Genomic DNA, 449338 nt, shown 5'->3' with positions numbered 1-449338 from the left:
CATGTACCGCACGCCGCTGGTGGAGGTGCAGACGCGCTGTGCCGTCACCAATACCGTGCCGATCGCGGCCTATCGCGGCGCCGGACGCCCCGAGGGTAACTATTTCATGGAGCGGCTGATCGATACCGCGGCCCGGGAAATGGGCATCGACCGGGCTGTCCTCAGGCAGCGCAACCTGATTGCGCCGAAGCAATTGCCGTGGAAGACCCCGATCGGGACCGTCTATGACAGCGGCGACTTCCCGGCGCTCTTCGCGCGGGCGCTGGAGGCCGCCGACTGGAAGGGCTACCGGACGCGCGAGCGCGCCAGCCGCAAGGCCGGCAAGCTGCGCGGCCGCGGGATCGGCTGCTATCTCGAAGTCACCGCCCCTCCGACCAACGAGATGGGCGGCATCCATTTCGAGCCGGACGGAACGGTCACCATCGTGACCGGGACGCTCGACTATGGGCAGGGACACTGGACGCCCTTCGCCCAGGTCCTGACGAGCCAACTGGGCGTGCCCTTCGAGAAGATTCGCCTCGTTCAGGGGGACAGCGATCGACTGATCGCCGGCGGCGGCACCGGTGGCTCGAAATCGATCATGGCGAGCGGCTCGGCGATCATCGAGGCGAGCCTGCTCGTCATCGAGAAAGGCAAGCTGCTGGCCGCGCACTTCCTGGAGGCCGGTGTCGCCGATATCGAATTCGCCGATGGCCGCTTCGGCATCGCTGGCACCGACCGCTCGGTCGGCATCATGGAGCTCGCCCGCAAGCTGCAGGCGGGCGCAGCCTTGCCCGATGACCTGCCGCGGGCGCTGGATGTCGACCATGTCTTCAAGGCGGCGCCCTCGGCCTATCCCAATGGCTGCCACATCGCCGAGGTCGAGATCGATCCCGATACCGGGCATGTCGAGATCGCGAGCTATGTTATGGTCAACGACTTCGGGGTGCTGGTGAATCCGATGATCGTCGAGGGGCAGCTCCATGGCGGGGTCGTGCAGGGCATCGGCCAGGCGATCTGCGAAATGACCTCCTATGACGAAAGCGGCCAGCTGATGACCGGCTCCTACATGGATTATGCGATGCCGCGCGCGGCGGACGTGCCCTTCTTCACCTTCATCAGCGAGGGCGTGCCGACCCGAACCAATCCTGTCGGCGCCAAGGGCTGCGGGGAGGCCGGATGCGCCGGTTCCCTGCCTTCGGTGATGAATGCGATCGTCGATGCACTCTCGCCCCATGGAGTGCGCCATATCGACATGCCGGCGACGCCGCAGACCATCTGGAGAGCCATTCACTCGCGTTCTTAGTCCCGCGCCGGCACCGGCGCGCGACTAGCCAAGCTCCAACCATAACGAGGAGGAAGCAATGCGCGTCGGTGTACCCAAGGAGATCAAAGTCCACGAATACCGGGTCGGGCTGACCCCGGAAGCCGTGCGCGAATACACCGCAGCGGGCCATGAAGTCCTTGTCGAGACAACCGCCGGAGCCGGCATTTCTGCACCCGACACGGCCTATGAGGCCGCGGGCGCCAGGGTCGTTGCGAATGCAGCAGAAGTCTTCGCGAGGGCCGACCTGATCGTGAAGGTCAAGGAGCCGCAGCCGTCGGAGTGGGTGCAGCTCCGCGAGGGACAAATCCTGTTCACCTATCTGCACCTCGCCCCTGATCCAGAGCAGACGGCCGGGCTCCTGAAGTCGGGGGTCACGGCAGTCGCCTACGAAACCGTGACCGACAAGGCCGGCGGCCTGCCATTGCTGGCGCCCATGAGCGAAGTGGCAGGCCGGCTTTCGATCGAGGCTGCAGGGGCCTGCCTGCAGCGGCATGCTGGGGGGCGCGGCGTGCTGATCGGCGGTGTGCCGGGGGTGCCTCCGGCGCGCATTGCGATCATCGGAGGCGGTGTCGTCGGCACTCACGCGGCGCGCATGGCGGCGGGCCTGGGAGCGGATCTGGTGATTCTGGACCGGTCCCTGCCGCGGCTCAGGCAGCTCGACGAGCACTTCGGCGGCAGGGCGCGGACACGCTATTCCACGCTCCATGCGATCGAGGAAGAGGTCCTCGCCGCGGATGTCGTCATTGGTGCGGTGCTCATCCCCGGCGCGGCCGCGCCGCGCCTGGTGTCGCGCTCCCAGCTGTCCAGGATGAAACGCGGTGCGGTCCTCGTCGACGTCGCAATCGACCAGGGCGGTTGTTTCGAAACCTCCCATCCGACGACGCATGCGGACCCGACCTTCGAAATCGACGGCGTGATCCATTACTGCGTCGCCAACATGCCGGGTGCCGTGCCGCTGACGTCGAGCTACGCGCTGAACAATGCGACATTGCCCTTCGGCTTGGCGTTGGCCGCAAACGGTCTGGATGCGATCCGCAACGATCCGCATCTCGCCGCGGGCCTCAACGTGCATCGCGGCCAGATCACCAACGCTCAGGTCGCGGAGAGCCTGCGCCTGCCGTACACGCCCGCGCAAGCTGCGCTTGCCGCCTGACGGTGCGAGCCAGCGCATGGCTCGCTTTCGCAAGCCCAGGTTATCAGCGCGCTTCCATGAGACAGCCTATGAAATCGCGTACAAGCTGCGATTTAGGCCGGTCGGGCGGCAGGATGAGGAAGCTGCGGCTCAGCACCGGCGGCTCGAAGGGCCGCAGCACGAGGCGACTTTGATCATGGCCCGCGATCGCGTAAGGACTGATCAGCCCGACGCCTACCCCCTGTGCCACCAGCGCGCAAACGGTGGCGGCGTAGATCGTCTCGACGACGACACGCGGCGGCACTGCTCCTGCCTCTGACATGATCATGTCGAAGCGCTGCCGGGCGCGATCTTCCGGAACATAGGCGACGAAATCGATGCCGGACAGATCGTGGGGGCCGATCGTCTCCCGCGAGGCGAGGGGGTGGCCGAGCGGGATGGCGCAAAGGGCGCGCGGCTGGACGAAGACCTGGTGGACGACCCCGGTGACATCGATCTCGTCGGCGGCAAGACCGACATCGTAGATGCCGGCAGCCACTCCATCCCGGACGTCGCGCGAGGGCAGGACCATAAGCGTGACGGTCGCATCCGGGCGCAATTGGCGAAAGCGCAGAACGGCGTTCGGAACGATCGAAGAACTCAGCGCCGAGAGGGTGGCGACGCGAAGTTGACCGGCACCATAGTCGCGAATACGTGCCGCGCTGGCGCGCAGCCGGTCCATCCCGCGGAAGTTCGCCTCGACCTCCGCGAAGAATGTGCGTCCCTCCGGAGTCGGCACGATGCGGTTGCGCACCCGGTCGAAGAGGGCAAAGCCCAGCGACTTTTCGAGCTCGGCTATCAGCCGGCTGACACCGGGCTGGGTGACGCCCAAAATCTCCGCGGCTCGCGAGACCGTGCCCGCCTTCATCACGGCGGCAAATACCTCGATCTGTCGGCTGTTCACATTCGGTCCACCCAGCGCATCCTATTCACGTAGGTGCTCGTACATGCCGAGCACAAGCGGAGATCCTCCCAGGCTCCGCGGTGGCGGCATTTGGATGCTCTTTCCAGATCCAGGCGTCGCCGTTGCCCGACATGCTGCGGTGCCGCGCCAGTTTGCCGCTAATGACGATATTGCGGCTCCTCCAGATCAAGCTGCCGCCGAATGGATGCGAGATGAAGCCGGGCTGACTCGGGATCTCCCTCGCGCATCTGTCGATACGTGGCTTCGGCGATATCGGACGGGACGGATCTGACCGGGCGGCCGGTCGACATGGCCAGAACCTGGACCTGTGCTGCGCGTTCCAGATAGTAGAGGTCGTCCCAGGCTTCCGCGACATTGGGAGCCAGCACCATCACCCCATGATTGCGCATGAACACGATATCCGCGTGGCCCACCGCGTTGGCTATGCGTGCGCCCTCCCCATGATCGAGCGCCAGCCCGTTGTAATCGCTGTCGACGACCGTGCGACCGTAGAATTTCAGAGCGGTCTGGCCGGCCCAAATAAGCGGATCGCCCTCGGTCATGCTCAGCGCAGTCGCGTAGGGCATATGCGTATGGAAGGCCACCTTGGCCCGAGGAACGCGCCTGTGAATCTCCGCGTGGATGTAGAAGGCCGTCGCCTCAGGCTGGCCATCGCCCGCGATGACATTCCCTTCGAAATCGCAGATCAGAAGCTCGGAGGCGGTGATCTCGCGAAAAGCCCTTCCGTAGGGATTGACGATGAAGAGATCATCGTGCCCGGGCACCACGGCCGAGAAGTGATTGCAGATGCCTTCTTCGAAGCCGTGGCGCGCCGCGGCGCGAAAGCAGGCTGCCAGATCTTCCCGAACCGTCCGGATCGCCTCCGAGGAGAAGTCCGGACGATTGTCCTGGGTCCGCACGGCCGCCGGCGTGAACTTGGGGTTGAGGCTGTGGGCCATCGCAAATCCTCTAAGGCGTTTCGGGTACGAAGGTCGTTCAGCGGCGCTCATGCCAGCATTTTTCGTACCATATCCAGGCGTGCTGGCCAGTGCCGAGCCGAGCTGCATCATCCGCGGGAAACGCGGTCGCGGCATCGACATCGTCGATGGCGAACAGTTCGCGAGCGGGAATCTCGCGGCTGGTCTTCTCCAGCAGGAGTGTCGATCCGGGAGTGCCCGAAGCGGTGCGTGTCGAGGGCGGGCCGGCTGCAATCGCGTGCACGCGGATCCCACGGGTCTGGCGCGCAGCGCGCGGGCACGGCCGCGCCCTTGCATACCGACAGCGATCGATCCTTGACATAGCGCAAACGGCGGGCTTCATTCGTTATAAGCATTAACTCGATAAGTTGATGCATGAAGGGAATTGCTATGACCCAGACCGTCGGTCCCGAGGCGTCTCCCTGGCTCGAAGCGGAAGCTCTGACCGCGGCGCACGCGCGCGCCAACATCATCGAGATGAGCCGCCAAGCCGAAGCCGCGGTAATCCAGCCGCGGGATCCCGGTGGGTTTCCAGCTCAGTGGCGCACGGCGATGGCCGCGCGCATCGCAACCCTCAATGGCCAGACGAAACTGGCCTCGCACTACCTCGCGGCGATTGCCGAGCCGGCTGTCCGCAATCTCGCCGATCCGGCTCAGACCAGCAGCGACGCGCGGGAACGGGCTGCCATCGCCTTTATGGACAAGGTCGCAGCCGAGCCACGTGCGGTCGTCTCCGAGGATATCGAGAGGCTGAAGGCAGCCGGCGTCGCGGAGGCCGACATCGTGCGCCTTTGCGAGCTCAACGCCTTTATGAGCTACCAGTGCCGGGTCTTCGCCGGGCTCGCTGTCCTCAAAGGAGCTGTGGCATGAGCCGGATCGTCCATCGCTTCACCCGCACCGTTCCTGAATGGCAGCCGCGGGTCACCCCGGTCGATCTGGCCAGCGCCACTCCCGAGCAACGCGACGCGCTGAAGATCACGCCGTCGAACACCAAGGTCTCGGATTATGTGCTGGTCCTGGCGCATGATCCGGAGACGCTGTCGGTACGCTCGCCGCTGTTCAACGCGATCATGTACGATCCGGGCGGCATGAGCCGGGCCGAGCGGGAGCTCGGTGCCATCGGCGCCTCGATCGTCAATCGCTGCATCTACTGCGCAGCCGTGCACGCCTCCCGCCACGCACAGCTCAGCAAGGACACCGCCGTCACCGACGAGCTCTTCGCGCGTGGCGAGCAGGCACAGCTCTCGCCGCGCGACCAGGCGATCTTCGACTTTTCGGTCAAGCTCTCGCAATCGCCGCCGGCGGTCACTGAAGCGGATGCCGCCAAGCTGCGCGAGGCCGGCATCAGCGAGGCCGAGGCTGTCGACCTCATCCTGTCAACGGCGCTGTTCGGCTGGGCCAACCGGCTGATGCACGTGCTCGGCGACCCCGTCCGCAACGACTGACGCGATGAGCCGCCTCAAGACCCTCGAGGCGTATCTGCAGGTTGCCTCCCTGGGCAGCGTCACCGCTGCCGCGCGCCATCTCGGCGTGTCGCAGCCTTCGGTGAGCCGCATGATCCAGGAGCTCGAGCGCGACCTCGGCCAGCCGCTCTTCGAGCGCGCCGGCCAACGGCTGGTCCTAACGCCGAAAGGCGTGGTGCTGCGCGACGATGTCGAGCGGGCGCTGGCCGGTTTCGTCAATCTCTGGGAGCGTGCCCGCGAAGTCGTCGGCGAGTCCGAGCCGCCCATCAGTGTGGCGGCGGTGTCGGCGCTGGCCTTCGGGCTGCTGACCGGTGCCTGGAAGGCGCTCGGATGCCTCGACGAGCCGCCGCGGCTCGCGATCGAGGTCGAGAATCCCGACCGCGTCCAGAACGCCGTGATGTCCGGCACGGCCCAGATCGGCGCGACCAGCGCGCCCCTGCTGCATCGCGACCTGACCGTCGAATGGCTGGGCACCGCACCTTGCGTGCTGGCCGTGCCCGAAGGCGACGCTCTGGCGCGTCTCGAAGGCCCGGTGGAGCTGCGAGCGCTGGCCGGGCGCAGCCTCGTCGGGATGTCGATGCGCCGCGGAGTGCCGGCGCGCATTCGCGCAGCTCTCAACGCGGCCGGTGTCGATGTCCGCGTCCGCGTCCGCACGACCTCGACGATCAATGCGCTCTCCTTCATCGAGGCCGGAGCGGGCGTGGCGATCGTCGAGCCGCTGACATTGACCGGCCGCCCGACGCCGGGCGTCCGCATCCTGCCGCTGGCGACGCCGATCCCCTATTGCTTCGGGGTGGTGACGGCACGCGGCGTCGCCGTCCCCGACAAGGTCCGCGAGCTGATCGCGGCGCTGCAGATGGTGGCACAGCAGCGGCTGGACGATTTCACCCTGATCCCGCCCGAGGAGCACCACGCCCTCCTCGCTTCGCTGACCAAACAGGAGACGCGGCTGTGACAGCCGATCAAGGCAAGGTTCCCGAAGGGCTGGCAGCGCTGAACCGCCGCGTCGCCCGTGAGCTTGAGTTGCTGACCCTTCCGGCAGCGCCCTGGGTTCCGCAGCGCGACATTGCGGGCGAGCCGCTGCTCGACGTCGCGATCATCGGCGCCGGCATGGCCGGGCTGGCCGCCGCCGGGGCGCTCCGCAACATCGGCCTGCGTGCCGTCAACTTCGACCGCCGGCCGAAGGGCTTCGAAGGACCATGGGCAACGACGGCGCGCATGGAGACGTTGCGTTCGCCCAAGACCCTGACCGGGCCGGCACTCGGCATTCCGTCGTTGACCTTCCGCGCCTGGTTCGAAGCTCAGTTCGGCGCCGAGGATTGGGAACGGCTCGACAAGATCCCGCGGCTGATGTGGATGGACTATCTGCGCTGGTTCCGCGACGTGCTGCGTCTCGATGTCCGCAACGATCACGACATCGCTGCGATCCATCTGGGAGCGGACTACGCGACGCTGGAGATCGACGCGGCCGGGAAGCGGCAGCGCGTGCGGGCGCGCCATGTCGTGCTGGCCACGGGGCGCGACGGGCTCGGCGGTCCCTTCGTGCCGGCGATCGCCGACAGCCTGCCGCGCGAGCGCTGGGCGCATTCCTCAGACGCGAACGACTATGCCGCGCTGCGTGGCAAGCGCGTCGCCGTAGTGGGCGCCGGCGCCTCCGCGATGGACAGCGCAGGCACCGCGCTGGAGGCGGGGGCGGAGCGCGTCGACCTGCTGATCCGCCGCCGCGACATTCCGCGCATCAACCGCGGCAAGGGCATGGGCCATCCCGGTTCGATCGCGGGCTACCGCTATCTGCCCGACGATTGGAAATGGCGGATCAACAGCTACATCGCTCGCGAGCAGGTGCCGCCGCCGCGTGCGAGCGTGCTGCGCGTCTCGCGGTATCCCAACGCCTTTTTCCGTCAGGGCACGGCGTTGCATTCCGCACGGATGGACGGCGACGAGATCGTCGTCGAGACCAGCGCGGGTACGATGCGCTTCGATTTCATCATCTTCTCGACTGGTTTCCGGGTCGACTGGGACAATCGCCCCTTCCTCGCCGAGATCGCGGCGAGCGCCCGGCTGTGGAGCGATCGCGGCGTGCCCGCCGATGCCGATGCGGGTCTCGGTTCTCTGCCCGATCTCGGCACCGCCTTCGAGTTCCAGCCGAAGATTCCAGGTGCCTGCCCCGGCCTCGAACGCGTCCATTGCTTCTGCTATCCGGCGATGATGTCCCACGGAACCGTATCGGGCGACATTCCGGCGATCAGCGACGGCGCCGTGCGGCTGTCGCAGGCCGTCGCGGCGCGACTGTTCGTCGAGGATGTCGAGGCGCATTTCGCGCGTGGCCAGGAGTATTCCGAGCCGGAAATCTTCGGCGACGAGTGGGAGCCGATCCTGCCCGAACAGGCCGCGGTACCGGTCTGATGCTCGGCTGGCTGCTCCAGCGCATCGCGCAGGCGCTCCTCGTCGTGGTGGCGATGTCGCTCGTCGTGTTCCTGGGCATGCACGCCATCGGCAATCCCGCCGACATCCTGCTGGCTCCGGATGCGACGCAGGCCGACAGGGCCGCGCTCGTGGCGCAGCTCGGCCTCGACCGGCCGCTCTGGCAGCAATATCTCAGCTTCGCAGGCAGTGCCCTGCAGGGCGATCTCGGCCGCAGCTTCGTCTACAACGTCCCGGCCGTGACGCTCATCCTGCAGCGCCTGCCGGCGACGCTTGAACTCGCCATCGCCGCGACGGTCTTCTCGGTCATTCTCGGCGTGCCGCTCGGGCTCTATGCCGGGCTCTACCCGGAACGCCGGCTCTCCAAGCTGATCACGACGGGCAGCATCCTCGGCTTCTCGCTGCCGACCTTCTGGGTAGGCCTCCTGCTGATCATGACCTTCAGCGTCTATCTCGGCTGGCTGCCGGCGAGCGGGCGCGGCACCACGGTCCGTTTCCTGGGCGCGGACTGGTCCTTTCTGACCTTGAACGGCTGGCGGCACATGCTCCTGCCGGCGATCAACCTGTCGCTCTTCAAGGTCTCGCTGGTGATCCGGCTGACACGGGCCGGGGTGCGCGAGGTGCTGCCGCTCGACTATGTCCGCTTCGCGCGGGCCAAGGGGCTGCGCCGCGGCCGGATCATGACGATGCATATCCTGCGCAACATCATGATCCCGCTGGTGACGGTGCTCGGGCTCGAGCTCGGCTCGACCATCGCCTTCGCGGTGGTCACCGAGAGCATCTTCGCCTGGCCGGGCTCGGGCAAGTTGATCCTCGACAGCATCAACGCGCTCGATCGGCCGGTGGTGATGGCCTACCTGCTGGTGGTGGTGACGCTCTTCGTCATCATCAACCTCGTCGTCGACATCCTCTACCGCATCCTCGACCCGCGCGTTCGCGAGGAGGCCTCGACATGACGAGCGTTCCCGCCGCCACCGCCCGCCGACCGGCCGTCAATGCGCTCAGCCGTTTCCTGCGCGCGCCCACGGCTGTCATTGGCCTTGGCCTGCTGACGCTGCTGATTCTGGGCGCGGTCTTCGCCGCGCAGATCGCCCCGCAGAACCCGTTCGACCTCGCTGCCATCGATGTGCTCGACGCAAGGCTACCGCCCGGCTCGGCTTCCTCGGGCGCCGATCTCACCTACTGGCTCGGTACCGATGGACAAGGCCGCGACCTGTTCTCTGCTATCCTCTACGGGTTGCGGACCAGCCTGACCGTCGGCGTCGGCTCGGCCGTGCTGGCGGGTATCCTCGGCATCATGCTCGGGTTGATCGCGGCCTGGAGCGGTGGCTTCGTCGACGCGCTGATCATGCGGCTCGTCGACCTCTTGATGTCGCTGCCCTCGATCCTGATCGCCCTCTTGATGCTTGCGCTGCTGGGCCGGGGCATCGGCAATGTCGTGCTGACGCTGGTGCTGCTGGAATGGGCCTATTACGCCCGCACCGCCCGCGCCCAGGCGCTGGTCGAGCGCAAGCGCGATTATTTCGAGGCGGCGCGGGGGCTGGGCCTGCCGACCTCGCGCATCCTGCTGCGCCATGTCTTGCCCAACTGCCTGCCGCCGCTGCTCGTCATCGCCGCCTTGCAGGTGGCGCGCGCCATCACGCTGGAGGCGACGCTCTCCTTCCTCGGCCTCGGCGCACCGGTGACGCAGCCCTCGCTCGGCCTGCTGATCGCCAACGGCTTCCAGTTCATGCTCTCGGGCGAATATTGGATCAGCTTCTTCCCCGGGGTGACGCTGCTGCTGGCGATCGTCGCGATCAACCTCGTCGGCGACCGCCTGCGCGAGGTGCTCGATCCGAGGGCGCTGAAATGAGCGCGCCGCTGCTCGAAGTCCGCAATCTGCGCACCCGTTTCCACACTGATCGCGGCGATCTCGACGCCGTGCGCGACGTCTCCTTCACGCTGCGGGCGGGACAGACGCTCGGCCTCGTCGGCGAAAGCGGCTCGGGCAAGTCCGTGACGGGCTTCTCGATCATGGGGCTGATCGATCCGCCCGGCCGGGTTGTCGACGGCGAAATCCTGTTCAACGGCCGGGATCTGACGCGGCTCGACGAGGAGAGCCTGCGTCGCCTACGCGGCAATCGCATCGCCATGGTCTTCCAGGACCCGATGATGACGTTGAACCCGGTGCTGCGGATCAGCACGCAAATGATCGAGACGATCCGGGCGCATGAGGCCGTCGACGCGGCGACGGCCCGCGTCAGAGCGCGGGACATGCTGGGCACCATGGGCATCCCGAGCCCGGAAGCGCGGCTCGATGCCTATCCCCACCAGCTCTCGGGCGGCATGCGCCAGCGCGTCTCCATCGCCATCGCGCTGATCAACCGGCCCGATCTGATCATCGCCGACGAGCCGACGACCGCCCTCGACGTCTCGATTCAAGCGCAGATCCTGGCCGAGGTGCAGCAACTGACACGCGAGAGCGGCACGGCGCTGCTCTGGATCACGCATGATCTCTCGGTCATCGCCGGCATCGCCGATGAGATCGCGGTGATGTATGCCGGCCGCATCGTCGAGCAGGGCCGCGTCGATGCCGTGCTGGACAATCCCCGCCATCCCTATACGGCCGGGCTGATCGGCAGCCTGCCGGGAGCGAGCGCACCGGGCTCGATGCTGGTCCAGATACCCGGCACAACGCCGGACATGGTCGCCCCGCCTGATGGCTGCGCCTTCGGGCCGCGCTGCGCGCGCCGTGCCGATGATTGCGCGCGGCAGCCCGCCTTCACGCAGGGCGCGCACAAGCTGCGTTGCTTCCACCCTCTCACAGGCCCGGCTTCGCTTGCCGAGGTAGCGGCATGACGACGACCGCTTCTTATTCGGCCCCCGCGCTTGAGACGCGCGACCTGAGCCGCCGCTTCGGCCGTGCGGACGGGCTTGCTGTAAAGCTGCATCTCGCCAAGCGTCAGCCTGTCATCCATGCGCTGGACGGTATCGACCTCACCATCCCGACCGGCGAATTCGTCGGTCTCGTCGGCGAATCCGGCAGCGGCAAGTCGACGCTTGGGCGCATCGCCGCCGGGCTACTGCCGCCGAGCGGCGGCGATGTCCGCGTCTTCGGGCGCGATCCGCGGGGTGACCGCTCGGTTCATCGCGACGTGCAGCTCATCTTCCAGGACCCGCAGGCGAGCTTGAACCCGCGCATGCGCGTCGCCGCGGCGATCGGCGAGGCGCCTCTCGTCCACGGCATCGTCGGTCGCTCCGAGCTCGACGATTATGTCTGCGCGCAGATGCGGCGGGCCGGGCTCGACCCGGTCTATCGCCAGCGCTTTCCGCACCAGTTCTCCGGTGGACAGCGCCAGCGTATCTCGATCGCCCGCGCGCTCGCCATGCAGCCGCGCTTCCTGGTCTGTGACGAGTCCGTCGCCTCGCTCGACGTCTCCATCCAGGCGCAGATCCTCAACCTGTTCATGCAGCTCCGGCGCGATCTGGACCTGACCTACCTGTTCATCAGCCATGATCTGCGCGTGGTGCAGCACATCGCCGACCGCGTCGTCATCATGTATCTCGGCCGCATCGTCGAGGATGCGCCGGCGCGGCAGTTCTTCGCCCACCCCAACCACCCCTATACGCAGGGCCTGCTCGCCGAAATTCCCGATCTCAAGCAGCGGCGGCGGGTCTATGCTCCCGTTAAAGGCGAGATCCCGAGTCCGGCCGCGCCGCCGCCCGGCTGCCATTTCCATCCGCGCTGCCCGGCCGCTTTCGACCGCTGCCGCGTCGAGAAACCCGCCCTGCGCGAGATCGCGCCGGGCCATCGTTCCGCCTGCCACCTCAACGATACGCCCGCGGTCCAAGCCCGCGCGCTAACAGGAGTGATCGGATGACGACCAAACTGAGCACGCTTGCCCTGTCCGCGGCGCTGATCGTCGCCGCTGGGACCGCCTCGGCGGAAGACCTGCGCATCGGCTTCGCCGACCCGGTCTCCGCGATCGACCCGCAGCTCAACAACTATGCCGGCGACCACTCGGTTGCGCAGCATTTCTTCCCCGCCATCGTCGCGCAGAAGACGATCGGCGGCATGGCTCCCGGTCTCGCCTCGGCCTGGAAAAGCACCTCGCCCACGACCTGGGAATTCAAGATCCGCGACAAGGCGGTCTGGACCGACGGCAAGCCGGTGACGGCGGAGGACATCGCCTTTTCCTATGAGCGCGCCCAGAACGTGCCGGGCTCGGTCGCGAGCTTCAAGAGCTTCCTGCGCAGCGTCGCCAAGGTCGAGGTCAAGGACCCGCAGACGCTGGTGATCACCACCAAGGAACCCGACCCGCTGCTGCCGATCAACATCTCCAGCATCTACATCGTCAGCAAGCATATCGGCCAGACGGCGACGACCGACGACTACAACAGCGGCAAGGCGATGGTAGTCGACGGCCCCTATGCCTTCGTCAGCTATACGCCGGGCGACCGCATCGAGATGAAGCGCAACGACACCTACTGGGGCGACAAGGCCGAGTGGGACAAGGTGAGCTATCGCTATATCGCCAACCCCGCGGCGCGCACCGCCGCGCTGCTCTCGGGCGATGTCGATATGATCGACAAGGTCTCCTTCTCCGACATCGAGAAGCTGGAGAAGAATCCCAAGGTCAAGGTCTGGTCCTATCCCGGCCTGCGCGCGCTGATCCTGCAGCCGAGCTTCAACCCGGCGCCGTCCAAGTTCATTACCGACAAGGCCGGCAAGCCGCTCGACAAGAACCCCCTGCTCGACCAGCGTGTCCGCCAGGCTCTCAACATGGCGATCAACCGAGAGGCCATCGCCGACCGCGTTGCGCGCGGCGGCGTGACGGTCGCGACGCAGTGGATGCCGGCAGACACCTTCGGGTACAATCCCGACTACGCCAAGATCGCGGTTGATCCGACCAAGGCCAAGGCGCTGCTGGCCGAGGCCGGCTATCCCAACGGCTTCAAGCTGACCATGCATGTGCCGGGCGAGCGCTATCCGCTGGCGCCCGAGACCGCGCAGGCCGTCGCGCAATTCTGGACCCGCATCGGCGTCGAGACGCAGGTCGAGGTCGTTCCCTTCCCGGTCTATGTGACCGGCGCCAACAAGAACGAATATGCGATGAGCATCGTCGGCTGGGGCAACGGCACGGGCGAGGGCACTTATGCCATGACCTCGATCCTGGCGACGGTCGACCCGGCCAAGGGGCTGGGAGCCTCGAACTGGGGCCGCTACAGCAATCCGAAGCTGGATGAGGCGCTCGCCAAGGCCGGCGCCGAATTCGACGATCCCAAGCGCGAGGCGATCATCAAGGACGCCGTCAAGGTGGTGATGGACGATGTCGGGATCATCCCGCTCTACCATTACAAGAACATCTGGGCGAGCCGGCCGGACCTGAAGGTCGTGCCCTGGAACAGCGACCGCACCGTCGCCATGCAGGTTAGCAAGGCGAAGTGACTTCGGAGCCCGCCTTGCGAGGTCAGCCTTCATCCAAGGGAACTCGGACGTCATCCCGGACAAGCGGCGAAGCCGCACCGATCCGGGATCCATCGTAGAGCTCCGCAGCCCTTCGATGGATCCCGGCTCAAGGCCGGGATGACATCGTGGTTCCACTCTCAAACACGGTCCGGACTTAACGGAGACGAAAGTCGCCATGCCCGCCGCTTTCTCCGTCAGCCCTGCGATCGACCTGATCGACGTGCCGCGCCGGATCGCCCTCGCTGGGCTACCGGTTGGCGGGGAGGTAACCATTGCAGCGGAAACGCAGCGGGGCGGTCATCTCTGGCGGGCGCAGGCCGTGTTTGCGGCGGATGCTGCGGGCACCGTCGAGCTCGATCGCGACGCGCCGCTGCGGGGCGATTATGCCGGCATCGCCGCGATGGGGCTGATCTGGGCGCAGCAAGGTGAGGGCGAGCTGTTCCATGCCGACATGGCCCGGCCGCTGGAGACCAGGCTCACCGCCCATATCGGCGGCGAGCTTACGGCGTCGGACGGCTTCACGCAGATTCTCATGGCAGAGGGCGTCACCCGGCATCCGCTTGCCGAGGATGGGCTCGTCGGCACGCTGTTCCTGCCGGCAGGCGAGGGGCCGCATCCGGCGATCATGATCCTCAACGGCTCCGGCGGTGGCATCAACGAGCCACGCGCGGCGCTGTGGGCCTCGCGTGGCGTAGCGGCGCTGGCGCTCGGCTATTTCGGCGCTCCGGGGCTGCCGCAATACATCTCGAACACGCCGCTCGAGTATTTCGCCGGAGGGCTCGACTGGCTGCGTGCCAATGTGAGCCCCCTGAACGATTTCGTCGCCGTTGCCGGGCAATCGCGCGGCGGCGAGCTTGCGCTTCTGCTGGGCGCGACTTTTCCCGAAAAAGTCTCGGCGGTGCTGGGCTATGTGCCGAGCGCCTTCGTCCATGGCGGTCAGGCGGCAGCCGACCCCGCCCCGGGGCTCGGCCGGGACGGTCCGTGCTGGACGCTCGGCGGCAAGCCGCTCGTCCATCAATGGCAGGACAACGCCACGGCGAGCTGGAAGCCCTATGACGAGGCGACTGAAATCCGCCGCAACGCCGATGCGATGCGCACCGCGCTGGGCGATCCCGATGCGATGGCCCGCGCCCGCATCCCGGTCGAGCGGATCGCCGGGCCGGTGCTGCTGTTGTCGGGCGGCGACGACGGGGCGTGGCCTTCCGATCTCTATTCGCTGATCGTGCAGTCGAGCCTGCTGGCCGCCGGCCATCCGCATGAGGTCGTCTGGAAGAACTGGCCCGAAGCCGGGCATTCCATCCTGTTCCCCTACACCCCGGCGACGCGCATCTCCCATCGCCATCCGATGAACGGAACCTCCTCGACCATGGGCGGAACGCCGGCCGCGAATGCCGAAGCGAATGCGGGCGCCTGGGCCAGCGCCTGGGCATTCGTAAAGCGTCACACGGGGTTGGGCGGTTGAGGCCAACAAATATGGAGCGTGGGCTATGCGCGCTCCAGGCCGGGCCGCGACCTCCATGAGGTCACGATCCTCATGCCAGCGGCCAGCAAGCTACTCGGCCACCAGGGCCGGGGTGATCGCGCTGACCAAGAGCACGGCCAAGGAAACGGCCTGTGACGGCATCGTCGTCACCGCCATCACCCCCGCGGCGGCTGAGACCGCGATGGCGAAGGAGATTTCCGCCGAGCGGCGCGCCGACATCCTGTCCCGTATCCCGATGGGGCGCTTCGTCGAGGTCGAGGAAGTCGCGCGGATGGTGCTCTGTCTGACGAGTGTTCCTTCTCGACCGGCGGCGTCTTCGATCTGTCAGGCGGCCGGGCAACCTACTGACCGGCGGATGCCGGCGGCATCAGCTGCCCGGCGGCGAGAGCGCCGAGCGACGGCAGGAAATCGTCGTCCTCCGCGATGGCCTCGCCCTGCGTGAAAACAGTCAAGGTGAACTCTTGCCCGCCCGGGAGGATCGCGCGAAGGGCGTCATGGCGCCGGAAATCGGCACGCTCATCGCCGAGCCAGCGCGTGCGGCCGGCCTTCGACCAGATCTGCGTGCCCGCCGGCATGCCGCCTGCGAGATATCCCGAGACCTGATAGGCGCCGCGCTTCACAAACGGGCTCGCGAGATCGCGCGCGAGCAGCGGTTCGACCGCCCGTCGCGTTGTCGTGCTCAGCGCCGAGCCATGGAAGATCTCGTGCATCAGCCGGGCCATGGCGACCGGCGTCAGGGCATTGTGGCCGCCGGGCGAGCGGTCGAGGCCGATCTTCTCGCGGCCATAGCGGAGGTCGTCCATCAGCTTCTGGTTGAGGTTGATGCCGGCGAGCTCCGGCCAACCCAGCTGGTCGAAGAAGCGATTGACGGCCTCGCGCCGCTCGCCCCAGGCCGTCATCTCGGCGCTGGAGAGGAGGGTGTCGCCGCTCGTTCCCGAAAGCAGGTCGATGACGTAGTTCGTCGCGCTGTTGGAGGACCAGAGGATCATGTCGCGCATGGCGCGATCAAGCTCCTCATGCTCGACCAATTGTCCCGCTTCCAGAGCGGCTTGCGCGGCGACCAGGAAGAAGACCTTGACCAGCGAGCAGGGATAGCTGCGCCAGCCCGCACGCAGCGCCGTACCGCGCGGCCGTTCGCCCTGCTGGCCCGGTTGCAGCAGCACGAAGCCGAACTGCTCCTCCGGCACACCGCGCTCGCGGAATGCGGCGACCGCCTTTGCGGTCAACAGCGCGCTGATGCGCTGCAGGTTTTCATCCTCGTCGAAAAAGCTCATGGCACACCTGTCGAAGGCGGGTCGGAAAGAACGGATCAGCCCTTCGGCCGAAGCGCGGTGTCGAGGCCTTCGCCGATCAGCGCGAAGGTGACGCCGGTGTAGATGATCGCGAGGCCGGGAAAGGTCGCGATCCACCAGGCGTCGAACAGGAATTGCCGCCCGTCCGCGATCATCAGCCCCCATTCGGGAGTCGGCGGCTGGATGCCGAGCCCGAGGAAGCTGAGCGAGGTCACGGCGAGGATCGTCAGCACCACGTCGGCCATGGCGTAGACGATGGCCGGATTGATCGCATTCGGCAGGATATGGGCGGCGACGATCCGCGGCGTCGTGCAGCCGAGGCTGCGCGCCGCCTGCACGAATTCGAGGTTGCGCAGAACCAGAACCTCGCCGCGCACGATGCGGGCGAAGGAGATCCAGTTCACGAGAAGGAAGGCGAGGTAAAGATTGGTCTCGCCCGGTCCGAGCACGCCGACGATGGCGATGACGAGCACGTAGAAGGGAAAGGCCCAGAAGATGTCGGTGACCCGCATGATGAAGGTGTCGACGCGCCCGCCGACGAAGCCGGAGATCGCGCCGATCATCACGCCGAGGATCGCCGGCGCGGCGACGCAGATCAACGCGACCTTGAGGTCGACATAGCCGCCGGCCAGCACGCGCGATGCCACGTCGCGGCCGAGATCGTCGGTGCCGAACCAGCTAGCCAGGGAAGGCGGCTGCAGCGTGTTGCCGTAATCGACCGCGAAGGGATCCTGCGGCGTCCAGACCTGGCCGAGCGCGACGAAACCGGCGAGCAGCGCCAGCATGCCGAGCCCGGCCATGAGGCTCGGATTGGAGCGAAGACGGTCCATCGACTCACTCCAGCCTGATGCGCGGATCGGCGAGCGCATAGGCGAGATCGGTCGCCAGATTGATCAGCACGACGAGGACGGCGAAGACGATGGTGAGCCCCTGGATCAGCGGGTAGTCGCGAGCGAAGATCGACTCGACGAACAGCGAGCCCAGGCCCGGCAAGGCGAAGACGGTCTCGATCACCACCGTGCCGCCGATCACCCAGCTCGTATGCGCGCCGAGCACCGAGATCGAACTGATCAGCGCATTGGGCAGCACATGAACGCCCATCAGCCGGCCGGTGCCTGCGCCCTTGGCGCGGGCCGTGGTGACATAGTCGGAGCCGAGCACGGCCAGGATGGCGCTGCGCAGGCTGCGGATCGTCAGCGAGGCCGTCGCGAGCGCGATGACCAGTGCCGGCAGGGTGGTGTGGTGCAGCCGGGAGAGGACATCCTCGCCATAGCCCGAGGTCGGAAACAGCGGCAGCCAGATCGCGAAGAGGATGACGAAGATCAGGCCGAGCCAGAAGGAGGGCATCGCGATCACGATCGTGAAGGCGAGCTTGATCGCGAGATCGACCGGCCCGCCGCGGCGCAGCGCCGACCAGAGCGCCAGCGGCACGGTCATCGCGACGGCGAGCGCCGTCGAATAGGCGACGAGCCACAAGGTCGCCGGCAGCCGCTCCAGCACGAGTTGCATCACCGGCCGGGCATGCACGACGGAACGGCCGAGGCTGCCTGAGCCGATATCGGCGAGGAAAAGCAGATATTGCCGCCACAGCGGCAGGTCGAGGCCGAGCCGCTGCTTCATCAGCGCGATCTCCTCCGCGCCGCCGCGAGCGCCGAGGAGGAGCGTCGCAGGGTCGCCGGGGAGGGCACGCAGCAGCAGGAAGCAGGCCAGCGTGATGCCGAACAGGACCGGCACCAGCTGGACGAGGCGCTTGATGATGTAGATCAGCATGGCAGGAGGGTGGGCCGAGGGGGCGCCGGGGCGCCCCTGCCTCACTTCAGCTTCACGTCCTCGAGGCGGAAATTCGAGGTCGGAAGCACCTCGAAACCTTCGACATTGCTGCGATAGGCGTAGGAGGTGCCGGGATAGAAGAGGAAGACGGACGGCGCGCCGTCATGGGCGAGCTTGACGATCTCCTGGAACATCTTGCCCCGCTCGGGCCCGTCGGCCGTCACGCGCTCCTTCTCGTAGAGCTCGTTGAGGCGCTCGTTCTTCCACTCGGTATGATAGGCGTTGGCGCGCTCGGGGTTGACGAGCAGGAAGCCGACGAGCTGGTCCGGGTCGATCGTGTCGCTGGTCGCATAGGCCACGGCCATCTCGTAGTCGCCGGCCTTCGTCGTGGTCCAGTGGGTGCCGCCTTCGACGAGGCGGATATCGGCGGTGACGCCGATCTGCTTCAACGCGGCCTGCAGGGCCTGGCCGAGCTGACGATGCAGCGGCTTGCTGGAATCGACGAGCAGCGAGGTCTTGAAGCCATCCTTGTAGCCGGCTTCCGCCAGCAGCGCCTTCGCCTTGGCAACGTCGTGCCCATAGGGCTTCAGGCCCGGATCCGCATAGGCCATCGGCGGCATCGGCGAGTTAGAGACCTTGCCGGTGCCGTAGAGCAGCGCCTTGAGCAGCCCTTCCTTGTCGATGGCGTAGTTGAGGGCCTGCCGGACGCGAACATCGTCGAACGGCTTCTTCCGGGTGTTCATCAGCACGAAATCGGTGCGGAAGACGTTGGCTACCGCCGTCTTGATCTTGCCGTCGCGCCCTAAGCCCTGAAGCTGGTTCAGCGGGATGTCGATCGCTGCGTCGACTTCGCCAGCCTGCAGCTTCAGCACGCGGCTGTTGCCCTCCGGGATGACCATCAGCTCGGCCCCGTCGAGGTCGGGCTTGCCGGCCTGCCAGTAATTCGCATTCTTTTTCAGCGAGAGGCCCTGGCCCTTGTTCCAGGCCGCGACCGTGAACGGGCCGCTGCCGATCGGCTTTTCGAAGAACTTGTCGCCAGCCGCCTCGAACGCCTTCTGCGGCAGGATCGCCGAAGAAAACAGGGCGACGTTGTTGAGGAGCGGCGTGAACACCTTCTTGAGCTTGAGCACGACGGTGCGGTCGTCCGGCGTCTCGATCGTGTCGATGCCGGAGAAGAAGCGCTTCCAGCTCGAAGCATCGCTGCCGGCGCGCTTCAGGGAGAAGGCGACGTCGGCCGCCGTGACGGGCGTGCCATCCGAGAACTTCGCCTCGCGCAGCCTGAAGCTGTAGGTCATGCCGTCGTCGCTGACCTTCCAGCTCTCGGCGAGGCCGGGCTCGAGCTTCGTGGCGTCCTTGCTCGGCCGCAGCAGCGTGTCGAAGATCAGGAGCTGGGCGTAGATGGAGGCGTTGTCGCTGGTCGCGATCGGATCGAGCGAGACGAGGTCCTGCGTCTGCGCCAGCCGCAACGTCCCCTTGGCGAAGGCAGTGGAAGGCGCTGCCACCAGAGCGGGGGCACCGAGTGCGAGCGCCAGCGCGCCGGCCGAAAGCAACGAGCGAAACTTGGTCATGCCGATCCCCTGATTCATTGGCCGCATTGCGGCGGCGGCTTGCATCCTTCCATAACGACAACTAGTCCTTCCAATGAAACATTCGGCAAGATCATCAACCGTCTGGAATACTCCATGAAGCTGGGCTCCCTGCTGGCGGTCGACATCTTCGTGAGGCTCGGCGGAACGGGCGAGGCGGCGCAGGGTCTGGGCATCAGCCAGTCCGCCGTCATCAAGGCGCTGCGGCAGGCGGAAGACGAGTTCGGGCTCAGCATTGCCACGACCATCCAGGGCCGGCTGGTGCCGACGCCGGAAGCACAGTCGCTGGTCGGGCGCGCTCAACCGCTCTTCAGCGTGCTGCGCCGCGCCCGACATGAGGCGGACATGATCCGCGTCGGCATGGCCGACCGGCTGAGGGTGGCGACGGTCCCGGGGCTGGCCCATAGCATCCTGCCGCCGGCCATCACCCGGACGCGCCGGGACCTCGGCGAGGCCGCCGCGGTCGAAATCATGTTCGACCATGTGCGCGAGCATCTCGGCGCCGGCGAAGCCGATCTCGGCATCTCCTATGGGCCGATGGCGGCGGAGGAGATCGAGGACGTAGCTCTCGGGCACAGCCCGCTTGTCTGCGTGCTCTCGCGAAGGCACCGGCATGCCGGGCGCACGGTACTGTCGCGGGGCGATCTCGAGGGCGAGCGCCTGATCAGCTACGGGCCTGATGGCGTGAGCGCCTCCGACAGCTTCCAGGACGCGTTGATCGGCGCGGGGCTGGCCGGTCGCGTCGCAATCACGGTCCGCCACACCGACACCGCCTGCCATCTGGCCCGCGAGGGCGTCGGCATCGCGCTGGTCGATGGCTTCGTCATCAGCAGCAACCTCGTCGAGGGCCTTGCCGCCTTGCCGCTGGAGCAGAGCCCGCTGGTGACGGCCTTCGCCCATTACCGGCGGGGATCGCTGCTCGATAGGGCTGCCCGGCTGCTCCTCGCGCAGCTTCAGGAACGCCCGGCTCCATGAGACCGTTCACGCCAGCCCACGCCGCCGTGCTCCGTGCGGTGCACCGCTTCGGCACCACGGTCGAGGCCGCGCGCCAGCTGAACCTGACGCAGTCCGCGATCAGCAAGATCATCGCGCGCAGTGAGGCGAGCCTCGGGGTCGAGGTCTTCGAGCGGCGCGAAGGCCGCCTGAGCCTGCGCCTGGAGGCCAGTGCCCTGATGGTTGCCCTCGATGCGGTCGACCAGGAATGGCGCGCCTTGCGGAACGCCGCGGCCAGATTGCGCGCCGGCCAGGAAATGCCGCTGCGCATCGCCTCCACGCCGAGCATCGGCCATGGCATCATCGCCCGCGCCCTGCGCCGCCTGACCGACGAATACCCCCAGGCGCGCGTCGAGCTGATCATGGGCGATGCTCCGACGGAACTCTCGCGGGGGACGGCCGATATCGGCCTGATGTTCTCCCCTCGTGTCACCGACGATATCGCGCTGACACCGCTCGCCGGCGGCTCGATCATCGCTCTGGTGCGCGAGGATGATCCCCTCGCCGGACAGGGCACGGTCAACCTGCACCAGCTCAAGACGCGGCGCATGATCTGCTTCGATCGAGAGAAGTCGCCGCTCGGCTGGCTGATCGCTCAGGCCTATGAACGGGAAGGGCTCGACTATGCGCCCTTCATAACGGTTCCCTACAGCATCTCGGCGGCGCATCTGCTCGCAGAGCCCGGCGATGTCACGCTGATCGACAGTCTGCTGACACAGGCGCAGCGCTTCGATGGTCTGGCCCAGCTTTCGCTTCAGCCCGAGATTCCCACCACGATTTGCCTGATGACCGTGCGCAGCAGGCCGCTCTCGCAACTGGCCGCCCGCTTCGTGGAAATCGTTCGGCAAGGATGATCATCGCGGCGATTGCCGAGTTGACTGCGCTCGTGCAAGGAACTGCAGCCTCGCAGCAAGCGGGTGGCGGAACCTCGCATCGCCGAGCGGGTTGCTGTCATCATCAGTGCGTTGTGTGAGGTGCGAAATGGTCGCTTTGAGGAAGGCTGCGGGGCCGCCCGCGCGCCGGCCCATGCCCGCAAAGCGCGAGCTGTATCGGGAGCGCTGCGAGGACGAATACGGCGACCACTACACCGTCATCGTCTGGCGTGACTGGCCAGGTCTCTCCATGACGTCGTACACGCTCAAGGACGGAAGCCCGGTTCGCTATGAAGATGAAAGCATCTTCTCTCTCCCATCGGGAAAGCTTCTGATGCGATGTATGCGCTGATTGAATGGGTATTTCGGCGGAAATACAAACATTGGACGAGTCGATGTGATCGTCATGTCGATGTTAAATGTGTTGATATCGGCTGATATTCTGTCTCAGAATTTATTGTTGATGTAAGTTTTGCGAGCTTTCCATTTGGCGGAGCGACTCGGCAACGGCCTGTTTCAGATTTCGAGGTTAGCTCAGCGATGACCGATCTCAATCCTCCAGAGGCAGAACTCATCGCCCGGCTTCTGGAGATCATCGCGAGGGAGGGGCTCGTAAAATCCGAATTGCTGGAGCCGCATGCGGCAATCGATGAGATCGGTCTCACTCTCGACGACCTGACCCTGATCGGCAATGTCATCGAACGCGAATTCGATTGCGATATGGTGCCCGACGAAGAAATGCAGGCGTGCAAGACGGTTCGCGAACTCGTCATGTTGATCGGGCTAAGGCTTCAGGCCGCCTCTCGGGCAAGCAAGGACGACGAGGGTTAGGCCGCCTTTCCCTGAGCTTTTCGCCTTGATGGAGCCCGGTCAGGTGCCGCGCTGGCGCGGAGCGCTTCCATGAGGTCGACGACCTTGGGAGACTTCATCTTTTTCGCGATCCTGACTGGCTTGCCTGCCAACTTCGCCTTCACCAGCTGGGCGAGAGCCGCCTCATACCTGTCGTCGAACATGGCCGGGTCGAACTCGCCTCGCTTGGTCTCGATGATGTGCTTGGCGAGATCGAGCATCTCCTTGCGAATCTTGAGCTTTGGAATCTCGTCGAAGGCTTCCGAAGCCGAACGCACCTCGTAGTCGAAGTTCAGCGTATGGGCGACGAGTCCTGGCCCCTGTGCGCGAATCATCAGCGCGCGGTAGCGACGGAACAGAACAGCATGCGCGAGCGCGCCGACCTTGCTCGCTCGAAGAGCTTCCCGGATCACCGCGAAGGCCTCGTCGGCAATCTGCCCCGCGGGCGCCAGATAGTAGGGCTTGTCGAAGTAGATCGTGTCGATGTCGGTGCAGGGGATGAAAGCGGCCACCGCCAGCGTCTTGTCGCTTTCCGGCACAGCCTTCGCGATTTCGTCCGATTCGATCTCGACATAGCGGTCCTTGTCGATCTCGAAGCCCTTGATCTGGTGATCCCTATCGACAGGCTCGTCGGTAACGGGATCGATGAACTCGCGCCGGAGGCGATGGCCGGTGTCGCGGTTGATCATGTGGAACGACACGCGTTCGGCCGTGCTGGCGCCGGTATAGAGCGCGACCGGGCAACTGATCTCGCCGAACTTCAGGTAGCCCTTCCAGTTCGCCCGCACCGCAGCCATGGCACCCACTCCTGACGCAACACCGTCGATTCAATGCATCCGCCGAAGGCAAGTTCCGCCGCGCCGGACCCGTTTCGGATGCCCGGCCAAGTTCCGCTGCGCCGGAACCGTTTCGGATGCCCGGCATTGATCCGCAGTTTCGTTCGCGGAGTCGCGTCGCCATGCCCGCTCGGACCTATTGGAAGGGCTACCTCAAGCTGTCCCTCGTGACCTGCCCGGTCGCCATGACCCCTGCGATGTCGGAGGGCGAAAAGGTTCGTTTCCACACTTTGAACCGCGATACCGGGAATCGTGTCGTCAGCCGCTATGTCGATGCGGAGAGCGGCAAGCCGGTAGACACGGAAGACCAGGCCAGGGGTTACGAGGCGGAGCCCGGTCGCTTCGTCGTGATCGAGGACGAGGAGATCGAGGCGGTCAGGCTCGACACGGTCCGTACCATCGATATCGACAAATTCGTGCCGAAAGACTCGATTCCCTGGATCTACCTCGACAGTCCGCACTATCTGGTGCCTGACGACGAGGTGGCGATCGAGGCCTTCTCCGTCATCCGCGATGCCATGGCGGCGGCGAAGATGGTGGGCATCTCCAGGGTCGTGCTTTACCGGCGCGAGCGGGCCGTGATGCTCGAGCCGCGCGACCGCGGAATCGTCGTTTGGACGCTGCGCTACGGGGACGAAGTTCGCGACGAAAAAGCCTATTTTTCCGATATCGAGAAAGACAAGCCGGAAGCGGAACTTCTGAAACTCGCGCAGAAATTCATCAAGGCCAAAAGCGAAGACTGGTCGCCGGAGATGGTTAAGGATCCCGTCCGGGAGCACCTGCTGAAGCTGATCGCGTCGAAGAAGCGCCGGAAGGGCGCGAGGGTTTCGGCCAGCCGCGACGACGGGAGGCCTGCCAACGTGGTGAATCTGTTCGATGCCCTGAAGAAGAGCCTGCAAGGCGACAAATCTCTGCGAAGTTGAATTCAAGCGGAACAGAATCAGCGGTCCGATCGTTCTAAGTATATCCGCGGCTGAGCCGCGAATATCGAGGTGTCCGAATATGAAGAAGTTTTTGATCGCGTCGCTGATCGCGACGTCGACGACGTTTGGTGCGTTTGCTCAGACTGCTACCACTTCCCCAGTTCCGTCGCCGAAGGGCGACGCGGACAAGAATGCTCCGCTCCCCGGTGCGAATAGTTTCACCGAGGGCCAGGCCAAGAGCCGGCTCGAGGCCAACGGCTATTCGCAGATCGGTCCCCTGACCAAGGATGCGGACGGCGTTTGGAAGGGCAGCGCTTCCCATGGCGGAACGAAGGTGAATGTGACCGTCGATTACCGCGGCAACGTCACGCGCAAGTAAACCGGGAGGCAGCAAATGACTCAGACACTCACCCGTTCCTACGACAGCTACGAAACCGCTCGTTCGGTGGTCGAGGCGCTCGAAGCCGGCGGCGTAAGCGCCGCCGACATCAGCGTGGTCGGCCGGCACGCCAAGGCCGATGACAGCAATGCCGGTGAAGGCGCCGGAATCGGCGCGGCGCTTGGCGGAGCGGCCGGTCTGCTCGCAGGTATCGGACTGCTCGCCATTCCCGGGATCGGCCCGGTGGTCGCGGCGGGCTGGCTCGCCTCCACGGCTGCTGGCGCCGCGGCAGGGGGCGTAGCCGGCGGCATCGTCGGCGCTCTGACCAGCGCCGGTCACAGCGAAGAGGATGCCAACTACTACGCTGAAACGGTTCGTCGTGGCGGCACCGTCGTTTCGGTCCGCGTTGCCGATGAGCAGGTCCCGGCAGTCGAGGCCATCCTCGACGGAGCGACGCCGATCGACCGGAATGCGCGCCTCGCAGAATACCGTGCAGCCGGCTGGAGCCGCTTCGACGAAACGGCGGCTCCGCATCGTTCCACGGTCATATGAGCCGGACCCCCGCCAGCCCTCGAGAGAGGGCTGGCGGGGCGACTTAAAGAGAGGCAAGAGCTGGGGGACCCCTCCTACGAGATGGAGCGACAGCCATGGGTTGGTTTTCCAAGGACATCGCAACGATGGACGACCTCTTCGTTCATACCTTGCGCGACATTTATTACGCCGAGAACCAGATCAAGAAGGCGCTGCCGGATATGGTCGGGAAGGCGACGAGCCCTGAGCTCAAGCGCGGTTTCGAAAACCATCTCCGGGAGACCGAGGGCCAGATCACCCGCCTGAAGGAAGTCTTCCGGCTGCACGGGGTCGAGGAAAAGGGCGTCACCTGTCCCGCTATCGACGGCATCCTCGATGAGGCCAATGAGGTCGCGGGCGAGGTCGAGGACAAGCAGGTGCTCGACGCCGCCCTGATCGCTGCTGCACAGGCGGTCGAGCACTATGAGATCACGCGCTACGGCACGCTGGTGGCCTGGGCAAAGCAGCTGGGTCGAAACGACTGCGCATCGCTGCTGAAGCAGAATCTCGACGAGGAAGCTTCCACCGACGAAAAGCTTACCAAGCTCGCGCTGGATGCGATCAATCGTCGGGCCGCGTGAGGATTTGGGCCCTGCAGAATCCTGGTGGCGCCTTTCACTGGGCCGAGCGGTTTGGATCACTCCGCAAGGCTCGGTGCCGCGGCGTCACATCCCGGGCCCTGCCGAGGTCGGGTCGACGATCACGCGCCCGGAACGGCCGATGCGGTCTCGGGCGGCACCGCCGGGAGCATGGCCGTTTCCCGGAACATTCGAGAGCCGGCCGGGTTTTCATCGCGCGGGATGAGGCAGACCAAGAGATTGGACTGGGGCTGGGGATGCCGGGAGGCAACGAGCGGGCGGCGTGACTTGCGCCTCGCGGCGCATCCGGGACGATGTCAATGAGCAGTTCCATCGAGCATCTCATCCACAAGAACAACAAGGCTTCCCTCTTCACACGACTGGCTCAAGCGGTTGCAAGCTGGACCGGCAAGCCGTTGACGTTCTTTGCTGCCGTCGCTCTGATCGCCGTATGGGCGGCGTCGGGACCTGTCTTCGGGTTCAACGATACATGGCAGCTCGTCATCAACACCTCGACGACGATCGTCACCTTCCTGATGGTCTTCATTATCCAGAACAGTCAGAACCGCGATACAGCCGCGATGCAGATCAAGCTCGACGAGCTGATCATCAGGCTGGAAGGCGCACGCGAAGAATTGCTTGATCTCGAAGAGCTCGACGAGGCCGACCTTTCCGAGATCCGCAAGGACTTTTGCGGGCGGGCTTCAAAGGCCCGGGACCGAGCCGCTGGCCAGAAGCTGCGGCGCACCGCCAGCGAAGCCCCGAACCGCCGACCGGCGCGCGGCGCCGATCCGGCGGTTGGCTGATCGGCCGAAGACGCTCGCAAAAGGCAGGTGGCCAAGACGAGAGGTCCTCTCCGCGCTGGAAGGCAGGAGATTTCGGTGTTCTCCGGGCGATGAGCTTCTTTCGTGCCGTGCCTTCCGAAGACCTCGCCTGACCCTTCGTCCTCGGAACACAGGTGCGAGGATCAATTGTCATATCGGTCGAGCCTCGACTGGCTGAATTTCCTGCTCGCGGATCTGCGCGGAGGCCTCGGGCCTTATGTCAATGTCTTCCTGCTGACGGAGGCTGGCTGGGACCAGGCGACGATCGGTGCCGTGCTGTCCGCCAGCGGTTTGATGGGCATCGTCTTTCACACGCCAATCGGCGCCTTGATCGACGCCACGCCTGCCAAGCGCGGCCTCATCGTTGCTGGATCCTGGTGCCTGGCGGTGCTCGGTGTGAGCATCGTGACGTATCCGACGCTCGCGGTCGTGTTCGCGGCGGATATCAGCATGGCGCTCCTGGGCGCCGTTTTCGCGCCGACTGTCGCTGCGATCACGTTGGGGCTGTTCGGCTCCCACGACATCGCCGGGCAGCTCGGGCGCAATGCCGCGTTCGACCGTTCCGGCAACCTGTTCATCGCCGCGGTCGCCGCGGCGGTCGGCACGCAATTCGGACAACGCGGCGTGTTCTACATGCTTCCGCTGTTCGCCGGATTGTCGATGATCGCGGTCCTTTCGATCCCGGCAAAGGCCATCGATCATCAGCGCGCTCGCGGTCTCGATGACGTCCGTCCAGCTGCCGGTCAGCCTTACGCATGGCGGCGCCTGTTCGCCGAGCGGCCCTTTGCCGTGCTCGCGATCGGCACGGCGCTGTTCCATTTCGCGAATGCGCCAATGCTGGCCCTCGCGAGCCAAAAGCTCGCTTTGGAGGCCAGGGGATTCGAGTCCGCCGTCACCTCGGCGGCGATTATCGTTGCCCAGCTCGCAACGATTCCGATGGCGTTCCTCGTCATGCGCGCCAACCGGATCGGCGGAAAGCCATTGCTCATCCTGGCATTCGCAGCTCTCCCGCTGCGCGGTATCCTTTTTGCCGGAGTCGACAGCCCGTACTGGATGATCGCGTTCCAAATTCTCGATGGGATGGGGGCCGGGCTGTTCGACGTGCTGTTGCCGCTGGTTCTCTACGGCGCCGTCCTAGGCAGCGGTCGCTACAATATGGCGCGCGGCATCATCGGGACCATTCAAGGTATCGGGGGCGCATCGAGCTATGCGTTCGCCGGAGGCCTCGTCGTCTGGGGCGGATACTCAGTCGCCTTCGCCGTGCTCGCCGGGGTGGGGCTGGCGGCTCTCGTTCTGATGCTGATCGCCATGCCTGAGACGATCCCGCGGGGGACGACGGAAATTCACTCCCCGGGAAACTAGCCCGAACTTTCGGCGGGGACAGGCGTTGCTAGCTCGCCGCATTCGCGATGCCGGCGGCGGGAGACAGGCAGATGCGGATCGCCCAGGTTGCGCCGCTGTCGGAGGCAGTTCCTCCCCGAAAATACGGGGGGACGGAACGCGTTGCGTCATGGCTCACCGAGGAACTCGTCCGGCTCGGACATCACGTCACCTTGTTCGCCTCGGGCGATTCCCAAACCTCTGCCGAACTGGTCGCATGCTCGCCACAGGGTTTGCGGCTGGCAGGAATTCGCGATCATACGGCCAGTCATCTCGCCATGTTGGCAAAGGTCCGTGAGCGGCATGCGTCGTTCGATGTCATCCATTTCCACCTCGACCTGCTTCAGCACGCGCTGTTCTCGGACCTGGCCCATAAATGCGTGACGACGCTGCATGGCCGCCTCGATCTGCCCGATTTCCTGCCGGTCTATCAGGCCTTTCCGCAGATGCCGTTGATTTCGATCTCCCAGGGCCAGCGGAAGCCGATGCCTCCAACCGTCAACTGGCTGGCCACGGTACATCACGGCCTGGGGCCGGGGCTGTGTCCCTTCGATGCGAAGGGAGGAGATTACCTGACGTTTCTCGGCCGCATCACGCCGGAGAAACGTCCGGACCGCGCGATCGAGATTGCCAAGCGTGCGGGGATGCCTCTCAAGATCGCGGCGAAGATTGATCCTGTCGACGAGGACTACTTCCGCACCCGGATAGAGCCGCTGCTCGACGATCCGCTGATCGAATTCATCGGCGAGATCGACGAGGCCAGGAAGGCCACACTGCTGGGCGGAGCCAGGGCGTTGCTGTTTCCGATCGATTGGCCCGAGCCATTTGGCCTCGTCATGATCGAGGCCATGTCGGCAGGAACGCCTGTCATCGCATGGCGCAACGGCTCCGTGCCGGAAATCGTGGAGGATGGGGTATCCGGGTTCATCGTCGACACGATCGCGGATGCCGTCGCCGCCTGTCGGCGCTGCGCTGCCCTGGATCGTTGGCGGGTACATGTCCACTACGAGAGTCATTTCACTGCCGCGCGGATGGCGCGCGACTATCTTGCGGCATTCGATCGTTTGCTGGCGTCCCCCCGGAATTCTCGCGGGGCCGCAGAAACGACGCAGTGACGTGAACCAATCGTCTGAACGCACCGCGCGACCTCCGGAGAAGGGCGCTTCCGATGCATGAACAGAACGCCCGGCCAGGGCACCCCCAGATTGCGCCGCAGCATGAGAGGCCGATCGAGCATGCCCTCGATGCCCATCCGTCCCTGGTCGAACGCCCGCTCCGCACCTTGAAGTCCGGCGATACCTTCGCCGTCCTCGACAGCTACGGCGACATCGGGATCACCCCGAACACGTCCGAGGGGCTGTTCTGCAACGACACCAGGCATCTTTCGCGGCTGCAGCTGTATTTCGAGGGCAAGCGGCCCTTGATCCTTTGCTCCGTAATCCAGGACGACAATACCGCCCTGACGGTCGATCTGGCCAATCCGGAAATCGAGCGGGGGGACGGTTCAACCGTGATCCCGCGCGACGCGATCGCGATCGAGCGGACGAAATTCCTCTGGAACGCGGTCTGCTATGAACGCGTCGGATTGCGCAATTTCGATCGGATTCCGCACGAATTCTCGCTGTCGATATCTTTCGAAGCGGATTTTCGCGACCTCTTCGAGGTCCGCGGGATGAAGCGCTCCCGTCGTGGCGAGACGGAGACCGAGATCGGTTCAGGCGCCGCGCGCTTCGCCTATCGTGGTCTCGACGACAGGGTGCGAAGAACGGTCCTTCGCTTCAAGCCGGAACCGTATCATTTGACGAAAGGATTTGCCTCGTTCCGGTTCCGCCTGGAACCTGGCGAGCGAACCTCGCTCCTCGTCACCGTCGCCTGCGATCTCATCAATGATTCGGAACGGCAGATTCCGCCGTTCAGCGACGCCCCCGGCATACCGCCCCAGGACTTCGCCAAGGCCTATCAGGACGCCCGGCGGGATCTTCGTGCGCTGACGGCCAACATCTCCAAGGTGACATCGTCGAACGCCCCCTTCACCGATCTCATCAGGCGATCGACCTCGGACCTGTACATGCTCATGACCCGCGGGGCCGATGGGCTTTATCCCTATGCCGGCATTCCATGGTTCTCGACGATGTTCGGCCGCGACGGGATCATCACCGCCATGATGCTGCTGTGGGCCGATCCTTCGGTCGCGCGCGGCGTCCTGCTGCAGTTGGCGCGGGCACAGGCTGCGATCATCGACCCCGCTGCCGACGCCCAGCCGGGCAAGATTCTGCATGAACGACGAAGCGGAGAGATGGCCAATCTCGGCGAGGTTCCGTTCAAGTTCTACTATGGCTCGGTCGACGCCACTCCGCTGTTCGTCATGCTGGCCGGCCAGTATTTCGATCGCACTGGCGACCTCGCCACCGTCGAACGACTCTGGGCCAATATCGAGGCCGCGCTCCTCTGGTGCGACACATTCGGCGATCGCGACGGGGACGGATTTGTCGAGTATTTTCGCGAGACGGAAAGCGGGCTGGCCAATCAGGGCTGGAAGGACAGTCACGATTCGATTTTTCATGCCGACGGATCGCTGGCGCGAGGTCCGATCGCCCTCGTCGAAGTGCAGGCCTATGTCTATGCCGCCAGACGGGCCGGAGCGAACATCGCTCGTGCCCTGGGGCTGCGCGACCGTGCCGACGTGCTCGCACAGCAAGCATCGGTCCTGCAGGAGCGCTTCGATCGAGCCTTCTGGTGCGAGGAGCTCGGCTCCTATGCGCTCGCCCTCGATGGCGACAAGCGGCCCTGCCGGGTTCGTTCGTCCAACGCCGGACATGCCTTGTTCGGGGGCATCGCCCTTCCCGAGCGCGCGACCCGGGTTGCTCGCACCCTGATGAGCGAGGGAAGCTTCAGCGGCTGGGGCATCCGGACGCTGAACGTCGGGGAAATACGCTATAATCCGATGTCGTATCACAATGGCTCGGTCTGGCCGCACGATAACGCGCTGATCGCAATCGGCTTTGGTGCCTACGGCTTCAAGTTCGAGGCGGCACGATTATTCGAAGCCCTCGCCAACGTTGCGACCTATCAGGAGCAGCAGCGCCTGCCGGAGCTGTTCTGCGGCTTCCTCAGAAAGCCACGACGTGGTCCGACCGCCTATCCCGTGGCCTGTTCGCCTCAGGCCTGGGCCGCTGCGGCTCCCTTTGCCATGCTGGCCGCTTGCCTCGGGCTGCAGCTTCCGTCCGAGGCAAACGAGATAAAGCTGGTCGACCCGGTACTGCCATCATTTCTCGATGACGTGATCATTCGCGGCCTGACGCTGGGTTCCTCGCAATTCGATCTGCGCGTGCATCGTCACCAAAGCGACGTCACGATCAACATCTTGAAACGCTGGAACGACAGCAACGCACAGGTCACCATGATCAAAACCAAATAAGCTTTCCATCCACGAAACTGCCGTCGGAACCGGCATCTCTCTGCCGTCAGGATGAAGCGCGATCGTCCAGCCATCTCAGGATGTTGTCGACCGTGTCGCGATAAAAGCGCTCATACAGATTTTGCGAGACGTAGCCGATATGCGGCGTCGCGAGCAGGTTTGGCAGGCTCCGCAGCGGATGGTCTGCCGGAAGCGGTTCCTGATCGAAGACATCGATGGCGGCGCCGGCAATCGTCTTGTTTTTGAGCGCGGCGATCAGATCCGCTTCGACCACGATCGGGCCACGCGACGTGTTCACGAGCCGGGCGGTGGGCTTCATGAGCGCCAGCTCCGCGGCGCCGACCAGCCCGCGGGTGCGTCCGCTCAGGACCAGATGGATGCTGAGGATGTCCGCTTGCCGGAACAGGTCCTCCTTCGAAACCCATGTCGCGCCTGCCGTCTCCGCCCGTTCGGCGGTCAGATTCTGGCTCCAGGCGATGACGTTCATGCCGAAGGCCTGGCCAATGCGGGCCATGGCGCCGCCGATATTGCCGAGGCCGAACAGGCCCAATGTCCGCCCGTGGAGGTCGCTGCCGATCCGGCGCTGCCAGCCGCCGCTGCGAAAGGAGGCGTTCTCCTCAACGAGCCCGCGTGCGCTCGCCAGGATGAGCGCCCAGCTCATCTCGATGGTCGGCGTCGGGAAATAGCCGGTATGGACGACCTGAATGCCATGCTCCTCGGCCGCCTTGGCATCGATCGAGGCATTGCGTGCGCCGGTCGAGGCGATCAGGCGCAGCCGCGGCAGCCCTTCGATGATCGCGCGCGTCATCGGCGTGCGCTCGCGCATCACGCAGACGATCTCGAAGGGCTGGAGCCGGTCAATGACCGCGTCGGGATCGGCAAGATGATCGTTGAACACGGTGACGCGGGCGCGTCCGCCAAGCGCGGACCAGTCCGCCATCGACAGGGCTACATTCTGATAATCGTCCAGCACGGCGATGTTCACGGGCGCGGAGTGGGCGGACATGCGCTTTCTCCTCATGATCCTGACAGGCGACCGACCCGAGACGCTAACCGTCTCGCGAGCCCGCGACAATCGGCGGTATCTCAGGCCGCGCCGCCGGCGCCGTTCAGCACCTCGCCCGCCCGGACGGCGAGCCCGATCGTGCCGGGCTGTGCCGCCGGATGCTCAGCCGCGCCGGGCTCGGGCAGCGGTTCGCCGTTCAGGGCTGCCCGGAGCTTGCCCTGATCGAGCTCACCCTCCCAACGGGCCATGACCAGCGTCGCGACGCCGTTGCCGATCATGTTCACCAAAGCGCGGGCCTCGCTCATGAAGCGGTCGATGCCGAGGATCAGCGCCATGCCGGCGACTGGGATCGCCGGGACGACCGAGAGCGTGCCGACCAGTGCGATGAAGGAGGCCCCGGTGAAGCCGGACGCGCCCTTCGAAGTCAGCATGGCCACGGCGAAGATCGCGAGCTGCTGGTGCAGGGAAAGGTCGGTGTTCGTCGCCTGTGCCACGAACAGCGCGGCAAGCGTCATGTAGATCGAGGTGCCGTCGGTGTTGAAGACATAGCCTGTCGGCACGACGAGCCCCACCACCGGCTTCGAGCAGCCGGCGCGCTCCAGCTTCTCCATCAGGCTCGGCAGGGCCGGGTCGGAGGAGGAGGTGCCGAGCACGATCAGGATCTCTTCCTTGATGTAAGCCAGGAACTTCAGGATGCTGAAGCCGGCCCAGCGAGCGATGAGGCCGAGCACGCCGAGCACGAAGATCAGGCTCGTCAGGTAGAAGGTCGCGATCAGCAGGAAGAGCGGGCCGAGCGAGCCGACGCCGTAGCGGCCGATCGTGAAGGCCATGGCCCCGAAGGCGCCGATGGGGGCGAGCTTCATGATGACGTTGATCGCCCCGAAGACGAGCTTCGAGCCGGCATCGATGACGTCGCGGACGGGCCGCGCCCGCTCGCCGAGATGCGAGAGCACATAGCCGAACAGGATCGAGATCAGCACCACAGGCAGGATGTCGCCCTTGGCGAAGGCATCGACCACCGTGTTGGGGATGACGTTGAGCAGGAAGTCCGTGATGGACTGCTCGCCGGCCTTGCCGGCATAGGCGGCCACGGCCTTGGCATCGAGCGCCGAGGGGTGGGCGTTGAAGCCGGCGCCGGGCTTGACGACATTGGCGACGACGAGGCCGATGACCAGAGCCAGCGTCGAGACCACCTCGAAATAGATCAGCGCCTTGCCGCCGACGCGGCCGACCTTCTTCATGTCGCTCATGCCGGCGATGCCGGAGACGACGGTGCAGAAGATCACCAGTGCGATCACCATCTTGATCAGTTTGATGAAGCCGTCGCCGAGCGGCTTCATCTCGACACCGATCGATGGCCAGAAATGGCCGATCACGATGGCGGCGGCGATGGCGATGAGGACCTGAACGTAGAGGATATTGTACCAGCGCTTGGCCGGGCGTGGGGAAAGATGATCTGCAGCCATTTGGTCCTCCCTTGGCGCATGGTTGCGCCACCGCGGGGTGCGCCCGCGGCTGGTTTGTTTCTTGGCTAGGCGGTTCGCGGTCTCTTCATGGTCGCGCCGGCTCAGGCCGGCGGAGTCTGGAGCGGCATGACGAGCAGGATGGAGGCGGGCTCGCCGGTGTCGTTGCTGAGCTGACGTCCTTCGCCTGGGGCGATCCGGCAGGAATCCCAGCGTTGCAGGCGGACCTTGTCCTGCCCGTTCGAAACGGTGACCGTGCCGTCGAGCACGACATAGAGCTTCTCGACTCCGGAGGCGTCGAGGGTGGTGCCGCCGCCGGGCGCGATGGTGGAGACGCCGAGCCAGGCGGTGTCGGCCGGGCCGGCCTCGCGGCCCTGCAGCCGCACCATCGCCATCAGCGCATGGCCGGGAGCGTCATAGGACGGGGCCTCGGTGAAGCGCACAACATGCATGGCGTCAGGCTCCGGGCACGAGGATGACGCGGTCGCGCGAGGAGCCCATCACCGCCTGATAGGCGGCATGGGCCTGCTCGAGCGGGTAGACGGCGCTATCCTTGATCGGGAAGGGCTTCAGGAAGCCTTCGGCAAAGCCCGGCGCGAGATCGCGCAGGATCGCGCCCGCCGCGACCGAATTCAGGGCGATGGTGTCGATGCCGACATAGGTGTGCTGGCCCTTGTAGAAGGCCAGGATGTCGAAAGTGACGAAGCGGTCGATGACCGCGATGAAGATCGCCCGGCCGCCGACGGCCATCGATTTCTGGCCGATCTCGTAGAAGGGGTCGCCGACCGTGTTGAAGACGATATCCGCGCCCTTGCCGCCGGTGAGTTCGCGTACCCGCGCCGGCACATCCGTCCCGCTGGCGGAGACGACCTCGACCGGGGTGCTGGCATGGCCGGCATAGGGCTCCTCGCGGCGCACGACGCCGATCACCCTGGCGCCGCGCCAGCTCGCGATCTGCGCAGCGGCCTGGCCGACCTTGCCGTTGAGGCCGAGGATCAGCACGGTCTCGCCCGACTTCGGCAAGCCGGCGCGCCGCAGGCCCTCCCAGGCGGTGACGAAGGGGACGCCGATACCGGCGGCCTCGCGCATCGTGATGCCGGCTGGAATCTCGACGACCGCATCGGCCTCGACGATGAGATGGCTTGCATGGGAGCCGTCCTGGCGGATACCGAGATCGCCGGAGGAGCCGAACACCGACTTGCCGAGGAGCTCTTCCGTTCCGGCGATGACCTTGCCGGCGAAGTCGCGACCCGGCGTGCGCGGGAAGACCGCGTAGGGCATCAGCCCGGTCGCCGCCTTGGCATCGGACGGGTTAACCGCCGCGGCCTGGATTTCGACCAGGACCTCACGAGCGGCGAGCGGGCGCAGGGGCCGCTCCTCGATCGATAGCACGATCTCGTCATAGCTCGCGGCCTTGGCATGGAGCCGCAGGCCCCGCACGGTCTGGACGCGGGCGGCCTTAGCTTCGCGAATGAGGGTTTGGGTGGCAGGGGACATGCGGTTCGCTTCCGATGAGAGGGTCACGCCACCCGCTTCGCGCTGCGGGCGCGAGCGGGCAGGCCGATGAGGGCGCGGGCTTCCTGCGGCGTGGCGATCTCACCGCCGAGGTCCTCGACGATGCGGCGGGCCTTCTCGACCAGCGCGGCGTTCGAGGGCGCGAGCACGCCGTGCTCGATATAGACGCCGTCCTCCAGCCCGACGCGGACATGGCCGCCGGCGAGATAGGACAGCGCGACGCTCTGGAAGGCCGAGCGGCCGATGCCGATCGCGGTGAACAGCGCGCCTTCGGGCAGAAGGCCGCGGGCATAGAGCACGGTTTCCGGCGAGGGCTGGAAGCCGTAGCGCACGCCCATCACGAAGGAGGTGAGCGGGCGCGGCTGCAGCGTGCCGTCCTTGATCAGGTCGTTCAGCAGCGCGATGTCGCCGGAGTCGAACAATTCGATCTCAGGACGCACGCCGGCTTCCGCGATCACCCTGGCCATGCGGCGGACATTGCCGGGCGTGTTGATCACGACCTCGCCGCCGGAGTTCATGGTGTTGAGGTCGAGCGTGCAGATATCGGGTTTGAGGGCCGCGACATGGGCGACGCGCCCTTCCGGCACCATCAGCGTCGTGCCGGGGCCGGCAACCTTAGGGTCCTGCTCGGAGGGGACGAAGCGCCCACCCGGACCGGTGGTCAGGTTGATGATCAGGTCCAGGTTATGGGCGCGGATGCGCTCGACCACCTCGCGATAGAGCGCAAGCTCCATCGAGGGACGGCCGCTCCTGGGATCGCGGACATGGATATGGGCGACCGCCGCGCCGGCTTCGGCGGCTTCGAGCGCCGAATCGGCGATCTGCTCGGGCGTGATCGGCAGATGCGGGCTCTGTTCCGGCTTGGTCAGGTTGCCGGTGATCGCGCAGGTGATGAAGACCTTGGGCAGCGGGGCGCGCATGGTGCTTCTCCCTCAGAGCGCCCGGCCGCCATCGACCTGAATGATGTGTCCGGTCGAGTAGCCGAGCATGGTGGCGCAGGCGGTGATGGCGGCGGCGATGTCCTCGGCCGCGCCGATCCGCTTCAGCGGCGTCGAGGCGCTGACCTTGTCGTTGAAGTCGGCGCCACGGCCGGGGACGAACTCAGTGTCGACCACGCCCGGCGAGACCGCGAGGACGCGAACCTCCGGCGCCAATACCCGCGCCAGCGCCTTGGTCATCACGTCGATGCCGGCCTTGGCGGCGCAATAGGCGATCGAGGATCCCACGGCGGTGAAGGCGGCGATCGAAGAGATCGAAACCACCAACCCGTCGCCGGAGGCCTTCAGCATCGGCGCGAAGGTGCGGATGGTCGCGAACTGCCCGCGCCAGTTGACCTGGAGCATCCGGTCGATCAGCTCGTCGGTCAGCGCGTCGAGATCGGCATGCGGCACCGGCTTGGTGTAGCCGGCCGCGTTGATCAGGATGTCGAGCCGGCCGAAGCGGGCCTCAATGGCATCGCGCAGGGCGACCAGCGAGACGGTGTCGACGACATCGGCGACATAGGCAGCATGGCCGTCGCCGAGATCGGCGATGAGAGCCTCGGCGGCTTGCGTATCGCGATCGCCGGCGAGATGGGTGACGATGATCGTCGCGCCGGCGGCGGCGAGCATGCGGCTGGTCGCTCCACCGATGGCCCCTGCGCCGCCAATGACGAGCGCGACCTTGCCGTCGAGCGAACGCGGATAGAGCTTCCGGAGCGGCGCGGCGGCGTCCGGCTGGGCGAGATGAGACATGGCTGTCCCTGCTTTTGAGTGTGAGGGGAAAGGCGCGGATCAACGGATCGGCGGGATCGGCAGCTTCGCCTCGCCGGGTTCCATCACGAAAGCGTAGTCGAAGAGGTACCAGGGCCCCTCGACATCGGCGTCGGGAGCGGGGCCGTTGCCCAGCCGGAAGTCGCCGATGAGGTGGCGGGTCACGCCGAAGACGACATCGCTTTCCAGATGCTGGTCGTCATCGACGAAGACCTGGGTGATGAGCGTCCGGAAGCCGGGCTTGTAGGCGAGGAAGTGCAGATGGGCCGGGCGGAAGGGGTGACGCTCCTGAGCCCGGAGCAGCTCTCCCACCGGGCCGTTGGTCGGCACGGGATAGCCGGCCGGCTTCACAGAGCGGAAGGCGACGCAGCCGTCAGCGTCGGTGGTGAACTTGCCGCGCAGGTTCATCTCCGCCTGGCCGGGATCCTGGTTTTCGTAGAGCCCGACCGGGGAAGCCTGCCAGACATCGACCTCGACGCCGGCAAGGGGGAGGCCCTGCGGGTCGGTGATCCGGCAATTGGCGAAGAGCGCGGGGCCGGGCGTCGGCGAGCGGATGATCGAGCCGCCATTGGGCGTCGCCGGTGAATGCATCCGCCAGAACGGGCCGAGCAGGGCCGCGGCCGTCTCGGTCGCGCCGTTCTGGCCGTTGTTGAGCATACAGACCAGCGTCGAAAAGCCGATCGCGTCCGAGAAGAGCACGGCTTCGTTGTGGCTGTCGTTCGTTGCCTGGCCGATCCGGTTGAGGACATCGAGGCCGAACTCGAATTCCTCCTCGGTCAGCCGGACTTCCCGGGCGAAAGCATGCATGTGCCGGACAAAGGAGGCCATCACCTCCCTCAGCCGCGCATTCGGTGCTCGCGACATCGCGTCAAGCACCACCGGCGTCACCGCTTCCTGGGTCTCGATGATGTGGGAGCGGAGCGCCCGATCCGGCGCCACGGTCCTTACCCTCGCATTCATCGGCGTTTCCTCCGTCGCTTGTCGGAGCGTGTCAGGTGCAGCGACGTGCAATCGATTGCATTTCAACTATGCGATCGATTGCACGTTGTCAAGCGAGGCAAAAAATGCTCTGTTCCGAATGGTGATTCAGTCAGCAGAAAACCCATGAAATCCAAGCCCCTGGCAGCGGGCCCGCCGCGCGCGGCGACACTCCAGTCGATCGCCGAGGCATCCGGCGTGCATCGGTCGACGGCCGCGCGCGCGCTCGATCCTGCCCAGGCGCACCGAATCTCGCCGGAGGTCGTCGAGAAGGTGAGGGCGGAGGCGGTGCGGCAGGGCTATCGCCGTGACGCGATTGCAGCCTCGCTGCGGACGGGGCGTTCGCGCCTGGTCGGCGTGGTGCTGCCGGATCTCGCCAATCCCGTCTTTGCGCCGATCCTCGACGGTGTCGGCGCGGCGTTGGCGAGAGACGGCTATTCGATGCTCGTCGCGGAGGGTGGGGCCGACGAAGCCCGCCAAATCGCGATCGTCGAGGAGTTGATCGCGCGTCGCGTCGACGGGCTCGTATTGGCCACCGCCCGGCGCAGCGACCCGGTGCTCACCATTTGCCTGGCCGCGAATATCCCGACCGTGCTGGTCAACCGCGCCGAGGATCGGCCGCGCGCCGCCACCGTCGTCTCCGATGATATCTGCGGCATGCGGCTGGCGGTCGAGCATCTCGCCGGCCTCGGGCATCGCCGGATCGGACACCTGGCCGGCCCCGAGGAGCTCTCGACCGGCATTCTCCGCCGCCGTGGTTTCGAGGCGGCGATGACGGCAACAGGGCTCGATCCCTCGGCGGTCGCGGTGGCGCAAGGTTACAGCCGGGCCGAGGGACAGGTGGCGACGACGGCACTGCTCAGCAGGTGGCCTGGCCTGACCGCAATTGCCGCCAGTAACGACCTGCTCGCCCTGGGTGCTTACCAGGAGCTGAAACGAAGGGGGCTTTCCTGCCCGCGCGACATCTCGATCGTCGGTCACAACGATATGCCGCTGGTCGACATGGTCGATCCGCCGCTGACCACCATCCGGATCGCCCATGCGGAGATGGGTGAGGCGGCGGCGCGGCACCTGCTGGAGCGTCTTGCCGATCCGGACATGAGCGCCTGCGTGAAGCTGATGCCGGTCGCGCTGATCGTGCGCGCATCCACGCGCGCCTTGGCGTAAGCTGGGCTGCGGCGCGGCGATCGGCAGATCAGGCAAAGGATCGTTCAAACCGACAAGACTTGTACCCGCCTGCGCCCCAGCCTGTCCGCGCATGGCGGTTCTCCCGAGCGTTGGACGGGCGGCCTTCACTTTCGGGCATGGGTGCGCGCATGAAGATCTATCTGCTTTCGCTCGGCGCCGGGCTCCTGGTTGGCGTGATCTACAGCCTCATCAATGTGCGCTCCCCGGCGCCGCCGGTGGTGGCGCTGGTGGGGCTGCTCGGCATCCTGATCGGCGAGCAGTTGCCGCCGCTGCTGCGGGGCTTCTGGGCGAAGGCGCCGGCGGCGCAGTCCTGGGAGCATCAGGTCAAGCCGCATGTCTTCGGCCATCTGCCAGCTGGTGCGAAGCCTTCGCAGGTGACCGCGACAGAGAAGGAACGCGGTTGATGCCGACGCGCCGCACCGTTCTGGGCGGGCTCGCCCTTCCTGGGCTCGCTTCCTCGGCCCTCGCCCAGGGCCAGCCCCAGCCATCCGGAGACAAGCCGATGACCGCCGATCTCATTCTCCGCAACGGCCGCTTCACCACGCTCGACCGCAGCAACCCGACCGCGAACGCCGTCGCCGTCAAGGATGGCGTGTTCCTGGCCGTCGGCAGCGAGGCCGAGGCAATGGTCCACGCCGGGCCGAACACCAGGATCATCGACCTGAAGGGCCGCAGCGCGCTGCCGGGCCTGATCGACAATCACCTGCACATCATCCGCGGCGGGCTGAACTTCAACATGGAGCTGCGCTGGGACGGGGTGCGCTCGCTCGCCGATGCGATGACCATGCTCAAGCGCCAGGTCGCGGTGACGCCGCCGCCACAATGGGTCCGCGTCGTCGGCGGCTTCACCGAGCATCAGTTCGCCGAAAAGCGGCTGCCGACGATCGATGAGCTCAACGCCGTCGCGCCCGATACGCCGGTCTTCATCCTGCATCTCTATGACCGCGCCTTGCTGAACGGGGCGGCGCTGCGGGCGGTCGGCTACACCAAGGATACGCCGCAACCGCCCGGCGGCGAGATCACACGTGACGCCAATGGCAACCCGACCGGGCTGCTGCTTGCCCGGCCCAATGCCGCCATCCTCTACGCGACGCTGGCCAAGGGCCCGAAGCTGCCCTTCGACTATCAGGTCAACTCGACCCGCCACTTCATGCGCGAGCTCAACCGGCTCGGCGTCACCGGCGCGATCGATGCCGGCGGCGGCTTCCAGAACTATCCGGACGACTATGCCGTCATCCAGAAGCTCTCCGACGACAACCAACTCACCATCCGCCTCGCCTACAACCTGTTCACGCAGAAGCCGAAGCAGGAAAAGGAGGACTTCCTCAACTGGACGAAGACCTCGCAGTACAAACAGGGCGACGACTATTTCCGCCATAACGGCGCGGGTGAAATGCTCGTCTTCTCGGCCGCCGATTTCGAGGATTTCCGCGAGCCGCGCCCGGACATGCCGCCCGAGATGGAAGGCGACCTCGAAGGCGTGGTGCGCATCCTCGCCGAGAACCGCTGGCCCTGGCGCCTGCACGCGACCTATGACGAGACGATCTCGCGCGCGCTCGACGTCTTCGAGAAGGTCGACAAGGAGGTTCCGCTCAAGGGGCTGAACTGGTTCTTCGACCATGCCGAGACGATCTCGGAGCGCTCGATCGACCGCATCGCCGCGCTCGGCGGAGGCGTCGCCGTGCAGCATCGCATGGCCTATCAGGGCGAGTATTTCGTCGAACGATACGGCGCGGCCGCGGCCGAGGCGACACCGCCCGTGGCGCGCATGCTGGAGAAGGGCATCAAGACCTCGGCCGGCACCGATGCTACGCGCGTCGCCTCTTACAACCCCTGGGTCTCGCTCGCCTGGCTGATCACCGGCAAGACCGTCGGCGGCTTGCGCATCACGCCGCAGCGCAACTGCCTGGACCGCGAGACGGCGCTGAGGATGTGGACCGAGAACGTCACCTGGTTCTCGAACGAGGAAGGCAAGAAGGGCCGGATCGCCGTCGGCCAGTTCGCCGATCTAATCGTGCCCGATCGTGATTTCTTCGCCTGCCCGGAGGACGAGATCTCCTTCATCAGTGCTGATCTCACCGTCGTCGGCGGCAAGGTCGTCTATGGCGCCAGCGAGTTCGCCAGCGCCGACCAGAGCGCGCCGCCGCCGGCGATGCCGGACTGGTCTCCGGTGCGCACCTTCAAGGGCTATGCCGCCTGGGGCGAGCCCGAGGGTGCTGGCAAGAATTCGCTACGGCGGGCGGCCATGACCAACTGCGGCTGTGCCAGTTCCTGCAACGTCCATGGCCACGACCATGCCGGCGCCTGGTCGAGCAAGCTGCCAGTCGGAGACCTCAGGAGCTTCTGGGGCGCGCTCGGCTGTGCCTGCTGGGCGGTGTGACATGGCCGGGAGCGACCAATCGGCGGCGGTGCCGCGAACAGGCGTGCTGCGCTGGATAGCGCTGCTGCTGCTCTGCGCCGCCTATATCCAGGGGCCGGTCACGAAGATTCTCGATTTTCAGGGTGCGATCGCCGAGATGGATCATTTCGGCCTGTCGCCGGCGCCGCTCTTCGCGGTCGGTGTCGTCGTCTTCGAACTCGCGATGAGCGCGCTCATCCTCGTGGGTCGCTGGCGCTGGCTCGCCGCGCTGGCGCTCGCCGGCTTCACGCTCGCTGCCAGCTTCCTCGCCTTGCGCTTCTGGGAGATGCCGGCAGGGCAGGGGCGGATGATGGCGATGAACGGCTTCTTCGAGCATCTCGGCCTGATCGGCGGCTTCATCCTGGTCGCGCTCGACGATCTTTCGCGGCGCAGGGGAGTCACGCGATGAGCGCCGTCACATCGCCGGTCCCGTCCTCCGGCTTCGCGCCGCTGCGCCAGAAAGTCTTCGCCGTGCTCTGGGCGGCGACGATCATCGGCAATATCGGCTCGTTCATGCGCGACGTCGCCAGCGCCTGGCTGGTTACCGACCTCTCCGGCGCGCCGGCGGCGGTGGCGCTGGTGCAGGCGGCGGCGACGCTGCCGATCTTCCTGCTCGCCATTCCCGCCGGCGTGCTTTCCGACATTCTCGACCGGCGCAAGTTCCTCATCGCCATCCAGATCCTGCTTGGCTGCGTCAGCCTCTCGCTGATGCTCCTGGCCGGAAGCGGACAGCTCAGCGTGCCCGCTTTGGTGGGGCTGACCTTCCTCGGCGGTATCGGCGCGGCGCTGATGGCGCCAACCTGGCAGGCGATCGTGCCCGAGTTGGTCGGCAAGGCCGATCTCAAGAGCGCGGTGGCGCTGAACTCGCTCGGCATCAACATCTCCCGTGCCATCGGCCCGGCTCTGGGCGGGCTGATCCTCGCCGCTCTCGGCGCCAGCGTGACCTATGGCGCGGACGTGCTGAGCTACGTCATCGTCATCGGCGCGCTGATCTGGTGGCGCCGCGCGCCAGGAGCCGACGATGCGCTGAGCGAGCGCTTTTCCGGGGCGTTCCGGGCCGGGCTGCGTTATGCCCGGGCGAGCCGGGAACTGCATGTCGTTCTGCTGCGCGCGGCGATCTTCTTCGCCTGCGCCAGTGCCGTCTGGGCGCTCTTGCCGCTGGTCGCGCGCAACCTGCTCGGCGGCGGCGCCGGCTTCTACGGCATCCTGCTCGGCGCCGTCGGGGCTGGTGCGATCGGCGGCGCCGTCCTGCTGCCGCGCCTGCGCGCCCGGCTCGATGCCGACGGGCTCTTGCTGTTCTCGGCCGTGCTGACCGCAGTCGTCATGGCAGCGCTGACGTTGGGCCCGCCGCAATGGCTCGCCGTGGTCATTCTGCTGCTGCTCGGCGCGGCCTGGATCGTGGCGCTGACCACGCTCAACGGCGTCGCCCAGGCAATCTTGCCGAACTGGGTGCGCGGCCGGGCGCTCGCGGTGTACCTGACCGTGTTCAACGGCGCGATGACCGCCGGCAGCCTCGGCTGGGGCGCGGTCGCGCAAGCCGCCGGCATCCGTGGCACCCTACTGATCGGCGCGGCCGCGCTGCTGGTCGCCGGGTTGATCATGCATCGGATCAAACTGCCGGCCGGCGAAGCCGATCTCGCGCCCTCCAATCACTGGCCGGAGCCGCTCACCGCCGCTGCCATCGAGAACGATCGCGGCCCGGTTCTGATTCTCATCGAATACCGCGTGCCGTCTGCCGATCGCGAGGCCTTCCTGCGCGCGATCAACGCCCTCTCGGCCGAGCGGCGGCGCGACGGCGCCTATGGCTGGGGCATCACCGAGGATACCGCCGATCCGGACAAGCTGGTCGAATGGTTCATGGTCGCGTCCTGGGCCGAGCATCTGCGCCAGCACCGCCGCGTTTCGAAGGCCGATGCTGATCTGCAGAAGGAGGTCGCGCGCTTCCATGCCGGGGAGGGCGGGCCGGTCGTGCGGCACTTCCTGCATCTCGATCCGCCACCGAGCCCGGTGAAGCATCGCGGGGAAACAGAGCCATGAGAGATCGCGTCTAACGCGGACCGCACGGACGGCGCCTGCGCAAAATCGTCAACCGCTGCGCCTGGTCAAGCATTCACCCGGTCGCCCAAAGGAGGGCAACATGTCCAAGTACCTGGAAGTCCTGACTCCCAAGAACTGCCAGCTCATCTTCATCGACCAGCAGCCGCAGATGGCGTTCGGCGTCCAGTCGATCGACCGGCAGGTGTTGAAGAACAACGTCGTCGGCCTCGCCAAGGCGGCGAAGGCCTTCAACGTCCCCACGACGATCACGACAGTCGAGACGAACAGCTTCTCCGGTCATACCTATCCCGAGCTGCTGGCGGTCTTCCCGCAGAACAAGATCCTCGAGCGGAGCTCGATGAACTCCTGGGACGATCAGAACGTCCGCGACGCGCTCGCCGCCAATGGCCGCAAGAAGGTCGTCGTTTCCGGGCTCTGGACCGAGGTCTGCAACACGACCTTCGCGCTCTGCGCCATGCTCGAGGGCGGTTACGAGATCTACATGGTGGCGGACGCTTCCGGCGGCACTTCCAGCGACGCGCATAAATACGCGATGGACCGCATGGTGCAGGCCGGCGCCGTGCCGGTGACCTGGCAGCAGGTTTTGCTCGAATGGCAGCGCGACTGGGCGCATCGCGAGACCTACGATGCCGTCATGGCGATCGTGAGAGAGCATTCCGGCGCCTACGGCATGGGCGTCGACTACGCCTACACGATGGTCCACAAGGCGCCGGAGCGCGTCACCCATGGCGAGACCATCGGGCCGAACGCTGCCAAAGCGAGCTGAGGGAGCGAGCTGACCGGGCACTGATGCCGCTGCGGGGGCTCGCGGCGGCATCATCCCGATGGCGTCGATCCGCGCTCCCGCTCGCGACAGGTTCCAGCCGAGCTAGGCTTCCGTCAGGGTGAGCTGCTGCACCGCGTCATCGGAATACCGTTCTCAGGACACGTTCAGGTGGTGAGCGCCTCCCTTTCCAGGTCATCGCCTTTGTTGCTATTCGTGACCGTAAATCATCGATCGGGCACGATTCTCATCGATGAGCGATAAAGGCACAACCGCGCGGTTGGCCAAGACGAGGAACCGGATCCAAGGGCGAACGATATGAGATCGCCGCGGCTTTGACAGGCCACGGCATTGCCGGGGGTTGCGTTCATGCGATTGTCGAGAGCAGCAGACCCGAAGGGCTTTTTCGGCGCGTGTATCGCCGATCATTTCGGGATGCAGGGGCGAGTCGTTTCCGAGTTCCATCTCGACGGCCGGTTGGGGTTGGCGGCGACGAGACTCTCCTGTGGGCGGCGCTTCAGGGAGCGCACCGACCAGACCCGGAGCGAGAACGCATTTTCGATCCTCCAGCAAGTGGACGATCTCGAATGCCATTCCGGCTGGCTCGGAGGGCGGCGCTATCGATCGGGTCGCCTTCACGCGAAATCCGTCGACGTCGTGGATTTGCGCGACGATCCGCAATGGCAGTTCAAGGGCCGTTTCGACGCCCTCCAGTTCTACATTCCTTCCGAAGCGCTAGGCGCGATGGCTGCACAACATGGCGGCCGCGCTCCCTCGACGCTGCGTTCGGAGAACGACGCTCAGGACGATATTTTGTGGGGGCTGTCGCAGGCGCTGGTCCATGCCTCGGCCTTGCCCGGCGCCAACCAGCTTCTGACCGATCAGATCGCCATGGCCCTGCTGATCCATTTCGCCCGGGCCTTTGGCGGCCTCGAACCCTCAGCCAGCGCCGGACATGGCAGGCTGGCCGGCTGGCAACAGCGCAGGGCGCAGGAGATCATGATGGCTCGCCTGGCATCGAACCTGACGATCGCGCAAGTCGCCAGCGAGTGCCGGCTGACGGCCAGCCATTTCGCCCGTGCGTTTCGGCAGAGCGTCGGTGTGGCCCCGCAGCGCTATCTCATGCGGTTGCGGGTCTCGGAGGCGAAGAAGCATCTCGTCCAGCAGCATCTGCCGCTCTCCGACATTGCGCTGATGTGCGGCTTCGGGGACCAGAGCCACTTCACGCGCGTCTTTCGCCAGCTCACCGGCGCGACGCCGGGGGCATGGCGCCGGAATGCCGGGGGCAGCGAAGCCGAATAGCGGATTGGCGCGCAGCCGACGCGTGCTGTCGCGCCCGCGCTCAATCGCGGCGGGCGTTCAAGGATCCAGAGCCGCTGTCGTCCCCGGGAACAGGCCGATTCCGGCGAAATGGGATCCGATAGGGACGTGCTTCAGAACAAGATTGGGGATGATTCGCGCCACCGGCTAACCGTCGGGCACCCCGTCGTCTCCGGGGCGCCTTCGTGGGGGCCAATGGTCGGAGGCCTCGCCGTCGCTGGCTTCGTCCTGTCCACCCAATCCGGCGCCGAGGCGCCGGAGCTATCACCGGTCGCAGCGGTGATAGCTTGTCTCCACCTCCGGGAATTCGGGGTCGAAGCGGACGAAGGTGCCGTCTTCCTTGAAGCGGATCGAGACCGTCATGGTGTCGAACATGATCCTGTCGGCGCAGCTGAGGAGGAGCGTTGTCACATCGCCCTTCTGCTTGGAGGATTTCACGTTGCAAGTGGCGTTCGCGCCATTGATGCGGTTGCCGTTGACGATGAAGGCACTCCAGCCCTCGGCCGTTCGCTTGAGCGCGAGATTGCCCTTGCGCTTGACGAAGACTTCGTCGCAGCTCGCAGCAGTTGTGGTCCAGGCTCCGTCCATGCGGTCTACGGCATGTGCCGTACCACTCAGCAAGGGAAGGGCGAGGAGAAGAACTCCAAGGCCGGCCGGTCGTTTTCCACTGTGCATCTGCGCTCTCCCATACGTTGCGAAACAGGAAAATCGACGGCGGGCCGGGCAGCGGGGCAGGTCATGCACTTCGCCGATTGGGGGACTATGCCGCGTCGAGACCACTCTCAAGTCATCCTTGCCGATATCGTCCGCCACGGAAACATGCTCACACGTCTCGGGCGTTGCGTCCTACCTGAATATGCTATCCGTTCTGATGAGTGCCTGATGGGGAAGGGTATGACGACCATTGTCGCCGGCAGCGTGTCCTGACATCAAGATGTACCGGGGCATCGCCGTCAATCACGAGGGGCGGATCGTGGTCGGTTTTTGGTTGAGGACGGGGCGCGGCGACATGGCGGCATCTGGGGACGGATGCATGGCAAGCCGGGCCGTGGAAGCGATCAGACCTTGAAGCAGGAGGCCGTGAGCAAGCTGGCTCGGCGCGCACGCCTCGCGCGCAGGATCGCCGGGGCGGGTGGCCGCGAAGCGGTGGTCCTTGGGCTTTGGGCGGCGGCATCGATGTGCTGGCCGAATCTTGTCGGAGCGGCATGGGCCGCCGGCAGGCCGCCGGCCCTCCTGCGAAGCTGCAGCATCGAGCCTGCGGATCTTGAGCCGCTTCTGCCCAAACCCTCCTCTGCCTCCCCAGGCAGGGCCGGGCCCGAGGATACAGAAGACGACGACGCGGATGATGACGCGGATGACGAGGAGGATCCTCCGCCGTCCGGCTTTGTCTCGCCCGGCCTGGGCGCCTGCATGGCCGTCTCCGGTACAGTGAATGCGGGGCTGCAACGCGACGGCTTCCGGGGAAACGCAGTTGCGCGGGCAACGGGGCTCGTGCCGCGGAGTGCGACGAGCTTTCCGCTCAGCACGACATTTCGGATCGAAAGCGGTCAGTCGCTTGCCAATGGCCATTATCTCGCGACGGCCTTCGAGTTCTCGATGGACACGAACAGCGGCGGTGGCACCGACGTCACGATCGGCGAGGCGAGCATCACGCTGGGGGCGTTCAGCGCCGGGCTGGCCAGCTCGCGCTTCGATTTCTGGACTGGCGACGAGTTCGCCCTGATCGGGCGCATTCCCAGCCGCACCGTTGCCTTGATCGGCTATGAGCGGCCGCTCACCGAAGAGCTGAGCCTCTCGCTGTCGGCCGAAGACGTCTCCGTCGATCGGCGCATTCCGCTGCCGACGGTGGGGCAGCGGATACCGGATGGCGTGGCGCGCCTGGTCTATGAGGGGGAGGCGCTGACCCTGCATGGCGCCGTCGCCTTGCGCGAGGTTCCGCGCATCGGGGCTTCCAGCCTGACGGGCCGGGCAGCCATCATCGGCGCGACCTGGGAAGGCAGCGTGCTCGACCGGTCGTTCACCCTGTCCGGCCAGATCGCCGGCGCTGTCGATGCGCCGGCCTATGTCGGCTCGCTGCTCGACCGGCGCACGGCATTACCGTTCTTGACCGGCGACCAGACGACGCGCGGGTGGTCCGGCGTCGTCTCGATCGGTTGGGATTGGTCGGACGAATGGTCCAGCAACGCCTATATCAGCCGCTACAGCCTGACCTTGCCGCGTGTAGGCGATATTGGGGGGCAGGTTCGGATCGATCGAACGTCTGCGAATGTGATTTGGAAGCCGGTGGAAGGCCTGCGCCTCGGCCTGGAAGGATCACTGGCCTGGCAGCGCCTGGACATCGTCGGGTCTGCGCGTGCCGCGGCGCTTTCAGGCACGCAGAGCACCGCGCAAATCTTCATCGAGCGGGTATTCTAGCTCTCGTTACGGCGATCCTGCCGACGGGACGTTCTTCAGCGAAGGCCGCAGCCCGCTTCTCGGCACGTCAACGGGTCTGAGCCGCTGCGAAGGCGAGGTTCTCGGCGAGCAGCGCTTCGGCGAGAGCGGGCGTGGCAGCCTCCACATAGACGCGCAACTCGGGGGCATTGCCCGAGGCCCGGAAATGCACCGTGCTGCCATCGGCCAGCGTCAACCGCAGCCCGTCGCGACGGTCGCGTGCGACCACCCCGCCATGGGCCGAGAAGCTGTCGTCGCGGAACGCCGGATCGTCGGCATCAAGACGGGCGATCAGCGCAGCCGTGCGATCCTGGGGGATCTCCTGGAGCCGGTTCGACAAGGCGACCGCGAAACCGGCCTCCGTTGCGATTTCGCTCAGGCGCTTACCCTGCCGCACCTTCAGAGCCAGGGTCGACAGGATCGGGAGCATGGCATCGCGTGTCGGCAGGGCCGGCAGGATGCGTCCTTCACGGGTGACATCCGAGCCGAGCAGCACGCCGCCATTGGCCTCGAAGCCGACGACGACAGCGGCGCCCTCGCTTGCCGCCTGTCCCATTCCGGTGATGACATAGGGCGAGCCGACGCGCGTGCGGACCACGCGCGCGAACAGCCCCGGCCGGTCGAGGGCGGAATTCGATGTGACGGGAGTGACGATCGCATCGGCGCTGAGAAACTGGGCGGTCAAGGCGCCGACGAGGTCGCCGCGCAGGAAGGTTCCCCGTTCATCGGCGACGAGAGGACGATCCGCATCGCCATCCGTCGAGACGATGGTATCGAGCCGCTGCCCGGCGGCCCATTCCCGTGCCAGGGCCTCGTCCTCGGGGCGCAGGGCCTCGGTATCGACGGGGATGAAGCTGTCGCTGCGTCCCAGCGGCAGAGGTTTCGCGCCGAGCGCGGCCAGGACATCGCAGATCGCGTCCCGGCCGACGGAGGAATGCTGGTAGACCCCGACGGTCAGGCCCGCCAGCGCTGAGCTGCCGAAGAAATCCGCATAACGGGCCTGGTAAGCCGTCAGCGCATCATAGGAAGCCGCCTTGGCCTGCGCTGCCGGCATCGCGCTCAGGCCCAACTGCTCATGCCAGGCCAGGATCTTCGCCTCGTCCGTCTTGTCGATCTCGCCCTGCGCCCGGTAGAATTTCAGCCCGTTGCGGTCATCGGGAATGTGACTGCCCGTCACCATGATGGCCGCGCAGCCGCGTGTCATTGCGGCCAGTGCAAGTGCGGGCGTCGGCACGGCCCCGCAGTCAACCGGAGTAAGACCCGCATCGAGGATCGCCTGAGCAACCTGGGCCGCGATGAGCGGGCTCGACGAGCGCAAGTCCCGGCCGACCAGCACTTCTTCTCGCGCTTGCGCATCGCCATCGCGTAGCATCGAGCAGAAGGCGCGAACATGGCTGTAGCTCGGCAGGCCGACGAGTTCGCTGACGAGACCGCGCAGGCCGGAGGTTCCGAATTTCAGGCTGCTCATGAGAGGCCGATCGTCCCGAGGTCGAACGCTGTTCAAAGGATGGTAATGACGCAGAGGTACCGGGGCGCCATCCGGAGTTCGAATTGTGCGTAGCGCCAACGACGAGCGAAGGAAAGTCGTACGGGCGGTGGCCACGGGCTATCCGGGCAGCCAGGCGTACCTTCTGATGTCCTTGCCCCTGGTCGAGCGTGCACCAGGGTGCTGCCGGCCTCCTGGAAAGGTCACAAAATGGCGGTCGGCGGCTGCTCGATTGCGGCCGGGCTTGACCTCCATCAATGACGCGCCTCACAGCCCGTAGCGTTTAATTCTCATCCTCCATGGAGAATTTCGACGGCGATGCGGAACATCAAATACGCATTCTGGTGCCTGTTAGCCCTGTTGAGCCTTCTGTGGCTGGCGGCCGAGCCGGCGGCGTTCCAGTCGGCCAATTTCTTCGCCCTGCGCGGCGCCATGGTCCAGTACAGCGGCGTCCTGGCCATGACGGCGATGAGCGTCGCGATGATCCTGGCGCTGCGGCCGCGCGGGCCGGAACGCTGGCTCGGCGGGCTGGACAAGATGTACCGCCTGCACAAATGGTTGGGCATCGCCGCGCTCATCCTCTCGGTGATTCACTGGCTCTGGAGCCGGGGGCCGAAATGGGCGGTCGGATGGGGCTGGCTGGCGCGCCCGACGCGGGGAGCGCGACCGCCTCTGGAAAATCCGATCGAGCAGGCCTTCGCGAACCTGCGCGGCTCGGCAGAGTGGCTCGGCGAATGGGCGTTCTATGCGGCGGTTCTCCTGATCGCGCTAGCGCTCATCCGGCACGTCCCTTACCGCTTCTTCTACCAGACCCATCGCCTGCTTGCGGCCGCATACCTCGTCCTGGCGTTCCACGCCGTTGTCCTGACCGATTTCGACTACTGGGCGGCGCCGCTCGGTGTAGTGATGGCGCTGCTCCTCGCCTCCGGCACCTATGCGGCAACCATCGTTCTGCTGCGCCGTGTCGGCGCCGGTCGGCAGGTCGCGGGCAGGATCGCCTCGCTCCGGCACTATCCCGGCGTGCGCGTCGTCGAGGTCGAGATCGATGTGCCGGAAGGCTGGCCCGGCCATAAACCCGGGCAGTTCGCCTTCGCGACGTCGGATGTTCGCGAAGGCGCGCACCCCTACACCATCGCCTCGGCATGGCATGACGATCACCGCCGGATCACCTTCATCGCCAAGGAGCTCGGAGACCACACGAGCCGGCTGCGGGAGAAGCTGAGCGTCGGCCAGAATGTGAAGGTCGAGGGGCCCTATGGCTGCTTCGACTTCGTCGACAGCCAGCCGCGGCAGATCTGGATCGGTGCGGGCATCGGCATCACGCCGTTCATCGCCAGGATGAAATACCTGGCCCAGGGGCGGTCGGCGTGTCCGGACCAGCCGCCGCCGGAGGTGGACCTGTTCCATCCGACCACGGATGTCGACGAGACCGCGCTTTCCAAGCTCAAGGCGGATGCCGAGGCCGCGAACATCCGTCTGCATATCTTCGTCAGCGGCCGGGACGGCCGACTGACTGGGGATCGCATTCGCGCGGCCGTGCCGGAATGGCGCGCCGCCAGCATGTGGTTCTGCGGCCCCTCGGACTTCGGAGAGGCGCTGCGCGCGGATTTCGCCGCCGCTGGATTGCCGGTGACGGAGCGGTTTCACCAGGAACTCTTCGCGATGAGGCCCTAGCAGGCGGTCGATCCCATCCATCGGGATGCGGGACCGCGCGTGCGCCGTGGATGTGGGGGCAGCATAGGAGGGTGAGGCTTACCGAAAAATGGGCGCCTTGATCGCTGCCGAAAGCCGGGGCGGGCTGTCAGCCCAATGCATCCCTTGCCCTCGCTGTCACTCGATAACCTGCTACGCTCGCTTCGCCCTCAAATGCTGTAGAAGGAGCGATACCATTCGACGAAGCGCGCGATGCCTTGCTCGATCGGTGTTGCCGGGCTGAAGCCGGTGCGAGCCGCCAGATCGCCGACATCGGCGTAAGTCGCCGGCACGTCGCCGGGCTGCGATGGCAAGTGCCTCTTGATGGCCTTGCGTCCGCAGGCCTCCTCGATCACCGCAATGAAGCGGTCGAGCCGGACCGGCGTGTGATTGCCGATATTGTAGAGGCGGAACGGCGCGGACGCCGTTGCGGGATCGGGATCGGAGGCATCGAATTTCGGGTCGGCAGTGGGCGGCAGGCCGGCGAGCTTCACGATCGCCTCGCGGATATCGTCGACATAGGTGAAGTCGCGACTCATCTCGGCCTCGGCGTAGACGTCGATGGGCTGGCCCTCGAGGATAGCCTTGGTGAATTTGAAATACGCCATGTCCGGACGCCCCCAGGGGCCGTAGACCGTAAAAAAGCGCAGTCCGGTCGTCGGAATGGCGTAGAGGTGCGAATAGGCGTGGGCCATCAATTCGTTCGCCCGCTTGGTCGCGGCATAGAGCGATACCGGATGGTCGGCGCGGTCATGCTCGCTGAACGGAACCTTGGCATTGGCGCCGTAGACCGAACTCGATGAAGCGTAGACGAGATGGTCGACCGGATGCCGGCGGCAGGCTTCGAGGACGGAGAGGAAGCCGTCGAGATTGGCGCTGGCATAGGCGCGGGGATTGTCGAGCGAGTAGCGCACGCCGGCCTGAGCGCCGAGATGAATGACGACCTGCGGCCGGAATGCGGCGAACGCCGCTTCGAAGCCGTCATAGTCGGCAAGGTCGCTCTGCTCGAATGAGAAGCCGTTGCGCGCCTGAAGGCGATCGAGCCGCGCTTGCTTCAGTGCCGGATCGTAGTAGGGGGTGAGGCTATCGATGCCGAACACCTCTACACCCGCATCCAGGAGAGCCTGCGCGACGTGAAAACCGACGAAGCCGGCAGCGCCCGTCAAAAGTACACGTTCAAACGGCAGATTGGCTTTCATGCGATCATCTTCGTTCGTGCGGCTCTGGCGTGTTATTCGCGATGCGCCTCAACGTCGCAAGCGTTGCGCGACGATTTTGACGTGCAGACGGGGGCGATGCTTGTTCGGGGGCGCTTGCGGCGGCGCAGGGGGACGCCGATCGCCGAAAGCACGGCCGAGCGGCGATCGTCTTGGTTCGCGACGGGCACCTCCGCCGGGATGCGACCGGATCGATTGCATCTCGGGTGATTTCGTTTCAGGACAACTTTCACTCGCTGCGCCGAGGAGCCAAATCGACAAATGATCATCACACCTCTGATCATGGCCGGCGGGGCAGGAACGCGACTCTGGCCGGTCTCGCGCGACTCGATGCCGAAGCAGTTCATCAATCTGCTGGGCCACGGACTCTCGACGTATCAGGCCACGCTCCTCAGGGTTCAGGGCGCGCCGTTCGGGCGCCCGGTCGTGATCACGAACCAGGAGTTCCGCTTCGTCGCGGCCGAGCAGATGCAGGCGCTCGGCATCGCCGGCGACATCATTCTTGAACCGGAGCGGCGCGATTCCGCGGCGGCTGTCGCGGTCGGCGCCCTCTTCGCGCAGCGACGGTCGCCTGACGCCGTCGCCATCGCGCTCGCGGCCGACCATGTCGTGATGGACGCGGATGCTTTCCGGAGCGATTGTCTGGCGGCTGCCGAGCTCGCGGCGGACGGGCTGATCATGACGCTGGGCATCGTCCCGACGGCGCCTTCGACAGCGTACGGCTATATCGAACCGGGCGAAGTGCTCGGTGCCGAGAAAGCGAAGCGTCTTTCGCGTTTCGTCGAGAAGCCGAATGCGACAACGGCGCAGGATTATCTCGATCGGGGCTTCCTCTGGAACAGCGGCAATTTCGTTTTTTCGGTCGCCACCATGATCGAAGAGCTGGAGCGGTTTGCGCCGGAGGTTCTCGCCGGCGCGCGCGCCGCCTTGGGCAGCGCCAAGACCGATCTCGACTTCATCCGGCTTGATCCGCAGGCGTTCACGGAAATCACGAAAACCTCGATCGACTACGCCGTCATGGAGAAGACGACGAAGGCGGGTGTCCTGGCTGCGGGGTTCGACTGGTCCGATGTCGGCGCCTGGGATTCGATCCACGCGGTGGGGATCAAGAGCGATGACGGTAACGTCATGCATGGTCCGGTCGTTGCCATCGACACTTCAGGCTCCCTGCTGCGCAGCGACGACATGCTCGTGACCGGCATCGGCCTGCGCGACATGATCGTCATCGCGACACGGGATGCCGTCCTGGTCGCTCCGCGGTCCGAGGCGGCCAAGGTGAAGGTGCTTGTCGAGCAGCTCAAGGAACAGCGGAGGCCCGAGGCGAGCGAGCATCTGCGCATGTACCGCCCCTGGGGCTGGTATCAGCGGATCGACATCGGCTCGCGCTTCCAGGTCAAGCGCATCAACGTCAAACCCGGCGGCAAGCTGAGCCTGCAGAAACATTTCCATCGGTCGGAGCACTGGATCGTGGTCCGCGGAACGGCGGAAGTCACCCTTGATGAAAGCGTCACCTACATCCACGAGAATGAATCGATCTATCTGCCGATCGGCTGCACGCATCGGCTGGCCAATCCCGGAAAGATTGACCTCGAGCTCATCGAAGTCCAAGTCGGCAGCTATACCGGCGAGGATGATATCGTGCGGATCGAGGATATATACGCCAGGGCCTGCGGGCTGGGGCGGCCAGGCGAGATGTGAACAGCCGATGCGTGCGTGTTTCGGAAGGCGGCGCCTTTCTGGGCCGGAGCGTCGATGCTGCCGAGGAGTGAATGATGAAGATCGTTATGATCGGTTCCGGCTATGTCGGCCTGGTGTCGGGCGCGTGCTTTGCGGATTTCGGCCATGATGTCGTCTGCGTCGACAAGCAGGAAAGCAAGATCGTCGCGTTGAAGCGGGGCGAGATCCCGATCTTCGAGCCGGGTCTGACCGATCTCGTGCGCAGCAATGCCGCGGCTGGCCGGCTGTCCTTCACGACCGATCTCGCAGGTCCGGTCGGGCAGGCCGATGCGGTCTTCATCGCGGTGGGCACCCCGTCCCGGCGCGGCGACGGCTTCGCCGACCTCTCCTATGTCTATGCGGCGACACGCGAGATCGCGCAGGCTTTGAGCGGCTACACCGTCATCGTCACGAAATCGACGGTCCCGGTCGGAACGGGCGACGAGGTCGAGCGGATCATCCGCGAGTTGCGTCCGGACGCCGAGTTTGCTGTCGTGTCCAATCCCGAATTCCTGCGCGAGGGCGCGGCGATCGAGGATTTCAAGCGGCCGGACCGCATCGTGATCGGCGCCGAGGAGGAGCGGGCGCGCACGATCATGGCCGATGTCTACCGCCCGCTCTACCTCAACAGCGCGCCCATCCTGAATACGAGCCGTCGCACCGCCGAGCTGACCAAATATGCGGCGAACGCGTTCCTGGCGACCAAGATCACCTTCATCAACGAGATGGCGGATCTGTGCGAACAGGTCGGCGCCAACGTGCAGGACGTGGCCCGCGGCATGGGGCTCGACAATCGGATCGGCAACAAATTCCTTCACGCCGGCCCCGGCTACGGTGGATCCTGCTTCCCGAAGGATACACTGGCTCTGATCAAGACGGCCCAGGATCATGGCACGCCGGCGCGCATCGTGGAGACCGTCGCGGCGGTGAACGATCAGCGCAAGCGCGCCATGGGCCGAAAGGTGGTGGCGGCCTGCGGCGGATCGGTTCGCGGCAAGACGGTCGCGGTGCTCGGTCTGACCTTCAAGCCCAACACCGATGACATGCGCGATGCCCCCTCACTGGCGATCGTTCAGGCGCTGCAGGATGGCGGGGCCGCGATCCGCGCCTACGATCCTGAAGGCATGGAGCAGGCCAAGGCGGTGCTGCCTGCCGGCGTGACCTACTGCGCGGATGCGTATGATTGCGTGGCCCAGGCGGATGCCGCCGTCATTGTGACCGAGTGGAACATCTTCCGCGCGCTCGACCTCGACCGCGTGAAAAGCTTGATGGCTGCTCCGGTTCTCCTGGATTTGCGCAATATCTACCGGCCGGAGCAACTGCGCGCGAAGGGCTTCACCTATGTCGATGTGGGGAGGGGCCTTCCGCCGGACGCGCCCGCCAAGGCGATCAACGCGGCTTAGGGCGCCGGACCGAAAAGTGGAATCCACTTTTCGGAGAAATCCCGTTCCTAAACATCAGGTTAGATCGCGCTTCGCGTCCAAAGAGACGTGCGGCCGTGCAGCTGTCGGCTGGACGATCATGATTCCGAGACATTAGGTTGCGATGTACCCTGGGGAGTCTCTCCCGGCGCCGGTTGGCGTCTGGCGATTCTTCTGCCGGACGCAACGACCCTCGAACGGATTTCAGAGATTCAGCATGTCCAATGATGTCAGTCCATTTGCGGGAAAGCGGCTGGAGCAGGGCATGCTCGTCGATGTGGCGGCTCTCAATAATGCCTATTTCGAGCAGCCAGACCCGTCGCAGCGCTCTCAGCAGGTGGCTTTCGGCACGTCCGGCCATCGTGGCTCGGCCTTCTCGCTGTCGTTCAACGAGGCCCATATTCTCGCCATCGCCCAGGCGATCTGCCTCTATCGCCAGGCGCAGGGCATAGACGGGCCGCTCTTCCTCGGCATTGATAGCCATGCGCTTTCGCGCAACGCTTTCGAAACGGTGCTGGAGGTCTTCGCTGCCAATGGCGTGGCCACGGTGATCGACGACAAGCTCGGCTTTACGCCGACGCCGGTGATCTCGCACGCGATCCTGACCTACAATCGTGGCCGCACCTCCGGCAAAGCAGATGGCGTGGTCATTTCGCCCTCGCACAACCCTCCGGCGGATGGCGGCCTGAAGTACAACCCGCCGCATGGCGGCCCGGCCGACACTGATGCCACCGGCTGGATCGAGAAGAAGGCCAACGCCCTCATCGCCGATAAGCTCGCCGGGATCAGCCGCATCCCCTATGAGCGGGCGCTGAAGAGCGAGCATGTCCGCCGGCACGACTACATCAGCGGCTACGTCGCCGATCTTGCCGATGTCGTCGACATGGAGGCGATTGCCAGGGCCGGCGTCTCCATCGGCATCGATCCGCTCGGCGGGGCCGGGCTCGACTATTATCAGCCGATCATCGACCGCTATGGTTTGAACGCGACCATCGTCAGCACGGAGGTCGATCCGACCTTCGGCTTCATGACCGCGGATTGGGACGGCAAGATCCGCATGGATTGCTCCTCGCCCTATGCCATGGCGAGCCTGATCGGCATGCGCGACAAGTTCGACGTCGCTTTCGCCAATGATACGGATGCCGACCGGCATGGCATCGTCACCCGCAGCGGCGGGCTGATGAATCCCAACCATTATCTGGCGACGGCGAGTGCCTATCTCTTCGCCAACCGGCCGGGCTGGAGCCGCGATGCCGCTATCGGCAAGACCGTGGTGTCGAGCGCGATCATCGATCGCGTCGCGGCCAAGCTCGGGCGCGGCCTCGTCGAGGTGCCGGTCGGCTTCAAATGGTTCGTCGACGGCCTGATCTCGGGCGCGTTCGGCTTTGCCGGCGAGGAGAGCGCCGGCGCCTCCTTCCTGCGCCGGGACGGCACGGTCTGGACGACGGACAAGGACGGAATCATCCTGGGCCTGCTCGCGGCCGAGATCACCGCGAAGACCGGCGCTGACCCCAGCGTCTTCTACGGAAAGCTGACGGCCGAGCTGGGCAACCCCCGCTATGCGCGGGTTGATGCCCCCGCGACATCGGCACAGAAGGCGATCCTCAAGACCCTGTCCGCCGAGCAGATCACGACCAAGGAACTCGCGGGTCAGCCCATCACCGCCATTCTCAACGAGGCGCCGGGCAACGGCGCTGCGATTGGTGGCGTGAAGGTAACCGCCGCGGACGGGTGGTTTGCCGCTCGCCCCTCCGGCACCGAGGAGGTCTACAAGATCTACGCCGAAAGCTTCCGCGACGAGGCGCATCTGGCGGCCATCCAGGAGGATGCGCGGCGCATCGTCGGCGCGGCGATCGGTGGGGTGGCCTGAGGAGGCTTCGGCGAAATTCGCGACAGCCCGGTCTCCTGCCGGCCTTGCCTCCGGCAGGGGGCTCATGATGCGCCGCATCATCGATCAATGGGGATAGGCTTGAGAATTTTATTCGATTTTTGCCCCGATATGGCAGTCTGACCGGACGGATTCGGGTTCGATAGACAATAATAGCTCGGAGGGGCATCCGTGATCTATGTCGGGATTTTTTACCTCGCCTGCGCCGCCGTGTTCCTGCAGCTCGTGGAGGGTGCGCCCGTCATAGAGTGAGAAGGCTGGGTCATGACCCGCCTGAACCGAGCTATTTCGCCAGGAAACGCTCGGCCGCGAAAGGCGCCATGTCGCAGAAGGTCGGAGCGCCGGTCATGGCCTCCGCCAGCAGCCGCCCTGTCGCGGGGCCAAGCGTGAAGCCGTGATGGGCGTGGCCGAATGCGAACCAGAGGCCGGGATGCCGGGGTGCACGGCCGATTACGGGGAGCATGTCGGGCAGGCAGGGACGTGCACCGCGCCACGGCTCGGCATCCAGACGCCGCCCCAATGGCATGATGCCTCGCGCGATCTCTTCGGCGCGGTCGAGTTGCCAGGTGTCGGAGGGCTGGTCGCGCCCGGCCAGCTCGATCCCCGTCGTAAGCCTGACGCCGCGCTGCATCTGCGTCAGCACGAAGCCGGCCCGAGCATCGCAGAGCGGGTGGCGCGGAGCCAGTTGGGACGCAATCTCGTAGTGCATGTGATAGCCGCGCTTGAATCCCAGCGGGAAGCGATAGCCGAAGCGCCCGTAAAGCTCCTTCGACCAGGGCCCCAAAGCGGCGACGACCTCGGATGCCTGCCATTCGCCTGCTTCGGTTGGTAGACGCCAGCCCGGATGCTCTTGCCTCAAGCCCTGCGCGTCGGCCTTTGCCACGATGCCGCCACGGGCCGCGAAGAGCGCTGCGTAAGCGCGCGTGACCGCTCCGGGGTCGGTCACCGTCGCAGGGTCGCGCCAGTGAATGGCACCGGTTATCGCGTCCGGCAGCAGTCCGGGCTCGCGGTGGTGCAGGTTCTGGTCATCGAGCACGTCGTAGGCAAGGCCGTAGGATTGGAGATCCGAAGCCGCCCTCGTCGCTTGCTCGAACCCGCGCCGGTCGCGATAGAGCTCGATCCAGCCGCCGCTTCGCATCAGCGCTTCGGTTCCGGCCGCCTTCGTCCAATGGTTGTGTTCCTCGATGCAGCGCTCGATCAGCGGCAGGATTGCGCGGCCCAGCTTGTCCAGGCGCGCGGGCGCGGAATTCCGCCAATAGCGAGCGAGCCACGGCGCCATCCGCAGCAGCGTGGCCGGGCGGTAGCGCACCGCGATCGAGCGGTTCGACGCGAAAGCGGCAAGCGTCGCGAAGTCGCGGGGAAAGGCATAGGGGACCACCGAGGATCGTTCGATCAGCCCCGCATTGCCGTGGCTCGTCTCGGCGCCGGGCTCGCCGCGGTCGACCAGCAAGACCCTGCGGCCGCGTTCCTGCAGATGCAGCGCAACGCTGACACCGACGATTCCGGCGCCGAGCACGATCACATCGGCATGTCGCATGGCAGTGCTCATCGCGCGGGAATGCCCGTCTCCATCCGCCCGAAGCGGGCACCGGCAAGACGAGCCTCAAACGGAGAGGGTTTGCAAGAAAATAAAAATCATTTGACGACGTGAAAGAAAAATTTCTTGATGAGGCATCGCCGGGAGTTTCGATGTCTCAAACCCTTCGCCAGAGATTGCAGGCTTGCCTCGCCAACGGCTCCAAGGCCGACAAGGCGCTGGCGAGCTACATGCTGGCGCAGCTGCCGAGCCTGCCCTTCGAGACGGCGGCCAGCCTGGCGGAGAAGGTTTCTCTCAGCGAGCCGACGGTCGGGCGCTTCTGCCGGACGCTGGGGTACAAGAGCCTCAAGGACCTCAAGGGCAGCCTCGCCGAGGAGATCGGGGACCGGCCCTGGCTGATCAGCGACCGGCTGCGCGATTTCCAGCAGCGCAGCCTCGCCGGCGACGACCAGCTCGCGCGCAGCCTCCAGCTCGAGATCGCCGGTCTCGTCAGGCTCTACGAACTCGCCCAGAGCGAAGAGTGGAAGCGGGTTGCCCGCCGCCTGGCGACGGCATCCTCCGTCTACGTCACCGGCTTCCAGACCGAGCGCGGCCTCGCGCAATACCTCGCCAACCAGCTCCAGTATCTGCGTGACGGTGTGCATCTCGTCGACCTCGCGGCCGGCAATTTCTCTGACCTCCTGCTCTCGGGCGAGGCCGGGCGCCATCTCGTGATCTTCGAGGCGCGGCGCTATTCGCGCATGGCCAAGGTGCTGGCGCAGGAAGCGAAGGCAGCCGGCATTCCGACCACCCTCGTCACCGATTCCTTCTGCGACTGGGGCCGCGGCCTCGTCGACGAGATGCTGGTCGTCTCGACCGAGTTCAACCTGTTCTGGGACTCGACCGCTCATATGGCGAGCCTGAGCAATCTGCTGATCAACGCGGTCTTCGTCGAGCTCGGCCCGCAGGTCGAGCAGCGGCTGAACCGGATGGCCGAACTCTATGGCCGCTTCACCGGCCATGTCGGCGACAGCTCAGGTCCTCTCGGCTGAACCATCCAAGCCTTTCGCAACATCTCGAAACATAAGGGGAAACGGGATGAAGACGATGATCAAAGGGAGCCTTCTGGCGTTGGGCCTCGTCTCCCTCGCCGCGACCGCCGCGCCGGCGCAGGAGGCGACGTTCGTGATGACCGCGCGCCTCGTCGGCGCGCCGACCTACAATCCGGTTAAGGCGACCAAGCTCAACACCGCCACCACGCTGATCTTCGACCGGCTGGTCGTGCAGGATGCCGATCAGAGTTTCCATGGACAGCTTGCTGCGTCGTGGGAAGCGAGCCCCGACGGCATGCAGTGGACCTTCAAGCTGAAGCCCGGCGTGAAGTTCCACAATGGCGAGCCGTTCAACGCCAGGACGATCGAATGGTGGGTGCCGCAGTTCAAGGGCACAGAAAACGCCTTCACCGTCGAGGCGGTCGACCGTGTCGAGGTCGTCGACGATCTGACGGTGCGCTTCCACATGAAGCATCCCGACCCGAACCTGCTGTTCAACCTCGCCAGCTCCTTCATGTGCATTCCCGAGCCCAAGGCCTATCAGGCCCTCGGCGACAAGTTCGGCGTGACGGAGGCCGTCGGCACCGGCCCCTACAAGATGCAGCAGTTCACCGTGGGCCAGCAGACCGTGCTGGTTCGCAACGACGACTATGCCTGGGCGTCGGATTTGTCGGCTAATAAGGGGCCGGCCAAGTTCAAGAAGCTGACCTTCCGCGAGATCGCCGAGGAATCGACCGCCTATCTCGAACTGAAGACCGGCGGCGCCGACCTGCTCGTCAATGTCCCGACCGACTTCCTGCCGCGCATCCAGGCCGACAAGGCGGTGAAGCTCGTCACCATTCCCGGCAACGAGCTGGTCTATATGCCGATCAACACCAGCGTCGAGCCGTTCACCGACATCAAGGTGCGTGAAGCCACCGCCTTCGCCGTCAACCAGAAGGAGATCCTGACCAGCCTCTATGGCGGCAACGGTGCGGCTGCGGACACCTTCCTGATTTCTTCGCTGAAGGAGTCGCAGGTCGATCCGAAGTTCAAGATCTCCTTCGATCCCGAGCGTTCGAAGAAGCTGTTCGACGACGCCGGCTGGAAGGCCGGCCCCGACGGCATCCGCGTCAAGGACGGGAAGCGCCTCGAGGTGAAGCTCTGGACCCAGAACGGCACCGAGTTCAAGCGCCTCGTCGAGATCGTCCAGGCCCAGCTCAAGGCTGTCGGCGTGCAGGCCGATATCAGCATCATCGATGCCGGCTCGATCAACGCGCAGTATCGCAAGAAGACCGAGCACCAGCTGGCGATCCGCTCTTATCAGTGGACCAATGCCGATATCGTCGACTGGTTCTTCGCTGCGAAGCGCGCCGGCTACCCCAATGTCTCGATGTTCAACGATCCCGAGGCGGAGCGGCTGAACGACATCGCCATGAACAAGTCGAAGACCTGGGACGAGCGCGTCGCGAACTTCACCAAGTATCATGAGTACGTACTGTCGCAGTACGCGTTCGTGCCGATCTACCAGCCGGCGCAGAGCCTCGCCTATGGCAAGCGCATCGCGATGCCCGGGAAGATCCGCGGCACCGGGCTCTACGGGCCGACCATGCTCGACATCGCCCCGGCGAACTGAGCCTTGATCGCCGCGTCCGACAGGACGCGATAACGGCGACCAATTTCTTTGTTGCCGCATCGGATTCTTCCGAAAAGTGGATCCCACTTTTCGGTCCGATGCTCCAGGCCACGGCCGCACACGGGAGAGACCCTTGCTGCGTTTCGCGATCCGGCGGCTCGCCATGCTTGTGCCGGTGTTCCTCGCCGTCTCGCTGGTGATCTTCATGATCATCCATCTCGTGCCGGGCGACCCGCTGGAGCATCTGATCCAGGTCGGCTCGTCGCCCGAGCAGCGAGCGCAGATGATCGCCCGCTACGGCCTCGACCAGCCGCTGCTCGTCCAGTACGGGCGCTGGCTCGCCAAGGTCGTGACCGGCGATCTCGGCGACGCCATCGTGATGCGTCAGCCGGTCGCGCAGCTGATCGCCGAGAACATGCCGCACAGCCTCGCGCTCGGCGGCACGGCGCTCCTGTTCTCCACCACCGTCGGTATCACCGCGGGCGTGCTGGCCGCCTCCTTCCGCGACAGCCTGTTCGACCGGGCCGTGATGGGCTTCATCCTGCTTGGCTCGACGCTGCCGAGCTTCTGGCTGGCGCTGCTGATGATCCTGATGTTCGCGGTGCAATTCGAGTGGTTCCCGGTCTCGGGCGCCCGGAGCTGGGATGCGCTGGTGCTGCCGGCTCTGACCATCGGCATTGGCGGCACGGCGCTGATCGCCCGCGTCACCCGCGCTGCGATGGTCGAGATATCCGGCCGGGACTTCGTGCGCGTGCTCAAGGCGAAGGGGCTGCCGTTCTGGCGCATCCAGCTCCGGCACGTGCTCCAGCAGGCGATGCTGCCGGTGATGACCATTCTCGGCCTGCGCATCGGCTGGATCCTCGGCGGCGCCGTCACGGTGGAATATGTCTTCGCCCGTCCGGGCCTCGGCTCCCTGCTGATCACGGGGCTCGGGCAGCGCGATTATCCGCTGGTGCAGGGCTGCCTCCTGATGCTCGCCATTGCGGTGATGCTCGGCACGCTGCTCGGCGACCTCGCCCAGGCGGCGCTCGACCCGCGCCTGCGCGAAGCGATGGGTGCCCGATGAGCCGTTCGTCCCTCGTGTCCCGGCTCGCGCGCTCGCCGCGCGGCGCCCTCTGCGCCCTGTTCCTGATCGCGCTCGTGCTCTGCGCCATCTTCGCACCCTGGATCGCGCCCTATGATTATGCCGCGCAGAAGCTCAGCCTCGCCAACACGCCCCCCTCGGCTGCGCATTGGCTCGGCACCGACGAGTTCGGGCGCGACCTGCTCTCGCGCATCATCCAGGGCGCCCGCACCTCGCTCAGCGTCAGCGTGCTTTCCATCGCCCTTTCGGTGATCGCGGGGGCGACGCTTGGCGCCGCTGCCGGCTATTTCGGCGGCATGTTCGACCGGGCCGTCACGGTCGTGGTCGACCTGACCTGGTCCTTTCCGGAGATCCTGCTGGCGCTGATCCTGATCGCCATCCTCGGGCCGGGCCTGCATTCGACGGCGATCGCCATCGCCATCGCCTATCTCGCCCAGTTCACCCGGCTGACGCGAGCGCAGGTCATGGCGCTGAGAGGAGAGCTCTTCGTCGATGCCGCCGTGACGGCCGGTGCCAGCCCCGCCCGCGTGCTCTTCCTGCATCTGCTGCCGAACGCGATGACGCCGGTCATCGTCGCGGGCATGCTGGCGACGGGGGATGCCATCGTGCTCGAGGCGACGCTCGGCTTCTTCGGGCTGGGAGCCCAGCCGCCGGTGCCAAGCTGGGGTGCGATGATGAGTTCCGGCACCGCCCAGATCTTCATCGCGCCCTGGATCATCATCTTTCCCGGCCTCGTGATCGCCACGACCGTGATCGCCATCAACCTGTTCGGCGACGCGCTGATCGAGGCGCTCGATATCCGCCGGCCGCTGCGCGACGGCTGACGCCTGCCACCACCGAGAAGCAGAAAAAACCGCGAGGAACGCCATGACCTTCACCGTGCTGACCGCCGAGTTCTCGCATGAGAGCAACACTTTCAGCCGTTGCCCGGCCGACCTGTCCGCCTTCGAGGACCGCGGCATCAGCCTGGGCGAGGCTGCCATCGCCGAGCGCGGCGAGGCCAATACGCCGATCGCCGGCTTCCTCGATATCGGCCGCCCGGCCGGTTGGCAGGTGGTCCATGCGATCAGCGCCGCCGCGCAGCCCTCCGGCCCGGTGACGCGCGAGGCCTTCGATCACATCGCCGGCGTCATCGTCGATGCGGCGAAGGCGCATCGCGGGGCGATCGATGGTGTGCTGCTCGGCCTGCACGGCGCGATGGTCACGGGTTTCTGCGAGGATGGCGAAGGCGAACTGCTGGAGCGCCTGCGCGCCGTGCTCGGACGCGACGTGCCGATCGGCATCACGCTCGACCCTCATGCCAACGTCACCCGGAAAATGACGGAGCTGGCTGATATCGTCGTCTCCTACAAGACCTATCCGCATGTCGATGTCCGCGAGACCGGGCGGCTGGCGGCCGGCATCATGCAGCGGACGATGGCCGGGGAAATCAGGCCGGTGACGCTGCGCGCCGAGCGGCCGATGCTGGAGGAGGTCAATGGCGGGCGCACCGATATCGGCCCCATGGTCGAGCGCATCGCCAAGGCCAAGGCCTATGAGGAGGAGGCCGATGTCTTCGCGGTCAGCGTCAATGGCGGCTTCGGCAACGCCGATATCGCCGAGGTCGGCCCGACCGTCCTCGTCACCTGCCAGGGCGATCACGAGCGCCACAGTGCCTTTGCCGAAGCGCTCGTCGAGGATATGTGGCAGCGCCGCCACGACAAGGTCACGCCATTCCTTACGGTCGAGGAGGCGGTTGCCGAGGCGGCCGGCTATGTCGCGACTTCCGGCCCGCTCATCATCGCCGATTATGCCGACAATCCCGGTGGCGGCGGCTATGGCGACGCGACCGGACTGCTGAAAGGCATGATCGCGGCCGATCTGAAAGATGCCTGCTTCGGACCGATCGTCGATCCGGAGGCTGCGGCCGAATTGCACCGGGCCAAACCGGGCTCGACAGTATCCATCCGGCTCGGCGGCAAGGTCGACCCTGAGATTGGCGGGGGGCCGCTTGCGCTCACCGGCACGCTCCTCAGCCTGAGCGACGGCGATTATGTCGGCGACGGGCCGATGATGGGCGGGCTGCATGCGAGCTGGGGCCCCTGCGCGGTCCTGCACGTCGGCGACGTCGAGATCCTCGTCACGACGATCCGCGCGCAGATGAACGATCTCCAGCAATTCCGCGCTTTCGGGATCGATCCCGCTGCCAAGCGCGTGGTGGCGCTGAAGTCGATGCAGCATTTCCGTGCCGCCTTCGAGCCGATCGCTGGCAAGGTCATCGTCTGCGACAGTGGCGCGCTCTGCACGCCCGATCTCACCAAACTGCCCTATCGCCGCGCGCGCCGCCCGATCTTCCCGCTAGACGCATAGCGGGGATCGGTCACGCGGTCCCGCAAACGCCCTCCGCGCGGTCAGCGATATAGGGCTCCGCAATCGGGATCACCGCGTGGCGATGATCCGATCGTGCCGGAGACCGGCAGCGAGAAGGTCGCGCCCGAGGCCGGAGAGGAAATCGACCTCGTCGGCCTTGAGCGAAAGCTTGTAGCGGAGCCGGAGAATGCGGGCTCTCGCCTCGGGCGCGCGTATATCGGCCAGGGACAGCCTTACGAGCCTGACCTCGAGCTTGTCGCAATCCTGTGTTCGCACGGCATCGCAACGCCAGCGGATCAGGCGTTGCCGCCAGCGCCCGGTCTCTTCCTGCAGCCTGTCGAGACTGGCCCGGCTTGAAACGTCGATCATCGCGTCGATCGAGGCCGTGATGGCGTCCAGCGCTCCCGGGCCGTCCGTTGTCGTCGACATGTCGCCGCCGACGCGCAGCGAGGCGTCGGCTACGATCACGACGATGCGCCTCACCTCCCGCGCGGTCGCCTCCGGGAGCGGCGACGGCGCCGGTCCGCGCATCGACTTCATGAGGTTTTGGGTGGCCAGATTGTCGACGAGCCCGCCATCGAGCAGCTTGAGGTAGCGCAGGTCAGGAGCCGTCGCGTAACGCGCTTGCGTTTCCTGAAGATGGGACACGACCGCGGAACTTGCTGCCGGCGTCGCAGGGACGCCCGGAACAAGCGGACAGGCCGGGTTGAAGTTTTCCAGGACGATTGGCGCAAACAAGACCGGCACGGCTGACGATGCCGCGACGGCATGAGATAGCGGGAAGCTGTTGTAGTCGCTGCAGATCGTGCGGAAGCTCGCGCGATCGAAGGAGAAGGGTGCGCGGTTATAGAGGTCCGTCGCGTGCAGCAGGAGGCGCGGCCCTCCCGTGCGTTCGAGGTCGCCGAGCGTTGCGCCATGGTAGAGATGGGCATCGAGCCAAGCCGCCAAGCCGGTGAGGTCATTGATGCCGCCGCGATAGCCGCGCAGCAGATTGTCCGGCGTGATGGCGGTCCGCAGCGACGCTTCTGGATCCCGGTCGAGGAAATCGTGCTTGAAGGCCGGTATGCCCGACGGGCCGTGCAAGGCGAGATAGGCCGCCAGCATGCCGCCGCCCGAAACGCCGGCCACCACTGCAATATCGTCGGCGAGGGTCCGGCCGGTTTCCTCGGGGTCCTGTTGCTCGGCGAGCGCCGACAGAACGCCGTATCCGAAAGCGGCAGAACGGGCCCCTCCGCCTGACAGAGCCAGCACGACGGCAGTTTTTCGCGGACGCACGGTCGATGAGCGCGCGCCTATTGACGCCGTGATGTCCGTCAAGGGCACGTTCGAGGGAGGATTGGAGGGGCTTGCGCAAGCCGTCAGGTCGACCGACAGCGCCACTGCTCCCAAAACCTTGAATGCCTTCTTCCAGCAGCCGGCAGTCGGCTGGCTTGGCGGCTTGAGAACCATGCGGGCGCAATCTCCATCGCCCGCCGTCTTCTCTTGTCGAGACGCCCGGGCTGCGGGAGATCTCGCCTTGCTCGATTATCTCAGCATTATGCCCGCGCTGAGCCTGAGGTGTTCAGGTCGGCATCGGCAGGCTCAGGCGGAAACAGGTTCCGCGCGATCGATCCAGAATTGCGATTACGCCGCCGTGCAACTGGATAATTCCCTGCACGAGGTGCAGTCCGAGACCCGCGCCCCGGTCCTGATGGGCGAGGCGGGAGAAGGGCTCGAAGACCCGCTCGCGCTGTTCGGCTGCGATCCCCGGACCTTCATCGATCACATCGATGATGCGCTCGGCCCCTACCGCGATGGTGATCGTGCCGCGCCGGCCGCCATGCTGGATGGCATTCTGCACCAGATTGACCAGCGCCCGTTCGAGCCCCGCAGCGTCTCCGATGACCTCAACCCGCTCGGCGTCGGCATCGAAGGCGAGCGCGTAGCCGGCGTTGATGGCAAGCGGCGCGAGATCGATGGCGACGCGTCGGCCGATCGCGACGAGGTCGAGCCTGACGAAGGCGTCGGGAGCACGTTCCAAACGCTGCAGATCGAGCAACTGCTCGGCCATCACGGCGAGGCGGGCAATATCCTCAAGCAGCCGGATGCGTTCCGCGGAACCCGGCAAGGTCTCGAGCCGGGTCTGCAGGATCGCGATCGGCGTCCGCAACTCGTGAGCTGCGTGGGCGAGGAAGCGCTTTCGCCGGGAATGCCCCTCGTCCAGTCGTTGCAGGGCGCGATTGACCGCATCGACGAGCGGCGTGACTTCGGTTGGYGTCAGCACCGTCGGCAGGCGGGTGCCTTGGCGGTCAATGTCGATCCGCTCCGCCTCCGCAGCAACGGTTCCAAGCCCGCCTAGTGCCCGACTGACCACAATGGGCGTCGCGATCAGGGTCGCCAGGGCCATGACGACCAGCGCGGGCAACACGAAGCTCGCGAAGACGACGAGAGTGCCCTGGATCAGCCAGCGGAGCGGCGCCTCGCCTCCGGGACCGGTCACGACCTGGATGTCGCCAGCTGCGCTCCTGATCCAGCGCATCTGGGCGTTCGCGCGCGGCGGGTCCCCCAGGTTCCAACCCAGGCGGGCAACGCCGATCTCATCCAGCGCATCGCCGATGTGCGCGAAATGAGACGGCGGAGATCCCTCGACAAGCTGGCGCCCCTGCCGGTCTCGCACGATGTACCAGAGGTCGGGCACCTCGGCGCGCAGCTTGATCAGCTCCGGCGTCTCGCGGATCGCCAGGCTGCCATTGGTGTCGCGCAACACTGCGTCCTTCAGCGCGTCGATCGTAATGTCTTCGGATTCGAAGTTGAGGAGATGGCCGCCGAGATAGAGCGCGGCGATGATCGACACCATCAGCAGCGAAAGCAGACCAGCTTGCAGCGCGAGCAGCCGGCGCACCAGCCGCCACTTCAGCGAATGGGCGCGCGGTGCCTGGAAGGTCATGCCACCCGCTTCAGCAGATAGCCGATACCCCGGATCCCGTGAATTTCGAGCTCCGCCCCCGCATTGCTCAGCCTCCGGCGCAGACGAGAGACATGCATATCGAGGGCGTTCGACTGGATTTCGTCATCGAAGCCGTAGACTGCTTCTTCCAATGTCGTGCGCTGGACGGTGCGGCCGTGACGGCGCAGCAGGCTCTCCAGCACCAACAACTCGCGCCGCGGCAGATCGAGGACCTGCCCATCCACGCTTGCGCTGCGATTTCGCCAGTCGAATTCGAAAACGCCGATGCGCAGGAGGTCCGGCGCCACCTCTGCCGATCGGCGCAGTACGGCGCGTAAGCGGGCGAGAAGTTCGTCGATCACGAAAGGCTTGGCCAGATAGTCGTCGGCGCCCGTGTCGAGCCCCTCGACCCGCTCTTCGATGTTGCCACGCGCGCTCAGCACGATGACGGGAGCGGCGAGTTTCCGGGCGCGTATGCGGGGAAGAAGATCGAGCCCGTCGCCATCCGGCAGATTGCGATCGAGCAGCACCGCGCCGTGAACGCCGGCCGCGATCGCTTCCTCGCCTTCGGCCAGAGTGGTGACATGATCGACGACCATGTCGCGTTGCCCGAGAGCCGTGCGCAATGCACTGGCCATCTCGGGTTCGTCTTCGACCAGCAGAATGCGCATGCCGGGTCCTTAGCGGCCGCGCATGAGCGAGGCGCCTGCATCGGGCTTGGCAGTGGCTGGAGGCGCTGACGGCTGCGGCATGGGCTTCGCGTCGGGCTGAACTTTGCCCGATATCGACCCCGATGCTTGCCGCAACATTGCAGAGGAAGCTGATTCCGGACCGCTTGCGAGCCGGGCGTTCTAATAGACATCAGCTTGGTAGCGCCCGGCCTTCCGCAGGAACGCGACATAGGCGACTGCTTCCTCGCCGGAGCGGCCGCCATGCTCCGCGACGACATCGACCAGAGCGCGCTCGACATCCTTGGCCATGCGCTTGGCATCGCCGCAGACGTAGAAATGCGCGCCCTGTTCGAGCCAGGCCCAGAGCTCGGCGCCGCGCTCGCGCATGCGGTCCTGGACATAGACCTTTTCGCCGTCGCGCGACCACGCGAGCGTGAGATTGGTTAGGAACCCCGCATCCTTCATCGCCTGCAGCTCGTCCTCGTAGAAGAAATCGCAGCTGCGGCGCTGGTGGCCGAAGAACAGCCAGTTGCGGCCCGCCGCCTTCGTCGCCTGCCGGTCGTGCAGGAAGGCGCGGAAGGGCGCGACGCCCGTGCCGGGTCCGCACATGATGACCGGTGTCGCCGGATCGACCGGCAGGCCGAAGCCATGCGCACGCTGGACGTAGACCGGCACCTTGTCGCCGGGGGCGACGCGTTCAGCGAGGAAGGTCGAGGCCACCCCCCAGCGCGGGCGCGAGCCGACCTTGTAGCGGACAGCATCGACCGTCAGTGTGATGCGGCCGGGCGTCGCGACATGCGAGGAGGAAATCGAGTAGAGCCGAGGCTGCAGCGGGTCTAGCGCCTCGACGAAAGCCTCCGCCGACAGGTGTGCCTGCGAGAATTTGTGCAGCGTCCCGAGCACGTCGAGCCGGTCGAGGTCGCCATCGGGATCTTCTCCGGCGGCAAGGCGCCGGGCCTTGGCACGGGCTTCCCCGCCCGTCACGTACGAGATCAGCTGGAACAGCGCGTCCGGCGCCGGCCCGAGCGCGCAGTCTTCCAGGAGCCTCGTGCGCAAGGATTTGCCACCGATTCCGGCATCGGGCCGGGCGCCGAGCAGAGCGATCACCGCATCGACGAGGCGGGCATCGTTCTGTGCGACGATGCCGAAGGCGTCGCCGACGACATAGTCGAGACCGCATTCGGAGAGGTCGAACTCGACATGCCAGGTCTCCTTCTCCGAGCCCTCACCGTTCAGCTTGCGGCGCGAGAGAAAGGTCGCGAGCGCGGGGGCCTCGCGGCAGCGCCCCTTCGGCCCAAGCTCAGCAGAGGGTGCGGTCTCGGCCGGGATTGCCGGCGTATCGGCGCCGCGCTCCTCTATCAACGACTTGAGCTGGCGGAGCGTCTCTTTGCCGCCGGGGGCGCAGAGATTGAGCCGTCCCTCGGCTCCCGAGGCGATGGCCGCGGAGTAGGTTTCGCAGATATAGCCGCATTGCCCGCAATCCTGCTGGGCCATCGCCGCGAAAAGCCGGCGCGGCAGCGGCTTGCCCGCGGCCAGATTCATGCGCTCGGCCATCTCCAGCGAGGGATCGTGCCAGGGCGCCCCGTCCTCGGCCTCGGCCATGACGGCCGCGTTCTCGGCCGGCGACAAAGCGGTCACGCCGGCATTGTCGAGCGAGAGCAGCCCGGCGAAGAAGCCGTTCAGCCAGGAGCGCTGCTCCTCGCTGAAGGGCGCGGTCTCCGGCAGGACCTGGACGATCGGGTTCGGGCTCTGGGCGGTCATGCCGCGTCTCCGATCTGCTCGACCAGGGCTTGCAGGGCTGCGATGTCATGGCGGCGGGCGAAGGCGACGAAGCTCTCCTCCGGCGCGGCGCGATGCGTCTGCCAGCTGCGCAGGATCGCCTCGACGACAGCCGGTGCATCCTCCGCCTTCACATTGGTGCGGAATTCCCGGCCCATCCCGCCCTCGACGCCGAAGCCGCCGCCGACGAAGACATGGTAACCGGGCACGGTGTCGCCCTCGTCACTGACCGGAACCTTGGCGCCGATCAGCCCGAGATCGCCGATATAATGCTGGGCGCAGGAATTATGGCAGCCGGTCAGGTGGATGTTGACGGGCTGGTCGAGCGTGATCCGCGGCTCGCAATGGGCGGCGATGGCGAGCGCATCCTCTTTGGTGTGGGCGCCGGCGAATTTGCAGCCGGTCGCGCCGGTGCAGGCGATCAGCCCGGCGCGCAGCACCGAGGTTTCGGCGGAGAGGCCGATGGCCTGAAGATTGGCGAGCACATCCTCGACCTTCGCGTCGGGCACGCCGGAAATCAGCAGATTCTGCCAGACGGTGAGGCGGATATCGCCGTCGCCGCAGTCTTGCGCGATCGTCGCGATGACGCGCATCTGCTGCACCGTAAGCTTGCCGACCGGGAGTGCCACGCCGATCCAGTTGAGGCCGGGCTGGGTCTGGGCGTGGACGCCGATATGGGCGAGCCGGTCATAGACCGGGCGCGGCTTGACGTAGGCGCTGTCGAGCCGGATCAGCCGGCGGCCGAGCTTCTCCTCGACGGCGGCGAGGAAGGTGTCGAAGCCCCAGGCGTCGAGCACGTATTTGAGCCGCGACTTGTTGCGGTCGGTGCGGTTGCCGTTGGCGATGAAGACCCGCACGATCGCATCCGCGACAGCAATCGCGTCGGACGGAGCGACGATCACGCCGGTGTCGCGGGCGAGGTCCTTGTGCCCGGTGATGCCGCCGAGCGCGAGGCGATACCAGATGCCGGGCGCGATCGGCTGCCCCTCGAAGATGGCGCCCTCCCCGACCTCGATGGCCTGGAAGCCGATGTCGTTGGTGTCCTCCAGCGTCGCGATCGAGCCCGCGCCGTCGAAGGCGACGTTGAACTTGCGCGGTAGCCCGTAGAGTGAGCGGTCGTTCAGGATGTGATGGTGCCAGGCCCGGGCATGCGGCCGCGTGTCGAGGAGTTCGAGCGGATCGATGCCGGCGGTCGCCGAGCCCGTGACGTTGCGGATGTTGTCGGCGCCCGAGCCCTTGGCGGTGAGGCCGAGATCGGTAAGGCCTTCGAGAAACGATGCTCCATCCTCGGCAGAAATCTCCCGCACCTGGAGATTGGCGCGTGTCGTCACATGCGAATACCCGCCGCCCAGCATCTCTGCGAGATCAGCGACGCCCGCGAACTGCCAGGCCTTAAGGATGCCGTTGGGAATGCGCAGCCGGCACATATAGCTGTTCTGCGCGGGCGCGACGTAGAACAGACCGTGATAGCGCCAGCGGAAATTGTCCTCCGGCTTCGGATAGACGCCGGCACCGGCCTGTTCCTTGAAGCGGGCATAAGCGTCGAAGGGGTGCTCGGCGGCCTTCCACTTCTCCTGATCGACCAGCTTGCCGCCGGCGGCGACCGTCCGCGCCTGCGCCTCGGCATGTTCCTTGTCGGGGCCGCTTGGCTTGGCCGAAGCGCCGCCCGCCCCGCCCAGCGGAGCGAGACCGCGCGCCGTACGCGCCGACTGCATGCCGCTGGTGAAGCCTTCGAGATAGCGCTTCTGCTCGGGAGTGAAATCGTCGCTCATGGTGATCCTCGGTCATCCCGGACGACGCGAAGCGGCGATCCGGGACCGTCCTCAGGATGAAGCGCCGTTGTCGGCGCCTTCTCGTCTTGCGATCCCGCATCTGCGCAGCAGCACTTTCGTGCCGCAGCGCGCGCGGGATGACACCTCACGCCGCCTCGACGAAGCGGTGGCGCTCGTAGAGGAACTTCAGCACCGCCTCGCGGGCGGCGATGTAGGTGCGGTCCGAGACCAGTTCGAGCCGCTTGCGCGGGCGGGCGAGGCGCACATCCAGCACCTCGCCGATGCGGGCGGAGGGGCCGTTTGTCATCATCACGATCCGGTCCGAGAGCAGCACGGCTTCGTCGACGTCATGGGTGATCATGATCATGGTGTTGCCGAGCGCGGCGTGGATCTGCATCACCGAGTCCTGCAGGTGGGCGCGGGTCAGCGCATCGAGCGCGCCAAAGGGCTCATCGAGCAGCAGGATCTTCGGCTCCATCGAGAGCCCGCGCGCGATGCCGACGCGCTGCTTCATGCCGCCGGAGATCTCGGCCGGCCGCTTGTCCCTGGCATGGGCCATCTGGACCAAGTCGAGATTGTGCATGATCCAGCCATGCCGCTCGGCCCGGCTTTTCGAGCCGCCGAAGACCTTGTTCACGGCGAGCGCGACATTGTCGTAGACGGTGAGCCAGGGCAGCAGCGAATGGTTCTGGAAGACCACGGCCCGGTCCGGCCCCGGCGCGTTGACCTCCTTGCCTTCCAGAAGGATGCCGCCGGTCGTTGTCGGCGTGAGACCGGCGACGATGTTGAGCAGGGTCGACTTGCCGCAGCCGGAATGGCCGATGATCGAGACGAACTCGCCCTTGTCGATGACGAGGTTGATCTCCTTGAGCACTTCCGTGGTGGCGGCGCCGCGCTGGAAGCTTTTGTCGACGTGGTCGATCTTGAGATAGCTCATCGTTCCGCTCCTCAGTTCGTCGCGGTGCCGCGGGTGACGACATGGCCGATGAGAGCGACGAGGCGGTCGAGCAGGAAGCCGACCACGCCGATATAGACCAGCGCCACGATGATGTCGGAGAGCCGCGAGGAGTTCCACGCATCCCAGATGAAGAAGCCGATGCCGACGCCGCCCGTCAGCATCTCCGCCGCCACGATAGCGAGCCAGGACAGGCCGACGCCGATCCGAAGCCCGGTGAAGATGTAGGGCGCAGCCGAAGGCACCATGATCTTGAAGAAGAACTCGATCTGGTTCAGCCGGAGCACCTTCGCGACGTTGCGGTAGTCCTGCGGGATGTTGCGGATACCGACCGCCGTGTTGATGATCACCGGCCAGATCGCGGTGATGAAGATCACGAAGATCGCCGAGGGCTGGCTGTCGCGGAAGGCGGCGAGCGACAGCGGCAGCCAGGCCAGCGGCGGCACCGTGCGCAGCACCTGGAAGACCGGGTCGAGCCCGCGCATCGCCCAGACCGACTGGCCGACCAGCGCGCCGAGCAGCACGCCGACGATCGCCGCGAGGCTGAAGCCGATGGCGACGCGTTGCAGCGAGACGAGAATGCGCCAGCCCAGCCCGATATCCTGCGTCCCAGCCCAGTAGAACGGCTCGACGATCAGGTCCTTCGCCTCGGCCCAGATCTTGGTTGGCGTCGGCAGCGAGGATTGCGGCCCATGCGCGGCGAGCTGCCAGAACAGGAGGATGAGCGCGACCGTGATCAGCGGCGGGATCAAGTTGACAAGAACGCTCTTTGCCCAGGGAACGAGTTTGGCGGCGAACGGCTTCGACGGCCCGGCCGGCAGCGACACCACCTCCGGCGGTTTGCCCGGGAGCGTGACGACCGTCGCGCTCGCGATCGCGTCCTTCAAGACAGGCTGACCCATGTTCCAGTCTCTCCTCTGACCGAGATTGTCCGTCGCGTTGGTCATGCCGCTTCACTCGCGCGTGCCTGCGCGCCGATGCGGCGGATTTCGGGAAGGCAGGAGCCGCAATTGGTCCCCGCCTTGAGCTGAAGGCCGATCTCCTCGGCCGTCGCCGCGCCGGCCTCGAAGGCGGCGCGGATCGCATTCAGGCCGACGCCGAAGCAGGCGCAGACGGTCGGTCCGGGATCGGTCCCGCCGGGGCTGCGCCCGGACAGCAGGGAGAGCCGGCTCTCCACGGTCGCCGCCGGATCGGCGAAGATGGTCTTGACCGTGTCCCAGAGCGGGGGGCGGCCCGCAGGCGCGAGGAAGAGGGTGGCCGCGAGCCGGCCTTCGCGGAGCGCGGCGCAGCGATAGCTGCCACCGTCGCGGTCGATCAGCTCGGTCAGCTCGTCCGGGCCGAAGCGCTCGCGCATCAGCGCCGCCATCGCATCGACGGGCGCGTCGGTGGCAAACAGCCTTCCTTCGCCGCCCTGCACCGCCAACCGTGCCCACCAGCTCGGCTCCGGCACGGCGAAGGGCGTGCGTGACAGGACGAAACCCTCAAAACGATAAGCGACCGGCGCGATCGAAACCGGCGTCGCCTTCAATTCGGGCTGGCCGGAGAACGGGTCGCAGAGCGGCTGCGCCAGGGCGCCGATGCGGGCGTCGGAGGCCGTTTCCCCGGACCAGTGGATCGGCGCGAACAGCTCTCCTTCGGTGACGCCCCTGTCGGCCGCGACCTTGAGCACCGCACTGCCATTGGCACTGGCGAGACGGGCGAAACCGCCCTCGCTCAGCCCGAAGCGCACGATGTCGGCCGGGTTCGCGGAGACAGAAGGCTCGGCGACATGCGCGCTGAGCCGCGGGCTGAGGCCCGTGCGGGTCATCGTGTGCCAGTGGTCGCGGACGCGGCCGGTATTGAGCAGCAGGGGGAAAGCCTCGCTCTTTGCCGCGGCCAGCTTTGGGGCGGCGAGCGGGCGCATCTGCGCGCGACGCCCGGGGCCGAAGAAGTTTCCATCGCCGAAAAGCCGCGCGGTGCCCTGCGGCTGATGGGCCGGCACGGGCCATTGCGCCGGACGCAGCCCGTCATAGCCGGCCCGGTCGAGACCGGCATGGGCGCCGATATCGAAATCGCGCGTGCCGTCATTCTCGAAGGCGGAGAGCGCCGCGTGCTCGGCATAGATCTCGTGCGCGCCGACATAGGCGAAGGCTTCGCCGAATCCGAGGCGCTTCGCCACCTCGCCGACGATCCACCAATCCGGCTTCACCTCGCCCGGCAGCGGCAGGAAGGCGCGCTGGCGCGAGATGCGCCGCTCGGAGTTGGTGACGGTGCCGTCCTTCTCGCCCCAGGCCGCGGCCGGCAGGATGTAGTGGGGTTTGGCGGCGAGCGTGTCGTTGGAGAGCACGTTCTCGGAAACGATGAAGAGATCGAGGCCGGTGAGCGCGGCACGCACCTTGTCCGCGTTCGGGAGGGAGACTGCCGGGTTGGTCGCCATCACCCACATCGCACGGATGCCGCCATCAGCGACCGCTTCGAGCATCTGCACCGCCTTTAGGCCCTCGCGGCGGGCGATGCTCGGCGCGCGCCAGAAGCGGCGAACGCGATCGATCTCTTCCGCGCCGTAGCCCATATGGGCGGCGAGCATGTTGGCGAGCCCGCCGACCTCGCGCCCGCCCATCGCGTTGGGCTGGCCGGTCAGCGAGAACGGGCCGCAGCCGGGGCGCCCGATCCGGCCGGTGGCGAGGTGGCAGCTCAGGATCGCGGCGACCTTGTCGGTACCTTGCGCCGACTGGTTGACGCCCTGGCTCCAGGCCGTGACGACATGGGGCGTGCTGGCCCAGAGCTCATAGAAGGCTGCGATCTGCTCGACCGGAAGGCCCGTCATGGCTGAGACCGAGGCCACGTCGGGCGCGATCTCGCGGGCATTGGCGAGGGCCTCGTCGAAGCCGGCGACATGGCGCGTGACATAGGTGCGGTCGATGAGACCGCGATCGGCGAGATGAACGAGCAGCCCCGCGAAGAGGGCCGCGTCGGAGCCGGGCTTCAACACCAGCACCATGTCGGCCTCTTCCGCCGTGGCGGTAATGCGCGGGTCGAGCACGACAAGACGCGCGCCGCGTTCGCGTCGATTATCCTGCATGCGCCGGAACAGGATCGGGTGGCACCAGGCCGTGTTCGAGCCGACGAGGACGATCAGGTCGGCGCTGTCGAAATCCTCGTAGGATCCGGGTACCGTGTCCGAGCCTAAGACCCGGCGCTGCGCGGCGACCGTCGAGGACATGCACAGCCGCGAATTGGTGTCGACATGGGGCGAACCGATGAAGCCCTTCGCCAGCTTGTTGGCGACGTAATAGTCCTCGGTCAGGAGCTGGCCCGAGAGGTAGAAGGCGATCGCCGCGGCGCCGTGCTCGGCGGCGATGGCCCGCAAGCCGGCAGCGACAGCATCGAGCGCCTCGTCCCAACCAATCCTGTCGTAGCTGCCTTCCGTATTGCGCTTCAGCGGGTGCAGCACCCGGTGGCCCAGCCCCAGCGTCTCGCCGAGCGCCGAGCCCTTGGAGCAGAGCCGCCCCCGATTGGCCGGATGCTCGGTATCGCCTGCGATCGCGGCGCCACCCAGCCCGTCCGGCGTCGCCAGCACACCACAGCCGACCCCGCAATAAGGACAGGTCGTGCGCACGGGAACCGGAGCAAGGGGGGCGTCGTGGCGCATCAGGCGGCCTTCCCGACGCAATAGCTTTCGCCGAAGGGCAGATCGGCACGGATCGCGCTGATGTCCTGCCCCGAGCGGATCAGGCCGAGATAGAACAGCGCGCCTTGCGTATCGCCGACGAGCACGCAACCGGCGAGGCGGCCCTCGCGCAGCACGAACTTGCGGTAGATGCCCGCGGCCGGATCGCGCAGCACGACGGTCTCAGTGCCATCGCCGGCCTCGAACTCGCCGGCCGAGAAGACGCCGACGCCGGAGACCTTGAGATTGGTCGAGAGCAGCGAGCCCTGATAGGCGCCTTCGCGACCGGCGAGCCTCGCGGCCAGCACCCGCGCCTGTTCATAGGCTGGCTCGACAAGGCCATAGGCGAGGCCGCGATGCTCCGCGCATTCGCCGATGGCGAAGATCGCAGGGTCGTCGGTGGCGAGGCCGTCATCGACCAGGATGCCGCGCCCCACGCCGAGGCCCGCCGCTCGCGCGAGCCCGATATTCGGGCGCACGCCGATGGCGATGACCACGAGATCGGCGGGGATCTCAGTTCCGTCCGCCAGCTCGACCGCCTCGACCCGACCCTCGCCGCGGAAGCCCTTCGTTTCGGCGCAGAGGCGCACGTCGATGCCGCGCCCGGCCATCGCCGCGGCGAGCAGGGCTGCGCCCTCGTGGTCGAGCTGGCGCTCCATCAGGCGGTCGACGAGATGCAGCAGCGTCACCTCGGCGCCGGCCCGTGCGAGCCCATAGGCTGCCTCGAGCCCGAGAAGCCCACCGCCGATCACGACGATGCGGGCGCCGCGCTGGGCATAAGCCCGCATCGTGCCGACATCGGCGGTATCGCGGAAGGTGACGACGCCGGCGAGTTCGCCGCCCGAAAAGGGCGGCCGCAGCGGCGTCGAACCAGTCGCCAGCACGAGCTTGCCATATGGCAGGGTCGGACCGCTGCTGAGCGTGACCGTTTGCGCCGCGCGATCGATGGTCTGGACGGGCCGGCCATAGAAGGTCGAGATGCCGCGCTCGCGCCACCATGCGGCGGGCTTGAGCTCGATCTCCCGCTCGCCGATCTCGCCCGCCAACAGCGGGGAGAGCAGGACGCGGTTATAGGCGAGTCGGGGCTCGTCTCCGATCACCGCCAGGGAATAGCGCCCGAGCGCGCGCTGGCTGAGTTCGTCAGCCAATCGCGTCGCGGCCATGCCATTGCCGACGATGATCAGGGGCTCGGCCATGGCGTCAGGCGATCCGCTTGATCTTCAGCGCCTTGAGGTAGTCCATCGGCGCCGCGGGATCGAACTTCATGCCGTCGAAGAAGGTCTCGACGCCACGGGAATCGGTCGTCGGCGCGCCGGCGACGCCGAGCGTCTTCGCGGCCTCGCGCCAGAGATCGGCGCGGTTGGTCCTGTCGACCAGCGCCTTGATGTCGATCGTCGACTCGAACTTGCCCCAGCGGATGTTCTCGGTGACGAACCAGGTATCCAGGCTCTTCCAGGGATAGGAGGTCGTGCCGCCTTCGCCCCAGAACTTCATGTAGAGATTGGTGCCCTTCGCCTCGCGGCCATTGCCGTAGTTGATGTCGCCGAGCAGGCGCTTGTTGATGTCGCCGGTGGGAACGTTAAACCACTGGCGCTTGCCGACGATCTCGGCGAGTTCCTGGCGGTTCTCCATCTTGTCCGCCCAGATCTGGGCCTCCATCACGGCCATCAGGATGGCCTGCGTCGCCTTGGGGTTCGCATCGACGAAATCGGCGCGCATGCCCAGGATCTTCTCGGGATGGCGGAGCCAGAGCTCGCCGGTGGTCAGCGCGGTGTAGCCGATGTTCTGGTTGACGAGCTGCTCGTTCCAGGGCTCGCCGACGCAGAAGCAGTCCATCGTGCCGACCTTCATGTTCGCCACCATCTGCGGCGGCGGCACGACGATGACCTTGATGTCGCTGTCGGGGTCGATGCCGCCGGCGGCGAGCCAGTAGCGGATCCAGAGGTCATGGGTGCCGCCCGGGAAGGTCATGGCGGCGGTCAGCTCCTTGCCGGCGGCCTTCTTGCGCTCGAAGGCCTGCTTCAGCGGCGAGGAATCCTTCTGGACGTTGAGATCCTTGTATTCGTTGGAGACCGAGATCGCCTGCCCGTCCTCGTTGAGGTTGAGCAGCGTGTACATCGGCAGCGGCTGGCCGTTCTGCATGACCTTGCCGGTGGAATAGAGATGCGTCTTCGGCCGCAGGATATGGCCGCCATCGATGCCGTTCGCCTTGAAGCCGAGCGCCATGTTGTCGCGCGTCGCGCCCCAGCTCGCTTGCTTGGCGATGTCCATGTCGGGCAGGCCGTATTTGGCGAAGAGGCCCTTCTCCTTGGCGATAATCAGCGGCGAGGCGTCGGTGAGAGCGATGTAGCCTAGACGCGTGCCCTTGACCTCTGGACCGGTCCCTTGCGCGAAGGCGCCAGAGGGCAACGCCGCCCTTGCCGCCGCAAGCAATGCAGCCGTCCCGGACACTTGCAGGAACTGGCGACGGCTGGCGCCGCCTTGCATGGATGCGGCCGCTTTGATCCCGGTTCTGGAGCTATGCGTCATCGATCGCCTCTCGGTTGCTGAAAAGCCGCGCGTTTGAGCCAGCCCCGAACGCGAAAAACGCCGCGCGAAAGACGCCTGGACAGGCGCATTCGACAGCGGCGTTGCTGTGTCTTCCGGATCGGGGATGGCGCGGGCAGCGTTGGCCGCGTCGTATCAAGCTCTACAAGGATCGTGCCAACCGCTCGGGGGGCGCTGCGATCCTTGAATTGCAATAACTTGCGAACTTACGAGCTGGCGCGCCATCGGCGCAATCGCTTTGCTGCATCGCACAAGAGAAGCGCATTGGCCTAATGTTTGGGCATAATGGGATGGTTGGCCAAAATGCCTTCGAAATAGGCCGGCAGGTAAACGCCTCGGGCAATGTCGCGCATCTGCGGCGTCGCGACGATCTGGCCGGCCCGTTCCATGCCGGCCAGAACCCAGTCGGCATCGTCCGGATCGGGGCGCAGCGCCTCCGGCTCGAGCCGGATGAAGTGATCGATCTGGCGCGGCGGCCTCTCAGCACCCTGGATCAGCTCGCCGTGCAGGATGCGCTCGATGAGCGGGGCCGGCAGCGCGAGCCGATCCGGCGCGGAAAGATGCTGCGCCATGCGCGGAAAATTCTCCGGGCGGCAGGCCCAGGCACTGGCCTGCAGGATCGCGGTGCCGAGCTTCGCGACGGCGGCCGGACGCTTCTGGATGTCGTCGGCGCGCCAGGCGAGAACCTTGTCATGGCAATTGCGGCGCAGATCGACGCTGGCATGCACCATCGCGCCGACGCCGGCCGCCACGGCCGCCGAATTCCAGGGCTCGCCGGCGCAGAAGCCGTCGATCCGTCCGCTGGCGAGCGCCTCGACGGTCTGGGGCGGCGGCACGACCTCGAAACGAACGTCGTCGCCGAGCTTGAGCCCGGCCTTCTCCAGCCACTCTCCGAGCAGGTAGATATGCGTCGAGAATGCGAACACAGCGGCGAAGGTCAGCGGCGGCAGGCCAGCGGCCCGGCGGCGCGCGACCAGCGTGGCGAGCGCGCGGGCGGAGACGGCGGTGTCGGCGGGATCGCCCTCCGCCAGACGCGTCATTTCCTCGAAGCGCCGCAACGAAAGCGTAATCGCCGCACCATCGCGATTGAGCGCCAGCGGCGCCGCCATCGGAGCCTTGACGCCACCGATGCCCAGCGTCGCGGCGATAGCGGCGGGGCCGAGCATATGGGCGGCGTCGAACAGGCGCACATTCAACTTGTCGCGCAGGTTCGACCAGGACACTTCGCGAACCAGTTCGAGATCGAGCCCTTCGGCCTCGGCGAAGCCCTCGTCCTTCGCCAAAACGACCAAGGCGCAATCGACCAGCGGCATGAAGCCGACCCGCAGGTGCAGCGTCGTCATTTCAGCATCTCCGCGGCGGTGATGAGGGAGCGGGCGATGTCGACGAGCTTGCGCTTCTCGTTCATCGCGGTTCGGCGCATCAGCGCGTAGGCCTCGTCTTCCGAGAGACCCTTCAGCCGCATGACGATGCGCTTGGCCTGGTCGATCGTCTTGCGGTCCTCGAGCTGGGAACGGGCCTCGTCGAGTTCCTCGCGCAGCTTGCGGAAGGCGTTGAAGCGGCTGATGCAGGTCTGCAGGATCGGCTGCATCCGCTCCTTCTTCAGCCCATCGACGATATAGGCGGAGACGCCGGCCTCCACCGCGGCCTCGATCGAGGCGGAATCCGACTGGTCGACGAACATGGTGATCGGCCGGCGGACATGCCGGCTGACGAGGAACATGTCGGCCAGCGCGTCGCGGCTGGGATCCTCGAGGTCGATCACGACGACATCGGGATCATGGGCCTCGATGGCGGCGATCAGCCCGGTGGTCGCGGACAGGCGGATCAGCTGCCGGTAGCCCGCTTCCCGCAAGCCTTCCTCGATGATCGTGGCCCTGACCTGGTTCGCGTCGACGATGAGGATCCGCAGATTTGGCGCCATGCCTTTCGGCTGTTCCTTTGGGACGGTTCGCGATGGGCCAATCAGGAATCGTGCCATCGCGGCCAAGGCGTCCGTCCGAACGCTCGGCGACCCCGGTGTTTCAGCCGGCCGCTGCGAAGGCGGGGGTCGCCTTGCAAGCTTCGTCCGCAGGGGGCCGTGGACTGACGCGATGTGAGCCTGTAGCGAAAGCTCCTCCGACAACGATGTCGCCGCCTGGGTTGGCCCGGCAATGTCAGCGTTCGGCAGACGATGGAGATCGCACCATGCCCAAGCTCTGCAAGTTCACCTCGCCGAAGGACGGCCAGCCCGTCTACGTCAATCCCGACCAGGTCAGCGTGGTCTACACCTTCAAGGGCGAGCCGCCGGATACGATCATCGCCTTCCGCAAGGACTTCCTGCTCGGCGTGAAGGAGAGCCTCGACGAGGTGGTGAGCACGCTCGAGAACGCCCAGGCCGCGGAGAGCAACCGCATCTGACCGGGAAGGGCTCGGCCCAGGCCAGGCATCCGCGTTGGATTCCTGCACGCCGACCCCATATCCTCCGGGCACGGAGGTATCAGGATGGCGAGTGGTTGGGCGCCCGACGGGGCCGTTCAGGACCAGATCGACGATTCCATCAATGACGCGGTCCGGCTGGTGCGCTCGCGGCTGCCGGCCGGGCCGGGCGAGATCCATTGCCAGGAATGCGGCGATGAAATCCCCGAAGCGCGCCGCCGCGCCATGCCGGGCGCGCGCCTGTGCGTGCACTGCCAGTCAGGCCATGATCGCTCCGCGGCGTCCTCCGCCTACAACCGGCGCGGCAGCAAGGACAGCCAGCTGAGATAGGCGGGTCGGCGCTGCCCTGCGCGCCGATCAGGAAGACCGCAGGCGCCCGGGTGTTCAGCGCGCGGGCACTCTTGGCTCCCGTTCTGCTCCGGGCTCATAGGCCGCGCGGTCGATGCCATGCCTTGCGAGCTTGTCGTAGAAGGTCTTGCGCGGGATGCGCAGCTTCTCCAGCGCGGCCCGGACATCGCCCTGCGTTTCTTCCAACGCCTCCCGGATCAGGGTCGCCTCGACGGCGTTCAGCCGCTCGGGCAGGCTCAGCGGGCCGCCTTCCTCCGCCTTCGTGACCGGCAGCAGATTCTCCGGCAGGCCGAGTGCGACACGTTCGGCGAAATGGACGAGTTCGCGGACATTGCCCGGCCAGTCGTTCTCGACGAGGTGCCGTTCGACGGCGCGGTCGAGGGCGGGCACCTCCCGGCGGTATTTTTCCGCCGCCCGCGCCAGGAAGCGCGAAAACAGCAGCGGGATGTCGCCGCGGCGCTCGCGTAGCGGCGGGATGTGCAGCGTCACGACGTTGAGGCGGTAATAAAGATCCTCGCGGAAATCGCGCCGCCGCACGGAGTCGCCCAGGTCGGCCTTGGTCGCGGCTACGACCCGGAGGTCGACGCGGCGCAGGTCGTTCGAGCCGAGCGGCGCAATCTCGCGCATTTCCAGGACGCGCAGCAGCTTGACCTGCGCGGCCAGCGGCATGCTTTCCAGCTCGTCGAGGAAAAGGGTGCCGCCGCTCGAATGCTCGATGCGCCCGATCCGCCGCTTCTGCGCGCCGGTGAAGGCACCGGGCTCATAGCCGAAGAGCTCGCTCTCGATGACGCTATCCGGCAGAGCGCCGCAATTCAGCGCGACGAAGGGCTTGTCGCGCCGCCGCCCGAGGTGATGCAGCAGGTTGGCGACGACCTCCTTGCCGGTTCCCGTCTCACCCTGAATGAGCACGTCGACATCGACATCGGCGAGTTCACGGATGGTCTGGCGCAGACGCATGATGACAGGCGTCTCGCCGATGAGGGTGGTTTCTTCCTCGCCGCGTGTCGCCAACGCCCGCAGGCGGCGATTTTCGAGAACGAGCGCGCGCTTTTCGGCGGCGCGACGCAAGGTCTCGACGAGGCGCTCGCCGGAATAGGGCTTGGCGATGAAGTCGTAGGCGCCTTCGCTCATGGCACCCACCGCCGTCTCGATATCGGCATGGCCCGAGATCATGATCACCGGGATGTCGGGATCGAGCGTCCGCAGCCGCCGGAGCAATTCGATGCCGTCCATGCCGGGCATGCGGATGTCGGTGACGACGATGCCGGCATAGTCCGGCCCGATCCGTTTTAGCGCCGCGTGGCCGGAAGGCAATGCGACCGCCGGGAAGCCGGCCAGACGCAGCGCCTGGACATTAGCGTCGCGCAGATCGGGATCGTCGTCGACGAAGGCGACCTCGATCGCAGCGATGGAAGCGCTGGAATCGCTCATGCGGCTGCCCTTTCGAGATTGATGACGAAGCTGGCGCCTTCCCCCGGCCGGCTCGTCGCCGTCAGCGTGCCCCCGAAGGACGTGATCATGTCCTGCGAAATGACCAAGCCAAGGCCGAGCCCTTTGGGCTTGGTCGTGCTGAACGGGGTGAAAAGCTGCGCCAGCGCGTCGGCCGAGAGGCCCGGTCCGCGATCCGTGATCGCGATCTCGACCCGGTCTCCACGCGGGGTGACGGTGATAGCGAGCGCGGGCTCGCCTCCATCGCCCCCTTCGAGAATGGCCTCGATCGCGTTGCGCAGGAGATTGACGAGCACCTGTTCGAGTTCGATCGGACGGGCGCTGACGAGGACCGGCCCGGCTGGAGCTGTGACGACCGGCGTTACTCCGGCCAGGCGCAGCGGCCCTTCGAGCAAGGTCAGGGCGCCTTCGATGACGGTGGCGACCGGGACCGGCACCGGCGGCCCCTTGCCGCGGCGCGCGAAGCCCCGCAGCGCCTCGGTGATCGCGCCGATCCGGTCGGTCAACGAGACGATCCGCGCCAGTGCGCCGTCAGCCTCGATCGTGTCGGACCGCTTCAGGAAGGCGCGCGCGTTCTCGGCATAGGTGCGCAGCGCCGCGAGCGGCTGATTGACCTCATGAGCGACGCCGGCGGTGACCTGGCCGAGCGTGGCCAGGCGGTTGGCCTTGGCGAGTTCCTCCCGGAGGTTGGACAGCCGTTCCTGCGCCAGGGTCCGCGTCGCCATTTCGGCGACGAGGCGCTGGTTGGCGCCGGCCAGCTCGGCGGTGCGCTCGGCAACGCGTTCCTCAAGCTCGGCCTTTGCGCGCGCGTCGGCCTCGCGCCGGACGAGGTTGTGCTGGCGCCGGCGCAGGGCAAAGGCGGCGAGCGCGGCGCCCGGCATCAGCACGAGCGCGACGAGCGCCTGCGATTGCGAACGACCTGCGGTGATCGCTGCATCGACAGGCAGCAGTACCTCGAGCACCCAATCCGTCGTCGGCACGGGGTGGCGTATCCGGACATAGCGGCCGGTGAGCGGGGTCGTCCCCTGGACGAGCTCACCTTGCTGCAGCAGCGGCAAGGGCGTCAGCGGCGCGGCGCCGAACTGGAGCGAGTCCCGGATCGCCGCGGCCGTCGCCTGGTCGAGCGGCGCCTCGACCCGAAAGCGCCAGTCCTCGACCGTCGCGAGCAGCACGACGCCGCGTTGGTCGACGACATAGCTCTGGCCGCCCAGCGCTCGCCAGTCGGCCTCGACCCGGTCGAACTCGACCTTGACGACGATCACGCCGAGGCTCTGGCCGGCCTCCTCGATCCGCCGGGTGATATAAAGGCCGGGACGTTGGCTGACCGTGCCGAGCGCGAATTGCTCGGCGCCGCCGGATGCGACGGCACCGCGGAAGTAGTCGCGGAAGCTGTAGTCGTTGCCGACGAAGCTCGTCGGCTCGTTCCAGTTGCTGGCCGCGATTGCGATGCCGTCAGGGCCGAGCAGATAGATCACGGCGGTGCGGGCTTCGCGCGCGATGGCTTCCAGCTTGAGGTCGAGACCGTGGCGGCTACCGCCTGTCAGTGCCTGGCGAACGTCCGGGTCGCGGGCCAGGATCACCGGCAGAGCGCGCTGCTTCTCGAGCTCGCCGCGCAGGATGGCGAGAGCCAGCGTTCCGGCATCCTCGGCCCGCGATTGCGTGCCGGCGATGGCCCGGCTGCGACCGAATTCGCCGGCGGCGAAGAGCGAGGCGATGGCGATGGCTGCGACGACCAGCCCGAAGACCAACCAGCGCAGCTTCGCGGCCCCCCTTCGAGGATCGAGCAGGAAATGGCTCATAACCAGTCGTTGTGCGGATTTCCGCACAAATCAAGAGGGGCCCGTGCGGATTTTCGCCAAATAACCCGCCCCGGCCCGCGTCGCGGCCCCGCTAACGCGTTGTTCTATAGGAAGTCTGTCGATTTCGCGCGGTTGGCACGCCGATTGCGCAACGGGCCTAGCGGTTTCGAACAAGAGCAAGAACACCGCCGACCCAAGGAGCACATCATGGCGACCACGCTCGACCTCGCGTCCGCTCAGCCGGCGCGCCCCAGAAAGTTCTACCAACACCTCTATGTCCAGGTTCTGTTCGCCATCGCGGCGGGCATTCTGCTCGGCCATTTCTGGCCCGAGCAGGGCGCGGCGATGAAGCCGCTCGGCGACGCCTTCATCAAGCTGGTCAAGATGATCATCGCGCCGGTGATCTTCCTGACGGTCTCGACCGGGATCGCAGGCATGAGCGACATGCAGAAGGTCGGGCGCGTCGCCGGTAAGGCGATGATCTATTTCCTCGTCTTCTCGACGCTGGCGCTGATCGTCGGCCTCATCGTCGGCAACGTCATTCAGCCCGGCACCGGGCTGCACATCAACCCGGCCAGCCTCGATGCCAAGGCCGTGCAGGGCTATGCGGCCAAGGCGCATGATTCCAGCATCGTCGGCTTCCTGCAGAACATCATCCCGGACACGATCGTCGGCGCCTTCGCCTCCGGCGACATCCTGCAGGTGCTGTTCTTCTCGGTGCTTTTCGGCCTTTCGCTCTCGATGGTGGGCGAGCGCGGCAAGCCGGTCCTCGACTTCCTGCAGGCGCTTTCGGCTCCGATCTTCAAGCTGGTAGCGATCCTGATGAAGGCGGCCCCGATCGGCGCCTTCGGCGCGATGGCCTTCACCATTGGCCGCTACGGCATCGGCTCGGTCGCCAATCTCGCGATGTTGATCCTGACCTTCTACCTGACCGCGGCGATCTTCGTGCTCGGGGTGCTCGGTGCGGTCGCCCGCTACAACGGCTTCTCGATCTTCGCCCTCATCCGCTACATCAAGGAAGAGATCCTCCTTGTTATCGGCACCAGCTCTTCGGAGGCGGCGCTGCCGAGCCTGATGGAGAAGATGGAGGCGGCCGGCTGCAAGCGCTCCGTCGTCGGCCTGGTCATCCCGACCGGCTATTCCTTCAATCTCGACGGCACCAACATCTACATGACGTTGGCGGCGCTGTTCATCGGGCAGGCCATGGACATTCACCTGCCGCTCGGCGACCAGATTCTGTTGCTGCTCGTCGCCATGTTGAGCTCGAAGGGCGCGGCCGGCATCACCGGCGCGGGCTTCATCACGCTGGCGGCGACGCTCTCGGTCGTTCCCGCCGTCCCGGTCGCGGGCATGGCGCTGATCCTCGGCATCGACCGCTTCATGTCGGAATGCCGCGCGGTGACCAACTTCATCGGCAATGCGGTGGCGACGATCGTCGTGGCGCGCTGGGAAGGCGAGCTCGATCAGGACCAGCTGAAGGCCGCGCTGAGCGGGCACTCTCCGCTGGTGGTCGACGGTGAGGTCCTGGCGGTCCCGGCCGAGTAAGGCCTGTTGCTTAAGCCTGGAGCACCGATCTTCCGCGGTGCTCCGGGCGGAGCCATCGATCACGCTTCTGTTCGCAAATGTATCGGACCTTGCGGGCCGTCTCGATCGAGGCTGCCCGCAAGGTCCGAACTATTCAGTATCTATTGCGCTGGGTCACGTCGCGGATCGCGGTCAGCCCCGACAGGGCATCCGGCGAGTTGTTGGTCTTGTAGAGCGCCTGGAAGACCTGGCTCGCATCGTCGTAGCGGCCGAGGTTGAAGTAGGACCAGCCGCGCATCAGCAGCAAGTCGGTCGTCTCCGGCGCGTAGCGCGCCCGCGCCGCAAGAGTGACGAGCGCGCCGTTGTAATCCTTGGCATCGTATTGCGCGAAGAAGCGCTCGGACAGGAGCAGGGCCGAAAGCTCGTTGCGCCGTGCGGGAGGTAGAGCCGCACTGCCGGCAGCGACACTGGCTTCCGACGTCAGGCCCTGCTGGATCTTGGCATAGGCGAGGCCGGCTGATGCATCTGAGACGATCTGTGCGGTCCCGGTGCGCCGCGCGGCTTCGAAGGCTTCCGCCGCCGCGACCGGGCGCTTGAGATTGAGAAGGCACCAGCCACGCTGCAGGGCCGCAGCGCCGGATGAGCCAGCGCCGCAGCTGCCGCTGCTCGGGCGGGCCGTGCTCGACCGGGACGGCGTCGCAGCGATTGTCGTGTCTTCACGTTCGACGGGGTGAGCGCGCACCGCTGCTATCGCGGACCGAGGCGCGCGTTCCAGCGGTTCCAAGGTAGGTTCCACGCGCGCGCTCTGGCGCGGCTCGGCGGTGGGAGGCCGGTCGACACGGGCTTGGGTCGGGGGCTGGGGCGGTCTGCGCGCAGGGTTGAGGATATCGGCGATCCGTTGGGAACGCCCGCCCCATTCGGACATCAAGGCGCGCAGCCCGGCTTGGTCGCGCAGACGCTGGCGCACCAGCGCCAGCCCATAGGCTGCCGGCTCGTAGTCACTGTCCCAGGACAGCGCCGTTGCGAACCAGGTGCTGGCCGGCGCAGTCTGCCCGGAGTTGTAGGCATACCAGCCAAGCGCCCCCGCACCGGGAGCGTACCGGTCCTTGCCCACGGCCTTGGCGATGCGCTCGATCACGGCACGGTCGAGGCGCGGCGGCGGCTCCTGGGTGAGCAGCGCCGTGATGACGTCGAGATAGGCCTTGCGATTGGCTGCGCCAGCTTCCAGCCACTGCGCGCCGAGCGTTTCGGCCTCCTGATATTTCCGCGTCGCGCCGAGGGCGAGCACCGCGCCTTCCGCCGCCTTCGCCCCGCCCTTGCGCGCGAGCGCGGTCTGGAACCAGGTCACGGCCTTGGTCGGGTCGTTGTGGTGGAGAGCGTAGAAACCGAGAAGGATGGGGTCGTCGGCCGTCGTGGCTGCGTTGGCGAGGGTTTCGATGCGCCGGAGATCCTCGGGTGTGGCTGTCTGCGTCGGGGCGTCGGCAGCCTTGCCGATGCGACGCCGTGCGAGCTCGTCGCGAATGCTGGCAAATTCGGTCTGCCGTTCCTGCGCCAGCAGCGGCTCGACCAGATTTTCGGGCAGGGTCGCGAGCGCCTTCTGCATGGTGCCGACCCGCTCGGCCGGGTTGGTGCAGTTGGTCAGCACATAGGCGAAGGCGTCACGTGCGCGGTCGGGCTTGCCGGTCTGGACGAAGGCCTCGGCGACGCGCCAGAGCACATCGACATTGGCGCAGGTCAGCATCGCCGGCGTCTCGGTGCCGAGGCGGATGACCTGTTCCCATTGCCGGGCATTGGAGGCGTTGACGAGGCGTTGGCGCGCTTCGGCCGTGTCGAGCTGCGCCACGAGGTCGGCAGGCGCACGCCAGCTTGGATCGGCGCTGCCGCGCTGGGCTATCGCGGCCCGGGCCTCGCCGTACTTGCCCTCGGCGAAGAGCTTCCACACCCGCTCGAGCTCGGGATCGCCGACCTGCCCCTGCGAGGTCAGATCGGTCGGCGGCTTCCATTCGGGGTAGAGCGCCCGCAGCCTCGCGAGTTCGGCTTCGAAGCGGCGAACGTCGCCCTGCGCCGCGAAATAGCGGAGCGCGGTTTCATCGACCTTCTGCGGGGGCTGCTGCGTTTGGGGCTGAGTCGCTGACGGCGTCGCGGGGCGCGCGGGCGCGTTCGGGGCCTGCGCCAGTTCGAGGGCCGGCTCGTTGCCCGGCATGGCCTGCTGCGTCTCGCCCTGGGCGAGCGCCGGCCGGATCACGGGTTGCGAGCCCGGCCATTTTGTATCCTGACCACTGTAGCGGCCAAGGGCATAGAAGGCGGCGCCCGAGGCCGCGGCGACGATCAGGACCGATCTCACATGCATTGCGGATACCTCTCGCTCAGCATCGAGAGGGAGAGAAGATGCAGCGTCGACGGGTAGTACAGCGTAGGCTGGAAGGTCTTCAGCTCAGCCGGAATCGGGGTTTTGTCGAGCGCGCAGGCCATCGCTGCGGCGAGTATGCGATAGCCCGCATCGGGGAGAGGCTCGACGGGTTTGCCGCTGCGGACGTCGACGACCGCCGTGCCGCCGGCCCAGGCCTGGCGGAAGGGCTCGAGCCGCGCCTTCTCGCCGAGCCCGGCGCGCAGCAGATAGAGGGGGATGCGGAGCGCATTGTAGCCGAACTGGGCGGGGAAGCCTTCGGCCGGCTTCGGTTCGGCCTTGATCGACAGCCATTCCGGCGCAAGCAACTTCCGCTTGGCCAGCTCGTCGAGCAGCTTGAGCCCGCTGGCCTGGACATGGGTCCAGACCGGATCGCCGGTCAGCTGGGTCATGACGGGGAAGGCTTCGAACACCCAGTAGGAGGGGTTGATCACCGGGCCGTCGGCACGATCCTTCTCGGAGAAGCCGACCGCTGCCGGCATCAGCCAGACATCGTTGCCGCGCTTCAGGAGTGCGACCTTCGCAAGAGCGCGGGCGAGCTGGCTGGCGGCGGCGCTGTAGGCGGGCATGTTCCAGCGGCTGCCGGCGCAGGCGAGGGCGTGGGCGATCAGAAGATCGCCATCGCTGGCGTTGTTGATGTCGGTGACGCGGGGGCTCGCCTTCGGATCCCAGCGCCAGGCCGCGAGCCCGTCGTCGCGGATGAGCAGTTCCGTGCGTGTGAAGGCGAAGATGCTGGCGAAGGTGCTGCGATCTCCCGCCAGGCACGCCAGCAGGAGCCCGTAGCCCTGGCTCTCGCTATGGCTGATCCCGCCATTCGCATCGTCGACGACGCGGCCCTCGGCGGTGACGAATTTCTGCCGGTACAGCGCCCAGGCATCGGCGGGCACCGTCGCCTGCGCATTCGGAAGGAAGCCGAGGAGAGCTGCGGCGAGCATGGCGAGAAAGCGGATCACGATCGACGCCCCAACCGCCGGAGCATCAGGGATGTTCCGATGCCAAGGCCGATGCAGGCCGTGAGCAAAGCCAATGCATAGATGCCGATATTGCTCGACATCCAGTTGGCGAAGACCAGGCGCATATTCGTCAGGCTGAACGGCCGTGTCATGACGAAGGAGGTGCTGTCGGCCGAGATGATGTGCGCCTCCTGGGCGCCTCGGAACGCGGTGATCTTGCCGGCCATGGCCGCCCAGTTTCCGGGCGAGACGACCCTGTCCACCGTGCTTTCCAGAGCCTCTTCGCGGCGGGCGATAAAGGCGGTCCAGACCTGTCTCGTCTCCGGATCGGCGGCCTGCGCGACAATCAGGTCAGTGCCTTCGGCCGGCTCGTAGAGCGTCGGCGCACGCGAGGGCGCGCGCAGCTGCGCGAAGGAGAGATCGAAGGTTCGCTGGAGCCACTGATCGAAGGCGATGAAGTAGCGGGCAAGAGGGCCGCCCAGCGAGCCGCGCCAGCGGTCGCGCACGGCCTCGGTGGTCGGAGCTGCTCCGCCCGAGGCTTCGGGCGTCGCCTGCCGGCCCTGCAACCGGTTGATCACGGCGTCAAAGACGGCGGCGCCCTCCGCATCCGGCGTCACCACCACGGCGTCCGAGCGCAGCGGCCAGGTGGCACGGACATTGTCGGCAATCCCGACGCGCGGGAGCATCCCGGCCGGCAGCTGGCCGGCGGCGCCGACGATCAGGACCGGCCGGTCGCCGACAGCAGCCGGACCGGACAGCACCTCGACGGTGAGCGGCCTGCTGGCCCGCTGGGCGATGCGCGCCAGCAGCGTACTCGCGGCGCTGAGATTGGTGGCATCCTGCCGGCCCATGATGAGGGCGACCTGCGATGCGACCGAATAGGGAAAGCCGGTGCCGGCTGCCGCCGCGAGATTGGGGCTGACCCCGATCTTCGCGAAGTTCGGAACGGACAGCACAGTGGTGTCGAACAGCGCGAAGCGGCTCTTGCCGGGGAGCGTCGCGCCAGGCCCGCAGCTCAGGTCCGACTTGGCTACGGTGACCGCCTCGAACCAGATCTCGTTGACGCCCGGCCGGAAATGCCGCAGCGGCACGGTGATCGGGAATTGCTGGAACAGCCCGCCCGTCACTGCATTGAGCTGCAAGGTCGCGGCGACGTTGCCGTTGACGAAGATCTCGATATGGCTGTCGCCCGGAAGGACTTCGTCCGAATAGGCGCCGTCGAGATAGAGCGTCGCCTCGCCGTAGGCGTTGGCGTAGAAGTCGCCGGGCATCGCGACGACGGCCCGCACCCGCATGCGCCGGCCGGACGATTCCTGCGTGGGGATGCCGAGCTCGGAAAACCGCACCACCTGCCGGTCCGCGACGAAGGGCGCATCCGGCACATGCCAGCTCGCCGTATCCATGGTCTTGCGATTGATGTTGGCCGGCCTCGAGACGGGGGCGGTCAGCAGCTTGCCGACGATCGCGTCGATGTCCGGCCAGTTCGCGCCCGTCACGAGCAGCATGTCGGTGCTCTTCTTCGGGCTCGGCACGAAGCCGAGGAAGCTGCGTCCGCCGGCTTCGGTGGGCAACCCGCCGAGCAACGCACGGATCTCGTCGTTCGTGCCGAGTGCGACGGTCAATGTGCCCGGCCGGGCACGTTCGGGCAGGCGTTCCGAGACCTTCACTGCGACCTGGCCGTATCGCCCGCGCAGGGCAAGGGCCTGCGCCACGGCGAAAATGCTGTTCGCGGCAATCGCGCTCGCTGCGCCGGGGGCGACGATGACGATCGTGGTCTGGCCGCCCTCGTCGGCGCCGATCGCCGGCAGATCGTCGAGGCTGCGCAGCCGGAACTGCTGCGCCGCCGGTCCCTTGAAGGTCAGCCGGGTGCCCGCGCCGTCGATGCGGGTCCACAGCTCATAGGTCGAAGCCACCGTGCAATCCGTGCGATGGCGCTGCAGGGCTTCGAAGCTGATCGTATTCAGCCCCGGCCTGAGCAGGCCTTTGCGAACCGCGACCGAGGTCTGCTTCAGGCGGTCGGACGATGCGATCGGCATCTCGATCACCCGTTCGCCATTGAGGCGGACGGCCAGCCGGGAAACCTCCGGCATCACGACCAGTGCATTCTGAAAGGCGATATCGAGATTGGGATCGGCCGCCGCCTCGTCCTGCGTCAGGTAGAAGGCCCAGCTGCGTGTATCGCTCTCGCCTTCGAGCATGACGCGCGGTGCCGGCAGCAGCGGCTTGAAGGCGAAGGCCGGAGCCGGCGATGGCGCCACCGGCTCCCGGGCCGGAGGCGGGGCAGGGCTCGCCGCGGGCGGCGGTTCGGCCGGCTGCGCGCCGGGCGGCGCAATCATGAAGGGGGCCGGACCGGGCACCGTCGCTGGCGCCTCCTGTGCCGAGAGCCGCGGGAGGAGGCCCTGCGTCAGTGTGGCAACCGCGACTGTGAGGAGGGTGAGCGGGAGCCGTCTCATTCCGCCGCTCCGGTGCGCGTGGACGACCGTGAAAACCGGTAGAGGCCGAAGAAATAGGACAGGCCGCGGCTCGTCTGAAAGGCCGCCATCCGCAGGAAGCGGATCGTGCCGTAGATCACCCCCATGTTCTGCCGCCGCGACTTCTGGAACTGGCTCCAGTTCTCGGCGTCGGAGAAAGCGAGATCGGCGATGATGCGGCTGTGCAGCGGTTCGGTCGGCTGGTAGCTGCAGCCGAGCAGAAGACCCTTGTCGTCGGGAGCGACGCGCATGACCCGCAAGGGCAGGGATCCACGCGGCATGTCGATGGTCGTTTCGAACGACACCTGCCCCACGCTGCCGATCGACACCTTGTCGAGGTCCCTGGACAGTACCCGGATGGCGATGCCGTCGACGGATACATTCTCCGTCACGACCGGGGCGATGTGGCCGTCGATGCTGATCTCGCCGCGCCGCTTCACCGGGAAGCGCCGGGCGGCGCGCCCTTCCGGCCGCTCGGAGACGACGCCGAGCGCGCAGCCCGCCATCAGCAGGTTGAGGATGTTCCACAATCCGACGACGAGGGTCGTGTCGGCATTGTAGGGCTCCGCGATCATCCGCCAGTAGGTCGCGATGACGCCGAGGAACAGCACGGCGAAGATGATAAAGAACGGCTTGCCGAGCTCGGAGACGCGCCGCTGCTCCAGGGATTCGTTCTTGGCCGTGACCTTGAAGGTCGGCTTGGTCGGCCTGAGCAGCACCGAGATCACCGCCGGCAGCAGATAGACCGACTGGATGAATTCGTAGAGTTCGGAGATCCAAGGCCAGCGATAGCGGCCGTAGAGGTAGTTCTGCATCATCAGGTTCACCGCCATGTAGCTGAGCACATAGGCGATGAACTCGGCGCCGGAGGCGGTGAAGATCTCCAGGCCGAAGAACAGGTAGAACAGCGGCGCGATCAGGAAGGTCAGCCGCGCGAAGGGGAAGAGCCAGAACAGGGCGGAGGACGAATAGCAGAGCCGCTGCGGCAGGGAGAGGCCGCGCTTGAACATCGGGCGATGGAACAGCAGGATCTGCATCATGCCCTGCGCCCAGCGCGAGCGCTGGCCGATGAAGCTGGTGAAGGTCGCCGGTTGCAGTCCTGCGATCAGCGGCTTGTCGACATAGACGCTGTGCCAGCCGGTGGCATGCAGGGTGATCGCCGTCTCGGCGTCCTCCGTGATGCTCCTCCCCGAGAAGCCGTTCGTCGTCTGCAGGGCTACGCGCCGCAGGACCGCGGCCGAACCGCAGAAGAAGGACGCGTCCCATTTGTCGAGGCCGCGCTGGATGATGCCGTAGAACATCTCGTTCTCGGACGGCATCGTCTTGAAGGTCTTGAGGTTGCGTTCGAGCGGGTCGGGATTGATGAAGAAATGCGGGGTCTGGACCAGGAAGAGCTTCGGATCCTGGCCGAAATAGCCGACTGTCTCGGTCAGGAAGCTGCGTGCCGGGGCGTGGTCGGCGTCGAAGACGACGATCAGTTCGCCCTGCGAATGGGCGATGCCGTTGTTGAGGTTGCCGGCCTTGGCGCTGATGTTGCGCTCGCGCGTCAGGTAGGAGACGCCAAGCCCATCGCAGAGCTTCTGCAGTGTCGCCCGGCGCTCCTGGGCGGCGCTGGCAGCAACGAAATTGTCGGCGTTGCACTTTTCGTCGGTGCCGCCATCGTCGAGCAGGTACACTTTCAGGCGGCCGGCGGGATAGTCCATCGCCAGCGCCGCCGAGAGCGTGGTCGCCAGCAACTCGGCATCCTCGTTATAGGAGGGTACGAAGACGTCGACCGTGGGCGCGCTCTGCGGATCGATCGGCGGTGCCTTGCGGCTCGGCTGGGGCATGGCCACGACGAACAGGCTGAGGAACAGCATGCCAATGTTGTAGAGTTCGGCGAGGTAAACGATCAGGCCCGGAATGAAATCCTCGAGCTGGTTGACCGGAGGCAGGGTGCTCGTGGTGCGCCAGTAGATATAGCGCAACACGATTGCCGTCCCCAGGCCCAGCGCGATCAGCCTCCAGACGCCGTAAGGCCTCAGGAATTTGAGGATGATCATCGCGCTCACCACGATCGCACCGGCGATCAGATGCGCCTGCAAGCTGATCGGCAGCGTGATGAGCGCGACGACCACGATCGCTGTGATGGCCCAGAAGATGACGTAGCATGCTGTTCGCATGGGCGTTCGGCAATCCGGATCGTGTTCAGGGCGCGGGCGGGGGTGGGACGGTCGGATATCCTTCGAGAGGCTTGTCCGGGATCGGCTCGGGAGCTTCCTGCACGCGGCGCTCGCTTCGCGGCGCCCGGACCGGGCGCGGCCGGGCGGCGGGGGCCTGCTCGAAGGCATCGGGAGCAGAGGCCTGCGGCACCGGATAGATCGGCGCTCCGGCCTTGCCGAGTTCCGGCGCAGGCGACGGCGCATCGCCGATCGGGCTCCAGCCCGTACGCCGCAGCGAGGCGTTGATCGAATAGCTGTAGGCGAGGCGCAGCAGCGCCGCCTCGGTGGCGACGGGGTCGCAGACCCTGATGCGGACCGAAATCACGCCCGATCTCGGCATGAACAGGCTGTCGCCGCTCGCGATGCGCTGCCAGGCATAGAGGCAGGCTTCGCCGCCTACTCCGCGCCCGAACGCATAGCTGAAGGGGCCGTATTTGTTCTGGACGAAGACGGCTGCGGGCGCCATGGCGATTCCGGGCAGGCGCTCTTCCATTTCCTGGGCAATGGAGAAGTCGTCGATACCCGGTTCGCGCAGCAGATTGCCCTCGACGCCGAGCCTGTCGGGCAGATCGGTGACGGTGAAGAAGGCGGCATGGATGGCATTTTCACCCGGCGTGCGGCCGCGCGTCGTCAGCGAAATAACCTGCGAGACGGCATTGTCGTAGCTGCGTTGCGTGACGCCGGTCACAGGGAGGCTGCCGGGCGGCGGCAAGACCATCGCCCTGCCGACATCGACCGTGATGGACCGCGACGCGATCATCAGCTCGGAATCGGAAAGCTTCTGCTCGCCGCAGCCTGCGATCGTGAAAAACAACCCGGCCGCCGCGGCGGACATCGCCACATGACTGAGTGTTGGACGTCGCACCGTGGGGTGTACGGGCGGTAGCTGCCTCGAAACACTCATTGGCGTGCCGTTCGATGTCTGCTCGGCATCGTCATATCGCGACCATTGGTTAACACAGGTTAACGCATAGTTAACTGTGGCCGCGCGGCTGTGAGCCGACGGTCAGCCTGAACTCCCCCCCTTCCGCAATACAGATGATTCGCGGGTTCATTCCAACTGTGGATCGCTTTCGATTGCGACAGCTCAAAGAATGTTCGCGAGTCGACCGATGAACACAGATCGGCTACCGGCCGGCAAAGATGATTCGCGGTGGCACGGTTTTTTCTTTCCGGCGCATCGGAAAACCGTGCCCGGCATTGCTCCGCCGCGGTCGAATCAACCCGAAAACACCTGTGGAGAACAGAGATGCCCGGCTAAGCGAAGCCGGGAGGCGGTGAGATGCTGCCGCCATATCCTCTCATATGCCCGAACGGGCTTGCACCGCTGCGCGGGGCACGGCAACAATGGCTGATGATCAGGATATCGATAGCTGCAAGCGTGGTCGCCATCCTCGTGGCAGGCTGCGTCTCATCCCAGCCCCGTGCGGTTCCGGCTGCTTCGGGCGGCTCTGCCAAGCGGATCGTCCGCGACAGCGCACAGCTCATCCTCCCGGACGGTACGCGGGTGAACCCGGACTCGACCGGCGGCTTCGAGCTGCCCAATGGCGATTACGTCAAACGCGATCCCGGCGGCGCGCTCATTCTGCCCACGGGCGCGCGCTGCCTGCCGGATCAGGGCGGCTATCTCTGCCCCTGATCACGACAAAGCCCTTCCGGGCCGATAGGTCGGCCCGGTCGCAAAGTTAGGTCATTGGCTGGTCCGGACGGGCAGCGGCGCCGTCTCAGGTGCTCTGCCGACGCGAGGTCTTCCCGGCCGAAGCTTGCTTTGACGGCATCTCGGCAGCCTGCTGGCCTGACGGCCGCGAGACGTTCTCATCCTCCAGCACGTGGTTGTGGCTGCGATAGGCCCAGATTTCCTTGGCCGCGTCCCAGTGCTCGCGGTCACGCCCCTCGGGCTGGCCGTCCTTGATCCACAATGCGTAGGCGATCTTCCTGATCTCGTGCTGGGATTTCTCGTCCTGCATGTCGCGTCTCCATGATGGTTCCCCATTCGCGGGGGATCCTGGTTTCGGAGAGGGCAACGGCTTCAGCCGTGCACGGGATCAACGAGGTTCGCGAAGCGCTGTTCCCTCTGCTGGTTCGAAAGATCGCGTGCGAAGCGATGCTCAGGCTTTCGCCGGAGCAAGCACCGGTTCGCCGGGCGCCTTCGTCTCGGGCTTGGCCGGGCGGCGCGCATAGCGTTGCGCCAGCACGGCGCAGGCGAAGAGCTGAGCCTGATGGAACAGCATCAGCGGCAGCACGATCAGGCCGAGCGCCTGACCGGGGAAGAGGATATTCGCCATCGGAATGCCGCTCGCCATGCTTTTCTTCGAGCCGCAGAAGACGATGGCGATCTCGTCCTCCTTGGAGAAGCCGAGACGGCGGCTGGCGAAGGTCGTGATCACCAGCACGGCGGCGAGCATGACGATGTCGAGCCCGATGACGAGGCCGAGGTCGGCGAGCGTGACCTGCGACCAGATGCCGGCGACCATGCCCTCGCTGAAGGCGGCGTAGACGACGAGCAGGATCGAGCCGCGGTCGACCAGCGAGATCGGCGCCTTGTGGCGCTGCAGGAACGGCCCGATCCAGCGACGCAGCAATTGCCCGGCGACGAAGGGCAGCAGGAGCTGCAGCGCGATGCTTTCGACGGCGCGTGTGCTGAAGCCACCGCCCTTCGAATCGAGCAGCAGCACGACGAGCAGCGGGGTCAGCACCATGCCGAAGAGGTTGGAGACGGAGGCGCTGCACAATGCCGCCGCGACATTCCCGCGGGCGATTGAGGTGAAGGCGATCGAGGATTGCACGGTCGAGGGCAGGATGCAGACGAAGATCAGCCCTGCTACCAGTTCCGACGGCAGCCAGTTGCCGAAGGCGCGGGTGAGAATGAGCCCGAGAACCGGAAAGAGCACATAGGTGCTGGCGAAGACGAGCGACTGCAGTCGCCAGTGCAGCAAGCCTTCCCAGACTGCCACCGGCGACAGGCGCGCGCCGTAGAGGAAGAACAGCAAGGCGACCGCCACCGAAACGGCGTCATTGGCGACTTCCGCGCCGACGCCGCGTGCCGGCAGCACGGCTGCGACCGCGACCGTCGTCATGAGCGCGATGAGATAGGGGTCGATGCCGAAGCGGGCGAGCGTGCGGCGGATCATCTGCGGTCCTTCCGATTGGATGCAGCCTTGTAATCCCTTTCATGTTCATTTTGATCCGGACTGGACATGATATCGCTCATCATGGATCGTGATTGGCATGGAACTGGACAAGAAGCCGCTCGATTCCGTCCTCCTGCAGAGCTTCCTCAAGGTCTGCGAGACGCTGAGCTTCACGGAAGCCGCGCGCCAGCTCGGCCTGCGCCAATCCTCGGTCAGCCAGCACGTCGCGCGGCTGGAGAAGCGGGTCGGGCGACGCTTGCTGGCGCGCGACACGCATGAGGTGCGCCCGACACCGGACGGCGACGCCATTCTGCCCTTCGCGCGAGAAGCGCTCGATGCTGGTCGTCGGATCGAGCGCTATCTCGAAGGTTCGACCCTGCGTGGGCGGCTCAGGCTCGGAGTCTCCGAGGATTTCGCCTACACGGCGCTGCCGGACATCCTGGCCGAGTTCGCCATGCAGCATCACGCAGTCGACCTGGAGCTGACGGTGGGCCTCAGCGGCTTGCTCTACGAACAATATGATGCCGGCGATCTCGACCTGATCTTCGCCAAGCGCCGCAAGGGTGACGCGCGCGGCGAGGTCGCCTGGCAGGAACGACTCGTCTGGGTCGGGCGTCCGGGCGCGCGGCTCGCCGAGCAGCGCGAGGTGCCGCTGGTGCTCTATCCGCCGCCGAGCATCACGCGCGTCCATGCGATCGAGACGCTGGAGCAGGCGGGGCGACCCTGGCGCGTCGCCTGCACCAGCGGCAGCTTGGCGGGCCTTCGCGCGGCAGCGGTTGCCGGGCTCGGCATCACCGCCCATTCGGCGCGGTTGATCCCGCCGGGGCTTGCCGAGGTCGAGCCGCGCGAGGTGCTACCAACGCTCGGGACGATCGAGTTCGTTGTTATCGGCGGCCAGTCGCATCAGGAGGCGGCGCGGGCGCTGGCAACCAGCATCCTGTCGAGCGCCGGGCGCATCCTGCCGGAAGCTCCTGCGCGGCGCGGGCGAAAGCCCTAGTCCCGCGCCAACGCGACCACCGGGTCTAGACTCGCGGCGTTGCGGGCCGGCAGGAAGCCGAAGGTCAGGCCGATCAGCGTCGAGCAGGCTATGGCAGCTACGAAGGCCTCGCCCGAATAGATGAAGCTCACCTGCGAGCCCGAAGCCTCGAAGGCGAAGCCGATGGCGAGCGCCATCCCGATGCCGAGCGCGCCGCCGATAAAGCAGACCAGCGAGGCCTCGATCAGGAATTGCTGGAGAATGTCGCTGCGGCGCGCGCCGACAGCCATGCGCAGGCCGATCTCGCTGGTGCGCTCGATCACCGAGACCAGCATGATGTTCATCACGCCGATGCCGCCGACCAGCAGCGAGATCACCGCAATCGAGGAGATCATCAGCGTCATCGTCGCGGTGGCGCTGGTGATGGTGTTGCGGATCTCGTCCTGGTTCAGGATGAAGAAGTCCTTGGCGCGGTGGCGGTGGGTCAGGAGTTCCGTCACGGCTTCCTGCGCGGCGGCCATCGGTGTCTCGTCGTCGACGCGCAGCGTGATGCTGCGTAGCGAGAGGTCGCCGAGGAAACGGCCCTGCACGGTGGTGTAGGGCAGGAAGACCTGCGGGTTCTGGCTGCCGCCGAAGCCGCCCTGCTGCTGGCGGATCACGCCGACGATGCGGCAGGGCACCGAGCCGATCAGGATCACCGTACCGATCGGGTTCGCCCGTCCCTGCGGGAAGAGCACGCCCAGCGCGTTCTCGTCGATCACCACGTCCTGCGCGAGCGTGCGGACATCCGCGGCATCGAAGAAGGAGCCGCGCGTCAGCACGCTGCCGCGCACGTCGAAATAGCGCTCGCTGACGCCGTTGACCTGCGCGGTGGCCTCGACATTGCCGAAGCGGATCGTCGCGCTCGTCGTCACCGTCGGCGTCACGCTGGCGGCATAGGGCTGGCCGGCGAGGACCTGGGCGTCGAGCACGGTCAGGGTCCGCACGCGGCCGGAGCGCAGATCGCCAAAGCCGGCGCCTGGGAAGATCTCGAGCGTGTTGGTGCCGAGGCCGGAGATGTTCTGCAGCACATTGCGCTTGGCGCCCTCGCCGAGCGCGACGACGCTGACCACGGCGGCGATGCCGATGACGATGCCGAGCATGGTCAGCGTCGTCCGAAGCTTGTGGGCGGCCATGGCGCGCACCGCCATGCCGAACGCCTCCTTCAGCCGGCCGAAGACGGCGCGCAGGCGCCCCGCCGGCGGCGGGACAGGAGAGGGCGGAGGCACCTTTTCCGAGCGCGGCGCCGTGCGCCGGTCGGCGATGATCCTGCCGTCGCTGAGCTCGATGATGCGATGGGCGCGGTTGGCGACATTCATGTCGTGGGTGACGAGAATGACGGTGTGCCCCTCGCGGTTTAGCTCCTCGATCAGGGCCAGCATCTCCTCGCCGCTCTTGCGGTCGAGCGCGCCGGTCGGTTCGTCGGCGAGGAGGACGCGTGCGCCGTTCATCAGGGCGCGTGCCACCGAGACGCGCTGCTGCTGGCCGCCGGAGAGCTCGGAGGGGCGATGCGTCTTGCGGGGGCCGAGACCGAGCCGGTCGAGCAGCGTCGCGGCGCGCTTCTCGCGCGGACCCGGCGGAATGCCGGCATAGATCGCGGGGACCTCGACATTGGCGAGCGCGGTCAGCTCGGAGAGCAGGTGATAGCGCTGGAAGACGAAGCCGAAATATTCGCGCCGGAGTCGGGCGAGTTCGTCCGGGTCGAGGTCACGCGTCGGCCGGCCGTCGATCTCGTAGGTTCCGCCGGTCGGCCGGTCGAGGCAGCCGATGATGTTCATCAGCGTCGACTTGCCGGAACCGGACTGGCCGACGATCGCGACCATCTCGCCCGCCTCGATCACGAGATCCGCGCCGTCGAGCGCGGCGACGGTCGCCTCGCCGGTGCCGAAATCGCGCCGGACGCCCGCGAGACGGATGAGCGGCACGCCCATCGTCAGAAACCGAAGGGCGAGCGGGAACGGCGTGCCGGGCGGGTCGCGTCGGCGCCGCCGCCGCTGCGCGCAGTGACGACGCGCTCGCCCGCCTTCAGGCCTGTGGCGATCTCGGCGACGATCTTGTTGTCGAGACCGATCGTGACCTTGCGCTGCTCCACCTTGCCATCCTCGCCGAGCACCTCGACGAAGGCGTTGGGGCCGCGGCGGCGGATGGCTGTCGAGGGGATGGTGACGACGTTCTGGGCCCGGCCGACGATCACCGTGACCTGCGCGGTCATCGAGGTCAGCAGGCGGCCCTCGGGATTCGGCACCTCGAAGAGGGCGTTGTAGTAGACCGCGCTGGTGCTGGAGGCCGAAGAGCTGCTGCTCGCCGTGGAGGACGAGGTCGTGTTCTGCGTCTTCAGCGTGTCGGGCGCGGGCTCGACGAAGGAGATCTTGCCGGGGAAGCGCTGCTCGGGCGCGCCGAGCACGCTGAAATACACCTCCTGCCCGGCCTTCACCCGCAGCACGTCGGCTTCGGAGATCTTCGCCTTGACCGTCATGGTCGAGACGTCGCCGAGCACGACGACGGTGGGCGCGGACTGAACGGCGTTTACCGTCTGGCCTTCCTGCGCGACGAGGGCGAGGACCGTGCCGGCGCTCGGCGCGGTGATGCGAGTGTAGCCGAGATTGGCCCGGGCGGTCTCGACCTTGACCTGGCCCGAGACGATCTGGGCGTCGAGCGCCTCGATCTGGGCTTGCGTCGTCGAGACGGTCATCTGCGCGTTCTCGTAGGCGTCGCGGGAGACGGCGTTCTGGCCGACCATCAGCTTCTGGCGGGCGAGCACGGCCTCCGCATAGGCGAGGCTGGCGGAGCGCTCGGCGCGCTGCGCCTTGAGTGCGGCAAGATCGGCTTCGGCCGAGCGCAACGTGTTCTGCTGGGTAATGCCGTCGATCTCGGCGATCAGGTCGCCTGCCTTGATGTTGTCGCCGAGCTTGACCTTGAGCGAGACGACGCGGCCGGTCGCTTGCGAGCCGACGCTGACCTGCCGGACCGGTTCCAGCGCGCCGGAAGCGAGCACGGCTTCCTCAACATTGCCCATCGCTGCCTCGACGGTCGGCAGGTTGACGGTTTCAGCCGGTGCGGGCTGTCGTGCCTGCCAGAGGTAGTAGCCGCCGACAGCGGCGACGATCAGGGCAGGGAGCAGGAGGCGGCGCGGCCTCATGGTTGCGGTTCCTCTACGGGAATAAGGCGTAGGCGCGGCCCGGTTTCGCCGTCGATCACGGCCGGCGCCGAGACTTCGACGGGCCTGAGCCAGCCGCCGCCGAGCGCCTTGTTGAGAGCGATGAACTGTGTCGCGAGCGTGACCCGGCTTTGGATCAGCGCCTCCTCGGCGCCGAACTGGGTGCGCTGCGCCTCGAGCACGTCGAGGAAGCTCGCATTGCCGGAGGTGTAGAGCGCGCGCGAGAGCTGCGCGGCTTGGGTCGAGGCCTGGGCGGCTTCCGACAGGCTGCCGAGCCTGATCCGCTCCTGCCGCAAGCCCACAAGGCTGTCCTCGACGTCCTGCAACGCGGTCAACACCGTCAGCCTGAACGCCGCGTCCTGCCGGTCGCGCTGGGCCCTGGCCGCATCGACGGCCGCCGCGAGCTCGCCGCCGTTGAAGATGGGGACGCTGAGGCTCGGGCCGATCGTCCAGCCGATGGCGCTGTTCTTGGCGAGATCGCCGAGCTTGAGCGCCGAGGTCGAGATGTTGCCGGTCAGCGAGACCGAGGGATAGCGGTTGGCCTCCGCCTGGCCGATCCGCGCCGTCGCCTGGGCGAGCAGGCGCTCGGCCGAGCGGACATCGGGCCGGCGACGCAGCACGTCGGCAGGAATCCCGGTGCGCGGCGGGGCGGGTGTCGCGGGGACTGCGGCTGCGCGCGCAAAATAAGGCGCCGTCGCCGCCGGCGGGCGCCCGATCAGCACGGCCAGGCGATGCTGGTTCTGGGCGAGCGAGGTTTCGAGCAAGGGGATCTGCGATTCCGTGCTCGCGGCCTGGGCGGTGGCCCGGGAGGTGTCGATGGCGGAGATGTCGCCGGCGCGGAAGCGCGTGCGGGTCAGCGCCTCAGTCTCACGTTGCGTTTTGGCCGTGCTGCGGGCCAGCGCGATCCGCGCCTGCAGGCCACGCGCCTCGACATAGGTCGACGCAACATCGCCGATCAGTGTCAGCATTGCGCCGTCGAGGTCGTCGAAAGCGGAATCGGTGCCATAGGTCGCGGCCTCGACGGCGCGATCCTGTGCGCCGAAGAGGTCGATCTCCCAGGAGGCATCGAAGCCGGCGCGGAAGCTGTTGCGCGTCACGATCGCAGAGCGGGAGCGTATGGCGGAGGCGTTGCCGTCGACCTGCGGGAAGAGCGCGCCGACCGCCTGCTCGCGCGTGGCCCGGGCCTCGCGGATGCGGGCCTTGGCCTGGGCGACGTCGAGATTGCCGGCGATGGCCTGCTCGACCAGCGCGTTCAGCGTCGGGTCGCGCAGGGTGCGCCACCACTCGCTCGGTTTCGGCGCCTTCGGCCCGCTATTCGCAGCGCTCCAGCGTTGCGGCAGGTCAAGCGTAGGTGGCGTGTAGTCCGGCCCCACGGCACAGGCGCCGAGACCCAGCGCCAGCATCAAGAGGGGAGCGGGGCGAATCATCGCGGCCAGAATGACGGGAAAACCCGAGGCCGCCAGCCTTTCACCCCGTCCATGCGCAATATTTCGTCCCTACGGCGATCCCGCCAGAAGGATAGCCGGTCAGGTTGCCCGGCGCATTGCGGCTATATGACCATCCGGTGCGACAGCGTCTTGACGGTCATGTAATGGGCCAGCCCTTCGGCGCCGCCCTCGCGGCCATAGCCGCTATCCTTGACGCCGCCGAACGGCACTTCGGCGACGGAGGCCTCAAGTGTGTTGATCGACACGTTGCCCGCTTCGATACCTTCGGCGAGTTGGTCGGCGCGCGCCGCAGAGTGCGTGAAGCCGTAAGCCGCGAGGCCGAAGGGCAGGGAATTGGCCTTCTCTATGGCTTCCTCGACCGTGCGGACGGGATTGATGATCGCCATCGGCCCGAAGGGCTCCTCGCGGAGCGCGCGGGCGTCGTCCGGCAGCTCCGTGAGAACGGTCGGCGGAAAGAAATACCCGCGATTGCCGAGGCGCTCGCCGCCGGTCAGAACGCGCCCGCCACGGGCCCGCGCATCGGCGGTCAGCGCTTCCAGCGCCTCGATGCGGCGATGGTTGGCGACAGGCCCCATCTCGGTCTTCGCGTCCAGGCCGTTGCCGACCGTTACGGCCTGCGCCCTCTCGACGAAGGCCTTGGTGAAGCGTTCATAGATATCCTGCTGCACGAAGAAGCGTGTCGGTGAGGTACAGACCTGGCCGGCATTGCGGACCTTGCGGGTGGCCGAGAGATGGGCTGCGGCAATGGGGTCGACATCGTCGCAGACGATGACCGGGGCGTGGCCCCCGAGCTCCATCAGCACCGGCGTCATGTGGCGCGCGGCCAGTTCGGAGAGGTGCTTTCCGACCGCTGTCGAACCGGTGAAGGCGACGAGGCGGGTCTGCGCCTGCGGGATGAGATAGCCGGAGATTTTGGCGGGAACGCCGAAGACGAGGTTGAAGGCGCCGGGCGGCAGGCCGGCATCGTGCAGCGCACGCGCGATATGGAGGGCGCCGGCCGGGGTCTCCTCGGCCGCCTTGATGATGATCGAGCAGCCCGCCGCGAGCGCGCCCGCGATCTTGCGGCAGGGCTGGCTCATCGGGAAATTCCAGGGCGAGAACGCCGCGACCGTGCCGACCGGCTGATGGGTGACGATGTAGCGGATGCCGGGCTCGCTCGGCACGACGCGGCCATAGGCGCGCTGGCCCTCGGCCGCGTCCCATTCGAAGAATTCGCAGCCTCTGATCACCTCGAGCCGGGCTTGGGCAAGTGGCTTGCCGTGCTCCATCGTGATCGAGTGGGCGATCTCTTCGACGCGCTCGCGCATCAGCGCAGCCGCCTTCAGCATGATCTCGGCGCGGATGCGCGGCGCCACGCGGCTCCACACCTTGAAGCCTTCCGCGGCGGCGGCGAGCGCATCGTCGAGATCGGCATGGGAGGCGAGGGGCACGGTGCCGATGACGCTTTCGTCGGCCGGATTGATCACCGCCTGCTCTTCCGCCGTCTTCCGCCAGGCGCCACCGATATAGAGCTTGAGATCGGGATAGGTCGTCATGAAAGCCTCGGCTGGCGGTGCGTTCAGCGGTCTGTTCGGGTGGTTTCCGCCATTCTCAGGGGGACCATAGGGGGCGGCTTATTCTGTGATCCAGTCGGCTAAATCAGATAAATTCAGATCGATCTGGTTATGAATGAGCTGCGCTCGTTGCGTGCGTCATTCTCGGGCGAAGCCAAGCTTCGACCCGAGAATCTCGCGACGGCGGGCTGGCCTCCGAGATGCCCGGGTCAGGCCCGGGCATGACTTGGAGGGCATCGTCTAACGCACCAGCGTCCGCACGCGGTTCTCGATCAGCCTGACCAGTCCGAGCGCCGTCATCTCCGAGGATTTCGGATTCGATGCGAGAGGCCGGTTCTCGATGGCAATATCGAGTTTGCCGAAGGCGCCGCGGGCGCTGAGCTTGTGGCCGTTGCCAGTGGCGGCGGGGTCGGCGACGAGCTCGACGCGCGTTCGATCGAGCCCGATGCCGGCCAGTGCGGAGATCACCGCGACATTGGCGTTCTGCGGGAAGCGTGAGGCGGCCTCGCGGGCCGTGCCGGAGAAGAAGACCTTCGCATCGGCAAGCCCATCGAGCGCGATCAGGCTTTCGGCCGAAGTTCCGCGCCAGGCGGCCGGCGGCTTGACGATGCGATGGACGACCTCGTCGAGCGGGAGCAGGGCCGCGGCCGCGATGCCGTCGATGCCGGCGAGCGCGCCGGGCGGGATCAGGATCTGGCTGCCCCGGTTTTCGGCGGTGACGATCAAGCGATCGAGCAGCGCGTCGTCGCAGAAGGCGCTGGTCGAGGCGACGGCGAATGCCGGGGCGTTTCCGAGCGCTGCTTCGCCCCAGATGCCGACCGCCTCGCGTCCGGCGGCCTCGACGATGAGATCGAGGTCGAGAGCGGCCAGCTCGTCCGGTGTCGTGATCAGTTTGGCACCGGCCGGGATGTCACTGGCCGCAGCGGGGTTACGGACCGCGATGGCCGCAATAGTAATGTCGCCGCCGTCCCGCTGGGCCAGAAGCTCGGCAACGCGGCGATTGATGGCACCCCAGCCGATCAGGGCAAGGCGCAGCGGCTTGGCCGAACGCGTCGTCATGAGCCTTCAGCCGTTCTCAACGCAAGGTCGAGGAGCGTGCCGCCGTTCAGTCCCTCCAGCATGCTGAAATGATGGCCGGGGCAGATCAGGGGCGCCGGCGCTTGCCATGTTGCGGCGAGTGCCGCCGATTGCGCCTTGAAGGCGTCGCTCTCGCCTTCGCCGACCGCGAAAGCGATCCGCGTGGCCTGCGGGCGGGGCTGGGCGATCGGGCTGAGCCGCGTTGCGCGCGCGGCATCGTCGAGGCCGAGCAGGCGGCCGAGCGGCAGGTTGCCGAGCGGGTTGAGGTGGTAGAGGCCGGAGAGCAGCAGGGCAGAGGCGATCGGTGGGGCATCCGGCGCGCAGAGCACCATCGCGGCGAGATGTCCACCGGCGGAATGACCGGAGATGTGCAGGCGCGTCGGTTCGAGGCCGAGCGCATCGGCTTCGCGGACGAGGTAGTTCAGCGCTGCGACGCTCTGGGCGAGACTTGCTTCCAGCGGCGTATCAGGTGCCAAGCCGTAATTGGGCATGGCGACGGCATAGCCGGCATCGAGCAGCGCCTGCGCGAACTGGGCATGCTGGACCTTGTCCGAGGCCTGCCAGTAACCGCCATGGATGAAGACGAAGATCGGAGCGCGCGTCGCCCCGGCCGGGCGGTAAAGGTCGAGCGTCTCAAAGCGGCCGGGGCCATAGGCGAGATCGGCGGCGCCATGGCGGGCGCGGAAGGCCTCGCCGTCGCGGCTCCATTGCCGGAACAGCGCCTTCATGTCGGCTTGCAGGCGCGGGCTGTATTGCCGGCCGAGCTCGCGCAAGCTGTAGTCCTCGACGATGGTCTCGGGCAGCGGCTGCGGCGCGGCGTGGCGGGCGCGGATGGTCAGCCCGGCTTCCGCTCTCGGCTGAAGGCGGATCGGCGGGCGGAAGCCGGCGAAGACCTCGCGGTAGGCCAGTTCGACGCTATGGCGGGAGAGATGGAAGGCCTCGGGCCGGTCTGTCTCCCAGATCATTTCGCGCAGATGATGCGGGCCGCAGCCCGCGGCGATGAGCCCGCCAAGGATGTCGCTCAGTGCATCGCGCAAGGCCTCGACCGGGTCGTTCTCGGCGCTGTGCGCGATGATCTCGATGAGGTCCGTTTCAGACGCCGACATAACGATGCACCAGTTCCGCATTGGCCGCGAGGTCGGCGCTGGAGCCCGACCAGACCGTGCGGCCCTTCTCGATGATGTAGTGCCGGTCGGCGATGCGCTTGAGGACATTGATGTTCTTGTCGATCAGCAGGATCGACTGTCCCTGCGCCTTCAGCGCCTCGATGCAGCCCCAGATCTCGGCGCGGATCACCGGCGCCAAGCCCTCCGTCGCCTCGTCGAGGATGAGGAGCTTCGGGTTGGTCATCAGCGCCCGGCCGACCGCGAGCATCTGCTGCTCGCCGCCGGAGAGGGTGCGGGCCGACTGGCCGGCGCGTTCCTGCAGCCGGGGGAAGAGCGCGTAGACACGGCTTAGCGTCCAGGGCGAGGAACGCTTCAGCCGGTTCGAAGCGGTGGCGACGAGGTTTTCGCGCACGCTCAGCGTCGGGAAGACCTGCCGGCCCTCCGGCACGAGGCCGATGCCGCAGCGGGCGATCTTCTCGGGCGCGATGCCGCGCACGTCCCGGCTCTCGAAGCGGATATCGCCGCCCTTCGGCGCCAGCAGCCCCATGATCGAGCGCACCGTCGTGGTCTTGCCCATGCCGTTGCGGCCGAGCAGGGTCACGACCTCGCCCTCGGCGATATCGAGCGCGACATCGAACAGGACCTGGCTCCTGCCATAGGCCGATTGCAGGTTGCGCACGCTCAGCATCAGGCGTCTCCCTCGCCGAGATAGGCGGTGCGCACCTCCGGATTGTCGCGGATCTGTTCGGCCGTGCCGGTGGCGATGACGCGGCCATAGACCAGCACGGAGATTCGGTCGGCCAGCGCGAAAACCGCCTCCATGTCGTGCTCGACCAGCAGCATGGTGACGCGGCCCTTCAGCGCGGAGAGCATCGCGACCATCTGCTCGCTCTCGACGTGGCCGAGCCCTGCCATGGGTTCGTCGAGCAGGAGCAGGCGCGGCTCGCAGGCCAACGCGATTGCGAATTCGAGCTGCTTCTGCTCGCCATGAGAGAGATCGGCGACCTTGACCTCGGCGCGGTGGCTGAGGCCCGCCGTGGCGAGATGCTGGCGGGCGCGGCCGCGCAGGCTCTCGTCGCGCCTGGCATTGCCGAAGAAGCGGAAGCTGTGGCCGTCATGGGCCTGCACGGCGAGCGCGACATTGTCGAGCATCGTGAAGTCCGGCAGGAGCTGGTTGATCTGGAAGGTGCGGGCAAGGCCTCGCGCGACGCGCTGCGGCGTCGACAGCGCGCCGATTTCCTCGCCTTCGAGCGTGATCGCGCCCTCGTCATGGGTGAGTTCGCCGAAGAGCTGCGTCAGCAGCGTGGTCTTGCCGGCGCCGTTGGGGCCGATCAGCGCGTGGATCTCGCCGTCGCGTATGTCGAGATCGACGCCATCGGTGGCAATGAGCCCGCCGAAGCGCTTGCGCAGGCCACGGATCGAGAGGAGCGTCGCGGTCATGGCGCGCTCCTGCCGAGGCCGACGCGGCTGATCAGCCCGTTGAGCCCGCCCTGCGTGAAGAGCACCACAAGGAGCAGGATCGGACCCAGAACGAGCTGCCAATGCTCGGTCCAGCCCGTCAGCACGGTCTCGAGGATGACGAGAGCGGCGGCGCCCAGCAGGGGCCCGAGCAGTGTGCCGACGCCGCCGAGGATGACCATGATCATCAGCTCGCCGGATTTGGTCCAGTGCAGCATGTCGGGGCTGACGAAACGCAGATAGTTCGCCATCAGCGCGCCCGCGAGGCCGGCGCCCATGCCGGAAATGACGAAGGCGGCGAGCTTGTAGCGATAGGGCGCGATGCCGATCGCGGCCATGCGCCGCTCGTTCTGGCGGATGCCGGCCAGCACCATGCCGAAGCGCGAGCCGACGATGCGCCAGAGCGCGAGGAAGACCAGCGCCGCGACGACGAGGCAGATGAAGTAGAAGGTCACGTCGTCGCGGGTGTTGAGGTCGAAGAGCGCGTTGCGGCGGCGGATCGTCATGCCGTCATCGCCGCCATAGGCCTTTAGCGAGACGAACAGGAAGAACAGCATCTGCGCGAAGGCGAGCGTGATCATGATGAACTGTACGCCGCTGGTGCGTAAGGACAGCGCGCCGATCACGCAGGCGAAGAGGCCGGCGACGAGGATCGCGGCCGGCAGGGTGAGCAGGAGCTGGTCTGTGCCGGGGATGAAGCCGAGGAAGAGGGCGTCGTCCATCATCGTGCGGTAGAGAATGCCGACGGCATAGCCACCGATGCCGAAGAAGGCGGCGTGGCCGAAGGAGACCATGCCACCGAAGCCGAGCGCGAGATTGAGGCTGGCGGCGGCGATGGCGTAGATCAGGACGCGTGTCGCCAGCGGCACCAGCGCGGGCTGGCCGAGCGCTTTGACGACGAAGGGCAGGGCGATCAGCGCGGCGGCGAGGGCGACCAGCGCGATGATGCGGCCCAGCGCGGGCGTCGCGGCATGTGGGCGGGTGATGGCGTCGTCAGACATGGGCGGGGAACAGTCCCTTGGGCCGCACCAGCAGCACGATCGCCATGAGCAGGTAGATGCCCATCGAGGCGAGGCCGGCGCCGAGCGCATCGGCCTCCGAGCCGGTCATGACATGGCGCAGCAGGCCGGGCATGAAGGCGCGCAGCGAGGTGTCGACGAGGCCGACGATCAGCGCCCCGAAGAAGGCGCCGCGGATCGAGCCGACGCCGCCGATCACCACCACGACGAAGGTCATGATCAGGATCTGCTCGCCCATGCCGACCTGCACGGCGAGGATCGGCCCGGCCATCAACCCGGCAAGGCCGGCGAGCAGGGCTCCGAGCCCGAAGACGGCGGTGTAGAGCAAGCGGATGTCGACGCCGAGCGCGCGCACCATCTCGCGATGGGTCGCACCGGCGCGCACGAGCATGCCGATGCGGGTGCGGTTGATCAGGAGATAGAGGCCGAGCGCCACGAGCAGGCCGACCGCGATGATGGCGAGGCGATAGACCGGGTAGGTCAGGCCGGGCAGGAGTTGGACCGAGCCGTTCAGCGCAGGGGGAATCGAGACGAAGAGCGGCTGGCGTCCGAACAGGATGGTCACGCTCTGGTTGAAGATCAGGATGAGCGCGAAGGTCGCCAGCACCTGATCGAGATGGTCCCGCGCATAGAGCCGGCGCAGCACGACCAGCTCCATCACCATCCCGATGACGGCGGCGGCGGTCAGCCCGGCGATCACCGCGAGCAGGAAGGAGCCGGTCTGGGCGGCGGCGAAGGCGGCGGCATAGGCGCCGACCATGTAGAGCGAGCCATGGGCGAGGTTGATCACGCCCATGATGCCGAAGATCAGCGTCAGCCCGGCCGCGAGCAGGAACAGCATCACGCCGAACTGCAAACCGTTGAGCAATTGTTCGAGAACGAGCGTCATTTTTGTCGGGGCTAGAGTGAGCCGCGTTCGCTTGGGAACACCGGCGTTGTTCCAGTTTCGTCATGCTCGCCCTTGTGGCGAGCATCCACGTTGTGAACAGGGCCTTGACCAGCGAAGACGTGGATGGTCGGGACAAGCCCGACCATGACGGCGCGTCTCGCGAGTGGGTAGAATCCGAGCCTTCTACGGCTCAGAGCTTGCAGTCCTTGGCGTAGACGTCGCTGTGGTTGCTCAGCACCTTGCCGGTCGTCTTAAGCACCGGCGTGCCGTCGGCGGCCTTCTCGACCTTGAGCGAATACCAATCCTGCACCGGGTGCTGGTTGGGGCCGAATTTGAAGGCGCCGCGTACCGACTGGAAATCCGCCTTGGCGAGCGCCTTGCGCAGGGCCGGCACATCGGTCTTTCCGCCGGTCGCCTTCAAGGCCGAGGCGATGGCGAGCGCGGTGTCGTAGCCCTGGCTGGCGTAATAGGTCGGCACGCGGTTATAGGCCTTGGTCCAGGCCTCCATGAACTTCTTGTTGGCCGCGTTGTCGAAGTCGGTGTTCCAGTGGGCGGTGACGCTGAGGCCGAGCGCGGCGTCGCCGACCGCCTTCAGGGTGGTGGCGTCGAGCGAGGGCTCCGCCAGCACCATCGGCACCTTTCCGAGCAGGCCGGCCTGCTGGTACTGGCGCAGGAAGGCGATGCCGAGGCCGCCCGGATGGAACTGGAAGACGACGTCGGGATTGGCCGCGCGGATCTGCGCCATCTCGGGGGCGAAGTCGGTCTGGTCGAGGCGGGTATAGACCTCGCCGGCGATCTCGCCCTTGAACAGGCGCTTGAAACCGGTCAGCGCATCCTTGCCGGCCTGGTAGTTCGGGGCGAGGATGAAGGCCTTCTTGTAGCCGAGATTGGTGGCGTACTGACCGGCGCTCTCATGCAGGCTGTCGTTCTGCCAGGCGACGACGAAATAGTTCTCGTTGCACTCCTTGCCGGCGAAGTTGGACGGCGCGGCATTGGGGCTGACATAGAGCGCGCCGGAATCGACGATATCCGGCACGGTGGCGCCGGCGACGTTCGAGAAGACGATGCCGGTCATGATCTTGATGCCGTCGGTCTTCAGCATCTTCTCGGCGATCTGCTTGCCCTGACCGGGTTTCAGCGCGTCATCCTCGACCACGAGCTCGACCGGCACGCCGCCGAGCTTGCCGCCTTCCATCTCGATGGCGAGCTTGAAGGCGTCGCGGATGTCCTGGCCGAGATAGCCGCCGGGGCCCGAGAGCGTGGTGATCATGCCGATCTTGACCGGCTGCTGGGCCAGCGCCGTGGAGGCCGCCAGCGTGGCCGCGATGCCGAAGAGCAATCCGCGCAGTTTCATCATGGACTCCAGTCGTTCCGTTCTGCCTCTGAAATGGTTCGACGCGGCGTTTCTGCGCCGCCGCGCTTATGCGTATTCCGATGACAAGCGCCGCCCGAGCGAGCGGCGCCTACAGCATGGCATCACAGGCAGACCCAGCCCGCCGGCGGCTCCTTGCCGGGATGCAAGGTGCCGCAATGCGGGCAGGTGCGAGCCTGCTCGTTGCCGTAGAACTCACGGTAGAGCGGCGGCAGGTCGTCGACAATGCTGACGAGGTCGACCTCCACACGATGGACGAGGCCCTGGCATTCGAAGCAGTACCATTCGAAGGCGTCGAGCCAGCCCTCCGGCCGCTTCGGCTCGATGACGAGACCAATCGAGCCCTCCTGAGGGCGTTGCGGCGAGTGGCGCACATGCGGCGGCAGCAGGAAGATGTCGCCCTCGCGGATCGTCACGTCATAGTGCTTCCCGTCATCGACCAGCTTGAGCATCATGTCGCCCTTGAGCTGGTAGAAGAACTCCTCGACGGGATCGTCATGATAGTCGGTGCGGCGGTTGGGGCCGCCGACGACCGTCACCATCAGGTCGGAGTCGGTCCAGATCTGCTGATTGCCGACCGGCGGCTTGAGCAGATGCTTGTGCTCCTCGATCCACTTGTTGAAGTTGAAGGCCTTCAGCCGCCCTTCGGTCGCCATCTCTCCACCTCTCCCGTTCTTGTCTCGGATCTCGTTCAGCCGGCCTTGGCCAGGGGGGCCCGGCCGGGCTTCAGGCCGCAGCTCTCGAAGGCGGTGCGCGTCGCGGCCTTCTCGGCCTCGGTCAGTTCCAGCATCGGCGGCCTGACGCGCCCGCCGACCTGCCCGAGCAGCTCCTGCCAATACTTCTGGTGGGCGTGCGGCTTCTCTGCCGGGCGTGTTCCGCGAAGGGCCTCGCGCACCGGATTCAGGCTGTCGCGGATGGCGCGGGCCTTCTCAGCCTCGCCGCGGAAGGCGAGGTCGGTGTATTCGCGCATGCGCAGATCGTTCGCCGTCTGGATGAGATAGGGCGGCGACGAGCAGAGATAGAGCTGCCAGCCGAGCTCGAGGATGTTGTCGAGCCACTCCTCCTCGGAGGCCGTGCTGACCAGGATGCGGTCGCCGGCAAGGCGGGTGAGCTCGGCATACATCGGGCGTGGCACGCTGTACTTGATCGCAACCACGTTCTCGATATCCGCTAAGCGGTTGCAGAGTTGTGGGCTCATCAGATAGCCGGAATCCGGGTGGCTCCAGAGCGCGATGCCGATATCGACCTTCTCGGCGATGGTCCGGTAATATTCGTAGAGCGTCTCGTCCTGCGCCTTGAAGAAATGCAGGATCGGCGCGTGCACCACGATGTAGTCGGCGCCGACCTTCTGGGCATGGCGGGCGAGGTCGATCACCACATCCATGTTCTGGTCGGAGCAGGACATGATCGTCTGGCCGCGCCCGGCGGAAGCCTCGACGGCCAGCTCGAAGCTGCGCTTGCGTTCCTCGATCGACATCGAGAAGAACTCGCCCTGCTTGCCGGCGATGAACAGCCCGTCGATCCTGAGGTCGTCGAGCCAGTGGCGGATGTTCTGGCGGAAACCGTCCTCGTCGATGGCGAGGGTATCGGTGAAGGGCGTGAGCGCGGCCGCCCAGATGCCTTTCATATGGGCGCGGGCATAGGCCTTGGCGTCCTTCTTGGCGTATTTCATGGAAGACTCACCCTCGCATTCCCGCACGGTCCGGGCTGGGCGGGCGGCGATGGCGAGGGCCGGCCTTGAGCCGCTCATCCGCCGCCGCCTTTCCGCGTCCCCGCCAGGCGTCGCCCCGGATCCGATTGGGGCGATGAGGAATGATGGCATGACAGGCGGGGTATACGGCAACTCGTAACATTCGTATGAATTCGGAAGCTCTCCTTATAAATCGGGAAATCCATGGCGATCACGCTGCGCCAGATCCAGGCCTTCCTCGCGGTGACCGAGCAGGGCACGTTCACCAAGGCGGCAGAGCGGCTGCATATGGCGCAGCCGGCGCTCTCGCAATTGGTGCGAGAGCTGGAGCGCGAGCTCGGCATCCGGGTGCTCGACCGCACGACGCGCCGCGTCGAGCTGACCGAGGGCGGGCGCGAGTTCCACGGCGCGGCGCTGAAGATCGCGCAGGATCTGGACACGGCGGTGCAGAACGCCAACGGGCTGGCGGAGCGGCGGCGCGGGCGCATCGTGGTGGCGGTGCCACCGCTGCTCGCGGCCGTGATCATGCCGCCGACCATCGCCGCGCTGCGCGAGAAGCACCCCGGTCTCCAGGTCGCGATTATCGATGCGCGCAACGATCTCGTCGTCGAAGCCGTCCGCTTCGGCCGGGCCGATTGCGGGGTCGGAACCTTCTCGGCGCTGGAGGACAATATCGAGCGCACGCCGCTCGCCCGCGACAGCCTGATGCTGTTCTGCGCGCGGGGCAGCCGATTCGGGGAGCGGGAGAGCGTGCTCTGGCGCGATCTTGCGGAAGAGGAACTGATCACGCTGACTCGCGACAGCGGCATCCGCCTGCTGGTCGAGGTCGGTTATGAAAGCGCCGAGATCACGTTGCGGCCGGCCTATGAGGTGGCGCAGATCACGACGGCGCTGGCGCTAGTCGAGGCGGGGCTCGGCATTGCGGTGCTGCCGACCTATGCACGTGCCGTCGCGCCTTCGGGGGTGGTCGCTCGCCCTCTGGCAGAACCTTCGATCGCGCGCGACATCGTCATGATCCGGCCGAGCGGCCGTTCGGTCTCGCCGGCGCTCTCGGCCTTCGAGACCTTGCTGCGCCGATTCGTGCGCCAACTTGCGCCGAGCGAGGAGAACTGAAGCCGACGGTTAAGGCGGGCTCCATCACGACCGCAAATTGCGAAGAGCCCTTGCCACGAGCTCTTCGCGACCGGATGGGCGCGAACGCGTTTCCTGAACCGACCGAAGCGGACCTCGCCAAGCTGTCGCCGCTTAAGCTGGCGGAAGTCGCCGCAGAGCGCGGTCTCGATCCCATCTGGGCGGGCAGTCAGCAGTAACGAGTATGACCTATTGGCCAGACATTGGCCCGGGGGCTCATTGCGGCAGCGCCGCAGGCTGGTCGACACCTTGCTGGCGGCTCGCGATGCTGGCGCGACCCGCCACTAATGCACAAGGACCGGACCCTCGTTCTTCCACCGATCGGTGGCTGATTGCGATCTGCAATGACAATTAGCCCAACGACCTGAAAACAAGTGCTGCGTTCAGCCCGCCAAATGCGAACGAGTTTGACATGGCAACCGGGATTGCCATCGCCCTCCCTTCATTGGGCACGCAATCGAAATCGCATTCCGGGTCCGGGGCGTCGAAATTTGCGGTCGGAGGGGCCCAACCATTCTCGATGGCCATGATTGTGGCGATAGCCTCGAGCGCACCCGCGGCACCGAGCGCATGCCCGGTAACGCCCTTCGTCGAGGAAATCGGCGGGAGAGGCCGATCGCCGAACAGATGCTTCAAGGCCTGCGTCTCTGTGCGATCGTTGGCACGGGTCCCGGTTCCGTGGGCATTGATGTAGGCCAGATCACTAGCGACCATCCCCGCGTCGGCGAGGGCAAGCTTCATTGCCGCCGTCATGCCAGCAGCGTCGGGCGAGACGATGTCCCTCGCATCGGCGTTGAAACCGAAGCCCGCCGCCTCGATCGTGGGGCTCAGGCCGCGGCTGCGCGCGTGTGCCTCGGTCTCCAGCACGATGACGCCCGCGCCTTCAGCAAGCTGCAGTCCGTTGCGCCCCGCTGCGAATGGCCGGCAGAGGGAGCGCGACATGATCTTCATGGAGTCCCAGGCGAGCAGCGTGCCGGCCGAAAGCGCAGCCTCTGTACCCCCCGCGATAATAATGTCGGCGAGCCCGGCACGCAGGAATTGCATGGCGATGCCGATGGCATGGCTGGAGGATGCGCAGGCGCTCGACGTCACGAAACAAGGGCCGGTTGCACCCGACGCGATCGAAACCCAGCTTGCGGAGGAACTCGCCATCACCTTGGGAACCGTCATCGGGGGAGGACGCTTGTTCTGCTGGTAGAGTCGGGAATACTGTTCATCGACGCTGCACTGTCCGCCGGCGGCGTTGCCAAGGATAACGCCGACGCGTTCGGGGCGCGGCAGGCCATGCTCAAGGCCAGCGGCCGCCAGCGCCCTGCGGGCTGCCGCGACAGCAAACAGCGCATTGCGGTCGCAGGTTGAGGGCGAAATGGGCAGTCCTTCCATGAAGTCTTGGTTCAAGACCTCAGACACACGAATGCCCTTGCCAGGCAAGGCAGATGCCCCGCTGAAGCTTCCCCGCCCCGTCAGCAGAGCCTGCCAAAAGCTTTCCGTGTCACAGCCGCCCGGGGAAACGACGCCGAGGCCGGAAACGACAACCCGCGTCATGCCGCGTGCTTTTGGGCAATAAGTTTGCCGATCTCATCGCAGAGTTCGGCGATCGTTTTCACATCGTTGATGCTGTTATTGGCGTTATAGTCGATATCGATGCTGAACCGGTCTTCGATCTTGAAAATCAGTTCGACCAGATCGAACGAGTCAAAGGCGGTATCTTCGAGAAGCGTCTCAGGCCCCCAAACAATGGCAGCGAGCTTAGGGCGATCGCGCGACGCGTTCTCCTGAATGACCTGCTGAAACAGCTCGATGAGAAGATCGGTCGTTATCGTCGGTGCCTCGCGTGTCATGCCGAGCGCTTTCCCATTCGAATCTGCCTGTCACACATCTGCCGGAGTGCAAGAAGGCCGTAAACAATTTGTCGGTTCAATGCATACGGTCGCGTGTCGTGCAAATTCGTGGAGATCATGGTTGCCCGATGAGGTCCGTGATGGTCCTCGCAATCATTTTTGGCACAGCATGGTGTGGCATATGGCCAACTCCGGGCAAGACCATCACCCGGGCCATCGCGGCCTCGCGCACCAACGCCAATGAGTGACGCTCCGGTGAAACGAAAGCGTCGCGATCGCCGGTGATCGCGAGAATCGGAACCCGCAGCTCTCGGTAACGCAAGGTTTGCGATTTGAGAAAATCATCTGCCGCGACAATGTCCTGAAGATTGCTGCGAAAGGTCTTCTCTCGGTACAGCAGCGGCAGCTCGCTCTCCTTCATATAATTGGGCGGGACGGTTCGCGGCGAGAAGGCGAGAGTCACGCCGTTCGGGAGCAAAAACCTCGCCAAGGGGATGCCTATCAGGCGATTGAAGATCGGTCCGAGCGTCGGCGCGGTCGACAGGGGATGGTAGCGCAGGGCGTTCCCCAGCCAGGGATGCGTGACTGCGCTGAGCAGGACGAGGCCATGGAGCCTTTCTGGCCGCTCGAGCGCGATATGGGCTGCGAGCGGCCCGCCAAGCGAGTGGGCGACGAGCACCAGCCGCTCCGGGGCGATCCTGTCCACCAATCCCATCAGCATCTTGGCCTGGTTTCCGGGATCGGCCATGTCCCAGTCCCCCGGCCGATCACTCCAACCCTGGCCGGGCCGGTCTATGGCGATAACACGATAGTCGCGAAGATGAGGGCCGAGCGCCGCGAGAAGGTCGGCCTGGCCTGCCCAAGCTCCGTGCACGAGAATAATCGTGCCTTTCGATGGCTGCGGAGGCTTGACTTCGCGGTAGTGCAGGGTGGCGCCGGCGACGTTCGCGAAAGTGCCGCGCGGCGGGTAATCTTGAGCGGCTTGAAACCCCAGCCACTCGCTGTAGGCGGCTAAGGCAAGCAGGACCGCGACAAGCCCGACTAGGCTGGTACGGAACCATCGAGGCGATCTGCTTTTTCGAGCAGGCTTGAGGCTGCTGCTTCCTGTCAAATCCGCCTCATGAATCCCGGTAAAGCGAGTGCTCGTATGAAGTGCAGACGCCGCGTTCGATCCTGATACAGGTCATTTCCGCAACGCGCACGAGACCCAACTGCCCGCGTGTGTGTCGCGCTCTTCCTCGTGGGGGAGGAGACCAGCGTTTCATCGCATTCGAGAGAAAATGCTCTGACGGGCCAGCGCTACGCGCCGCAGAACGCGGGTGAACCAGATCATGCTCGCGACCTTGCGCCGATGCCGGTCCGGCATCGGCTTGCCCGAGAGTGGGAGCAGGGTGCGCAGGGCGCCATCGTAATCGCGGACCCGGCGCTGCGCGGCAGCGAAGCTCAGCTGGATCGCGCTTGCCTCCGGCGCGAGCGCGGCCGAGCGGCGATGGGCGGCGACGGCCTCGGCATGCCGTCCGAGGCGCGACAGGAGATAGCCGAGATAGTGCCAGGCGAGTTCGGACTGCGGCGCCATCAGCGTTGCCTTGTGGGCCAAGGCCAGTGCCCATTGCTGCTTGCCTCTTCCGATCGCCGCATAGGAGAGCGTCATCAGATAGTGCAGCGAGCGTTTCCGCCGTGCGCGGGCGAGCTGGCGGACGGCTGCCAGATCAACCGTGCCGCTCGCGACCGACAGGACGAACTCAGTCAGGAGCCCGCACTCGGACAAGAAGGACGCGCTGGCATGGCCGGCATGGGGCAGGGCAAGTCTGTCGACCTGCATTTCGCTTGCGATGCGTTCCAAATGCAGCCGTTCCGCGCGCATGACGGGATCGTAGGCGACGATAGCCGGCACGTCCGAGGGCAGCGGGCCGGACAGCTCGGGCCGCCATTTTTCGCGGCGGTGCTTGCGCCAACGCTTCTCAAAGGGCGCTTTTCGGGGATCGCGGCTGTATTGCGGTGAGAGCACCAGCGCTGTTGCCGCGCCGAGGCGGTCGGCAAAACGCAGCGCGGCGTAGCCGCCCATGCTGGAGCCGTAGCTAACGACCCGCGCGTAGCCTTCGGCCGCAGCGCGCGCCGCGGCAATCGCCTCGCGCCAATCGGGCTCGTGATACCAGCGATTGCGGCCATTCACGACATGAACCGCCGAGACTTGGTGGTCCGCGAAGAAACCCTCGCCGAATGCCGGGCGATCGAGGTTTGCCGTATCGGTATAGGAATCGAAGGTCACGACACAGCAGGTGCCGCCTCGATGCGCGACCTTCACGAGCAGGTGCGGCGAGCGGTAGACGACGTCAGCCAAGGCCGGCCTTCGCGGGGCGAAGCGGGGGAGCGAAGGGCCCGAGGTCGATCCGATCGTGATGCATGGTCCCTTCTTTCGGAGCGTTGCCGGCGCTCACGAAGCCTGCTGCGCATGGCCGAGATGGCTGAGTTCCACCTGGCCGAGCGCAATGCGTCCTTCGATGGCGCCTTCCTCGGTCCGGACATGGAACTCCACCGGATTTTCCGGCTCGCTGACGAGGAAGCTGAACTGGGCCGCGAAAATGCCTTCCTGCCGTGGCCGCAGCCGTGCCTCGCCCAGCAAGCCCGGTCCAAAGGCTGCCATTTTGAGCGGCAACCCGACAGCTTCCTTGGTGAAGCCGAGCGTCAGCTTGGCTCGCCAGCGCCCTTCGGCGAGATGAAAGTACGGCCCATAGTACAAGACACGCGACCCGCCCGTGGCATCCATGACGAGCGGGGCCTCTTCGTTCGGGCGATCCCCTGAAAAGAAGACGCGATGGGGCCAGATCGATCTGAGCGGGACGCCAGCGTCGCGCAGATGCGCGATGCCGTTCTCGAGGACGAGCGTGACGATGCCTTCTTCCGCTTCCGTGAAGGTGGATGCCGTCTGCTGAGGCATCGGTCCGACGGACGCCAGTACCGCGTCGACGGCATCGGCCGCGATACCGCAGCCGATATGGTGCGCGATGGCTTGGATCATGATCCCTTCCGATGGCGCAGTGGTCGCATCGAGAAGCAGGGCCCGTTTTTGCGGCCGGCAATCTCCAATCAATGCGACGCTCGCGCCGATCGTCCGCACAGCCTCGATCAGCCCCGGCTGGAACTGGCGCTGGTGGGCGACTGCGTCGATGCCGGTTGTGGTGAAGACGATCATGGGAGCCTGATGCATCGGCAATGCCTGCCGCAAGGACCGCGACGGAAATTGCGAGCAGATGAGCAACGGCGTGGCGTTATCGGGATCAAAAGAGTCAGCCCGATCGATCCAGCGCATCTGCAGATCAGGATGGGCAGATTGCGCGAGAGAGCGGACCACCTCAACCCCCCAAGAGGCAAAGGCGCTTGGTATGCCTAGGACGACGATCAACATGCCGGAAAGATCACTACACGACAGAACGCCGCCCTGCCTCGCTCACAATGTCGCATAAATCGAGCACGCCAGATCAAGATCATAGAAAACGCGCCCGCGGCCTTGCTTGAGGACCAAAGCCGAGCTGCAGAATTCCTTGGCGAACTCCATCGAATGGATCGCCATCAGCATCGCCCGGTCCTTGCGCTTGACCAGAAGCTCGTCATGGCAACGCTGCTGGAAGCGCCTGTCGCCAACCAGGATGACCTCGTCGATGAGGTAGCATTCGAAGTCGATTGCCAGGGACAGCGCGAAGGCCAGGCGCGCGCGCATGCCGTCCGAATAGAAGCGAACCTGGGTGAAGAGCTGGCTCCCCAACTCGGTGAAATCCGCAACATACTCGACGGTCTCTTTGAGCGGCGCGCCGTAAAGCGTCGAGATGAACCGGCACGTGTCGTAGCCGGTCATCTGCCCTTCGAAGCCACCGCCGAGAGCCAGGGGCCAGGACATGTTCAGGCCTCGATGGACCTTCCCATAGGTCGGCCGCTCCACACCGGCCAGGATTTTGATTAGCGTCGATTTTCCAGCGCCGTTGCGGCCGAGAATGGCCATGCGCTCACCGATGCCGATGCTGAACGAGATCCCGTCCAGGACACGGCGTGGGCCATGTTCAGTATGGAATTCCTTGATCACATCGTCGGCGCGCACGGCGCGCTCCGGTCGGGCGGCTGAGACGTCGGGCCGAGCCTGGCCTGCGTGAAAAGCGTTCATGTCAGGGCTCATGCCCGCGGATGTTTTCGATCAGCGAACGGCAGATCGAGTATACCGAAAAGCTCAACGCCACGACGATGCCGATCCAGAGCAGGCGCTTCGGCTGGCTCGGGTAGTCGGCTGCATGCGGTTCGACGACGCGCTCGAGGTAAAGCTGCTGCCGCTGGGACTCGATGCGCGCATTCTCAAGGGAAGCAAGGGCCGAGGCGAGCGCCCGGTCGGCAAACTCGCGCTCCAAAACGAGGCGCTCGTAATCAGCGATAACGGGCGCCAGCGCCTGTGCCGAACCGCCGATCTGGCGTTTCTCTTCGACAATTTGCTGCTCGACTGACTGTATTCGGTTGCGCAGATTCGTAACCTGCGGTCCCTGCGGCGAATTCCGCAGCGCCTCGGCGAGTTGAGCGTTGGCCTGCGCGGCTTCGAAAGATAGTTTGCCGATCGTTTCCAGCAGGTTTTGCGAGGATTTGGCGGGATCGACCGTGCCGGCACGGGTCCGGAAGACTGTGAGCTCCTCCCGCCGTTGGAACGCGCGCGACTTCGCGGACTCGACTTCGGCTTCCGCCGCCCGGATGGTGTCGCGGCGGGCGCGTTCGTTCAGTCGATTGATCAGAGCCTCGGAGCCCTCAAGCAGGGTTTGGGCGATCTTGACCGAATCCTCCGGTCGGAAGCTCTGCACCGTGAGCGTACTTATGCCAGTCCCGCTGTCCTGCTTGATCGAAACGAAGTCGAGATAGCGATCGAACAGCTTTTCGCGCAGATCTTTTGAGAACCAGCCGGGGAAGCGCCAGACGGGATCGCTCTCGGGCCGCGACAGAATGGCCCGCAGGTCAGCCTCTCGCACGAGCAACTCTACGGCATCGCGCGAGCGGACGAACTGGTGGACGGCACTGGCCTCGTCCGAAGCGCGCTCGGTTCCGGTGGTCGTCGGGATCGCGCTCGTGAGCTGGTCGATCCCGGTTCGGCTGGGGCTTCGAACGACGAATTGCGCCTCCGATGTGTATCGGTCGGCGGCAACCAGCCCATAGTACAGCACGGCCACGACACTGGGCAGAACGAAGGTGATGAGGAGCAGGGCGTGGCGGCGCAGCCAGATCAGCCAATCGGGATGATTGCTTGCGACAGGCACGTGCAGATCGAGCTCCTCCGCCCGAAGCGGTACGAGTTCGACATACTCCGTGACCTGATCCGGCGTGACGCCTTGTGACATCGTCTTCTGATCTCTGTGCGAAGAATGCTAGATAGCAGGCGGACTTCTGGATAGGAATGCCGAACTGATGCTTTCGGCCGCAGTATTGTGCGGCTTTGCCAAGGCGATACGATGTCGAGATGAGGCAACGCTTCGAGAAGATCTCCCGGCGGCTGCGGCCGATCGCGCATGCGGCGCGACCGCTCGCGGCCAAGCGATTCGGCCTGCCCATGTCAGGCGCAGCGGACGGGAATGGCGCGGTGGCCGGCGCACGGATACGCCGTTATCCCGCCGCGCCGCGCCTGAGCTGGAGCAAAGTCGCGTTCCTGCTCGTCGTGGTGCTGCCGACGGCGATTTCAGCGCTCTATTTCGGCCTTGTCGCCTCCGATCGATTTATGTCTGAGTCCACTTTCGTCGTTCGCTCTGCGAAGTCACCCCTGTCTGGGGGGCTCGGGGGCTTGCTGCAGATCGTCGGTATTTCGCGCTCGCAGGACGACAGCTATTCCGTGCAGGAGTATCTGCTGTCGCGCGATGCGGTCACTGCGCTGTCGCAGCGCTTGCCACTGCGCGAGATGTTCAATCGCTCAGGCGCGGATTTCATCGCTCGCTATCCGAACCCGATTTATGGTTCGACCGAGGAAGAGCTTTATCAATATTACAAGTCGCGCGTCAGCGTCGTTCACGGTGCGTCCACCGGCCTGACGACGTTGAAGGTTGATACCTTCCGGCCGGAGGACGCCCTCGCGATCAACCGAAACCTGCTCGAGCTGGGTGAGACGCTGGTGAATCGCATGAACGAACGGATTCGCGCCGACGCCATCCGCTTCGCCGAGGCAGAAGTGAAACGTGGCGAAGAGCGGCTGGTCGAGACCCAGATCGCGATCACCGAATTCCGAAACCGCGAATTGATGCTCGATCCGTCGAAGAGTTCGTTGATCGTGGCGGAACTTATCGGGCGCCTCTCCGCCGAACTTGCGGTCGTGACGGCGCAGCTTCGGGAGGTTCAGGCCTCCTCGCCGAGCTCCCCGCAGATTCCCGGTTTGCAGCGACGCATCGCGGCTCTCGAAGGCCAGATCACCCTTGAGCGTCAGCGGGTCTCGAATGCTTCCGACGGCTTGGCCGAAAAGATCGCTGGTTATGAGCGGCTGACCCTGCAGCGTGAATTCGCCGTCAAGGCCTTGGCCTCCGCCGTCACCGGTCTGGAGGTGGCTCGCAATGAAGCGCGTCGCCAGCAGCTCTATCTCGAACGCGTGGTGGAACCGCATGTCGCTGACTATGCCGAGCAGCCTCGGCGTTTGCGCAGCGTGCTCCTGGCCTTTGCCGGTAGCCTGATGCTCTTCTTCGTCGGATGGCTCCTCCTCGCCGGCGTGCGCGAGCATAGCATCAAGGTTAAGTGACGCCGTTAGAAGGCCTTTAGCGGCGGGAACGTTTGGGCAGGAGCGGAATCGCCAAGTGGCTCCGCTCAGGCTGAAAGTGTATCCGTTCAATGGGGGGCGAGGCAATTCTGCTCGGGCAATTCGAGGTCCCAGCCCAGGTTCACTATTTGGTATTTTAGTAATCATATTCGCTAATGCCGCGGTTTTCGTAACTGATCAGCGATGCGCAGAGGCCACACTGGGCGAGGGAATATACCTGTGACGCCTCGGCTTCGTTTCCAAACGGGCTGATCAATGGTAGTCGCCGAGTGGCTTAGGAGATGGGATCAGTGCGGGTTGGCCTAGTAGCGATTCTGTCCGTCATGGCTTTGGCGGGCTGTTCCAGTCTTCCCGCGAGTGGTCCATCCACTGCCGATATTGTTGCTCAGCCCGGGGATAACGCGAATTTCGGCTTCGAGCTGATTGATTTGGCCCCGGCGTCGCTCTCGGTCCTCAACGCGCGCGCTGTCGATAGCTTCAGCGGCAGCTTTGGGGATCGCAGCGGCGCGGTCGAATCGCGGATCGGGATCGGCGATTTTGTTGCTGTGACGATTTGGGAGGCTGGCGCCGGCGGCCTCTTTTCCGCGCCGCTTACGACGGATCGCTTCACGCCTGGTTCTCGGACCGCGACGATCCCCGAGCAAGCCGTCGCTCGTGATGGCACGATATCGGTTCCCTATGCCGGGCGCATTGGCGTAGCCGGCAAAACAGCCGCCGAGGTTCAGGCCACCATCGAGGAGCGGCTCGCAGGTAAGGCGATCCAGCCCCAGATTTTGGTGACGATCAGCCGCTCGGTCAGCAGCACGGTTGCAGTCACGGGAGAAGTTGCATCGGGTGGACGCATTCCCTTGTCCAACAAAGGCGATCGTGTCCTCGAAGTCATCGCCGCTGCGGGAGGCATCCGCGCGCCTGTCAACGAAACGGAAGTCCGGTTGACGCGTGGCTCGCGAACCCTTGCCGTGCCAATGATCGCGATCGTCAACAACCCTCGCGAGAACATCTATCTGCGCGGTGGCGATACGCTGACGCTCGTGCGCAACCCGCGAACCTTTATTGCGGCCGGTGCAACCGGCCGCAATGCGGAGATCCCCTTCGACGCCGACGCCATGAACCTGGCGCAGGCAATGGCCAAGGCAGGCGGCTTGTTGGACTTCCGAGCGGATCCGGAAGGCGTGTTCCTGTACCGGTTCGAATCGTCCGACGTCCTGCGGCGGATCAAGCCGGACAGCCCCCTTCTTGGCTACGGTCGCTCGGTCCCGGTGATTTATCGCGTAAACCTGCGCGATCCCAGCGGTCTGTTTGTGGCGCAAGGCCTGCGCATGCAGCGAGGCGACATACTCTATGTTTCCAACGCGTCTCTGACGGACGTGCAAAAGGCTCTCTCCATCTTCCAGAGCCTGACGTCGCCCGTGGTGCAGGGCGCCAGCATCGCCGCCGGGTTCAAGTAAACAGGGGGCCTGGCGGCCCGTGATGCAGCGAAATCGTGGATTGGCGTTGCCGGATATCGGCAACGCAGCGACTGGGCGAAGCGAAACGTGAGTCATCTCAGGAGGCTGGAGGAGGAGGCGATCTTCCTGCTGAGGGAAACCGCTGCGCTGTTTCGGCGTCCTGTCATGCTCTATTCGATTGGCAAGGATTCGACGGTCCTCGCCCATTTGGCGGCTAAGGCGTTCTGGCCGGCGAAGCCACCATTCCCACTCCTGCACATCGACACGACGTGGAAATTCCGCGAAATGATCGCGTTTCGTGATCGGCTGGCGCGTGCGCTGGGTTTTGATCTGCGGGTGCATTCCAATCAGGAAGGGCTGGCGCGCAGGATCACGCCGTTCACCGCCGACGCCAACACGTATACCCGGATCATGAAAACCGACGCGCTCAAGCAGGCGCTGGAGCTTGGCGGCTTCGACGTCGCGATCGGCGGGGCACGGCGGGATGAAGAGAAGAGCCGCGCAAAGGAGCGCATGTTTTCCTTGCGCAGCCCCCAGCATGGTTGGGAGCCGCGCAGCCAACGGCCGGAATTTTGGCGGCTCGCGAACCCGCATCTGCGCGCTGGGGAGACGATGCGCGTCTTTCCGTTGTCGAACTGGAGCGAGCGCGACGTCTGGCGCTACACGCTCGCCGAGGGCATTCCGATCGTTCCGCTCTATCTTGCGAGGCCCCGGCCGGTTGTGCTGCGTGGCGAAGCCCTGATCGTCGTCGATGACGACCGCTTTCCGTTTCAATCCGGCGAGACAGCCGAATTACGATCGGTGCGCTTCCGGTCGCTAGGTTGCTATCCCCTCTGCGGGGCAGTGGAGTCCGAGGCCGCGACGGTCGCGGAGGTCGTGGCTGAGCTCGCAGCGACCAGCACCTCCGAGCGGCATGGGCGGCTGATCGATGGTGCCGGCGCTGCATCGATGGAGGCGAAGAAGCGGGAGGGCTATTTTTGAATCCCATTTCTGCAGCCTATCAGGCGGTGTTCGGCTCGCCTGAAGCGGCAAGGCCCTGTGAACGTCCGCCGGCTTTGCGCATCCTGACATGCGGTGCAGTGGACGACGGCAAGTCGACCCTCCTTGGGCGTCTGCTTTTTGAAGCAGGGGCCGTCCCCGAGGACCAACTAGTGGCGCTTGCTGCGGATTCGCGGCGCTACGGGACGAGCAACGGTGAAATCGACTATTCCCTGTTGACGGACGGGCTCGAGGCCGAGCGCGAGCGCAACATCACAATCGACGTTGCCTATCGCTACATGTCGACGGCGCGCCGGGATTTCATCATCGCCGATACGCCGGGACACGAGCAGTACACCGCCAACATGGCCACCGGGGCTTCGCAATGCGAGGTTGGCATCATTCTGGTCGATGCCATACGCGGGCTGCAGCAGCAGACTTTCCGGCATGCCGCCATCTGCAGCATTCTCGGCATCCGGCACGTGGTTCTCGCCGTGAACAAGATGGACGCTGTCGGGTTCTCACAAGAGCATTTTCGTCGGATCTACGAAACGTTCGCGCCGGTCGCCGCGCAGTTGAAACTTGATGTCGTCGCGATCCCGATATCCGCTCGCCGCGGCGACAACGTCGTCGTCGCGAGCCGATCTTTGGCTTGGTACGCAGGAGCCACGCTCCTGGAGCATCTCGAACGCGTCGAAATCGCGCAGGCTGACAGCAGTATCGGCTTGCGCCTGCCGATCCAGGGTGTCAGCCGCACGTCGGAGGGCGTGCGCCTCTATATGGGCACGATCGCAACCGGGACGCTGTCGCTGCGCGAGCGGGTCCGGGTTGCAGTCGGTGGGGCCGAAGCCGTTGTAGAACGATTGGTGGGAGTAGAAGGGCCGGTTGACCAGGCTGGCCCCGGGGCTGCCGTGGCCGTCACGTTGACCCCGGAAACCGATCTCGGGCGCGGCGATCTGCTGCATACGGATGCCGATGCTCCCGCCTGCTCCAATCATTTTTCAGCGCAGGTGATCTGGTTTGGCGAGCGGCCTTTGTTCGCCGGCCGCGACTACGAGCTGCGTCTTGGGACTTACACCAGCCCGGTCACTGTGACAGCGATCAGAGGTAAGCTCGACATCGTCAGCGGGCTGCGGGTGGCGGCAACCGAAGTCACGCGCGATGAGATCGCGATCTGCCACCTTGCGACGCCTGGATTGATCGCTTTCGATAGCTACGAGCATTGCCGCGCCACCGGCAGCTTTCTGCTGATCGACCGGGTGACCGGCGAGACGGTCGCCGCCGGCATGGTCCGGAACGCCCTTGATCGCGGGAGTAACCTGTTCGCGCAGAAGTTGACGGTCGATCGCCGAGCGCGCGAGGAGCTGCTTGACCAGAAGGGCGCGGTTCTGTGGTTTACGGGACTGTCCGGGGCCGGCAAATCGACCATCGCCGATGCTCTCGAACGCAAGCTGCACGCCAGGCGCAAGCTAACGATCCTGCTGGATGGCGATAATATTCGGCTTGGGTTGAATCGAGATCTGGGCTTTACCGAAGGGGATCGCGTCGAAAACCTACGGCGCGTCGCGGAGGTTGCCAGGCTGATGGTCGATGCAGGCCTGATCGTGCTGTGCAGCTTTATCTCGCCCTTTGCTGCCGACCGGGCGATGGTTCGCGAGCGTCTTGAAGGAACTCCCTTCCTCGAACTCTTCGTCGATGCTCCTATCGAGATCTGTGAGCATCGCGACCCGAAGGGGCTCTATGCCAAGGCGCGCCGTGGCGAGATTCGCAACTTCACTGGCATAAGCTCAAGTTACGAGCGTCCTGCCGCGCCGGATCTCGTTCTCGACAGCAGTCGGTATGAGGCCGACGAGCTCGCCGACCGTGTCGTGCGCTTGTTGGTTGAACGGGGTATCGCTACCTAGTGGGCAGCACGGTCAAGCCGGCGAATTGGTGGGCGCGCGTCGGGATGGCGGTTGGAGCAGACAGGTTGATCAGGAACAAGAAGATGCCGCTCCCGGTCGATCTGCCAATGCCGAAGCCGATCGTTCCCGGGAGCATCCTTTCCCTGGACGAACTGCGGGGACCGGATCGTTATCACACTGAATGCCTCTGCCGTGCGGCGACGCAAACCGCCTATCTCGGCGAACATGTCGTCCTCTCGCGCATTTTGGGGCGATACAAGGCGTTTCTCGATACGCGCGATCGAGGCTTTGCTGCGCATGTGATGCTCGACGGCTATTGGGAGATGTGGCTGACGCAATTCATCGCCCGTCTAGTCGAGCCTGGAATGCACGTCGCCGATGTTGGCGCGAATTTCGGCTATTATTCGCTGCTCATGAGCGATCTCGTCGGCCCCACGGGTCGCTTGATGGCGGTGGAGCCGAATCCGCCGGTCGTCGAGATGCTCCGGCGAACCCTTGAGCTCAACGGTTTTGCCGGCCGCAGCACCGTCATGGCTGCCGCTGCCGGCGCGAACGAGGGAGAAGGGCGCCTTTTCGTGCCCGCGGGCGAGCCAAAGAACGCGATGCTCGTTGGTGACGCCGCCGCGCATGATGATGCCGCGCTGGTCGCCGTCCCCATCCGCAGCCTCGACGCGTTGCTGGGCGAGTTTCCGCGTGTCGATTTCCTCAAGATCGATGCCGAAGGGGCGGAGGAGGACATCGTCGTCGGGCTGGGGCAGACCATCGCGCGCTGGCGGCCGCGCATCGTGCTTGAGTTCAACCCAGGGCGCTGCCGCGATCCACAAGCCTTGCTGGCGTTGTTGCGCGGGCCCTATCCCGTGCTCCAATGCCTCGGCTACGATGCGGAAGTTGTTCCGGTTTCGGACGAAAGCCTGCTCGACCCCACCAACCATGAGGATCGCTTGCTTTATCTCGATGGGGACGCAGCGATACAGGCGCATCCGTAACCCGGAGAGACCGAGGCTCGAAGATTGGTTGGATTGTGACGCTCCTGATCGACTTTCTATACCTTCTTGGTCTCGTGGCGGGCGCCGTCGTTCTGGTGATGCTGCTGACGGGCCTCTTCTTCGAGGTCATGAATGCCCGGCATCCCGAACGCCGCATTCAGAAGAACCGGGTCAACCGCCGCAAATGGAAGGAATTGCGGCAGGCTCCGATTTCGATCCTCACCTTGTCGGCGTGTTTCGCATTCGGTCTCTTCGCGCAGCGGCAAGGCTGGTCACTTGTGCCACTGGACCTCACTTGGTGGTCGGGACCTTTGACACTGCTGGTGTCGGTCATTCTTTATGACGCATGGTTCTATTGGGTTCATCGGCTGCTACACAGCCGGGCCTTTTATCGCTTTCACGCACTTCATCATAAGAGCGTGGCGCCGACCGTCTGGAGCAACCATCACGAGAGCTTCGCCGAAGCGCTCCTCAACCAGGCCTACTACGCGATCATCGTCTTCATCCTGCCTATCCCGTGGCAGATGCTGGTGCTGCAGAAGATCTACGATCAGGTGAGCGGGATGCTGGGCCATGCCGGCTTCGAGCATTTCGCCTCTCCGGCTGGCCGCACGCCATGGCCGCTTGCCAGCACCGTGTTTCACGACCAGCATCACGGCACGTTCAGGTTCAACTACGGACACACCTTCTCGTTCTGGGATCGCCTGATGGGAACGTTGCATCCGCGCTACGACGACACGTTGAAGAGCTTCGAGGGTTCGGAGCAAGGATCGGAGACCGCTGAGCCCCGCTCTTCGAAATCCCGCTGAGTTCGACTTCGCTTCAGGTCGCGCTGCGGAGCCCCATACGTTACCCCATAGCCTGGGCCGAAGACCCAGAGATGGCAGAGCCATTCTTCTGGTAGCGTTGCGCGATGTAGACGACGCCGCCCTCGCTCAGCTCCCGATAGAGTACAGAACCCTGTGCACCGGCGAATTCCGCGACAAAGCCGCGCATGAAACGAATCTTGGCAATCCGCGTACGCTTGCGCAGCTCCGCGGCGTCGAGAGCGGCGATCACGCCCTTCGATAGGTCTGTTTCGCTGCGCAGCGTGAGCCCCGGCACCGCCAGTTGCTGCCGCAGTTGGGCGAGGGCGGTCTTTCCGCGCATGTCGGCGAATGTGAACCAGCCGCCAGGCGCCAGCACACGCTCGACCTCCCGCGCAAAGGCCGCCACGTCGCCGTAGCAATGCGACGACTCGATATTGACCACGACGTCTATCGAGGCATCGGCGAAAGGCAGCTTCTCCGAATCGCCGACCTCGAAGGTCAGATTGGCGACGTCTCCGTTCAGGCGGCGCGCCAGCTGCACGGTCGCGGGCGAGTAGTCGATCCCCGTGACCGAAGCAGGTGCGTGATAGCGCGCGACATACCGCGCGCCGCCGCCACGGCCGGAGCCAATTTCGAGAACATGTGCGCCGTCCAGCGGCAACCCGTCGACAGCTTGTGCGTAGAGCCCGATGAAGGGGCGGTCGGCTTCGTCGTCCTGGCCGAGCGGAAAGGCGGAACCTGACGGCAGGAAGCCGTAGTTCATGAACCGCCAGTCGTCGTCGCGCCATCGCCGCGACAGCATGTTGTAGAGCATGCGCCACAGCAACTTGCGTGTCCTGGGAAAAGCGCCCCTATCGATGGCTTCAAGCAGACCGGAGAAAGCAGGGCTCGCCATGGGCGCGGTGCCTCAGGTGCTCGGTTTGGAGGCGGTGGCGCCGGGCGGCGGCGGGAGATTGGCTGCCAGCCAGTCCCTTCCCTTGCGCATCAACTCCTGATCGTCGCTGTTGCGCGGGTCAAAACCCGGCAGGTAGTAGCGCAGCACATTCGGCAGGCAGCGCCGCCAATAGCCGGGATTGATCATCGTCACCCAGAAGAAGCGCAGCCAGAAGCGCAAGCCAGTCTTGACCCCGTCCGCCTTGGCATAAATCGGGACATTGCGAAGGAAGAGGACGAGGAAGGGGAAGAGCGTCCCGTTCATTCCGAGGACGCGGACCATATAGCGCCGCCAGCCCGACATCCCCGGCGTCGCGGCCTTGAGCACGTCGAGCGCGACGGCCTTGTGCTCCAGTTCTTCGAGCGCGTGCCACATCCACAGGCGTCGATAGGCCGGCGCGGCCTTGTCCATCAGTTCGGGATGGCGCAGCGTCAGTGTCGACAGCGTCGCGGTCATGTGCTCGATGGCGCAGGTAATTGACAGCCGATGCAGCGGATTCTTGACGATCTCGAAGCCCTGGCGGATCGGCTTTTCCATCTTCTCGACATCGTAGCCGAGCTTCGTCATGGCGCGGTTGTATTCCTCGTGCTCGCGCGTGTGGTAAGCTTCCTGCACGGAATAGCCGTTGATCTCGGCGGCGAGTTCGCGATCCTGAAGCTTGGGGCCGTAGTGCTTCAGCGAGCGAATGAAGAAGCGCTCGCCCTCAGGCAGGAAGATCGACAGGCCGTCGATCAGCACCGTCTTGATAATGTCGTCTTCCAGCCAGTGCCGCTGGGCGTTCTCCAGAATTCCGAAGCGGATGTCGCGCGGAATGATGTCGTCCGCATTCCCCATGTGCTGGCCGCCGGCAGCGTTCGAAGCGTGTGCCATCAGGGCTCGCCCATCCCAAGAATGCTTGTCTTGCCGCGTCGGTTTATCGGCAGAGGGTCTATTATCGCCAATGCTCCGCGCCGTCGAGACCGGCCTCAAAGAAAAGACAAGTACATCTTGAGCCGCCGAGGCTGGAAGGCTCTGGGCTGGTCATAATTTAGATTGACTTCAAAGTGCCAAGATACTCCGCGAATTGAGCGATCGTCGGATAATCTTGCGTCACACCAGGATAGAGCTCCACGCCGTATTCTTGCTCCACTTCCAGAACGAAATGCACAGCGGCGGCGGAGTCAAGGCCCAAGCTCGCGAAGGTCGCCGAGGATTCGATCCCGGCCCCGTCGCGATCGAGCATGGCCCCAAGACCGGCTTTGCAGAAGCGTTCGATGTCGGAAGCTGGCGGCATGGCGATCCGTCGCGTTGATCGTGGGTCCGCGCCCCGAATGCAGCGGCGGCCCTTGGCCGTCAAGCGGAGACGATAGTGCGATCCTCAACCGGCTCCGGAAGATTCCATGGCTCGAGCGTTCCTTCGAGCCAGCGTCGCTTGGTCAAGCCGCGCTGAACCTTGCCGCTCGTCGTCTTCGGCAGCGAGCCGGTTCGGATCAGCACGATCTTGTGCAGGGCCACCTCGTGATTGTTCACCACGGCCGATTGAACCGCTGCAAACACCTCCGGCTCCGAGACGGCATGGCGCTGGCTGCGCTCGACTTCCTGGACGACGACGATGCGCTCGACGTTCTGTTCGTCCGTTACGGTGAAGGCTGCCCCATGATCCCGCCGCAGGGAAGGGTGGCTGGCGGCAACCGTGGCCTCGATGTCCTGAGGGTAATGGTTGACGCCCCGGACGATCATGACGTCCTTGATTCGGCCGACAACGTAGAGCTCGCCGTCCTCGTCGAGATGCCCGAGGTCCCCGGTTCGCAGCCAGGCGCCGGCTTGGCCGGGGGGCTTGTCTTCAGGCACCCGCGGAAGCGCGCGAAACACGCGCTCGCTGTCTTCGGGGCGCTGCCAATAGCCGTCGGCCACACTCGAAGCCTGGATCCAGATCTCGCCGATTTCGCCGGGCTGTAACGGACGTAGCGTGGCCGGATCGACGATAAGGACGGATAAGCCGTCCATAGGCGAACCGCAGCTGACAATCGGGCAGCTGTCTTCGGCATTTTCGGGGGGCGCGATGTGCGCGGTTTTAAGAGCCTTCGCGCTCACCTGACGTATGCGTGGAAGGGCACCTCTTTTGGCGGCGGTCACCAGCAAGGTCGCCTCCGCGAGGCCGTAGGCCGGACGCATCGCTTCCGCCTTGAAGCCATAGGCGGCGAAGGTCGCGCCGAATCGTTCCAGCGTCGCGGCGCGCACCGGCTCGGCGCCGTTGAGGGCGATCTTCCAGCCGCTGAGATCGACGCCTTCCATCAGCTCCGGCCGGAACCGGTCGACGCACAGATCGAAAGCGAAATTGGGAGCCGCGGCAACCTCGGCGCGGTGGTCGTGGATCGCCCTGAGCCAGTTCAGTGGGCGGTGCATGAAGCCCGACGGCGTCATGAGAACGCAGGGCGCGCCGAGATAGATCGGCTGCAGCAGGTTCATGATCAGGCCGAGGTCGTGATAGAGCGGAATCCAGCTGACATGGGCCGAGTCCACATGGTTGCCCAGACGCGACTGCATCATCGCCAGATTGTCGAGCAGGTTGCGGTGGCTGACCATCACCCCCTTCGGCGACGAGGTGGAGCCTGACGTATATTGCAGGAAGGCAAGGTTCGTCGGGTGACGTCGCAGGGCGCAGATCGGCGCAGGCTCGGGTGCCAGCTCGACAAGCAGGTGGCGAATGCCCCGTTCGGCCAGGCGCTGGCGCAGCAGCCCGCGCGGATCGGGATCGGACGCTGGGCTCAGCGCCAGCCGCGGCGCGCAGTCGGCGATGATGGCTGCGCTGGCATCGTGGTTCGCGTTGCGACGCGGTGGCATCATCGGGACGGCAACCACGCCGGCCATCAGGCAGGCGAAGTAGGCGACGACGAATTCCAGGCAAGATGGAAAAATGAGCAAAGCGCGGTCGCCGGGCGTCGTTTCGGCTGCGAGTTGCTGTGCGAGATGCGATGCTTGGGCGCAGAGCTCGGCAAAGGTCAGTCTTGGCCGATCGCCGGGGCGATCGGAGTAGACAGTCACGGCAGCAATCTCGGGCCGTGTCGCGGCCTGATGCTGCAAGACCTCTGCCAAAGACGAGAAATGGCTCATCGCAATCAGTTTACGGAACAAGAGTCGTTATCAATCTAAGAGCGTGATAGCGCCCAATAAGCCTCTTTTACACCGCGAACGAGGCGAAGAGCGCCATGGTGCTTCTATGGAGTGGCCCTTCGGCGAGATCAACCTCGAAAAGCTTGGAGGCGCCGGCTGCGTGCTTGCGCGAAGAGTGCTAGAGCATGGCTCGATCGTCGGCGGCTTGGGCTGCTCCGTGAAACGTTCGCTATCGCGGCACGAGAGCCGGATCGGATCCGGTGGAACCGAGTATGGATACCCTCGCTCACGCCAGGACGACGCAGCAAGCGGCGCCAGCGCCCCATGACGGTGATTCGCGGCCGCTCCTGTCCCTGATGGAGGTGCGCGAGCCGGCGAGGCGCTGGGCCGACGGCACCGTGTCGGTCGTCCTCCTGGTCCCCGCGCAGGCCTTCCTTTACGGTCCTTTCCTGCGCTTAGAAGAGGGGCGGTACCGCATCTCGTTTCGGTGCCGGGTGCGCATGCCGCTACAGGGCGAGCATCCCGTCATGGGCCTCGAAATCATCGCGCAGAATCGGATGCTGCGCGCTTGGCGCGACTACACGGCGGGCGAGCTTCGCAGTGGCGAGCTGAGTTTGATCTTCGAAGTGCCGCGGGAGTTGAGCATAGAGAGCGGCGCCGATGCCCCTTTCGAGTTCCGCTTCACTCATTTCGGCAATGCGTTTTTGACCATGGCTTCGGTCACGCTGCATCGCGAAGCCTCCGCCGTGCCGCTGACTGAATCACCGTGCGTGCTCGCGCCGTGGCGATTGCTCGGCCGGTTGCGGACTCTCCCCATCCCCGGCGCGGTGCGTCTGACGCCCCTTTCGATCACACGCCTGAAACTGGGCCGCAGCTCGGGCGTTCTGCGGCTTCCGGCCGGGACCTATCGCGCCGATGTCATCTGCGAGCTCAAGCGCATGCGGAGCGCGTTGGAGGCGGCGCTCGAAATCGCTGTCGAGACGCGGGACGGCATTGTTTTGGGGCGCGCCCGGTTCCGGGCGGACGAGCTGGCAACGGGGCGCGTCTCGTTCGAATTCGCTGTTCCAAAAGATCTGAGCCTCGATGTCGGCGTGCCGCGCACGATCGATATCCGGCTGCGCCACTTCCGCAATGCGGATGTCGTCCTCCGCTCGCTCGATCTGCGCAGGCTATCCACGGAAGTAGCGCCATCGATTTTGCCGGCACGGGGGAGAGCGGCGGCCGCCACGTCGGTCAAAAAGCAGATCGTGATCTTCGGGAACTGTCAGGGCAATCTGCTGGCCGAGGCGCTTCGCTACCATTCAGGCTTCTCGCGGCATTTTTCGGTCAAGCACCACTACATGGAGCTTCCGGCGAATCTGCACGAGCAGGGCAAGCGGGATCTGGAGGAGTGCGATATGCTCCTCGTCCAGGACATCCGGGAATGGGATCGGTATCCGCTGCGCGCCCATGTGCCGAGCGACCTGCCGACGCTGCGTTATCCTTGCGTTCGTTTTGCCTCACCCTGGCCGTTCGACGCATTCAACGGGCCGGACGACAAGCTGGCCCGCAATCGGGACTTCCCGAATTTCGAGTTCACCTATTTCGACGGCTTGCTGGCACGCCTGCGGCGAGAGATTCCCGATCACGAGCGACGGTTCAAAGCGTATGAGACGCTCGAGGTCGATCGGCTCATCGACTTTAATCGCCTGCATCGTTTCGAACAGGCTCGCCTCGAGGACATGGACCGGAAGTTCGAGGCAGGAATCGGCGCCTACATCCTCGAGAATTTCAGGACCAGGCAAACCTTCTATACGACCGCTCATCCCAACGGCCGCATCATGAAGATGCTGGTCCGGCAGGTTGCGAAGGAACTCGGGCTTTCGCTCCATTTCTGGCTGCCGGGCTCGCTGGATTCACTGCGTCGTTTGCAGGTCCCGATCCATCCGAGGGTCGCGGCGGCACTGCAGATCGGATGGGCCGATGCCAGGCGGAAATACCTCGTTCGCGGCCAATGGGTGACCTGGGAGGATTATTTCCGGAAATACATCGCCTATTACGGCTGAACGGGCACGCGTTCGCACCTTTCCAAGGTGACGGTTCTTTCAGATGGCGCGCGGGCGGCGGCCCTGGGGCTCCTCGTCATAACTGCGGCGTTCTTCGCGGGCGAGTTCGGCCGCATAGCTCGCGAGCAGGTGGACGAAGGCCGCGAAGAAGCCGGCCGCCATCAGCAGTACGGTGATGTCGCACCACGTCATGGACAAGCCGGCGAACACGAATTCGGGCGCGCCGAAAAAGAAGATCGTCGTGTTCATCAGGATGATGAGCAAACGCATTTCGGTCGGCCCCCAGCCGACCAGGGAAATGTGAAACTCTCCTGATACACAGGCCTTGACCAGCGAATAGATCGACAGCGCGTGGTAGCCAGCGAGCGCCAACAGGGCGATGTCCATCCGCACATAAGGCGAGAGCCCCATTCCCAAGCAGATCAGCAGGTTGCCAATGACATCGATCGTCTGGTCGAGGAAGTATCCGTATTTCGGCCGCTCAATCTTCCTGAAACGCGCGAGATTGCCGTCGAGCGAATCACCGAGCCAGTGAAATACGAGGCCCAACGAGGCCAGCCACAAAAATCCGGCTGACCAAGCGGTGAGGACATAACCTACCAGCGTAAGAGCCGCGCCAACGATGCCGAAAGCCGTCAGAGTATCCGGGGTCATTCGCGCCGGCACACGCCTGACGAGCCAAGCCAGCGCCTTCCGCTCGACAGCGCCGACAAGGCTGTTATTGATGCGTATCACGGACGTTTGCTGGTTGAATGGAATGGTGGAGCTAGCTATTGCCGAGTACGCTGCCGGTTTCAAGCATCGTCGGCGAATAAACCGTATTTCATCACAAGGTCGGATCGTGGCCCGCTCGGGGCGACATATTTTGAGACCGTAACGATCGGCAATCGAACTCAGCCAGCCCTGTAGGATTCCTCCGTGCCGATCGCCTATGACGCCACGCGACTCTTCTTGGGGCCGCTGTCCCTGACCCCGCGCGGCATTGACCGGGTCGATCTCGCCTATGCGCGCTATTTCTTCGAGCATGAGAAGGGCGATTGCTGCGCCATCCTTCCGACGGCCTGGGGCACACGTGTTTTTCCGCGTGAGCGCGTCCTGCGCGGCCTGGCCCGATTGGAGGAATTGTGGGCCGAGAACAAGCTGCCGGCGGTCGACGGCGCCTGGACGTCGCTCGCGCCGACGATGCAAGCCGGAAAATCGTCGTGGTACCTTCCGTCGAGCGGTCCCTTGACCATGACCGCCCGGATGAGCTCGCTCATCAAGGCAACTGGTATCGGCTTCGGTGACGATGCGGCGAGCACGCTCAAGCACAACACAGTGTACGTGAATGTCGGCCAGGTCGGCCTCGCCATACCGGCCTTGCTTCGCTGGCTAAATAAGAGGCCGGATATCCGACCTCTTTTCATGCTGCACGATGTCATCCCGCTTGAAACGCCGGAATACGTAGCGCCGAGCGCGGTCAAGGCGCATTCGGTCATGGTCGATCAAACGGCGCGCTACGCTGCGGGCCTGATCGTCACGACCCGAGCTGCTCAGAAAGCGATCGCGGTGGAGTTGGAGCGCCGAGGCGTCAAAGCGCTGCCTACGCTCGCGCTGCCCTTGCCGGTTCCGTCGATCTTCCGTCACCCGCCTGACCCAGACCCGACGCTCGCTTCCATCCCGTATTTCGTGGTCTGCGGCGCGATAGAACTACGAAAAAACCATCTAATGCTTTTGGAGGTCTGGAAGCGCTTGCATCGTCGTCTCGGGCCGAATACGCCCCACCTCGTGATCGCGGGAGCCAAGGGCTGGCAAGGCGACCTGATTCTCGATCGGCTGCGGCGCTCAGGTGATGTAAGCGCGCAGATTCATGTGCTCCACGGCCTGTCTACGCCAGCGCTCAAGCGCGTCATCAGCGGTGCGCGCGCATTGTTGATGCCGTCCTTCATCGAGGGATTTGGCTTGCCTGTTGTCGAAGCAGCGGCGGTCGGCACGCCCGTCATCGCCTCCGACATCCCGGCACATCGTGAAGTGGGGCATCCTGAAACGGTCTTCGTCGATCCGATCGATGGCCTGGGCTGGGAGACTGCCGTCATGTCGCTGTTGTCGGCCGAGCCGCGCCGCCTGGCTCCTTCGCCGGGCTACGCCAGTTTCACCTGGTCCGATTACTTCGAGTCGCTTTCACAGTTCGTCCATAAGATCGAGGCCGGTGGCGCGATCTAAAGTTTAACTCGTATTGTATTTTGCACGGGTGGCCCTTATCAGCAGATCGGGTGTGGCGGCATGACTCTGCCGTAATATACCTGCGCTGATTGCACGGGGTCGTCGGGATTGCCGAAGTCTATGTCGTTTCGAAAGCCGTCGACTGTCACTGAAGCCGCTATTGTCGGCGCATCGTGCATCCTGCCCGGCGCGAATTCGCTCGCATCATTCTGGGAATTGCTGCAGGCCGGCCGAAACGTCGTGGCGCCAAGGCCGCACGGGCGCTGGAATATCGAGCGGTTCCTTCGGCCGGGCGACCCCGCTCCTGGCTTCTCCTATACTTTCGCTGGAGGGTATCTCGACGATGCCTTCGGCTTCGATCCGGCGCCGTTCAATATTTCGCCACGCGAGGCGCAGCAGATGGACCCGCAGCAGCGCCTTCTGCTGACGGCGACGTGGCGAGCCTGCGAGGATGCTGGATTGCCTCCGTCATCGCTGGCGGGCCGCAATATCGGCGTCTATGTCGGCGCCTCGCTTGCCGATTATCAAAGTGTCGGCGCGTTCGATCCAGCCGTCATCGGCAGTCACTTCATGACGGGCAATGCCCTGTCGATTCTCGCCAACCGGCTATCCTATGTCTTTGACCTGAAGGGGCCGAGCTTCACTGCCGACGCGGCGTGTTCGTCTTCTTTCGTGGCTCTGTCGCAAGCTGTCGCGGCGCTGCGAGCCGGGGAGATCGAGGTGGCGATCGTCGGCGGCGTGAACATGCTGCTTTCGCCGGTTCCCTTCATCGGCTTCTCGCAAGCCCGGATGCTCTCGCCAACAGGGTTATGTCGCCCGTTCTCGGAAGCTGCAGACGGCTATGTGCGCTCCGAAGGGGCGGTGGTGCTGGTGCTGCAACGGGAGCCCGACGCGGTCGCGGCCGGGCGCAGGATCCGCAGCGTGGTCGTCGCCGCCGGCACGAATGCGGACGGCCGGACCAATGGCATCTCGCTGCCCTCAACGGAATCTCAGCAGCATTTGATCGAGACGATCTACCGGTCGGCGGGGCTCGACCCTGATGCGCTCGCTTTTGTCGAGGCGCACGGAACGGGGACGAAGATCGGCGACCCCATCGAGGCGGCGGCTATCGGCCAAGCATTGGGGCAGCGCCGGGCGAGCCCTCTGCCGATCGGTTCGGTCAAATCCAATATCGGCCATCTCGAGGCTGCTTCGGGCCTCGCGAGCTTGTTGAAGGCGAGCCTCGCGCTGGAGCATCGCGTCGTTCCCCGCTCGCTGTTCGCGGAAGAACGGAATACGGCCATCGCCTTCGATGACCTCAACCTCTCGCCCGTCACCCAGTCGCTTGCGCTGCCATCCGATGGCCGGGAGCTCTTCGCCGGCATCTGCAACTATGGCTTCGGCGGCACGAATGGCCATGCCATCCTGCGCACGGCACGAAGCAATGAGGCCGCCGAAGCACACAAGCTGTCTTCACGCTCCGCCGAAGTGCTGCTGGTCTCAGCCAGTACAGCGGAAGCGCTCAAGACTCGCTCGCTGCAAATCGCGGAGACGATTTCGGGCGGCCAAACGAGTGCCCATGTGGCGGGCGGCCTCGCATATCAGCGAGAGGTATTGCCGCATCGCATTGCCATTCCGCTTGCTGGCGAGGCAATTGCCGCAGCGGATGTGGCCAATACCCTGCGCGCCTTCGGGCAGGGCTCCGATGTGCAGGCCCGTGCCTCGACAGCCGTGGTCCATGGCGCGGTCCGCGACGCCGTCTTCGTCTTCAGCGGGAACGGTGCGCAGTTCGGACAGATGGGCGTCGCTGCCTATCGCGGCAACGCGGCCTTTCGGCGTGAGATTGACGAGATCGACCGCCTCTACGCAGAGATCGCCGGCTGGTCGATTGCCGACTGCCTGCGGGACGGTGTCTCGCCCGAGCAGCTCGAGCAAACCTCGATCGCGCAGCCGCTAATCTTCGCCGTGCAATCGGCCCTCGCAGCCGTTCTGGCCGAATACGGCATCCGTCCTGCCGGGGTCCTCGGTCACAGTGTCGGAGAGATCGCGGCTGCGGAGTGTTGCGGGCTGATCTCCCGGAGCGACGCCTTACGCATCATGCACAAGCGCAGCCGGCACCAGGAGGCTGTGCGCGGCAAGGGCCGGATGCTGGTTCTGGCGAGCAACTCTTCGACTGTCGAGGATCTGTTGCGGCAATCCGGGGCGGATGAGGTCGATATCGCCGCCTACAACAGCGCTACGTCGACGACGGTATCTGGGCCTGCGGGACAGCTCGAAACCCTTGCGCGGTTGGCGCGCAAGAGCCGAATTGCCTCTGTCCCGCTGTATGTGGACTATCCGTTCCATTCCCGCGCGCTCGATGTCGTCCGCGAACCCCTCGTGCGCGATCTAGGCGGAATCGTAACCCAGCCGCCGCACACGCCCTTCTATTCGACCGTAACGGGCCGCGCGCTGGCGCACGAGGAACTGGACAAGTTCTATTGGTGGCACAATATCCGCCGCCCCGTCCGCTTCGGCGAAGCGGTCGAGACGGCACTGGCGGCGCATTCCGATGCGGCTTTCATCGAAATCTCGCCGCGAGCCATCCTCGTTGGCCCGATCTCCGATATTCTGAAGGCAGCCGAAATCCAGTGTCCGGTGCTGTCGACCCTGTCGACCAACGACGCGATGGATCGGGATCCGGTCTGCGCGGTGGTCGCTCGTCTTGCAGTCAACGGTATCGCTCACGAGCAGCGGGCTGTTTTCGGCGACTCTCCGGCCAAGATCGAAGATCTACCGCCCTATCCGTTCCAGCCGGAGCAGTATCACTTCGAAGGAACGAATGAGGCGATCAGTGCTCATGGCCGCCTGATCGCAAGCGTGCCTTTGCATCCGCTACTCGGGGCCCGACTCTCGGACGGCTCACCGGAATGGCGCAATCTCATCGATCCGGTCTTGCTGCCCTACCTCGACGACCATCGTGTCGACGGCGGCGTGGTCATGCCGGCGGCGGGGCTGATCGAGCTCGCTCTGGCGGCCGGCCGCGAATTGTTCGGCGCCGTGCCGCTGGAGATCGTGGAATTCGACATCACCAAGGCGATGACGTTCGCCGAGGATGAGACACGCGAGATTTCGACCCGTTATTTCGAGCATACAGGAACGGTCGAAGTCTGGAGCCGGCGTCGTTTCGCCGGCGGTGACTGGATCTTGCATGCCCGCGGAACGCTGGAGCCGCTAGGGAAGGCCGCGGCGGCGCAAGTGCCTGAAATTCCCGAGGTCGAGGATCCCATCCTCAGCGAGGCAGCGGAAATCTACACGGCGGCCGAGCGTGGCGGCCTGGACTATGGAGCGCGCTTCCGGGTCGTGCTCTCGACGCGCCGGGACGAGACTGTCGGCGAAAGCAGCTTGTCGGTTCCCGAGGGGGGCACCGGTGCTTTCAACGATTCGCATGTGCTCCACCCGATCTCGCTGGATGGCAGCTTCCACGGGCTCTTCCTTGCGCGTCCTCAACGCGATGGCGAGCGCAAGGCTCACCTTCCGATCCGCTTTCGTCACATCCGCGTCTGGAAGCCGGCGACGAAGATTACGCGTTCGGTGACGAGGCTGCTGCGGGAAACCGAGCGCTTCAAGACGCTTTCCGTCGCCCTGCTGAGCGAGGATGGGGAGCTTGTCGCCGCGATCGAGGCCGCAGTCCTGCGCTCGGTCCATCTGGTCAAGCCATTCATGATCGAGCGGACGTTCCGGCAGGAGCATCTGTCGATCGCGCCAGCAACCTTGCCGAATGCCGTGGGCGATTCCTTGGGCGCCAGCGGTCCCCAGACCGGCGAGACAAGGCAGCTTTCCCTGCTGCTGAAGGCATTCGCCGTTTCGCTGGCGCAGCGGCTCTGCCGCGATCTGCTGTCGCCCGAACGCGGCGACAGCTTAGAAAGCGTTGTCGTCGACGGCACGGTTCCGCCAGTGGCTCAGCCGCTGTTCGGATTGGCCCGCGATGTGCTGGCAATGGCTGGTGGCCTGGACAGCACGGAGCACGGCACGCGACTGTCCGCGACCTTCGCACTTCCGTCCCCGGAAACCCTGCTCGGCACGCTGCTGCAGCGGGTCCCGGCCGCGAACCGTGAGCTGCGCTTGGCTGCCCAGGCGCTGAGCAACGCGGGCCCGTTCCTGCGCACGGGGGAGACCGATGCTCGCCCCGTCGGCTTGGCCCACGATCAATGGAGCTTGCTCGGGTTTTCCGCAGCAATGCGGAATCTGGTGAGCAGCACGCTCACGACCTGGAGCGTGGTCGCTGGCAGGCCCCTGCGTTTGCTCGTCGCCGGCGATTGGAATAGCGGGCTCGCTGAGGCTTTGGCCGAGGCGGTCCAAGCCGGCCGCGCCCGGGTCACGGTCGCCGTTGCGAACGCGGCGAGAGCCGACGAGCAGAGACATTGGCCTGGAGCCGGCAGCCTGTTCGACATGCTCATCCTTGATGGCGTCGAGAAGTCCGCCCCCGCTCGTTTCGATGCGCTCATCGGCTTCGACATGCCGCTTTCGCAGCTACGGGTTACCAACGAAGCGGCGATACGCGGTGCGTTGGATCTGCTTGTCGGCGAAGCGCCAATCCTGCTGGCGGGACCCGTCGAAGATCTACATCTGTCCTTCCTGCTGGGGGCCTCCACACCTTCTGTTTGGCAGGACCAGGCAAGTGCGGCGCATGGCGGTTTGGAAGGGTCTCGACGCCATTTGAAGGAAGCCCGCGCCACAGCCATCGAAGAACACCAGAGCGCAGACGGCATGCTGGCGCTGCTCACGGCCCGGGCAGTTGCTCCCGACCGGCCGCAGGTTGCACCCGAACATTTCGCAATTGTCGCCGCGCCGGGCGCAGGCGACCGCCACGATCGCTATGGCTTGGTGGCCGAGTTCTTCGATTGCGATCGCATCGAAACGCTTTCCGCCTGGCTCGAAACGCTGCCGGAAGGCGACCGAGCGACGATCGTCGTCACGCCTGAGTTTTCGGAAGCGGTACCAGGCAACAGGCTTTCTGCCCGTATCGAGACTTTGACGGAATTGTTGAAACTGCTTGCGGCTGCTGCGGAGCGTCCCTGTCGGATGGTGGTTCTGACCGAGAGCAGCCAAGCTGTCGATTCCGAACGCGTGGGTGAGGATGCCAGTGTCTGGGCCTTCATGCGCGTGGCCATCAACGAATTTCCCGAGATCGACCTGCGTCTCGTCGACCTCTCCGATTCTGCTCTGGAGAACGGCCTCGCCGATATCCTGACCTTGGACAATGCCGAGCGTGAGCTGCGGATCGCTTCCTATGGGGTCGAGGTCGGCCGCATTCGACGCGGCATCGAACCTGAGGCACCGATCGGCCCGGACGAGCGCGCGGTGCTTCACTTTGCCGACGGCGTTGGCCTCGACGGTTTCGAATGGCAACGGAAACCGCGCCTGGCCCCGCAAGCAGGCGAGATCGAGGTCGATGTCGTCGCCGCAGGTCTGAACTACCGCGACGTGATGGTCGGACTCGGCCTTCTCGATGACGACCTCCTTGGTGCGGGACTGACCCGCGCGGCGCTTGGCTTCGAATGTGCGGGCAGGGTGAGCCGGGTTGGATCGGGCGTGACGCGCCTACGGCCGGGGGACCCCGTGATGGGCTTTGCCACCGGCGCCTTCGCCTCCCATATCGTTTGCCCCGATTGGCATTTCTTTCCTGTTCCGGAAGGGCTCGATCTCGAAGCTGCCGCGACGATCCCCGTCGTGTTCTCGACGGCCTGGTATGCGCTGGTCGAGCGTGGCCGGATCCGCGCCGGCGACGACGTTCTGGTTCACGGTGCCGCCGGTGGCGTCGGCCTCGCGGCGATCCAGATCGCGAAGCTTCATGGCGCGCGCGTTTTCGGCACTGCCAGCAGCCAGGCTCGCCGTGCGATCGCGTCCGCCGCTGGGGCGGACGCAGTCTTCGACTCGCGTCAGGAGCGTTTCGCCGGCGAAATCCGCAAGCGGTTCGGCAGCGTCGATGTCGTTCTCAATTCGCTGGCCGGCTCCGCGATGCTCGCGAGCTTCCGCCTGCTGAAGCCGTTCGGGCGCTTCCTCGAACTCGGAAAGCGTGACTTCCTCGACAACACCCAGCTGGCCTTGAGGCCATTCCTGCGCAACATCGCCTATAGCGGCATCGACCTGGACGAGTTGCTCGCGGCTGATCCGGAACTGGTGCGCGGGATGATGGCGAAGCTGTCCGAGGCCTTCCAGACGCAGGGGCTGCGGCCCCTGACATACCGAAGCTTCGATGCATACGAGGTCGGCGCAGCCTTCCGCACGATGCAGGCCTCCGAGCATGTCGGCAAGATCGTGATCCGGCCGCCAAATGTGGCGCGAACCGACCTCGCCTCGATGAGCTACAAAGTCCGCCCGGGGCTCCATCTCGTCGTTGGCGGCACGGCGGGGCTCGGCTTCGCAACGGCGCATTGGCTTGCCCGCAAGGGCGCTTCGCATGTCGCGTTGTTGTCTCGTCGCGGGGAAGTGGACAAAGACCTTGCGCCGCGGCTAGCCGAGATGCGGGCCGGCGGCACGCGGGTCGTCGTCGAAGCGCTCGACGTCTGCGACGGCCCTGCCGTAGCGGCCACGGTCGAGCGCCTGGCCCGCGAGCACGGTCCCGTCCGGGGCGTGATCCATACGGCGGTACATCTCGACGACGGTTTGATCGCCAATCTTTCTTTGGAGCGCCTTCAGGCGGTTCTGCGGACCAAGGTCGACGGTGTCATCAACCTGTCGAAGGCGACTCAGGATGAACCGCTCGACTTCTTCGTAGCCTATTCGTCGGCGACGACGCTGATCGGCAGCCCGGGGCAGGGGGCATATGTTGCCGCAAACGGCTTCCTCGAAGGGTTCATGCGCGGCCGCCGCCGTCAGGGGAAGCCCGGCCTCGCCATCGGTTGGGGCGCTATCTCCGATGTCGGCCTCATCGCCCGGGACAAGCAACTCGGGCAGCGCCTGCGGCGGACGACTGGAGTCGTTCCGATGCGCTCATTCGAGGCGCTCGCGCATCTGGGCCGGCTCCTGAGTCTCGGGGAGGCTGCCGATCCGGTGCAGTTCTTCGCCGGAATCTCGCCCAGTGGGGGCTCTGACAAGCTGAACCTGCTCAAGAGCGCAGCCTTCATCGATCTCGGTCACCCCGGTGGCGAGGTGCGGGCGGTCCACGCCGAGGACCTTGGCTCAACCCTGCGCGGGAAGACCCGGGAGGAAGCCATCGGGATCGTCACCGGTGTTCTGCGCCGCGAGGTGGCGGAAATCCTGCGCATGGCGGAAGGCAAGGTCGATCTGACGCGGCCACTTGCGGATCTCGGCCTCGACTCGCTGATGGCCTTGGAGCTCCATATGGCGCTGGAGGAAGCCATCGGCGTTCAGATCGCGGTGGTCGGCGCCGGCGACCGCAGCCTCCTCGACATGGCCGGCACGATCGTCGATCAGCTCGATCAAGCCGAAGCGGAAGTCGAGCAGGCTCCAGCCGAGAATATGCAGGCAACGATCATCAGGTTGGCCAACGTACATTCGAAGATGGATCTCTCGCCTGAACAGGCGGGTCAGGTCGAGGCGATGGTGCGCCGCGCCAATGAAGGTGCCGCTGAATGAGCGATGATACCGCACCTCTCTCCGATGGCGCGCTGGCCAGTCTTCTCGCCCGGATGGACGAGGCGCCGCGCGCTGTGCCCGCTCCGGCGCGCACACCACGGCCACAGGCACGCGCCAGCATCGCCTTCGAGGATCATCCGCTTTACCAGCAGATGAAGTTCCAGCGGAGTTTTGCCGACTTCGCCAAACTGCAGAATCCCTATTATCGTCTACACGACGTCCGTGCGGGGGCGACATCGGTGGTCGAGGGCAGGCCCGTCACCAACTTCGCCTCCTATGATTATCTCGGGCTGAACGGCCATCCCGAGATTACGGAGGCGGTTGTGAAGGCTATCGCAGAATACGGTAGCTCTGTGTCGGCCAGCCGGATTACGGCCGGCGAGCGCCGGGTACATCGCGATCTCGAGCAGGCGCTGGCGCGCAATTACGAGGCGCAGGACTGCATCGCCTTCGTCTCCGGCCACGCCGGCGCGGTCTCTTCGATCGCGACGCTGATGGGGCCGAAGGATCTCATCGTTCACGACGCCCTGATCCATAACTGCGTCGTGGTCGGGGCCCAGCTGGCCGGCTGCGCCCGCAGGCTGTTTCCGCATAACGATCTCGACGCCCTCGAAGCCATGCTCGCGGCCGAGCGGCATCGTTTCGAGCGGGTGCTCATCGTCAGCGAGGGCTTGTTCTCGATGGATGGCGACGGGCCCGACCTGGCGCGCCTGATCGAGATCAAGACCGATTTCTCGGCCTGGTTGATGATCGACGACGCGCACGGCCTTGGTGTCCTCGGGCCGACTGGGCGCGGCATTTTCGAGCATCAGTCCGTCGCGCCGCGGGGCGTCGACCTCTGGCTCGGCACGCTGTCGAAATCCCTGGTCAGTTGTGGCGGCTATGTCGCGGGCTGCGCCGCCGTCGTCGACCTTCTCAAGCACCAAGCGCCGGGTTTCGTTTACAGCGTGGGAATGCCCGCTACCAACGCGGTAGCCGCCACTGCCGCGCTCGATCTGATGGTGCGCGAGCCGGAGCGCGTTCTGTGTCTGCAGCGTCAGTCGCAACGCTTCCGTGAACGGGCTCGCTCCGCCGGGCTCGATACGGGAGAAAGCTGGGGCTTCGGTGTGGTTCCGGTCGTCATCGGAGAGACTGTTCCCACAGTCATGCTGGCCGAGCGCCTGCTGGTGCAAGGCATCAACGCCTTCCCGATCGTGCCGCCCGGGGTTCCCGAAAAGGCGGCGCGGCTGCGCTTCTTCATCAATGCGACGCATAGCGACGCCCAGATCGACGATGCCGTCGATTGTCTGGTCCGCGAGGTGAAGGCCTTGGGCGATGTCTCGCTGAACGAGATTTTGCGTCAATAGGCCGTGGCTTCACGCGCTATCGGTCAATCATATGAAATGCGCGGCTTGATTCGGCGTCAGGCGGGCTACCCCGGCTGCGACGGGGCGTTGCGAACGATATCAGGAAAGATGTAGCCGGTGTCGAAGAACATCCTTCTCGAAGCCCACGCGATGACGCTGAAGCAGGGCACCGGTATCGCCACATATGCGCGCAATCTTGCAAGCACGGCGAGCGGCCTCGGGCATCAGGTCGAGCTGCTCGTCGGCATCGAGCGCAAGATCAACCGCCGGGACGCACTCCTTTCGGAAGTCGTTCTCAACGACGCGGTCGATCCAAAGGCCATCGATCCCGTCAAGATGGTCGGCCGAGCGATCGATTGGACGATCGGGGTGCCGGCTGGTTCCAGGACGCAGCGCCTGCCGGCACCGCGCATCGTGCTCGATCCCGGCTCAGGCACGGCTGCAGAACGACGCCATCCGACGCACGGGGCGGTCCGGCTCTGGGAGCGATCTTTTCTCCATTTCAACCGGTTGGGACGGAGGATGGAGGTGAAGACCGAGGGGCGCCACGACTTGTTCCATGTGACGCGCCCGACGCCGGCGTTCGTCAAAGGCGCAGCCAACATCTACACGATTCACGATATCGTTCCGCTACGACTTCCCTATGCCACCCTGGACAATAAGAAGTATTTTTATAACATGATCAGGCATATCGTTAAAAAAGCTGATCATATCGTAACGGTTTCGGAATTCACGCGCCGGGATGTCCAAGAATTCTTTAACATCCCTGACACGCGAATTACCAACACGTGGCAGTCTGTCGCCGTGAACGAGGCTGCAATTTCCGGTTCAGATGAAGACGCGGCACGTGATGTTGAAAATCGATACGGCCTGTCGTTCAGGGATTACTTTCTGTTCTTGGGTGCTGTCGAACCCAAAAAGAACATCTCGCGTCTGGTCGAGGCTTATGCCACCTCCGGGTCGACGCGGCCGCTCGTCCTGGTAGGCGGTCTGGGCTGGCAATATGAGCAAGATCTTGAAACGTTGAAGGACGAGCGCCTGCTGAGCTGGCGCTTCGACGGTTCGCATATCAAGCCGGAGCGTAGGGTCCAGCGCTTGCCCTATGTGCCGCTGTCCTCTCTCCTGTCCCTGATCCGGGGCGCGCGGGCGGTTCTGTTTCCCTCGCTTTACGAGGGTTTTGGCCTTCCGATCCTCGAGGCCATGCTGCTGGGGACGCCGACGATCACTTCGAATACGAGCTCGATGCCGGAAGTCGCCGGCGACGCGTCGATGCTGGTCAATCCCTACAAGATCGAGGAGATCCGCGATGCGATCAGGACGCTCGATGCCGATGCCGATCTGCGCGCCGAACTCGTGAACCGAGGGCGCAAGCGTGCCGAGTTCTTCTCGCCCGCGCTTTACGCCGAGCGGATGAAAGCTGTCTACGATCGCGTCCTCGGCTGACAGGCATTTAAGCTGTTTCGGCGCTTCGGCTCTGTTGTCAGATGCCGAAGCGGCGCCTGAGATTGGTAATGTGCTGGGCGAGTTCGCCTGATGCCCGCAGCTTGAGCGACGATTGCTCCGACGCGACGCTGCGGGCCTTGTCGGTGTCGAATGCATGAGAGGCGTAGAGCTCGGCATAGCGCTCAAGAAAGACCGCCTGATCGCCGGGGCTCATCTCCGAGTAGCGCAGCGCCTTACCCTTGCTGAATTGGCCGATGACACCCTTGTCCCGGAATCTGGCAAGAACGTTCTCGATGTCGATGGCCGCCCCGATCTGGTTCGCTATGGCGCGGATCACGGCTGCGCTATCGTAGCAGATCTCGTTGTAGGTAAAGATCTTGACTGGCTCGACGACAGCCCACTCCCGGAAGCAACCGAGCTGGATGTCGAGCGAGTTCAGCGTGTCGGTGACAGTCACGAATTCCGAGAACGGCTTGTTTCGCCAGCGCCGTGAGCGGGCACCGTGATCGATCATCGAGAGCGCGATCTCGCGCGGATCTCTGATCGAAGCGCTCGCCAGGACTTTCCCCGCTGCCACCAGGCTCGCAACCTCGCCGCGCGGTGGCCCGTGCGTTTTGAGGACAATGTCGCCTCCGCCGACATGTCGCTCGATCTCGCCCAGAAGATCGTGATCGATGAAGTTGAAGTAGTTCTCGACCGAATCCGACTTCCGGAATGGCGCCCCCAGCTTGACGACCGGCCGTCCGGCAGCGCGGAAGACCTCCTCTGTCATCTGGTAGAGGAAGGTGCTCGCCGACTTGGTGATGCCGTAGCAGATATAGATCATCGCCTGACCTGATGAGCAGCAGGTTTACGGTGCGGTCGATGAGGCGAAATTGCTGCTCTCATGGTTTCTCCTGACCGGAGCTGCGTTTGAGCAGGCGCTGTTGCTGCCATGCGAGCAGCGGTCTGTACAGGCTATGAAACCAGGCCAATAGCGCCATCGTCTTCGACGGTGCCAGCAGGAATACACCCTTCTCGGCTTTCTCGATGATCTGCTCGGCGACGCGCTCAGGAGTCATCACGCCGCCCTGCTCGGAGATCAGGCGGGTCACCGGGGGCCGCTTCAACCTCTCATTCGCCAGCTGCGGCGTTTCGGTGTCGGGTGGAAAGGCGACGCTGACGGCGATGCGGTCGGCGGCAAGTTCCAGGCGCAGGATTTCCGCGAGTGCCCTCACTGCGAACTTGCCAGGCGCGTAGCCGCTATAACCGGCGATGCCGATGAAGGCCGCGCCAGACGAGACCAGCGTGACCCGGCCGCCGCCGCCGCGACGCATGACGGGGACAGTTGCATGGATCAGGTGAAGCGTCCCGAAATAGTTCGTTTCCATTTGCGCCCGATGGGCGGCGAGATCGAGATCGCAAAACAATCCGGGATCGACGATCCCCGCGCATGTGATGAGCCAGTCGATGCCGCCGTAGCGAGCCTCGATCTCGGCGATCGCACTTTGCGAAGCCGCGACGTCGGCCACGTCGACAGGCAGAGGATCGATCAGGCCGGCATGCTCCGGGCCGAGCAACGTCTTGGCATCAAGCAATCGCTTCATGTCACGCGCCAGCAGGACGACGCGATGGCCGCGCTTCAGGAGGACACGCGCGCAAGCCAGACCGATGCCGCTCGAGCCGCCCGAAATGACGGCAGTCTTAAGCGGAGGCGGCGCTGGCACAGGACGTTCTCCGATCGAGCCGTTGCGGGAAGGAGGCTCTACTCGATCGGCCCAATCGAGTCGTCCAGATAATACCATTGCTCGAGATGGCGCAGGATGATCGGCTCGATCCGGCTGTTGAGGGAGGCGACATCGGCGAGTGGATTTTCGATACCCGGATCCATGTGGAAAGGTCGTTCGAAATGCAGGCGAAACCGCGTCTCGCCGACCCGTTCGCAATAGGCCACGACGATCTGGGCGCCGGTGCGCCGGGCAAGCTTTGCCACCAAAGCCAGATTGCCCTTCAGGTGGGGCTGGCGGCCAAAGAGCGGCGCCATCATGGTTCCTTTGCGCTTTTCATCCGGGAAGATGGCAAGGACGCCGTTGCCCTTGAGTATGGAGAGCGCGCGCAGCGCACCGTTTCGGTCTGGTGGGAGCACATTGACGTTGAAGCTGCTGCGAGTCGCCTCGGCGATGTCACGATGCGCTGCGTTGTCGGGGATTTCCGAGATCGACGCGATCGGAACTCCCATAATCTGTAACGCGGACGCCAGAACCTCCCAATTGCCGAGGTGTAGGCATAGCGCGATGGTCGGGATCTTTCCGATATCCGCTCGGGCGACATCCGCACCGACGAGTTCCATCCGCTCGGCCGCGGCGAAACGATGGACGATGGAAAATTCCGCCATCAGGCGTCCGACATTCTCGACAAAGCGCCATGCCAGCTTGTCGGCCTCCGCTTCAGGCATGGCCGGAAAATGGTGCCGGATGTTGGCGCGCGCCTTGCGGGCAACGTCAGGGTCGATGAATCGGATCTTGAGCCAGGCCAGCCGGGCGCCGAGGTTCGAAACGAACGAGATCGGCAGCCTCCGCAAGGCGTGATGCAGTACTCTTTCCACGGCCTGCATGGCGCGGTTCCGTCCTAGAAGGGGAGTTGGGGCGAACGCTTGACGATGCGCGCGGGCAGGCCGCCCTTCGGACGCAATGTCAGCCGGCAGACCGGCTCGACCTTGTAACCCTCCCGCGGCTGGACCTCAAAGCGCTGAGCCAGGATGGCTAGGCACAGCGTCGCCTCGTCCAGGCCGAAATTCATGCCGGGACAAATCCGCGGGCCGACCGCGAAAGGAATATAGGCGAAGGGGTCGATCCGGGCGCCGGACAAGAAGCGCTCCGGTAGGAAGTGGTTCGGCTTCTCCCAGAGATCCACCGAACGGTGCAGCAGCCACGGCGCGATCATGACGAGCGCGGATTTCTCAACATCAATATGACCGATGCGATCGGCCTCCAAGGCCTGCCTCGGCAACAGGGGGACCGGCGGGTAGAGGCGCAGCGTCTCCTGGATGACGGCGCGGCACCAGCGCAATTGTGGCAGATCGGCCAGGGTCGCTGCCCGATTGCCGCAGGCCGCGGTGATTTCGTCATGGACGCTGCGCCGCACCCAGGGTGCATTGGCCAGCAGATACCAAGCCCAGGTCAGCGTCGTCGCCGTGGTTTCGTGCCCAGCCATGAAAATCGTCGCGGCTTCGTTGCGCAGCGCCGTGGTGTCCAGCGGTTCTCCTCCGTTCTTCTGGTTGCGGCGGATCAGCAGATCGACCATCGAGCCGGCGTCACCCTTGCCGGCTAGGTGGGCGTTGATGACGCCTTCGACGACGCGGTGCACCATCGCGATAGCCCAGCGTCGGCGTTTTCCGCCAAAGGCCGGCCAACCATTATCGGCGCCAAGGAAATAGCCGAGATTGAACGAATCGGTATGGCGCTGATAGGTGCTGAAGCCGTCGATGACCTGTTGGGCGGCCTCGCGCGCGATGTTGTTGCCGAAGACGGCGCGCGAGATGATCGCGGCTGTAAGGCGTCCCATCTCCTCGGTCAGTTCGACTTCTGCGTCGGCGGGCAGGGCGTCCCACTCGGCGGCGACGGTGAGCGCTGCGTCTTCCATCGTCTTGCCGAATTCCGGCAGCCGGCGCTTGTGGACAATGTCTGCGACCAGCGGCCGGCGCTTTTTCCAGGTCTCGCCATCGCTGATGAAGAGGCCGTCCCCAAGCAGGGCTTCGAGCGCCCGCCGCATCTGCGGGCTTTTCCGCTCGAAATTGCTGTGCCGCGTCGCGACTACATACCGGATATGTTCCGGATCGTTCACAAAGACGACCTGCCGGCGCAGAATCCGGAAGCTGTCGATGCCGGAGCGGTAATACTTGGCTGGCCAGATCTCTACGAGGTTCCTGCGAGCTCCGAGGATCACCTCAAGCAAATTGGGTTCCCGCGTGAGGGCTTTGGGATGAGCGGGAGTGAACTCCGCAGCGGTCTTATATTCGATCATAGTCGGCGAGCGACGGAGCGAGAACGCGCGCTGTGCTAAGGGAAGGTTGCGTTGCAGCATAACTCACGAGATTCGATGGGCGACCAGCACGGTTCATGCAGTACTAATTCCTATGCCATGACTAAAATAACCATGATGCCTAGCCAATATTGGCCTGCCCCGCTTGAGTGGACCGGTTTCAATCTAATGCATGGTGGGCTTTGGTCCTGACCCGTTTGTGGCCCCAGGCGATGGCGTTGCGCGCCGGAGAGATCGTTGCGGTCAATCCGCGACTGGCTTAGTCTCTACCACCGCACAATGCCCCCCTATTCGCTTCAAGGGGGCAAAACGGATAAGACCGGCGCTGTAGTTCATTGATTGTTTGGCCGGTCCCTTCGCTCAATCTCCCTGCGAAGCGAAATCATCTCCTCGTTCCGCAGATGGTTTTGAGAAGCCAGGTCACGAATCCAGCGCATCGAAAAGCCGAAGGGCGTCGTGTGCGGCAGGTCGTCGCCCTTAGTAGCGAGAATGTCGCCGACACGGCTTTCAATGGCGATCATTTCGAATAGATCGCGGTGGTTATCGAATTTCACCAATCCAAAACGGCGGGAAATGTAGTAAAAATCGCTGAAATTCGGGCGCAGTCTTGCGATCAGGGTTCCGAAGTGGTCGGTAACGAATTCGTCCCCTTTTCCGAACCTGTCAGCGACATCACCAATGGAAAATTCCATGATCATGTTCTTCGTGATCGAGAGGGCGTCGAAACTGGCCGATAAAACGGCGTCTGAGTAGCCCTCGACATCGATCTTCATCAGGTCGATCTTATCAAGACCGATCCCCTTTACGAAGCTATCGAGCGTTTGACAGGGTACCGTATCACCTCCAATCGTCGCGATCTTGGCATTTGTGCCTGACCCGGCGAATGATATCTCGCCATCGTGGTCAGCGATAGCAACGCGATGCAGCTTGACGTTCACTCCAGCCGCGTCGGTGTTCCCCTGTAAGATGAAAAAATTCGCTGCAGAAGGCTCTACCGCGATGACGGAAGCCCCGCTGATCGCCTTCGCTAGGTAGATCGTATTGACGCCGACATTGGCCCCAATGTCGACAAAGGCTCCGCCGGCCGGGACAAGCTGCTTATAAAGCGAAAGTTGGTTCTCCTCCCATACGCCCGTCTTTTCCACGGTTTCGGAGATGATGCGTTCTGATTCATCGATCTGGAAAGAGAACTGGACATCGTCATACCGAAAATTGCACTGCTTAAGTTGCATCGGGTGGCCTTGTTCAGTTCTTTGCCGCGATCTTAGTGATGCTAAAGTTCGAGTAACGCCTGCTCATCAATAGAAATACCTGCCGCGATGACCCCGAAGATCTGCGGAATCTTCATCTATATTCTTAATGTCTTCAAAAGGGACGTGCGGTTCTTCTTCTGACTTAGCATTCCGGCCATTAATCCATTTGCTGGACCACTCTACGTTTCGGCGCTTGTCATACTCCGGCGCAAACTGTCTCAAAGCTACCCGGCTGACAGCCTCGGTTACGCGCTGAAACACCCCCGTCATGAAATCGCTCCTGCATGGACCTAGGCAGCACCGCTACCCTAACTTCAGCTAATCGGCTATTGCTCATCTCATGAGTGGGATTTCGGAATTAGGCAAGGCGCTCGCGGCGAAGCGGCGCGTTTACCAAGCACTTACGCTGCGCTTCGTTGTTACGCGATATGGGCGCGAGAACATCGGCTTTTTGTGGGTGTTCGTTGAGCCGATGCTGTTGTGTCTGGGTGTAATGGGTCTTTGGTCCATTATGAAGGGAAAGACAGAACACGGCATCCAGCTAACAGCAATTGTATTCACTGGGTATATGCCGCTCACGCTTTGGCGGCACATAACAGGACAAATGATTTGGGCGCCTAGGATCGGTAAGAATTTAGCGATATTTCGTGGTATGACCATGCTAGATTTTATTTTGGCTAAGGTTCTTTTGGAGATTGTCAGCGTTAGTGGCAGTGTTGTCATTGTGTATTTTGTTTTAAACACATTTGGGGTTCTGCCAGATTTTTACGATATGGGTCTTATGCTTGCCGGTTGGGGGATGATGTCCGCGCTAGGGCTAGGCTTCGGCTTAACGATCGCGTGCCTTGCAGAATTTAACGATCTCACGGAAAAGGTGATCCAGCCTATCCAATACTTCCTTCTTCCCCTGTCTGGATGCTTCTTCATGCTGGACTGGCTCCCGGATCATGCAAGGGATATGGTGTCGTATGTCCCGCTGGTCCACGCATATGAGACATTTAGGGCCGGCTTTTTCGGACCGAACGTGATGACGTATGGGGATTTGTTTTATGGGTACGCCAGCGCTCTTGTACTGACCGGCCTCGGGTTCTTCCTGTTTGAACGAATTAGAGACAGGGTGAACCCCTAAGGTGGCCCCCTGAGCCCTTAACAACCCGATTCCACCGCAATCCCCCCCCCCGAGGGGCACGACGATCGGCTTTGGCGAAGATTAGGGGCTTCGACAGCTAAGACAAGGCGAAGATTCTGTTCGAGCCCCACGTCTTCTACCGCAGCCGGGCGGGGAGAAGCTGAATCGCGCTGTTCGGGGAGGCTTGCGTACAGGTCGTGGAAGTCAGGCGCGTACGCGAAGGGCAGTTATCCTGCGGCTCGCGATCGAGATTAGTGAAACCCCTTGTCGGGCTGCAGCCACCAGATCCGGCGACGCTGCCGCAGAAGGCGCCTGAAAACAGTCATCGCGTCGTAAAACGCCGTTGATGCGGCCATCGAGACCTCTGCGGTTGGGCGCACGCATGGCAAGTCCTCCCGCAGACCAGTTTTGGCGACTGTAGATAGCAGAGCAACGCTTACTTCAACAGCGTCGGTCCCGCGCTCTGATGGCGCGGATGAAGGAGCTTTGGCTCCGCCGGCTTCGGCTGGCAGGGTTATTTTGTTCGGGGTACACCACTCCCGACGGCGTCCGGAAGGACCAAATCGGAAACGAAAGGCAAGAGTGCTTGAGCTTGATCAAGATCGGCTATGGCGACAAGGTTGGTGATAGGTCGTGATCGACGCTAGGGGCTTTGTTGCGTCGCGGCTGGCGGCCGTCCATGGAAGGGCAGTGCTCTTTCTCTATAGCAAAAGTGCTGGGAGGTTGGAGTGGTGTCGGATTCAAATATGAGCTTGCTGACGAACTCGATTGCGCATTCAGGCCATTCTGCTGATTTTTTATCAGAGAAACCAATCTTTGTTGTGTCAAGCTTCAGGACTTCTAGTACTTGGCTCTGGCTGAAGATAAGATCTTCGGCGAACGCAATGGCCTATTGCGAAATTTTTCATGAGGCGTTGTCAACAATCAGCTCCAGGGAAGCTGTTCAAATCTCGGCGTCAAGCTGGCAGTCAAAACACCCATTGTCTGCTCCATACTTCGTTGAATTTCTGCCACTTCTCAAAGACGGGGGCGGGGTTGACGGATATTTACCCGAGATGGCCTTTGAGCGGTTTATCCCGCTCGATGGTGTCGACGGAGAGCTCTCCTCGTCAGAGGTAGACTACATTGCGCGCCTGATCGAGCACGCAAGAAGATGCAGAAAGATACCGGTGTTGACATGCACGCGGGCGCTGGGAAGAGCAAAGGCCATCAAGAAGGTATTTGATTTTAGGGTTGTATTTTTATACAGAAATATTTTTCATCAATGGGCGTCTTATTGTCAGCAATCTATGCTTGGAAATAATTATTTTATAGATACGATCGACAAGACGCTATATAGATCTCGTCAAGATCCGTTTTTAAGAAATGTATCTGAATGGTTTCATGCCCGAAAAAGTTCGGGCAGTTGCATTGAGCTCTTCTATACATTTCTTTTGATGCATGTTTATCTTGCAGCTGTTGGCCATGATGCCGCAGATTTGACGATCAACGCGACCAAGATTGCTTCTGACCCCCAACTCAACCGGGAGGCCGCCGATCAGCTTTCGCAACTGGTCCTGTCTCCCGTCGACCTAGGTGATGCAAAGCTCGACTTCGGATACGTCTCATTGCCGGTAATTTCGCGCTCTGTTCTGATCGACACGATTCAGCAGATGACTAAAATCATGGGCGAGTTCGGGATTTCCGAGAGAGCTCATCAATTTGCTGAGAGGGCAGCCGAAGAGGCGCTTAGCGAATGGGAGCGGCATGAATTTTTCACCCGCGGCCTACATTCGATCCAGGCGAAGACTGTGGCGGATCTAACCGATCGCTGCAATGCCGCCCAGAGCGAGGTGGATAGGCTCCAGGTCGAGTTCGGCAGAGCGCGAGATGCCATCCAGCGAGCCACGCAAGAAGCTGCTGATCGTCAAGCTGCTGATCACGTTGTTGCATCGGCCGAATGCGCTATTCTGCAGGTTCGGATCGAGGAGCTGACCGCTGAGCGCGACGCTCTCGTCGTTCGATTGGATATCGCAAGTCGAGAGGCAATTGCCGCAAAGGATTCCGCCTTGGCTGAAGTAACCAAGCAGATTGCAACTCTGTCATCGGAGCGAAAAAAATTAATCGATCACGCCGCCAGACTGACCGAAGAGATCACGGCGATCCAAGCAGAGTTGGACGAGGCCATTGCAGCCAGAGATCAACTTGCTCAACGGCTCAAATCTTTTGATGCCGACAAGCGCGGGGGGTGGTGGCCCTGGCGTAGCGCTGAGTAACAAATCCCGATATCGTCGAATCCAAGGCACGGCCACCAGAGCACACTGATCTGAGCCCTTAAAACTGGATCGCTTTGGGTTGGAGTATCCGTTTTGATCAAGCGGCTTTGGGCTTCCAGGCGCGTTTGTCTCTGAGTAGAGCGTTGGCGAGCAAGAGAAGCTTGCGCATGACGGCGGGGATGGCGAGCTTTGGAGGCTTCCCTGCCGCGATGAGCGCCTGGTATTTTGAACTGATACCAACGGCCGCTGAGGCTGACTCACGAGGGCTTTTCGACGGTCGGTTTCGCTGATTCCATGGGCGCGAGGAGGATTCGCGCCATGCCTGCTGCGGTGAAGCTTGGGACGGACTACTTGGCCTTGGATCTGCGCCGGCTCGCGGCTGGATCCCGGCACGCCAACCAGGGCCGGCGGCTTTTGTCGCTGGCGGCTGTTCTGATGGCATGGATCGGGCGCAGGCGGCGCGGATTGGCGGCACGGACCGCCAGACGCTGCGCGACTGGGTCCACCGGTTCAACGAGCACGGCCCCGAGGGGCTGAAGGACATCCGCTCGAAGGGCCAAACGGTCAAACCGAGGGCCAGATGACCCGTCTCAAGCTCGTCAAACGCCAGATGTACGGCCGCGGGAAGATCGATCTCCTCCAGGCCCGTCTTATCGACGCGAAATGATCCCAGACGTCAGCGAGATTGCGTCAGACCCAACATTGCAGGCGATCTCACACAAAACGACAGTTATGGATCCGCGCTCGCAGCGCATCCAGGCGAGTCTGCGACTTGACCCGCGCGCCTTTGCAAACCAAATTTTCAATGCTTGAAAATTTGCATTCCCCCTGAGCCACTAAACGGGTCCGGACCATGGCCGCGGCGGCGACTGCGTCGTGTAGCATCTGGCAGGCTTCACTGGCAGCCGGTCCCGCCACGTGGCATCCCCTTGGCGCTTACCTAGAGCACGTCCTGTTTAATCTGGTTCATATCCAGCAGCGGCGAAATAGTTTGCGCATTCGGCTGGCGTGAAGCGGTCGATGACGGCGCCGATCGCGTCCCAGAGGGCTGGGATTGTTCTCTCGGCTTTGGCGCGCAGCATTGCCTTCAGCTTGGAGAAGGCGTTCTCGATCGGATTGAAGTCTGATGGGTGGATGCCCCCTGCTCAGCGGTAGCCTCGAGCCGTAACGTGGCCGGCGGCGAACTCAGAGGACGGGAGGGCACTATGGACAATATTGCTGTGATCGGGCTCGATCGGCTAAGAACCTGTTTCAAGTCCACGGCATCGATATCGCAGGCCAGATCGTACTTCGTCGAAAGCTCCGTCGCGGCGAGATGCTCGGCTTCTTTGCGGCTCTACCACCTTGTCTGATCGGCATGGAGGCGTGCAGCAGTTCGCATTTCTGGGCGCGGGAGCTCGGCCGGTTTGGGCATGACGTGCGCTTGATGCCGCCAGCCTACGTGAAGCCCTACGTAAAGCGTGGCAAGACCGACGCGGCTGACGCCGAGGCGATCTGCGAAGCGATGACACGCCCGACCATGCGCTTTGTCTCGCCCAAGACCGAGGCGCAGCAGGCAGGGCTGGTCGAACTCAGGGTCCGCGACATGCTGGTGCGCCAACGCACGCAGGTGGCGAATGCGTTGCGAGGACATCTTGCCGAGTGCGGGATCATCGCGGCGCAGGGCATCTGGAAAATCGTCGAGCTGCTCACCATCATTCGCGACCGAGACGACCATCGATTGCCGGGGCCCGCGCGCGCTGCACTTATGGAGCTGGCCGGGGAACTCGAGGCCCTGGAGATGCGGATCGAGCGTTTGCAGGCGGGATTGGTCCGCCGGACTCGAGCTGATGTGACAGCAAAGCGTCTTGTCACAATTCCGGGTGTCGGCGCGATCACGGCCAGTGCCTTGCTTGCGATGGTGTCGGATCCGCGCGGTTTCGCTTCCGGTCGACACTTCGCCGCCTGGCTCGGCCTGACGCCGCGTCCCCATTCCAGCGGCGGCAAGGAGCGCCTCGGCGGAATCTCGAAACAGGGCAACACGATGTTGCGTACGCTGTTGATCCGCGGCGCCATGACAAGACTGCAATATGCGCGGCGGACCAAAGGGAGCAATGGCTGGCTCAACGAGTTGCTGACGCGTCGGCCCTTCAAGGTCGTGGCAGTGGCGCTGGCCAACAAAATGGCTCGGATCGCCTGGGCGCTGCTCGCAAAAGGAGGAAGTTACAGGACACCTGCAGCCACCTGATCGGCTGGTAAAGAGCTGCCCGGCGACCGCGGCCGGCAGGGCCAAGGTGCTGAAGCGGCGATGAGTTGAGAGACCGGCGAGCCGGATGCAGGCCAGACCGATACAGCCCCCGCGCAATCATAGCGCGCAAGTCTGATTAGGCGCCTGCACCACGTAACTCATCGGGGCCCGCGGCCAGCCTGGCTGCATAAGAGGCCGGACACATGACCGCACCCGTGCTCTCGACAACAGCGCCGCAGAATCGCCTTGACCCGCAGGGGGCATCCACACACGGGCTGTAGGGCGGGAGGTAAAGGAGCCTCGCGCCGGCGGCCTCGATGGCCTCGCGGACGCCCGCGGCCTTGTGGGCGGGGAGATTGATGGGGTGGACGCCCCCACCGGCATCTGTGTGCCAAAGTGGTGGTGTTGCAGACCACCAAGGAGGCGTCCGTGGGACAGATTATCACAATCGGGCTGGATCTGGCGAAGCACGTCTTTCAGATACATGGTGCCGATCGCGCTGGAGCAGTCGCTGCACGGTCGCGATGGAGGCCTGCGGCGGTGCGCATCATTGGGCACGCGAGATCGGACGGCTTGGTCACGAGGTGAAGCTGATTGCACCCGCCTACGTAAAACCGTTCGTGAAGCGGCAAAAGAACGACATGGCAGATGCCGAGGCGATCTGCGAGGCGGCGCAGCGCCCCACCATGCGGTTCGTGCCCGTGAAGAGCGAAGAGGCGCAAGCCTCAGCGCTGGTGTTTCGTACCCGGGACCTGCTGGTCCGGCAACGAACCCAGCTGATCAATGCGCTTCGCGGACACATGACCGAGTTCGGCATGATCGTGGCGCAGGGCCCGATGCATGTTGCCAAGCTGATCACCATCGTGGGGGATCCGGCCTCTGGTATTCCCGTGCCGGCGCGCATCGTGCTTGGTGTGCTCATTGCCGAGATGCAGGCACTCGACGAGCGAGTTCTCCAACTTGACGCTGAGATCGTGCGCCGCGCCAAGGAGGACCCGGTAGCGACGCGGTTGATGACCATACCCGGAATCGGAGCGATCACCGCGACGGCTTTGGTTGCGCTTGCGCCATCGACCGCGACCTTCCGGCGAGGGCGGGACTTCGCTGCCTGGCTGGGGCTCACGCCTACTCAGCGATCCAGCGGTGGCAAGGAACGGCTGGGCCGGACCTCCCGGATGGGAGAACGAACGCTTCGGCGTCTACTCATCATCGGCGCGAGCGCAGTTGCCGGCTGGGCTTCTCGCAAGGGTCCAACGCCAGGAACATGGCTGGCCAGCATGATGTCGCGTAAACCGCCAATGCTGGTGCGGGTCGCACTTGCCAACAAAATGGCCCGAACGGTCTGGGCGCTTCTCGCCCATGGTGGGGTCTATCGAGCTGGACACCCGCAAGAACCGGCTGGTTTTGGCGAGCGCGGCGATAGTCGGTATCTTGGGAGCGCAGATCGGCCTCGCACTGCTTGATCGGTGGCCGATTTCCGACATTTTGGCGGGTTCCAGACAGATTTATCCCCTGGCGCCGGCGCGCTCATGGAAGATCAGCCTGTCGAAGTTGTAGGCGATGTTGGCCAGGGTGAGTTTCGCTTCGGCCCGTGCCAGGCCGATAGTGCGGATGAACAGGCCGAACCTGTTCTTCTGGTGGGCAAAGACGTGTTCGACCGCCGCCCGGATCGCCGATTTGCCGGCATTGGCGCGCGCGACATGGGCCGGCATCGGCCGTCCCGGCGGCTTGCGACGGTGGATCCGGCTGACCAGCATCTTCGCGGAAAGCCACTTCTCATTCTTCTGCGAGCGATAGGCGCTGTCAGCCCAGATCTCCGAAGAGGTGTTCTGCGTCGTCACCAGCCGCGGCAGCATACGCCCGTCCGCCTGCGCGGCCGAAGTAACCGCACTTTCCCGGATGAAGCCGAAACGGCGGTCGATCGCAATGTGGGATTTGTAGCCGAACACCGGCAAGGCGATCTGCGGCAAGGGCGTTCCGTCCGGCCGATACCGGATCTTGCCGCCGATCTTGAGCGTCCAGCGCGCGTCGACGTCCTTCTGCACCGCCTTGTTCGGCTCATCGGGCCAGATCTCCTTCGCGGTCTTGCCAGCCTTGATCGCCTCTTTCTCCCCATCCGTGTTCCGCTGCTTGGGCGCCGGCACGAGGGAGGCATCGACGATCTGACCCGACATCGGAATGTAACCCTTCTTCTGCAGTTGCCAGTCGAAGGCCTTCATCACGCGCCGCAGCGTGCCGGTCTCGGTCAACCTGTTGCGGAAGTGCCGGATCGTGTTCTCGTCGGGTGTCGGCCCGCCAGATCAAAGCGCAGGAAGCGCATCCAGGACAGACGGTCCCGGATCATGAACTCCATCTTCGCGTCGCTCAGATTGTGCTGCGCCTGCAGGATCAGCGCCTTGAACATCGAGACCGGGTCGAAGGGTGGACGCCCGCCCCTGGCTCCGTCGCCGTAGCCGAGCCCTTCGACCAGCCAGCCGCGGAAATATTCGAAATCGATCGTCGCTTCGAGCGTTTCCAGCGGATCGCCGATCGCACTCAGCCGCTCAAGATGCTCCGACAACCCGAAAAACGACCGCTGTTCCATCGTCCCTCTCGCATCCCGCGACCATGGACGAGTGAATCACGAAATCACCAACCGCGGTAGGTTCTTGCGGGTGTCCAGCTCCGGCCGTGGCGGCGTAAGCCGTCGAGGTCGTTGGGTGCCGTGGAGCAGGCTGAGGTCGAAGGAGAGTATGGCGCAACGGTCGTGAGACAGGATCGGGTAAGCCAGTTCATGGACAAGCGCTTCGAGCGCGCCAGATTGTTTTGGACCCGATCCGCGAACTCCCATACGGGCCCGCGGCATGTCATGGCCGCATCAGAGGCCGGACACATGTCAGCACCCGATCCGCACGCCATTCACCTCCCAAGATTCTACTTGCTCCACAGGGGGCGTCCACACATGTCCATGACGACGATATCGCCCGGAGCGAGGGTCTTGACCAGCACCTGCTCGACATAGGCGAGGAAGACGATGCCGTTCATGGCACCGTCATAGACGAGAGGCGCGGTCATGCCGGAAAGCCGGAGCGCGCCGGTGAAGGTCGTGGTTTTCCAATGGCCGTGCGGAACGCCAGCCCGGCAGCGCTCGCCGCGGGGCACTCTCCCACGAAGACGGGCCGTCTTGGTCGAGAGGCCGGTCTCGTCGATGAAGACGAGCCTCGCGGGATCGAGATCGGGCTGGCCGTCGAACCAGTTCCGCCGTCGCTTCAGGATGTCCGGTCGCTCCTGCTCCAGTGCATGCGCGGACTTTTTTTGAACGTCCAGCCGCGGCCGCGCAGCCAGGCGCTCAAAGCGCTGCGGCTGATCCGCACCGCCGGTCCGGCGGCCAGCCGCTCCACCATCTCGTTCAGCGTGATATCCTTCTGCCCACCAATCAGTCCGACGATAAAGGCCTCATGCGCATCGAGGCTCGAGCTGCGGCGACGGCCCTGCGGGCGTGGTGGCAGTTCGCCGATCCTCGCCCGTGCAATCCAGCGGATCGCGCTCGATACCCCGACCCCGAACCGCGCCGCAGCCTGCCGCGCTGACATGCCATCCGCTGACGCATTCAGCACCCGCAACCGGAGATCCCCACTCAGCGCCCTGCCCATCATCCACCTCCATTGAGATGGACGTTGAATCACCGACCAGCCGCGCCGTCACTTCACATTCGATTCATCAAACGCAGGACGCGCTCTAGATTTAGAGCATCGATCATCCCGCTTGAGGCGGGCTCTCAGCCGCGATTTTCGAGGAACCATTGATAGGTCTGTGCGATGCCATCCTTCAGCCCGATCCTGGGCACCCACCCCATGGCTCGCAGCCGGTCCGCGCTCATCAGCTTGCGCGGCGTCCCGTCGGGCTTGCTCGTGTCCTTCACGATCTCGCCTTTGAAGCCGACGACCTCGCAGACCGCCTCGGTCAATTCGAGGATCGTCACGTCCTCGCCCGACCCAATATTGACGTGCTCGAAGCCGGAATAATGTTTCAGCACATGAACCAGCCCGTCGGCGCAGTCGTCGACATGTAGGAACTCGCGGCGCGGCGTCCCCGTGCCCCAGATCGTGATCTGCTTGTCGCCGCGCTGCTTGGCCTCGTGAGCCTTGCGCAGCAGCGCCGGCATAACGTGGCTGGACTGGAGGTCGAAATTGTCCTCCGGCCCATAGAGATTGGTCGGCATCGCCGAGATGTAGTCGCAGCCATACTGTTTGCGGTATGACTGGGCCAGCTTGATGCCGGCGATCTTGGCGATGGCGTACCACTCGTTGGTCGGCTCCAGAGGCCCGGTCAGGATCGAGTTCTCCTGGATGGGCTGTGGCGCGAACTTCGGATAGATGCAGCTCGAGCCGAGGAAGAGCAGCTTGCCGACCCCGGCATGACGCGAGGCTTCGATAATGTTCGCCTCGATCATCAGATTCTGGTAGAGGAAATCGGCCGGGAAGCTGTCATTGGCGAGGATGCCGCCGACCTTGGCCGCAGCCACGATCACGACGTCCGGCCTGTTCTTCATGAGCCAGCGCTCAGTTTGGTCCTGCCGCAGCAGGTCGGCATCGTCCCGGCCCGCCGTGACGATCTCGCACGCTTCGCTCTGGAGGCGGCGCACCAGTGCCGCTCCGACCATGCCGCGATGCCCCGCGACCCAGACGCGCTTGCCCGTCAGATCGAAACCAGCCTCACTCGGCATTGCGGCGACGCTCCTGCTGGACAACTTTGAGATCGAACGCGACCATTTCCTCGCAGAGCTTCTGCCATTTGGTCTCGTGCTTCCAGCCGAGCTTGGTCCGGGCCTTGGTCGGGTCGCCGATCAGCAGATCCACCTCGGTCGGGCGGAAATAGCGCGGATCGATCTCGACCAGAACCTTACCGGTCTTAGCGTCGAGGCCCTTCTCGTCGGCGCTCTCGCCCTGCCAGGCGATGTCGACACCCACCTGCTTGAAGCCATGCGCCACGAAATCGCGGACCATCGTGGTCTCGCCAGTGGCGAGCACATAGTCGTCGGGCTGGTCCTGCTGCAGCATCAGCCACATGCCGCGGACATATTCGCGTGCATGGCCCCAATCGCGCTTGGCGTCGAGATTACCGAGATAGAGCTTGTCCTGGTAACCCAGATGCATCGCTGCGATGGCGCGCGTGATCTTGCGGGTGACGAAGGTCTCGCCGCGCAGCGGGCTCTCGTGGTTGAACAGGATGCCGTTCGAGGCGTGCATTCCGTAGGCCTCGCGGTAGTTCACCACGATCCAGTAGCCATAGAGCTTGGCCGCGGCATAGGGGCTTCGAGGATAGAACGGCGTCGTCTCGCTCTGCGGGATTTCCCGGACCTTGCCGTAGAGTTCCGAGGTCGAAGCCTGGTAGAAGCGCGTCTTTTTGGTCAGGCCGAGCAAGCGGATCGCCTCCAGCAGGCGAAGCGTTCCGGTCCCGTCGGCGTTCGAGGTGTACTCCGGCGTCTCGAATGAGACCTGCACATGACTCTGAGCAGCGAGATTGTAGATCTCGTCGGGCTGGACCTCCTGGACGATGCGAATTAGATTGGTCGAGTCCGTCATGTCGCCATAGTGCAGGATGAAGCGCGGATTCTTCTCGTGGGGGTCCTGGTAAAGGTGCTCGATCCGCCCTGTATTGAACGAGGACGAACGGCGTTTGATGCCGTGGACGATGTATCCCTTCTCAAGCAGAAGTTCCGATAAGTACGCGCCATCCTGGCCCGTTACACCAGTGATGAGCGCGACTTTACCAACCCCAGACCAGTCCATACCGTCCTCCAGACTTCCGCTGATCCGCATCGCCTACGGGCCTGATCATGTCAATACCGGGCCCCTCCACATCAGTGAGCAGGTCAGTGAGGTAATTTGCCCCTGAGATTGACAGTCTGGCATTGCCAAGCTAGTCGGCAGTTAAAAATCGCGCGCTCTGCATCGTGCAGTTAATGTGGATGGCTGTTTTGTATTGCTAAGCTTATTTTTAGAAAATCGCAGTTTAAATACGATAAATCTGATTCTATCGAGAGTTTATCTTAGTAAAATCGACCGCGACATGTTAGCATTGCCGTCAGTCTGTCCGCTTTCATTCAGTTGTCGCGAAAATGGCAACGGTCTCAATGGCACCAAGGAATTCAGCCTGCTCGGTTGCGCCTGACGGCAAGCGTGGCTGGGAAAAGCTGCAGGCCACGGTTTGCCGTGTGGCAATGGCTAAGGAAAATGGTGCGAGATTGATATTCCAGACGAAAGGCACGCAGGGCATGATCGCCCTTTTCATTGAAGCGAGCGCTGAGGCGCCCACGGAGACTGCTAGGCCACCCATTGGCAGGACGCGAACGTGGCTTCGGACGCGGTGGTCTCGGTTGACGGCCAGATGATTTTGCTGGCGACAACGCCCGAAAAAAATCCATCGACAGCGTGGCAATTATCATTGTGGACACTCGCCCACAACTCTGGCAACTGCCTGATCTAGCGCGGGGTCGACCGGCGTTGCAGGCAAGCTCAAAGGATAAATGGAATGAGGGTACTCATCTGCGATCCCGTTTGTGCGCAGCCTTTTGGGCACAACGCGGTGCAGCTTAGCCTGTTCAAGCGCGCTCTCCGAAATTACTTTACGGACGTGATCGCCGTTTGCTGCAAGCATTTGCCGGCAGGGCTTGTCGAAAAACACGACTTCATCCCATTCTATGAATTTTATTATCATGATTTCCTAAAATTGCCCGGCTCCTCCACGGACTCCAAGGCAAAAAAGAGGCCCAGCGGCCAATATGTCGACGAGTTGGAGGCGATTGCGACCGCCGACGCAATACGCCTTATTGAGGCCTTTGGCGTGGGTGAGCAGGACACCGTTGTGTTCCCCAGCGTCGACTTCTACGGTGCGATCGGTTTCCTTAACGCACTGGCCCAGCGGCAGCAAGAACAGTGGCCGCGCATACTGATCCGCTTTATTGCCGTGATGGAGGGGGCGTCTAAATTTTACCGTAACGCTGAGGCCGAACTAATCGGCAGGATCATCGATGCGCGCAGCGCAGGCGTCAGGATGTCATTCAGTGCCGAAACTCCAAAGCTTGCCGAGCGGCTGTCGGAATTGCTCAACGATCTCGTTGTTACCACTCCATATCCTGACGTTCATGATGCTCTGCCGGTGCCACAGCTCGGACCCTTTGAGGTCTTCTGCCCAGGCTCCGCGAGGTACGACAAGGGTTTCTCACATTTACTGAGCATTTTCTCTGAGGTTCGCAAGCGTGACCGAATGCTGAACGTTCGTTTCAGCACCCAATCACTCAACCCCCGCGATGCGCAACACAATCAGAATTATATCTCACAGCTTTATGCCATTCCAGGCGTCGATCTGCTGCCAGCAATAATATCGGACGAGACGATGCTAGAGCACTTCAAAAGATGCAGTCTTGTTTTGTTGCCATACGATCGTACAATCTACGAGTTGCGCGGTTCAGCGGCTATGATGGAGGCTGTGTGCTTCGGGCGGCCTATCGTGACCCTTGCGGGAACGGCATTCGCGGAACAAATAGCCTGGTACCGCCTGGGCCGGGTGGTCGAGAGCGTTTCTGAAGTGGCAGATGTGATCCTCGAATTCTCTCGCCTCCCGGTGGAAAACATCGAGGCACGTGCCCGGCGTGGCCGCGCAAGATTTCTTACTGACGTCGCAAGTGGCTACACGGATTGGCTTGGAGCAACGTTGTGAAAATTATATTCATTGACCATTCTTTTCATAAGAAGACGCGCTCAAGTGATTTCTTCTTCGATTTGCTCGCCAGCAGACATTCAGTTGAACGCCTTTACGTAAATCCAAATGTTAAGGAAGAGCTTCTTTCACTAGATATCGTGTATGAATTCGATGTCGCGGTTCTTTGGCAGATGGATTTTCTCGCTCCGCTCGTATTAGCTCGCGGTATCAGGACTCTTGTTGTGCCCATGTATGATGGCTCCGCGCTAATGCCGGACCTTCATTGGCTTTTGTCTTCACAGGCACGCTTTGTAAATTTTAGCCGTCGCTTGCATGACCGTATGACGCTCTTGGGCTGTGGAAGCAAGTTAGTGAAATACTTTCTGCCACCTGTGCCGGCAGCCGAGCGAGCGCGCTTCGATGATGGCCTCAGGGTGATGCTTTGGCAGCGCCGGCCGGAGGAGGGAATCAATCTCTCCTTGGTAGAGCGACTGTTCGGCGACCAGCTACAGGCTGTACACATCCATGACGAGCCCGACGATCCCAAGGTTGACACGACACCTTACATGCGACGTAGCCTGCACGGCTACGAATTGACCACCTCACACTGGTTCCAGAGCCGGGCGGAGTTCGACCAACTGCTAACGCGATCCAACGTTCTGATCGCCCCGCGACAGAGTGAGGGTATCGGTATGGCGATGCTTGAAGGGTTCGCGCGGGGCATGCTGGTAGTGGCGAAAGATGCGCCAACGCATGACGAGTACGTCGCGAATTGGATCAATGGCGTGCTCTTTGATATCAATCATGTAGGCCTCGCAGACTTTGGCGGCGCTGCTGCAATGGGCGAAATGGCATGGCACACCGCCGTCAGCGGCCATGCAAAATGGGTGGCTTCGGAGCTCGATCTGCTCGAATTCATCGAGCAGATTCCGAAGCCTGAAGCGGTCTCCGACGTCGATCTCGACGTATTCGGCGGCAGCTTGGTCCGATCTTACCTGGGCGGCCTCGACACTTATGGCAGTTTCCTTCTCTCGAGTGCGCTTCTCGTTGAGCGAATGAGCGCGGTTCCGCTTGAAGGCCGGCTGGATGCAGCGGGTCGGTTTGCTCCCGACGGCGTCATTCCACCACAGGGGCGCCTCGACCAGACGCCGGAACTGACATGGATCGATCAGAATCGCATGGACGCTGCCGCGCTAGCAAGCGGCCGCTATGTGCTAGAGGGCGCAATGCTGCATGCCGAGGGGCATGCTTGGGTGCTTGGCGAGAGCATTGCGATCGGGTTTCGAACAGACCCGCAACTAGGTGCGACGAGACTGCTCCGCCTGCACTATACGTTGCCGCCCGACGCGAACGCCGACACCGGACATTGCCTCATGCTCAATGGATGCACGCTTCGCATTTCCCGATTTGACAGTCGAGGAGGCGTGATGGAGTATCCAATCCCACCGCAGGCCATGAAACGGGACAACGAGCTCTCGCTTATTGTCAACGCGAAGAGTTTTGTTTTCGGCAATGAGGCGCCCGTTAGCCTCGGCATTAAAAAGATCGAGCTCGTATGATGGCGCGGCGGAAGGGCATCGTCCGTGAATTGCTGCGCGTAACGAACGTGTTGACGACTAAGGGGCTAGAAGGGGGGCTCCTCGCTGAGGCTGACAAGGCGCGCGATGCGCGACGCTGGGCCGACGCGGCAGTGCTATATGGCAGGTTGCTTGCCACAGAGCCCGTGAACGCGCAGATCCTCGTGCAGTACGGGCATGCTCTCAAGGAGAGTGGCGATATTGAGGCAGGGCTCAATGCCTACCTGCGCGCGATTGAGGTCGATCCGATAAATTCCGACACGGCCCTCCACATCGGCCATGCTGCCAAACTGCTCGGCCGACGGTTGGAAGCGATTGAGTGGTACGGCCGAGCTGCCCTATGGCCCCCCGCGCAGGCGGATGCGTTTAAGGAGTTACGAGCGCTCAACGCCGTTGATAGCGATCTTGCTCCCCTGCTCCGCAAGGTGGATGACACTCTCGCCAAACCAGCCCGCACACTATGGCATGTTTTATGGCCTGCGTCCGCGAAAGGTGCCGGGAACAGCGCGGTTGTCAGAGCCTGGAACAAGAAACTAATGACGGAGCTTGAGCGACGCGGCGTTGCCGCGCCGTTAGAGCGCGTAGACAACAACGGCTCGCTGACCACCACGCATAACGCCGTGGTGGTCATAACCATTCCGGACCTGTTCGCGCTCGACACGCCGCCACTCGATCGCGCGACCGACGTGATACTGGAAGACCGTCGTATCGTACTTGTTCTATATTTGCCAGAAGCGGCTCGCTCTCATTCCGGGGACTGTCCTGAATTTCGTGTCAGGGCCACGTATCTCGATGCGTTGCTTGAGAGGTCAAATCTAATATTGACCGATACAGCCTTAGACGCTGAAATTTTGCGTGCATGGCTACACTCACGAAACCTTGTACGTGACGTTGAGCCGCTCGGCCTCTTGCGAACTTTAACGAGGAGGACGCCCGGCGATCATATGACCGCAGGTCCCGATATCGCGCTACTGCCCTCATGTGCTAATTTGACTCGCTCTCTGGTTGAGATGCATCGGCAGATTCAACCAGAAGGCTCCCTCGTTTTTGTCTCAAGCGGCGACACCACTCCGCCGGGGATGGAAGGAGCGGCGATTGTAGACGAGGTAGAAGGGCTGGCCCTGCTGGCCACCGCCCGAAGCATTCTCGTGCTTGCAGGACATGCGAATGCTCGCGAGTGGGTAGCCCTCGCATCGGACGCGGGAGCGCCGATACTCGCCGAACCTTCCCCGCACCTCTACAGTCTCTTCGGAGCCGAGATTGACGCCTACGTCCCATTCGCGGCCGGTCTCGGAACAGCCTGGGCTGCCGTTGGCCAACGCTCGACGCCGAGCAACCATCAGTTGGGTCGCTGGACGCAAAGTCTCTCAGCGCGACTTAACGGTATCACCAGCCAACCCTTAGGTAATCGTGGGCCCACCTTTAAGCTAGGTCAATTCTATTCCTTCGCCTCCAGTGGTGATGGCCTTGCATTGCGTTACGGGGCTTGGGCACCGCCGGAAGTCCACGGTTCGGAGGTGCTTAGCGAAGGCGCACAGCTCATGATTGCTCGCCCCTTCCTGGCCCTTGGTACCATGCGTTTCACAATTCTGGCTGCGACCTCGGCGCCCGGTCGCGTCCAGTTCTCGATTGAAGCAACACGCGGATCGAGAACATCGACTGTAACTACCTCCCTCCCTGGGGAGGGCTGGGGCTGGCTGTCCATCGATATCGAAATGCAGGATCTGTGCAGCGATGTCGTGAACATACTCGTGCGACCTAGAGTGACGGACGGCGACCAACTTGTTGACGCGAGCATTTATATTGGAGGCCTGATTGCTTACCCCGTTGACGAAGACAAGTTGTGGTTTGAATTTCTTGACCGCGCTTCGAGTGGCAAAGTGCCTGTCCTGCGAAGGCTTCGGCAATGGGCGCAAGCGCAAGCTCACGCTGTCGAATAACGCACGGCGCAGACGAGCCGACCTTGCTACTCCGCTGCGCAAACTGCCTATTGTGCGTGGATGCCTGAGCGTGGTCCTGACCCCATTTTGGGGCTCAGGGGCTATGCAAGTCTTCAGGCATCGAAGCTCAGTTTGCAATGGCGATCGGGGTCAAGCCTCCGGACGCGGCGCGGTCGTCGGCCGCAAGCAGTGCCCCCAACGGCGCTACATGAGCGCCGAGCTTCGCGTCGGCTGGATCTCACGATCATACGAAAGGTGTTTTCCGGCACCTCAATCGCCTTACGTGACATTCGAATGCAGCGCGCAGTCTCCCGGTTCGAGAGCTTCTGATCTGAGCCCCTAAAACTGGATCGCTTTGGGTTAGAGTTTTCCGTGTCGGTTCCCTTGGGCTGGGAGGAGCGGAAAGCGATGAAGGACTCGAAGTTTTCGGACGCGCAGAAGGCGTTCATCCTGAAGCAGGGTGTGGACGGGATTCCGGTGGCGGAGATCTGCCGGCGGGCCGGGATCAGCCAGGCGACCTATTTCAATTGGAAGAAGAAGTACGAGGGGCTTCTGCCGGCTGAGAGGCGCCGGCTGAAGCAGCTCGAGGACGAGAGCGCGAAGCTGCGCAAGCTGGTCGCCGATCTCGCCTTGGACCGCGAGATGCTGCAGGACGTTATCCGCCGAAATGTATGGTCCGCTCCGTCATTGCAAGGCGATTTGGGGGTCTGCTGACGATCGACAGTTTGCGTAAATGTATCCGGCCTCTCGCGAGTGGCCTGCTGTTGCAACCAGGCCATGATGAGATGCGCGCATGCCGTTCCCACTAAGCTGGTTCGGGCGCGGAGCCCGCTTTCGACCGAAGGGCTTACGGCATGCCGATCGACTGTCTCGTCATCATTCTCCCGGCCTCACAATCTGCTTCCCGGGTGCTTCTACGTAAGCGGCGTCCCGGCCCCACCTTTCGGGATGGGGCATGAACGTTGATGTTCCGAGCCTGGAGGGCTTGGACATATGACGATTTCAGAGCTTACGCTTAAATCGAGCGTCGAGATCGACGAGCCGGTTCGGCGGTTTGAGGTCTTCACGGGCGCGGGGCGCCGGCGGGATTGGTCTGCCGAGGACAAGGCGCGGATCGTGGCGGAGAGCTTCGAGCCTGGCGCGAGGGTGAGCGCCGTCGCGCGCCGCCATGCCTTGTCGCCGCAGCAATTGTTCACCTGGCGTCGCGAACTACGCAAGGCCGCGGATACGGTGCCCGCGTTCGTGCCGGCGGTGGTCGCGTCGGAATCTGCCGTCGCACCGGAGCGGTCGGCGCCAACGTCACGCTCGAAGCGGCGCACTCGGCAGCGCCGCGCGGCAGCCATAGAGATCGACGTCGCCGGTGTCAGGGTGACGATCGAGAACGGGGCGTCGCCGGCCACGATCGCGGCGGTGCTCGGCGCGTTGAAGGCCGGATCGTGATCGGCCCGACCGGCGCGGTCCGCGTCATGGTGGCGACGAAGCCGGTTGACTTCCGCAAGGGCGCCGAGGGCCTGGCCGCGCTGGTTCGCGAGACGATGGGCGCCGACCCGTTCTCCGGCACGGTCTACTTGTTCCGCGCCAAGCGCCCGGACCGGGTGAAGCTGGTGTTCTGGGACGGCACCGGCGTGGTGCTGGTCTCGAAGCGTCTGGAGGATGGCGAGTTCCGCTGGCCCAAGATCGAGGGCGGAGCCCTGCGGCTGACGGCGGCCCAGCTTCAGGCCCTGTTCGAAGGATTGGACTGGCGCCGGGTCCATGAACCGCAGCGGGCGGCGGCACCGGTCACGGCGAGCTGAAAGCGCTCGCAAGCATCTGACGAATATGATTGAATCGGCGTCATGGCCGCGCTCCCGCCAGAGCTTCCCCGTGACCCCGAGACGCTTCAGGCGATGCTGATCGCGCGGGAAGCGGAGATCGAGCGCCTGCGCCAGATCATCAAGGAGTTGCAGCGGCACCGCTTCGGCCGCCGGGCCGAGACCTTGCCGGAGGATCAGCTTCTGCTGGGACTGGAAGAGGCCGAGCAGGTCGAAGCCGCCGCGTTCGCGGCGTCCGAGGAGACAGCGCCGGCCGAGAAGGCCACCCGGGCTCGCCAGCGCCGCGCGAACCGCGGCGCGCTGCCGCCGCATCTGCCGCGGATCGAGATGATAGTCGACATCGAGAGCGACACTTGTCCTTGCTGTTCCGGCAAGCTCCATCGCATCGGCGAGGATGTAGCCGAGCGCCTCGACATCGTGCCGGCCCAGTTCCGTGTGCTCGTGCTGCGCCGCCCGAAATATGCCTGCCGGTCCTGCGAGGACGTCGTGGTGCAGGCTCCGGCCCCGGCCCGGTTGATCGAGGGCGGGATCCCGACCGAGGCGACGGTCGCCCAGGTGCTGGTCTCGAAATACGCCGATCATCTGCCGCTGTATCGTCAGGCTCAGATCTATGCGCGCCAGGGCGTCGTGCTCGATCGCTCGACGCTGGCCGATTGGGTCGGGCGCGCCGCCTTTCTGTTGCGGCCCGTGCATGAACGGATGCTGGCGGCGCTGAAGAGCTCGCCCAAGCTGTTCGCGGACGAGACCACGGCGCCTGTGCTCGATCCCGGCCGGGGCCGGACGAAGACGGGCCAGCTCTGGGCTTATGCCCGCGACGACCGGCTCTGGGGCGGCGCCGATCCACCCGGCGTCGTCTATGTCTATGCTCCCGACCGCAAGGCGGAACGGCCGATCGCTCATCTCGCCGGCTTCCGCGGCATCCTCCAGGTCGACGGCTACGGCGGCTACAAGGTGTTGGCCGAACGCGACGAGGTTCGCCTGGCCCTGTGCTGGTCGCATGTGCGGCGACGCTTCTACGAGCTCGCTCAGTCCGGCCCCGCTCCGATCGCCAGCGAAGCCCTCCAGCGCATCGCCGAGCTCTATCGCATCGAAGCCGCGATCCGTGGCCATGATGCCGATGCACGTCGGGTCGCGCGCCAGGAAAAGAGCAGGCCGATCCTCGAGGCCATGGAGCCATGGCTGCGCGAGAAGCTCAGCCTGATCAGCCAGAAGACGAAGCTCGCCGAGGCGATCCGCTATGCGCTCTCGCGTTGGCAGGGCTTGAGCCTCTTCCTCGATGACGGTCGCGTCGAAATCGACTCCAACACCGTCGAGCGCTCGATCCGGCCGTTGGCCCTGACCAGAAAGAATGCCCTCTTCGCCGGCTCCGACGGCGGTGCGGAGCATTGGGCCGTCATCGCCTCGCTCGTCGAAACCGCAAAGCTCAACCGCGTCGAGCCGCACGCCTATCTCGCCGACGTCATCGCCAGGATCGTCAGCGGCCATCCCAACAGCCGCATCGATGAACTGCTGCCATGGGCCTATCCGGCTCAGGCCGTTCTCAGGGACGTGGCCTGAGGACGACGCTTACGCTTCTACGGCATGAACGCAGGATCGCGTCGTTCGTAGAGCGCACCCGGCTTCTGGATGATCACCCACGCGATGCGAGCGATCTTGTTGGCCAGGCGACAGTCACCTTGTTGATGTGCATGCGCTGCTCCAGCGCATCGAGCCAGGCCCCGAGGGCGTGGCGTGTCCGATCCAGATGCATCAGACAGGACCGTGCGCCGTGGATCAGCAGGCGTCGGACATAGCCGTTGCCGCGCTTGCTGATCCCCAGCAGGGTCTGCTTGCCGCTGGTTGAGTGTTCCCGCGGCACGAGCCCGAGCCAGGCTGCGAGGTCGCGCGCCTTCCTGAACTGGACGCCGCGGCCGACTGCCGCGAGGAGAGCGCTGGCGCCGAGAGGACCGATGCCAGGCACAGTCATCAACCGCCGGGCGACGTCATCCCGCTGAACCAGCGCTTCGATCTCGCGTGTGATCTCGGCAATCCGACCTTCGAGGCGTCCCAGGTCTTCGAACAGGCCTGTCAGCAATCGGCGCATCGCCGGCGATAGATCGTTTTCCTGATCGGCCACGACACGCGACAGATCAAGTTTGAAGACACCGGCGCCTTGCCGGATGGCGACACCGTATTCGAGACAGAAGCCGCGCATCTGGGTGATCATCCGCGTGCGCTGCATCACCATCTGGTCCCGCACGCGATGTAAAGACTGGACGTCGATCTGCTCGATTGCCTTGACCTCGACGAGCCGCATCGACGGGCGTGTCACCGCCTCAGCGATCGCTTCGGCATCAAGCGTGTCAGACTTGTTCGACTTCAGATACGGCTTCACAAACTGCGCTGGCATGATGCGCACGCGATGGCCGAGACCTTGGAGCTTGCGCGCGAGCCACTGCGAGCCAGGACAGGCTTCCATGCGGACGAGGGCTGGCGCTGCCCGCTCGAAGAACGCCAGCAAGGTCTCGCGGCGGAACTTCATCCGCCGAAGGAGCTGGCCGCTCGGATCCACGCCGACGACGTGGAAGATGTTCTTGCCGAGATCGACACCGTAGACGGTGGCATCACAAGACTGGTGCTGGCTCATGACTCTCCTCCTCCTCCTGGATCATCACAGCATGACGGTGGGAGACGGAGCGGACCATCCCACTAGCTCTGAGGCCTGGTCGCAAGCGCGAGCTCGTCGGCCTGATCTGTGGCGAGTGGCAGGTGTCGATCCGACGGGCCTGTGCGGTCCTGGAATTCGACACGTCGAGCTACCACTACAAATCCTGCCGGCCTGACCAGGCCCCCTTGCCAGCCCGGATCAAGGCGATCTGCGAGACCCGCGTTCGCTATGGCTATCGTCGTGTCGACGTGCTGCTGCGACGCGAGGGCTGGCCTGTCAATCAGAAGCGGATTCGGAGGATCTACAATGAGTTAGGCTTGCAGCTCAAGAACAAGACGCCCAAGCGCCGGGTCAAGGCGAAGCTGCGCGAAGACCGCGCGCCGGCGACGCGGCCGAACGATGTCTGGGCGATGGACTTCGTTCATGATCAGCTCGACACCGGGCGTAAGATTCGGGTTCTCACGGTGGTTGACACCTTCTCGCGCTTCTCGCCGGCGGCCGATCCCCGCTTCAGCTACCGGGCCGAGGACGTCGTCGCCACGCTGGAAAGGGTCTGCGCGAAACTTGGCTATCCGAAGACGATCCGTGTCGATCAGGGTTCCGAGTTCGTCAGCCGCGACCTCGACCTGTGGGCCTACGCCAAGGGCGTCACGCTCGACTTCTCCCGCCCGGGAAAGCCGACCGACAATGCCTTCATCGAAGCCTTCAACGGCCGTTTCCGCAGCGAGTGCCTGAACACGCACTGGTTCCTGACGCTTGCAGATGCGGCCGAAAAGATGGAGGCTTGGGTCAGATATTATAACGAGGATCGGCCGCACGTGGCCATCGGCAACAAACCACCGATCCTGTTGCAGAATCCCGGCGGGACACCCAGCTCACCGCCGTGATCGAAGGCCGGAAACTCCAGCCTCCGGCGCTCCAGCAAATGGTCTCGGATCAGAAGGCCGGAAACTCCAGCCTCCGACGGTCCAGCAAATGGTCTCGGATCAACGAAACTCAGGACTCTCCCTCAGACCGGAGGAGAAAAGGGTCTCAGGTCACTTCTGGAGAAATATCCCGTGTAACCCGGCCGATTGTCTCCCCCGCGTCATCTCCTGGCTCACCGTCCACTACAAAGCGGACCAGCGTAGGTGCGACCCGGAAATGGCCCCACTCATATGTGGAACGGCCCGACAGGCGCGGTGTTTGTGGAGTTCCGATCCATCCAGGACTGTGCAAACATGTTGAGATGAACCGCCCTACTGTCGCGGCTGCCACTTCACCTAGCGGCGCAATCACCCCGACCGCATGATCGTCTGCGGCCTGGAGTGCCGTCGGTTGGTCGTGCTTCTTCCGGATCGCTGGCCACGTCGGAAGGCTAGCTCAGGCAACAGCCCGTCGTCCGCTCGGCCGCCCGTGACCGCGTGTGTTTCGGTGGCGTTACACGCGGCTGTAGACATCCTCGATGCGAACGATGTCGTCCTCGCCGAGATAGGATCCGACCTGAACTTCAATCAACTCAAGTGGAATCTTCCCGGGATTTGCCATCCGGTGGACGCAACCGATCGGCAGGTAAATGGACTCGGTCTCATGCACGACGATGATCTCGCCGTTGCGCGTCACCTCGGCTGTGCCGCGTACCACAACCCAATGCTCGGCGCGGTGGTAGTGCTTTTGCAGGGATAGCACACCGCCCGGCTTCACCGTGATGCGCTTGACCTGATAGCGTGAACCCATATCGACGGAGAGGTATTTTCCCCAAGGCCTCTGAATTTCGCGATGAGCGCCCGCTTCCGACTCGCCATTGGCGGTGATCAAGGCAACCATTTCCTTGACCTTGTCGGCCTTGGCCTTCGGAGCGACAAGCACGGCGTCGCGTGTCGAGATCACCGCGATGTCATCGAGGCCGATCACGGCGACAAGCGCATCTTCCGACCGGACGAGATTATTCGAGCCGTCGAGTACATAGCCGCGACCCTCGACGACATTGCCGTCGGCGTCCTTGTCAGAAAGGTCCCAGACTGCCGACCAGGCACCAACGTCTGACCAACCGAACTTGCCCGAGACGACCGCAGCCTTCTTGGTCCGTTCCATGACGGCATAATCGATCGAGATCTTCTTGGCTTGGCCGAAGGCGGCGAGGTCAAGCAGAACGAAATCGAGATCGGTTTTGGCCCGTGCCACGGCTTCGACAACCGGATGAAGGACTTCGGGTTCGAAAGCCTCGAGTTCGTTGCGCATCGTGGCCGCATCGAAGATGAAATTACCCGAGTTCCAGAGATATCCGTCGAGCAAGTACTGGGTGGCGCGTGCCTCGTCCGGCTTTTCGACGAACGCGGCTACCTCGCGGGCGCCGTCTCCAATGTCGTCACCGAGGCGGATATAGCCATAGCTGCTCGCCGGATGGGTCGGCGCGATGCCGATCGTAACAATGCGTCCTTGTGCCGCGACCGCCGCGGCTTGCCGGCAGGTTTCAACGAACTGGGAGCCGTCTTGGACGACATGGTCGGCTGCGAACACGCCCACGATTGCGTCAGGGTCTCGCGCGAGCGCGAGTTCCGTCGCTACGGCAACTGCAGCGGCCGAGTCGCGACGGGTTGGCTCAAGCACGATCTGAGCGGTCGCGCCGATGGCAAGCAATTGTTCCTGGACCGTAAAGCGGTATTCGGTATTGGTGATGACGATCGCGGAGGCGAAGACCTTTTCATCGGCGAGCAGTGCCATCGCGCGCTGAAAAGTCGATTCCCTTCCGAACAGAGAAATAAATTGCTTCGGCATCGTGTCCCGGGAGACGGGCCACAACCGAGAACCCGCACCACCGCACATGATGACAGGTATAATTCTTGTAGGCATGGGCTGCAGACCTATGTGGAGCTCTACGTCAACGTCCGTACATCAAGTCCGCCCTTCATTCTATAGAGAAGGCGCAATCTGAATGGCTTTCGCTCCGGTTTGTGGCTTGCAGGCATCAGGTTGCCGTCATTGTCGTTCAGATAGAGCGGATTGCTATGCCCATATTAAGCTAGATAAGAACGTCAGTAAGTACGAACGATTGCCCGGATAGCCCGTGGCCACCGCCTGTACGACTTCCCTTCGATCGTCGTTGGCGCTACGCACAATTCGAACTCCGGATGGCGCCCCGGTGCCTTTGCGTCACCTCCATCCTTGAACAGCGTTCGAGCTCGGGACGATCGGCCTCACATGACCAGCCTGAAATTCGGAACCTCCGGCCTGCGCGGCCTTGTCAGCGAACTCGTCGGCCTGCCGACCTACAGCCATGTTCGCGCCTTCTGCGCCGTGCTCCGCGAGGACGACGAGACGCAAAGAGAAGTTCTGATCGGGCGGGACTTGCGTTCATCGAGCCCGCTCATCGCCGCGCAGGCCACCCAGGCGATCGCGGATGCGGGCCTCGTTCCGGTCGACTGCGGGGCGTTGCCGACACCGGCGCTGGCTCTGGCCGCGATGACGCGTGGGTGCGCTGCCATCATGGTGACGGGAAGCCATATTCCCGATGATCGCAACGGGCTGAAATTTTATCGGGCGCAGGGTGAAATCGACAAGGCCGACGAGGCACAGATCCTGGCCTGGCATGGCCGGCTTGGCCTGAGCGCGATGCCCACCCTGCAGGCCAAGGCTGCCCCCTATGATGCGCTGACGGCTTACCAAGCCCGTTATGCGGATTTCTTCGGCAGCTCGGCCCTCGCGGGGCTGACCGTCGGGGTCTACCAGCATTCCTCCGTCGGCCGGGACGCGATCTGCGAGGTTCTGGCCGCGCTCGGCGCGAAAGCTCTGCCGCTGGGACGCAGCGACAGCTTCATCCCCGTCGATACCGAAGCCTTGCGTCCTGAAGACGAGGCCCTGGCGCGGCAGTGGGCCGCCGAGCAGCGGCTCGATGCCATCGTCTCGACGGATGGCGATGCGGACCGTCCCCTTGTCGCCGATGAACGCGGAACCTTCCTGCGCGGCGATCTCGTCGGCGCATTGACTGCACGGTTTCTTGGGGCCGACGCGATCGTAACCCCCGTCACCTCGAATTCCGCGCTCGACCGGCCGGGGCTGTTCGCGCGCGTGGTTCGCACACGCGTCGGCTCACCCTATGTCATCGCAGGCATGGAACAGGCCTCAAACGAGGGCGCAGCGGTCGTCGTCGGCTTCGAAGCCAATGGCGGTGTGCTGCTCGGCTCGAATGTCACCCGCGATGGACGCGTGCTGGCGGCCCTGCCGACGCGCGATGCGATGCTCCCGATCCTGTCGACCCTGGCTCTCAAGGCAAGGCAGGGCAAGCATCTGAGCGAAATCGCGACAGAGGCCGGCTTCGCCGTAGCGCTGTCGAACCGGCTCCAGGAGATCCCCCAGGATCGCACCGCCGCGTTGATCACCAGGCTCGATGCCGACGACGCGGCGTTTCGCAACGACAGTTTCTCCGGCCATGGCGGAGTGGTCGCCCGCGATCGCAGCGACGGTCTGCGGCTGACGCTGGCGGATGGCGGCACGGTGCATTTCCGGGCGTCAGGCAATGCCCCCGAGCTGCGCGTCTATGTGGAGGCTGCCACGCCGGCCCTCGCCGAAGCGCTGCTAGCCGAGAACCTCGCCTTCGCCGCCGCTCAGACCCGTTGACGGACCGAGAACCGGGCGGCGGGGTTCGATGATGAAGGACGTCCCGTCGGCAGAAGATGTGCACGGCGCGAAAGAGCTATTCGGCTAAGCACCCGGCAACGCGGGCCGCGAAAGCCCGTTGGGTAGCCCGAGCCGCGGCTGCCTAATCCCGATAATCTCCGCATCTCCGATCACAATGGTGCTGAGCGCTGCGCTTGATGGCGCGTTCTTCAGGCACGAAACCCGAAAGGCTCGTTCGCTTCCACTTCAAGGCTCTGGGCTTTCATCAGTTTCTTGAACGCTTGGACCGAAAGATGCCGCCGTTTTGTCTGCAACACGGGTTCGCCACGCCGAAGGCGCTGATCGAGGGCGCGTTCGGCCCAGGCGTGCCAGGAGCTTTGAAGCGCGACGTAGGATTTTGTGGTGCCATGGGAGCCCTGGAGACAGGCGAGTGCCTTGCGAATGCTGACGCAGACGCGCCTGCTACCGCTCTTGTGGGCTTCCTCGAAAAGCGGGGCGCAGAAAACGTCGGCGACCGCGCCGCCGGCTTCGTCGAGGTCCAACCGGGCACCGAAGATTGACTTCCCGCCGGCCCAAGTTTCAACCCAGGCGAGCGCCTCGTCAAAGAGCGCGACGTTGCGGGGATTGTCCACGGCGTGGAGTGACCCTGTTTCCTCCACCCATGCTGGCGAAACGCCCACGAGTAGATGCAGGCCGAGGGCCGCACGCTTGCGAATATGGGCACTGTGCTCGTGCAGATGCAGGTGCAGGTTGGAGCGGTAGTCGCGCCCGTCCTCGAATTGCGGCGTGTTGGGTGGTTGCCATACGAGCGCTGTGCCGGCGATCGCATCGCAGCGAATTTCGCTTCGCCCATCGAGACGCCTGGCATGGCGGCTCATCGCGGTCAGATAATTGGCATTCTTGATCGGAGCGGCGCGAACGAAGGCAAACATGTCTGTCGCCTCAGCCTTCGCGGTCGCGCTTTTCGATCGTAATGAGGCGCTGCAGGTAGGCCTTGACGACCTCCGGCGGCGTCAGCAGCGGCGTCTTTGCCTGAGCCGCGATCTCCCCGACGAACTTCTCGACCCCCTTCCTTGCATCGATCATGTAGGTCGGCGCGAAAGGCGAATAGATGAGGGTGGTCTTGTTGTTCTGGGGCGGCCTGACATGTCCGAGCCAAACGCTGATCTGCCCGGGATCGATGCCCTCGCGTGTCATGAAGCGGCCAAGGCTGTGACGCACCGAATAGCTGTTGATGTCATCGGGCAAGCCGGCGCGGGCGATAGCGCGCTGAACCCCGGTCTTGACGCTAGCGACAGGCTTCTCGCGCCAGGTGATCAGGCGTCCCTGAGGAATAAGAGCCAGCCATGGCTGCAGCGACCGCTGGATCGGCAGGATGGGGCGATATTTGTCCGTCTGGACGCGGCCCTTTGGGTTGAGGTCGATTAGCGAATGCTCGCGATCGATCTGGTCGCCCTCAACTTCGAGAACCGACGATTGGCGCCCCGCAGTGGCAAACAGCAAAGCCCAGTACAGCAGGAGATGGGGCTCGTTGGTGGCATCGTAGAGTTTGGCCAGGGCCGCAGTGCCGCAGGGGTCGGCCTTGGGCTCGGCCGTGCGCACATGGTTGGCGGTCCGAAACTCCGGAATCTTCGGAGCGTCCTTCGCGGAAAGCTGCTTGTTGTCGACTGCGCGCTTGATGGCGGATCGCAGTGTCGAAAGCCGTCGGCTGACCGTGCGGATCTTGGCGCCTTTCGCGACCCGGTCTTCGCGCAGTGCCTCAAAATCCCGGAGGGTCAGCGCAGCCACGCGCTTGCTGGCGATGGCGGATGCGCAGATCAGATCAATATGGATCGTCGCGGCCTCGACTGAGGCCAGGCCCTTCACATAATCCCGGTGTTCATCGAGGACATCGAACACGGTCCGGACGGGCTTTGTTGGCAGTGCAGCACTAGGGTCGCCCGTCATCCCCAATTCGCTGAGCTGCCTGACGCGGTCGGTCGCGGCGCTGTTCACCTTCGTTTTCAGGCTGCGGCGCCCAGTTTGCTGAACGTCCGGGTCGTACCAGGCGATGTAGAAGATCCCGTTCTGATGTCGAACGAGCGCGTACGCGCCGAAGTTTTCGATGGTGATGTAGGTCGCGGGCATAGTGCCTCCACGCGGCCACAGATGGTGGCCGAAACGACAGCTATCGGGATGGAAGAGAGGCCTGGTCGAGCCCCGGCTAGCGCGCAGGCAACTCGTCGCACTGCTCGGGTGGCTTCGCCGGGATGCTGCGGCCACGCTTCATGAAGAGCGCGACCTCATCCGAGACGAAAAGCAGGCGGCCAGGGACCGGCATGGCCGGCAGAGCACCGCTCCGAGCCAGGCGCGTGATCGTGGCCTTGGAGACACGCAGGCGGCCGGCGACTTCGCTTGCTGTCATCACGAGGGGCAGGTCGGGGTGAGGCGCGCGATTCGGCATGGCGATTTCCTGTTAGCGTGAATCTAACAAGAAAATACCAAAGATGAGGAGTCAAGCTTTCTGTTGCGGGATTGGTGGATAGACAGGTTTGGCGGTGAGCGGATGGCGCGCGGCCGACTGGGGCGTCGGAGCCGACGGTTAAGCCGGGCGGATCGTTTGCTTTTCGAGAAAGTCGGCCAACGTCGCGAAACGCTCGTCCCCATAGGGCAGTGTAACGTCAATGACGGGGTCGCCCTCGACCACAGAAATCACGCCGCGAAACTCGGGCTTCATCGCCGAAAATGTCCGTTCAAAGCTCGTCAGCCTCAGGTTTTTCACGACGATCACGTGGTCGCAGGTCACGACAGCTCGCAAGACCGTTGCCTCGAAGAGGGCGTCGAAGTCGCGCGCATGTGAAAGAGGGTCGCGACTGTCGGCTATCAGGATCGCCGTCCGCCTACCTGGGAATCCCTGACGGACTACCAGTGAGCTCTGTTGATGAGGCTCGTGGAGCGGGGCGATCGAAAAGCCCGGGCCCAGCGAAGCGCGATTTGCATTCGGACTATCACGAGCCGACTGAGGGAACAGGTAGGCCTGCAGAATCTGCGAAAGGGTCACCTGATGGGCGACTTCGTGCGGACTACTTGGCCTGAAAAGGTCATCCGCCGCGCTCCGAAAGCTGGCGACGCTTCCTTCGCCTGCAAGAAGGCGCCGCAGAAGTTCGTCTTCTCGACGTGGATCTTTCTTTCCGACGCGTGCGATCGCCTCCACCGACATCAAGGGTGGGTAGTTGAGCGCCAACTGGTCGAGGTCGAGACCTTTCGATAGAAGGTAGGTCAAGGCGACGAGTTGCCGGTAGACGGTGTTGGGGGCCTTTCCGACCTTCTTGCTGATCCTGTCCAGCAGCTCGGCGCGAAACGGCCGGGGCGTCGTCTGAAACTCCTTCCAGAATGGAAGCGAAAGCGAAATCCAGTTCGCGCTTCCCTTCGATTTCGCAGATGACATCGCTCAGGTCTCGCGCTGCGCAATTGACAGAGTGTTTGTTACACCACATCATAACAAGAGTGATCAACTCAGTCCGCCAACCGACCGAGGGATGGCCCGCAGTCCGTGAGGGTTATGCACAGGCGCGCCCGTCGACGCCGGTGGTCGCCGGTGATGCTTTCGGTGGCGAACCCCGAATCGCGAGGTCTGCGTTGCTCTGGGCTGCGGGCGTTCGCCAGGTGCGGCCGGTGCTGAAAAATCGCCTGCGTGTAAATTGCGTGCAAAATGGAATTTTTTTGGCCGTTGTTTCCGAGGCCAAAATCAAAAGCCCCGGAAATCGCTTTTCTGAAGCGATTTCCGGGGCTTGGAAAATGGTGGGCGCGACAGGGATCGAACCTGTGACCCCTACGATGTCAACGTAGTGCTCTCCCGCTGAGCTACGCGCCCGTTCGCCGCTGAAAGCGACTTCCGGTAGCGTGTCCGGGCCGTGTTGGCCGCAACCACGCTGCGAGGTGAGGGGGCTATAGCGGCTCGCTTCGCAGCTTGCAAGGCGTTTGCCGCATAAATTCTACGAGGCTGTTGGCATCTCCGACTGCGGGGGTCGACTGGCGGCGCATTCCGCGCTTCCGGGGCTCACATACAAGCGTATGCTTCGCTCCGGTCCTCGAAAAACACCGCCATTCGGCACGCCGCAGCACGGTGCCAAACAGCTTCTCAAGCCGCCAACAGCTTCTCGACTTCGTTGACGAGCTCGCGCAGATGGAAGGGCTTGGAGAGCACCTTCGCGTCCTTCGGCGTCTGCGAATCAGGGTTGAGCGCGACCGCGGCGAAGCCGGTGATGAACATCACCTTGATGTCGGGATCGAGCTCGGTGGCGCGGCGCGCCAGCTCGATGCCGTCCATCTCCGGCATGACGATGTCGGTGAGCAACAGCTCGAACGGCTCCTCGCGGAGACGATTATAGGCCGACAGGCCATTGTCGAAGGAAGCGACGTCATAGCCTGCATTCTGCAGGGCCTTGACCAGGAAGCGACGCATGTCGTTGTCGTCTTCCGCGAGCAGTATCTTCGTCATGGGCCTGTTCTGTCCGTCCTGAGGCCTGCGTTTCGATGCGTCTGGCGTACGGGACGTCCGCCGGGCCTTGGAAAGGGCCTGCGTACTCGCCTGTCCGCACAGTGGGAACCATACAGGCCTATAAGGCGCCATCATGGTAAACAACGGGTGAATCCGAGCATGGATTTCCACCGCTTCACGACATCGCTTCAACCGGCCGGGTTTGTGTGCTTCTCTCGTGGGACATGAGCGTGTTCTCCGCCCCTTTCCCGCCGGACCCCGACGACGTCGTCGCCGAGATCGAGCGGCCGTTCAGCCTGTATCAGCCGGCACTTCAGGTCGTGCCGGTGGTGGTCGACGTGCCCCATGCGGGACGGTGCTATCCGCGCGGTTTCGTCGAGGCGGCGCGGCTGCCGCTGCGCAGCCTCCGGCGCTCGGAGGACGCTTTCGTCGACCGCCTGTTCGGGCAAAGCGTCGCGCTGGGCGCGCCTTTGCTGGTGGCGGAATTCCCCCGCGCCTATCTCGACGTCAACCGCGAGCCCTATGAGCTCGATCCGCGCATGTTCGAGGGCCGGGTACCGCCCTTCGCCAATACGCGCTCGATGCGGGTTGCCGGCGGGCTTGGCACCATTCCCCGCATCGTCGGCGACGCGCAGGAGATCTATTTCGGGCGCATCCCGATCGCGGAGGGGCTCGCGCGAATCGACGGGCTTTACCGGCCCTATCACGCTGGCTTGCGCGGGCTCGTCCAGCGCACCCAAGGGGCGTTCGGCACCTGCATCCTGGTCGACGCGCATTCGATGCCATCAGCCGGGCTCGACCGGGACGGGCTGTCGAAGTCCGACATCATCCTGGGCGATCGCTTCGGTACGAGCGCGGCGGGCTATATCATCGACATCGCCGAACAGGCCTTCACGCGGCTCGGCTTCAGCGTCTCCCGCAACCGGCCCTATGCCGGCGGCTTCATCACCGAGCATTACGGCGCGCCGGCTGCGGGGGTCCATGCCCTGCAGATCGAGGTCAACCGGGCGCTTTACATGAACGAAGCGACGCTGGAGCCGCATGTGGGCTTCACGGCAGTCGAGCAGGCGATCGCGAGCGCGATGGCCGATTGCTTCGCGCGCTGGAGCGGCTGGCTCGACGACTGGCGCGAGGCTGCCGAATAAGGCTGCCGACGATCGGAACCAGAGCCGGCAGACAAAAAAAGGGCCGCACACTTGCGTGGCGGCCCAAGTCTAGGGAGGAAACGCCCAAGGAGGGCAATGAAGGTTTGAGGTCATCTCCCCTTCGCAGTGCACAATATGAGAGTGCGCTGCAAAACACAAGCGAAATTGACCAAAATCGCAGGCGTCATGCGCGTGTCGCATGACAGCGTGCTAATTTTCGGGTTTTTCGTGGAATTTTGGCGATCGAGCCTGTTTCGGAACTCGTATTCTACGGCATTGATGCTGCAGAGCAGCAAATTGGAGACCGGTTCATGAGCGCAGTCGATTTCGGCTCTTTCGTCGCGGAGCTGGCGACGCAGTCGGGGCGGGCGATCCTGCCGTTCTTCCGCGCGCATCATGCGACCGAGGACAAGTCGCAGGGCGGCGTGTTCGATCCAGTAACGGAGGCCGACCGCGCCGGCGAATCGGTGATGCGCCACATGATCAGGCGGCAGTTTCCGGCTCATGGGGTGCTCGGCGAGGAATTCGGGAGCGAGAACACCGAGGCCGACTATGTCTGGGTGCTCGATCCGATCGACGGAACGCGGGCCTTCATTTCCGGCATCCCGGTCTGGGGCACGCTGATCGGCCTGACGCGCAAGGGCGTGCCGGTCTACGGCATGATGCATCAGCCCTTCTCCGGTGAACGCTATTCCGGCGACGGGCGCGAGGCGCGCTACGAGGGGCCGGGCGGGCCGCGGAAGCTGCGGACGCGGGCGACCGCCGATCTCGCTGCCGCAACGCTGATGACGACCTCGCCGGGGCTGTTCAAAGGCGAGGAGGCGAAGGCTTTCGGCCGTGTCGAGAAGCAGGTCCGGCTGTCGCGCTATGGCTGCGACTGCTACGCTTATTGCATGCTGGCGGCAGGCCATGTCGATCTCGTCATCGAGAGCGGCCTCAAGCCCTATGACATCGTCGCTCTGATCCCGATCATCGAAGGAGCCGGCGGCGTGGTCACCTCATGGGACGGCGGCAGCGCCGCCGGGGGCGGACGCGTCCTCGCCGCCGGCAGCAAGGCGCTGCATGAGGTCGCCCTCGCGCGGCTCGCCGGCTGAGGCGGCCGCAGTCTGGTCCTCGCCGGGAATGAAGGCGTCGAAGGCGGCCCAGAACTGGGCGCGGATCGCGTCGTTCTCCATCAGGATTTCGTGTCGCGCCGTCGGCAGGACCAGCGCGGAGCCGGTCTTGAGGCGTGCGGCGAAACGCTCGATTGCAGGTGTCGAGACCACCGGGTCCTGCCCGGCGGCGATGATCAGCGTCGGCACCTTCACCTCCAGCGCGGCCGAGGGGGCGTTGAGACGGGACATCAGGCGAAAGGCTGTCCGGACCCAGGCGATGGTCGGGTCGCCGACGCTGAGATGGCGTGCCTCGGCCGAGAGCGCACTGTTGCGGGCGTAGCGGACGGCATCGCTCGTCAGCCGGTTGCCCTCGAAGGGTTTCGTCGCGATGGCCGTATCGCCACCGCCCGGGACGAAGGCACGGCCCAAACCCAGCCAATAGAGAAGGCTCGCGAGGCGGCTGGCCCGGGCCGGGTGCGCGATCATGGTGAGGCCGAGCATGGGGGCGAGCGCCACCATGCGCGACACCGGCAAGGCGTCATGACGGGCGGCGTCGAGGCAGAGTGCTGCCCCCATCGAATGCGCGAGGACGAAATAGGGCGGCGGGAACTTTGCCTGCATCTGCGCCATCACAAGAGCGAGATCGGCTTCGTAGTGCTTGAGACGACCGACATGGCCCTTGCGTTCGCGCCGGACGAAACGCTGCGAGCCGCCCTGGCCGCGCCAGTCGAAGCTCAGCACATGGAAGCCTCTGCGGCGTAGCTCCGAGATGGTTTCGCTGTAGCGCTCGATGAACTCGGCCCGGCCTTGCACGACGACGATCGTGCCGCGCGCTGGCTTGACCGTGGGGCGCCAGCTGGCGAAGCGCAAATTGGCGCCATCATTGGTCTTGGCAAACCAGACCTTGCTGTGGCCCGGCACGGGATAGCCGGCATGGGCAAAAAGAACGGCCTCGGCCATTGGCTCTCTCCGCATCGCGACCGCCCGCCCGCATCGGTCGCCGAACTGCTTCCGAGCTTTGCTTATGCCCGTCGGCGGGGGCTCTTGAAAAGCGGGAAAGCCAACCCAGATCATGGATGCGCAGGCCGGAACCGGCTGCGCAGACCCAAACCAGGCCCGCGCTCAGGCGAGGCGGGCCGACTAAATTGTCGCTTCTTCGGAGGACATATCATGCGTCAATTCGATCTTTCCCCTCTCTATCGCTCGACCGTCGGTTTCGACCGCCTGTTCAATCTCCTCGATCAGGCGACGAGCAGCGACGCCGCGCCGGGCTATCCGCCCTACAATATCGAGCGGACTGCCGAGAACGGCTATCGCATCACCATTGCGGTTGCGGGCTTCGGCGAGGCTGACCTCGCCATCGAGGCCAAGGAAAATGCCTTGACCGTCAAGGGCGAGAAGCAGGTTTCCGGCGGCGCCGAGAAGCGCGAAGTTCTGCATCAGGGCATCGCCGCCCGCGCCTTCGAGCGCCGCTTCCAGCTCGCCGACTACGTACAGGTGACCGGAGCCAGCCTTGAGAACGGCCTGCTCCATATCGACCTCGTCCGCGAGATTCCCGAGGCCAAGAAGCCGCGCCAGATTCCGATCGGTGCCAGTTCGGCCAAGGTTCTCGAAGCCAAGATCGAGACCGCCAAAGCCGCGTAATCCGATCGGCCTTTGGGCCAAAAGAGAAAGGCTCCCGGAAACGGGAGCCTTTTTTGCTAGATCGCCGCGCATCTTCCGATGCGATCGTGCCTGTCAGTTCAGCGGAACGACGGGAGCGATCGGCGTCTCCGGCCTGGGCGTGGATGGCGATGGATCGATCTGCTGCACGGGCGGGATCGACGGCACTTGGGTGGCCGGCGCTGCGGTCGTCAGCGGTGGTTTGCGTTCCGCCTCGTCGGTTCCGCGCACATCGCTGGGATTGACGAGCTTGGGCTTGTCGGCACCGGTCTCGGGGTTGGTCGCGCCCGGCGAAGGCTCCGCCGGTTTCGCCGGCTGCGGCGGAGAGGATGTCGCGGGCGCGCTGGCCTCTAAGGGTGGTTTCTCGGCAGGCTTCGCAGATTCCGGCACGGGTGGCGCTGCGGGCGAGGGCGGTGAGGCCGTGGCCGGAGCGTTCGCTTCGATCGGGGCCGTTTCAGCGGGCTTAACGGGCTCGGAGGCGGGTGGTGCGGCCGGCGATGGCGGAGCGGACGTCGCCGGTGCGCTGGCTTCTGCCGGCGGCTTCAGCTCGGCCGGCCGTTCGGGCGGCTGGGGCACGAGACGCTGGCGCGGTGGCGCCTGCTCCTGATGCGGGTCAATGCGGGCGACATTCGGCGCGGGCACGGCCTGGCCGCGCAGCGGGATGCGGCGGATCAGCTCGCCGGCATAGGCATCGAGAACCAGGCGCAGGCGCTGACCGCCAGCCGTAACGCCATCGACAACATAGGTGTCGTCCCGGCGGATCGAGCGATCGATTCTGACAAGGCCGTAGTTGCGGGCGGCGATGCGGCTGACCGTATTGGGGGATACAGGTGCCGGCGCACGCGGAACCACCGCCGGCGGGCGGGGCGCGTAACCGTAGTCGTAACGATAGCCGTAGCCATAGGCCGGATAGGGGGCGTACCCGTCGTCGTAATAGTAGTATTGGGCCCCGGCGGCTCCCATCGTGCCGGCCAGAGCGCCGGCCACGACCAACCCCATCAGCGCGCTGCGCCCCGGCGCCGTCGAACGATTTGCCATGCCACCCTTCCTTAACGACTGCTTTCGTGACGGGCAGTCTTGTTAACGATTGCGGCAGGCATGGGGTTGGAAACGGGGCTGAAATGCGCCGTTTCAGCCGGCGATGGCGGCGATCAGGCGCTCGACATGCTCCGGCTCGGTCGCAAAGGACATGACGAAGCGGCCGACGATCTCACCGTCCTGAAGCGGGGCCTCCGGCGGGAGCGAGCGAGCCGACCAGTCATAATAGCCGACGCCGGCCGCCTTCAGGCGCTCCTGCACGGCCGGGGGCAGCACAATGAAGACCTCGTTCGCCTGGCAGGGCCAGGCCAGACGCGCCGCGCTGCCCTGCGCGACGGAATCCGCCAGGCGCCTGGCCTGAGCGTTGGCATGGCGGGCGAGGTCGAGCCAATGACCGTCGGCGAGCAGCCCCTCGAACTGGGCGCCGAGGAAACGGCCTTTCGACAGGGTCTGGCCGGCGCGCTTGCGGCGCCACTTCATCTCCTCGGCATGGCCGGGGTCGAAGAAGATCACGGCCTCGGCCGCGAGCGCGCCGTTCTTGGTGCCGCCGAAGGAGAGCACGTCGACGCCGGCCTTCCAGGTGACCTCCGCGGGCGTGCAGCCGAGCGTGACCAGTGCATTGGCGAAGCGCGCGCCGTCCATATGCAGCTTGAGACCGCGCGGCGTGATCGCCTCCTTCAGCGCCCGCACCTCGGCGGGCGTATAGACCGTGCCGCATTCGGTCGCCTGCGTGATCGTCAGCGCCTGCGCCTGCACCTGATGGAAATCGCCGTCGCGCAGATGCGAGAGCGCCTTCGTCACGGTTTCCGGTTTCAGTTTGGCGCCGGTGCCGGGCAAGTCGACGAGCTTGGCGCCGTCGCTGAAGAATTCGGGGGCGCCGCATTCGTCCTCGACGACATGGGCCTCCTCATGGGTGAGGACGGCGCCCCAGGGCCGCACGATGCTGGCCAGAGCGAGCGCATTCGCCGCCGTGCCGGTGAGGACGAGGAAGACCGAGACCTCGTGCTCGAAGATCTCCGCAAAACGCTCCTCGACGCGGCGCGTCCAGTCGTCCTTGCCATAGGGCGAGGCGTTGCCCTCGTTGGCGGCGGCGAGGGCGGCCATGACGCGGGGGCTGGCGGCGGCGGTGTTGTCGCTGAAGAAATGCATGACCGAGGGTTAGGCGGATGGCGGTGTTCTGCCAAGCGAGCGTTAGGAAAGGGGGGCTTGCGCGCGGCGCCGGGCCGAAACCTCGCCGCATGCCCAAAAACAAGAAGCGTGCTGCCGGAGTTAGGCTTTCGTCTCGGAAATGTCTGGCATGGATTCAATTTTGCAATAAAATTTCGCCGCGGTGCAAAATCGACGCTTGTGCGTAGATTGGAATTCTGGCAAGTTCATCTCGATAGGACAGTGTTGCTGTCCCATTTTTCACCGCGCCGACCGAAAGCCGATGCAGGTTGGGGGTCGCGCCGTCGCAATGGAGCGGAGCATGACGAGAGGCCGGGCTAACGACGCCAAAGCCGACCGTACATGCGCCGTCCGTAAAACGACGGCCTGAAGACAGGCGCGAGCGGGCGAGAGCCGCCCGAAGCGCCTGCGGAGGACGCGGGCGCGGTGGAAACAAAGCGCAAGCAAGCCTCTCACAAGACGACGGCCGAGCCGCCTTGGCCCCATCCTTGCTGCCGATACGTCGGCGCCGGGGCCGGAGCGGATGGGATTGTGGACTGACGGGTCTGCCCGCAGGCGGCGCGCCAGCGGGTTCTGAGAAGCGGGGTTTGACGATGAGCGTGACCAGCAAGTCGAGCGGCGCAGAGGGCTTCGAGCGTTTTCCGGCCGTGCGCGACCCGGCAATGCCGACGCATCAGGGCCTGTACGATCCCCGCAACGAAAAAGACTCCTGCGGCGTCGGCTTCATCGCCGACATGAAGAACCGCAAGAGCCACGCCATCGTCCAGCAGGGCCTGCAGATCCTGCACAATCTCGACCATCGCGGCGCAGTCGGCGCCGATCCGAAGCTCGGCGACGGCTGCGGCATCCTTACTCAGATCCCGCATCTCTTCTTCAAGGAGGAGACGGCTAAGCTCGGCATCGACTTGCCGGAGCCCGGCTTCTACGCCATCGGCCAGTTCTTCATGCCGCGCGACCCCGCGATCCGCGCGCTCTGCGAGGAGATCATCTCCCAGACGGTCGAAGAGGAAGGGCTGAATTTCCTCGGTTGGCGCGACGTTCCCGTCGACAACTCCGACCTCGGCAAGGCGGTGTTGGAGACCGAGCCGGTGCATCGCCAGCTCTTCGTCGGCCGTCCCGACGACATCGCGAACGAGGACGAGTTCGAGCGGCAGGTCTATGTCCTCCGCAAGTCGGTCTCGAACAAGGTCTACAAGCATCAGGAACGCCGGACGGCGGAATATTATCCCGTCTCGATGTCCTGCCGCACCATCGTCTACAAGGGGATGGTGCTGGTGAACCAGCTCGGCTCCTATTTCAAGGATCTGCAGGACGAGCGCTTCGACAGCGCCATCGCCCTCGTCCACCAGCGCTTCGCCACCAACACCTTCCCGTCCTGGCGCCTCGCCCATCCCTACCGGATGGTCGCCCATAACGGCGAGATCAACACGCTGCGCGGCAACGTCAACTGGATGGCGGCGCGGCAGGCGAGCGTCGATTCCGACCTGTTCGGTTCGGATATCTCGAAGCTCTGGCCGATCTCCTATGAAGGCCAGTCCGACACCGCCTGCTTCGACAACGCGCTCGAATTCCTGGTGCAGGGCGGCTATTCGCTCGCCCATGCCATGATGATGCTCGTGCCGGAGGCATGGAACGGCAACCCTCTGATGAACGAGGAGCGGCGCGCCTTCTACGAATATCACGCCGCGCTGATGGAGCCCTGGGACGGGCCGGCGGCGATCGCCTTCACCGATGGCCGCCAGATCGGCGCGACGCTGGACCGCAACGGGCTGCGCCCCGCGCGCTATCTCGTCACCGATGACGGGCTCGTCGTGCTTGCCTCGGAATTCGGCGTGCTGCCGATCCCGGAAGAGAAGATCGTCGAGAAGTGGCGCCTGCAGCCCGGCAAGATGCTGCTGATCGACCTGGAGCAGGGCCGCATCGTCGGCGACGACGAGATCAAGACGTCCTTGTGCCTCGCCAATCCCTACAAGGACTGGCTGAAGCGAACGCAGATCGTGCTGGAGGATCTGCCGCCGGTTGAGGCGCGGGCCTCGCGCACCGACGTGCCGCTGCTCGATCGCCAGCAATCCTTCGGCTACACCACCGAGGATGTCCGCCTGCTGATGGCGCCGATGGCGGTGACCGGGCAGGAAGCCGTGGGTTCGATGGGCACGGACACGCCGATCTCGGCGCTCTCGCTCAAGTCGAAGCTGCTCTACACCTATTTCAAGCAGAACTTCGCGCAGGTGACGAACCCGCCGATCGACCCGATCCGGGAGGAGCTGGTGATGAGCCTGCTCTCCTTCATCGGGCCGCGCCCGAACATCCTCGACCTCGAAGGCACCTCGCGGCGCAAGCGGCTGGAAGTGCGCACCCCGATCCTGACCAATGACGATCTCGAGAAGATCCGCTGCATCGGCCATTACGAGGATCGTTTCGACACCAAGACCATCGACTTCACCTACCCGGCGCGCGAGGGCGCGGCCGGCATGGAAGGCGCGCTGGAGCGGCTCTGCGAGCGTGCCGAGGCCGCGGTGCATGGCGGTTACAACATCATCATCCTGTCCGATCGGCAGGTCGGGCCGGACCGTATCCCGATCCCGGCGCTGCTGGCGACGGCGGCGGTGCACCATCACCTGATCCGCAAGGGCCTGCGCACTTCGGTCGGCCTCGTCGTCGAGTCGGGCGAGCCGCGCGAGATCCATCACTTCTGCTGCCTCGCCGGCTACGGCGCCGAGGCGATCAACCCCTATCTCGCCTTCGACACCCTGCTCGATCAGCATGAGCAGGGCGCCTTCCCGGAGGAGGTCGACGCCGACGAGGTGGTGAAGCGCTATATCAAGTCGGTCGGCAAGGGCGTGCTGAAGGTGATGTCCAAGATGGGCATCTCGACCTACCAGTCCTATTGCGGCGCCCAGATCTTCGATGCGGTCGGCCTGAAGACCGCTTTCGTCGACAAGTTCTTCTTCGGGACGGGCACCGCGATCGAGGGTGTCGGCCTCGACGAGATTTCGGAAGAGAGCCTGCGCCGCCACCGCGACGCCTTCGGCGACTCGCCGCTCTACCGCAACAGCCTCGATATCGGCGGGGAGTACATGTACCGCGTCCGCGGCGAGGACCATGTCTGGAAGCCGGACGTCGTCGCCTCGCTGCAGCACGCGGTGCGCCTCAACGCGCAGGATCGCTACGAGGAGTTCGCCAGGCAGGTCAACGACGACGCGCAGCGGCTCAGCACCATCCGCGGCCTGTTCAAGGTCAAGATGGCGGAGGATGACGGGCGGGCGCCGGTGCCGCTGGAGAGCGTCGAGTCCGCCGCCGATATCGTGAAGCGCTTCGCCACCGGCGCGATGTCCTTCGGCTCGATCTCGCGCGAGGCCCATGAGACGCTCGCCATCGCGATGAACCAGATCGGCGGCAAGTCGAACACCGGCGAGGGCGGCGAGGAATCGATCCGCTTCAAGCCGATGCCGGACGGCCGCTCGAAGCGCTCGGCGATCAAGCAGATCGCGTCCGGCCGCTTCGGCGTCACCACCGAATATCTCGTCAACTCCGACGTGATGCAGATCAAGGTGGCGCAGGGTGCCAAGCCCGGCGAGGGCGGCCAGCTCCCCGGCCACAAGGTTGACGCCAAGATCGCGCGGACCCGGCATTCGACGCCGGGCGTCGGCCTGATCTCGCCGCCGCCCCACCACGACATCTACTCGATCGAGGATCTCGCCCAGCTGATCTTCGACTTGAAGAATGTGAATCCTGCGGCCGATGTCTCGGTGAAGCTCGTCTCCGAGATCGGCGTCGGCACGGTGGCCGCCGGCGTCGCCAAGTCGCGCGCCGACCACATCACCATCTCCGGCTTCGAGGGCGGCACGGGCGCGAGCCCGCTGACCTCGCTGAAGCATGCCGGCTCGCCCTGGGAGATCGGCCTCGCCGAGACGCAGCAGACGCTGGTGCTGAACCAGCTGCGCGGGCGCGTGGCGCTGCAAGTCGACGGCGGATTGCGGACGGGGCGGGACGTCATTATCGGCGCGCTGCTCGGGGCCGACGAGTTCGGCTTCTCGACCGCGCCGCTGATCGCGGCCGGCTGCATCATGATGCGCAAGTGCCATCTCAACACCTGCCCGGTCGGCGTCGCGACGCAGGACCCGGTGCTGCGCAAGCGCTTCAAGGGCCTGCCCGAGCATGTGGTGAACTACTTCTTCTTCGTGGCCGAGGACGTTCGCCGGATCATGGCGGAGATGGGCTTCACGAAGATCGAGGAACTCGTCGGCCGCTCCGATCTGCTCGACAAGCAGGACGCCATCGCGCACTGGAAGGCGAAGGGGCTCGATTTCACCAGGCTCTTCCACAAGGTCGATCTGCCGGAGGTGGCGATCCGCCATGTCGAGCGGCAGAAGCACCCGATCGACGAGGTGCTGGACCGCAGGCTGATCAAGGCGGCGGAAAATGCGGTCGAGACCGGCACCCCGGTCGTGATCGAGGAGAGCATCTGCAACGTCGACCGCTCGACCGGTGCGATGCTGTCCGGCACGGTGGCGAAGAAGTACGGCCATGCCGGCCTGCCCGATGACACCATCACGGTGAAGCTCAAGGGCACCTCCGGCCAGAGCTTCGCCGCCTTCCTCGCGGCGGGCGTCACCGCCGAGCTGACCGGCCAGGCCAACGACTATGTCGGCAAGGGCCTCTCCGGCGGCAAGCTGATCGTCAGGCCCGACCCGGCGGCCAGGGCCGTGCCGGAGCGCTCGATCATCGTCGGCAACACCGTGCTCTACGGCGCGATCGCGGGCGAGGCCTATTTCCGCGGCGTTGCGGGTGAGCGCTTCGCGGTGCGCAACTCCGGCGCCATCGCGGTGGTCGAAGGCACCGGCGACCATGGCTGCGAATACATGACCGGCGGCGTCGTCGCGGTCATCGGCCAGACCGGCCGCAACTTCGCGGCCGGCATGTCCGGCGGTATCGCCTATGTGCTGGACGAGGACGGCACCTTCAAGTCGCGCTGCAACCTCTCGATGGTCGATCTCGAACCGGTCGAGGAGGAAGAGGAGCTGATGGAGCGGCTGCACCATCATGGCGGCGATCTTGAGCATAAGGGCCGCATCGACATGACCAACATGTCCGGCCATGACGAGGAGCGCCTGATGCAGATGCTGACGAACCACGCCAACTACACCGGTTCGCAGCGGGCCCGCACGATCCTCGACAATTGGGCGGATTACCGCACCAAATTCGTCAAGGTGATGCCGGTCGAATACCGCCGCGCGCTGCGCGAGATGGAGCAGGCCCGCACCTTGCAGGCTGCCGAATAAGGCACGGAACCTCCGGGGCCGTCAGGCCCCGGTCACGCGATCAGGTTAAGGCACGCGCGCGGGAAATCCCGGGCACACGGCGAGAGAAACGGCATGGGCAAGGTCACAGGCTTTCTCGAATTCGACCGGCAGGAGCAGAAGTATCAGCTCGCCGGCGACCGCATCCGGCATTTCCGCGAGTTCACGCTCCCGCTGGAGGAGCGCGATATCAAGAAGCAGGCGGCGCGCTGCATGGATTGCGGCATCCCCTTCTGCCATGGCCCGACCGGCTGCCCGGTCCATAACCAGATCCCGGACTGGAACGAGCTGGTCTATTCCGGCGGCTGGGAGGATGCGCTGCGCAACCTCCACTCCACCAATAATTTCCCGGAGTTCACCGGGCGCATCTGCCCCGCGCCTTGCGAGGAAGCCTGCACGCTCAACCTCGAGAACATGCCGGTGACGATCAAGACGATCGAGCAGGCGATCGCCGACAAGGGCTGGGAAGAGGGCTGGATCGCGCCGGAAATTCCGGCCAAGCGCACGGGCAAGCGCATCGCCATCGTCGGCTCCGGCCCGGCCGGAATGGCGGCGGCGCAGCAGCTGGCCCGGGTCGGCCACGACGTCCATCTCTATGAACGCGAGGCCAAGGCCGGCGGCCTGCTGCGCTACGGCATCCCCGACTTCAAGATGGAGAAGGGGCATATCGACCGCCGGGTGAAGCAGATGGAGGCGGAGGGCGTCACCTTCCACTACAACGCCCATGTCGGCGTGACCCTGCCCTTCGCGACGCTCGTGGGCGAGCACGACGCGGTGCTGATGACGGGCGGGGCGGAAGCGCCGCGCGATCCCGGCCTGCCGGACACGAACCTTGCCGGCGTGCATTACGCGATGCCCTACCTCACCCAGCAGAACAAGCGCATCGGCGGCGAGGATATTTCAAACGAGGCGCCGATCCTGGCGGCCGGCAAGCACGTCGTGGTTGTCGGCGGCGGCGATACGGCGTCCGACTGCGTCGGCACCGCCTTCCGGCAAGGCGCGCTCTCGGTGACGCAGCTCGACATCCGGCCGATGGCGCCGGAGATCGAGGACAAGCTCACCGTCTGGCCGTATTGGCCGACGAAGTTCCGCACGTCGTCCTCGCAGGCTGAGGGCGCCGAGCGCGAATTCCAGGCGGCGACGCTCGGGCTCGAAGGCCGCAACGGCCGGCTGACCGGCGTGAAATGCGCCCGCGTCGACGAGAAGCGCAAGCCCATTCCCGGCACCGAATTCGTGCTGCAGGCCGATCTCTGCTTCCTCGCCATCGGTTTCGCGGGATCGCTGATCGAGGGCATGATCGCCCAGTCAGGCGCGGTGGTCGACAAGCGCGCCAACGTCGTCGCCAATGACCGCGACTACAGGACGAGCACCGAAAAGGTCTATGTCGCCGGCGACATGCGCCGCGGCCAGTCGCTTGTGGTCTGGGCGATCCGCGAGGGGCGCCAGGCAGCGCACGCCATCGACAAGGAGCTGATGGGCGCGACGATCCTGCCGGTGTGAGGACATCGCCCTCCGGCACGATCGCGAGCCAATCGCTGTCCAGCAGCCCGGTCGGCCGATATGCCGGCCCGGGCGCTGTGCTTTTTCCACCAGAGACAAGAAGGCAGTGGGGTGAGGTCCTTTAGCCGGATTTTCAGCCGGCCGAAGCGTGGAGTTGTTATGAATTCATTGATACGGGCGATATTCGCCTAGAGAAGCGGCAGGGTCTGCCGTTGCACCGAATTAATACTTGACCTGAGAGCCGAGGTGGAGTGCAAGCGCGCTTGTGTCCTTTCGTTGTCGCTTGGTCAGATGACGCCGGTTATTTTCACAACGGTCGGCCTGCCCCAAGCGAAGCAGCTGGATGCTTGGCGCGGGTGGTTCGACGCCGTCTTCGATGTCGAGGTCGACGATCCTCAGGCGGGCTTTTCCGCGACCAGCGAAACCTGGAACTTCGGCGGTTTCGGCCTGAGCCGGGTCCGGGCGCCGAAACTGCGGGCGTTCCGCACGGCCGATCTCGTCCGGCGCAACCCCATCGACCACTGGAACATCACGATCGGCCACGCGCGGACGTTGGGCGAGGCGGGGCGCCTGCGCTCGATCGACGTGCCCGCCGATACGCCCTTCGTGGCGTCGCTGGGGCGCGAGCTCGTCAGCTTCCGCGAGGCGGACGACCGGCTGCAGCTCTATCTGCCGCGCGATACTTTTCCGGAGGTGACCGCCGTTCTGGAAGGGGTCGAGGGCAGGCCGATCAGCGACGCAATGGGCAAGCTGCTCGCGGAATTCATCACGCTGCTGGCGCGCAACGTGTCAAGCTTCTCCGATGCGGATCTACCCGCCCTCCAGACCACCGTCCGCGGCATGCTGCTCGCTTGCATCGCGCCGTCGTCGGATCACAGTTTTCTTGGTGCCGTTCCTGTGGCGGTGGCCCGCAAGGAGATCGTCAGGCGCATCGTCGACCTCAATCTGCACTGCAGCACTCTCGGGCCGGATCTGCTGTGCCGGGAGGCTGGCATGTCCCGCTCCCAGCTCTATCGCCTGCTCGAAAGCGAGGGCGGCGTGAGGAACTACATCCAGCGGCGGCGCTTGAAGCAGTGCTACGCAGAGCTGTCGAGCGGCACCAATTTCCGCTCGATCGCCGCGATTGCCGAGGGGCTGGGCTTTCCCGATCCGTCGAGCTTCAGCCGCTCCTTCAAGAAGGAGTTCGGCCTGACGCCGAAGGATGTGATGTGTGCGACGCTGTCGGGCATTCCCGCGAGCGCCGTCCATGGGGGCAGATCCGAGGCCGAATTGAACCTGCGCGACCTTCTTGCGCAGATCGCGCGAGGCTAGACGCCTGGTCCAAGTCGGGCGGCGGCTTCAGCCGCGTCCTCGCTGCCGGTCGAGTGCTCCCTGCAGTTGCTCGACGCGGATGGCCAGCGCTTCCTTCGTCAGGTTGATTCCTTCGGGCGCCCCGTCGATCGACAAAAGGACGCCTCGCTCGGCCATGTCGAGTTGCTCTTGAGCGAGCTCCAGGTGCTTCTTCAAGACTTGTGTGACGCGGTCCTTGGCCGCCTGGTCCGTATCCATTGCGCCCTCGCTCGTTCGTTCGCGATCCGGCGACGATCGCATAGCCGAGGCGACGAGCCAAATCGTCCGGAACCTTGCCGCCAGCATGCAGCCGGCGCCCGCGTTCTCCCAATCGCCGGAGCAGGCCCTGGACGGTCGGCTCCGATGCCGGGCGGACGCGGGGCTCCTGTAGCCCTAACCCGGCTGCTCCAACGGCCAGATCTCGACGACCCCGTGTGCGACGGCACAGGGAACCCGAGAAACCAGATCGATGGCCTCGGCGAGATCGGCAGCCTCGATGATAGCGAAGCCGGCCACGGGCAGCTGTGACGACATGAAGGCACCTGTCTGCGTCCGGACCCCGGAGGCGTCGGGGTTGCGGACCTGTACCGCTTGCCCGGCAATGCCGATCACGGCACCGCGTTCGAGGAGCGCCGCATCCTGGGCGTGGGCTGCGTCACGGATGGCCGGAGCCGTGCGGTCATAGCCCGCCCGGTCGCCATAGCCGATCGTCACGAATCTGGGCATCGTCCGGCCTCCTCTCACGGGCGATCAATCCATTGCAGACGCGGCGGTTCCGTCGGCGCCGCACCGGCTGCGTCGCGATGACCAGCGTCGCGATGGCGACCGTTATGCCGTGGGCGCAGTGTTCATCCGGGCCGGCGCCGCTATGGTGGCGGCCATGGAATCGAAACAGAGGGGGAAGCTGGCGCTGAGCCAGGGCTTCCATTTCCGCACCCGAGGACCTGTTTCCGCCCCGCGCTTCATCTCGCGGGGCTGACCGGGAACGCATCGCCGTCTCATCGTCAGCCCTTTTCGGCGCGTTTGTTAGCGCCTGCCTGACTTCATGAGATTCCGATGTCCCTGATCGCCATCAAAGATTTTTCGCTCGTCCGCAGTGCCCCGCTTTTCGCCGGGCTCAACCTCTCCGTCGCCAAGGGCGACCGCCTCGGTCTCGTCGCCGCCAATGGGCGCGGGAAATCCTCGCTCCTGCGTATCCTGGCCGGCCAGGAATCGGCCACGGACGGGACGCTGACCCGTGCCCGCGGTCTCGTCACCGCCTTCGCGCCGCAAGACCCGCACGCGCGCCTCTTGCCGATGAGCTTCTACGAGGCGGTACGCGATGCGCTCGACGCCGAGGCCGCCGAAACCGAAAGCTGGCGGGTCGACGTGCTGCTGGACGACCTCATGGTTGACGAGGGGCTGCGCGGCCGTGCCGTCGCCAGTCTGTCGGGCGGCTGGCAGCGCACGATGCTGCTGGCGCGCGCCGGGGTGGTCGAACCAGATCTGCTGCTGCTGGACGAGCCGACCAACCATCTCGATCTCGAGCGCATCGGCGTGCTGCAACGCTTCCTCGCCGCCCTGCCGCGGGATTGCGCCGTCGTCGCCGCGAGCCATGACCGCGCCTTCCTCGACGATGTTAGCACCCGCACGCTCTTCCTGCGTCCGGCGGAGAGCGCCGACTTCGCCTTGCCCTATTCGCGCGCATTGCAGGCGCTGGAGGAGCGCGACATGGCGCGGGGACGGCAGTTCGATAACGACATGCGCAAGGTCCGGGCGCTCAGGCAGCAGGCGGCCAAGCTCAAGAACATCGGCATCAATTCCGGCTCAGACCTGCTGGTGGTCAAGACCAAGCAATTGTCGGAGCGTGCCGACAAGCTGGAGGAGAGTGCCAGGCCGGCGCATAAGGAGCGCTCGGCCGGGGCGATCCGGCTCGTCAACAGCGGCACGCATGCCAAGGCGCTGGTGGCGATCAAGGATACGGGGATCGCCACTCCCGACGGCAGGCCGCTTTTCCGCACCGGGCAGCTCTGGATCGAGAACGGGGATCGCATCGCGCTGCTCGGCGCGAACGGCAGCGGCAAGACGCGCTTTGTCACGCGGCTGCGGGCGGCGCTCGACGGCTCGGATGCGGAGATCCGCGCTGCCGCCAGCCTGAAGCTTGGCTTCTCCGATCAGGCGCTCTCGCAACTCGATGTCTGGCCGACGCCCTGGGCGGCCGTCAAAGGCGCGAGCGATGTCGGCGACCAACTGGCGCGGACGCTGCTCGCCGGGGCCGGCATCGCCAGCGAGGCCCAGGGCGCGCCGCTCGCCCGTCTGTCGGGAGGGCAGAGGGCGCGGCTCGCCATGCTGTTGCTGCGCCTCGCCCAGCCGAATTTCTACCTGCTGGACGAGCCGACCAACCATCTCGATATCGAAGGGCAGGACATGCTGGAGCGCGAACTCACCGAGCATGGCGCGGCCTGCCTGCTGGTCAGCCATGACCGCGCCTTCGTCCGCGCCGTGGCGACTCGGATCTGGGTGATCACCGGCAAGCGGCTCATCGAGGTGGATGATCCCGATCCGGTGTTCGACCGGTTGATGGCGGGCTGAGCTCAGCGCGGCCAGCGATAATCGTCGAGCCGGCCAGGGACCGGATCGGGCGCGATGCCCTGGCCGAAGACGCGCTCGAGCTGCAGCTCGGCCTCGCCGCGCCCGCGCGCCTCGGTGACCGAGGCCAGCAGGGGCTGCCCGGATGTCGGGGCCTGCCCGGTCAGCGGCTGGATAGGCCCCGCCAGCGGGCGCGCCTGCAGGGCCGGGGGCAGGCCGATCGTCGGCACGCCGGCGACCATCTGATCGATCAGGCGCTCGACGCCGCCGGGCTGTAGCTCGGGGGTCGAGGGCGCGCCCGTCTCGGGCGAGACGGGCAGAGCGATCACACTGTTCTGCGGCGCGGCCTCGATGATGCGGCGGATGACGAGGTCGACGAAATGCGCGGCCTTGCGGGCACCGGCGGCAGTGAAATGGATGCCGTCGCCGAGGCGCAGCCGCGTCAGCTGCCCGGAAACGTCGGGACCCGTCGCGGTATAGCGGTTTTCGGCATCGACGAAGCCGCCCCACAGATCGACATATTGCCCGCCGGCCTTCTCGACGCGCTGGCGGTAGAGCTCGTTGAACGAGACGAAATCAGCCGAGAGCCGGCCGTTCTGCACGGGTGGCGCGCCGACCCAGATCAAGGGAATGCGGCGGGCTGCGAAGGCGTCGGCGATGAGGTCGATGCGGTCCCGATAGAGCTCGAGCCAGCGTGGGCTCAGGGGGTCATGGACGGTTTCGCCCTCGCGGATCGGCTGCCGGTCGTTGAGGCCGACCAGCATGACGCCCAGGGTGATCTTCTGGTCACCGGCCAGGATATCGGAAACCGCCTTCGGCCAGTCGTAGAAGTCGGTCCGGACGAGGCCCGAATCAGGCTTGGACTTGTGGAGAACCTCGACATCCGGGCGGTCGTTCAGGGCCTCGTCGAGGCCGTTGGCCAGGAGGTTTGCGAGCGAATCTCCCATCACCACGATGTGGCTGTTGACATCGACCTTGGGAATGACCGGGTCGTCGCGGACGACGACGGGGGCCTCGCGACGGCGGACGACGGGCGCGACACGCTGGCGTGGCTGCGGCGCCGCGCGCTGCTGGGCGGCCGGCAACTGCCAAAAGAGCTGAAAGAGGTTGCGCTGTTGCTGCTGGGCAAGGGAAACCGGCCCGCCCGTGATCAGGAGCATGCAGGCGGCAGTCAGAACCAGGGCGAGCGAACGCAGACGCATCTGCCTATCCGATCCAGCGGCCCCTATGCCCCGCACTATAGGGCGCAGCGGCCCGAAAGTCAGCGCTTGCCACGCATCCGGACCAGCAGAGCCGGGGTCGGATAGCCGTCCGGGATCTCGCCGGCGCTGATCTGGTACTGGCGCACGGCCTCGCGCGTGCCGGTGCCGATGCGCCCGTCGGCATCGTGGTTGTAATAGCCGAGCACCTTCAGCCGGTGCTGCAAATCCTTTGTGCCGGCCATGTCGAGCCGGGCGGCCTTGACGGGCCAGCCCGCCTGGATCGCGGGGCGGCCCATGATCCTGTCGCCGAGATGCCCGACGGCGAGCGCATAGGCGTCGGAGGAATTGTACTTCTTGATGACGTCGAAATTGGCGGTCAGCAGCATCACCGGCCCGCTATGCCCGGCCGGGTAGAACAAGCGGCCTTCGCCCGAGGAGGGCAGCGCGCGTCCATCGGCCCGGCGCACCCCGGCGGAGCGGAGGGAGGAGAAGCTGCCCTTGTCCAGGCGATGGTCGAAGCCATCAGGCAGCGTCACCTCCATGCCCCAGGGCAGGCCCGGCACCCAGCCATAGCTCTTGAGGTAGTTGGCGGTGGAGGCGATGGCGTCGCTGGACGAATTCCAGATGTCGGCGTGGCCGTTGCCGGTCCAGTCGACGGCGTATTTCATGTAGCTCGACGGCATGAACTGGGTGTGGCCCATCGCGCCGGCCCAGGAGCCGCGCAATTCGTCGCGCTCCGCATAGCCCTTCTCGATCAACTCGAGGGCGGTGAGCAACTCGTCGCGGAAGAAGTCGCCGCGGTAGCGGATCGAGGCGAGGGTAGCGAGCGAGCGGATGACGTCCTTGCCGCCCTTGAAGGAGCCGTAATTCGTCTCCATGCCCCAGACGCCGAGGACGACTTCCTTGGGTACGCCGTAGCGGGCTTCGACCTGCGCGAGGACGGTGGCGTTCTCCGCTGCTGCGTCGCGGCCGCGCTGGATGCGGGCGCCGCCGACGGCATTCTCCAGATAGCTCCAGATCGGGGCGCTGAACTCGGCCTGCTTCTTGGTCAGGGCAATGATGGAGGCGTCCGGCGTCACGCCGCGGAAGGCGAGGTCGAAGGTCGCGCGCGAAATGCCGCGTCCTTGAGCCTGCGGCCAGAGTCGCTGCAGGAAGATGTCGAAGGAGGCGCTGGCCGGCGTCGCCTGCGCATTGCGGGCATGGGCGCCGGAAACATTGATCGAGCCGGTGGTCTGCGCCAGCGCAGGCGCCAGGCTGATCAAGGCCGAAGCTGCGACGACGGACAGGCGCATGGACACTCCCTGCGGATGCTGGATGGAAACACCATCACAGCGCCTGAACAAGATTAACCGCAGGTTAAGCCGACCGCGGCAGCGACGCCACCTCTCTGATTTGACAAGCCCGGGGGATTGGCGGATTCTGGCGGGATGTATAGCGCCTCACCCTTCCGCCGCGGTCTGCACCGCTCGGGCAACGTCATCGCGGGCTTCTAGCCCCGGGTCTGTCGCGCTTGGCGCCTCCGGCTCGGGGGCGCTCCCTCAATTCCGTTCACCTGCGAGTTCGCCCCTTTGATGCCGCGCGGTTCTGGTCCGTCGGCAGGCGCTCGCCTTTTCGATGAAAGACCCGTCCTCATGACTGCCAAGCGTCCCGCCATCACTGTTACGGCCGCGGACCATGCCATGCTGAGCCGCATCGCGGCCGGCGCGGCCAACACCATGCCGGAGCTCGCCGCCGAGCTGAGCCATGAGCTCGACCGTGCCCGCATCCTGCCGGAGGGGCGGGTTTCGGTCGATCACGCCCGGATCGGCAGCGTGATCGTCTATCGCGACGAGAGCACCAAGCGGGAAAGCACCATCACGCTGGTCTGGCCGCAGGACGCCGATATCGAGAAGAACCGCATCTCGGTGATGACGCCGATCGGCGTCGCGCTGATCGGCATGGCCGCCGAGCGTTCGATCGACTGGACGACGCGCTCGGGCGATGTGAAGCGCCTGACCGTGCTCGAAGTGCGCGAGCCGGCCGAGGACGACCCCGCCTGAGGGTACCAGATCGGCGGCTGTCCGGCATCCGGCGGCCCTCATCCTGAGGAGCGCTTCGCAGAAGCGCGTCTCGAAGGATGCTCCCGATGTCCCTGCAGCCTCTTGGAGCATCCTTCGAGGCGCCATTCCCAAGGGAATGGCTCCTCAGGATGAGGGCTCGGGGTGTACTGGGGAAGGGTCGCTCAGCTCGAGGCGTTCCGTGTCCTGAGCTTCTCCTCCCAGGCCAGCGCCTGGCCGACGATCTCCTCGAGGTCGTCATGCTCCGGCCGCCAGCCGAGTTCGGCCTGGATCCGGTCGGCACGAGCGACCAGCGAAGCTGGGTCGCCCGCGCGGCGATCGGCGAGGGTCACGGGGAAATCGATCCCTGAGACCTTCTTCACGACTTCGACGACCTCCTTCACCGAATAGCCCCGGCCATAGCCGCAGTTCAGCGTCAGGCTTTCCTTGCCGGCGCGCAGATGGTCGAGCGCGGCAAGATGGGCGCGGGCGAGATCGGTGACGTGGATGTAGTCGCGCACGCAGGTGCCGTCCGGCGTCGCATAGTCGGTGCCGAAGACGGTGAGGCCATCGCGCTGGCCGAGCGCGGCCTGACTCGCGACCTTGATGAGATGCGTGGCGTTCGGCGAGGACTGGCCGGAGCGGAGCTTCGGGTCGGCGCCGGCGACGTTGAAATAGCGCAGCGCGACGTAGGTGAAGCCGTGCGCCTTCGCCGCATCCTGCAGCATCCACTCGCTCATCAGCTTGGAGCGGCCATAGGGGTTGATCGGGTTGAGCGCGATCTCCTCCGGCACCGGCGAGACCGGGGGCTCGCCATAGACCGCAGCCGTGGAGGAGAAGATGACGTGCTTGACGCCGCCGCGGACGGCACTTTCGATCAATGCTCGGGTTTTCACAGTATTATTGAAATAATAACCAAGCGGATCGCTGACCGATTCCGGGACGACGATGCGTGCCGCGAAATGCGCCAGCGCCGTCACGCCATGCTCGGCGATCAGCTTCTCGACCAGCTCCTGATCGCCGATATCGCCTTGAACGAATGTCGCTTCCGGCGGAACGGCCCACCAGAAGCCGGTCGACAGGTTGTCGAGCACGACGACGCGCTCGCCCCGATCGAGGAGTTCGAGGACCATATGGCTGCCAATGTAGCCAGCCCCGCCGGAAACCAATATCGCCATTGCGTCTCTTGCCTCATCTTTGTCATGACGCCGCACTATCGAATGTCCGTTGACGGGTTCTCAAGGCCTGTCAACTATAAGCACAGATGGCTGGCAACAATGACAGTTGTGCGGCTGTTTCCGATCACTGCCCTGCCTTTGGCAAAGGCCGCCGTGCCCAATGGATTTTTCATGACGAAACGCATCCGCAAGGCCGTTCTCCCCGTCGCCGGCCTCGGCACCCGCTTCCTGCCCGCCACGAAGGCGATCCCCAAGGAGATGCTGACCATCGTCGACCGTCCGGTCGTGCAGCATGTCGTGGACGAGGCGCGCGCCGCCGGCATCGAGCACTTCATCTTCGTCACCGGCCGCAACAAGGCGGTGATCGAGGATCATTTCGACATGGCCTATGAGCTCGACGACACGCTGGCCAAGCGCAACAAGGTGAAGGAGCTGGAGGCTCTGAAGGCCGATCTGCCGGCCGCCGGCGCCACCAGCTTCACCCGCCAGCAGGCGCCGCTCGGTCTCGGTCACGCCGTCTGGTGCGCGCGCGAGCTCGTCGGCGAGGAGCCCTTCGCGCTGCTGCTACCGGACATGCTGCATTACAGCGCCGGCAAGGGCTGCCTCGCCGAGATGATCGAGGCCTATGACGAGCATGGCGGCAACCACATCGCCGTGGCGCCGGTGCCCGACGACCAGACCCATCAATACGGCATCGTCGGCGTCGAGGACGCCAAGGCCAAGGTCTCGAAGATCACCGGCATGGTGGAGAAGCCGCCGAAGGGCACCGCGCCCTCGAACCTGCACATTTCCGGCCGCTACATCCTGCAGCCGACGATCTTCAACCTGCTCGCCAACCAGGAGAAGGGCGCCGGCGGCGAGATCCAGCTCACCGATTCCATGATCGCGCTCTCGCGGCAGGAGCCGTTCTATGCGGTGCGCTTCGATGGCGACATCTACGATGCCGGCTCGAAGATCGGCTTCCTCGCGGCGAATGTCGCCTATGCGCTCGATCGGGGCGATCTCGGCCCGCAGCTGCGCGCCGAGATCGAGAAGCTGCTCGATCGCTGAGCGGCGCACGGCCCGTTCAACTCGGCCCTCGTCCTGAGGAGCCATTCCGAATAGGAATGGCGTCTCGAAGGACGGTCCAGAAAGCTCGGGAGAGGGCTGGAGCATCCTTCGAGACGCAGCCTTTGGCTGCTCCTCAGGATGAGGGCTTGTGTCTTGCTGACGGTGCAAAGTTGAGTGATCAAAGTCTCGTCTTCGACCGCGCGCTCGGCCGTTCGCGGCTCAGACGCGCGCTCGCCGGTGACTATCCGGATTTCCTGCTGCGACGCGCGGCTGATGATCTGGAGGAGCGACTCGGGGCCGTTCTGCGCGAGTTTGCCGTGGCTGCCGATCTCGGCACGCCACTACCGCTCGTTGCGCCCGTCCTAGCCGGCAAGGCGGGGCGGCTGCTGCGTATGGCGGAGGCCGAGGGGACAGCTGCCGATCTGATCGGTGATCTAGAAAGACAGCCTTTCGCCGCCGGTTCTCTCGACCTCGCCGTCTCGCTGCTGGCGCTGCACGGCGTCAACGACCTGCCCGGCGCACTCATCCAGATCAAGCGGGCGCTGCGGCCCGACGGGCTGTTCATGGCCTGCATGCTCGGTGGACGCTCCTTGCAGGAGCTCCGGCAGGCGCTGCTCGAAGCCGAGAGCGAGACGACGGGCGGGGTCAGCCCACGCGTCGCGCCCTTCGCCGATCTGCGCGATCTCGGCGGGCTCCTCCAGCGTGCCGGATTCGCCCTGCCCGTGATCGACAGCGAGATCGTGACGGTGCGCTATCGCGACGCCTTCGGACTGTTCCGCGATCTGCGGGCCATGGGCTGGGCCAATGCGCTCGTCGCGCGGCGCAGGACGCCGCTGCGGCGCGAGACGCTGCTGCGTGCCGCCACGCTCTATGCCGAGCGCTTCGCCGATGCCGACGGGCGGCTGCCGGCGACCTTCGAGTTCGTCTGGCTCTCCGGCTGGGCCCCGCATGAGAGCCAGCAGAAGCCGCTGCGGCCGGGCTCGGCCAAGGCGAGATTGGCAGATGCGCTCGGCGTGCCCGAGATCAAGACCGGCGAGAAACCGGGGGAAGGCTAAGAATGGTTGTGCCCGCGCCGTCATGGTGGTCGGGCTTGTCCCGACCATCCGCGTCCTCCTTCCTCGAATGCGGTGTTCAAGACGTGGATGCTCGTCACAAGTGCGAGCATGACGGGGGGAGGATTTGCCGGATATGAGCGAGCGACAGCCCCGCCTCACGCGCGCCGACTTTCGCGTCTTTCGCGCCATTCCGACGCGATGGCACGACAATGACGCCTACGGCCACGTCAACAATGTCGTCTATTACGGCTGGTTCGATACGGCGGTGAATGCCTGGCTGATCGAAGGCGGTTTTCTCGACCTCGCGGGCAGCGAGATCGTCGGGCTCGTGGTCGAGACCGGCTGCACCTATTTCGAGAGCGTCGCCTTCCCGGAGACGGTTGAGGCGGGGATCGCTGTCGAGCGCCTCGGCAACAGCTCCGTCACCTACCGTATTGGCATCTTCCGACAAGGTGGCGCAGAGGCCGCGGCGCAGGGGCGCTTCACCCATGTCTATGTGGAACGGGCCGGCCAGAAGCCGGTTCCGATTCCGGCGCCGCTCCGGGGCGCTCTGGCCGCCATCCAGTGCTGAAAGCGCCGTTCGCGCTGCGAATGTTGTCTCGCGGGCGCAGGCAGGCTATGCCCCTGCCAAATCCCCTCGCCGGACCGCCAGGAACCCTGAGCCCGTGATTCCGAACGATACCAAGATCACCCCGCAGCTCGTCGCCGAGCACGGCCTGAAGCCGGACGAGTATCAGCGCTTCCTGCATCTGATCGGCCGCGAGCCGACGATCACGGAGCTCGGCATCGTCTCGGCGATGTGGAACGAGCACTGCTCCTACAAGTCGTCGAAGATCCATCTGAAGACGTTGCCGACCAAGGCGCCCTGGGTGATCCAGGGTCCCGGCGAGAATGCCGGCGTCATCGATATCGGCGATGGGACGGCCATCGTTTTCAAGATGGAGAGCCACAACCACCCGTCCTTCATCGAACCCTATCAGGGCGCGACGACGGGCGTCGGCGGCATCCTGCGCGACGTCTTTACGATGGGCGCCCGGCCGATCGCGGTGCTCGACGCGCTGCGCTTCGGCGATCCCGACCATCCCAAGACCCACCATCTCGTCTCGGGCGTCGTCGCCGGCATTGGCGGCTACGGCAACTCCTTCGGCGTGCCGAATGTCGGCGGCGCCACCGGCTTCCACACGCGCTATGACGGCAACATCCTCGTCAACGCGATGGCTGTGGGCATCGCCCAGGCCGACGAGATCTTCTATGCCAAGGCGTCGGGCGTCGGTAAGGCGATCGTCTATCTCGGTTCCAAGACCGGGCGCGACGGCATCCATGGCGCGACCATGGCCTCGGCAGAATTCGACGACAAGTCGGAGGAAAAGCGCCCGACCGTGCAGGTCGGCGACCCCTTCGCCGAGAAACTCCTGCTCGAAGCCTGCCTCGAGATCATGGCCGCCGGCCATGTCGACGCGATCCAGGACATGGGCGCGGCCGGCCTGACCTGCTCGGCCGTCGAGATGGGCGCCAAGGGCGATCTCGGCGTCGAGCTCGACCTCGACAAGGTGCCCTGCCGCGAGGAGGGCATGAGCGCCTATGAGATGATGCTCTCGGAAAGCCAGGAGCGCATGCTCATGGTGATCAAGCCGGGGCATGAGGACGCCGCCGAGGCGATCTTCAAGAAATGGGGGCTCGATTTCGCGGTCATCGGCCACACCACCGACACGCTGCGCTTCGTCATCAAGCACAAGGGCGAGGTCATGGCCGACCTGCCGATCAAGGAGCTCGGCGACGAGGCCCCCGAATACGACCGGCCCTGGATCGAGGCCCCGCCGCAGCAGCGCATCGCCGCAGAGAGCGTGACGCCGCCCTGCGGCAATGCCGAGGCGCTGAAGAAGCTGATCGGCTCGCCGGATCTCTCCTCCAAGCGCTGGATCTGGGAGCAGTACGACACGCTGATCCTCGGCAATTCGGTGGTGACGCCGGGCGGCGACGCTGGCCTGATCCGCATCGAGGACGGGCCCAAGGGCCTCGCAATGACCGCCGACGTGACCCCGCGCTACTGCGAGGCCGATCCCTTCGAGGGCGGCAAGCAGGCCGTGGCCGAAGCCTGGCGCAATCTCACCGCGACCGGCGCGACGCCGCTCGCGATCACCGACAACCTCAACTTCGGCAATCCCGAGAAGCCCGAGGTGATGGGCCAGCTTGTCGGTTGCATCCGCGGTATCGGCGAGGCCTGCAAGGCGCTCGATTTCCCCGTCGTCTCCGGCAACGTCTCGCTCTACAACGAGACCAACGGCATCTCGATCCTGCCGACTCCGACCATCGGCGGCGTCGGTGTGCTCGCGGATGTCACCCGGCACGCGACAATCGCCTTCAAGGGCGAAGGCGAGGCGATCATCCTGATCGGCGAAACGCAGGGCTGGCTTGGCCAGAGCGCCTATCTCGCGACCGTTTGCGGCCGCGAGGAGGGCGCGCCGCCGCCGGTCGATCTCGCGACCGAGCGCCGCAACGGCGACTTCGTGCGCGGGCTGATCACAAACGGCAAGGTCACTGCCTGCCATGATCTCTCGGATGGCGGCCTCGCCGTCGCGCTCGCCGAGATGGCGATGGCCAAGGGCATCGGCGCGGCGATCGAGACACTGCCGGCCGGCCCGGCCCATGCCGCGCTCTTCGGCGAGGATCAGGCGCGCTATGTCGTGACGGTTCCGGCGGCTCAGGCCGATGCCGTGATTGCCGAGGCGAAGACGGCCGGCGTGCCTGCGCTCGCGATCGGCCGCACGGGCGGCGCGACGCTTGCGCTGCCGGGTGAGACGGCGCTGGCGCTCGCCGATCTCAGCAAGATCCATGAAGACTGGCTGCCGTCCTACATGGCCAGCAAGGTCGACTGAGGAGTTCGGACCATGGCGATGGACGCTCACGAGATCGAGCGCATGATCAAGGCGGCGCTGCCGGATGCAGCGGTCGAGATCAAGGATCTGGCTGGCGACGGCGACCACTATGCCGCGACGGTCGTCTCCGCCGCCTTCAAGGGCAAGACCCGGGTGCAGCAGCACCAGATGGTCTACGCCGCGCTCCAGGGGAATATGGGCGGCGTGCTGCATGCCCTTGCGCTGACGACGGCGGCTCCCCAAGATTAGAACGAAACCATCCGGCGGGCCTTGAACCCGCTTCAGGAGACAGACGATGTCCGACGTCAACGCCCGCATCGATGCGGAAGTGAAGAACAACGACGTGGTGCTCTTCATGAAGGGCACGCCGCAATTCCCGATGTGCGGCTTCTCCGGCCAGGTCGTGCAGATCCTCAGCTATGTCGGCGTGCCCTTCAAGGGCGTCAACGTGCTCGAGGATCAGGAGATCCGCGAGGGCATCAAGGCCTATTCGAACTGGCCGACGATCCCGCAGCTCTACGTCAAGGGCGAGTTCGTCGGCGGCTGCGACATCACCCGCGAGATGTTCCAGGCCGGCGAATTGCAGCAGCTCTTCGAAGAGAAGGGCATCGCGGTGAAGCAGGCGAGCTGAGGCTCGGTTTCCCGATCAGCTTTCTGATCTGACCGCTTTTCTCAAGCCGCAGCGCATTGCGGGTGCGGCTTGCGGACGCGTTCGGTCGAGGCCGGGTATTTATCCAGCATACGCTCGGGCCTAATCGGCCGGCGTACGAGGTCGCCGCCGCAATTCGGGCAGGTGCCAGCGAAGCGCGTCTCGGCGCAGTCGGCGCAGAATGTGCATTCGAAGGTGCAGATCAGGGCCTCGCGCGATTGCGGCGGCAGGTCGCGGTCGCAGCATTCGCAGTTCGGGCGCAGTTGCAGCATGGCGTCATCTCCTTGCGATCGGCCCGGAGAATGACCGCAAACAGGGACGAAACCAGCGATTTCGCGTGATCCGACCGATCAATGGCGCGGATCGATGAGGCTGGCCGTCATACTCGGGCGAAGCGAAGCGCAGACCCGAGAATCTCCTGCAGGATAAGGCGCCCCCTACGGCCAGAGATGCTCGGGTCAAGCCCGAGTATGACGGCACGCCATGTCCGTGGCGGGCGGCGGTCCGGCCCTCACTTCACCAGCAGCCAGTCCTCGATTACCAGCGCGTCGAGCCCGCTGGTGTAGAACATCAGGATCGCATCCTCCGCCGTGTGCAGGATCGGCTTGCCCATGATGTTGAAGGAGGTGTTGAGGACCACCGGCACCCCGGTCAGCTTGTGGAAGGCCGAGATCAAGGCGTGGTAGCGCGGATTGCGCTCCGCCGTGACGCTCTGGAGGCGGCCGGTCGCGTCCTCATGAACCACGGCCGGGACGCGCCGGCGCACCGCTTCCTTCCAGACGAGCGTGCGCTCCATATAGGGCGCGTCCTGATAGTTCTCGAACCAGTCGGCGGCGTGCTCGGCGAGGATCGAGGGCGCGAAGGGCCGGAAGGCCTCGCGGTACTTCACCTTGGCGTTGAGGATGTCCTTGGCGTCGGCCGGGCGGGGATCGGCGATGATCGAGCGGTTGCCGAGCGCACGCGGCCCGAATTCGGCACGGCCCTGCACCCAGCCGATCAGCTTGCCCTCGGTGAGAAGTTTCGCCGTGGCCGGCGCGATCTCTTCGGGCTGGAGCTTGCGCAGCCGCTTCTCCCAGAGCTGCATGCGCTCGAAGGGTTCGGTCGAGACGCCTGAGCCCAGATAGGGGGTGAGCGGGCCCTTCGGCGCACGCCAGTCCGGATTCGTCTCGGCATGGGCGAGCCATGCGGCACCGATGGCGTTGCCGTCATCGGCCGGGGCAGAGGGCACGAAGACGGTGCTGAAGCCGTGGCGGCCGGCGATCTTGCCATTGAAGGAGGAGTTGAGCGCGCAGCCGCCGGCCAGGACGAGGTTCTCGCTCGGCACCAGCGCTGCAGCTTCCCCGAGCAAAGCCTCCATCATCTCGGCGAAGACGTCCTGCCCGCAGCGGGCGAGATCGGCCCAGCCCTGATCGAGTGCGTCGGCCGGGCGCCTCGCCAGAATTTCGGCCGCAACCGCCTGCACGACATCGGCCTTGGCGAAGGAGAGCTTGTGGCCCTCGATCAGGTAGAGCTTGCGCAGCAGCGCCATCAGCTCCGGGGCGGTCTTGCCGTAGGGGGCTAGCCCCATGATCTTCCATTCCTCGCCCTTGGCCTGGTCGAAGCCGGCGAGATCGGTGACGAGCCCGAAATAGAAGCCGATCGATTCCCGGCCGCGATGGCGCTTAACCTCGCGAAGTCGGCCGTTTTCTAGCGCGAAGATGGCCGAGGCCCCGGTCTCGCCCATGCCGTCGACGACGAGGCAGGCGGCATTGTCGAAGGGCGAGGACCAGCAGGCATAGGCGGCGTGGCTGAGATGGTGGCCGTAGCGCTTCAGGCCGCTGACATTGGCCTTGCCATGAGCGCGGTCGAGTCCAAGCAGCACGCCCATGCCGGCGCGCTGCTGGGCGTGATGGAGCGAGGTGATCAGCGCGCGCTCGGTGCGCTCGGGCACGAGCGAGCGGTTGAGCTCCGGCGAGAGCTTGAGCAGCGCATCGAGGGTGAAGGAGCCGGCGCGTGCCATCTGGTCGAGGAAGCCGGTGAAGTCCTCGCTCCAACTGGTGGCGATGGTTACTTCGGCGTCCTTCGGGATGTAGCGCTTCAGCAACCCCTCCATGCGCAGCGCCGAGTCGGGCTCGCAATTGGGCGCGCGCTTGTATTGCAGGTAACGCTCGGTCGCCTCGGCGAAGAGCACTTCGCCGCCGGGGCCGATGATCGCGATGGCGGGATCGTGGAAGGTGGTGGCGAGGCCAATAGTATAGCGCATGGACATGCCTTTACCCGTGCCGGGGCACGGCGCCAATCGGGTCGGAGCCGCAGGGAGAGGCCCGGAGCTGGCGAATGGCTACTTTGCCGTAAAGGCGATGCTCGCCGCCGTCTGGTCGATGGCGGGCTGAAGCTTCGGCATCTCGCTTTCGTCGGCCATCACGATCAGGCGGACGAAGCGTCCGTCTGGTCCTATGGCGAGATATTGCGCGAAGGCCTTGTCGCCGCCGCCGGGATGTTTGAAGCGGCCCGTGAGCGCCATGCCGTCGGCGCCGGCAAAGGGCACGCGGTTGCGTTCCATGATGGTGGCGTTTTCGAGGTTATGGGTGCTCTTGAGCAGCGTCTCGGACAATTCCTGCTCCTGGCCGGGCTTCGCCGGCCCCGAGGCCTGATAGGCGACGACCATCAATGGCTGGGTCCCGGCAGGATCGGTGTTCTTGTCGCCGACAGTCATCATGACCCCGGAGCCGCCGATGGTGTCGATCACGCGGAACGGCGCGCCGGCCTTGATGGCGAAGGGCAGGGCGGCGAGCTTGTCGTCGAGCGAGGGCTCCTTGCCGAGAGAGACGGAGGCGAGCATGGCCTTCACCGCGGCAGGGGCGAGCTTGGCCTTCTGCGGAGCCTGCACCGTCAGCATCACGGTCTTTTCGCCCTTGTACAGGGCGATCCATTTGTCGAACCGGTCGCCGGTGGGAGCGATCTGCGTGCCGGTGAGCAACGGCACCTTCTCGCCCCCGACATCGATCCGGGCCGCGGACGTGATGGTGATGTTCTGCCGGGCAAAATTCGCCTTGGCCATGTCGGCATTGCCGAACAGGGGCGAAAGTTGCGGATAGGCCTCGGGCGGGAGCTCGACGATCAGAACGGTTGCCTGGGTCGCCTTGTTCATCAGCCCCGCGAAGCCGGTCGCGGGCTCAAAACCCTTCGGCACGGCAAGCGAGACGCTGGTGCCGGCGATGGGCCTGCGCTCCTGGGCGCCGGCCGGTCCCGCCGCCAGCAGCACGAAGGCGATGGCGACAGCTCCCAATCCGCCGAAGCGTCCCGCGCGGAATCGGTCAGTCGACATGGTTCGTCCTTCTCGTGCTCGATCTCGTCCGCAACAGAACGCCGCAATGCGACGAGAGTTCGTCAACATGCTGCGATTGCGGCGACGTTGCGGTCAGGGCTTGCCGATCGCGGCCTTCATCAGCGCCTTCGAATCAGCACTCGCCCAGTCGGCCGGGCCCTGGATGATGCCGAGCTCGCAGCCGGATTTGTCGACGATGATGCTGACGGGCATGCCCTCGACCTTGTGGGCGGCGCGCAGCGCCTGGAAGGTCGCTGCCTGCGGGTCGCTGTAGAAGGGCAGGTTGGTGACCTTGTTCTCCGCGAGCCAGCTCTTTGGCTTGTCGAGATTGCGCGTGTCGATGTTGATCGCGACGACTGCGAAATCCGGCCCGCCCATCTCCTTCTGCAGGGTGTCGAGCGCGGGCATTTCCTTCAGGCAGGGCGCGCACCAGGTAGCCCAGAGATTGACCAGCAGCGCCTTGCCCTTCAATGCCACGAGCGTCATCGGCTGACCGTCCGGCCCGGTAAAGGCGAGCTCCGGCGCCGGCTGCGGGCGGGTGCGCAGCTCGACCGCGGCGACCTCGCCCTTCACCGAAGGCTTCGTGCGCTCGGCGGTGGTGCGTGCCGCACTGCATGATCCGTTGCCGGCATCGCCCGTGACGGAGTAGAAGGCGGCCACGCCAGCGAGGCCGAGCACCGCTACGACCCCGAGGGCCAGTCCGATCTTTTTTTCAGACGTCATCGTGCGTCCTCAAAAGCAGGAAAGACCGTCGTGAGCAATCGCATGTGGGGTGGGCGTTTCGCCACAGGTCCAGGCGCCATCATGGAGGAGATCAACGCCTCCATCGATTTCGACAAGAAGCTCTGGCGCCAGGATATCCGTGGTTCGCTCGCCCATGCGGCTATGCTGGCCGAGACCGGCATCCTGACGAAGGACGATGTCGCGACCATCATCGCCGGCCTCAAGCAGGTCGAAGGCGAGATCGAGAGCGGCGCCTTCACGTTTTCGCGTGCGCTCGAAGACGTCCACATGAACGTCGAGTCCAACCTCAAGGACAAGATCGGCGCCGCCGCCGGCCGGCTGCACACCGCCCGCTCGCGCAACGATCAGGTCGCAACCGACATGCGGCTGTGGGTGCGCGACACGCTCGACGAGATCGACGGCCAGATGGCCGATTTGCAGCAGGCGCTCGCCGAGAAGGCCGACAGCTATGCCGGCGCGGTGATGCCGGGCTTCACCCATCTGCAATCGGCGCAGCCGGTTACCTTCGGCCATCATCTCCTGGCCTATGTCGAGATGCTCGGCCGCGACCGTGGCCGTGTCCGCGATGCCCGTGCGCGCCTCAACGAATGCCCGCTCGGTGCGGCGGCGCTCGCCGGCACCTCTTTCCCGATCGACCGCCACATGACGGCGAAGGCGCTCGGCTTCGACCGCCCGACGGCGAACTCGCTCGATTCGGTCTCGGATCGCGATTTCGTGCTGGAGACGCTTTCGACGGCCTCGATCTGTGCCATGCACCTCTCGCGGCTTGCCGAGGAGATCGTGCTCTGGGCGACGCCGCAATTCGGCTTCGTCAAGCTCTCGGACGCCTTCTCGACGGGGTCCTCGATCATGCCGCAGAAGCGCAACCCCGATGCGGCCGAGCTGGTACGCGGCAAGGCAGGACGCGTCTTCGGCGCGTTGCAGGCGCTGCTGACCATGATGAAGGGCCTGCCGCTCAGCTATTCCAAGGACATGCAGGAAGACAAGGAAGGCACTTTCGACGCCCTCCAGACGCTGTCGCTCTGCCTCGCCGCGATGGCCGGCATGATCCGCGACATGCAGCCCGACCTCAAGGCGATGAAGAAGGCGGCGGGTTTCGGCTACGCCACCGCGACGGACCTCGCCGACTGGCTGGTGCGCGTGCTGAAGATGCCGTTCCGCGACGCGCATCATGTCACCGGCCGGCTCGTCGGAATCGCTTCGGAGAAGAGGGTTGGGCTGGAGAAGCTCTCGCTCGCCGAGATGCAGGCGGTGGAGCCGAAGATCACCGAGGCCGTCTTCGCCGTTCTCGGCGTCGATCAGTCGGTCAAGAGCCGCGTGAGCTATGGCGGCACGGCTCCGGCCAATGTCCGCAAGCAGGCGCGGCGCTGGCTAAAGCAGCTCGCGAAGTAGCGCGTCATGCTCGGGCTTGACCCGAGCATCTCTTGCAGGGGATTCTCGGGTCGGCGCTGCGCTTGCCCGAGAATGACGCTTCCGGAAGCCTCGCGCTGCGCCGCATCCTCCGCTACTGTCTCGCCACGCTTCGTTCCGAGGGTTCGCTTTCGTGCTTGATTCCCGCCTGAAATTCGGCCGCACCCTGCTGGTCGTCGGCCTGCTGGCCGTTGCACTCGCCGCCTGCGGGCGAAAGGGGCCGCTCGAGGCGCCGCCGAATGCGACGGGCGCGCTCGATCTGCCCGACGATCAGGTCGGCGCCCAGGAGAACGATGTTTCCTCCTACGGTTCGGCCTCGGTGCTGGCGAAGCCGGTCAAGGCCAACAAGGCGATCGTCGTGCCGAACAAGCCGTTCATCCTCGATCCGCTGATGTAACGATCATTTTTGCTGCCGCGTCGGTTTCGCGCGTCATGCTCGGGCTAGACCCGGGCATCTCCTGAGAGAGATTCTCGAGCCTGCGTCTCGCTGCGCCCGAGAATGACGGCGGGTGCACCGCGTCTATCATTGCGAGCTTAACCCCATGCATCATTTCGCCTATCGCGACGGCTCGCTCCATGCCGAGGGCGTCGATCTCAAGCGCATCGCCGACGAGGTCGGCACGCCCGTCTACGTCTATTCCACCGCGACGATCGAACGGCACTACAAGCTCTTCGCAGCGGCGATGAAGAAGGCCGCCGGCAAGACGCATGTCTTCTACGCCATGAAGGCCAACGGCAATCTCGGCGTGCTGAAGACGCTGGGCGCGCTCGGCGCCGGCATCGACACGGTCTCCGAAGGCGAGGTGCGCAAGGCGCTCGCTGCCGGCATCCCGCCGGAGAAGATCGTGTTCTCGGGCGTTGGCAAGAGCGAGCAGGAGCTGCGCTTCGCGGTCGAGGCCGGGCTCTACCAGATCAATATCGAGAGCGAGAGCGAGCTCGACCTGCTGTCCAAGGTTGCGGCTTCGCTCGGCAAGCGGCAGGAGGCCGTGTTCCGGGTCAATCCCGATATCGGCGCCGGCGGCCATGCCAAGATCACGACCGGATCGTCGGAGAACAAGTTCGGCGTCTCCTTCGAGGAGGTCGGCAGGCTCTATGCGCGGGCGGCCAACATGCCGGGCGTCCGGATCATGGGCCTCGCCGTTCATATCGGCAGCCAGATCCGCGAGATCGATGCCTTCGAGGCGGCCTATTCCAAGATGGTCGCGCTGGTCGGCTCGTTGCAGGGAGAGGGCCATCGCGTCGACCGGCTCGACCTCGGCGGCGGGCTCGGCATCCCCTACGACATCCCGAAGACCTTCGACTATGGGCCGGGGCTGATCGATGCCTATGCCGAGATGGTCGGCAGGGTGACGAAGGGCCTCGATGTCGAGCTCGGCTTCGAGCCGGGCCGCCTGATCGTCGGCAATGCCGGCATTCTGCTGACGCGGGTGCTGCACCTCAACCCGCGCCCGACCAAGCAGTTCCTCGTCGTCGACGCGGCGATGAACGACCTCGTCCGGCCGGCGATGTACGAGGCCTATCACGAGATCTGGCCGGTGGCGGAGCCTGAGATCGGCGGCCCCGAGGTTGCCTACGACGTCGTCGGGCCGATCTGCGAATCCGGCGACACCTTCACGGCCGGCCGGGTCCTGCCGCAGCTCAGGCAGAACGATCTCATCGCCTTCATGACGGCCGGCGCCTACGGCGCCTCGATGTCTTCGACCTATAACCAGCGGCTGCTCATCGCCGAGGTCATGGTCAAGGGCGACGATTATGCCGTGACGCGGCCGCGCCAGAGCTACGAGGACCTGATCGGAACCGACAGGCTGCCCGGCTGGTTCGCGTAAACCCGTGCGTCATTCTCGGGCTTGACCCGAGAATCTCATGACCAGCGGGCTCTGGTTTCGGAGATGCTCGGGTCAAGCCCGAGAATGACGGCGTGTGCGTCCGTTCACGAAACGTCGAGCGTGGTGCAAAGACCGTCTTCGCACTGGCAATGCCACATTCCCGTGTTAGCCTGACCCGGTCAGGCAAGTTCAGACAGGAATGGGAGCCGCCCGGAGCGATGGCATGAGCGAGGCAGAGCGCCGCAAGGCGCCCGATACGATCGACGGCATCCGGCAGCGGCTTCGCCGTCTCGCGCTCGCCTCGCGGGTTTCGCTCGGCTGGGAGCGGCTCTGGCCGCGGCTGTGGCTGACGCTTGCCGTCCTCCTCGCCTTTCTCGCGGTATCCTGGTTCGGGCTGTGGACGCATTTGCCCTGGTATGGGCGGCTCATCGGCGTGCTCGCCTTCACTGCGGCGTTGATCGGCAGCCTCTGGCATGTCGCGCGGCTCGTTCTGCCGACACATCGCGATGCGCTCATCCGGCTCGATCGTTCCTTCGCCGGGGGCCACCGTCCGGCCTCGGCGCTGGAGGATAGCCTCGCCGTCGGCTCCGCCGACCCGGTGTCGCAGGCCCTGTGGAAGCTGCATGTCGAGCGCCAGAGCCGGCAGGTCGCGTCGCTCAAGGTCGCGCCGCCGCAGCCGCGCATGGCCGGGCACGACAAGCTGGCGCTACGCGCCGTGCCGCTGCTCGCCGCCATAACCGCCTTCTTCGTCGCTGGCCCTGAGGCGACGCAGCGCATCTCCGCCGCCTTCGACTGGAAGGGCCCACCGGGCAGCGCGCCCTCGACGCGCATCGATGCCTGGATCGACCCGCCGGCCTATACCCGCCTGCCGCCGATCCTGATCGATTTCAACAAGCTCGCCAGCCCCAATCTCAGCGCTCCCGAGAAGTCGGTCATCGTCGTGCGCATCGCCGGCAAGACCAATATGGACGTTGCCACGACCGGGCGGCTCGAGCTCCTCAAGCCGGAGGCGAAAGAGGGCGAGGGGGGGGATGCCCAGCCCAAGGTTTCGCAGGCGAAGGATGCGGCCCCGGCGAAGGCGGCCCCGTCCGGGGCGCCGCAGCAGGCGGTGCTGGAGAAGCGCTTCACGCTCGCCGGAAACGGCACGTTGAAGCTCACCGGCAGCGGCGCGCCCGGCGCGACGCTCCACATCACCTCTATCGCCGACCAGCCGCCGACCATCGCCTTCACCGACCCGCCGAAGCCGGTGACCGGCGCGCAGTCGGGCGGTCTCGCCATCACCTACAAGGCCAAGGACGACTATGGCATCGCCTCGATCGAGGCGACGGTCTCGCGCCCTGATCCGACTGCGGCCGGGCGTTCGCTGGTCGAGCCGCCGAAGCAGAACCTCGCCGTGCCGCCGCCCTCCGCCGCCGAGGAGGAGATGAAGAGCACGGTCGATTTCTCGGCCCATCCCTGGGCCGGCGCGAAGGTCCGGATGGTGCTGATCGCTAAGGACGAGGCCGGCCAGGAAGGGCGGACCGAGCCGATCGAGGTCTTGCTGCCGCAGCGCACTTTCACCAAGCCGCTGGCCAAGGCGCTGGTGGAGCAGCGGCGCAAGCTCGTCATGAACGTCGAGGACCGTTCCAAGGTGCAGCTCGCCATGGACGCGCTGATGATCGAGCCTGACCTCTTCATGAAGGAGACAGGCGTCTATCTCGGCATGCGCATGCTGGGCGAGCGGTTGCGCCGATCCGGCAGCGACGATGAATTGCGCGAGGTTTCCGAGCTGATGTGGGCGATGGCGCTGCAGCTCGAGGACGGCGACATGTCCGATGCCGAGCGGGCGCTGCGGCAGGCGCAGGAGAACCTGCAGCAGGCGCTGGAGCGCGGCGCCTCCGAGGAGGAGATCAAGAAGCTGACCGACGAGATGCGCCGGGCCATGGACAATTTCATGCGCCAGCTCGCCGAACAGATGATGCGCCAGCAGCAACAGAACGGCGACCAGAACCAGGCGCAGCTGCCGGAGAATTTCCGCACGGTGACGCCGCGCGACCTGCAGAACATGCTCGATCGGATCGAGGAACTCTCCAAGCGCGGCGACATGGCCGAGGCGCAGCGCCTGATGGAGCAGCTCAACCAGATGCTCAACAATCTGCAGATGGCGCGCCCTGGCCAGCGCGATCCGCGCCAGAACCAGATGAACCAGGCGCTGGGCGATCTCGACAGGATGACGCGCGACCAGCAGAACCTGCGCGACGAGACCTATCAGAACGAGCAGCGCCGGCAGGGCCAGGGCCAGACCCAGCGCGGCCAGCGGCCGGGCCAGCAGCAGGCGCGGCCGGGCCAGCGTGGCCAGCAAGGGCAGCAGGGACAGCAAGGACAACGCGGCCAGCGTGGCCAGCAACCCGGCCAGCAGCCGGGCGAGCAGGGTGAGGATGGCGAAGGCGGCGAGGGCATGCAGGGCCAGAACGGCCAGGGGCAGGGCCTCTCCCAGCGCCAGCAGGCCTTGCGTGAGCGGCTGCAGGATCTGCAGCGGCGGATGCGCGGCATGGGCGCGCCGCAGAACGGAGAACTCGGCGAGGCCGAGGACGCCATGCGCGATGCCGAGCAGCAGCTCGGCCAGGGACAGGGCGAGGGCGCGCTCGATGCGCAGGGCCGCGCGCTCGATGCGTTGCGCCGCGGCGGCCAGAATCTCGCCCAGCAGATGCAGGGACAGCCCGGTGAGGGCGAAGGCGAGGGACAGGCCTATGGCGAGCCGGACGGACGCCAGCAGGGCCGCCCTTCGGCGCAGCAGCGCGGCAGCGAGGATCCGCTCGGCCGGCCGCAGCGCCAGCGCGACTGGGCCGATGGCCGGGTCAAGGTGCCCGGCGCCGACGAGAGCGCGACCCAGCGGGCGCGGCGCATCCTCGAAGAGCTGCGCAAGCGCCTGGGCGATCCGCTGCGGCCTGCCGAGGAACTGGATTATCTGGAGCGGCTGCTCCGGCGGAATTGACGCCTGCTACGCGCCGCCGAGCCGTCATGCTCGGGCTTGACCCGAGGATGACGGAGACCTGTTTCATTTGGTCACGAGATTCTCGGGGGTGCGCTTCGCTTCGCCCGAGAATGACGCGTTCTCGCTAAGCCTTCTTGCCCCCGCTGCTCGCCACCAGCGCGCCCACCACGATGAGCGCGCAGGAGGCGCCGAGCAGCCAGCTCGCCGGGGCATAGTCGAAGAGTACGAGGATCAGCGTCGAGAGCACCAGCGCGGCATAGGAGGCAACGCCGAGCAGGGCGACGTCGCCCTGCTTCATGCCGATGTCCCAGACGACGAAGGCAAGCCCGATCGAGCGCAGTCCAAGGCCGAGCACGCCGGTCCATTCCGTCGCCGTCAGCGACCAGAGCGTGGTCTCGAAGGCAAAATGCACGGCGAGCGCCGGCACGGCGCAGCCCAGCATGGTGACGCACAGGCTCTCCGAAGGCACGCCCGCGAAGCGCCGCGAGGCCACCGAATAGCTCGCCCAGACGAAGGCGCCGAGCGCCGCGAGAACATGGCCGAGCGCGATCCCGCCGCCCGTTCCGAGCCCGCCGGAGACCAGAAGCCCGGTCGCGACGAGGCCGATCAGCGCGCCGATGAGGTGGCGAGGCTTCAGGCCACCGCCCGGCAGCAGCGCCGCGAAGAGCACGATCAGCAGCGGCCAGAGATAGTGGATCAGGTTCGCCTCGGCCGGAGGGGCGTTCTTCACTGCCGCGTAGTACAGGGCGGTATCGCCGAACGGGCCGTAAAGTCCGAGGGCGAAGGAGGCGGGCGTCGGCCGGATGCGGGAGAGCTCGCCGCGCAAGGCGGTGATCGCGAGGATCAGCAGACCGCCGATGACGAAGGTCATCGCCACGAGTTGGAAGGGCGGGACCCGCCCCGACATTGCCGTGAAGAGGGCGAGCGTCGACCAGAGCAGGATCGCGCAGAAGCCGATGAGGGTGGCGGTGCGGGAGGTCATGGGAGGAGCCGGGCTTCGAACAGGGCGGCGGTAGCAGATTTGTTGCGCCTTGCCGATGGGTTGGCGCCCAGGCGGTGTGCAGTGAGCGCGGGGGAACTCTCTCCCGGCGGTAGAAGTCACGGGAGGAGACGGCCGTTGGACGATTGGTTCTGACCTTGCCGCCGCGCCGCCGAAATGGAGAGCTCTATCGGTCCGATGGCCAAAGCCTCAGCCCTACTCCTCTCCTGACAGAAAAGGGGGGTCCCCCCGTTTACCTTGGGAAAGGCGCATGCGAATGATGAGTTCTGCTGCGCCGCAGCATGGCTTCGGTGCCATGGGCGCCATGTTCCTGGCGCCGTGCCGGGGCGTTGACCGCGTCGGCAAGGAGGATCATTCCTCGAAAATGACCTCGATCCCGCTGCAATCCGTCACTCGCCGTCCGTTGATGCCGGTTCTGGCCGCGCTGAGCGTCGCACATCTGCTGAACGATCTCGTCCAGTCGATGATCCCGGCGCTCTACCCGCTGATCAAGGACGCCTATCAGCTCGATTTCGTGCAGATCGGCCTGATCACGCTCGCCTTCCAGGTGACCTCGTCGCTGCTGCAACCGCTGCTCGGCTACGTCACCGACCGCAGGCCCTGGCCCTATGCGATGGTCGCCGGGATGTGCGCGACGCTGTCGGGGCTGCTGCTGCTCTCATTCGCTCACAGCTACGGCGTCGTGCTGATCGGCGCGGCGATGATCGGCCTGGGCTCGGCCGTGTTCCATCCCGAGGCCACGCGGATGGCGCGCCACGCTTCCGCCGGCCGGCAAGGGCTGGCGCAGGGCGTCTTCCAGGTCGGCGGCCATGTCGGCTACGCCATCGGCCCGCTGCTGGCGGCGATGATCGTGGTGCCGCGCGGCCAGCAGAGCCTGTCCTGGTTTTCGGGCGTGGTGTTGGTAGCGATGCTGGTGATGGGCTGGCTCGGCTCGCGTTATTCGGCGATGCGTCGCGAGCAGAAGGCATCCCCGGTGCATGCCGAGGAGATTGCGAGCCATGGCCTGCCGCACGGGCGCGTGCTGCTGGCGATGGCGGTGCTGGTCGTCCTGCTGATCTCGAAGAACGGCTACACCGCCGCCTTCACCTCCTACTACACCTTCTATCTGATCGAGCGCTTCGGCATCACGCTGCAGCTCTCGCAGATCATGCTGTTCCTCTATCTCGTCGTCGGTGCGGCGGGCGTCATCCTCGGCGGCATGATCGGCGACCGCATCGGCCGCGACCGGGTGATCTGGCTGTCGATCCTCGGCTCGCTGCCCTTCGCGCTGATCCTGCCCTATGCCGATCTGTTCTGGACGGGCGTGCTCAGCGTCATCATCAGCTTCGTCATGGCGAGCGCCTTCTCGGCGATCCTGATCTACGCGATCGACCTCGTGCCGCACCGCGTCGGCCTGGTCGGCGGGCTGTTCTACGGCCTGTCCTTCGGGCTGGGCGGCATCGCCGCGGCCGGCATCGGCGCGCTCGCCGACCAGATCGGCATCATCCAGGTGTTCAAGATCTGCGCCTGGCTGCCGGCAGTGGGCCTGCTGACCTTCCTGCTGCCGAGGGGCAAGCGCCAGGGCTGAGCGGCGCGGCTCGGTGTCGAACGTTTTGCAGGGCCGCCGGCATTCCCGGCGGCCCTGACGCATTGAGCCCACATTCGGCCGCTAGCCCTCTGTGCATCCGGCCGATTGCTGCGGCCGCTGCGGAGAGGTTGGCCGATGCTGGTTCAGATCGGAACACTGATCGCCGCGACGAGCCTGGTGCAGCTCGCGAACGGCTTCTTCAACACCTTCCTGTCCTTGCGCGTGACGCTCGAGGATTTCGGCCCGGCCGCGACCGGCATCGTGCTCAGCGCCTATTTCATCGGCTTCACCATCGGCGCCGTGACCAGCGGCGGGGTGATCCAGCGCGTCGGCCATATCCGCGCCTATACGGCCTTCGCCGGGCTGGTGGTGGTCGCGACCGCGCTGATGCCACTCTGGACCTCGGCGCTGGTCTGGGCGGGCTGCCGGGTGGTGATCGGGATCGGCTGCGTCGGGCTCTTCGTCACCACCGAGAGCTGGCTGAACGCCAAGGCGGTGCCGGACCAGCGCGGCCGCGTCTTCTCGACCTATATGGTCGGCACCTTCCTGGCGCTGGCGATCGGCCAGCTCGCCATCGCCGGCCTCACGATCCAATCTGCCGGTGCGTTCCAGGTCATCATCGCGCTCTTCGCGCTGGCGCTGGTCATGGTCAGCACGACGCGGGCGGAGGCGCCGGGCCTCGTGCCGGAAGCGACGCTGCGCTATGGCGAGCTGACGCGGCAGGCGCCGATTTCCGTGATCGGCTGCGTCGTCAGCGGCATCATCACCAGCTCCTTCTATGCGCTGGTGCCGGCCTGGATGCTCAGCAACGGCGTCCAGCAGCAGACCATCGCGCTGTTCATGCTGGTTGCGGTGCTCGGCGGTCTGGCGCTGCAGGTCCCGGTCGGGCGCCTGTCGGACCGCAACGACCGCCGCCTCGTGCTGGCGGGGCTGGCCGTCGGCTATGCGGCGGCCGTCGTGCTGCTGCTGGCGATGCCGCGTTCGCTCGCGACGGTGCTGCCGGTCGCGGCGCTGCTCGGCGGCTTCATGTCGACGCTCTATCCTGTCTGCGTCGCCCATGCGCTGGACCGGATGCCGGCCGACCGCGTGGTGGCGGTGAGCGGGCGGCTCATCCTGGTCAGCGGCTTCGGTTCGGCGCTCGGGCCCATGATCGGCGCCGGCATCATGGCGCGCTTCGACATAGACGGGCTGCTCTACTTCATGGCCGCTATCGCGCTGGCGCTCGCCGCCTTCGCTGGTTTGCGCATGCGGATGCGCGAGGCGCCGGACAAGGTCGAACGACCGTTCGAGGTCATCGATCCGCTCAATCCACCGATCGCGCAGGAGCCGGAGGCGACCGAGATCGACGGCACACCGCGCCCCGTCATGGCCTGATTGATAAGCAAAACCGCCGCCCGTTGCCGGGCGGCGGTCCTAAACTATTGATAGAGCACGCGTGCTTCGGTCAGGCCATGAACTGGCCGCCATTGGCCGAGAGGGTGGAACCGGTGATGAAGCCGGCATCGTCGCTGGCCAGGAACACCACCGCCCGCGCGATCTCCTCGGGCTCGCCGAGGCGCCCGACCGGGATATGCGGCAGGATCGACTTCTCGATCACGGCCGGATCGATCGCCTTCACCATCTCGGTGGCGATATAGCCGGGGCAGATCGCGTTTACCGTGATGCCGGCCCGCGCGCCTTCCTGCGCCAGCGCCTTGACGAAGCCGATGTCGCCGGCCTTGGCGGCTGAGTAGTTGACCTGGCCCATCTGGCCCTTCTGGCCGTTGATCGACGAGATGCAGATGACGCGGCCGAACTTGCGCGCGCGCATGCCCTCCCAGACCGGGCGGGTCATGTTGAAGAGGGAGTTGAGATTGGTGTTGATGACGGCGTCCCACTGATCCTTGGTCATCTTGTGGAACATGCCGTCACGCGTGATGCCGGCATTGTTGACGAGCACGTCGACAGGGCCGAGATCGGCCTCGACCTTGGCGATGCCGGCGACGCAGGAATCGTAATCCGAGACGTCCCATTTATAGGTCTTGATGCCGGTCTCGGCGGAGAACTTGGCCGCTGCCTCGTCATTGCCGGCATAGCTCGCCGCCACATTGTAGCCGGCCGCCTTCAGGCCTTTCGAGATCGCAGCGCCGATGCCGCGCGAGCCCCCCGTAACCAGCGCTACTTTCGTCATAGCCATTCTCCCTCTTTGTGAAGACCTGCGCGGCTTGCTGCCGTCATTGTTCGGACAGTTTCAGAGTGGGCGAGTAAGGCTCGTCCACATCCTTGATAATGGCCTGGCCGCAGATGACGCGGCCTTGCGTTGGGTCAAAGGTGAGCGTCGGCTGGCCGAAGAGACACCAGCCCTGGCTCAAGGCCTCGCTGACCCGATGACAGAACGAGGCGTCATCGGGGCCGGTGAGATAGCGATAGAGCGTCGTGCGCTTCGCCATCGGCAGGTGCTTCTCAGCGCTCGACCGCCATGGCGACGCCCATGCCGCCGCCGATGCAGAGCGTGGCGAGGCCCTTCTTGGCGTCGCGCTTGGCCATCTCGTGCAGCAGCGTCACCAGCACGCGCGCGCCGGAGGCGCCGATCGGATGGCCGATCGCGATGGCGCCGCCATTGACGTTGACGATGTCGGGGTTCCAGCCGAGGTCCTTGTTCACAGCCAGAGCCTGCGCCGCAAAGGCCTCGTTGGCCTCGACGAGATCGAGGTCGCCGACCTTCCAGCCGGCCTTCTCGAGCGCCTTGCGGGTCGAGGGGATCGGGCCGGTGCCCATGATCGCCGGGTCGACACCGGCGGTCGCCCAGGAGGCGATGCGGGCGAGCGGCGTCAGGCCGCGGCGGGCCGCTTCCTTGGCGGTCATGATGACGAGAGCGGCGGCGCCGTCGTTGATGCCGGAGGCGTTGCCGGCGGTCACCGTGCCGTCCTTGGAGAAGGCGGGCTTGAGCTTGGCCATGGCCTCCAGCGTGGCGCCATGGCGCGGGTACTCGTCGCTGTCGACGACGATGTCGCCCTTGCGCGTCGAGATGGTGAAGGGGACGATCTCGTCCTTGAAGCGGCCGGCCTTCTGGGCGGCCTCGGCCTTGTTCTGCGAGGCGACGGCGAAGCGGTCCTGCTCCTCGCGGCTGATCTGGTACTTGGTCGCGACGTTCTCGGCGGTCGTGCCCATATGGTAGCCGTGGAAGGCGTCCCAGAGCCCGTCCTTGATCATGGTGTCGACGAACTTGACGTCGCCCATCTTGGTGCCGTTGCGCAGATAGGAAGCATGCGGCGCCAGCGACATCGATTCCATGCCGCCCGCGACGATGATGTCCGCGTCGCCATTGGCGATCTGCTGCAGTCCGATGGCGACGGTGCGAAGGCCCGAGCCGCAGAGCTGGTTGAGGCCCCAGGCGGTCTTCTCCTGCGGGATGCCGGCGGCCATGGCGGCCTGGCGGGCCGGGTTCTGGCCCTGGCCGGCGGCGAGCACCTGGCCGAGGACGACCTCGTCGACCTCGCCGCCCTCGACCTTGGCGCGCTTCAGCGCTTCCTTGATCGCGGCGGCGCCGAGCTCATGGGCGGGGGTGTTGGCGAAGGCGCCGTTGAAGGCGCCGACCGCCGTGCGCGCAGCGCCGACGATCACGATATCCGAATCTGCCATGAGAGGGTCCTCACTTGTTGTTGCTGCTGCACCGCTCCCGCCGATGCACCATTCCCCGCCACCTTCGAAGCCTGTTGCGACGCCGTCAAGACGGGTGAGCAGCGAATTCGAGACCGCGACGGCGCGTGTGTGGTTGTGGGGAGGCGACGAAAGTCGCAGACCGCGCCTCACTTCCGACAGATTTTTGCGGCGCGCGCTCAAAGAGCTTGCGGTGCAGCACCGACAGTCTATCGTCGGGGCAGGGAGACCGCTCCGCCGAGCATGCCGGAATCAACCGTGGCCGCGGAACAACGTCAAGTAGGACCGATGGCTAGCGAAAAAGAACCAACCGTCATCAAGAAATACGCCAACCGGCGTCTCTACCACACAGGTACCAGCTCCTACGTCACCTTGGAGGATCTCGCCGGTCTGGTGCGCGCGGGCGAGGATTTCGCCGTCTACGACGCCAAGTCCGGGGAGGACATCACGCGTTCGGTGCTGGCGCAGATCATCTTCGACGAGGAAGCCAAGGACGGGCAGAACCTGCTGCCGATCGCTTTCCTGCGGCAGCTCATCCGCTTCTATGGCGACAGCATGCAGGCGCTGGTGCCGCGCTACCTCGAATTCTCGATGGACAATTTTACCCAGGACCAGAACAAGTTCCGCGAGCAGATGGCCAAGGCCTTCGGTGGGACGGCGTTCGGCGGCAATGCGCTCGACGCCATCCAGGCGCAGACGCGTGCGAACATGCAGATGTTCACCGAAGCGTTCCGGCTGTTCAACCCGTTCACCGCGGCGGCCCAGGCCCGTCAGGAGGCCGAAGGCGCGAAGCCGGCCGCCGCCCAGTCAGGCGGGAACGAGATCACCGATCTCAAGCGCGAGCTCAACGAGATGCGCGAGCGTCTCGACAAGCTGTCCCGCACGCGCTGAGCCGCTTCTGACGAATTTGAGCCGCGCCCTCGCAGGAGAGGGCGCGGCTTTTCATTGCCCAATGAGGACCGATGCGGCGGGTGCCCCGGCAGGGCGGAATCTGACATCGGCGAAAGCTGGCCGTCAGGCCTGACGCGCGCGACGCTCTGAGGTTGGGAGATTTCCGGCAAGCAGACCTTCGCCGTCGGGCTCCGGGTCGGCCCTTGGCAGGCCTTCTCGCTTGCAGTTCTCCAGAGGCCCTTCCGCGGGTTTGCACGCCGATCCAAGCGGCCTTCATTCACGCGCGCAAGTCGTTGTCGTGAAGCGCAATGCGAGCCTCGCGCGCGAGATCTATAAGAGAGGCGCAGAACATCAGCAAGGCTGCGATGAACAGGAGCGCGACGCCATATTCATGGGCGAAGTGCAGAAATGCACTGATGAAGGCGACGATGATGATGAGCGCCGTCAATATTGCCGACACGATGGCGCAAAACAACGCTCTGTTCAAAAGCGCGGCCCGGTGTCTCAGGCGAGGCAGGTCGGCCCGGAGGAAGGATTTCGAGGAATCGCTTTCGGGGATGGAATGGATGAACTGCGAGCGGTCGATCACGCGGTTGATCCGGACCATCAGCAACGAGATGAAAGCGGCCACGGCGCCCAGCAGGAATGCCGGGGCCGCGACATTGGCGATGATGCGGCCGAGCTGATCGATCGAAGGCGTTACCGGCAGCAGTTCCGTCATGCTTTGCACGTTGCGACCACCGGTGGACCGATCGGCGAAGATGGGGCGCCTATTGCAGCGGCTCGATTTTCGCCGCCATGTCGGGGGCGAAGCTCACCCGGTACGTCGCGTTGCCGCATTTGAGAATCCACACCGCATGGTCCGGCCTGGAGCGCTCCGCATCTCGTGTCGCGTTAAGCGCCTTGTCGCACGCAAAACCCTGCGTGCGGATTTGCGCGGCGATCATTTCCGGCGGCAGGTCTTCGGCTGCCTGTGCCGCCGGAAACACCCAGCCCGATGCGCTTCCGGTCGAGCCCGGGCCCGCGGCCAACGCGAAACCGACGGCGCTGAGGCCGGCGATCCAGCAGGCCCAAACTGGCAATGTACCGCGATGCTCCATATTGCCTCCAGTTCTACGGGTGCCGATTGGCCGGAATGGTGATTGTGGCCGCCGGAGAACCCGGCGGCGCGTGATCGGCTGCGCCTGCTGCGCGGACGCCGCAACCGGCGCCGTCGATGTCGAAAACAAGGCGGGGATAATCGCACGGAGGCTCATCTGATGACCTCTCTGCAAAGGTGCGCAAGCGCGCGAATACTGCCATCGGGGGGTACATATCGCAACGTCAGCCGGCCGCGAGCTTCCGGCGCTGTGCCTGCTGCGCCGGCGCATGCAGCTCGGCACGGCCGACGAGGTGCCCTTGCAGATAGGTCACGCCCCAGTCACGCAGCATGGCGGCCTGCATCTCGTCGTCGACCCACTCCGCCACCGTCTCGACGCCGAGATGGCCGGCGAGATCGATGAGCGTGCGAACATAGAAGCGGTCGTCGGTCGAATGCCGCAGATTCTGCGTGAAGGCGCCGTCGATCTTCAGGATGTCGATCGGGAAAGCGCGCAGATGGCGCAGCGAGGTGTGACCGGCGCCGAAATCATCGATTGCGATGCGCGCGCCCTGCGCCTTGATGCCTCCGAGCAGCTTCGCCACCCGCATCGGGTTCTCGATCGTCGCGGTCTCCGTGACCTCGACGATCAGGCGTGAGGCTTCGCTTCTGGCGGCAGCCGTGCAGGCCACGAAGGCGTCGAACCATTCCGGATCGGTCAGCGAGCGGGGAGAGACGTTGACCGACAGCACCAGGGCGGGGTCGTCGCACAGCATGTCCATGGCGAGCTCGAGCACGCGATGGTCGAACAGCCGTACGAGGCCGCGCCGTTCCAGCATGGGGATCAGCTCGGCCGAGGAGAAGTAGAGCCCGGTCTCGTCCTGGCCGACCCGCAGCAGCGCCTCGTGGAAGGCCGGTTCGCGCGAGCCGGCCCTGACCACGGGCTGCAGGGCGAGCTGCACGCGCCTCTCGTTCAGGGCCGCGATGGCCTGCACGTCGAAGCCGATCTGGTCGGACGCCGCTTCGCGGCGCGGGCGCGGCTTGGCGGTGACGGCGGTGTCGATGGCGCCGGCGCGAGCTGCGGCCAGGGCTCCCTCGGCCGCGGCCAGCAGCGAGCCGGCATGGGTTCCCAGCTCCGGTGCGCTGGCGGCGCCGACACGCAGGCGTACGAGCGCGATGCCGCGCGCGGTCTCGATCGCCGATTGGGCGACGATCTTGATGAAGCGCCGCGCGGCCGATTCGATCTGGTCCTGCGGGCAGCCGACCAGCAGGATCGCGAAACTGTTGCCGGCGTAGCGGACGAGATGGTCCCGCCGGCGCGTGACCGAGCGCAGCCGCTCATGCACGGTGCTGATGATCTCGTCGGTCGCCTCATGGCCGAAATCGTCGTTCAGGCGCGCGAGCTCGTCGATCGCCGCCACCAGGATCACGACGGGGCGCTCGGCCGGCGGCTGCTCCTTGAGCGCCGCGTCGATACGCTCCAGCAGGGCTGGGCGGTCGCAGAGTTCGTTGCCGAGGCGCTCCAGCTCGTCGGCCCGTGCGGCACGCTCGAGCCGGAGGATGCCGCGCGCGCGCGCCGGACGGCCATCAGTGCCGGCGAACCAGCGGCCGGTATCCTCGGCCCACATCTTGCGGCCGGCGAGGTCGACGGCATAGCGGGTGCGATAGATCACGCCGTCGCCCTGGTCGCGCTCGCTGGAACCGAAGATCGCATCATAGCGGCTCGGGCCGCTGCCGGGCTCGACGAGGCCGGCGAAGGCGAGGCCGCGCGCCAGCGTCGGTGCCGGGACCGGGCCCAGGACCTCGCCGACATTCGGGCCCCAGGTGAGCGCGTCGCTCTGGACGTCCCAGCCGTAAACCACTTCGCCGATCGAGGAGAGGATGCTGCGGGGGTCGACCGGGCCGCCGTTCTGGAAGCTGAAGATCGAAGGGGTGGGCATCGCTCGGCCTCAGAGGGATGGCCACGCAGCGCCGTCCTGGTGCTTCGTCGCCCGTCCGGATGGTAGGAAGTGCCTCGAAACGATGCGGCAATTTTGATTAACGCGCCGTTAAGGCTGGCCACCGGATTGCAGCTTGCACGCCGTCACATTGAGTTTGTGCCGGAGTGAGACATGGTGGAGGCCCGAGTTTGGCCGGGGCGCAATGCAGCCCATGTCGAGTCATCTGCGCTGCTGCTGCTGCAGGCTGCCGCAGCGCGGGCGGAGATCGGCCCTTTCGCGCGCAAGGGGATAACGACCCCGCAATCAGCCGCCGGGTGCTACCGGGCGGCGGCGCAGCTGCTGCCGAGGGGCCGGCTGCCACGGCCGCGCACGTCTCCCCGCGGCTGACGGAAAGCGCGCAAAGAAAAACCGGCCTCGCGGCCGGTTCGCATTGATCGTCGCTGGAGCGGCATCGCTGCCGCCTCCGGCTCAAGCCTCGGTCTTGACCTTGAGGACCTGACGGCCGCGATACATGCCGCTCTTCAGGTCGACATGGTGCGGACGGCGCAGCTCGCCCGAGTTCTTGTCCTCGATATAGGTGGGCTGCTTCAGCGCGTCGGCCGAGCGGCGCATGCCACGCTTCGACGGCGACGTCTTTCTCTTCGGAACGGCCATTGTACTCTCCATCGTGCCACCGTTCGGACGCAGGCCATAAGGCCACGCCTCCGCCACGGCGACGGATCAATCTCATGAGGCGTTGCCCATACACCGGCGAGGCGGCGATGGCTAGTGCAGAATCCGGATTTCTTCGGAATGACGGCGGGATCAGTCGGGAAGTGCGCAATCTCCGAGAGATCCCAGCTGCCCGAGTCGGCGCTGCGTGCGTGCCGCGGCCGATTGCAGCCCCCGGTTCGGCCGCCCGGGGTCGCGCAACAGGGGATTCGGCAGCGCCGCCGCCAGCCGCGCAGCTTCGGCGGGGCTGAGTCGCGCAGCGGATTTGCCGAAATAGCGCTGCGCGGCGGCCTCGGCCCCGAACAGGCCATGGCCCCATTCGGCGACGTTCAGATAGACCTCGATCACCCGCTGCTTGCCCCAGGCGAAGTCGATCGCCAACGCCAGCGGAATCTCCAGCCCCTTGCGGATATAGGAACGGCCGGGCCAGAGGAACACGTTCTTGGCGGTCTGCATGGTCAGCGTCGAGGCCCCGCGGCTGGGGCCGTCCTCATCCTCCAGAACGGCGTTGAGCTCGATCCAGTCGACGCCGCGATGGCTGCAGAAGCGCTGGTCCTCGGCGGCGATGACGGCGCGGATCAGATTGGGCGAGATCTGCGCCAGCGGCACCCATTCGCGTTCGACAGGGCGCAGCGTCAGCCAGCGAGCCAGCATCAGCGTCGAGGGCACGGGCACGACCCGGTAGAGCAGGATTGCCACAGCGAGGAGAAGGAGCAGCCAGCAGGCGAGCCTGACGCAAAGGCCGATGAACCTGCCCAGCACGTTGCTTCGCCCTCCTCGCCGGTCGATCGGCCGATCCGTGATGTCCTGCGTCATGGCGGCGCAGCTTGACGATGCCGCCATCGTCCGGCAAGGCCCCCGTCCCGGCAGCGAACGCGAGATCCGCGCATGAGTTCCGTCACCACTCCGCCCAGCCATGGCGACCTCGACCGGCGGCTCGCGCAGAATGCGGAGGCCATCGAGGCGCTGCTCGGGGCGCTGCTCGCGTCCGAGCCGGCCGAGGGAGAGATCGCGCGCCCGCCACGCCTCGTTGCGGCGATGCGTCACGGCGCGCTCGGCGGCGGCAAGCGCCTGCGCCCCTTCCTGACGGTCGAGACGGCCCGGCTCCTCGGCGCCGCTCCCGAGCAGGGGCTGCGGGCAGGCGCGGCCGTCGAACTGCTGCATTGCTATTCGCTCGTTCATGACGACCTGCCAGCCATGGATGACGATGATCTGCGCCGCGGCCGGCCGACGGTGCACAAGGCCTTCGACGAAGCCACCGCGATCCTGGCCGGCGACGCGCTGCTGACGCTGGCCTTCGAGGTTCTCGCCGATGAGGCGACCCATCCTGACGGCGCCGTGCGGGCCGCACTGGTGAGCGCGCTGGCGCGCGCCTCCGGGCTCGGCGGCATGGTCGGCGGCCAGATGCTGGACCTCGCCGCCGAGGGGCGGTTCGAGGCGCAGCGCGGCTCGCTGTTGGAGGCCATGATCCGCCAACTCCAGGCGATGAAGACCGGCGCCTTGCTGGCTGTCAGCGTCGAGATCGGCGCGCGCCTGGGTGGTGCCGATGCGGCGGCGCTGGCGGCGCTCGGCCAGTACGGCCGCGCGCTCGGCGCGACCTTCCAGGTCGCCGACGACATCCTCGATGTCGAATCGGACGCCGCCCGGATGGGCAAGGCGACGGCGAAGGACGAGGACAAGGGCAAGGCCACCCTGATCGGCGCGCTCGGCCTCGACGGCGCCAAGCGCGAGCGCGACCGGCTGAGCGAGGCCGCTGTGGCGGCGCTTGCAGGTTTTGGCCCGCAGGCGGATGTGCTCAGGGCAGCCGCGTGCTTCGCGGCGCAGCGGAAAAGCTGACGGTATTGCGCCGTCAGGCTCGGGCTGGACCCGAGCATCTCTTGCCGAAGGAAACGGCTGCTCCCTTGTCAGGGGATCCTCGGGTCGGCGCTTGGCTGCGCCCGAGGATGACGGCTCGCTTACCGCCAGCGGTTGAAGGCGTCAGTCAGCGTCTGGCTGCCCGAGACACCCTTCTCGAAGGTGATGATACCGCGCCGGCCCGAGGTGAACAGCACGGGGATATCGATCCAGCTGCGGTTGAGGATCAGATCGATGTTGCGCTCGACCTCGACCGGCACGTTGGACAAGGCGGCGACGAAGAGATTGTCACCCAGCGCCGAGTTGATGGCCGAGAGCGGTGCGCCGCGCTCGCCTTCCTCGGTCTTGAACTGCGGCACGCCGATTTCCTTGATCGCCTGCGACGCCGGGTCGCCGCTGTTGGTGAAGCGCAGTCCGATGATGTGCGAGGCGGGGAAGGCGGAATCCGTGTTGCGGCGGACGGTGAAGTCGAGATTGAGCCCGGCATCGGGAATCTCGACGGTGGCGCGCACGATCGTCTCGACCGGACGGCCCTGGCCGGCGCTCTCACTGTCGAGGCGCCAGAAGACGCGGCCGGTGACGGCCCTGGGCTGCTGCGGGTTCTCGGGCGCCTCGGTGTAGAGGATGGCGCGCTGGGCGACGGCGATCTCGCCGCCCGGCTGCGGGACCGGAACGCCAGGGGAGGCGCTGGCCGTATTGCTGCCGGTCCGGCCCTGGGCAGGCTCGCCGACGCGGTCGGCGATCTTGCCGTTGCCTTCAGGCTGGGCCGGCTGCGCCTGCTGGGTGCTCGCCTCGCCGTTCGGGCGGGCTGCGTCCTGCGGCTTCAGCTTGTGGACATAGATCGCGGTGGCCGCGATCGCCGCGACCGCGATCGCGACGACGCCGCCGACCACGGCGGAACGGATATGGCCGGGCTTTACCCGCGATTCGCGCGGCGGCTGCACGCGCGGGCGGGCGGCTTGTGGCGGGGCCGGCTCAGGCAGCGGCTCGCCCTCATCCTCGCCGGCGGGTGCGGGCAGCGGGGCGAATGCCGGCTGCTTCTTGGGCTCGGGCGGGCGCGGCGGCTGCGGGGGAGCCTCGACAGGGCGAATCACCGGGCCTTCGATGATCGGCTGCTCGGCCGGTGCCACCTCGTAATCCGCCTCGATCCGGGCGACGGCCTCGTCGAGCGCCAGGCGCTCGCGCATGATCTCGGCCTCGCTCAGTGGCGGGTCGAGGCCGCGCAGCTGCGCGACGAGCGCCGTCCGCGCCCGGTCGTAGATGGAGCGGCGCGTCTCGGCGGAGTTGTCGGGCAGCCCGGCGACGGCACGCGCCAGGATCGGGTAGAAATCGGCCATTGGCCTCACTTGTCGCTGATGACGGGCCGCGTCAACCCTCGAAGGGCAAGGTCACCCTTCGAACGGATTGTGGACGAGGATCGTGTCGTCGCGCTCCGGGCTCGTCGAAAGCACGGCGACGGTGGCGCCGATCAGCTCCTCGATGCGGCGGACATATTTGATCGCCTGCGCCGGCAGATCGGCCCAGGAGCGGGCGTTGGCGGTCGAGCCATGCCAGCCTTCGATGGTCTCGTAGATCGGCTCGACGCGGGCCTGGTCGGCCTGGCCGGCCGGCAGGTGTTCGAGGATCTGACCGTCGAGCTTGTAACCGACGCAGACCTTGATCTCCTTGAAGCCGTCGAGAATGTCGAGCTTGGTCAGGGCGATGCCGTCGATGCCGGAGGTCTTGACCGTCTGGCGGACGAGGCACGCGTCGAACCAGCCGCAGCGGCGCTTGCGGCCGGTGACGACGCCGAATTCCTTGCCCTTCTGGCCGATCAGCTCGCCGATCTCGTCGAAGAGCTCGGTCGGGAAGGGGCCTTCGCCGACGCGGGTGGTGTAGGCCTTGGCGATCCCCAGCACATAGCCGACGGCGGAGGGGCCGAGGCCCGAGCCGGTCGCAGCCTGGCCGGCGACGATGTTCGAAGAGGTGACGAAGGGGTAGGTGCCGTGGTCGACGTCGAGCAGCGCGCCCTGCGCGCCTTCGAACAGGATGCGCTTGCCGGCGCGGCGCTGCGCATCGAGGAGTGCCCAGACCGTGTCGGCATAGGGCAGTACCTCGGTGGCGATCGCCTTGAGCTGGGTCAACAGCTCCTTGGCGTCGACCTCGCCGATGCCGAGGCCGCGGCGCAGCGCGTTGTGGTGGGCCAGCAGCCGCTCGATCTTGGCTTCGAGCAGGGCAGGGTCCTTTAGGTCGATGACGCGGATGGCGCGGCGGCCGACCTTGTCCTCATAGGCCGGGCCGATGCCGCGCTTGGTTGTGCCGATCTTCATGCCGGCATTCGAGGTCTCGCGGAAATGGTCGAGCTCGCGATGCAGCGGCAGGATCAGCGTGGCGTTGTCGGCGATGCGAAGGTTATCCGGCGAGATCGCGACGCCCTGGGCGCGCAGCCGGCCGATTTCCTCGACGAGATGCCAGGGATCGACGACGACGCCGTTGCCGATGACCGAGAGCTTGCCCGGACGGACGATGCCGGAGGGCAGCAGCGAGAGCTTGTAGGTGACGCCGTCGATGACGAGGGTATGGCCGGCATTATGGCCGCCCTGGAACCTGACCACGACATCGGCCTGGCTGGAAAGCCAGTCGACGATCTTGCCCTTGCCCTCGTCGCCCCACTGGGCGCCGACCACCACAACATTCGCCATGAGCGAGGTTTCCCTGCTTGTTCCGCGTTGACCGCGCAAGCACCCACGGAAATGCAAAACCCCGGCGCAAGGCCGGGGTTCGGGGCAGGTCCTTGCAAGCCCTCATGGGCCAATGTGGTCCGCAGGTCAAGGTTTCATGGCGCGGGAGCCTTGATTCTGCGCGACAAAACACCGGAGCATGGCGGGTCTGCAGCATCTGCGCAGTAATGCTGCCGCAATCGGGCGTAAGGGCTATGCAGCGGATCGGGACATCGCGCCCAGCCTGCTTCCCGATGCCGCAGGAGAGGGGAATTCATCGATCATGACCAAGCTCGACGACTGGCTCGGCCAGCACCATGCCGCGTTCACGGCGATCCGCCGCGACATCCACGCCCATCCCGAACTCGGCCTGGAAGAGGTGCGCACCGCCAAGCTGGTCGCGGACAAGCTGCGCGAATGGGGCGTCGAGGTCACGGAGGCTGTCGGCAAGACCGGTGTCGTCGGCGTCATCCGCGGCAACCAGCCGGGCGAACGCGCCATCGGCCTGCGCGCCGACATGGACTGCCTGGCGCTGGAGGAGACCACCAACCTTCCCTATTCCTCGCGCAACCACGGCCGGATGCATGCCTGCGGCCATGACGGGCACACCACGATGCTGCTCGCGGCCGCGCAGTACCTCGCCGAGAACCGGGATTTCGCCGGCACCGTCAACCTGATCTTCCAGCCGGCCGAGGAAGGCCGCGGCGGCGCCAACGCCATGCTGGCGGATGGCCTGTTCGACCGCTTCCCCTGCGACGCGATCTACGGGCTGCACAATACGCCGGGCATGCCGGCCTGCAGCTTCGGCACGACGGTCGGCCCGTTCCTCGCGGCGGCGGATTCGTGGAAGGTCACTTTCCACGGCGTCGGCGGTCATGGCGGCTCGCAGCCGCACCGCTCCACCGACATCACCTATGCGCAGGCGCATTTCGTGCTCGGCCTGCAGGGCATCATCGGCCGCAATGTCGCCCCGCTCGACACGGCGGTGATCAGCGTCGGCTACATCCATGGCGGCGACGTCAACGCCTCGAACGTCATCCCCTCCGAGCTCGTCATCGGTGGCACGGCCCGCACCTATTCGCAGGACGTGCGCGACACGGTCGAGCAGCGCATCGCCGAGCTTGCGGCTGCGACGGCCCAGGCCTGGGGCTGCAGGGCGGAAGCCCATTACCATCGCGGCACGAGCCCGCTGGTCAACGAGGCCGAGCAGGTTCGGGTCGCGGTTGCGGCGGCTTCCGCCGCCGTCGGCGCCGAGCATGTCAACGGCCAGCTGCGGCCGGGCACGGGCGGCGAGGATTTCGCCGAGATGATGCTGGTGCGGCCGGGCGCCTTCATGCGCATCGGTAACGGCGTCAATCCCGACGGCTCCTTCGTCGGCCTGCACACGCCGCTCTACGACTTCAACGACGCGATCATCCCGGACGGCGTGCGCTACTGGGTCGGCCTCGTCGATCAGGAACTCGGCCAGGGCCTGCGGGCGATCGCGGCGGAGTAAGACATCACTGCGGCCGGCGTCGGAGATGCCGGCCGCAGCTTTGACGGGGTGCCCGTCGTTTCCGGCGCTTGCGCTGCCGGTGGAACGGACCTAGGCGACGGGCTCAGCAGCGGAGCCATGCCATGAAGACCCTTGCCATCTCGACCCTGACGATCTGCGGCATCGAGGAACTGCCGGGCAACAGCGCCCGCGAGGTGACGCATGTGCTCTCGGTGCTCGATCCCGACCGCGCCGAGATCGAGGCCTTCGGCACCTATGGTGAGCATCATCGCGTGACGCTGCGCTTCCACGACATCATCGATCCGCGACCCGGGATGATCATGCCGGAGCCGGGGCATGTCGATGAGGTTCTTCGCTTCGGCGAGGGCTTGCAGGAAACGGCGGCGGCCCGCGTGAAGGGGCATCTGCTGGTCCACTGCCATATGGGCATTTCGCGCTCCACGGCGGCGATGCTGACGTTGATGGCCCAGGCCGATCCCGCCGAGGGCGAGGACGCACTGTTCGAAAGGCTGCGCCATATCCGCCCGCAGGCCTGGCCGAACTCGGTGATGATCGGCTTCGCCGACGAGCAGCTCGGCCGGAGCGGGCGCCTGACCGAGGCGCTTCGCCGGCACTACGCCCATCAGCTCAAGGTCCAGCCGAAATACCGGACCTGGATGGCCGATCTCGGCCGCGGGCGGGAAGTGGAGATGGCGGTCTGAGGCAGGGCGCCGTCATGCTCGGGCTTGCCCCGAGCATGACTTGCGGCATTATGCTCCTGCGCTCGCTGCGGCCTGAGCTTCCCGGGTCTGCGCCTCGCTTCGCCAGGGAATGACGCCTGGGAGTCCGGCTCACTTCGGCAGCGGCTGCTCGTCATAGGAGAGTTCCCGATCGCCCGGCCATTTGATGCGGTAGGCGAGCTTGAGCTCCTTCTCGGCGCCGGGGGCGAGGTCGAAGGTCCAGGCCGAGATGCCGCGGCGGTCGCCGACCTGCTTCTCGGTCGGCGGCGTCGTCTGGGCCGCGATGGTCTCGACCGCGATGGCGGTGCTCTCCGAGTAGGGGATGCGCCCGAGCACCGTCACCTTCACCGGCCTCGCGTGCAGGCTCTTCACCACCGTGCGGAATTCGCGCTGGTCGGTGCGGCTTTGTCCGAGCCAGGCCGGCTCGTTCTCGCGGCGCTTCACCGGGGCATAGCTCACCTTGATCCGGTCGTCGGCGCCGAAGCCGAGCTCGAGCCGGTCGCCCGGCGCCACCAGCCCGAACTGGCCCATGCCGACATAGCTGCCGTCGCGATGCAGCGCGACGCGGCCGGGCAGGAGCGGGGCCTCCTCCTCATGGACGAAGCCGGCTTCCAGATAGGCCTTCTGCTCAAGCTCGGGCACGGTGCGGGCGGCGAGCGTCGCCTCCGCCTTGCGCTGGGTGAGGACCACGGTCTTCGGCGAGCCATCCTGCGGGATCGAGGCGCGGCCGGGCACCTGGAAGTTGGCCTGATAGGCGCCGGCCTCGATCGCCGCGACCTCGACCTCGGCCGGGCGCGCAGGCGCGGGGGCCGGAGTGATGGCGCGCTGCGACTGTGCGGCCAGCGCCTCGGCCTCGGCCTTGGCGCGCGCGGCGGCCATTCCAGCAGGAGCCGCGCCGACACGCGCGCGGCTTTCATAGATGGCGGGTAGCTCGAAGAAGGCGACCTGCATCGGCGAGAGATCGGGCGCGCGCGTGCCGCCGGCCGAGCGTGTCGTCGACAGCGTCAATGCGACATCGTCCCAGGCCTCGCCGCTGCGCTGGCGGATCTCGGCGCGGCGCGTCAGGGCGATCTCGGGTTTTTCGGCCGTCGTGGTCAGCCGCGCTTCGTAGGTCGGCGTCCAGTTCGCACCGGTGACGCGGTAGCTCACGGTGAACTCGGCCGCGACCGGCTGCGGCGCCTCGACTGCGATGGCGACGTCACGCTTCGGCGCGCCGGGGCGGCCAGCCTGCGGGCGCGCGCGCTCGAGCGAGGCGATCTCGGCCTCGACGTCGGAAAGGCGATTGCGCACGCCGCGCAGCTCGTCCTGGACCTTAACCAACGCGGTGCCGATCGCCTCGAACACGGCCGGCCAGTCGTTGACCGGCAGGGCCTTGCCATCGGGGCCGAGCTTGTCGGGGCCGGTTTGGGCGAAGCGCTCGATGGTGGCGCGCTTGGCCTCGATCGCGGCGATCTGGCTCTCGAACTTGCCCTTGTCGTCGCGCAGCGCCTTGAGCTTGTCCTCCAGCACCGTATCGAGCACCGGCTTGGCCTCGCCCGGCGTGGTGCGGACATCAACGGCGCCGACCGAGAAGGCGCCGCTGCCCTTGCCCTCGATGCGGATCGAGGCGGGGTCGATCGTCGCCGGCAGACCGCGCAGGACGACCTGCGAGACGCCCTGCAGCAGCTCCGCCTTGCCAAGCCGCGTCACCACGGCGCCGTCGGGATAGATCGTGACCCGGTCGATCCGGCTTGCGAGCTCGGTCTCGGCCGCGTTGGCGAGGCTCGGAGCAAGAAACAGGGCGGCGGCAATATAATTCTTCACGACATCATCCCCCGGAATCGCAGTCACGCGGCCACGATGAGCGCTGCCGAATCCGGCGCGCCCAAGGCCGAATTTGGCCGGAATGCGGATAGGAAGCGAGAGCGGATCGAGCGTCCTGCATTTGCAGGATCATGGGCCAGGGCGGCGAACGCCGCCGGGCTCCCCCGCGGGCGACAGCCTCTGCCGCAGATTACCAAAATGTAATTTCGATATATCTTGATTTGAGATATATCGCGATATAGTTTGTGCGGGCATGAAACACACAGACAGAGACGGTCACGACCGCCATCCCGACGCCCTCCGCGATAGGCGCGAGCATCGTCGGGGCCACCACCACGATCATCATCATGAACATGAGCGCCGCGGCCGCAGAGGCCGGCATGGCGGCCGGATGTTCGACTATGGCGAGCTTCGCCTGCTCATCCTCGCGATGCTCTCCGAGCAGCCGCGCCATGGCTACGACCTGATGCGCGGCATCGAGGAGCGCACGGGCGGCAGCTACACGCCGAGCCCCGGCGTGATCTATCCGACGCTGCAATGGCTCGAAGACATGGGCTATGCCCGCGTCGCGGATGAGACCGGAAGCCGCAAGAACTTCCTCGTCACCGCGGAAGGAGCTGCGTTCCTCGTCGCCAACCAGGCGGCGCTCGACAGCCTCCTTGTCCGCGTAAGCGCGGCCGGCGCGGCAACTCCCGGAGACGGCATTCCCGAGCGCGTCACGCGCGCCACGGAAAATCTCAAGATCGCCCTGCGCCTGAGGTTGCGGCGCGGAGGGCTCGACGAGCCCGCCGCCGAAGCGATCGCCTCGGCCCTCGATGCGGCGGCGCTCGCCGTCGAGAGAAGCTGAAGGATCGGCGAGGCCCGGCCCGCTGGGAAGCGCAGGGCCATCTTCGCAAGTGCGATCAGTGCGCCGACAGCTTCATCATGACGAGGCCTGAGACGATCAGCATGGCCGCTGCGATGCGCATCGGCGTCAGCGCCTCGCCGAGCACGGTGACGCCGACGATGAAGGCGCCGACCGCGCCGATGCCGGTCCAGATCGTATAGGCCGTGCCGAGCGGAAGGGTGCGCATCGCCAGCGAGAGCAGGGCGAAGCTGCCGATCATGGTGACGATGGTGATCGCCGCCGGCACCGGGCGGGAAAACCCATCCGATTGCTTCATGGTGAAAGCCCAGACGACTTCGAGAATGCCGGCCGAGAACAGGTAGAGCCACGCCATAGCGGTCCCCCATGAGTTGCCGGGTCGTCCCGGCACATTGCCCAGGGTGGGGGAGGTCGTGGCCTCGCTGGCGCGTACCTAGCCATCGACCGTCGCTGTGGCAAGGTTGCGAGGCGGATCGAGGGTGAGCCGATTCAGGCGCGGCCGCGCGTGCTGGCGTGCGGCTTGATGCGGTGTTCGACGAAATTGCGCAATTCGGTGACGCGGCGTTCGGTGTCGAGCACCTCCCGGTCGAGCCCATGCGCCCAGGCGAGATCCTGCCGGGCGGCCGGTTCGGCGTCGAGCGTGCGCAAATCGTCGAGCCAGGCCTGGGTCGAGGTCTCGTCCCGCCGGAAGCCTTCTTCGATCAGGAGCGGCACCATGCGTCCGAGGATGGAGGCGACCTGCTTCAGCGGGAATTCCGGATGGTACTGCACGCCCCAGAAGGTGCCGCCATTGTGCCTGATCTCGGCCGCCTGCACCTGGCTGTAGGCGTTGGAGGCGAGGATGGTCGTGCCATGCGCCGGCAGGGCGATGGTGTCGAGATGGATCGCCGGGGCGTCGAAGGCGGACGGCCTGCTCTCGAGGAGTTTGTGGTTCCGGCCCGCCTCGGTCGGCGTGATCCGGCGGGCGAAGCCGACCTCGCGCCCCTTCGGATTGGCGGTGACGGTGCCGCCCGCCGCGACCGAGCCGATCTGAATGCCCCAGCAGGAGCCGAAGCAGGGGGTGCCGCTGGCATAGATCGCCCGCATCAGTTCGACCTGCCGCGTCACCGCCGGTTCGGCCTTGTAGATATGCAGCGCCGAGCCGGTGAGGAAGACGCCGTCATAGGATTCGAGCCCAGCGGCGTCCGGCAGGTTGGCGCCCTCATCGGCCGGGAGACAAATGTCGGAGACGATGCCGGGCGCGATCGCCGCGATCTCGGCGGCGTAGGCCTCGCCATAGGCCATGCCATAAGCCTTGCGCAGCCCTTCGCGATGCTCGTGCGTGTTGCCGTCGACGAAGAGCAGGCGGAGCGGGCGAGAGCTGGTCTGGATCATCGGGGGATTTCCGCAGGGGATGCGCAGGGCGATGGGCAGGCTTGCGCCCGATCTCATAGAAGAGGGGCCTCGCGCAAGGTTATTGCATGTGCCCATTCTCGCGACAGGGCGGAAACGTGCACCCTTCCCCGACTTGGCTGCAACGCGCCTGGACCAACGCCTATCTGCTGATGATCGGGACGACGCTGATCTGGGGCGGGAATGCCGTGGCCAGCCGTTTTGCGGTCGGCAACATCTCGCCGATGGCGCTGACCTCCTTTCGCTGGATCGGGGTCTGCCTGATCATGCCTTTCCTGCTGCGGCGGCAGATCGCCGAGCATCTGCCGCAGATCAAGGCGCATTGGCCCTACATCGCCCTGCTCGGCATCACCGGCTTCACCGTCTTCAACACCCTGATGTATGTGGCGGCCTATTCGACGACGGCGATCAATATCGGCATTCTGCAAGGCTCGATCCCGGTCTTCGTTCTACTCGGCGCATTCATCGCCTATCGCATCCCGATCGGCGTCATGCAGGCGCTCGGTGTCGCCGTCACCCTGCTCGGCGTCGTGGTCACCGCGAGCCGCGGCGATGTCCATGTGCTCGCGAATCTCCGCTTCGTCCCGGGCGACCTGCTGATGATCCTCGCCTGCGTTTTCTATGCCGGCTACACGGTCGCGGTTCGCAGCCGGCCGCCGATGCCGCAGCTCGTCTTCTTCACGGTCGCCGCGGCCTTTGCCTGTCTGTTCTCCTTGCCGCTGCTCGCGGCAGAGATCGCCATGGGCCGCTTCCACATGCCGAGCCCGACGGGCTGGGCCATCCTCGCCTTCACGGTGATCGGCCCCTCGATCCTGTCGCAACTGTCCTTCATGCGGGCGATCGAGTTGATCGGGCCGGGGCGGGCCGGTGTCTTCGTCAATCTCGTGCCGGTCTTCGCGCCGATCCTCGCCGTGCTGCTCCTCGGGGAGCCCTTCGGGGTCTATCACGCGGTCGCGCTCGCGCTGGTGCTCGGCGGCATCTTCATCGCCGAGCGGCTGGGGCGGTAGACGAGCCCTTTCGTCTGCAGCCGCCGTCATTCTCGGGCGAAGCGAAGCGCAGACCCGAGAATCTCTCGCAGGACAGGGCGCTTCTTATGCCAGAGATGCCCGGGTCAAGCCCGGGCATGCACGCCCCGACATCTGCGGCCTCAGCGCAATGCCGAGACTGCGAGCCGCGCGACGGCGGCATGGGCGGCGTCGCGCTCCTTCGGATCGGCCCGCGAGCCGGCGAGATAGACCACGATGACGAAGCGCCGCCCGTCCGGCAGCGTGGCGACGCCGATATCGTTGCTGGCGTGGTTGATGCCATCCGTGGTGAGGCCGAGCCCGGTGCGATGGGCGAAGCGCGAGCCTGCCGGCAGCCCGGCCTTGACGCGGTCCGCGCCGATCTTCGATTCCGCGACGATCTTCTCGATGAAGGCGGTATGGGCGGGGTCGCGGAGCCAGGTGCCCTTGGCGAAGCCCTCGAGGAAGAGCGCGCTCGCTTCCGGCGTGGCAGCGTCGCGCTTGTCGTTCAGCGCCTTCGACAGCGCGGCGATGCGGACTTCCGGCTTGAGGGCCTTGAGCTCGGCGCGGAAGCGCTTCTCGTCGACCGTCTCGCCCCAGGCGAAGCCGCGCAGGCCGTAGATCTCGGGCTGGAACTGGCGTTCATAACGGTCGATCGACATGCCGGTGATGCCGCCGTCGCGCAGCATCTTCGTCACCACCTGCGGCCCGCCAATCTCGCGCATCAGCAGGTCGGCGGCGGTGTTGTCGCTCTGGCCGGCGGCGAGCTGGACGAGTTCGCTCAGCGGATAGTCGTTGCGCTCGCCCTTGAAGGCCTTGGCCAGCGGGCTGTTGAACAGCGAGAAATCCAGGCGCGTCACGGTAATCGGCTGGTCGAGCCTGAACTTGCCGGCCTCGACCTGCTGCAACACCGCGACGGCGAGCGGCAGCTTGAACACGCTCTGCAGCGGGAAGGTCTCGGAGCCGCGATAGGACCATTGCTTGCGATCCTTGAGATCGATCAGCGCGACACCGAGCCGACCTTTCGCCTGCCCTTCGATCGCGGCGATCTCCTTGTCGAGCCTGGCTTTGTCCCAATCGGCGAGGGCGGGGAAAGCGGTGAGGCAGGCGAGGGCAGCGGCGGCGAGACGAAGGCGGGCAGGCATGGGGCGGTCCCTTGATGGCGAGGCCATCAGAGGGGAGGGACATTGCGGCAGCCTTGCGGCGGCAGGTTGGCTCAATCCGTCAGCCACAGCGGGGCCTATCGAAAGAAGAAACATGCCGCCGCCGCGGTTCCGATCGCGTGCGGCATTCGTCTTTGAAGATGGATGCCGTGCCGGCGCCTTCACTGGCCGGGAATGGTGTCCGGCAAAATGGAGGTTTGCGATATGGCGAAGAACGACGTCTCGCGCCGGGCCGTGCTGGCGGCGGGCTTTGCTGGCAGCCTCACCCTATCCATGCCCTCTCGCGCCCGGGACAAAGGAACTGCCATGGAAACCAAGACATCCGCGGCGGGCGACAGCATCGCGCTCGTCAACGTCTTCACCGTGCAGCCCGCCGACCAGCTGCGGCTTGCGGAGATTTTGCGCGAAGGCACGGAAGACTTCTTCAGCAAGCAGCCGGGGTCGCTCTCGTCCTCGGTTCTGGTCGGTCGGGACGGCCGGCGGGTCGTGAATTATTCGCGCTGGCGCAGCGCCGACGATGTCGCGGCGTTCCGGGAAACCGAGTATTTCAAGGCCTATGTCGGACGGATCGGCTCCCTGGCCACCGTCGAGACGATGTTATGCGACATCGGATTTTCCCATGGCTGACAGAGTGGCGGGCGGTGCCGCGCGGAGCGTATTGAGCGAGACGATCGCGCGGCTGCGGCCGCGCCTTCACCGCTACTGCGCCCGGATGATGGGCTCGGCGGTCGAAGGGGAGGACGTCGTCCAGGACGCGCTCCTGAAAGCTGCCGAAGCCTGGAGCAACGCCGCTCCCATCGAAAACCCGGATGGCTGGCTGTTCCGCATCGCGCATAACGCCGCGCTCGATGCGCTCCGGCGCCGTGCCCGCCGCGCGGAACTGGAAAGCGAGGATCAGGACGACATGGTTTCGCCTCGGCAGGCCGGCTTCGACCCGCTCGCGACCCGGGCCAGCCTGCAGACGCTCGCGCGCCTGCCAGCGGCGCAACGCAGCGCCGTCACGCTGCGCGACGTGCTCGATTTCTCGGTCGACGAGATCGCGCAGCTTCTGGAACTCAGCCCGCCCGCGGTCAAAGGGCTGCTGCAGCGCGGGCGGCAGCGGCTTGCGGAAATCGCGCACGAGCCGGGAGACATGCGGGCGCCGCAGCTCGCGCCGGCCGAGCGCGTGCGGCTGGAGAGTTATGTCGCCCGGTTCAACGCGCATGATTTCGACGCGGTTCGCGCGATGCTGGCGGAGGATGTCCGGCTCGATCTCGTCAACCGCCTGCAACTCAGCGGGCGCAACGAGGTGGCGCCCTATTTTGGGCGCTACGACACCGCCACGCATTGGCGCTGCGCGTCCGGGGTCGTGGACGGAAAACCGGCCGTGCTGATGCTCGACGCACAGGACAGCGACGGGCGGCCGCTCTATTTCGTGACGCTGGAATGGCGCGGCGACGAGATCGTCGCGATCAGGGATTTCCTGTTCGCGCGCTATGTGCTGGAGAGCGCCGACATCGCGGTGTCGGCGGGCTGAACGGGCGCTTCCTCGTCGCAGAGCGTAAGCTCCACCGGGCAGTCCTCGATGCCGAAGCATTCCGGCAGGAGCTGCTTAAGCCGCTCGCGCAGGGCGTCGAGCGACTCGGCTTCGGTGACGATGCCGAGCTCACCAGTGTCCATGGCGTACCAGAGGCCCGCCGCCTCGTCGCGGCGGACCTCGAAGCGGATCGGCGCCAGCGCCGCCCCCGAGCGGGAGGCGACGATGGCCCGCAGCGGATTGAGCACGATCAGAACCGCAGGCGCCGGGCGCGCTTGACCATCGGGATCTCGTGGATCTTGTCGAGCAGATCGTCCGAGATCGGCTCGTCGACGGCGACATAGCAGATCGCGTCGCCGCCCGGCTTGTCGCGGCCGAGCGCGAAGGTCGCGACGTTGACGCCGGCGGCGCCCAAGAGCGAGCCGAACTGGCCGATGAAGCCCGGCTTGTCGTCGTTGCGGACATAGAGCATGTGCGGCGCGAACTCGGCGTCAACCGCGATGTCGCGGATCTCGACGATGCGCGGCTTGCCGTCATGGAAGACCGTGCCGGACGCATGGCGCGGCATATCCTCGGCCTCGACGACGATGCGGATGACGCTTTCGAGGTTGCCGGCGACCTCGCGGGTCAGTTCCTCGACGACGATGCCCTTCTCCTTGGCGATCAGCGCGGCGTTGACCATGTTGATCTCGGGCAGGAAGGGCCTGAGCACGCCGGTGATCGCGGCGGCCGAGATCGCCTTGAGGTTGAGCGCGGCGACCGCGCCCTCATACTCGATGCGGATGCCCTTGACCGGCGCCTCGGTGAGCTGGCCGAGGAAGGAGCCGAGCTTCTCGGCGAGATCGACGAAGGGCTTGATGCGCGGCGCTTCCTCGGCCGAGATCGACGGGAAGTTGACCGCGTTGGTGATCGCGCCCTTGAGCAGGTAGTCGCTCATCTGCTCGGCCACCTGCAGGGCGACATTCTCCTGCGCTTCATTGGTGCTCGCGCCGAGATGCGGCGTGCAGACGACGTTCTCCAGCCCGAAGAGCGGGTTCGTCTCGGCCGGCTCCTGCGAGAACACGTCGAAGGCGGCGCCGGCGACATGGCCGGACTTGATGAGATCGGCCAGCGCCTGCTCGTCGACGAGGCCGCCGCGGGCGCAGTTGATGATGCGGACACCCTTCTTCGTCTTCGCCAGCGCCTCGGCCGAGAGGATGTTCTTCGTCTTCTCGGTCATCGGCACGTGCAGCGTGATGAAGTCCGAGCGCTTCAGCAGGTCTTCCAGCTCGACCTTCTCGACGCCGAGCTGCACGGCACGTTCCGGCGAGAGATAGGGGTCGTAGGCGATGACGCGCATCTTCAGGCCGATGGCGCGCTCGGCGACGATCGAGCCGATATTGCCGGCGCCGATCAGGCCGAGCGTCTTGGCGGTGATCTCGACGCCCATGAAGCGGTTCTTCTCCCACTTGCCCGCTTGCGTGGAGCCGTCCGCGGCCGGAATCTGGCGGGCGAGCGCGAACATCATGGCGATGGCGTGCTCGGCGGTGGTGATCGAGTTGCCGAAGGGCGTGTTCATCACGATGATGCCGCGCGCCGTGGCGGCGGGGATCTCGACATTGTCGACGCCGATGCCGGCGCGGCCGATCACCTTGAGGTTCTTGGCCTGCTCCAGCAGCTTGGCGGTCGCCTTGGTGGCCGAGCGGATGGCGAGGCCGTCATACTCGCCGATCACGGCGGCGAGCTTGTCCTTGTCCTTGCCGAGGGCAGGATCGAAGGTCACGTCGATGCCGCGATCCTTGAAAATCTGGACGGCGGCGGGGGAGAGGGCGTCGGAAATCAGGACTTTCGGTGCGGGCATGGGAGGCTCCGGCTGCGCCGCGCTGCACGAGGAGCGTTTCGGCGCTGAGAAGGGGGAGGGCGCCCCCGCCTGTCATTCCGGGGCGGCGAAGCCGAACCCGGAACCCACGACGGGGTGCGACGCTGCGGTTCTGGTTGAAGCGGTGGAAAGGGCTCGCCCGGTCGTGGGTTCCGGGTTCGCGGGCGAAAGCCCGCGCCCCGGAATGACAGGGTGAAGCGCTCTTTACGCCGCCTTCTTGCCCAGCCCCGCCTTGGCTTCGGCGAAGGCATAGGCGATCCAGGGCAGCAGCGCCTTGACGTCGCGTGCCTGCACCGTCGCGCCGCACCAGATGCGCAGGCCGGGAGGGGCGTCGCGGTAATGGCCGAGATCGTAGCCGGCGCCGGCCTTCTCGATGATCGAGACGACCTGCTTGGCGAAGGCCGCCTGCGCGTCCGCCGGCAAGGCCGTCACGGCCGGATCGGTGAACTTCAGGCACACTGATGTGTTGGAGCGCGTCTTCGGCTTCACGGCCAGGAAGTCGATCCAGTCGTTTTCGCGCACGAACTTGGCGATGACGCGGGCATTGCCGTCGGCGCGTTTCACCAGGCCGTCGAGCCCGCCGACCTTCTGGGCCCATTCCAGCGCGTCGATATAGTCCTCGACCGCGAGCATGGAGGGGGTGTTGATGGTCTCGCCGGTGAAGATGCCCTCGATCAGCTTGCCGCCCGAGGTCATGCGGAAGATTTTTGGCAGCGGCCAGGCCGGCTTGTAGCTTTCGAGCCGGGCGACGGCGCGGGGCGAGAGCACGATCATGCCATGCGCGGCCTCGCCGCCGAGCACCTTCTGCCAGGAGAAGGTGACGACATCGAGTTTCGGCCAGTCGAGGCGCTGGGCGAAGGCGGCCGAGGTGGCATCGCAGATGGTCAGCCCCTCGCGGTCATCCGCGATCCAGCTGGCGTCGACGACGCGCACGCCGGAGGTGGTGCCGTTCCAGGTGAAGACGACGTCGCGGTTCTTGCTGTCGACCTTCTTCAGGTTAGGCAATTCGCCATAGGGGGCGTCGAAGGTGCGGACATCGGCGAGCTTGAGCTGCTTGACGACATCGGTGACCCAGCCGGCGCCGAAGCTCTCCCAGCTGACCATGTCGACGCCGCGGGCGCCGAGCAGAGACCAGAGCGCCATCTCGACGGCGCCGGTGTCGGAGGCCGGCACGATGCCGATGCGGTAATCGGCGGGAACATCAAGCACCTCGCGCGTCAGGTCGATCGCGCGCTTGAGCTTGTCCTTGCCGATCTTGGCGCGGTGCGAGCGGCCGACCGGGGCGTCTGAGAGGTTCTTGAGGGCCCAGCCGGGGCGCTTGGCGCAGGGGCCGGACGAGAAATTAGGCACGCGCGGACGCACGGCCGGAGCAGTATTCGCCATCGATGTCTCCATCCTTACAGATGGGCGCGCCCCGTTGGGGGGGCGTGTCCCGTCGATGGGGGTAGGCGCGACGGGGTGGAGAGTCAAGGCTGTCAGTATACCACGTGTGCTAGCACCCCATATCGGCCTGCGGCCGCCCTATTCCCTTGGGGACGAGGCGATTGTTTGCTTGCAATCTCTCGCCCCTCATCGTGTGTCTTGAAGGGGGGTGAAACGAATGGCCAAAATTTCTCAGATTGATTGGGATATTATCGATGCGCGAGTTCGCTCGGTGTCCGAGGCGCGCAGACTTCCAAATCTTTCCATGGCGATGCTTTGGCTAGTTCTAGATCAATTTTTTCCTCAGCTTGAGGATGAGACTTGGGAGTCCATAACGGATGGCCCGGACGACCGCGGTGTTGATGCTATTCACATTGTGGAAGGTGATGGTCATGTCGAAGTGTATTTATTCCAATCAAAATACCGGGAGACGGCGGCGGCTACAGATAAGACAATTAACGATTCCGAGGCTCTTAAGCTGTCGTTATTTATCGAAGAGTTGTTTGATAAATCAGAGCATTTAGGAAAATCTGGTAATTTACGACTTAGAGAGGCCGTGAATCGAATTTGGAAGTTGCATGAAGATGGAATTATATGCCGTTATCGAATTGTATTTTGCTCTAACGATAGAGGGATATCTTCTTCTGCGCGCGAGATAATCGATCGGGTGTGCTCTAAGCATCTTCAGGTTGGATTCGAATGTTATGGCCCTAGCGAGCTTATACGTGATTTGGGGTCACGCGATAAGCATCGTGAGACAGGGTATCTTCAAGTGGTGGGCCGGGAAGCTTTCGAGCGCACGGACGGGGATGTGCGCGGTGTCATAGCATCCGTTGATGCAAAATCGTTTGTTGAGCTTATCCAGACACCAGATCGCCGATCGGTGAAGCGATATCTGTTCGATGATAATCTTAGAGTTTTCTTGGGTTCTAACGGTGGATATAATCAGTCTATTATATCAACGGCTACATCAAGTGATAGCCATTTATTTTGGTACTTGAACAATGGCATAACTATAACGTGCAAGAATTACTCATATAATAAAGGCCACGTCAACCCAAAGATTAAGATCGAGGATTTTCAGATAGTTAACGGCGCTCAAACATCGCATTCTCTTGTTGAGGCAAGTCGTTTAAATTCGGATTCTCTTGAGAATGTAATTCTAATGGTTCGCGTCTATGCCACGGACCGAGGGGATATTGCTGAGCGAGTTGCTGTTGCGACAAACAGCCAGGCTCGCATACAGAGTCGAGATCTTCGAGCTAACCATCCAGTTCTGAAAAAATTAGAACTTGCATTTGCTGAAAGAGGATATTTCTTTGAGCGTAAAAGAAATATGCATAGCGACAGGGATGTTGATCTAAGGATCGATGCTCTGAAGCTGGGTCAGATCATTATGACATACTATCTCCGTGAGCCTGAGCGTGCAAAGGGAGAGTCTGATTCGATATTTGAATCTAGATTTAATTCTATATTTCATGAGAGCTACGATGTTGACGATTTGTGTCGGATATTTAAGTTTCACAGCGCAATTGAAAATATGCGCGACGCCTACATCGCTAAATTTGGAAGTAGTATTGAGAGGGGTGGAGAGCTTCAGTTTCTAGTTTATGGTCATTGGTTTGTTCTATTTGCAGCCAGATTAATCCTAGCAAAAGACTCTCGTCCAATTCCTGTCGGCGAAGAGGCTGAGGCGTTAATTCTCCAAGCTATCGGTGTTGTCGCAAGAGTCTGTGGGCAGACAAAGTCCGTTGCACATTATCAAATGTTCAGAAGTTCGCGCACGAAAGATAAGATCATGGCTGAGTTCTCCGGGCGCCAAAGTGATTTTTTTGACCTGCTGAGCGGGTTATGAAAGTGCATTTTGCATTGTTTTGTAGGTCCGCCTCTTTGTCGGCTTTGCGTCTCATTTGTCCCCGCTTCTAGCCGCACACCTATAATCCAGCCACCTCGTCCCCGAGGGGCAGCCATCCGGAGATATGCCGTTGGCGGGGCGGGGGCGGCGCCTGCGGGTGGGGTTACGACGCACTCCCGGGAGGCTTTGGGGCACCGCCCAAACCGAATGATGCGCGGGGAACCCCTCTCCCGGATGGGAGAGGGGCAGGGGTGAGGGACCGCCGCTTATCATTGAGGCGCAACGGCGCCGCTGCGGCCCTTGTCGGATAGCGCAGGCCCTCATCCCTGCCCTTCTCCCACACGGGAGAAGGGTTCCCCGCGCCTCTTGAGGGACGGTTGAGGTAAGCAGGGCGCGCGCCCTATCCGCCAACGGCCTTGCGAATGGCGGCAATGACGGCATCCCTGTCATCCACGACCTCGGCATTGCCGAAGCGAATGACCGTGAAGCCGTGTCGCTCGATTTCCTCCGTTCGCGCGGCATCGTAGTCCGCTTCCCAGCGATGCTGGCGACCATCGATCTCGACGATCAGCTTTCGGTCGATGCAGATGAAATCGACGGTGTAGCCGAGTAGGGAACCTGTCGGCGGAACTTGAGGCCGTTGAGTTGGCGGTTTCGCAAGAGCGACCACAGGACTTCCTCCGGCTCGGTTGCGTGCCGCCGAAGCTGCCTGGCGAATTGGCGCCGTTCGGTTGTCATCGAGCGGAGGCTGAACACATTCGCCTCGACGATCAATGGCGGTCCCTCACCCCTGTCTCTTACTGATCTCGGGCTTGCCCGAGATCAGCACTCAAAGTGTCGAAGTCGGCAACAGCCGACTTCGATGCGGGAGAGGGGTCCCCGCGGTCCCTTCGCGAAGACTTATCCCCGCCCGCGCAAACCGCGCCTATTCTCGGCCCACCTCGTCCCCGAGGGGCAGCCATCCGGAGGTATGCCGTTGGTAGGGGCGGGGGCGGCGCCTGCGGGTGGGGTTACGACCCACTCCCGGGAGGCTTCGGGGCACCGCCCTGGGGGTACTACGGCCCCTGTGCGAGGAGCTCGCTGGAAGGCTCGGCCGGTGACGGTCGGCACGGCAGGACGCGACGACCCGATGAGGGGAACTGGCGTCCGAGCCCGCCGATCCCTAGCAGCCCAGCCGTATAAGCGCGGCCCGGAGTCCGAAATCGCCGATGAGCGGAGCGCCACGGGGCGTGCGGAAGGTGGCTCAATCCTTCCGCGCCGCATCCTGGCTCAACGGAAGCGGCCCGATACCCAACGCGCCTCGCGGCGCTCCGCTGCCCCTCGTTCGAACCCGCCGCGTGGAAGCGCGAGCGGGATAAACCCATGCGTCATTCTCGGGCGGAGCGGAGCGCAGACCCGAGAATCTCGGGCAGGAGAGGCGCCAGAGCCTCCTTCGGGAAGAGATGCTCGGGTCAAGCCCGAGCATGACGCAGAGAGGGCTTTTGGTCGAGGAGAAGGGAAGTCCCGCCCGTTCAATCCCCCGTCATCGTCATCTCGGCATCGACAGCCTTCATCTTCGGGTGAGCGGCACAGAAGGCCCTGATCTTTTCCGCAACGGCGGCGGAGTATTCGCTCTTCCGATGGGCGCCGGACTTCAGATAGTCGGCGCAGCTCAGCTCCCGGTCGGTAATCCCGGCAGTGGCCGGGGCGACCAGAGCGGCGAGGATGAGGAGGCCGGCGAAGGCGGCGAGCAAAACGCGGGAGAGGCGGGGCATGGTCTGGTCCTGAACGGGCAGCCGCATCACAGGTCTGCCTCAAGCGGCGCTCCTGCCTTGCGTCGCGCCCGCTTGCAAATGCGATTGTCGCGGCCCCGATGCGCGGGCAGGGCAGTGCGGCCGCGGGATCGTTGGCGGGAGGGGGAAGGCGGGGCCGGCATTTCGTGATAGGCAGCGGCTCATCCCGCTAGAGCATGTCCGGCGAACAGGGTTCGCCTCCAAAGCTCCAGCCTTTCGCTTTGTCGCAATTCCGGACGCAAAACCGCTTCGCATTTTTGCTGGAATTGCTTGGAGGTAACGAGACCATGGCCAAGAAGACCCCCGAACAGCTCGCCCGTGAATTCGAGGGCCGCAAGGCCAAGGGGCTGGCCAAGGGCGGGGCGGCGTTCTGGCCCAACATCCTCGCCAATGCCGTGCTGAAGCTCACTGCGACGCGCGCCGCGATCACGCCGGAGGCGCTGATCGAGATGATCGAGCGCGAAAGCGAGGCGCTGGACGTCTCGGTGAAGGCCGGCGCGACCGAGGCCGTCGCGCGGCTGAAGCAGGCCGTCGCCAAGGGGGCGTGAGGCGCCGGCTAGATCGCCGCGCGTCCTACCGGACGCGAAGTGGCGATCTAACTCTTTGTTCAAGCATCGGATTTGTCCGAAAAGCGGATTCCACTTTTCGGTCCGATGCTCTAGCCCGGCACGCCGGCGATGACGCCCTTGCGCAGCAGGAAGCAGCCATAGGGGCGGGGGTCGCCGACCTGCACCACGGCGAAGGCGCGCCGCGCCGCCTCGTAGAAGGCGAAGCGCTCGATGCCGGCGAGCGGCGCCGGGCGGCCGAGCGCCGCATCGATTTCGGCCTGCACGGCGCGCTGGACGTCGGGGATCGCGGCGGCATCGCCGACGACTTCCATGCGCCTGACAGGCTCAGGCTCGAAATCGTCGATCGGCAGCACCGAGAGGATGGCGCGGGCGGCGCGCTGCATCGTCAGGCCGGGCAGGCGGATCAGCTTTCCGCTGGTGGTGGCGCTGGCGATGGTCTGGGCCGGGTGGTTGGCGTCGACGAGGGCGAGGTCGTCGCCATGGCCCATGGCGGCGAGCACCCAGAGCAGATCGGCGGAGAGGACGGGATCGAGCGATTTCAGCATGGCGGGCGGCGCCCCCTGTTCGCGAGATAGATGCGGGCGGCGTTGCCGCCGAAGAGCGCGGCGCGCTCGGGTTCGCTGAGCGTGGCGGTGAGGCGTTCGGCCGAGGCGTGCCATTGACCGTAGGAGGAGCGAAGCGTCGCGACCGGCCAGTCGCTGCCCCAGAGCAGCCGTTGCGGGCCAAAACAGGCGAGAAGGTGTGACACCGCCGGCTCCAGCGTCGCGTCGGTCCAGCCCGGCCCGGCTTCGGTGACGAGGCCGGAGAGCTTGCAGGCGGTATTCGGCCGGGCGGCGAGCGCGGCGATGCCGTCGCGCCAGTCGGAGAGGTCGGCGCCGGCGAGATCGGGCTTGGCGCCGTGGTCGACGATGACGGGCAGTTCCGTCTCGCGGTCGAGCAGCGCGAGCAGCGCCGGGATCTGCGGCGGCTTCACCAGGGCGTCGAAGACGAGGCCCTGCGCCTTCATCGCGGCGAAGGCGGGGGCGAGGTCGGGACGAGCGAGCCAGTGCGGATCGGGGATGTCCTGCACCATCGGCCTTAAGCCCACCAGCAGCGGGTCGGCGGCGAGTGCGGCGATGCGTGTGGGGGCATCGGGCGCTTCGAAATCGGCCCAGCCCACTACCCCGGCGACGAAGGGCGTGGCGGCGGCGAGATCGAGCAGGAAGCGAGTCTCTGCCTCGGTCGGCGCGGCCTGGACGAGGATGGTGGACGTGATGCCGTGTTCGGCGAGATGCGGGGCGATGTCGGCAGGCCCGAAGTCGCGATAGAGGGGCTTGAGCGCGGGCGTCAGCCAGCCATAATCGCCACGGGCGAGCCGCCAGAAATGCTGGTGCGAATCGATGCGGGGCGGGCTCTTCACGGGCGGCTCTCGCGGGCGGGCTCTGCACCGGGGTGGCCCGGCGTGGCGCTACTATGTGCACGCCAACATGTTAGCTTGCAACCGGCTCGAAAGCGGATTAGCGTCCAGCCCGATCGCGGGTGGCGGAAGCGCCGCTTCAGGACATCCCGCGCGAAGGCAAGCCCGCAAAGGGCGGCATTTATAGTCCGTGGGAGGACGCCGATGACCGACAGCATTCTCAAGCCGACCCGACGCGTCCTTCTGAGCGGTGCCGCTGCCGCGCTCGCCTCGCCGCTCGTGCTGCGGAAGGCGCAGGCGCAAGGAGCGTTCGACTGGAAGAAGTTCTCGGGACAGTCGATCGACGTGCTGCTGGTCAAGAACCCGCGCTCCGAGCTGATGCAGGCGGCGGAGAAGGAGTTCACCGAGCTCACCGGCATCAAGGTCTCGTCCGAGCAGGTGCCGGAGCAGCAGCAGCGCCAGAAGGCGGTGATCGAATTCGCCTCGGGCAAGCCGAGCTTCGACGTCAGCGGCATCTCGCTGCACGTCCAGAAGCGGATGGCGGCCAAGGGCAAGTGGTTCGAGAACCTCGAGCCCTACATCAAGAACGCCGCGCTGACCGCGCCGGATTTCGACTTTGCCGATTTCGGCGCCGGCCCGGTCGCCTATGCGCGGCAGGCGGACGGGGCGCTCGATACGCTCCCGTTCTTCGTCGACTACTGGATGATCTACTACAACAAGGAGCTCTTCGACGCGAAGAGCGTCGCCTATCCGAAGACGATGGACGAGATGTTCACGGCGGCGCAGAAGCTGCATGACCCGGCGAAGGGCGTTGCCGGCTTCGTCTCGCGCGGCCTGAAGAACGCCAACATCCCGGTCTGGACCTCGCTGATGCTCGGTCAGGGCATGGAGACGGTCTCGCCGGAGGGCAAGCTGCTCACCGACACGCCCGAGGCGATCTGGGCGGCCGAGCTCTACAAGAAGCTCAACAAGGAGACCGGCCCGGTCGGGCAGGTCGGCTTCAACTGGAACGAGTGCCAGACCACCTTCATGCAGGGCCGCGCCGCGATGTGGCTCGACGGCATCGGGTTCGCCACGCCGCTGGAGGATCCGTCGAAATCCCGCATCGTCGGCAAGGTCGGCTATGGCGTGACGCCGCCGGGGCCGAAGGCGCATTATGCCGGCATGTTCGCCGACGGCATGGGCATCTCGCGCGGCTCCTCCAAGAAGGAGGCGGCCTGGCTCTACCTCCAGTACATGACCAACAGGAAGAACCAGATCGCCATGCTCAAGGCCGGCGCCGGTGCGCCCGGTCGCTCCTCGGCCTATCTCGACACCGAGACGATCCAGCAGTCGAAATTCGGCAAGCAGTATTTCGAATGCCTGCTGGCCTCGGCCAAGATCGCGCGGGCCGGTCTGCCGCAGATCGTGCCGGTGACGGAGTTCCGCGACGTCTTCGGCGTGGCGCTGACCAATGCGATCGGCGGGGCGGATGTTGCGGCCGAGCTCAAGAAGGCGACCGAGACCTTCGCGCCGGTGCTCGCCAAGAGCGAGCAGGCCTGAGGAAGACAAGCGTCATGGCCGGGCTTGACCCGGCCATCTCGTGACAAATGCGCACTCTCGAAGAGATGCTCGGGTCGAGCCCGAGCATGACGGTTTCAGACGCATGACCAGCACGTCCCTGCCAGCAAGTCTCGCCAGTGCCGCGCCGCCCGCCGCCGCGGAATCTCACGATTTCACGCCGCGCTATTGGCTGTTCTCGCTGCCGGCGGTGCTGGTGATTGCGGCTGTCATCGTCTTCCCCTGGCTGTTCACGCTCTTCATGTCCGGCCAGGACTGGAAGATCGGCGGCGGGGTCGAGTTCGTCGGCTTGGGCAACTTCGCCGAGCTGGCGAAAGATGCGCGCTTCATCGAGTCGATGGGACATACCCTCTACTTCACGGTGCTGGCGGTGGTGCTGCCGATCGTGTTCGGCACCGCGGCGGCGCTGGTCTTCCACCGCGAATTCCCGTTCCGCGGGCTGCTGCGCACCATCTTCGTCATGCCGATGATGGCGACGCCGGTGGCGGTCGCGCTGGTCTGGACGATGATGTTCCATCCGCAGCTCGGCGTGCTCAATTACCTGCTCTCGCTCGTCGGCATCGGCCCCTCGGGCTGGGTCTACGATCCGGCGACGGTGATCCCGACGCTGGTCATGGTCGAGGTCTGGCACTGGACGCCGCTGGTGATGCTGATCGTGCTCGGCGGCCTCGCCGGGCTGCCGCGCGAGCCTTATGAATCCGCGCTGATCGACGGCGCCAATGACTGGCACATGTTCCGCCACATCACGCTGCCGCTGGTCTGGCCCTTCATCATGGTGGCGATCGTGATCCGCACCATCGACGCGCTGAAGGCCTTCGACACCATCTTCGTGATCACGCAGGGCGGGCCCGGCACGGCGTCGGAAACGCTGAACATCTTCCTCTATCTGCAGGCCTTCCAGTTCTACAAGATCGGCTACGCCTCGGCCGTCGTGGTGATCTTCTTCATCATCATCATCATGCTTTCGCTGCTGCTGCTCTATGCACGGCAGAAGTCGAAGTGGAACGCGTGATGAACCGCTTCGCCAAAAAGTTCGGCTTCTGGGCCTCGGTCTTCGTGCTGGTCTCGCCGGCTGTTCTGGTCTTCCTCTGGATGATCTCGCTGTCGCTGAAGAACGAGCTCGACAACACTGCCTTCCCGCCGATCTTCATCCCGAACCCGCCGACGCTGAAGAACTATGTCGACGTCTTCGCGCAGAACAATTTCGGGCTCTATCTCTGGAACTCGATCCTGGTGACAGGCGGGGCGGTTCTGCTCGGGCTCCTCGTCGGCGTGCCCGCCGGCTACGGCATCGCGCGGGGCAAGGCGCATAAATTTGCGATCCTGATCCTGGTCGCGCGTATGACGCCGGCGCTGTCCTATCTCATCCCGCTCTTCCTGCTGTTTCAGATCACAGGATTGGTGGGCTCCATCACTGCGCTGGTCATCACCCATCTCGTGATCACCATCCCGATCATCGTCTGGATCATGATCGGGTATTTCGAGAACGTGCCGATAGAGCTGGAGGATGCCTCGCGCATCGACGGCGCCACGACGTGGCAGGCCTTCCGCCATGTCGCACTGCCGCTGGCGAAGCCGGGTATCGTCGTCGGCGGCATCCTCGCCTTCATCTTCTCCTGGAACAATTTCATCTTCTCGGTCGTGCTCGGTGGCAAGGCGAGCCGGACGCTGCCCTCGGCCGTCTACAACTCGCTGACCTTCGAGCAGATCTCCTGGGGACCGCTGGCGGCGGCGGCGCTGCTGGTGACGCTGCCGGTGCTGCTGGTCACCGTGATCGCACAGCGCCAGATCGTCGCCGGGCTCTCGGCCGGAGGCCTCAAGGACGGCTAGATCGCCGCGCGTCATATCGGACGCGAAATGGCGACCGAGCTCATTGTTTGAGCATCGAGCCTCTCCGGAAAGTGGATTCCACTTTTCGGTCCGATGCTCCAGCAAAACCAATGCGGGGCGCTTGCGGGCGCTTCTGTCTTCATACTAACATGTCAGTCAACGTTCAGCCCTGAAAGCTCCCTCACATGGCCACCGACAAGACCCGCTTCGGCCTTTCCTGCGCGATCACGACCCCGATGCGGGAGGGCGGCAGCGTCGACCTGCCGCGCCTCACCCATCACGCCCGTCACGTTCTGGCTGCAGGCTGCGACTCGGTCACGCTGTTCGGCACGACAGGCGAGGGGGCGGCGCTCGGGCTGCCGGCACGGACGGCAATGATGGGCGCGCTGATCGGGGCGGGGATCGATCCTGCCAAGCAGATCTATGCCGGCATCGCGGCTGCCTCGCTGCATGAGGCGGTCGAGCAGGCGCAGCTGGCGCTCGATGCCGGAGCAAAGGGCCTGCTCGTCGCGCCGCCCTTCTACTTCAAGGGCGTCAGCGATGACGGGCTCTATGTCTGGTTCTCGCAGTTCTTCGAGAAGCTGGGGCCTTCGGCGCGCAATGTCGTGCTCTATCATATCCCGTCGGTGACGGCCGTCGATATCAGCGTCGGGCTGGTGCAGCGGCTGAAGACGGCGTTCCCCGGCCTCGTCATCGGCGTGAAGGATTCGTCCGGCAGCTATGCCAACACCGAAGCGCTGCTGAAGGCGCATGGCGAACTCGCCATCCTGGTAGGCGACGAGCGCCAGCTCGCCAAGGCCGTGCGCAACGGCGCTGAGGGTACGATCTGCGGCGTCGCCAATCTGGTGCCGGAGCTGCTCCGCCCGATGGTCTATGAGGGCAAGGACAGTCCGGTGGTGAATGCGCTGGTCGACGAGATCTGCTCCTATCCGGTGCTGGCGGCGGTGAAGGCGCTCACAGGCCATATCCATGGCGATCCGGGCTATGGCGCGATGCGTCCGCCGCTGGAAGCGCTGGACGAAGCGACCCGCAAGCGGCTCTTTGCGGCCTTCGATTCGATCAAGCAGGCAAAGGCTGCCTGACAGGGATGCCGGAAGGAGGGATCGTGAGCGAGCCGGAGCATGAACCGCGCGAGGGCGAACCGCTAAAGCTGAGGGAGCGCGCCTATGCCTCCTTCACCGAGCGATTGCTGGCGCGCGAGATCAAGCCCGGCCAGTTCGTGACCCAGCGCGAGCTCGTCGCGATGACGGGCTTTCCGCTCGGCGCCATCCGCGAGCTCGTGCCGCGGCTGGAGGCGGAGGGCCTGATCAAGACCGTGCCGCAGCGCGGCATGCAGGTCGCCCATGTCGATCTCAACCTGATCCGCAACGCCTTCCAGTTCCGGCTCTTCCTGGAGAAGGAGGCGACGGCGCTCTACACCCAAAACGCGACGGACGCGGAGATCGCCGAGCAGCGCGCCCGCCACGAGGCGATCATCGCCCGGGCCGAGGCCGGCGGCGACGAGCGCCTGATCGAGGATGCCGAGGATGTCGACCGGCGGATGCACGAAGCCATCATCGACCATCTCGACAACGACATCGTCAGTCAGGCCTTCCGCGTAACCTGGCTGAAGATCAGGCTGATCCGGCAATACGAGACGCGCATCCAGAACCACATCCTCGTGCCGGTGATGCAGGACCATCTCAAGATCATCGCTGCGATCGAGAGCCGCGACCCGGAACGCGCCGCGGACGAAATGAGCATCCATATCGGCAACGCCCGCGCGAGGGCCATGCAGTACTGACACCACCAATCATCACGAGCCGGAAGAACCGGCCGCTTCCCGGAGGGAACAGGCGATGAAGAAGCAGACGAGGCGCGAATTCATGGCCGCTGCGGCGGCGGGGACGGCTGCGATCGCGGCGCCCAACATCCTGAGAGCGCAGGCGCTGGTGCTGCGTTGGGCCGACGGCCAGCCCGCGAGCCATCCCTCGCCGCAGAGCGCGGTTAAGGCGGCGGCCGAAATCAAGGAGAAGACCGGCGGACGCGTCGACGTCCAGTCCTTCCCGAACGGGCAGCTCGGCTCCTCCCGTGACATGGTCGAATCCGTTGCGAGCGGTGCCCTGACCATGGTGACGGAAGGCGCAGCGCAGCTCGGCCAGTTCGTGCCGCAGCTCTCGATCATCGAGGCGCCCTATATCTGGAAAGATGCGGCGCATATGACGCGGGCGCTGAAATCGCCGCTGATCGACGAGCTCAACAAGGCGCTGGTCGAGAAGCGCGGCATGCGGATGATCGGTGTCAACTATTACGGCGTCCGCCATCTCACCAGCGGCAAGAAGCCGATCAACTCGGTCGAGGACATGAAGGGCTTCAAGCTGCGCGTGCCGGAGGTCGACACCTTCCGCGCCATGGCGGAAGCCTGGGGCGCGCGGCCGACGCCGCTGAATTTCTCCGAGCTTTATCTCGCGCTCTCCCAAGGGGCGGTCGACGGTCAGGAAAACCCGCTGCCGACCATCGCCTCGGCCAAGCTGGCGGAGGTGCAGAAATACCTTGTGCTGACCGCGCATATCATCACGCCGCGGCTGGTGATCGTGAACGAGGGCGCCTGGCAGAAGATCCCGCAAGCCGATCGCGACATCGTCGTGGCCGCCGTCGACAAGGCCGCGATCTGGCAGGACAACGAGATCCTGGAGCAGGAAAAGGGCCTGGCCGACAGCATGGCCAAGGGCGGCATGACGGTGACGAAGCCCGACAACGAGGCCTTCCGCAAGCCGGTCCTGGCGAGCGTGCCGGCCAAGTTCGAGAGCAAATGGGGCAAGGGCCTCTGGGATCGAATCCAGGGGCTGTGAGGGTGTCTGTTCCCTGCATTCCCACGCTGTCATTCCGGGGCGCTGCGTAGCAGCGAGCCCGGAATCCATGAACACCGGTTTCGATCGGTTGAGCGCGGCATTCGTCCGCTTCATCCGGCGATCATTGTGTTCATGGGTTCCGGGCTCAGGCCTTCGGCCTGCCCCGGAATGACGGTTGCGATGTCAGATCCAAGATAGCGAAAGCATCCCCATGACGCTCTTGCCCAGGGTATTCGACCGGGCGATGGAGGTGATCGCTGCGATCCTCCTCGTCGCACTGCTGATCACGGTGACGCTCGGCATCGTCACGCGGGCGCTCGGCGAGCCGCTGATCTGGACCGACGAGGTCTCACGCTTCCTGATGCTTTGGGTCGCGGTGACCGGGTGGATTCTGGCCAGCCGACGCCGCGCGCATATCCGCATCCGCTTCTTCCACGACATGCTGCCCGCGCGCGGATGGCGCTCGGCCGAGGCGATCATGCAACTCGCCATGATCGTCTTCGGCCTGCTGATCGCCTGGTACGGCGTGCATCTGGTCGAGGCCAACCACGATCTCGAGGCGACGACAGTGCCGCTGTCGATGGGGCTGCTCTACGCGCCGATGGTGCTCGCCGGGATCGTGACGGCGCTGCAGGGGGTCGGCGAATTCGTCGGCAGCCTGCGAAACTGGCGGACCTCGCCTTACGAGCCGGTGGCGGCGACGCTGCAGGAGCCGGCGGAATGAGCGCGCTGATCTTCAAGATCACGGCCGTCTGGCTGCTCTCGATCCTCGCCGGCTTTCCGCTTTTCGCCTCGATGGGGCTCGCCGCCTTCGCCTTCGTGCTGATCGGCGATCTCTCTGCCTCGATCGTGCCGCAGAAGATGGCGCAGGCGATGAATTCCTTCCCGATCGTCGCGGCGCCGCTCTTCATCCTGATGGGCAACATCCTCGCCGCGGCGCGCATCACCGACCGCATCGTCGCCTTCGCGACCTCGGTGATCGGCTGGCTGCGCGGCGGCTATGCCCATGCCTCGATCCTGACCAGCATGATCTTCGCCGGCATGGTCGGCTCGGCGGTGGCCGATGCGGCGGGCTCGGGCGCGATCGAGATCCGGGCGATGCGCAAGGCCGGCTATCGGCCGGAGACGGCCGCCGCGATCACGGCCGCGGCTGCGACGATCGGCCCGATCATCCCGCCTTCACTGCCGATGGTGATCTACGGCGTGACGGCCGATGTCTCGATCGGCCGGCTCTTCATTGGCGGCGTCGTTCCCGGCGTGCTGATGGGGCTGTCGCTGATGGTGATGGTCGCGATGATCGCCGGGCGGCAGGGCTTCCGGAAGGAGAAGTTCGCGGGCTTCCGCGAGATCGGCCGCACCTTCTTCAGCGGCTTCTTCGCGCTGATGACGCCGCCGCTGATCCTGGGCGGCATGTTCTCCGGCATCTTCACGCCGACGGAGGCGGCCGCGGTCGCCTGTCTCTATGCGCTCTTCCTCGGATTCTTCGTCTACCGCACGCTGGAGGTGAAGCAGCTCTGGCCGATCCTGATCGACACGGTCGAGACCATGGGGCTCGTCGCCGTGCTGGTGATGGCGGCCGGCGCGCTGGGCTGGTGCATGTCGATCTCGCGCGTGCCGCAGACGCTGACGCCGATGATCGTCGAGACGATCCGGCACCCGCTCGTCTTCCTGCTCGTCTGCAATCTCATCCTGCTCGTCGTCGGTTGCTTCATGGAGGCGCTGGCTGCGATGCTGATCCTGATCCCGATCCTGGTGCCGGCGGCGAACAGCTTCGGTATCGATCCGGTGCAGTTCGGCATCATCATGATCCTGAACCTGATCCTGGGCACGATCCACCCGCCGATCGGCGTGGTGCTCTTCGTGGTGACGCGCATCGCCAATGTCTCCTTCGAGACGATGTCGAAGGCGATCCTGCCCTGGCTGGTGCCGCTGCTGGTCGTGCTCGCGGCGATCACGCTGTGGCCGCCGCTGACGACATGGCTGCCGAACCACATGATGGGGCCGTGAGGGAAGCCGCGATCGTTCCATCGGCCCTCGTCACGAGGGGGCCCGGAGGGCCGTCTCGAAGGATGGTCCAGATGGATCGGGAGCCTCGCGAAGCATCCTTCGAGACACGCTCTGCGAAGCGCGCCTCAGGATGAGGGCTGAGAGGAAGAGCTCGGAAGCCCTCAGCTCTCCGGCTCGCCGCCATGGTCGAGATAGCGCGCGACGGGGATGACGATCTCCTCGTCGAGCTTGCCGATCGCGGCTTCGTCCTTATCCGCGTAGGGGATCGCCTTCAGCACATAGCGGATGGCGTTGAGCCTTGCGCGCAGCTTGTCGTTGCTGCGCACGACATGCCAGGGCGCAGCGTCGGTCGAGGTCCGGCCGAGCATCTCGTCGAAGGCACGGGAATAGTCGTCGAAGCGCGGGATGGCCTCGAAGTCGATCGGCGAAAGCTTCCAGCGCTTGAGCGGATCGTGCCAGCGCGCATGCAGCCGGGTCATCTGCATCTCGCGGCCGATGGTCAGGAAGAGCTTGATGAGGCGGATGCCGTCCCGCGCCAGCATGCCCTCGAAGACGGGGGCCTCGTGCAGAAAGCTCTCGGTTTCCGCGGGTTTGCAGAAGCCCATGACATGCTCGACACCGGCCCGGTTGTACCAGGAGCGGTCGAAGAAGACGAGCTCGCCGGATGTCGGCATCTCGCTGGCATAGCGCTGGAAATACCACTGGCCCTTCTCGGTGTCGGAGGGCTTCGGCAGCGCGACGGTGCGCGCCTGGCGTGGATTGAGATGCTGGGTGAAGCGGCCGATCGTGCCGCCCTTGCCGGCGCCGTCGCGGCCCTCGAAAACGATGACGATGCGCTCGCCCTGCCTGGAGGCCCAGCGCGTCAGCTTTTGCAGCTCGATCTGAAGCGGCTCGAGCTCACGATTGTAGCGCTTGCGCTTCATTCGCTTGCCGTATGGGTAGTCCCCGCTGTGATAGGCGGCGTCGATGATGGCTTCCGACAGCGTGTCGGCCTCGATGTCGAAGCCTTCGGGTTTGGAGGCGGCCTTCGCCGGTTTGCCGTTCTTGCCGGCAGGCGGCGCGATCGACCCGTTGGGGTTTGAACCTGAGAATTTCTTTGCCATCGCGGCCTCCGCTTCAGGCGAAGCGTAGCCGGCTGATGCGTGGAAGGGAATTGACGCCTCTTCTCGTTCCGCTCAGGAAGGGTTGGCCGGCGGAACCGGCCGGCTCCGAGCGCTCCATGGTCGACATTGCCACTACCTCTCCCGCGACGATGCGGTCCATGATCGAGGCGCTCGGCGCCCCCGTCGTACTGCTTGACGAACAGGGCATCGCCCAGGCCCTCAGCCCTGCGATGCACGCGCTCGTTCCGGGGCTCGAGGTCGGAAAGTTCCTGGCGCTGGTGCTGCGCGACCCCGATCTCAACGATGCGATCGAACAAGTCGCGCATAAGGGCGGACGCGACACCGTCGAGCTGGTCGAACGTGTGCCGTTCGAGCGCGCCTTCCGCATCCATGTCGCGGCGCTGGGCGGCGGGCGGCGCCGGCCGACGCTGCTCACTTTCCAGGACCTCAGCGAGCAGAGGGTGATCGAGCGCATGCGCGTCGATTTCGTCGCCAATGCCAGCCATGAGCTGCGCACGCCGCTCGCTTCTCTGCTCGGCTTCGTCGAGACGCTGCAGGGGCCAGCGCGCAACGACGAGCGGGCGCGCGAGCGCTTTCTCGGCATCATGCGCGAGCAGGGGCTGCGCATGGCGCGCCTCGTCGACGATCTCCTCTCGCTCTCGCGCATCGAGCAGCGCGCGCATGTGGCGCCGGACACACCGGTCGATCTTGCCGGGATCGCGCGTGAAATCGTCGACTCGCTGACATTGATGGGGCGCGAGCGCGAGGTGACGCTGACGCTCACCACGCCGCGCGAGCCGCTGCTGGTCCCCGGCGACCGCGACGAATTGCTGCGGCTGATGGAGAACCTCGTCGAGAACGCCATCAAATATGGCAAGCAGGGCGGCGAGGTGAAGATTGCCGTCGAGGCCGGCGAGGACGAAGCCGGCTTCTATGTTCGTGACGACGGGCCGGGGATTGCGCCGGAGCATCTGCCGCGCCTGACGGAGCGCTTCTACCGCGTCGACACCGCCGCGAGCCGGGAAGCGGGCGGCACGGGCCTGGGGCTGGCGATCGTCAAGCACATCGTCCTGCGTCATCGCGGCAGGCTCACGATCGAAAGCAAGCCGGGCGAGGGGGCGACCTTCAAGGCGATCCTGCCGCGCTTCGAGGCCCGGCGTTGAGGCGGCTGAAACGCCGCCTCAACGCTTTGTGACAGTTTTCATGACGTCATGTCATCCGGCCGTCATATAGGAAGTGTTCTGACAGGGGCGCTGTAAACAGCGACCTAGAGAGGACATCTCCATGCGCAAGATTCTCGTTCTGGCGGCCGTGGCCGCCGGGATTGCCGGTTCCGCCCAGGCTGCCGACATCACCGGCGCCGGCGCGACCTTCCCCTTCCCGATCTATTCGAAGTGGGCCGAGGCCTACAAGAAGGACACCGGCACGGGCCTCAACTACCAGTCGATCGGCTCGGGCGGCGGTATCCGCCAGATCAAGGCCAAGACCGTCGCTTTCGGCGCGACCGACGCCCCGCTCAAGGGCGAGGACCTGACCAAGGACGGCCTGATCCAGTTCCCGACCGTGATGGGCGGCGTCGTGCCGGCCGTGAACATCGCCGGCGTCGAGCCGGGCAAGCTCAAGCTCTCGGGCGAGATCATTGCGCAGATCTATCTGGGCGACATCAAGAAGTGGAACGACCCGAAGATCGTCGCGCTCAACGCCGGCGTCACCCTGCCGGATGCCAACATCAACCCGGTCTACCGTTCGGACGGCTCGGGCACGACCTTCGTCTTCACCGACTACCTCTCCAAGGTTTCGGCTGACTGGAAAGCCAAGATCGGCGCCAACCAGTCGGTCCAGTGGCCGGTCGGCATCGGCGGCAAGGGCAATGAGGGCGTCTCCGCCTCGGTCAAGCAGGTCGCCAACTCGATCGGCTATGTCGAATACGCCTATGCCAAGCAGAACAAGCTTGCCCACGCCCTGGTGAAGAACGCCGACGGCAACTTCCCGGCTCCCGAGGAGAAGGCCTTCCAGGCTGCCGCCGCCAACGCCAACTGGCAGGAGCAGCCGGGCTTCGGCATCTCGCTCAACAACCAGAAGGGCGCGGATGCCTGGCCGATCACTTCGGCGACGTTCATCCTGGTCCATGCCAAGCCGGAGAAGCCGGAAGAGGTGCAGGCCGCGATGAAGTTCTTCGACTGGGCCTACAAGAACGGCGACAAGCTGGCGAGCGAGCTCGACTACGTCGCCCTGCCGTCGAATGTGAAGGATCAGGTCCGCAGCGCCTGGAAGGGCGTGACCGACACCGCCGGCAAGCCGATCTTCTGATCGCTGCCAACTGACAAGGCGAGGCGGGCCAGTCCCGCCTTGCCGCTCTCTTCAAGCCCTCATCCTGAGGGGCGGCCCCAGCTGGCCCTCCCGCAGGATGCTCCTCAGGATGAGGGCTGGGATTGATCGGGACGGGCGACCGGCCATGGCAATCCCGGCAACGAGACCGGAGCCCCCGCGGATGACCGCAGCAACCGATATGACGAACGTTCCCGGCACAAGGCCGGTCGTCCGCAAGGCGCCGAAGGCGGGGTTCGACCTCTTCTTCCGCAATGCGAGCTTCGCCGCGGCGCTGCTCGTGCTGGTGCTGCTCGCCGGTATCATGATCTCGATGATCATCGGCGGCTGGCCGGCCTTCCGCGAGTTCGGCCTCGGCTTCATCACCTCCAGCGTCTGGGATACGCAGAACGAGCAGTACGGCGCCTGGCCGGCGATCGTCGGCACGCTCTCGACCGCGCTGATCGCCCTCGTCATCGGCGTGCCGCTCTCGCTCGGCATCGCGGTCTACCTGACCCAGCTGGCGCCGGGCTGGTTCAAGAAGCCGGTCGCCACCGCGATCGAGCTGCTCGCTGCGGTGCCCTCGATCATCTACGGCATGTGGGGCCTGTTCGTCTTCGTGCCGCTCTTCGCGGCCTATGTGCAGATCCCGCTCTCGAACCTCGTCGAGGGCATTCCGATCGTCGGCACCGTCCTCTACTCCCGGTCCCCTTCGGGCCTCGGCATCTTCACGGCCGGCATCATCCTGGCATTCATGATCGTGCCCTTCATCGCCTCGATCACCCGCGACATGCTGGAGCAGATCCCTTCCGTGCTGCGCGAAAGTGCCTACGGCATCGGCGCGACGACCTGGGAGGTCGTGCGCCATGTGCTGGTGCCGCAGGCCGGCGTCTCGATCATCGGCGCGATCATGCTCGGCCTCGGCCGCGCCCTCGGCGAGACGATGGCCGTCACCTTCGTCGTCGGCAACGCCAACCGCCTGTCGGCCTCGATCCTCGATCCCGGCTCGACCATCGCCTCGCGCATCGCCAACGAGTTCAACGAGGCGATGGGCCTGCAGCTCAACTCGCTGATCGCGCTGGGCTGCATCCTGTTCTTCGTCACCTTCGTCGTCCTCGTCATCGCGCGGCTCCTGGTCGCCCGGGTGAAGCGCTACTGAGGTCCTGAGAGATGAGCATGACGACCGCCTCCACGCCGCGCGAACTGCCCCACACCCCCTGGGGGCGCGTGCGCCAGTCCCGCCGCACAGCCGACCGGCTGATGAAGATCATCGCCACGGGCTTCACCTTCTGCGCCATCTTCGTGCTGTTCTGGATTCTCGGCATGCTACTGGTGAAGGGCATCGGCGGGCTCTCGCTCGCGACCTTCACCGAAGTTACGCCGGGCCCCGGCTCGCAGGGCGGCGGCCTCGCCAACGCCATCGTCGGCTCGGTGGTGCTGACCTTTCTCGGGATCGCGGTCGCGACCCCGGTCGGCGTGCTCGCCGGCACCTGGCTTGCCGAATACGGCAAGGGCTCGAAGCTCGCGAACCTGATCCGCTTCATCAACGACATCCTGCTGTCGGCACCGTCGATCCTGATCGGTCTGTTCGTCTATGTGATCCTGGTCGAGCCCTTCCGCGGCTATTCCGGCTGGGCCGGCGGCGTCGCGCTCGGCATCATCGCGATCCCGGTCATCGTGCGCACCACCGAGGACATGCTGAACCTCGTGCCCGGCCCGCTGCGCGAAGCCGGCTCGGCCCTCGGCGCCCCGCCGTCGGTCGTCATCACCTCGGTGACCTGGCGCGCCGCCAAGGCCGGCATGGTGACCGGCATCCTGCTGGCTCTCGCCCGTATCGCCGGCGAGACTGCGCCGCTGATCTTCACCGCGCTGAACAACAATTTCTGGTTCTCGCCGACCCTGGTCGGCGGCGTCTCGAACCTGCCCGTCACCATCTACCAGTTCGCCTCCGCTCCCTATGAGAACTGGCAGCAACTGGCCTGGGCGGGATCGCTGATCATCACGGTCTCGATCCTGCTGCTCTCGATCATTGCCCGCCGCTTTGTCGCCGGCGGCAAATAAGACTTGAATCCAACCCGGTCGCGTCCGACCTTGAGGACCATGTCGATGCTTTCGACCCTTGAACTCTCCCCGCAGACGCTCGATGCCGAGGCGCCCGTCCGGATCGCGGTGAAGAACCTCGATTTCTACTACGGCGAGCACAAGGCGCTGAAGAACATCAATCTCGATTTCCGCGACCGGCACGTCACCGCGCTGATCGGCCCGTCGGGCTGCGGCAAGTCGACCCTGCTGCGCATCTTCAACCGGATCTACTCGCTCTATCCGGAGCAGAAGGCCACCGGCGAGATCATGCTCGACGGGCGCAACATCATCTCGAACGATGTCGATGTGAACGAGCTGCGCTCGCGCGTCGGCATGGTGTTCCAGAAGCCGACGCCCTTCCCGATGTCGATCTACGACAACGTCGCCTTCGGTATCCGCCTCTACGAGAAGCCGCCGAAGTCCGAGCTCGACGACCGCGTCGAGGGCGCGCTGCGCCGTGCCGCGCTCTGGGACGAGGTCAAGGACAAGCTGAAGAGCTCCGGCATGGGTCTCTCCGGCGGCCAGCAGCAGCGCCTGTGCATCGCGCGAACCATCGCCCAGAAGCCTGAAGTGATCCTGTTCGACGAGCCGACCTCGGCGCTTGACCCGATCTCGACCGGCAAGATCGAGGATCTGCTGGAGCAGCTGAAGAGCGACTTCACCATCGCCATCGTCACGCACAACATGCAGCAGGCGGCCCGCATCTCGCAGTATACCGCCTTCATGTATCTGGGCGAGGTCGTCGAATTCGCGCCGACCAATACCATCTTCATGAACCCTGCCAAGAAGCAGACGCAGGACTACGTCACCGGCCGGTTCGGCTGAAGACCGGTTTCAAACCAGCAGCCCTCATCCTGAGGAGCCGCGCGAGCGGCGTCTCGAAGGATGGTCCAGGAGGCTCCGGAACCAACCGGAGCATCCTTCGAGACGCAAGCTTCGCTTGCTCCTCAGGATGAGGGCTGAGGGTTGAGCATGCCGACCTGAAAACGACGACGCTGCACCGGCGCTAATGATCTAGAGGACACGCCGCCCATGACCGACCACATCGTCCGCTCCTACGATACCGATCTCGAAGGCATCCGCCGCAGCCTCGCCGAAATGGGCGGCATGGCCGAGCGCATGCTCGGCGATTCGACCGTGGCGCTGGTGCGCCGGGACACCGGCCTTGCCCAGAAGATCATCACGGCCGACCAGCGCCTCGACAACCTCCAGCGGGACGTCGAGGAAAAGGCGGTACTGACCATCGCCCGGCGCCAGCCGCTCGCCAACGACCTGCGCGAGCTGATTTCGGCGATCCGCATCGCCGCCGATATCGAGCGCGTCGGCGATCTCGCCAAGAACATCGCCAAGCGCGCCGTCGCCATCGCCGGCCAGTTCCAGCCGCCGCACCGCGCCGTGGTCGGGCTCGAGCACATCAGCCGCCTGGTGCAGGCGCAGCTCAAGGACGTTCTCGACGCCTACGCTGCCGGCAACGAGCAGAAGGCGCTCGACGTCTGGCGCCGCGACGACGAGATCGATGCGCTCTACACCTCGCTGTTCCGCGAGCTCCTGACCTATATGATGGAGGATCCGCGCAACATCACCTTCTGCACGCATCTCCTGTTCTGCGCGAAGAACATCGAGCGCATCGGCGACCACACCACCAACATCGCCGAGACGATTCACTATCTCATCACCGGCGACTCGCTCGACGTGAACCGGCCGAAGCTCGACACGACCAATATCGAGGTCGAGGCGATCACCGGGAACTGAAGCAGATCATCATGGCCGCACGCATCCTGATCGTCGAGGACGAGGAGCCGCTAACCCTGCTGCTGCGCTACAATCTCGAGGCCGAGGGCTTCGAGGTCGACAGCGTCGCGCGCGGGGATGACGCTGAACTGCATCTGCGCGACCACACGCCTGATCTCGTGCTGCTCGACTGGATGCTGCCGGGCCTTTCTGGCATCGAACTCTGCCGCCGCTTGCGTTCGCGACGCGACACCGAACGCGTGCCGATCATCATGCTGACGGCGCGCGGCGAGGAGACCGAACGCGTCCGCGGGCTCGCGACTGGCGCGGACGACTATGTGGTGAAGCCCTTTTCGTTGCCAGAGCTGATCGCGCGCATACAGGCGCTGCTGCGCCGCGCCAAGCCGGGCCATGTCGCGGGGCTGCTCGCCGCCGGCGATCTCGAACTCGATCGCACGACCCGGCGCGTCCGCCGTGCCGGCAGCGAGCTGCATCTCGGCCCGACCGAGTTCCGGCTGCTCGAGTTCCTGATGCAGGCGCCCGGCCGCGTCTATTCGCGCGCTCAGCTCCTCGATGCCGTCTGGGGCCGCGACGTCTATATCGACGAGCGCACCGTCGACGTTCATGTGGGCCGGCTGCGCAAGGCGATCACGCCGGCCAATACCAAGGATCCGCTGCGCACCGTGCGCGGCGCCGGCTACGCCTTCGACGAGACTTTTGCGCGCAGCTGAGCGGCGCTCCAGCTCTCCTCCTCATCGCAACTGGCGGTGAACCTTGCCTGCTCGCTCGCGTTGATCCTGAAAGTCAGCGCGAGCCAGAGGAGGTCGCCGTGAGCAAGATGCCGCCCATCCCGCCGGCCAATCGAAGCGACAAGGGCCCGGGCGAGCCGGATCATGCCGAGCGCGATCTGCGCAGCGCCAGAGGTGGCGAGCGCCGACCGAGCCAGCCTGATCAGCAGGGCCAGCAGGGCAATACACGCATCAACACGACCCATCAGGGTCTGCAACAGGATCGTTGAGAAGGTTGCCGAACGTCGACCTCGACCAAGGCGCCGCAGACCATCCGGCACGGCGGCCCCGGCTCATCGCATGAGAACGCGAAGAAGCCGCCGGACATCCGCTTGCCGATGACAACCGGCGGCACGCTCGCGTTTCGGGTGGCGGCGGCGAACGCGACAGCCACCACTCGCATGATCCGGCGCGCAAGGGAGGCAAGGCGCCATGAGAACCGGCCTTCAGGTCGATCCCCTGAAGGGCGACGGCAGGCGCTTCAGCCCTCTCGGTGGAAGAGGCGGCGCAAGCTGTGCTTGGCCGCTTCCAGAGTCCTGCGGCGCTCGGCCGGCAGTTTCCGGCCGGCGCGGTTGATGTAGAAGGTGAGCATCGACATCGCCGAGCGATAGGGGCCCGATTTGCGCCGGCGGCTGTGCTCGGCCGACCGCTTCAGCGAGCGCGCGATCTGGCGCGGATCGCCACGCGTGAACACGGCTTTCTCGAAATCGAGCGCGTTGCTCCGGCTGGTGATATCGGCCGACCATCTGTGCTTGTGGACGGGCATGGCGTCCTCCTGTCGGTCAGGCGTTTGGTCCGCCCTCGATGTCGCCGGCCCAGGTCAATGCGGTCTCGTACTCCTCCGGCTTGAAGGTGCGGACAGTCACGAAGGGGATCGCCGGATTGAGCAAGTCAACGAAGGCCGCAAGCCAGCCCCTGTCGGTGATCACCGCCTCGCGCGGGAAGCGTTGCAGCTCCCACAGCTTGCCGAGGCTGTAGCGCGCATCCTTCCAGGCGGCAGCCAAGGTCATATCGGTGAAATCGGTGAGGTCGGCGAGGATGCCGACTTTCTCGTGTCGTGCGAGCTTCGCGTCGATATCGGCCATGATCCCGTCGAGATCGTCGCTGGTCAGCGTCTGCGACAGGCGGTAGGCGCCGACATGGTCCGGTGCGGGCAGGATCGTTAACATGACTCCTCCTTGATCCAGACAACGCGGGGCAAGAGCGGATGTTTCGCCCGATGATCAGGCGGCTGAGGATCCACGGGTGGCGGCATCGAACCGCGCGGCTTCGGAGCGCAGCCAGCCGACGAATTCATCGAGGCCGGGGCGTTGCGGCTGGCCCAACGGGCGGATGAGCCAGCAGCCCGTAGCGCTGGTGAAGCCGAGTCCGAGCGGGTTGACGAGCGCGCCCGAGGCCAACTCGTCCGCCACGTAACAGCGCGGCGTCAGCGCGACCCCCAACCCCGCCACGGCGGCGCTGATGATGACGGAATAGTAGCCGTAGCGCACAGTATGCTCCGGCACCGCGCCGCGCAGGTCGTGGGTCTCGGTGAACTCGGCCCAGAAGGTCGGCATCTGGAAGTGCTGCAGCAGCGTCATCTTCTGAATGTCGGCGGGGCGGCGAAAGCCGCCCATGCGCTCGACGAGGCCGGGCGCGGCGACGAGGGCGACATCGCGGCCGAAAAGATAGTGGGCCTCCCTGTCGGGCCAGGGGGGGACGCCGTGAGAGATCTCGATATCCGGCTCCTCGGTCTCGCTCTCGCTCACATAGTTGGTGAACTGGACGTCGACACCGGGATGCGCCGCCGCGAAGGCGGGAAAGCGGGCCATCAGCCAGCGCTCACCCGCGATCGCGATCATGTGCAGGCGGATCGGCCGGGCAATGGCGCTGCGCTCGGCGAGGCGCCTGGCACCTCGCTCCATCTGCTCCAGCGCGGCTTCGGCATAGGGCAGATAAATCGCTCCGGCCTCGGTGAGCTTGAGGCCGAGCGGGCTACGGTCGAACAGCACCGTGCCGAGGTGGTGCTCCAGCGACAGGATCTGCTTTGAGACGGCACTCTGGGTCAGGTTGACGACCAGGGCGGCGCGGGCGGTCGAGCCCAGGCGCGCAACCGTGGTGAAGGCCCGCAGCGCGGTCGATGACGGCGGAGCCCGGCCGGCGGCCATGGGGTATTCCTTTTTAGACTATCTCTGCGGAGATCGTTTCGTTTGCCGGGCTTTCGGTCAAGAGGTCATTCTTCCCTAACGGGAGGAGCCAGCATCATGAACCAGACGACCCGCCTGTGGGGCGGACGCTTCCGCAAGCCGCCGGATCCGCGGCTGATGAAGCTGTCGAGCGCGGCCAGCGAGCACGCGAGGCTGGTGCCGCAGGATGTCGCGGGCGGCAAGGCGCATGCGGCCGAACTGGCCCGCGCCGGGCTGCTGACGGCGCAGGAGCTCGACACCATCCTGACCACGCTCGATGCGATCGCGCAGGATACGGTCGAGGGGCGGATCGCTCCAGGCCCGCAGGACGAGGACGTTCACACTTTCATCGAGCGCATCCTGACCGAGCGGATCGGCTCGACCGGCGCCAAGTTGCGTGCCGGACGCTCGCGCAACGACCAGGCCGCCAACAACCTCAAGCTCTATCTGCGGGCCAAGTCGCGATCGCTGGCGGGCATGCTGGCCGAGCTGCTGACCGCGATCGCCGACCAGGCCGAGTTGCATGCAGCCTCGGTCAGCCCCGGCTTCACGCATCTCCAGAGCGCGCAGCCGGTCACCTTCGGCCATTGGCTGATGGCGCACGGCCAGGTGCTGATGCGCGACGCCTCTCGCCTGACCGACTGGGAGAAGCGCTCCGGCCAATCTCCGCTCGGGGCGGCGGCGCTTGCCGGTTCCGCGATCACGCTCAATCCCGAGCTCAGCGCCAACGCGCTCGGCTATGACGGGCCGTTCGAGAATTCGGTCGACGCGGTCGGTGCGCGCGACCATGTCGCGGAGTTCCTGTTCGTCGCGGCCATGCTGACGACCAACCTGTCGCGTCTCGCCGAGGAGGTGACGCTCTGGGCCTCCAGGCAATTCGCCTGGGTGACGCTGGACGACGCCTTCGCCACCGGCTCCTCGATCATGCCGCAGAAGAAGAACCCGGACATCGCGGAAATCTCGCGCGGCCGGGCGGCACGACTGACCGGCGACCTCGTCGCCATGCTCGGGGCGTTGAAGGGGCTGCCGCTTTCCTATAACCGCGATCTCGCCGAGGACAAGCGCGCCGCTTTCGACGCCGTCGACGTGCTGGAAGAGGTGCTGCCGGCCTTCGCGGGGCTGATCGCCAGCATGAGCGCCGACGCCGGGACGATGCGCGCTCAGGCCGGTTCCGGCTTTGCGCTGGCGACCGAGGTGGCTGACTATCTCGCCCGCAACGGCGTGCCTTTCGCCGAGGCGCATGAGATCACGGGGGCGCTGGTGCGCTATTGCGAGGAATTGGGCCGGGAGCTGGAGTCGCTCGACGCTGTCGATCTCAGGGCGGTCGATCCGCGCCTCGATGCCGGCGTGCTCGACCATCTGACGCTCGACGCCGCGGTCGCTGCGCGCAGCGGCCATGGCGGCACGGCGCCCGACCGCGTGCGCGAGCAGATCGACCGCTTCCGCGGCAAGCTCGCCGCCCTCGAAACCTGGAGCCGGGAGACGGGCCGATGAGTGCCGCCACCTCGCCGATCAGCAGCCGCGATCTCGCCCACGTCTCGCATCTCAGGATCGTGCCGCGGCGCTTCTACGGGCGCTGGGTCGCCTCGGCGATCATCCTCGCCATCCTCGCCTGGCTGGTGATGGCCTTCGTCGAGGGCGACATCGCCTGGCCGGTGGTCCGGCAGTTCTTCACCGCGCCCGCCATCATCGCCGGCCTCGGCAACACGCTGATCATGACGGTCTGTGCGATGACGCTCGGCGTCGTGCTCGGCGTGATCTTCGCCATCATGTACATGTCGCCGAACCCGGTGCTGCGCAGCGTGGCGCTGTTCTATATCTGGTTCTTCCGCGGCACGCCGCTGCTGCTACAGCTCCTGATCTGGTTCAATCTGGCGCTGGTCTTCCCGACCATCGGCATCCCCGGCCTGTTCTCCTGGCGCACGATCGACATCATCGGGCCGTTCATGGCAACGCTGCTCGGGCTCGGCATGAACCAGGGCGCCTATACGGCGGAGGTGGTGCGCGGCGGCATCCTCTCCGTCGACCAGGGGCAGACCGAGGCCGCCAAGGCGATCGGCATGACCCGGCTGACGACGCTGCGCCGGATCGTGCTGCCGCAGGCGATGCGCGTCATCATCCCGCCGGTCGGCAACGAGGTGATCAGCATGGTCAAGCTGACCTCGGTGGCGAGCGTGATCCAGTACGCCGAGATCCTGCGCAATGCGCAGACGATCTACTATGCCAATGCCCGGGTCATCGAGCTGCTGATCGTCGCTGCCGGCTGGTATCTGCTCGTGGTGACGCTGCTGCAGATCGGACAGTATTTCCTCGAACGTCACTTCTCGAAGGGGCGGGGAGGGCGGCGCACCAAGCGCGCGGCGGTGCAGGAGCAATCGGCATGAACGCGACGGCGAACACGGCCATGAGCGACAACGCGATCGTCACGATCGCGAACGTCAGCAAGTTCTTCGGCGAGTTGAAGGCGTTGAACGACGTCTCGCTCTCGATCGAGCCCGGCATGGTCCAGTGCATCATCGGGCCGTCGGGCTCGGGCAAATCGACGCTGCTGCGCTGCATCAACCAGCTCGAGAAGATCGATCAGGGCGCGATCCGCGTCGATGGCGAGCTGATCGGCTATCGCCGCGTCGGCGACGAGCTGCACGAGCTGAACGATGTCGAGATCGCGCGCCAGCGCCTCGTCACCGGCATGGTGTTCCAGCGCTTCAACCTGTTCAACCACATGACCGCGCTGCAGAACATCATCGAGGGGCCGCTGACCGTGCTGAAGCGGCCGCGCAAGGAGATCGTCGCCGAAGCGACGGCGCTGCTGGAGCGGGTCGGGCTCGCCGAGAAGCGCGATTCCTATCCGAGCGAGCTTTCGGGCGGGCAGCAGCAGCGCATCGCCATCGCACGGGCGCTGGCGATGAAGCCCAAGCTCATGCTGTTCGACGAGCCGACCTCGGCGCTCGACCCCGAGCTCGTCGGCGAGGTGCTGGGCGTGATGCGCGATCTTGCGGCCTCCGGCATGACCATGATCGTGGTCACGCATGAACTCGGCTTCGCCCGCGAGGTGGCAGGCGACGTCGTGTTCATGGACAAGGGCGAGATCGTCGAGCAGGGTCCGCCACAGACCGTTCTCGTCGCGCCCAAGCAGGCGCGCACGCGCGACTTCATCGCCGCCGTCCTGAAGTGACGGCTGCGGAAACAGTTCACTAGAGGGAGAGACCCATGCTTCGTTTGACCATTGCCGCGGCCCTGCTCGCCGGCACCGCGCTCGCCGCGCAGGCCCAGGCCCTGCCGGACCGCATCAAGACCGCCGGCAAGATCGTGATCGCGACCCAGCCGAACTATCCGCCGATCGCCTACAAGGACGTGGCGACCAACCAGCTCGCCGGCTTCGACATCGAGCTGGGCGAGGCCATCGCCAAGGAGCTCGGCCTCAAGGTCGAGTGGCAGGAGACCGCCTTCGCCCAGATGCTGCCCTCGCTGCAGACCGGCCGCGTCGATGCGGTGATGGCTGGCATGAGCGACCTGCCGGCGCGGCGCGAAAGCGCCGATTTCGTCGATTACATGGATTCCGGCGCGCAATTCTACACGGTCACGGCCTTCAAGGACGCGATCAAGACCCCGGAAGACCTGTGCGGCAAGAGCGTCGGCGCCAGCCGCTCGACCAACTGGCCGCGCCAGATCGGCGAGTGGAGCGAGGCGAACTGCGTCGCCAAGGGCAAGCCGGCGATCAACGTGGTCGGCACCGAGGGCTCGGTCGACGCTCGCACCCAGCTCAAGACGCAGCGCCTGCAGGGCGGCGTCCAGGGCAGCGAAACGATGAGCCATTTCCAGAAGCTCGAGCCCAACACCTATATCCCGCTGGGCAAGCCCTTCACCCACTCGCTCGCCGGCATTCCCTTCGCCAAGACGGCTGAGGGCACGCAGTTGCGCGACGCCGTCAAGGCGGCGCTGGACCGCCTGCAGGCGAACGGCACCTATGACGCGCTGATCCAGAAGTACGGTCTGCCCGACAACGCGATCAAGCCGATCACGGTCAACAAGGGCGAGTAAGCCGCCTTTTGATCGGGGGCGCAGCAGCTCTGGCGATCTCGACGACAATCATCCCGGCCGGGTCCGCCCGCGCCGGGATTTTCGTATCGGCCGCCCCGCCGGCTCATCCTCGCCTGGCATCGGATGGGCTTGCCCGGGCGGCCGCGCTGCCGTAACCCGGTCAGGTCTATCCTGGATCGCCCCCCGCACGCCGCCATGTCAGCCTCGATTACCGACCGTTACGCCGCCCTGGTCGAGGCGGGCGCCATCGAGCGCGATCCGGCGCAGGTGGCGGCGGTGAAGAAGCTGGAGGCGCTGACGGAGACGCTTGCCGCCCGCCGCCTCGCCCGCAAGGGCAGCGCGCTGGGGTGGCTCTTCGGCAAGAAGCCGGATACTGCGCAGGCGCCGAAGGGGCTCTATATCTGGGGCTCGGTCGGCCGCGGCAAGACCATGCTGATGGACATGTTCTTCGAGGCCGCGCCGGTGAAGCGCAAGCGCCGGGTGCATTTCCACGAATTCCTCGCCGACGTTCACGTTCGCATCAACGCCTACCGACAGAAGATCAAGAGCGGCGAGGTCAAGGATTCCGATCCGATCGCGCCGGTTGCCGCCGATCTCGCTGATGACGCCTATCTGCTCTGCTTCGACGAGTTCACGGTCACCGACATTGCCGATGCGATGATCCTCGGGCGCCTGTTCACGGCGCTGTTCGCAGCCGGGATCGTCGTGGTCGCGACATCGAATGTCGAGCCGTCGCGGCTCTATGAGGGCGGCCTCAACCGGGCGCTCTTCCTACCGTTCATCGCGCTGCTGCAGACCAAGGTCGAGGTGCTCAAACTCGATTCGCGCACGGATTTCCGGCTGGAGAAGCTCGGCGGCGCGCCGGTCTACCATGTGCCCGCCGATGCGAAGGCCAGGGCCGCCCTCGATGCGGCCTTCAAGGCGCTCTCGGGCGTGGCGCACGGGCACCGGACGGCGCTGCCCGTGCAAGGCCACGAGCTTGTCCTGCCGCAGGCGGCGGGTGGCGTGGCCCGGGCGGGTTTCGGCGATCTGTGCAGTCAGGCCTATGGCGCCTCCGACTACATCGCGCTGGCGCAGCGCTTCCACACGCTGGTACTCGACGATATTCCGATCCTCAATTTCGATCGGCGCAACGAGGCCAAGCGCTTCATCATCCTGATCGACACGCTCTATGAGCACCATGTGAAGCTCGTCGCTTCGGCAGCGGCCGAGCCGCATGAACTCTACCATGCGAGGCAGGGGCGCGAGGCCTTCGAGTTCGACCGCACGGTCTCGCGGCTGATCGAGATGCGCTCGGAGGATTATCTGGCCCTCCCGCATGGCAGGCCGGACTCGGCGGCGAGCGGCGACACCACCGGGCTGGTAGAGACCTGAACATGCCCCAGCGCGAACCGAGCGAGACCCGCATCCTTTCGGTCGCCAGCGAGCATCTGCGCAAGTTCGGGCTGAAGCGCTTCACCGTCGTCGCCGTGGCGGAAGAGGCGGGCATGACCCATGCCAATGTCTACCGCTACTTTCCCTCCCGCGTGGCGCTGATCGATGCCGTCGTCGATGTCTGGCTGAAGGCGACCGAGCGCAGGCTCGCCGACGTCGCCGACGGCCCCGACCCGGCCGACGACAAGCTCGAACGCCTGATCCTGGCGCTGGCCAAGGCCAATCGCGACCTGTTGCAGGAGGACCCGCATCTCTTCGCGGCGCTGTCGCTTGCGGTCGCCAAGCGTCATGCCATCAGCCGGCGCAACCGCACGCGGGTGAGGGCTCTGTTCGAGCGCGTCGTCGACGAGGGGGTCGCGACGGGCGTCTTCGAGCCGCGCGACCGCGAGCGCGCCGTCGCCTTCGTCATCGATGCGACGAACCGCTTCATTCATCCCGCCTCGCTGGCGCTGGAAGCCGACGTGCCGCAGGCCTCGGTGGATACGCGGCTGTCCACCCTGATCCGGGTGATCCTGCGGGTGCTCGGCAGCGGGATCGTGTGAATAATCTGGTTACGAATTACAATATGTGTATGTTGTAACTTGTGGCCTTTGTCCCAAATGGAACCGAGCGCGCGAAGCCTTCTCCGATAAGTCGTTGAAAAATCGAGCTTGGCGCTGCGCTACCGTCCGGTCTGCCTGCAATGCCCGAGAAAAGCCGCTTTTTGGGCAAGGGTTGCGGCAAAAGCCCGGTTTGGGCCAAAGGAACGCACGCTTCGGCCGGCCCGCCGGCCAGTCGCAGAGCCAAGGCATTGTGGATGTCGAAGCCGGCAGCGGCCGGTCTCGATGGTAGCGCCAGAAACAAAAGGACTAGGCAATGGCCCGTAAGAAGATCGCCCTCATCGGCTCCGGCCAGATCGGTGGCACGCTCGCCCACCTCGCCGGCCTCAAGGAACTGGGGGACGTCGTCCTGTTCGACATCGCCGAGGGCATCCCACAGGGCAAGGGCCTCGATATCGCCGAGTCCGCTCCGGTCGACGGCTTCGACGCCGGCTACAAGGGCACGAACTCCTATGAGGACATCAAGGGCGCCGACGTCGTGATCGTCACCGCCGGCGTGCCGCGCAAGCCCGGCATGAGCCGCGACGACCTGATCGGCATCAACCTGAAGGTGATGAAGTCGGTCGGCGAGGGCATCAAGCAGTACGCGCCGAAGGCCTTCGTGATCTGCATCACCAACCCGCTCGACGCCATGGTCTGGGCGCTCCAGAAGTTCTCCGGCATCAAGCCGAACATGATCTGCGGCATGGCCGGCGTGCTCGACTCCGCCCGCTTCCGCCACTTCCTCGCCGAGGAGTTCCAGGTCTCGGTCAAGGACGTCTCGGCCTTCGTGCTCGGCGGCCATGGCGACGACATGGTGCCGCTGGTCCGCTACTCCGGCGTCGCCGGCATCCCGCTGCCGGACCTCGTCAAGATGAAGTGGACGACGCAGGAGAAGCTGGACGCCATCGTCGAGCGCACCCGCAAGGGCGGCGGCGAGATCGTCAACCTGCTCAAGACCGGCTCGGCCTTCTATGCGCCGGCGGCCTCCGCCATCGCGATGGCGGAGAGCTACCTCAAGGATCAGAAGCGCGTCCTGCCGGCCGCGGCCTATCTCAAGGGCCAGTACGGCGTGAAGGACATGTTCGTCGGCGTGCCGGTGGTCATCGGCGCCAAGGGTGTCGAACGGGTCGTGAAGATCCGCCTCAATGGCGCCGAGAAGGAGATGCTGGCGAAGTCGGTCGCCTCGGTGCAGGGCCTGGTCGACGCCTGCAAGGGCGTCGACGCGTCGCTGGCCGGCTAAGGCGAGCGATGCGCCGGGCGCAGGCACATAGGCAGCAGACTATCGGGGGACGGCTGCGGCCGTCACCCGAGGTGCAGCACCTTCTTGACCATGTGGGTGAAGGAGCCGCGGCTCTTCTTGCGCTCGACGTCGGCCTGGCTCCGGAGCCAGGTCATCTGGACGACGCGCCGCTCGCCGACGAAGGATGTGTGCCCGTGCCAGGAGTTGTCCGCGCGACGGAACGCGAAGAGCGAGCCGGTGACCGGGCTGATCTCCTCCTTCATGTTCTCGAAGTCGGTGCCGTTGTAGAGCACCCGCAGGCGTCCGGCGGGCGAGTCCTGCCAGGCGTCGTTGAGGTAGACCAGCAGGGTCGCGATCTTCGATTCGCTGTCGGTGTGGATGCGTCCATCCTTCGCGGCGGAGACCTTGCGGATCGTGATCATCTTCGGCTTGTCGACGAGGTCGATGTCGAGCTTCTCGGAGACGATCTCGGACATCTCCCGGCCCTTCATCTCTTCGAGGAGTTTCGCGAAGGCGCCATGCCGGTCGAGATCTTCCTCGGGATGGTAGCCCGATTCACGGATGTCGGGGAAATCGCTGCGCAAGCTGTCGACAGCGCCCGGCAAGATGACGTTGCCGGCGACCAAGTAGTTGTAGGGTTCTCGCTCGGTGCGCGCGGAGCGAACGGAATCGATGTTGATGCAGGAATACGACATCGGCATAGGTTGATCCTCCAGTCAGATCTTCAGTCTGATTGCTCCGTCCTATCATCGAAATCCTCGGCCACGCAATCGGCCGCGAGGGGCGCTCGCGCCGGGGTTTCGCCGTCTTCGATCCGATGGGGTACGGTGCCCGGTTCCGGCCCTTCATTTTCCAAAGCCCAGTCAGGAGCTACCGGATGAATATCCACGAATACCAGGGCAAAGCCATCCTCAAGGAGTTCGGCGCGCCCGTTTCGGCCGGCTTCCCGGCACTAACGGTGGCGGAGGCGGTCGAGGCCGCCAAGAAGCTGCCGGGGCCGCTTTACGTGGTGAAGTCGCAGATCCACGCCGGCGGCCGCGGCAAAGGCAAGTTCAAGGAACTGCCCGCCGAAGCCAAGGGCGGCGTGCGCCTGGCCAAGTCGGTCGAAGAGGTCGAGTCCCACGCCAAGGAAATGCTCGGCAACACGCTGGTGACCGCGCAGACCGGCGAGACCGGCAAGCAGGTCAACCGCCTCTATATCGAGGACGGCTCGGACATCGAGAAGGAGTTCTACCTCTCGGCGCTGGTCGACCGCGAGACCTCGCGCGTTGCCTTCGTCATCTCGACCGAAGGCGGCATGGACATCGAGGCTGTGGCTCATGACACGCCCGAGAAGATCGAGACCTTCTCGGTCGATCCCGCGACCGGGATCATGCCGCATCACGGCCGCTCCATGGCCCGCATCCTCGGCCTCTCCGGCGACCTCGCCAAGCAGGCCGGCACCGTTCTCAGCCAGATCTATGCGGCGTTCATCGCCAAGGACATGGACATGCTGGAGATCAACCCGCTGATCGTGACGACGCAGGGCCAGATCAAGTGCCTCGACGCCAAGATCTCGTTCGACTCCAACTCGCTCTACCGCCATCCCGAGATCGTTGCGCTGCGCGACATCACGGAAGAGGATGAGAAGGAGATCGAGGCCTCGAAGTACGACCTCGCCTATATCGCGCTCGATGGCACGATCGGCTGCATGGTCAACGGCGCCGGCCTCGCCATGGCGACGCTCGACATCATCCAGCTCTATGGGGAAAGCCCGGCGAACTTCCTGGACGTCGGCGGCGGCGCCTCGGAAGAGAAGGTGACGGCGGCGTTCAAGATCATCACTGCCGATCCGAAGGTGAAGGGCATCCTGGTCAACATCTTCGGTGGCATCATGAAGTGCGACGTCATCGCGCGCGGCGTCATCGCCGCGGTGAAGGCGGTCGGCCTTCAGGTTCCGCTGGTCGTGCGCCTCGAAGGCACGAATGTCGAGGAAGGCAAGACGATCATCCGCGACTCCGGCCTCAACGTCATTCCCGCCGATGACCTCGACGACGCCGCGCAGAAGATCGTCGCCGCGGTCAAGAAGGCCTGAGGAGCAGACATGTCCATCCTGATCGACAAGAACACCAAGGTCATCACCCAGGGCTTCACCGGCAAGAACGGGACCTTCCACTCCGAGCAGGCGATCGCCTACGGCACGCAGATGGTCGGCGGCACCTCGCCGGGTAAGGGCGGCTCAGTCCATCTCGGCCTGCCCGTCTTCGACACGGTCGCCGAGGCCCGCGACAAGACCGGCGCCACCGCCTCCGTCGTCTACGTTCCGCCCCCGGGCGCCGCGGACGCGATCTGCGAGGCGATCGACGCCGAGATCCCGCTGATCATCTGCATCACCGAGGGCATCCCGGTGCTCGACATGGTCAAGGTCAAGCGCTCGCTCTCGGGCTCGAAGTCGCGGCTGATCGGGCCGAACTGCCCGGGCGTCGTCACGGCGGGCGAGTCGAAGATCGGCATCATGCCGGCCAACATCTTCAAGCCCGGCTCGGTGGGCATCGTCTCGCGGTCGGGCACGCTGACCTATGAGGCGGTGTTCCAGACCACCCGCGAGGGCCTCGGTCAGACGACCGCGGTCGGCATCGGCGGCGACCCGGTCAAGGGCACCGAGTTCATCGACATGCTCGAGATGTTCCTGGCCGACGACAAGACCGAGTCGATCGTCATGATCGGCGAGATCGGTGGCTCGGCCGAAGAGGACGCGGCCCAGTTCATCAAGGACGAGGCGAAGCGCGGCCGCAAGAAGCCGATGGTCGGCTTCATCGCCGGCCGCACGGCTCCTCCCGGCCGCCGCATGGGGCATGCCGGCGCGATCATCTCGGGCGGCAAGGGCGGCGCCGAAGACAAGATCGCGGCGATGGAAGCGGCCGGCATCCGGGTCTCGCCCTCGCCGGCGCGCCTTGGAAAGACCTTGGTCGAGGTGTTGAAGGGCTGAACCCCTGAAGCCTCGCCGGCGCACGTCATGGTCGGGCTTGCCCCGACCATCTCGTCCCGGAGGAGGCGACGGCAAAAACGGCATGAGATGGTCGGCTCAAGGCCGACCATGACGGCAAATTAATGGATGTCCGGGCAAGGGTTCGGACATGTCGCAAGCGGTGAAGGAAGGCAGGAGCATCATGGCTCGCCAGGATATCAACGAGGCTCTCGCACAGACCGGGTTCCTCTACGGCGGCAACGCGGCCTATATCGAGGACCTCTACGCCCGCTACGAGGCCGACCCCAAGTCGGTCGACGAGCAGTGGCAGAGCTTCTTCGGCGCGCTGCAGGACGACAAGCAGTCGGTGCTGGAGAACGCCAAGGGCGCCTCCTGGAAGAAGCCGAACTGGCCGGTCGTCGCCAATGGCGAGCTGATCTCGGCGCTCGACGGCAACTGGGCCGTGGTCGAGAAGGTCGTCTCCGACAAGCTCGGCGCCAAGGCAAAGGCCGCCGGAACGGTGCTCTCGCCGGCCGATGTCCAGCAGGCGACCCGCGATTCCGTGCGCGCGATCATGTTGATCCGCGCCTATCGCATGCGCGGCCATCTCCATGCCAAGCTCGACCCGCTTGGCATCGAGAGCCGCAACGATCGCGAAGAGCTGTCGCCGACCGCCTTCGGCTTCGGCGAAGCTGATCTCGACCGCAAGATCTTCATCGACAACGTGCTCGGCATGGAGTTCGCCACCGTCCGTGAGATGGTCGCGGTGCTGCAGCGGACCTATTGCGGCACGGTCGGCATCGAGTTCATGCACATCTCCGACCCCGAGCAGAAGGCCTGGCTGCAGGAGCGGATCGAGGGGCCGGACAAGGAGATCGCCTTCACCAAGGAAGGCAAGAAGGCGATCGTCAACAAGCTGGTCGAGACCGAGGGTTTCGAGAAGTTCCTCGACCTCAAATTCACCGGCACCAAGCGCTTCGGTCTCGACGGCGGCGAGGCGCTCGTTCCGGCGCTGGAGCAGATCATCAAGCGCGGCGGCGCGCTCGGCGTGCGCGACATCGTCTTCGGCATGGCCCATCGTGGCCGCCTCAACGTGCTGACCCAGGTGCTCGGCAAGCCGCACCGCGCGCTCTTCCACGAGTTCAAGGGCGGTTCCTTCGCGCCTGATGACGTCGAGGGCTCGGGCGACGTGAAGTACCATCTCGGTGCCTCCAGCGACCGCGAGTTCGACGGCAACAACGTCCATGTCTCGCTGACCGCCAACCCCTCGCATCTCGAGATCGTCGACCCCGTCGTGCTCGGCAAGGTGCGCGCCAAGCAGGATCAGTTCGGCGACATCGTCGAGCGTTCGAAGGTGCTGCCGCTGCTGATCCATGGCGATGCGGCCTTCGCCGGCCAGGGCGTCGTGGCGGAATGCCTCGGCCTCTCCGGGCTGAAGGGCCATCGCACCGGCGGCTCGCTGCACTTCATCATCAACAACCAGATCGGCTTCACCACCTATCCGCGCTATTCGCGCTCCTCGCCCTATCCGTCCGACGTGGCGAAGATGGTCGAGGCGCCGGTCTTCCATGTGAACGGCGACGACCCGGAAGCAGTGGTCTTCGCCGCCAAGGTGGCGATCGAGTTCCGGCAGAAGTTCCACAAGCCGGTCGTGATCGACATGTTCTGCTATCGCCGCTTCGGCCATAACGAGGGCGACGAGCCGGGCTTCACCCAGCCGCTGATGTACCGCAAGATCCGCGGTCACAAGACCACGCTGGAACTCTACGCCGCCAAGCTCGAGGCCGAGGGCGTCATCAACGCCGGAGAGCTCGACGAGATGCGCGCGGCCTGGAAGGCCAAGCTCGAGGTCGAGTTCGACGCCGGGCAAGCCTTCAAGCCGAACAAGGCCGACTGGCTCGACGGCCGCTGGGCCGGCATGAAGGCGATCCGCGCCGATGAGGACGATCCGCGGCGCGGCGCCACCGGCGTGCCGGCGGCGGTGCTCAAGGAGATCACCGAGAAGATCACGGCGGTTCCGGCCGGCTTTAACGTGCATCGCACGATCCAGCGCTTCCTCGACAATCGCAAGAAGGCGGTCGAGGCGGGCGAGGGCATCGACTGGGCGACCGCCGAGGCGCTGGCCTTCGGTTCGCTGCTACTCGACGGCAACCCGGTCCGTCTCTCCGGGCAGGATTGCGAGCGCGGCACCTTCTCGCAGCGCCACTCCGTCCTGATCGACCAGGAAACCGAGGCGCGCCACACCTCGCTGAACCATATCCGCGAGGAGCAGGCCCGCTACGAGGTTATCAACTCGATGCTCTCGGAAGAGGCGGTGCTCGGCTTCGAATACGGCTACACACTGTCGGAGCCGAACGCGCTGACGATGTGGGAGGCGCAGTTCGGCGACTTCGCCAACGGTGCGCAGGTGGTGTTCGACCAGTTCATCTCCTCGGGCGAGCGCAAGTGGCTGCGCATGTCCGGCCTCGTCTGCCTGCTGCCGCATGGCTATGAAGGCCAGGGGCCGGAGCATTCCTCCGCCCGCCTCGAGCGCTTCCTGCAGATGTGCGCCGAGGACAACATGCAGGTCGCGAACTGCTCGACGCCGGCGAGCTACTTCCACATCCTGCGCCGTCAGCTGAAGCGCGACTTCCGCAAGCCGCTGATCCTGATGACGCCGAAGTCGCTGCTGCGCCACAAGCGCTGCGTCTCCGACCTCGGTGAACTGGCCGAAGGATCGACCTTCCACCGCGTGCTGCATGATGACGCCGAGCGCGGCAAGTCGACCACCAAGCTGGTCAAGGACTCGAAGATCCGCCGCGTCGTGCTCTGCACCGGCAAGGTCTATTACGATCTGCTGGAGGAGCGCGAGAAGCGGGGTGTCGACGACGTCTATCTGATGCGCGTCGAGCAGCTCTATCCGTTCCCGCTGAAGACGCTGGCGCAGGAGCTCGCACGCTTCAAGGCCGCCGACGTGGTCTGGTGCCAGGAGGAGCCGAAGAACATGGGCTCCTGGACCTTCGTCGAGCCCTATCTCGAATGGGTCCTCGGCCATGCCGGCTCCAAGTCGAAGCGGCCGCGCTATGTCGGCCGCCCGGCCTCGGCCGCGACCGCGACCGGCCTGATGTCGAAGCACACCGCGCAGCTCAACGCATTCCTCGACGAGGCCTTCGCGGCCTGATCAACCCCCGGCGGCACCGCTTCGGTGTTGCCGGGTTCGATGCCGCATCGGCGCCTGAAGGCCGCTCCCGGGCTTCAGCCGATGCCGAACCGACCGCCAGAGAACGAGACAACAGAGGCCTGACATGGCGACCGAAATCCGCGTACCCACCCTCGGCGAATCCGTTTCCGAGGCCACGATCGGCAAGTGGTTCAAGAAGCCGGGCGAGGCGGTGAAGGCCGACGAGCCTCTCGTCGAGCTGGAGACCGACAAGGTGACGCTGGAGGTCAATGCCCCGGCCGCCGGCGTGCTCGGCGAGATCGTCGCCAAGGAAGGCGAGACGGTCGGCGTCAACGCGCTGCTCGGTTCGATCGCCGATGGCGGCGCTGCCGCCGCTGCGGCGCCCGCTCCCAAGGCGGAGGCCAAGCCCGCCGCTGCCGCTCCGGCCGCCGAGGCGCCGAAGGCGGCTGCGACCAAGGCTGCGGATTCCGGCCCGGCCGTGGCGCGCCTCGCCGCCGAGAGCGGCATCAACGCCTCGTCGGTCCTGGCTTCGGGCAAGGATGGCCGCGTAACCAAGGGCGACATGCTCGCCGCGATCGCGACCGGCGTCGGCGCCGCGCCTGCGGCGGCTCCCGCCCCGGTTCAGGTCCGCGCTCCGTCGGCGCCGGACGACGCCTCGCGCGAAGAGCGCGTCAAGATGACGAAGCTGCGCCAGACCATCGCGCGCCGCCTCAAGGAGGCCCAGTCCAACGCCGCGATGCTGACGACCTTCAACGAGGTCGACATGACCAACGTCATGGCGCTGCGCAACCAGTACAAGGACGTGTTCGAGAAGAAGCACGGCGTGAAGCTCGGCTTCATGGGCTTCTTCGTGAAGGCCTGCGTCCAGGCGCTGAAGGAGATCCCGGCTGTGAATGCCGAGATCGACGGCACCGACATCATCTACAAGAACTACTACCACATCGGCGTCGCCGTCGGCACCGAGAAGGGCCTGGTGGTTCCGGTGGTGCGCGATGCGGACATGCTGTCGATCGCCGGTGTCGAGAAGAAGATCGGCGAGTTCGGCAAGAAGGCCCGCGATGGCCAGCTCAAGATCGAGGAGATGCAGGGCGGCACCTTCACGATCTCGAACGGCGGCGTCTACGGCTCGCTGATGTCGACTCCGATCCTGAACGCGCCGCAATCGGCGATCCTGGGCATGCACAAGATCCAGGAACGTCCGGTCGTCGTGGGCGGCAAGATCGAGATCCGCCCGATGATGTATCTGGCTGTGAGCTACGACCACCGCATCATCGACGGCAAGGAAGCGGTGACCTTCCTCGTCCGCGTCAAGGAAGGCCTCGAAGACCCGGCGCGCCTCGTGCTGGATCTCTGAGACCGGCCAACATGATGATCCCGGCAAAGCTCGTCTCCGGCGGCCTTGCCCTGGCCGGGATCGTCAATCTGCTACCTCTCATGGGCGCAGCCGGCGTCGACTGGCTGCGCTCTCTCTATGGTTTCGAGATCACCTCGCCCGATCTTGAGATACTGCTGCGACATCGCGCGGTTCTGTTCGGAATTCTGGGGCTGTTGCTGCTTGCGGCGGTGGTCCGTCCCGGGCTGCGCGGTGCGGTGGGACTTGCTGCCGCGGCAAGCATGGCGAGCTTCATCGCGATCGCGCTGATGGTCGGTGGCTATGGACCCGCCATCACGAAGATCGTGTATGCTGACATCATTGGCCTCGCAGCCCTCGTACCAATGGGGCTGTCACGGTTTGCGCCGCCGCATCGATGATCGGGGTGATGCGGCGTGGTGGTACGATCTGATCTGATCGTTCAGCCCGGGCAGGGGACGGCACATGGCTTTCGGACCCAATCCTCCATCGATCCAGCCACATCTTTGCGTCAGGGGCGGTGCTGACGCGATCGCCTTCTATGAGAAGGCTTTTGATGCCGAATGCACCTTCAAGGCGTTGGCCGAGGACGGCGTCAGACTGATGCATGCCAATCTCGCCCTGTTTGGCGGCGAGATCATGCTGCATGACGAGTTCCCCGAATTCGGCGGCCATGTCACGGCGCCGACGAGCCTGAAGGGCACGGGCGTCGCCATCAGCATCAACCTGCCCGCGCCGGCTGATGTCGACGCTGCCCTCGCGAAAGCCGAGGCCGCCGGCGCCGACGTGTTCATGCCGGCGAGCGACGTGTTCTGGGGCGCCCGCTATGGCCGCCTGCGCGATCCCTTCGGCCATGTCTGGGCCTTCAACGCGCCGCTATAGCCGATACCGAGCCTTTGCTTGGCCGGCCGGATTGGCCTCAGCCGGACAAGCTGTCATCCTCCTCTTCCCCAGGCTGGAGGGAGCCATGACAGCACTTCCCATGACCACTGAAATCACCGTTCTCGGCTGGAGCGTGGTGCTCCTGCTCGTGCAAGTCGTTCTACAGGCGGGGACATCCGCCGATCTCGGGCCCGGCTATCTCTTCAGTCCGCGCGATGAGCGGCGTGAGCCGCAGAACATCGTCTCGCGGCGGCTCAAGCGGGCGCTCGACAATCTGCTCGAAACCTATCCGGCCTTCGTCGCGCTGGCGCTGGCGCTCACGATCACCGGCAAGGCGGGCGGCAGCGCCGCCACGGGCGCCTGGATCTATCTCGCCGCGCGGGTGGTCTATGTCGCACTCTATGCTGCCGGCGTCCCGGTGCTGCGCACCCTCGTCTGGGTCGCCTCGTTCGTCGGTCTCGTCATGATGCTGTCGCGCCTGCTGGGCTGAACGGACGGCGCGCGGCAGCGATGGCGGCCGCGCCCCGCGACGCTATTTCACGACCATCGCCGAGAAGGGATGGACATAGGCCTGCAGCATCACGAAGCCGCCGACCAAGCTCGCCAGCGCGATGGAGTGCCAGAAGACGAAACGCAGGATGACGCCCTCGTGGCCGAACCAGCCGGTCGCCGTGGAGGCGACGACGATCGATTGGGCGTCGATCATCTTGCCCATCACGCCGCCGGAGGAGTTCGCGGCGCCCATCAGGATCGGCGAGAGGCCGAGCTGCTCCGAGGTGACCCTCTGGAGATTGCCGAAGAGCACGTTCGAGGCGGTGTCGGAGCCCGTCAGCGCGACGCCGAGCCAGCCGAGCAGCGTGCCGAAGAAGGGATACAACACCCCCGTTCCGGCGAAGGCGAGGCCGAGCGTGGCGTCTATGCCGGAGAGCCGTGTCAGCGTGCCGATCGCCAGCATGGCGGCGATGGTGATCAGCGAGTAGGCGCAGAGCCGGATCGTCTTGCCATAGACCGAGATCATCCTGCCGGGGCCGAAGCCCATGGCGAAGCCGGAGAGGATCGCCGCGATCAGCATGCCCGAGCCGGTATAGGAGAGCCAGGTGAAGGAGAAGATGGCTCCTTCTGGCGTCGGTTTGGCCGCGACGGGCGCGACCTTGTTGATCATGTTGTGCAGATCGGGAACGGCGTAGTTCCAGGTCGCCCAGGGATTGACCGCGTTCTTGAACCAGCCCGTGCCCCAGATCAGCAGGATCACGCAGACGATGATCCAGGGCATCAGCGCCATCCAGACTTGCGACGAGCTCGGCCTCGCCGCGGCGGCGGGCGGCGTCAGGCTGCCGTCGTCGGAGACGTCGTGGCCGCGCAATTTGGGTGAGATCCAGACCTCCCTTGGCTTCCAGATTTTCAGGAAACCGATCAGGCAGGCCATCGAGATGAGCGAGGCGCCGATATCGACGATCCAGGGATTGATGAAGTTCGAGATCAGGAATTGCGGCACGGCGAAGGAAACGCCGGTGACGAGGACTGCCGGCCAGATCTGCAGCATACCGCGCCAGCCGGCGAAGACGCAGATCAGCCAGAACGGCACCAGCATGGAGAAGAACGGCAGCTGCCGCCCGACCATGGCGCCGAGCAGGAAGGGATCGATGCCGGTGACCTGGCTCAGGCCCTGGATCGGCGTACCCAGTGCGCCGTAGGCGACGGGCGCCGTGTTGGCGATGAGCGAGAGGCCCGACGCGGCCAGCGGCGAGAAGCCGAGCCCTATCAGGATCGCACCGGTGACGGCGACCGGTGTGCCGAAGCCGGACGCGCCCTCGAAGAAGGCACCGAAGGCGAAAGCGATCAGCAGGAGCTGGATGCGCCGGTCGTCGGTGACGCCGCCGATCGTGGTCTGCAAGGTCTTGAAGGCGCCTGTCTCGACCGTCAGCCGATAGAGGAAGATGACGTTGAGGACGATCCAGCCGATCGGGAAAAAGCCGGTGACGGCGCCGAGCACCGTGGCGCGCAGGGACATGCCGGCCGGCATGGTGAAGATAAAGATCGCGACGAGATTGGCGACGATGAGCGCGATGACGGCGGCGATATGCGCCTTGACGACGTTGGAGGCGATGAGGCCGAGCAGAACGGCGACAGGTAGCACGGCTGCGAGCGTCGACAGGGCGCTGTTGCCGAATGGATCATAGACCTGATTCCACATGACGGCGTGCTCCTCCAGTGGGCTCACCTGCATTGCGCTTCAGCGAATGGCGTTTCTTCCTTTTGTCGCGATTGTGCGCAGTAAGCGCTCATAGGTGAGCCGCGACAAGCACCGCGACATGCTGTCGACGCATGAATGACGTAGCGCTTGCTGCGGAACCGATGTATTCCGGCCGCCATCCGCCGCGGCGTTCGCTCGCGGCCTCTCAGCGGATCAGCGGAAGGACGTCATGGCCTACGATCTCGTCGTCATTGGAACCGGCCCCGGGGGCTATGTCTGTGCCATCCGTGCCGCCCAGCTCGGCCTCAAGGTCGCGGTGGTCGAGAAGCGCAAGACGCATGGCGGCACCTGCCTGAATGTCGGCTGCATCCCGTCCAAGGCGCTGCTGCACGCCTCCGAGATGTTCGAGGAAGCCGGCCACACCTTCGAGAAGCTCGGCGTCGTCGTCGGCACGCCGAAGCTCGATCTCAAGGCAATGATGGCCCACAAGCAGGAGACTGTCGACGCCAACGTCAACGGCGTCGGTTTCCTGCTCAAGAAGAACAAGATCGAGGCCTTCCACGGCACGGCCTCGATCCCGGCCGCCGGCAAGGTCGTCGTCACCGCCGAGGACGGCAAGACGCAGGAGCTGGAGACCAAGAACATCGTCATCGCGACGGGGTCGGAGTCGGCGCCGCTGCCGGGCGTCGAGATCGACGAGAAGACGGTGGTCACCTCGACCGGCGCGCTTGAGATCGCTTCCGTTCCGAAGGAACTGGTCGTGGTCGGTGCCGGCGTGATCGGCCTCGAGATCGGCTCGGTCTGGGCCCGCCTCGGCGCCAAGGTCACGGTGGTCGAGTTCCTCGACCGTATCCTGCCCGGCATGGACGGCGAGGTCGCCAAGCAGTTCCAGCGCATCCTGGAGAAGCAGGGCTTCACCTTCCAGCTCGGCTCCAAGGTCACCAAGGTCGACGTGGCCAAGAAGGGCGGCGCGACCGTCACCGTCGAGCCCGCCGCCGGCGGCGAAGCGAGGACGCTCAACGCCGATATCGTGCTGGTCTCGATCGGCCGCCGTCCGAACACCGATGGCCTCGGCCTCGACAAGGCTGGTGTCGCGACGGACCGTGGCCGCGTCGTCATCGACGACCACTTCAAGACCAATGTCGCGGGCATCTACGCGATCGGCGACGTGGTGCGCGGGCCGATGCTGGCGCACAAGGCCGAGGATGAGGGCGTCGCGGTTGCCGAGATCATCGCCGGCAAGCACGGCCATGTGAATTACGACGCCATTCCCGGCATCGTTTACACGGCGCCGGAAGTGGCGGCGATCGGCAAGACCGAAGAAGAGCTGAAGGCGGCCGGTGTCGCCTACAAGATCGGCAAGTTCCCGTTCACGGCAAATGGCCGCGCCCGCGCCATCCGCCACACCGACGGCTTCGTGAAGGTGCTGGCCGACGCTGCGACCGACCGCGTGCTCGGCTGCCACATCATCGGGCCGCATGCCGGCGACCTGATCGCCGAGGTCACGGTGCTGATGGAGTTCGGCGGCTCGGCCGAGGATCTCGCCCGCACCTGCCACGCGCACCCGACACTGGCCGAGGCGGTGAAGGAAGCCGCGCTCGCCGTCGACAAGCGCCCGATCCATATGTGATCGGCAATCCGCGCCGCGCCTTCGGCGCGGTTCCGAGGCTGGTTGGGATTTCGAAGGAGCTGCAGGTTTGCAGCTCCTTTTTTCGTTCGGGCGCGATCCTTAGGAGACGGCGGGCAGCCTGCGACGGCCCCCGCGGAGTTTAACCCCGCCGGGCGTGGAAGGCCGTCAGCGTGTTCTTGAGCAGGCAGGCGATGGTCATCGGGCCGACGCCGCCGGGGACCGGGGTGATGGCGCCCGCGACCTTCACCGCCTCGGCGAAGTCGACGTCACCGGTGAGCTTGCCGTCCGGCAGGCGGTTGATGCCGACATCGATGACGGTCGCGCCGGGCTTGATCCAGTCACCCTTGACCATGCGCGGCCGGCCGACGGCGGCGACGACGATGTCGGCGCGGCTGATGACGCCGGGGAGGTCGCGCGTGCGCGAATGGGCGATGGTGACGGTGCAGTCCGCCTGGAGCAGCAATTGCGCGACAGGGCGGCCGACCAGCTCCGAGCGGCCGATCACCACGGCGTCGAGCCCGGACAGCGACGGCAGCGTCTGCCTCAGCAGGAGCATGCAGCCGAGCGGCGTGCAGGGCACCAGCCCGTTCTTGCCGCCGGCAAGCAGGCCGGCATTGATCGGGTGGAGACCGTCGACATCCTTGGCGGGATCGATGGCGTCGATGATGCGGCCGGTGTCGATATGCTTCGGAAGTGGCAACTGGACGAGGATGCCATCGACGCCGTCGTCGGCGTTCAGCTCGGCCAGTTTGGCGAGCAGCTCCGCTTCGGTCGTCTCAGCCGGCAGCCGGTGGGCGACCGAGTTCATACCGATCTCGACGGCCAGCTTTTCCTTCGAGGCGACATAGACCTTGCTCGCCGGGTCTTCGCCGACGAGGACGACATGCAGCCCCGGCACGAGTCCGCTGGTGGCTTTGATCGCCGCGACCTCCCGGCCGATCTCGGCCCTGAGCGCGGCGGCGGCGGCTTTGCCGTCGATGATGCGGGCTTCGCCGGTCATGATCCGACCTCATGCTTGGTGGTGACGCCGCCGTCATGCGCGATCCGGCCGGCCCGGACAAGCCCGAATGCGACGGCCGCATGGCCGCAAGCGCCATCGGCGGGGGAGGAGCGGTCGGCGCAACTTGCAGGCTTCCGGACGGCCCGGTATTTCCGAACCGAGAGTGGCTTGGCAGGAAGGGCAGGGATAACGTGACGACCGGTTTCGCCCGCTTGCCCGACGCGCCGGCCTTCCGCCTGAACGATCTGCGTGTCCCTGCCTGCCTGCTTGAGGATAGCGACATCCCGGCGGACCGCCATGGGCTGGCGCGGGTGGATCTCGCCATCGCCGATGGCCTTATCGAGGCGATCGAGCCGGTTGGCGCGGCGCCTTCCGGTATGGCCCCGCATTGCAATCTCGACGGCGGCATCGTGCTGCCCCGGCTGGTCGACTGCCATACACATATCGACAAGGGCCATATCTGGCCGCGCAGCCCCAACCCGGACGGCACCTTTCCGGGCGCGCTCGCAACCGTCGGGGCCGATCGCGAGGCGAACTGGTCCGCTGTGGATGTGCGGACGCGAATGGATTTCTCGCTGCGCACCGCCTTCGCTCATGGCACGGCCGCGCTGCGGACGCATATCGATTCCGTCGGCAGGCAGATCGGCATTTCCTGGCCTGTCTATGCCGAGATCCGGGCGGAATGGGCCGGGTGCATCGCCCTGCAGGCCTCGCCGCTGTTCGGGGCCGATGCCGCGCTCGATCCGGCACATATGGCGGCTGTGGTCGCGGCGGTGAAGGCGCATGGCGACCGCTTGCTCGGCTGCGTCACCTACATGATCCCGGAGCTCGACCGGGCGCTCGACATCCTGTTCCAGGCAGCGATTGAGAACGGCTTCGACCTCGATTTCCATGTCGACGAGACCAACGACCCGGCGGCGCGCTCGCTGGAGCACATCGCCGATGCGGCGCTGCGCCATCGCTTCACCGGCCGCATCCTCTGCGGGCATTGCTGCTCGCTCAGCCTGCAGGCGCCGGAGGACGAGGCGCGCATCATCGCCAAGCTGCGCGAGGCCGGCATCGCCGTGGTTTCGCTGCCGATGTGCAACATGTACCTGCAGGATCGGCAACCAGGCCGCACGCCGCGCTGGCGCGGCGTAACCGCCCTGCATGAGCTGAAGGCCGCGGGCGTGCCGGTCATGATCGCCTCGGACAACACGCGCGATCCGTTCTACGCCTATGGCGATCTCGACCTCGTCGATGTCCTGCGCGAGGGCACGCGCATCCTCCAGCTCGACCATTCCGGCCCGGATTGGGCCAATGCCGTGGCCCGCACGCCGGCCGAGGCGATGGGCCTGCGGAATGCCGGCATCGTCGCCGTGGGCGCGCCAGCCGACCTCATCCTGACGCGGGCGCGCGACTGGACCGAACTCTTCTCCCGGCCGCAGGCCGACCGCAGCGTGCTGGTTTCCGGCCGGGCGATCGACCGGACCTTGCCGGATTACCGCGAACTCGACCATCTGATGGCGAGCGCCACGTGACGATCTTTCCCGCCATGACCTTTCCCGTCATGGTCGGCCTTGTGCCGGCCATCCACGTCTTCCTCCGTCGCGGGCGGTGTTCAAGACGTGGATGCTCGCCACTGGGGCGAGCATGACGCCACAGGAACGCCTCGCATGACCGAACGCTACGACATCGCCACGCTGAAGACCCGCCTGGGCGCTATCCGCACCGAGGAGAACCCGGCGCTGGTGAGGCAGAAGAGCCGTGACTTCTTCTGGTATTCGCCGGTGCTGAAGCGCCAGCTCGATCATGTCGTGGCCGATATCGTCGTCTCGCCGACCAGCGAGGCGGAGGTCGTGCAGGTTCTCGCCGCCTGTTACGAACTCGGCATTCCCGTCACGCCCCGCGGCACCGGGACGGGCAATTATGGCCAGGCGATGCCGCTTTCCGGCGGCGTGCTGCTCGATCTCTCAGGCTTCAACAAGGTCAAGGAGATCGCCGCCGGCCGCTATGTCGCCGAGCCCGGCGCGATCATGGCCCGCATCGACGACGAGACGCGCGCGCATTCGCGGCAGGAACTGCGCCTGCATCCCTCGACCTACCAGACGGCCTCGATCGGCGGCTTCATCGCCGGCGGCTCCGGCGGCGTCGGCTCGATCAAATGGGGCGGCTTGCGCGACTGGGGCAACATCATCCGGCTCAAGGTCGCTACGATGGAGGCAAGCCCGCGCATCCTCGAATTTTCGGGTGAGGATCTGCACAAGGTCGCCCATGCCTATGGCACGAATGGCATCATCACCGAGGTCGAGATGCCGCTCGGGCCTGCCTACAACTGGGTCGACGTCATCGTCGGCTTCGAGAGCCTGCGCGCTGCGACCGAGTTCGCCAATGCTGTCGGCGAGCAGGACGGGCTGGCGCTCAAGAACCTCTGCGTCGTGGCTGCGCCGGCCCCTCACGACTATTTCCTGCGCCACCGCAAGTTCCTGCCGCGCGACAGCCATCTCGTCATCGTCATGGCCGCCGATTTCGCCGTGGATGCGCTCTGCGCCTATGCGCGCCGCTTCAAGGGCGCGGAGCTGCTGCTGCGGACCGACAAGCTCGCGCCGGAGGATGCCAAGGGCCTGCCGCCGGCCTATGAGCTCGGCTGGAACCATACGACGCTCCGGGCGCTACGCGTCGACCCGGCGATCACCTATCTGCAGGTGCTCTATCCCTTCCCGAACCAGGTCGAGCTGGTCGACAAGATCCATGCCCGCTTCGGCGACGAGGTGACCTGCCATCTCGAATTCGTGCGCTTCGACGGCAAGATCACCTGCTTCGGCCTGCCGCTGGTGCGCTTCACCAGCGAGGAGCGCTTGGAGGAGATCATGGCTGTTCATGAGGAGATGGGCGCGCCGATCTTCAACCCGCATCGCTACACGCTGGAAGAGGGCGGCATGAAGCAGACCGACGAGACACAGCTCGCCTTCAAGCGCGAGGCCGATCCGCAGGGCCTGCTCAACCCCGGCAAGATGATCGCGTGGGAGGATCCGAGCTACGACTACCGTTCGGGCAAGACCTTCCTGTTCCGCAGCCTCACCGAGGCCGGTGTCGGCTAAGAGATTTTTTGAAGCCTCAGCCCTCATCCTGAGGAGCAGCCGCAGGTTGCGTCTCGAAGGCCGCTTCACGGCTCCTCAGGATGAGGGCTTGAGAAATGTTCGAACAGAGGCCTCAGCCATGCGCGTGCTCGTCCTCTATGCCCATCCGGTTCCGGAGAGCTTCGGTGCCGCGGCCCATCGGACGGTGGTCGCGACGCTCAGGCAGGCAGGGCACGAGGTCGATGACTGCGACCTCTACGCGGATGGCTTCAATCCCGTGCTGAGCTGCGGCGAGCGCCGCGGCTATCACGACACAGCCAGCAACACATTGCCGGTTGCCGGCTATGTCGAGCGCGTCCGGGCGGCAGAAGCGCTGGTGCTGTGCTTCCCCGTCTGGAACTTCGGCTATCCGGCGATCCTGAAAGGCTTCCTCGACCGCGTCTTCCTGCCCGGTGTCTCGTTCAGGATGGAGGACGGCAAGGCTCAGCCCGCGCTCCATAATATCCGCCGGCTCGCGGCCGTGACGAGCTATGGCGGCTCGCGCTGGCGCGCATTTCTGATGGGCGATCCGCCCCGCAAGGCAGTTTGCCGGGCGCTCCGCGCGGTTTGCCATCCGCTGGCGCGCACGACCTACCTCGCCCATTACGAGATGAACCTCTCGACGGTGGATAGCCGCGAGGCATTCCTGCAAAAAGTCGCCACAAAGCTGGCGGTCTTTTAGCTCTGACATCGAATTGTCATCTGTCTGTCATCTTGGCGCGCGACTACGCAGCCGGCGAAGCGTCTGCTTATCCGTCCAAGGATCGGCCCGAAGGATCGACCTATGACCAAGGCAATCGAGAAAAGCGTCGGCCGTGCCCTGCTCGTGACCGCCCGGCTGCATCGGTCGCGGATGGGTGAGAGACTGAACGGGCTCGGCCTGTTTCCAGGGCAGGAGCAGGCGCTCAAGGCGCTGCAGCCGGCGCCGATGACGATGGGCGAGCTCGCCTCGCTCCTGCGCGTGAAGCCGCCTACAGTATCGAAGACGATCGGGCGCTTGTCGCTGCAGGGACTGGTGACGCGCGAAGGCGGCAATCGCGACGGTCGGCTTGTGCAGGTCGCGCTGACGGAAGCCGGGCAGAAGACCGCCGTCGAACTCGATGCCGTCTGGAACGAGGTCGAGGAGGAACTTCTCGACAAGCTCGACGGCAAGGAGCGCAAACAGCTGCGCAAGCTGCTGCGCAAGGCGGCAAAGGGCCTGTCCAAGGCCGGCGCCGATCACGACGACCCGGATAGCGATATCGACGAGGCCGATAGCGACGCCTGATTTCTGCATGGAGTGCATGCGCTCCTGCACTGGCGAAGGCTACTAAATCGGTTCAATCTGGCTTCGTCATTCCTCCAGAGCATGGCGAAACCGGACGTGCCCCTGCCAACCGAGGCCCCTTCCGAAGCCGGGCGAGCCCGGCTCGCGGCCATCGGCCTGATGGGCGTGGCCGTCCTGCTGTTTTCGATGCTCGATGCGAGCGCGAAATGGCTGGGCCAGTCGATGAACCCGTTGCAGGTTGTGTTCGCGCGCTACGCCGGCAGCATGATCCTGGTCCTTGCCCTGATCAATCCGTGGACTCACCCAGGCGTGCTCAGGACCAAGCGCCCCTGGCTGCAATGGGGTCGTTCGCTGCTGCTGCTCGGCTCGACCGCGCTGAACTTCGTCGCGCTGCGCTATCTCCAACTCGCGGAGACGATTTCGATCATGTTTGCGGCGCCGCTGCTGGTGGCGCTGGTCTCGGGACCGCTGCTCGGCGAATGGCCGGGGCCGCGCCGGCTGGCGGCGATCGCAGTGGGCTTTCTCGGCGTGCTGGTGGTGACGCGGCCGGGTATCGGCGGCATGCATCCGGCCGCGCTGCTCAGCGTGCTCGGCTGCTTCTGCTTCGCCTTCTACGCGCTGTCGACCCGCGTGCTCTCGACCCATGATTCATCGGAAACGACGATGATCTATTCAGGCGCCGCCGGAACGCTCGCCACGATCCCGCTGCTGCCCTGGATCTGGGAGACGCCGCAGGGGCTGCTGCCCTGGCTGCTGATGGTCCTGGTCGGCGTGCTCGGCGGCTTCGGCCACTGGCTGCTGATCCTGGCGCATCGGCTGGCACCGGCCACTGTGCTGGCGCCGTTCATCTACTCGCAGATCGTCTGGATGGTGCTGCTCGGCTGGCTCGTCTTCGGCCAGTGGCCGGATCGCTGGACCTTTGCCGGCGGTGGCATCGTCATCGCTTCAGGGCTCTACCTGCTTTATCGCGAGCGCGTGCGGCATGTGCCGCAGGAAGCGGCTTCGGCACGGCTGGATTGAGCCTGCGATAGGCGCGTCATGCTCGGGTCGAGCCCAAGCATGACGCTCGCGAGGGTCAGACCGTGACCTGCGTGCCGACCTCGACGACGCGGCCGGTCGGGATCTGGAAGAAGTCCGTGGCGTCGGTCGCACTCTTGGTCAGGCCGATGAAGAGGTTGTCCTGCCAGATCGGCATGCCGGATTGCGGCGAGGGCTTGATCGAGCGGCGCGACAGGAAGAACGAGGTCGACATGATGTCGAACTTGAAGCCCTGCTTGCGCAGCATGGCGAGGCCCTTGGGCACGTTCGGGCTTTCCATGTAGCCATAGACCATGTCGACCCGCCAGAAATCGTCGGTGATGCGGGCGAGGCGTACGCGCTCTTCCTCGGGTACGCGCGGGGTGTCGGCCGAGCGCACGGTCAGGACGACGTTGCGCTCGTGCAGGACCTTGTTGTGCTTGAGGTTGTGCAGAAGCGAAGCCGGCGCCGTCTCCGGGTCGCTGGTCAGGAAGACGGCCATGCCCTTCACCCGGGCCGGCGGGCTCTTCGACAGCATGGTGACCAGCTCGAGCAGCGGCACATCGGTCTTGCGGGTCTTGTCGAAGAGGATCTTGGTGCCGCGCATCCAGGTCCACATCACCAGCGTCAGCGCCATGGCCAGCAGCACCGGCACGTAGCCGCCATGGAACAGCTTCAGCATGTTGGCCGAGAAGAAGGAGACGTCGACCAGGAAGAAGGGAAGGATGAGCGCGCCGGTCGCCAGCGGGCTCCAGCCCCAGTGACGGCGGATGACGATGGCCGCGAGCATGGACGAGACCACCATCGTGCCGAAGACCGAGATGCCGTAGGCGTGCGACAGGCTGGACGAGGTCCGGAACGACCAGACCAGGATCAGCACGACGACGAGCAGCAGCAGGTTGACGCGCGGCACGTAGATCTGGCCGGAGGTCTGCTCGGAGGTGTGGCGGATCTCCATGCGCGGCAAGAGGCCGAGCTGGATCGCCTGCCGCGTCAGCGAGAAGGCGCCGGTGATGACCGACTGGCTGGCGATGATGGTCGCCACCGTCGCCATGATGACGAAGGGCAGCAGCAGGCCCTGCGGCGCGAGGCGGTAGAACGGGTTGTCGATGGCGCTCGGGTCGGAAAGGATCAGCGCGCCCTGGCCGAGATAGTTGAGCCATAGCGCCGGAAAGACGACATAGAGCCAGGCGCCGCGGATCGGGCCGCGACCGAAATGGCCCATATCGGCATAGAGCGCTTCGGCGCCCGTCACGGCTAGGCAGACCGAACCGAGCACGGCGAGCGAGACGCCGGCGTGGTCGCGGAAGAAGAGCAGGGCGTAATAGGGGTTGATCGAGCGGAAAACGCTGAGATCGTCGGCGATATGGTAGATGCCGAGCCCGGCCAGCGTCAGGAACCAGACCAGCATGATCGGGCCGAAGAAGGTCGCGACGCGATGGGTGCCGTGGCTCTGCATCACGAAAAGGCCGATCAGGATCGCCGAAGCGATCCAGAGGATGTAGTCGTCGAGCGCCGGGGTGATCAGCTTGACGCCCTCGATCGCCGAGAGCACCGAAATCGCGGGGGTGATGACGGTGTCGCCGTAGAACAGGCCGGCGCCGATCATGCCGAGCAGCAGCGCGACATGGCTGCGCGCCCGGCCGAGGCTGCGCTGGGCGAGCGCGACGAGGGTGAGGATGCCGCCTTCGCCGTTGTTGTCGGCCCGCATCAGCAGCACGACATATTTCAGCGTCACGACGACGACGAGCGACCACAGGATCAGCGAGAGGACGCCGATGACGACGGTCGGCGGAACCGTGACGTTCTCCTGACCGCCGGTCGCGGCGAGGATCGTTTCGCGAAGCGCATAGAGCGGACTCGTGCCGATATCGCCATAGACGACGCCAAGCGCACCCAAGGCCAGAGCAGCGAAGCCGGTCTTGCCATGGCCGTGGCCATTGGCTTGGCCCTGGCCATCGTCGAGTCCGAAACGGGAATCCTCCGGCCGGATGGTCGCAGGATTCGGCTTCTCATGCCCCATCAGGGATCTCCGCACGCGCTGCGGTGCAGCGAAAGGCCGGGGCCTCTAGCATAATGCGAACGGTGCGCAAAGGTCGGGATCAGCCGGCGACGCCAAGGCCGGCGCCGAAGCGCCGCTCGACATAGCCTGCGACCATGGCCTTGAACTCCTCCGCAATGCCGGCGCCCCGCAGGGTCGCGACCTTCTTGCCGTCGACGAAGACCGGGGCGGTGGGCGCCTCGCCGGTGCCGGGGAGCGAGATGCCGATATCGGCATGCTTCGATTCGCCGGGGCCGTTGACGATGCAGCCCATCACCGCGACGTTGAGGTTCTCGACGCCGGGGTAGCGCGTCTTCCATTCCGGCATGGAGCTCGAAATCCAGTTCTGGATGTCGCGGGCGAGTTCCTGGAACACTGTCGATGTCGTGCGGCCGCAGCCGGGGCAGGCGGCGACGAGCGGCACGAAGGCGCGAAAGCCCATGGTCTGGAGCAGTTCCTGCGCGGTCTTGACCTCGAGCGTGCGGCCGCCGCCCGGTTCCGGCGTCAGCGAATAGCGGATCGTGTCGCCGATGCCCTCCTGCAGGAGGATGCCGAGTGCGGCGGAGGAGGAGACGATGCCCTTCGAGCCCATGCCGGCTTCGGTCAGGCCGAGATGGATGGCGTAGTTGGCCCGGCTCGCCAGCATGCGGTAGACCGTGATCAGGTCCTGCACGCCGGAGACCTTGGCGGAAAGGATGATGAATTCGCGGGCGAGGCCGAGCTCTTCGGCACGCTCGGCCGAGAGCAGGGCGGACTGGACCATCGCTTCGCGCATGATGGCGCGGGCATCGAGCGGGCGAGGGGCGCGGGCGTTCTCGTCCATCAGCGCCGTCAGCAGCTCCTGGTCGAGCGAGCCCCAATTCGCGCCGATGCGCACGGGCTTGCGGTGCCGGATCGCCATCTCGATGATCTGGGCGAACTGCTTGTCCTTCTTGTCCTTGAAGCCGACATTGCCCGGGTTGATCCGGTACTTCGCCAGTGCTTCGGCGCAGGCAGGATGATCGGCAAGCAGCTTGTGGCCGATATAGTGGAAATCGCCGACCAGCGGCACATCGACGCCGATGCGGTCTAGCCGCTCCCGGATCTTCGGCACGGCGGCTGCGGCCTCGTCGCGGTCGACGGTAATGCGCACCAGCTCCGAACCCTGCCGTGCGAGCGCGGCGACCTGGGCCACTGTGCCGGCGATATCGGCGGTGTCGGTGTTGGTCATCGACTGCACGACGATCGGCGCGCCGCCACCGACCGTGACATGGCCGACCTGCACCGGCACGGTGAGCTGCCGGGCGAGCGGCCCGGCGCGTTCCGGCGTCAGATGGGGGAAGGCGCGCTCATTCATGCGGGCTGCTCTATCACGAAGCGGCGTTCCGGCAATGCTCGCAACGGCCGACGATCTCGACCATCTGATGAGAGGGTGAGAATTGCCGGGTTTCGGCGATCGCCGCCACTGCTTTCTTCATCGCGGGCGAGGAATCCTCATCGACGCCGCCACAGACCTCGCAGATCAGGAAGGCGACGACCTCATTCGCACCATGGCCGTGCAGGCAGGCGACATAGGCGTTCTTCGATGAGAGCCGGTGGACGAAGCCCTGCTCGACCAGGAAATCGAGCGCCCGGTAGATTGAGATCGGAGCGAGGCGTCGTCCGCCTGCCGGCGAGATACGGTCCGCGAGATCATAGGCGCCGACCGGGCGATGATCGGCATGGAGCGCTTCCAGCGCCTGCCGGCGGATCGGCGTCAGGCGCAGGCCGCGCTCACGGCAAATCCGCTCGGCACGTGCCAGCGCCTCGGCGGCGTGGCGACGGTGGTCCTCGGCATGGCGGCAGTCTTCGCCATGTGTATGGTGCACATGGTCGTCATGCATATGCGTGTTTGGCTGCATTTTCGTCATGTTGCGTTGCAAAGAGTCATCGGGCAACCTGCGGGTGCCTGTCGTTGCGGCATTGCCACGTTCAGCCCGAACCTAAGCATTTTCTCCTCGATTGTCAGGGGCCTTGACGCTCATGTTCCTCAAAGACCGTACTGCGGCCATCACCGGCTCGACCTCCGGCATTGGCCTGGCCTATGCGCGCGCACTTGCTGCCGAAGGCGCGAACCTCGTCATCAACGGCATCATGCCGCCAGCCGATGCAGAGAAGCTGAGCACCGATCTGGAAAAGGAGTTCGGCGTCAAGGTGTTGTTCTCGCCGGCCGACATGACCAAGCCCGCCGAGATCGCCGCCTTCATCGCCGAGGGCGAGAAGAACTTCGGCGCCATCGACATCCTGATCAACAATGCCGGTATCCAGTTCGTTTCGCCCATCGACGAGTTTCCGCCCGAGAAGTGGGACCAGATCATCGCGATCAACCTGTCCTCGGCCTTCCACACGATCCGCGCCGCCCTGCCGAAGATGAAGGAGAAGGGTTGGGGCCGCATCATCAACACGGCTTCCGCCCATGCGCTCGTCGCTTCGCCGTTCAAGTCGGCCTATGTCGCAGCCAAGCACGGCATCGCCGGCCTGACCAAGACCGTGGCTCTGGAGGTCGCGACCAAGGGCATCACCGTGAACGCCATCGCGCCCGGTTATGTGTGGACGCCGCTGGTGGAGAAGCAGATCCCCGACACGATGAAGGTCCGCGGGCTCACCCGTGAGCAGGTCATCAACGACGTGATGCTCGCGGGTCAGCCGACCAAGGAATTCGTCACGGTCGAGCAGGTCGCGGCGCTTGCCGTCTTCCTGTGCACCGACGGGGCGAAGTCGATCACCGGCGCGACGCTGCCGATCGACGGCGGCTGGACCGCCGAATGAGCGGGCGCCCCTCGCGCAAGGCCGAGCCGACCAAGGGACTGGCCGGGCCGAAGGCGGAAAAGACAGTCTCGCTGGCCCTGCAGGGCGGAGGCGCGCATGGCGCCTTCACCTGGGGCGTGCTCGACGTCATCCTGGAGGATGGGCGGCTCGGCATCGAGGCGCTCACCGGGACCAGCGCCGGCGCGATGAATGCCGTCGTGCTGGCCGAGGGCTGGATCGACGGCGGCGCCGATGGAGCGCGCGCCAAGCTGGAGGCGTTCTGGCGGGCGATCAGCGTCGACGGCAAATATCGCGGTTCCGAGCGCCCGCTGCTCGACACGATGCTCGGCGCCTGGGGGAGTAACGGCACGCCGCCCGGCCTGCTGTTCTTCGAGATGTTCGCGAAGGTGGCGAGCCCCTATGACGTCAACCCGCTCAACATCAACCCGCTGCGCGGCGTGATCGCCGACCTGATCGATTTCGAGAAGGTGCGCGCGCACGATGCGGTGAAGCTCTTCATCGCCGCCACCAATGTCCGCACCGGCAAGATCGCGGTGTTCGAAGGCGACCGGCTGACCCCGGACCATGTGATGGCCTCTGCCTGCCTGCCGATGGTTTTCCAGGCGGTGGAGATCGACGGCGAAGCCTATTGGGACGGTGGCTATATGGGCAATCCGGCGCTGTACCCGCTGTTCTACAAGGCTCATTGCGACGACATCCTGCTGGTGCAGATCAACCCGGTCCAGCGCAAGGAGCTGCCGACCAAGGCGCGCGAGATTCAGGACCGGATCAACGAGATCACCTTCAACGCCTCGCTGCTGCGCGAGCTGCGGGCGATCGACTTCGTCAACCGCCTCATCGACGACGGCAAGGTACCGGTCGACGAGTACAAGCGCGTGCTGATGCACCGTATCGACGGCGGCCCGCCGCTGGCGGAGCTGACCTCCTCGTCGCGGATGAATGCCGAATGGTCCTTCCTGCTCCGGCTGCGCGACATGGGCCGCGCAGCGGCCAAGCGCTGGCTGAAGCGCAACTACGCGGCGATCGGCAAAACCGGCACGATCGATCTCAAGGAGGCGATCACCTAGAGCCTATTGGTTTTGCGCGAATTCCCTTCGTTCGGTTGATGCCAGCCGAACGGGAAGCGCGCCGAGGGGGCGGCGGCCCGGCGTGTCGGCTTTCTTCACGTTCCGGCGTCTCACTTGTTCCGGGGACCGCGCTTGCGCGAGGGCGAGACGAAATGTCATTCACCGGTCCGGGATCCGTTTTCAGAAGGACAGGGATTTTCCATGAGCAGCAAGCTGATCGTCACCGCCGGCCCTTATAGCTTCGACGCAAAGCTCGAGCTCGAGGCCGCGCCGAAGACTTGCGCCGCCTTCCTGCGGCACCTGCCCTTCGTCAGCAAGATTGTGCATGTGCGCTGGAGCGGCGAGGGCGTCTGGATGCCGCTCGGCGATCTCGATTTCGGCGTCGGCTACGAGAACAATACTGCCTATCCGGCGCCCGGCCAGATCATCCTCTATCCGGGCGGCGTCAGCGAGACCGAGATCCTGCTCGCCTATGGCGGCGTGCAGTTCGCCAGCAAGGCCGGCGTCCTCTCCGGAAACCACTTCCTCACCCTGACCTCGGGACTTGAGAACCTCTACGCGCTCGGCCGCAAGACCCTCTGGGAAGGCGCGCAGGACATCCGCTTCGAGATGGCCGGCTGAACCGAAACCTGCACCTGGGCTGGGACAACAAGGGCGGGACGCATGGCGTCCCGCCCTTGCTTTTTCATGCGGCGGCCGGCGGATCCTCAGAGGGGCTCTCCGCCGTCGGCTTGCGCGGCCTCAACATGCGAGGCTGGGCCGCTTCGGTTGGCGATGGTGCCTCGTCGGCCTGCGTCTCGGGCGCCGCGGCCCTGGTTTCCGCTTCGGCCTCGGGCTCTGCCGTGACGACCAGGTTCTGGCAGAGGCCCAGCATCGCCCGCGCGATCTCGGCCTCGCCCATGATCGTCAGCGTCGCGCCGCATTTGGTGAGATGGGCTACCTCCGCATCGGAATGGGCGCGGGCGACGATCGGCAGCGTCGGATTCTCGGCCCGCGCCTGCTCGCAGACCTGGCCGGCCTCGAAGCTGCCGGGTATGGCGACGAAGAGACGGATGGCGCGGTCCACCCCGGCGGCGGAGAGCACCTCCGGGTCGGCCGCATTGCCGACGAGCAGCTCGGCGCCGTCACGCTTGGCCGTTGCGACCGCGTCCGGATTGTCTTCGATCACGAGCAGCTTCGAGCCCTGTGCGAGCAGGCCCGCGCCGAGCAGGCTGCCGACGCGCCCGTAACCGACCACGACGATGTGACTCGACAGGCTGGTCGGGGTGACGTCGCGCTCCGGTTCTGCGGTCGGTTCGGGCTCGGCAGGGACTTCAGCCGCCATAGGTGCGGCCGCAGGGGATTCCGGCTTCGGCTTCGATGCGGAGGCGTCGGTCGGCTTGAGGCGCTCGGCCAGCGCGAACATCAACGGGTTGAGCAGGATCGACAGGATCGCGCCGGCGAGGATGAGGTCACGCCCCTGCGCCGGCAGGATGCCGAGACTCGTGCCGAGGCCGGCGAGGATGAAGGAGAATTCGCCGATCTGGGCGAGCGAGGCGGAGATCGTCAGCGCCACCGCGTTCGAGCGGCCGAAGGCGCGCACGATCAGCCAGGCCGCGACCGATTTGCCGATCAGGATGATGGCAAGCGTGCCGAGCAACGCCCAGGGCGCCCGCAGCAGGATGCCGGGGTCGAACAGCATGCCGACCGAGACGAAGAACAGCACCGCGAAAGCGTCGCGTAGCGGCAGCGTCTCTTCGGCGGCGCGCTGGGAGAGCGGCGATTCGGAGAGGATCATGCCGGCGAAGAAGGCACCGAGCGCGAAGGAGACGCCGAACAGCGTCGCCGAAAGGAAGGCGACGCCTAGCGCGACCGCCAGCACCGCGAGCCGGAACAGCTCGCGCGAGCCGGTATGGGCGACCCAGTGCAGCACCCAGGGAATGACCCGGCGCCCGACGATCAGCATGAAGGCGATGAAGGCGGCGACCTTGGCGACGGTGACGCCGAGCACGCCCCAGAGGCCGAGATCGAACTGCGTCGAGAGCGGAGACGGCGTGCCGGGCTGCCCGCCGCTGATCGCGTTGGCCACGGCCGGAAGCACGACCAGAGCCAGCACCATTGCCAGATCCTCGACGATCAGCCAGCCGACGGCGATCTTGCCCTTTTCCGTCTGGACCAGCCGGCGCTCCTGCAGGGCCCGCAGCAGCACCACGGTGCTGGCGACAGAGAGCGCGAGGCCGAAGACGATGCCGGCGATCCAGTTCCAACCGAGCAGCAAGGCAAGGCCGAGGCCGAGCAGCGTCGCGACGGCGATCTGGACGATGGCGCCGGGAACAGCGATCATTTTGACCGACAGCAATTCCTTCAGCGAGAAATGCAGGCCGACGCCGAACATCAGCAGGATCACGCCGATTTCGGCCAGTTCATTGGCGAGGTTTTGATCGCCGACGAAGCCCGGGGTGAAGGGGCCGGCGGCGACGCCGGCCAGCAGATATCCCACCAGTGGGGATATGCGCAGTTTCTGGGCAATGGCCCCGAAGACGAAAGCAAGGCCGAGGCCCGCGACAACGATGGCGATCAGCGGGCCGTGATGCATGGGTCTCCCGAATCCGAAACGTCAAGAAATCGAAAATGTTGGAACGCTTTGGAGCATGGGGACTGCAGCCGCCGATTTCAACCGAAAGACGTACGTCTTTCGGGCTGGCGATGCCGAATTTTCCGTCGCTTAGCCGGGGCGCGCCGGCGGTGGAAACGCGAGCCCGGCCGCCGAGCTGACGGCAACGCCCACGCCGGTGACCGATATGTCCTACGCCTTGGGCTTCTCGAGCAGGATCTGGCCTTGCTTCTCGACCCCGATCTTCAGCTTCTCGGCAAAGACGGCAAGCATCCAGGGCAGCGTCACCTCGACGCGGATAAGACGCTCCTCGACCTCGACGCGGCCATGAACGGTGTGACCGAGCGCGCCCACGCCGAAATGCAGGCTGTCGTCCTCCCAGCGCTCCTCGACGAGCTGCATCCTGACCATTCCGAGCCTGTCGCGGATGCGGTCGATCCCGCTGCGCAGGCGATTGAGCGCGGTCTCGCGGCCAAGATCATGCGAGATGGTTATGGAGACGGGTTTGCCCATGGCGCCTCATCGAACAGCAGGAACGAAAGCCAGTTGCAGCCGAACATGGCGACGGCGCCGGAGATTTTCCAGCGCCGCCCAAAGCCCGCCGAAGGACGGGCGTGATCATCGAAGGTCGTCTTGTAACATGAGCGCGCGTGGGCCCAGCGGTCCGCCGGGAGCTTAGCTGCGTTGGCTCAGGCGCTGCTGGCCGCTTTGCGTGACGCGCCAGGCGGCCCCATCCGACTCGACGAGCCCGCGATCGCGCAAGGCGAGCAGCATCGTATCGTCGAAGATGAAATGCTGGGTCTTTTCTTCAATGCTTTCCAGCGCGATCCATTCCGGATCCGAAAGAACCCAGGGATGTGCGATCTGGAGGTGCTGAACGTGCATATAGCGTCTCCTTCTCGTTGATGGCCCCTGTTGGCTGGGAGATCGCATCCAAACATGACCGGGTTATGGCCGAACAGCGAAGAATCGTGACCCATACCCGTTCGCGCCGGCCGCCTTTTTAGCGAGCGGTGGGAACCCAGTCGCATCATCCGTCGTTCCCTGGTCATGTCCCTTTCAGGAACGGAGAAACCGTCATGGCGATGGCCAACAAATTTCCGCCGGATGTGCCGGACAATGCCGAAGAAGCTCAGGAACAGGTCGAGTCCACAGTGAGGGCGCTCCGCGGCAAGGCGGCGGATATGGCCGACAAGGCGAGTGAGACCGTGAAGGACCACTATGAGCGGGCAAAGGACGCCTGGGACGAGGCCGATCCGATCGAAACCGTCCGCGAAGGCGGGCAGGCGGTGGCGCGGACGGTGGAACGGCATCCGCTCGCGACGCTCGGTCTCGGTGCCGCGAGCATCGGGCTGATCGCCTGGGCGACGCTGCGCCCCCGACCTGAATCGCGCTGGGAGCGCTATCAACCCGACTATGGCCGGGTGCGTGGCTGGCTCAACGATTACGGCTCCGATGCCGCGGAAGCCGGAAGCCGCGCCCTGAAGGCCGGCAGCAACTGGCTGAGCGCTCGCCGCGACGCCGCTGACGACTATGCGGATCGCGCCAACGACTACGCATCACGAGCGCGTGAATATGCCGACATGGGCGGGCGCATGCTGGTCAAACGGGCCGAGCGCGAGCCGATGGCGGCCCTGGTCGGGCTCGGGCTCGCTGTCTATGTGATCGGTTCGCTCCTGGCCTCGGCCTCGACCAGGGAGGAGCCGGCGCCCGCTCCGGCCCGCAGGCGCTCAGCCAAGCGCTGAGACGAAATCGCGGGTTCGACGCATCAGAAAAAGCCCTGCGGCGCGAGGCGTCGCAGGGCTCTCGAATTGCTGGCGCGGCGCCTCCGAGTGGCGCCGCTCAAATATTACCACCAATAGCGGCGCGGGCCGTAATAGCCATAGCCACGATAGTAGCCACGGTCGGCGCTGGCGGCGATCGCGCCACCGACGACGCCTGCGGCCACGCCCGCCGCTACCGCGCTGCTGGCCTCGTTCGAAGCGCGACGGTTCTCGACATAGTTCGCCGAGCGGCACTGCTGGTAAGCGCGGGTGCCGGGACGGAAGCCCTGGGCCTCACAGGTGACTTCAGCGTCAGCCATGGACTCCTGCGCGGTCTGGCAACCGGCGAGAAGCGCGGCCATCGCGCCGACGATCAGAATGCTACGCATATTTTATCCCTTTTCAGCCTCCCATTGGCCTGCGGGGACTTAAAAGCAGCCATCGTTGCAGGTCAAGAATGTCTCAGGTCTTGCGTTAAAGTTCGCACAGCCGAAATCATTCAATAGCCGCAGAATTCCACTCGGATTGAGTAAGGGCCGATCTGGTGAAGGCACGCGGAGCGTCCTGCACAGATCGGGCTTGCATTTGCGCGACAGCAGCGGAACATGGCGGCCGAACCGATCAGGACAGCCTGGACCATGTCGATACCGCGCCTCATCCTTCTTCTGCCGGCTTTGTTTCTTGGAGCCTGCGCCTATCACACTTCGCGCAGCAGCGCGGTCGTGGTCACGGATGCGGAGAAGGTCGTGGAGGGCTGCACCAAGCTCGGCGTGATCGACGGCAAGTCCGAGCTGCATTCGGTGCTGCTCACCGATACCGCGCGCGATACGATCGTGACGCGCCTCAAGATCAGGGCGGCGGAGATGGGCGGGAGCCATGTCGTCTCCAGCGCCGCCGACATCAAGTGGAAGGGCCCGGACACATCGGGCACGGTCTACAAGTGCGAGCGGTGAGCCGCTAGCCGGCTCATTCCGGGTTGAGCCCCGCTCGCACGGGGCCAACAATCAGCTCTTCAGCAGCCACTCATGCTCGGCCGCGTTGTGGAATTTCCAGGTCCGTTTCGGGCCGGCCATGACGTTGAGATAATAGAGATCGTAGCCGTGGCAGGTGGCGCAGGGGTGATAGCCCTTCGGGACCAGCACGACATCGCCGTCCTCGATCGCCATGGCCTCGTCCAGGCTGCGGTCATCCGTATAGACGCGCTGGAAGCCGAAGCCCTGCGGCGGGTTGAGGCGGTGGTAATAGGTCTCTTCGAGGTAGGATTCCTGCGGCAGCTCGTCGCGATCGTGCTTGTGCGGCGGGTAGCTCGAGGTGTTGCCGGCGGGGGTGATGACCTCGACGACGAGCAGCGAATCCGCCGGCTCGCCTTCCGGCAGGATGTTGGTGACGTGGCGGGTGTTGGAACCCTTGCCACGGATCTCCTGGCCGAGATCCTCTGGTGCGATGACGCGCACCGGCAGGCCGCCATGCAGGCCAGGCGCCGTGCAGATCGCCAGCTCAAGATCGGTGGTGGCGGTGACCGACCAGTCCGAGCCCTGCGGGACGTAGACCGACCAAGGCTTGCCCTCGAAGGGGCTCATGCGCTGGCCGAGTTCGCCCAGCGTCTGGCCGCCGGCCGTGGCCTTGCCCTTGCCGGTCACGAAGACGAGGCAGGCCTCGCGATCGCCGGTCGGGGCGGAGACGGTCTCGCCCGGCTTCAGGCGATGCAGGTCGAAGCCGACATAGGTCCAGCCGGCATTTTCCGGCGTGACATGGGTGACGCGGCCGTGGGCGCCGTGCGGGCGAACCTTAAGACGGGACATGGGGGCTCTCCAGCGCATTCTCGGTGGGCTCGTCATGCTCGGGTTCGACCCGAGCATCTCCGGCAAGAGATTCTCGGGTCTGCGCTTCGCTTCGCCCGAGAATGACGCTGTGTTCAGACCAGACCCGCTTCCTTGATGAAGCGCGTCAGATTGGCATGGCCGAGCTTGGCGTAGCGGGCGGGCTCTGCCTTCTTCGGATCCTGCTCGGCCTCGACCACGATCCAGCCGGAGTAGTCCCAGAGCTCTCTCAGCACGCGGACATAGTCGATCAGACCGTCCCCCGGCACGGTGTAGACGCCGGCGAGCACGGATTCGAGGAAGGACCAGTCCTCGCGATTGGAGCGCCACATCACCTCCTCGCGGATATCCTTGCAGTGGACGTGGTGGATGCGCGCCTTCCAGTGGCGGGCGATGCGGGCGGGATCGCCGCCGCCCCAGGTGGCGTGGCCGGTATCGAGCAGGAGGCCGACAGCCGCGCCGGTGACGCCCATGAACCGGTCGATCTCGGCCTCGGTCTGCACCACCGTGCCCATGTGATGATGATAGACAAGCTGCAGGCCGTACTCCGCCTTCACCGCCTCGGCGAAGTTGGTATAGCGCGCGCCGAAATCGTCCCAGCGCGCCTTGGGCAGGACGGGGCGGGCCGAGAGCGGCTTGGCGATGTCGGAGTGGATCGCATTCGAGGTCTCGGCGGCGATCAGCACCGAGCAGCCCATGTCGCGCAGCAGCGTCGCGTGAGCCTTCACCGCTGCCATCTCGGCGGCGACGTCGCGGACGAGCAACTCGGTCGAGTACCAGCCGGAGACGAGCGCGTGACCGTGCGCGTCGAGGATCGGCTTCAGCCTGGCGGCTTCGCGCGGGAACTTGTTGCCGAGTTCCATGCCGGTGAAGCCGGCTTCGCGAGCCTCCTTCAGGCAGGTTTCGAGCGGGATGTCGCCGCCGATCTCGAGCATGTCGTCGTTCGACCAGCCGATGGGGTTCGCGCCGATGCGGATCATGTGTCGGGTCTTTCTCGCCTATGGGAACGGCTTCAGTTGCCGATGTGCTGGCGCTTGCGCTGCGTATCGTAGTTCGCCCGCGCCGTGCGGACTTCCATGCGGTCGCTGACCTCCGGCACGGCGACGTCCCACCAAGCGCCGCCGGAACCGGTCGAGATCAGCGGGTCGGTGTCGATGACGACGACGGTGGTGCGGGTGTTGGCCTTCGCCTGCGCCAGCGCGGTTTCAAGCTCGGCAATCGAGGCTGCCTTGGTCGCGATCGCCCCCATGCTGGCGGCGTGGGCGACGAAGTCGATCTCCGGCAGCGTCTCGTGCCTGCTGTCCTTGAGCAGATTGTTGAAGCTCTGCCCGCCGGTCGCGTTCTGCAGGCGGTTGATGCAGCCGAAACCGCGATTGTCGAGCAACACGATCGTGAGCTTGAGGCCCAGCATCACCGAGGTCGCGATCTCGGAATTGAGCATGAGATAGGAGCCGTCGCCGACCATGACGACGACTTCCTTGTCCGGCCTCGCCATCTTGGCGCCGAGCCCGCCGGCGATCTCGTAGCCCATGCAGGAAAAGCCGTATTCGGCATGGTAGGAGCCGGGCGTGCCGGCCTGCCAGAGCTTGTGCAACTCGCCCGGCAGACCGCCCGCGGCATGGAGCAGGACGACATCCGAGCCCAGCGCGCGCTGGACCGCGCCGATGACCTGCGCGTCCGAGGGCAGGGCGGAATTGGTGGCGGCAGTTGCCTTGTCCGCTTCCTTCAGCCAGTCGGCCTTGCCGGCCTTGGCATCGGCCGTCCAGCTTTCCGGTGCCTTCCAGCCACCGATGGCCTCGGACAGTTCGGCCAGGCCTTCGCGGGCATCGGCGACCAGGGGGAGGGCTCGATGCTTGCCGGCGTCGAAGGATTGGACGTTGAGGCCGATGACCGTCTTCTGCGCGGCGCCGAACAGCGCCCAGGAGCCGGTGGTGAAGTCCTGCAGCCGCGTTCCGACGGCCAGGACGAGATCCGCCTCGGCGGCGAGGCGGTTGGCGGCAGCCGTGCCGGTGACGCCAACGGCGGCCATGTTGAGCGCGTTGTCGTCGGGCAGGGCGGATTTGCCGCCTTGCGTCTCGCAGACCGGGATGCCGGTCGCTGCCGAGAAGCGGGCGAGTTCGTCGCAGGCACCCGAGTAGAGCACGCCGCCGCCGGCGACGATCAGGGGCTTCTTTGCGGCCTTCAGCGCTTCGGCTGCGGCCTTCAGCTCGTTGCGGTCGGAGCGAGGCCGACGCGGTGTCCAGAGGCGCTCAGTGAAGAAGCTCTCGGGGTAGTCGTAGGCTTCCGCCTGCACGTCCTGGCAGAGGGCGAGGGTCACAGGTCCGCATTCGGCCGGGTCGGTCAGCACCTGCATGGCGCGGGCCAGCGCCGGAATGATCTGCTCGGGCCGGGTGATGCGGTCGAAATAGCGCGAGACGGGCCGGAAGCAGTCATTGGCCGAGACCGTGCCGTCGCCGAAATCCTCGACCTGCTGCAGGACCGGATCGGGAATGCGGTTGGCGAAGACATCGCCCGGCAGCAGCAGCACCGGCAGGCGGTTGACATGGGCGAGCGCGGCGGCGGTGACGAGATTGGTCGCGCCGGGGCCGATCGAGGTGGTCGCAGCCATGAAGCGGCGGCGCATGTTCGCTTTGGCGTAGGCGATGGCCGCATGTGCCATCGCCTGCTCGTTATGGGCGCGGAAGGTCGGCAGGCGCTCGCGCTCGTGCCAGAGCGCTTCGCCGAGGCCCGCGACGTTGCCATGGCCGAAGATCGCCCAGACGCCACCGAAGATCGGCAGGCGCTGCCCGTCGATTTCGGTCATCTGCGCCGCGAGGTAGCGCGTCAGCGCCTGCGCCATGGTGAGGCGGACGGTGGCAGTCATGGTCGTCGATCTCCGAGCGGGAGTCTTCTTAGCATCGGCTTGGTCCGAAAACCGGTTCCCACTTTTCGGGCCGATGCACTAGGCCGCCTTGCGGCCGCGCGTGGCAAGCCAGAGGCCGGTCAGTGCCTCGAAACGCTTGGCCATATCGGCAATGGCCGCTTCGTCGTCGAGCTTGCCGGCGAGCCAGCCTTCCGCCGCGGCCATGAAGATGGTGCGGCCCACGGCGAAGCCCTTGACGATAGGCGTGCCGGCCGTGGCGGCGAATCCGGCCTCCAGCTCTTCGGCCGGGGCGTCGAGGCCGAGCAGGAGCACGCCGCGGCACCAGGGGTCGTGCTTCGCGATGGTCTTCTCGATTGCCGCCCAGGCGGCCGGGGAGGATTGCGGCTCGAGCTTCCACCAGTCCGGCTTGATGCCGAGCGCGTAGATCTCCTCCAGCGCGCGGGCGATGGTGTCGGGCCCGAGCGGGCCGTTCTTGCTCGCGATGATCTCGATCAGCAATTCGCGGCCGACCTTGCGCGCCGCTTCGAACAGGCCGCGCAGCTTCTCCTGCTGGGCCTGCTTCAGCTCTTCGGAATCGTCCGGATGATAGAAGCAGAGAGCCTTGATGCAGTGATCGACCGGCCATTCCGGCAGGAGCGAGCCGATGTCCTGGCTCGTCTCGAAGCGCAGTGGCCGCGAACCCGGCAACTCGACGGGACGGCCGAGCCAGGCGAAGGGATGGCGGGCGAACTCGAACATCGCCTCGCGCCCATGCTTCTCGTCGAGCAGCATGCCGTAGCCGGGCCGGCCATCGGCGACGCGAGCGGCTGCCTTGACCGCGAGCACCTTGAAGTCGCGGATGCGGGCCGGATCGGCGCCGAACTTCGCCGCAAGCTCTTCCAGCTGGATGCGGTGGTCGCAGGCGAGCGCCATCAGCGAAGGAATGTCGCTCTGGCGTGTCGTTGCCCAGTGGATGTGGTTGATGGCCTCGTCCTTGCGCAGGGCGCGGTGCGGGCTGCCGTTCTTGAGGAAATATTGCAGTTCCTCGAAGGTCGGGCTCTCCGGCGAGCAGAGCAGGCGGGAAACGGCGAAGGCGCCGCAGGCATTGGCCCAGGTCGCGGCTGTCTGCAGGCTTTCGCCGCCGAGCCAGCCGCGCAGGAAGCCAGACATGAAGGCGTCGCCGGCGCCCAAGACGTTGTAGACCTCGATCGGGAAGCCCTTGCCGACGATGCCGTCCTCCAGATCGTCCGGGATCGCTCCCTCATAGACGATGCAGCCCATCGGGCCGCGCTTGAGCACGATGGTGGCGGGGGTGAGGGAGCGGATTGTCCTCAGCGCCTGCAAGAGCTCGCTCTCGCCCGAGGCGATCAGGACCTCTTCCTCGGTGCCGATGATCAGGTCGCAGCCGGGCAGCACGGTCTTCATCCGCTCGGAGACGGTTTGCGAGGCGATGTAGCGGTTGTCGCCGGCGTCGTGGCCGGCGAGGCCCCAGAGGTTCGGCCGGTAGTCGATGTCGAGCACGACCTTGCCGCCGTTCTCGCGCATCAGCTTCATCGCCTTGCGCTGGGCGGCCTCAGGCTTGGGCCGGGCGAAATGCGTGCCGGTGACGACGACGGCGCGGGCCTTCGCGATGAAGGCGGGATCGATATCGCCTTCCTCCAGCGCCATGTCGGCGCAGTTCTCGCGGTAGAACAGCAACGGGAAGGATTTGTCGCTCTCCACCGAGAGGATGGCGAGCGCGGTGAGGCGTTCGGAATCAGTCTTGAGGCCGTCGAGGTTGACGCCTTCGCGGGCGAGCTGCTCGCGCAGGAAGCGGCCGAAGTGCTCGTTGCCGACGCGGGTGAGGAGCGCCGAGCGCAGTCCGAGCCGTGCCGTGCCGATCGCGATGTTTGCCGGGCAGCCGCCCACCGATTTGGCAAAGCTGGTGACGTCTTCCAGGCGCGAGCCGATCTGCTGGCCGTAGAGATCGACCGAGGCGCGGCCGATGGTGATGACGTCGAGCGCCTGCGCCGATCCGCCGAGCGGTCCCGTCATATGCTCCTCCAGCCCTTGTCGCTTCTGGTGACATGCGGGCGGCCTGACAGGCCCCGCCTTGGCGACATGAAATAATAATTCCATTATTCCGTCAATGCGGAATGTCTATTCCTGCTCGCGCGACCGGCGGCGGCGGCCGCGTCCGGCCCGGCGGGCGTCGCCGATGCCGACGGCGAGCGCCATGGCCAGGGCCATGGTGGAGGACAGCGTGCGGAAGCCGCCGAAATCGGCCTCGGCCACCTCGAACCAGGTCTGGGCGAAGCTGGCGAGCGGCGAGAAGGCGCTGTCGGTGATGGCGATGAGTGGCACGCCGCGCTCGGCGAGGCCGCGCGCGTCCTCGACGGTGGCCGATGCGTAGGGCGAGAAGCTGACGACCAGCACGGCGTCCCGCGGGGTGGCGAAGGCGATCATCTCGGGGTCGAGCCCGGCCGCCGATTCGACGAGCTGATAGCGGACGCCGAGCTTGCCGAGCGCATAGGCGACGTAGCTCGCCACCGGGTAGGAGCGGCGGCGGGCGAGGATGTAGATGGTTTCGGCGCCGGCCAGCAGCTCGATGGCGCGGTCGAGCGTGCCCTCGTCGATGCTGCGGCTCATCACGTCGAGCGATTTGCGCGAGGCGGTGAGGAAGCCGTCGAGAATGCGATGGGCGCCGGCCGGGCCTTCGCCGGCCCGCAAGGTGTTGAGGCGTTCCTCATAGCTCGAATTGCGCTCGCGCAGCCGCTCGCGGAAGACCACCTGCAGACTGGTGAAGCCGTCGAAGCCGAGATGCTGGGCGAAGCGGATCAAGGTCGAGGGTTGGACGCCAGCGGAGACCGCGATGCTCGCCGCGGTGCCGAAGGCGATCTCGTCGGGATTGTCGAGCGCATAGGCCGCAATCTGGGCGATGCGCTTCGGAAGGCTCTCGCGCTGGGCGAGAATCAATGTGCGCAGGCCGTCGAAATCACGCGGCAGTTCCGCAACGGCGGTTTCGCTCATTCTCGATGTCCGTTGCCGTCCCTGTTGCAACAGTTCTGGCAGCGAAGCGTAAATGGAGCAAGCGTTCCAGTAGGGGAATGAACAATCGATATCAGCCCGGCAGGCCGGCGGTACAGCTCTGGCCGCCATCTACCGGCAGGCAGACGCCGGTGATGAACTTCGCTTCGTCAGAGGCGAGGAAGACGGCGGCGTGGGCGATGTCCCAGGCGGTGCCCATCCTGCCCATCGGCACCTGCGCGTTACGGGCGGCGACCATCTCCTCGACGGAAGCATATTGCGAGGAGATCTGCTTGTAGATCAGCGGCGTGTCGATCAGGCCCGGCATGATGCAGTTCGCGCGGATGTTCTGCTTCGCATACTGCATCGCGAGCGCGACCGTCGCCTGGTTCACCGCCGCCTTCGTCGCGTAGTAGGCGAAATAGGGATAGCCGGTCCAGCGAATGGCCGCGAGCGAGGAGATGTTGACGATGGCGCCGCCGCCGCCCTTCAGCATTTCGGGAATCGCGGCCTTGGCGCAGCGATAGACCGAGCCGAGATTGAGCTGGAGCGAGGCCTGGAACTGCTCCTCGGAAAGCTCGACCGGCCCGCCCATATGGGTGACGCCGACATTGTTGTGCAGGATGTCGATGCGGCCAAAATGCCGCGCGGTTTCCGCGACGCAGGCTTCGACCGAGCCGAGATTCGTCACATCGGCGGCGAGCGCCAGCGCTCTGCCGCCCTCGCCGGTGATGATGGCGGCGGTCTCCTCGGCGGCGGCCAGGTTCAGGTCGATGCAGGCGACCCCGGCGCCCTCGCGGGCATAGGCGACGGCTGCCGCCTTGCCGTTGCCCCAGCCGGGGCCGGAGGAGCCGGCGCCGAAGACGATGGCGATCTTGTCCTTCAGCCGGTCGGCCATGGGAGTTCTTTCCGTTGTGCAGGGTACGGCGCGCCGATGGAGCGCCGTCATGCTCGGGCTCGACCCGAGCATCTCGAAAACCAGAGCTGGCTGGTCATGAGATTCTCGGGTCGAAGCTTTGCTTCGCCCGAGAATGACGGTTGCGGACGGATCAGCTCAGCGAGCTGCCGACGGCCTTCTCCAGGATGCCCCAGGCCTCGTCGCCGTACTTCTTCTTCCACTCGGCGTAGAATCCGGCTTTGCGCAGCGCCTCGCGGAAGGCGTCGGCCTTGGTCTCGTTGGCGACCATGCCCTTCGAGACGAGCTCGCCCTGCAAGCCGGCATTGAGCTTGGCGACGTCTTCGCGCTCCAGCAACGCAGCGGCGTTGATGTTCTTGGCGACGATGGCGCGCAGGTCTTCCGGAAGCTTCTCCCAGGCGCGGCGATTGGCCAGGAACCAGAAGCCGTCCCACATATGGTTGGTCAGCGAGAGGTACTTCTGCACCTCGAAGAGCTTGGCGGTCGCGATGATCGCGAGCGGGTTCTCCTGGCCATCGACGATCTTGGTCTGCAGGGCAGTATAGACCTCGGCGAAGTTGATGCTGGCGGGAGCCGACTGGAAGGCGGTGAACATCGAGGTCCAGAGCGGGGAGACCGGCACGCGGATCTTGAAGCCCTTGAGGTCTTCTGGCGTGTTGACCGGGCCCTTGGACGAGGTGATCTGGCGGAAGCCGTTGTCCCAGATCTTGTCCATGACGACGAGGTTGGCCTTGCCGATCTGGCCGCGGACATAGGCGCCGAGCTCGCCGTCCATCGCCTTCCAGACCGCGTCGTAATTCGGGAAGGCGAAGCCGATGCCGGAAAGCGAGGCATTGGCGACCAGCGTCGAGAGGATCAGCGGCGAGAGCGTGAAGAACTCGACGCCGCCCGAGCGGACCTGGCTCAGCATGTCCGTATCGGAGCCGAGCTGGTTGTTCGGGAAGATCTGGATGTGGACGCGGCCGTTCGTCTCCTGCTTGATCTTCGCCACGGCCTCGTTGGCGCGCGTGTTCATCGGGTGCGCGACGGGCAGGTTGTTGGCGTATTTATAGGTGAATTCGGCGCTCTGCGCATTGGCGCGGCCGATATGGAAGGTGCCGATGGCGGACGCTGCGGCTGTGGCCTGGAGCAGGGTGCGGCGTGAGATGGTCATGGGCGTTTTCTCCTTGAGAGCGTCTGTTGTCTTGAGGTTTCTTATGGTTGGCAGTGAGCTTCACAGCACCCAGGTCGAGAGGCCGGGCACGAGGGCGATGACGACGAGGCCGACGAGCAGGGCGATGAGATAGGGCCAGATCGCGCCCATCGCCTCGTCGGGCGAGACGTTGCCGATCTTGCAGGCGATGTAGAAGCCGATGCCGATCGGCGGCGCCATCAGGCCGATATTCATCGCGGTGACCACGACCATCGCATAGTGCACGTCGTTGATGCCGAGGCTCTTGGCGATCGGGAACATCAAGGGCGCCAGCAGCACGATCGCCGGCAGGCCCTCCAGCACGCAGCCGAGGATCATGAAGACGACGATCGACACCGCCATGAAGCTGAGCCAGCCGCCGGGCAGATGCGCCATGAAGCTGGCGAGGTCGCGGGCGAAGCCGGTTTGGGTCAGGGCCCATGCCATGGCGAGCGCGGTGCCGAGGATCATCAGGATCGCGCCGGAGAGAGCCGCCGTCTCGACGAGCATCGAATAGAACTTGCGCGGGCTGATGCCGCCATAGAGCACGATGCCGATGACGAGTGCGTAGAGCACCGCGATGGTCGAGACCTCGGTCGCGGTGGCGACGCCGCCGCCGACCGCGGCGCGGATGATGAAGGGCAGGACCAGGGCCGGCGCGGCGACGAGCGCGACCTTGCCGATCACCGCGAGCGGGGCGCGGCGAACGCCCTTCATGTCCTCTGCCGCCGCTTTCCAGCGGGCGAGGCCGGCGAGCGCGACGAGCAGCACACCGGCGATGACGAAGCCGGCATTGAACAGGCCGGCGATCGAGACGCCGGCGACCGAGCCGAGCACGATCAGCACGATCGAGGGCGGCACGGTGTCGGCCATGGCTGCACCGGTCGAGAGCAGCGCGATCAGGTCCTTGGGCTTGTAGCCGCGCCGCTTCATCTCCGGGAACAGCGCCGGTGCGACAGTCGCCATGTCCGAGACCTTGGAACCCGAGATCCCCGAGACGAGATAGAGAGAGCCGAGCAGCACATAGGACATGCCGGCGCGGACATGGCCGAGCAGCGAGGCCAGGAAGTCGACGATCGCCTTGCCCATGCCGGTGGCGTCGAGGATGCAGCCGAGCAGCACGAAGATCGGCACTGAGAGCAGGATGAGGCTCGACATGCCCTCGTCCATGCGCCCGATCATCACGAGCATCGGGACATTGGTCGAGAAGGCGAGGAAGGCGAGCGTGCCCAGCCCGAAGCAGAAGGCGATCGGCACGCCCGCGACGAGGCAGGCTGCGACGACGCCGATCAGGAAGATCAGGATGTTGTAGTAGCCGAGGCCCTTAAGCGTCGGTCCGAGCAGCCAGAAGGCCAGGCCGAAGCCGCCTATGACGAAGGCTGCGATGGCGATGTCGGTGAGCCGGGCGGTCTTGAAGAGGTAGCGGAGCGTGAGCAGCCCCATCAGCACGATGCCGACGGCGATGGCCGAGACGCGCCAGCTCACGGGGATGTTGAGCGCGGCCGAGGTGACGTAGCTCTCCTCCACCGCATATTCGATGGCAGGGTCGACCATCGCGGCGAGGAAGGCAGCAACCGCAGTGAGCGCCAGTGTCTCAGCGAATTCGCGCAGCCGCTGCGGCATCATGCCGACGAACAGCGTCAGGCGCAGATGCTCGTTGCGGTCGACGGCGATAGCAGCGCCGAGCATGGCGAGCCAGATGAAGGCGATCGAGGCGACCTCGTCGACCCAGACGAAGGGCAGCGCGAAGACATAGCGCGAGACGACGCCGAGCAGCAGCACGCCGATGATGAAGGCGACCAGCACGGCAGCAATGGCCTCGACCGGGCGCATGATGGCGGAGCCCGGACGCGCATCCGCGTTCTCGCTCAGGTTCTCGGGGATCGTCAGCGTATCGGCGACATCGCTCATGCGACGGCCTCAGATGCCGGTCGCAAGGCGCAATCCGCCCGCATAATGGGATGCCCAGAGGGCCATCGTTCCGTTCCTCCCTTCGCGCCGATCTTGTGATGTCGCCGGCGTCGATCGTGGTCCACACTGTGAATAGCCAGGCAGCGGGACGGCGGGCAGATTACACGAGGGGTGCGGCATTGCAATCCGCAATGCGCCCATCTACGGTTGGAGCACAAGAATAAGGTCCATATCATGGACTATCTGGAGGAGCGCTTGCCGCAGAATTCCGCGCCCGATGCCGGCCTGTCCGGCTCGCAGAGCGTCGACCGGGCGCTCGGGCTGCTCTCGCTGATCGGGCGGGAGCCGGCCGAAGGACTGCCGCTCGGCGAGATCGTTTCCGGCAGCGGGCTCAACAAACCGACGACGCGGCGGCTGCTGCTGGCGCTGATGCGGGCGGGGCTGGTCGAGCAGGAACCGCAGACACGGCGCTATTGCCTCGGCGAGGAGGCCTTCGTGCTCGGCGTGCTGGCGGCGCGGCGCCATGGCTTGCTCGAACTGGCGATGGAGGGCTTGCGTCGTTTGTCGGCGGAGACGCAGGACACGAGCTTCCTGACCGTTCGGCGCGAGAACTATGCGATCTGCCTGCATCGGGAGGAGGGGACCTATCCGGTGCGGACCCATGCGCTGCAGGCTGGCGACCAGCATCCGCTCGGTGTCGGCGCCGGCTCGCTCGCCATGCTGGCGGCGCTGCCCGACGACGATGTGGACCGGGTGATCGCCGCGAATGAAGCGGTACTATTGGCGCGCTATCCCGGATTCGCTCCGGACGCTCTGCGGGCCGACGTCATGGCGACGCGCGAACGCGGCTTTTCGCTCAATCAGGGTAAGGTCGTTGCGAGTTCGTGGGGCATCGGCCGGGCCTTCTGCTATCCAGACGGACGGATAGCGGGCGCGCTTTCCATCGCCGCGATCGATAGCAGGATGACACCGGCCCGACAGGCAGAGCTGGCGGTGCCGCTGGCTCGAGAAGCCGAGCGCATGGAAACGCTCCTGGCCGAGATGTTCATATCCAAGCGGGCCGGCAGGCCCATGGCGGCCACCGCGCCGCGATCCATCGAGACAGGGAGAGCCGCAAAATGAGCTCTGCAACAGCCGCCCCGACCGGGGGCGTCGTGCCGATGACGCGGCGGGTGATGAACCTCGCCCATATCGTGACGCAGAATGCGCGCCGCCTGGCAGGGCATCCCGCCTTCATCTGGGGCGACAGGACGCTGGACTGGGCCGAGATCGATGCGCAGGTTTCGGCGCTGGCGGCGGGGCTAGAGGCGCGCGGCATCGGCAAGGGCGACCGCGTGCTCGTCCATTCCAAGAACTGCGATGCGATGTTCGTCTCGATGTTCGCGACCTTCAGGCTCGGCGCCGTCTGGGTGCCCACCAATTTCCGCCTGCTGCCGGACGAGGTCGCCTATCTCGCCACGGCCTCGGGCGCGAAGGGCTTCCTCTGCCATGGCGACTTCCCGGAGCACGCGGCGGCCGTCGCGGCTGCGAAGCCCTCGCCCGAGTTCACATGGCGGATCGGGGAGGGGGCCTTCGGCGAGGACGACGTCGGCGCGGTCATCGCGCGCCATCGCGGCGAGAAGGTCGAGAACGCCGCGGTCGAGCATGACGATCCCTGCTGGTTCTTCTTCACCTCCGGCACGACCGGCCGTTCCAAGGCCGCGGTGCTGACCCATGGCCAGATGGGCTTCGTCATCACCAACCATCTCTGCGACCTCGTGCCGGGCTCGACCGAGAAGGATGCCTCGCTGGTGGTGGCGCCACTCTCGCATGGGGCGGGCGTGCACCAGCTGGTGATGTCGGCGCGCGGCGCGACCTCGATCCTGCTGTCGACCGAGCGCTTCGATATCGACGAGGCCTACCGGCTGATCGCCAAGCACCGCGTCAGCAACATCTTCACCGTGCCGACGATCCTGAAGATGCTGGTCGAGCATCCCGCCGCCGACAGCCATGATCATTCCAGCCTGCGCTACATCATCTATGCGGGCGCGCCGATGTATCGCGAGGACCAGAAGGCGGCGCTGAAAAAGCTCGGCAAGGTGATCGTGCAGTATTTCGGGCTGGGCGAGGTCACCGGCAACATCACCGTGCTGCCGCCGGCCCTGCATGAGCCGGAAGACGGGCCGCATGCGCGCATCGGCACCTGCGGCTTCGAGCGCACGGGCATGCAGGTGCAGATCCAGGACGAGGACGGGAAGGAAGTCGCTGCGGGCGTGCAGGGCGAGATCTGCGTGATCGGGCCGGCCGTCTTCGCCGGCTATTACGACAACCCGGAAGCCAATGCGAAGTCGTTCCGCAACGGCTGGTTCCGCACCGGCGATCTCGGCCATATGGACGCGCAAGGCTTCGTCTACATCACCGGCCGGGCCTCGGACATGTACATCTCGGGCGGCTCGAACATCTATCCGCGCGAGATCGAGGAGAAGATCCTGACGCATCCGGCGATCGCGGAGGTCGCCGTGCTCGGCGTGCCCGACCCGGTCTGGGGCGAGATCGGCATCGCGGTCTGCGTTGCCAGGCCGGGACAAAGCGCGACGGAAGCCGAGATCGCGGATTTCCTCGGGCCGAAGATCGCCCGCTACAAGATGCCCAAGCGCTTCCTGTTCTGGGAGGCCCTGCCGAAATCGGGTTACGGCAAGGTGCCCAAGCGCCTCGTCAAGGAGGAGTTGGAGAAGCGTGGCGAACTCGACTTCCTGAAGGGGAAGGCGTCGTGAGGCGCATCCAGCAGCCCGGCACCGGCACGCCCGAGCGCATCCAGTGGGTGGAATGCAACGGGCGTGCTTTTTCGCTGACGCTGCCCGCCGATGTGCCGTTGCTGGAGGCGGTCACGAACGGCTTCGCGGCAGAGGGTTTCGTCTCTGGCGTGGTGAAGCTCGACGGGCTCAGGCTCTTGCCCTTCGCCTATGTCATGCCGGCGCTGTCGAAGACGCCGGAGCATGCCGCTTTCTACAGCGACACCTTCCGCCCGGCGGGCGGCGCACGGCTCGATGTCGGCGCGATGACCTTCGGCCAGCGCGACGGGGCGCCGTTCTTCCATGCTCATGCCTTGTGGGTGGAGGGCGACGGCAAGCGCAGCGGCGGCCATATCCTGCCGGACGAGACGATTGTGGCCGAGACGATCACGGTGCAAGCGGTCGGTCTCGATGGTGCGGTTTTCACGGCCGAGCCCGACAGCGAGACCCATTTCAAGCTGTTCGGGCCGATGTCGGTGCCAGCGGGCGCGACGGAAGCAGGGCGCTTCTTCGCGCTGCGCGTGAAGCCGAATGTCGATTTCTGCGAAGCGCTTGAAGCGTTCTGCACCGAGCGCGGCATCCGCGAGGCGGCGATCCTTGGCGGGGTCGGCTCGACAATCGGAGCGCGGTTCGAGGGCGGCGGCGTAGTCGAGAATTTCGCCACCGAGGTTGCGATCACGGAAGGGCAGGTCGCAGATGGCGTCGACGGTTTGCGCGCGAAGATCGATGTCGCGCTGGTCGACTATAGCGGCGCGCTGGCAAGTGGGCGCCTGAAGCGCAGCGATAACCCGGTCCTGATGACCTTCGAGCTGGTGCTGGAGGCGCGGTAGCTCCTCGTCATTCTCGGGCGGAGCGTAGCGCAGACCCGAGAATCTTTTGTCGGAAGGGAGGCAGGGGTCCCTTTCTGCCTGAGATGCTCGGGGCAAGCCCGAGCATGACGGCGGGTTTCAACCACCCTGCTGCTTCTCGATTTCCCGATTGCGCAGATCCTTGCGCATGATCTTGCCGGTCGCGGTCAGCGGCAACTCCGTCACGAACTCGACCTCGCGCGGGTACTGATAGGCCGCCAGCCGGTCGCGCACGAAGGCCTGGATTTCGGCCGCCAGCGCCGGGGAAGGCGTAACTTCCGGCTTCGGCAGGACGAAGGCTTTGACGATCTCGGTGCGGACGGGATCGGGCACGCCGACGACCGCGACCATCAGCACGGAAGGGTGGCGGATGATGCAATCCTCGATGTCGCCCGGCCCGATGCGGTAGGAGCCCGAGGAGATGATGTCGTCGTCGCGGCCCTGGAACCAGAAGTAGCCGTCATCGTTGCGGGCGCCGGTGTCGCCGGTGACGAGCCAGTCGCCGATGAATTTCGCCGCGGTGGCCTCGGGCTGGTTCCAGTATTCCAGCATCATCACGGGATCGGGCCTGTTGACCGCGATCAGCCCCGGCTCGCCATCAGGCAGTTCCCGGCCTTCGGGCGAGATCACTGCGACGCGGTGACCGGGCACGGCGCGGCCCATCGAGCCCGGCTTCACCGGGTAGAGGCCTGCGCAGTTGGCGACGAGCAGGTTCGCTTCGGTCTGGCCGTAGAACTCGTTGACCGGGAAACCGAAGGTCTCGCGGCTCCAGTCGAGCATGTCGGCGCCGAGCGTTTCTCCGCCCGTGCCGATCGAGCGCATGGCGTAGCCGAAGCGCTGGGGATTGCCGACCTGCCGCATCAGCTTGAGCGCGGTCGGCGGCAGGAAGGCGTTGCGCACCTTGTGCCGCGCCATCAGCGCAAAGGCGGCCTCGGGGTCGAATTTGCGGGCGCGGGAGGCGAGCACCGGCACGCCGCAACAGAGGCTGGGCAGGAGCACATCGAGCAGGCCGCCGATCCAGGCCCAGTCGGCCGGCGTCCAGAACAGGTCGTGCGCCTGCGGGAAGAATTCCTGCGGCAATTGCACGCCCGGCAGATGGCCGAGCAGAACGCGATGCGCATGCAGCGCGCCCTTCGGCTTACCCGTCGTGCCGGAGGTGTAGATGATCACGGCCGGGTCGTCGGCGCGGGTGTCCGCGGCGACATAGCTGTCGGAGGCCTTGGCCATCTCCGCCTCGAAATCGAGATGTCCGGCGCCGCCGACGACGAAAATCCTGCGCAGGTTCGGCAGCGCGTCGCGGATGGCCTCGACCTTGCCGATGTTCTCGGCGTCGGTGACGAGCACGCTCGCGCCGCTATGGCCGAGACGGTGCTCCAGCGCCTCGGGCCCGAACTGGATGAAGAGCGGCAGCGCGATGGCACCGCGCTTGTAGGTGCCGAGATGGGCGATCGCGGTCTGCGGCGATTGCGGCAGCAGGATGCCGACGCGCTCGCCCGGCCCGATGTCGTGATGCGCGAGCATATTGGCGAAGCGGTTCGAGGCGCGAGCGAGATCGTCGAAGGAGAGCGTCGCGACCCGGCCAGCCTCTTCCTCGAAGATCAGCGCCGGACGGCCTGAGCCGTCGGCATGGGCGTCCGAGCAGGCGGTGCCGATGTTGAAGCGCTCCGGGATGCGCCAGACGAAGCGGCGCAGCGTGTCGTCATAGCTCGTGCCGCGTTCCAGCAAGGGGCGCGCTCCGGTGGTTCCATGCTTCTGCGTCGATCCTGCCCAGTCTGCAGGCGAGCTGGCAAGCCGGGTCAGCGCAGCTTACCGTCTGCGCAAAACCGCTTGGGGGAGAATTGCGATGAGCCGACCGATCTGGATCGAAGCTGCGATCAACGGGCCCTGGGGCAGGGAGCGCCAACCGGGCATCCCCATTGCCATTCCCGACATTGTCGCTGATGGCGTTGCCGCAGTCGAGGCGGGAGCGGCGATCGTCCACCTCCACGTCTACGACGTCGCCACCGGCCGGCAGCGCGACGACTGGCAGCTCTATGCACGGGCGATCGAGGGGATCCGCGCCAAGGTCGATGCCATCGTCTATCCGACCATTCCCATCCTCGGTTCCGGCTATGCCGGCGACATGCACGGCTCCGGGCGCTACACCCATCTCGAGGAGCTGGCGAAGCGTGGCCTCGTCGAATGGGGCGTGCTCGATCCCGGCTCCTGCAACTGGACGACCTTCGCCGGCATTCCGCAGGGCGAGGCCGGCTTCATCTACCAGAATCCCGGCGAGCATATCCGCGAGGGGATGGAGGTGGCGCAGCGCCACAAGGTCCACCCGAGCTATGCGATCTACGAGCCGGGCTTCACGCGACTGGGCGCGGCGCTCGCCAAGGCCTATCCGGGCATGCCCTGCCCGATCTACCGCCTGATGTTCTCGGACACTTTCGCCTGGGGCTTCCCTCCGCGCGAATGGGCGCTGGACGCGCATCTCAAGCTGTTGGCGGAGGATGCTCCCGACGCCCCGGTGATGATTGCCGGGCTCGGCGTCGATTTGTCGGAGCTGATCGCGCCCGCCGTTGCGCGCGGCGTCCATGTCCGCGGCGGGCTGGAGGATGCGCCCTTCGGCGAGACGCGCGGCAATGGGGCTGTGATCGCCGATCTCGTCCGCAAGGTCGAGGCGGCGGGAGGCCGTCCGGCAGGTGTTGCCGAGGTGCGTGCCGATCTCGCCGCGCGTGACGCGGTGGCCGGCACCTGATGGCCTCGATCGCTAAGCGGCGGTTTCGGTTTCGAGCCGGGCGCGCAGCTGATCGACGTCCGGGACGAACCACAGCGCTGGGCCGTCATTGGTCTCGCGCACGAAATCGCGCAGGGCGCCGCTGCCCTCGAGGGCAGCGCTGATATCGCCGACGATCGCGCAGCGCAGGCGATAATTCGCGAATTTCTGGAAGATCTCGCCACCGACGCGCGTGCGCAGGTTCAGCACGTCCGGGCCGAGCCGCTCCATGGGGATTGCGAGCAGGTCGGCGCTGACGGACCAGGCCTCGCCGATGAAGTCGTTGGAGTCGCCTGGGCTGGCCAGGAGCGGGCCAGTGCTGGCGAAGAGGAGGACGCGGGTGCCGCCGATTTCGATCAGTCTAGACATGGTTTCCTGCCTAATGGCGCCTGTTGCGGCTGACAAGCCGAGCTCTCCTCCGACCTACCGCCAAGCTGCCGCATTGGAATGACGGCAACGGCGTCTTAAATGCTGGGGATGACCGATCCGCGAAAGCGAGCCGATGTCCGAACGCGATAGCGAAGCCAATCGACTTTCCGCCCGTGCCGCGCGCTATGCCCGCGTCGGCGCCAATGTCGGCGGGGTGGCGGCGCGGATCGCCGGCGCCCGGCTCTTCGGCGTGGAGGGCCGCGATGCCTCGAATGCGGAGGCGTTGGCCAAGGCGCTCGGCGGGCTGAAGGGCCCGATCATGAAGGTGGCGCAGCTGATCGCCACCATCCCCGACGTCGTGCCACCGGAATATGCCGCCGAACTGCAGAAGCTGCAGTCGCAGGCGCCGCCGATGGGGGCGGCGTTCGTCAAGCGCCGGATGATGGCCGAGCTCGGCCCGCAATGGCGCGAGCGCTTCGGCGAGTTCGACCTGAAGCCGGCAGCGGCGGCGTCGCTTGGCCAGGTGCATCGCGCGACGACGCTGGGCGGCGCGCCGCTGGCCTGCAAGCTGCAATATCCCGACATGGAATCGGCCGTCGAGGCCGATATCGCGCAGCTTGAGGTGCTGTTCGCGCTGCACCGGCGCATGGGCGCGGTGATCGATACCAGCGAGATCGCCAAGGAAATCGGTGCCCGCGTCCGCGAGGAGCTCGACTATCGCCGCGAGGCCCGGCACATCGCGCTCTATCGGGCTATCCTCGCGGATACGCCGGAGGTGCGCGTTCCGGCGGTCGAGGCGGGGCTCTCGACCCGGCGCCTGCTGACCATGCACTGGCTCGACGGCAGCCCGATCCTCTCGCACAGGCAGGACGGGCAGGCGGCGCGCGACCGCATCTCGACGGCGATGTTCAAGGCCTGGTGGCGGCCCTTCAGCCATCACGGCGTGATCCATGGCGATCCGCATCTCGGGAACTACACGGTGTTCTCGGAGGCCGGCGAGCCTGATGGCATCAACCTGCTCGATTATGGCTGTATCCGCATCTTCCCGACGTCCTTCGTCGGCGGCGTGGTCGATCTCTATCAGGGGCTGCGCGACGGCGAGGAGGCGCGGGTCGTCCACGCCTATGAGACCTGGGGCTTCCAGGGGCTGACCAAGGATCTCGTCGACACGCTCAACATCTGGGCGCGCTTCATCTACGGGCCGCTGCTGGAAGACCGGACGCGGCGCATTGCGGAGGATGTCAGCCCGGCCGAATATGGCCGCAAGCAGGCCTTCCAGGTGCATCAGGCGCTGAAGCGGCGCGGGCCGGTGACGGTGCCGCGCGAGTTCGTCTTCATGGACCGCGCAGCGATCGGGCTCGGCGGCGTCTTCCTGCATCTCGACGCCGAGCTCAATTTCCACCGGCTGTTCGAGGCGGAGATCGAGCGATTTTCCGTGGAGCGCGTCACGGAGCGACAGGGGGCGGCACTTACGGCTGCGGGGCTTTCAGCGCCAAGCGCTTAGAGCGTGCTGGGCTGACGCGGAAACACGGCGTCGTCCCGGCTCTCCACTCGCTGCCGCCGGGATGACCCGCGCGGTTGCTTGCCTAGTCGGTACCTCCTAGCCCGGCTGTGTGCTCCGGGGGCGTTGGCTCAATCGCCGCCGCCACCGCCGTCCCCGCCGCCGTCGAACCAACCTGATCCTCCGTCGCCGCCAGCCGGGCCGGTGTCGCGACGCCAGGCCGCGATCTCTTCGTCGTCGCGCTTGGTCTGCCCGCGCGCCTCGGCAAACCAGCGCTTCGCCTTCTCGCGCAGGGCGGGGTCGAGCGCGGAGGGATCGTCCCGGTCGGCGACCTTCTGCGGATCCTTCACGACAAGAGTCTCCATCTCATTGCGGGGATTTTAGCCGACGCCGAAGGAATCGTCTCCGGCCCGGGCGAAACGATGTTAACGGCGACCATGCGCTGTGGCTGCCGGGGCATGTCATCAGCGGTTTAAATCGATTAAAATGAGTTGATCCGGTTGATATAGCCTGTTCTTGTGCAAGCGGCCCGCGCATTTCGCGTGAGCGGTGCGGTGCCGCGTTGCCCGTGCGTCGCGGGTGCGCTACAGGCATAAAGAGACTGTGTCTTTTTCAGGATCGAGACCATGGCCGACCACGCCCAGCATGCCGACATCCCCGCGATGGATTACGAGGAGCATGAGAGCACCTATACCGGCTTCGTGCACTTCGCCGAGGTCGGCACCGTCGCCTGCCTCGCGATCGTCGCGGCGCTCGCGGTCGGCGGCACCAAGCATGCCTGGGGCACCGCACTGATCGGTACGATTCTTGCGGTCATCGGCACCGGCATCGGCATTGCAGCTCCCTCGATCTCCTGGCGCGCACCGGTCGTCGCGCTGGTCCTGATGCTGCTCGCGCTCCTGCTGCTCTGACCGTCTTCCCATAACGCCGGAAAGGCCTGCCCCACCATGCGCATTGCTGTCCCAGCCGAAACGCAAGGGGCGGAAACCCGCGTCGCCGCGACGCCGGAGACCGTCCGCAAGTTCAAAGGCCTCGGCGCCGAGGTGGTGATCGAGGCGGGGGCGGGCAAAACCTCCGGCATCCTTGATGCGGAGTATGAGGCAGCGGGAGCGACCATCGCGAAGACGGCCAAGGAGGCGCTGAACGGCGCCGACATCGTGCTGAAGGTGCGGCGCCCATCCGAGGCCGAGATCGCCGGGCTGCCGGCGGGCGCGCTCGTCATCGCGACGATGGACCCCTACGGCAATGAGGCGCAGGTCGAGGCGCTGGCCAAGGCCAAGGTCGCTGCCTTCGCCATGGAGTTCATGCCGCGGATCACCCGCGCCCAGGTGATGGACGTGCTGTCGTCGCAGGCGAACCTTGCCGGCTATCGCGCCGTGATCGACGGCGCGGCAGAATATGGCCGGGCGCTGCCGATGATGATGACGGCGGCGGGCACCGTGCCGGCGGCGAAGATCTTCATTATGGGCGTCGGCGTCGCGGGCCTGCAGGCGATCGCGACCGCGCGCCGCCTCGGCGCCATCGTGACCGCCACCGACGTGCGCCCCGCGACCAAGGAACAGGTCGAATCGCTCGGCGCCAAGTTTCTCGCCGTCGAGGACGAGGAGTTCAAGCAGGCGCAGACTGCCGGCGGCTACGCCAAGGAGATGTCCAAGGAGTATCAGGCGAAGCAGGCTGAGCTGACCGCCAGCCACATCGCCAAGCAGGACATCGTCATCACCACTGCGCTGATCCCGGGCCGCCCGGCGCCCAAGCTGATCTCGGCGGCGATGGTCGAGAGCATGAAGCCCGGGTCCGTGATCGTCGACCTCGCGGTCGAGCGCGGCGGCAATTGCGAGCTGGCCAAGCCCGGCGAGGTCGTGACGACGGAGAACGGCGTCAAGATCGTCGGCCACCTCAACGTTCCCGGACGCCTGCCGGCCACGTCGTCCTCGCTCTATGCCAAGAACCTCTTCGCTTTTGTCGAGACGCTGATCGACAAGGCCGAGAAGAAGCTCGCGGTGAACTGGGACGACGAGCTGGTGAAAGCAACCGCCCTGACGAAGGACGGCGCCGTCATCCATCCGAATTTCGCGCCGAAGGCCTGAGCGAAGGAATTCCGACCATGGCAACTCCCTCTCCCGAGCAGGCTCTTGAACAGGCGCGCAACGCGGCCGCTCTCGCCAAACAGGCGGCCGAGCTTGCAGAGCGCTATGCCGACCAGGCCGCCGCCGCCGCCAGCATCGCGACGGGCGGCGTCGATCCGACGGTGTTCCGCCTCGCCATCTTCGTGCTCGCCGTCTTCGTCGGCTACTACGTCGTCTGGTCGGTGACGCCGGCGCTGCACACGCCGCTGATGTCGGTCACCAACGCGATCTCCTCGGTCATCGTCGTTGGCGCCCTGCTGGCGGTCGGCGTCTCGGCGGCGGATGCGCTGGGAGACGGGCCGATCTGGGCCAAGCTCTTCGGCTTCATCGCGCTGATCCTGGCCTCGGTGAACATCTTCGGCGGCTTCCTCGTCACCGAGCGCATGCTCGCGATGTACAAGAAGAAGGGCTGACGCATGACTGCGAACCTCTCGGCCCTGCTCTACGTCGTCTCCGGCGTCCTCTTCATCATGGCCCTGCGCGGCCTGTCGCACCCGACGACCTCGCGCCAGGGCAACCGCTACGGCATGATCGGCATGGCCATCGCCATCGTCACGACCGTGCTGTTCTTCCCGCCTGCCGGCTTCTCCGGCTGGCTGCTGGTTGTCGTCGGCATCGCCATCGGCGGCGGCGTCGGCGCCTATATGGCGAAGCGCGTGCAGATGACGCAGATGCCGCAGCTCGTCGCCTTCTTCCACTCGCTGGTCGGCCTCGCCGCGGTGCTGGTGGCGGCGGCGGCGCTCTATGCGCCGGACGCCTTCGGCATCGGCCGCGCCGGCGCGATCCATGGCTCGAGCCTGTTCGAGATGGCACTCGGCGTCGCGATCGGCGCGATCACTTTCACTGGCTCGATCATCGCCTTCCTCAAGCTCGACGGGCGCATGAGCGGCAAGCCGATCATGCTGCCGCAGCGCCACGGCATCAATATCGGCCTCGGCATCGCGCTGGTGGTGCTGCTCGCGGTCTTCATCAAGAGCGAGAGCCACGCGGTCTTCTGGCTGATCGTCGTGGTTTCGCTGGCGCTCGGCATCCTGCTGATCATCCCGATCGGCGGCGCCGACATGCCGGTCGTCGTCTCGATGCTGAACTCCTATTCCGGCTGGGCAGCTGCCGGCATCGGCTTCACGCTCGGCAACATGGCGCTGATCATCACCGGCGCGCTGGTCGGCTCGTCCGGCGCGATCCTGTCCTACATCATGTGCAAGGCGATGAACCGGAGCTTCATCTCGGTCATCCTCGGCGGTTTCGGCGGCGACGACGCCGCGGCCGGCGCCGGCGGCGCAGTCGAGGCGCGTCCGGTGAAGCAGGGCTCGGCCGACGACGCTGCCTACATCATGAAGAACGCCGGCAAGGTCATCATCGTGCCGGGCTACGGCATGGCGGTGGCGCAGGCTCAGCACACGCTGCGCGAGATGGCCGATCTGCTCAAGAAGGAAGGCGTCGAGGTCAAATACGCCATCCATCCGGTCGCAGGCCGCATGCCCGGCCACATGAACGTGCTGCTGGCCGAGGCGAACGTGCCTTATGACGAGGTCTTCGAGCTCGAGGACATCAACTCGGAATTCGGCCAGGCCGACGTCGCCTTCGTCATCGGCGCCAATGACGTAACCAATCCCGCCGCCAAGACCGACAAGGCCTCACCGATCTACGGCATGCCGATCCTCGACGTCGAGAAGGCCAAGACCGTGCTCTTCATCAAGCGTGGCATGGCGGCTGGCTATGCCGGCGTCGAGAACGAGCTGTTCTTCCGGCCCAACACGATGATGCTGTTCGGTGACGCCAAGAAGGTCACCGATGAGATCGTGAAGGCGCTGGCGCACTGAGATCAGGCGCCGCCGTCATCGGATTGCTGCAAAGGGCCGGCTTCATCGCCGGCCCTTTCGCTTTTCGCGGCCTGCCTCGTGATGCTCCTGCGGCTTGTGAAGTTCATCCTCGGCCTCGGCCTCGCCGGCTATCTCGGACTGCTTGGCTTGCTCTATGTCCAGCAGCGCGAGCTGATGTATCCGCGCGACCCCGTGCCGATGGACATCACCTCGGCCGGACTCGTCGCGGCTGAGGCGGCGACCATCGCGACGGCCGATGGCGAGCGGCTGATCGCCTGGATCGTGCCGCCGCGGGCCGGCAAGCCGGTCCTGCTCTACTTCCACGGCAATGCCGGCAACCTCGCACGGGCTGGCCGGGTGGCGCGCTTCCGGGCGCTGACGGAGGATGGCACCGGACTCTTTGCAGTGAGCTATCGCGGCTATGGCGGCTCGACCGGCAGCCCGAGCGAAGACGGTTTGCTGCAGGATGCAAGGGCAGCCTATGGCGCAGCCGCAGACCGTTTCGGCACGGCGCGGCTCGTCGGCTACGGCGAGTCGCTGGGGAGCGGCGTGGTGCTGAAATTGGCGGCGGAGGTGCCGCTCAGTGCCATCGTGCTGGAGGCACCCTATCTCTCGACCGCCGCCGTCGCGCAGGAGCGCTATCCCTACGCCCCGGTCGGATCGTTCATGAAGGACCAATTCCGCTCGGACGAGGTCATAGGGCGGATCAAAGTGCCGCTGCTCATCATGCATGGCGAGCGGGACAAGATCATTCCCTTCACCCAGGGAAGGGCACTTTATGAACTCGCCAACCCGCCAAAGCGCTTCCTGCGCTTTCCCGATGGCGGGCACCAGGATCTGGCGCAATACGGCTCGCTTGCCGAGGTGCGACGCTTCCTCGCCGATGTCGCGGAAGGCAGGCTGAGTGGAGCTGAAACACGGACCGTGGGCGAGCCGGCCACGAAGGCCGGCTCCGCGCCGTGATCAGCTGCGGAAGAAGCCACCGCCGCCGAGACGGGACTGACCTGCGCGAGCCTGGGCGTTGTTGCCGTCGAGGCTGAGCGCACGCTGATAGGCCTCGGAGGCCTCGGTCTTCTTGCCGAGCTTCTCGAAGGCGAAACCGCGTCCGGCCCAGGCATCGGCATTGCGATTGTCGACATTGAGCGCGGCAGTGAAATCCTCCAGCGCGGCGTCGTATTTGCCGAGCGCGTTCAGGCTCTGGCCGCGGGCGATATAGGGCGGCGCGGTGTAGGGGTTCCGATCGATCACCGCATCGAAATCGGTGACCGCGTGCTGGTGCTGGCCTTCCTTCTGGTAGACGAGCCCGCGGGCGTGGAAGGCTTCGGCCGCTTCCGGATTGAGGCGGATCGCGGTGTTCAGGTCGGCGATGGCCTGCTGGCTGTTGCCCTGCTGGCGCAGCAGGTTGGCGCGGGCGACATAGGCCGGCCCATAATTCGGATTGGCGGTGGTGGCGCGGTTGAAATCGGCCAGCGCGGCGTCGTTGCGGCCGCTCTGGCGCAGCGCGAGGCCGCGATTGGTATAGGCGGAGGCGAGGTTTGGATCGAGCTGGACCGCCTTGGTGAAGTCCCCGATCGCGTCCGAGAAGCGGCCGACGCGGGCATAGGCCGCACCGCGAAGATTGTAGGCGCCGGGATCGTTAGGATTGCGGCTGATAACCTCTGTCAGCGAGCCGATATTGACGTTGGCATCGGCGGTATCGCGCGTGTCGAGCTCCGCGATAGCGGGCTGCGAGGAGAGGCCGGAAACGGTGTCGCATCCTGCGAGCGCAAGCGCCATGCCGGCTGCTGCCAGCCAATATCTGCCTCGGGTCATGCTCTGCCTCTTTGGTTCCGTGCTTCGCCTGCCGCGCGGCCTCCGCGCGGAAGGCTCATCCGGCACGAGGCCGGACACGGCGTCTCTGCGCTCCCCAACCGACAGCGCCTCGCGGAAGAGAACGCCTGAAACCCGCCAAAACTTGGTTAACGTGGCTGAAAAGCAAGAGCGCCCGGAGGGGGCTCCAGGCGCGTTTCACTATCGGCCCTGCGTCCTGGACGGCGCAATGGCCGCCCGGGAACCGATCAGGGGCGCTTCGGCTTCACCGGCGCGGGCAGGAGGCCTTCGCGCTGCAGCTTCTTGCGGACGAGCTTGCGGGCGCGGCGGACGGCCTCGGCCTTCTCACGCGCCTTCTTCTCGGAGGGCTTCTCGTAGTGACCGCGGAGCTTCATCTCACGGAAGATACCTTCGCGCTGCATCTTCTTCTTGAGAGCGCGGAGAGCCTGATCGACATTGTTGTCGCGAACGAGAACCTGCACGTGAAACGTCCGTCCTTAGCGGGTTGATCCAAAAATGAGGGCCGGCGACGGCACGAGGCGCATCGCTCGAAGTTTTGTGCCGATAGCAGAATTCATTTCGCCTGTCCACGCTCCAAACCCCTGAAAATCGGGGTTCGCGGAGGTTTAAGACCGGCGCTGCGCCGAATGCCTAGACACCGTTGCCGGTGATGCGCGTGACATGGCCCATCTTGCGGCCGGGGCGGGCGTCGCGCTTGCCGTAAAGATGCAGATGAGCGCCGGGCTCGGCGAGGATTTCGCGCCAGCGCAGCGCGGCATCCCCGATGAGATTCTCCATCTCGACATGGCCACGGCGGGTGGCAGAGCCGAGCGGAAAGCCGCAGACGGCGCGGACATGCTGGTGAAACTGCGATGTCTCAGCGCCTTCGCTGGTCCAGTGCCCGGAGTTGTGGACGCGCGGGGCGATCTCGTTGACGACGACGCGCTCGGTGTCGCCTTCCTGCAGCACGAACATCTCGACGGCGAAGACGCCGACATAGCCCAGGGCCTCGCCGATGCGGCGTGCGGCATCGATGGCGGCGTCGGAAACTCCGGCGGAGAGATTCGCGGGGACGCGGGTGAAGGCGAGGATGTGGTCCCGGTGCTCGTTCTCGCAAACGTCGAAGGCGGCGAAGGCGCCGTCGAGGCCGCGGGCCGCGACAACCGAGACCTCGCGGACGAAGGGCACGAAGCCTTCCAGGATCGCGGGAAAGCGGCCGATCGCTTCGTGGGCCTCGCCGAGATCGCTGCCGGGCGCGATCTTGACCTGGCCCTTGCCGTCATAGCCGAAACGCCGGGTCTTGAGCACGCAGGGGCGCCCGAGCTCGGCGGCGGCAGCTTCCAGATCGGCCAGCGAATCGACGGCACGGAAGGGCGCGACGGGCAGGCCGAGATCCGCGACGAAGCTCTTCTCGGTAAGGCGGTCCTGCGTCACTGCGAGCGCGCGGGCGCCGGGATGCAGCGGGGTGCGGCCGGCGAGGAAGGCGGCGGTCGCGGCGGGAACGTTCTCGAACTCGTAAGTCACGACGTCAACCGCGGCGGCAAAGGCGGCGAGCGCGGCCTCGTCCTCATATTCGGCGACGGTGTGGCGGGCGGCGACGTCGAAAGCCGGGTTGTCCGTCTCCGGTGCGAAGATGTGGGAGCGGATGCCGAGATCGGCCGCGGCAAGCGCCATCATGCGGGCGAGCTGGCCGCCGCCGAGGATGCCGAGCATGGCACCCGGCGCAAGGCCGGTGGGAACGGGCGGGCTCATGCGTCCTCGCTGCTGGGGCGCTCGGCGATGGCGGCGCTCTGGCGGGCGCGATAGGCATCCAGCCGCTCGGCCAGCTTCGCGTCCGAAAGCGCGAGCACGGCAGCGGCGAGCAGGGCGGCATTGACGGCGCCGGCCCGGCCGATGGCGAGCGTGCCGACCGGGATGCCCGCCGGCATCTGCACGATGGAGAGCAGGCTGTCCTGCCCCGAGAGCGCCTTGGATTCGACGGGGACGCCGAAGACCGGCAGCGGCGTCAGCGACGCCGTCATGCCCGGCAGATGGGCGGCCCCGCCGGCACCGGCGATCACCACCTTGAAACCCTCGGCCTTGGCGCTCTTGGCGAAGGCGAACAGACGTTCCGGCGTGCGATGAGCCGAGACGATGCGGGCGTCATAGGGAATGGCGAGCGCGTCGAGCGCTTCCGCGGCATGGCGCATCGTCGCCCAGTCGGACTGGCTGCCCATGATGATGGCGACGGGAGGGTTGGTCTCGGCCATGGAATGCGCTCAAGGCTCCGCTTACGGAAGCGCGCGATCTAGACCGTCCGGCGCCCGGTAAGCAAGGGCGAATCGGGCCTGCGCTGCCGGAAAAGGCATCGCGTCAGGCGATGATATCGGGCGTCAGCGCGTCCTCGATCTGAGCGATGCGGTCCTTCAGGTAAAGCTTGCGCTTCTTCAGCCGCTGCACCTGGATCTGATTGACCGAACCGACCCGCTCCAGCGCATCGATCGCGCTGTCGAGATCGCGGTGCTCCTCGCGCAGCCGCGCCAGCTCCGCGGTGAAGGTCTCGACCTCTTCCGGGCTGAGCTCGAATCCCATGGCCATCTCATCATCGCCGCACTTGGGCGCGACTATGCCTTCGCCGCAGCGCGCCCTGCAAGAGCGCGCGCTGCGGCACGAAGGCCGGAAGGTCGTCCTATTCACGGCTTTCCGAGAAGGAGCAGGCAAGGATCACAGAATCTCATGAATGCCGTGTGACATCCCAGGGAAGACGTGAAGCCGGCTCTATGTAAGATTGAGACGTCAACCGCTCATCAGGAGGATCCAGATGTCGTTGCAAACCCGTCTTGCGGAACTTGAGCGCAAGCACCGTCAGCTCGAAGATGCGATCGCGCAGGCCGTGTTGAGCCCGTCCTCAAGCGACCTCAGCGTTGCCGAGCTGAAGCGGAAGAAGTTGCAACTGAAGGATGAGATCGAGCGCGTAAGGCAGACGATGCCGGTGCGCACCTTGCATTGAGGCCAGAGCGGGCGAGCCAGCCCGCCAAGGATTCGACGATTCCAGAGTTCGACGATGCGGATGAGCCGGCCCCCGAAAGGGGCCGGTTTTTTTGTCGATGCCGTCCTCGCACAGGGTCGTCAACAGGATGACGCAATCGCGCCGGAACATCTTGCTCAGTCAGCCGTTGAGGCCGGGCGTTCGTGCAAAGGGGAGGTAGCCTTGGGCATCGTCTGGACCATCATCATCGGCTTCATTGCCGGCGTCGTCGCCAAGTTCATCATGCCGGGATCGAACGAGCCTTCCGGGTTCGTGCTGACCACGATCCTCGGCATCGTCGGCGCCATCGTGGCGACCTATCTCGGCCAAGCGCTCGGCTGGTACGCGCCGGGCCAAGGCGCGGGGCTGATCGGCGCCGTCGTCGGCGCGATCGTCGTGCTCGTCATCTGGGGCGCCCTATCCGGCCGCAATCGTGCGGTCTGATCCACGCGTGCCTATTCCAGGTCAGAGGAGTGATTGCCGTGAGTGACGACAACAGCAGCAGCGGCTTCCCGTCCATGACCGCCTTGCTCGGTCTTCTGGCCGTGGCGGGCTTCCAGAACCGCGACAAGATCGCCGAGTGGCTCGGCGGTCGCGGCCAGCCCGAGCCGGGACAGATTCCCTCGCCCGTGCCGCAACAAGGGCAGGCGCAGGCACAGCCGCAGGAGGGCGGCGGACTTCTCGGAGGCCTCGGCGGCTTGCTCGGGGCGGGCGGTGTCGGCGCGGTGCTCAACAACGGCCTGGGCGAACTGGTCGACCGCTTCAACCAGTCGGGGCAGGGCCAGAAGGCCGATTCCTGGGTGAGCCAGGGGCCGAACGAGCAGGTTGCGCCGAATGAGCTGGAACAGGCTCTCGGCCCGCAGGTCATCGACGCGATCGCCCGCCAGACCGGGCTGTCGCGCGACGATCTGCTGGCACGCTTGTCAAAGATCCTGCCGGAAGCAGTCGATCGCTACACCCCGGATGGCCGCCTGGGCCGAGGCTGACGCCGACCTACGGCGCGGGCCGGTCAGAGCGCCCGCGCCATTTCGCGAAGCCGGAATTTCTGGATCTTGCCGGTCGAGGTCTTCGGGACCTCGGCGAAAACGATCGTGCGCGGGCATTTGAACGAGGCGAGGTGCTCCTTGCACCAGGCGATGATCTCGGCCTCGGTCGCGGTCTGGCCCGGCTTCAGCTCGATGAAAGCGCAGGGCGTCTCGCCCCATTTCTCGTCCGGCTTGGCCACCACGGCCGCGGCCTGCACGGCCGGGTGCTTGTAGAGCGCGTCCTCGACCTCGATCGAGGAGATGTTTTCGCCGCCCGAGATGATGATGTCCTTGGAGCGGTCCTTGAGCTGGATGTAGCCGTCGGGATAACGCACGCCGAGGTCGCCGGTGTGGAACCAGCCCCCGGTGAAGGCGGCCCCGGTCGATTTCGAGTTCTTGAGATAGCCCTTCATCACGACATTGCCGCGCATCATCACCTCGCCGAGCGTCTGGCCGTCACACGGGACGGGCTGCATCGTCTCGGGATCGAGCACGTCGAGCCCTTCCAGCGCGGGGTAGCGCACGCCCTGGCGCGCCTTCTTGGCAGCCTGATCGGCGGGGGAGAGCGCGTCCCAGTCGTCATTCCAGTCGTTGACGACGGAGGGGCCGTAGCACTCGGTCAGCCCATAGAGATGCGTTACCTCGAATCCGGCCTGCTTCATCCCGGCGAGCACAGCCTCGGGTGGCGGCGCTGCGGCGGTGAAGAAGGACACCGTTTGCGGGAAGTCGCGGCGCTCTTCAGGCGTGGCATTGAGCAGTGCCGACATCACGATCGGCGCGCCGCAGAGATGGGTGACGCCATGGTCGGCAAGCGCATCGTACATCGCCTTGGCGCGGACCTGCCTCAGGCAGACATGGGTGCCCGCGACGATCGAGATCGTCCAGGGGAAGCACCAGCCGTTGCAGTGGAACATCGGCAGCGTCCAGAGATAGACCGGATGCCGGCCCATATTGCCGGTGATGACGTTGGAGGTCGCGAGCAGGTTGGCGCCGCGGTGGTGATAGACCACGCCTTTCGGGTCGCCGGTGGTGCCGGATGTGTAATTGAGCGCGATGGCGTCCCATTCGTCTGATGGCATCTGCCAGGCGAAATCCGGGTCGCCGCCTGCGACGAAATCCTCGTACTCCACGCTGCCCAGCCGTTCGCCGGGGCCGTCATAGACCGGGTCGTCATAGTCGATGACCAGCGGCTTCGCCTCGCAGAGCGCGAGCGCCTCCTTGATCGTTTTCGAGAACTCGCGGTCGCAGATCAGCACCTTGGCCTCGCCATGGTCGAGCGAGAAGGCGATGATCGCGGCGTCGAGCCTTGTGTTCAGCGTGTTGAGCACGGCGCCGGCCATCGGCACGCCGTAATGGCATTCGAGCATGGCCGGCGTGTTCGGCAGCATCGCCGCGACGGTATCATTCTTGCCGATGCCATGCTTCGCCAGCGCGGAGGCAAGCCGGCGCGAGCGGGCATAGAACTCGGCATAGGAACGGCGCAGCGGGCCGTGGATGATCGCGGTGCGGCCCGGGAAGACCGCAGCGGCGCGCTCAAGAAAAGGAAGCGGCGTGAGCGGCTGGAAATTCGCCGGGTTGCGGTCGAGATCGGTGTCATAGGCCGAACGGGTCATCGGAAAACCTTCCACGCAAGCGCGCCAGACTTAGCGGCTAGAGCGCCTTTGCGTAATCCATCCCTTTTTCCGATGCGGCGCAATCGCGCGGATCGGGGCGGCACGTTGCAAGCCCTCGTCCTTCGAGACGCAGGCTGCGCTTGCTCCTCTGGATGAGGGCTTACGTGGAATCAGCCGAGAAGGTGCAGATCGCGCACGCCGTCGAAGACCAGCTTCGCGCCAACGAGCAGCAGCAGCCAGTAGACGATGCCGTAGAAGCGCTCGGCCGGAACCCGCCGGACCAGCCAGACCCCGGCAAAGGTCGCCGCGATGGCGAAAGGCAGCAGCTCGGAGGCCATGAGGTTCTGGCTGCTGAGCTGACCGAGCGCGAGATAGGGGATGATCCCAGTTCATCGCGGCGAAGAAGATCGCGCCGGTACCGACGAAGACGGCGGGCGGGAGCTTCTGCGGCATGACGTAGATCTGGAAGGGCGGGCCGCCGGCATGGGCGACCATGCTGGTGAAGCCGCAGAGGAAGCCCCAGATGCCGCCCGCGCTCCAATTCGCCTTGGTCGCAGCGGCGGGCTTCTTGCCGTCGCTCAGCATGCGGCGCAACGCGAATCCGACCGAGATCAGCCCGACGGCGAGAACGACGGCCGCGTCCGAGACCTTCGCCGCCAGCAGATAGCCGAGGAGGATGCCCAGCAGCGCTCCGGGCGCCAGGGTTGCAAGATTGCGGCGGTCGAAGTCCCGCCGGAAGGACCAGACCGAGACCACGTCCTGCGCGATCAGTAGTGGCAGCATGATCGCGGCTGCCGTCACCGGCGAGACGACCAGGGCCATCAGCGGCAGGGAAAGCAGGCCGAGCCCGGAAAAGCCGCCCTTCGCCAGCCCCGTCAAGACGACGGCCGGCACCATGGCGGCGAAGAAGATGAGGTCGAAGGACATGGGGTGACGCTGCGCCGCAGAGCCGAGAGGTGCAGAATGGGATGGGCGAAAGTCTTAAGTTTGCGCGCTTGCGCTGTCGGAGGGGAGTGCGCAGGATTCCCTGCAAAACCGCCCCGCCATCGCCGGCTCGCTGTGGGGCTTTAGGATGAAACCCGGCGCAGAGGAACGCTTCCGATGAATGGCTCCCATGCGGCACCCGCCCGCCCCACTGAGGGCTATCGCGAGACCTATGCAAGTTGGCAGGCCGATCCGGATGCCTATTGGCTCGAGATCGCTGAGGGTATCGACTGGATCAAGCCGCCGCAGAAGGCATTCGACGCCTCGGCCGGCATCTATGGCCGCTGGTTCCCGGACGCGACCTGCAACACCTGCTTCAACGCGCTGGATCGGCATGTGCGCGACGGGCGCGGCGACCAGGTCGCGCTGATCTACGACAGCCCGGTGACCGGGACGAAGGCCAAGTACACCTATGCCCAGATGCTGGAGGAGGTCGCGACGCTCGCGGCCGTGCTGCAGGATCTCGGCGTCGCCAAGGGCGATCGCGTCCTCATCTATATGCCGATGGTGCCGGAGGCGGCCTTCGCCATGCTGGCCTGCGCCCGCATCGGGGCGGTGCATTCGGTGGTGTTCGGCGGTTTCGCCGCCAAGGAACTCGCGACGCGCATCGACGACGCCGAGCCCAAAGTGATCCTGACCGCGACGTGCGGCATCGAGCCGACGCGCGTGGTCGAATACAAGCCGCTGCTCGACGGCGCGATCGAGATGGCCCGGCACAAGCCGCAGACCTGCGTCGTGCTGCAGCGGCCGCAGGCCGACGCCTCGATGCATGCGACGCGCGACAAGAACTGGCGCACGCTGGTGGCGGCGGCGAAGGCAGCCGGGCTCAAGGCCGATTGCGTCGAGGTTGCCGCGACCGACCCGCTCTATGTCCTCTACACCTCCGGCACGACCGGCCGGCCGAAGGGCGTCGTGCGCGACAATGGCGGGCACATGGTGGTGCTCAAGGCGACAATGGATCAGTTCTTCGACGTGAAGGCCGGCGAGGTGATGTTCACCGCCTCCGATGTCGGCTGGGTCGTGGGCCACTGCTATATCGTCTATGGGCCGCTGATCCAGGGCGCGACCAGTGTGCTCTACGAGGGCAAGCCGGTCGGCACGCCCGATCCCGGCGCCTTCTGGCGGGTGATCGCCGAGCATGGCGTCAAGGTGCTGTTCACCGCGCCGACCGCCTTCCGCGCCATCCGCAAGGAGGACCCCCAGGGCAAGTACCTCGCCGGCCATGACCTGTCGCGGTTCAGGGCGCTCTTCCTCGCCGGCGAGCGAGCCGACCCCGAGACGCTGAAATGGGCCGAGGAACTGCTGAAGGTGCCGGTGATCGACCATTGGTGGCAGACCGAGAGCGGCTCGCCCATCGTCGGCGATCCGATGGGCCTCGGCCTGCTGCCGGTGAAGCACGGCTCGCCGACGGTTCCGCTGCCGGGCTGGGAGGTGCAATGCCTCGATGAGGCCGGCCACCCGGTGAAACCGGGCACGATGGGCGCGATCGTGCTGAAGCTGCCGCTGCCGCCCGGCGCGCTGCCGACGCTGTGGAATGACGACGAGCGCTTCAAGCAGGCATATCTGACGGCCTATCCGGGTTACTACAACACCTCGGATGCCGGTTTCATCGACGAGGACGGTTATGTCTTCATCATGGGGCGCACCGACGACATCATCAACGTCGCCGGCCACCGGCTCTCAACCGGGGGAATGGAGGAGGTGCTGGCGGCGCATCCGGCCGTGGCGGAATGCGCGGTGGTCGGCATTCGCGACGCGCTCAAGGGCGAGCAGCCCTGCGGCTTCGTCGTGCTGAAGGCGGGCGTGAGCCAGTCGCCGGCCGAGGTCGAGAAGGAGCTGGTCGCGCTGGTGCGCGAGCGCATCGGGCCGGTGGCGGCCTTCAAGCTCGCGGTGACGGTGAACCGGCTGCCGAAGACGCGTTCCGGCAAGATCCTGCGGGCGACGATGAAGAAGATCGCCGACGGCGAAGATTATGCCGTGCCGGCGACGATCGAGGACGCAGGGGTGCTCGACGAGATCGGCGTGGTCCTGAAGGGCAGGGGGATCGGGTAGGCGATTCCTATCGGCGCCACCACGTCATGCTCGCCCTTGTGGCGAGCATCCATGTCTTGAACACGATCTTCTACCAGCGAAGACGTGGATGGTCGGGACAAGCCCGACCATGACGGTTGGAACCGAGCCTAAGCTCAGCCCTCGTCGTCCTCATCAGCCGGGCGCTTGAGCTGCTTCAGCTTGGCGAAGACGGAATCGACGTCGATCGCCGCCTCTTCCTCGCGCTTCGGCCGGCTCATATCGGCGAAGGGCTGGCTTTCGCTGCGCGCGGGCGCCGGAGCCGTGGTCTCTTCGGCGGACAGCAGGGTCGAGCCGGCTTCGGCCAGCGCGGCCGGACGGTCCTTGGCGGCGCGGGCAACCTCGAAGTCCAGGTCGATCTGCGAGCACAGGCCAAGGCTGACCGGGTCGATCGGGGTGAGCTGCTGGGCGTTCCAGTGCGTGCGGTCGCGGATCTGCGCAATGGTCGACTTGGTCGTGCCGATCAGGCGGATGACCTGCGCGTCCTTGAGCTCGGGATGGTTGCGCAGCAGCCAGAGGATGGCGTTCGGGCGATCCTGGCGCTTCGAGACCGGGGTGTAGCGCGGGCCCTTGGTGCGCTTGATCTCCGGCACCTTCACCTTGCGCTCGGCGAGACGCAGATGATGGTTCGGGTTCTTGGCGGCGCGCTCCAGCTCCTCGCGGGTGAGCTGGCCGGAGGTGATGGGATCGAGGCCCTTGATGCCGGCCGCAACCTCGCCATCGGCGATGCCGCGCACCTCGAGCGGATGCAGCTTGCAGAACTCGGCGATCTGCTCGAACGTCAGAGAGGTGTTCTCGACCAGCCAGACCGCAGTGGCTTTGGGCATCAGCGGGGTTTGTGACACGGGGCGTCTCCTGGAAGGCCTTCGCGCCCGATCGGGCTCGTCAAGGCAGGGTCGCGGACAAAAGCTCTCATGCGCCGACCGGCCTCCTCGGCCGGCCATCCAAATCATCGACGATGAGCAGGATGGCGCGCCTTATAGGCGAGGGCGTGGCCAGTGTCCATGGATTTGCAGGTCATTGCGGCGGCTGCCCAAACGCCGAGAGGAGGGCATCCGGGACCGGCCGGGACGGTGTCGCCTTGTCCCAGGCCTGCGCCACGATCGTCCAGGAACCGGCCTCCTTGACCAGCAGCATCATCTCGACGGTGCGGCCGGTTTCGGTGGTGTTCTCCACGGCCTCGCAGGCTGCGACTGCCACGGCGACATGGCCGAAGACGCGGATCTCGATGCCGAGCGGGCTTTCCTCGAAGGAGCGCAGGCTCGTCTGCGAGAGATCCTGCATCCGCGCGACGAACTCGGCGGGTGATTGCGGCCGGGCCGGGCGGGCGGAAGCGTAGAGCACGGCGGCGTCATGGAAGTCGGCGCCGAAGGCGGCCCAATCGGCCGGCGCGCCCGGCCGCCAGCTGAGGCTGGCGAACTGCCGTGCGATCAGCTCGGCAATCGCCTTTTTGTCATCGTCCGGCGTGGGCGCGTCGCTCTGCATGGCTACACCGTCAGTACGATCTTCCCGATATGGGCGCTGGACTCCATCAGACGATGGGCGTCCGCGGCCTGGGCCAGTGGGAATGTAGCATGGATCTGCGGCTTGCAGCGCCCGGCCTCGAGCAGCGGCCAGACCTTCTCGTGCAGTTCGGCAGCGATGGCCGCCTTCTCGGCGACGGTGCGGGGACGCAGCGTCGAGCCGGTATGCGTCAGGCGCTTCAGCATCAGGCGGCTGAAATTCGCTGTCGCCTTCGGGCCGTTGAGGAAGGCGATCTGGACGATGCGGCCCTGATCGGCCGCAGCCTCGTAGTTGCGGTCGATATAGTCGCCGCCGACCATGTCGAGGATGAGGTCGACGCCGCGCCCGCCCGTCGCGGCTTTGGACGCGGCGACGAAATCCTCGGTGCGGTAGTTGATGGCGTGATCGGCGCCGAGATCGCGGCAGGCCCGGCACTTCTCGTCGGAGCCGGCCGTCGCCAGCACGGTCGCGCCGAAGGCCTTGGCGAGTTGGATCGCGGTGGTGCCGATGCCGGATGAGCCGCCATGGACGAGGAAGCTCTCGCCCGCCTGCAGCCGCCCGCGCTGGAAGACATTGGTCCAGACCGTGAAATAGGTCTCCGGGACGGCGCCGGCCTCGATAAGCGAAAAGCCCTCCGGCACAGGCAGGGCATTGTTCTCATGGACGACGGCGTATTCGGCGTAGCCGCCGCCGGGAACAAGGGCGCAGACCTGCTGGCCGACATTGAAACGCTCCGCGCTTTCGCCGCGCGCCATGACCGTGCCGGAGAATTCGAGGCCCGGAATGTCGGAGGCGCCCGGCGGAGGAGTGTAACCGCCGAGGCGTTGCAGGACATCGGGACGGTTCACGCCTGCGGCGGCGATGGCAACCAGGATCTGGCCGGGGCCGGGCTTCGGAACGGGGCGGATCTCCGGGCGCAGGACTTCCGGGCCTCCGGGGGCGGGAATGCCGATCGCCGTCATCGTCTCGGGAATGGGGGTCATGGCCTCGTCGTCCTTCGTCATGGTGCGGCGCAGCGTGACTGTCGCCGCAAGTTGGCTAGCCTGCCGCGCGCAGTTTGAGCAGATGCGAGGCCGCCATGTCGATATTCCCGGAGGATGATCGCCCCAAACCGAAGAGTGTGCATGAGATCGGCCAGGACCTGTCGATGCTCTCGCTCGCCGAGATCGACGAGCGCATTGCCGCGCTGAAGGCCGAGATCGAACGCCTGGCCGAAACGCGGGCGCGCAAGGATGCGACCCGCTCCGCGGCGGACGCGTTCTTTCGGAAACTCGCCTGAAAAAGCGTCAAAAAGAAACGCCCGTTAAGAGGGCGTTAACTGGCATTTCTTCGAAAACTCCTATGTGGACGGCATTCTCGCGCATCGCGTTACCGCTCGCTACCGGGGGTGTTACCGCCGCCGTTTTTGCCCTGTTCCCGGTTGGACAGGCGGGCGTTGGCGAAACGACGGTGAGCTTCTAAGGCGCCACGGTCATAGACGGCGGCAGTAGTCTTCGCGGTGGTGTGACCGGCGACTTTGGCGGCGTCGTCTGTCGCCGCACCACCATCGCGCCCTTCGGTGACGCCAGAGGCTCGCAGGTCGCGCGCCCAGACATCAACCGGTATGCCGGCCACCTTCTTATCTCTCGACCAGCCGCGGCGCATGCGCTGTTCGCGATAGGGCAGCTTGCTCCGCTCGGCGACGATAACCGGGCCGACGCGCTGCTCGGCAGGGATCTTCTCGATCTCCTCCATCACCATAGGGCAGAGCTTGAGATCGGCAACGATCTTGACGTTGCTTGTGCGGCTCGTCTTTGACGGGGTGAAGCGAAGAACCATGTGCTCGTCGATGTGATGCCAGCTCAGCCCGATCCACTTTTCCTTTCCGTTCGGGCTGATGACCTCGGACAGGCCCGGATCGTTGATCGGAATCCACTGACCTATCGTGTCCCAGAGCCGGAGCAGGGTTTCGAAAGTCAGCGCATAGGCCAGAGCCCGCGACGGAGCCTTGTGATCGTGAGCGGCAGCGCGCGCCGCGATGACCTGCTCGGCTGTGAGAACCTGGGAACGGCTGGCCGGCTTCTCGAATCGCGAGAGTTTCAGGATCTCGAGCAACTGCTTCGCGCCATCAAGGCGCTTGAGCACGCCGAAGGTGCATGCAGCCTTGAGGACTGCGCGCGCCATAGCCGCGGCGGCCAGCTTCGAACGGCCCTCTGGCTCATCAGGGCTCGACCAGACCTTGTGCCACGCGATGATGTCGGAACCGTCGACAGCATCCACCCGCCGCGGGCCGATGTGCCCCTTCAGCTTGGCAAGATAGAACGTGTACGGATACCGCGTAGACGGCTTGACCGTCTGGAACGAGCTATCCGGGTGCGTCTCATAAAGCTCGAGCAGGGACTTGATCGTCCCGTCATAGGTGATCCCGTTACGGCGATAGCCAGCGCGCCAGAGCAACATGTCCGACTGGAGCGCATTGCACTTCGCGATCAGGATATCCGGCGTGTCAGCCAGGTACTCAAGGTTGACCGTCTTCGGGGAATAGCCCCCAAGCACATCCTTCTCGTCCGCGACCCAGTAGGGAACGCGCTTGTTCTTCCGCTTTTGGAATTTCAGGCCCGGCGCTTTGATCGGGTCCATGCCGATGCATCCTCTCTGCCATCAGGCGCGCCGCTCTTTCCTGTCGAGACGGAGACGCCCAGATATTCCTCATAGAACCGCTTAATCAGCCACGTTGGGCGGCCATTGTGGAAGGGGTCTACTGGTGGAAATCCTGGCTTCCCGGCGATCGTCGGCAGTCTGGTGCGCAGCCACTCCTTTGCATTGTGCGGGCCGACCACGACGCACGCGATCTGCTCGTCGCTGGCGAACAGCGGCAGTTCGTCAAAGCTGGTCGGGGTCTGGGCGCGCGCCATCTTATGCCCTCCTCAGCGCGTTGCCGGAGGAGACCATGCGAAAGCCGTCTTCGAACTCGAGGCCCACGGAGTTCATGGTCCCGCGTGCGAACACACGGCAGCGCTGGCCCTTCCGGTCGCACCGGTTCCAACGGTAGATGTAGGTGAACGACACGGGGGCAGGATGATTGGCTTTCACTTCGCGCCGCTGCGCTTGCGAGCGGGTAGCATTATTGAGCCTGGGAATTGGGGCCGGCTGCTCAATCTTCATCCCGATATCAAGCTGTTTCAGGGCGGTGCCGATGCTCAGTTCATCATGATGCGAGAGCTGACCTTTGAGATGGTTCGCGCGCAGCGATACCCTCAAAAGCCGAGCAGGTTGTCCGCGTGCTTCATCCTCCCGACGGAACCCGACGTCGAAAGATATCGGCCGGAAGCATCCTGTGCGGTTCTGCATCGGGTTGAGGCGCTCGAGTTCGACGCTCCGAGACACCGCGCCTCTCTCTCGTACTGCGCAGAACCGGAAGAGGGGGCCACCTTGCCGACTTTGACTGCGGCGGCTGACGCCTATTGGAGAGGAATTGGCGGGTTTGTGCACCACGCAGACGAATTGCTGGTTGCTGGCGCCATTCGCGTTGTTCAGTGCCTGGAGTAGAGCGATCACAGCAGCCTCCCGGCCCGATCCTCGGCGTCGGCGCGCTGGCGGAACTCGGCCTCCATCTCTTCGAAGATGCCGATCTGAAATGCGGCTTCGACTTCCTTCATGGAGCCGGCAGCGACGCGGGTCGCATAGACGCGGCGGCGAAAGCCGAGCTCGCGGGCTAAGGCCTGCTGCTTCTGGCGAGCGGTGTAGCGATCAGACATGGCGGCCCTCCGACTTCGCGCGAGCGTCGAGGCCGGCCGCCCACTGCTCGGCCGTGCATCGCCCGCCAGGATTGCTGAGGATGCCGCGCAGGGCGGCCTGCATCTCGGGCGCGGCCGCCATTACGAAGGCGTTCGCCTTCACCTCTTCCGGCGATATGTCGCCGTTGTGGACCGCGACGCCGACCGCGAGACCATCTTCCCGAAGGATGCTGACGTCTTCGAAGTAAGAATCCTCCGGCGCCTTCGGATCGGCATGCCAAGGGCTGGTGCTGTGCTTGATCTCAGCCATGGGCCTTCCTCCGAACCAGGGGCGTGTAGGCCAGATGCTCAAGGCCAAGGCGCTTCTGCATCTCGTTCGGCTCGTCCTTGCGGCGGCCGATCTCGACCAGCCCCTTGCTGTGAAGTGTGCTGATCGTGGTGGCGGAGGCCTGGGCGTATCCATCACGCTCGGGCGGCGGGTCGCCTAGCTCTGCGGAGATGCGCTTCTCGACCTCGCGGAGCGGCTCGAATTCATCCGGCACAAGGGCGAGGACGGCCTTCTCGCGATCATCCAATTCCGGCGCCGTCGCATAGCCCGCTAACGCGAAGTCCAGGCTCTCCACGATAGCGCCGTCGAGAGTCCATTTCCGCTCGCCGGTCTTGCCGAGCTTGCGGGCATGGGCGCCCTTGTAGCCATAATCGACATAACCGAGGCGCGGGTAGTCGACGAAGCGATAGGCGTAGCCGTACCCATTCGAGCCCAGATTAAGGTGAGCCTGAAGCCGAACGGTCTTGCCTGCCAAGTCTGAGATGGTGAGGGCTGTCATGCCTGCCCTCCGCCGACATCGCCCGCGGCCGGGGGCAGCGCTGCGCGCAGGTCATCGAGCCACTGCTGGCGCTCCGCGGTGCGCTGGATTTCCTCGGCGTGGCTCTTCCGCGACCGCGCCAGGCTGTCGCTGAGGTCCGACAGTTGCTCCTGCCGCCATGCTTCACCGATCTTCATAGGGGGGAGCGGGTAGGAACCGCCGATGAACCGCATCGATTCCGCAAGCTGCTCGAGCATGAACTGCTTCAGGGCTGCATGGCTTTTTGGCGCATCCCATCCTCTGACGCGCTCGGCCATGACAAGATGACGCTCAAGTCGGGCCTGATCTTCGGCCTCGTGCTCTCGGCGTTGGCGGGCCAGTTCGTTGTTCGCGGCCAGCGAAGCCGTCAGCGCGCCGTCGGCCGTCATCGCCGTCAGCTCGGCAATGCGCTTCTCGGTCGCCGCAATTCTCTCGTCATAGAGCTGCGTCGAGGGCTCGAGCTTCTCCGGGATTGGCGTCGACAGCGGCTCGTCGCGCATCATGATGCAGGCGCCGAACGCGCGGGCGCAGAGCATGATGAAGTCGCGGAGCTCAGTGATCTCGCCGGATTCGACAGGGGCGGTGTAGCCAGTAGGCATCAGACTTCCCCTCCATTCGCCTCATAGGCGAGCATGCGGGACTGGTGGCCGGGCTTGTCTCCCTTGCGCAACCAACCGCCCAGCGGACGGCCTTGGTGCCCGTGCTTCCAGATGAATACGCTAAAGTCCTTGGTGCCGCCGCCGGGGCGTTCGCCAGCGAGGAGCACTGGGCCGGGCGGCATCGACGGCCGTGGCGTGATGTCGAGGACCTCGGCGAGGGGCGTCGTCTCCAGCCACCTCGAGCGCTCGTCACCGCTGCGCCAGGTCGTTGGCAGGATGAGTGCGACGGCCTTCCGCGCCCGCTGCAGCGCGAGCCGGGCGAACTGCTCGGCGTGGCGGAAGGGCGGGTTTGAGACGATCAGGTCCGGACGGCTGAAGCGCCGGCTTTTCGCAGCCGGCCATTCCCCATTGAGGAAGTCGGCGATCAGGTAGACCCCCTGGTGAGGCTGATCGCGCCACCTAGGCGCAATGTCAGACCCCGCCGCAATGAAGCCGGCCTTGGCCGCGGAATGCACGATGCGGCCGAAGCCGCATGCTGGGTCCAGGACCGTCCGGCAGCCGTCGACCGCGCCCGAAGCGAAAAGCCGCTCGGAGACCCAATAATCTTCCACGTACCAGTCGTCGGGATGCCGGTCCCAGATGTGGCTCTTGCGGGCGCGCGTGTCGGTCATGGTGCGATGAACTCCGCGCCTGGGTTCCTGCCTTCCACCTTCGCCCGGATGCACAGGACCGTATTGAGAACCTGACGAGTCTGATTGAAGTCGACATGGAGGATCCCGACGCCACCCGCGTCGCGCCATGCGTTGATGTTCTTGGCGAAGTCGTCGATCAGCACGTCCTTCGGCGCGTGCATGAACAGCGGCTTGTTCCGGCCACCCATGACCGGGAGAACCATGATCTCCGTCGACAGGTGCTCTCGGACCCATTCCCGCTTCTGCCGGGCGACGTGCTGGTAGTTCGTCCGCGGGCATGCCGCCAGCACGATCGGATCGAGATGCTGGATCTCGCGAAAGAACTCGATCGCGCCGGGGCACGTGGGCATGTCTCGGAAGTAGCTCGGATGAGCATTGATCACGGTCCACATAGCGTCATCGGCGATGCCGCGATGATCGAGGCCGAAGACGGCCGGGAAGTGCGCGTCGAAATCGGCCATAACGCCGTCGAGGTCGAGATAAAGCCGCGTCATGCTGCCTTCCTCCGCGCGACTTCCTTCTTCATGGCGGCGACAATGTCGGCCGCCTTCAACTCGTCGATGCACCAAGAGAGGTAACGGTCGGGAAGGTCTACGATGAGCTCGCCCTTATGCTTGCCGAAGGGCATGCGGCTAATCTGTCGCGGCCTGCTGGTGATCTCGACCATTTCATCGATCGAGAGCCCGCGGCCGATGAGCGTCGCGAGGATGTGGGCCGAAGTGTAGGTGTCGGGGCCAGCGCGGTGCGCCGGCTCGCAGAGAGCCGGATCCAGCTGCAGCCCAAGATATTCGGGGAGGGCGCCGTTCTTGTGCGACGGCGCGTCCGGAAGATGGACCAGGGCGACCTTATAAGTGCAGATCCAGCGCCGATCTCCGCCACCAAAGAAGTTCTGCTCGAACTCGCAGTTGTGGGCGCAGAACACATCCGCGCCCTCCATCATCTCGCGGAATACGACGTCGGGCGATGGGCATCCCGCGACCATGGCGTCGGTGATCCCGTGGATCTTCGACACTTCTTCGGGGATCGCCCGGCCCGGATTGATCAGGCGGGCAACGGTCGGCCGGATCTCGCAGGCGTTGCCGTCGAGGATGATGTCGGTCCATCCGGATTCGCAGACGGCAGCATTAGGCGGCAGTCCCGTGGTCTCGAAGTCGATGACGCGGATCAGCATCGGGTGGTCTCTCCGTCGAGTGTCATGGCCGCCTCGGTCTCGGCCATGGTGCGGCCGCGAGCGCGGCGCGCCAGGCGCTTGGCCTCGCGCTCCTGGGGCGTTTCCATCGGATAGAGCGTGCCGCCCCAGCGGTTCACGCGCTCCGTCGGGAAGGTGATGACCGCGAGTTGGCCAAGCATCTCGTCCCAACCGAGGCCGTCGCAGATCTTGCCGCCCTGCTCGATGACGAACGAGCCAGCGAAACGCTCGTCCTCGCGCGCGATACGAATGGTGATCCGATCCATTACGCATCCTCCGCCTGGCGCTGGCCCTCGAAGCCCTCGAGCCAGGCCTGCATTTCCGCCTCGCGCCCTTCGGAGCGGTACTCGGCCGGCATGGCGCGCTTGTTGAGCCCGTCACGCTTGGCCTCAGCGCCGCGATCGCGCGCCAACTGACGGGGGCTCGGCTGATCACCGGGGAAGTCGTCGCTAGCGGGGGGCGGAAAGCGCCCATCGTCCTCTCCGCCGTCCGTCACCGCACCGTCTGCAAGCGATTGAGGAGCTGGGTCCACTGCCCGCTGGCCGGCAGTCGCGGGGGGATTCGAGGTTTCCCCCTCACCTTTGATCTCGCCCGTTTCGGGATCATGCTCGGGCTGCGCCGGTGAGCCAGCAAGTGCGTCGAGCCGGCCGGAAAGCGTCTTCGGCGCGGGAGTAACGTCGCGAGCCGCGGCCGGGTCGCGCGGCATGATCTCGTCCTCGGCATAGACGCCCAGGATAACGTCAGGGAAGTGCCGGCGCGCCAGCGAGCGGGCGCTGAAGTAGAAGTGCTGTTGGTCCGGATCCGACTTCCACAGCGGCGAGTTCTTCGGAGTGATTTTCCCGAACTCGGGCGACTCGTAATCGACCCACTGGCCGCTTCCGTCGTTGAGCTCGACCGATACCCTGCAGCGACGCTTGTCGCCTTCGCCGCTGTATTCGACCTTCGGCCGCCCCTTGATCGGAGCCCGGCTGAGAACCACCGCGTGGATGAGCTGCGCTTCGTAGGCCAACTGATCGTTGACCAGATAGCTCTTGTTTGCGACCGCATAGGGCGACATGCGCCATTCAAGCGCCTGGATCACAACACCAAGGCAGGCGCCGGGGTTGCCGCGGAGATGCTTCCTGACGGCGATACCAGAGATCGCCATCAGCTTGGCGAACTCCATCACCTCGGAGACGTTGGCGAACACCAACCCGCCGGCCCGGTCCGAAACGGCAAGCTGTCGGGTGGTTTCGTTGTCTATGCGCGCCTCGATGCGCTGCTCGATAGTCTGAACTGACTGGCTCATCTGTTCCTCAGAATCGGATAGAGGTGTGGGGGATCGAGCCCGCGCAGATCGCGAGGACGATCTGCTTCGCGATCGGCTCATCGACGCCGCAGGTCATGATCGCGGTCTTCGCCTCGCCCATGATCTTGCCCTTGTGGGCAATGTCGGCCTGCCGGCGCTCTTGTTCGGCCTTGACTGCGGCGTCGGCACGGGCCTGTGCTTCGGCCTCTTCACGCTGGCGGCGCTGCTCTGCTGCCAACGCCTCCTGCGCTTCGCGTGCCTTGCGGCGCTCTTCTTCAAGGGCGGCTTCCTGCTCGGCCTTCACGCGCGCCTCGGCCTCCGCAGCAGCGCGGCGTTCGGCTGCCTGAATACGCTCGCGCTCGGCATCCTCAGCCTGGCGCTTCGCCTCGGCCTCCCGCTCTGCGCGCTGGCGCTCTTCCTCAGCCGCACGAAGCCGGGCGAGCTCGGCGCGTTCCTCTTCGGCCTTGATGAAATTGGCCCGGCCGATGCGGAGGGCTGCGAGCGCTTCGACGTGCGCGTCCTCGGCTTCGCCTTTGAGTTCTCCGAAGTCATCGTCGATGGTGACGGCATTGACCATCGCGATATCGCGATCGAAATCCTCAAGGCCGTAATGCGCGGGCACCATCGCCGCTTGGCGGAGCATGCTGATGGCGGACTCGACGCGGGCGACGCGCGACTTCTCCGCCGTCTCCCAAGCGTCGAGCGGTGCCCGCGCCTTGTCCCGGAGGGCATCGAGGTCACGCTCGACCTGCGATTTGAGCGTGTTCACGGTCGCAGTCTTCTTGCGCCAGTCCTCGGTCAGACGCTTGCCGGCGTCGAGGATGGGCGTCTTGCGACGAGAGATGCCGTAGGCGAGGGAGGCAATCGCCTCGCGCCCGGATTTCGTCGAAACGTCGCGCTTCGATGCATCGATCTGCGCTTCGATCTCGGCAATTAGGCCCGGCAGGACGGTGTCGTCCCGATAGATCACGGCCGGCTCGGCCTCGACCATCTGCAGGAATGACGCGGAGTTATGGCCAATCGTGGCAGAGGCAAGCGCGTTCATGCGGCTTCTCCCGAAATGCTGATGCGGGGATAGGTGTAGGAGGAGGCCGGCTGGGGCTTCCGATTGACGGTGATGTTCTTGGCGCGGACGACCCGACCGTCGGCGGCCCGCGCGGAGGTATGGGCGCCCATCTTGCTGATCAGCTCGGCGTCGAGCGCCTTGCGCTTCTTCTCCGCCTCCGAGCCCGCCTTCTCGGCGATCTTCAGCGTGTTTCGCTCATCCAGGATGGCGACGAGCCGGTTGTCGGTGCTCAAGTCCAGCTCGGTGTCGTCGGTCCCGAGATAGCTGCTGCGGACATAGTCGCCATCGCGGAGATAATCGGGTTCGGGGGCGTCGCGCTGTTCGACGCGGCGCCAGAACTCGCGCACGCGCCGGACGAGCTCCGTCCAGACGCCATCATGGATCGGAATGTCGAAGAGCTTGAGCTCGGTCGTCACGCCGCCGATCATCACGGCGACGCAGGCCCAGGTGGCGCCGGTGAGCTTGGCCTCGACGATGGCCTGAACCGCGATCCAGGCGGGGATCTCAACCTCGCCGGCCTCGTTCATCCACTTCTTGCGGAAGATCAGGTTGTCGGTGGTCTTGATCTGGATGATGCCCAGCCCCTTGGCGTCTGGCCGGGTGGCGACCGCGTCCGGGGTGGCGCCGATGCGCTCGCTCGGCATCCGGTAGTAGGTGTTGCCCTCGCTGAAGATCGTCCAGCCTGGCTTCAGCATGCGCACCATCTCGATCGCGGTGCGCTCGAACAGCGTGCCCCGAATGATCGGCGGCAGCACGATGCTGTCGTCGGTCATCACCGGCGTGACCTCCTCTTGCGGAGGCGCCATGCCAGCCTTCTCGAGGTAGAGGCCCAAGGCGGTGACGTACTGGTGCTCATGGAACAGGGCGCCGGCGACCGAGGCGGTGACGTCCATCGCCCTAAGCTTCATCCAGTCGCCGCGATCGACGAACTTGACGCGTTTCACGTCGGGCGGCGTCTGCGTGGCGAGCGTCTCAGGCGTCAGAAGCATCGGCTTGTTCATGGAAGTTCACCTCGTTCAAAGGCGCGGACGGCTTCGATGTGGCGGCAGACGCAGCCGGCGAAGAGGAGCAGGAAGACGGCGATCATCACGCCGAGCTTGGCTTCGGCGGACATCAGCGGCCCTCCCTCGCCTTGAGCATGGCGTCGGCATGCAGATAGCGAACGCGGGCTTCGGCCTCGCACCACCAGAGGATGCAGATCGCTCCATCATGGGTGGTCCAGTCAGGGGCCTTCGTGCCCATGACTTTTTCGGCCCATGTCACGCTGAGCCCATCGGCGCCGAGGCTATAGGTGGCAGCGAACCAGTCGCGCAGGGACATGCCGTTTTGCGGGAGCGACACGGATTTCCCGGTAGGTGACCATGCCGCCGAGTGCGGGAAGGCGGGGCCGCCGTCATTGATCGCAACCATCACGCAGCCCTCAGAATCTTGCGGTTGCGGATCCGCAGCTTCTGCGAGACGCGAGCATGCCCGACCATGTCGGAGACGATCTCCTCCATCTGCTCGTCGGTGAGCCAGGACATACCCTCTCGAGAGAGGAAGCGATCGACGGAGGCGCGCCAGTCGAGCGCCTGAACGCCGTCGAACGTCTCGGCAAATCGCTCTTGGCGCTCTCGGGTAGCGGGGCGTAGCATCACCGCATCTCCAAGCCGCGGGCGATGTCCTTGCCCAGTTGATACTGGGCGTCGTTGTAGGCGGCGCGCGCTGCGCCTTCGATCTCATCCCGAACGTGGTCGGTGATCGCGTGGGTGAGGCGATCGTGCGCCTCGGCCGCCTTGACGATGAGCCCATACAGCGGGTCGTCGGAGGCCATGCGCTCCAGGGTGTGCTGGATCTTGAAGCGGGGCTGCGGGGTGGCGACGTCGACCCAGATTGCCTCGATCTCCCAGGAACCGTCGGGACGGGCGTTAAGGTCGAGGTGGCCGTTGAACAGGATCTGCGCGTTCTGGGTGGCCGGACGCAGGTTGAGATCTTCGGCCTGGTAGGTGACGGCGTACATGTCTTCCCCCATCGGCGGGTGGCTGATGGGATCAACATAGAAATGAACACGATATATGTCAACACAAATTATGTGCACACAGATTGCGCGTGTTCATCGGCTGTTTGCGATGCTGGCGAATCGGGCTGGACTCTTCACGAAAGCTGAGTCGTAAATGAGAACTTAAAGAGAACAAACGGCAGGGCGCGTGATGGGTTTGGCTTGGTCGAATGCGAGGGTTCCCATTCCTCCGCTGGGGCAATTGGCGGCGCTGGACGTGAGGTGCGACGGGTGCGGACACAGCGGGCGGTTGCCCGATGAGAAGCTTCAGGAGCTTGAGGCGAAAGGCTTCAGTCGCGTGCACGACCTGGAGGGCAAGCTTGTGTGCTCGTCCTGCAAAGAGCGGCATCGCCTTGCGCTACTCCCGTTCTACCGTCGGGCTGCGTAATCGCGCGCCTGGTCGTAGAGCTAGAGCTTCATCGTAAGCGTTGAGTCTGGCTCGACGGACGGTGCGGCCCTCTCTGAGGGGCCGCCTCCGGAGCCCGGGTGCATGGTCCGGAGCCGTCGAGAGTCAGGGAGTATACTGGATATAGGTTAGTAGCTGTTTCCCACGCGCCCGCGTGGCGCGCGTCGGTTAGACTCCCGCGCGCAGGGGTTAACCGATCAGCTCCTTCTTGTCGGTGATGACGCGGAAGAGGCGGTAAATCTCGTTCCGACCAAACTCCATGAAGCCGGGCGGATTAAACTGCTCGACCACGATCTTCCGACCGTCAGCCTTGACCAGTTTCTTGATGTAGGAACGGCCGGCGCCGTCCTCGACCTCCGGCTTCAACTCGACAACGACGTACTCGCCGACGGAAGGGTTCTTGAGTTCGATGTACTCGATATCGCCATCCTCAAACCGAGGACTCATGCTCGAGTTGGCGACCCGTAGAACGAACACATTGGGCCGGCGTGCCAGGCCCGGCGGCCGAGGGTGGTAGTCAACGGTCGTTCCATTCAGCTCGAAAACGCTATCGTCGTCGCCGCGACCGCCGACGGTGAGGCCGAGCTCGGGGACGTCGTGGGGCAGGAGCGCTTTGGCGGGTAGGAAAGCCGGTCCAGGTTGGATCGCGGCGTTCGGCTCCGGCTCGTAAGGGGGGCGCTCGGGCGGGGTTTCCCCGCGCATCATCGCCTCCGCTCGCGCTTCGAACTCCTCGAACGTTTCGATTGCCGTAATCTCGGGAAGCGGCTGAGGTGTTAGCCCCTGTCCGGTCAGGAGCCATCCAGGTGAGACGCCGAAGGCTTTGCCGTAAATGGTGGCCGCCTCGGGGTCGAAGTCATTCTGGCCATTCTCGTGAGCGTTATACGTCGAGACGGTCCAGCCGTGCCTAATGGCCGCGCTTCTGGCGGATTTGAAGCCAGCCCGCTCCCGCGCCTTGCGCAATCTGCTGCCCATTTCTTCCATGTTGAGATTATCACATAGCGTGTGAACATAAATCATGTTGACATCGCTGACACGATTTGTGTAAGTCTATGCGTCATGCGAACCGTAGCAGACGTCTTTGATGCCTTGGGTGGCCCCGCCGCGGTCAGCCGCGTCCTATCGGTTGGTGGATCCACTGCTTCGGAAATGAAGCGCCGCGGAGCGATCCCCCCCGAATATTGGGTGATGTTGGTAGACGCCGCGCAGCAGGTTGGACGACCTGACGTCACCTACGAGGCCCTGGCGTTCATCCATGCCAGAGCGAAGGGTCGGCTGCCGGACAGCGATGAAGCGCGAGAGGTCGCTTGAATGTCCGAGAAGCACGTCTACGTGATCGAAGCTCAAATCGGCCTCATCAAAATCGGATGTTCACGCTGGCCGGCAAAGCGCGCGGCGATGGTTTCCGCGCATTCGCCTTGCCCGGTTCGTCTCGTTGCTGTTCTCGACGGCGGACACCCCTTCGAGCGCGAGCTACACCGTCGTTTTGCGGGATCCCGTGGCCATGGTGAGTGGTTCCGGAAGGAAGGGGCTGTCGCAGAATTTTTCACCCAGTTTTTTGGGGAAGGGGTCGACACCATTCCGGCCTGGTCGTCGTTCGACCGTTCGCCGGGCAACCCGCACGACATCGACCTTCGGACCCGACGCTCCTTGGCTGCCAAAGAGCGATGGGCCGATCCCGAGTACCGCGCGCGCCACGTCTCGGCGCTGCGCAAAAGTCGGGTACGCCAAGTTAGCTATCGCGCGAGGGCAGTGTGATGCGCCCCGCGACCATTCTCCTCCTTGTCGGGGTTCTGGCTTTCACTGTCAGCCCCGTAATTCTGTTCGTGGTTCGCTGATCATGGTGGCCCTCGCGCATCCCCATCCATCGACACTGTCTCCCTCGAAATCCGGTGGGGCGCGAGCTGCAACTCGCCATCCCCGGAAGGCCGATTCCACCGTCGCCGCCAAGCGATCTGCAGTTCCGTCCTCGTCTGTGAAGCCACAGTCGCAGATGGAGAGCGGAATGTTTGCTTCGTTGAAGGGAAAGATTTCCCCCAAGTCGCAGAAAGCCAGCCCCGAAAGAGCGGTTGAATTTATTCGGAATCTCTACCCGTCGAAGACGGCTGAGAACGTCGCCTACGACACCGGGGTTGGCGCTGAGACCATCAAGAAATGGCTCGATGGGACCGCGCGGCCTGGCTGGGACGGGATCTGGCCGCTGATCTTCGCCTACGGGCCGTCATTCCTGAAGGCCGTCTATCCGAAGGCGCCGGCGTGGTTGGACGAGGCACACCGCCGCGAGCGGCAGGAATCTCTCAGAGCCGAGCAGCGCCGCATTCAAGAACAACTCGACGCCTTGGGCGCCTGAAACCTTTTGAAAGGAGGGGCCTATGCGGGGCCTTCTCGCGATTTTCTGGGCCGTGATCTCGGCGATCCTCGCCGCGGCGGCCCGCGTCACCCTCTTCCCATCCCGATGGCTCGCTGCCGGCGCCGAGTGGTGTGACCGGAAGGCGCGCGCGCTCAACGAAGGAGATCGCCATGAGTAACGGATTCGAAGGTGCCGAACGCTGGGTCAAGGAGATCGAGCGGCATCACGAGACGCTCGCCACCTACCAGGGCGAATACATGGCTCGGTGCCGCACGGTGCGCGAGTCGATCTCCGGCTGCTTCGACGCGGCGAAGGATGCTGGAATTCCAGTGAAGGAGCTTCGCGCGGTCATCACAGAGCGCAAGCTTCTCCGCAAGATCGAGGGTATCCGCGAGAAGCTGGACGAGGAGCAGGTCGAGACCTTCGACCAGATCAAGCACGCCCTCGGCATGCTCGACGGGCTTCCGCTCGGCGACGCCGCGCTCAAGCGCTCAAATGCGATCGACAGCCTGACCGATGACGACGGTGAAGACGCCGACGCCGTCGCGGGCCGCAAGAACGCCGAGGCTCTCGGCGCCGGCATCCAGCAGAAGCATTGAGGCGCGCCATGGTGCCCGATCCCGGCGCTCTCATTCTGGCCATAGCGGTCGCCTTGGCCGCTTACGCGCTCTTCCGCATGTGCACGTACCGCGACCTCTCCGACATCGACGCCCGGGAGTTCGATGAGACCTTCCAGGATCCGCAGGATGAAGCTCGGGGGAGGTGGTTCTGATGGCGGAATTCCGTTGGACGCCAGAGCACGAGGCAACGCTCCGCAAGCTGCATGCTGAGGGCTATTCGTCGTCGCAGATCGCCCTCCAGATCGGCGGCCCATCGCGGAATGCCGTGATCGGCAAGGTGCATCGCCTCGGCCTGGCCCGGCCAAAGCTGCGAGCCCCCGAACCCGAGGCGCGCAAGCCGCTGCAGACCGCGCGACCCGTCAACTTCGCCCGCAAGCCCACCAAGAGCGACGACGAGCGCCGCGAGGCTTTCCAGGCCGTGGCGGACAAAGCGCTCGACAAGTTCGACGCCACCGTCGCTGCCAGCGCAGAGCCCGTGCGCTTCCTCGACCGTGGTCGCTTCCAGTGTTCGATGCCGCAGCCCGGTTGGGACGATGCACATGTGAGGGAGAAGATGGTGTGTGGCCAGCCGGTGCAAGCCGGCACGTCATGGTGCCCAGCCTGCCTGAAGATCGTGTCGTCGCCGGCCGGCCTCGCCCGCTTCAAGCACCAGAGCACGATGCGGGGGATTGCGGCATGACGATTCAGCCATCGCCATACGAGGTCATCCGCGCGATTCAGGATCAGCAGCGCGCCACAGACCGCCTCGTCCAGATCCTTGTTGGCATGCTCGACAAGAGTCAGCCCGAGCCGCTGCTGTCGTTCCAGCCGCCGGCCGCGCACCCAGCCCAGCGCGAGCCCGCCAAGAAGCTCCGCCGCGTTACCGGCCCAGCCGGGCGACCGCCGGCCGCGTACACGCTCGACGGCATCAGCTTCACGACCACCGAACGTCGCGTGGAGGTTCTGGACGCCCTCCGGGAATCCCCGCAGGGGCTCTCCGATCTCGTCCGCCTCGGTTTCGCCCCTAGGACGAACGCGATGATGGCGCAGATCATCGACATCAATCGCGAGCTCGCCAAGGCCGGGTCGCACTATCAGATCAAGGCTCAGCCCAGGCCGACCCGGACGACGGGCCGCGGGTCGCTCGCGCCGAAGTATGAGCTGAGCAAGGTTTCAGAGACAGCAGGCAGCGCTGCACAGTTGTCGGGGAACGCTGCTGAACCCAGCCCCGTCGTCGAACCAGTGGAGAACGATTATGTAGATGGCGGCGCGAGCGCGCAGTCCCATAGCGCCGAAGGCAGGCCCGCTATCCCCTCCAAGCCGGGGGACGCGAGAACGGGGCAAGGCCCTCAAGCGGAAACTCGCAATGCGATTGTCCCACCCGGGGAGAATGCCGGGAGCGCCGTGCGAGACGGCGCACACAATCCGGATGCCGCGGCCGCCCCCCTCAGCGTGCCCGTGGCGCGTCCGCCGGAGGTTGCTATCCCCCCAGCCGAGCCTACGGCGGCCGCAGTTCTTCAGCCCGAGAGGCTCGCCGCCGTCGATGTCCCCAGATGCCGCGTCTTTGGGCCTGGTGGCGACATCTTCGTCAATGCGCGCGCGGCTCGCGCACTGGACGTCCTGAAGCACGGCGACCTGTTCGGCCTCGATCACGTGGCTGCGAGGGCGAAAATCCCATCTGCGTCGGATTGCAGGCATGCGCTCCGCATCGAAGAGACCGCGCTTCGGTCGATCGGGCTCGAGGTCTGGACGGACAAGATCAACGTGCGGCTGAGGGAGGCTTCTTGATGGTCGTCCTGCTCTGTCTTCTTTGCGTTTCCGTCGGAGTTGGCTTGGGTTTCGCGCTAGCCGGATTGTGCAATGCCGCCGGTGAGACGGACAAGCGTATGGGGCTGAAATGACGGCCCCGCTCATTCTCGCGCTCGACATCAGCAAGTCGAATACCGGCGTGGCGTTCGGCCGGGCCGGGGAGCGGCCGCGGTTCCTCTCGATCAAGGGCGCCGACGTGGACAACACGGCGGCCATGATGAAGCTCGGCAGCTGGTTGATCGAATGGACCAAGGTCGAGAAGCCGGAATGGCTCTATTTCGAAGCGGGCATCAACCCCGGCGCCTTCGTCGGCGAATATGACGAGGAGCGTGGCAAGGTCCGCATGACCTCGAATCCGCAAACGACCATCACGCTCTCAAAGATGATCGGCGTGGTCGAGTTTGTCGCCGGCATGAAGAATATCGCGACGCGCACGGCGAACGTACAGACCGCTCGCAAGGCCTTTCTGGGGAAGGGGCGGCCCCACAATCCAAAGAAGCACGCGCGGGCGATGTGCGATCTCCTCGGCTGGCCGGCCAAGAATGGCGACGAGGCTGACGCCGCCGCTGTCTGGTACTGGGCCGCGCTCCAGGTCGCCCCGCGCGCGGCGATGCTCGTCACTCCCATGCAGCAGCAGAAGATCATCAGCCTGATGGATTCCGCTGCGCTCGGGCCGAAGGAGGCGCGCGCATGATCGACGCCCTCCGAGATATCCAGACCCTGCGCGGCGGCGAGTTCATGGCGGCCTGCATAGACGCCGTGGAGCAGGAGAGCATCACCATCCGTCGGCGCGAGGAAATCGCCGCCTCGCGTGGGCAGGCGATGGAGCTCGAAAACCTGCGCCGGGCCGCTTTGCTAGCTGCGGCGGCCGAGATGCTGAGCGCCGTCAGAATCGATGGTGAAAAGTCAGCCGCCGCGGGACGCCAGCCCGTCAACGCGATCATCGCCGCTGTCACAGCCGGCAAGCAAATCTTCAAACAGTTCGACCGCGGGCTTCCGCAGCAGGAGGCAGCATGAACAAGATCGTCATCAGCGCTCGCACGCGCGCCAGCCAGATTGGCCTCCTTGCTCGCGAAGGCAAATCCAGCCGGGAGATCGCTGAGATCGTCGGCATCAGCCGGCAACGCGTTTGTCTCATCGCCCAACGTTTCAATGTCCCGTTGGCGCGTCCCGGCAGTCGGCATTTCGGCCTTTACGTCGCCGATCGCCGCGCTCGCGTCATTCAAGATCTCGCGCGCGAGGCAGGCGTCAGCCCCGCCACCATGATCGAACGCATGCTTCGCGTCGTCGCCGACGACGGGTTCGATCGTGCCCGAAAGATGCTCGGCAAGCTCGCCCTCCCACGGGAGACGCGGGGATGAGCCAGGATCCAGATATCGAGGCCTGGATAGACGAGGCGCGAAGCGCCGACATCCTGGAGATCGCCACGCAGCTTGGCGCGGTGCTCAAGCGCACAGCCGGCGAATATGTCGGGCCCTGTCCGCTCTGCAACGGCACCGACCGCTTCGCAGTGAAGCCCTCCGAGCAGGTCTTCAATTGCCGCGGCGCGCGAGGCGGCGACGTCATCGCCATGGTCGAGCATGTCCGCGAGGTCGATTTCATGGCCGCCTGCGAGATCATCGTCGGACGGCCGGCGCCGCGTCGCGAGAGCCAGGTCAAGCCGATCGATCCTGAAGTCGCCCGCGAGCGGCAGGAGGAGCGTAAGGATCAGGATCTGGCGCGGCGCGAGGCGGACGCCCAGAGGCAGGAATCGAGCGCGGCGCGCGCGGCTAGGATTTTCGACGGCAGCACGGCCTATGCTGGAACCCAAGCTGATGCCTACATGCGCCGGCGCGGGATCTACCTTTCACCCGAGATGGCCTCCGATCTCCGCTTCGCGGCCGGTCTCGAATACCGGGGCTATGCCGACCGCGAGGCCGAGGACGAAACGGCGCTCGGCGTCTTCCCCTGCATGATCGGCGCGATCCGCTCGGTCGACGGCCAGATCATCGGCATCCACCGCACCTACCTTGATCCGAACGAGCCCGCCAAGCTGAAGCCGCCGGGCGATCGGTCTCGCAATAAGGCGAAGAAGAGCTTCGGGACAGTCATGGGCGGATCGATCCGTCTCGGCGCCGTGCGCCCCATCATGGCGATAGGCGAGGGGATCGAGACGACGGGCTCCTGGTATGGGCTGGGTCGTGGCCCCGACGACGTCGGCCTGATGTGCGCGATCTCCCGCGGCAACCTCGCCGGCGCCTGTACGGGAACGATTCAGCACCCGAGCGGCCGCGGCCACATCCCGAACGGCTATCCAGACATGGACCGGCCCGGGATCATCCTCCCGCCATCCGTCAAGAGCGTGATCCTGCTGGTCGATGCCGACGCCGATCCGGCTGCGACGACGGCGTTTTTCTTAGCCGCTGGGCGCCGCTTCCGGGCCCAAGGCCTCACCGTTGAATTCCACGACCCCCTTCAGAAGAAGATCTGGAACGGCGACGGCCGAAAGGCCGACTGGAACGACGTGCTCCTCGATCAGAAGAGGGCGGCGTGAAGGTGTTCTTAGCTAACAGCTCTTCCTCCCTCGATCGCGCGTTCTTCAAACGAGCGAATGATTTCCCATGCGTCCGTGACCTGTTGACGGACCACCGTCAGCGCTTCGTTGTTGAGCTCAATGCAGGTCTCACACCTTTGTTCAACCTCCGTCAGGAGGTTTCGCGCCTGATTGAGCGTGATGTCGGGTGGCGATTTCTCCCCCTCGTCAAGCTGAATGATCAACGCCACAAGAACCTGAATATCACTCACCATTCTGCCGAGGCGCCCAGTGAAGGGATAAATTTTCCCGCCGACACTTTGAAGCTGGACCGACTCCAGCGGACTGATTACTTCGGTGTGATTGAATTGGATCGCTTTCGCGCGAGCGATCAGCCCCGGGAATTCGGGCCAAATCGGTTTAGTTGGCTGGGGGCTTCCATGAGCCTGGTGACGCCAGCCGCCGATACCCGCTCCAAATTGTTCGAGGTTTTTTCGGATTTCTTGGTAGTCGCCAATAGTATCACGCAAGGCTTGTGCGGCAGAGATCAATGCTTGTTGGTTCGCGGCCGTGGCCTGCTTGTTTGCTGCAATGAGCTGACCTGCGGCCCAGAAGAGAGCGATGCCGGCGACACCTGCTGTTATGAGGTTCCCCAGCAGCGACTGATAGCGGTTGAACCAGAATTCGAGGCAGCCGAAGTCGAACTTTTCGTTTGCGACCTGGGCGGCCGCCTTGCAGGCCGGAGCCGCGATGTCGCTGGCAATAGCCAGCGCAACCGCCCCGCCCATGGTCACAATGAAGGCAATCGTCGCCAGTCCGTCGTCGGCTTTCTTCATAGGCCATCCCCCCGTCGCAACCCTAGTTCACCGGCTTGCATGTTGGCGAGGGCGGCATGACCACAATCATCGTCTGCGGCGGGCGATCATACGGGTTGGTGCCGCCTGGCGTCGCGGTTGAAACCTATACGACATGGGAGGAGCAAGCCGAGCGCGAGCGCGGCCGCCTTGATCAGATCCTCGACGCCGCAGTTGGCCGCCTTGCGCTGAAGTTTCTCGCCTGCGGTGATGCCACCGGCGCCGACGCGCTGGCTGCTGCTTGGGCCGAGCGTCACGGGGTTCCCTTCAAGGTCTACCCCGCCGACTGGCAGGCCCACGGCAAGAACGCCGGTCCGCTCCGCAACCGGCAAATGCTCGAGCAAGAGCTACCATCCGCCGTCATCGCCTTCCCCGGCTCGAAGGGCACCCGGAACATGTGCGACATCGCCGAGCGCGCAGGCGTCCGCGTCATCAAGGTCGACTGGTGATGGCAGTCCGGATCATCAACGCCGATATGCGCGACGCCTTGGCCTCGATCCCGGACGAGAGCGTCGACTGCATACAGACCGATCCGCCTTATGGCGAGACAGCGCTCCGATGGGATCAGCGCGTGCCGGGCTGGCCGGCGCTCGTCCGCCGCGTCCTCAAGCCGACGGGCAGCATGTGGGTCTTCGGTTCATTCCGCATGTTCATGGAGACGGCGTCGGAATTCGTCGGCTGGCGCAATAGCCATGAGATCGTTTGGGAGAAGCACAACGGGACTGGGCTCTTCAATGACCGATTCCGCCGCGTCCACGAGATGGCAGCGCACTTCTATCGCGACGATGCGCCATGGGGCGGCGTCTACAAGCAACCCCAGTTCACGAATGACGCGCGAGCTCGTGTCGTCAGGAAGAAGGGACGCCCAGCTCATTGGATCGGCGCCACAGGCGAGACCATCTATCGTTCGGAGGAGGGCGGGCCGCGCCTTATGCGGAGTGTGATCTATGCCCGCTCTGAGCATGGATCGGCCGAACATCCCACCCAAAAGCCGCTGACGATCGTTGAGCCGCTTCTGCTCTATGCCTGCCCGCCGGGCGGTACTGTCCTCGATCCGTTCGCCGGCTCTGGCACGACTGGCCTTCTCGCCAATCGGCACGGGATGAACGCCATCCTCATCGAGGGCGACGAAACGTTCACCCCGGTCATCCGCGCTCGTCTCGACGGCGATGCCCCGCTCCTCGCCAGCATCGAAGGGGCGGCCTGATGCTGCACATCACGGCAATCGAGAGCTTCGAAGAATTCGAGGCCAGAGCCGAAGGGCTCATGCATCCGGCATTCCGGTCGAAGTTCGGCGCCATCTCATGGCGCGATACCTTCGCGCCCGCCAAGCAGCATTATGAGTGGCTGATCAAGGGCATCATCCCGACTCGTGAGGCCGTCCTGATCTATGGCGCCCCGCAGACGGGCAAGAGCTTCGAGACGCAGAACATCGCGATGCACATCGCGCGCGGCGTCGATTTCCAGGGGAGACGGACGAAGAAGGCCGGCGTCGTCTACTGCGCCTTTGAGGGCGGGAAGGGTTTCAAGGGCAGGCAGCTCGCCTATGCGAGCCACCACCAAATGAACCCAGAGGACGACGTCGACATGGTCGTTCTGACCAGGCGCGCCGATCTCTTCGCCGATGATACCGACATCACCGACCTGATCGCCGAGATCCGCCATTGGGGCGGCACGTTCTCTTCCGAGCTTGGCCTCGTCGTCCTCGACACATGGTCAGCGGCCACGCCGGGCGCCGATGAGAACGCCGGCAAGGACGTCTCCCGCGTCAAGGAGCGGGTGATGCGGATCGTCAATGAACTGAACACCGCCGTCATCGTCGTCCACCACAAGCCGGCCTCTGGCGGGCGGCCCCGGGGGCATGGGTCGCTCACCGGCGACTTCGAGACGACGATCGATATCGATTGGGTCACCGAGTCCGGGACACGGCAGGATGCGCCGCGCGGCCCGCACAACAGCGTCAAGGACGAGGACAAGCGCCCGATCCGAGCGGCCACGGTGACGAAGCAGCGCGAGGGCGAGCAGGGGCTTTCCTGGCGCTTCGTCCTGAAGCGGATCGAGATCGGACAGGACGCCGATGGCGATCCCATCTCCTCGTGCGTCTCCCTCCTGCCGGCCGGTCTCTCCGCAGAAGCGAAGGACGCGCCAACGTCCGGCGGCCCAGCCAAGACGGCCGACGGCCGCTTCATCCTGAAGCCGAACCTCGCCACCGCATTCCGCGCTCTCAGCAATGCCTTGGGCGAGAAGGGCAGGGAGCCGCCGCCGAGTGTCCGCGTCCCGGCCCGGACGAAGGTGGTGACGCTCGCGGAATGGCGCGACGAGTACGAGCGCATCGTCGCTGGGGAGGACGAGGATCCGGAGGCCCTGAAGGAGCGAGTCAAGAAGGCCCGCGATCGCGCGGCCGAACGCCTGCTCCTGTCCGGCTTCATCGGGAAGGATGGCGATTGGGTTTGGCGCACCGGAAAGCCGGTGATGGGAGTTGACCCGCCGAAACTGCCCGAGAAGACCGAGGCTCAGAACGAGGCGCTCGACCAGTTCGATACCGGAGAGTTCAAATGGTGATTTGTCCCTCTGGCGCGCGGTTTTGTCCCTGTGAAATCGAAAACTGTCCCTGTGAGCGGGAATTGTCCCTGTGAATGACATGAGCGCAATCCCCGGCTTCGCCGGCTGGGCCGATGACCTGAAGGCCCGTGCCGAAGTGGTGACCGACATGGGAATTCCCATGGCGTGGACGCCCGAGCACGTTCAGGCCCGCTTGGTGGAGGCCTTCGACATCCTCGCCAGATCCGGGACGCGCGTGGGCCCGCGCCAGCACGCCAACGGCTGGCCGGCCATGGTTCATGAGTTCGCCGACCTGGTTGATGCCCAGGCCCGAGCGATCGCGGAGAAAGAGAGGCAGCAGTTGCGCTCCGCTCGCCCCACCGCGGACGAACTCTCGCGCATGAACGAAGCCCTCGCCTGGCCGCTTCACCACCTCGATGGCCGGCCGCTGCAGTCGGACGCCCTGATGCTCTGGGCCTATGCCACCGCGCTCGGGCGCGACATGGCGGCGATGCTGCATGCCCGGAAGAAGCGGGCGATGGCCCTGGCCGACGAGATGATGAAGCGCCGGAATGCTCTGCCGTGGGGAGCGGGCGAGCACGGCGCAGGCGATTGCCGCGCCATGGCCGACCAGTGGCGATCTGCGCTTCGTAGGCAGATCGCGCGGGAGGTATCGGCCAGCGTCCCGGCAAGCGAAGCGCAGGCCGTGTTTAGAGCTCGCTGCGAGGCGTCCAACTGCATGCCCTATCGGGTCAAACCCCACGAGGCGGTGCCCGACCGCTGCCTGTCCCGCACCAATCTGGACCGCCAGCGGAAGGTTGCCGCGGCGGCCGTCGCTTCCGGTCTGCGGCGGGCGGGTGTCGCTGTCAGATAGCGACACGCTGCCGGTTCGCGACATGCCTCCAGCGCCTTCTCACCCGTCGTTCGACGAGTTGAGCTCGTTAGATCTCAGGCCCTCGTCGACCGGGGCCGAAACCGCCTGGCGCAGAACCTCATTGATCCGGTCCTGCCAGCCTGGGCCACCGTCCTGGAAATAGGCGAGCACCTCGCTGTCGATCCGCAGCGTGACCATCTCCTTGGCCCCTGGGACAGTCGCCCTCCGGGGGGCCGGCTCTGAAACGGTTGGCTTCGGCGCCTTGAACAGTGCCTCGGCGTTGTCTCGCGCGCTCTTAGGGCGGCGGGTGGGTCGATCGTTTGTCATTCAATCCCCCATGCAGTATCGCTGGCGTAGTCACCCCAGCTCTTGGACGACCGCCGCGGCGGCAGGGCAGCCGGGCTTCGTCGTCAGGGGGTGGCGGTTAGGTAGGCTTGATTGAGGTTTGAAGCCTGACCGTCTTCATCTTCGGCGTCGGAGCAGCTATGCGCATCGTCACGGAGATTTGGATCCTACCGGCCGAGCTCTTCGCGAGAAACTGCGCCACCGTCGTTGCGCCAGGCTCGGCCGATGCATTCTGTTTATCAAGGTCCAGGCTGGCCACAAAGCCCGACTCGTTCACGCGGTCAGGAAACTGCCAGAACTCCCCTCCGATTATCGGACCATCAAAACCATGAACTTTTGTGCCGCCGCGGGGTGAGGCGGAAACCAACCGCACCCAATCGGCAGATCGGTTGCTGACGTTGACGTAGACCCACCTCCACTCCCGGTGGGTATCGAACCGCTCAGCGGTCAGCCAAAGCAACGGCTCGCTCAGACGCGATGTGTCGCGTCGGTTCATCCACCCCACGTAACCGGATACTGCGGATGCGGCGAGCGCCAGGGTCGCTACCACGTTGGCGTAGGACAGGTCGATGTTCATTGCCGCAGCATCTGGGCGCGCAGGGCGCCCCCGCAAGGTGAGGCGCCGGCAACGCACAGGGTTGTCCACTCCAGATTCGGCAGAGGTGTCCCTGTGGGCGCCGTTTTGTCCCTGTGGCGCACCCGATCTGTCCCTCTGAGCCCGATTTTGTCCCTGTCGAACTGCTCGCCGGCAACGACCCCATGGAGCCGTTGCCACCCCGCTCCCGACCCCGAAGTAGGGTGGTTGTCGAAACCCCAGTTTGCGGGCATCACTTCGGCATCGTCGCGAAACGTGTCGCTCGGCGAAACCCGTCAAGCGAAAAGCACCCTCCGGCCAGGCGGTCCTGCACCACAAAATTCACGCGAGCGGCAACACCCCTATAGGTCGTTGCCACCTCGCCTTGGCCCCTCGCGACGGCCCCTTGCGGGGCATCGAAATTCGAGCCACACATCGCGAACCCCCTCGCGCGTGCGGCCTCAGGGAGCACGGCAGGGAGGGCGGCGCCCAGCGACGCCCCGACCGCATCGCACGAGCCGCGACCGTTCACCCAGTCGCCAGGAACCTCAACGATTCAGGATAGAGCTCTACGACACCGCGCGTGAACGCGCTGTCTTGACCCAGAGGTCGCCAGAATCAAGAACCGTCTCACCGGTGGAGAGGTTCATATGGGTAAGGTCGTTCGTCCGGTCTTCGGGACGCCTTGCCGGGAATGCGGCGATCAGGTGCCTCAGGCCCGGGTTCGCTTGCTCGATCCAAACCGCCCCGTGCTGTGCGTCTCATGCGCATCGCTCAAGGAAGCTCGTCAGCGTCGCGTCATGCAGACCGCTCGCGACAAGGACATTATCATCGTTCGAGGTTGAGCATGGGCGCGACCCAAGCGCCGAAGATTGGCAGGCCGTCCGTCTATAGCGAGGAACTGGTCGAACAGCTCTGCTATCGACTCGCCACCGGCCGCACGCTCACCAGCGTTTGCGATGACGAGGACATGCCGGATCGGATCACGGTCTGGAGATGGCAAGACAGCAAGCCCGACTTTCGCAACCGCCTCACGCGTGCGCGCGAAGAGAGCGTTGACGCCGACTTGGACGAGATGCGCGGGCTCGGGAAGCGTGTGCTCAAAGAACAGGGTCTTGATCCGCGGCGTGTCCGGGTCGCGCTCGACGCGTTCGACAAGGCGGCGCGGCTTCGGGCCCCCCGCAAGATTGAGCTAACAGGCAAGGGCGGTGGCCCCGTTCAGACAGAGCACAAGCTGCACCTCCTGAGTGATGAACACCTCGCCCAACTCAACGATATCCACGCTGTCCTTGCCGCCCTGGGCGGAGGTGAGAGCGGAGATTCGCCGCAGGGAGGTAGCGAAGGAGCGTGAGCGCCTGGCGCGCGACGCCGACGCTATCCGGGCCCGCTGCGTTTCGCTGGCCGGCTTCGTCCGCGAGGCTTGGCCGATCCTCGAGCCGAAGGCCCAATTGATCTGGGGGTGGCCGCTTCAGGTGATGGCCGATCACCTTGAGGCGGTGACCAGGGGCGAGGTCACCCGCCTCCTGACGAATTGCCCGCCGGGCCTCATGAAGTCGCTGCTAAACAGTGTCTTCTGGCCGGCATGGGAGTGGGGCCCCGCAGGTCTCCCCCATATGCGGTATCTCGCGACGTCCTATTCGCAGGACAACGTGATCCGCGACAACACGAAGATGCGGCGTCTGGTCGAGAGCGAGTGGTTTCGCTCGCTTTGGCCTGAGGTGAAGCTGGCGTCGGACCAGAACGCCAAGGGCAAGTTTGAAAACACGCGGTCAGGGGGGCGCGAGGGCAGGCCGTTCGCTTCGATGACCGGCGGCCGCGGCGACCGCGTCATCATCGACGATCCGCATTCGACGGAGACGGCCGAGAGCGAAGTCGAGCGCGGCAATGCGGTGCGCGTCTTCAGGGAATCCATCTCCGACCGCCTGAACGACCTGGAACGTTCGGCGATCGTCGTCATCATGCAGCGCCTGCACAGCAATGACGTTGCCGGCACCATCCTGAAGCTCGGGCTGCCTTACGAGCACTTGTGCCTGCCCATGGAGTACGAGGAGCCACGCCCCGCGACCAAAATCGGGTTCGTGGACCCTCGCACGGCCAAGGGTGAGCTATTGCTGCCGGAACGCTTCAGCCGATCTGCGGTCGAAGCGCTAAAGAAGGCGAAGGGCGAATACGCCTACGCCGGCCAATATCAGCAGCGCCCGACCCCGCGCGAAGGTGGATTGTTCAAGCGGCATTGGTTCGCTGACAAGACCATCGGCGCTGCACCAATTGGAACGACCTGGGTCCGTCACTGGGACTTGGCTGCCACCCAGAACACCAACGCCGCGCGAACGGCGGGCGTGAAGCTGGGCAGAGCGCCCGACGGATCATTCATCGTCGGGCACGTTGTGAAGGATCAGCTTGAGGGTCCGGCCGTCAGGCGCCTTATCAAGGCGACTGCGGAGGCCGACGGCCGCACAGTGAAGATCAGTCTGCCGCAGGATCCCGGCCAGGCCGGCAAGGTCCAGAGTAAAGACATGATCTTGATGCTTGCCGGATTCACCGCCCAGGCCGAGCCGGAGACTGGGGACAAGGTGACCCGAGCGGAGCCGTTCGCTGCCCAGTGCGAGGCTGGGAATGTCTACCTCGTCCGGGGCGAATGGAATGACGACTACCTCGACGAGCTCTGCCTGTTCCCGGGCGGGGCATTCAAAGACCAAGTCGACGCGAGCTCTGGAGCATTTGGACGTCTAATGAGCGTGCGTGGCCCTCTGGTGATCAGTGACGAGGTGCTTGCTCGTGCGGGAGCGCGCCGATGAGCTTTCGTCAACGGCTAGCGGCATGGATCGCCGGGCCGCAGCCTCCGCCTGTGGTGGCCCCTGAGGCGCCGCGGAAGCCAGTTGCTGTCAGCGCTGAAGCCGTCGCGCGTTCTCGGATTGCTCCGGCCAAGCCGGATGCGGAGAAGGTCAACCCGTTCAAGCTCCTGCCGCCGCCTGAGGGTGTGGTGCCGGCGAGCGGCATGGCGATGGACGAAAGTTCGTTGCCTGCCCAGGCATGGGCCATGCAGCAGGCCGCCGCCGGCCTCTACAACGAGGGCATGGCGTGGCTGGGATTCCCGCATCTGTCCGAGCTCGCGCAACGTCCAGAGTATCGCCGCATCTCGGAGATCATCGCGACCGAGGCGAATCGGCAGTGGATCCGCATCACGACTGTCGGCGAGGATGACAAGGCCGAGAAGATCAAGGCCATCACCGACAGGATCAAGGAGCTCGGCGTCAAGGAGCTGTTCCAGAAGATCACCGAACAGGATGGGTTCTTCGGCCGGGCGCATCTCTTCACTGATCTGGGCCAAACGGAGGGGCCCGAGCTTGCCACGCCGATCGGCAATGGATCGGACAAGGTCACGAAGGCCAAGGTCGGGAAGGGGGGCCTGAAGGGCTTCCGGACTGTCGAGGCCGTCTGGTGTTACCCGGCTGAATACGAGACGAGCAACCCACTCAAGCCGAGCTGGTACAAACCCTCCGCCTGGTATGTGCAGGGCCAGAAGGTGCACGCGACGCGACTGCTGACCTTCATCGCTCGCGAGGTGCCCGATCTCCTGAAGCCGGCCTATTCCTTCGGCGGCCTCAGCATGTCGCAGATGGCGAAGCCCTACGTCGACAACTGGCTTCGGACCCGCCAGAGCGTCGCGGATCTGATCAGCTCGTTTTCGGTGAGCGGCATAAAGATCGACCTAGCTGGCGCGCTGAACGTGGACGCCGATGGCCTGTTCCGTCGCGTAGAGCTGTTCAACAACCTGCGCGACAACCGCGGGACGATGGTGCTGAACAAGGGCACCGGCCCGAACGATCCGTCTGAGGAGTTCTTCAACGTCTCCACGCCGCTGGGGACGCTCGACCACCTGCAGGCGCAGAGTCAGGAGCACATCTGCTCCGTGGCCGGCATCCCGCTGGTCAAGTTCACCGGCATCACGCCTTCGGGGCTCAACGCTTCGTCCGAGGGTGAAATTCGCGTGTATTACGATGGCATCGAGGCGCTGCAGGAGAAGTTTCTTCGGCCGCATCTGACGACGGTCATCAACCTGATCCAGATGTCGGAGTTCGGCGAGGTCGACCCTGCCATCGGCTTCGTCTTCGAGCCGCTCTGGAGCCTTGACGACAAGGCCAAGGCCGAGAAGCGCAAGGCTGAGGCGGATACCGACGCGATCTACATCGATTCCGGCGTGCTCGACCCGCTTGAGGTCCGCAAGCGCCTCGCTAGCGACGATGAATCGCCCTACGCCGGCCTCGACGTGGACGACGTGCCGCTCCCGCCGCCAGGCGATGAGGATCCGCCGGAGCCTGAGAAGGACGAGGAGGAAACCGCAGAGGCTGAGGCATGAGCCGTCGCCATCGCCTTGCCCTGGACCGCGCAGAACCGAGCGCGAGAAGTGCGTTCATCCGGGCCCGCAAAGCCGAGGTCCAATATTCCCGTCAGCTCCGCAAGGTCGCTCGCCATATCGGCGATCTTGTCATGGGGTTGTTCGACGAAGCTGACCCGGCTTCCGTCGGCATCGTCGAGCGGGCTCTGAGGCGGTACGCGCCGACGATCGAAGGCTGGGCCAACGCTGTCGGCGGTCGAATGGTGACGGAGGTCGCAGCGCGCGACCGCAAGGCATGGATGGCTGTTGCCCGCGAGATGGGAACGGCAGTCCACCGGGAGATCGAGAAAGCCCCCACGGGGGCGCTCCTGCGGGAACGCCTGAAGGAGCAAGTTAGTCTCATCACGTCGCTACCAGCCGAGGCGGCTGATCGCGTCCACAAGCTGACCATTGAAGGGCTAAGCAAGGGGACGAGGGCGAGCGAAATTGCTGCCGAGATCCGCAAGTCGGGCGATGTCAGCATCGCCAAGGCGAACACAATCGCCCGCACGGAGGTATCCCGTACGGCCACAGCCTTCACGGAGGCGAGGGCCAAAAGTATCGGATCGGAGGGATACATCTGGCGCACAGCCGGCGACAGCGATGTGCGAGAATCGCACCGCGCCATGGCCGGCAAATACGTGCTCTGGAGTAAGCCGCCGACGCTAGACGGGATGACTGGGCATGCCGGCCAATATCCAAATTGCCGCTGTTACCCTGAACCCGTGATCCCCGACGCCTAGTCTTCGGGCTCGGAGATCCTGTCCACCCAGCGTTGGGCTATCGCCACACCATCTGCGGCACCAGCTGCGATCCTGCGGAAGTCCGCAAGCATCTCGCCGATCATGATCGCTGCTTCGCCCTCGATCGTCTCATCCTCTGGGATGTCTGGGAACGCATCCACGAAGCTGGCCCTCGCCAGCTCCTTGAGCGCGTCCATCACTTCGGTGGGGTCGGAAGGGTGCTCGGTCATGCAGGCCGCACGATAGCTGAGCGGCATCCGTCATTCAAACGAGAGATGCCATGGCGAGGGAACAGCCCGAGATGCGGACGTTGTTCGCCCGGCGCCCGGTTCTGAACGCTGATGCCTTGATCGAGTGGGCAAAGGGGCAGGGGCTCTCGAAGCCGCTGGCGTCCTCTGACCTTCACGTCACGATTGCATACAGCAAGGACAAGTTCGACTGGTTCGCAGCGCCGGACGATGTCGACCGCATCCGCATACCGTCGCTCGCTGATCACGAGGCGCAGCGCTCGGTCGAAGAGTTCGGTGACAAGGGCGCAATCGTCCTCCGGTTCGAGGCGGCGGATCTAGCCAGGCGCTGGCAGCAATTCCGAGATGCTGGGGCATCTTGGGACCACAAAGCATACCGGCCGCATGTCACCATCACCTACGGCCCCGGCGACGTCGATATCGCGACGATCGAGCCATACACCGGCCCCATCGAACTGGGCCCGGAAGAATTCTCAGAGATCGACCAGGACTGGAAGCCAAAGATGGCTGGGGATGCGCTCGCTTTCGACCGCGCCTCGACGCGCACCTACGATCAGGATGGCCATCTCCATGTGGCTCGGACCCCGATCAGCAAGGCGAATGTCTGTCCCTATTACGGGCGGGAGATCCCGGATTGGGAAGGGCTGGGGCTCAATCCTGAACGTCTCTACCAACTCCTCCGCGATCCCGAGGAACTGGAGAAGGCGGCTGCAACGTTCGCCGGCAAGCCTCTGCTGAACGTCCATCGGCCTGTCACGGCCGATGACCATGAGCATGAGGCCGTCGCCGGCTCGATCAGCAACCCCGTGTGGGAAGCCCCTTACCTCAAGGCCGATCTCTCGATCTGGGACGGCCCGGCGATCAAGGCCATCGAGGCCGAGACGCAGAAGGAATTGTCGAGCGCATATCGCTATCGCGCCGACATGACGCCCGGCACCTACGAGGGCGTCCGGTACGACGGCGTGATGCGGGACCTCTCCGCGAACCACGTCGCCCTCGTCAAAGAAGGCCGCGCCGGGCCCGATGTCGTTGTCGGCGATGAAATGCCTATCCCCAAAATCAAGGAGTTCATCAGCATGGCCAAGAAGCCATCGATCACCCGTGGTGGCGCGGCTGCGCTGACCGCTCTCTCCCTCTATCTCAAGCCCAAGCTGGCGCAGGACGCGAAGGTTGATCTCTCGTCCGTCCTAGCGAAGGTCACCTCGTCCAATTTTGCGGGGCGGAAGCCCGCGATCATCGCGGGCGTCAAGAAACAGGCGGAGGGCAAGCTGGCCCAGGATGCCTCGCTGGACGATATCGGAGAGGTCGTGGAGGCGCTTGCCCAGATCCTTCCGGAGGAGGCCGCCGAGGTCATCGAAGATGGCGACGATGCCGACGACGGTCCGGCCTCGGACGATGATGACGCCGACCTTCGCGCGCTCCTGAAGGCCAAGGGCCTCAGCGACGATGAGATCGCCCGCATCTGCGCCGGCAACGCTGCCGCGATGGATGGCGACGCAGACGACGATAAGGACAAGGTGACCAAGACAGCCATGGATGCCGCCATCGCGGCAGCGGTGAAGTCCGCGACCAAGTCCGCGACTGCCGCCGCGATCAAGACGCAGCAGGACATCCGCGACGCGGAACGCGCCGTTCGTCCCTATGTAGGTGACCTCGCCATGGCGCATGACAGCGCCGATGCCGTCTATCGCACGGCCCTGACTTCGCTCGGCGTCGAAATCGAGGGCGTCCATCCCTCGGCCTTCCCCGCGATCCTCAAGCTGCAGCCCAAGCCTGGCGATACCCCGTCGGCGCGCAAGCCGATCGCGCAGGACGCCGCTGCCTCGAAGGAATTCGAGACCCGCTTCCCGCACGCCAACCGCCTCAAGGTTTGAGGAAGGAGATACGCACATGCCTTTCCAGACCCAGGTCAATCTCACTCAGGCGCCTGCCGTCGAAGGCGACTTCGCCAGCGCCAATCCGCGGAACTCGGTGCTATCTGTTGAAGGCGGCTTCGTCGCAGGCCCGAGCGGCCTCACGATCGGCCGCTTCTGCTGGGCCGATGCCTCGACGAACCGGATCCTCGCCAACACCGGCACCGGCGCCCCGACTGGCTTCCTGCATCGCGATCTGCAGGGCCTCATCATCACCTACCTCGCGGAAGCGGGCATGGTGATCCCGGCCGGCTTCGGTATTGGCGAGCTGTTCAACGGCGGCGACTTCTGGGTGAAGAACGCCGGAGCCGGCGCTGCGACCGTCGGCATGAAGGCCTTCGCCAACAACACCAACGGCACGATCAGCTTCGCGGCTGCGGGCGCCACCGTTGCCGGCAGCACCGAAACCAAATGGTTCGCCATGACCGCAGGCGCGGCTGGGGAACTCCTGAAAATGTCCAATGTCGCGCTGGGCTGAGGAGAGCAATCACATGACCACCCGTCATTCCGACTTCGCTCGCCTTGAGCGCGAGTGGGGCATCCATCTGCCGTTCGCGATGGACTGGATGCCCCGCGAATTTCGCGGCGACTATCAGCTGGCGCTCGACGCGCAGCCGACGCTCGCCACGACCGCCAGCGGCGGCATCCCCGCCTGGCTGACGCAGTATGTCGATCCCGAGGTGGTTCGCATTCTGCAATCGCCGAACGAAGGCGCCGATATCCTCGGCGAGAAGAAGACCGGCGACTGGACCACCCAGACGGCCGTCTTCCCCGTCGTCGAGAATACCGGAGAGGTCTCCAGCTATGGGGATTTCAACACCAACGGCCGCTCCGATGCGAACGTCGTCTGGCCGCAGCGTCAGTCCTATCTCTTTCAGACGGTGGTCGAGTACGGCGATCTCCAGATCGACCGGGCCGGCGCCGCCAAGCTGAATTGGGTGGGCGAGCTCCAGACCTCCGCCGCGGCGACGCTCGATAAGTTCACCGACTTCACCTACCACTTCGGCGTCTCGGGCTTGCAGAACTACGGCATGCTCAACGACCCATCGCTGTCGGCGGCGCTGACCCCTGCCACCAAGGCAGCCGGCGGAGTGAAGTGGATCAACAACAACGCCATCGTCGCGACCGCCAACGAGGTCTTCGCCGACGTTCAGGCGATGTTCTCGCAGCTCGTGGCGCAGACCGCTGGCCGCGTGAAGAAGAGCGACAAGCTCACCCTGGCCATGTCGCCCGGCTCGGAAGTCGCGCTGACCGCGACCAACACCTTCGGCATCAGCGTCTCCGACCTGCTGCAGAAGAACTTCCCGAACCTGACGGTGAAGACCTCCTATCGGTACGGCACGGCGGCGGGCAACGTCGTGCAACTCATCGCCGGCAGCTTCGACGGCCATGACACGGGCTACTGCGGCTTCAACGAGAAGCTCCGCGATCACGCGATCGTCCGCCAGCTCTCGTCCTGGCAGCAGAAGAAGACCAGCGGCACCTGGGGCGCGATCATCCGCTACCCGCTGGCCATTTCGCAGATGCTTGGAGTTTGAACATGGCCGCAACCGTCACCGTCGCCTGCAAGCTCCCGCATGGGCTCCTCTTGCAGCTTCAGAAGCCCGTTGAGGTCGCCGAACCGACCCAGAGCAACCCCGAGCGGAAGGTCACCCGGTACGAGCGCTTCGGCAAGGTTGTTCGCATCAACGGCTGCGCGATCCCGATGGATCGGCCGTCGTCCAAGGAGCTTCGGGGCGGCTATGCCCTGACGCGCGATGTCGATGCCGAATTCTTCTCCAAATGGCTGGAGCAGAACAAGGAGCATTCGGCCGTCGAAGGTGGCTTCATCTTCGCGTCCGAACAGACGGCGGCCATCGACAAATATGTCGACCGCTACTCTGACAGGCTCACCGGCCTCGAGCCGGCGGACCCGCAGAACCTGCCCGCGGAGTTCCGCAAGATCGAGACCGCGAGCGTGGGGGGCTGACATGGCGAAGACCGTCACCATTGCCAGCCGTATCCCGATGGCAATTCGCATGGAGGAAGCGGAGCGCAATCCCGACAAACCGGGCCTCTCGAAGGAACGCCGGTCGATCGTCATCCAGGGCGCGGGCAACGAGCTCGGGACTGTCGAGGGTCTCACGCGGGATGTGGATGAAGCTCTCTTCGACGCTTGGGTGAAGGCCAATCCGAACCACGCGGCGGTCGTGAATGGGCTGCTGCGCAAGGTCGGGGCCGACGAAGAGCCGGAGGGGATCGTCTACGGCTTCGAAACGGCGCTCCCGGCGCCGGACGTTGTCCCGGCTGAGGCCCTCGCCGCCAAGGAAAAGCAGAGCTGAGGGCGTCGCCGTGGCGGTCACCTATAGCGATTTCGTCGCGGCGTTCCCCGAGTTCTCGGATGCGGCTGTCTATCCTCAGCCGCAATTCGATTTCTGGGCGACCCAAGCCTACATGCAGCTCAATGCCGGCCGGTTTGGCGCTTCGCTCGATCTCGCAGTCATGCTGTTCGTCGCGCACAACCTCGTCCTTTCGGCTCAGGCCAAGAAGTCGGCAGCGAGCGGCGGGGGGGTGGTATCAACGTCCTCAAGCCTGGTTGCGTCCAAGGCCGTCGACAAGGTCAGTGTCAGCTACGACACAACGACCACAACGATTGCCGGGGCAGGGCTCTGGAACGCCACGGTCTACGGCCAGCGCCTGTACGCCATGATGCGAGCCTTCGGCGCCGGCCTGCTCTACATCCCCAACAAGCGCGTTGCGATCCCGTGACCGTCAAGATCACGAAGGATCGCGTTCCCGAGCTGGTGAAGGCGATCCGCGAGCTGACCTCGAAAGAGGTTCTCGTCGGCATCCCTGACACGGATGCGGGCCGCGACGATAAGGACCCAATCAGTAACGCCGAGATCGGCTACCTGATGGAGACCGGCTCTCCTGTTCAGAACATCCCGCCACGCCCGCACCTGGTGCCGGGCGTGGAGGCCGCCAGCCAGAAGATCGAGAAGCGGATGAGGGCAGGGGCAGAAGCAGCCCTCGCTGGCAAGAAGTCGGACGTCGATGCCATACTAACGGCAGTGGGGATCACCGCTGAAAACGCCGTGAAGGCGAGGATCTCGGACGGGCCCTTTGCACCGCTGTCGCCGAAGACGCTGGCCAAGCGTAAGGCGAAGGGGCGGACCGGCGAAAAGCCGCTCATCGACACTGGCCAGTATCGCCGGGCAATCACGCACGTAGTTCGCAAGAAGGGTGACTGATGCCACTCCTTGACGTGTCGGACGTGCTGTCGGATCCAGATTTCGCGGACGGCGCCACGATCACGCGGACGGTCGTGACGGTCGACCCCGAAACCGGGCGCACCATCGAGACGCCGACCACCACGCCAATCTCTGTCGTCGTCACATCTGATAAGGGCCGCAACCTTCAGCGCAACCCCGAGGCGGCGCTGTCGGAAGGCTCGATCATCGTCCACACGACCTTCACACTGACCGAAGGCGGCAATGGCGTGGACGCCGACATCATCGACTGGAACGGCCGGAAATGGACCGTCGTGACGGTCGATGACTACTCCCGCTACGGCGCCGGCTTCACCTGCGCGATGTGCCGCCTGCTCGATCTGCGGTGATCCTTCATGGCCAACACTTCTGCCACGGGCGGACCTCTGGTTCCGTCATCGACGGCGCCTGTCGAAGATGACGCCTTCGAGGATCTGATCGGCAACACCATCTCGGGCCTCACCGCGATCAGCCGCAACTTGGTCCGGCCGCGTTGGCAGCCGAAGCCGCCGCCGATGCCGAAGGACGACGCCTCCTGGTGCGCCTTCGGCATCATGGAGCTCGACGGCGATTGGTCCGCTCACAATCGCCATGTTCCGGACGGCGATGGCCACACCGAGCAGACAAGGCACGAGACGCTCACCCTGCTGGCCAGCTTCTACGGCCCCAACGGTTACTCCAAGGCGTCCCAGCTTCGCGACGGCCTCTGGCTGCCTCAGAACTGGGAAGCCCTGAACGGCGTCGGCGTCGCGCTGCTGGAATGCAGCCGGGCCCGCACCGCCACGGACATCCTCAACGAGCGCTTCATCCGCAAGGTGGACCTCGAGATGCGGTTCCGCCGCGTGACCACCCGCATCTACCCGATCCTCAACCTCCTCTCGGCTCAGGGTTCGTTCACCACGGACGCCGGCCACGTGCAGCCCTTCATCGTAACGGAGACCTAGCCGATGGCTCAGGGACTAGCTGTCAGTGACGTCGTCAACGTCACCGTGAACCTGTCGCCGGTTGCGGCGCCGACCCGGAACTTCGGAGCGGGCCTGCTTATCGGCGCAACCGACGTGATCGATGTCGGCGAGCGCATCCGCCAGTATTCGAACCTGACCGGCGTCGCGCAGGACTTCCAGACCACGGATCCTGAATATCGCGGCGCGGTGAAGCACTTCTCGCAGGTGCCGCAGCCGTCGATTCTCTATATCGGCCGCTGGGCGCGCACGGCGACGCGTGCGACGCTGCGCGGCGGGGTGCTGACCACGGCTGAACAGGCCCTGGCCAACTTCACTGCGGTCACGGCCGGCGCCTTCTATTTTGTGCTCGACGGTATCCCGCGAACGGTCTCGGGCCTGAACTTCTCGGCCCAGACCAACCTCAACGGCGTCGCCTCGGTCCTTCAAACCGCCGTGGCCGCGCTGGTGGCCACTTCGACGGTCGTCTGGGACGGCGCCAACGGCCGCTTCGTGATCAAGTCGGGAACGACCGGGGCTACCTCGTCGATCACGTTCCTCTCTGATCCGACCGCCTTCGGCTCCATCGCCATTGCTGCCGGCAACGCCGCGAACAACGACGTCGTGACCGTCAACGGTACCGGCGTGACCTTCAAGACGAGCGGCGCGGCCGGCAACCAGGTCAACATCGGCGCCGACAACATCGCCTCGGCTGCGGCGCTCGCGACCTTCCTGAACGGCTCGACCGACGCCGGTATCGCCGCCGCGAGCTATTTCGCGCTGAACGGCACCGTCTACGTCGTCTACGACGTGCCGGGAACGGCCGGGAACGCCTTCACCCTCGCGAAGACGGGCGGCGCCAACATCACCCTGTCCGGCGCCACGCTCTCCGGTGGTTCTGGCTCGTCGATCGCCGGCCTCCTCAAGGGCAAGTCGACGCAGGCCAGCCTGCCCGCCAACGGCATCGCCGCCGAGACGCTGCAGCAGGCGGTTGCCGCGCTCATCAACGCATCGGGCGATTGGTACTCCGGCGAGCTGGTGGAAGCCGGCGTCGATACCGCCTCGATCATCGCCGCCGCCGGACTGATCGAAGCGCAGCAGAAAAAGCGCGTCTTCGGCGTCACCATCACGGATACCACGGTGATTGATCCGACCAGCACCAGCGACCTCGGTTATTTGCTAAAGGCCAACAACCTCGGCCGCACCTATGCGCAGTACAGCCAGTACGAGCCTCAGGCCGTGGCCTCGTTCTTCGGTCGGGCCTCAACGGTCAACTTCAACGGATCGCGCACGACGATCACGATGAAGTTCAAGCAGGAGCCCGGTGTCCGCGCCGAGACGATCACGGAAACCCAGGCCGCGGCCCTCAAGGGCAAGAACGTCAACGTCTTCGTCAATTACGACAACGGCACCGCCATCATCCAGGAAGGCGTGATGTCGAACGGAACGTTCTTCGACGAACGTCACGGGCTCGATTGGCTGGAAAACGCCGTTCAAACCGCCGTCTGGAACCTGCTCTACACCTCGGCAACGAAGGTTCCGCAGACCGATGAGGGCATGCATACTATCTGCGCCGTCATCGAAGACGTGTTGGTTCAGGCCGTCGCGAACGGTCTCGTCGCCCCGGGCAAATGGAATGCTGGCGGGTTCGGACAGCTCAAGCAGGGCGATATGCTGTCGAAGGGCTATTACGTCTATGCGCCGCCGATCGCCTCTCAGTCGCAGGCTGATCGCGAAGCCCGCAAGTCCGTGCCGGTTCAGATTGCAGTCAAGCTCGCCGGCGCCGTGCACTTCGCCGACGTCATGATCAACGTGAACCGCTGAGGACCGGCCGATGTCATCCGCAACTTACTCGTTCCTCAGCACGCAGGCTGAGCTCGTCGGGCCGAATGGTCGCGTCTCGCTCGGCAATGGTGCCGGCGCTGCCGAGGAAGGCATCACGATCAACCAGACCGAAGATCGCGACACCATGACGATCGGCGCGGATGGCAGTGGCATGCACAGCCTCCACGCCGGCAAGTCCGGGCAGGTGACCGTTCGGCTTCTTAAGACCTCGCCGACGAATGCAATCCTGATGGCGATTGCCAATGCGGACTTCGCTTCGCCGGCTGACCACGGACAGAACACCATCCTGATCCGCGATGTTCAGCGCGGGGATACAGTCGCCTGTTCCTTCTGTGCGTTCCGCCGCGTTCCTGATCTCTCCTATGCGAAGGTCGGGAACACCGTGGAGTGGTCGTTCAACTCCGTGTCGATTGATTACATCCTCGGGACCGGAACCCCGGCCGTGGTGTTCTGATGCGCGAGCCTGCTGAATTCGAGGTCGGAGCCTACCGGTATCGGTCTGCCCCTCTCTCCGCGATGGATCAGGTCCATCTCGTTCGCCGCCTGGCGCCGATCCTGACTGCGCTTCGGAAAGCCGCCCAGAGCGGCGATGCGCTCGCCATGATCGGGCCGGCGGTCGAAGCCCTCGGCTCAATGCCGGACGAGGCCGTGGACTACGTCATCAACGCCTGCATGGGCGGTGTCACGCGCCAGAAGCCCGGGGATACCGGCTGGGCGAAAGTCTGGCAGCCTTCGGTTCGGCGCCCAATCTTTGACGACCTCAGCGGCTTCGAGGTGATCTCGATCACCGCCAACGTGGTGATGGCAGAAGTCGGCCCTTTCTGGGCAGGGCTGGCGTCCAGTTTGAGCGCCGTCAGCCGGGCCTGAAGTTCGAGCCGGTCCACATGCCGGATGGCGAGGACTACGTCCTGCGCCCCGTCATGGAAGGGCTCTGCCGGTATGAGTCCGTGATCGACGGCACGTTGAGCCTGGCGGACATCGGCCGCCTCAACGACGCGCTCGATATCCGCGACGAAAACGCCCACAGGGCAAGAGAAGCCGCCAATGGCTGATGTTCTGCGCGAGTTTCTGGTTTCGCTCGGCTACAAAGTCGATCCGAACTCGGAGAAGCGTTTCGAGGCTTCGGTCCGCTCCGCGACCCTGCAGGCCGATCTCCTCGGCCGCGCCATCGCCAAGTCTGCAGAGAAGGTCTTCGAGGGCGTCCAGCAAATCTCAAAGTCCTTCGAGCAGGTCTATTGGCAGGCTCAGCGGACGCAGTCGACGGTTCAGGGCATTCGCGCGATCGGCTACGCCGCGTCGCAACTCGGGTCGTCGACTGAGAGTGCCGGCGCATCAATCGAGAATTTCGGGCGGCAACTCAAATGGAACCCCGGCTTCGAAGGGTTCCTGAAGCAGCTCGGCGTCGCGACCCGCGACAGCAAGGGGCTGCGCGCGTCGACCGATATCCTGGTCGACTTCGCCAACAAGATCAGGAGCCGACCGAAGGCTGAGCAGCTTGGCTTGGCGGAGGTCGCGGGCATCGATCTGGCGACGCTGGAAGCGATCCAGTCCGGCACGTTCCAGAAGCGGCTCGATGAGTACAATGCGAAGGTCAAAGCCCAGGGGCTGAATTCGGAGGAGGCCGCGAAGCGCGGCGCCGAGTTCACGCAGGCGATGAAATCGCTTGGCGCTTCGCTTGAAATCGTCGGCCAGAAGCTGATGAGCGAGTTCGCCGGCCCGCTCCAGCGCTTCGTCGATGCCTTCGACAAATGGACGAACGATAACGGGAAGACTTTCGTCCAGGTCATCGAGAAGATCGGCGAGACGCTAGGCCAGTTGGCCACCGTCGTGGAAAAGGTCGCCACGGCGCTTAAGCCCGTCTGGGAAGGCTTCGACGAGTTTTCGAAGAAGCTGACTGGCCAGAATGGCCTCACTACCGCGATCGAGGTTCTGATCGGGCTGAAGCTCGCGGGGTGGTTGTTAGGGGTAGCATCGGCGATCACATCGGTAGGAACGGCAGCGAGCGGAGCGCTAATCAGCGGCGCTCTCGGCCGGTTCTTCGGCTTGCTGGGCCTCGCGGCCGGTCCCGCCGCTTTCGCTCTCGGCATGACCCCGAGCGCGGCGAATGGCGGAGAGGATGCTGAAATCGCTCGCCGTCGCGCGAACGGCTCATGGGGACCGGGTACCGCTGACGAACTCAATGCTGGCGTAAAGCCGCAGGGGCAGGACAACAGCCTATGGGGTAGGGCGAAGAGATGGTGGCGCGGCGGCGGTGACCCGTCTGGCGGCGCGACCTCTGCCCCGACCGGGGGCGCAGCCCAGCAAGCGGCGGCGCAGGAGAGCTATGAGTTCTGGCGAGGCAAGGGCCTATCACATGAGCAGGCAGTCGGCATGGTCGCAAACGAGCGCGCCGAAAGCCGACACAATCCCAGCGCGCGAGGAGATGGCGGCCGAGCGCACGGGCTGTATCAGCACCATCCAGATCGCCGCGCGGCAATCCTAGCCGGTTCTGGTATCGACATGTCGACCGCGACCGCCGCCCAACAACGCGAAGGCGCATATTGGGAAATGACGAAGGGAGCCGAGCGGAAGGCTTGGGCGGCATTGAAGCAAGCCGAAACGGCAGGGGAGGCTGCTGCAATCGTCAGCAAGCTTTATGAGCGACCGCTGGACCGCGATGGTGAGGCTCAGAAGCGCGCCGCAATGGCAAACGGTTTGGCGAACGCACTGCGCATTAAGCAGGCGCAGGGGGGGCTTGATCTGCCGCCATTGGCTCGCATCAACCCTACGGCACTCGGAACCGCGGCTGACAATGCAGCAAAGGTTGGGAGTGGAACTGGCGCGGCATCTGGCGCTACGCTTACCCCATCGATCGCAGGGCGCGGCGACACGACGGTCACGATCAACCAGAATAACCGCGTCGAAGTAGTTGGCAGCGGCGACCCGTCTCTTACGGCGAACCAAGTCGGCGATGCTCAGCGCGGGCTTGGTCAGGTGCTGCTTCGCGACGTTAAGGGGGCTGTCCGCTAGCGCATCTTCGACCCGTCGAGCATCATCCAGCGCTCATTGACCCAACCTTCGCCATCCGCCGTCCTGACATGCCAGCGCGTTCCCGACTTGCCGAGCACGATCGCGGAAGCATGGTCAGGAAGGTTTCTGCAGCTGAGCTGATCGCGGTCACAGACAGCGGCCCCGGATTTGATCCAGCAGTCCTCTTGCGAGAGCGATGAGCATAGGCGGCGAACGGCGGCATCCCATGGCTCCGCCGCCCAAGCCGTCCCGCTCGCGACCAAAGCCAGGGCGATGAGGGATAATCGATACACTTCGATGCTCATGACGCAGTCGTTGAAACCGATGCTTGCGAGGAGCGCAGATGGTCGAGAATTTTCTGAAGAAGCCCGGCGACAATGCCGAGAGATAGCACGACCGCCCCGAGGCCGATGCAGAGGCCAGCTTCAATCTCGTGAATCGCGCTCTGCGCATTCAGAAGAATGATGATGCCGGCGATCATCATCGCCGCGCCAAAAAAATTCAGAACCTTGCCCATCGCCCGCTCCAGCGTCCTCGGCACAACCTATCAGTGATAGGTCGCGCGTCAACGCGGTGAGGTTCAGCAGGATAGCCCGCATGTCCCTTCTCGACGACGCATTCGCGCTGATCCGCCGCCCTGGCGTCGAGATCGGCTCGCTGATCCCTGATGTGCTCATTCGCGAAGTCGGACGCGACACGCTGATCACGACCGACCACCCCGTGGAGACCGGAGCGGCGATCACGGATCACGCCTTCAAGCTGCCGGCCGAGATCGAAATGATTTTGGGCTGGTCGGATTCGACCGGGGGCTATGTCGGCTACAGTGACGAAGCCTATGAGATGATCCTGGCGATCCAGGCGAAGCGCGAGCTCATCTCGGTTTCAACCGGCCGGCGCAATTACGAGAACATGCTGCCGGTCGGCATCCAGCAGACCCGCGACGAGACGACGGCCAACGTTCTGATGTGCGCGCTGCGGCTGCGACAAATCCTCATCGCGAATACCCAAACGACATCGGCGCCGAAGTCAGCACAAGCGAATCCAGCGAAGACAGGTTCGACCGTCGATGTTGGCCAGCAATCGCTGAAGAGCGCCGGAACGAGCGGCTTTGCATCGCCGGCCGCGAGGGCGTGATGGCAACGGTCCAGGAATTCCCTCTGCGGCCCGAAGCCCAGCAGATGACGATCGAGCTCGCTTCGGTCCTCTATACGGTGCGCTTCGGCTGGTGCGACACGCCTGACGGCGGGTGGTTCCTGGACCTGAGCACCTATGAAGGCGCCCCACTCATCCAGGGCCTGCCCCTCACTGCCGGCGAGAACATCCTTCAGCAGTTCGAATATCTCGGCATCGGCGGCGAAATCCGCGTCGAGACGGACGGCAACGACCTCGTCGAACCGACCTATGCCAACCTCGGCTCCAACGGCAAAGTCTTCTTCATCACGCCATGACGCGCCAGTGGCTCCGCAAGATCCAGCTTTCCGTCGAAGGCGGTGGCAAGACGATCGACCTGTCCCAGATGCGGGTTCGGTTCGTTGTGCAGCAGGAACTGCAGCGGCAACGGCCGGCGGTCGCGCAGATCACGATCTCGAACCTCTCTGACCAGACCGCGAACGCGATCAACAAAGAGGGAAAGGTCATCTCCCTCGAAGCGGGGTACGAGGAAGGCTTCGGCCTGATCCACAAGGGCGAGATCTACCAGAAGCGCGGCCCGGCTCGGGAAACGCCAGTCGACAAATATCTGACGCTGAACAGCAAGTCGGGCGACACGGCCTATTCGTTCTCGACGGTGAACAAGACGCTCGCGGCCGGCCATACCTTCCGCGATCAGGTCGACGTCGCTCTCGAAGCGCTCAAACCCTATGGCGTGACGGCCGGCTTCATCGCCGACCTCGGCAAGCAGACCATGCCGAGGGGGAGGGCGCTTTTCGGCATGACGCGGGACCTGCTTCGGACAATCGCGCAGTCGACGAATACCTCTTGGACGATCCGCGATCAGAAGCTCGAGATCGTCAAGAACGACAAGGCGATGGACGGCCAGGCCTTCGTCCTGAACTCGCAGACCGGCATGATCGGGATGCCCGTGCAGACGACCGGTGGCATTCAGGTGCGCATGCTGCTCAATCCCCGTGTCCGGCCGGGCACCAGATTGCAGATCGACCAGAAGTCGATCCAGCAGGCGACGCTGAACCAGGACTTCTTCAATCCGATCGAAACACAGCAGTCACAACTGCCGAGCATCGCTTCGGACGGCTTCTACAAGGTGCTCTACGTCGAGCACTCCGGCGATACGCATGGCGTGCCTTGGTACACGGACTGCGCATGCGTCGCGACGAGCGAGCAGGGTCTTGTTCTGAAGAACTTCGTCAACCAGGGCATCCCCACGGACGTGTGATGACGATCGATCTCAGAGACCGTAGCGACAGTTTCGAAGAGACGCTGCGCGCGATGTTCGACGACTTCAGGTCAGGTCAATTCACTTCGATGCCGGCTCGTGTCGTCAGCTATGACGCGCAGAAGCAGACGATCTCGGCTCAGCCGACGATCAAGGCCTATGTCCTGCAAAAGGACGGCACGTCGAAGGCCACCGAATATCCGGTCATTCCCGATATTCCGGTGCAGTTTCCGGGCTCTGGCGGCCAGACCATGACCTTTCCGGTGAAGGCCGGCGACGAATGCCTGTTGAACTTCTGCTCCCGGTCGCAGGATTCATGGCAGCAGTCCGGCGGTGTTCAAGCGCCGATGGATACTGGCATGAACAACCTGTCCAACGCCTTCGCGATGCTAGGCTTCCGGTCGAACCCGCGCGCATTGAAAGACGTTTCGAACGATGCGACGGAAGTCCGGTCGGACGACGGGAAAACCAAGATCAGCCTGTCCGGCGCCGGTGGCGTCGGCATATCGACGGACAAGCAGGTTGGGATCAGCGCGGCAAACGGCGTTTCCATTGGCGGGGGCGCAGGTGAGACCGCGATCACCGGCACCGTGCGCATCACCGGCGAGCTCATCGTGAACGACATCGTGTTCTCGACGCAGAAGCACACGGGCGTCCAGCCTGGCGGCGGCACATCTGCGGGCCCGACGAACTGAGCCATGAAATATCGCAAGCTCGATGCCTCGGGGGATTACTCCTTCGGGAACGGCAGTGCTGACTTCTGGAAGGATCAGCCGGAAGGCGTCGCGCAGGCTGTCCAGACGCGCCTATTCTTGTTCCGGGGCGAATGGTTCCTCGACACGACCGAGGGCATGACCTGGAAAACCGAGGTGCTTGGCGTCCGCACCGCCAACACCCGCGATCCAGCCATCCGCCGCCGGGTGCTCGGCACCCAGGGCTGCAAGTCGATCACTGCCTATTCGAGCTCGCTGAACCGCGACACGCGCGCCTTCAGCGTGAACCTGACCATCGACACGATCTACGGCGCCGCCACAGTGACCGGGGTGAATTTTTGATGGCCTTGCCAGTCTGCACCATCGACGAGAACGGCATATTCAAGCCGGACTATGCGGCTGTGCTTGCCTACTTGCAGGGCGAGGTCCGCGGCATTTTCGGGCAAGATATCTACATCGATCCCGACAGCCAGGACGGTCAGCTTCTCGCCATCTTTGCTGCAGCGGTCGACGCTGCCAACGCCATGGCGGTGCAAGTCTACAACGCTTTCTCACCATCTTCGGCGCGCGGCGTCGGCCTGTCCTCCGTCGTCAAGATCAACGGCATCAAGCGGCTTGTTGCGTCGAATTCGACCGTCGATCTCTTGATTACAGGACAGGCCGGCACGACGATCACGGGCGGCATTGCGACAGACGATGCCGGCAATCAGTGGCTGCTGCCTTCGCCTGTGGTGATCCCGTTCGACGGAGACATCACCGTGACGGCCATCGCGAAGGACGCAGGCGCGATCGCCGCGCTGCCTGGCACGGTGACGGGTATCGGGACGCCGACGCGAGGTTGGCAGAGCGTCACCAACCCGAACGCGGCGGTGGCAGGCCAGCCCGTCGAACTCGACGCCCAGCTTCGCAAGCGGCAGACCGTGTCGACGGCGCTGCCCTCGCTCACCGTCTTCGAAGGCACTATCGGCGCCGTGGCATCCATCACCGGCGTCGACCGCCTGAAGGGCTACGAAAACGACACCGAGACGACGGATGCCAACGGCATTCCGGCTCATTCAATCTCGCTGGTAGTGCAGGGTGGTGATGCTACTGCGATCGCTCAAGCCATTGCGGCGAAGAAGACACCCGGAACCGGCACCTACGGCACGACGAGCGTCACGATCACGGATGAGTATGGCGTAGCGCGCTCGATCAATTTCTACCGACCGACCGCCGCGACCATCAAAGTCGCCATCTCCCTAAAGGCGCTCGCGGGCTACACCACGGCGATCGAAGCCAGCATCAAGCAGGCCGTGGTCGACTTCATCAACGGCCTCGATATCGGGGGCACCAGCGGTGCGGTGGAATGGGCGGAGGTGTTCGTCCCGGCAAATCTCGCGCTGGGTGATGGCGCCAAGACTTACAAGATCACGGCTCTCACGATCGCGAAGAACGCGGGGCCATTCGGCACGTCCGATCTCGCTATCGCCTTCAATGAAGCCCCGTCGGCTTCTCTCTCCGACATCGCGATCACGGTGGCTCCCTGATGGCTCTCCCCCCGGCAGTAAACATCGGCACAGCTCCGAACAGCGGTAATGGCGATCCGAACCGCACCTCCTTCGACAAGCTGAACAAGCGCGACGACTGGCTGGATGCCAACAAGGCGCCGGTGGATTCGCCTAAGATCCAGACGCGCCTCGACTTGGCCGCCGCCGCCTTCTCCGCCTCCTTCCGCGACGACGGTTCCGGCAACCTCGGCTGGTATGTCGGGGCGGCTGGCGCGGCTGACGGAGCGCAAGTCAAGGTTGCGAGCGTCGACAAGGCGACGGGCGAAGTTGCCTTGTCCAACGAGGCTTCCGACAAGGTTTCGCTGTCGGTCAGTGGCTTCGGCTATCGGTTGGTTGCAGCCGGTACCGAGGGCTACAACGGGTTCGCGTCCCTGCGGCGGGGCGGTGACGGCCTCGAAACGGTCCGCATTCGCTCCGCTGGTGTCAGTTTTTTCAACAGCGGCAACGTCGGCATCGGGACGAGTTCGCCAGGCATGCGGCTTCATGTTGTCGCCTCTGACACTCCCACTGCTCTCATGTTTGTGGGCGCTACGAAGGGTATCAGGTTCGGGTTCGATACCGGCGGTTCAAAAATTGAGGGCGTCGACAGCACCGGTGTCGGTTCATTTCAACCGCTTACGTTGAGTGGTTCCGGTGTCTATATTGGCAACAACCTTTCGCCGACTGCCGATAACACTTTCGCATCCGGAACAGCATCTTTACGTTGGTCGGTCGTCTACGCGGGCACTGGCACGATCAACACCTCCGACGCTCGCGAGAAGGTCACCGTCGACGGTGAGGACATCACCGAGGCGACCGGTTGGAGCGTCACGCCGCCGACTGAGGCCGAGCTGCGTGTCGCGCGCCGGCTCTTGGCCGCAACCGGCTTCTACAAATTCAAGGATGCGGTAGCCACGAAGGGGCTCGACAAGGCGCGGCGTCACTTCGGCCTGACGGTGCAGTTCGCGCTTCAGGTCTGCGATGAGGAAGGTGTCGATCCGTGGTCCATCGGCATCTTCTGCCGGGACGAGATTACCCGCAAGGTGATGCGGCCGCAGACCGTCTCCGAGCAGAAGACCGAGCCTGTCGAGCCTGAGCTTGTCATCGAGATCATCGACGGCATCCCGACGCAGGTTCTCCGCGAGCGAGAGCCGCAGCCGGTCTTCGAGATGAAGCCGGTCATCGGCCGGGGTGGCGAGGTCGTCATGCAGACGGTCATCGTCGAGGGCGCGAGCGGCTTCCCCGTCGAACGCCAGGAGCCGCTCCTGCATCCCGTCCCGGTCATGATCGAAGTCACGCGCGAGGTCGAAATCGAGGAGCCGGCCGGCGAACGCCTCGGCTTCCGCTACGACCAGCTTGCGCTGTTCATGATGGCGGGGTTGGTGCCGACGGAGTAAATCATGACTTGGCCGCGCGCAGACAGCCTAGACCCCACCGCCGACGTTACCTGGGTCACCGCAGACTACGTCGGGCCGGTCCCCCCGTCGCCCCCGGCGCCAGAGCCGCCAACGTCCGGCACCTACCTCGACCTGATCACGAGCTATCACCGCGGGAAGCCGAAGTTCGCCGCGATGATCAAGGCTCTGGTTGAGCCGATCGTGGCTCAGCAGGCGTTCATGGAGCATCTGCCGCTCGACTTCGATCTCGATCAGGCCATCGGCGTGCAGCTCGACAAGGTCGGCGAATGGGTAGGGCGGACGCGCTTTGTGAATGTGCCCATCGCGGGCGCCTGGTTCTCGTTCGATAATGCGCTGCGTGGTTTCGATCGCGGCGTCTGGTATCAGCCACAATACGACACGCCCGCCGGCATCACGCGGCTCGACGATAACACCTATCGCACGCTGCTGCGGGCGAAGATCGCCGCCAACAATTGGGACGGCACGCTCCCAAGCGCAAAAGCGGCGCTGGAGATACTGTTTCCCGATGGCGAGACCACCATCCTCGTCATCGACAATCAGGACATGACGATCACATTCGGCGTCGCCGGGGTGATCCCTTCAGCGTTGTTCATTGCGCTGCTGTCTCAGGGCTACCTTCCGCTTAAGCCCGAAGGCGTTCGCGCCGATTACCTGATTACAACCGTCGACGGCCCGCTCTTCGGCTTTGACGTCCAGAACAGCCTGATCGCGGGCTTCGATACCGGTGCGTGGGGCGCGCCGCCTTCGTACTTCACCGCCTGATCTTCGGAGACATTGATGGCCACCAATGACTTTCTGCCGTTCGCTACGGCGGGCGGAGCAAACGTGCTTCCTCAGTCCGAATGGAACGCTCTTGCTGCGCGCCTTTCTGGCTATACGGCTGGCGTTGCCAGTTCTGCCCAGGTCAATAAGGGCTTGAGGCAGGGCTCGGTGGCTGCTGCCATGCTGGGGCAGTTCATCGTAAACCGCGCGGGGCTCGACGCTCTTGACGACGGCAGCGTGACAAACTTGCTTGCTGCCTTTGAAGCCGCCTACCGCAAGCAGGCGACCAACTACGTCGCGACCGTTGGTGGCACCGCAAACGCGCTAACGGTGACCCTCGATCCGGCGCCCGCAGCTTGGTCTGATCTTGCAGGCGCGCCTCTTCGCCTGCGCATCACGACCACCAATACTTCGACCGCGGTTACATTTTCCCCAAACGGTCTTGCAGCAAAGGCCGTGGCATACAATGACGGCTCACTCCCACAACCAGGCGATCTCATCGGAATTGTGGAGGCGGCCTATAATCCGACGGCGGACGTAGTTCAGATCGTCAGTTTCTCGCGTTCAGCAAGTCTCAACACGAAACGTTCGCAGATTACCGCCGAACGGGGCTCCTCGAGCCAGTTGACTGGTGACAACATCATTACGCGTGTCACCAACTACGGGGCCATAACGCCTGCATTCCAAGGTGGGAGCAGCTTCGCCGCAGGCGTCCTGACCATCGGGCCCGCCGATGGCGGTCTATGGTTCTTGTCCGGGTATTGCAGGCAAGAGTTTTCTACGGCCTCCGGCCAGGCCGTTTATCTTTATCGGAACAACAGCATCGTGCTGGCTTCGGATGGCGGCCCGGCAGCCGGCGGCGCCGCCAGCAAGGTCCATTCGAACGCGGCCCGCGTGGTTTCGCTCGCGGCGGGTGACACAGTGGACATGCGGCTCATTCAAACGACCGGAGCCGACTTCACCTTCAACGATCTCTACTCCTTCTCCGCCGTCCGGATCGGGGCCTGACCATGCACAGCATCCCATTCGCCAGCCTCGACCAGCTCGCCGCAGTCTCGCGGAAGCTGGGCAACCCCGACGTGGTGGCTCACCAGGATGAAGAGGGCGCGTGGTTTCTCGACGTGCCCGACGGGCTTGCGGCCGAAGCAGCCGCGCTGGCCGCAGGTCCGATCCTGCCGTCCAAAGCCGAGCTGATCGCCTATGCTGCTGACCGGCGCCGGCGGATCGAGGTCGGCGGCTTGATCTTCCGGGACGTCCCGATAGCCACGGATCTCAACAGCCAGACGAAGATTCTCGGCGCCTATGTTGCCGCCTCTCGCGATCCTGCCTGGTCGACGCTATGGGAGAGCGTGCATCCCATCGACGCCGCGACGATGATTGAGCTTGGCGATGCCGTTCAGGCGCATATCAACCGGTCCTTCCTCAAGCGGGCCGAAGTCTATGCGGCCATCGAGGTCGGTACGATCACGTCAACAGCCGAGGTCGACGCGGCGTTCTCTGCCTGATCAAGGCTATCAGTAAGCATGGATTCGACAGCGATTGATGGATTTCTGGCGGGAATGTGCCGCGCTCTAGCGGGGGAGTGCCGCCTCGTGTAATCCATGCCCCGGATGGAAACCCGGCAAACATACTTGGATGGCTTGCGAGGCTGGGCCGCCGTTATCGTGCTCTTCTACCACGTCTTCTCGAACGGTTTTCCACCGTCCGCCTGGGCGGAAACCGACTTGAAGCTTTGGCTTCCATTCAACGGGTTCTTCGCAGTCTCCGCTTTTTTCGTCGTGTCTGGGTTCGCGCTTTCAACAGGGTTTGTGCGGAGCGGCGATCGGGCTGATCTGATACGTAAGGGGGCCGGCCGGTACGTAAGGTTGTTCGTGCCAGTCGCCGCGATCTGCCTCATTGTACATGTCACTTTGCTCCTCGGCCTCGTGATGCCAGTTGATGAGCGCCCGACTGCATTCCGGTCATTTTTGGCGTTCGAACCGACGCTCGAGCATCTGTTCCGCTTCACAACTTACGAGGTCTTTTTCGACTACCGGCCCGATCGGTCATACGTGGCGCCGCTCTGGACCATGTCGATTGAGCTCGTCGGCTCTTTCGGAGTTCTGGCGCTGCTGGCGGCTGTGGGTAGGTCGTCGTGGCGGTGGTTGGCCTATGCCGTCGCTGGTGCAGGTCTACTGGCGATAAACACGCTGTATTTCCTGTTCCTGGCGGGGGTAATCTTAGCGGAGCTCGCCCCTGCTCGAAATGCAGCCAGCCGCACTGGTCAAGGCACTGCATGGCTAGCCATTGCACAAGGGCTCATAGTGCCGTTTGTCACGCCGTGGGAGGTCTCCCCGGCGCTGCTCATTTCGACGTCAGTCTTCTGTTGGGGATTGATCGCGGCTGCGCCTATCCGCCGGCTCCTTAGTTCCGGCGTGAGCGCCAGATGCGGAAGGCTTTCGTTTCCGATCTATCTGGTCCACGGACCTGTCATGTTCGTAATCGGCCTGCCGCTCCTCGTAGCTGCGGAAGGGAGCCCGGCCGCCATCGCACTCGTCGGCGTCGTAGTTTGCGCGGTGTCACTCCTGTTGGCCGTTCCCTTCATTTTCGTCGATGAGGGCGCCACCCGTTGGTCACGGGCGATCGGTCGTTTCGCCGCGCCGCGAAGGCCCGTGTTCCAGGCGTAGTCGGCGAAAACGCTCTACCAACCAGCTGCCTCCGGGCGGCTTTTTCTCTTCCGCGGCTTAGCGAGGCCAGCGCCGGGTCGTACCGGTCGAAATGGCCAGGATCACGAAACAGACTGTTGCTGCGATCAGCAGCGTCGCGATTAGCGTCACTGGGATCAGCATTGCGGATCTCCGCTGCGATTATTGAAGCGTCTTCAACTTAAACCCCACGCGTTGGGTGGGGTTCCGCATCACATCCGGAGCATCTGATGGACACGACCGCAGTTGAGCGGGCGCTGGTCGCGCTCGGCTATTCGCTCGCCGTCGACGGTAGTCCGGGGCCGAAGACGAAGGCGGCCGTCCAGGCGTTCCAGATCTCGCATGGCCTGCATGTTGACGGCATCGTTGGGGCGAGGACGGAGGCGGCACTGAGGGCGGCGGTCGCCGATAAGCCCCAGCCGCAACAGGTCGGCCTCGACCGCGCGAAGTTCTTCGCCTTCCTGCGCTCCGGCAAGGCGCCGATGTTCGGCACGTCGCTGTCCACCGGTCAGGTCAAGGGCATCGAGGGCATCCTCGACGGCTTCGCGAAGGCGGGCGATGGCCGTGACAAGACGCTTGCCTACGGCCTCGCCACCGCCCGGCGCGAGGTCGGCGCCGGCATGGTCCCAGTGCGTGAGGGCTTCAGCAAGAACGACGCGGCTGCGCGGGCATATGTCGCCAAGCACTACCCGAACAAGGGCTACAGCAAGCCGGCCGGGCCGTGGGGCCACGTCTACTACGGGCGCGGCTATGGGCAACTGACTTGGTTCGACAATTACGACGCCGAGGGCGTCGCCGCCGATCCTGACCGAGCGCTCGATCCCAAGTTCGCCGCCGAGCTGCTGTTCAAGGCGCTGCTCGACGGGCGTTGGAACGGCCAGGGCAAGGGCATCGCTTTCTACCTGCCGACCGGCGGCCCGGACGACCTGAAGAACGCCCGGCGCACGGTCAACATCACCGATCACTGGCAGGAGGTCGCGGACTTCTATCGCCAGTTCATGGCGGCGATAGCAGCCGCGCGCGCCTGACGATCCCGTAGCGGCCGGGCCTGCCGTTCCTCACATCGGAGCATCATCATGAAACGTATCGTCCTGGCGCTCGGCGCCTTGGGCGCGCTGGCGCTCGCCGGCTGCCAGACCACCGCCATCGACAGCCGCATCGCCGAAGCCAGCGACCGCCTGTCGGCGCGCTGCGCAGATCTCCAGACGGCTGCGCTCGCCGTCGACCTGTTCGCGCCGGAGAAGGTGCGCGCCGCGGCACAGCAGGGGCAGGTCGTGCTCTCGCAGTTCTGCGCCAAGCCACCCCGCACCGCTGCTGATCTCGCCATCGCCATCGGCGAGACGATCAAGGCGGTGCAGGCGATCGAGGCCGCCAAGCGCGGCTGAGCCATTCTCAGAACCACGGAGATCGACATGAACTGGGATTCTGCACAGCAGCTTCTGCGTATCCTCCTGCAGGTCGGCGCCGGCGCGCTGGTCTCGAAGGGCATCCTCACAGAGGAGATGGCCGCCACTGCGACCGGTGCGGTTCTTTCGCTGGCTGGCGTGGTGTGGTGGGCCTACTGGAACCGTAAGCGGGCGGCTTGAGGTGAAGATGACGATCACCTCGGAGCTCGTCGTCTTCATCATCACGGTTCTCGGCGCGCTCGGGGCGATCTGGGCACGGATCGAGGCGATCGTCAGCCGTGCCCGGACAGAGGCGCTAGCCGCCGCGACCGGCGCCTCGAGCAAGGCTGATGTCGTCTCGAGCGATCTCGCAGCGCATCGCCTGCATGTCGCCGAGCACTATGTCAGCAAGGCGGGCCTGCGCGAACAGGTCGGGCAGGTGCTCGACCTTGTCCGCGATGTGCAGAGCGATGTCGGTAGCATCAATGAGCGGCTTGATCGGGTGATCGAGGGGCGGCGCACCGGCTTCAAGCCCCCCTGACGAAATCGAGCAGCTGACCGCCGCAAGATGGCTGCCGGCCTAACCGGATCCTCCCTACTTGGCCCCGTTGGTTCGAGCCAGCGGGGCCATTTTTGCCTTTTGGCCGCCTGCCGCTAGATGCAGGTACGTCGGGTCGAATCCCGATAGCTTTTGAAGGCCTTTGAAATCGTAGACAGCCAATCTGCCGTGGGACCAATCGACGAGGCCGGTCTTTCTCATTTCGCGCAATGTTCGATTAAGATGGACCAGCGACATACCGAAGGCGTCTGCCATCTCGGCCTGAGAGATCGGCAGATCACAGCGTCCGTCAAAAGTGGCACCGATCGCGTTCTGGCGGACAAATATCTCGCAAAGAAAGTGCGCCATGTGTTGCAACGCAGGACGACGGCCCATCCCGAGCATCCACTCGCGATAGGTCGCAGCATCAATCAAGGTGTCGCGCCACAGAGCTTGCGCGATTTTGGGCTGCGAGAAGCAAGTCTCGCGCAATGAATCGTGCTGCAGATAGACGATCCGCGCGTCGGTTATAGCGGCGAGATTATGGTCCATCGTGCGGAGGAGAAGGCTTTGCAAGTCTGGGATATCGCCGGGAATATGGAATGACAGGATCTGCTTCCGACCTGCGCCTGTGAATTTATAGCGGCACAGCCAGCCACTCACGACCAGCGCACACCGATCCGGTTTTTCACCTTCCGACGCGACATCGAAACCGGCGCGGAGATGCCGAGGCATGGCCGGCAATGCCAGGATAATCTGCTGCTCCTCATGAGTGAGATTGGATATGGCATTTAACCGGCGTACGAGCGCCTGCATGGGATCTTGCAAGAGTGGCGTCATAGATTTCTCCCGACCTTTACAGGCGGAAGCGCTTGCCTCTCCCAGCCACCGACGCCTGCGGAAAATCCCTGGCCGGTGATAAATTAGAGAACACCTGCCAAACGATAATCGTTCCGTCTTTTGACCATCATGACCCGAAGTCGGCCTCGACAGAATCCTCCCCAGCCGAGCACCATCCTCCCTTCAGGCTCAGGGTGGCGGCATAGACAGGAACACCAGCCGCGTTCCTGACACGAACAACGAAGCGCCGTTCATCACCGTTTGGAACTTTATCTTTTGCCATGTCGGGCAGTGCTGCCAAAGCAGCGAAGCGAGCTGCGCTTTCATCGGCAAGTTCCATGCCCTCGTCGTCGACAATGACCTTGTCGCCATCTGACGTATCTATGTAGAACATCGCCATGATAAGCTCCTGATCAGGTTTAAACCATCGGCCCAACAGTAAGTTATTCCCGCTTCGATTTGATTGAAAGCCTTCTGTGACGCGGTCTTAGGAGTCGCCGATTTGTTTGGTCGCGACGGTCCGCGTAGAACGCAACGCGGGTATGAAGCTTGGCAGTTGATAGCTTTGATTTCTGTGTCGATGCAGGCCCTTACTAGGACTTTGCATCTTTTGATGTAATCCGGAACGGCCGAGCAGCCCTCTTGTTACCTCCTCGGCGAATGCGTTCGCATTCGTTAATCACAGAGGAGAGAGCACATGGCTAATCAGTCAGGCCGCGGTTTTGCGGGTATGGACGACGACAAGCAGCGGGACATCGCCCGTCAGGGCGGGCAGAGCGTTCCAGCCGAGAAGCGCAGCTTCTCACAGGATCCCGAACTCGCGTCCGAGGCGGGCAAGAAGGGCGGCGAGAACAGCCACGGCGGTCAGCAACAGGCGAGTGAGTCCGATCGCGGTCAGCAGGGCGGTGGCGCCCGCGAACAGGGCGAACATGGCGGATCGGGCAATTTCGCCGACGACCGTGAACGGGCCTCAGAGGCTGGCCGTAAGGGCGGCCAGCGCTAACCTCAGAAAGAGGCGCGGGGTTTCGGCCCCGCGCCGCTCCCGCTTAGGCCGCAAAATGTCGCAACTGGAACTCGATGTCGGGCCAAACTCGATGTCGGGCCCTAGTTGCTAGCAGTCTCCACAACTTCGAGCATCAACGCCGTATCCCTCACGGGAGGATCATGATGCTGGTTTTTTCAGCAAATAACCCGATCCGGGTGACGCAGCCAATCGAGACACCTGAACAGTTCCGCGCGGCTTTGGACCGGCTGCGGTGCATCGAGTTCGAGCATGAGGAGTCACCCAGAGGACGGGAAAGGGCAGAGCTTGAGCTCAGCATCTGTCGCTATCTCGCTCGCTGCGAGCATCGAGTTCGCTAAAAATGGACCCAGCCTTATATAGGTCGCTCCGCGAACTCTTTGTCGAAGCCCACGACGTCACTATTCTGGCTCTGAACGCTTTGGGGCCGGTCGATAATGACACCGACAGCATCGACGGCGCCATTGTCGCCGAATCGTCCAACCGACTCAGGCGTCTTGCTGCGGAGATAGTGGCGATCCGGGATGGTGCGCGGTAGAAGGTCGCTGCGTGATGTCGATGGCGGGTAGCTGATCGAAACGGAACCCTTCCGGTTCCATCCCGTTTAGATCCTGCCGCTTTCGAGCGCCGATGATTTCCCTCAAAGGCGATCCTGGTCCCCCTCTCGAATAGCGGCAGGGAGTCGGCTAGCGGGCTCCCTGATTCCGGCCCCGCCGGCCGAAGCCAGCGGGGCCTTTTTCATGATCTGGAGGTCATTCAATTATCTGAATGACTTTCCGCGTGCCTGGCTCGACCAGAACCGTCTTATCGTTGACAACAGCGAAGCGGTACTCGGTGACGCCAACATCAGCAGGTAACGTGTGCAAAGTTACTGAGCTGGGCAAAGCTGTCCCGACGGCAACCGACTCGGTGACCTTCACCGAAGCGGGGTGTTCCTTCATGATATACGTCCGGACCTTGCTTTGCTGATCTGTGGTGATGGTGGTGGTTGTCGTGGAGGTCTGCGCAATCGCCGCGGAGCAGGTCAGCGCCGCAACCAGTGAGATCAGAACGGGATAACGCATCGAGGTTCTCCTCTTTCGGATCCCCCCGCTGGTTCGCAAACACCGATGGAGCGCGCTTGTTCCGGGATTCGCCGACCCCGCCCGTTTATTCTGCTGGCATCACTCTCCCGGTAACCGCGAGATATTTATCGTTCGAATGCATAACTGCCACGACTATGTGTGTGCCGTCCTCACAGATCACGCGCATGCCTTGGCAAAACGCGGTGTGGTCGACGGCCGACGTGTCGCAGTACAGGATTCCGGCGCGGACCTCGTCGTAGTCGGTTCCAAAGCGATAGGTGAGCGGGAGCGTTCTCCCGTCCTGTAGGACGAGCACGCCTTTCCCGGTATACATCGCTCGACCCCCGTCTTAGCAGCATCCGTCTGCCTGGCGATCACCGTCGGGGGACAGCTGCCCTGCCAGTACGCGCCCGTTTCGGGGCTCGCGCAAGCAACGTTTAGAGCCCCCACTGACGTCGGCTGACGTGCGTAATCGGGCGGAACCCTTCCGCTTCCAGACCCGTCTCAGTCCTGCCGCTTTCCAGGCCGGGCCATCCTCGGAACGCGGCAGGGGAGCCACCTTTGGTCGCCAGAGCGGAAGGCCAGAGTGGGTGCAACTCCGGCCCGCCGCACTCCGCAACATAGACAGTCCGCCAAGCGGCTTCCGCTTTCAGGCGAACAAAAAATCACTCTGCGTCAGCGTGTGCGTGAAACTGTGGAGCGTCACCTGATCCGCTCCTGCGGTAATGACGGTGTCGGCGCCACTTTGCGCAATGGTCAGATCGGCGAAGGATTGCACGCCCGCCACGCCGCTGAACGCGATTTTGTCCTGCTGGTCCTGGCTGAAGTCTTCGATGGTGTTATTCGTCCCCACCGTCATCGAGCCAGCATCCTTGAACACGAACAGATCGGCCCCGCCCTGAGCCTGGTCGCTCAGTTGTCCGTCACCCCAGATATCGTTGCTGACCGCGGATCCGGCTGCGGCAGTCCCGGCGATCAAGGTGTCATTGCCGCCCGTGGCGGAGCCCGACAGGTTCGCGGCGTCACCGAAGAGAATGTTCGTCACCGTGGCACCGTCGGTGTTGTTGCCGCCGGTCAGCGTGTCGTTGCCTCCGCGCGCAGAACCGGACATGGATTGCGCATCGCCGTAGAGCTGGTTGAAAGCCTCCCCAGTACCAGTGCCGCCCGACAGGCGATCGTTGCCGCCTGCAGCAGCGCCGGACATCGTAAGGGCGTCGCCATAGGCCAAATTCGGGAACTCCTCGCCTGTCAGTCCCCCTGCAAAGACCGCGGCATCATCGCCGCCCTGAGCATGGCCGGACATGTTGCCGCCTGCATCACCGAAGAAAGTGGTGGCGGAGCCAGCGCTGCCAGTGAACGTGTCGTTGCCGCCCTTGGCAAAGTCGGAGATGTCGACGCCTGCGTCACCGTAGAAAGTGCAGCTGTGAAAGGCCGTTTCGCTTGTGAAACTGTCGTCGCCGCCCTGAGCATGGCCGGACATGTTGCGCCCTGCGTCCCCGTAGAAAACGCTGCTGCTGAAGAGGGCGCCGGCCGTCAAATCGTCGTTGCCGCCCTGGGTGAAATCGGACATATCGAGGCGCGCATCACCGTAGAAAGTGTTGGCAATATCGCGGAAGCTGACACTGGTGAAGCTGTCATTGCCGCCTTGAGCATGGTCGAACATGCTGCCGCCGCTGTCTCCGTAGAAAATGTTGTTCGACGCGAAGCCGCCGCCAAAGCTGCTGTCGTTGCCGCCCCGAGCATGGCCGGACATATCGCCGCCCGCATCACCGGTGAAAGTATTGACGGACAGGGCGGCGCCCTGGAAACGATCGTCACCGCCCTGAGCGTGGTCGGACATCCGGCCGCCCGCATCACCGACAAAAGTGTTGATGGAGAGGCCCGCGCCCACGAAAACGTCGTTGCCGCCCTTGCCGTGGTCGAGCATGTCGCCACCCACGTCACCGTAGGCCGTGTTGGTGGAGCGGAGCGCGCCTCTGAAGGAGTCGTCGCCGCCTTCGGCATGGTCGAGCATGCTGCCGACCGCGTCGCCGTAGAAGGTGTAGTCGGAGGGGTCACCCCCGGTAAACGTGTCGTTGCCGCCCTTGGAATGATCGAGGAGGCTGCCGCCGGCGTCGCCGATCAGGACATTGTTGGTCGGATCGCCGGTGAGGGTGTCATCGGTGCCCAATTGGTGATCGGTCAGGTCACCCAGAGTAAACGGAACGCGGTGAGACATGGCATGCTCCCACTGAGCTACCCCAGCGCCCAATTACAATTTTAGGCTGATGCGACCGGGCCCACAACGACCCCAGATGGGCTAATCCCTTTGGATCGACGGCAACGTCTGGGCGCGACGGACGCTGACGCCCTAGCGGTGGCATCCAACAGATTGAAGCAGCTCAGCGCAGAGATCGTTGCGGTCCAAGACTCCGCTGGTGGTTAGACGGGGCGGCGTGGCGCCGAGCTGCCGCCTTCCCCTCCCATGGCGTGGGTGGCTCGGCGTCTTTTCCAAATTTCTATACGCGCAGCGCTTGGGCGATCTCTTGCTCAAGTTCGATGACGACGCGTCGATATTCATCGGCGATGGCGTGTGCCGTCGGCGCGCTCTGCTGAGACCAATAGACGACAGAAACCGAGGCTAGTTCGTAACTCCCGTAAAGCTCGACGACCCGGGTTCCAGCTGCCAGTTTGAGCTGGTACCTCCTTTCGGGCCAACGAAGCATCAGCCGCGCCAATCCTGATCTTTGTTCTCGGGTCATGACAACCCGGCTCGATTGCAAGGCCAAACCAACCTCTCCACCGATCGCCAGGATATTGAACTTAGGGAATTAGCCTTTCGCCTTCAACGCCGCGTACCGGTCGATCTCGGCCCGGAGGCGCGCGACTGCCACCGCGCGCCTGGTCTCGCTATGCGGGGCCGGGCTTTTTGTCGCCGACTGCCGACCTCCGCAACAATCTGCCGCTTGGGGAGTTCTTTCCTACGGCTGCTTCTTTGGTCGGAAGGAGCCTATTTTCCTTAACTTGGCCCGCCGGTCGTTCTGGCGGGCTCTTTCTTGCCGCTGGAACCTGCCGGCCAGCTCAGCATTGAGTCGGGTGGTGTGTTGCGTCGGGAGTAGAGTGCCATGGCAGCGGCGCGTGCGAACTGGAAGGGCAACCTGAGATTCGGCGAGATCAGCTGTCCGGTGGCGCTCTATACCGGTGCGAGCACCGCAGAGCGCGTGTCGTTCAATATGATCAATCGCGATACGGGTCATCGGCTACGACGTGAGTTCGTAGACCCCGTCACCGGAGAGGCGGTCGACCGCGAGCACCAGATCAAGGGCTTTGAATTCGAGAAGAACCATTACGTCGAGATCGAGGCCGACGAGATCGCCCAGGCCGTTCCCGAGAGCACGAAGATCCTGGCCGTCGCGGCGTTCATCCCCTGCTCTGAGATCGACACGCTCTATTTCGACAAGCCGTACTACCTCGCGCCGTCAAGCAAGGAAGCTGGAACGGCGTTCGCGGTGATCCGGGAAGCGCTCCGCGCCAGCAATGTCGGCGCACTGGCCCATGCCGTATTGTTCCGCCGCTATCGAGGGTTGATGATCCGCGCGCACGGACAGGGCCTGATCGCTCACACGCTGAACTTCGACTACGAGGTGCGCTCAGCAACCGCCGAATTCGAGGATATCCCCAAGCTGAAGCTCGATAAGGAGATGGTCGACCTCGCCAAGCACATCATCTCGACGAAGGTCGGCGAGTTCGATCCGGCCAAGTTCGACGATCGATATGAGGCCGCGGTTGCCGAGCTGGTGAAGGCGAAGCTCGCGGGCAAGACGATCAAGCCGGCACCGAAGGTCGAGGCGCCAAAGGTCGGCAATCTCATGGAGGCATTGCGCGCCAGTGCCCGGCAGGGCGGCAAACCAGCACCGAAGCGGCGTGCGTCGAAGAAGGCAGCGTAGCAGAGAGAACATGGTCGCGTATGGATGCTTCTCAACACAATTCGGAGTTGGTTGAGTGGCGGCGCCGCGCGGAGTTGGCCGCCAACGATCTGCAAGAGATGGAAAGACTGGCCGCGGGCATCATTCTTTCGAGCGGCGCATCGACATCTCAGGTCCAGGCCGCGAAAAACGTCTGGAACTACCTCCGATCGCTACGGAGCAAGGCTCGTCAGACGCCGCTCCAGATCGAGGTCGCCGAGCGCCGGATTGCGCGCTTGCTAGAGGCCCTGGCGGATTAGTATTTTTCCCGACGAAAGCGAGAAGCGGCGCTCATCTTCGTAGTGAACCGGCGTGCCGTCCTTGAGGGTGTAGGACGTCATTGCTACGCCCAGCCAATCTCTCCAGACGATGACGACGTAGTGATTGTCGAATTCGTCCTTGCAGCGCTCCCGGTAGAGCTCTCGCTTCCGAGGCACGGGCGGGCGAACGGGGTGTCGTGCTGGCGGCCCGGCAGGCCTTCGCAACGCAACCATCTCGCACCTCACGCAGCAATGCACTGATGAGGGATTCAACCCCTTGTTCGATCAACGGTTCCGAGCGCGGTTCAGGACCGCTTCTTCCCGCCGCTAGGCTCAATGCGGCGCATGTGCTCGCGAAAGCCAACCATCGCCCCAGCAGCGCTTCACGCGAGTTTCCGGTCATGCCAGCGGTCCCAAGCCCTTACCGCCTTCTTGAGCGCACTCACTTCAGCCTCCTCGTCGTCAGAGCGCTCGCCAGCCTCCAAAGCCTTCAGTCGATCGAGAGCGAGAGCATAATCCTCCCGCGATTCGATCTCGAATTTCGAATTTGGCTCACTTGGCCTCTGATCCGGATGATGGATTGCCTTCACCTTCATCGGTCGATCCTCCTTGCAGGAGAACGAAAGGGATCGACCAACGTTCCGACCTAAGCGTCCTGGTCGATCCTGAGGGTGTGAAGTCGAAGGCAGAGACGCCACGACGAGGCGAACTAATGCAGCCCATTATCGACAAGCCCCCGCTTACCCGTTCGTCGGCACCGGGATGTCAGGTTCGCGCGCAACTCACCTCGCATCCTGCGAGACGTGCCTCGCCAGCACTTCCGGGATTCCAACATGGACTGGGATGAACCACTCCTGATCTGTCGTCTCGGAAACTTGTGCTGGCCCGGTCTCGCTTCGCGTGGCCGGGCTTTTTTCATTTCAGCTGATGCGAGCAAGCAGGTCGACGATTTGCAGCGTCAACCAGAGCAGCTCGATCATGTTCTTGATCGTGAGCATGGTTCCCTCCTTTCTATTAGGAAGGAAGTACCGGCCGATGGTTGTTGCGCTTTACCCGGCCTTCGCCTTCAGCGCCGCATATCGATCGATCTCAGCACGGAGATGCGCCACGGCCTTCTCCCCGCGGATGCTCTTGATCCCCCTCATGCCATCCTTCACGCCGTCCAGAGCTTCGTTGCGGTCGCCGAGCTTCATGCCAGCGAGGTAGCGGATCTCGCACTCATGCTTCCATTCCTCGGACCAGGTGGACACCTCGCGGCCGAAGAGGACGGAGAACTTCATGGGCGGGTTGTCAGGCGGGAAGGGCATCTGCTCGAATCGCGGTTAGTCTTCGCCCCAGGGTAGACCAGCAGAGCCCACCAAGGAACGATTCCACCGTGATCCCGTTCTCGACTCCGTCGAGTGGGAGTTGCGTCATGTGTGCCCAGCGAATCCTTCGATCGGGCCTACCCTCGGATACCATCAGCGGCCGGCCGATGCCGCGCGACGATGAGCGTCAAGGCGTCCTCGATCTCCGCGTTCTGCCAACTTATCGCGCCTACAGCGCAACCCGAGGATGGGGCGACAAGGTCGACGAGGTCCAGTTGCTCGCCAGCGCCTTTGCCGATCGGCTCTCGGACGTCACGAGCATCCGGAGCCTGGGCGAACTGGACGATACTGACGCGGCCAAGGTCAACGCAAACATCGCTTCGATCGCCAGGGCGGCCGACGACCTCATCTCCGCTGTGGTCAGCAATGCTGAATCTCGCGGCCTTCAGGCGACGGGGCCGTGGATGGATATCCCCCTTTTCGAGTGCCGGGAGTTCGAGATCGAGGAGCGCGACCCGATCGGAGAACAAGCAGACGACGCGTACGGTCAAATGAAGAAGTAGCTGGCGCCAATCGCCTGGTTGGAGTTGCGTTCAATGTGTGCTCGTCGGGTTCTCAGGGCCGGGCTTGGCGTCGATACGGTCAAAGGGCCAGTCACCCGGCGGCAAAAGATCGAGCGCAACCTGTTCAGCGATCCAATGCCTGTGCGCGTTGAGCCCTGCTTATCGCTCCTGAGTGGAAAGGCGCCGATCGGCGACGACTGGGCATTCGAGGTGAAGTGGGACGGCTACCGCCTCGCGGTGCATATCGAGCCGGGGAAGATGGTCCGGCTCATCACCCGCGGCGGCCACGATTGGACCAGCCGCTTCCCGACCATATCGCATGACGTGCTCGAGTTCGGTTTGGACAGCGCAATCCTCGATGGCGAGGCTGTCGTGCTCGATGAGCGCGGCGCCTCTGATTTCGGTGCGTTGCAAAAGGCGCTGGGGGGGAGAGGCGGCAAGCGTTCGGCGGCGAGCGCGATGCTCTACGCCTTCGACCTGCTCTATCTCAACGGCCAGGATCTGCGCGCTCTGCCGCTGAGGGAACGGCGGGAGATGTTAGAGAATGTCCTCGCCCGCCGGCCCCACTGTTCGATCCGGCTCAGTGAGGAGATCGACTCCGAAGGCGCGGCTTTCCTGAAGCTCGCCTGCGAGTTGGGGCTGGAAGGGATTATCGCCAAGCGCCGATCGGCTCCGTATCGTTCCGGCCGCGGCGGCGACTGGCTTAAGGTCAAGTGCATCCAGTCGGAGAGCTTTGCCATCGTCGGCTATGAGCCCTCGACCGCAGCACTAGGCGGAATCGGCCGGTTGCTGCTTGCGGCGCGCCGCGGCGATGATTTGGTCTATGTCGGCGGCGTCGGGACCGGCTTCAGCTATGCTAGCGGACCCGCGCTGCGCAAGCTGATGGACACGATGATCATTGAGAAGCCGGCTGCCGACATGGCGGGCCGGCGTAAAAAGGCCCGGTGGCTCTGCCCTGCGCTCGTCGCCGAAATCGAGTTCCGCGCCTGGACAGACGACGGCAAGTTGCGGCACGCGTCGTTCAAGGGGTTGCGCGACGATGCGGACGAAGCTGCAGTCTATGAGATACCGGAATGAGGTCAGAGCCTGTGCTTCGACAGCCAGACCTCAACGTCGAATACGAGCGCGATCAAAAGCTTCTCCTCTCGCGTGTCTTCCGGGGCTCCTGAGAGCTCCTGAATCTTCTCCATCGCCCTTTCGTATTCCGCCTCAGTGTTGATCATTGGCGCCTCCTGCGTCGGCTCTTCAGCCGTTCTGCTTGTGGTAGGCGTACGAACTCGGGTTGGACAACTCGGCTTGCCCCAAACTGATGGCGCGTTCTATCTCCTCCTGATCCGTCAGCCACCGCGCAATCCGTTTTGCGAGGGCTTCGGCCTCTTCCTTGGAAAGCCTCTTTCGAACCAGACGCCTCACGCCCGGCTGATCGTCGAAGTAGATCGTGAACAGCGATATCTCGTGCGCGTCTCGGACGATGTAGCTCTCTTTGTAGCGGCTGATTTTTGAGGGCGCGCTGGCGGGTGGCGGTTTCGATGAAAGACACGACCTCATCGACTATGCTGTCGACGAAAGCCCCCGTGGCGTCATCGGGGTCGACATATTCCGCCGCCTCGCACCCCTTCGTGATGATGTTGCCATTAGGCTGTCCGTTCAATTCGTCGGCGGTCGCGCGCAGAATTGCCTTCCGCAGTTCCGACACCAGCGATGCTGTGTTGAGGGGGGCGGTCATGCGGCGGCCCTCCCGAAGAGGTCGGTTGTCGGATCATTGTCGGGGCGTAGCTCGTCGAAGCGCGGCAGGACGCAGCGCTTGCGGCGCTTGAGATCGGGCAGGGCAAGAGCCTCGATGCAGTTGGCGCGCACCAGGGCGGCAGCGACCTGCGGACAGACCGAGTTGCCGATCTTGTGGCGCTGCGCGGTCTCCGTGAGCTGGCCGCCAGCGGTGATGTCGTAGCTATCCGGGAAGCCTTGGGCCCGGGCGAGCTCGCGGGGCGTGAGCATCCGCATGCCGATGTCCCAGACAATGATGCCGGGGGCGATCTCGACCAGAACCTCTGGATCGTGCCAGACGTCATGAGCATGAAGGAAGCGGGCCACCATCTTGGCGCGCTCCAGCATGAACGGCGTCATCGGCGGGACGGCGATATAGCAATGGACCGGGCTGAACCGCGCCTTCGTCGGTACGGTCGGGATCGGCGCATCCGCCGCGGCATCTGTGCTGCCCTCGCTGTAGTAGCTGCCGATGAAGGGGGCCATCAGGCCGTGCGTCGCCTGCTGCGTCGCGGTCGATAGCGCCTCATCAGCTCCCCGCGCCTCGCTGCGGCCGCGCATCTCCGAGACGAAGGGCGTGACCAGGGCATGGTGATTGCCGCCGGCCAGAACCGCACCCACAGGCTCGTCGAGTGCGCCGCGGGCCGTGTTGTTCTGCATGCTTGCGATGAAGCCCATGACGGGCTGCACCTGGGCTCCAGCCGTTGCCAGCGTGGCGGCGGGCGCGTCCGCGGCGCGTCCGATTGCATTGAGGTTGTGCTGGGCCAGATAGACCGCAGCCAGATCCCCGCCATTCCCGGTCCCCACGACGGTCGGGTAGGGCTCTTCCAGCCCACGCGATCGCGGCTCCTGGCCGGGCGCGGTATCGGTCGCCGGGCGCTCGCCGTAGCGGCTGACTAGATAGCCCATGACGACCTGGTTCTGATCCTTGGCGTTCGCGCAGACGGTGTGGTGAGGCTCATCCGCGGCCCGATTGCCGCCGCCCTGCTGAGCGTAAGAGAGCATCGGAGCGATGACGGATAGCGGGCCGCCGGCCCCCGGCCGCTTATCGAAGCTGTTGGCGGTGACGGTGGGCATCGGCTCCGTCATCGGCCTGCCGTCGCTGTCGAAGCGGTTCACGCCGAGAAATGGCGAGACCAGCCCATGCGCGTCGCGCGCCTTGGTTACGGTGCGGAACGGTTCATCGAGCCCTTGGCCGCGAAACCCGTCGCCGCCGTGGTTCATGGTGACGACGAACGCGCCCTTCTCGCTCTTCGCACGCTTCATCACATGCCGGTCGAAGCCCTTGGCGATCCGAGACATGCTCTTGTCGGCGAGCGGGCGGATGACGTTCAGGCCCTCCGCCTTGGCATCGGCCTTCGTCATGAAGATCGACGGCGCGCGGATCGACCAGTCGATGATCTCGGCGGCGGTGCGATAGGGCGCGAGCCCGGCGCCGTGGGTCGGCTTCGGGAAGATTATCGGCTTCATGTCGCGGCGCGCTACGACGAAAAGGCGCTTTCGAATCGTCGGCGTGCCGTAGTCGCAGGCCCGCAGTTCCTTGAACTCGACCATGTAGCCGCGAGCCTCGAGCCCGCGGACCCAGCGCGCGAACTCGCGGCCCTTCTGCTCCTTGATCGGCATGCCATCGGCGCCGAGCGGTCCCCAGTCCCGGAACTCCTCGACATTCTCCAGGAGGATGATCTGCGGCTTCACCTCCTGCGCCCAGAGCAGGATGACGTCGGCCAGGCCGCGCACCGAGCGCGAGACCGGCTTGCCGCCCTTGCTTTTCGAAAAGTGCCGGCAATCAGGCGAGGCCCAGAGCAGGAAGACTGGCTTGCCCTTGCTCACCGCATGGGGATCGAGCTTCCAGATATTCTCCTTGAGATGGATCGTCTTGGGATGGTTGCGGGCGTGCATCAGCAGCGCGTCAGCGTCGTGGTTCACTGCGAAGTCGGGCCCGCGCCCCAGCGCAATCTCAATGCCCAGCGAGGCCCCGCCACCTCCGGCGAAGCTGTCGAAGATCAGTCCGCTCAAAGGCCGGCCCTCCTCGCGGGGGAGGGGAGGGACGAAATCGGCGCGTTGGAGTGGAGCAGCGGTAACGAGTTTATTTCGCTGCAAGGGGTTAAAATTAAGAGGGCGTTAATGATTCCAAAGTATGAATCGCATCATCCAGTTTGTCTGGATGTCGAGTGGCTCCTGCCCACTCTGTTTGACGCCTCCCTGTTGACCTTCGAGCCGCCTTTGGCGGCTCTTTTTTTGTTCTCGCGCACCTCTACGCCTTCTTGTGGAGAGGGGCGCTGCTTGTGCCCGGAAGGGGCCTTCGGCCTCGTTTCCGCCATAGCGGTGTAGCCTCGTTAAGGTTAACGACATCTTAGCGGCGTTCGGAAACGCGATCGGCGTTATCCTTGCCACGTCAGCGGCATGATCCGTGGCGCGTTCCAAAGGCGCACGGGCTTGTGCCGATGGGAGACACCGCATGAACGATGCCCAGCTGCTCGATCCGCCGACGGAGGAGGGCGCGCTTTCCTTTGCGCGCCGTTTCGTCCGTTCGGACGCTTTCATGCTGTTGTTTCGCGAAGGCATGGGGCTGGTCGAGCAGACCGCCGCCTATCTCGACGGGGAAGGCCGCAAGGAGGCGGCGGCGCTGCCACGCGAGATCGCTCTGACCTATGCCACCGAGAGCATGCGCCTGACGACGCGGCTGATGCAGATCGCCTCCTGGCTTCTGGTCCAGCGCGCCGTGGCCGAAGGCGAGCTCACCGCCGAGCAGGCCAGGACCGAGCACAACAAGGTCAAGATCAGCGATCCGATGATCGCGCCGGCCGAGCATGTCGTCGCACAGCTGCCGGAGCGCCTGCGTCACTTGATGGCGCATTCGCTGCGGCTGCAGACCCGCGTGCGTCATCTCGAAAACCAGATGTCCGGGATGGAAACCCGCCGCGAAGCCGGCAATCCCGTCCAGGACCAACTGGCGAGCCTCCAGGCGCGGCTCGGGCTCGCGCGGTAAGAAGGCTTTTCCGCAAGAAACGCGTCATTCGCGGAGCATCGATCCGCGAATCTCCGGCGGGAGCGCCGTCGCGTCCTGAGATGCCCGGGCCCGGTCCGGGCCCGACAGCCGGATCCCGAACGAAAAAGCCCGGCCGATGAGGCCGGGCTTTCTTGATTCAGATCAGTGACGAAAAGGCGAAACGCCTGAAAATCACTTCTTGCCGATGGTGCCCAGGCCGGCGAAGCGCGTGTTGAAGCGCGAGACGCGGCCGCCGCGGTCCAGCATATGCTGGGTGCCGCCGGTCCAGGCCGGGTGGGTCTTGGGGTCGATGTCAAGGTTGAGGGTGTCCCCTTCCTTGCCGTAGGTCGAACGGGTGGCATATTCGGTGCCATCGGTCATGACGACCTTGATGGTGTGATAGTCGGGGTGGATGCCGGTCTTGGCCATGACGAAATCCTCGAAGCTTACAAAAACGGGCGCATCGACAAGCAGGCGGGCCTGCCCGGCCCGTCGAAAGAATTCGGATGAGCCTGTCGTGAAGTCGCGTGCACATATCGCAGCCACGGCTTCAGCGCAAGCTTAACCGGCAAGACGCAGGCCCCTGCGGCGATGCGTCGTTTGCCAAGCTCGCCTTCATGGGCTTCACGAAGCGAGATTGATATTGGTTGAAAGAGCGTGCGTGCGCACGCGCGAGACGAAGGAGGTTCGGCGCGTGGCCGAGGCTGACAAGAACGACAAGAAGGCGCGTCCCGACTTCCGCTCGCTCGCGACCTTCTGGCCCTATGCGCGTGCGCAGAAGGGGCGGATCGCCTTCGCGCTCGTCGCGCTGGTGATCGCGTCGCTGGCGACGCTGGTGCTGCCGATGGCGGTGCGGCGCGTCATCGATGTCGGCTTCGCCGGCGGTGAGCGGCAGCTCGCCAACAGCTATTTCATGCTGCTGATCGGCGTGGTCGCCGTGCTCGCGCTGGCGAGTTCGGCGCGCTTCTATCTCGTCATGACCATCGGCGAGCGCATCGTCTCCTCGCTGCGCGCCGATGTCTTCCGCCACCTGACGCGGCTGGAGCCGGCCTTCTTCGATTCGAGCAAGGCGGGCGACCTCGTCTCGCGACTCACCGCGGACACCACGCAGATCAAGTCGACCTTCGCCTCGACCGCCTCGATCGCGCTCCGCAACGTCATCATGACGCTGGGCGCACTCGGGCTGATGGTGGCGACGAGCCCGCGGCTATCAGCCATCGTCATCGGCGTGATCCCGCTGATCGTGATCCCGCTGGTGCTGTCGGGCCGCACGGTCCGGCGCCGGGCGCGGGCAGCGCAGGACAGGCTGGCCGACGCCTCCGCCTTTGCCGCCGAGGCTGTCGGTGCGATCCGGACGATGCAGTCCTTCGGTGCCGCCCGCCAGACCTCGGCCCGCTTCGAAGCTGCCTCCGACGGGGCCTATGCCGCCTCGCGGGAGGCGACGGCCTCACGCGCGCTGCTCTCCGGCGTCGCGATCTTCCTGGTCAGCGCCAGCGTAGTCTGCGTGCTCTGGACGGGGGCGACCGAGGTCTTCGACGGGCGGATGACGGGCGGCCGGCTCTCGCAGTTCATTCTCTATGCGGTGCTGGCGGCAAGCTCGCTCGGCCAACTGTCCGAGGTCTATGGCGACATCAGCGCTGCAGCCGGCGCCTCGGGCCGGCTCGGCGAGATCCTGGCCCTGAAGCCCGCGATAGCCGCGCCGCCACATCCCAAGCCGATGCCGGAGCCCTCGCTCGGCGAACTCGCCTTCGAGAACGTCTCGTTCAGCTATCCCAGCCGGGTCGGCCCGGCGCTGTCGAATCTGAGCTTTTCCGTGCGGCCGGGCGAGCGCGTGGCGCTGGTCGGGCCGTCCGGCGCCGGCAAGAGCACGGTGCTGCAGCTCGCGCTGCGCTTCTACGATCCGCAGGACGGGCGCGTCGTCGTCGACGGCGTTGCCGGCCCCGAGGCCGATCCGGAGATCTGGCGCGAGCGTTTCGCGCTGGTTCCGCAGGAGCCGACCGTCTTCGGCGTCTCGGTTCGGGACAACATCGCCTATGGCCGTCCCGACGCCTCGCGGGAGGAGGTCGAGGCGGCGGCGCGGCTTGCCGCGGCCGAAGAGTTCATCCGGGCGCTGCCGCAGGGCTACGACACGGTCGTCGGCGAGCGCGGCGTCACGCTGTCGGGTGGGCAACGCCAGCGTCTCGCCATCGCGCGGGCGATCCTCAAGGATGCGCCGATCCTGCTGCTCGACGAGGCGACGAGCGCGCTTGATTCGGAAAGCGAAAGGGCGGTTCAGGATGCGCTCGACCGGCTGATGCTGGGGCGCACGACCCTGGTCGTGGCGCATCGTTTGGCGACTATCCTCTCGGCCGATCGAATCCTCGTCATGGAAGACGGTCGCATCGTCGAGGAAGGCACGCATGCCGAGCTCAAGGCACGCGGCGGGCTCTATGCCCGACTGGCGGCGCTGCAGTTCGGGCTCGAGGTGGCCTAGGATAGAGGAAGACAACAGCCGTCATTCCGGCCGCGCGAAGCGCGCCGCTAAAGCGGCTTGTCCGGAATGACGGGCCGTCTATGAAGCCGAGCTAGGGCCCCACCAGCGCGCGCTGCTGTGCCTCGCTGGGTTGGCCGAAGAAACGGATATGGCCGGGCTGGATGAGGACGCCGAGCGCCTCGCTGCCATCGGGCGAGAACAGCGCATAGAACCGGTTGTCGCCGCAATCGTGGCGCTTGCAGGTGTCGACGCGCTCGAAGGTTTGATCGCCGACCGTGACGATCGTGCTGGGGCCGCCAGGACCGCTCAGCTTGTCAGCCCTGAGCCAGGATTCGCGCGGGCCGAGCTTGCCGACCATGTGCGTCCAGGTCTCGCGATAGGTCGGCTGCTTCAGCATGTCGTGGAGATAGCGCCCGCCGCCGTCGGGCGACTGGGCTGAAGCCGGGGCTGTCAGCATCAGCGCGAGAGCCCCGGCGATTGCGAGAGAGCGGCGCCTGACGGACATGCTCAGCGCTCCGTGATCTTGAACTCGATGCGGCGGTTGCGGCGGTGCGCTTCGTCGGTGTTGGCGACGTCGAGCGGCTGATACTCGCCGAAGCCGGTGGCGGCGACACGGTCCGTCGGCAGGCCGCGCGAGATCAGGTATTCGACCACGGCGATGGCGCGGGCCGAGGAGAGATGCCAGTTCGAGGGGAACTGGGCGGTCTTGATCGGGCGGTTGTCGGTGTGACCGTCGACGCGCAGGATCCAGGGCAGGTCGGGCGGCATCTCGTTGCCGAGATCGAGCAGGATGGTGGCGAGCTTGTCGAGCTCGACCTTGCCCTCGGGCTTCAGCACGGCCTGGCCGGCATCGAAGAAGACTTCCGATTGAAAGACGAAGCGGTCGCCGACGACGCGGATGTCAGGCCTTGTGCCGAGCACCTGCCGCAGACGTCCGAAGAAGTCCGAGCGATAGCGCGCAAGCTCCTGGACGCGCTGAGCGAGGGCGACGTTGAGCCGCGAGCCGAGCTCCGAAATGCGCGTCTGCGATTCCTTGTCCTTGGCTTCCGAGGCGGCCAGCGCCTCTTCCAGTGCGGCGAGCTGGCGGCGCATGGCGAGGATCTGCTGGTTGACGAGATCGACCGTCGACTGGGCGCGGGCGGAGAGCTGCTTTTCGGCGTCCAGCGCCTTCTGCGCCTCTGCCAGCTGGACCGGGGCGGCATTGTTCTGGGTGGCGAGCTGGCCCTGCAGGCGGCCGCGCTCGTCCTGCTCGCGCGTCAGGGTCGATTGCATGAGCTGCAGGTTCTCCTGCGCCTGCCGGTTCGAGGAACGCTCCAGCGCCAGCAGATCGGTGAGTTCGGAGATCTGCCTGTTGAGGCGCTCCAGCGCGGTGTCCTTGCCGGTGAGCTCCTGCGAGAGGAAGAACTGGCCGAGGACGAAGACGGTGAGCAGGAAGACGATGCCGATCAGCATCGTCGAGAGCGCATCGACGAAGCCGGGCCAGAAATTCAATTCCTCGCGGCGATGGGCGCGGGAGAGGGCCATGGATCAGGTTCCTGAAGTGCCGGCGGCGATCATGGCTCGGTGATCTGGTCAGCCGTAAGGCGTTCGATCAGTCGCTTCAGATCCTTCTCGCGCGTGGCCTGCGCCTCCACCCAGTCGCGGATCATCTGCTGCTCGGAGCGCATATGCTGGACGAGGCCCTGGATGCCCTCGGCGAGGTTGGCGAGTGCCTGGGTCGCCGCGCGATTGTTCGAGGCGCCGTCCGCCATCGCGGCGCTCAGCCTTTCGAAGCGGTCGGCCAGCGGGTCGCCCGCGGCGAGAAGGGGCGCGACGGTGTCCGGCGTTGCGGTACGGGTGCCGAGCCAGCTTTCGAGCTCGTTGCGGAAGCGGCGCTGCGCCTGCCCCACCTGAAGATCGAGGAAGCCGAGAATCAGCGAGCCGGCGATGCCGAAGAGCGATGACGAGAAAGACAGGCCCATGCCGGCGAGCGGGGCGGAGAGCCCGGCCTTCAGCTCGTCGAAGAGCACCCCGGCTTCGGCGCCCGTGCGCAGCGACTTGATGACGGTTCCGACCGAGCCCACCGTGTCGAGCAGGCCCCAGAAGGTGCCGAGCAGGCCGAGGAAGACGAGGAGCCCGGCGAGGTAACGCAGCACCTCGCGCCCGTCGTCGAGCCTGACCGCGACCGATTCGAGGGCCGAGACGGCCTGGGTGGGGGCGAGCGTTCCGCGATCGAGCGCGGCGAGGAGGGAGCCGAACGGCGCGATGACGTCGCTACGCCGGACCTGCGCCGAGGCGGGAGCGGCGGCAAGCCGTGTGGCGGCGCGGGCCTCGCTATGGAGACGCCAGAGCTCGCGCAACGCGATGAGCACGCCGACGAACAGCGCGCCGACAATGAGGCCGTTCAGCCCCGGATTGGTCATGAAGGCCTGTTTCAGGCCGTTCTGAAGAATGAAGCCGAGGAAGCCGATCAGGGCGAGAAACAGGACCGCACGGACGATGTAGCGAAGCGGGCGCGAGAAACGGGTCTCCGTACGCAGGGGTGCGGCCGTCACCGGCTCGGCCGCGAAATCCTCGTTCGCCATTCGTCGTCTTCCGTTCGCCTCGGAGTGCGGGGAGGACTGTCGCCTTCCCCGCCGCCGGGATCAAGCACGAAAGAGCTACAGTTCTGTCTCAAAGCCGGTTTGACGAAGTCCCGGCGCCCGGGACGAGCGTCGGCGTGCCCGGGAAGCCGCTCAGGCGGTCGCCGTCTTCAGCGCCGCGGCAAGCGCGCGCTCGCCGGCCTCGTTGCCGCAGATGATATCCTTCGCACTGGTCACCGGCTTGCCGTCGAGCGTGCCGAAGGTGCCGCCGGCTTCGCGGATGAGCACGGCGCCCGCGGCGAAATCCCAGGTGTTGAGGCCGCGCTCCCAATAGGCATCCATGCGGCCGGCCGCGACATAGGCGATGTCGAGCGCGGCCGAGCCCATGCGGCGGACATTGGCGAAGCGCGGCATCACGGCGGCGAGCTCGCGCAGGAACTGGCCGTGGCCGCCCTTGCCGATATGCGGGATGCCGGTGCCGATCAGCATGTCGGCCGGCTCGTTGCGGCCGGAGACGCGCAGGCGGCGGTTGTTGACGAAGGCGCCCTTGCCCTTCTCGGCCATGAACATCTCGTCCTTGGCGGCGTCATAGATCACACCGGCGATGAACTGGTTGTCGCGCTCCAGCGCGACCGAGATGTTCCAGTGCGGGATGCCGCGCAGGAAGTTGTGGGTGCCGTCGAGCGGATCGATATGCCAGCGGTTGCTCTCGTCGGTGCCGTGGACGACGCCGCTCTCCTCCATGACGAAGCCATAGCCGGGGCGGGCCTTCTCCAGCGACTCGCGCAGGATCTCCTCGGCCTTGTGGTCGGCCTTGGAGACGAAGTCGCCCGGGCCCTTGGCGAGCACCTGCAGGTTCTCGACCTCGCCGAAGTCGCGCTTCAGCGAACGGGACGCCTTCATCACGGCGTCGGTCATCACGGTCATCAGGGGGGAGCGGATCATCGGAAACCTCTTGCGCGCCGCGAAGGCGCGGTGAGCCAGCAGCGCTGGTGATGCGCCCGGCAGGAATAGCGTACCGTCACTTGCGCGGCTCTTACTGCGCCGTCAAGACGGCGCTGCTGATGCGGCTGGCCGCAATGCGCGCGGCGCGGGCCTGCTGTTCGGGCTTCAGCCGATCGAACAGGCCATCCAGCGCGGCGTCATCGAGCCCTTGGGCGCGGGCTGCGAGGTGCCAGGCGGCGGCCTCGATCGTATCCGGCGGAATGCCGAGGCCGAACTGGTAGAGCTTGGCCAGACGGTTCTGGGCGATCGGGTTGCCGAGCACCGCGGCGCGCTGGAACAGTTTCGCCGCGTGCGCTTCGTCCTTGTTCACGCCGATGCCGTTGAACAGCATGATCGCATATTCGACCATGCCGGGAACATTGCCGGCCGCAGCCGCCTGCTTCATCCAGCGTGCCGCCGTCTCCTCGCTCGCCGGCATGCCGCGGCCCTGCTTCGCCAGCACGCCCAGGGCATGCATGGCGTCCGCGACATTGGATTTGGCGGCGATCTCCAGGCAGGCGACGGCGCGCTGGTCATCCGCCTCGCGGCCGGTGGCGAGCAGGGTCAGCCCAAGATTGTAGTTCGCGGCCGGATGGCCGGCCGCGGCAGCCTTCTCCAGCAGGGCGCCGGCGCGGGCCGGATCGCGCTTGCCGCTCTTCTCGTCGAGAAGCTGGGTCGCCAGGGCGAAGGCGGCGTTGATGTCGCCGCGCGCCTCGGCCCGCTCGTACCATTCCGTCGCGACCTTCTGGTCCGGCGCAACGCCGAGGCCCTGGCGATAGAGTTCGCCGAGCAGCGTCATCGCGGCGGCGTCGTTGTTGTCGGCCTCGACGCGCTTCAGAGCCTCGGACAGCGCCCGACGATAATGGCCGACCTGATAGGCTCCGTAGGCGTTGTCCGCGTAGGCGGCAGCGCCGGCCGGCACCGCCGCCAGCAGGGTGCCGGCGAGGCAGGCAAGGCGCAGGAGCTGCTTCATCGCGCCGTCTTTCGCGCCGAGCACGCGGCGATCGCGGCATTGGCCGACTCGACCAGGGCGCGGATATCCTGCCCTTCCTCGAAGGCCCAGGCGCCGAGGGCGACGAATTCGGCGCCGGTCTCGACCAGCGCGGGGATCGATTCGGCATCGGGCGCGTAGGCGACGCAGGGCGTCTCGAAGATCTCGGCCCACCAGCCGGCACGCTCGATCACGGCCGTGAGCGGCGGCACGCTGCCATCGGCGCGCGGCTCGCCGAACATGACATAGTCGACGCCGGTCTCGCCGACATCCATGGCATCGTGACGGGCCCGCAGGCCGCCAGCGCCGATGATGCGCTCGTTCTTCAGGCTGGAGCGGGCCTCCGCGATCGCTTCGGGACCGCCGGTGACGTGCACGCCGTCGGCGCCGCCGCGGGTCGCGACGAGCGCGCTGTCCTCGACGACGAGGGCGACATTATTGGCCTGAACCGGCCCGGCGAGGCGCTTGACGCGCTCGATGCGGCTGCGGTCGTCGCCGGGCGTGAGGCGCAACACGATGGCGGCGACGTCGCCGCCGGCCATGGCCTGCATCAGGCGAAAGGCGATCGCCTCCGCGTCCTCGACGGGCGGGGTGACGAGCATCAGGCGGGTGGGGGAGGAGTGCATGGTCATGATCGGCTGCGCAAACGGCCCGCAGCGAAGTCCAATGTCAAGACCGCAAGCCCGGCAATGAGACTCCAGAAGGCCGAGCCGATGCCGAACAGCGAAAGACTCGACGCCGCGATGCAGAAGGCGATCACGGCGGCGAAGCGCTCCTTGTCGGAAGACATCGCCTGGGCAAGCGCGCCGGTGAACGAGCCGACGAGCCCCAGGCCGGCGACCGCCACGATCAGCGCTTTCGGCAGGGCAAGCAGCAGCGCGATCAACAGGCCGGTGCAGCCGGCGACGGCGAGATAGGCGAAGCCGTAGATCACGCCCGCCTTCCAGCGCTGCTTGGGATCGGGATGGGTGTCACCGCCGGTGCAGATCGAGGCTGATATCGCCGCCATGTTGGTCATATGCGCGCCGAAGGGTGCGGTCACCAGCGATGCGAGGCCGGTGACGAACAGGGCCGGGGCCGTCGGCGGCTTGTAGCCCGCGGCGCGCAGCACGGCGAAGCCCGGCAGGTTCTGGGCGGCCATGGTGACGAGATAGAGCGGGACGCCGATACCGAGCATGGCCGCAATATCGAAGCGCGGCGTGACGAATTCGAGGCCGGTGAGTGCGATCTCTCCCGCCGGCCAATGAGCGAGCCCGCCCGCGAAGCTGATGACGATCCCGGCGACCAGCGCCGCGATCACGCCGAGGAATGGGCTCAGAAGCCGCGCAACGAGGAAGATCGCGAGCAGCGGCAGCACGAGCGCGGGCGAAAGCCGCATCTCGTCGAAGACGGCGACGACGAAACGGAAGATGACGCCCGCCAGCATCGCCGAGGCGATCGGCATCGGGATGCGCTCGATCAGCCGGCCAAGGGGACGAAAGGCGGCGGTCAGCATCATCAGCACGGCGGCGACGAGGAAAGCGCCGACTGCCGACGCCATGTCGAAGCCGCTGGCGGCCGCGATCAGGGCGGCGCCGGGAGTCGACCAGGCGCAGATCATCGGCATGCGATAGCGCCAGGACAGCCAGAGGCTGGCGATGGCCGTGCCGATGGCGAGCGCGGCGACCATGGAGACGGTCTGGCCGGCCGTGGCGCCAAGCGCCTGCGCCGCCGAGAGGATGACGGCCACGGAGGCCGCGAAACCGACGAAGACCGCGACCAGGGCTGAGAAGACGATCGACATGGGATTGCGGAGGTTCGGGCGGCGGGGCCTTGCCGTTGAATCAGAAATCGGTGCGCACGGAAAGAGCATCGCATACATGCCGGCCGCAACCGCAGCGATGCGCCCGGCCCAGACAAAGACGCCCGGCACGAGGCCGGGCGCTGGAAATCTGGCTATCGTCGACGCGATCAGGCGGCCTTCTTGGCGCCGAAGGTCGGGTCGAGCTCGCCCTTGGCGTAGCGCTTGGCCATTTCGGCGAGCGTGATGACGCGCTTGATCTTCGAGGCCTGGCCGGCCGTGTTGAACTCTTCCAGCCGCTTCTTGCAGAGCGCAGTCATCGCCTCCATGGCGGGCTTCAGGTACTTGCGCGGATCGAACTCGCCGGGATTCTCGGACAGGATCTTGCGGATCTGGCCGGTCATCGCCATGCGGTTGTCGGTGTCGATGTTGATCTTGCGGACGCCGTGCTTGATGCCGCGCTGGATCTCCTCGACTGGCACGCCCCAGGTCTGGGGCATCTTGCCGCCATACTGGTTGATGATGTCCTGGAGGTCCTGCGGAACGCTGGAAGAGCCGTGCATGACGAGGTGCATGTTCGGCAGCTTCTTGTGGATCTCCTCGATGACGTTCATCGCCAGGATCGCACCGTCGGGCTTGCGGGTGAACTTGTAGGCGCCGTGCGAGGTGCCCATGGCAATGGCGAGCGCATCGACCTTGGTCTCGGCGACGAACTTCACCGCTTCGTCGGGGTTGGTCAGGAGCTGGTCATGGCTGAGCTTGCCCTCGAAGCCGTGCCCGTCCTCCTTCTCGCCCTCGCCGGATTCGAGCGAGCCGAGCACGCCGAGCTCGCCCTCGACCGAGATGCCGCCGAGATGGGCCATGTCGGTGACCGTCTTGGTGACGCCGACATTGTAGTCCCAGTCGCCAGGGGTCTTGCCGTCGGCCTTGAGCGAGCCGTCCATCATGACGGAGGTGAAGCCGGCCTGGATCGCGGTCATGCAGGTCGCCGGCTCATTGCCGTGGTCGAGATGCACGCAGACCGGGATATGCGGATAGATCTCGGTGACCGCGTCCATCATGTGCTTGAGCATGATGTCGTTGGCGTAGCTGCGTGCGCCGCGCGAGGCCTGGATGATGACGGGCGCGTCGGTGGCATCAGCCGCCGCCATGATCGCCAGCGCCTGCTCCATGTTGTTGATGTTGAAGGCGGGCACGCCATAGTCGTTCTCGGCGGCGTGGTCGAGCAACTGGCGAAGCGTGATACGGGCCACGATTGGCACTCCCCTTTGGCTAATCGATATGAGCTTGGATGTAGTGCGTAAGCACCACCGGCGCAAAACTAAAGCGCTGACATGCTGAAAATGCGAAGGGCCGCTCCGTCGCCGGGCGGCCCCTGAAAAATAGTCGGAATCAGGCCTTCCGCAGCGCCTCGACGCCCGGCAGAGCCTTGCCTTCCATCCATTCGAGGAAGGCGCCGCCCGCCGTCGAGATGTAGGACAGGCTGTCCGCGACGCCGGCATGGTTCATGGCCGAGACGGTGTCGCCGCCGCCAGCGACCGCAACGAGTTTGCCTGCCTTGACGTGCTTGGCCGCGGCCTTGGCGACAGCGACGGTCGCGGTGTCGAAGGGCGGCAGCTCGAAGGCGCCGAAGGGGCCGTTCCAGACCAGCGTCTTAACCTTCTCAAGCCGCAGCACGACCTCGGCGATGCTGAGCGGGCCGGCATCGAGGATCATCTCGTCCGGCTCGACTTCACCGACCGGCACGACCCGGTAACTGGGATGCGCCTTGAATTCGCGCGCCACCAGCGCATCGACGGGGAGCAGGATCTCGCAGCCGGCGGCCTTGGCCTTGGCCTCGATCTCACGGGCGGTGTCGAGCAGGTCATGCTCGCAGAGCGACTTGCCGACGTCGACGCCGCGGGCGGCGAGGAAGGTGTTGGCCATGCCGCCGCCGATGGCGAGCACGTCGACCTTCCTGACGAGGTTGCCAAGCAGCTCGAGCTTGGTCGAGACCTTCGCGCCGCCGACGATCGCCATCACCGGGCGGGCGGGATTGTCGAGGCCGGCGGAAAGCGCCTCCAGCTCGGCCTGCATGGTGCGCCCGGCATAGGCCGGCAGCACATGGGCGAGGCCCTCGGTCGAGGCATGGGCGCGGTGCGCGGCCGAGAAGGCGTCGTTGACGTAGATATCGCCATTGGCGGCGAGCGCCCTCACGAACTCGGCGTCGTTCTTCTCGTCACCGGCGTGGAAGCGGGTGTTCTCCAGCAACAGCACATCGCCGTTCTTGGCAGCAGTGACGGCCTTGGCGACATCATCGCCGATGCAGTCGTCGACAAAGGTGACGGGGCGGCCGAGCGCCTGCTTCAGCGCCGGCACGATCTGTTTCAAGCTGTTCTTGTCGTCGCGGCCCTTGGGGCGGCCGAAATGGGCGAGCAGGATGACCTTGCCGCCTTTGTCGGCGATCTCGCGGATCGTCGGCAGAATGCGGTCGATGCGGGTGGTGTCGCTGACCTTGCCGTCCTCCATCGGGACGTTGAGGTCGACACGGACGAGGACGCGCTTGCCTGCAAGATCGGCGTCGTCGAGGGTGCGGAAGGCGGTCATCGCGTCAGCAGGCTCCCGAACAGGCCGGGGACGCCGAATTTTAGCACCACGATGGTGAGCGCGACAGTCAGAGCGGCCGTTACGATGGCGGTCAAAAACAGCGTGCCGGCGCGCGGCGTGGCATCGACGCGGTCGCGCAGGGCGGAAATCTCACCGCGGATCGCGGCGAAATCCATCGTGCCGGCGGCGGCGTCGACCTTGTGGGCGCTGCGTTCCAGCGAGGCCTCGGCGCGGGTCAGGACGGCTTCGTAGCGTGCGAACTTCTCCTCGATGCGCGCGGCCTTCTCCTCGATGCGGGAGAGCTGGTCGAGCTGGCGCGGATCGGGCTTCGCCGCGGCCTCGGCGGAGGACGGCACGGCGGAGCCGACGACGATGGCGGGCGCGGGGGATGCAGGCATCGCGGCTGCGGGAGCGGGGCTGAATGCGGGGGGCGGCGTCACGGCGGGTGCCTCGACAGGCACCGGGGACGTGACGGTCGGCTCGATCTTGGCCATGGGCTCTCCGTAGCGTGGCGGAAATGGCGGGGCCGCGCCACGGGCGGCGCGGCCCCGCTTCAGTGATGGATCAGAGCAGGGCGCCCATGGCGACGGCCGTGTCGCTCATGCGGTTCGAGAAGCCCCACTCGTTGTCGTACCAGGACAGCACGCGCACGAACTTGTCGTCCATGACCTTGGTCTGGTCGAGGGCGAAGGTCGAGGAATGCGAGTCGTGGTTGAAGTCGATCGAAACGTTCGGCTGGTCGGTGACGCCGAGGATGCCCTTCAGCGCGCCGCGCTTCGACGCCTTGATGATGGCGTCGTTGATCTTCTCGACCGACGTCTTGCGCTTGGCGAGGAACTTGAAGTCAACGACCGAGACGTTCGGGGTGGGAACGCGGATCGAGGTGCCGTCGAGGCGGCCCTTGAGATCGGGGATGACGAGGCCGATCGCCTTGGCGGCGCCGGTCGAGGTCGGGATCATCGACATCGCGGCGGCACGGCCGCGGTAGAGATCCTTGTGCATGGTGTCGAGCGTCGGCTGGTCGCCGGTATAGGCATGGATCGTGGTCATGAAGCCCTTGTCGATGCCCACGGCGTCATGAAGCACGCGCACGACCGGCGCGAGGCAGTTCGTGGTGCAGGAGGCGTTGGAGACGACGAGGTGATCCTTGCTGAGCTCGCCATGGTTGACGCCGTAGACGACGGTGAGGTCGGCGCCGTCGCAGGGGGCCGAGACCAGCACGCGCTTGGCGCCGGCCGCCAGATGCGCGGCCGCCTTCTCCCTGGTGGTGAAGATGCCGGTGCATTCCAGCGCGATGTCGACGCCGAGCGCCTTGTGAGGCAGGTCCTTGGGGTCGCGGATCGCGGTGACCTTGATCGGGCCGCGGCCGACATCGATCGTGTCGCCGGAGACGGTCACGGTGCCGGGGAAGCGGCCGTGGACGGAGTCGAAGCGGAAGAGATGGGCGTTGGTCTCGACCGGGCCGAGATCGTTGATCGCGACGACCTCGATGTCCTTGCGCTTCGACTCGATGATCGCGCGCAGAACGTTGCGCCCGATGCGGCCGAAGCCGTTGATCGCCACCTTAACCGTCATCTCTTCCTCTCCTTCGCCGAGCGAACCGGCGTGAGCCGTCGCTATCCACGCGGGCAATTCGGCCAAAGCATGGCCGAACGCAAGGCCTCTGTTGGGAAACTCAGCTTTTCGCCCGAAGAATCAGGCGTTGTGCTGCTTCAACGCGGCTTCGGCGACGGCTTCCGCCGTGATGCCGAAATGCTTGTAGACGTCCTTGTAGGGGCCGCTCGCCCCGAAGGAGTGCATGCCGACGAATGCGCCGTCATGGCCGATCACCGCATCCCAGCCGAAGCGCACGCCGGCCTCGACCGCGACCTTGACCGGCGCCGAGCCGATGATCGCGGCCTGGGTGGCCTCGTCCTGCTGGAGCAGCAGCTCGAGCGAGGGCACCGAGACGACGCGGGCGCGCACGCCCTTCTCTGCGAGCAGCTTGCGGGCGGCGACCGCAAGCTCGACCTCGGAGCCCGAGGCGAAGAGCGAGACCTGGGCCTTGCCGCCCTCGGCCGCGAGCAGTTCGTAGGCACCTGTAGCCGAGCGGTTCTTCGGGGAGGCGTCGGTGCGTAGCTGCGGCAGGTTCTGGCGCGAGAGTGCCAGCACCGTCGGCCCGTCCGTGCGTTCCAGCGCTGCCTGCCAGGCTTCCGCCGTTTCGATGGCGTCGGCCGGGCGGAAGACGCGCATGTTCGGCATGGCGCGCAGCGAGGCGATCTGCTCGACCGGCTGGTGGGTCGGGCCGTCCTCGCCGAGGCCGATCGAGTCATGGGTCATGACATAAATGACCGGCAGCCCCATCAGGGCGGCGAGGCGCATCGACGGGCGGGCATAGTCGGCGAAGACCAGGAAGGTGCCGCCGGCGGTGCGGAAGCCGCCATGCAGGGTGATGCCGTTCATCGCGGCGGCCATGCCGTGCTCGCGGATGCCATAACGGACATAGCGGCCCTTCGGGGTCTTCGGCGTGAAGTCCTCGGCCGCCTTGGTGCGGGTGTTGTTCGAGGGCGTCAGGTCGGCCGAGCCCATCACCAGCTCGGGCATGACCGGAATGATGGCTTCCAGCGCCAGCTCCGAGGCCTTGCGGGTCGCGACGGCCTGCGGCGCGGCGATCAGCCCCTTCTTGTGGGCGAGGATCGCCTTGTCGAGCTTGGCGGGAACCGTGTGGCCGAGACGGCGCTCGAACTCGCCGCGCTTGCGCTCGGAGAGCGCACCGAAGCGGAGGAGCCAGTCCTTATGGGCGAGATGGCCGGCCATGCCGTAGCTGCGCCAGGCCTTCAGAACATCGGCCGGAACGTCGAAGGGGCCGCCGGTGATGCCGAGATTCTTCTTGGCTGCGGCGAGCTCATCGGCGCCCAGCGCCTCGCCATGGGCCTTCGAGGTACCCTGCTTATGCGGCGCGCCGAAGCCGATGATGGTCTTGCAGGCGATCATCGTCGGCTTGCTCGACTTCTGGGCGCGGCGGATCGCAGCCTCGATGGCGTCGGGGTCATGGCCGTCGACGCGCTCGGAGCGCCAGCCGCAGGCCTTGAAGCGCGCGACCTGGTCGACATTGTCGGTGATGGTCAGCGGGCCGTCGATCGAGATGCCGTTATCGTCCCAGAAGACGATGAGCTTGTTGAGCTTCTGGTGGCCTGCAAGCGCGATCGCCTCCTGGCTGATGCCCTCCATCAGGTCACCGTCGGACGCCAGCACATAGGTGTGGTGGTCGGCGACCTTCTTGCCGAACTCGGCGGCGAGCATGCGCTCGGCCATCGCCATGCCGACGGCGGTGGCCAGACCCTGGCCGAGCGGGCCGGTTGTGGTCTCGACGCCCTTGGTCTCGAAATTCTCGGGGTGGCCGGGCGTGACGGAGCCGAGCTGGCGGAACTTCTTGAGGTCGTCGAGCTCCATGCCGGGCGTGCCAGTGAGATAGAGCAGGGCGTAGAGCAGCATCGAGCCATGGCCGGCCGAGAGCACGAAGCGGTCGCGGTCCGGCCAGCGCGGATCGGCGGCATCATACTTCATCACGCGGGTAAACAGCACGGCGGCGACGTCGGCGGCGCCCATCGGCAGGCCGGGATGGCCGGACTTGGCCTTCTCGACGCCGTCCATCGCCAGGCCGCGGATGGCGTTGGCGAGCTTGTCGTGCTGGGCGCGGTCGATGCTGGTCATGATGGTCTCACAGGGCTCCGTCGGGCGGGCGGGAGGGCCAGGGCCGGCCAGCGCGACAGCAGGCCGGTGAGGAGGGAAGGCAGTCTTGCAGCCGCTTTTGGCGAGCTTGGAAAGGACGGGTGGATTAGGCCCGGCGCTCCCTTCGAGTCAATTCGCGGAGGAAGGCTTTCAGGGTCGCAGGCTCCGCTTTGCCGCGGTTTTCCGCAGATGGCGCGTCAGCCGCGGCGGGCAAGCCCTTGCGGGGGCGCGATTCCGCAGCTTGAGACCGATTCCTGTTTTCCGGCATTTTGCTGTAAATTCAGGCACGAATCGTGTGAGCCGGCTTCGGTCTGAAAGGAGAACGATGGTGGCGAGCCTGATGCTGGACAATGCGCTGGCGCGCCTCGACAGCGCTCTGGGGCAGCTCGAGGCGGCGGCGCGGCGGCGGATCGAGGCGGAACGCGGCCGGGGCAATCTCGAAACCGAGCTGGCGCTGATGCAGGACGACCGGGCACGGCTCGCGGCCGATCTCGACGGTGCAATGGCGCGGCTCGGCCATGTCGAGACTGCGGCCGCCGATGTCGACCAGCGGTTGCTGCGGGCGATGAACGTCATCAGCGCAGTGATCGAGCGGGTGCAGGCGCAGCAGCCGGCAGAGCCCGAACCCGAGCACGAGGCGAGCTAAAGCGGAAGGCAGGAGAACGAATGCCGCAAGTTAACGTCATAATCGCCGGCAAGGCCTACCGCATGGCATGCGGCGAGGGCGAAGAAGCCCATCTCGAAGGGCTGGCTCAGTTCTATGACGAGAAAATCGGCGAGATGCGGCAGGCCTTCGGCGAGATCGGCGACATGCGGCTGCATGTCATGGCCGCGCTGATGGTCGCCGACGAGGTCCATGAGTTGAAGCAGCGGCTGGCGAAGATCGAATCCGACCTCGCCGCGACGCAGGGCGATGCGGGTGCGGCCGACCAGCGCCTGAGCGAGGTCGAGGACCGCGCGGCGGAAGCCCTGGTCGCAGCGGCCGAGCGGATCGAGGGCGTCGCGAAGAGCCTGCTTCCGACTGTTGCGGGCTGATGAACATCAGTCGTGCTCGGGCTTGACCCGAGCATCTCCGACCGAAGAAGGCTCCGCAGCTTTGTCCTGCTGGAAATTCTCTGCCCGCGCTTCGCTCCGCCCGAGAATGCGGGCATCGATAATGAAAAAGCCCCGGACGTTGCCGTCCGGGGCTTTTTCTTGTGCCGCTCAGGCCGTGATCAGACGCCCGGGGCGCCGCCGGCGCCGTCCAGCACTGTGACGGAGCGGCGGTTCTGCGACCAGCAGGAGATGTCGTTGCAGACCGCGACCGGGCGCTCCTTGCCGTAGGAGATGGTGCGCATGCGGTTGGCCTGGATGCCGCGCGAGGCGAGGTAGTCGCGCACCGTCTGGGCGCGGCGGGCGCCGAGAGAATAGTTGTATTCGCGGGTGCCGCGCTCGTCGGCGTGGCCCTCGACCGTGAAGGTGTAGCGCGGATAGCGCTGCAGCCAGCCGGCCTGCTTGTCGAGGGTGGCGGTGGCGGTCGAGGTCAGGTCGGTGGAGTCGGTCTCGAAGAAGACGCGGTCGCCGACATTGACGACGAAGTCCTGCGCGCTGCCCGGCGTGGCGGCGCCACCGGCACCGAAGCCCGAGGCGTCGGCGTTCTGGTCCTTGGCGCAGGCGCCGAGCGCGAGTGTGGCGGCGATGGCGGCGGCGAAACGGACGGAACGGCCGCCGGCGAAGAGAGTGGTCATCATGGCTGAACTCCGGGCGATCAAAATTTGTGGCGGCGCGCTTCGAAGAGGGCTTCGCGTGGCTCCCATCAATGAAGCGTCAACCTAAACGAGACCTTGCCAGAACAAGGCGAAGTGGCGGCATTGCGGCGTATGGTTAACCAATCATGGCGAAAGATCTTTGTGCGCCCGGCTGTGGCCTCGGGGACACAGGCGGTCGGAGCGGGTTTTCGAAAACGCTGGAAGCCGGCCGTGAACATCGGCCGGGGCGCATCCGCTCCCGATCCATCTGAGACATTTGAAAGACCGGTATCGGCGACCAGGTTTGGCCCTTTTCTGGCGTTCAGGACGGCCGCTTTCAGACAATCCGATTTGCAGCGTGCCTGACGGAGCCAGAACAGGAGTTCTTGGGCCAGAGTACGGCTCCCAGGCGCGAACGAAGATCGTCGCGGCGCTCCCTCCCCAGATCAGGTCAGGCGGCTTGTTGCCCCGTCAGTCGCCGCCGAACTCCACGCGTTGATGGGGGGCGGCAACAGGAGTATCCTGCTGTGATCAACCCTAACGTGAGAGTGCGTGTCGGCGGGCACCAATTCCTGGAAAGTCGGACGTGCAACAGCGCGCGCTCGCTGCCCCGGGGAGCACCTTAGCTTAATCGCCTTCCGCCACGCTGCGCTAGAATACTCGAACCTGAGCAGAATTTCCGAAGATGCATAGCCGCAACGGGATGCTTCACCCCCGGTATTGCCTGGTCGATCCCTAACATTTTGTCTCGGTAAGCGTCCCAGCACCATGAGGTTCAATATCTTGTGAAGAGGGAGCATCAAATGTCGCGCACCCCGGAAGAAGACACCGGCTCTCAGCCGGAAATGCGCCTGCTCGATCGTCGCAACTTGCTGCTCGGCAGCACCGCGATTGCCGCCGCTTCGGCTCTTGGCTCTGCCACCTCAATTCGAACCGCCCAGGCACAGCAAGCGGCGGGCCAAAAGCCGAATATCCTGTTCATCATGGGAGACGATGTCGGATGGTTCAACATCGGCGCCTATCACCAGGGCATGATGGCCGGCAAAACGCCGAACCTGGATAGGATTGCCGCCGAGGGGATGCGCTTCACCGACTATTATGCGGAGGCAAGCTGCACGGCCGGCCGTGCCAACTTCATCACCGGACAAATACCGCTGCGTACCGGCCTCACAACCGTGGGGCAGGCGGGCGCGGATGTCGGCATGCCTGAACAGTCGGTTACGGTAGCGACCGTCTTGAGATCAATGGGTTACGCGACTGGACAGTTCGGCAAGAACCACCTGGGCGACCTGAACAAATATCTACCAACGCTGCACGGCTTCGACGAATTCTTCGGCTACCTGTACCATCTCGACGCTATGTCGGATCCATACTGGTTCAGTTATCCTCAGGACTGGATCGACAAGTACGGGCCGCGCAACATCGTACATTCCTACGCGACCGATACTGACGACCCCACCGTGATGCCGCGCTGGGGCAAGATCGGCAAACAGCGGATCGTGGACGAAGGACCGCTCCCACCTTTCCCCGAGATGGGCGCTGATCACCAGAACTGGCAAAAGGGTCGGCCAGCCAAGTACAATATGCAGACCTTCGATGCTGTGCTGGTCGAGAACAGCAAGCGCTTCATGGACCAGGCGAAGCAGGCCGGAAAGCCGTTCTTCATTTGGCATAACACGACGCGCATGCACATCTTCACGTATCTGTCCCAGAAGTACCAAGCGAAGATGACCCCGCAGAGCGGTCTCGGTCTGGAAGAGGCGGGCATGGCGCAGCTTGACGACGACGTCGGCGACCTGCTCAAGCACCTCAGTGATATCGGCGTTTCCGACAACACCATCGTCATCTTCAGCACTGACAATGGCGCGGAAGTGTTCACCTGGCCGGATGGCGGCATGACGCCGTTCCGTGCCACCAAGGGGACCGCGTATGAGGGCGGCTTCCGTGTGCCCTGCCTCATTCGCTGGCCAGGCAAGATCAAGCCAGGCACGGTCGAGAACGGCATCTTCTCCGGCCTTGACTGGCTGCCAACGCTCGCGGCCGCTGCGGGAAACCCGAATATCACCGAGCAGCTTCTCCGCGGCGTGCAGCTCGGCGACCGGAGCTACAAGAACCATCTGGACGGCTACAACCAGATGGATGTGTTGACCGCTGCCGGCCCGTCGAAGCGGCATGAGATCTTCTACTTCTCCGAGGCAAATCTCGGCGCTATTCGTATCGATGACTTCAAGTTTCAGTTCATGCAGCAACCATATGGCTGGCCCGGTGAAAAGGTGACAACTGATCTCCCGACGATCGTCAACCTGCGTTGGGATCCCTTCGAGCGGACGCCGTCGATCCGCGGCGAGACGCTGAATAATGCGGCTGGCGGCTACATGAACGACTTCATGGCGCGCGAATTTTGGCGTTTCGTGCAGGTGCAGGAGCGGGTGGCGGACCTAGCGCGAACCGCAATCGAGTTTCCGCCCATGCAAGCACCCGCCTCTTTCAACCTTTCTGCGGTAAAGGAGAAGATCGACGCGGCCATGCGGTCGCACGAAGGGCAGTAGGCAACGACGGCACCGGCTATCATCGTCCTGACCGGAATCTGTCGAGTAAGCGCGCTTTCGAACACTCCTGCCGGCCGAGCCCGGCAGGAGTTTTTGCATACGGACAGCACCGTCAACTCCCCACCCATTTTGGACATCCGCTGCGCCGGGCTCCCCCCCTTCCACAGCCAATAAAAAAGCCGCCCGGCGTAGGCCGGGCAGCTTGCAAAGAACGGATGCGGCGTTCGCTTCGGCTTCAGCGCTGGCCGCTTAGCAGCGGCGACCAGGTCGGGTCGGAGGCGAAGGCCGGGGTCGGGACGGGAACCTCGACGCGGCCGGTGATGTCGACCATGTAAAGCTTCCCTCCGGATTGTCCGCCCGGATCGCGGAAGAACATCAGATACTGGCCGTTGGGCGCCCAGTTGGGGGCTTCGTTGTGGAAGCCTTCGGTCAGGATGCGCTCGCCCGAGCCGTCCGGACGCATGACGCCGATGGCGAAGCCGCCGCTGCCCTGGCGGGTGAAGGCGATGAGGTCCCCGCGTGGCGACCAGGAGGGCTGCGAATAGCGGCCCTGGCCGAAGGAGATGCGCTGGGCGTCGCCGCCGCCGGACGACATCACGTAAAGCTGCTGCTGGCCGCCGCGGTCGCTCTCGAAGACGATGCGGGAGCTGTCGGGGGCGTAGGAGGGCGAGGTGTCGATCGCCGCCGTCGAGGTCAGGCGCGTCGTCGAGCGCGAGCCGATGTCGATGGCGTAGAGATTGGCGTTCCCGCCCTGCTGCAGCGAGAGCACGACCCGCTGGCCGTTGGGCGCGAAGCGCGGGCTCGAGCTCATATCGGGGAAGTTGCCGACGATCTGGCGCTGGCCGGTCTCGATGTTCAGCACCTGCACGCGGGGCTGCTCGCCCTGGCGCTGCGACATGAAGGTGACGTCCTGCGAAACCGGCGAATAGCGCGGCGTCACCACCGAGGTATCGCCATTGGTGAGATAGCGCACATTGGCGCCGTCCTGGTCCATGATGGCGAGGCGCTTGCGGCGCGTCTCCTTCGGGCCGGATTCATCGACGAAGACGACGCGGGTGTCGAAGAAGCCGCCGAGCCCGGTGACCTTGCTGAAGATCGCATCCGAGATGATGTGGCCGACGCGGCGGGCATTGCTCGGGTCGGTGAAGTATTGCTGGCCGTCAGTCTGCGTGCCGGTGGCGACATCCCAGAGCCGGAATTCCGCGCGGATGCGGCCGGCCTCGCGCGCGACGCGGCCGGTGACGAGCGCCTGCACGCCGCTGGCCTTCCAGGCGTCGAAGCGGGGCGCGGAGTCGAAGGGCGGGTTCGGTTCCGGGAAGCGGCTCTTGTCGACCGGCGTGAAGTACCCGCAGCGCTTGAGGTTGTTGGTGATCACGCCGGAGACGAGGACGCCGCCGTCGCCGGCGAAATCGGCGATGGCGATCGGCATGGGCTGGAAGGCGCCGCCCCGCAGGTCGATGACGAGCTCGGCCTTGGCCGCGGCGGGCACCATCAGGGCGGCGCCGGCGGTGGCGAGGAGGCGGCGGCGCGTCGGCGCGGCCGTCAGGAAGGGGAGGGGGCTAATGTCGATCATCGGGGTCACATGACGTCCCTTGCGTCGAAATTGACGACGACGTCGCGCCAGTCGTCATAATAGGCGGCGAATTGAGCCGGAATGCGCAAAGGCGCGCAGCGGCGGGTGGCGGTCAGCGCCGAGTCGGCGGCGACACGGAAGAGCGGGTCGGACGAGGAGTTGATGACGCCCGGCTGGCCGGCAAGCGAGCCGTCGGTGTTGAGCTTCATCCGCACGGACGGAACGATGTTGCCGTTGCCATGGGCGTTGGCGAGAGCGATCGGCACGTTCCAGCACTTCAGCAACTGGTCCTGGATGATGCCGACGAGCTGGGCGCGCAGCGAGGGGCTGAGTTTCTGCGCGGCGCCGCGTTCAGTACCGAGCGAGGCGGTGCGATTGACCTGCGGTGCCGATGAACCAGAGGACTGCGCCTTCTCCTTCGACTGCAGCAGACGCTCGATGTCGCTGGCATTGAAGTTCTTGGCGATCTGCGCCTCTTTCTTCGCCTTGGCCTCGGCCTCCTGCTTGGCCTTGGCTTCGGCGGCGAGCTTCGCCTTCTGCTCGGCCTCAGCCTTCGCCTTGGCGGCGGCTTCCGCGTTCTCCTTGGCCTGCTTGTCAGCTTCGGCCTTGGCGAGCGCCTCGGCCTTGGCCTTCGCTTCGGCGACGCGCTTGGCAGCCTGGGCTTCGGCTTCCGCCTTGGCCTTGGCGGCGGCCTTCGCCGCCTCCTCGGCCTGCTTCGCCTTGGAGGCGAGCTCAGCCTCCTCGGCGAGCTTCGCCAGCTCCTCGCGCTTCTGCTCGGCTTCGCGAGCGGCCGCGGCCTCGCTTTTCTGCGGGGGCTGCTTGGCGGGCTCCGGCGGCTTGGTTTCGGGCTTCGGCAATTCGACCGGGCGGGCCGGCGGCGGCGGCGTCGAGGCGTTGTCCTCGGCGACCTTCAGCTCGGGCGGGCGCGAGGGCGGGGCAGGCGTATCGGTCTTGGCCTCGCCGGCTTCCTTGCGCTCGACGACGTCGGACTGGCGCTCGGCGCGCGGCGTCGGCTGCGCCTGCACCTTTTCGGCGCTGCGCTCGCCTCGCGTAATCTGATTCAGCGCGTTGGGATCGATGATCTCGACGGCGATCGCCTCCTCGTTCTCCGGTAGCGGCGTCGGCGCCGAAAACGCCAGCAGCCCCGCGACGAGGACCGTCACGTGGCCGAGCGCCGACACCAGCATGCCAGGTTCGGAGGTCGTAAGCTTCACGCCCTGAACATCCCTACTTCTCGTCGCTCTCAGCGGCTCGCCGGCTCGGTGACCAGCGCGACCCGCTTGAAGCCGGCCGAGGTGATGGTCGACATCACCGAAGCAACCCGGCCGTAATCCACCTGCTTGTCGCCGCGCACATAGATGCGCTCGTCGAAGCCCTGCTTGGCGAGGCCCTGCAGCTTGCTGACAAGGTCCGGCTCCAGCGTCGGCTGGTCCTGCAGGAAGATCTGCCCCTTGCTGTCGATCGCGATGGTGATCGGCTTCTGATCGACATTGATCGGCTTGGCGCCGGTCTGCGGCAGGTCAAGCGGCACGCCCGTCGCGATCAGCGGCGCGGCGACCATGAAGATGATGAGCAACACCAGCATGACGTCGATGAACGGCGTCATGTTGATCTCGGCGATGGCGCCGTGGCGGCGCCCGCGGCGGCCCCGGCGGCCGGCGCCCTTCGCGGCTGTAGCGGCGGACATGCCCATGATTCAGCCCCTCACGCCGCCATCCGCTCGTCGATCTGCCGCGACAGGATCGCGGAGAACTCGTCGGCGAAGGCTTCGAGCCGGCCCTGAGCCTTGGCGACCTCGGCCTGGAGCTTGTTGTAGGCCATCAGCGCGGGAATTGCGGCGAAGAGGCCGATCGCGGTGGCGAAGAGCGCTTCGGCGATGCCGGGTGCGACCACTGCGAGGGAGGAATTCTTGGAGACCGCGATGGCGGTGAAGGAGTGCATGATGCCCCAGACCGTGCCGAAGAGGCCGATGAAGGGGGCGGCCGAAGCGATGGTGGAGAGCACCAGGAGCTTCGATTCCAGCCGCTCGGTCTCACGCTGGATGGTGACGTCGAGCACCTTGTCGATACGCTGGGAGAGGCTGGCGACGGAGCGGCCGCCATTCTCGAAGGATCGTTTCCACTCGCGCATCGCGGCTACGAAGACCGCAGCCATGTCGTTAACCGGCTTGCCGGCGAGGTCGCGATAGAGCTCCTCCAGCGAGCGGCCGGACCAGAACACCTCCTCGAAGGCGTCCATGTCGCGCCGCGTGCGCCGATAGAGCAGCGTCTTGTCGATGATGATCGACCAGCACCAGATCGAGGCGCCGATCAGGCCCATCATCACCAGCTTGACGACGATGTGGGCATGCCAGAACAGCGTCCAGAACGACATGTCGATCTGTGGCGCGGCCTGCGCGACGTCGGCGGGGTTCATCCTGTCATCCTTCTCAACCAGGCGGTACGCCGGTAGCCCGAACCTGCAAGGTTCATAGCCCCGGCTCCAAACCCCGCCGCTCGCGTCGCAGGAGACCCACGCCGCCGCCCGTTTCGCGATCGGGGAAATGCCGTACCCCGTCAATCGCGCGCGAATTCGGCGAAAGATGGGCCGAAACGGGGTTTCCCACGAAACGCATGCTCCAAGAGGAGTTAAGCATCCGGCAAGGTTAATGTCGGGTATACGCCCCGTGCGATGCTGCGATGACGGGCCCCGGCGGCGATGGGGAGCGCTCGTCAACCACGGCGTGAGCGCTTGATTCAGCTGCTCCGCTGCAAGTAGCGGCCAGCATTCCCTGCAGATGTCCCGCGCGGGCTACGAAGACAAGGCCCGGGGAACATGTCCGGAAACGGCGCTGATCCGTCCTGAGCGCGGTCCGCCGGCGCCATCCGAGACGCCCTTCGGCCGGCAGGGCCGAATCGGCCCCTCGGAGTTCGCCGAGCCCCGGGTGGGCGCGGCCGCAATCACGACAGGCAAGAATCGGGGCTGAAACTTATCTCGGAACGCTCTACGACTGTCGTCGCGGAATTCATCCGCGACAAGACACCAGCATTGACCCGGAGTTGCCTTTTTTCAGCGGAGAGGTTTCCTATGTCGAAGCACATTGGTCTGATTGTTGCCATTTCAATCGCGGCGGGTCTGGCGGGTTGCGCCACCTACCCCGAAGTTACCAGCCAAACCGTGATCGTTGCAGGCGTCGGTCCCGTCGAGATCGAGCGCCTCAATGTCCGTGTCGTGTCGATCGATCGGCCCAACCGTGAGGTGACGGTCGAGCAGCGCGGCTACAGGTGGCTTGTTCAAGTCCCGCCAGTGTTCGGCAATCTCGAAAATCTGCGGGAGGGCGACTCGGTCGACATCAGCCGTGTCGAAGGTGTGGTCGTCGAGGTCAGGCCGAACCGGCGAGGGGCCAAGCCCGGGATCACCTATACGGAAATCGGGGCCAGCTCGACTTTCCAGAACCTGCCGGAGCGGTTCGTCGCCCGATCGGTGACGCTGACGGCCAAGTTCGAGCGCTTCGATGCGGCCAGCGGCGTGGTGAGTTATGTCGGCCCCTTCGGTCCGCGCTCGATCACCGTGGTCGACCCTGCCGTGAAGGCGCGGCTGCAGAAGTTCAAGCGCGGCGACATGGTGGATCTCAGCTTCGAGGAAGCCTTCTACATCACGCTCAAATAGCGTCTGGTCGCATGGGCCGCCTGCCCCGGGGGCGGGGCAGGCCGAACTGCCTGGGCGAGGAGACGTGTCCGGCCGCGCCCGCGCCTGGCGAATGGTTGCGACGAAGCCGCGGCCGAAAAGAAAAGCCCGCCCCGGCGGACCGGGGCGGGCGCGATAGAGGCTCGGCTCAACTGCCGCGTCAGGCAGCGTCAGGCTGGGCCGGAGGATTGGCCGGCGGGTTGTTGCGGCGGTCGGCCATGAACTGGTCGAACTCGGCCTTGTCGCGGGCCATGCGCAGGCGGCCCAGGAAGTCGTGGAACTCGCGCTGCTCGTCTTCGAGCCGGCGCAGCGTCTCGGCGCGGTACTCGTCGAAGGCGCGGTTGCCGCTGGAGGGGCCGCCGCGGCCCCAACCGCCGAAGCCGCCGAAACCGCGACCGTCACGACCGGCCATGCGCTCGCGCATGCGGTCCATCTTGTCCTGCAGGCGGTTCATCCGGTGCTCGTAACGGTCTCCTGCGTACCCACAACCCATGCGTCCACTCCAGAAAAGAAAGGCCAGGGTCGCCAGACCCAGGGGCCAGAACATGATGAAGCCGAGAACCGCGAGGGCGATCCAGGCTCCCTTCCCATATTCGTCCAACTTCTCGACGATCGGCATTGCTCCCTCTCATGACAAGACGTGAATGTAAATCACATTTACATAAATGCGCGCGACACTGCCGGTTGTCAAGAAGTCGGCCCGCGGAAAAGAATTAGTCGGGCTTGGCGGCGCCTTTGCGGCCGATGCCGAGGCCCTGGAGATAGATCAGCATGCCGGCCTCCAGCAGCTCGGCCGCCGACATCGGCAGGGGCCGGCGCCCGCCATCGGCGCGGCCGAACAGGGCGGCGACGCCGTGCGACATCGCCCAGACATGCAGTGCCATCATCAGGGCTGGCGGGCGCTCGCCCTGCGGCAGTTGGGCGATCAGCGCCTCGGCCGCCTGGCGCAGACCGGCAAAGGCCCGATCGGCCGCCGCACGCAGCTCGGGGCTGGCATCGAGCGGCACGCCCGCCTCGAACATCGCCGAATAATAAGCCGGTTCATCATGGGCGAAGGCGAGATAGGCGCGCCCCAGCCGGTGGAAGGCGGTTTCGGGATCGGGCCGGCCTTGATCCCAGGCGCGGGCGAGGGCGGCCTCGAAGGCCTGGAAGCCGCGCGCCGCGACATCGGCCAGCAATTCGTCGCGGTCGCGGAAATGGCGATAAGGCGCGGCCGGGCTGACACCGGCCATGCGCGCGGCCTCGGCGAAGGTGAAGCCGTTCGGCCCCTTCTCGCCGATCAGCCCGAGCGCGGCCCGCACCAGTTCCTCCTTGAGGTTGCCGTGGTGATAGCCGCGGGGCGTTTCGGGTCTGTCGCGCTTCCAGCTCATGTTAAGAGCGCTAACATGCGGGCGGGCCCCGCGTCGATGGGCGGATGCGGCATCGTCAGACGTCGAGCATCAGGCGCTTGCGCAGGCCGTCCGGTATGCGCCGGGCCCGGCCGCCACCGACGCAGGCGACAGTCACCCCGGCGGTGATCAGCTCATCCTCGCCGCGCAGCACGCGCTGCTCCAGATCCATGGTGGCGCCACGCGCTACGACACAGCGCGTCTCGATGGTGAGGAGGTCATCCATCACGGCGGGGCGCAGGAAGTCGATCGTCATCTTGCGCACGGCAAAGCCCAGCGCGGTCTCGCCGTCGAAGAGTTCGCGCTGCTCGATGCCGAGCGCGCGGATCAGCTCCGTGCGCCCGCGCTCCATGAAGCGCAGATAGGAAGCGTGGTAGACCACGCCCGAGAAATCGGTGTCTTCATAATAGACGCGGACAGTGATCTGATGGGGGCTGGTCATGGAGGCCGGCATATAGGCGAGACGCATCGCGAGCAAATACCCGCGGGAACAAAAGCGTGGCCTGGAGCATGATCGGGGGGGCGGGGGAACAACGCTACGGAGATATCCATGTCGTTATCGGCCAAGGCACTCGAACGACTTCTCGACAAATCCGAATTCGATCTTGTGGGGCGCACGCGGCGCGGCAAGCTCGCGGGCGAAAAGGACGACGGGCTGCGCGATCTCGCACGTATCCTGCGCGAGAAGCGCGACCGCGCGCGAGACATCGCCCGGCAGCAGCGCCGCGAGTTCCGCGGCAAGGCGCCGCCGCAAGGTACGCGGCCGGCTTCGGACAATCACGGCACCAAGGCCAAGGCCGATGCGCTGACGGTGGCGCTGAAGCGCGTCGGGGCGGAGCAGACCCGCCGGGCCGACAAACTGCGCGCGCCGAGCCAGCGCAGCCTCGCCCGCAAGGCGCTCGCCCTGAAGCAGCGCCAGAGCGCGCTGGAACGCCCGAAGAGCCGCACCGCCGGCAAGGGCATGCGACCGGTCGAGAATCCGAAGGCCGCGAAATCCGGCGCGCTCAAGGATGCCGGTGCTCGCCCCGCCATGATGCGCGCGAAAATGGCGCGCCGTAGCGGCTGATCAGTCGGCGCGTTCCGATGACACCCTGGGGGCTCGGAGTTTTCGGTAAAGCCGAGCCCTCATCCTGAGGAGCCGCGGCACGCGGCGTCTCGAAGGATGCTCCAGAGAGTTTCTGAGCCTCCCGAAACATCCTTCGAGACGCCATTCCTGGCGGAATGGCTCCTCAGGATGAGGGCTCGGGGTGTTTTCTACCGAGCTCAGCGCTTGCAGGGCTTGTTCATGAAGGAGCCGCAGTCATAGGGCTGCGAGAGCTGCTCGCGGATCGAATAATCCTTGCCCTCGAAGCGGTTGACGATGTCGTCGATGCGCCAGCCGCCATTCTCCCTGATCACCTGGAACTGGACGGTGACGGGCTTGCCCAAGCTGCGGAAATTGGCCAGCACGGTCGCCTTGCCCGCCGCGACGGGAATCGTGTCGAAGCTCAGCTTCTTGATCTCGCCATCCTGGCCGTTGAGGAAGGGGTCGGCGCCGATCTGGCCCATATCGCCGCTTTCATCCTGATAGAGGTCGTCGCGGGCGAAGAGCGCGGCCAGGCTCTTGCTCATCAGCTTGTCACGGTGGGGCGGCCGCCAGGCCGGCGGCGGGGCCTTGCCCTTGGCTGCGAGCGTTTTGGCCGTGATAGCGTAGCCTTCTTCCACCGGCCCGCGCGGAACATCGTCGTCGGCTCTGGCCGAAACCGCAAGGACAGCGAAAAGGCCGGTCAGGGCGAGCGCGAGCGCGAAATTCCAAAGGAGCCGTTTCACGCCTCATCCTCGTCGTTTCCGAACAGCCCGAACTGCGCCGTTTCGCGTGAGGGCTCGGGCATGCCGAGATGGCGGAAGGCATGAGGGGTCAGCAGCCGCCCGCGCGGCGTGCGCTGGATGAAGCCCTGCTGGAGCAGGAAGGGCTCGATGATCTCCTCGATCGCGTCGCGCGGCTCGGAGAGCGAGGCCGCGATCGTCTCGATCCCGACCGGGCCGCCGCCGAAATTGATGGCGACCGTCGTCAGGTAGCGCCGATCCATCTGGTCGAGGCCGATGGCGTCGACATCGAGCAGCGACAATGCCTTGTCGGCGACTTTGCGGGTGACGATCGGGTCGCCGTCGACGATGGCGAAATCGCGTACGCGCCGGAGCAGCCGTCCGGCGATGCGCGGCGTGCCGCGCGAGCGCTTGGCGATCTCGTTGGCGCCATCATCGGACATCGGCACGCCGAGCACGCGGGCGCCGCGGGCGACGATGCCCTGCAGTTCCTCGACCGTGTAGAACTGCAAGCGAATGGGGATGCCGAAGCGGTCGCGCAGCGGCGTCGTCAGCAAGCCGGCGCGGGTGGTGGCGCCGACGAGCGTGAATTTGGGCAGGTCAATCTTGACCGAGCGCGCCGCCGGGCCTTCGCCGATGATGAGGTCGAGCTGGTAATCCTCCATCGCCGGATAGAGGATTTCCTCGACGGCGGGGTTGAGGCGGTGGATCTCGTCGATGAAGAGCACGTCGCGCTCTTCGAGATTGGTGAGCTGGGCGGCGAGGTCGCCGGCCTTGGCGATGACCGGCCCGGAAGTCGAGCGGAAATTGACGCCGAGTTCGCGCGCCACGATCTGGGCCAGCGTCGTCTTGCCGAGGCCGGGCGGGCCGACGAAGAGAACGTGGTCGAGGGCGTCACCCCGACTCTTGGCGGCGTTGATGAAGACCTGGAGATTGGCGCGCGCGGCCGCCTGGCCGGTGAAATCGGCGAGCGAGAGGGGCCGCAGCGAGGTTTCGCTGTCGTCGTCGCGCTTGTCGGCGGAGAGGAGACGAGGAGGACTAGTCATTCTTTTTTTTCACGAAGAATTTCGTGAAATATACGCTTGTCGTCCTGCGCTTGCATACCTTCTTCATATCCTACAGCCTCGAACCACACGCTAGGCCAAGCATTCCATCTATCGTCAAATTTAAGTCCACCCCAGGCGTCTTCATAAGAAGATGACAAGTTTGGAAATCTCACCCGAGAAGCGTTGTGGGCCGATATAAAAAAATCACGTAGTATATTTATCGATATAGGGTTGATTTCGACGTTCTCATAGCCGTAGCGCCAGAGTTCAAACGCGCTCTTTTTTCGTCCAGCGCTATTTTTCCCATCTATGGAGCGTAGGTCATCAGATAGATCGCCTGCGTTTGTCGGTCCGATTGGCGGAGTAGAGGCGATTAGTTCCTGATCTTGCAATGGCAATGAATTATACAGTTCACTGATAATGTGGCCGTGTATGACATTTTGATTTATTTTATATGCAAAAAATTTCAGAATAATCTCTACTGATAATGAATACATAATTATGTTCGAAGGTATCAGTATATGCTCGGGATAATCTGCAAATTTAATGCTTTGTGTTAAGCGCTCTCCAGCAAGGAAAAATTGAACGGCACTGGAAAGCATATGCTTTTCATCGACCTTCACTTCGCCAGCTCCTTGAGCCTCAGCTTGATGAGTTGTGTCGTGGCGGCGTTGCCTCCGCCCGCCTGGCCGGTGAAGTCGGCGAGCGAGAGCGGCCGCAGCGAGGTTTCGCTGTCGTCGTCGCGGCGTTCGGCCGTCAGCAACCCGGAGCGCTTGGGGTCGCTCACAGCGCCATCTCCAGTTCGAGCGCGTCGTGGATCGGAATGTCCTTGTAACCCGTCTTGATGATCGTCGGCACGACCGAGCGATAGGCGTCGATGGCTTCGAGATAAAGCCCCGAAAGGCGAAAGCCGCGGCGCTGATAGAAGGTCATGCCGGGCATGTTGTCGTTGGTCAGCATGGCCTTGAGCTTCTTCGCGCCCGCTATCCGTGCGGCCGCGATGACGGCGTCGAGCATCTGGATCGCCACGCCTTCGCCGGGACGGAGCGAATGGAGCGCGCAGAGATAGGCGGTGTCGCCTCTCGCCGTCCAGCTCGCCAATGCCGCCGTCCTGCCATCGCGCTCGAACAAGCCGAGCGCGTCGATCTCGGCGACGTCATAGACATGCAGGTCGATCATCATGCTGTGCGAGCCCCAACTCGCCAGCATGATGCGACACAGCTCGGTCTTGTCGGTGACGATGCGCAGTTCCAGCTCGTCGGGCGGTGCGCTCACTTCGCCAGTTCCTTTAGACCCAGCTTGATCAGCTGGGCCGTGCCGGCACCGTCGCCGGCCGCCTTGGCGGCAGCCGCCACGGCGACCACGGCCTGGGCCTGAGGATAGCCGAGATTGGCGAGAGCCGAGACGGCGTCGGCAATGGGCTGCGGCAGCTTCCTGTCTTCTAGTGCGCCCGAAAGCTGGACGACCCCGGGGTCGATATGGCCGAAGGCCGGCGCCTTGTCCTTGAGCTCGGCGCAGAGCCGCTGGGCGAGCTTGGGGCCGACGCCGGGCGCGCGGGCGATCGCGGCCTTGTCGTTGGTGGCGATGGCGGTCGCGAGGCTGCCGGGATCGAGCGTCGAGAGGATGGCGAGCGCGACCTTGGCGCCGACGCCCTGCACCACCTGCATCAGCCGGAACCAATCGCGCTCGACGTCGGACATGAAGCCGTAGAGGCGGATCGCATCCTCGCGGACATGGGTCTCGATCGAGAGCGCTGCCGCCTCGCCGGGCTTGGGCAGGCGTTGGAGCGTGCGCGCCGAGCACTGCACGACATAGCCGACGCCCTGCACGTCGATGATGACGTGGTCCTCGCCGTAGGAATCGATCAGGCCCTTGAGCTTGCCGATCATCGTGTCTGTCCCCCGGCCGCCACGCTCAACCCGCCGCCCGCATCTGCGCGACCAATGCCTTCATGCCGCGATGCTGGGCATGGCAGATCGCGACGGCGAGCGCGTCCGCCGCGTCGGCCGAGCGTGTCTCGGCCTTCGGCAGCAAGACGCGGATCATCGCCTGCACCTGCTTCTTGTCGGCGTGGCCGACGCCGACCACCGTCTTCTTGACGAGGTTGGCGGCGTATTCGGCGACGCTCAACCCCGCGAGCGAGGGCACGACCAGCGCGATGCCGCGGGCCTGGCCGAGCTTCAGCGCCGATTGCGGATCGCGGTTGATGAAGGTCTCTTCCACCGCTGCCTCATGCGGGCAATGCGCGGCAATGATCTTGTGCAGTCCCTCGTGCAACTGCCGGAGGCGTTCGCCGAGCGGGAGGCTGCCGTCGCTCTCGACGCAGCCGCAGGCGACGAAGGAGAGCTTGCTGCCTTCCGAGACGACGACGCCCCAGCCGGTCTTCCGAAGGCCGGGGTCGATGCCGATGATGCGAATCGCGGGTGCCATGACGGGCTCAAGCTAACGGATGTTTCGGATTTGTCCCGCCCGGAACTTGGGCGGAGATGAATTCCGCTCATCGATCGCATCAAAAAGGAAAGTTGTTCTTGCCGGAGCGTGGCGGGCATGGTTCGCCGGATCGGCCTTACTCATATGCGACGCCATGCCTTTCAGCCTCTCCGCCTTCATGCCCGGCCTGACCTATGACGGCATCGCCGTCCTGCTCGCAGCGACGCTGCTCGGTGGGTTGGTGCGCGGCTTCACCGGCTTCGGCTTTGCGATGGTGTTCATGCCGCTGGCCTCGATGGTGCTCGGGCCGGTGGCGGCGCTAGGGCTGATCTGGTTCATCGACCTGCCCTTCGCCCTGCCGATCGCGGCGAGAAGCGCCCGGCGGGCCGAATGGAGCGAGATCCTGCCGCTTCTGCTGACGGCGACCCTGGCCCTGCCGGCCGGCATCTGGCTCTTGATCTGGCTCGACCGCGAAACCATGCGCTGGCTGCTGGCCGCGCTGGTGCTGGCCGCCGTCGGGCTGATGGCCTCGGGCTGGCGCTATCACGGGCGCCCGACGATCCCGCTCTCGCTCGGGGTGGGCGCGCTGTCGGGCCTGTTCAATGGCATGGCCTCGATCGGCGGCATGCCGCTCGCGGTGTTCTGGCTTGGCGCCCAGCGCAACGACCGGCACAAGACGCGGGCCAATATGCAGGCCTTCTTCGGCGTTTCCACGCTGATCAGCGGCGCCGTGCTGTGGTGGAAGGGCATTCTCATCTTCGGCGCGCTACTGATGGCGGTGCCGCTCTTCGCGGTCTACGGCATCGGGCTGTGGGCCGGCACGCATGGCTTCCGCCTCGCCTCGGAGCAGAGCTTCCGGCGCGGCGCCTATCTGGTGATCTTCCTGAGCGCGCTGATCAGCCTGCCGCTCTGGGATGCGCTGATCGGGCGATGAAGGCCGTCATGCTCGGGCTTGACCCGAGCATCTCGTGACGAGGAGGTGCGGGCGTTTTTCCGGCGCGTCATTCTCGGGTCAAGCCCGAGAATGACGCAGGCTGATATCAGGCGCTGAGCTTGGCCATGATGTCGTCGGCGATCTCGAAATTGGCGAAGACGTTCTGGACGTCGTCGTCATTGTCGAGCGCTTCCATCAACCGCATCATCGATGCCGCTTTTTCCTCATCGAGCGGGGCGGTCGTGGTCGGCCGCCAGACCGGCTTGGCCGAGGCGGGGGCGCCAAGCGAAGCTTCAAGCGCCTTGGAAACTTCGTTCAGCGCGTCGAAGGCGCAGGTGATGACATGGCCGCTCTCGTCCGAGGCGACATCGTCGGCGCCGGCTTCGATCGCGGCTTCCATGACCTTGTCGGCGTCGCCGGCCTCCGGTGGATAGCTGACCTCGCCGACGCGGTTGAACATGAAGGAAACCGAGTTGCTCTCACCGAGCGCGCCGCCGGCCTTGGTGAAGTAGGAGCGGACGGCGGAGGCGGTGCGGTTGCGATTGTCGGTCAGCGCCTCGACGATGACGGCGGCGCCGCCCGGGCCGTAGCCTTCGTAGCGAACTTCGTCGTAGTTATCGCCTTCGCCGCCGGCGGCCTTGTTGATGGCGCGCTGGATATTGTCCTTCGGCATGTTCTCGGCGCGGGCGGCGAGAACCGCCATGCGCAGCCGCGGGTTCATGTTGATATCGGGCATGCCCATCTTGGCGGCGACGGTGATTTCGCGGGCCAGCTTCGAGAACAGCTTGGAGCGCACCGCGTCCTGCTTGCCCTTGCGGTGCATGATGTTCTTGAACTGTGAATGGCCGGCCATGGGGACTCGCTGCCCTTTGAGATGATGGAACCATGGAAACACCGCCCGCGGCGCGCCGGGGCGATCGGAACGGCCTTATAGGCGCCGATTTCCGGGACAGGCAAGCGCCAGTGGGCTCTCGTTGGCGAGATCGACGGCGAAGCGGCCGTTAAGCCATTCTTTGCCATGGCCGAGCAACATGCCGGTGCGCCACGCCGTCATCTTTCAAGCTCGTGAACCAGTGACATCCAACTCCATCGCCGCGCAGGAACACCGCTTTCGCGCCTTCCGGATCTTCAACGAGGATATCGAGCTTCTCGCTTCGCTGTCGGGCTTCGCGCGTAACCGGCTGCCGCAACTGCTTGAGGAACTGCACGAGCAATTCGCGCCCTGGCCGGAAATTGCGCAGGCTCTGCGCCAGCCGGACGTCCACGAGCGGCGGCTGGCGCACTGGATCAGGCTCGCTTCCGGCGATCTTCGGGAGGGTTACATCGAGTCGGCGCGAAAGTTGGCGACTGCCTTTCACGACCATGGCGTGCCGATCTATGCGGTAGTGATCTGCCACGCGATCGTCTCGAACGCGATCATCGTCGAGCTCGGGCTCGACCGGCAGAGCATGATGGGGCTGTCGAGCTTCTGGCAGAGACGCGAGCTCGACCGGCGGATCGCGACGCGCACGGCGCTCTCCAAGGCGACCCAGCTCGACCTGGAGCTGCTGCTCGAGACCTATGCCGTCGTCCAGCAGGAGAACCGCGACCGCACGCGCCAGCAGATCGAGGCGTTCGAGGTCACGGTGAGAGAGGTTGTCGGCGCGGTGAATGCGAGCGCCGGCAAGGTGGAGCGGCTCGCGGCCTCGGTCGAGGACGTGGTCGGCGAGACCAGCGCGCAGGCCAAACGGGCCGCGGGGGCGGCGGGCAGCGCTTCGGACAATGTCAGCAATGTCGCGACCGCGACGAACGAGCTGTCGATCTCTCTCGACCATGTCGCGGCGGAGGTGGTGCGGGCCTCGACCATGGCGCATGAGGCCCATGTCGCGGCCCAGAAGACCGATGCCATCGTCAAGAGTCTTGCTCTTTCGGCGGAGACGATCGGCTCGGTCGTGGAGATGATCCAGACGATCGCCAGCCAGACCAATCTGCTTGCGCTCAATGCCACGATCGAGGCCGCACGCGCCGGCGAGACCGGGCGGGGCTTCGCGGTGGTGGCTACGGAGGTGAAGCAGCTGTCATCACGCACCGCCAAGGCCACGGACGAAATCGCGGCCCAGGTCCCGGCCATGCAGGCGGCGACGCGCGAGGCGGTGACGGCGATCGAGAGCATCGTCGCCTTCGTCAGCCAGGTGAACGGCATCGCCGGCGCGGTCGCGGCCAGCATCGACGAGCAGCGCGCCGCCACGCAGGAAATCGCCCGCAGCGCCGATCAGGCGGCGATGGGCACGCAGGCCAACGCCGAAACCATCGTGCACCTGAACGACCGCGCACAGCAGGCCGGCAAGGCGGTGCATGACGTGCTCGACGTGGCGGGCACCCTGTCCCGCCAAGCCGAGAGCCTGAACCACGCCTTCGACGATCTGGTTCGCCAGCACCGCGCGGTCTGAGACGCGCAGGCTCCTGTGGGTCAGCCCTGCGCCCAGCCGGGCAGGGCCTCGCTGAGATGCGGGCCGACCCGCACGGCCCAGACCGCCTTCGCGAGACCGGTCGCATCATCGATATCGACTGCGACGCCAGACAGCGTGCCTTCGCCGGTGGCCGGCTCCAGCCGCGCGCCCGGCACCTTCTGCAGGAAGCGGCGCACCGGCTCGTCCTTCTGCATGCCGAGCACGGAATCATAATCGCCGCACATCCCGGCATCGGACTGATAGGCCGTGCCTGCCGGGAGGATGCGTGTGTCGGAGGTCGGTGCGTGGGTGTGGGTGCCGACGACGAGGCTGGCGCGGCCATCGAGGAAATAGGCCATGGCCTGCTTTTCGCTCGTCGCCTCGGCATGAACGTCGACGATGACGGCGTCCGCGACCTCGCCGAGCGGGCAAGCGGCGAGCTCGCGCTCGACTGCGGCGAAGGGGTCGTCGAGCGGGTCCATGAAGAGCCGGCCCATGACGTTGACGACGAGGACGCGGGCGCCGTTGCGCGCCTCGATCACGGTGGCGCCGCGGCCGGGCGTGCCGGGCGGGTAGTTCGCCGGGCGGATCAGCCGGTCCTGCCTGGTGATGAAGACAAGCGCCTCGCGCTGGTCCCAGGAATGGTTGCCGAGGGTGACGACATCAGCGCCGGCGGCGAGGATCTCGTCGCAGATCGCCTCGGTGATGCCGAAGCCGCCGGCGGAGTTCTCGCCGTTGATGACGACGCAGTCGAGCTTCCAGGCCTCGCGCAGTGCCGGCAAACGCTCCTGAACCGCGATCCGGCCGGGGCGGCCGACGATGTCACCGAGGAAGAGAAAACGCATGTGGACTCCGGACGCGCAAAGGCGGTTGGCCATACAAGCCCACATCCTGAGGAGCGCCGAAGGCGAGTCCCGAAGGATGTTCCAGGAGGTGCGGGAGCCCACTGAAACATCCTTCGAGACGCCGCGTTCCGCGGCTCCTCAGGATGAGGGCTGTGGAATGGCAGTTCTGTCCTCTTCCGTGACCCGAAAGCCTGCCGGAATCAACCGCAGCGGATGGTGTCGCGCTCGGTCACGATCCAGTCGAGGCGTCGGTCATGCGGCTCGTCCGGCATGGCCTCGATCTCCTGTGCGGCGTAGCCGATGCCGATGCTGACGGTCGGCCCCAGCTCCGTCAGAGCCCGGTCGTAATAGCCCTTGCCGTAGCCGATGCGGTGGCCGCGCCGGTCGAAGGCTGCGAGCGGCACGATCAGGATGGCGGGCTTCGTCTCGGGCTCGGCGGGAGCCGGTACGAGCGTGCCGAAGCCGCCGGGCACGATCGGCTCATAGGGCGCCCAACGGCGGAAGATCATGCGCTTCTCGACGATTGCCGGCAGGCAGAGCGGCAAACCGCGTCCATGCAGCGCTTCGAGGATCGGGCGCGGATCGGCCTCCGAGCGCATCGGCCAATAGGCGGAGACCGGGCCGGGGCTGTCCCAGACGGGCAGAGCGAGGACGCGGGCGGCGATGTCCTGATCCCAGTCGAGCCGGCTGTCGAGATCCAGCGCGTCGCGGCGGGTCAGTGCGGCGTCGCGAAGCGCGGCCTTGCGTGGGGAAGGGGAGACCGGGGGGATGAAAGGCGTATCGGGACGCGTCGTCGTCATGGTCAGGCTGCGGAGCCACCTCGGCCGTGGAGTTTTGAATCCCGGGACACCTACAGAAGTAGGTGGGCGCCGTGTGTCCGGTTCCAAGGATCCGGACAGGGACAGCTCCCTAGGGAGTCGTATGGGCCCGGGGAATGCTGTCTCTCACGCACCAGGCAGCCCCGCTTCGCCAATGTAAGCAAGCCGCCGGCAAAGCGCCAGAGGCGATTTTCCGGCCCGCGCCCAAATGTGCGGGGGCGCCATGAAAATGTTCATATTTTGGCCGTGGTGAGCAAGTGATATAGGAAAGCGCGACATGTTCGGAAAACCGGTTTCATCGATGCTTCCTTCGATCCTTGCCCGTCATCTTTCCCGTTCGGGGCTGGGTGCGCTCGCTTGTGCCGCTGCGCTGTTCGGCGGGGCCGTGCCCGGCTCGGCGCAGGATGCCGCTGACCTGCTGGTGCGCACGACGCGGCTGGAGAACCAGCTGCGCCAGATGTCCGGCCAGATCGAGCAGCTCCAGTTCGAGAACCGCCGCCTCAGCGAACAGGTGCGCAAGTTCCAGGAAGATGTCGATTTCCGCCTGAACGAGAAGGGCGGCGGGCGTCCAGGTGCGGCAGCGCCGAGTGGTGGCGCCCCTGCGGCGCCGCAGCGTCAGCGCCGTGGCGACGCCTTCGATCCGACGATGCAGCAGGGCGCGGCCGGTGCGCCGCAGCAGCTCGGCGGCGGGATCGCCGGCATCATCGAGGATGAGGATGGTGGCGGACCGGCCACGGGCCGGCCGCTCGACCTGCAGGGCGTCGGACGCCCCGTTCCACAGGGCGGCCTGTCGCAGGCCATGCCGCGGGGGGCGAGCGTCGCGGCCGCCAGCGGTCCGCAGAGCGCCAAGGAGGCCTACGACCTCGCCTTCGCCTCGCTTCAGCGCCGGGAATACGAGCAGGCCGAGATGGGCTTTCGCCAGTTCCTGCAGAGCTATCCGCGCGACCGGCTGGCGGTCGACGCCACCTATTGGCTCGGCGAGAGCTATCTGCAGCGGCAGCGCTATCGCGAGGCGGCCGAACAGTTCCTGAAGATCTCGCGGGAATCGCCGAAGGCGACCAAGGCGCCGGACAGCCTACTCAAGCTCGGCATGGCGCTGAACGGGCTCGGCGCCAAGGACCAGGCCTGCGCGACCTATGCCAAGGTCGGCGTCGATTATCCGTCGGCGTCCAATGCGGTGCGTCAGGGCGTGGCGCGCGAGCGCCGTCGCTCCGGCTGCGCTTGAGCGCGCTGCCACAGAATGAAACGTATGTGCCGCCCGTCTCGCCTGTCGAGGCCGGCGAACTCTTTCTGGGGCTGACGCAGGAGCGCTCTCTGCTCGCGGCGGTT

Annotated in this window: 433 protein-coding genes, 1 tRNA gene, 1 other RNA gene and 11 pseudogenes (2 of these 446 only partly in view); 226 read left to right on the top strand and 220 right to left on the bottom strand. The window is 65.3% G+C overall.

Going from position 1 to position 449338, the window contains the following annotated elements:
• Window positions 1–1285 carry the 3' portion of a xanthine dehydrogenase family protein molybdopterin-binding subunit gene (locus AB4Z16_RS06890; RefSeq protein ID WP_441510718.1) on the top strand. Its footprint begins 1061 nt before the window's first position, so only the last 1285 of its 2346 coding nucleotides appear in the window; its start codon lies off the left edge, out of view; the stop codon is at window positions 1283–1285.
• A gap of 58 nt (window positions 1286–1343) precedes the next feature.
• A complete protein-coding gene (gene ald / locus AB4Z16_RS06885; protein ID WP_441510587.1) occupies window positions 1344–2459 on the top strand; it encodes an alanine dehydrogenase in 1116 nt (371 codons plus the stop codon).
• Between the two features lie 43 nt (window positions 2460–2502).
• Here ald and AB4Z16_RS06880 read toward each other — a convergent pair whose 3' ends face one another.
• The 3 genes from AB4Z16_RS06880 to AB4Z16_RS06870 all read right to left on the bottom strand — a co-directional run bounded on the left by AB4Z16_RS06880 (window position 2503) and on the right by AB4Z16_RS06870 (window position 4680).
• The gene (locus tag AB4Z16_RS06880) at window positions 2503–3381 is read right to left on the bottom strand and encodes a LysR substrate-binding domain-containing protein (RefSeq protein ID WP_441510586.1); all 879 of its coding nucleotides are present in this window, start codon (window positions 3379–3381) and stop codon (window positions 2503–2505) included.
• A 158-nt stretch (window positions 3382–3539) separates the two neighbouring features.
• Window positions 3540–4340, bottom strand: coding sequence for an aldolase (locus tag AB4Z16_RS06875; protein ID WP_441510585.1), 801 nt, complete (start codon window positions 4338–4340; stop codon window positions 3540–3542).
• Window positions 4341–4377: 37 nt separating this feature from the next.
• On the bottom strand, window positions 4378–4680 hold the full coding sequence (locus AB4Z16_RS06870; protein WP_441510584.1) for an SDR family oxidoreductase: 303 nt from the start codon (window positions 4678–4680) through the stop codon (window positions 4378–4380).
• A gap of 68 nt (window positions 4681–4748) precedes the next feature.
• On the opposite strand from AB4Z16_RS06870, the gene AB4Z16_RS06865 reads away from it, so the two are divergent.
• The 11 genes from AB4Z16_RS06865 to AB4Z16_RS06815 all read left to right on the top strand — a co-directional run bounded on the left by AB4Z16_RS06865 (window position 4749) and on the right by AB4Z16_RS06815 (window position 15619).
• Entirely contained in the window at window positions 4749–5228 is a 480-nt protein-coding gene (locus AB4Z16_RS06865; RefSeq protein ID WP_441510583.1) for a hypothetical protein, read from the top strand.
• Window positions 5225–5803 (top strand): peroxidase-related enzyme, encoded by a 579-nt coding sequence (locus tag AB4Z16_RS06860; RefSeq protein ID WP_441510582.1) that lies wholly within the window; start codon window positions 5225–5227, stop codon window positions 5801–5803. The genes AB4Z16_RS06865 and AB4Z16_RS06860 overlap by 4 nt, the downstream gene beginning before the upstream one ends.
• Window positions 5804–5807: 4 nt before the next feature.
• Window positions 5808–6776, top strand: a complete 969-nt coding sequence (locus tag AB4Z16_RS06855) for a LysR family transcriptional regulator (RefSeq protein WP_441510581.1) — start codon at window positions 5808–5810, stop codon at window positions 6774–6776.
• Window positions 6773–8227 carry a SidA/IucD/PvdA family monooxygenase gene (locus AB4Z16_RS06850; RefSeq protein WP_441510580.1) on the top strand — a complete coding sequence of 485 codons (1455 nt, stop codon included), beginning with the start codon at window positions 6773–6775 and terminating at the stop codon, window positions 8225–8227. Before AB4Z16_RS06855 ends, AB4Z16_RS06850 begins: the two co-directional genes overlap by 4 nt.
• Complete coding sequence (locus tag AB4Z16_RS06845) at window positions 8227–9201, top strand: ABC transporter permease (RefSeq protein ID WP_441510579.1); 975 nt, start codon at window positions 8227–8229, stop codon at window positions 9199–9201. Before AB4Z16_RS06850 ends, AB4Z16_RS06845 begins: the two co-directional genes overlap by 1 nt.
• The gene (locus AB4Z16_RS06840; protein WP_441510578.1) at window positions 9198–10097 is read left to right on the top strand and encodes an ABC transporter permease; all 900 of its coding nucleotides are present in this window, start codon (window positions 9198–9200) and stop codon (window positions 10095–10097) included. The genes AB4Z16_RS06845 and AB4Z16_RS06840 overlap by 4 nt, the downstream gene beginning before the upstream one ends.
• Complete coding sequence (locus tag AB4Z16_RS06835) at window positions 10094–11083, top strand: ABC transporter ATP-binding protein (protein ID WP_441510577.1); 990 nt, start codon at window positions 10094–10096, stop codon at window positions 11081–11083. The genes AB4Z16_RS06840 and AB4Z16_RS06835 overlap by 4 nt, the downstream gene beginning before the upstream one ends.
• Window positions 11080–12105, top strand: a complete 1026-nt coding sequence (locus AB4Z16_RS06830) for an ABC transporter ATP-binding protein (protein WP_441510576.1) — start codon at window positions 11080–11082, stop codon at window positions 12103–12105. The genes AB4Z16_RS06835 and AB4Z16_RS06830 overlap by 4 nt, the downstream gene beginning before the upstream one ends.
• The gene (locus AB4Z16_RS06825) at window positions 12102–13673 is read left to right on the top strand and encodes an ABC transporter substrate-binding protein (protein ID WP_441510575.1); all 1572 of its coding nucleotides are present in this window, start codon (window positions 12102–12104) and stop codon (window positions 13671–13673) included. Before AB4Z16_RS06830 ends, AB4Z16_RS06825 begins: the two co-directional genes overlap by 4 nt.
• A gap of 196 nt (window positions 13674–13869) precedes the next feature.
• Window positions 13870–15156, top strand: a complete 1287-nt coding sequence (locus AB4Z16_RS06820) for an acyl-CoA thioesterase/bile acid-CoA:amino acid N-acyltransferase family protein (RefSeq protein ID WP_441510574.1) — start codon at window positions 13870–13872, stop codon at window positions 15154–15156.
• Window positions 15157–15181: 25 nt separating this feature from the next.
• On the top strand, window positions 15182–15619 hold the full coding sequence (locus tag AB4Z16_RS06815) for an SDR family oxidoreductase (RefSeq protein ID WP_441510573.1): 438 nt from the start codon (window positions 15182–15184) through the stop codon (window positions 15617–15619).
• On the opposite strand, the gene AB4Z16_RS06810 is transcribed toward AB4Z16_RS06815, so the two are convergent.
• The 4 genes from AB4Z16_RS06810 to AB4Z16_RS06795 are packed head-to-tail and all read right to left on the bottom strand — an operon-like array spanning window position 15519 to window position 19807.
• The gene (locus AB4Z16_RS06810; RefSeq protein WP_441510572.1) at window positions 15519–16451 is read right to left on the bottom strand and encodes a serine hydrolase; all 933 of its coding nucleotides are present in this window, start codon (window positions 16449–16451) and stop codon (window positions 15519–15521) included. The genes AB4Z16_RS06815 and AB4Z16_RS06810 overlap by 101 nt on opposite strands.
• Before the next feature lie 35 nt (window positions 16452–16486).
• Entirely contained in the window at window positions 16487–17299 is an 813-nt protein-coding gene (locus AB4Z16_RS06805) for an ABC transporter permease (RefSeq protein WP_441510571.1), read from the bottom strand.
• Window positions 17300–17303: 4 nt separating this feature from the next.
• Entirely contained in the window at window positions 17304–18284 is a 981-nt protein-coding gene (locus tag AB4Z16_RS06800) for an ABC transporter permease (protein WP_441510570.1), read from the bottom strand.
• Complete coding sequence (locus tag AB4Z16_RS06795) at window positions 18281–19807, bottom strand: ABC transporter substrate-binding protein (protein ID WP_441510569.1); 1527 nt, start codon at window positions 19805–19807, stop codon at window positions 18281–18283. Before AB4Z16_RS06795 ends, AB4Z16_RS06800 begins: the two co-directional genes overlap by 4 nt.
• Window positions 19808–19921: 114 nt before the next feature.
• On the opposite strand from AB4Z16_RS06795, the gene AB4Z16_RS06790 reads away from it, so the two are divergent.
• The 4 genes from AB4Z16_RS06790 (at window position 19922) to AB4Z16_RS06775 (ending at window position 22521) form a co-directional block, all read left to right on the top strand.
• A complete protein-coding gene (locus AB4Z16_RS06790) occupies window positions 19922–20800 on the top strand; it encodes a LysR substrate-binding domain-containing protein (RefSeq protein WP_441510568.1) in 879 nt (292 codons plus the stop codon).
• Window positions 20797–21672, top strand: a complete 876-nt coding sequence (locus AB4Z16_RS06785; protein WP_441510567.1) for a LysR substrate-binding domain-containing protein — start codon at window positions 20797–20799, stop codon at window positions 21670–21672. Before AB4Z16_RS06790 ends, AB4Z16_RS06785 begins: the two co-directional genes overlap by 4 nt.
• 172 nt (window positions 21673–21844) lie before the next feature.
• Window positions 21845–22042 (top strand): hypothetical protein, encoded by a 198-nt coding sequence (locus tag AB4Z16_RS06780; RefSeq protein WP_441510566.1) that lies wholly within the window; start codon window positions 21845–21847, stop codon window positions 22040–22042.
• Between the two features lie 188 nt (window positions 22043–22230).
• Window positions 22231–22521, top strand: a complete 291-nt coding sequence (locus AB4Z16_RS06775; protein WP_441510565.1) for a hypothetical protein — start codon at window positions 22231–22233, stop codon at window positions 22519–22521.
• On the opposite strand, the gene ku (AB4Z16_RS06770) is transcribed toward AB4Z16_RS06775, so the two are convergent.
• Window positions 22518–23336 carry a non-homologous end joining protein Ku gene (ku, locus tag AB4Z16_RS06770; RefSeq protein WP_441510564.1) on the bottom strand — a complete coding sequence of 273 codons (819 nt, stop codon included), beginning with the start codon at window positions 23334–23336 and terminating at the stop codon, window positions 22518–22520. The genes AB4Z16_RS06775 and ku (AB4Z16_RS06770) overlap by 4 nt on opposite strands.
• 161 nt (window positions 23337–23497) lie before the next feature.
• Between ku (AB4Z16_RS06770) and ku (AB4Z16_RS06765) the strand changes: the two genes are divergently transcribed.
• The 8 genes from ku (AB4Z16_RS06765) to AB4Z16_RS06730 all read left to right on the top strand — a co-directional run bounded on the left by ku (AB4Z16_RS06765) (window position 23498) and on the right by AB4Z16_RS06730 (window position 31447).
• Window positions 23498–24298: a non-homologous end joining protein Ku gene (ku, locus tag AB4Z16_RS06765; RefSeq protein WP_441510563.1), complete on the top strand. Its 801-nt coding sequence runs from the start codon at window positions 23498–23500 to the stop codon at window positions 24296–24298.
• Window positions 24299–24377: 79 nt separating this feature from the next.
• Window positions 24378–24677 (top strand): hypothetical protein, encoded by a 300-nt coding sequence (locus AB4Z16_RS06760; protein ID WP_441510562.1) that lies wholly within the window; start codon window positions 24378–24380, stop codon window positions 24675–24677.
• 15 nt (window positions 24678–24692) lie between these two features.
• Entirely contained in the window at window positions 24693–25229 is a 537-nt protein-coding gene (locus AB4Z16_RS06755) for a hypothetical protein (RefSeq protein WP_441510561.1), read from the top strand.
• Window positions 25230–25324: 95 nt separating this feature from the next.
• On the top strand, window positions 25325–25828 hold the full coding sequence (locus AB4Z16_RS06750; RefSeq protein WP_441510560.1) for a YciE/YciF ferroxidase family protein: 504 nt from the start codon (window positions 25325–25327) through the stop codon (window positions 25826–25828).
• Window positions 25829–26145: 317 nt separating this feature from the next.
• A complete protein-coding gene (locus tag AB4Z16_RS06745; RefSeq protein WP_441510559.1) occupies window positions 26146–26631 on the top strand; it encodes a low affinity iron permease family protein in 486 nt (161 codons plus the stop codon).
• Between the two features lie 102 nt (window positions 26632–26733).
• On the top strand, window positions 26734–28011 hold the full coding sequence (locus AB4Z16_RS06740) for an MFS transporter (protein ID WP_441510558.1): 1278 nt from the start codon (window positions 26734–26736) through the stop codon (window positions 28009–28011).
• Window positions 28012–28082: 71 nt separating this feature from the next.
• Window positions 28083–29144 carry a glycosyltransferase family 4 protein gene (locus AB4Z16_RS06735; protein ID WP_441510557.1) on the top strand — a complete coding sequence of 354 codons (1062 nt, stop codon included), beginning with the start codon at window positions 28083–28085 and terminating at the stop codon, window positions 29142–29144.
• A 53-nt stretch (window positions 29145–29197) separates the two neighbouring features.
• Window positions 29198–31447 carry an amylo-alpha-1,6-glucosidase gene (locus tag AB4Z16_RS06730; protein WP_441510556.1) on the top strand — a complete coding sequence of 750 codons (2250 nt, stop codon included), beginning with the start codon at window positions 29198–29200 and terminating at the stop codon, window positions 31445–31447.
• A gap of 46 nt (window positions 31448–31493) precedes the next feature.
• Here AB4Z16_RS06730 and AB4Z16_RS06725 read toward each other — a convergent pair whose 3' ends face one another.
• The 7 genes from AB4Z16_RS06725 to AB4Z16_RS06695 form a co-directional block, all read right to left on the bottom strand.
• Entirely contained in the window at window positions 31494–32453 is a 960-nt protein-coding gene (locus AB4Z16_RS06725) for a D-2-hydroxyacid dehydrogenase family protein (RefSeq protein WP_441510555.1), read from the bottom strand.
• 80 nt (window positions 32454–32533) lie between these two features.
• Window positions 32534–33919: a dicarboxylate/amino acid:cation symporter gene (locus tag AB4Z16_RS06720; RefSeq protein ID WP_441510554.1), complete on the bottom strand. Its 1386-nt coding sequence runs from the start codon at window positions 33917–33919 to the stop codon at window positions 32534–32536.
• Window positions 33920–34020: 101 nt separating this feature from the next.
• On the bottom strand, window positions 34021–34368 hold the full coding sequence (locus AB4Z16_RS06715) for a cupin domain-containing protein (RefSeq protein ID WP_441510553.1): 348 nt from the start codon (window positions 34366–34368) through the stop codon (window positions 34021–34023).
• A gap of 4 nt (window positions 34369–34372) precedes the next feature.
• The gene (locus AB4Z16_RS06710) at window positions 34373–35413 is read right to left on the bottom strand and encodes a quinone oxidoreductase family protein (RefSeq protein WP_441510552.1); all 1041 of its coding nucleotides are present in this window, start codon (window positions 35411–35413) and stop codon (window positions 34373–34375) included.
• Between the two features lie 23 nt (window positions 35414–35436).
• Window positions 35437–36351 (bottom strand): beta-keto acid cleavage family enzyme, encoded by a 915-nt coding sequence (locus AB4Z16_RS06705; protein ID WP_441510551.1) that lies wholly within the window; start codon window positions 36349–36351, stop codon window positions 35437–35439.
• A 12-nt stretch (window positions 36352–36363) separates the two neighbouring features.
• Complete coding sequence (locus AB4Z16_RS06700; RefSeq protein ID WP_441510550.1) at window positions 36364–37164, bottom strand: SDR family NAD(P)-dependent oxidoreductase; 801 nt, start codon at window positions 37162–37164, stop codon at window positions 36364–36366.
• Between the two features lie 39 nt (window positions 37165–37203).
• Window positions 37204–38142 carry a dioxygenase family protein gene (locus AB4Z16_RS06695; protein ID WP_441510549.1) on the bottom strand — a complete coding sequence of 313 codons (939 nt, stop codon included), beginning with the start codon at window positions 38140–38142 and terminating at the stop codon, window positions 37204–37206.
• A gap of 45 nt (window positions 38143–38187) precedes the next feature.
• On the opposite strand from AB4Z16_RS06695, the gene AB4Z16_RS06690 reads away from it, so the two are divergent.
• The 7 genes from AB4Z16_RS06690 (at window position 38188) to AB4Z16_RS06660 (ending at window position 45869) form a co-directional block, all read left to right on the top strand.
• On the top strand, window positions 38188–39327 hold the full coding sequence (locus tag AB4Z16_RS06690) for a LacI family DNA-binding transcriptional regulator (protein WP_441510548.1): 1140 nt from the start codon (window positions 38188–38190) through the stop codon (window positions 39325–39327).
• Between the two features lie 149 nt (window positions 39328–39476).
• Window positions 39477–39752 (top strand): XapX domain-containing protein, encoded by a 276-nt coding sequence (locus tag AB4Z16_RS06685; protein WP_441510547.1) that lies wholly within the window; start codon window positions 39477–39479, stop codon window positions 39750–39752.
• On the top strand, window positions 39752–41728 hold the full coding sequence (locus AB4Z16_RS06680; RefSeq protein WP_441510546.1) for an amidohydrolase: 1977 nt from the start codon (window positions 39752–39754) through the stop codon (window positions 41726–41728). The genes AB4Z16_RS06685 and AB4Z16_RS06680 overlap by 1 nt, the downstream gene beginning before the upstream one ends.
• A gap of 1 nt (window position 41729) precedes the next feature.
• Entirely contained in the window at window positions 41730–42155 is a 426-nt protein-coding gene (locus tag AB4Z16_RS06675; protein WP_441510545.1) for a DoxX family protein, read from the top strand.
• Window positions 42152–43783 (top strand): MFS transporter, encoded by a 1632-nt coding sequence (locus AB4Z16_RS06670; RefSeq protein WP_441510544.1) that lies wholly within the window; start codon window positions 42152–42154, stop codon window positions 43781–43783. The genes AB4Z16_RS06675 and AB4Z16_RS06670 overlap by 4 nt, the downstream gene beginning before the upstream one ends.
• Window positions 43784–43883: 100 nt before the next feature.
• Complete coding sequence (locus AB4Z16_RS06665; protein ID WP_441510543.1) at window positions 43884–44570, top strand: hydrolase; 687 nt, start codon at window positions 43884–43886, stop codon at window positions 44568–44570.
• Between the two features lie 432 nt (window positions 44571–45002).
• The gene (locus tag AB4Z16_RS06660) at window positions 45003–45869 is read left to right on the top strand and encodes a helix-turn-helix domain-containing protein (RefSeq protein WP_441510542.1); all 867 of its coding nucleotides are present in this window, start codon (window positions 45003–45005) and stop codon (window positions 45867–45869) included.
• A gap of 282 nt (window positions 45870–46151) precedes the next feature.
• On the opposite strand, the gene AB4Z16_RS06655 is transcribed toward AB4Z16_RS06660, so the two are convergent.
• On the bottom strand, window positions 46152–46700 hold the full coding sequence (locus AB4Z16_RS06655) for a hypothetical protein (protein ID WP_441510541.1): 549 nt from the start codon (window positions 46698–46700) through the stop codon (window positions 46152–46154).
• A 252-nt stretch (window positions 46701–46952) separates the two neighbouring features.
• On the opposite strand from AB4Z16_RS06655, the gene AB4Z16_RS06650 reads away from it, so the two are divergent.
• Entirely contained in the window at window positions 46953–48302 is a 1350-nt protein-coding gene (locus AB4Z16_RS06650; RefSeq protein WP_441510540.1) for a hypothetical protein, read from the top strand.
• A gap of 67 nt (window positions 48303–48369) precedes the next feature.
• On the opposite strand, the gene AB4Z16_RS06645 is transcribed toward AB4Z16_RS06650, so the two are convergent.
• Entirely contained in the window at window positions 48370–49788 is a 1419-nt protein-coding gene (locus AB4Z16_RS06645; protein ID WP_441510539.1) for a phosphomannomutase, read from the bottom strand.
• Window positions 49789–50124: 336 nt separating this feature from the next.
• Between AB4Z16_RS06645 and AB4Z16_RS06640 the strand changes: the two genes are divergently transcribed.
• Window positions 50125–51480 (top strand): ferredoxin reductase family protein, encoded by a 1356-nt coding sequence (locus AB4Z16_RS06640; protein WP_441510538.1) that lies wholly within the window; start codon window positions 50125–50127, stop codon window positions 51478–51480.
• A gap of 188 nt (window positions 51481–51668) precedes the next feature.
• Here the strand turns inward: AB4Z16_RS06640 and AB4Z16_RS06635 are convergent, their stop codons facing one another.
• On the bottom strand, window positions 51669–52685 hold the full coding sequence (locus AB4Z16_RS06635; RefSeq protein WP_441510717.1) for an NAD-dependent epimerase: 1017 nt from the start codon (window positions 52683–52685) through the stop codon (window positions 51669–51671).
• On the opposite strand from AB4Z16_RS06635, the gene AB4Z16_RS06630 reads away from it, so the two are divergent.
• From AB4Z16_RS06630 to pgm, 4 genes are all read left to right on the top strand, one after another.
• The gene (locus tag AB4Z16_RS06630) at window positions 52632–52925 is read left to right on the top strand and encodes a hypothetical protein (protein ID WP_441510724.1); all 294 of its coding nucleotides are present in this window, start codon (window positions 52632–52634) and stop codon (window positions 52923–52925) included. The genes AB4Z16_RS06635 and AB4Z16_RS06630 overlap by 54 nt on opposite strands.
• Before the next feature lie 51 nt (window positions 52926–52976).
• Complete coding sequence (locus AB4Z16_RS06625) at window positions 52977–54413, top strand: mannose-1-phosphate guanylyltransferase/mannose-6-phosphate isomerase (RefSeq protein WP_441510537.1); 1437 nt, start codon at window positions 52977–52979, stop codon at window positions 54411–54413.
• Window positions 54414–54487: 74 nt separating this feature from the next.
• Window positions 54488–55834: a UDP-glucose dehydrogenase family protein gene (locus tag AB4Z16_RS06620; RefSeq protein ID WP_441510716.1), complete on the top strand. Its 1347-nt coding sequence runs from the start codon at window positions 54488–54490 to the stop codon at window positions 55832–55834.
• 235 nt (window positions 55835–56069) lie between these two features.
• Window positions 56070–57722: a phosphoglucomutase (alpha-D-glucose-1,6-bisphosphate-dependent) gene (gene pgm, locus AB4Z16_RS06615; protein ID WP_441510536.1), complete on the top strand. Its 1653-nt coding sequence runs from the start codon at window positions 56070–56072 to the stop codon at window positions 57720–57722.
• Between the two features lie 301 nt (window positions 57723–58023).
• Here the strand turns inward: pgm and AB4Z16_RS06610 are convergent, their stop codons facing one another.
• Window positions 58024–59277, bottom strand: a complete 1254-nt coding sequence (locus AB4Z16_RS06610) for an NAD(P)/FAD-dependent oxidoreductase (RefSeq protein ID WP_441510535.1) — start codon at window positions 59275–59277, stop codon at window positions 58024–58026.
• Window positions 59278–59429: 152 nt separating this feature from the next.
• Here AB4Z16_RS06610 and AB4Z16_RS06605 point away from each other — a divergent pair, with 152 nt between their 5' ends.
• The 5 genes from AB4Z16_RS06605 (at window position 59430) to AB4Z16_RS06585 (ending at window position 65356) form a co-directional block, all read left to right on the top strand.
• The gene (locus AB4Z16_RS06605) at window positions 59430–60308 is read left to right on the top strand and encodes a MurR/RpiR family transcriptional regulator (protein ID WP_441510534.1); all 879 of its coding nucleotides are present in this window, start codon (window positions 59430–59432) and stop codon (window positions 60306–60308) included.
• Window positions 60309–60363: 55 nt separating this feature from the next.
• The gene (locus tag AB4Z16_RS06600; RefSeq protein WP_441510533.1) at window positions 60364–61923 is read left to right on the top strand and encodes an ABC transporter substrate-binding protein; all 1560 of its coding nucleotides are present in this window, start codon (window positions 60364–60366) and stop codon (window positions 61921–61923) included.
• A 133-nt stretch (window positions 61924–62056) separates the two neighbouring features.
• Window positions 62057–62989, top strand: coding sequence for an ABC transporter permease (locus AB4Z16_RS06595; protein ID WP_441510532.1), 933 nt, complete (start codon window positions 62057–62059; stop codon window positions 62987–62989).
• The gene (locus tag AB4Z16_RS06590; RefSeq protein ID WP_441510531.1) at window positions 62986–63831 is read left to right on the top strand and encodes an ABC transporter permease; all 846 of its coding nucleotides are present in this window, start codon (window positions 62986–62988) and stop codon (window positions 63829–63831) included. Before AB4Z16_RS06595 ends, AB4Z16_RS06590 begins: the two co-directional genes overlap by 4 nt.
• Before the next feature lie 43 nt (window positions 63832–63874).
• On the top strand, window positions 63875–65356 hold the full coding sequence (locus tag AB4Z16_RS06585) for a M81 family metallopeptidase (protein WP_441510530.1): 1482 nt from the start codon (window positions 63875–63877) through the stop codon (window positions 65354–65356).
• 69 nt (window positions 65357–65425) lie between these two features.
• Here the strand turns inward: AB4Z16_RS06585 and AB4Z16_RS06580 are convergent, their stop codons facing one another.
• From AB4Z16_RS06580 to AB4Z16_RS06525, 12 genes are all read right to left on the bottom strand, one after another.
• Window positions 65426–66607 carry a patatin-like phospholipase family protein gene (locus AB4Z16_RS06580; protein WP_441510529.1) on the bottom strand — a complete coding sequence of 394 codons (1182 nt, stop codon included), beginning with the start codon at window positions 66605–66607 and terminating at the stop codon, window positions 65426–65428.
• A 310-nt stretch (window positions 66608–66917) separates the two neighbouring features.
• Entirely contained in the window at window positions 66918–68282 is a 1365-nt protein-coding gene (locus tag AB4Z16_RS06575) for a sensor histidine kinase (protein ID WP_441510528.1), read from the bottom strand.
• On the bottom strand, window positions 68279–68953 hold the full coding sequence (locus AB4Z16_RS06570; RefSeq protein WP_441510527.1) for a response regulator transcription factor: 675 nt from the start codon (window positions 68951–68953) through the stop codon (window positions 68279–68281). Before AB4Z16_RS06570 ends, AB4Z16_RS06575 begins: the two co-directional genes overlap by 4 nt.
• Before the next feature lie 180 nt (window positions 68954–69133).
• The gene (locus tag AB4Z16_RS06565) at window positions 69134–70714 is read right to left on the bottom strand and encodes a sulfite reductase subunit alpha (protein ID WP_441510526.1); all 1581 of its coding nucleotides are present in this window, start codon (window positions 70712–70714) and stop codon (window positions 69134–69136) included.
• Window positions 70711–72504 carry a NirA family protein gene (locus AB4Z16_RS06560; RefSeq protein ID WP_441510525.1) on the bottom strand — a complete coding sequence of 598 codons (1794 nt, stop codon included), beginning with the start codon at window positions 72502–72504 and terminating at the stop codon, window positions 70711–70713. The genes AB4Z16_RS06565 and AB4Z16_RS06560 overlap by 4 nt, the downstream gene beginning before the upstream one ends.
• Before the next feature lie 145 nt (window positions 72505–72649).
• Window positions 72650–73441 (bottom strand): ABC transporter ATP-binding protein, encoded by a 792-nt coding sequence (locus AB4Z16_RS06555; protein WP_441510524.1) that lies wholly within the window; start codon window positions 73439–73441, stop codon window positions 72650–72652.
• 11 nt (window positions 73442–73452) lie between these two features.
• On the bottom strand, window positions 73453–74361 hold the full coding sequence (ntrB, locus tag AB4Z16_RS06550) for a nitrate ABC transporter permease (RefSeq protein WP_441510523.1): 909 nt from the start codon (window positions 74359–74361) through the stop codon (window positions 73453–73455).
• A gap of 41 nt (window positions 74362–74402) precedes the next feature.
• A complete protein-coding gene (locus tag AB4Z16_RS06545; RefSeq protein WP_441510522.1) occupies window positions 74403–77090 on the bottom strand; it encodes a molybdopterin-dependent oxidoreductase in 2688 nt (895 codons plus the stop codon).
• Window positions 77090–78304 (bottom strand): NAD(P)/FAD-dependent oxidoreductase, encoded by a 1215-nt coding sequence (locus tag AB4Z16_RS06540; RefSeq protein WP_441510521.1) that lies wholly within the window; start codon window positions 78302–78304, stop codon window positions 77090–77092. The genes AB4Z16_RS06545 and AB4Z16_RS06540 overlap by 1 nt, the downstream gene beginning before the upstream one ends.
• A 4-nt stretch (window positions 78305–78308) precedes the next feature.
• A complete protein-coding gene (locus tag AB4Z16_RS06535) occupies window positions 78309–79637 on the bottom strand; it encodes a CmpA/NrtA family ABC transporter substrate-binding protein (protein ID WP_441510520.1) in 1329 nt (442 codons plus the stop codon).
• Window positions 79638–79924: 287 nt separating this feature from the next.
• On the bottom strand, window positions 79925–80998 hold the full coding sequence (locus AB4Z16_RS06530; RefSeq protein ID WP_441510519.1) for a CmpA/NrtA family ABC transporter substrate-binding protein: 1074 nt from the start codon (window positions 80996–80998) through the stop codon (window positions 79925–79927).
• Window positions 80995–81579 carry an ANTAR domain-containing response regulator gene (locus AB4Z16_RS06525; RefSeq protein WP_441510518.1) on the bottom strand — a complete coding sequence of 195 codons (585 nt, stop codon included), beginning with the start codon at window positions 81577–81579 and terminating at the stop codon, window positions 80995–80997. Before AB4Z16_RS06525 ends, AB4Z16_RS06530 begins: the two co-directional genes overlap by 4 nt.
• Window positions 81580–81842: 263 nt before the next feature.
• Here AB4Z16_RS06525 and AB4Z16_RS06520 point away from each other — a divergent pair, with 263 nt between their 5' ends.
• Both AB4Z16_RS06520 and AB4Z16_RS06515 read left to right on the top strand, forming a co-directional pair.
• A complete protein-coding gene (locus AB4Z16_RS06520; protein WP_441510517.1) occupies window positions 81843–82055 on the top strand; it encodes a hypothetical protein in 213 nt (70 codons plus the stop codon).
• 84 nt (window positions 82056–82139) lie between these two features.
• Entirely contained in the window at window positions 82140–82403 is a 264-nt protein-coding gene (locus AB4Z16_RS06515; protein WP_441510516.1) for a DksA/TraR family C4-type zinc finger protein, read from the top strand.
• 54 nt (window positions 82404–82457) lie between these two features.
• Here AB4Z16_RS06515 and AB4Z16_RS06510 read toward each other — a convergent pair whose 3' ends face one another.
• Together AB4Z16_RS06510 and AB4Z16_RS06505 are read right to left on the bottom strand one after the other, a co-directional pair.
• Window positions 82458–83852 (bottom strand): sigma-54-dependent transcriptional regulator, encoded by a 1395-nt coding sequence (locus AB4Z16_RS06510; protein ID WP_441510515.1) that lies wholly within the window; start codon window positions 83850–83852, stop codon window positions 82458–82460.
• Window positions 83849–85669 (bottom strand): sensor histidine kinase, encoded by a 1821-nt coding sequence (locus AB4Z16_RS06505; protein ID WP_441510514.1) that lies wholly within the window; start codon window positions 85667–85669, stop codon window positions 83849–83851. The genes AB4Z16_RS06510 and AB4Z16_RS06505 overlap by 4 nt, the downstream gene beginning before the upstream one ends.
• A gap of 207 nt (window positions 85670–85876) precedes the next feature.
• Here AB4Z16_RS06505 and AB4Z16_RS06500 point away from each other — a divergent pair, with 207 nt between their 5' ends.
• Entirely contained in the window at window positions 85877–87214 is a 1338-nt protein-coding gene (locus AB4Z16_RS06500) for a dicarboxylate/amino acid:cation symporter (protein ID WP_441510513.1), read from the top strand.
• Window positions 87215–87347: 133 nt separating this feature from the next.
• Here AB4Z16_RS06500 and AB4Z16_RS06495 read toward each other — a convergent pair whose 3' ends face one another.
• Genes AB4Z16_RS06495 through bcsN form a run of 5 tightly spaced genes read right to left on the bottom strand, consistent with a single transcriptional unit; the run spans window position 87348 to window position 96039 of the window.
• Window positions 87348–89543: a tetratricopeptide repeat protein gene (locus AB4Z16_RS06495; RefSeq protein WP_441510512.1), complete on the bottom strand. Its 2196-nt coding sequence runs from the start codon at window positions 89541–89543 to the stop codon at window positions 87348–87350.
• The gene (locus AB4Z16_RS06490; protein WP_441510715.1) at window positions 89534–90535 is read right to left on the bottom strand and encodes a glycosyl hydrolase family 8; all 1002 of its coding nucleotides are present in this window, start codon (window positions 90533–90535) and stop codon (window positions 89534–89536) included. Before AB4Z16_RS06490 ends, AB4Z16_RS06495 begins: the two co-directional genes overlap by 10 nt.
• 14 nt (window positions 90536–90549) lie before the next feature.
• Complete coding sequence (locus AB4Z16_RS06485; protein ID WP_441510511.1) at window positions 90550–93006, bottom strand: cellulose biosynthesis cyclic di-GMP-binding regulatory protein BcsB; 2457 nt, start codon at window positions 93004–93006, stop codon at window positions 90550–90552.
• Entirely contained in the window at window positions 93003–95186 is a 2184-nt protein-coding gene (gene bcsA / locus AB4Z16_RS06480; RefSeq protein WP_441510510.1) for a UDP-forming cellulose synthase catalytic subunit, read from the bottom strand. Before bcsA ends, AB4Z16_RS06485 begins: the two co-directional genes overlap by 4 nt.
• A 25-nt stretch (window positions 95187–95211) precedes the next feature.
• Window positions 95212–96039 (bottom strand): cellulose biosynthesis protein BcsN, encoded by an 828-nt coding sequence (bcsN, locus tag AB4Z16_RS06475; RefSeq protein ID WP_441510509.1) that lies wholly within the window; start codon window positions 96037–96039, stop codon window positions 95212–95214.
• A gap of 540 nt (window positions 96040–96579) precedes the next feature.
• On the opposite strand from bcsN, the gene AB4Z16_RS06470 reads away from it, so the two are divergent.
• Entirely contained in the window at window positions 96580–96864 is a 285-nt protein-coding gene (locus tag AB4Z16_RS06470; protein WP_441510508.1) for a hypothetical protein, read from the top strand.
• Window positions 96865–96949: 85 nt separating this feature from the next.
• On the opposite strand, the gene AB4Z16_RS06465 is transcribed toward AB4Z16_RS06470, so the two are convergent.
• Together AB4Z16_RS06465 and AB4Z16_RS06460 are read right to left on the bottom strand one after the other, a co-directional pair.
• Window positions 96950–97192 carry a DUF2934 domain-containing protein gene (locus AB4Z16_RS06465; protein ID WP_441510507.1) on the bottom strand — a complete coding sequence of 81 codons (243 nt, stop codon included), beginning with the start codon at window positions 97190–97192 and terminating at the stop codon, window positions 96950–96952.
• A gap of 141 nt (window positions 97193–97333) precedes the next feature.
• Window positions 97334–98356 carry a bile acid:sodium symporter family protein gene (locus AB4Z16_RS06460; RefSeq protein WP_441510506.1) on the bottom strand — a complete coding sequence of 341 codons (1023 nt, stop codon included), beginning with the start codon at window positions 98354–98356 and terminating at the stop codon, window positions 97334–97336.
• A gap of 97 nt (window positions 98357–98453) precedes the next feature.
• Between AB4Z16_RS06460 and AB4Z16_RS06455 the strand changes: the two genes are divergently transcribed.
• Complete coding sequence (locus AB4Z16_RS06455) at window positions 98454–99353, top strand: LysR family transcriptional regulator (protein ID WP_441510505.1); 900 nt, start codon at window positions 98454–98456, stop codon at window positions 99351–99353.
• Here the strand turns inward: AB4Z16_RS06455 and AB4Z16_RS06450 are convergent.
• From AB4Z16_RS06450 to AB4Z16_RS06390, 13 genes are all read right to left on the bottom strand, one after another.
• Window positions 99350–101302 carry a MacB family efflux pump subunit gene (locus tag AB4Z16_RS06450; RefSeq protein WP_441510504.1) on the bottom strand — a complete coding sequence of 651 codons (1953 nt, stop codon included), beginning with the start codon at window positions 101300–101302 and terminating at the stop codon, window positions 99350–99352. The two genes, AB4Z16_RS06455 and AB4Z16_RS06450, sit on opposite strands and share 4 nt — an antisense overlap.
• A 2-nt stretch (window positions 101303–101304) precedes the next feature.
• On the bottom strand, window positions 101305–102510 hold the full coding sequence (locus AB4Z16_RS06445) for an efflux RND transporter periplasmic adaptor subunit (protein WP_441510503.1): 1206 nt from the start codon (window positions 102508–102510) through the stop codon (window positions 101305–101307).
• Entirely contained in the window at window positions 102507–103955 is a 1449-nt protein-coding gene (locus tag AB4Z16_RS06440) for an efflux transporter outer membrane subunit (RefSeq protein WP_441510502.1), read from the bottom strand. The genes AB4Z16_RS06445 and AB4Z16_RS06440 overlap by 4 nt, the downstream gene beginning before the upstream one ends.
• Before the next feature lie 122 nt (window positions 103956–104077).
• The gene (locus AB4Z16_RS06435; RefSeq protein WP_441510501.1) at window positions 104078–105511 is read right to left on the bottom strand and encodes an NAD-dependent succinate-semialdehyde dehydrogenase; all 1434 of its coding nucleotides are present in this window, start codon (window positions 105509–105511) and stop codon (window positions 104078–104080) included.
• A gap of 258 nt (window positions 105512–105769) precedes the next feature.
• Complete coding sequence (locus AB4Z16_RS06430; protein ID WP_441510500.1) at window positions 105770–106588, bottom strand: aspartate dehydrogenase; 819 nt, start codon at window positions 106586–106588, stop codon at window positions 105770–105772.
• Complete coding sequence (locus tag AB4Z16_RS06425; protein WP_441510499.1) at window positions 106585–107712, bottom strand: alpha/beta hydrolase; 1128 nt, start codon at window positions 107710–107712, stop codon at window positions 106585–106587. The genes AB4Z16_RS06430 and AB4Z16_RS06425 overlap by 4 nt, the downstream gene beginning before the upstream one ends.
• The gene (locus tag AB4Z16_RS06420; RefSeq protein ID WP_441510498.1) at window positions 107699–108400 is read right to left on the bottom strand and encodes an ABC transporter ATP-binding protein; all 702 of its coding nucleotides are present in this window, start codon (window positions 108398–108400) and stop codon (window positions 107699–107701) included. Before AB4Z16_RS06420 ends, AB4Z16_RS06425 begins: the two co-directional genes overlap by 14 nt.
• Window positions 108400–109152, bottom strand: coding sequence for an ABC transporter ATP-binding protein (locus AB4Z16_RS06415; protein WP_441510497.1), 753 nt, complete (start codon window positions 109150–109152; stop codon window positions 108400–108402). Before AB4Z16_RS06415 ends, AB4Z16_RS06420 begins: the two co-directional genes overlap by 1 nt.
• Window positions 109149–110171 carry a branched-chain amino acid ABC transporter permease gene (locus AB4Z16_RS06410; RefSeq protein ID WP_441510496.1) on the bottom strand — a complete coding sequence of 341 codons (1023 nt, stop codon included), beginning with the start codon at window positions 110169–110171 and terminating at the stop codon, window positions 109149–109151. The genes AB4Z16_RS06415 and AB4Z16_RS06410 overlap by 4 nt, the downstream gene beginning before the upstream one ends.
• On the bottom strand, window positions 110164–111078 hold the full coding sequence (locus AB4Z16_RS06405) for a branched-chain amino acid ABC transporter permease (protein WP_441510495.1): 915 nt from the start codon (window positions 111076–111078) through the stop codon (window positions 110164–110166). The genes AB4Z16_RS06410 and AB4Z16_RS06405 overlap by 8 nt, the downstream gene beginning before the upstream one ends.
• A 190-nt stretch (window positions 111079–111268) precedes the next feature.
• The gene (locus AB4Z16_RS06400; protein WP_441510714.1) at window positions 111269–112432 is read right to left on the bottom strand and encodes an ABC transporter substrate-binding protein; all 1164 of its coding nucleotides are present in this window, start codon (window positions 112430–112432) and stop codon (window positions 111269–111271) included.
• A gap of 122 nt (window positions 112433–112554) precedes the next feature.
• Window positions 112555–113106 carry a 3-hydroxyanthranilate 3,4-dioxygenase gene (locus tag AB4Z16_RS06395; RefSeq protein ID WP_441510494.1) on the bottom strand — a complete coding sequence of 184 codons (552 nt, stop codon included), beginning with the start codon at window positions 113104–113106 and terminating at the stop codon, window positions 112555–112557.
• A gap of 35 nt (window positions 113107–113141) precedes the next feature.
• Window positions 113142–114122: a dihydrodipicolinate synthase family protein gene (locus tag AB4Z16_RS06390; RefSeq protein ID WP_441510493.1), complete on the bottom strand. Its 981-nt coding sequence runs from the start codon at window positions 114120–114122 to the stop codon at window positions 113142–113144.
• A 222-nt stretch (window positions 114123–114344) separates the two neighbouring features.
• Here AB4Z16_RS06390 and AB4Z16_RS06385 point away from each other — a divergent pair, with 222 nt between their 5' ends.
• Window positions 114345–115253: a LysR family transcriptional regulator gene (locus AB4Z16_RS06385; protein WP_441510492.1), complete on the top strand. Its 909-nt coding sequence runs from the start codon at window positions 114345–114347 to the stop codon at window positions 115251–115253.
• Window positions 115254–115622: 369 nt separating this feature from the next.
• Here AB4Z16_RS06385 and AB4Z16_RS06380 read toward each other — a convergent pair whose 3' ends face one another.
• From AB4Z16_RS06380 to AB4Z16_RS06350, 7 genes are all read right to left on the bottom strand, one after another.
• A complete protein-coding gene (locus AB4Z16_RS06380) occupies window positions 115623–116816 on the bottom strand; it encodes a beta-ketoacyl-[acyl-carrier-protein] synthase family protein (RefSeq protein WP_441510491.1) in 1194 nt (397 codons plus the stop codon).
• Window positions 116813–117112: an acyl carrier protein gene (locus AB4Z16_RS06375; protein WP_441510490.1), complete on the bottom strand. Its 300-nt coding sequence runs from the start codon at window positions 117110–117112 to the stop codon at window positions 116813–116815. Before AB4Z16_RS06375 ends, AB4Z16_RS06380 begins: the two co-directional genes overlap by 4 nt.
• A gap of 115 nt (window positions 117113–117227) precedes the next feature.
• Window positions 117228–118223: an alpha/beta fold hydrolase gene (locus AB4Z16_RS06370; protein ID WP_441510489.1), complete on the bottom strand. Its 996-nt coding sequence runs from the start codon at window positions 118221–118223 to the stop codon at window positions 117228–117230.
• Between the two features lie 150 nt (window positions 118224–118373).
• Entirely contained in the window at window positions 118374–119453 is a 1080-nt protein-coding gene (locus AB4Z16_RS06365; RefSeq protein WP_441510488.1) for a tetratricopeptide repeat protein, read from the bottom strand.
• 93 nt (window positions 119454–119546) lie between these two features.
• On the bottom strand, window positions 119547–120518 hold the full coding sequence (locus tag AB4Z16_RS06360) for a hypothetical protein (RefSeq protein ID WP_441510487.1): 972 nt from the start codon (window positions 120516–120518) through the stop codon (window positions 119547–119549).
• 42 nt (window positions 120519–120560) lie between these two features.
• Window positions 120561–121205: an ABC transporter ATP-binding protein gene (locus tag AB4Z16_RS06355; RefSeq protein ID WP_441510486.1), complete on the bottom strand. Its 645-nt coding sequence runs from the start codon at window positions 121203–121205 to the stop codon at window positions 120561–120563.
• Window positions 121206–121269: 64 nt separating this feature from the next.
• Entirely contained in the window at window positions 121270–122475 is a 1206-nt protein-coding gene (locus AB4Z16_RS06350; protein ID WP_441510485.1) for a KpsE/RkpR family capsule polysaccharide export protein, read from the bottom strand.
• 119 nt (window positions 122476–122594) lie between these two features.
• Here AB4Z16_RS06350 and AB4Z16_RS06345 point away from each other — a divergent pair, with 119 nt between their 5' ends.
• The 6 genes from AB4Z16_RS06345 (at window position 122595) to AB4Z16_RS06320 (ending at window position 129994) form a co-directional block, all read left to right on the top strand.
• A complete protein-coding gene (locus tag AB4Z16_RS06345; RefSeq protein ID WP_441510484.1) occupies window positions 122595–123851 on the top strand; it encodes a KpsE/RkpR family capsule polysaccharide export protein in 1257 nt (418 codons plus the stop codon).
• 341 nt (window positions 123852–124192) lie between these two features.
• A complete protein-coding gene (locus tag AB4Z16_RS06340; protein ID WP_441510483.1) occupies window positions 124193–125317 on the top strand; it encodes a polysaccharide biosynthesis/export family protein in 1125 nt (374 codons plus the stop codon).
• 87 nt (window positions 125318–125404) lie between these two features.
• Entirely contained in the window at window positions 125405–126298 is an 894-nt protein-coding gene (cysD, locus tag AB4Z16_RS06335; protein ID WP_441510482.1) for a sulfate adenylyltransferase subunit CysD, read from the top strand.
• Complete coding sequence (gene cysC, locus AB4Z16_RS06330) at window positions 126295–128199, top strand: adenylyl-sulfate kinase (protein WP_441510481.1); 1905 nt, start codon at window positions 126295–126297, stop codon at window positions 128197–128199. Before cysD ends, cysC begins: the two co-directional genes overlap by 4 nt.
• Before the next feature lie 107 nt (window positions 128200–128306).
• Window positions 128307–129185 carry an FkbM family methyltransferase gene (locus AB4Z16_RS06325; RefSeq protein ID WP_441510480.1) on the top strand — a complete coding sequence of 293 codons (879 nt, stop codon included), beginning with the start codon at window positions 128307–128309 and terminating at the stop codon, window positions 129183–129185.
• A gap of 35 nt (window positions 129186–129220) precedes the next feature.
• Window positions 129221–129994, top strand: coding sequence for a sterol desaturase family protein (locus AB4Z16_RS06320; protein ID WP_441510479.1), 774 nt, complete (start codon window positions 129221–129223; stop codon window positions 129992–129994).
• A gap of 40 nt (window positions 129995–130034) precedes the next feature.
• On the opposite strand, the gene AB4Z16_RS06315 is transcribed toward AB4Z16_RS06320, so the two are convergent.
• The 4 genes from AB4Z16_RS06315 to AB4Z16_RS06300 form a co-directional block, all read right to left on the bottom strand.
• Complete coding sequence (locus AB4Z16_RS06315; protein ID WP_441510478.1) at window positions 130035–130889, bottom strand: class I SAM-dependent methyltransferase; 855 nt, start codon at window positions 130887–130889, stop codon at window positions 130035–130037.
• A 12-nt stretch (window positions 130890–130901) separates the two neighbouring features.
• On the bottom strand, window positions 130902–131798 hold the full coding sequence (locus AB4Z16_RS06310) for a metal-dependent hydrolase (RefSeq protein WP_441510477.1): 897 nt from the start codon (window positions 131796–131798) through the stop codon (window positions 130902–130904).
• Between the two features lie 157 nt (window positions 131799–131955).
• Complete coding sequence (locus AB4Z16_RS06305; protein WP_441510476.1) at window positions 131956–132201, bottom strand: acyl carrier protein; 246 nt, start codon at window positions 132199–132201, stop codon at window positions 131956–131958.
• 59 nt (window positions 132202–132260) lie between these two features.
• Window positions 132261–134042 (bottom strand): fatty acyl-AMP ligase, encoded by a 1782-nt coding sequence (locus tag AB4Z16_RS06300; RefSeq protein ID WP_441510475.1) that lies wholly within the window; start codon window positions 134040–134042, stop codon window positions 132261–132263.
• Between the two features lie 335 nt (window positions 134043–134377).
• Between AB4Z16_RS06300 and AB4Z16_RS06295 the strand changes: the two genes are divergently transcribed.
• The gene (locus AB4Z16_RS06295) at window positions 134378–136066 is read left to right on the top strand and encodes a WcbI family polysaccharide biosynthesis putative acetyltransferase (protein ID WP_441510474.1); all 1689 of its coding nucleotides are present in this window, start codon (window positions 134378–134380) and stop codon (window positions 136064–136066) included.
• A 39-nt stretch (window positions 136067–136105) separates the two neighbouring features.
• Here the strand turns inward: AB4Z16_RS06295 and AB4Z16_RS06290 are convergent, their stop codons facing one another.
• Window positions 136106–136864 (bottom strand): CDP-alcohol phosphatidyltransferase family protein, encoded by a 759-nt coding sequence (locus AB4Z16_RS06290; protein WP_441510473.1) that lies wholly within the window; start codon window positions 136862–136864, stop codon window positions 136106–136108.
• Between the two features lie 120 nt (window positions 136865–136984).
• Between AB4Z16_RS06290 and AB4Z16_RS06285 the strand changes: the two genes are divergently transcribed.
• The 4 genes from AB4Z16_RS06285 (at window position 136985) to AB4Z16_RS06270 (ending at window position 148617) form a co-directional block, all read left to right on the top strand.
• Window positions 136985–138268: a glycosyltransferase family 4 protein gene (locus tag AB4Z16_RS06285; RefSeq protein ID WP_441510472.1), complete on the top strand. Its 1284-nt coding sequence runs from the start codon at window positions 136985–136987 to the stop codon at window positions 138266–138268.
• A gap of 120 nt (window positions 138269–138388) precedes the next feature.
• A complete protein-coding gene (locus tag AB4Z16_RS06280) occupies window positions 138389–145828 on the top strand; it encodes an SDR family NAD(P)-dependent oxidoreductase (RefSeq protein ID WP_441510471.1) in 7440 nt (2479 codons plus the stop codon).
• Window positions 145825–147174, top strand: coding sequence for an aminotransferase class I/II-fold pyridoxal phosphate-dependent enzyme (locus tag AB4Z16_RS06275; protein WP_441510470.1), 1350 nt, complete (start codon window positions 145825–145827; stop codon window positions 147172–147174). The genes AB4Z16_RS06280 and AB4Z16_RS06275 overlap by 4 nt, the downstream gene beginning before the upstream one ends.
• Window positions 147175–147291: 117 nt before the next feature.
• Window positions 147292–148617: a glycosyltransferase family 4 protein gene (locus AB4Z16_RS06270; RefSeq protein WP_441510469.1), complete on the top strand. Its 1326-nt coding sequence runs from the start codon at window positions 147292–147294 to the stop codon at window positions 148615–148617.
• A gap of 37 nt (window positions 148618–148654) precedes the next feature.
• Here AB4Z16_RS06270 and AB4Z16_RS06265 read toward each other — a convergent pair whose 3' ends face one another.
• The 6 genes from AB4Z16_RS06265 to AB4Z16_RS06240 all read right to left on the bottom strand — a co-directional run bounded on the left by AB4Z16_RS06265 (window position 148655) and on the right by AB4Z16_RS06240 (window position 154160).
• Window positions 148655–149443 (bottom strand): hypothetical protein, encoded by a 789-nt coding sequence (locus AB4Z16_RS06265; RefSeq protein WP_441510468.1) that lies wholly within the window; start codon window positions 149441–149443, stop codon window positions 148655–148657.
• Between the two features lie 58 nt (window positions 149444–149501).
• Window positions 149502–150401, bottom strand: a complete 900-nt coding sequence (locus tag AB4Z16_RS06260; RefSeq protein ID WP_441510713.1) for an SDR family oxidoreductase — start codon at window positions 150399–150401, stop codon at window positions 149502–149504.
• Window positions 150362–151210, bottom strand: a complete 849-nt coding sequence (locus AB4Z16_RS06255) for a lysophospholipid acyltransferase family protein (protein ID WP_441510467.1) — start codon at window positions 151208–151210, stop codon at window positions 150362–150364. The genes AB4Z16_RS06260 and AB4Z16_RS06255 overlap by 40 nt, the downstream gene beginning before the upstream one ends.
• A gap of 14 nt (window positions 151211–151224) precedes the next feature.
• Window positions 151225–152679 carry a cytochrome P450 gene (locus tag AB4Z16_RS06250; RefSeq protein ID WP_441510466.1) on the bottom strand — a complete coding sequence of 485 codons (1455 nt, stop codon included), beginning with the start codon at window positions 152677–152679 and terminating at the stop codon, window positions 151225–151227.
• Between the two features lie 290 nt (window positions 152680–152969).
• The gene (locus AB4Z16_RS06245) at window positions 152970–153869 is read right to left on the bottom strand and encodes an FkbM family methyltransferase (RefSeq protein ID WP_441510465.1); all 900 of its coding nucleotides are present in this window, start codon (window positions 153867–153869) and stop codon (window positions 152970–152972) included.
• 66 nt (window positions 153870–153935) lie between these two features.
• Window positions 153936–154160, bottom strand: coding sequence for a hypothetical protein (locus AB4Z16_RS06240; RefSeq protein WP_441510464.1), 225 nt, complete (start codon window positions 154158–154160; stop codon window positions 153936–153938).
• A gap of 70 nt (window positions 154161–154230) precedes the next feature.
• Between AB4Z16_RS06240 and AB4Z16_RS06235 the strand changes: the two genes are divergently transcribed.
• Together AB4Z16_RS06235 and AB4Z16_RS06230 are read left to right on the top strand one after the other, a co-directional pair.
• On the top strand, window positions 154231–155019 hold the full coding sequence (locus AB4Z16_RS06235; RefSeq protein WP_441510463.1) for an ABC transporter permease: 789 nt from the start codon (window positions 154231–154233) through the stop codon (window positions 155017–155019).
• Between the two features lie 746 nt (window positions 155020–155765).
• Window positions 155766–157274 carry a hypothetical protein gene (locus AB4Z16_RS06230; protein WP_441510462.1) on the top strand — a complete coding sequence of 503 codons (1509 nt, stop codon included), beginning with the start codon at window positions 155766–155768 and terminating at the stop codon, window positions 157272–157274.
• 97 nt (window positions 157275–157371) lie between these two features.
• On the opposite strand, the pseudogene AB4Z16_RS06225 reads toward AB4Z16_RS06230, so the two are convergent.
• Window positions 157372–157482: pseudogene (locus tag AB4Z16_RS06225) on the bottom strand (IS110 family transposase); the annotation flags it as partial.
• Between the two features lie 110 nt (window positions 157483–157592).
• On the opposite strand from AB4Z16_RS06225, the pseudogene AB4Z16_RS06220 reads away from it, so the two are divergent.
• Window positions 157593–157816 (top strand): annotated as a pseudogene (locus tag AB4Z16_RS06220) (helix-turn-helix domain-containing protein); the annotation flags it as partial.
• Window positions 157817–158230: 414 nt separating this feature from the next.
• Here AB4Z16_RS06220 and AB4Z16_RS06215 read toward each other — a convergent pair.
• Window positions 158231–158398: pseudogene (locus tag AB4Z16_RS06215) on the bottom strand (IS630 family transposase); the annotation flags it as partial.
• A gap of 81 nt (window positions 158399–158479) precedes the next feature.
• On the opposite strand from AB4Z16_RS06215, the pseudogene AB4Z16_RS06210 reads away from it, so the two are divergent.
• Window positions 158480–159501, top strand: a pseudogene (locus AB4Z16_RS06210) (IS110 family RNA-guided transposase).
• Between the two features lie 271 nt (window positions 159502–159772).
• Here AB4Z16_RS06210 and AB4Z16_RS06205 read toward each other — a convergent pair.
• Window positions 159773–159859: pseudogene (locus AB4Z16_RS06205) on the bottom strand (transposase); the annotation flags it as partial.
• On the opposite strand from AB4Z16_RS06205, the gene AB4Z16_RS06200 reads away from it, so the two are divergent.
• On the top strand, window positions 159819–160964 hold the full coding sequence (locus tag AB4Z16_RS06200; protein WP_441510461.1) for an IS110 family RNA-guided transposase: 1146 nt from the start codon (window positions 159819–159821) through the stop codon (window positions 160962–160964). The pseudogene AB4Z16_RS06205 and the gene AB4Z16_RS06200 sit on opposite strands and share 41 nt — an antisense overlap.
• Before the next feature lie 42 nt (window positions 160965–161006).
• Here the strand turns inward: AB4Z16_RS06200 and AB4Z16_RS06195 are convergent.
• From AB4Z16_RS06195 to gmd, 4 genes and pseudogenes are all read right to left on the bottom strand, one after another.
• A pseudogene (locus AB4Z16_RS06195) lies at window positions 161007–162085 on the bottom strand (IS5 family transposase).
• A gap of 359 nt (window positions 162086–162444) precedes the next feature.
• Window positions 162445–163133, bottom strand: a pseudogene (locus AB4Z16_RS06190) (IS630 family transposase); the annotation flags it as partial.
• 125 nt (window positions 163134–163258) lie between these two features.
• Window positions 163259–164206 (bottom strand): GDP-L-fucose synthase, encoded by a 948-nt coding sequence (gene fcl, locus AB4Z16_RS06185; protein ID WP_441510460.1) that lies wholly within the window; start codon window positions 164204–164206, stop codon window positions 163259–163261.
• A complete protein-coding gene (gene gmd / locus AB4Z16_RS06180) occupies window positions 164196–165272 on the bottom strand; it encodes a GDP-mannose 4,6-dehydratase (RefSeq protein WP_441510459.1) in 1077 nt (358 codons plus the stop codon). Before gmd ends, fcl begins: the two co-directional genes overlap by 11 nt.
• Before the next feature lie 742 nt (window positions 165273–166014).
• Between gmd and AB4Z16_RS06175 the strand changes: the two genes are divergently transcribed.
• The 7 genes and pseudogenes from AB4Z16_RS06175 to tnpC all read left to right on the top strand — a co-directional run bounded on the left by AB4Z16_RS06175 (window position 166015) and on the right by tnpC (window position 174069).
• Window positions 166015–167202, top strand: a complete 1188-nt coding sequence (locus tag AB4Z16_RS06175) for a glycosyltransferase (RefSeq protein WP_441510458.1) — start codon at window positions 166015–166017, stop codon at window positions 167200–167202.
• Window positions 167199–168743, top strand: a complete 1545-nt coding sequence (locus AB4Z16_RS06170; RefSeq protein WP_441510457.1) for a glycosyltransferase — start codon at window positions 167199–167201, stop codon at window positions 168741–168743. Before AB4Z16_RS06175 ends, AB4Z16_RS06170 begins: the two co-directional genes overlap by 4 nt.
• Window positions 168740–170701 carry a tetratricopeptide repeat protein gene (locus AB4Z16_RS06165; RefSeq protein ID WP_441510456.1) on the top strand — a complete coding sequence of 654 codons (1962 nt, stop codon included), beginning with the start codon at window positions 168740–168742 and terminating at the stop codon, window positions 170699–170701. The genes AB4Z16_RS06170 and AB4Z16_RS06165 overlap by 4 nt, the downstream gene beginning before the upstream one ends.
• Window positions 170702–171109: 408 nt before the next feature.
• A pseudogene (locus tag AB4Z16_RS06160) lies at window positions 171110–171367 on the top strand (transposase); the annotation flags it as partial.
• A 327-nt stretch (window positions 171368–171694) separates the two neighbouring features.
• The gene (gene tnpA, locus AB4Z16_RS06155) at window positions 171695–172141 is read left to right on the top strand and encodes an IS66-like element accessory protein TnpA (RefSeq protein WP_441510455.1); all 447 of its coding nucleotides are present in this window, start codon (window positions 171695–171697) and stop codon (window positions 172139–172141) included.
• Complete coding sequence (gene tnpB / locus AB4Z16_RS06150; protein WP_441510454.1) at window positions 172138–172494, top strand: IS66 family insertion sequence element accessory protein TnpB; 357 nt, start codon at window positions 172138–172140, stop codon at window positions 172492–172494. The genes tnpA and tnpB overlap by 4 nt, the downstream gene beginning before the upstream one ends.
• 42 nt (window positions 172495–172536) lie before the next feature.
• Window positions 172537–174069: an IS66 family transposase gene (gene tnpC, locus AB4Z16_RS06145; protein ID WP_441510453.1), complete on the top strand. Its 1533-nt coding sequence runs from the start codon at window positions 172537–172539 to the stop codon at window positions 174067–174069.
• Window positions 174070–174086: 17 nt separating this feature from the next.
• Here the strand turns inward: tnpC and AB4Z16_RS06140 are convergent.
• A pseudogene (locus tag AB4Z16_RS06140) lies at window positions 174087–175138 on the bottom strand (IS110 family RNA-guided transposase).
• Window positions 175139–175203: 65 nt separating this feature from the next.
• Between AB4Z16_RS06140 and AB4Z16_RS06135 the strand changes: the two are divergent.
• Window positions 175204–176046, top strand: a pseudogene (locus AB4Z16_RS06135) (IS3 family transposase); the annotation flags it as partial.
• Window positions 176047–176578: 532 nt separating this feature from the next.
• Here the strand turns inward: AB4Z16_RS06135 and AB4Z16_RS06130 are convergent.
• Window positions 176579–177991, bottom strand: coding sequence for a mannose-1-phosphate guanylyltransferase/mannose-6-phosphate isomerase (locus AB4Z16_RS06130; protein WP_441510452.1), 1413 nt, complete (start codon window positions 177989–177991; stop codon window positions 176579–176581).
• 348 nt (window positions 177992–178339) lie between these two features.
• On the opposite strand from AB4Z16_RS06130, the gene AB4Z16_RS06125 reads away from it, so the two are divergent.
• On the top strand, window positions 178340–179755 hold the full coding sequence (locus tag AB4Z16_RS06125; protein ID WP_441510451.1) for a phosphomannomutase: 1416 nt from the start codon (window positions 178340–178342) through the stop codon (window positions 179753–179755).
• A gap of 209 nt (window positions 179756–179964) precedes the next feature.
• Here AB4Z16_RS06125 and AB4Z16_RS06120 read toward each other — a convergent pair whose 3' ends face one another.
• From AB4Z16_RS06120 to cpdR, 6 genes are all read right to left on the bottom strand, one after another.
• The gene (locus AB4Z16_RS06120; protein ID WP_441510450.1) at window positions 179965–180687 is read right to left on the bottom strand and encodes a hypothetical protein; all 723 of its coding nucleotides are present in this window, start codon (window positions 180685–180687) and stop codon (window positions 179965–179967) included.
• 10 nt (window positions 180688–180697) lie between these two features.
• Window positions 180698–181882 (bottom strand): tyrosine-type recombinase/integrase, encoded by a 1185-nt coding sequence (locus tag AB4Z16_RS06115; RefSeq protein ID WP_441510449.1) that lies wholly within the window; start codon window positions 181880–181882, stop codon window positions 180698–180700.
• Between the two features lie 76 nt (window positions 181883–181958).
• Complete coding sequence (locus AB4Z16_RS06110) at window positions 181959–182198, bottom strand: helix-turn-helix domain-containing protein (protein WP_441510448.1); 240 nt, start codon at window positions 182196–182198, stop codon at window positions 181959–181961.
• A gap of 138 nt (window positions 182199–182336) precedes the next feature.
• Window positions 182337–183182, bottom strand: coding sequence for a hypothetical protein (locus AB4Z16_RS06105; RefSeq protein WP_441510447.1), 846 nt, complete (start codon window positions 183180–183182; stop codon window positions 182337–182339).
• 351 nt (window positions 183183–183533) lie between these two features.
• Window positions 183534–183608: transfer RNA gene (locus AB4Z16_RS06100), tRNA-Val, on the bottom strand.
• A gap of 267 nt (window positions 183609–183875) precedes the next feature.
• Entirely contained in the window at window positions 183876–184235 is a 360-nt protein-coding gene (cpdR, locus tag AB4Z16_RS06095; protein ID WP_038363805.1) for a cell cycle two-component system response regulator CpdR, read from the bottom strand.
• A 230-nt stretch (window positions 184236–184465) separates the two neighbouring features.
• Here cpdR and AB4Z16_RS06090 point away from each other — a divergent pair, with 230 nt between their 5' ends.
• Together AB4Z16_RS06090 and hisN are read left to right on the top strand one after the other, a co-directional pair.
• Complete coding sequence (locus AB4Z16_RS06090) at window positions 184466–185380, top strand: N-formylglutamate amidohydrolase (RefSeq protein ID WP_441510446.1); 915 nt, start codon at window positions 184466–184468, stop codon at window positions 185378–185380.
• A gap of 311 nt (window positions 185381–185691) precedes the next feature.
• Window positions 185692–186474 (top strand): histidinol-phosphatase, encoded by a 783-nt coding sequence (gene hisN / locus AB4Z16_RS06085; protein ID WP_441510445.1) that lies wholly within the window; start codon window positions 185692–185694, stop codon window positions 186472–186474.
• On the opposite strand, the gene AB4Z16_RS06080 is transcribed toward hisN, so the two are convergent.
• The gene (locus AB4Z16_RS06080) at window positions 186379–187434 is read right to left on the bottom strand and encodes an alpha/beta fold hydrolase (protein ID WP_441510444.1); all 1056 of its coding nucleotides are present in this window, start codon (window positions 187432–187434) and stop codon (window positions 186379–186381) included. The genes hisN and AB4Z16_RS06080 overlap by 96 nt on opposite strands.
• 210 nt (window positions 187435–187644) lie before the next feature.
• On the opposite strand from AB4Z16_RS06080, the gene AB4Z16_RS06075 reads away from it, so the two are divergent.
• Entirely contained in the window at window positions 187645–188118 is a 474-nt protein-coding gene (locus AB4Z16_RS06075; protein WP_441510443.1) for an Hsp20 family protein, read from the top strand.
• A gap of 93 nt (window positions 188119–188211) precedes the next feature.
• Here the strand turns inward: AB4Z16_RS06075 and AB4Z16_RS06070 are convergent, their stop codons facing one another.
• Complete coding sequence (locus tag AB4Z16_RS06070; protein ID WP_441510442.1) at window positions 188212–189174, bottom strand: hypothetical protein; 963 nt, start codon at window positions 189172–189174, stop codon at window positions 188212–188214.
• A 93-nt stretch (window positions 189175–189267) separates the two neighbouring features.
• The gene (locus AB4Z16_RS06065) at window positions 189268–190323 is read right to left on the bottom strand and encodes a threonine aldolase family protein (protein WP_441510441.1); all 1056 of its coding nucleotides are present in this window, start codon (window positions 190321–190323) and stop codon (window positions 189268–189270) included.
• Window positions 190324–190934: 611 nt separating this feature from the next.
• Here AB4Z16_RS06065 and gltB point away from each other — a divergent pair.
• The 3 genes from gltB to AB4Z16_RS06050 all read left to right on the top strand — a co-directional run bounded on the left by gltB (window position 190935) and on the right by AB4Z16_RS06050 (window position 198452).
• Complete coding sequence (gltB, locus tag AB4Z16_RS06060) at window positions 190935–195623, top strand: glutamate synthase large subunit (RefSeq protein WP_441510440.1); 4689 nt, start codon at window positions 190935–190937, stop codon at window positions 195621–195623.
• Window positions 195624–195716: 93 nt separating this feature from the next.
• The gene (locus AB4Z16_RS06055) at window positions 195717–197141 is read left to right on the top strand and encodes a glutamate synthase subunit beta (protein WP_441510439.1); all 1425 of its coding nucleotides are present in this window, start codon (window positions 195717–195719) and stop codon (window positions 197139–197141) included.
• A gap of 291 nt (window positions 197142–197432) precedes the next feature.
• Window positions 197433–198452, top strand: coding sequence for a helix-turn-helix domain-containing protein (locus tag AB4Z16_RS06050; RefSeq protein WP_441510438.1), 1020 nt, complete (start codon window positions 197433–197435; stop codon window positions 198450–198452).
• A 27-nt stretch (window positions 198453–198479) separates the two neighbouring features.
• Here AB4Z16_RS06050 and AB4Z16_RS06045 read toward each other — a convergent pair whose 3' ends face one another.
• Entirely contained in the window at window positions 198480–198689 is a 210-nt protein-coding gene (locus AB4Z16_RS06045) for a hypothetical protein (protein WP_441510437.1), read from the bottom strand.
• A 174-nt stretch (window positions 198690–198863) separates the two neighbouring features.
• Window positions 198864–199196, bottom strand: coding sequence for a YciI family protein (locus AB4Z16_RS06040; protein WP_441510436.1), 333 nt, complete (start codon window positions 199194–199196; stop codon window positions 198864–198866).
• Window positions 199197–199526: 330 nt separating this feature from the next.
• On the opposite strand from AB4Z16_RS06040, the gene AB4Z16_RS06035 reads away from it, so the two are divergent.
• A complete protein-coding gene (locus tag AB4Z16_RS06035) occupies window positions 199527–201041 on the top strand; it encodes an ATP-binding cassette domain-containing protein (RefSeq protein WP_441510435.1) in 1515 nt (504 codons plus the stop codon).
• 2 nt (window positions 201042–201043) lie between these two features.
• Here the strand turns inward: AB4Z16_RS06035 and AB4Z16_RS06030 are convergent, their stop codons facing one another.
• A complete protein-coding gene (locus tag AB4Z16_RS06030; RefSeq protein WP_441510434.1) occupies window positions 201044–202240 on the bottom strand; it encodes an SGNH/GDSL hydrolase family protein in 1197 nt (398 codons plus the stop codon).
• Between the two features lie 59 nt (window positions 202241–202299).
• Window positions 202300–203532, bottom strand: a complete 1233-nt coding sequence (locus AB4Z16_RS06025) for a lytic murein transglycosylase (RefSeq protein WP_441510433.1) — start codon at window positions 203530–203532, stop codon at window positions 202300–202302.
• Between the two features lie 339 nt (window positions 203533–203871).
• Here AB4Z16_RS06025 and rnk point away from each other — a divergent pair, with 339 nt between their 5' ends.
• Window positions 203872–204279 carry a nucleoside diphosphate kinase regulator gene (gene rnk, locus AB4Z16_RS06020; RefSeq protein ID WP_441510432.1) on the top strand — a complete coding sequence of 136 codons (408 nt, stop codon included), beginning with the start codon at window positions 203872–203874 and terminating at the stop codon, window positions 204277–204279.
• Window positions 204280–204461: 182 nt separating this feature from the next.
• Here rnk and galE read toward each other — a convergent pair whose 3' ends face one another.
• On the bottom strand, window positions 204462–205454 hold the full coding sequence (gene galE / locus AB4Z16_RS06015; protein WP_441510431.1) for a UDP-glucose 4-epimerase GalE: 993 nt from the start codon (window positions 205452–205454) through the stop codon (window positions 204462–204464).
• A gap of 171 nt (window positions 205455–205625) precedes the next feature.
• Between galE and galU the strand changes: the two genes are divergently transcribed.
• From galU to grxD, 6 genes are all read left to right on the top strand, one after another.
• The gene (gene galU, locus AB4Z16_RS06010) at window positions 205626–206504 is read left to right on the top strand and encodes a UTP--glucose-1-phosphate uridylyltransferase GalU (protein ID WP_441510430.1); all 879 of its coding nucleotides are present in this window, start codon (window positions 205626–205628) and stop codon (window positions 206502–206504) included.
• A gap of 170 nt (window positions 206505–206674) precedes the next feature.
• Complete coding sequence (locus AB4Z16_RS06005) at window positions 206675–207559, top strand: class I SAM-dependent methyltransferase (protein ID WP_441510429.1); 885 nt, start codon at window positions 206675–206677, stop codon at window positions 207557–207559.
• A 133-nt stretch (window positions 207560–207692) separates the two neighbouring features.
• Window positions 207693–208130, top strand: a complete 438-nt coding sequence (locus tag AB4Z16_RS06000) for an acyl-CoA thioesterase (protein ID WP_441510428.1) — start codon at window positions 207693–207695, stop codon at window positions 208128–208130.
• Between the two features lie 94 nt (window positions 208131–208224).
• Entirely contained in the window at window positions 208225–210435 is a 2211-nt protein-coding gene (gene purL / locus AB4Z16_RS05995; RefSeq protein WP_441510427.1) for a phosphoribosylformylglycinamidine synthase subunit PurL, read from the top strand.
• A gap of 12 nt (window positions 210436–210447) precedes the next feature.
• Window positions 210448–210684: a BolA family protein gene (locus tag AB4Z16_RS05990; RefSeq protein ID WP_441510426.1), complete on the top strand. Its 237-nt coding sequence runs from the start codon at window positions 210448–210450 to the stop codon at window positions 210682–210684.
• A 46-nt stretch (window positions 210685–210730) separates the two neighbouring features.
• Complete coding sequence (grxD, locus tag AB4Z16_RS05985; protein ID WP_441510425.1) at window positions 210731–211066, top strand: Grx4 family monothiol glutaredoxin; 336 nt, start codon at window positions 210731–210733, stop codon at window positions 211064–211066.
• Window positions 211067–211107: 41 nt separating this feature from the next.
• On the opposite strand, the gene AB4Z16_RS05980 is transcribed toward grxD, so the two are convergent.
• The 4 genes from AB4Z16_RS05980 to tlpA form a co-directional block, all read right to left on the bottom strand.
• Complete coding sequence (locus tag AB4Z16_RS05980; RefSeq protein ID WP_441510424.1) at window positions 211108–211356, bottom strand: DUF1272 domain-containing protein; 249 nt, start codon at window positions 211354–211356, stop codon at window positions 211108–211110.
• A 239-nt stretch (window positions 211357–211595) separates the two neighbouring features.
• Window positions 211596–213326, bottom strand: coding sequence for a carbamoyltransferase family protein (locus AB4Z16_RS05975; protein ID WP_441510423.1), 1731 nt, complete (start codon window positions 213324–213326; stop codon window positions 211596–211598).
• Window positions 213327–213404: 78 nt separating this feature from the next.
• Complete coding sequence (locus tag AB4Z16_RS05970) at window positions 213405–214391, bottom strand: hypothetical protein (protein WP_441510422.1); 987 nt, start codon at window positions 214389–214391, stop codon at window positions 213405–213407.
• Window positions 214392–214484: 93 nt separating this feature from the next.
• Window positions 214485–215114 carry a thiol:disulfide interchange protein TlpA gene (tlpA, locus tag AB4Z16_RS05965; protein WP_441510421.1) on the bottom strand — a complete coding sequence of 210 codons (630 nt, stop codon included), beginning with the start codon at window positions 215112–215114 and terminating at the stop codon, window positions 214485–214487.
• A gap of 30 nt (window positions 215115–215144) precedes the next feature.
• Between tlpA and argH (AB4Z16_RS05960) the strand changes: the two genes are divergently transcribed.
• The 4 genes from argH (AB4Z16_RS05960) (at window position 215145) to AB4Z16_RS05945 (ending at window position 221345) form a co-directional block, all read left to right on the top strand.
• Window positions 215145–216527: an argininosuccinate lyase gene (gene argH, locus AB4Z16_RS05960; protein WP_441510420.1), complete on the top strand. Its 1383-nt coding sequence runs from the start codon at window positions 215145–215147 to the stop codon at window positions 216525–216527.
• Window positions 216528–216678: 151 nt separating this feature from the next.
• Entirely contained in the window at window positions 216679–216942 is a 264-nt protein-coding gene (gene lptM / locus AB4Z16_RS05955) for an LPS translocon maturation chaperone LptM (RefSeq protein ID WP_441510419.1), read from the top strand.
• A 145-nt stretch (window positions 216943–217087) separates the two neighbouring features.
• The gene (gene lysA / locus AB4Z16_RS05950) at window positions 217088–218371 is read left to right on the top strand and encodes a diaminopimelate decarboxylase (RefSeq protein WP_441510418.1); all 1284 of its coding nucleotides are present in this window, start codon (window positions 217088–217090) and stop codon (window positions 218369–218371) included.
• Between the two features lie 223 nt (window positions 218372–218594).
• Entirely contained in the window at window positions 218595–221345 is a 2751-nt protein-coding gene (locus AB4Z16_RS05945) for a TIGR02302 family protein (protein ID WP_441510417.1), read from the top strand.
• 124 nt (window positions 221346–221469) lie between these two features.
• Here the strand turns inward: AB4Z16_RS05945 and yddG are convergent, their stop codons facing one another.
• The gene (yddG, locus tag AB4Z16_RS05940; protein WP_441510416.1) at window positions 221470–222327 is read right to left on the bottom strand and encodes an aromatic amino acid exporter YddG; all 858 of its coding nucleotides are present in this window, start codon (window positions 222325–222327) and stop codon (window positions 221470–221472) included.
• Between the two features lie 382 nt (window positions 222328–222709).
• Here yddG and AB4Z16_RS05935 point away from each other — a divergent pair, with 382 nt between their 5' ends.
• Together AB4Z16_RS05935 and AB4Z16_RS05930 are read left to right on the top strand one after the other, a co-directional pair.
• Window positions 222710–223912 (top strand): MFS transporter, encoded by a 1203-nt coding sequence (locus AB4Z16_RS05935; protein WP_441510712.1) that lies wholly within the window; start codon window positions 222710–222712, stop codon window positions 223910–223912.
• A gap of 135 nt (window positions 223913–224047) precedes the next feature.
• Window positions 224048–225286, top strand: a complete 1239-nt coding sequence (locus AB4Z16_RS05930; protein WP_441510415.1) for an MFS transporter — start codon at window positions 224048–224050, stop codon at window positions 225284–225286.
• 70 nt (window positions 225287–225356) lie between these two features.
• Here AB4Z16_RS05930 and phbB read toward each other — a convergent pair whose 3' ends face one another.
• The 3 genes from phbB to AB4Z16_RS05915 are packed head-to-tail and all read right to left on the bottom strand — an operon-like array spanning window position 225357 to window position 227533.
• Window positions 225357–226082, bottom strand: a complete 726-nt coding sequence (gene phbB, locus AB4Z16_RS05925) for an acetoacetyl-CoA reductase (RefSeq protein ID WP_441510711.1) — start codon at window positions 226080–226082, stop codon at window positions 225357–225359.
• A gap of 43 nt (window positions 226083–226125) precedes the next feature.
• A complete protein-coding gene (locus tag AB4Z16_RS05920) occupies window positions 226126–226341 on the bottom strand; it encodes a DUF1737 domain-containing protein (RefSeq protein WP_441510414.1) in 216 nt (71 codons plus the stop codon).
• 13 nt (window positions 226342–226354) lie between these two features.
• Window positions 226355–227533 (bottom strand): acetyl-CoA C-acetyltransferase, encoded by a 1179-nt coding sequence (locus AB4Z16_RS05915; RefSeq protein WP_441510413.1) that lies wholly within the window; start codon window positions 227531–227533, stop codon window positions 226355–226357.
• Window positions 227534–227839: 306 nt separating this feature from the next.
• Here AB4Z16_RS05915 and phaR point away from each other — a divergent pair, with 306 nt between their 5' ends.
• The gene (gene phaR / locus AB4Z16_RS05910; protein ID WP_441510412.1) at window positions 227840–228442 is read left to right on the top strand and encodes a polyhydroxyalkanoate synthesis repressor PhaR; all 603 of its coding nucleotides are present in this window, start codon (window positions 227840–227842) and stop codon (window positions 228440–228442) included.
• Between the two features lie 277 nt (window positions 228443–228719).
• On the opposite strand, the gene AB4Z16_RS05905 is transcribed toward phaR, so the two are convergent.
• The 5 genes from AB4Z16_RS05905 to mtgA form a co-directional block, all read right to left on the bottom strand.
• Window positions 228720–229163, bottom strand: coding sequence for a DUF2721 domain-containing protein (locus AB4Z16_RS05905; protein ID WP_441510411.1), 444 nt, complete (start codon window positions 229161–229163; stop codon window positions 228720–228722).
• A 49-nt stretch (window positions 229164–229212) separates the two neighbouring features.
• Window positions 229213–229542 (bottom strand): hypothetical protein, encoded by a 330-nt coding sequence (locus AB4Z16_RS05900; RefSeq protein ID WP_441510410.1) that lies wholly within the window; start codon window positions 229540–229542, stop codon window positions 229213–229215.
• A 223-nt stretch (window positions 229543–229765) separates the two neighbouring features.
• Window positions 229766–231460, bottom strand: a complete 1695-nt coding sequence (locus AB4Z16_RS05895; RefSeq protein WP_441510409.1) for an EAL domain-containing protein — start codon at window positions 231458–231460, stop codon at window positions 229766–229768.
• A gap of 468 nt (window positions 231461–231928) precedes the next feature.
• Window positions 231929–232114 (bottom strand): 50S ribosomal protein L32, encoded by a 186-nt coding sequence (gene rpmF / locus AB4Z16_RS05890; protein ID WP_054143317.1) that lies wholly within the window; start codon window positions 232112–232114, stop codon window positions 231929–231931.
• A 150-nt stretch (window positions 232115–232264) separates the two neighbouring features.
• A complete protein-coding gene (mtgA, locus tag AB4Z16_RS05885; RefSeq protein ID WP_441510408.1) occupies window positions 232265–232933 on the bottom strand; it encodes a monofunctional biosynthetic peptidoglycan transglycosylase in 669 nt (222 codons plus the stop codon).
• Between the two features lie 126 nt (window positions 232934–233059).
• On the opposite strand from mtgA, the gene AB4Z16_RS05880 reads away from it, so the two are divergent.
• On the top strand, window positions 233060–234007 hold the full coding sequence (locus AB4Z16_RS05880) for a polyprenyl synthetase family protein (RefSeq protein ID WP_441510407.1): 948 nt from the start codon (window positions 233060–233062) through the stop codon (window positions 234005–234007).
• A 119-nt stretch (window positions 234008–234126) separates the two neighbouring features.
• On the opposite strand, the gene AB4Z16_RS05875 is transcribed toward AB4Z16_RS05880, so the two are convergent.
• On the bottom strand, window positions 234127–235362 hold the full coding sequence (locus tag AB4Z16_RS05875; protein WP_441510406.1) for a histidine kinase: 1236 nt from the start codon (window positions 235360–235362) through the stop codon (window positions 234127–234129).
• Between the two features lie 51 nt (window positions 235363–235413).
• A complete protein-coding gene (locus AB4Z16_RS05870; protein WP_441510405.1) occupies window positions 235414–236706 on the bottom strand; it encodes an adenylosuccinate synthase in 1293 nt (430 codons plus the stop codon).
• A 301-nt stretch (window positions 236707–237007) separates the two neighbouring features.
• Between AB4Z16_RS05870 and AB4Z16_RS05865 the strand changes: the two genes are divergently transcribed.
• Window positions 237008–238219, top strand: a complete 1212-nt coding sequence (locus AB4Z16_RS05865) for an amidohydrolase (RefSeq protein WP_441510404.1) — start codon at window positions 237008–237010, stop codon at window positions 238217–238219.
• A 122-nt stretch (window positions 238220–238341) separates the two neighbouring features.
• Window positions 238342–238920, top strand: coding sequence for a tyrosine phosphatase family protein (locus AB4Z16_RS05860; protein WP_441510403.1), 579 nt, complete (start codon window positions 238342–238344; stop codon window positions 238918–238920).
• Window positions 238921–239049: 129 nt separating this feature from the next.
• On the opposite strand, the gene AB4Z16_RS05855 is transcribed toward AB4Z16_RS05860, so the two are convergent.
• Window positions 239050–240741 (bottom strand): mucoidy inhibitor MuiA family protein, encoded by a 1692-nt coding sequence (locus AB4Z16_RS05855; protein ID WP_441510402.1) that lies wholly within the window; start codon window positions 240739–240741, stop codon window positions 239050–239052.
• Window positions 240742–241132: 391 nt separating this feature from the next.
• Between AB4Z16_RS05855 and AB4Z16_RS05850 the strand changes: the two genes are divergently transcribed.
• Window positions 241133–241588, top strand: coding sequence for a PadR family transcriptional regulator (locus AB4Z16_RS05850; protein WP_441510401.1), 456 nt, complete (start codon window positions 241133–241135; stop codon window positions 241586–241588).
• A 55-nt stretch (window positions 241589–241643) separates the two neighbouring features.
• On the opposite strand, the gene AB4Z16_RS05845 is transcribed toward AB4Z16_RS05850, so the two are convergent.
• Together AB4Z16_RS05845 and AB4Z16_RS05840 are read right to left on the bottom strand one after the other, a co-directional pair.
• Window positions 241644–241961: a DMT family transporter gene (locus AB4Z16_RS05845; RefSeq protein ID WP_441510400.1), complete on the bottom strand. Its 318-nt coding sequence runs from the start codon at window positions 241959–241961 to the stop codon at window positions 241644–241646.
• Window positions 241962–242095: 134 nt separating this feature from the next.
• Entirely contained in the window at window positions 242096–242980 is an 885-nt protein-coding gene (locus AB4Z16_RS05840) for a type 1 glutamine amidotransferase (protein ID WP_441510399.1), read from the bottom strand.
• Between the two features lie 116 nt (window positions 242981–243096).
• Here AB4Z16_RS05840 and AB4Z16_RS05835 point away from each other — a divergent pair, with 116 nt between their 5' ends.
• Window positions 243097–244005, top strand: coding sequence for a DMT family transporter (locus AB4Z16_RS05835; protein WP_441510398.1), 909 nt, complete (start codon window positions 243097–243099; stop codon window positions 244003–244005).
• Window positions 244006–244145: 140 nt separating this feature from the next.
• Here the strand turns inward: AB4Z16_RS05835 and bla are convergent, their stop codons facing one another.
• On the bottom strand, window positions 244146–245147 hold the full coding sequence (gene bla / locus AB4Z16_RS05830; RefSeq protein ID WP_441510397.1) for a class A beta-lactamase: 1002 nt from the start codon (window positions 245145–245147) through the stop codon (window positions 244146–244148).
• Window positions 245148–245369: 222 nt separating this feature from the next.
• Here bla and AB4Z16_RS05825 point away from each other — a divergent pair, with 222 nt between their 5' ends.
• Complete coding sequence (locus AB4Z16_RS05825; protein ID WP_441510396.1) at window positions 245370–245792, top strand: antibiotic biosynthesis monooxygenase family protein; 423 nt, start codon at window positions 245370–245372, stop codon at window positions 245790–245792.
• Window positions 245785–246681: a sigma-70 family RNA polymerase sigma factor gene (locus tag AB4Z16_RS05820; protein ID WP_441510395.1), complete on the top strand. Its 897-nt coding sequence runs from the start codon at window positions 245785–245787 to the stop codon at window positions 246679–246681. Before AB4Z16_RS05825 ends, AB4Z16_RS05820 begins: the two co-directional genes overlap by 8 nt.
• On the opposite strand, the gene AB4Z16_RS05815 is transcribed toward AB4Z16_RS05820, so the two are convergent.
• From AB4Z16_RS05815 to AB4Z16_RS05805, 3 genes are all read right to left on the bottom strand, one after another.
• Window positions 246639–246929, bottom strand: coding sequence for a DUF1902 domain-containing protein (locus AB4Z16_RS05815; protein WP_441510394.1), 291 nt, complete (start codon window positions 246927–246929; stop codon window positions 246639–246641). The two genes, AB4Z16_RS05820 and AB4Z16_RS05815, sit on opposite strands and share 43 nt — an antisense overlap.
• 2 nt (window positions 246930–246931) lie before the next feature.
• A complete protein-coding gene (gene serA / locus AB4Z16_RS05810; RefSeq protein ID WP_441510393.1) occupies window positions 246932–248521 on the bottom strand; it encodes a phosphoglycerate dehydrogenase in 1590 nt (529 codons plus the stop codon).
• Window positions 248522–248743: 222 nt separating this feature from the next.
• Window positions 248744–249922, bottom strand: a complete 1179-nt coding sequence (locus AB4Z16_RS05805; protein WP_441510392.1) for a phosphoserine transaminase — start codon at window positions 249920–249922, stop codon at window positions 248744–248746.
• Window positions 249923–250139: 217 nt separating this feature from the next.
• On the opposite strand from AB4Z16_RS05805, the gene AB4Z16_RS05800 reads away from it, so the two are divergent.
• Window positions 250140–251816: an AIPR family protein gene (locus AB4Z16_RS05800; RefSeq protein ID WP_441510391.1), complete on the top strand. Its 1677-nt coding sequence runs from the start codon at window positions 250140–250142 to the stop codon at window positions 251814–251816.
• 400 nt (window positions 251817–252216) lie between these two features.
• Here AB4Z16_RS05800 and AB4Z16_RS05795 read toward each other — a convergent pair.
• Window positions 252217–252554, bottom strand: a pseudogene (locus AB4Z16_RS05795) (endonuclease domain-containing protein).
• A gap of 773 nt (window positions 252555–253327) precedes the next feature.
• On the bottom strand, window positions 253328–253597 hold the full coding sequence (locus AB4Z16_RS05790; RefSeq protein WP_441510390.1) for a hypothetical protein: 270 nt from the start codon (window positions 253595–253597) through the stop codon (window positions 253328–253330).
• A 278-nt stretch (window positions 253598–253875) separates the two neighbouring features.
• Here AB4Z16_RS05790 and AB4Z16_RS05785 point away from each other — a divergent pair, with 278 nt between their 5' ends.
• Window positions 253876–254136, top strand: a complete 261-nt coding sequence (locus AB4Z16_RS05785; RefSeq protein ID WP_441510389.1) for a hypothetical protein — start codon at window positions 253876–253878, stop codon at window positions 254134–254136.
• 110 nt (window positions 254137–254246) lie between these two features.
• On the opposite strand, the gene AB4Z16_RS05780 is transcribed toward AB4Z16_RS05785, so the two are convergent.
• Entirely contained in the window at window positions 254247–254702 is a 456-nt protein-coding gene (locus AB4Z16_RS05780) for an RbsD/FucU family protein (RefSeq protein ID WP_441510388.1), read from the bottom strand.
• A complete protein-coding gene (locus AB4Z16_RS05775) occupies window positions 254696–255556 on the bottom strand; it encodes an amidohydrolase family protein (protein WP_441510387.1) in 861 nt (286 codons plus the stop codon). The genes AB4Z16_RS05780 and AB4Z16_RS05775 overlap by 7 nt, the downstream gene beginning before the upstream one ends.
• A 201-nt stretch (window positions 255557–255757) precedes the next feature.
• Here AB4Z16_RS05775 and AB4Z16_RS05770 point away from each other — a divergent pair, with 201 nt between their 5' ends.
• The 8 genes from AB4Z16_RS05770 (at window position 255758) to AB4Z16_RS05735 (ending at window position 263781) form a co-directional block, all read left to right on the top strand.
• On the top strand, window positions 255758–257095 hold the full coding sequence (locus AB4Z16_RS05770) for an ABC transporter substrate-binding protein (RefSeq protein ID WP_441510386.1): 1338 nt from the start codon (window positions 255758–255760) through the stop codon (window positions 257093–257095).
• A 103-nt stretch (window positions 257096–257198) separates the two neighbouring features.
• Window positions 257199–258125: a carbohydrate ABC transporter permease gene (locus AB4Z16_RS05765; protein ID WP_441510385.1), complete on the top strand. Its 927-nt coding sequence runs from the start codon at window positions 257199–257201 to the stop codon at window positions 258123–258125.
• Window positions 258125–258943 carry a carbohydrate ABC transporter permease gene (locus AB4Z16_RS05760; RefSeq protein WP_441510384.1) on the top strand — a complete coding sequence of 273 codons (819 nt, stop codon included), beginning with the start codon at window positions 258125–258127 and terminating at the stop codon, window positions 258941–258943. Before AB4Z16_RS05765 ends, AB4Z16_RS05760 begins: the two co-directional genes overlap by 1 nt.
• A gap of 185 nt (window positions 258944–259128) precedes the next feature.
• Window positions 259129–260025: a dihydrodipicolinate synthase family protein gene (locus tag AB4Z16_RS05755; RefSeq protein WP_441510383.1), complete on the top strand. Its 897-nt coding sequence runs from the start codon at window positions 259129–259131 to the stop codon at window positions 260023–260025.
• 23 nt (window positions 260026–260048) lie between these two features.
• Window positions 260049–260726 carry a GntR family transcriptional regulator gene (locus AB4Z16_RS05750; protein ID WP_441510382.1) on the top strand — a complete coding sequence of 226 codons (678 nt, stop codon included), beginning with the start codon at window positions 260049–260051 and terminating at the stop codon, window positions 260724–260726.
• A 55-nt stretch (window positions 260727–260781) separates the two neighbouring features.
• A complete protein-coding gene (locus tag AB4Z16_RS05745) occupies window positions 260782–261774 on the top strand; it encodes a sialic acid TRAP transporter substrate-binding protein SiaP (RefSeq protein ID WP_441510381.1) in 993 nt (330 codons plus the stop codon).
• A 211-nt stretch (window positions 261775–261985) separates the two neighbouring features.
• Window positions 261986–262498, top strand: a complete 513-nt coding sequence (locus tag AB4Z16_RS05740; protein ID WP_441510380.1) for a TRAP transporter small permease — start codon at window positions 261986–261988, stop codon at window positions 262496–262498.
• A complete protein-coding gene (locus tag AB4Z16_RS05735; RefSeq protein WP_441510379.1) occupies window positions 262495–263781 on the top strand; it encodes a TRAP transporter large permease in 1287 nt (428 codons plus the stop codon). Before AB4Z16_RS05740 ends, AB4Z16_RS05735 begins: the two co-directional genes overlap by 4 nt.
• A 161-nt stretch (window positions 263782–263942) precedes the next feature.
• Here AB4Z16_RS05735 and ppk2 read toward each other — a convergent pair whose 3' ends face one another.
• Complete coding sequence (gene ppk2 / locus AB4Z16_RS05730; RefSeq protein WP_441510378.1) at window positions 263943–264884, bottom strand: polyphosphate kinase 2; 942 nt, start codon at window positions 264882–264884, stop codon at window positions 263943–263945.
• A 116-nt stretch (window positions 264885–265000) separates the two neighbouring features.
• Between ppk2 and AB4Z16_RS05725 the strand changes: the two genes are divergently transcribed.
• The 8 genes from AB4Z16_RS05725 (at window position 265001) to AB4Z16_RS05690 (ending at window position 272022) form a co-directional block, all read left to right on the top strand.
• On the top strand, window positions 265001–266047 hold the full coding sequence (locus AB4Z16_RS05725) for an ATP-binding protein (protein ID WP_441510377.1): 1047 nt from the start codon (window positions 265001–265003) through the stop codon (window positions 266045–266047).
• A 121-nt stretch (window positions 266048–266168) separates the two neighbouring features.
• On the top strand, window positions 266169–267194 hold the full coding sequence (gene pstS / locus AB4Z16_RS05720) for a phosphate ABC transporter substrate-binding protein PstS (RefSeq protein ID WP_441510376.1): 1026 nt from the start codon (window positions 266169–266171) through the stop codon (window positions 267192–267194).
• A gap of 181 nt (window positions 267195–267375) precedes the next feature.
• Window positions 267376–268350 carry a phosphate ABC transporter permease subunit PstC gene (gene pstC / locus AB4Z16_RS05715; protein WP_441510375.1) on the top strand — a complete coding sequence of 325 codons (975 nt, stop codon included), beginning with the start codon at window positions 267376–267378 and terminating at the stop codon, window positions 268348–268350.
• 17 nt (window positions 268351–268367) lie between these two features.
• Complete coding sequence (pstA, locus tag AB4Z16_RS05710) at window positions 268368–269252, top strand: phosphate ABC transporter permease PstA (protein ID WP_441510374.1); 885 nt, start codon at window positions 268368–268370, stop codon at window positions 269250–269252.
• A gap of 39 nt (window positions 269253–269291) precedes the next feature.
• The gene (gene pstB, locus AB4Z16_RS05705) at window positions 269292–270098 is read left to right on the top strand and encodes a phosphate ABC transporter ATP-binding protein PstB (RefSeq protein WP_441510373.1); all 807 of its coding nucleotides are present in this window, start codon (window positions 269292–269294) and stop codon (window positions 270096–270098) included.
• 207 nt (window positions 270099–270305) lie between these two features.
• On the top strand, window positions 270306–271025 hold the full coding sequence (gene phoU / locus AB4Z16_RS05700; protein ID WP_441510372.1) for a phosphate signaling complex protein PhoU: 720 nt from the start codon (window positions 270306–270308) through the stop codon (window positions 271023–271025).
• Between the two features lie 11 nt (window positions 271026–271036).
• On the top strand, window positions 271037–271735 hold the full coding sequence (gene phoB / locus AB4Z16_RS05695; protein ID WP_265050013.1) for a phosphate regulon transcriptional regulator PhoB: 699 nt from the start codon (window positions 271037–271039) through the stop codon (window positions 271733–271735).
• Window positions 271736–271842: 107 nt separating this feature from the next.
• Window positions 271843–272022, top strand: a complete 180-nt coding sequence (locus AB4Z16_RS05690; RefSeq protein WP_441510710.1) for a hypothetical protein — start codon at window positions 271843–271845, stop codon at window positions 272020–272022.
• A 251-nt stretch (window positions 272023–272273) separates the two neighbouring features.
• On the opposite strand, the gene AB4Z16_RS05685 is transcribed toward AB4Z16_RS05690, so the two are convergent.
• Genes AB4Z16_RS05685 through AB4Z16_RS05675 form a run of 3 tightly spaced genes read right to left on the bottom strand, consistent with a single transcriptional unit; the run spans window position 272274 to window position 273939 of the window.
• Complete coding sequence (locus tag AB4Z16_RS05685) at window positions 272274–272558, bottom strand: DUF3175 domain-containing protein (protein WP_441510371.1); 285 nt, start codon at window positions 272556–272558, stop codon at window positions 272274–272276.
• Between the two features lie 16 nt (window positions 272559–272574).
• On the bottom strand, window positions 272575–272961 hold the full coding sequence (locus AB4Z16_RS05680) for a SpoIIAA family protein (protein WP_441510370.1): 387 nt from the start codon (window positions 272959–272961) through the stop codon (window positions 272575–272577).
• 54 nt (window positions 272962–273015) lie between these two features.
• Window positions 273016–273939: a LysR family transcriptional regulator gene (locus AB4Z16_RS05675; protein ID WP_441510369.1), complete on the bottom strand. Its 924-nt coding sequence runs from the start codon at window positions 273937–273939 to the stop codon at window positions 273016–273018.
• Window positions 273940–274035: 96 nt separating this feature from the next.
• Between AB4Z16_RS05675 and argH (AB4Z16_RS05670) the strand changes: the two genes are divergently transcribed.
• From argH (AB4Z16_RS05670) to mdh, 7 genes are all read left to right on the top strand, one after another.
• Window positions 274036–275451: an argininosuccinate lyase gene (gene argH, locus AB4Z16_RS05670; RefSeq protein WP_441510368.1), complete on the top strand. Its 1416-nt coding sequence runs from the start codon at window positions 274036–274038 to the stop codon at window positions 275449–275451.
• Complete coding sequence (locus AB4Z16_RS05665; protein ID WP_441510367.1) at window positions 275448–276341, top strand: amino acid ABC transporter permease; 894 nt, start codon at window positions 275448–275450, stop codon at window positions 276339–276341. The genes argH (AB4Z16_RS05670) and AB4Z16_RS05665 overlap by 4 nt, the downstream gene beginning before the upstream one ends.
• The gene (locus AB4Z16_RS05660) at window positions 276338–277132 is read left to right on the top strand and encodes an amino acid ABC transporter ATP-binding protein (protein ID WP_441510366.1); all 795 of its coding nucleotides are present in this window, start codon (window positions 276338–276340) and stop codon (window positions 277130–277132) included. The genes AB4Z16_RS05665 and AB4Z16_RS05660 overlap by 4 nt, the downstream gene beginning before the upstream one ends.
• Before the next feature lie 35 nt (window positions 277133–277167).
• On the top strand, window positions 277168–277998 hold the full coding sequence (locus tag AB4Z16_RS05655) for an ABC transporter substrate-binding protein (RefSeq protein ID WP_441510365.1): 831 nt from the start codon (window positions 277168–277170) through the stop codon (window positions 277996–277998).
• A gap of 195 nt (window positions 277999–278193) precedes the next feature.
• Window positions 278194–279372, top strand: coding sequence for a cell division protein ZapE (gene zapE / locus AB4Z16_RS05650; RefSeq protein ID WP_441510364.1), 1179 nt, complete (start codon window positions 278194–278196; stop codon window positions 279370–279372).
• A 2-nt stretch (window positions 279373–279374) separates the two neighbouring features.
• Window positions 279375–279974 (top strand): TetR/AcrR family transcriptional regulator, encoded by a 600-nt coding sequence (locus AB4Z16_RS05645; protein WP_441510363.1) that lies wholly within the window; start codon window positions 279375–279377, stop codon window positions 279972–279974.
• 313 nt (window positions 279975–280287) lie between these two features.
• Window positions 280288–281253 (top strand): malate dehydrogenase, encoded by a 966-nt coding sequence (gene mdh / locus AB4Z16_RS05640; RefSeq protein WP_441472987.1) that lies wholly within the window; start codon window positions 280288–280290, stop codon window positions 281251–281253.
• 62 nt (window positions 281254–281315) lie between these two features.
• Here the strand turns inward: mdh and AB4Z16_RS05635 are convergent, their stop codons facing one another.
• The gene (locus AB4Z16_RS05635) at window positions 281316–281954 is read right to left on the bottom strand and encodes a 2OG-Fe(II) oxygenase (RefSeq protein WP_441510362.1); all 639 of its coding nucleotides are present in this window, start codon (window positions 281952–281954) and stop codon (window positions 281316–281318) included.
• Between the two features lie 176 nt (window positions 281955–282130).
• Between AB4Z16_RS05635 and sucC the strand changes: the two genes are divergently transcribed.
• The 7 genes from sucC to AB4Z16_RS05600 all read left to right on the top strand — a co-directional run bounded on the left by sucC (window position 282131) and on the right by AB4Z16_RS05600 (window position 290083).
• Entirely contained in the window at window positions 282131–283327 is a 1197-nt protein-coding gene (gene sucC / locus AB4Z16_RS05630) for an ADP-forming succinate--CoA ligase subunit beta (RefSeq protein WP_441510361.1), read from the top strand.
• Between the two features lie 9 nt (window positions 283328–283336).
• On the top strand, window positions 283337–284221 hold the full coding sequence (gene sucD, locus AB4Z16_RS05625; RefSeq protein WP_441510360.1) for a succinate--CoA ligase subunit alpha: 885 nt from the start codon (window positions 283337–283339) through the stop codon (window positions 284219–284221).
• Window positions 284222–284402: 181 nt separating this feature from the next.
• Complete coding sequence (locus AB4Z16_RS05620; RefSeq protein ID WP_441510359.1) at window positions 284403–287360, top strand: 2-oxoglutarate dehydrogenase E1 component; 2958 nt, start codon at window positions 284403–284405, stop codon at window positions 287358–287360.
• 124 nt (window positions 287361–287484) lie between these two features.
• Complete coding sequence (gene odhB, locus AB4Z16_RS05615) at window positions 287485–288714, top strand: 2-oxoglutarate dehydrogenase complex dihydrolipoyllysine-residue succinyltransferase (protein ID WP_441510358.1); 1230 nt, start codon at window positions 287485–287487, stop codon at window positions 288712–288714.
• 11 nt (window positions 288715–288725) lie between these two features.
• The gene (locus AB4Z16_RS05610) at window positions 288726–289112 is read left to right on the top strand and encodes a hypothetical protein (protein ID WP_441510357.1); all 387 of its coding nucleotides are present in this window, start codon (window positions 288726–288728) and stop codon (window positions 289110–289112) included.
• Between the two features lie 64 nt (window positions 289113–289176).
• Window positions 289177–289593 (top strand): VOC family protein, encoded by a 417-nt coding sequence (locus AB4Z16_RS05605; protein ID WP_441510356.1) that lies wholly within the window; start codon window positions 289177–289179, stop codon window positions 289591–289593.
• A gap of 85 nt (window positions 289594–289678) precedes the next feature.
• Complete coding sequence (locus AB4Z16_RS05600) at window positions 289679–290083, top strand: MAPEG family protein (RefSeq protein WP_441510355.1); 405 nt, start codon at window positions 289679–289681, stop codon at window positions 290081–290083.
• A 42-nt stretch (window positions 290084–290125) separates the two neighbouring features.
• Here AB4Z16_RS05600 and AB4Z16_RS05595 read toward each other — a convergent pair whose 3' ends face one another.
• Window positions 290126–291787, bottom strand: a complete 1662-nt coding sequence (locus AB4Z16_RS05595; protein ID WP_441510354.1) for an L-lactate permease — start codon at window positions 291785–291787, stop codon at window positions 290126–290128.
• Window positions 291788–292016: 229 nt separating this feature from the next.
• On the opposite strand from AB4Z16_RS05595, the gene lpdA reads away from it, so the two are divergent.
• Complete coding sequence (gene lpdA, locus AB4Z16_RS05590) at window positions 292017–293417, top strand: dihydrolipoyl dehydrogenase (RefSeq protein WP_441510353.1); 1401 nt, start codon at window positions 292017–292019, stop codon at window positions 293415–293417.
• Between the two features lie 139 nt (window positions 293418–293556).
• On the opposite strand, the gene folD is transcribed toward lpdA, so the two are convergent.
• On the bottom strand, window positions 293557–294417 hold the full coding sequence (gene folD, locus AB4Z16_RS05585) for a bifunctional methylenetetrahydrofolate dehydrogenase/methenyltetrahydrofolate cyclohydrolase FolD (protein ID WP_441510352.1): 861 nt from the start codon (window positions 294415–294417) through the stop codon (window positions 293557–293559).
• A 191-nt stretch (window positions 294418–294608) separates the two neighbouring features.
• On the opposite strand from folD, the gene AB4Z16_RS05580 reads away from it, so the two are divergent.
• From AB4Z16_RS05580 to AB4Z16_RS05560, 5 genes are all read left to right on the top strand, one after another.
• Window positions 294609–295937 carry a cytosine deaminase gene (locus AB4Z16_RS05580; protein WP_441510351.1) on the top strand — a complete coding sequence of 443 codons (1329 nt, stop codon included), beginning with the start codon at window positions 294609–294611 and terminating at the stop codon, window positions 295935–295937.
• 135 nt (window positions 295938–296072) lie between these two features.
• Window positions 296073–297497, top strand: coding sequence for an FAD-binding oxidoreductase (locus AB4Z16_RS05575; protein WP_441510350.1), 1425 nt, complete (start codon window positions 296073–296075; stop codon window positions 297495–297497).
• 118 nt (window positions 297498–297615) lie between these two features.
• Window positions 297616–298197 (top strand): NAD(P)H-dependent oxidoreductase, encoded by a 582-nt coding sequence (locus AB4Z16_RS05570; RefSeq protein WP_441510349.1) that lies wholly within the window; start codon window positions 297616–297618, stop codon window positions 298195–298197.
• A gap of 102 nt (window positions 298198–298299) precedes the next feature.
• Window positions 298300–298782, top strand: coding sequence for a MarR family winged helix-turn-helix transcriptional regulator (locus tag AB4Z16_RS05565; RefSeq protein WP_441510348.1), 483 nt, complete (start codon window positions 298300–298302; stop codon window positions 298780–298782).
• A 96-nt stretch (window positions 298783–298878) separates the two neighbouring features.
• Window positions 298879–299802, top strand: a complete 924-nt coding sequence (locus AB4Z16_RS05560) for a DMT family transporter (RefSeq protein WP_441510347.1) — start codon at window positions 298879–298881, stop codon at window positions 299800–299802.
• Window positions 299803–299857: 55 nt separating this feature from the next.
• Here AB4Z16_RS05560 and AB4Z16_RS05555 read toward each other — a convergent pair whose 3' ends face one another.
• The 3 genes from AB4Z16_RS05555 to AB4Z16_RS05545 form a co-directional block, all read right to left on the bottom strand.
• The gene (locus AB4Z16_RS05555) at window positions 299858–301822 is read right to left on the bottom strand and encodes a potassium transporter Kup (protein ID WP_441510346.1); all 1965 of its coding nucleotides are present in this window, start codon (window positions 301820–301822) and stop codon (window positions 299858–299860) included.
• 79 nt (window positions 301823–301901) lie between these two features.
• A complete protein-coding gene (gene ispG / locus AB4Z16_RS05550; RefSeq protein WP_441510345.1) occupies window positions 301902–303176 on the bottom strand; it encodes a flavodoxin-dependent (E)-4-hydroxy-3-methylbut-2-enyl-diphosphate synthase in 1275 nt (424 codons plus the stop codon).
• A gap of 13 nt (window positions 303177–303189) precedes the next feature.
• Window positions 303190–303729 (bottom strand): Fur family transcriptional regulator, encoded by a 540-nt coding sequence (locus AB4Z16_RS05545; protein ID WP_441510344.1) that lies wholly within the window; start codon window positions 303727–303729, stop codon window positions 303190–303192.
• 112 nt (window positions 303730–303841) lie between these two features.
• Between AB4Z16_RS05545 and AB4Z16_RS05540 the strand changes: the two genes are divergently transcribed.
• From AB4Z16_RS05540 to AB4Z16_RS05530, 3 genes are all read left to right on the top strand, one after another.
• Window positions 303842–304627, top strand: coding sequence for a 3-hydroxybutyrate dehydrogenase (locus AB4Z16_RS05540; RefSeq protein WP_441510343.1), 786 nt, complete (start codon window positions 303842–303844; stop codon window positions 304625–304627).
• Window positions 304624–305694 carry a patatin-like phospholipase family protein gene (locus AB4Z16_RS05535; protein ID WP_441510342.1) on the top strand — a complete coding sequence of 357 codons (1071 nt, stop codon included), beginning with the start codon at window positions 304624–304626 and terminating at the stop codon, window positions 305692–305694. The genes AB4Z16_RS05540 and AB4Z16_RS05535 overlap by 4 nt, the downstream gene beginning before the upstream one ends.
• A 201-nt stretch (window positions 305695–305895) precedes the next feature.
• On the top strand, window positions 305896–306315 hold the full coding sequence (locus AB4Z16_RS05530) for a DUF3830 family protein (protein ID WP_441510341.1): 420 nt from the start codon (window positions 305896–305898) through the stop codon (window positions 306313–306315).
• A 64-nt stretch (window positions 306316–306379) separates the two neighbouring features.
• On the opposite strand, the gene AB4Z16_RS05525 is transcribed toward AB4Z16_RS05530, so the two are convergent.
• From AB4Z16_RS05525 to AB4Z16_RS05515, 3 genes are all read right to left on the bottom strand, one after another.
• Entirely contained in the window at window positions 306380–308269 is a 1890-nt protein-coding gene (locus AB4Z16_RS05525; protein ID WP_441510340.1) for a cation:proton antiporter domain-containing protein, read from the bottom strand.
• 210 nt (window positions 308270–308479) lie between these two features.
• Window positions 308480–308800 carry a polyhydroxyalkanoic acid system family protein gene (locus tag AB4Z16_RS05520; protein WP_441510339.1) on the bottom strand — a complete coding sequence of 107 codons (321 nt, stop codon included), beginning with the start codon at window positions 308798–308800 and terminating at the stop codon, window positions 308480–308482.
• Window positions 308801–308962: 162 nt separating this feature from the next.
• Window positions 308963–309172: a hypothetical protein gene (locus tag AB4Z16_RS05515; protein WP_441510338.1), complete on the bottom strand. Its 210-nt coding sequence runs from the start codon at window positions 309170–309172 to the stop codon at window positions 308963–308965.
• A gap of 194 nt (window positions 309173–309366) precedes the next feature.
• Between AB4Z16_RS05515 and AB4Z16_RS05510 the strand changes: the two genes are divergently transcribed.
• Complete coding sequence (locus AB4Z16_RS05510) at window positions 309367–310032, top strand: hypothetical protein (RefSeq protein WP_441510337.1); 666 nt, start codon at window positions 309367–309369, stop codon at window positions 310030–310032.
• A 104-nt stretch (window positions 310033–310136) separates the two neighbouring features.
• Here AB4Z16_RS05510 and AB4Z16_RS05505 read toward each other — a convergent pair whose 3' ends face one another.
• Window positions 310137–310439 carry a hypothetical protein gene (locus AB4Z16_RS05505; RefSeq protein ID WP_441510336.1) on the bottom strand — a complete coding sequence of 101 codons (303 nt, stop codon included), beginning with the start codon at window positions 310437–310439 and terminating at the stop codon, window positions 310137–310139.
• Window positions 310440–310655: 216 nt separating this feature from the next.
• On the opposite strand from AB4Z16_RS05505, the gene AB4Z16_RS05500 reads away from it, so the two are divergent.
• Window positions 310656–311003 carry a hypothetical protein gene (locus tag AB4Z16_RS05500; protein WP_441510335.1) on the top strand — a complete coding sequence of 116 codons (348 nt, stop codon included), beginning with the start codon at window positions 310656–310658 and terminating at the stop codon, window positions 311001–311003.
• A gap of 51 nt (window positions 311004–311054) precedes the next feature.
• Here AB4Z16_RS05500 and iolB read toward each other — a convergent pair whose 3' ends face one another.
• The 8 genes from iolB to AB4Z16_RS05460 all read right to left on the bottom strand — a co-directional run bounded on the left by iolB (window position 311055) and on the right by AB4Z16_RS05460 (window position 321716).
• A complete protein-coding gene (gene iolB / locus AB4Z16_RS05495) occupies window positions 311055–311852 on the bottom strand; it encodes a 5-deoxy-glucuronate isomerase (protein ID WP_441510334.1) in 798 nt (265 codons plus the stop codon).
• Window positions 311853–311965: 113 nt separating this feature from the next.
• On the bottom strand, window positions 311966–312850 hold the full coding sequence (gene iolE / locus AB4Z16_RS05490; protein WP_441510333.1) for a myo-inosose-2 dehydratase: 885 nt from the start codon (window positions 312848–312850) through the stop codon (window positions 311966–311968).
• Between the two features lie 32 nt (window positions 312851–312882).
• Window positions 312883–314733 (bottom strand): 3D-(3,5/4)-trihydroxycyclohexane-1,2-dione acylhydrolase (decyclizing), encoded by a 1851-nt coding sequence (gene iolD / locus AB4Z16_RS05485; RefSeq protein WP_441510332.1) that lies wholly within the window; start codon window positions 314731–314733, stop codon window positions 312883–312885.
• A gap of 78 nt (window positions 314734–314811) precedes the next feature.
• Window positions 314812–316746 carry a bifunctional 5-dehydro-2-deoxygluconokinase/5-dehydro-2-deoxyphosphogluconate aldolase gene (locus tag AB4Z16_RS05480; RefSeq protein ID WP_441510331.1) on the bottom strand — a complete coding sequence of 645 codons (1935 nt, stop codon included), beginning with the start codon at window positions 316744–316746 and terminating at the stop codon, window positions 314812–314814.
• A 105-nt stretch (window positions 316747–316851) separates the two neighbouring features.
• The gene (locus AB4Z16_RS05475) at window positions 316852–317721 is read right to left on the bottom strand and encodes a MurR/RpiR family transcriptional regulator (protein WP_441510330.1); all 870 of its coding nucleotides are present in this window, start codon (window positions 317719–317721) and stop codon (window positions 316852–316854) included.
• A 91-nt stretch (window positions 317722–317812) separates the two neighbouring features.
• Window positions 317813–318616 (bottom strand): SDR family NAD(P)-dependent oxidoreductase, encoded by an 804-nt coding sequence (locus AB4Z16_RS05470; RefSeq protein WP_441510329.1) that lies wholly within the window; start codon window positions 318614–318616, stop codon window positions 317813–317815.
• A 151-nt stretch (window positions 318617–318767) separates the two neighbouring features.
• Entirely contained in the window at window positions 318768–319787 is a 1020-nt protein-coding gene (locus tag AB4Z16_RS05465; protein ID WP_441510328.1) for a TRAP transporter substrate-binding protein, read from the bottom strand.
• 60 nt (window positions 319788–319847) lie between these two features.
• Window positions 319848–321716, bottom strand: coding sequence for a TRAP transporter large permease (locus AB4Z16_RS05460; RefSeq protein ID WP_441510327.1), 1869 nt, complete (start codon window positions 321714–321716; stop codon window positions 319848–319850).
• Between the two features lie 234 nt (window positions 321717–321950).
• Here AB4Z16_RS05460 and AB4Z16_RS05455 point away from each other — a divergent pair, with 234 nt between their 5' ends.
• From AB4Z16_RS05455 to AB4Z16_RS05445, 3 genes are read left to right on the top strand one after another with little or no spacing between them, the layout of a single operon-like run.
• Entirely contained in the window at window positions 321951–322838 is an 888-nt protein-coding gene (locus AB4Z16_RS05455; RefSeq protein WP_441510326.1) for an IclR family transcriptional regulator, read from the top strand.
• Entirely contained in the window at window positions 322835–324469 is a 1635-nt protein-coding gene (locus AB4Z16_RS05450; RefSeq protein WP_441510325.1) for an acyl-CoA synthetase, read from the top strand. The genes AB4Z16_RS05455 and AB4Z16_RS05450 overlap by 4 nt, the downstream gene beginning before the upstream one ends.
• Window positions 324466–325317: a PCC domain-containing protein gene (locus AB4Z16_RS05445; RefSeq protein ID WP_441510324.1), complete on the top strand. Its 852-nt coding sequence runs from the start codon at window positions 324466–324468 to the stop codon at window positions 325315–325317. Before AB4Z16_RS05450 ends, AB4Z16_RS05445 begins: the two co-directional genes overlap by 4 nt.
• A 117-nt stretch (window positions 325318–325434) precedes the next feature.
• On the opposite strand, the gene AB4Z16_RS05440 is transcribed toward AB4Z16_RS05445, so the two are convergent.
• A complete protein-coding gene (locus AB4Z16_RS05440) occupies window positions 325435–327060 on the bottom strand; it encodes an acyl-CoA synthetase (protein WP_441510323.1) in 1626 nt (541 codons plus the stop codon).
• Window positions 327061–327178: 118 nt separating this feature from the next.
• Here AB4Z16_RS05440 and AB4Z16_RS05435 point away from each other — a divergent pair, with 118 nt between their 5' ends.
• Window positions 327179–328075, top strand: coding sequence for a beta-keto acid cleavage family enzyme (locus tag AB4Z16_RS05435; protein WP_441510322.1), 897 nt, complete (start codon window positions 327179–327181; stop codon window positions 328073–328075).
• A gap of 12 nt (window positions 328076–328087) precedes the next feature.
• On the opposite strand, the gene AB4Z16_RS05430 is transcribed toward AB4Z16_RS05435, so the two are convergent.
• Window positions 328088–328462, bottom strand: a complete 375-nt coding sequence (locus AB4Z16_RS05430) for a DUF4180 domain-containing protein (RefSeq protein WP_441510321.1) — start codon at window positions 328460–328462, stop codon at window positions 328088–328090.
• 133 nt (window positions 328463–328595) lie between these two features.
• On the opposite strand from AB4Z16_RS05430, the gene AB4Z16_RS05425 reads away from it, so the two are divergent.
• Entirely contained in the window at window positions 328596–329966 is a 1371-nt protein-coding gene (locus AB4Z16_RS05425; RefSeq protein WP_441510320.1) for an ABC1 kinase family protein, read from the top strand.
• Window positions 329967–330094: 128 nt separating this feature from the next.
• On the opposite strand, the gene AB4Z16_RS05420 is transcribed toward AB4Z16_RS05425, so the two are convergent.
• Window positions 330095–330313 carry a hypothetical protein gene (locus AB4Z16_RS05420; RefSeq protein ID WP_441510319.1) on the bottom strand — a complete coding sequence of 73 codons (219 nt, stop codon included), beginning with the start codon at window positions 330311–330313 and terminating at the stop codon, window positions 330095–330097.
• A gap of 276 nt (window positions 330314–330589) precedes the next feature.
• Here AB4Z16_RS05420 and AB4Z16_RS05415 point away from each other — a divergent pair, with 276 nt between their 5' ends.
• From AB4Z16_RS05415 to AB4Z16_RS05395, 5 genes are all read left to right on the top strand, one after another.
• Complete coding sequence (locus AB4Z16_RS05415; RefSeq protein WP_441510318.1) at window positions 330590–330874, top strand: aa3-type cytochrome c oxidase subunit IV; 285 nt, start codon at window positions 330590–330592, stop codon at window positions 330872–330874.
• Between the two features lie 36 nt (window positions 330875–330910).
• Window positions 330911–332050 (top strand): Re/Si-specific NAD(P)(+) transhydrogenase subunit alpha, encoded by a 1140-nt coding sequence (locus tag AB4Z16_RS05410; RefSeq protein WP_441510317.1) that lies wholly within the window; start codon window positions 330911–330913, stop codon window positions 332048–332050.
• A 17-nt stretch (window positions 332051–332067) separates the two neighbouring features.
• A complete protein-coding gene (locus tag AB4Z16_RS05405; RefSeq protein WP_441472943.1) occupies window positions 332068–332502 on the top strand; it encodes an NAD(P) transhydrogenase subunit alpha part 2 in 435 nt (144 codons plus the stop codon).
• 3 nt (window positions 332503–332505) lie between these two features.
• Complete coding sequence (locus AB4Z16_RS05400) at window positions 332506–333912, top strand: NAD(P)(+) transhydrogenase (Re/Si-specific) subunit beta (RefSeq protein ID WP_441510316.1); 1407 nt, start codon at window positions 332506–332508, stop codon at window positions 333910–333912.
• Between the two features lie 81 nt (window positions 333913–333993).
• Window positions 333994–334875 (top strand): alpha/beta hydrolase, encoded by an 882-nt coding sequence (locus AB4Z16_RS05395; RefSeq protein WP_441510315.1) that lies wholly within the window; start codon window positions 333994–333996, stop codon window positions 334873–334875.
• On the opposite strand, the gene AB4Z16_RS05390 is transcribed toward AB4Z16_RS05395, so the two are convergent.
• From AB4Z16_RS05390 to AB4Z16_RS05370, 5 genes are all read right to left on the bottom strand, one after another.
• On the bottom strand, window positions 334876–335724 hold the full coding sequence (locus tag AB4Z16_RS05390; protein ID WP_441510314.1) for a tetratricopeptide repeat protein: 849 nt from the start codon (window positions 335722–335724) through the stop codon (window positions 334876–334878).
• 245 nt (window positions 335725–335969) lie between these two features.
• A complete protein-coding gene (rpsU, locus tag AB4Z16_RS05385; protein ID WP_038359685.1) occupies window positions 335970–336203 on the bottom strand; it encodes a 30S ribosomal protein S21 in 234 nt (77 codons plus the stop codon).
• Between the two features lie 169 nt (window positions 336204–336372).
• Window positions 336373–337473 carry a 5-(carboxyamino)imidazole ribonucleotide synthase gene (locus AB4Z16_RS05380; RefSeq protein ID WP_441510313.1) on the bottom strand — a complete coding sequence of 367 codons (1101 nt, stop codon included), beginning with the start codon at window positions 337471–337473 and terminating at the stop codon, window positions 336373–336375.
• Window positions 337470–337970 (bottom strand): 5-(carboxyamino)imidazole ribonucleotide mutase, encoded by a 501-nt coding sequence (purE, locus tag AB4Z16_RS05375; RefSeq protein WP_441510312.1) that lies wholly within the window; start codon window positions 337968–337970, stop codon window positions 337470–337472. Before purE ends, AB4Z16_RS05380 begins: the two co-directional genes overlap by 4 nt.
• Window positions 337971–338073: 103 nt before the next feature.
• A complete protein-coding gene (locus AB4Z16_RS05370) occupies window positions 338074–338292 on the bottom strand; it encodes a YdcH family protein (RefSeq protein WP_441510311.1) in 219 nt (72 codons plus the stop codon).
• Window positions 338293–338521: 229 nt separating this feature from the next.
• Here AB4Z16_RS05370 and AB4Z16_RS05365 point away from each other — a divergent pair, with 229 nt between their 5' ends.
• The 3 genes from AB4Z16_RS05365 to AB4Z16_RS05355 all read left to right on the top strand — a co-directional run bounded on the left by AB4Z16_RS05365 (window position 338522) and on the right by AB4Z16_RS05355 (window position 339714).
• A complete protein-coding gene (locus tag AB4Z16_RS05365; RefSeq protein WP_441472935.1) occupies window positions 338522–338710 on the top strand; it encodes a YdcH family protein in 189 nt (62 codons plus the stop codon).
• Window positions 338711–338911: 201 nt separating this feature from the next.
• Window positions 338912–339172, top strand: coding sequence for a GlsB/YeaQ/YmgE family stress response membrane protein (locus AB4Z16_RS05360; protein WP_441472934.1), 261 nt, complete (start codon window positions 338912–338914; stop codon window positions 339170–339172).
• A gap of 74 nt (window positions 339173–339246) precedes the next feature.
• Complete coding sequence (locus AB4Z16_RS05355) at window positions 339247–339714, top strand: YidB family protein (RefSeq protein WP_441510709.1); 468 nt, start codon at window positions 339247–339249, stop codon at window positions 339712–339714.
• A gap of 23 nt (window positions 339715–339737) precedes the next feature.
• Here the strand turns inward: AB4Z16_RS05355 and AB4Z16_RS05350 are convergent, their stop codons facing one another.
• A complete protein-coding gene (locus AB4Z16_RS05350; RefSeq protein WP_441510310.1) occupies window positions 339738–341366 on the bottom strand; it encodes an acyl-CoA synthetase in 1629 nt (542 codons plus the stop codon).
• Window positions 341367–341396: 30 nt separating this feature from the next.
• Entirely contained in the window at window positions 341397–342293 is an 897-nt protein-coding gene (locus AB4Z16_RS05345; RefSeq protein WP_441510309.1) for a TSUP family transporter, read from the bottom strand.
• A gap of 174 nt (window positions 342294–342467) precedes the next feature.
• On the opposite strand from AB4Z16_RS05345, the gene AB4Z16_RS05340 reads away from it, so the two are divergent.
• A complete protein-coding gene (locus AB4Z16_RS05340; protein ID WP_441510308.1) occupies window positions 342468–344402 on the top strand; it encodes a propionyl-CoA synthetase in 1935 nt (644 codons plus the stop codon).
• A gap of 134 nt (window positions 344403–344536) precedes the next feature.
• Here AB4Z16_RS05340 and AB4Z16_RS05335 read toward each other — a convergent pair whose 3' ends face one another.
• The 3 genes from AB4Z16_RS05335 to AB4Z16_RS05325 all read right to left on the bottom strand — a co-directional run bounded on the left by AB4Z16_RS05335 (window position 344537) and on the right by AB4Z16_RS05325 (window position 346906).
• Window positions 344537–345265, bottom strand: a complete 729-nt coding sequence (locus AB4Z16_RS05335) for a DUF1013 domain-containing protein (RefSeq protein WP_441510307.1) — start codon at window positions 345263–345265, stop codon at window positions 344537–344539.
• A 172-nt stretch (window positions 345266–345437) separates the two neighbouring features.
• Window positions 345438–345905, bottom strand: coding sequence for a nuclear transport factor 2 family protein (locus AB4Z16_RS05330; RefSeq protein ID WP_441510306.1), 468 nt, complete (start codon window positions 345903–345905; stop codon window positions 345438–345440).
• Between the two features lie 2 nt (window positions 345906–345907).
• Window positions 345908–346906, bottom strand: coding sequence for an NAD(P)H-quinone oxidoreductase (locus tag AB4Z16_RS05325; protein ID WP_441510305.1), 999 nt, complete (start codon window positions 346904–346906; stop codon window positions 345908–345910).
• 95 nt (window positions 346907–347001) lie between these two features.
• Between AB4Z16_RS05325 and AB4Z16_RS05320 the strand changes: the two genes are divergently transcribed.
• Window positions 347002–347202, top strand: coding sequence for a DUF1192 domain-containing protein (locus AB4Z16_RS05320; RefSeq protein WP_441510304.1), 201 nt, complete (start codon window positions 347002–347004; stop codon window positions 347200–347202).
• A gap of 89 nt (window positions 347203–347291) precedes the next feature.
• Here the strand turns inward: AB4Z16_RS05320 and AB4Z16_RS05315 are convergent, their stop codons facing one another.
• From AB4Z16_RS05315 to AB4Z16_RS05230, 18 genes are all read right to left on the bottom strand, one after another.
• The gene (locus tag AB4Z16_RS05315) at window positions 347292–348542 is read right to left on the bottom strand and encodes a tyrosine-type recombinase/integrase (RefSeq protein WP_441510303.1); all 1251 of its coding nucleotides are present in this window, start codon (window positions 348540–348542) and stop codon (window positions 347292–347294) included.
• Window positions 348515–348817 (bottom strand): hypothetical protein, encoded by a 303-nt coding sequence (locus tag AB4Z16_RS05310; RefSeq protein WP_441510302.1) that lies wholly within the window; start codon window positions 348815–348817, stop codon window positions 348515–348517. The genes AB4Z16_RS05315 and AB4Z16_RS05310 overlap by 28 nt, the downstream gene beginning before the upstream one ends.
• Before the next feature lies 1 nt (window position 348818).
• Window positions 348819–349460 (bottom strand): hypothetical protein, encoded by a 642-nt coding sequence (locus AB4Z16_RS05305; RefSeq protein WP_441510301.1) that lies wholly within the window; start codon window positions 349458–349460, stop codon window positions 348819–348821.
• Window positions 349457–349660, bottom strand: coding sequence for a hypothetical protein (locus AB4Z16_RS05300; protein WP_441510300.1), 204 nt, complete (start codon window positions 349658–349660; stop codon window positions 349457–349459). The genes AB4Z16_RS05305 and AB4Z16_RS05300 overlap by 4 nt, the downstream gene beginning before the upstream one ends.
• Window positions 349653–349949: a hypothetical protein gene (locus AB4Z16_RS05295; RefSeq protein WP_441510299.1), complete on the bottom strand. Its 297-nt coding sequence runs from the start codon at window positions 349947–349949 to the stop codon at window positions 349653–349655. The genes AB4Z16_RS05300 and AB4Z16_RS05295 overlap by 8 nt, the downstream gene beginning before the upstream one ends.
• A complete protein-coding gene (locus AB4Z16_RS05290) occupies window positions 349942–350466 on the bottom strand; it encodes a hypothetical protein (RefSeq protein ID WP_441510298.1) in 525 nt (174 codons plus the stop codon). The genes AB4Z16_RS05295 and AB4Z16_RS05290 overlap by 8 nt, the downstream gene beginning before the upstream one ends.
• The gene (locus tag AB4Z16_RS05285; RefSeq protein WP_441510297.1) at window positions 350463–351020 is read right to left on the bottom strand and encodes a hypothetical protein; all 558 of its coding nucleotides are present in this window, start codon (window positions 351018–351020) and stop codon (window positions 350463–350465) included. Before AB4Z16_RS05285 ends, AB4Z16_RS05290 begins: the two co-directional genes overlap by 4 nt.
• A gap of 62 nt (window positions 351021–351082) precedes the next feature.
• A complete protein-coding gene (locus AB4Z16_RS05280; RefSeq protein WP_441510296.1) occupies window positions 351083–351754 on the bottom strand; it encodes a hypothetical protein in 672 nt (223 codons plus the stop codon).
• The gene (locus AB4Z16_RS05275) at window positions 351751–352236 is read right to left on the bottom strand and encodes a 5' nucleotidase, NT5C type (protein ID WP_441510295.1); all 486 of its coding nucleotides are present in this window, start codon (window positions 352234–352236) and stop codon (window positions 351751–351753) included. The genes AB4Z16_RS05280 and AB4Z16_RS05275 overlap by 4 nt, the downstream gene beginning before the upstream one ends.
• A 29-nt stretch (window positions 352237–352265) precedes the next feature.
• The gene (locus AB4Z16_RS05270; protein ID WP_441510294.1) at window positions 352266–352946 is read right to left on the bottom strand and encodes a putative quorum-sensing-regulated virulence factor; all 681 of its coding nucleotides are present in this window, start codon (window positions 352944–352946) and stop codon (window positions 352266–352268) included.
• Window positions 352940–353230 (bottom strand): hypothetical protein, encoded by a 291-nt coding sequence (locus tag AB4Z16_RS05265; RefSeq protein WP_441510293.1) that lies wholly within the window; start codon window positions 353228–353230, stop codon window positions 352940–352942. The genes AB4Z16_RS05270 and AB4Z16_RS05265 overlap by 7 nt, the downstream gene beginning before the upstream one ends.
• The gene (locus AB4Z16_RS05260; RefSeq protein WP_441510292.1) at window positions 353230–354252 is read right to left on the bottom strand and encodes a recombinase RecT; all 1023 of its coding nucleotides are present in this window, start codon (window positions 354250–354252) and stop codon (window positions 353230–353232) included. The genes AB4Z16_RS05265 and AB4Z16_RS05260 overlap by 1 nt, the downstream gene beginning before the upstream one ends.
• Window positions 354253–354259: 7 nt before the next feature.
• Window positions 354260–355297, bottom strand: a complete 1038-nt coding sequence (locus AB4Z16_RS05255) for a hypothetical protein (RefSeq protein WP_441510291.1) — start codon at window positions 355295–355297, stop codon at window positions 354260–354262.
• A complete protein-coding gene (locus tag AB4Z16_RS05250; protein WP_441510290.1) occupies window positions 355294–356319 on the bottom strand; it encodes a YqaJ viral recombinase family nuclease in 1026 nt (341 codons plus the stop codon). Before AB4Z16_RS05250 ends, AB4Z16_RS05255 begins: the two co-directional genes overlap by 4 nt.
• Window positions 356320–356431: 112 nt before the next feature.
• Window positions 356432–356659, bottom strand: coding sequence for a hypothetical protein (locus AB4Z16_RS05245; RefSeq protein ID WP_441510289.1), 228 nt, complete (start codon window positions 356657–356659; stop codon window positions 356432–356434).
• Between the two features lie 68 nt (window positions 356660–356727).
• Entirely contained in the window at window positions 356728–356952 is a 225-nt protein-coding gene (locus AB4Z16_RS05240; protein WP_441510288.1) for a hypothetical protein, read from the bottom strand.
• Complete coding sequence (locus AB4Z16_RS05235) at window positions 356952–357317, bottom strand: hypothetical protein (protein ID WP_441510287.1); 366 nt, start codon at window positions 357315–357317, stop codon at window positions 356952–356954. The genes AB4Z16_RS05240 and AB4Z16_RS05235 overlap by 1 nt, the downstream gene beginning before the upstream one ends.
• A gap of 634 nt (window positions 357318–357951) precedes the next feature.
• Entirely contained in the window at window positions 357952–358779 is an 828-nt protein-coding gene (locus tag AB4Z16_RS05230) for an XRE family transcriptional regulator (RefSeq protein ID WP_441510286.1), read from the bottom strand.
• Window positions 358780–358818: 39 nt separating this feature from the next.
• On the opposite strand from AB4Z16_RS05230, the gene AB4Z16_RS05225 reads away from it, so the two are divergent.
• The 12 genes from AB4Z16_RS05225 to AB4Z16_RS05170 all read left to right on the top strand — a co-directional run bounded on the left by AB4Z16_RS05225 (window position 358819) and on the right by AB4Z16_RS05170 (window position 365050).
• Window positions 358819–359070 (top strand): carph-isopro domain-containing protein, encoded by a 252-nt coding sequence (locus AB4Z16_RS05225; RefSeq protein ID WP_441510285.1) that lies wholly within the window; start codon window positions 358819–358821, stop codon window positions 359068–359070.
• Window positions 359071–359517, top strand: a complete 447-nt coding sequence (locus AB4Z16_RS05220) for a GIY-YIG nuclease family protein (RefSeq protein WP_441510284.1) — start codon at window positions 359071–359073, stop codon at window positions 359515–359517.
• A 247-nt stretch (window positions 359518–359764) separates the two neighbouring features.
• Complete coding sequence (locus AB4Z16_RS05215; protein WP_441510283.1) at window positions 359765–360109, top strand: hypothetical protein; 345 nt, start codon at window positions 359765–359767, stop codon at window positions 360107–360109.
• 22 nt (window positions 360110–360131) lie between these two features.
• Window positions 360132–360287 carry a hypothetical protein gene (locus tag AB4Z16_RS05210; protein ID WP_441510282.1) on the top strand — a complete coding sequence of 52 codons (156 nt, stop codon included), beginning with the start codon at window positions 360132–360134 and terminating at the stop codon, window positions 360285–360287.
• Entirely contained in the window at window positions 360280–360708 is a 429-nt protein-coding gene (locus tag AB4Z16_RS05205; RefSeq protein WP_441510281.1) for a hypothetical protein, read from the top strand. The genes AB4Z16_RS05210 and AB4Z16_RS05205 overlap by 8 nt, the downstream gene beginning before the upstream one ends.
• Window positions 360709–360716: 8 nt before the next feature.
• Window positions 360717–360881, top strand: coding sequence for a hypothetical protein (locus AB4Z16_RS05200; RefSeq protein ID WP_441510280.1), 165 nt, complete (start codon window positions 360717–360719; stop codon window positions 360879–360881).
• Entirely contained in the window at window positions 360881–361408 is a 528-nt protein-coding gene (locus tag AB4Z16_RS05195) for a GcrA family cell cycle regulator (RefSeq protein WP_441510708.1), read from the top strand. Before AB4Z16_RS05200 ends, AB4Z16_RS05195 begins: the two co-directional genes overlap by 1 nt.
• Window positions 361405–362496 (top strand): hypothetical protein, encoded by a 1092-nt coding sequence (locus AB4Z16_RS05190; protein ID WP_441510279.1) that lies wholly within the window; start codon window positions 361405–361407, stop codon window positions 362494–362496. The genes AB4Z16_RS05195 and AB4Z16_RS05190 overlap by 4 nt, the downstream gene beginning before the upstream one ends.
• Window positions 362497–362605: 109 nt before the next feature.
• A complete protein-coding gene (locus AB4Z16_RS05185) occupies window positions 362606–363211 on the top strand; it encodes a hypothetical protein (protein WP_441510278.1) in 606 nt (201 codons plus the stop codon).
• The gene (locus AB4Z16_RS05180; RefSeq protein ID WP_441510277.1) at window positions 363208–363534 is read left to right on the top strand and encodes a hypothetical protein; all 327 of its coding nucleotides are present in this window, start codon (window positions 363208–363210) and stop codon (window positions 363532–363534) included. Before AB4Z16_RS05185 ends, AB4Z16_RS05180 begins: the two co-directional genes overlap by 4 nt.
• Window positions 363531–363878 (top strand): helix-turn-helix domain-containing protein, encoded by a 348-nt coding sequence (locus AB4Z16_RS05175; RefSeq protein WP_441510276.1) that lies wholly within the window; start codon window positions 363531–363533, stop codon window positions 363876–363878. Before AB4Z16_RS05180 ends, AB4Z16_RS05175 begins: the two co-directional genes overlap by 4 nt.
• Window positions 363875–365050 carry a DUF7146 domain-containing protein gene (locus AB4Z16_RS05170; RefSeq protein ID WP_441510275.1) on the top strand — a complete coding sequence of 392 codons (1176 nt, stop codon included), beginning with the start codon at window positions 363875–363877 and terminating at the stop codon, window positions 365048–365050. The genes AB4Z16_RS05175 and AB4Z16_RS05170 overlap by 4 nt, the downstream gene beginning before the upstream one ends.
• A gap of 8 nt (window positions 365051–365058) precedes the next feature.
• Here AB4Z16_RS05170 and AB4Z16_RS05165 read toward each other — a convergent pair whose 3' ends face one another.
• Window positions 365059–365865, bottom strand: a complete 807-nt coding sequence (locus AB4Z16_RS05165) for a hypothetical protein (RefSeq protein ID WP_441510274.1) — start codon at window positions 365863–365865, stop codon at window positions 365059–365061.
• A gap of 56 nt (window positions 365866–365921) precedes the next feature.
• Here AB4Z16_RS05165 and AB4Z16_RS05160 point away from each other — a divergent pair, with 56 nt between their 5' ends.
• From AB4Z16_RS05160 to AB4Z16_RS05145, 4 genes are all read left to right on the top strand, one after another.
• The gene (locus AB4Z16_RS05160) at window positions 365922–366332 is read left to right on the top strand and encodes an SLOG family protein (protein ID WP_441510273.1); all 411 of its coding nucleotides are present in this window, start codon (window positions 365922–365924) and stop codon (window positions 366330–366332) included.
• Window positions 366332–367090, top strand: coding sequence for a DNA-methyltransferase (locus tag AB4Z16_RS05155; RefSeq protein WP_441510272.1), 759 nt, complete (start codon window positions 366332–366334; stop codon window positions 367088–367090). Before AB4Z16_RS05160 ends, AB4Z16_RS05155 begins: the two co-directional genes overlap by 1 nt.
• On the top strand, window positions 367090–368445 hold the full coding sequence (locus AB4Z16_RS05150; RefSeq protein ID WP_441510271.1) for an AAA family ATPase: 1356 nt from the start codon (window positions 367090–367092) through the stop codon (window positions 368443–368445). The genes AB4Z16_RS05155 and AB4Z16_RS05150 overlap by 1 nt, the downstream gene beginning before the upstream one ends.
• A gap of 79 nt (window positions 368446–368524) precedes the next feature.
• Window positions 368525–369298 (top strand): hypothetical protein, encoded by a 774-nt coding sequence (locus tag AB4Z16_RS05145; RefSeq protein ID WP_441510270.1) that lies wholly within the window; start codon window positions 368525–368527, stop codon window positions 369296–369298.
• Between the two features lie 39 nt (window positions 369299–369337).
• Here AB4Z16_RS05145 and AB4Z16_RS05140 read toward each other — a convergent pair whose 3' ends face one another.
• Both AB4Z16_RS05140 and AB4Z16_RS05135 read right to left on the bottom strand, forming a co-directional pair.
• Window positions 369338–369625 carry a BrnA antitoxin family protein gene (locus tag AB4Z16_RS05140; protein WP_441510269.1) on the bottom strand — a complete coding sequence of 96 codons (288 nt, stop codon included), beginning with the start codon at window positions 369623–369625 and terminating at the stop codon, window positions 369338–369340.
• Between the two features lie 97 nt (window positions 369626–369722).
• Window positions 369723–370220 carry a hypothetical protein gene (locus tag AB4Z16_RS05135; RefSeq protein WP_441510268.1) on the bottom strand — a complete coding sequence of 166 codons (498 nt, stop codon included), beginning with the start codon at window positions 370218–370220 and terminating at the stop codon, window positions 369723–369725.
• 647 nt (window positions 370221–370867) lie between these two features.
• On the opposite strand from AB4Z16_RS05135, the gene AB4Z16_RS28190 reads away from it, so the two are divergent.
• The 5 genes from AB4Z16_RS28190 to AB4Z16_RS05115 are packed head-to-tail and all read left to right on the top strand — an operon-like array spanning window position 370868 to window position 375338.
• A complete protein-coding gene (locus AB4Z16_RS28190; protein WP_465248673.1) occupies window positions 370868–371062 on the top strand; it encodes a TraR/DksA C4-type zinc finger protein in 195 nt (64 codons plus the stop codon).
• 2 nt (window positions 371063–371064) lie between these two features.
• On the top strand, window positions 371065–371568 hold the full coding sequence (locus tag AB4Z16_RS05130) for a terminase small subunit-like protein (protein ID WP_441510267.1): 504 nt from the start codon (window positions 371065–371067) through the stop codon (window positions 371566–371568).
• Window positions 371468–373015 carry a phage terminase large subunit gene (gene terL, locus AB4Z16_RS05125; RefSeq protein ID WP_441510266.1) on the top strand — a complete coding sequence of 516 codons (1548 nt, stop codon included), beginning with the start codon at window positions 371468–371470 and terminating at the stop codon, window positions 373013–373015. The genes AB4Z16_RS05130 and terL overlap by 101 nt, the downstream gene beginning before the upstream one ends.
• Window positions 373012–374577 carry a DUF1073 domain-containing protein gene (locus AB4Z16_RS05120; protein ID WP_441510265.1) on the top strand — a complete coding sequence of 522 codons (1566 nt, stop codon included), beginning with the start codon at window positions 373012–373014 and terminating at the stop codon, window positions 374575–374577. The genes terL and AB4Z16_RS05120 overlap by 4 nt, the downstream gene beginning before the upstream one ends.
• Window positions 374574–375338 (top strand): phage head morphogenesis protein, encoded by a 765-nt coding sequence (locus AB4Z16_RS05115; protein ID WP_441510264.1) that lies wholly within the window; start codon window positions 374574–374576, stop codon window positions 375336–375338. The genes AB4Z16_RS05120 and AB4Z16_RS05115 overlap by 4 nt, the downstream gene beginning before the upstream one ends.
• Here the strand turns inward: AB4Z16_RS05115 and AB4Z16_RS05110 are convergent.
• Window positions 375335–375595 (bottom strand): hypothetical protein, encoded by a 261-nt coding sequence (locus tag AB4Z16_RS05110; RefSeq protein WP_441510263.1) that lies wholly within the window; start codon window positions 375593–375595, stop codon window positions 375335–375337. The genes AB4Z16_RS05115 and AB4Z16_RS05110 overlap by 4 nt on opposite strands.
• A gap of 23 nt (window positions 375596–375618) precedes the next feature.
• Here AB4Z16_RS05110 and AB4Z16_RS05105 point away from each other — a divergent pair, with 23 nt between their 5' ends.
• Genes AB4Z16_RS05105 through AB4Z16_RS05040 form a run of 14 tightly spaced genes read left to right on the top strand, consistent with a single transcriptional unit; the run spans window position 375619 to window position 386542 of the window.
• Window positions 375619–377460 (top strand): DUF2213 domain-containing protein, encoded by a 1842-nt coding sequence (locus AB4Z16_RS05105; RefSeq protein WP_441510262.1) that lies wholly within the window; start codon window positions 375619–375621, stop codon window positions 377458–377460.
• 16 nt (window positions 377461–377476) lie between these two features.
• Window positions 377477–377977 carry a structural cement protein Gp24 gene (locus tag AB4Z16_RS05100; RefSeq protein ID WP_441510261.1) on the top strand — a complete coding sequence of 167 codons (501 nt, stop codon included), beginning with the start codon at window positions 377477–377479 and terminating at the stop codon, window positions 377975–377977.
• Between the two features lie 13 nt (window positions 377978–377990).
• Window positions 377991–379037, top strand: coding sequence for a hypothetical protein (locus AB4Z16_RS05095; protein WP_441510260.1), 1047 nt, complete (start codon window positions 377991–377993; stop codon window positions 379035–379037).
• A gap of 2 nt (window positions 379038–379039) precedes the next feature.
• Window positions 379040–379468: a hypothetical protein gene (locus AB4Z16_RS05090; RefSeq protein WP_441510259.1), complete on the top strand. Its 429-nt coding sequence runs from the start codon at window positions 379040–379042 to the stop codon at window positions 379466–379468.
• A 1-nt stretch (window position 379469) separates the two neighbouring features.
• Window positions 379470–379820: a hypothetical protein gene (locus AB4Z16_RS05085; protein WP_441510258.1), complete on the top strand. Its 351-nt coding sequence runs from the start codon at window positions 379470–379472 to the stop codon at window positions 379818–379820.
• Window positions 379821–379830: 10 nt separating this feature from the next.
• On the top strand, window positions 379831–380247 hold the full coding sequence (locus tag AB4Z16_RS05080) for a DUF4054 domain-containing protein (RefSeq protein WP_441510257.1): 417 nt from the start codon (window positions 379831–379833) through the stop codon (window positions 380245–380247).
• Window positions 380244–380729, top strand: coding sequence for a hypothetical protein (locus tag AB4Z16_RS05075; RefSeq protein WP_441510256.1), 486 nt, complete (start codon window positions 380244–380246; stop codon window positions 380727–380729). Before AB4Z16_RS05080 ends, AB4Z16_RS05075 begins: the two co-directional genes overlap by 4 nt.
• Window positions 380729–381097 (top strand): hypothetical protein, encoded by a 369-nt coding sequence (locus tag AB4Z16_RS05070; RefSeq protein WP_441510255.1) that lies wholly within the window; start codon window positions 380729–380731, stop codon window positions 381095–381097. The genes AB4Z16_RS05075 and AB4Z16_RS05070 overlap by 1 nt, the downstream gene beginning before the upstream one ends.
• A 6-nt stretch (window positions 381098–381103) precedes the next feature.
• Window positions 381104–381691 carry a phage neck terminator protein gene (locus AB4Z16_RS05065; protein WP_441510254.1) on the top strand — a complete coding sequence of 196 codons (588 nt, stop codon included), beginning with the start codon at window positions 381104–381106 and terminating at the stop codon, window positions 381689–381691.
• A 3-nt stretch (window positions 381692–381694) separates the two neighbouring features.
• Window positions 381695–383512, top strand: coding sequence for a DUF3383 domain-containing protein (locus AB4Z16_RS05060; RefSeq protein ID WP_441510253.1), 1818 nt, complete (start codon window positions 381695–381697; stop codon window positions 383510–383512).
• A gap of 10 nt (window positions 383513–383522) precedes the next feature.
• Window positions 383523–383987, top strand: coding sequence for a phage structural protein (locus AB4Z16_RS05055; RefSeq protein ID WP_441510252.1), 465 nt, complete (start codon window positions 383523–383525; stop codon window positions 383985–383987).
• Window positions 383987–384400, top strand: coding sequence for a phage tail assembly chaperone (locus tag AB4Z16_RS05050; RefSeq protein WP_441510251.1), 414 nt, complete (start codon window positions 383987–383989; stop codon window positions 384398–384400). Before AB4Z16_RS05055 ends, AB4Z16_RS05050 begins: the two co-directional genes overlap by 1 nt.
• A gap of 17 nt (window positions 384401–384417) precedes the next feature.
• Window positions 384418–384585, top strand: coding sequence for a DUF6889 family protein (locus AB4Z16_RS05045; RefSeq protein ID WP_441510250.1), 168 nt, complete (start codon window positions 384418–384420; stop codon window positions 384583–384585).
• Window positions 384578–386542, top strand: coding sequence for a phage tail tip lysozyme (locus AB4Z16_RS05040; RefSeq protein WP_441510249.1), 1965 nt, complete (start codon window positions 384578–384580; stop codon window positions 386540–386542). Before AB4Z16_RS05045 ends, AB4Z16_RS05040 begins: the two co-directional genes overlap by 8 nt.
• Before the next feature lie 301 nt (window positions 386543–386843).
• Here the strand turns inward: AB4Z16_RS05040 and AB4Z16_RS05035 are convergent, their stop codons facing one another.
• Window positions 386844–387059 (bottom strand): hypothetical protein, encoded by a 216-nt coding sequence (locus AB4Z16_RS05035; RefSeq protein WP_441510248.1) that lies wholly within the window; start codon window positions 387057–387059, stop codon window positions 386844–386846.
• A gap of 80 nt (window positions 387060–387139) precedes the next feature.
• Between AB4Z16_RS05035 and AB4Z16_RS05030 the strand changes: the two genes are divergently transcribed.
• The 15 genes from AB4Z16_RS05030 to AB4Z16_RS04960 all read left to right on the top strand — a co-directional run bounded on the left by AB4Z16_RS05030 (window position 387140) and on the right by AB4Z16_RS04960 (window position 397963).
• The gene (locus tag AB4Z16_RS05030; protein ID WP_441510247.1) at window positions 387140–387676 is read left to right on the top strand and encodes a phage baseplate protein; all 537 of its coding nucleotides are present in this window, start codon (window positions 387140–387142) and stop codon (window positions 387674–387676) included.
• Window positions 387676–387990: a phage baseplate plug family protein gene (locus AB4Z16_RS05025; protein ID WP_441510246.1), complete on the top strand. Its 315-nt coding sequence runs from the start codon at window positions 387676–387678 to the stop codon at window positions 387988–387990. Before AB4Z16_RS05030 ends, AB4Z16_RS05025 begins: the two co-directional genes overlap by 1 nt.
• A complete protein-coding gene (locus AB4Z16_RS05020; RefSeq protein ID WP_441510245.1) occupies window positions 387987–388934 on the top strand; it encodes a phage protein in 948 nt (315 codons plus the stop codon). Before AB4Z16_RS05025 ends, AB4Z16_RS05020 begins: the two co-directional genes overlap by 4 nt.
• On the top strand, window positions 388934–389629 hold the full coding sequence (locus AB4Z16_RS05015; protein ID WP_441510244.1) for a Gp138 family membrane-puncturing spike protein: 696 nt from the start codon (window positions 388934–388936) through the stop codon (window positions 389627–389629). Before AB4Z16_RS05020 ends, AB4Z16_RS05015 begins: the two co-directional genes overlap by 1 nt.
• A gap of 3 nt (window positions 389630–389632) precedes the next feature.
• A complete protein-coding gene (locus AB4Z16_RS05010; RefSeq protein WP_441510243.1) occupies window positions 389633–389989 on the top strand; it encodes a contractile injection system sheath initiator in 357 nt (118 codons plus the stop codon).
• Between the two features lie 71 nt (window positions 389990–390060).
• A complete protein-coding gene (locus tag AB4Z16_RS05005) occupies window positions 390061–391173 on the top strand; it encodes a baseplate J/gp47 family protein (RefSeq protein ID WP_441510242.1) in 1113 nt (370 codons plus the stop codon).
• On the top strand, window positions 391173–392570 hold the full coding sequence (locus tag AB4Z16_RS05000; RefSeq protein ID WP_441510241.1) for a tail fiber domain-containing protein: 1398 nt from the start codon (window positions 391173–391175) through the stop codon (window positions 392568–392570). Before AB4Z16_RS05005 ends, AB4Z16_RS05000 begins: the two co-directional genes overlap by 1 nt.
• Window positions 392571–392573: 3 nt before the next feature.
• Window positions 392574–393353: a DUF2612 domain-containing protein gene (locus tag AB4Z16_RS04995; protein WP_441510240.1), complete on the top strand. Its 780-nt coding sequence runs from the start codon at window positions 392574–392576 to the stop codon at window positions 393351–393353.
• Window positions 393354–393368: 15 nt separating this feature from the next.
• Window positions 393369–394361 (top strand): hypothetical protein, encoded by a 993-nt coding sequence (locus tag AB4Z16_RS04990; RefSeq protein ID WP_441510239.1) that lies wholly within the window; start codon window positions 393369–393371, stop codon window positions 394359–394361.
• 2 nt (window positions 394362–394363) lie between these two features.
• Window positions 394364–394858 carry a DUF4376 domain-containing protein gene (locus AB4Z16_RS04985; RefSeq protein ID WP_441510238.1) on the top strand — a complete coding sequence of 165 codons (495 nt, stop codon included), beginning with the start codon at window positions 394364–394366 and terminating at the stop codon, window positions 394856–394858.
• A gap of 105 nt (window positions 394859–394963) precedes the next feature.
• Window positions 394964–396019 (top strand): acyltransferase family protein, encoded by a 1056-nt coding sequence (locus tag AB4Z16_RS04980; protein ID WP_441510237.1) that lies wholly within the window; start codon window positions 394964–394966, stop codon window positions 396017–396019.
• Window positions 396020–396267: 248 nt separating this feature from the next.
• Window positions 396268–397065: a peptidoglycan-binding protein gene (locus AB4Z16_RS04975; protein WP_441510236.1), complete on the top strand. Its 798-nt coding sequence runs from the start codon at window positions 396268–396270 to the stop codon at window positions 397063–397065.
• Window positions 397066–397113: 48 nt separating this feature from the next.
• A complete protein-coding gene (locus tag AB4Z16_RS04970; protein ID WP_441510235.1) occupies window positions 397114–397422 on the top strand; it encodes a hypothetical protein in 309 nt (102 codons plus the stop codon).
• Window positions 397423–397449: 27 nt separating this feature from the next.
• Window positions 397450–397623, top strand: a complete 174-nt coding sequence (locus AB4Z16_RS04965; RefSeq protein WP_441510234.1) for a Pam3-gp28 family putative phage holin — start codon at window positions 397450–397452, stop codon at window positions 397621–397623.
• Between the two features lie 7 nt (window positions 397624–397630).
• Window positions 397631–397963, top strand: a complete 333-nt coding sequence (locus tag AB4Z16_RS04960; protein ID WP_441510233.1) for a hypothetical protein — start codon at window positions 397631–397633, stop codon at window positions 397961–397963.
• 54 nt (window positions 397964–398017) lie between these two features.
• On the opposite strand, the gene AB4Z16_RS04955 is transcribed toward AB4Z16_RS04960, so the two are convergent.
• Window positions 398018–398800: a Crp/Fnr family transcriptional regulator gene (locus AB4Z16_RS04955; RefSeq protein ID WP_441510232.1), complete on the bottom strand. Its 783-nt coding sequence runs from the start codon at window positions 398798–398800 to the stop codon at window positions 398018–398020.
• Window positions 398801–398927: 127 nt separating this feature from the next.
• Window positions 398928–399200, bottom strand: a complete 273-nt coding sequence (locus AB4Z16_RS04950) for a DUF6894 family protein (protein WP_441510231.1) — start codon at window positions 399198–399200, stop codon at window positions 398928–398930.
• Window positions 399201–399497: 297 nt separating this feature from the next.
• Here AB4Z16_RS04950 and AB4Z16_RS04945 point away from each other — a divergent pair, with 297 nt between their 5' ends.
• Window positions 399498–399803 carry a con-10 family general stress protein gene (locus AB4Z16_RS04945; RefSeq protein ID WP_441510230.1) on the top strand — a complete coding sequence of 102 codons (306 nt, stop codon included), beginning with the start codon at window positions 399498–399500 and terminating at the stop codon, window positions 399801–399803.
• Between the two features lie 770 nt (window positions 399804–400573).
• On the opposite strand, the gene AB4Z16_RS04940 is transcribed toward AB4Z16_RS04945, so the two are convergent.
• Together AB4Z16_RS04940 and AB4Z16_RS04935 are read right to left on the bottom strand one after the other, a co-directional pair.
• The gene (locus AB4Z16_RS04940; RefSeq protein ID WP_441510229.1) at window positions 400574–400885 is read right to left on the bottom strand and encodes a DUF1236 domain-containing protein; all 312 of its coding nucleotides are present in this window, start codon (window positions 400883–400885) and stop codon (window positions 400574–400576) included.
• 649 nt (window positions 400886–401534) lie between these two features.
• Window positions 401535–403103, bottom strand: coding sequence for a hypothetical protein (locus AB4Z16_RS04935; RefSeq protein ID WP_441510228.1), 1569 nt, complete (start codon window positions 403101–403103; stop codon window positions 401535–401537).
• A gap of 886 nt (window positions 403104–403989) precedes the next feature.
• On the opposite strand from AB4Z16_RS04935, the gene ku (AB4Z16_RS04930) reads away from it, so the two are divergent.
• Window positions 403990–404811: a non-homologous end joining protein Ku gene (ku, locus tag AB4Z16_RS04930; RefSeq protein WP_441510227.1), complete on the top strand. Its 822-nt coding sequence runs from the start codon at window positions 403990–403992 to the stop codon at window positions 404809–404811.
• Between the two features lie 20 nt (window positions 404812–404831).
• Window positions 404832–405089, top strand: a complete 258-nt coding sequence (locus AB4Z16_RS04925) for a hypothetical protein (RefSeq protein WP_441510226.1) — start codon at window positions 404832–404834, stop codon at window positions 405087–405089.
• Here AB4Z16_RS04925 and AB4Z16_RS04920 read toward each other — a convergent pair.
• The 3 genes from AB4Z16_RS04920 to AB4Z16_RS04910 form a co-directional block, all read right to left on the bottom strand.
• A complete protein-coding gene (locus tag AB4Z16_RS04920; protein WP_441510225.1) occupies window positions 405069–405266 on the bottom strand; it encodes a hypothetical protein in 198 nt (65 codons plus the stop codon). The genes AB4Z16_RS04925 and AB4Z16_RS04920 overlap by 21 nt on opposite strands.
• Before the next feature lie 206 nt (window positions 405267–405472).
• Window positions 405473–405685 carry a hypothetical protein gene (locus tag AB4Z16_RS04915; protein ID WP_441510224.1) on the bottom strand — a complete coding sequence of 71 codons (213 nt, stop codon included), beginning with the start codon at window positions 405683–405685 and terminating at the stop codon, window positions 405473–405475.
• 453 nt (window positions 405686–406138) lie between these two features.
• A complete protein-coding gene (locus tag AB4Z16_RS04910; protein ID WP_441510223.1) occupies window positions 406139–406369 on the bottom strand; it encodes a DUF7696 family protein in 231 nt (76 codons plus the stop codon).
• Window positions 406370–406563: 194 nt separating this feature from the next.
• Here AB4Z16_RS04910 and AB4Z16_RS04905 point away from each other — a divergent pair, with 194 nt between their 5' ends.
• Window positions 406564–406959 carry a hypothetical protein gene (locus AB4Z16_RS04905; protein ID WP_441510222.1) on the top strand — a complete coding sequence of 132 codons (396 nt, stop codon included), beginning with the start codon at window positions 406564–406566 and terminating at the stop codon, window positions 406957–406959.
• A gap of 33 nt (window positions 406960–406992) precedes the next feature.
• Window positions 406993–408036: a non-homologous end-joining DNA ligase gene (gene ligD, locus AB4Z16_RS04900; protein ID WP_441510707.1), complete on the top strand. Its 1044-nt coding sequence runs from the start codon at window positions 406993–406995 to the stop codon at window positions 408034–408036.
• Window positions 408037–408038: 2 nt separating this feature from the next.
• On the opposite strand, the gene AB4Z16_RS04895 is transcribed toward ligD, so the two are convergent.
• The 3 genes from AB4Z16_RS04895 to AB4Z16_RS04885 form a co-directional block, all read right to left on the bottom strand.
• Window positions 408039–408182 (bottom strand): hypothetical protein, encoded by a 144-nt coding sequence (locus tag AB4Z16_RS04895; RefSeq protein WP_441510221.1) that lies wholly within the window; start codon window positions 408180–408182, stop codon window positions 408039–408041.
• A 22-nt stretch (window positions 408183–408204) separates the two neighbouring features.
• The gene (locus tag AB4Z16_RS04890) at window positions 408205–408507 is read right to left on the bottom strand and encodes a hypothetical protein (RefSeq protein WP_441510220.1); all 303 of its coding nucleotides are present in this window, start codon (window positions 408505–408507) and stop codon (window positions 408205–408207) included.
• 174 nt (window positions 408508–408681) lie between these two features.
• Window positions 408682–410739, bottom strand: coding sequence for a DNA cytosine methyltransferase (locus AB4Z16_RS04885; RefSeq protein ID WP_441510219.1), 2058 nt, complete (start codon window positions 410737–410739; stop codon window positions 408682–408684).
• A 442-nt stretch (window positions 410740–411181) separates the two neighbouring features.
• Between AB4Z16_RS04885 and rcdA the strand changes: the two genes are divergently transcribed.
• Entirely contained in the window at window positions 411182–411712 is a 531-nt protein-coding gene (gene rcdA / locus AB4Z16_RS04880; RefSeq protein ID WP_441510218.1) for a protease adaptor protein RcdA, read from the top strand.
• A gap of 192 nt (window positions 411713–411904) precedes the next feature.
• Here rcdA and rpmE read toward each other — a convergent pair whose 3' ends face one another.
• Complete coding sequence (rpmE, locus tag AB4Z16_RS04875) at window positions 411905–412141, bottom strand: 50S ribosomal protein L31 (RefSeq protein WP_441510217.1); 237 nt, start codon at window positions 412139–412141, stop codon at window positions 411905–411907.
• A gap of 265 nt (window positions 412142–412406) precedes the next feature.
• Here rpmE and AB4Z16_RS04870 point away from each other — a divergent pair, with 265 nt between their 5' ends.
• On the top strand, window positions 412407–414185 hold the full coding sequence (locus AB4Z16_RS04870; RefSeq protein WP_441510216.1) for an ABC transporter transmembrane domain-containing protein: 1779 nt from the start codon (window positions 412407–412409) through the stop codon (window positions 414183–414185).
• 91 nt (window positions 414186–414276) lie between these two features.
• Here the strand turns inward: AB4Z16_RS04870 and AB4Z16_RS04865 are convergent, their stop codons facing one another.
• The 12 genes from AB4Z16_RS04865 to tkt all read right to left on the bottom strand — a co-directional run bounded on the left by AB4Z16_RS04865 (window position 414277) and on the right by tkt (window position 426780).
• Window positions 414277–414690: an Ivy family c-type lysozyme inhibitor gene (locus AB4Z16_RS04865; protein ID WP_441510215.1), complete on the bottom strand. Its 414-nt coding sequence runs from the start codon at window positions 414688–414690 to the stop codon at window positions 414277–414279.
• A 2-nt stretch (window positions 414691–414692) separates the two neighbouring features.
• On the bottom strand, window positions 414693–415709 hold the full coding sequence (locus AB4Z16_RS04860) for a peptidoglycan -binding protein (RefSeq protein WP_441510214.1): 1017 nt from the start codon (window positions 415707–415709) through the stop codon (window positions 414693–414695).
• Window positions 415710–415738: 29 nt separating this feature from the next.
• Window positions 415739–416749: a flagellar motor protein MotA gene (locus AB4Z16_RS04855; protein WP_441510213.1), complete on the bottom strand. Its 1011-nt coding sequence runs from the start codon at window positions 416747–416749 to the stop codon at window positions 415739–415741.
• Window positions 416750–416899: 150 nt separating this feature from the next.
• Window positions 416900–417691 carry an inositol monophosphatase family protein gene (locus tag AB4Z16_RS04850; RefSeq protein ID WP_441510212.1) on the bottom strand — a complete coding sequence of 264 codons (792 nt, stop codon included), beginning with the start codon at window positions 417689–417691 and terminating at the stop codon, window positions 416900–416902.
• A 91-nt stretch (window positions 417692–417782) separates the two neighbouring features.
• The gene (locus tag AB4Z16_RS04845; RefSeq protein ID WP_441510211.1) at window positions 417783–418727 is read right to left on the bottom strand and encodes a tetratricopeptide repeat protein; all 945 of its coding nucleotides are present in this window, start codon (window positions 418725–418727) and stop codon (window positions 417783–417785) included.
• Window positions 418700–419353 carry a thiamine phosphate synthase gene (locus AB4Z16_RS04840; RefSeq protein WP_441510210.1) on the bottom strand — a complete coding sequence of 218 codons (654 nt, stop codon included), beginning with the start codon at window positions 419351–419353 and terminating at the stop codon, window positions 418700–418702. Before AB4Z16_RS04840 ends, AB4Z16_RS04845 begins: the two co-directional genes overlap by 28 nt.
• Window positions 419350–420504: a benzoate/H(+) symporter BenE family transporter gene (locus tag AB4Z16_RS04835; RefSeq protein WP_441510209.1), complete on the bottom strand. Its 1155-nt coding sequence runs from the start codon at window positions 420502–420504 to the stop codon at window positions 419350–419352. The genes AB4Z16_RS04840 and AB4Z16_RS04835 overlap by 4 nt, the downstream gene beginning before the upstream one ends.
• A gap of 167 nt (window positions 420505–420671) precedes the next feature.
• Window positions 420672–421754, bottom strand: coding sequence for a class II fructose-bisphosphate aldolase (gene fba, locus AB4Z16_RS04830; RefSeq protein ID WP_038359656.1), 1083 nt, complete (start codon window positions 421752–421754; stop codon window positions 420672–420674).
• 139 nt (window positions 421755–421893) lie between these two features.
• Window positions 421894–423087 (bottom strand): phosphoglycerate kinase, encoded by a 1194-nt coding sequence (locus AB4Z16_RS04825; protein ID WP_441510208.1) that lies wholly within the window; start codon window positions 423085–423087, stop codon window positions 421894–421896.
• Entirely contained in the window at window positions 423084–423581 is a 498-nt protein-coding gene (locus AB4Z16_RS04820; RefSeq protein WP_441510207.1) for a hypothetical protein, read from the bottom strand. Before AB4Z16_RS04820 ends, AB4Z16_RS04825 begins: the two co-directional genes overlap by 4 nt.
• Before the next feature lie 70 nt (window positions 423582–423651).
• On the bottom strand, window positions 423652–424662 hold the full coding sequence (gap, locus tag AB4Z16_RS04815; protein WP_441510206.1) for a type I glyceraldehyde-3-phosphate dehydrogenase: 1011 nt from the start codon (window positions 424660–424662) through the stop codon (window positions 423652–423654).
• Between the two features lie 120 nt (window positions 424663–424782).
• The gene (gene tkt / locus AB4Z16_RS04810) at window positions 424783–426780 is read right to left on the bottom strand and encodes a transketolase (RefSeq protein WP_441510205.1); all 1998 of its coding nucleotides are present in this window, start codon (window positions 426778–426780) and stop codon (window positions 424783–424785) included.
• Between the two features lie 343 nt (window positions 426781–427123).
• On the opposite strand from tkt, the gene AB4Z16_RS04805 reads away from it, so the two are divergent.
• Both AB4Z16_RS04805 and AB4Z16_RS04800 read left to right on the top strand, forming a co-directional pair.
• A complete protein-coding gene (locus AB4Z16_RS04805) occupies window positions 427124–427444 on the top strand; it encodes a DUF4164 family protein (protein WP_441510204.1) in 321 nt (106 codons plus the stop codon).
• A 20-nt stretch (window positions 427445–427464) separates the two neighbouring features.
• Window positions 427465–427833: a cell division protein ZapA gene (locus tag AB4Z16_RS04800; protein ID WP_441510203.1), complete on the top strand. Its 369-nt coding sequence runs from the start codon at window positions 427465–427467 to the stop codon at window positions 427831–427833.
• A gap of 179 nt (window positions 427834–428012) precedes the next feature.
• Here the strand turns inward: AB4Z16_RS04800 and pal are convergent, their stop codons facing one another.
• Window positions 428013–428525, bottom strand: a complete 513-nt coding sequence (pal, locus tag AB4Z16_RS04795) for a peptidoglycan-associated lipoprotein Pal (RefSeq protein WP_441473018.1) — start codon at window positions 428523–428525, stop codon at window positions 428013–428015.
• Between the two features lie 803 nt (window positions 428526–429328).
• On the opposite strand from pal, the gene AB4Z16_RS04790 reads away from it, so the two are divergent.
• Window positions 429329–431074 (top strand): arylsulfatase, encoded by a 1746-nt coding sequence (locus tag AB4Z16_RS04790; RefSeq protein WP_441510202.1) that lies wholly within the window; start codon window positions 429329–429331, stop codon window positions 431072–431074.
• Window positions 431075–431309: 235 nt separating this feature from the next.
• Here AB4Z16_RS04790 and tolB read toward each other — a convergent pair whose 3' ends face one another.
• Genes tolB through tolQ form a run of 4 tightly spaced genes read right to left on the bottom strand, consistent with a single transcriptional unit; the run spans window position 431310 to window position 435062 of the window.
• Window positions 431310–432647: a Tol-Pal system beta propeller repeat protein TolB gene (gene tolB, locus AB4Z16_RS04785; protein WP_441510201.1), complete on the bottom strand. Its 1338-nt coding sequence runs from the start codon at window positions 432645–432647 to the stop codon at window positions 431310–431312.
• Window positions 432648–432652: 5 nt separating this feature from the next.
• Window positions 432653–433861: a cell envelope integrity protein TolA gene (gene tolA, locus AB4Z16_RS04780; protein WP_441510200.1), complete on the bottom strand. Its 1209-nt coding sequence runs from the start codon at window positions 433859–433861 to the stop codon at window positions 432653–432655.
• Between the two features lie 29 nt (window positions 433862–433890).
• Complete coding sequence (tolR, locus tag AB4Z16_RS04775) at window positions 433891–434340, bottom strand: protein TolR (protein ID WP_441510199.1); 450 nt, start codon at window positions 434338–434340, stop codon at window positions 433891–433893.
• Between the two features lie 11 nt (window positions 434341–434351).
• A complete protein-coding gene (gene tolQ, locus AB4Z16_RS04770; RefSeq protein WP_441510198.1) occupies window positions 434352–435062 on the bottom strand; it encodes a protein TolQ in 711 nt (236 codons plus the stop codon).
• Between the two features lie 651 nt (window positions 435063–435713).
• Here tolQ and AB4Z16_RS04765 point away from each other — a divergent pair.
• Window positions 435714–436295 (top strand): hypothetical protein, encoded by a 582-nt coding sequence (locus AB4Z16_RS04765; RefSeq protein ID WP_441510197.1) that lies wholly within the window; start codon window positions 435714–435716, stop codon window positions 436293–436295.
• A 178-nt stretch (window positions 436296–436473) separates the two neighbouring features.
• On the opposite strand, the gene AB4Z16_RS04760 is transcribed toward AB4Z16_RS04765, so the two are convergent.
• The 3 genes from AB4Z16_RS04760 to ybgC form a co-directional block, all read right to left on the bottom strand.
• Window positions 436474–436932 (bottom strand): DUF2852 domain-containing protein, encoded by a 459-nt coding sequence (locus AB4Z16_RS04760; protein WP_441510196.1) that lies wholly within the window; start codon window positions 436930–436932, stop codon window positions 436474–436476.
• A gap of 94 nt (window positions 436933–437026) precedes the next feature.
• Complete coding sequence (locus AB4Z16_RS04755) at window positions 437027–437683, bottom strand: TetR/AcrR family transcriptional regulator (protein ID WP_441510195.1); 657 nt, start codon at window positions 437681–437683, stop codon at window positions 437027–437029.
• Between the two features lie 55 nt (window positions 437684–437738).
• Window positions 437739–438143, bottom strand: coding sequence for a tol-pal system-associated acyl-CoA thioesterase (ybgC, locus tag AB4Z16_RS04750; RefSeq protein WP_441510194.1), 405 nt, complete (start codon window positions 438141–438143; stop codon window positions 437739–437741).
• 108 nt (window positions 438144–438251) lie between these two features.
• Between ybgC and AB4Z16_RS04745 the strand changes: the two genes are divergently transcribed.
• On the top strand, window positions 438252–438767 hold the full coding sequence (locus AB4Z16_RS04745; RefSeq protein ID WP_441510193.1) for a hypothetical protein: 516 nt from the start codon (window positions 438252–438254) through the stop codon (window positions 438765–438767).
• A gap of 197 nt (window positions 438768–438964) precedes the next feature.
• Here the strand turns inward: AB4Z16_RS04745 and AB4Z16_RS04740 are convergent, their stop codons facing one another.
• The 7 genes from AB4Z16_RS04740 to ruvC are packed head-to-tail and all read right to left on the bottom strand — an operon-like array spanning window position 438965 to window position 442983.
• Window positions 438965–439510, bottom strand: coding sequence for a DUF3828 domain-containing protein (locus tag AB4Z16_RS04740; protein WP_441510192.1), 546 nt, complete (start codon window positions 439508–439510; stop codon window positions 438965–438967).
• Window positions 439507–440553, bottom strand: coding sequence for a Holliday junction branch migration DNA helicase RuvB (ruvB, locus tag AB4Z16_RS04735; protein ID WP_441510191.1), 1047 nt, complete (start codon window positions 440551–440553; stop codon window positions 439507–439509). The genes AB4Z16_RS04740 and ruvB overlap by 4 nt, the downstream gene beginning before the upstream one ends.
• The gene (locus tag AB4Z16_RS04730) at window positions 440550–441176 is read right to left on the bottom strand and encodes a hypothetical protein (protein WP_441510190.1); all 627 of its coding nucleotides are present in this window, start codon (window positions 441174–441176) and stop codon (window positions 440550–440552) included. Before AB4Z16_RS04730 ends, ruvB begins: the two co-directional genes overlap by 4 nt.
• Window positions 441173–441340 (bottom strand): hypothetical protein, encoded by a 168-nt coding sequence (locus AB4Z16_RS04725; RefSeq protein ID WP_441510189.1) that lies wholly within the window; start codon window positions 441338–441340, stop codon window positions 441173–441175. Before AB4Z16_RS04725 ends, AB4Z16_RS04730 begins: the two co-directional genes overlap by 4 nt.
• On the bottom strand, window positions 441337–441828 hold the full coding sequence (locus AB4Z16_RS04720) for a GNAT family N-acetyltransferase (protein ID WP_441510188.1): 492 nt from the start codon (window positions 441826–441828) through the stop codon (window positions 441337–441339). The genes AB4Z16_RS04725 and AB4Z16_RS04720 overlap by 4 nt, the downstream gene beginning before the upstream one ends.
• The gene (gene ruvA, locus AB4Z16_RS04715; RefSeq protein ID WP_441510187.1) at window positions 441825–442442 is read right to left on the bottom strand and encodes a Holliday junction branch migration protein RuvA; all 618 of its coding nucleotides are present in this window, start codon (window positions 442440–442442) and stop codon (window positions 441825–441827) included. The genes AB4Z16_RS04720 and ruvA overlap by 4 nt, the downstream gene beginning before the upstream one ends.
• 25 nt (window positions 442443–442467) lie before the next feature.
• On the bottom strand, window positions 442468–442983 hold the full coding sequence (gene ruvC / locus AB4Z16_RS04710) for a crossover junction endodeoxyribonuclease RuvC (RefSeq protein ID WP_441510186.1): 516 nt from the start codon (window positions 442981–442983) through the stop codon (window positions 442468–442470).
• 154 nt (window positions 442984–443137) lie between these two features.
• On the opposite strand from ruvC, the gene AB4Z16_RS04705 reads away from it, so the two are divergent.
• Entirely contained in the window at window positions 443138–443917 is a 780-nt protein-coding gene (locus AB4Z16_RS04705; RefSeq protein WP_441510185.1) for a sulfite exporter TauE/SafE family protein, read from the top strand.
• A gap of 106 nt (window positions 443918–444023) precedes the next feature.
• Here the strand turns inward: AB4Z16_RS04705 and AB4Z16_RS04700 are convergent, their stop codons facing one another.
• A complete protein-coding gene (locus AB4Z16_RS04700; protein ID WP_441510184.1) occupies window positions 444024–444770 on the bottom strand; it encodes a YebC/PmpR family DNA-binding transcriptional regulator in 747 nt (248 codons plus the stop codon).
• Between the two features lie 220 nt (window positions 444771–444990).
• Here AB4Z16_RS04700 and AB4Z16_RS04695 point away from each other — a divergent pair, with 220 nt between their 5' ends.
• Entirely contained in the window at window positions 444991–446346 is a 1356-nt protein-coding gene (locus AB4Z16_RS04695) for a methyl-accepting chemotaxis protein (protein WP_441510183.1), read from the top strand.
• Between the two features lie 20 nt (window positions 446347–446366).
• On the opposite strand, the gene AB4Z16_RS04690 is transcribed toward AB4Z16_RS04695, so the two are convergent.
• The 3 genes from AB4Z16_RS04690 to ssrS all read right to left on the bottom strand — a co-directional run bounded on the left by AB4Z16_RS04690 (window position 446367) and on the right by ssrS (window position 448156).
• Window positions 446367–447191, bottom strand: a complete 825-nt coding sequence (locus AB4Z16_RS04690) for a TIGR00282 family metallophosphoesterase (RefSeq protein WP_441510182.1) — start codon at window positions 447189–447191, stop codon at window positions 446367–446369.
• Between the two features lie 200 nt (window positions 447192–447391).
• A complete protein-coding gene (locus AB4Z16_RS04685) occupies window positions 447392–447991 on the bottom strand; it encodes a 5-formyltetrahydrofolate cyclo-ligase (protein ID WP_441510181.1) in 600 nt (199 codons plus the stop codon).
• An 8-nt stretch (window positions 447992–447999) separates the two neighbouring features.
• Window positions 448000–448156: non-coding RNA, 6S RNA (gene ssrS, locus AB4Z16_RS04680), on the bottom strand.
• 154 nt (window positions 448157–448310) lie between these two features.
• Between ssrS and ybgF the strand changes: the two genes are divergently transcribed.
• Together ybgF and tilS are read left to right on the top strand one after the other, a co-directional pair.
• Window positions 448311–449234, top strand: coding sequence for a tol-pal system protein YbgF (gene ybgF, locus AB4Z16_RS04675; protein WP_441510180.1), 924 nt, complete (start codon window positions 448311–448313; stop codon window positions 449232–449234).
• 26 nt (window positions 449235–449260) lie between these two features.
• A protein-coding gene (tilS, locus tag AB4Z16_RS04670) for a tRNA lysidine(34) synthetase TilS (protein WP_441510179.1) crosses the window boundary here: on the top strand, window positions 449261–449338 show its start. The gene runs 951 nt beyond the window's last position; only the first 78 of its 1029 coding nucleotides appear in the window; it begins with the start codon at window positions 449261–449263; its stop codon lies beyond the right edge, outside the window.

It is taken from the genome of Allobosea sp. TAF32 (assembly GCF_052113585.1).
Taxonomy (GTDB): domain Bacteria; phylum Pseudomonadota; class Alphaproteobacteria; order Rhizobiales; family Beijerinckiaceae; genus Allobosea.
This window is presented reverse-complemented; position numbering and strand designations above follow the sequence as displayed.

Coding starts and splice junctions, on each gene's coding strand:
- ald (WP_441510587.1), top strand. CDS start 1,344: ATGCGCGTCGGTGTACCCAAGGAGATCAAAGTCCACGAATACCGGGTC.
- AB4Z16_RS06875 (WP_441510585.1), bottom strand. CDS start 4,340: ATGGCCCACAGCCTCAACCCCAAGTTCACGCCGGCGGCCGTGCGGACC.
- AB4Z16_RS06870 (WP_441510584.1), bottom strand. CDS start 4,680: ATGTCAAGGATCGATCGCTGTCGGTATGCAAGGGCGCGGCCGTGCCCG.
- AB4Z16_RS06865 (WP_441510583.1), top strand. CDS start 4,749: ATGACCCAGACCGTCGGTCCCGAGGCGTCTCCCTGGCTCGAAGCGGAA.
- AB4Z16_RS06860 (WP_441510582.1), top strand. CDS start 5,225: ATGAGCCGGATCGTCCATCGCTTCACCCGCACCGTTCCTGAATGGCAG.
- AB4Z16_RS06855 (WP_441510581.1), top strand. CDS start 5,808: ATGAGCCGCCTCAAGACCCTCGAGGCGTATCTGCAGGTTGCCTCCCTG.
- AB4Z16_RS06845 (WP_441510579.1), top strand. CDS start 8,227: ATGCTCGGCTGGCTGCTCCAGCGCATCGCGCAGGCGCTCCTCGTCGTG.
- AB4Z16_RS06840 (WP_441510578.1), top strand. CDS start 9,198: ATGACGAGCGTTCCCGCCGCCACCGCCCGCCGACCGGCCGTCAATGCG.
- AB4Z16_RS06835 (WP_441510577.1), top strand. CDS start 10,094: ATGAGCGCGCCGCTGCTCGAAGTCCGCAATCTGCGCACCCGTTTCCAC.
- AB4Z16_RS06830 (WP_441510576.1), top strand. CDS start 11,080: ATGACGACGACCGCTTCTTATTCGGCCCCCGCGCTTGAGACGCGCGAC.
- AB4Z16_RS06825 (WP_441510575.1), top strand. CDS start 12,102: ATGACGACCAAACTGAGCACGCTTGCCCTGTCCGCGGCGCTGATCGTC.
- AB4Z16_RS06820 (WP_441510574.1), top strand. CDS start 13,870: ATGCCCGCCGCTTTCTCCGTCAGCCCTGCGATCGACCTGATCGACGTG.
- AB4Z16_RS06815 (WP_441510573.1), top strand. CDS start 15,182: ATGCGCGCTCCAGGCCGGGCCGCGACCTCCATGAGGTCACGATCCTCA.
- AB4Z16_RS06810 (WP_441510572.1), bottom strand. CDS start 16,451: ATGAGCTTTTTCGACGAGGATGAAAACCTGCAGCGCATCAGCGCGCTG.
- AB4Z16_RS06805 (WP_441510571.1), bottom strand. CDS start 17,299: ATGGACCGTCTTCGCTCCAATCCGAGCCTCATGGCCGGGCTCGGCATG.
- AB4Z16_RS06795 (WP_441510569.1), bottom strand. CDS start 19,807: ATGACCAAGTTTCGCTCGTTGCTTTCGGCCGGCGCGCTGGCGCTCGCA.
- AB4Z16_RS06790 (WP_441510568.1), top strand. CDS start 19,922: ATGAAGCTGGGCTCCCTGCTGGCGGTCGACATCTTCGTGAGGCTCGGC.
- AB4Z16_RS06785 (WP_441510567.1), top strand. CDS start 20,797: ATGAGACCGTTCACGCCAGCCCACGCCGCCGTGCTCCGTGCGGTGCAC.
- AB4Z16_RS06780 (WP_441510566.1), top strand. CDS start 21,845: ATGCCCGCAAAGCGCGAGCTGTATCGGGAGCGCTGCGAGGACGAATAC.
- AB4Z16_RS06775 (WP_441510565.1), top strand. CDS start 22,231: ATGACCGATCTCAATCCTCCAGAGGCAGAACTCATCGCCCGGCTTCTG.
- ku (WP_441510564.1), bottom strand. CDS start 23,336: ATGGCTGCGGTGCGGGCGAACTGGAAGGGCTACCTGAAGTTCGGCGAG.
- ku (WP_441510563.1), top strand. CDS start 23,498: ATGCCCGCTCGGACCTATTGGAAGGGCTACCTCAAGCTGTCCCTCGTG.
- AB4Z16_RS06760 (WP_441510562.1), top strand. CDS start 24,378: ATGAAGAAGTTTTTGATCGCGTCGCTGATCGCGACGTCGACGACGTTT.
- AB4Z16_RS06755 (WP_441510561.1), top strand. CDS start 24,693: ATGACTCAGACACTCACCCGTTCCTACGACAGCTACGAAACCGCTCGT.
- AB4Z16_RS06750 (WP_441510560.1), top strand. CDS start 25,325: ATGGGTTGGTTTTCCAAGGACATCGCAACGATGGACGACCTCTTCGTT.
- AB4Z16_RS06745 (WP_441510559.1), top strand. CDS start 26,146: ATGAGCAGTTCCATCGAGCATCTCATCCACAAGAACAACAAGGCTTCC.
- AB4Z16_RS06735 (WP_441510557.1), top strand. CDS start 28,083: ATGCGGATCGCCCAGGTTGCGCCGCTGTCGGAGGCAGTTCCTCCCCGA.
- AB4Z16_RS06730 (WP_441510556.1), top strand. CDS start 29,198: ATGCATGAACAGAACGCCCGGCCAGGGCACCCCCAGATTGCGCCGCAG.
- AB4Z16_RS06725 (WP_441510555.1), bottom strand. CDS start 32,453: ATGTCCGCCCACTCCGCGCCCGTGAACATCGCCGTGCTGGACGATTAT.
- AB4Z16_RS06720 (WP_441510554.1), bottom strand. CDS start 33,919: ATGGCTGCAGATCATCTTTCCCCACGCCCGGCCAAGCGCTGGTACAAT.
- AB4Z16_RS06715 (WP_441510553.1), bottom strand. CDS start 34,368: ATGCATGTTGTGCGCTTCACCGAGGCCCCGTCCTATGACGCTCCCGGC.
- AB4Z16_RS06710 (WP_441510552.1), bottom strand. CDS start 35,413: ATGTCCCCTGCCACCCAAACCCTCATTCGCGAAGCTAAGGCCGCCCGC.
- AB4Z16_RS06705 (WP_441510551.1), bottom strand. CDS start 36,351: ATGCGCGCCCCGCTGCCCAAGGTCTTCATCACCTGCGCGATCACCGGC.
- AB4Z16_RS06700 (WP_441510550.1), bottom strand. CDS start 37,164: ATGTCTCATCTCGCCCAGCCGGACGCCGCCGCGCCGCTCCGGAAGCTC.
- AB4Z16_RS06695 (WP_441510549.1), bottom strand. CDS start 38,142: ATGAATGCGAGGGTAAGGACCGTGGCGCCGGATCGGGCGCTCCGCTCC.
- AB4Z16_RS06685 (WP_441510547.1), top strand. CDS start 39,477: ATGAAGATCTATCTGCTTTCGCTCGGCGCCGGGCTCCTGGTTGGCGTG.
- AB4Z16_RS06680 (WP_441510546.1), top strand. CDS start 39,752: ATGCCGACGCGCCGCACCGTTCTGGGCGGGCTCGCCCTTCCTGGGCTC.
- AB4Z16_RS06675 (WP_441510545.1), top strand. CDS start 41,730: ATGGCCGGGAGCGACCAATCGGCGGCGGTGCCGCGAACAGGCGTGCTG.
- AB4Z16_RS06670 (WP_441510544.1), top strand. CDS start 42,152: ATGAGCGCCGTCACATCGCCGGTCCCGTCCTCCGGCTTCGCGCCGCTG.
- AB4Z16_RS06665 (WP_441510543.1), top strand. CDS start 43,884: ATGTCCAAGTACCTGGAAGTCCTGACTCCCAAGAACTGCCAGCTCATC.
- AB4Z16_RS06660 (WP_441510542.1), top strand. CDS start 45,003: ATGCAGGGGCGAGTCGTTTCCGAGTTCCATCTCGACGGCCGGTTGGGG.
- AB4Z16_RS06645 (WP_441510539.1), bottom strand. CDS start 49,788: ATGAGCAGCCTGAAATTCGGAACCTCCGGCCTGCGCGGTCTCGTCAGC.
- AB4Z16_RS06640 (WP_441510538.1), top strand. CDS start 50,125: ATGCGGAACATCAAATACGCATTCTGGTGCCTGTTAGCCCTGTTGAGC.
- AB4Z16_RS06625 (WP_441510537.1), top strand. CDS start 52,977: ATGATCATCACACCTCTGATCATGGCCGGCGGGGCAGGAACGCGACTC.
- AB4Z16_RS06620 (WP_441510716.1), top strand. CDS start 54,488: ATGAAGATCGTTATGATCGGTTCCGGCTATGTCGGCCTGGTGTCGGGC.
- pgm (WP_441510536.1), top strand. CDS start 56,070: ATGTCCAATGATGTCAGTCCATTTGCGGGAAAGCGGCTGGAGCAGGGC.
- AB4Z16_RS06610 (WP_441510535.1), bottom strand. CDS start 59,277: ATGCGACATGCCGATGTGATCGTGCTCGGCGCCGGAATCGTCGGTGTC.
- AB4Z16_RS06605 (WP_441510534.1), top strand. CDS start 59,430: ATGTCTCAAACCCTTCGCCAGAGATTGCAGGCTTGCCTCGCCAACGGC.
- AB4Z16_RS06600 (WP_441510533.1), top strand. CDS start 60,364: ATGATCAAAGGGAGCCTTCTGGCGTTGGGCCTCGTCTCCCTCGCCGCG.
- AB4Z16_RS06590 (WP_441510531.1), top strand. CDS start 62,986: ATGAGCCGTTCGTCCCTCGTGTCCCGGCTCGCGCGCTCGCCGCGCGGC.
- AB4Z16_RS06585 (WP_441510530.1), top strand. CDS start 63,875: ATGACCTTCACCGTGCTGACCGCCGAGTTCTCGCATGAGAGCAACACT.
- AB4Z16_RS06570 (WP_441510527.1), bottom strand. CDS start 68,953: ATGCGCATTCTGCTGGTCGAAGACGAACCCGAGATGGCCAGTGCATTG.
- AB4Z16_RS06565 (WP_441510526.1), bottom strand. CDS start 70,714: ATGACCGCCCAGAGCCCGAACCCGATCGTCCAGGTCCTGCCGGAGACC.
- AB4Z16_RS06560 (WP_441510525.1), bottom strand. CDS start 72,504: ATGAGCGACGATTTCACTCCCGAGCAGAAGCGCTATCTCGAAGGCTTC.
- AB4Z16_RS06555 (WP_441510524.1), bottom strand. CDS start 73,441: ATGAGCTATCTCAAGATCGACCACGTCGACAAAAGCTTCCAGCGCGGC.
- ntrB (WP_441510523.1), bottom strand. CDS start 74,361: ATGGGTCAGCCTGTCTTGAAGGACGCGATCGCGAGCGCGACGGTCGTC.
- AB4Z16_RS06545 (WP_441510522.1), bottom strand. CDS start 77,090: ATGCGCCACGACGCCCCCCTTGCTCCGGTTCCCGTGCGCACGACCTGT.
- AB4Z16_RS06540 (WP_441510521.1), bottom strand. CDS start 78,304: ATGGCCGAGCCCCTGATCATCGTCGGCAATGGCATGGCCGCGACGCGA.
- AB4Z16_RS06535 (WP_441510520.1), bottom strand. CDS start 79,637: ATGACGCATAGCTCCAGAACCGGGATCAAAGCGGCCGCATCCATGCAA.
- AB4Z16_RS06530 (WP_441510519.1), bottom strand. CDS start 80,998: ATGACGACGCTGCACCTGCGGGTCGGCTTCATGCCGCTGGTCGATTGC.
- AB4Z16_RS06525 (WP_441510518.1), bottom strand. CDS start 81,579: ATGGCGCCAAATCTGCGGATCCTCATCGTCGACGCGAACCAGGTCAGG.
- AB4Z16_RS06520 (WP_441510517.1), top strand. CDS start 81,843: ATGCCCAAGCTCTGCAAGTTCACCTCGCCGAAGGACGGCCAGCCCGTC.
- AB4Z16_RS06515 (WP_441510516.1), top strand. CDS start 82,140: ATGGCGAGTGGTTGGGCGCCCGACGGGGCCGTTCAGGACCAGATCGAC.
- AB4Z16_RS06510 (WP_441510515.1), bottom strand. CDS start 83,852: ATGAGCGATTCCAGCGCTTCCATCGCTGCGATCGAGGTCGCCTTCGTC.
- AB4Z16_RS06505 (WP_441510514.1), bottom strand. CDS start 85,669: ATGAGCCATTTCCTGCTCGATCCTCGAAGGGGGGCCGCGAAGCTGCGC.
- AB4Z16_RS06500 (WP_441510513.1), top strand. CDS start 85,877: ATGGCGACCACGCTCGACCTCGCGTCCGCTCAGCCGGCGCGCCCCAGA.
- AB4Z16_RS06495 (WP_441510512.1), bottom strand. CDS start 89,543: ATGCATGTGAGATCGGTCCTGATCGTCGCCGCGGCCTCGGGCGCCGCC.
- AB4Z16_RS06490 (WP_441510715.1), bottom strand. CDS start 90,535: ATGCTCGCCGCAGCTCTCCTCGGCTTCCTTCCGAATGCGCAGGCGACG.
- AB4Z16_RS06485 (WP_441510511.1), bottom strand. CDS start 93,006: ATGAGACGGCTCCCGCTCACCCTCCTCACAGTCGCGGTTGCCACACTG.
- bcsA (WP_441510510.1), bottom strand. CDS start 95,186: ATGCGAACAGCATGCTACGTCATCTTCTGGGCCATCACAGCGATCGTG.
- AB4Z16_RS06470 (WP_441510508.1), top strand. CDS start 96,580: ATGATCAGGATATCGATAGCTGCAAGCGTGGTCGCCATCCTCGTGGCA.
- AB4Z16_RS06465 (WP_441510507.1), bottom strand. CDS start 97,192: ATGCAGGACGAGAAATCCCAGCACGAGATCAGGAAGATCGCCTACGCA.
- AB4Z16_RS06460 (WP_441510506.1), bottom strand. CDS start 98,356: ATGATCCGCCGCACGCTCGCCCGCTTCGGCATCGACCCCTATCTCATC.
- AB4Z16_RS06455 (WP_441510505.1), top strand. CDS start 98,454: ATGGAACTGGACAAGAAGCCGCTCGATTCCGTCCTCCTGCAGAGCTTC.
- AB4Z16_RS06450 (WP_441510504.1), bottom strand. CDS start 101,302: ATGGGCGTGCCGCTCATCCGTCTCGCGGGCGTCCGGCGCGATTTCGGC.
- AB4Z16_RS06445 (WP_441510503.1), bottom strand. CDS start 102,510: ATGAGGCCGCGCCGCCTCCTGCTCCCTGCCCTGATCGTCGCCGCTGTC.
- AB4Z16_RS06440 (WP_441510502.1), bottom strand. CDS start 103,955: ATGATTCGCCCCGCTCCCCTCTTGATGCTGGCGCTGGGTCTCGGCGCC.
- AB4Z16_RS06435 (WP_441510501.1), bottom strand. CDS start 105,511: ATGACGACCTATCCCGATCTCAAGCTCTATATCGGTGGCGCCTGGCGG.
- AB4Z16_RS06430 (WP_441510500.1), bottom strand. CDS start 106,588: ATGACGACGCGTTCGGCCAAGCCGCTGCGCCTTGCCCTGATCGGCTGG.
- AB4Z16_RS06425 (WP_441510499.1), bottom strand. CDS start 107,712: ATGTCGGCGTCTGAAACGGACCTCATCGAGATCATCGCGCACAGCGCC.
- AB4Z16_RS06420 (WP_441510498.1), bottom strand. CDS start 108,400: ATGCTGAGCGTGCGCAACCTGCAATCGGCCTATGGCAGGAGCCAGGTC.
- AB4Z16_RS06415 (WP_441510497.1), bottom strand. CDS start 109,152: ATGACCGCGACGCTCCTCTCGATCCGTGGCCTGCGCAAGCGCTTCGGC.
- AB4Z16_RS06410 (WP_441510496.1), bottom strand. CDS start 110,171: ATGTCTGACGACGCCATCACCCGCCCACATGCCGCGACGCCCGCGCTG.
- AB4Z16_RS06405 (WP_441510495.1), bottom strand. CDS start 111,078: ATGACGCTCGTTCTCGAACAATTGCTCAACGGTTTGCAGTTCGGCGTG.
- AB4Z16_RS06400 (WP_441510714.1), bottom strand. CDS start 112,432: ATGAAACTGCGCGGATTGCTCTTCGGCATCGCGGCCACGCTGGCGGCC.
- AB4Z16_RS06395 (WP_441510494.1), bottom strand. CDS start 113,106: ATGGCGACCGAAGGGCGGCTGAAGGCCTTCAACTTCAACAAGTGGATC.
- AB4Z16_RS06390 (WP_441510493.1), bottom strand. CDS start 114,122: ATGAAATACGCCAAGAAGGACGCCAAGGCCTATGCCCGCGCCCATATG.
- AB4Z16_RS06385 (WP_441510492.1), top strand. CDS start 114,345: ATGGCGATCACGCTGCGCCAGATCCAGGCCTTCCTCGCGGTGACCGAG.
- AB4Z16_RS06380 (WP_441510491.1), bottom strand. CDS start 116,816: ATGACGCGGGTTGTCGTTTCCGGCCTCGGCGTCGTTTCCCCGGGCGGC.
- AB4Z16_RS06375 (WP_441510490.1), bottom strand. CDS start 117,112: ATGACACGCGAGGCACCGACGATAACGACCGATCTTCTCATCGAGCTG.
- AB4Z16_RS06360 (WP_441510487.1), bottom strand. CDS start 120,518: ATGTTGATCGTCGTCCTAGGCATACCAAGCGCCTTTGCCTCTTGGGGG.
- AB4Z16_RS06350 (WP_441510485.1), bottom strand. CDS start 122,475: ATGTCACAAGGCGTCACGCCGGATCAGGTCACGGAGTATGTCGAACTC.
- AB4Z16_RS06345 (WP_441510484.1), top strand. CDS start 122,595: ATGAGGCAACGCTTCGAGAAGATCTCCCGGCGGCTGCGGCCGATCGCG.
- AB4Z16_RS06340 (WP_441510483.1), top strand. CDS start 124,193: ATGGCTTTGGCGGGCTGTTCCAGTCTTCCCGCGAGTGGTCCATCCACT.
- AB4Z16_RS06325 (WP_441510480.1), top strand. CDS start 128,307: ATGCCGAAGCCGATCGTTCCCGGGAGCATCCTTTCCCTGGACGAACTG.
- AB4Z16_RS06315 (WP_441510478.1), bottom strand. CDS start 130,889: ATGGCGAGCCCTGCTTTCTCCGGTCTGCTTGAAGCCATCGATAGGGGC.
- AB4Z16_RS06310 (WP_441510477.1), bottom strand. CDS start 131,798: ATGGCACACGCTTCGAACGCTGCCGGCGGCCAGCACATGGGGAATGCG.
- AB4Z16_RS06305 (WP_441510476.1), bottom strand. CDS start 132,201: ATGCCGCCAGCTTCCGACATCGAACGCTTCTGCAAAGCCGGTCTTGGG.
- AB4Z16_RS06295 (WP_441510474.1), top strand. CDS start 134,378: ATGGAGGTGCGCGAGCCGGCGAGGCGCTGGGCCGACGGCACCGTGTCG.
- AB4Z16_RS06280 (WP_441510471.1), top strand. CDS start 138,389: ATGTCGTTTCGAAAGCCGTCGACTGTCACTGAAGCCGCTATTGTCGGC.
- AB4Z16_RS06275 (WP_441510470.1), top strand. CDS start 145,825: ATGAGCGATGATACCGCACCTCTCTCCGATGGCGCGCTGGCCAGTCTT.
- AB4Z16_RS06265 (WP_441510468.1), bottom strand. CDS start 149,443: ATGATCTATATCTGCTACGGCATCACCAAGTCGGCGAGCACCTTCCTC.
- AB4Z16_RS06260 (WP_441510713.1), bottom strand. CDS start 150,401: ATGGTATTATCTGGACGACTCGATTGGGCCGATCGAGTAGAGCCTCCT.
- AB4Z16_RS06255 (WP_441510467.1), bottom strand. CDS start 151,210: ATGCAGGCCGTGGAAAGAGTACTGCATCACGCCTTGCGGAGGCTGCCG.
- AB4Z16_RS06250 (WP_441510466.1), bottom strand. CDS start 152,679: ATGCTGCAACGCAACCTTCCCTTAGCACAGCGCGCGTTCTCGCTCCGT.
- AB4Z16_RS06245 (WP_441510465.1), bottom strand. CDS start 153,869: ATGCAACTTAAGCAGTGCAATTTTCGGTATGACGATGTCCAGTTCTCT.
- AB4Z16_RS06240 (WP_441510464.1), bottom strand. CDS start 154,160: ATGACGGGGGTGTTTCAGCGCGTAACCGAGGCTGTCAGCCGGGTAGCT.
- AB4Z16_RS06235 (WP_441510463.1), top strand. CDS start 154,231: ATGAGTGGGATTTCGGAATTAGGCAAGGCGCTCGCGGCGAAGCGGCGC.
- AB4Z16_RS06230 (WP_441510462.1), top strand. CDS start 155,766: ATGAGCTTGCTGACGAACTCGATTGCGCATTCAGGCCATTCTGCTGAT.
- AB4Z16_RS06200 (WP_441510461.1), top strand. CDS start 159,819: ATGGCCTCGCGGACGCCCGCGGCCTTGTGGGCGGGGAGATTGATGGGG.
- fcl (WP_441510460.1), bottom strand. CDS start 164,206: ATGCCGAGTGAGGCTGGTTTCGATCTGACGGGCAAGCGCGTCTGGGTC.
- gmd (WP_441510459.1), bottom strand. CDS start 165,272: ATGGACTGGTCTGGGGTTGGTAAAGTCGCGCTCATCACTGGTGTAACG.
- AB4Z16_RS06175 (WP_441510458.1), top strand. CDS start 166,015: ATGAGGGTACTCATCTGCGATCCCGTTTGTGCGCAGCCTTTTGGGCAC.
- AB4Z16_RS06165 (WP_441510456.1), top strand. CDS start 168,740: ATGATGGCGCGGCGGAAGGGCATCGTCCGTGAATTGCTGCGCGTAACG.
- tnpA (WP_441510455.1), top strand. CDS start 171,695: ATGACGATTTCAGAGCTTACGCTTAAATCGAGCGTCGAGATCGACGAG.
- tnpC (WP_441510453.1), top strand. CDS start 172,537: ATGGCCGCGCTCCCGCCAGAGCTTCCCCGTGACCCCGAGACGCTTCAG.
- AB4Z16_RS06130 (WP_441510452.1), bottom strand. CDS start 177,991: ATGCCTACAAGAATTATACCTGTCATCATGTGCGGTGGTGCGGGTTCT.
- AB4Z16_RS06125 (WP_441510451.1), top strand. CDS start 178,340: ATGACCAGCCTGAAATTCGGAACCTCCGGCCTGCGCGGCCTTGTCAGC.
- AB4Z16_RS06120 (WP_441510450.1), bottom strand. CDS start 180,687: ATGTTTGCCTTCGTTCGCGCCGCTCCGATCAAGAATGCCAATTATCTG.
- AB4Z16_RS06115 (WP_441510449.1), bottom strand. CDS start 181,882: ATGCCCGCGACCTACATCACCATCGAAAACTTCGGCGCGTACGCGCTC.
- AB4Z16_RS06110 (WP_441510448.1), bottom strand. CDS start 182,198: ATGCCGAATCGCGCGCCTCACCCCGACCTGCCCCTCGTGATGACAGCA.
- AB4Z16_RS06105 (WP_441510447.1), bottom strand. CDS start 183,182: ATGTCATCTGCGAAATCGAAGGGAAGCGCGAACTGGATTTCGCTTTCG.
- cpdR (WP_038363805.1), bottom strand. CDS start 184,235: ATGACGAAGATACTGCTCGCGGAAGACGACAACGACATGCGTCGCTTC.
- hisN (WP_441510445.1), top strand. CDS start 185,692: ATGAGCGCAGTCGATTTCGGCTCTTTCGTCGCGGAGCTGGCGACGCAG.
- AB4Z16_RS06080 (WP_441510444.1), bottom strand. CDS start 187,434: ATGGCCGAGGCCGTTCTTTTTGCCCATGCCGGCTATCCCGTGCCGGGC.
- AB4Z16_RS06075 (WP_441510443.1), top strand. CDS start 187,645: ATGCGTCAATTCGATCTTTCCCCTCTCTATCGCTCGACCGTCGGTTTC.
- AB4Z16_RS06070 (WP_441510442.1), bottom strand. CDS start 189,174: ATGGCAAATCGTTCGACGGCGCCGGGGCGCAGCGCGCTGATGGGGTTG.
- AB4Z16_RS06065 (WP_441510441.1), bottom strand. CDS start 190,323: ATGCATTTCTTCAGCGACAACACCGCCGCCGCCAGCCCCCGCGTCATG.
- gltB (WP_441510440.1), top strand. CDS start 190,935: ATGAGCGTGACCAGCAAGTCGAGCGGCGCAGAGGGCTTCGAGCGTTTT.
- AB4Z16_RS06055 (WP_441510439.1), top strand. CDS start 195,717: ATGGGCAAGGTCACAGGCTTTCTCGAATTCGACCGGCAGGAGCAGAAG.
- AB4Z16_RS06050 (WP_441510438.1), top strand. CDS start 197,433: ATGACGCCGGTTATTTTCACAACGGTCGGCCTGCCCCAAGCGAAGCAG.
- AB4Z16_RS06045 (WP_441510437.1), bottom strand. CDS start 198,689: ATGGATACGGACCAGGCGGCCAAGGACCGCGTCACACAAGTCTTGAAG.
- AB4Z16_RS06040 (WP_441510436.1), bottom strand. CDS start 199,196: ATGCCCAGATTCGTGACGATCGGCTATGGCGACCGGGCGGGCTATGAC.
- AB4Z16_RS06035 (WP_441510435.1), top strand. CDS start 199,527: ATGTCCCTGATCGCCATCAAAGATTTTTCGCTCGTCCGCAGTGCCCCG.
- AB4Z16_RS06030 (WP_441510434.1), bottom strand. CDS start 202,240: ATGCGTCTGCGTTCGCTCGCCCTGGTTCTGACTGCCGCCTGCATGCTC.
- AB4Z16_RS06025 (WP_441510433.1), bottom strand. CDS start 203,532: ATGCGCCTGTCCGTCGTCGCAGCTTCGGCCTTGATCAGCCTGGCGCCT.
- rnk (WP_441510432.1), top strand. CDS start 203,872: ATGACTGCCAAGCGTCCCGCCATCACTGTTACGGCCGCGGACCATGCC.
- galE (WP_441510431.1), bottom strand. CDS start 205,454: ATGGCGATATTGGTTTCCGGCGGGGCTGGCTACATTGGCAGCCATATG.
- galU (WP_441510430.1), top strand. CDS start 205,626: ATGACGAAACGCATCCGCAAGGCCGTTCTCCCCGTCGCCGGCCTCGGC.
- AB4Z16_RS06000 (WP_441510428.1), top strand. CDS start 207,693: ATGAGCGAGCGACAGCCCCGCCTCACGCGCGCCGACTTTCGCGTCTTT.
- AB4Z16_RS05990 (WP_441510426.1), top strand. CDS start 210,448: ATGGCGATGGACGCTCACGAGATCGAGCGCATGATCAAGGCGGCGCTG.
- grxD (WP_441510425.1), top strand. CDS start 210,731: ATGTCCGACGTCAACGCCCGCATCGATGCGGAAGTGAAGAACAACGAC.
- AB4Z16_RS05980 (WP_441510424.1), bottom strand. CDS start 211,356: ATGCTGCAACTGCGCCCGAACTGCGAATGCTGCGACCGCGACCTGCCG.
- AB4Z16_RS05975 (WP_441510423.1), bottom strand. CDS start 213,326: ATGCGCTATACTATTGGCCTCGCCACCACCTTCCACGATCCCGCCATC.
- AB4Z16_RS05970 (WP_441510422.1), bottom strand. CDS start 214,391: ATGTCGACTGACCGATTCCGCGCGGGACGCTTCGGCGGATTGGGAGCT.
- tlpA (WP_441510421.1), bottom strand. CDS start 215,114: ATGACGTCTGAAAAAAAGATCGGACTGGCCCTCGGGGTCGTAGCGGTG.
- lysA (WP_441510418.1), top strand. CDS start 217,088: ATGCATCATTTCGCCTATCGCGACGGCTCGCTCCATGCCGAGGGCGTC.
- AB4Z16_RS05945 (WP_441510417.1), top strand. CDS start 218,595: ATGAGCGAGGCAGAGCGCCGCAAGGCGCCCGATACGATCGACGGCATC.
- yddG (WP_441510416.1), bottom strand. CDS start 222,327: ATGACCTCCCGCACCGCCACCCTCATCGGCTTCTGCGCGATCCTGCTC.
- AB4Z16_RS05935 (WP_441510712.1), top strand. CDS start 222,710: ATGACCTCGATCCCGCTGCAATCCGTCACTCGCCGTCCGTTGATGCCG.
- AB4Z16_RS05930 (WP_441510415.1), top strand. CDS start 224,048: ATGCTGGTTCAGATCGGAACACTGATCGCCGCGACGAGCCTGGTGCAG.
- phbB (WP_441510711.1), bottom strand. CDS start 226,082: ATGACGAAAGTAGCGCTGGTTACGGGGGGCTCGCGCGGCATCGGCGCT.
- AB4Z16_RS05920 (WP_441510414.1), bottom strand. CDS start 226,341: ATGGCGAAGCGCACGACGCTCTATCGCTATCTCACCGGCCCCGATGAC.
- AB4Z16_RS05915 (WP_441510413.1), bottom strand. CDS start 227,533: ATGGCAGATTCGGATATCGTGATCGTCGGCGCTGCGCGCACGGCGGTC.
- phaR (WP_441510412.1), top strand. CDS start 227,840: ATGGCTAGCGAAAAAGAACCAACCGTCATCAAGAAATACGCCAACCGG.
- AB4Z16_RS05905 (WP_441510411.1), bottom strand. CDS start 229,163: ATGACGGAACTGCTGCCGGTAACGCCTTCGATCGATCAGCTCGGCCGC.
- AB4Z16_RS05900 (WP_441510410.1), bottom strand. CDS start 229,542: ATGGAGCATCGCGGTACATTGCCAGTTTGGGCCTGCTGGATCGCCGGC.
- AB4Z16_RS05895 (WP_441510409.1), bottom strand. CDS start 231,460: ATGCCCACCCCTTCGATCTTCAGCTTCCAGAACGGCGGCCCGGTCGAC.
- rpmF (WP_054143317.1), bottom strand. CDS start 232,114: ATGGCCGTTCCGAAGAGAAAGACGTCGCCGTCGAAGCGTGGCATGCGC.
- AB4Z16_RS05880 (WP_441510407.1), top strand. CDS start 233,060: ATGAGTTCCGTCACCACTCCGCCCAGCCATGGCGACCTCGACCGGCGG.
- AB4Z16_RS05875 (WP_441510406.1), bottom strand. CDS start 235,362: ATGGCCGATTTCTACCCGATCCTGGCGCGTGCCGTCGCCGGGCTGCCC.
- AB4Z16_RS05870 (WP_441510405.1), bottom strand. CDS start 236,706: ATGGCGAATGTTGTGGTGGTCGGCGCCCAGTGGGGCGACGAGGGCAAG.
- AB4Z16_RS05865 (WP_441510404.1), top strand. CDS start 237,008: ATGACCAAGCTCGACGACTGGCTCGGCCAGCACCATGCCGCGTTCACG.
- AB4Z16_RS05860 (WP_441510403.1), top strand. CDS start 238,342: ATGAAGACCCTTGCCATCTCGACCCTGACGATCTGCGGCATCGAGGAA.
- AB4Z16_RS05850 (WP_441510401.1), top strand. CDS start 241,133: ATGTTCGACTATGGCGAGCTTCGCCTGCTCATCCTCGCGATGCTCTCC.
- AB4Z16_RS05845 (WP_441510400.1), bottom strand. CDS start 241,961: ATGGCGTGGCTCTACCTGTTCTCGGCCGGCATTCTCGAAGTCGTCTGG.
- AB4Z16_RS05840 (WP_441510399.1), bottom strand. CDS start 242,980: ATGATCCAGACCAGCTCTCGCCCGCTCCGCCTGCTCTTCGTCGACGGC.
- bla (WP_441510397.1), bottom strand. CDS start 245,147: ATGCCTGCCCGCCTTCGTCTCGCCGCCGCTGCCCTCGCCTGCCTCACC.
- AB4Z16_RS05825 (WP_441510396.1), top strand. CDS start 245,370: ATGGCGAAGAACGACGTCTCGCGCCGGGCCGTGCTGGCGGCGGGCTTT.
- AB4Z16_RS05820 (WP_441510395.1), top strand. CDS start 245,785: ATGGCTGACAGAGTGGCGGGCGGTGCCGCGCGGAGCGTATTGAGCGAG.
- serA (WP_441510393.1), bottom strand. CDS start 248,521: ATGCCCGCACCGAAAGTCCTGATTTCCGACGCCCTCTCCCCCGCCGCC.
- AB4Z16_RS05805 (WP_441510392.1), bottom strand. CDS start 249,922: ATGGCGAATACTGCTCCGGCCGTGCGTCCGCGCGTGCCTAATTTCTCG.
- AB4Z16_RS05800 (WP_441510391.1), top strand. CDS start 250,140: ATGGCCAAAATTTCTCAGATTGATTGGGATATTATCGATGCGCGAGTT.
- AB4Z16_RS05790 (WP_441510390.1), bottom strand. CDS start 253,597: ATGCGGCTGCCCGTTCAGGACCAGACCATGCCCCGCCTCTCCCGCGTT.
- AB4Z16_RS05785 (WP_441510389.1), top strand. CDS start 253,876: ATGGCCAAGAAGACCCCCGAACAGCTCGCCCGTGAATTCGAGGGCCGC.
- AB4Z16_RS05780 (WP_441510388.1), bottom strand. CDS start 254,702: ATGCTGAAATCGCTCGATCCCGTCCTCTCCGCCGATCTGCTCTGGGTG.
- AB4Z16_RS05770 (WP_441510386.1), top strand. CDS start 255,758: ATGACCGACAGCATTCTCAAGCCGACCCGACGCGTCCTTCTGAGCGGT.
- AB4Z16_RS05765 (WP_441510385.1), top strand. CDS start 257,199: ATGACCAGCACGTCCCTGCCAGCAAGTCTCGCCAGTGCCGCGCCGCCC.
- AB4Z16_RS05760 (WP_441510384.1), top strand. CDS start 258,125: ATGAACCGCTTCGCCAAAAAGTTCGGCTTCTGGGCCTCGGTCTTCGTG.
- AB4Z16_RS05755 (WP_441510383.1), top strand. CDS start 259,129: ATGGCCACCGACAAGACCCGCTTCGGCCTTTCCTGCGCGATCACGACC.
- AB4Z16_RS05745 (WP_441510381.1), top strand. CDS start 260,782: ATGAAGAAGCAGACGAGGCGCGAATTCATGGCCGCTGCGGCGGCGGGG.
- AB4Z16_RS05740 (WP_441510380.1), top strand. CDS start 261,986: ATGACGCTCTTGCCCAGGGTATTCGACCGGGCGATGGAGGTGATCGCT.
- AB4Z16_RS05735 (WP_441510379.1), top strand. CDS start 262,495: ATGAGCGCGCTGATCTTCAAGATCACGGCCGTCTGGCTGCTCTCGATC.
- ppk2 (WP_441510378.1), bottom strand. CDS start 264,884: ATGGCAAAGAAATTCTCAGGTTCAAACCCCAACGGGTCGATCGCGCCG.
- AB4Z16_RS05725 (WP_441510377.1), top strand. CDS start 265,001: ATGGTCGACATTGCCACTACCTCTCCCGCGACGATGCGGTCCATGATC.
- pstS (WP_441510376.1), top strand. CDS start 266,169: ATGCGCAAGATTCTCGTTCTGGCGGCCGTGGCCGCCGGGATTGCCGGT.
- pstC (WP_441510375.1), top strand. CDS start 267,376: ATGACCGCAGCAACCGATATGACGAACGTTCCCGGCACAAGGCCGGTC.
- pstA (WP_441510374.1), top strand. CDS start 268,368: ATGACGACCGCCTCCACGCCGCGCGAACTGCCCCACACCCCCTGGGGG.
- pstB (WP_441510373.1), top strand. CDS start 269,292: ATGTCGATGCTTTCGACCCTTGAACTCTCCCCGCAGACGCTCGATGCC.
- phoU (WP_441510372.1), top strand. CDS start 270,306: ATGACCGACCACATCGTCCGCTCCTACGATACCGATCTCGAAGGCATC.
- phoB (WP_265050013.1), top strand. CDS start 271,037: ATGGCCGCACGCATCCTGATCGTCGAGGACGAGGAGCCGCTAACCCTG.
- AB4Z16_RS05690 (WP_441510710.1), top strand. CDS start 271,843: ATGCCGCCCATCCCGCCGGCCAATCGAAGCGACAAGGGCCCGGGCGAG.
- AB4Z16_RS05685 (WP_441510371.1), bottom strand. CDS start 272,558: ATGCCCGTCCACAAGCACAGATGGTCGGCCGATATCACCAGCCGGAGC.
- AB4Z16_RS05680 (WP_441510370.1), bottom strand. CDS start 272,961: ATGTTAACGATCCTGCCCGCACCGGACCATGTCGGCGCCTACCGCCTG.
- AB4Z16_RS05675 (WP_441510369.1), bottom strand. CDS start 273,939: ATGGCCGCCGGCCGGGCTCCGCCGTCATCGACCGCGCTGCGGGCCTTC.
- argH (WP_441510368.1), top strand. CDS start 274,036: ATGAACCAGACGACCCGCCTGTGGGGCGGACGCTTCCGCAAGCCGCCG.
- AB4Z16_RS05665 (WP_441510367.1), top strand. CDS start 275,448: ATGAGTGCCGCCACCTCGCCGATCAGCAGCCGCGATCTCGCCCACGTC.
- AB4Z16_RS05660 (WP_441510366.1), top strand. CDS start 276,338: ATGAACGCGACGGCGAACACGGCCATGAGCGACAACGCGATCGTCACG.
- AB4Z16_RS05655 (WP_441510365.1), top strand. CDS start 277,168: ATGCTTCGTTTGACCATTGCCGCGGCCCTGCTCGCCGGCACCGCGCTC.
- zapE (WP_441510364.1), top strand. CDS start 278,194: ATGTCAGCCTCGATTACCGACCGTTACGCCGCCCTGGTCGAGGCGGGC.
- AB4Z16_RS05645 (WP_441510363.1), top strand. CDS start 279,375: ATGCCCCAGCGCGAACCGAGCGAGACCCGCATCCTTTCGGTCGCCAGC.
- mdh (WP_441472987.1), top strand. CDS start 280,288: ATGGCCCGTAAGAAGATCGCCCTCATCGGCTCCGGCCAGATCGGTGGC.
- AB4Z16_RS05635 (WP_441510362.1), bottom strand. CDS start 281,954: ATGCCGATGTCGTATTCCTGCATCAACATCGATTCCGTTCGCTCCGCG.
- sucC (WP_441510361.1), top strand. CDS start 282,131: ATGAATATCCACGAATACCAGGGCAAAGCCATCCTCAAGGAGTTCGGC.
- sucD (WP_441510360.1), top strand. CDS start 283,337: ATGTCCATCCTGATCGACAAGAACACCAAGGTCATCACCCAGGGCTTC.
- AB4Z16_RS05620 (WP_441510359.1), top strand. CDS start 284,403: ATGGCTCGCCAGGATATCAACGAGGCTCTCGCACAGACCGGGTTCCTC.
- odhB (WP_441510358.1), top strand. CDS start 287,485: ATGGCGACCGAAATCCGCGTACCCACCCTCGGCGAATCCGTTTCCGAG.
- AB4Z16_RS05610 (WP_441510357.1), top strand. CDS start 288,726: ATGATGATCCCGGCAAAGCTCGTCTCCGGCGGCCTTGCCCTGGCCGGG.
- AB4Z16_RS05605 (WP_441510356.1), top strand. CDS start 289,177: ATGGCTTTCGGACCCAATCCTCCATCGATCCAGCCACATCTTTGCGTC.
- AB4Z16_RS05600 (WP_441510355.1), top strand. CDS start 289,679: ATGACAGCACTTCCCATGACCACTGAAATCACCGTTCTCGGCTGGAGC.
- AB4Z16_RS05595 (WP_441510354.1), bottom strand. CDS start 291,787: ATGTGGAATCAGGTCTATGATCCATTCGGCAACAGCGCCCTGTCGACG.
- lpdA (WP_441510353.1), top strand. CDS start 292,017: ATGGCCTACGATCTCGTCGTCATTGGAACCGGCCCCGGGGGCTATGTC.
- folD (WP_441510352.1), bottom strand. CDS start 294,417: ATGACCGGCGAAGCCCGCATCATCGACGGCAAAGCCGCCGCCGCCGCG.
- AB4Z16_RS05575 (WP_441510350.1), top strand. CDS start 296,073: ATGACCGAACGCTACGACATCGCCACGCTGAAGACCCGCCTGGGCGCT.
- AB4Z16_RS05570 (WP_441510349.1), top strand. CDS start 297,616: ATGCGCGTGCTCGTCCTCTATGCCCATCCGGTTCCGGAGAGCTTCGGT.
- AB4Z16_RS05565 (WP_441510348.1), top strand. CDS start 298,300: ATGACCAAGGCAATCGAGAAAAGCGTCGGCCGTGCCCTGCTCGTGACC.
- AB4Z16_RS05555 (WP_441510346.1), bottom strand. CDS start 301,822: ATGGGGCATGAGAAGCCGAATCCTGCGACCATCCGGCCGGAGGATTCC.
- ispG (WP_441510345.1), bottom strand. CDS start 303,176: ATGAATGAGCGCGCCTTCCCCCATCTGACGCCGGAACGCGCCGGGCCG.
- AB4Z16_RS05545 (WP_441510344.1), bottom strand. CDS start 303,729: ATGACGAAAATGCAGCCAAACACGCATATGCATGACGACCATGTGCAC.
- AB4Z16_RS05540 (WP_441510343.1), top strand. CDS start 303,842: ATGTTCCTCAAAGACCGTACTGCGGCCATCACCGGCTCGACCTCCGGC.
- AB4Z16_RS05535 (WP_441510342.1), top strand. CDS start 304,624: ATGAGCGGGCGCCCCTCGCGCAAGGCCGAGCCGACCAAGGGACTGGCC.
- AB4Z16_RS05530 (WP_441510341.1), top strand. CDS start 305,896: ATGAGCAGCAAGCTGATCGTCACCGCCGGCCCTTATAGCTTCGACGCA.
- AB4Z16_RS05525 (WP_441510340.1), bottom strand. CDS start 308,269: ATGCATCACGGCCCGCTGATCGCCATCGTTGTCGCGGGCCTCGGCCTT.
- AB4Z16_RS05520 (WP_441510339.1), bottom strand. CDS start 308,800: ATGGGCAAACCCGTCTCCATAACCATCTCGCATGATCTTGGCCGCGAG.
- AB4Z16_RS05515 (WP_441510338.1), bottom strand. CDS start 309,172: ATGCACGTTCAGCACCTCCAGATCGCACATCCCTGGGTTCTTTCGGAT.
- AB4Z16_RS05510 (WP_441510337.1), top strand. CDS start 309,367: ATGGCGATGGCCAACAAATTTCCGCCGGATGTGCCGGACAATGCCGAA.
- AB4Z16_RS05505 (WP_441510336.1), bottom strand. CDS start 310,439: ATGCGTAGCATTCTGATCGTCGGCGCGATGGCCGCGCTTCTCGCCGGT.
- AB4Z16_RS05500 (WP_441510335.1), top strand. CDS start 310,656: ATGGCGGCCGAACCGATCAGGACAGCCTGGACCATGTCGATACCGCGC.
- iolB (WP_441510334.1), bottom strand. CDS start 311,852: ATGTCCCGTCTTAAGGTTCGCCCGCACGGCGCCCACGGCCGCGTCACC.
- iolE (WP_441510333.1), bottom strand. CDS start 312,850: ATGATCCGCATCGGCGCGAACCCCATCGGCTGGTCGAACGACGACATG.
- iolD (WP_441510332.1), bottom strand. CDS start 314,733: ATGACTGCCACCGTCCGCCTCACCATGGCGCAGGCGCTGACGCGCTAC.
- AB4Z16_RS05480 (WP_441510331.1), bottom strand. CDS start 316,746: ATGACGGGACCGCTCGGCGGATCGGCGCAGGCGCTCGACGTCATCACC.
- AB4Z16_RS05475 (WP_441510330.1), bottom strand. CDS start 317,721: ATGAGCGAAACCGCCGTTGCGGAACTGCCGCGTGATTTCGACGGCCTG.
- AB4Z16_RS05470 (WP_441510329.1), bottom strand. CDS start 318,616: ATGGCCGACCGGCTGAAGGACAAGATCGCCATCGTCTTCGGCGCCGGC.
- AB4Z16_RS05465 (WP_441510328.1), bottom strand. CDS start 319,787: ATGACCATCTCACGCCGCACCCTGCTCCAGGCCACAGCCGCAGCGTCC.
- AB4Z16_RS05460 (WP_441510327.1), bottom strand. CDS start 321,716: ATGAGCGATGTCGCCGATACGCTGACGATCCCCGAGAACCTGAGCGAG.
- AB4Z16_RS05455 (WP_441510326.1), top strand. CDS start 321,951: ATGGACTATCTGGAGGAGCGCTTGCCGCAGAATTCCGCGCCCGATGCC.
- AB4Z16_RS05450 (WP_441510325.1), top strand. CDS start 322,835: ATGAGCTCTGCAACAGCCGCCCCGACCGGGGGCGTCGTGCCGATGACG.
- AB4Z16_RS05435 (WP_441510322.1), top strand. CDS start 327,179: ATGAGCCGACCGATCTGGATCGAAGCTGCGATCAACGGGCCCTGGGGC.
- AB4Z16_RS05430 (WP_441510321.1), bottom strand. CDS start 328,462: ATGTCTAGACTGATCGAAATCGGCGGCACCCGCGTCCTCCTCTTCGCC.
- AB4Z16_RS05425 (WP_441510320.1), top strand. CDS start 328,596: ATGTCCGAACGCGATAGCGAAGCCAATCGACTTTCCGCCCGTGCCGCG.
- AB4Z16_RS05415 (WP_441510318.1), top strand. CDS start 330,590: ATGGCCGACCACGCCCAGCATGCCGACATCCCCGCGATGGATTACGAG.
- AB4Z16_RS05410 (WP_441510317.1), top strand. CDS start 330,911: ATGCGCATTGCTGTCCCAGCCGAAACGCAAGGGGCGGAAACCCGCGTC.
- AB4Z16_RS05405 (WP_441472943.1), top strand. CDS start 332,068: ATGGCAACTCCCTCTCCCGAGCAGGCTCTTGAACAGGCGCGCAACGCG.
- AB4Z16_RS05400 (WP_441510316.1), top strand. CDS start 332,506: ATGACTGCGAACCTCTCGGCCCTGCTCTACGTCGTCTCCGGCGTCCTC.
- AB4Z16_RS05395 (WP_441510315.1), top strand. CDS start 333,994: ATGCTCCTGCGGCTTGTGAAGTTCATCCTCGGCCTCGGCCTCGCCGGC.
- AB4Z16_RS05390 (WP_441510314.1), bottom strand. CDS start 335,724: ATGACCCGAGGCAGATATTGGCTGGCAGCAGCCGGCATGGCGCTTGCG.
- AB4Z16_RS05380 (WP_441510313.1), bottom strand. CDS start 337,473: ATGAGCCCGCCCGTTCCCACCGGCCTTGCGCCGGGTGCCATGCTCGGC.
- purE (WP_441510312.1), bottom strand. CDS start 337,970: ATGGCCGAGACCAACCCTCCCGTCGCCATCATCATGGGCAGCCAGTCC.
- AB4Z16_RS05370 (WP_441510311.1), bottom strand. CDS start 338,292: ATGGGATTCGAGCTCAGCCCGGAAGAGGTCGAGACCTTCACCGCGGAG.
- AB4Z16_RS05365 (WP_441472935.1), top strand. CDS start 338,522: ATGTCGTTGCAAACCCGTCTTGCGGAACTTGAGCGCAAGCACCGTCAG.
- AB4Z16_RS05355 (WP_441510709.1), top strand. CDS start 339,247: ATGACCGCCTTGCTCGGTCTTCTGGCCGTGGCGGGCTTCCAGAACCGC.
- AB4Z16_RS05350 (WP_441510310.1), bottom strand. CDS start 341,366: ATGACCCGTTCGGCCTATGACACCGATCTCGACCGCAACCCGGCGAAT.
- AB4Z16_RS05345 (WP_441510309.1), bottom strand. CDS start 342,293: ATGTCCTTCGACCTCATCTTCTTCGCCGCCATGGTGCCGGCCGTCGTC.
- AB4Z16_RS05340 (WP_441510308.1), top strand. CDS start 342,468: ATGAATGGCTCCCATGCGGCACCCGCCCGCCCCACTGAGGGCTATCGC.
- AB4Z16_RS05330 (WP_441510306.1), bottom strand. CDS start 345,905: ATGCAGAGCGACGCGCCCACGCCGGACGATGACAAAAAGGCGATTGCC.
- AB4Z16_RS05325 (WP_441510305.1), bottom strand. CDS start 346,906: ATGACCCCCATTCCCGAGACGATGACGGCGATCGGCATTCCCGCCCCC.
- AB4Z16_RS05320 (WP_441510304.1), top strand. CDS start 347,002: ATGTCGATATTCCCGGAGGATGATCGCCCCAAACCGAAGAGTGTGCAT.
- AB4Z16_RS05315 (WP_441510303.1), bottom strand. CDS start 348,542: ATGGACCCGATCAAAGCGCCGGGCCTGAAATTCCAAAAGCGGAAGAAC.
- AB4Z16_RS05310 (WP_441510302.1), bottom strand. CDS start 348,817: ATGGCGCGCGCCCAGACCCCGACCAGCTTTGACGAACTGCCGCTGTTC.
- AB4Z16_RS05300 (WP_441510300.1), bottom strand. CDS start 349,660: ATGTCTGATCGCTACACCGCTCGCCAGAAGCAGCAGGCCTTAGCCCGC.
- AB4Z16_RS05295 (WP_441510299.1), bottom strand. CDS start 349,949: ATGGCTGAGATCAAGCACAGCACCAGCCCTTGGCATGCCGATCCGAAG.
- AB4Z16_RS05290 (WP_441510298.1), bottom strand. CDS start 350,466: ATGACAGCCCTCACCATCTCAGACTTGGCAGGCAAGACCGTTCGGCTT.
- AB4Z16_RS05285 (WP_441510297.1), bottom strand. CDS start 351,020: ATGCTCTGCGCCCGCGCGTTCGGCGCCTGCATCATGATGCGCGACGAG.
- AB4Z16_RS05280 (WP_441510296.1), bottom strand. CDS start 351,754: ATGACCGACACGCGCGCCCGCAAGAGCCACATCTGGGACCGGCATCCC.
- AB4Z16_RS05275 (WP_441510295.1), bottom strand. CDS start 352,236: ATGGCCGATTTCGACGCGCACTTCCCGGCCGTCTTCGGCCTCGATCAT.
- AB4Z16_RS05270 (WP_441510294.1), bottom strand. CDS start 352,946: ATGCTGATCCGCGTCATCGACTTCGAGACCACGGGACTGCCGCCTAAT.
- AB4Z16_RS05265 (WP_441510293.1), bottom strand. CDS start 353,230: ATGGATCGGATCACCATTCGTATCGCGCGCGAGGACGAGCGTTTCGCT.
- AB4Z16_RS05260 (WP_441510292.1), bottom strand. CDS start 354,252: ATGAGCCAGTCAGTTCAGACTATCGAGCAGCGCATCGAGGCGCGCATA.
- AB4Z16_RS05255 (WP_441510291.1), bottom strand. CDS start 355,297: ATGAACGCGCTTGCCTCTGCCACGATTGGCCATAACTCCGCGTCATTC.
- AB4Z16_RS05250 (WP_441510290.1), bottom strand. CDS start 356,319: ATGAACAAGCCGATGCTTCTGACGCCTGAGACGCTCGCCACGCAGACG.
- AB4Z16_RS05240 (WP_441510288.1), bottom strand. CDS start 356,952: ATGCTACGCCCCGCTACCCGAGAGCGCCAAGAGCGATTTGCCGAGACG.
- AB4Z16_RS05235 (WP_441510287.1), bottom strand. CDS start 357,317: ATGTACGCCGTCACCTACCAGGCCGAAGATCTCAACCTGCGTCCGGCC.
- AB4Z16_RS05230 (WP_441510286.1), bottom strand. CDS start 358,779: ATGATTTATGTTCACACGCTATGTGATAATCTCAACATGGAAGAAATG.
- AB4Z16_RS05225 (WP_441510285.1), top strand. CDS start 358,819: ATGCGAACCGTAGCAGACGTCTTTGATGCCTTGGGTGGCCCCGCCGCG.
- AB4Z16_RS05220 (WP_441510284.1), top strand. CDS start 359,071: ATGTCCGAGAAGCACGTCTACGTGATCGAAGCTCAAATCGGCCTCATC.
- AB4Z16_RS05215 (WP_441510283.1), top strand. CDS start 359,765: ATGTTTGCTTCGTTGAAGGGAAAGATTTCCCCCAAGTCGCAGAAAGCC.
- AB4Z16_RS05210 (WP_441510282.1), top strand. CDS start 360,132: ATGCGGGGCCTTCTCGCGATTTTCTGGGCCGTGATCTCGGCGATCCTC.
- AB4Z16_RS05205 (WP_441510281.1), top strand. CDS start 360,280: ATGAGTAACGGATTCGAAGGTGCCGAACGCTGGGTCAAGGAGATCGAG.
- AB4Z16_RS05200 (WP_441510280.1), top strand. CDS start 360,717: ATGGTGCCCGATCCCGGCGCTCTCATTCTGGCCATAGCGGTCGCCTTG.
- AB4Z16_RS05195 (WP_441510708.1), top strand. CDS start 360,881: ATGGCGGAATTCCGTTGGACGCCAGAGCACGAGGCAACGCTCCGCAAG.
- AB4Z16_RS05190 (WP_441510279.1), top strand. CDS start 361,405: ATGACGATTCAGCCATCGCCATACGAGGTCATCCGCGCGATTCAGGAT.
- AB4Z16_RS05185 (WP_441510278.1), top strand. CDS start 362,606: ATGACGGCCCCGCTCATTCTCGCGCTCGACATCAGCAAGTCGAATACC.
- AB4Z16_RS05180 (WP_441510277.1), top strand. CDS start 363,208: ATGATCGACGCCCTCCGAGATATCCAGACCCTGCGCGGCGGCGAGTTC.
- AB4Z16_RS05175 (WP_441510276.1), top strand. CDS start 363,531: ATGAACAAGATCGTCATCAGCGCTCGCACGCGCGCCAGCCAGATTGGC.
- AB4Z16_RS05170 (WP_441510275.1), top strand. CDS start 363,875: ATGAGCCAGGATCCAGATATCGAGGCCTGGATAGACGAGGCGCGAAGC.
- AB4Z16_RS05165 (WP_441510274.1), bottom strand. CDS start 365,865: ATGAAGAAAGCCGACGACGGACTGGCGACGATTGCCTTCATTGTGACC.
- AB4Z16_RS05160 (WP_441510273.1), top strand. CDS start 365,922: ATGACCACAATCATCGTCTGCGGCGGGCGATCATACGGGTTGGTGCCG.
- AB4Z16_RS05155 (WP_441510272.1), top strand. CDS start 366,332: ATGGCAGTCCGGATCATCAACGCCGATATGCGCGACGCCTTGGCCTCG.
- AB4Z16_RS05150 (WP_441510271.1), top strand. CDS start 367,090: ATGCTGCACATCACGGCAATCGAGAGCTTCGAAGAATTCGAGGCCAGA.
- AB4Z16_RS05145 (WP_441510270.1), top strand. CDS start 368,525: ATGAGCGCAATCCCCGGCTTCGCCGGCTGGGCCGATGACCTGAAGGCC.
- AB4Z16_RS05140 (WP_441510269.1), bottom strand. CDS start 369,625: ATGACAAACGATCGACCCACCCGCCGCCCTAAGAGCGCGCGAGACAAC.
- AB4Z16_RS05135 (WP_441510268.1), bottom strand. CDS start 370,220: ATGAACATCGACCTGTCCTACGCCAACGTGGTAGCGACCCTGGCGCTC.
- AB4Z16_RS28190 (WP_465248673.1), top strand. CDS start 370,868: ATGGGTAAGGTCGTTCGTCCGGTCTTCGGGACGCCTTGCCGGGAATGC.
- AB4Z16_RS05130 (WP_441510267.1), top strand. CDS start 371,065: ATGGGCGCGACCCAAGCGCCGAAGATTGGCAGGCCGTCCGTCTATAGC.
- terL (WP_441510266.1), top strand. CDS start 371,468: ATGAACACCTCGCCCAACTCAACGATATCCACGCTGTCCTTGCCGCCC.
- AB4Z16_RS05120 (WP_441510265.1), top strand. CDS start 373,012: ATGAGCTTTCGTCAACGGCTAGCGGCATGGATCGCCGGGCCGCAGCCT.
- AB4Z16_RS05115 (WP_441510264.1), top strand. CDS start 374,574: ATGAGCCGTCGCCATCGCCTTGCCCTGGACCGCGCAGAACCGAGCGCG.
- AB4Z16_RS05110 (WP_441510263.1), bottom strand. CDS start 375,595: ATGCCGCTCAGCTATCGTGCGGCCTGCATGACCGAGCACCCTTCCGAC.
- AB4Z16_RS05105 (WP_441510262.1), top strand. CDS start 375,619: ATGGCGAGGGAACAGCCCGAGATGCGGACGTTGTTCGCCCGGCGCCCG.
- AB4Z16_RS05100 (WP_441510261.1), top strand. CDS start 377,477: ATGCCTTTCCAGACCCAGGTCAATCTCACTCAGGCGCCTGCCGTCGAA.
- AB4Z16_RS05095 (WP_441510260.1), top strand. CDS start 377,991: ATGACCACCCGTCATTCCGACTTCGCTCGCCTTGAGCGCGAGTGGGGC.
- AB4Z16_RS05090 (WP_441510259.1), top strand. CDS start 379,040: ATGGCCGCAACCGTCACCGTCGCCTGCAAGCTCCCGCATGGGCTCCTC.
- AB4Z16_RS05085 (WP_441510258.1), top strand. CDS start 379,470: ATGGCGAAGACCGTCACCATTGCCAGCCGTATCCCGATGGCAATTCGC.
- AB4Z16_RS05070 (WP_441510255.1), top strand. CDS start 380,729: ATGCCACTCCTTGACGTGTCGGACGTGCTGTCGGATCCAGATTTCGCG.
- AB4Z16_RS05065 (WP_441510254.1), top strand. CDS start 381,104: ATGGCCAACACTTCTGCCACGGGCGGACCTCTGGTTCCGTCATCGACG.
- AB4Z16_RS05060 (WP_441510253.1), top strand. CDS start 381,695: ATGGCTCAGGGACTAGCTGTCAGTGACGTCGTCAACGTCACCGTGAAC.
- AB4Z16_RS05055 (WP_441510252.1), top strand. CDS start 383,523: ATGTCATCCGCAACTTACTCGTTCCTCAGCACGCAGGCTGAGCTCGTC.
- AB4Z16_RS05050 (WP_441510251.1), top strand. CDS start 383,987: ATGCGCGAGCCTGCTGAATTCGAGGTCGGAGCCTACCGGTATCGGTCT.
- AB4Z16_RS05045 (WP_441510250.1), top strand. CDS start 384,418: ATGCCGGATGGCGAGGACTACGTCCTGCGCCCCGTCATGGAAGGGCTC.
- AB4Z16_RS05040 (WP_441510249.1), top strand. CDS start 384,578: ATGGCTGATGTTCTGCGCGAGTTTCTGGTTTCGCTCGGCTACAAAGTC.
- AB4Z16_RS05035 (WP_441510248.1), bottom strand. CDS start 387,059: ATGGGCAAGGTTCTGAATTTTTTTGGCGCGGCGATGATGATCGCCGGC.
- AB4Z16_RS05030 (WP_441510247.1), top strand. CDS start 387,140: ATGTCCCTTCTCGACGACGCATTCGCGCTGATCCGCCGCCCTGGCGTC.
- AB4Z16_RS05025 (WP_441510246.1), top strand. CDS start 387,676: ATGGCAACGGTCCAGGAATTCCCTCTGCGGCCCGAAGCCCAGCAGATG.
- AB4Z16_RS05020 (WP_441510245.1), top strand. CDS start 387,987: ATGACGCGCCAGTGGCTCCGCAAGATCCAGCTTTCCGTCGAAGGCGGT.
- AB4Z16_RS05015 (WP_441510244.1), top strand. CDS start 388,934: ATGACGATCGATCTCAGAGACCGTAGCGACAGTTTCGAAGAGACGCTG.
- AB4Z16_RS05010 (WP_441510243.1), top strand. CDS start 389,633: ATGAAATATCGCAAGCTCGATGCCTCGGGGGATTACTCCTTCGGGAAC.
- AB4Z16_RS05000 (WP_441510241.1), top strand. CDS start 391,173: ATGGCTCTCCCCCCGGCAGTAAACATCGGCACAGCTCCGAACAGCGGT.
- AB4Z16_RS04995 (WP_441510240.1), top strand. CDS start 392,574: ATGACTTGGCCGCGCGCAGACAGCCTAGACCCCACCGCCGACGTTACC.
- AB4Z16_RS04990 (WP_441510239.1), top strand. CDS start 393,369: ATGGCCACCAATGACTTTCTGCCGTTCGCTACGGCGGGCGGAGCAAAC.
- AB4Z16_RS04985 (WP_441510238.1), top strand. CDS start 394,364: ATGCACAGCATCCCATTCGCCAGCCTCGACCAGCTCGCCGCAGTCTCG.
- AB4Z16_RS04980 (WP_441510237.1), top strand. CDS start 394,964: ATGGAAACCCGGCAAACATACTTGGATGGCTTGCGAGGCTGGGCCGCC.
- AB4Z16_RS04975 (WP_441510236.1), top strand. CDS start 396,268: ATGGACACGACCGCAGTTGAGCGGGCGCTGGTCGCGCTCGGCTATTCG.
- AB4Z16_RS04970 (WP_441510235.1), top strand. CDS start 397,114: ATGAAACGTATCGTCCTGGCGCTCGGCGCCTTGGGCGCGCTGGCGCTC.
- AB4Z16_RS04965 (WP_441510234.1), top strand. CDS start 397,450: ATGAACTGGGATTCTGCACAGCAGCTTCTGCGTATCCTCCTGCAGGTC.
- AB4Z16_RS04960 (WP_441510233.1), top strand. CDS start 397,631: ATGACGATCACCTCGGAGCTCGTCGTCTTCATCATCACGGTTCTCGGC.
- AB4Z16_RS04955 (WP_441510232.1), bottom strand. CDS start 398,800: ATGACGCCACTCTTGCAAGATCCCATGCAGGCGCTCGTACGCCGGTTA.
- AB4Z16_RS04950 (WP_441510231.1), bottom strand. CDS start 399,200: ATGGCGATGTTCTACATAGATACGTCAGATGGCGACAAGGTCATTGTC.
- AB4Z16_RS04945 (WP_441510230.1), top strand. CDS start 399,498: ATGGCTAATCAGTCAGGCCGCGGTTTTGCGGGTATGGACGACGACAAG.
- AB4Z16_RS04940 (WP_441510229.1), bottom strand. CDS start 400,885: ATGCGTTATCCCGTTCTGATCTCACTGGTTGCGGCGCTGACCTGCTCC.
- AB4Z16_RS04935 (WP_441510228.1), bottom strand. CDS start 403,103: ATGTCTCACCGCGTTCCGTTTACTCTGGGTGACCTGACCGATCACCAA.
- ku (WP_441510227.1), top strand. CDS start 403,990: ATGGCAGCGGCGCGTGCGAACTGGAAGGGCAACCTGAGATTCGGCGAG.
- AB4Z16_RS04925 (WP_441510226.1), top strand. CDS start 404,832: ATGGATGCTTCTCAACACAATTCGGAGTTGGTTGAGTGGCGGCGCCGC.
- AB4Z16_RS04915 (WP_441510224.1), bottom strand. CDS start 405,685: ATGAAGGTGAAGGCAATCCATCATCCGGATCAGAGGCCAAGTGAGCCA.
- AB4Z16_RS04910 (WP_441510223.1), bottom strand. CDS start 406,369: ATGAAGTTCTCCGTCCTCTTCGGCCGCGAGGTGTCCACCTGGTCCGAG.
- AB4Z16_RS04905 (WP_441510222.1), top strand. CDS start 406,564: ATGCCGCGCGACGATGAGCGTCAAGGCGTCCTCGATCTCCGCGTTCTG.
- ligD (WP_441510707.1), top strand. CDS start 406,993: ATGTGTGCTCGTCGGGTTCTCAGGGCCGGGCTTGGCGTCGATACGGTC.
- AB4Z16_RS04895 (WP_441510221.1), bottom strand. CDS start 408,182: ATGATCAACACTGAGGCGGAATACGAAAGGGCGATGGAGAAGATTCAG.
- AB4Z16_RS04890 (WP_441510220.1), bottom strand. CDS start 408,507: ATGAGGTCGTGTCTTTCATCGAAACCGCCACCCGCCAGCGCGCCCTCA.
- rcdA (WP_441510218.1), top strand. CDS start 411,182: ATGAACGATGCCCAGCTGCTCGATCCGCCGACGGAGGAGGGCGCGCTT.
- rpmE (WP_441510217.1), bottom strand. CDS start 412,141: ATGGCCAAGACCGGCATCCACCCCGACTATCACACCATCAAGGTCGTC.
- AB4Z16_RS04865 (WP_441510215.1), bottom strand. CDS start 414,690: ATGTCCGTCAGGCGCCGCTCTCTCGCAATCGCCGGGGCTCTCGCGCTG.
- AB4Z16_RS04860 (WP_441510214.1), bottom strand. CDS start 415,709: ATGGCCCTCTCCCGCGCCCATCGCCGCGAGGAATTGAATTTCTGGCCC.
- AB4Z16_RS04855 (WP_441510213.1), bottom strand. CDS start 416,749: ATGGCGAACGAGGATTTCGCGGCCGAGCCGGTGACGGCCGCACCCCTG.
- AB4Z16_RS04850 (WP_441510212.1), bottom strand. CDS start 417,691: ATGATCCGCTCCCCCCTGATGACCGTGATGACCGACGCCGTGATGAAG.
- AB4Z16_RS04840 (WP_441510210.1), bottom strand. CDS start 419,353: ATGACCATGCACTCCTCCCCCACCCGCCTGATGCTCGTCACCCCGCCC.
- AB4Z16_RS04835 (WP_441510209.1), bottom strand. CDS start 420,504: ATGTCGATCGTCTTCTCAGCCCTGGTCGCGGTCTTCGTCGGTTTCGCG.
- AB4Z16_RS04825 (WP_441510208.1), bottom strand. CDS start 423,087: ATGACCGCCTTCCGCACCCTCGACGACGCCGATCTTGCAGGCAAGCGC.
- AB4Z16_RS04820 (WP_441510207.1), bottom strand. CDS start 423,581: ATGGCCAAGATCGAGCCGACCGTCACGTCCCCGGTGCCTGTCGAGGCA.
- gap (WP_441510206.1), bottom strand. CDS start 424,662: ATGACGGTTAAGGTGGCGATCAACGGCTTCGGCCGCATCGGGCGCAAC.
- tkt (WP_441510205.1), bottom strand. CDS start 426,780: ATGACCAGCATCGACCGCGCCCAGCACGACAAGCTCGCCAACGCCATC.
- AB4Z16_RS04805 (WP_441510204.1), top strand. CDS start 427,124: ATGGTGGCGAGCCTGATGCTGGACAATGCGCTGGCGCGCCTCGACAGC.
- AB4Z16_RS04800 (WP_441510203.1), top strand. CDS start 427,465: ATGCCGCAAGTTAACGTCATAATCGCCGGCAAGGCCTACCGCATGGCA.
- pal (WP_441473018.1), bottom strand. CDS start 428,525: ATGACCACTCTCTTCGCCGGCGGCCGTTCCGTCCGTTTCGCCGCCGCC.
- AB4Z16_RS04790 (WP_441510202.1), top strand. CDS start 429,329: ATGTCGCGCACCCCGGAAGAAGACACCGGCTCTCAGCCGGAAATGCGC.
- tolB (WP_441510201.1), bottom strand. CDS start 432,647: ATGATCGACATTAGCCCCCTCCCCTTCCTGACGGCCGCGCCGACGCGC.
- tolR (WP_441510199.1), bottom strand. CDS start 434,340: ATGGGCATGTCCGCCGCTACAGCCGCGAAGGGCGCCGGCCGCCGGGGC.
- tolQ (WP_441510198.1), bottom strand. CDS start 435,062: ATGAACCCCGCCGACGTCGCGCAGGCCGCGCCACAGATCGACATGTCG.
- AB4Z16_RS04765 (WP_441510197.1), top strand. CDS start 435,714: ATGTCGAAGCACATTGGTCTGATTGTTGCCATTTCAATCGCGGCGGGT.
- AB4Z16_RS04760 (WP_441510196.1), bottom strand. CDS start 436,932: ATGCCGATCGTCGAGAAGTTGGACGAATATGGGAAGGGAGCCTGGATC.
- AB4Z16_RS04755 (WP_441510195.1), bottom strand. CDS start 437,683: ATGAGCTGGAAGCGCGACAGACCCGAAACGCCCCGCGGCTATCACCAC.
- ybgC (WP_441510194.1), bottom strand. CDS start 438,143: ATGACCAGCCCCCATCAGATCACTGTCCGCGTCTATTATGAAGACACC.
- AB4Z16_RS04745 (WP_441510193.1), top strand. CDS start 438,252: ATGTCGTTATCGGCCAAGGCACTCGAACGACTTCTCGACAAATCCGAA.
- ruvB (WP_441510191.1), bottom strand. CDS start 440,553: ATGACTAGTCCTCCTCGTCTCCTCTCCGCCGACAAGCGCGACGACGAC.
- ruvA (WP_441510187.1), bottom strand. CDS start 442,442: ATGATCGGCAAGCTCAAGGGCCTGATCGATTCCTACGGCGAGGACCAC.
- ruvC (WP_441510186.1), bottom strand. CDS start 442,983: ATGGCACCCGCGATTCGCATCATCGGCATCGACCCCGGCCTTCGGAAG.
- AB4Z16_RS04705 (WP_441510185.1), top strand. CDS start 443,138: ATGCCTTTCAGCCTCTCCGCCTTCATGCCCGGCCTGACCTATGACGGC.
- AB4Z16_RS04700 (WP_441510184.1), bottom strand. CDS start 444,770: ATGGCCGGCCATTCACAGTTCAAGAACATCATGCACCGCAAGGGCAAG.
- AB4Z16_RS04690 (WP_441510182.1), bottom strand. CDS start 447,191: ATGCGTTTTCTCTTCCTCGGTGACATCGTCGGCCGCCCCGGCCGGATC.
- AB4Z16_RS04685 (WP_441510181.1), bottom strand. CDS start 447,991: ATGACGACGACGCGTCCCGATACGCCTTTCATCCCCCCGGTCTCCCCT.
- ybgF (WP_441510180.1), top strand. CDS start 448,311: ATGCTTCCTTCGATCCTTGCCCGTCATCTTTCCCGTTCGGGGCTGGGT.